Annotated in this window: 409 protein-coding genes, 1 other RNA gene and 2 pseudogenes (2 of these 412 running past the window's edge); 170 read left to right on the top strand and 242 right to left on the bottom strand. The window is 70.5% G+C overall.

Annotated features, from left to right (window positions below):
- Both ACTMTI_RS03135 and ACTMTI_RS03130 read left to right on the top strand, forming a co-directional pair.
- Positions 1–487: the final stretch of a cytochrome P450 gene (locus ACTMTI_RS03135; RefSeq protein ID WP_441118049.1), read on the top strand. 650 nt of this gene lie to the left of the window's left edge; the window shows 487 of its 1,137 coding nt (coding positions 651–1,137); its start codon lies off the left edge, out of view; its stop codon occupies positions 485–487.
- A 140-nt stretch (positions 488–627) separates the two neighbouring features.
- Positions 628–1,368 carry a TetR/AcrR family transcriptional regulator gene (locus tag ACTMTI_RS03130; RefSeq protein ID WP_441118048.1) on the top strand — a complete coding sequence of 247 codons (741 nt, stop codon included), beginning with the start codon at positions 628–630 and terminating at the stop codon, positions 1,366–1,368.
- On the opposite strand, the gene ACTMTI_RS03125 is transcribed toward ACTMTI_RS03130, so the two are convergent.
- Positions 1,309–1,863: a hypothetical protein gene (locus tag ACTMTI_RS03125; protein WP_441118047.1), complete on the bottom strand. Its 555-nt coding sequence runs from the start codon at positions 1,861–1,863 to the stop codon at positions 1,309–1,311. The two genes, ACTMTI_RS03130 and ACTMTI_RS03125, sit on opposite strands and share 60 nt — an antisense overlap.
- Before the next feature lie 141 nt (positions 1,864–2,004).
- On the opposite strand from ACTMTI_RS03125, the gene ACTMTI_RS03120 reads away from it, so the two are divergent.
- Together ACTMTI_RS03120 and ACTMTI_RS03115 are read left to right on the top strand one after the other, a co-directional pair.
- Positions 2,005–3,807 carry an RNA ligase family protein gene (locus ACTMTI_RS03120; protein WP_441118046.1) on the top strand — a complete coding sequence of 601 codons (1,803 nt, stop codon included), beginning with the start codon at positions 2,005–2,007 and terminating at the stop codon, positions 3,805–3,807.
- Positions 3,807–6,626 (top strand): poly(A) polymerase, encoded by a 2,820-nt coding sequence (locus tag ACTMTI_RS03115; RefSeq protein ID WP_441118045.1) that lies wholly within the window; start codon positions 3,807–3,809, stop codon positions 6,624–6,626. Before ACTMTI_RS03120 ends, ACTMTI_RS03115 begins: the two co-directional genes overlap by 1 nt.
- 39 nt (positions 6,627–6,665) lie before the next feature.
- Here the strand turns inward: ACTMTI_RS03115 and ACTMTI_RS03110 are convergent, their stop codons facing one another.
- The gene (locus ACTMTI_RS03110; RefSeq protein WP_441118044.1) at positions 6,666–8,063 is read right to left on the bottom strand and encodes an MDR family MFS transporter; all 1,398 of its coding nucleotides are present in this window, start codon (positions 8,061–8,063) and stop codon (positions 6,666–6,668) included.
- Positions 8,064–8,149: 86 nt separating this feature from the next.
- On the opposite strand from ACTMTI_RS03110, the gene ACTMTI_RS03105 reads away from it, so the two are divergent.
- The gene (locus ACTMTI_RS03105) at positions 8,150–8,752 is read left to right on the top strand and encodes a TetR/AcrR family transcriptional regulator (protein ID WP_441118043.1); all 603 of its coding nucleotides are present in this window, start codon (positions 8,150–8,152) and stop codon (positions 8,750–8,752) included.
- On the opposite strand, the gene ACTMTI_RS03100 is transcribed toward ACTMTI_RS03105, so the two are convergent.
- Positions 8,728–9,294, bottom strand: a complete 567-nt coding sequence (locus tag ACTMTI_RS03100; RefSeq protein ID WP_441118042.1) for a CGNR zinc finger domain-containing protein — start codon at positions 9,292–9,294, stop codon at positions 8,728–8,730. The two genes, ACTMTI_RS03105 and ACTMTI_RS03100, sit on opposite strands and share 25 nt — an antisense overlap.
- An 85-nt stretch (positions 9,295–9,379) precedes the next feature.
- Here ACTMTI_RS03100 and ACTMTI_RS03095 point away from each other — a divergent pair, with 85 nt between their 5' ends.
- On the top strand, positions 9,380–10,267 hold the full coding sequence (locus ACTMTI_RS03095) for an alpha/beta fold hydrolase (protein WP_441118041.1): 888 nt from the start codon (positions 9,380–9,382) through the stop codon (positions 10,265–10,267).
- A 62-nt stretch (positions 10,268–10,329) separates the two neighbouring features.
- On the opposite strand, the gene ACTMTI_RS03090 is transcribed toward ACTMTI_RS03095, so the two are convergent.
- The 6 genes from ACTMTI_RS03090 to ACTMTI_RS03065 all read right to left on the bottom strand — a co-directional run bounded on the left by ACTMTI_RS03090 (position 10,330) and on the right by ACTMTI_RS03065 (position 16,009).
- Positions 10,330–11,091 carry an IclR family transcriptional regulator gene (locus tag ACTMTI_RS03090; protein WP_441118040.1) on the bottom strand — a complete coding sequence of 254 codons (762 nt, stop codon included), beginning with the start codon at positions 11,089–11,091 and terminating at the stop codon, positions 10,330–10,332.
- A 15-nt stretch (positions 11,092–11,106) separates the two neighbouring features.
- Positions 11,107–12,051 (bottom strand): PDR/VanB family oxidoreductase, encoded by a 945-nt coding sequence (locus ACTMTI_RS03085; protein WP_441118039.1) that lies wholly within the window; start codon positions 12,049–12,051, stop codon positions 11,107–11,109.
- A complete protein-coding gene (locus ACTMTI_RS03080) occupies positions 12,048–12,272 on the bottom strand; it encodes a hypothetical protein (RefSeq protein ID WP_441118038.1) in 225 nt (74 codons plus the stop codon). The genes ACTMTI_RS03085 and ACTMTI_RS03080 overlap by 4 nt, the downstream gene beginning before the upstream one ends.
- On the bottom strand, positions 12,269–13,321 hold the full coding sequence (locus ACTMTI_RS03075) for a Rieske 2Fe-2S domain-containing protein (protein ID WP_441118037.1): 1,053 nt from the start codon (positions 13,319–13,321) through the stop codon (positions 12,269–12,271). Before ACTMTI_RS03075 ends, ACTMTI_RS03080 begins: the two co-directional genes overlap by 4 nt.
- A gap of 95 nt (positions 13,322–13,416) precedes the next feature.
- Positions 13,417–14,520 (bottom strand): NAD(P)-dependent alcohol dehydrogenase, encoded by a 1,104-nt coding sequence (locus ACTMTI_RS03070; RefSeq protein ID WP_441118036.1) that lies wholly within the window; start codon positions 14,518–14,520, stop codon positions 13,417–13,419.
- 10 nt (positions 14,521–14,530) lie between these two features.
- Positions 14,531–16,009 (bottom strand): aldehyde dehydrogenase family protein, encoded by a 1,479-nt coding sequence (locus tag ACTMTI_RS03065; protein WP_441118035.1) that lies wholly within the window; start codon positions 16,007–16,009, stop codon positions 14,531–14,533.
- 159 nt (positions 16,010–16,168) lie between these two features.
- Between ACTMTI_RS03065 and ACTMTI_RS03060 the strand changes: the two genes are divergently transcribed.
- The gene (locus ACTMTI_RS03060) at positions 16,169–16,645 is read left to right on the top strand and encodes a MarR family winged helix-turn-helix transcriptional regulator (RefSeq protein ID WP_441118034.1); all 477 of its coding nucleotides are present in this window, start codon (positions 16,169–16,171) and stop codon (positions 16,643–16,645) included.
- A gap of 24 nt (positions 16,646–16,669) precedes the next feature.
- On the opposite strand, the gene ACTMTI_RS03055 is transcribed toward ACTMTI_RS03060, so the two are convergent.
- Genes ACTMTI_RS03055 through ACTMTI_RS03035 form a run of 5 tightly spaced genes read right to left on the bottom strand, consistent with a single transcriptional unit; the run spans position 16,670 to position 21,831 of the window.
- Entirely contained in the window at positions 16,670–18,178 is a 1,509-nt protein-coding gene (locus ACTMTI_RS03055) for an acyl-CoA synthetase (protein ID WP_441118033.1), read from the bottom strand.
- A gap of 16 nt (positions 18,179–18,194) precedes the next feature.
- Positions 18,195–19,526, bottom strand: coding sequence for an MFS transporter (locus ACTMTI_RS03050; protein WP_441118032.1), 1,332 nt, complete (start codon positions 19,524–19,526; stop codon positions 18,195–18,197).
- Positions 19,527–19,554: 28 nt separating this feature from the next.
- The gene (locus ACTMTI_RS03045) at positions 19,555–20,013 is read right to left on the bottom strand and encodes a MaoC family dehydratase (protein ID WP_441118031.1); all 459 of its coding nucleotides are present in this window, start codon (positions 20,011–20,013) and stop codon (positions 19,555–19,557) included.
- 5 nt (positions 20,014–20,018) lie between these two features.
- Complete coding sequence (locus ACTMTI_RS03040; RefSeq protein ID WP_441118030.1) at positions 20,019–20,888, bottom strand: amidohydrolase family protein; 870 nt, start codon at positions 20,886–20,888, stop codon at positions 20,019–20,021.
- Positions 20,889–20,925: 37 nt separating this feature from the next.
- Positions 20,926–21,831: an SDR family oxidoreductase gene (locus ACTMTI_RS03035; RefSeq protein WP_441118029.1), complete on the bottom strand. Its 906-nt coding sequence runs from the start codon at positions 21,829–21,831 to the stop codon at positions 20,926–20,928.
- Between the two features lie 180 nt (positions 21,832–22,011).
- On the opposite strand from ACTMTI_RS03035, the gene ACTMTI_RS03030 reads away from it, so the two are divergent.
- The gene (locus tag ACTMTI_RS03030) at positions 22,012–22,854 is read left to right on the top strand and encodes a PaaX family transcriptional regulator (protein WP_441118028.1); all 843 of its coding nucleotides are present in this window, start codon (positions 22,012–22,014) and stop codon (positions 22,852–22,854) included.
- Positions 22,855–23,010: 156 nt separating this feature from the next.
- On the opposite strand, the gene ACTMTI_RS03025 is transcribed toward ACTMTI_RS03030, so the two are convergent.
- Together ACTMTI_RS03025 and ACTMTI_RS03020 are read right to left on the bottom strand one after the other, a co-directional pair.
- Complete coding sequence (locus ACTMTI_RS03025; RefSeq protein WP_441118027.1) at positions 23,011–25,167, bottom strand: beta-galactosidase; 2,157 nt, start codon at positions 25,165–25,167, stop codon at positions 23,011–23,013.
- 43 nt (positions 25,168–25,210) lie between these two features.
- The gene (locus tag ACTMTI_RS03020) at positions 25,211–26,254 is read right to left on the bottom strand and encodes a LacI family DNA-binding transcriptional regulator (RefSeq protein WP_441118026.1); all 1,044 of its coding nucleotides are present in this window, start codon (positions 26,252–26,254) and stop codon (positions 25,211–25,213) included.
- A 359-nt stretch (positions 26,255–26,613) separates the two neighbouring features.
- On the opposite strand from ACTMTI_RS03020, the gene ACTMTI_RS03015 reads away from it, so the two are divergent.
- Genes ACTMTI_RS03015 through ACTMTI_RS03005 form a run of 3 tightly spaced genes read left to right on the top strand, consistent with a single transcriptional unit; the run spans position 26,614 to position 29,844 of the window.
- Positions 26,614–27,516 carry a carbohydrate ABC transporter permease gene (locus ACTMTI_RS03015; RefSeq protein WP_441118025.1) on the top strand — a complete coding sequence of 301 codons (903 nt, stop codon included), beginning with the start codon at positions 26,614–26,616 and terminating at the stop codon, positions 27,514–27,516.
- The gene (locus ACTMTI_RS03010; protein ID WP_441118024.1) at positions 27,513–28,433 is read left to right on the top strand and encodes a carbohydrate ABC transporter permease; all 921 of its coding nucleotides are present in this window, start codon (positions 27,513–27,515) and stop codon (positions 28,431–28,433) included. The genes ACTMTI_RS03015 and ACTMTI_RS03010 overlap by 4 nt, the downstream gene beginning before the upstream one ends.
- Positions 28,434–28,470: 37 nt before the next feature.
- A complete protein-coding gene (locus tag ACTMTI_RS03005; RefSeq protein ID WP_441118023.1) occupies positions 28,471–29,844 on the top strand; it encodes an ABC transporter substrate-binding protein in 1,374 nt (457 codons plus the stop codon).
- Between the two features lie 96 nt (positions 29,845–29,940).
- Here ACTMTI_RS03005 and ACTMTI_RS03000 read toward each other — a convergent pair whose 3' ends face one another.
- On the bottom strand, positions 29,941–31,398 hold the full coding sequence (locus ACTMTI_RS03000; RefSeq protein ID WP_441118022.1) for a serine hydrolase domain-containing protein: 1,458 nt from the start codon (positions 31,396–31,398) through the stop codon (positions 29,941–29,943).
- Between the two features lie 29 nt (positions 31,399–31,427).
- Entirely contained in the window at positions 31,428–32,921 is a 1,494-nt protein-coding gene (locus ACTMTI_RS02995) for an MFS transporter (RefSeq protein WP_441118021.1), read from the bottom strand.
- Positions 32,922–33,131: 210 nt separating this feature from the next.
- On the opposite strand from ACTMTI_RS02995, the gene ACTMTI_RS02990 reads away from it, so the two are divergent.
- Positions 33,132–34,022, top strand: a complete 891-nt coding sequence (locus ACTMTI_RS02990; RefSeq protein ID WP_441118020.1) for a LysR family transcriptional regulator — start codon at positions 33,132–33,134, stop codon at positions 34,020–34,022.
- 67 nt (positions 34,023–34,089) lie between these two features.
- Here the strand turns inward: ACTMTI_RS02990 and ACTMTI_RS02985 are convergent, their stop codons facing one another.
- The 7 genes from ACTMTI_RS02985 to ACTMTI_RS02955 form a co-directional block, all read right to left on the bottom strand.
- Positions 34,090–35,265, bottom strand: a complete 1,176-nt coding sequence (locus ACTMTI_RS02985) for an NAD(P)/FAD-dependent oxidoreductase (RefSeq protein WP_441118019.1) — start codon at positions 35,263–35,265, stop codon at positions 34,090–34,092.
- Positions 35,262–35,462, bottom strand: coding sequence for a ferredoxin (locus ACTMTI_RS02980; protein ID WP_441118018.1), 201 nt, complete (start codon positions 35,460–35,462; stop codon positions 35,262–35,264). Before ACTMTI_RS02980 ends, ACTMTI_RS02985 begins: the two co-directional genes overlap by 4 nt.
- An 18-nt stretch (positions 35,463–35,480) precedes the next feature.
- On the bottom strand, positions 35,481–36,140 hold the full coding sequence (locus ACTMTI_RS02975; RefSeq protein WP_441118017.1) for a TetR/AcrR family transcriptional regulator: 660 nt from the start codon (positions 36,138–36,140) through the stop codon (positions 35,481–35,483).
- The gene (locus tag ACTMTI_RS02970; RefSeq protein WP_441118016.1) at positions 36,134–37,345 is read right to left on the bottom strand and encodes a cytochrome P450; all 1,212 of its coding nucleotides are present in this window, start codon (positions 37,343–37,345) and stop codon (positions 36,134–36,136) included. Before ACTMTI_RS02970 ends, ACTMTI_RS02975 begins: the two co-directional genes overlap by 7 nt.
- 173 nt (positions 37,346–37,518) lie before the next feature.
- Positions 37,519–38,148, bottom strand: coding sequence for a DUF1579 family protein (locus tag ACTMTI_RS02965; RefSeq protein ID WP_441118015.1), 630 nt, complete (start codon positions 38,146–38,148; stop codon positions 37,519–37,521).
- Complete coding sequence (locus ACTMTI_RS02960; protein WP_441118014.1) at positions 38,148–38,423, bottom strand: nuclear transport factor 2 family protein; 276 nt, start codon at positions 38,421–38,423, stop codon at positions 38,148–38,150. Before ACTMTI_RS02960 ends, ACTMTI_RS02965 begins: the two co-directional genes overlap by 1 nt.
- Before the next feature lie 88 nt (positions 38,424–38,511).
- Positions 38,512–39,471 carry a hypothetical protein gene (locus ACTMTI_RS02955; protein WP_441118013.1) on the bottom strand — a complete coding sequence of 320 codons (960 nt, stop codon included), beginning with the start codon at positions 39,469–39,471 and terminating at the stop codon, positions 38,512–38,514.
- A 277-nt stretch (positions 39,472–39,748) separates the two neighbouring features.
- On the opposite strand from ACTMTI_RS02955, the gene ACTMTI_RS02950 reads away from it, so the two are divergent.
- Positions 39,749–40,276: an ArsR/SmtB family transcription factor gene (locus ACTMTI_RS02950; protein WP_441118012.1), complete on the top strand. Its 528-nt coding sequence runs from the start codon at positions 39,749–39,751 to the stop codon at positions 40,274–40,276.
- 73 nt (positions 40,277–40,349) lie between these two features.
- Here the strand turns inward: ACTMTI_RS02950 and polX are convergent, their stop codons facing one another.
- A complete protein-coding gene (gene polX, locus ACTMTI_RS02945; RefSeq protein ID WP_441118011.1) occupies positions 40,350–42,101 on the bottom strand; it encodes a DNA polymerase/3'-5' exonuclease PolX in 1,752 nt (583 codons plus the stop codon).
- Positions 42,102–42,131: 30 nt separating this feature from the next.
- The gene (locus ACTMTI_RS02940) at positions 42,132–44,054 is read right to left on the bottom strand and encodes an aconitate hydratase (protein WP_441118010.1); all 1,923 of its coding nucleotides are present in this window, start codon (positions 44,052–44,054) and stop codon (positions 42,132–42,134) included.
- A gap of 136 nt (positions 44,055–44,190) precedes the next feature.
- Here ACTMTI_RS02940 and ACTMTI_RS02935 point away from each other — a divergent pair, with 136 nt between their 5' ends.
- Genes ACTMTI_RS02935 through ACTMTI_RS02925 form a run of 3 tightly spaced genes read left to right on the top strand, consistent with a single transcriptional unit; the run spans position 44,191 to position 47,059 of the window.
- Complete coding sequence (locus ACTMTI_RS02935; RefSeq protein ID WP_441118009.1) at positions 44,191–45,378, top strand: SRPBCC family protein; 1,188 nt, start codon at positions 44,191–44,193, stop codon at positions 45,376–45,378.
- Between the two features lie 37 nt (positions 45,379–45,415).
- Complete coding sequence (locus tag ACTMTI_RS02930; RefSeq protein WP_441118008.1) at positions 45,416–46,393, top strand: ribose-phosphate diphosphokinase; 978 nt, start codon at positions 45,416–45,418, stop codon at positions 46,391–46,393.
- A 6-nt stretch (positions 46,394–46,399) separates the two neighbouring features.
- Positions 46,400–47,059: a protein-L-isoaspartate(D-aspartate) O-methyltransferase gene (locus ACTMTI_RS02925; protein ID WP_441118007.1), complete on the top strand. Its 660-nt coding sequence runs from the start codon at positions 46,400–46,402 to the stop codon at positions 47,057–47,059.
- A 38-nt stretch (positions 47,060–47,097) separates the two neighbouring features.
- Here the strand turns inward: ACTMTI_RS02925 and ACTMTI_RS02920 are convergent, their stop codons facing one another.
- Positions 47,098–47,511 (bottom strand): SPW repeat protein, encoded by a 414-nt coding sequence (locus ACTMTI_RS02920; RefSeq protein WP_441118006.1) that lies wholly within the window; start codon positions 47,509–47,511, stop codon positions 47,098–47,100.
- Positions 47,512–47,663: 152 nt separating this feature from the next.
- Between ACTMTI_RS02920 and ACTMTI_RS02915 the strand changes: the two genes are divergently transcribed.
- Positions 47,664–48,107: a PPC domain-containing DNA-binding protein gene (locus ACTMTI_RS02915; RefSeq protein ID WP_441118005.1), complete on the top strand. Its 444-nt coding sequence runs from the start codon at positions 47,664–47,666 to the stop codon at positions 48,105–48,107.
- Here ACTMTI_RS02915 and ACTMTI_RS02910 read toward each other — a convergent pair.
- Genes ACTMTI_RS02910 through ACTMTI_RS02890 form a run of 5 tightly spaced genes read right to left on the bottom strand, consistent with a single transcriptional unit; the run spans position 48,097 to position 54,209 of the window.
- On the bottom strand, positions 48,097–49,281 hold the full coding sequence (locus ACTMTI_RS02910; protein WP_441118004.1) for an MFS transporter: 1,185 nt from the start codon (positions 49,279–49,281) through the stop codon (positions 48,097–48,099). The two genes, ACTMTI_RS02915 and ACTMTI_RS02910, sit on opposite strands and share 11 nt — an antisense overlap.
- Positions 49,278–50,087, bottom strand: a complete 810-nt coding sequence (locus tag ACTMTI_RS02905; protein WP_441118003.1) for an ATP-binding cassette domain-containing protein — start codon at positions 50,085–50,087, stop codon at positions 49,278–49,280. The genes ACTMTI_RS02910 and ACTMTI_RS02905 overlap by 4 nt, the downstream gene beginning before the upstream one ends.
- 20 nt (positions 50,088–50,107) lie before the next feature.
- Positions 50,108–51,100, bottom strand: coding sequence for an ABC transporter ATP-binding protein (locus tag ACTMTI_RS02900; protein WP_441118002.1), 993 nt, complete (start codon positions 51,098–51,100; stop codon positions 50,108–50,110).
- Entirely contained in the window at positions 51,097–52,842 is a 1,746-nt protein-coding gene (locus ACTMTI_RS02895; RefSeq protein ID WP_441118001.1) for an ABC transporter permease subunit, read from the bottom strand. The genes ACTMTI_RS02900 and ACTMTI_RS02895 overlap by 4 nt, the downstream gene beginning before the upstream one ends.
- The gene (locus tag ACTMTI_RS02890) at positions 52,839–54,209 is read right to left on the bottom strand and encodes an ABC transporter substrate-binding protein (protein ID WP_441118000.1); all 1,371 of its coding nucleotides are present in this window, start codon (positions 54,207–54,209) and stop codon (positions 52,839–52,841) included. The genes ACTMTI_RS02895 and ACTMTI_RS02890 overlap by 4 nt, the downstream gene beginning before the upstream one ends.
- Positions 54,210–54,449: 240 nt before the next feature.
- Between ACTMTI_RS02890 and ACTMTI_RS02885 the strand changes: the two genes are divergently transcribed.
- Positions 54,450–54,875, top strand: coding sequence for a YbhB/YbcL family Raf kinase inhibitor-like protein (locus tag ACTMTI_RS02885; RefSeq protein WP_441117999.1), 426 nt, complete (start codon positions 54,450–54,452; stop codon positions 54,873–54,875).
- On the opposite strand, the gene ACTMTI_RS02880 is transcribed toward ACTMTI_RS02885, so the two are convergent.
- Both ACTMTI_RS02880 and ACTMTI_RS02875 read right to left on the bottom strand, forming a co-directional pair.
- Positions 54,863–56,191: an acyltransferase family protein gene (locus ACTMTI_RS02880; RefSeq protein ID WP_441117998.1), complete on the bottom strand. Its 1,329-nt coding sequence runs from the start codon at positions 56,189–56,191 to the stop codon at positions 54,863–54,865. The genes ACTMTI_RS02885 and ACTMTI_RS02880 overlap by 13 nt on opposite strands.
- 83 nt (positions 56,192–56,274) lie before the next feature.
- On the bottom strand, positions 56,275–57,243 hold the full coding sequence (locus ACTMTI_RS02875; RefSeq protein WP_441117997.1) for a CapA family protein: 969 nt from the start codon (positions 57,241–57,243) through the stop codon (positions 56,275–56,277).
- 385 nt (positions 57,244–57,628) lie between these two features.
- Here ACTMTI_RS02875 and ACTMTI_RS02870 point away from each other — a divergent pair, with 385 nt between their 5' ends.
- The 4 genes from ACTMTI_RS02870 to ACTMTI_RS02855 all read left to right on the top strand — a co-directional run bounded on the left by ACTMTI_RS02870 (position 57,629) and on the right by ACTMTI_RS02855 (position 60,839).
- Positions 57,629–57,784 (top strand): hypothetical protein, encoded by a 156-nt coding sequence (locus ACTMTI_RS02870; protein ID WP_441117996.1) that lies wholly within the window; start codon positions 57,629–57,631, stop codon positions 57,782–57,784.
- Positions 57,785–57,787: 3 nt separating this feature from the next.
- Complete coding sequence (locus ACTMTI_RS02865) at positions 57,788–58,645, top strand: BtrH N-terminal domain-containing protein (RefSeq protein WP_441117995.1); 858 nt, start codon at positions 57,788–57,790, stop codon at positions 58,643–58,645.
- Positions 58,646–58,736: 91 nt separating this feature from the next.
- The gene (locus ACTMTI_RS02860) at positions 58,737–59,171 is read left to right on the top strand and encodes a CBS domain-containing protein (protein WP_441117994.1); all 435 of its coding nucleotides are present in this window, start codon (positions 58,737–58,739) and stop codon (positions 59,169–59,171) included.
- Positions 59,172–59,414: 243 nt separating this feature from the next.
- Positions 59,415–60,839, top strand: coding sequence for an RtcB family protein (locus tag ACTMTI_RS02855; protein WP_441118146.1), 1,425 nt, complete (start codon positions 59,415–59,417; stop codon positions 60,837–60,839).
- Here ACTMTI_RS02855 and ACTMTI_RS02850 read toward each other — a convergent pair.
- From ACTMTI_RS02850 to ACTMTI_RS02840, 3 genes are all read right to left on the bottom strand, one after another.
- On the bottom strand, positions 60,836–61,264 hold the full coding sequence (locus ACTMTI_RS02850) for an archease (RefSeq protein WP_441117993.1): 429 nt from the start codon (positions 61,262–61,264) through the stop codon (positions 60,836–60,838). The genes ACTMTI_RS02855 and ACTMTI_RS02850 overlap by 4 nt on opposite strands.
- 79 nt (positions 61,265–61,343) lie before the next feature.
- Positions 61,344–62,717, bottom strand: coding sequence for a hypothetical protein (locus tag ACTMTI_RS02845; RefSeq protein ID WP_441117992.1), 1,374 nt, complete (start codon positions 62,715–62,717; stop codon positions 61,344–61,346).
- On the bottom strand, positions 62,710–63,471 hold the full coding sequence (locus ACTMTI_RS02840) for an alpha/beta fold hydrolase (RefSeq protein ID WP_441117991.1): 762 nt from the start codon (positions 63,469–63,471) through the stop codon (positions 62,710–62,712). The genes ACTMTI_RS02845 and ACTMTI_RS02840 overlap by 8 nt, the downstream gene beginning before the upstream one ends.
- Positions 63,472–63,660: 189 nt before the next feature.
- Here ACTMTI_RS02840 and ACTMTI_RS02835 point away from each other — a divergent pair, with 189 nt between their 5' ends.
- The gene (locus ACTMTI_RS02835) at positions 63,661–64,812 is read left to right on the top strand and encodes a hypothetical protein (RefSeq protein ID WP_441117990.1); all 1,152 of its coding nucleotides are present in this window, start codon (positions 63,661–63,663) and stop codon (positions 64,810–64,812) included.
- 82 nt (positions 64,813–64,894) lie between these two features.
- Here ACTMTI_RS02835 and ACTMTI_RS02830 read toward each other — a convergent pair whose 3' ends face one another.
- Complete coding sequence (locus tag ACTMTI_RS02830; RefSeq protein ID WP_441117989.1) at positions 64,895–65,437, bottom strand: hypothetical protein; 543 nt, start codon at positions 65,435–65,437, stop codon at positions 64,895–64,897.
- 198 nt (positions 65,438–65,635) lie between these two features.
- Positions 65,636–68,389, bottom strand: coding sequence for an ATP-binding protein (locus ACTMTI_RS02825; RefSeq protein ID WP_441117988.1), 2,754 nt, complete (start codon positions 68,387–68,389; stop codon positions 65,636–65,638).
- A 101-nt stretch (positions 68,390–68,490) separates the two neighbouring features.
- On the opposite strand from ACTMTI_RS02825, the gene ACTMTI_RS02820 reads away from it, so the two are divergent.
- Together ACTMTI_RS02820 and ACTMTI_RS02815 are read left to right on the top strand one after the other, a co-directional pair.
- Entirely contained in the window at positions 68,491–69,105 is a 615-nt protein-coding gene (locus tag ACTMTI_RS02820; RefSeq protein ID WP_441117987.1) for a LysE family translocator, read from the top strand.
- Positions 69,106–69,110: 5 nt separating this feature from the next.
- The gene (locus tag ACTMTI_RS02815) at positions 69,111–69,650 is read left to right on the top strand and encodes a TetR/AcrR family transcriptional regulator (RefSeq protein WP_441117986.1); all 540 of its coding nucleotides are present in this window, start codon (positions 69,111–69,113) and stop codon (positions 69,648–69,650) included.
- A 22-nt stretch (positions 69,651–69,672) separates the two neighbouring features.
- On the opposite strand, the gene ACTMTI_RS02810 is transcribed toward ACTMTI_RS02815, so the two are convergent.
- From ACTMTI_RS02810 to ACTMTI_RS02785, 6 genes are read right to left on the bottom strand one after another with little or no spacing between them, the layout of a single operon-like run.
- Positions 69,673–70,869, bottom strand: a complete 1,197-nt coding sequence (locus ACTMTI_RS02810) for a hypothetical protein (protein ID WP_441117985.1) — start codon at positions 70,867–70,869, stop codon at positions 69,673–69,675.
- A 9-nt stretch (positions 70,870–70,878) separates the two neighbouring features.
- Positions 70,879–71,259: a RidA family protein gene (locus tag ACTMTI_RS02805; RefSeq protein ID WP_441117984.1), complete on the bottom strand. Its 381-nt coding sequence runs from the start codon at positions 71,257–71,259 to the stop codon at positions 70,879–70,881.
- 9 nt (positions 71,260–71,268) lie between these two features.
- Positions 71,269–72,345 carry an alanine racemase gene (locus tag ACTMTI_RS02800; protein ID WP_441117983.1) on the bottom strand — a complete coding sequence of 359 codons (1,077 nt, stop codon included), beginning with the start codon at positions 72,343–72,345 and terminating at the stop codon, positions 71,269–71,271.
- Between the two features lie 28 nt (positions 72,346–72,373).
- Positions 72,374–73,993 carry an N-acyl-D-amino-acid deacylase family protein gene (locus ACTMTI_RS02795; protein ID WP_441117982.1) on the bottom strand — a complete coding sequence of 540 codons (1,620 nt, stop codon included), beginning with the start codon at positions 73,991–73,993 and terminating at the stop codon, positions 72,374–72,376.
- Positions 73,990–77,361: a DUF4153 domain-containing protein gene (locus ACTMTI_RS02790; RefSeq protein ID WP_441117981.1), complete on the bottom strand. Its 3,372-nt coding sequence runs from the start codon at positions 77,359–77,361 to the stop codon at positions 73,990–73,992. The genes ACTMTI_RS02795 and ACTMTI_RS02790 overlap by 4 nt, the downstream gene beginning before the upstream one ends.
- Positions 77,358–78,041 (bottom strand): response regulator transcription factor, encoded by a 684-nt coding sequence (locus tag ACTMTI_RS02785; RefSeq protein ID WP_441117980.1) that lies wholly within the window; start codon positions 78,039–78,041, stop codon positions 77,358–77,360. The genes ACTMTI_RS02790 and ACTMTI_RS02785 overlap by 4 nt, the downstream gene beginning before the upstream one ends.
- A 73-nt stretch (positions 78,042–78,114) precedes the next feature.
- On the opposite strand from ACTMTI_RS02785, the gene ACTMTI_RS02780 reads away from it, so the two are divergent.
- From ACTMTI_RS02780 to ACTMTI_RS02770, 3 genes are all read left to right on the top strand, one after another.
- A complete protein-coding gene (locus ACTMTI_RS02780) occupies positions 78,115–78,969 on the top strand; it encodes an arylamine N-acetyltransferase family protein (protein WP_441117979.1) in 855 nt (284 codons plus the stop codon).
- A 39-nt stretch (positions 78,970–79,008) separates the two neighbouring features.
- A complete protein-coding gene (locus ACTMTI_RS02775; protein WP_441117978.1) occupies positions 79,009–80,094 on the top strand; it encodes a protein kinase domain-containing protein in 1,086 nt (361 codons plus the stop codon).
- 103 nt (positions 80,095–80,197) lie between these two features.
- Positions 80,198–80,392, top strand: coding sequence for a hypothetical protein (locus tag ACTMTI_RS02770; protein ID WP_441117977.1), 195 nt, complete (start codon positions 80,198–80,200; stop codon positions 80,390–80,392).
- Positions 80,393–80,413: 21 nt separating this feature from the next.
- Here the strand turns inward: ACTMTI_RS02770 and ACTMTI_RS02765 are convergent, their stop codons facing one another.
- Both ACTMTI_RS02765 and ACTMTI_RS02760 read right to left on the bottom strand, forming a co-directional pair.
- Positions 80,414–80,725: a DUF3817 domain-containing protein gene (locus ACTMTI_RS02765; protein WP_441117976.1), complete on the bottom strand. Its 312-nt coding sequence runs from the start codon at positions 80,723–80,725 to the stop codon at positions 80,414–80,416.
- A 2-nt stretch (positions 80,726–80,727) separates the two neighbouring features.
- Positions 80,728–81,510 (bottom strand): SURF1 family protein, encoded by a 783-nt coding sequence (locus ACTMTI_RS02760; RefSeq protein WP_441117975.1) that lies wholly within the window; start codon positions 81,508–81,510, stop codon positions 80,728–80,730.
- A 137-nt stretch (positions 81,511–81,647) separates the two neighbouring features.
- Here ACTMTI_RS02760 and ACTMTI_RS02755 point away from each other — a divergent pair, with 137 nt between their 5' ends.
- Positions 81,648–81,827, top strand: a complete 180-nt coding sequence (locus ACTMTI_RS02755; protein WP_441117974.1) for a hypothetical protein — start codon at positions 81,648–81,650, stop codon at positions 81,825–81,827.
- A gap of 83 nt (positions 81,828–81,910) precedes the next feature.
- Here the strand turns inward: ACTMTI_RS02755 and ACTMTI_RS02750 are convergent, their stop codons facing one another.
- The 4 genes from ACTMTI_RS02750 to ACTMTI_RS02735 all read right to left on the bottom strand — a co-directional run bounded on the left by ACTMTI_RS02750 (position 81,911) and on the right by ACTMTI_RS02735 (position 84,878).
- Positions 81,911–82,282, bottom strand: coding sequence for a VOC family protein (locus tag ACTMTI_RS02750; protein ID WP_441117973.1), 372 nt, complete (start codon positions 82,280–82,282; stop codon positions 81,911–81,913).
- Complete coding sequence (locus tag ACTMTI_RS02745) at positions 82,266–83,033, bottom strand: class I SAM-dependent methyltransferase (protein WP_441117972.1); 768 nt, start codon at positions 83,031–83,033, stop codon at positions 82,266–82,268. The genes ACTMTI_RS02750 and ACTMTI_RS02745 overlap by 17 nt, the downstream gene beginning before the upstream one ends.
- A gap of 91 nt (positions 83,034–83,124) precedes the next feature.
- The gene (locus tag ACTMTI_RS02740; protein WP_441117971.1) at positions 83,125–83,772 is read right to left on the bottom strand and encodes a response regulator; all 648 of its coding nucleotides are present in this window, start codon (positions 83,770–83,772) and stop codon (positions 83,125–83,127) included.
- A complete protein-coding gene (locus tag ACTMTI_RS02735) occupies positions 83,769–84,878 on the bottom strand; it encodes a sensor histidine kinase (protein WP_441117970.1) in 1,110 nt (369 codons plus the stop codon). The genes ACTMTI_RS02740 and ACTMTI_RS02735 overlap by 4 nt, the downstream gene beginning before the upstream one ends.
- A 94-nt stretch (positions 84,879–84,972) precedes the next feature.
- Between ACTMTI_RS02735 and ggt the strand changes: the two genes are divergently transcribed.
- The 4 genes from ggt to ACTMTI_RS02715 all read left to right on the top strand — a co-directional run bounded on the left by ggt (position 84,973) and on the right by ACTMTI_RS02715 (position 89,558).
- Positions 84,973–86,709 carry a gamma-glutamyltransferase gene (gene ggt / locus ACTMTI_RS02730; protein WP_441117969.1) on the top strand — a complete coding sequence of 579 codons (1,737 nt, stop codon included), beginning with the start codon at positions 84,973–84,975 and terminating at the stop codon, positions 86,707–86,709.
- A 126-nt stretch (positions 86,710–86,835) separates the two neighbouring features.
- Positions 86,836–87,108, top strand: a complete 273-nt coding sequence (locus ACTMTI_RS02725; protein WP_441117968.1) for an SHOCT domain-containing protein — start codon at positions 86,836–86,838, stop codon at positions 87,106–87,108.
- A gap of 118 nt (positions 87,109–87,226) precedes the next feature.
- Entirely contained in the window at positions 87,227–88,117 is an 891-nt protein-coding gene (locus tag ACTMTI_RS02720; protein ID WP_441117967.1) for an urease accessory protein UreH domain-containing protein, read from the top strand.
- A gap of 55 nt (positions 88,118–88,172) precedes the next feature.
- Positions 88,173–89,558, top strand: coding sequence for a tetratricopeptide repeat protein (locus tag ACTMTI_RS02715; RefSeq protein ID WP_441117966.1), 1,386 nt, complete (start codon positions 88,173–88,175; stop codon positions 89,556–89,558).
- A gap of 29 nt (positions 89,559–89,587) precedes the next feature.
- On the opposite strand, the gene ACTMTI_RS02710 is transcribed toward ACTMTI_RS02715, so the two are convergent.
- The gene (locus ACTMTI_RS02710) at positions 89,588–89,956 is read right to left on the bottom strand and encodes a VOC family protein (RefSeq protein ID WP_441117965.1); all 369 of its coding nucleotides are present in this window, start codon (positions 89,954–89,956) and stop codon (positions 89,588–89,590) included.
- Positions 89,957–90,016: 60 nt separating this feature from the next.
- On the opposite strand from ACTMTI_RS02710, the gene ACTMTI_RS02705 reads away from it, so the two are divergent.
- Both ACTMTI_RS02705 and ACTMTI_RS02700 read left to right on the top strand, forming a co-directional pair.
- Positions 90,017–90,334, top strand: coding sequence for a PadR family transcriptional regulator (locus ACTMTI_RS02705; protein WP_441117964.1), 318 nt, complete (start codon positions 90,017–90,019; stop codon positions 90,332–90,334).
- Positions 90,331–90,789 (top strand): VOC family protein, encoded by a 459-nt coding sequence (locus ACTMTI_RS02700; protein WP_441117963.1) that lies wholly within the window; start codon positions 90,331–90,333, stop codon positions 90,787–90,789. The genes ACTMTI_RS02705 and ACTMTI_RS02700 overlap by 4 nt, the downstream gene beginning before the upstream one ends.
- On the opposite strand, the gene ald is transcribed toward ACTMTI_RS02700, so the two are convergent.
- Together ald and ACTMTI_RS02690 are read right to left on the bottom strand one after the other, a co-directional pair.
- A complete protein-coding gene (gene ald, locus ACTMTI_RS02695) occupies positions 90,786–91,895 on the bottom strand; it encodes an alanine dehydrogenase (protein ID WP_441117962.1) in 1,110 nt (369 codons plus the stop codon). The genes ACTMTI_RS02700 and ald overlap by 4 nt on opposite strands.
- A 51-nt stretch (positions 91,896–91,946) precedes the next feature.
- Positions 91,947–93,329, bottom strand: a complete 1,383-nt coding sequence (locus ACTMTI_RS02690) for an aspartate aminotransferase family protein (protein ID WP_441117961.1) — start codon at positions 93,327–93,329, stop codon at positions 91,947–91,949.
- Between the two features lie 243 nt (positions 93,330–93,572).
- Here ACTMTI_RS02690 and ACTMTI_RS02685 point away from each other — a divergent pair, with 243 nt between their 5' ends.
- The 3 genes from ACTMTI_RS02685 to ACTMTI_RS02675 all read left to right on the top strand — a co-directional run bounded on the left by ACTMTI_RS02685 (position 93,573) and on the right by ACTMTI_RS02675 (position 96,385).
- Positions 93,573–94,928 (top strand): dipeptidase, encoded by a 1,356-nt coding sequence (locus ACTMTI_RS02685; protein WP_441117960.1) that lies wholly within the window; start codon positions 93,573–93,575, stop codon positions 94,926–94,928.
- 295 nt (positions 94,929–95,223) lie between these two features.
- Positions 95,224–95,739: a hypothetical protein gene (locus tag ACTMTI_RS02680; RefSeq protein WP_441117959.1), complete on the top strand. Its 516-nt coding sequence runs from the start codon at positions 95,224–95,226 to the stop codon at positions 95,737–95,739.
- 157 nt (positions 95,740–95,896) lie between these two features.
- Positions 95,897–96,385: a hypothetical protein gene (locus tag ACTMTI_RS02675; RefSeq protein ID WP_441117958.1), complete on the top strand. Its 489-nt coding sequence runs from the start codon at positions 95,897–95,899 to the stop codon at positions 96,383–96,385.
- Between the two features lie 7 nt (positions 96,386–96,392).
- Here ACTMTI_RS02675 and ACTMTI_RS02670 read toward each other — a convergent pair.
- Together ACTMTI_RS02670 and ACTMTI_RS02665 are read right to left on the bottom strand one after the other, a co-directional pair.
- Positions 96,393–96,581, bottom strand: a pseudogene (locus ACTMTI_RS02670) (transposase); the annotation flags it as partial.
- Between the two features lie 104 nt (positions 96,582–96,685).
- A complete protein-coding gene (locus ACTMTI_RS02665) occupies positions 96,686–97,219 on the bottom strand; it encodes a TetR/AcrR family transcriptional regulator (protein ID WP_441117957.1) in 534 nt (177 codons plus the stop codon).
- 91 nt (positions 97,220–97,310) lie between these two features.
- Here ACTMTI_RS02665 and ACTMTI_RS02660 point away from each other — a divergent pair, with 91 nt between their 5' ends.
- Positions 97,311–97,715, top strand: coding sequence for an ester cyclase (locus ACTMTI_RS02660; protein WP_441117956.1), 405 nt, complete (start codon positions 97,311–97,313; stop codon positions 97,713–97,715).
- A gap of 294 nt (positions 97,716–98,009) precedes the next feature.
- Here the strand turns inward: ACTMTI_RS02660 and ACTMTI_RS02655 are convergent, their stop codons facing one another.
- Positions 98,010–98,510 carry a pyridoxamine 5'-phosphate oxidase family protein gene (locus ACTMTI_RS02655; RefSeq protein ID WP_441117955.1) on the bottom strand — a complete coding sequence of 167 codons (501 nt, stop codon included), beginning with the start codon at positions 98,508–98,510 and terminating at the stop codon, positions 98,010–98,012.
- 45 nt (positions 98,511–98,555) lie between these two features.
- Positions 98,556–99,188, bottom strand: coding sequence for a winged helix-turn-helix transcriptional regulator (locus ACTMTI_RS02650; protein ID WP_441118145.1), 633 nt, complete (start codon positions 99,186–99,188; stop codon positions 98,556–98,558).
- A gap of 71 nt (positions 99,189–99,259) precedes the next feature.
- Here ACTMTI_RS02650 and ACTMTI_RS02645 point away from each other — a divergent pair, with 71 nt between their 5' ends.
- Together ACTMTI_RS02645 and ACTMTI_RS02640 are read left to right on the top strand one after the other, a co-directional pair.
- Complete coding sequence (locus ACTMTI_RS02645) at positions 99,260–99,406, top strand: hypothetical protein (protein WP_441117954.1); 147 nt, start codon at positions 99,260–99,262, stop codon at positions 99,404–99,406.
- Complete coding sequence (locus ACTMTI_RS02640) at positions 99,388–100,038, top strand: alpha/beta fold hydrolase (RefSeq protein WP_441117953.1); 651 nt, start codon at positions 99,388–99,390, stop codon at positions 100,036–100,038. The genes ACTMTI_RS02645 and ACTMTI_RS02640 overlap by 19 nt, the downstream gene beginning before the upstream one ends.
- Here the strand turns inward: ACTMTI_RS02640 and ACTMTI_RS02635 are convergent.
- Positions 100,017–100,544, bottom strand: a complete 528-nt coding sequence (locus ACTMTI_RS02635) for a cysteine dioxygenase (RefSeq protein ID WP_441117952.1) — start codon at positions 100,542–100,544, stop codon at positions 100,017–100,019. The two genes, ACTMTI_RS02640 and ACTMTI_RS02635, sit on opposite strands and share 22 nt — an antisense overlap.
- Positions 100,545–100,654: 110 nt before the next feature.
- On the opposite strand from ACTMTI_RS02635, the gene ACTMTI_RS02630 reads away from it, so the two are divergent.
- From ACTMTI_RS02630 to ACTMTI_RS02620, 3 genes are all read left to right on the top strand, one after another.
- A complete protein-coding gene (locus ACTMTI_RS02630) occupies positions 100,655–101,518 on the top strand; it encodes a LysR family transcriptional regulator (RefSeq protein ID WP_441117951.1) in 864 nt (287 codons plus the stop codon).
- A gap of 21 nt (positions 101,519–101,539) precedes the next feature.
- Positions 101,540–102,166 carry a LysE family translocator gene (locus ACTMTI_RS02625; protein WP_441117950.1) on the top strand — a complete coding sequence of 209 codons (627 nt, stop codon included), beginning with the start codon at positions 101,540–101,542 and terminating at the stop codon, positions 102,164–102,166.
- Positions 102,167–102,260: 94 nt separating this feature from the next.
- Positions 102,261–108,113: a hypothetical protein gene (locus tag ACTMTI_RS02620; RefSeq protein WP_441117949.1), complete on the top strand. Its 5,853-nt coding sequence runs from the start codon at positions 102,261–102,263 to the stop codon at positions 108,111–108,113.
- A gap of 79 nt (positions 108,114–108,192) precedes the next feature.
- Here the strand turns inward: ACTMTI_RS02620 and ACTMTI_RS02615 are convergent, their stop codons facing one another.
- From ACTMTI_RS02615 to ACTMTI_RS02595, 5 genes are all read right to left on the bottom strand, one after another.
- Positions 108,193–109,794, bottom strand: a complete 1,602-nt coding sequence (locus ACTMTI_RS02615) for an acyl-CoA synthetase (protein ID WP_441117948.1) — start codon at positions 109,792–109,794, stop codon at positions 108,193–108,195.
- Positions 109,794–110,939 carry a thiolase domain-containing protein gene (locus tag ACTMTI_RS02610; RefSeq protein WP_441117947.1) on the bottom strand — a complete coding sequence of 382 codons (1,146 nt, stop codon included), beginning with the start codon at positions 110,937–110,939 and terminating at the stop codon, positions 109,794–109,796. Before ACTMTI_RS02610 ends, ACTMTI_RS02615 begins: the two co-directional genes overlap by 1 nt.
- Positions 110,940–111,058: 119 nt before the next feature.
- Positions 111,059–112,078: a thiolase domain-containing protein gene (locus ACTMTI_RS02605; RefSeq protein ID WP_441117946.1), complete on the bottom strand. Its 1,020-nt coding sequence runs from the start codon at positions 112,076–112,078 to the stop codon at positions 111,059–111,061.
- Positions 112,075–112,974, bottom strand: a complete 900-nt coding sequence (locus ACTMTI_RS02600) for a Zn-ribbon domain-containing OB-fold protein (RefSeq protein WP_441117945.1) — start codon at positions 112,972–112,974, stop codon at positions 112,075–112,077. Before ACTMTI_RS02600 ends, ACTMTI_RS02605 begins: the two co-directional genes overlap by 4 nt.
- A complete protein-coding gene (locus ACTMTI_RS02595; RefSeq protein ID WP_441117944.1) occupies positions 112,964–114,511 on the bottom strand; it encodes an acyl-CoA synthetase in 1,548 nt (515 codons plus the stop codon). The genes ACTMTI_RS02600 and ACTMTI_RS02595 overlap by 11 nt, the downstream gene beginning before the upstream one ends.
- Before the next feature lie 316 nt (positions 114,512–114,827).
- Here ACTMTI_RS02595 and ACTMTI_RS02590 point away from each other — a divergent pair, with 316 nt between their 5' ends.
- Positions 114,828–115,637, top strand: coding sequence for a crotonase/enoyl-CoA hydratase family protein (locus tag ACTMTI_RS02590; RefSeq protein ID WP_441117943.1), 810 nt, complete (start codon positions 114,828–114,830; stop codon positions 115,635–115,637).
- Between the two features lie 44 nt (positions 115,638–115,681).
- Here the strand turns inward: ACTMTI_RS02590 and ACTMTI_RS02585 are convergent, their stop codons facing one another.
- The 19 genes from ACTMTI_RS02585 to ACTMTI_RS02495 all read right to left on the bottom strand — a co-directional run bounded on the left by ACTMTI_RS02585 (position 115,682) and on the right by ACTMTI_RS02495 (position 133,699).
- A complete protein-coding gene (locus ACTMTI_RS02585) occupies positions 115,682–116,788 on the bottom strand; it encodes an NAD(P)H-dependent flavin oxidoreductase (RefSeq protein ID WP_441117942.1) in 1,107 nt (368 codons plus the stop codon).
- Positions 116,789–116,881: 93 nt separating this feature from the next.
- Entirely contained in the window at positions 116,882–117,793 is a 912-nt protein-coding gene (locus tag ACTMTI_RS02580) for a DUF3068 domain-containing protein (protein ID WP_441117941.1), read from the bottom strand.
- Positions 117,794–117,973: 180 nt separating this feature from the next.
- Positions 117,974–119,377, bottom strand: a complete 1,404-nt coding sequence (locus tag ACTMTI_RS02575; RefSeq protein ID WP_441117940.1) for an acyl-CoA carboxylase subunit beta — start codon at positions 119,375–119,377, stop codon at positions 117,974–117,976.
- Between the two features lie 7 nt (positions 119,378–119,384).
- On the bottom strand, positions 119,385–120,545 hold the full coding sequence (locus ACTMTI_RS02570; protein WP_441117939.1) for an ABC transporter permease: 1,161 nt from the start codon (positions 120,543–120,545) through the stop codon (positions 119,385–119,387).
- Positions 120,542–121,711 (bottom strand): ABC transporter permease, encoded by a 1,170-nt coding sequence (locus ACTMTI_RS02565; protein ID WP_441117938.1) that lies wholly within the window; start codon positions 121,709–121,711, stop codon positions 120,542–120,544. The genes ACTMTI_RS02570 and ACTMTI_RS02565 overlap by 4 nt, the downstream gene beginning before the upstream one ends.
- 12 nt (positions 121,712–121,723) lie before the next feature.
- On the bottom strand, positions 121,724–122,665 hold the full coding sequence (locus ACTMTI_RS02560; RefSeq protein WP_441117937.1) for an ATP-binding cassette domain-containing protein: 942 nt from the start codon (positions 122,663–122,665) through the stop codon (positions 121,724–121,726).
- On the bottom strand, positions 122,659–123,078 hold the full coding sequence (locus ACTMTI_RS02555) for a hypothetical protein (RefSeq protein ID WP_441117936.1): 420 nt from the start codon (positions 123,076–123,078) through the stop codon (positions 122,659–122,661). The genes ACTMTI_RS02560 and ACTMTI_RS02555 overlap by 7 nt, the downstream gene beginning before the upstream one ends.
- Positions 123,075–123,869 (bottom strand): alpha/beta fold hydrolase, encoded by a 795-nt coding sequence (locus tag ACTMTI_RS02550; protein ID WP_441117935.1) that lies wholly within the window; start codon positions 123,867–123,869, stop codon positions 123,075–123,077. Before ACTMTI_RS02550 ends, ACTMTI_RS02555 begins: the two co-directional genes overlap by 4 nt.
- A 14-nt stretch (positions 123,870–123,883) precedes the next feature.
- Positions 123,884–124,747 (bottom strand): ester cyclase, encoded by an 864-nt coding sequence (locus ACTMTI_RS02545; RefSeq protein ID WP_441117934.1) that lies wholly within the window; start codon positions 124,745–124,747, stop codon positions 123,884–123,886.
- Complete coding sequence (locus ACTMTI_RS02540) at positions 124,748–125,218, bottom strand: phosphopantetheinyl transferase (RefSeq protein WP_441117933.1); 471 nt, start codon at positions 125,216–125,218, stop codon at positions 124,748–124,750.
- A complete protein-coding gene (locus ACTMTI_RS02535) occupies positions 125,215–126,198 on the bottom strand; it encodes an ACP S-malonyltransferase (protein WP_441117932.1) in 984 nt (327 codons plus the stop codon). The genes ACTMTI_RS02540 and ACTMTI_RS02535 overlap by 4 nt, the downstream gene beginning before the upstream one ends.
- 10 nt (positions 126,199–126,208) lie before the next feature.
- The gene (locus tag ACTMTI_RS02530) at positions 126,209–127,078 is read right to left on the bottom strand and encodes an alpha/beta fold hydrolase (RefSeq protein ID WP_441117931.1); all 870 of its coding nucleotides are present in this window, start codon (positions 127,076–127,078) and stop codon (positions 126,209–126,211) included.
- Entirely contained in the window at positions 127,075–127,821 is a 747-nt protein-coding gene (locus tag ACTMTI_RS02525) for a nitroreductase family protein (RefSeq protein ID WP_441117930.1), read from the bottom strand. The genes ACTMTI_RS02530 and ACTMTI_RS02525 overlap by 4 nt, the downstream gene beginning before the upstream one ends.
- A complete protein-coding gene (locus tag ACTMTI_RS02520; RefSeq protein WP_441117929.1) occupies positions 127,818–130,190 on the bottom strand; it encodes a beta-ketoacyl synthase N-terminal-like domain-containing protein in 2,373 nt (790 codons plus the stop codon). The genes ACTMTI_RS02525 and ACTMTI_RS02520 overlap by 4 nt, the downstream gene beginning before the upstream one ends.
- 13 nt (positions 130,191–130,203) lie before the next feature.
- Positions 130,204–131,298, bottom strand: coding sequence for an aminomethyl transferase family protein (locus ACTMTI_RS02515; protein ID WP_441117928.1), 1,095 nt, complete (start codon positions 131,296–131,298; stop codon positions 130,204–130,206).
- The gene (gene fabZ, locus ACTMTI_RS02510) at positions 131,295–131,801 is read right to left on the bottom strand and encodes a 3-hydroxyacyl-ACP dehydratase FabZ (protein WP_441117927.1); all 507 of its coding nucleotides are present in this window, start codon (positions 131,799–131,801) and stop codon (positions 131,295–131,297) included. Before fabZ ends, ACTMTI_RS02515 begins: the two co-directional genes overlap by 4 nt.
- A complete protein-coding gene (locus ACTMTI_RS02505; protein ID WP_441117926.1) occupies positions 131,798–132,115 on the bottom strand; it encodes a phosphopantetheine-binding protein in 318 nt (105 codons plus the stop codon). Before ACTMTI_RS02505 ends, fabZ begins: the two co-directional genes overlap by 4 nt.
- A 31-nt stretch (positions 132,116–132,146) precedes the next feature.
- Positions 132,147–132,911, bottom strand: a complete 765-nt coding sequence (gene fabG / locus ACTMTI_RS02500; protein WP_441117925.1) for a 3-oxoacyl-ACP reductase FabG — start codon at positions 132,909–132,911, stop codon at positions 132,147–132,149.
- Positions 132,912–133,126: 215 nt separating this feature from the next.
- Complete coding sequence (locus ACTMTI_RS02495; protein WP_441117924.1) at positions 133,127–133,699, bottom strand: hypothetical protein; 573 nt, start codon at positions 133,697–133,699, stop codon at positions 133,127–133,129.
- A gap of 225 nt (positions 133,700–133,924) precedes the next feature.
- Here ACTMTI_RS02495 and ACTMTI_RS02490 point away from each other — a divergent pair, with 225 nt between their 5' ends.
- From ACTMTI_RS02490 to ACTMTI_RS02470, 5 genes are all read left to right on the top strand, one after another.
- Positions 133,925–134,530 carry a nitroreductase family protein gene (locus tag ACTMTI_RS02490; protein WP_441117923.1) on the top strand — a complete coding sequence of 202 codons (606 nt, stop codon included), beginning with the start codon at positions 133,925–133,927 and terminating at the stop codon, positions 134,528–134,530.
- Between the two features lie 51 nt (positions 134,531–134,581).
- Positions 134,582–135,370 (top strand): SDR family NAD(P)-dependent oxidoreductase, encoded by a 789-nt coding sequence (locus tag ACTMTI_RS02485; RefSeq protein ID WP_441117922.1) that lies wholly within the window; start codon positions 134,582–134,584, stop codon positions 135,368–135,370.
- 339 nt (positions 135,371–135,709) lie between these two features.
- Positions 135,710–136,558, top strand: coding sequence for an AfsR/SARP family transcriptional regulator (locus tag ACTMTI_RS02480; RefSeq protein WP_441117921.1), 849 nt, complete (start codon positions 135,710–135,712; stop codon positions 136,556–136,558).
- A 51-nt stretch (positions 136,559–136,609) separates the two neighbouring features.
- A complete protein-coding gene (locus ACTMTI_RS02475) occupies positions 136,610–137,326 on the top strand; it encodes a class I SAM-dependent methyltransferase (protein WP_441118144.1) in 717 nt (238 codons plus the stop codon).
- A gap of 427 nt (positions 137,327–137,753) precedes the next feature.
- Positions 137,754–138,965 (top strand): acyltransferase family protein, encoded by a 1,212-nt coding sequence (locus ACTMTI_RS02470; protein WP_441117920.1) that lies wholly within the window; start codon positions 137,754–137,756, stop codon positions 138,963–138,965.
- Here the strand turns inward: ACTMTI_RS02470 and ACTMTI_RS02465 are convergent.
- From ACTMTI_RS02465 to ACTMTI_RS02445, 5 genes are all read right to left on the bottom strand, one after another.
- Positions 138,889–142,935: an alpha-(1->3)-arabinofuranosyltransferase domain-containing protein gene (locus ACTMTI_RS02465; RefSeq protein WP_441117919.1), complete on the bottom strand. Its 4,047-nt coding sequence runs from the start codon at positions 142,933–142,935 to the stop codon at positions 138,889–138,891. The genes ACTMTI_RS02470 and ACTMTI_RS02465 overlap by 77 nt on opposite strands.
- Positions 142,932–144,056, bottom strand: a complete 1,125-nt coding sequence (locus ACTMTI_RS02460) for a glycosyltransferase family 4 protein (RefSeq protein WP_441117918.1) — start codon at positions 144,054–144,056, stop codon at positions 142,932–142,934. Before ACTMTI_RS02460 ends, ACTMTI_RS02465 begins: the two co-directional genes overlap by 4 nt.
- Positions 144,053–144,850, bottom strand: coding sequence for a glycosyltransferase (locus ACTMTI_RS02455; protein ID WP_441117917.1), 798 nt, complete (start codon positions 144,848–144,850; stop codon positions 144,053–144,055). The genes ACTMTI_RS02460 and ACTMTI_RS02455 overlap by 4 nt, the downstream gene beginning before the upstream one ends.
- An 8-nt stretch (positions 144,851–144,858) precedes the next feature.
- On the bottom strand, positions 144,859–144,993 hold the full coding sequence (locus ACTMTI_RS02450; protein WP_441117916.1) for a hypothetical protein: 135 nt from the start codon (positions 144,991–144,993) through the stop codon (positions 144,859–144,861).
- 104 nt (positions 144,994–145,097) lie between these two features.
- Positions 145,098–146,684, bottom strand: a complete 1,587-nt coding sequence (locus ACTMTI_RS02445) for a hypothetical protein (RefSeq protein WP_441117915.1) — start codon at positions 146,682–146,684, stop codon at positions 145,098–145,100.
- Between the two features lie 220 nt (positions 146,685–146,904).
- Here ACTMTI_RS02445 and ACTMTI_RS02440 point away from each other — a divergent pair, with 220 nt between their 5' ends.
- Positions 146,905–148,737 (top strand): hypothetical protein, encoded by a 1,833-nt coding sequence (locus tag ACTMTI_RS02440; RefSeq protein ID WP_441117914.1) that lies wholly within the window; start codon positions 146,905–146,907, stop codon positions 148,735–148,737.
- A gap of 3 nt (positions 148,738–148,740) precedes the next feature.
- Here ACTMTI_RS02440 and ACTMTI_RS02435 read toward each other — a convergent pair whose 3' ends face one another.
- Both ACTMTI_RS02435 and ACTMTI_RS02430 read right to left on the bottom strand, forming a co-directional pair.
- Positions 148,741–150,918 (bottom strand): acyl-CoA dehydrogenase, encoded by a 2,178-nt coding sequence (locus ACTMTI_RS02435; RefSeq protein WP_441117913.1) that lies wholly within the window; start codon positions 150,916–150,918, stop codon positions 148,741–148,743.
- 73 nt (positions 150,919–150,991) lie between these two features.
- The gene (locus tag ACTMTI_RS02430; RefSeq protein ID WP_441117912.1) at positions 150,992–151,984 is read right to left on the bottom strand and encodes a hypothetical protein; all 993 of its coding nucleotides are present in this window, start codon (positions 151,982–151,984) and stop codon (positions 150,992–150,994) included.
- Positions 151,985–152,064: 80 nt separating this feature from the next.
- Here ACTMTI_RS02430 and ACTMTI_RS02425 point away from each other — a divergent pair, with 80 nt between their 5' ends.
- Both ACTMTI_RS02425 and ACTMTI_RS02420 read left to right on the top strand, forming a co-directional pair.
- Positions 152,065–153,495, top strand: coding sequence for an AMP-binding protein (locus ACTMTI_RS02425; protein ID WP_441117911.1), 1,431 nt, complete (start codon positions 152,065–152,067; stop codon positions 153,493–153,495).
- 171 nt (positions 153,496–153,666) lie between these two features.
- Positions 153,667–154,608 (top strand): S1C family serine protease, encoded by a 942-nt coding sequence (locus ACTMTI_RS02420; RefSeq protein WP_441117910.1) that lies wholly within the window; start codon positions 153,667–153,669, stop codon positions 154,606–154,608.
- A gap of 56 nt (positions 154,609–154,664) precedes the next feature.
- On the opposite strand, the gene ACTMTI_RS02415 is transcribed toward ACTMTI_RS02420, so the two are convergent.
- From ACTMTI_RS02415 to ACTMTI_RS02395, 5 genes are all read right to left on the bottom strand, one after another.
- Positions 154,665–155,207, bottom strand: coding sequence for an OmpA family protein (locus tag ACTMTI_RS02415; protein WP_441117909.1), 543 nt, complete (start codon positions 155,205–155,207; stop codon positions 154,665–154,667).
- On the bottom strand, positions 155,191–155,778 hold the full coding sequence (locus ACTMTI_RS02410) for a hypothetical protein (protein WP_441117908.1): 588 nt from the start codon (positions 155,776–155,778) through the stop codon (positions 155,191–155,193). Before ACTMTI_RS02410 ends, ACTMTI_RS02415 begins: the two co-directional genes overlap by 17 nt.
- A 73-nt stretch (positions 155,779–155,851) precedes the next feature.
- The gene (locus tag ACTMTI_RS02405; RefSeq protein WP_441117907.1) at positions 155,852–158,779 is read right to left on the bottom strand and encodes a BTAD domain-containing putative transcriptional regulator; all 2,928 of its coding nucleotides are present in this window, start codon (positions 158,777–158,779) and stop codon (positions 155,852–155,854) included.
- Positions 158,776–160,335: a protein kinase domain-containing protein gene (locus tag ACTMTI_RS02400; protein WP_441117906.1), complete on the bottom strand. Its 1,560-nt coding sequence runs from the start codon at positions 160,333–160,335 to the stop codon at positions 158,776–158,778. Before ACTMTI_RS02400 ends, ACTMTI_RS02405 begins: the two co-directional genes overlap by 4 nt.
- Positions 160,336–160,362: 27 nt before the next feature.
- On the bottom strand, positions 160,363–161,331 hold the full coding sequence (locus ACTMTI_RS02395) for a GlxA family transcriptional regulator (RefSeq protein ID WP_441117905.1): 969 nt from the start codon (positions 161,329–161,331) through the stop codon (positions 160,363–160,365).
- A 99-nt stretch (positions 161,332–161,430) separates the two neighbouring features.
- Between ACTMTI_RS02395 and ACTMTI_RS02390 the strand changes: the two genes are divergently transcribed.
- Positions 161,431–161,838 carry a hypothetical protein gene (locus ACTMTI_RS02390; RefSeq protein ID WP_441117904.1) on the top strand — a complete coding sequence of 136 codons (408 nt, stop codon included), beginning with the start codon at positions 161,431–161,433 and terminating at the stop codon, positions 161,836–161,838.
- Here ACTMTI_RS02390 and ACTMTI_RS02385 read toward each other — a convergent pair.
- From ACTMTI_RS02385 to ACTMTI_RS02375, 3 genes are all read right to left on the bottom strand, one after another.
- Positions 161,783–162,946 carry an ARPP-2 domain-containing protein gene (locus tag ACTMTI_RS02385; protein WP_441117903.1) on the bottom strand — a complete coding sequence of 388 codons (1,164 nt, stop codon included), beginning with the start codon at positions 162,944–162,946 and terminating at the stop codon, positions 161,783–161,785. The genes ACTMTI_RS02390 and ACTMTI_RS02385 overlap by 56 nt on opposite strands.
- Positions 162,943–164,394, bottom strand: coding sequence for a hypothetical protein (locus tag ACTMTI_RS02380; RefSeq protein ID WP_441117902.1), 1,452 nt, complete (start codon positions 164,392–164,394; stop codon positions 162,943–162,945). The genes ACTMTI_RS02385 and ACTMTI_RS02380 overlap by 4 nt, the downstream gene beginning before the upstream one ends.
- 151 nt (positions 164,395–164,545) lie before the next feature.
- Positions 164,546–165,385 carry a phosphatidylinositol-specific phospholipase C/glycerophosphodiester phosphodiesterase family protein gene (locus tag ACTMTI_RS02375; RefSeq protein WP_441117901.1) on the bottom strand — a complete coding sequence of 280 codons (840 nt, stop codon included), beginning with the start codon at positions 165,383–165,385 and terminating at the stop codon, positions 164,546–164,548.
- Positions 165,386–165,651: 266 nt separating this feature from the next.
- Here ACTMTI_RS02375 and ACTMTI_RS02370 point away from each other — a divergent pair, with 266 nt between their 5' ends.
- Entirely contained in the window at positions 165,652–169,914 is a 4,263-nt protein-coding gene (locus ACTMTI_RS02370) for a fibronectin type III domain-containing protein (protein WP_441117900.1), read from the top strand.
- A gap of 54 nt (positions 169,915–169,968) precedes the next feature.
- Here ACTMTI_RS02370 and ACTMTI_RS02365 read toward each other — a convergent pair whose 3' ends face one another.
- From ACTMTI_RS02365 to prfB, 10 genes are all read right to left on the bottom strand, one after another.
- Complete coding sequence (locus ACTMTI_RS02365; protein ID WP_441117899.1) at positions 169,969–171,477, bottom strand: VWA domain-containing protein; 1,509 nt, start codon at positions 171,475–171,477, stop codon at positions 169,969–169,971.
- A 22-nt stretch (positions 171,478–171,499) separates the two neighbouring features.
- Positions 171,500–172,807: an AAA family ATPase gene (locus ACTMTI_RS02360; RefSeq protein WP_441117898.1), complete on the bottom strand. Its 1,308-nt coding sequence runs from the start codon at positions 172,805–172,807 to the stop codon at positions 171,500–171,502.
- 30 nt (positions 172,808–172,837) lie between these two features.
- Positions 172,838–174,130: an iron-containing alcohol dehydrogenase gene (locus ACTMTI_RS02355; RefSeq protein WP_441117897.1), complete on the bottom strand. Its 1,293-nt coding sequence runs from the start codon at positions 174,128–174,130 to the stop codon at positions 172,838–172,840.
- On the bottom strand, positions 174,120–176,990 hold the full coding sequence (locus ACTMTI_RS02350) for a SpoIIE family protein phosphatase (protein ID WP_441117896.1): 2,871 nt from the start codon (positions 176,988–176,990) through the stop codon (positions 174,120–174,122). Before ACTMTI_RS02350 ends, ACTMTI_RS02355 begins: the two co-directional genes overlap by 11 nt.
- A gap of 371 nt (positions 176,991–177,361) precedes the next feature.
- Positions 177,362–177,745, bottom strand: a transfer-messenger RNA (tmRNA) gene (gene ssrA / locus ACTMTI_RS02345).
- A 290-nt stretch (positions 177,746–178,035) separates the two neighbouring features.
- Positions 178,036–179,889, bottom strand: coding sequence for a penicillin-binding transpeptidase domain-containing protein (locus ACTMTI_RS02340; RefSeq protein ID WP_441117895.1), 1,854 nt, complete (start codon positions 179,887–179,889; stop codon positions 178,036–178,038).
- A 20-nt stretch (positions 179,890–179,909) separates the two neighbouring features.
- Positions 179,910–180,377, bottom strand: a complete 468-nt coding sequence (smpB, locus tag ACTMTI_RS02335; protein ID WP_441117894.1) for an SsrA-binding protein SmpB — start codon at positions 180,375–180,377, stop codon at positions 179,910–179,912.
- A 47-nt stretch (positions 180,378–180,424) separates the two neighbouring features.
- The gene (ftsX, locus tag ACTMTI_RS02330; protein WP_441117893.1) at positions 180,425–181,333 is read right to left on the bottom strand and encodes a permease-like cell division protein FtsX; all 909 of its coding nucleotides are present in this window, start codon (positions 181,331–181,333) and stop codon (positions 180,425–180,427) included.
- Positions 181,334–181,353: 20 nt separating this feature from the next.
- On the bottom strand, positions 181,354–182,043 hold the full coding sequence (gene ftsE / locus ACTMTI_RS02325; protein WP_103956370.1) for a cell division ATP-binding protein FtsE: 690 nt from the start codon (positions 182,041–182,043) through the stop codon (positions 181,354–181,356).
- Between the two features lie 390 nt (positions 182,044–182,433).
- Positions 182,434–183,552 carry a peptide chain release factor 2 gene (gene prfB / locus ACTMTI_RS02320; RefSeq protein ID WP_441117892.1) on the bottom strand — a complete coding sequence of 373 codons (1,119 nt, stop codon included), beginning with the start codon at positions 183,550–183,552 and terminating at the stop codon, positions 182,434–182,436.
- Positions 183,553–183,599: 47 nt separating this feature from the next.
- Here prfB and ACTMTI_RS02315 point away from each other — a divergent pair, with 47 nt between their 5' ends.
- The 5 genes from ACTMTI_RS02315 (at position 183,600) to ACTMTI_RS02295 (ending at position 187,382) form a co-directional block, all read left to right on the top strand.
- Positions 183,600–184,619, top strand: a complete 1,020-nt coding sequence (locus ACTMTI_RS02315) for a hypothetical protein (protein WP_441117891.1) — start codon at positions 183,600–183,602, stop codon at positions 184,617–184,619.
- Positions 184,620–184,805: 186 nt separating this feature from the next.
- Positions 184,806–185,036: a hypothetical protein gene (locus ACTMTI_RS02310; RefSeq protein ID WP_441117890.1), complete on the top strand. Its 231-nt coding sequence runs from the start codon at positions 184,806–184,808 to the stop codon at positions 185,034–185,036.
- Entirely contained in the window at positions 185,033–185,515 is a 483-nt protein-coding gene (locus ACTMTI_RS02305; RefSeq protein WP_441117889.1) for a Clp protease N-terminal domain-containing protein, read from the top strand. The genes ACTMTI_RS02310 and ACTMTI_RS02305 overlap by 4 nt, the downstream gene beginning before the upstream one ends.
- 122 nt (positions 185,516–185,637) lie before the next feature.
- Positions 185,638–186,540, top strand: coding sequence for an ABC transporter ATP-binding protein (locus ACTMTI_RS02300; RefSeq protein WP_441117888.1), 903 nt, complete (start codon positions 185,638–185,640; stop codon positions 186,538–186,540).
- Positions 186,537–187,382 carry an ABC transporter permease gene (locus ACTMTI_RS02295; protein ID WP_441117887.1) on the top strand — a complete coding sequence of 282 codons (846 nt, stop codon included), beginning with the start codon at positions 186,537–186,539 and terminating at the stop codon, positions 187,380–187,382. The genes ACTMTI_RS02300 and ACTMTI_RS02295 overlap by 4 nt, the downstream gene beginning before the upstream one ends.
- A gap of 60 nt (positions 187,383–187,442) precedes the next feature.
- On the opposite strand, the gene ACTMTI_RS02290 is transcribed toward ACTMTI_RS02295, so the two are convergent.
- The 4 genes from ACTMTI_RS02290 to ACTMTI_RS02275 all read right to left on the bottom strand — a co-directional run bounded on the left by ACTMTI_RS02290 (position 187,443) and on the right by ACTMTI_RS02275 (position 193,999).
- On the bottom strand, positions 187,443–192,317 hold the full coding sequence (locus tag ACTMTI_RS02290) for an NAD-glutamate dehydrogenase (RefSeq protein WP_441117886.1): 4,875 nt from the start codon (positions 192,315–192,317) through the stop codon (positions 187,443–187,445).
- 38 nt (positions 192,318–192,355) lie between these two features.
- Positions 192,356–193,159, bottom strand: coding sequence for a tryptophan 2,3-dioxygenase (locus ACTMTI_RS02285; RefSeq protein ID WP_441117885.1), 804 nt, complete (start codon positions 193,157–193,159; stop codon positions 192,356–192,358).
- An 88-nt stretch (positions 193,160–193,247) separates the two neighbouring features.
- On the bottom strand, positions 193,248–193,445 hold the full coding sequence (locus tag ACTMTI_RS02280) for an anti-sigma factor family protein (RefSeq protein ID WP_441117884.1): 198 nt from the start codon (positions 193,443–193,445) through the stop codon (positions 193,248–193,250).
- Positions 193,445–193,999, bottom strand: coding sequence for a sigma-70 family RNA polymerase sigma factor (locus ACTMTI_RS02275; protein WP_441117883.1), 555 nt, complete (start codon positions 193,997–193,999; stop codon positions 193,445–193,447). Before ACTMTI_RS02275 ends, ACTMTI_RS02280 begins: the two co-directional genes overlap by 1 nt.
- Positions 194,000–194,107: 108 nt before the next feature.
- Between ACTMTI_RS02275 and ACTMTI_RS02270 the strand changes: the two genes are divergently transcribed.
- The 10 genes from ACTMTI_RS02270 to ACTMTI_RS02225 all read left to right on the top strand — a co-directional run bounded on the left by ACTMTI_RS02270 (position 194,108) and on the right by ACTMTI_RS02225 (position 203,892).
- The gene (locus ACTMTI_RS02270; protein WP_441117882.1) at positions 194,108–194,752 is read left to right on the top strand and encodes a DUF4142 domain-containing protein; all 645 of its coding nucleotides are present in this window, start codon (positions 194,108–194,110) and stop codon (positions 194,750–194,752) included.
- Entirely contained in the window at positions 194,749–196,338 is a 1,590-nt protein-coding gene (locus ACTMTI_RS02265; RefSeq protein ID WP_441117881.1) for a DUF1996 domain-containing protein, read from the top strand. Before ACTMTI_RS02270 ends, ACTMTI_RS02265 begins: the two co-directional genes overlap by 4 nt.
- Positions 196,339–196,408: 70 nt before the next feature.
- Positions 196,409–197,242 (top strand): hypothetical protein, encoded by an 834-nt coding sequence (locus ACTMTI_RS02260; protein ID WP_441117880.1) that lies wholly within the window; start codon positions 196,409–196,411, stop codon positions 197,240–197,242.
- A 28-nt stretch (positions 197,243–197,270) separates the two neighbouring features.
- Complete coding sequence (locus ACTMTI_RS02255) at positions 197,271–198,902, top strand: NADH-ubiquinone oxidoreductase-F iron-sulfur binding region domain-containing protein (protein WP_441117879.1); 1,632 nt, start codon at positions 197,271–197,273, stop codon at positions 198,900–198,902.
- Between the two features lie 75 nt (positions 198,903–198,977).
- Positions 198,978–200,507: an FAD-binding oxidoreductase gene (locus tag ACTMTI_RS02250; protein ID WP_441117878.1), complete on the top strand. Its 1,530-nt coding sequence runs from the start codon at positions 198,978–198,980 to the stop codon at positions 200,505–200,507.
- Positions 200,508–200,595: 88 nt separating this feature from the next.
- Positions 200,596–201,246: an HAD family hydrolase gene (locus tag ACTMTI_RS02245; RefSeq protein ID WP_441117877.1), complete on the top strand. Its 651-nt coding sequence runs from the start codon at positions 200,596–200,598 to the stop codon at positions 201,244–201,246.
- 94 nt (positions 201,247–201,340) lie between these two features.
- A complete protein-coding gene (locus tag ACTMTI_RS02240) occupies positions 201,341–201,850 on the top strand; it encodes a DUF6912 family protein (protein ID WP_441117876.1) in 510 nt (169 codons plus the stop codon).
- A gap of 89 nt (positions 201,851–201,939) precedes the next feature.
- Positions 201,940–202,380: a DUF2690 domain-containing protein gene (locus tag ACTMTI_RS02235; RefSeq protein WP_441117875.1), complete on the top strand. Its 441-nt coding sequence runs from the start codon at positions 201,940–201,942 to the stop codon at positions 202,378–202,380.
- Positions 202,381–202,463: 83 nt separating this feature from the next.
- On the top strand, positions 202,464–203,090 hold the full coding sequence (locus ACTMTI_RS02230) for an HAD family hydrolase (RefSeq protein WP_441117874.1): 627 nt from the start codon (positions 202,464–202,466) through the stop codon (positions 203,088–203,090).
- Positions 203,091–203,184: 94 nt separating this feature from the next.
- Positions 203,185–203,892, top strand: a complete 708-nt coding sequence (locus ACTMTI_RS02225; protein WP_441117873.1) for an HAD family hydrolase — start codon at positions 203,185–203,187, stop codon at positions 203,890–203,892.
- A 21-nt stretch (positions 203,893–203,913) separates the two neighbouring features.
- On the opposite strand, the gene ACTMTI_RS02220 is transcribed toward ACTMTI_RS02225, so the two are convergent.
- Positions 203,914–205,422 carry a penicillin-binding transpeptidase domain-containing protein gene (locus tag ACTMTI_RS02220; RefSeq protein ID WP_441117872.1) on the bottom strand — a complete coding sequence of 503 codons (1,509 nt, stop codon included), beginning with the start codon at positions 205,420–205,422 and terminating at the stop codon, positions 203,914–203,916.
- Positions 205,423–205,606: 184 nt separating this feature from the next.
- On the opposite strand from ACTMTI_RS02220, the gene ACTMTI_RS02215 reads away from it, so the two are divergent.
- From ACTMTI_RS02215 to ACTMTI_RS02205, 3 genes are read left to right on the top strand one after another with little or no spacing between them, the layout of a single operon-like run.
- Positions 205,607–206,524 (top strand): LysR substrate-binding domain-containing protein, encoded by a 918-nt coding sequence (locus ACTMTI_RS02215; protein WP_441117871.1) that lies wholly within the window; start codon positions 205,607–205,609, stop codon positions 206,522–206,524.
- A complete protein-coding gene (locus ACTMTI_RS02210; protein WP_441117870.1) occupies positions 206,521–207,378 on the top strand; it encodes a serine hydrolase in 858 nt (285 codons plus the stop codon). Before ACTMTI_RS02215 ends, ACTMTI_RS02210 begins: the two co-directional genes overlap by 4 nt.
- A gap of 59 nt (positions 207,379–207,437) precedes the next feature.
- Entirely contained in the window at positions 207,438–209,402 is a 1,965-nt protein-coding gene (locus ACTMTI_RS02205; RefSeq protein WP_441117869.1) for an acetoacetate--CoA ligase, read from the top strand.
- On the opposite strand, the gene ACTMTI_RS02200 is transcribed toward ACTMTI_RS02205, so the two are convergent.
- Positions 209,386–209,949, bottom strand: a complete 564-nt coding sequence (locus ACTMTI_RS02200; RefSeq protein ID WP_441117868.1) for an NADPH-dependent FMN reductase — start codon at positions 209,947–209,949, stop codon at positions 209,386–209,388. The two genes, ACTMTI_RS02205 and ACTMTI_RS02200, sit on opposite strands and share 17 nt — an antisense overlap.
- 12 nt (positions 209,950–209,961) lie before the next feature.
- Positions 209,962–211,620 carry an alcohol dehydrogenase catalytic domain-containing protein gene (locus ACTMTI_RS02195; RefSeq protein ID WP_441117867.1) on the bottom strand — a complete coding sequence of 553 codons (1,659 nt, stop codon included), beginning with the start codon at positions 211,618–211,620 and terminating at the stop codon, positions 209,962–209,964.
- A gap of 106 nt (positions 211,621–211,726) precedes the next feature.
- On the opposite strand from ACTMTI_RS02195, the gene ACTMTI_RS02190 reads away from it, so the two are divergent.
- The 5 genes from ACTMTI_RS02190 (at position 211,727) to rhaS (ending at position 217,432) form a co-directional block, all read left to right on the top strand.
- The gene (locus ACTMTI_RS02190) at positions 211,727–212,698 is read left to right on the top strand and encodes an AraC family transcriptional regulator (protein WP_441117866.1); all 972 of its coding nucleotides are present in this window, start codon (positions 211,727–211,729) and stop codon (positions 212,696–212,698) included.
- Positions 212,699–212,829: 131 nt separating this feature from the next.
- The gene (locus ACTMTI_RS02185; RefSeq protein ID WP_441117865.1) at positions 212,830–214,326 is read left to right on the top strand and encodes a sugar ABC transporter ATP-binding protein; all 1,497 of its coding nucleotides are present in this window, start codon (positions 212,830–212,832) and stop codon (positions 214,324–214,326) included.
- A 25-nt stretch (positions 214,327–214,351) separates the two neighbouring features.
- Positions 214,352–215,392 carry an ABC transporter permease gene (locus tag ACTMTI_RS02180; RefSeq protein ID WP_441117864.1) on the top strand — a complete coding sequence of 347 codons (1,041 nt, stop codon included), beginning with the start codon at positions 214,352–214,354 and terminating at the stop codon, positions 215,390–215,392.
- Positions 215,382–216,353 (top strand): ABC transporter permease, encoded by a 972-nt coding sequence (locus ACTMTI_RS02175; RefSeq protein WP_441117863.1) that lies wholly within the window; start codon positions 215,382–215,384, stop codon positions 216,351–216,353. Before ACTMTI_RS02180 ends, ACTMTI_RS02175 begins: the two co-directional genes overlap by 11 nt.
- On the top strand, positions 216,350–217,432 hold the full coding sequence (gene rhaS / locus ACTMTI_RS02170) for a rhamnose ABC transporter substrate-binding protein (RefSeq protein ID WP_441117862.1): 1,083 nt from the start codon (positions 216,350–216,352) through the stop codon (positions 217,430–217,432). Before ACTMTI_RS02175 ends, rhaS begins: the two co-directional genes overlap by 4 nt.
- Positions 217,433–217,435: 3 nt before the next feature.
- On the opposite strand, the gene ACTMTI_RS02165 is transcribed toward rhaS, so the two are convergent.
- Positions 217,436–218,095, bottom strand: a complete 660-nt coding sequence (locus ACTMTI_RS02165; protein WP_441117861.1) for a response regulator — start codon at positions 218,093–218,095, stop codon at positions 217,436–217,438.
- Positions 218,092–219,408 carry a sensor histidine kinase gene (locus tag ACTMTI_RS02160; protein ID WP_441117860.1) on the bottom strand — a complete coding sequence of 439 codons (1,317 nt, stop codon included), beginning with the start codon at positions 219,406–219,408 and terminating at the stop codon, positions 218,092–218,094. Before ACTMTI_RS02160 ends, ACTMTI_RS02165 begins: the two co-directional genes overlap by 4 nt.
- A 135-nt stretch (positions 219,409–219,543) precedes the next feature.
- Here ACTMTI_RS02160 and ACTMTI_RS02155 point away from each other — a divergent pair, with 135 nt between their 5' ends.
- From ACTMTI_RS02155 to ACTMTI_RS02145, 3 genes are read left to right on the top strand one after another with little or no spacing between them, the layout of a single operon-like run.
- Positions 219,544–220,461, top strand: a complete 918-nt coding sequence (locus ACTMTI_RS02155) for an ATP-binding cassette domain-containing protein (protein ID WP_441117859.1) — start codon at positions 219,544–219,546, stop codon at positions 220,459–220,461.
- Entirely contained in the window at positions 220,458–221,981 is a 1,524-nt protein-coding gene (locus tag ACTMTI_RS02150) for a hypothetical protein (protein WP_441117858.1), read from the top strand. Before ACTMTI_RS02155 ends, ACTMTI_RS02150 begins: the two co-directional genes overlap by 4 nt.
- On the top strand, positions 221,978–222,754 hold the full coding sequence (locus tag ACTMTI_RS02145; protein WP_441117857.1) for an ABC transporter permease subunit: 777 nt from the start codon (positions 221,978–221,980) through the stop codon (positions 222,752–222,754). Before ACTMTI_RS02150 ends, ACTMTI_RS02145 begins: the two co-directional genes overlap by 4 nt.
- 12 nt (positions 222,755–222,766) lie before the next feature.
- On the opposite strand, the gene nagZ is transcribed toward ACTMTI_RS02145, so the two are convergent.
- The 6 genes from nagZ to ACTMTI_RS02115 all read right to left on the bottom strand — a co-directional run bounded on the left by nagZ (position 222,767) and on the right by ACTMTI_RS02115 (position 227,998).
- Positions 222,767–224,050 carry a beta-N-acetylhexosaminidase gene (gene nagZ / locus ACTMTI_RS02140; RefSeq protein ID WP_441117856.1) on the bottom strand — a complete coding sequence of 428 codons (1,284 nt, stop codon included), beginning with the start codon at positions 224,048–224,050 and terminating at the stop codon, positions 222,767–222,769.
- 48 nt (positions 224,051–224,098) lie between these two features.
- Complete coding sequence (gene ptsP, locus ACTMTI_RS02135; protein ID WP_441117855.1) at positions 224,099–225,751, bottom strand: phosphoenolpyruvate--protein phosphotransferase; 1,653 nt, start codon at positions 225,749–225,751, stop codon at positions 224,099–224,101.
- Positions 225,752–225,762: 11 nt separating this feature from the next.
- The gene (locus ACTMTI_RS02130) at positions 225,763–226,026 is read right to left on the bottom strand and encodes an HPr family phosphocarrier protein (protein WP_441117854.1); all 264 of its coding nucleotides are present in this window, start codon (positions 226,024–226,026) and stop codon (positions 225,763–225,765) included.
- A 125-nt stretch (positions 226,027–226,151) separates the two neighbouring features.
- Positions 226,152–226,598, bottom strand: coding sequence for a PTS sugar transporter subunit IIA (locus ACTMTI_RS02125; protein WP_441117853.1), 447 nt, complete (start codon positions 226,596–226,598; stop codon positions 226,152–226,154).
- A 10-nt stretch (positions 226,599–226,608) separates the two neighbouring features.
- On the bottom strand, positions 226,609–226,872 hold the full coding sequence (locus ACTMTI_RS02120) for a glucose PTS transporter subunit EIIB (protein WP_441118143.1): 264 nt from the start codon (positions 226,870–226,872) through the stop codon (positions 226,609–226,611).
- 91 nt (positions 226,873–226,963) lie between these two features.
- On the bottom strand, positions 226,964–227,998 hold the full coding sequence (locus ACTMTI_RS02115) for an SIS domain-containing protein (RefSeq protein ID WP_441117852.1): 1,035 nt from the start codon (positions 227,996–227,998) through the stop codon (positions 226,964–226,966).
- A gap of 211 nt (positions 227,999–228,209) precedes the next feature.
- Between ACTMTI_RS02115 and ACTMTI_RS02110 the strand changes: the two genes are divergently transcribed.
- The 4 genes from ACTMTI_RS02110 (at position 228,210) to ACTMTI_RS02095 (ending at position 232,361) form a co-directional block, all read left to right on the top strand.
- On the top strand, positions 228,210–228,950 hold the full coding sequence (locus ACTMTI_RS02110; protein ID WP_441117851.1) for a GntR family transcriptional regulator: 741 nt from the start codon (positions 228,210–228,212) through the stop codon (positions 228,948–228,950).
- Between the two features lie 53 nt (positions 228,951–229,003).
- Entirely contained in the window at positions 229,004–230,317 is a 1,314-nt protein-coding gene (locus tag ACTMTI_RS02105) for a PTS transporter subunit EIIC (protein ID WP_441117850.1), read from the top strand.
- A gap of 152 nt (positions 230,318–230,469) precedes the next feature.
- On the top strand, positions 230,470–231,747 hold the full coding sequence (locus ACTMTI_RS02100) for a PTS transporter subunit EIIC (protein ID WP_441118142.1): 1,278 nt from the start codon (positions 230,470–230,472) through the stop codon (positions 231,745–231,747).
- A 173-nt stretch (positions 231,748–231,920) separates the two neighbouring features.
- Positions 231,921–232,361, top strand: a complete 441-nt coding sequence (locus ACTMTI_RS02095; protein ID WP_441117849.1) for an Rv3235 family protein — start codon at positions 231,921–231,923, stop codon at positions 232,359–232,361.
- 48 nt (positions 232,362–232,409) lie between these two features.
- Here the strand turns inward: ACTMTI_RS02095 and secA are convergent, their stop codons facing one another.
- Positions 232,410–235,199, bottom strand: coding sequence for a preprotein translocase subunit SecA (gene secA / locus ACTMTI_RS02090; protein ID WP_441117848.1), 2,790 nt, complete (start codon positions 235,197–235,199; stop codon positions 232,410–232,412).
- A 163-nt stretch (positions 235,200–235,362) separates the two neighbouring features.
- Here secA and ACTMTI_RS02085 point away from each other — a divergent pair, with 163 nt between their 5' ends.
- Entirely contained in the window at positions 235,363–235,683 is a 321-nt protein-coding gene (locus tag ACTMTI_RS02085) for an HGxxPAAW family protein (protein ID WP_441117847.1), read from the top strand.
- A 598-nt stretch (positions 235,684–236,281) separates the two neighbouring features.
- Positions 236,282–237,481: a winged helix-turn-helix domain-containing protein gene (locus ACTMTI_RS02080; RefSeq protein ID WP_441117846.1), complete on the top strand. Its 1,200-nt coding sequence runs from the start codon at positions 236,282–236,284 to the stop codon at positions 237,479–237,481.
- Positions 237,482–237,522: 41 nt separating this feature from the next.
- On the opposite strand, the gene ACTMTI_RS02075 is transcribed toward ACTMTI_RS02080, so the two are convergent.
- The 6 genes from ACTMTI_RS02075 to mtrA all read right to left on the bottom strand — a co-directional run bounded on the left by ACTMTI_RS02075 (position 237,523) and on the right by mtrA (position 244,661).
- Positions 237,523–238,221, bottom strand: a complete 699-nt coding sequence (locus ACTMTI_RS02075) for a response regulator (RefSeq protein WP_441117845.1) — start codon at positions 238,219–238,221, stop codon at positions 237,523–237,525.
- A 172-nt stretch (positions 238,222–238,393) separates the two neighbouring features.
- Complete coding sequence (gene hpf, locus ACTMTI_RS02070) at positions 238,394–239,059, bottom strand: ribosome hibernation-promoting factor, HPF/YfiA family (protein ID WP_441117844.1); 666 nt, start codon at positions 239,057–239,059, stop codon at positions 238,394–238,396.
- A 628-nt stretch (positions 239,060–239,687) separates the two neighbouring features.
- Positions 239,688–240,395 carry a ComF family protein gene (locus ACTMTI_RS02065; RefSeq protein ID WP_441117843.1) on the bottom strand — a complete coding sequence of 236 codons (708 nt, stop codon included), beginning with the start codon at positions 240,393–240,395 and terminating at the stop codon, positions 239,688–239,690.
- Positions 240,396–240,475: 80 nt separating this feature from the next.
- Positions 240,476–242,233: an LpqB family beta-propeller domain-containing protein gene (locus ACTMTI_RS02060; RefSeq protein ID WP_441117842.1), complete on the bottom strand. Its 1,758-nt coding sequence runs from the start codon at positions 242,231–242,233 to the stop codon at positions 240,476–240,478.
- Complete coding sequence (mtrB, locus tag ACTMTI_RS02055; RefSeq protein WP_441117841.1) at positions 242,220–243,965, bottom strand: MtrAB system histidine kinase MtrB; 1,746 nt, start codon at positions 243,963–243,965, stop codon at positions 242,220–242,222. The genes ACTMTI_RS02060 and mtrB overlap by 14 nt, the downstream gene beginning before the upstream one ends.
- An 18-nt stretch (positions 243,966–243,983) precedes the next feature.
- On the bottom strand, positions 243,984–244,661 hold the full coding sequence (gene mtrA / locus ACTMTI_RS02050; protein ID WP_043620615.1) for an MtrAB system response regulator MtrA: 678 nt from the start codon (positions 244,659–244,661) through the stop codon (positions 243,984–243,986).
- A gap of 269 nt (positions 244,662–244,930) precedes the next feature.
- On the opposite strand from mtrA, the gene ACTMTI_RS02045 reads away from it, so the two are divergent.
- The 5 genes from ACTMTI_RS02045 to ACTMTI_RS02025 are packed head-to-tail and all read left to right on the top strand — an operon-like array spanning position 244,931 to position 250,648.
- Positions 244,931–246,187, top strand: coding sequence for a glycerophosphoryl diester phosphodiesterase membrane domain-containing protein (locus tag ACTMTI_RS02045; protein ID WP_441117840.1), 1,257 nt, complete (start codon positions 244,931–244,933; stop codon positions 246,185–246,187).
- Positions 246,188–246,189: 2 nt separating this feature from the next.
- Positions 246,190–247,074, top strand: coding sequence for a DUF4129 domain-containing protein (locus ACTMTI_RS02040; protein ID WP_441117839.1), 885 nt, complete (start codon positions 246,190–246,192; stop codon positions 247,072–247,074).
- Positions 247,071–248,258 carry a DUF4350 domain-containing protein gene (locus tag ACTMTI_RS02035; RefSeq protein WP_441117838.1) on the top strand — a complete coding sequence of 396 codons (1,188 nt, stop codon included), beginning with the start codon at positions 247,071–247,073 and terminating at the stop codon, positions 248,256–248,258. The genes ACTMTI_RS02040 and ACTMTI_RS02035 overlap by 4 nt, the downstream gene beginning before the upstream one ends.
- A gap of 28 nt (positions 248,259–248,286) precedes the next feature.
- A complete protein-coding gene (locus ACTMTI_RS02030) occupies positions 248,287–249,234 on the top strand; it encodes an AAA family ATPase (protein ID WP_441118141.1) in 948 nt (315 codons plus the stop codon).
- A 40-nt stretch (positions 249,235–249,274) separates the two neighbouring features.
- Positions 249,275–250,648, top strand: a complete 1,374-nt coding sequence (locus tag ACTMTI_RS02025) for a DUF58 domain-containing protein (protein ID WP_441117837.1) — start codon at positions 249,275–249,277, stop codon at positions 250,646–250,648.
- Positions 250,649–250,668: 20 nt separating this feature from the next.
- Here ACTMTI_RS02025 and ACTMTI_RS02020 read toward each other — a convergent pair whose 3' ends face one another.
- Entirely contained in the window at positions 250,669–251,661 is a 993-nt protein-coding gene (locus ACTMTI_RS02020) for a stage II sporulation protein M (RefSeq protein ID WP_441117836.1), read from the bottom strand.
- Between the two features lie 51 nt (positions 251,662–251,712).
- Between ACTMTI_RS02020 and ACTMTI_RS02015 the strand changes: the two genes are divergently transcribed.
- Positions 251,713–252,639: an RDD family protein gene (locus ACTMTI_RS02015; RefSeq protein WP_441117835.1), complete on the top strand. Its 927-nt coding sequence runs from the start codon at positions 251,713–251,715 to the stop codon at positions 252,637–252,639.
- A gap of 30 nt (positions 252,640–252,669) precedes the next feature.
- Here the strand turns inward: ACTMTI_RS02015 and ACTMTI_RS02010 are convergent, their stop codons facing one another.
- Together ACTMTI_RS02010 and ACTMTI_RS02005 are read right to left on the bottom strand one after the other, a co-directional pair.
- Positions 252,670–254,049 (bottom strand): LVIVD repeat-containing protein, encoded by a 1,380-nt coding sequence (locus ACTMTI_RS02010; protein WP_441117834.1) that lies wholly within the window; start codon positions 254,047–254,049, stop codon positions 252,670–252,672.
- An 80-nt stretch (positions 254,050–254,129) separates the two neighbouring features.
- Positions 254,130–255,512, bottom strand: coding sequence for an LVIVD repeat-containing protein (locus ACTMTI_RS02005; RefSeq protein ID WP_441117833.1), 1,383 nt, complete (start codon positions 255,510–255,512; stop codon positions 254,130–254,132).
- A gap of 166 nt (positions 255,513–255,678) precedes the next feature.
- Between ACTMTI_RS02005 and ACTMTI_RS02000 the strand changes: the two genes are divergently transcribed.
- Entirely contained in the window at positions 255,679–256,326 is a 648-nt protein-coding gene (locus tag ACTMTI_RS02000; protein WP_441117832.1) for a DUF305 domain-containing protein, read from the top strand.
- On the opposite strand, the gene ACTMTI_RS01995 is transcribed toward ACTMTI_RS02000, so the two are convergent.
- On the bottom strand, positions 256,323–257,558 hold the full coding sequence (locus tag ACTMTI_RS01995; RefSeq protein WP_441117831.1) for an adenosylhomocysteinase: 1,236 nt from the start codon (positions 257,556–257,558) through the stop codon (positions 256,323–256,325). The two genes, ACTMTI_RS02000 and ACTMTI_RS01995, sit on opposite strands and share 4 nt — an antisense overlap.
- 354 nt (positions 257,559–257,912) lie before the next feature.
- Positions 257,913–259,340 (bottom strand): adenosylhomocysteinase, encoded by a 1,428-nt coding sequence (gene ahcY, locus ACTMTI_RS01990; RefSeq protein ID WP_441117830.1) that lies wholly within the window; start codon positions 259,338–259,340, stop codon positions 257,913–257,915.
- A gap of 104 nt (positions 259,341–259,444) precedes the next feature.
- Here ahcY and ACTMTI_RS01985 point away from each other — a divergent pair, with 104 nt between their 5' ends.
- Positions 259,445–259,777, top strand: coding sequence for a MerR family transcriptional regulator (locus ACTMTI_RS01985; protein WP_441117829.1), 333 nt, complete (start codon positions 259,445–259,447; stop codon positions 259,775–259,777).
- Here the strand turns inward: ACTMTI_RS01985 and ACTMTI_RS01980 are convergent.
- On the bottom strand, positions 259,774–260,859 hold the full coding sequence (locus ACTMTI_RS01980; protein WP_441117828.1) for an alpha/beta hydrolase: 1,086 nt from the start codon (positions 260,857–260,859) through the stop codon (positions 259,774–259,776). The two genes, ACTMTI_RS01985 and ACTMTI_RS01980, sit on opposite strands and share 4 nt — an antisense overlap.
- A gap of 75 nt (positions 260,860–260,934) precedes the next feature.
- On the opposite strand from ACTMTI_RS01980, the gene ACTMTI_RS01975 reads away from it, so the two are divergent.
- On the top strand, positions 260,935–262,638 hold the full coding sequence (locus ACTMTI_RS01975; protein ID WP_441117827.1) for a phosphatidylglycerol lysyltransferase domain-containing protein: 1,704 nt from the start codon (positions 260,935–260,937) through the stop codon (positions 262,636–262,638).
- A gap of 190 nt (positions 262,639–262,828) precedes the next feature.
- Here the strand turns inward: ACTMTI_RS01975 and ACTMTI_RS01970 are convergent, their stop codons facing one another.
- The 7 genes and pseudogenes from ACTMTI_RS01970 to ACTMTI_RS01940 form a co-directional block, all read right to left on the bottom strand.
- The gene (locus ACTMTI_RS01970; protein ID WP_441117826.1) at positions 262,829–263,761 is read right to left on the bottom strand and encodes a cation diffusion facilitator family transporter; all 933 of its coding nucleotides are present in this window, start codon (positions 263,759–263,761) and stop codon (positions 262,829–262,831) included.
- Between the two features lie 50 nt (positions 263,762–263,811).
- Positions 263,812–264,918 carry an SIS domain-containing protein gene (locus tag ACTMTI_RS01965; RefSeq protein WP_441117825.1) on the bottom strand — a complete coding sequence of 369 codons (1,107 nt, stop codon included), beginning with the start codon at positions 264,916–264,918 and terminating at the stop codon, positions 263,812–263,814.
- A complete protein-coding gene (locus ACTMTI_RS01960) occupies positions 264,915–265,106 on the bottom strand; it encodes a Trm112 family protein (protein ID WP_441117824.1) in 192 nt (63 codons plus the stop codon). Before ACTMTI_RS01960 ends, ACTMTI_RS01965 begins: the two co-directional genes overlap by 4 nt.
- A 119-nt stretch (positions 265,107–265,225) precedes the next feature.
- Positions 265,226–266,059 carry an HAD-IIB family hydrolase gene (locus ACTMTI_RS01955; protein WP_441117823.1) on the bottom strand — a complete coding sequence of 278 codons (834 nt, stop codon included), beginning with the start codon at positions 266,057–266,059 and terminating at the stop codon, positions 265,226–265,228.
- Positions 266,056–266,421: a DUF3499 domain-containing protein gene (locus ACTMTI_RS01950; RefSeq protein WP_441117822.1), complete on the bottom strand. Its 366-nt coding sequence runs from the start codon at positions 266,419–266,421 to the stop codon at positions 266,056–266,058. The genes ACTMTI_RS01955 and ACTMTI_RS01950 overlap by 4 nt, the downstream gene beginning before the upstream one ends.
- Positions 266,422–266,672: 251 nt before the next feature.
- Positions 266,673–267,674, bottom strand: a complete 1,002-nt coding sequence (locus tag ACTMTI_RS01945; RefSeq protein ID WP_441118140.1) for an NADP-dependent oxidoreductase — start codon at positions 267,672–267,674, stop codon at positions 266,673–266,675.
- A gap of 81 nt (positions 267,675–267,755) precedes the next feature.
- Positions 267,756–268,169, bottom strand: a pseudogene (locus tag ACTMTI_RS01940) (NADPH-dependent FMN reductase); the annotation flags it as partial.
- 119 nt (positions 268,170–268,288) lie between these two features.
- On the opposite strand from ACTMTI_RS01940, the gene ACTMTI_RS01935 reads away from it, so the two are divergent.
- The 3 genes from ACTMTI_RS01935 (at position 268,289) to ACTMTI_RS01925 (ending at position 272,731) form a co-directional block, all read left to right on the top strand.
- Positions 268,289–271,228, top strand: coding sequence for a BTAD domain-containing putative transcriptional regulator (locus ACTMTI_RS01935; RefSeq protein ID WP_441117821.1), 2,940 nt, complete (start codon positions 268,289–268,291; stop codon positions 271,226–271,228).
- An 85-nt stretch (positions 271,229–271,313) separates the two neighbouring features.
- Positions 271,314–272,225, top strand: coding sequence for a zinc-binding dehydrogenase (locus tag ACTMTI_RS01930; RefSeq protein ID WP_441117820.1), 912 nt, complete (start codon positions 271,314–271,316; stop codon positions 272,223–272,225).
- A 65-nt stretch (positions 272,226–272,290) separates the two neighbouring features.
- A complete protein-coding gene (locus ACTMTI_RS01925) occupies positions 272,291–272,731 on the top strand; it encodes a metallopeptidase family protein (RefSeq protein WP_441117819.1) in 441 nt (146 codons plus the stop codon).
- 123 nt (positions 272,732–272,854) lie between these two features.
- On the opposite strand, the gene ACTMTI_RS01920 is transcribed toward ACTMTI_RS01925, so the two are convergent.
- Together ACTMTI_RS01920 and ACTMTI_RS01915 are read right to left on the bottom strand one after the other, a co-directional pair.
- Positions 272,855–273,115 (bottom strand): WhiB family transcriptional regulator, encoded by a 261-nt coding sequence (locus tag ACTMTI_RS01920; protein ID WP_020546325.1) that lies wholly within the window; start codon positions 273,113–273,115, stop codon positions 272,855–272,857.
- Between the two features lie 307 nt (positions 273,116–273,422).
- On the bottom strand, positions 273,423–275,375 hold the full coding sequence (locus ACTMTI_RS01915) for a hypothetical protein (RefSeq protein WP_441117818.1): 1,953 nt from the start codon (positions 275,373–275,375) through the stop codon (positions 273,423–273,425).
- Between the two features lie 179 nt (positions 275,376–275,554).
- On the opposite strand from ACTMTI_RS01915, the gene cofD reads away from it, so the two are divergent.
- From cofD to ACTMTI_RS01900, 3 genes are all read left to right on the top strand, one after another.
- Positions 275,555–276,493 carry a 2-phospho-L-lactate transferase gene (gene cofD, locus ACTMTI_RS01910; protein ID WP_441117817.1) on the top strand — a complete coding sequence of 313 codons (939 nt, stop codon included), beginning with the start codon at positions 275,555–275,557 and terminating at the stop codon, positions 276,491–276,493.
- A complete protein-coding gene (locus ACTMTI_RS01905; protein WP_441117816.1) occupies positions 276,490–277,782 on the top strand; it encodes a coenzyme F420-0:L-glutamate ligase in 1,293 nt (430 codons plus the stop codon). Before cofD ends, ACTMTI_RS01905 begins: the two co-directional genes overlap by 4 nt.
- A 93-nt stretch (positions 277,783–277,875) precedes the next feature.
- Complete coding sequence (locus ACTMTI_RS01900) at positions 277,876–278,616, top strand: lytic polysaccharide monooxygenase (RefSeq protein ID WP_441117814.1); 741 nt, start codon at positions 277,876–277,878, stop codon at positions 278,614–278,616.
- A gap of 107 nt (positions 278,617–278,723) precedes the next feature.
- Here ACTMTI_RS01900 and ACTMTI_RS01895 read toward each other — a convergent pair whose 3' ends face one another.
- From ACTMTI_RS01895 to ACTMTI_RS01865, 7 genes are all read right to left on the bottom strand, one after another.
- Positions 278,724–280,478: a substrate-binding and VWA domain-containing protein gene (locus ACTMTI_RS01895; RefSeq protein WP_441117812.1), complete on the bottom strand. Its 1,755-nt coding sequence runs from the start codon at positions 280,476–280,478 to the stop codon at positions 278,724–278,726.
- Between the two features lie 80 nt (positions 280,479–280,558).
- Positions 280,559–283,114, bottom strand: coding sequence for a bifunctional FO biosynthesis protein CofGH (locus tag ACTMTI_RS01890; protein WP_441117810.1), 2,556 nt, complete (start codon positions 283,112–283,114; stop codon positions 280,559–280,561).
- Positions 283,115–283,163: 49 nt separating this feature from the next.
- Positions 283,164–284,057: a DNA-3-methyladenine glycosylase family protein gene (locus ACTMTI_RS01885; RefSeq protein ID WP_441118139.1), complete on the bottom strand. Its 894-nt coding sequence runs from the start codon at positions 284,055–284,057 to the stop codon at positions 283,164–283,166.
- Positions 284,058–284,097: 40 nt separating this feature from the next.
- Positions 284,098–285,177, bottom strand: a complete 1,080-nt coding sequence (locus tag ACTMTI_RS01880; RefSeq protein WP_441117808.1) for a sugar phosphate nucleotidyltransferase — start codon at positions 285,175–285,177, stop codon at positions 284,098–284,100.
- Positions 285,178–285,209: 32 nt separating this feature from the next.
- On the bottom strand, positions 285,210–286,325 hold the full coding sequence (locus ACTMTI_RS01875) for a glycosyltransferase family 4 protein (RefSeq protein ID WP_441117806.1): 1,116 nt from the start codon (positions 286,323–286,325) through the stop codon (positions 285,210–285,212).
- 93 nt (positions 286,326–286,418) lie between these two features.
- Complete coding sequence (locus ACTMTI_RS01870) at positions 286,419–287,306, bottom strand: lysylphosphatidylglycerol synthase domain-containing protein (protein WP_441117804.1); 888 nt, start codon at positions 287,304–287,306, stop codon at positions 286,419–286,421.
- Positions 287,307–287,362: 56 nt separating this feature from the next.
- Positions 287,363–288,190, bottom strand: coding sequence for a methyltransferase domain-containing protein (locus tag ACTMTI_RS01865; RefSeq protein WP_441117802.1), 828 nt, complete (start codon positions 288,188–288,190; stop codon positions 287,363–287,365).
- A gap of 160 nt (positions 288,191–288,350) precedes the next feature.
- Between ACTMTI_RS01865 and ACTMTI_RS01860 the strand changes: the two genes are divergently transcribed.
- Positions 288,351–289,310: a lysylphosphatidylglycerol synthase domain-containing protein gene (locus tag ACTMTI_RS01860; RefSeq protein WP_441117800.1), complete on the top strand. Its 960-nt coding sequence runs from the start codon at positions 288,351–288,353 to the stop codon at positions 289,308–289,310.
- Here the strand turns inward: ACTMTI_RS01860 and ACTMTI_RS01855 are convergent.
- The 3 genes from ACTMTI_RS01855 to ACTMTI_RS01845 all read right to left on the bottom strand — a co-directional run bounded on the left by ACTMTI_RS01855 (position 289,211) and on the right by ACTMTI_RS01845 (position 293,287).
- Complete coding sequence (locus ACTMTI_RS01855; protein ID WP_441117798.1) at positions 289,211–290,272, bottom strand: glycosyltransferase family 4 protein; 1,062 nt, start codon at positions 290,270–290,272, stop codon at positions 289,211–289,213. The genes ACTMTI_RS01860 and ACTMTI_RS01855 overlap by 100 nt on opposite strands.
- Before the next feature lie 4 nt (positions 290,273–290,276).
- Positions 290,277–291,206 carry a glycosyltransferase family 2 protein gene (locus ACTMTI_RS01850; RefSeq protein WP_441117796.1) on the bottom strand — a complete coding sequence of 310 codons (930 nt, stop codon included), beginning with the start codon at positions 291,204–291,206 and terminating at the stop codon, positions 290,277–290,279.
- Between the two features lie 77 nt (positions 291,207–291,283).
- Positions 291,284–293,287: an ArnT family glycosyltransferase gene (locus ACTMTI_RS01845; RefSeq protein WP_441117794.1), complete on the bottom strand. Its 2,004-nt coding sequence runs from the start codon at positions 293,285–293,287 to the stop codon at positions 291,284–291,286.
- Between the two features lie 181 nt (positions 293,288–293,468).
- Between ACTMTI_RS01845 and ACTMTI_RS01840 the strand changes: the two genes are divergently transcribed.
- The 4 genes from ACTMTI_RS01840 to ACTMTI_RS01825 all read left to right on the top strand — a co-directional run bounded on the left by ACTMTI_RS01840 (position 293,469) and on the right by ACTMTI_RS01825 (position 299,162).
- Positions 293,469–294,947 carry a hypothetical protein gene (locus ACTMTI_RS01840; RefSeq protein WP_441117792.1) on the top strand — a complete coding sequence of 493 codons (1,479 nt, stop codon included), beginning with the start codon at positions 293,469–293,471 and terminating at the stop codon, positions 294,945–294,947.
- 143 nt (positions 294,948–295,090) lie between these two features.
- A complete protein-coding gene (locus tag ACTMTI_RS01835) occupies positions 295,091–296,728 on the top strand; it encodes an LCP family protein (RefSeq protein ID WP_441117790.1) in 1,638 nt (545 codons plus the stop codon).
- A 176-nt stretch (positions 296,729–296,904) separates the two neighbouring features.
- A complete protein-coding gene (locus ACTMTI_RS01830; RefSeq protein ID WP_441117788.1) occupies positions 296,905–298,140 on the top strand; it encodes an acyltransferase family protein in 1,236 nt (411 codons plus the stop codon).
- A 56-nt stretch (positions 298,141–298,196) separates the two neighbouring features.
- Positions 298,197–299,162, top strand: coding sequence for a glycosyltransferase (locus ACTMTI_RS01825; RefSeq protein WP_441117786.1), 966 nt, complete (start codon positions 298,197–298,199; stop codon positions 299,160–299,162).
- Here the strand turns inward: ACTMTI_RS01825 and ACTMTI_RS01820 are convergent.
- Together ACTMTI_RS01820 and ACTMTI_RS01815 are read right to left on the bottom strand one after the other, a co-directional pair.
- Positions 299,159–300,067: a hypothetical protein gene (locus ACTMTI_RS01820; RefSeq protein ID WP_441117784.1), complete on the bottom strand. Its 909-nt coding sequence runs from the start codon at positions 300,065–300,067 to the stop codon at positions 299,159–299,161. The two genes, ACTMTI_RS01825 and ACTMTI_RS01820, sit on opposite strands and share 4 nt — an antisense overlap.
- A complete protein-coding gene (locus ACTMTI_RS01815) occupies positions 300,060–300,506 on the bottom strand; it encodes an RNA polymerase sigma factor (RefSeq protein ID WP_441118138.1) in 447 nt (148 codons plus the stop codon). Before ACTMTI_RS01815 ends, ACTMTI_RS01820 begins: the two co-directional genes overlap by 8 nt.
- Positions 300,507–300,611: 105 nt before the next feature.
- On the opposite strand from ACTMTI_RS01815, the gene ACTMTI_RS01810 reads away from it, so the two are divergent.
- A complete protein-coding gene (locus tag ACTMTI_RS01810; protein ID WP_441117782.1) occupies positions 300,612–301,325 on the top strand; it encodes an acetoacetate decarboxylase family protein in 714 nt (237 codons plus the stop codon).
- Positions 301,326–301,332: 7 nt separating this feature from the next.
- Here the strand turns inward: ACTMTI_RS01810 and ACTMTI_RS01805 are convergent, their stop codons facing one another.
- The 6 genes from ACTMTI_RS01805 to ACTMTI_RS01780 form a co-directional block, all read right to left on the bottom strand.
- Positions 301,333–302,217, bottom strand: coding sequence for a glycosyltransferase family 2 protein (locus ACTMTI_RS01805; RefSeq protein ID WP_441117780.1), 885 nt, complete (start codon positions 302,215–302,217; stop codon positions 301,333–301,335).
- Between the two features lie 185 nt (positions 302,218–302,402).
- Positions 302,403–303,170, bottom strand: coding sequence for a CDP-alcohol phosphatidyltransferase family protein (locus ACTMTI_RS01800; RefSeq protein ID WP_441117778.1), 768 nt, complete (start codon positions 303,168–303,170; stop codon positions 302,403–302,405).
- The gene (locus ACTMTI_RS01795; RefSeq protein WP_441118137.1) at positions 303,148–304,188 is read right to left on the bottom strand and encodes an iron-containing alcohol dehydrogenase family protein; all 1,041 of its coding nucleotides are present in this window, start codon (positions 304,186–304,188) and stop codon (positions 303,148–303,150) included. Before ACTMTI_RS01795 ends, ACTMTI_RS01800 begins: the two co-directional genes overlap by 23 nt.
- Positions 304,189–304,217: 29 nt before the next feature.
- On the bottom strand, positions 304,218–304,952 hold the full coding sequence (locus ACTMTI_RS01790; protein WP_441117776.1) for a sugar phosphate nucleotidyltransferase: 735 nt from the start codon (positions 304,950–304,952) through the stop codon (positions 304,218–304,220).
- 94 nt (positions 304,953–305,046) lie between these two features.
- Positions 305,047–305,670, bottom strand: a complete 624-nt coding sequence (locus ACTMTI_RS01785; RefSeq protein ID WP_441117774.1) for a DUF5941 domain-containing protein — start codon at positions 305,668–305,670, stop codon at positions 305,047–305,049.
- Positions 305,667–307,079 (bottom strand): CDP-alcohol phosphatidyltransferase family protein, encoded by a 1,413-nt coding sequence (locus tag ACTMTI_RS01780; RefSeq protein ID WP_441117772.1) that lies wholly within the window; start codon positions 307,077–307,079, stop codon positions 305,667–305,669. Before ACTMTI_RS01780 ends, ACTMTI_RS01785 begins: the two co-directional genes overlap by 4 nt.
- A 204-nt stretch (positions 307,080–307,283) precedes the next feature.
- Here ACTMTI_RS01780 and ACTMTI_RS01775 point away from each other — a divergent pair, with 204 nt between their 5' ends.
- Entirely contained in the window at positions 307,284–308,516 is a 1,233-nt protein-coding gene (locus ACTMTI_RS01775) for a 2-C-methyl-D-erythritol 4-phosphate cytidylyltransferase (protein ID WP_441117770.1), read from the top strand.
- A 26-nt stretch (positions 308,517–308,542) separates the two neighbouring features.
- Positions 308,543–310,279 (top strand): CDP-glycerol glycerophosphotransferase family protein, encoded by a 1,737-nt coding sequence (locus ACTMTI_RS01770; RefSeq protein ID WP_441117769.1) that lies wholly within the window; start codon positions 308,543–308,545, stop codon positions 310,277–310,279.
- On the opposite strand, the gene ACTMTI_RS01765 is transcribed toward ACTMTI_RS01770, so the two are convergent.
- A complete protein-coding gene (locus ACTMTI_RS01765) occupies positions 310,274–311,293 on the bottom strand; it encodes a glycosyltransferase family 2 protein (protein WP_441117767.1) in 1,020 nt (339 codons plus the stop codon). The two genes, ACTMTI_RS01770 and ACTMTI_RS01765, sit on opposite strands and share 6 nt — an antisense overlap.
- A 79-nt stretch (positions 311,294–311,372) precedes the next feature.
- Between ACTMTI_RS01765 and ACTMTI_RS01760 the strand changes: the two genes are divergently transcribed.
- The 5 genes from ACTMTI_RS01760 to ACTMTI_RS01740 all read left to right on the top strand — a co-directional run bounded on the left by ACTMTI_RS01760 (position 311,373) and on the right by ACTMTI_RS01740 (position 315,998).
- A complete protein-coding gene (locus tag ACTMTI_RS01760) occupies positions 311,373–312,821 on the top strand; it encodes an LCP family protein (protein ID WP_441117765.1) in 1,449 nt (482 codons plus the stop codon).
- Between the two features lie 34 nt (positions 312,822–312,855).
- Entirely contained in the window at positions 312,856–313,203 is a 348-nt protein-coding gene (locus tag ACTMTI_RS01755; RefSeq protein ID WP_441117763.1) for an STAS domain-containing protein, read from the top strand.
- A 175-nt stretch (positions 313,204–313,378) separates the two neighbouring features.
- Complete coding sequence (locus tag ACTMTI_RS01750; protein WP_441117761.1) at positions 313,379–314,224, top strand: GNAT family N-acetyltransferase; 846 nt, start codon at positions 313,379–313,381, stop codon at positions 314,222–314,224.
- A gap of 11 nt (positions 314,225–314,235) precedes the next feature.
- Positions 314,236–315,060 carry an LLM class flavin-dependent oxidoreductase gene (locus ACTMTI_RS01745; protein ID WP_441117759.1) on the top strand — a complete coding sequence of 275 codons (825 nt, stop codon included), beginning with the start codon at positions 314,236–314,238 and terminating at the stop codon, positions 315,058–315,060.
- A 212-nt stretch (positions 315,061–315,272) separates the two neighbouring features.
- Positions 315,273–315,998 (top strand): DUF4097 family beta strand repeat-containing protein, encoded by a 726-nt coding sequence (locus ACTMTI_RS01740; protein ID WP_441117757.1) that lies wholly within the window; start codon positions 315,273–315,275, stop codon positions 315,996–315,998.
- Here ACTMTI_RS01740 and ACTMTI_RS01735 read toward each other — a convergent pair.
- Positions 315,969–316,157, bottom strand: a complete 189-nt coding sequence (locus ACTMTI_RS01735; protein ID WP_441117756.1) for a hypothetical protein — start codon at positions 316,155–316,157, stop codon at positions 315,969–315,971. The two genes, ACTMTI_RS01740 and ACTMTI_RS01735, sit on opposite strands and share 30 nt — an antisense overlap.
- A gap of 89 nt (positions 316,158–316,246) precedes the next feature.
- On the opposite strand from ACTMTI_RS01735, the gene ACTMTI_RS01730 reads away from it, so the two are divergent.
- On the top strand, positions 316,247–317,728 hold the full coding sequence (locus tag ACTMTI_RS01730) for an AAA family ATPase (protein WP_441117755.1): 1,482 nt from the start codon (positions 316,247–316,249) through the stop codon (positions 317,726–317,728).
- A 63-nt stretch (positions 317,729–317,791) separates the two neighbouring features.
- Here ACTMTI_RS01730 and ACTMTI_RS01725 read toward each other — a convergent pair whose 3' ends face one another.
- Entirely contained in the window at positions 317,792–318,922 is a 1,131-nt protein-coding gene (locus tag ACTMTI_RS01725; RefSeq protein WP_441117754.1) for a hypothetical protein, read from the bottom strand.
- A gap of 113 nt (positions 318,923–319,035) precedes the next feature.
- Positions 319,036–319,455 (bottom strand): VOC family protein, encoded by a 420-nt coding sequence (locus ACTMTI_RS01720; protein ID WP_441117753.1) that lies wholly within the window; start codon positions 319,453–319,455, stop codon positions 319,036–319,038.
- A 163-nt stretch (positions 319,456–319,618) separates the two neighbouring features.
- Between ACTMTI_RS01720 and ACTMTI_RS01715 the strand changes: the two genes are divergently transcribed.
- Complete coding sequence (locus ACTMTI_RS01715) at positions 319,619–320,935, top strand: alpha/beta fold hydrolase (RefSeq protein WP_441117752.1); 1,317 nt, start codon at positions 319,619–319,621, stop codon at positions 320,933–320,935.
- Positions 320,936–321,047: 112 nt separating this feature from the next.
- Here the strand turns inward: ACTMTI_RS01715 and ACTMTI_RS01710 are convergent, their stop codons facing one another.
- From ACTMTI_RS01710 to ACTMTI_RS01700, 3 genes are all read right to left on the bottom strand, one after another.
- Positions 321,048–321,884, bottom strand: a complete 837-nt coding sequence (locus tag ACTMTI_RS01710; protein WP_441117751.1) for an alpha/beta fold hydrolase — start codon at positions 321,882–321,884, stop codon at positions 321,048–321,050.
- A gap of 29 nt (positions 321,885–321,913) precedes the next feature.
- Positions 321,914–322,300: a hypothetical protein gene (locus ACTMTI_RS01705; protein WP_441117750.1), complete on the bottom strand. Its 387-nt coding sequence runs from the start codon at positions 322,298–322,300 to the stop codon at positions 321,914–321,916.
- Between the two features lie 232 nt (positions 322,301–322,532).
- On the bottom strand, positions 322,533–323,696 hold the full coding sequence (locus tag ACTMTI_RS01700) for an acyl-CoA dehydrogenase family protein (protein WP_441117748.1): 1,164 nt from the start codon (positions 323,694–323,696) through the stop codon (positions 322,533–322,535).
- Between the two features lie 126 nt (positions 323,697–323,822).
- On the opposite strand from ACTMTI_RS01700, the gene ACTMTI_RS01695 reads away from it, so the two are divergent.
- Positions 323,823–325,136, top strand: a complete 1,314-nt coding sequence (locus ACTMTI_RS01695) for a UDP-glucose dehydrogenase family protein (RefSeq protein ID WP_441117746.1) — start codon at positions 323,823–323,825, stop codon at positions 325,134–325,136.
- Between the two features lie 15 nt (positions 325,137–325,151).
- Here the strand turns inward: ACTMTI_RS01695 and purE are convergent, their stop codons facing one another.
- Positions 325,152–325,652, bottom strand: a complete 501-nt coding sequence (gene purE / locus ACTMTI_RS01690; RefSeq protein ID WP_441117744.1) for a 5-(carboxyamino)imidazole ribonucleotide mutase — start codon at positions 325,650–325,652, stop codon at positions 325,152–325,154.
- Between the two features lie 67 nt (positions 325,653–325,719).
- Positions 325,720–326,868, bottom strand: coding sequence for a 5-(carboxyamino)imidazole ribonucleotide synthase (locus ACTMTI_RS01685; protein ID WP_441117742.1), 1,149 nt, complete (start codon positions 326,866–326,868; stop codon positions 325,720–325,722).
- A 196-nt stretch (positions 326,869–327,064) separates the two neighbouring features.
- Between ACTMTI_RS01685 and ACTMTI_RS01680 the strand changes: the two genes are divergently transcribed.
- Positions 327,065–327,547, top strand: a complete 483-nt coding sequence (locus ACTMTI_RS01680) for a GtrA family protein (RefSeq protein ID WP_441117740.1) — start codon at positions 327,065–327,067, stop codon at positions 327,545–327,547.
- Here ACTMTI_RS01680 and ACTMTI_RS01675 read toward each other — a convergent pair.
- Together ACTMTI_RS01675 and ACTMTI_RS01670 are read right to left on the bottom strand one after the other, a co-directional pair.
- The gene (locus tag ACTMTI_RS01675; RefSeq protein WP_441117739.1) at positions 327,531–328,808 is read right to left on the bottom strand and encodes an ATP-binding protein; all 1,278 of its coding nucleotides are present in this window, start codon (positions 328,806–328,808) and stop codon (positions 327,531–327,533) included. The two genes, ACTMTI_RS01680 and ACTMTI_RS01675, sit on opposite strands and share 17 nt — an antisense overlap.
- 3 nt (positions 328,809–328,811) lie before the next feature.
- A complete protein-coding gene (locus tag ACTMTI_RS01670) occupies positions 328,812–329,480 on the bottom strand; it encodes a response regulator transcription factor (RefSeq protein WP_012888073.1) in 669 nt (222 codons plus the stop codon).
- A 386-nt stretch (positions 329,481–329,866) separates the two neighbouring features.
- Here ACTMTI_RS01670 and ACTMTI_RS01665 point away from each other — a divergent pair, with 386 nt between their 5' ends.
- Entirely contained in the window at positions 329,867–330,913 is a 1,047-nt protein-coding gene (locus ACTMTI_RS01665; RefSeq protein WP_441117735.1) for a class I SAM-dependent methyltransferase, read from the top strand.
- Positions 330,914–331,054: 141 nt separating this feature from the next.
- On the top strand, positions 331,055–333,343 hold the full coding sequence (locus tag ACTMTI_RS01660; protein ID WP_441117733.1) for a glycoside hydrolase family 95 protein: 2,289 nt from the start codon (positions 331,055–331,057) through the stop codon (positions 333,341–333,343).
- Between the two features lie 79 nt (positions 333,344–333,422).
- On the opposite strand, the gene bfr is transcribed toward ACTMTI_RS01660, so the two are convergent.
- The 6 genes from bfr to ACTMTI_RS01630 all read right to left on the bottom strand — a co-directional run bounded on the left by bfr (position 333,423) and on the right by ACTMTI_RS01630 (position 337,424).
- Positions 333,423–333,908: a bacterioferritin gene (gene bfr / locus ACTMTI_RS01655; protein ID WP_441117732.1), complete on the bottom strand. Its 486-nt coding sequence runs from the start codon at positions 333,906–333,908 to the stop codon at positions 333,423–333,425.
- Between the two features lie 26 nt (positions 333,909–333,934).
- Positions 333,935–334,111 carry a (2Fe-2S)-binding protein gene (locus ACTMTI_RS01650; RefSeq protein WP_441117730.1) on the bottom strand — a complete coding sequence of 59 codons (177 nt, stop codon included), beginning with the start codon at positions 334,109–334,111 and terminating at the stop codon, positions 333,935–333,937.
- Between the two features lie 140 nt (positions 334,112–334,251).
- Positions 334,252–334,872, bottom strand: a complete 621-nt coding sequence (locus ACTMTI_RS01645) for an MBL fold metallo-hydrolase (protein ID WP_441117728.1) — start codon at positions 334,870–334,872, stop codon at positions 334,252–334,254.
- The gene (locus tag ACTMTI_RS01640) at positions 334,873–335,958 is read right to left on the bottom strand and encodes an S-(hydroxymethyl)mycothiol dehydrogenase (protein WP_441117726.1); all 1,086 of its coding nucleotides are present in this window, start codon (positions 335,956–335,958) and stop codon (positions 334,873–334,875) included.
- Positions 335,959–336,037: 79 nt separating this feature from the next.
- Entirely contained in the window at positions 336,038–336,547 is a 510-nt protein-coding gene (locus tag ACTMTI_RS01635; RefSeq protein WP_441117725.1) for a PH domain-containing protein, read from the bottom strand.
- Positions 336,548–336,602: 55 nt separating this feature from the next.
- Complete coding sequence (locus ACTMTI_RS01630; protein ID WP_441117723.1) at positions 336,603–337,424, bottom strand: biotin--[acetyl-CoA-carboxylase] ligase; 822 nt, start codon at positions 337,422–337,424, stop codon at positions 336,603–336,605.
- Positions 337,425–337,457: 33 nt separating this feature from the next.
- Between ACTMTI_RS01630 and ACTMTI_RS01625 the strand changes: the two genes are divergently transcribed.
- On the top strand, positions 337,458–339,662 hold the full coding sequence (locus tag ACTMTI_RS01625) for an FdhF/YdeP family oxidoreductase (protein WP_441117722.1): 2,205 nt from the start codon (positions 337,458–337,460) through the stop codon (positions 339,660–339,662).
- A complete protein-coding gene (gene fdhD, locus ACTMTI_RS01620) occupies positions 339,659–340,504 on the top strand; it encodes a formate dehydrogenase accessory sulfurtransferase FdhD (RefSeq protein WP_441117721.1) in 846 nt (281 codons plus the stop codon). Before ACTMTI_RS01625 ends, fdhD begins: the two co-directional genes overlap by 4 nt.
- A 49-nt stretch (positions 340,505–340,553) precedes the next feature.
- On the opposite strand, the gene ACTMTI_RS01615 is transcribed toward fdhD, so the two are convergent.
- The 6 genes from ACTMTI_RS01615 to ACTMTI_RS01590 form a co-directional block, all read right to left on the bottom strand.
- Positions 340,554–341,465, bottom strand: a complete 912-nt coding sequence (locus ACTMTI_RS01615) for a hypothetical protein (protein ID WP_441117719.1) — start codon at positions 341,463–341,465, stop codon at positions 340,554–340,556.
- 5 nt (positions 341,466–341,470) lie between these two features.
- On the bottom strand, positions 341,471–341,800 hold the full coding sequence (locus ACTMTI_RS01610) for a hypothetical protein (RefSeq protein WP_441117718.1): 330 nt from the start codon (positions 341,798–341,800) through the stop codon (positions 341,471–341,473).
- A complete protein-coding gene (locus tag ACTMTI_RS01605) occupies positions 341,797–342,084 on the bottom strand; it encodes a hypothetical protein (RefSeq protein WP_441117717.1) in 288 nt (95 codons plus the stop codon). The genes ACTMTI_RS01610 and ACTMTI_RS01605 overlap by 4 nt, the downstream gene beginning before the upstream one ends.
- A gap of 217 nt (positions 342,085–342,301) precedes the next feature.
- Complete coding sequence (locus ACTMTI_RS01600) at positions 342,302–344,923, bottom strand: phosphoenolpyruvate carboxylase (protein ID WP_441117716.1); 2,622 nt, start codon at positions 344,921–344,923, stop codon at positions 342,302–342,304.
- A 75-nt stretch (positions 344,924–344,998) separates the two neighbouring features.
- Entirely contained in the window at positions 344,999–346,564 is a 1,566-nt protein-coding gene (locus ACTMTI_RS01595; protein WP_441117714.1) for a hypothetical protein, read from the bottom strand.
- A complete protein-coding gene (locus ACTMTI_RS01590) occupies positions 346,561–347,406 on the bottom strand; it encodes an ABC transporter ATP-binding protein (RefSeq protein WP_441117713.1) in 846 nt (281 codons plus the stop codon). The genes ACTMTI_RS01595 and ACTMTI_RS01590 overlap by 4 nt, the downstream gene beginning before the upstream one ends.
- 36 nt (positions 347,407–347,442) lie before the next feature.
- Here ACTMTI_RS01590 and ACTMTI_RS01585 point away from each other — a divergent pair, with 36 nt between their 5' ends.
- The 3 genes from ACTMTI_RS01585 to ACTMTI_RS01575 all read left to right on the top strand — a co-directional run bounded on the left by ACTMTI_RS01585 (position 347,443) and on the right by ACTMTI_RS01575 (position 350,278).
- Positions 347,443–349,032: an acyl-CoA carboxylase subunit beta gene (locus tag ACTMTI_RS01585; RefSeq protein ID WP_441117712.1), complete on the top strand. Its 1,590-nt coding sequence runs from the start codon at positions 347,443–347,445 to the stop codon at positions 349,030–349,032.
- Complete coding sequence (locus ACTMTI_RS01580) at positions 349,029–349,229, top strand: acyl-CoA carboxylase epsilon subunit (RefSeq protein WP_441117711.1); 201 nt, start codon at positions 349,029–349,031, stop codon at positions 349,227–349,229. Before ACTMTI_RS01585 ends, ACTMTI_RS01580 begins: the two co-directional genes overlap by 4 nt.
- A gap of 107 nt (positions 349,230–349,336) precedes the next feature.
- Positions 349,337–350,278 carry an NYN domain-containing protein gene (locus ACTMTI_RS01575; protein WP_138712915.1) on the top strand — a complete coding sequence of 314 codons (942 nt, stop codon included), beginning with the start codon at positions 349,337–349,339 and terminating at the stop codon, positions 350,276–350,278.
- On the opposite strand, the gene ACTMTI_RS01570 is transcribed toward ACTMTI_RS01575, so the two are convergent.
- Entirely contained in the window at positions 350,267–351,229 is a 963-nt protein-coding gene (locus ACTMTI_RS01570; protein WP_441117710.1) for a DUF5937 family protein, read from the bottom strand. The two genes, ACTMTI_RS01575 and ACTMTI_RS01570, sit on opposite strands and share 12 nt — an antisense overlap.
- Positions 351,230–351,290: 61 nt before the next feature.
- Between ACTMTI_RS01570 and ACTMTI_RS01565 the strand changes: the two genes are divergently transcribed.
- From ACTMTI_RS01565 to ACTMTI_RS01540, 6 genes are all read left to right on the top strand, one after another.
- The gene (locus ACTMTI_RS01565; RefSeq protein WP_441117708.1) at positions 351,291–352,514 is read left to right on the top strand and encodes an MFS transporter; all 1,224 of its coding nucleotides are present in this window, start codon (positions 351,291–351,293) and stop codon (positions 352,512–352,514) included.
- A gap of 114 nt (positions 352,515–352,628) precedes the next feature.
- Entirely contained in the window at positions 352,629–354,029 is a 1,401-nt protein-coding gene (locus tag ACTMTI_RS01560) for an AlkA N-terminal domain-containing protein (RefSeq protein ID WP_441117706.1), read from the top strand.
- The gene (locus tag ACTMTI_RS01555) at positions 354,026–354,538 is read left to right on the top strand and encodes a methylated-DNA--[protein]-cysteine S-methyltransferase (protein ID WP_441117704.1); all 513 of its coding nucleotides are present in this window, start codon (positions 354,026–354,028) and stop codon (positions 354,536–354,538) included. Before ACTMTI_RS01560 ends, ACTMTI_RS01555 begins: the two co-directional genes overlap by 4 nt.
- Before the next feature lie 31 nt (positions 354,539–354,569).
- Complete coding sequence (locus tag ACTMTI_RS01550; RefSeq protein WP_441117702.1) at positions 354,570–355,409, top strand: hypothetical protein; 840 nt, start codon at positions 354,570–354,572, stop codon at positions 355,407–355,409.
- A gap of 124 nt (positions 355,410–355,533) precedes the next feature.
- The gene (locus tag ACTMTI_RS01545; protein WP_441117701.1) at positions 355,534–355,674 is read left to right on the top strand and encodes a hypothetical protein; all 141 of its coding nucleotides are present in this window, start codon (positions 355,534–355,536) and stop codon (positions 355,672–355,674) included.
- A 120-nt stretch (positions 355,675–355,794) separates the two neighbouring features.
- Positions 355,795–356,214, top strand: a complete 420-nt coding sequence (locus ACTMTI_RS01540) for a MarR family winged helix-turn-helix transcriptional regulator (RefSeq protein ID WP_441117700.1) — start codon at positions 355,795–355,797, stop codon at positions 356,212–356,214.
- Here the strand turns inward: ACTMTI_RS01540 and ACTMTI_RS01535 are convergent.
- The 12 genes from ACTMTI_RS01535 to ACTMTI_RS01480 all read right to left on the bottom strand — a co-directional run bounded on the left by ACTMTI_RS01535 (position 356,211) and on the right by ACTMTI_RS01480 (position 366,445).
- A complete protein-coding gene (locus ACTMTI_RS01535) occupies positions 356,211–357,131 on the bottom strand; it encodes a hypothetical protein (RefSeq protein WP_441117699.1) in 921 nt (306 codons plus the stop codon). The genes ACTMTI_RS01540 and ACTMTI_RS01535 overlap by 4 nt on opposite strands.
- Entirely contained in the window at positions 357,128–357,739 is a 612-nt protein-coding gene (locus ACTMTI_RS01530; protein ID WP_441117698.1) for a hypothetical protein, read from the bottom strand. The genes ACTMTI_RS01535 and ACTMTI_RS01530 overlap by 4 nt, the downstream gene beginning before the upstream one ends.
- The gene (locus ACTMTI_RS01525) at positions 357,736–360,486 is read right to left on the bottom strand and encodes a BTAD domain-containing putative transcriptional regulator (RefSeq protein ID WP_441117697.1); all 2,751 of its coding nucleotides are present in this window, start codon (positions 360,484–360,486) and stop codon (positions 357,736–357,738) included. Before ACTMTI_RS01525 ends, ACTMTI_RS01530 begins: the two co-directional genes overlap by 4 nt.
- Before the next feature lie 68 nt (positions 360,487–360,554).
- Positions 360,555–360,959 (bottom strand): flp pilus-assembly TadE/G-like family protein, encoded by a 405-nt coding sequence (locus ACTMTI_RS01520; protein ID WP_441117695.1) that lies wholly within the window; start codon positions 360,957–360,959, stop codon positions 360,555–360,557.
- On the bottom strand, positions 360,956–361,354 hold the full coding sequence (locus ACTMTI_RS01515; protein ID WP_441117693.1) for a TadE/TadG family type IV pilus assembly protein: 399 nt from the start codon (positions 361,352–361,354) through the stop codon (positions 360,956–360,958). The genes ACTMTI_RS01520 and ACTMTI_RS01515 overlap by 4 nt, the downstream gene beginning before the upstream one ends.
- On the bottom strand, positions 361,351–361,749 hold the full coding sequence (locus ACTMTI_RS01510; protein ID WP_441117691.1) for a TadE family protein: 399 nt from the start codon (positions 361,747–361,749) through the stop codon (positions 361,351–361,353). Before ACTMTI_RS01510 ends, ACTMTI_RS01515 begins: the two co-directional genes overlap by 4 nt.
- A gap of 16 nt (positions 361,750–361,765) precedes the next feature.
- Positions 361,766–362,002: a hypothetical protein gene (locus tag ACTMTI_RS01505; protein ID WP_441117689.1), complete on the bottom strand. Its 237-nt coding sequence runs from the start codon at positions 362,000–362,002 to the stop codon at positions 361,766–361,768.
- Positions 362,002–362,922, bottom strand: a complete 921-nt coding sequence (locus tag ACTMTI_RS01500; RefSeq protein ID WP_441117687.1) for a type II secretion system F family protein — start codon at positions 362,920–362,922, stop codon at positions 362,002–362,004. The genes ACTMTI_RS01505 and ACTMTI_RS01500 overlap by 1 nt, the downstream gene beginning before the upstream one ends.
- Positions 362,915–363,763 (bottom strand): type II secretion system F family protein, encoded by an 849-nt coding sequence (locus tag ACTMTI_RS01495; protein WP_441117686.1) that lies wholly within the window; start codon positions 363,761–363,763, stop codon positions 362,915–362,917. Before ACTMTI_RS01495 ends, ACTMTI_RS01500 begins: the two co-directional genes overlap by 8 nt.
- A 3-nt stretch (positions 363,764–363,766) precedes the next feature.
- Positions 363,767–365,062 (bottom strand): CpaF family protein, encoded by a 1,296-nt coding sequence (locus ACTMTI_RS01490; RefSeq protein WP_441117685.1) that lies wholly within the window; start codon positions 365,060–365,062, stop codon positions 363,767–363,769.
- Positions 365,059–365,775 (bottom strand): hypothetical protein, encoded by a 717-nt coding sequence (locus ACTMTI_RS01485; RefSeq protein ID WP_441117683.1) that lies wholly within the window; start codon positions 365,773–365,775, stop codon positions 365,059–365,061. Before ACTMTI_RS01485 ends, ACTMTI_RS01490 begins: the two co-directional genes overlap by 4 nt.
- A gap of 1 nt (position 365,776) precedes the next feature.
- Positions 365,777–366,445, bottom strand: coding sequence for a hypothetical protein (locus ACTMTI_RS01480; RefSeq protein WP_441117681.1), 669 nt, complete (start codon positions 366,443–366,445; stop codon positions 365,777–365,779).
- Positions 366,446–366,807: 362 nt separating this feature from the next.
- On the opposite strand from ACTMTI_RS01480, the gene ACTMTI_RS01475 reads away from it, so the two are divergent.
- The 3 genes from ACTMTI_RS01475 to eccB all read left to right on the top strand — a co-directional run bounded on the left by ACTMTI_RS01475 (position 366,808) and on the right by eccB (position 374,612).
- Positions 366,808–371,907 (top strand): FtsK/SpoIIIE domain-containing protein, encoded by a 5,100-nt coding sequence (locus ACTMTI_RS01475; protein WP_441117680.1) that lies wholly within the window; start codon positions 366,808–366,810, stop codon positions 371,905–371,907.
- Positions 371,908–372,172: 265 nt separating this feature from the next.
- Positions 372,173–373,030: a M23 family metallopeptidase gene (locus ACTMTI_RS01470; protein ID WP_441117679.1), complete on the top strand. Its 858-nt coding sequence runs from the start codon at positions 372,173–372,175 to the stop codon at positions 373,028–373,030.
- Between the two features lie 166 nt (positions 373,031–373,196).
- On the top strand, positions 373,197–374,612 hold the full coding sequence (eccB, locus tag ACTMTI_RS01465; protein ID WP_441117678.1) for a type VII secretion protein EccB: 1,416 nt from the start codon (positions 373,197–373,199) through the stop codon (positions 374,610–374,612).
- Between the two features lies 1 nt (position 374,613).
- On the opposite strand, the gene ACTMTI_RS01460 is transcribed toward eccB, so the two are convergent.
- Positions 374,614–375,468 carry a hypothetical protein gene (locus tag ACTMTI_RS01460; RefSeq protein ID WP_441117677.1) on the bottom strand — a complete coding sequence of 285 codons (855 nt, stop codon included), beginning with the start codon at positions 375,466–375,468 and terminating at the stop codon, positions 374,614–374,616.
- 6 nt (positions 375,469–375,474) lie between these two features.
- Positions 375,475–376,611 (bottom strand): hypothetical protein, encoded by a 1,137-nt coding sequence (locus ACTMTI_RS01455; RefSeq protein WP_441117676.1) that lies wholly within the window; start codon positions 376,609–376,611, stop codon positions 375,475–375,477.
- A gap of 261 nt (positions 376,612–376,872) precedes the next feature.
- Between ACTMTI_RS01455 and ACTMTI_RS01450 the strand changes: the two genes are divergently transcribed.
- Genes ACTMTI_RS01450 through ACTMTI_RS01425 form a run of 6 tightly spaced genes read left to right on the top strand, consistent with a single transcriptional unit; the run spans position 376,873 to position 381,265 of the window.
- Positions 376,873–377,217 (top strand): WXG100 family type VII secretion target, encoded by a 345-nt coding sequence (locus tag ACTMTI_RS01450; protein ID WP_441117675.1) that lies wholly within the window; start codon positions 376,873–376,875, stop codon positions 377,215–377,217.
- 18 nt (positions 377,218–377,235) lie between these two features.
- On the top strand, positions 377,236–377,547 hold the full coding sequence (locus ACTMTI_RS01445; protein WP_441117674.1) for a WXG100 family type VII secretion target: 312 nt from the start codon (positions 377,236–377,238) through the stop codon (positions 377,545–377,547).
- Between the two features lie 47 nt (positions 377,548–377,594).
- Positions 377,595–377,957 (top strand): hypothetical protein, encoded by a 363-nt coding sequence (locus ACTMTI_RS01440; protein WP_441117673.1) that lies wholly within the window; start codon positions 377,595–377,597, stop codon positions 377,955–377,957.
- Positions 377,957–379,477, top strand: coding sequence for a hypothetical protein (locus tag ACTMTI_RS01435; protein WP_441117672.1), 1,521 nt, complete (start codon positions 377,957–377,959; stop codon positions 379,475–379,477). Before ACTMTI_RS01440 ends, ACTMTI_RS01435 begins: the two co-directional genes overlap by 1 nt.
- On the top strand, positions 379,474–379,896 hold the full coding sequence (locus ACTMTI_RS01430) for a hypothetical protein (protein WP_441117671.1): 423 nt from the start codon (positions 379,474–379,476) through the stop codon (positions 379,894–379,896). Before ACTMTI_RS01435 ends, ACTMTI_RS01430 begins: the two co-directional genes overlap by 4 nt.
- 22 nt (positions 379,897–379,918) lie before the next feature.
- Positions 379,919–381,265 (top strand): hypothetical protein, encoded by a 1,347-nt coding sequence (locus ACTMTI_RS01425; RefSeq protein ID WP_441117669.1) that lies wholly within the window; start codon positions 379,919–379,921, stop codon positions 381,263–381,265.
- A 22-nt stretch (positions 381,266–381,287) separates the two neighbouring features.
- On the opposite strand, the gene ACTMTI_RS01420 is transcribed toward ACTMTI_RS01425, so the two are convergent.
- Positions 381,288–381,722 (bottom strand): YbaB/EbfC family DNA-binding protein, encoded by a 435-nt coding sequence (locus tag ACTMTI_RS01420; RefSeq protein ID WP_441117668.1) that lies wholly within the window; start codon positions 381,720–381,722, stop codon positions 381,288–381,290.
- A 129-nt stretch (positions 381,723–381,851) separates the two neighbouring features.
- Positions 381,852–382,283, bottom strand: a complete 432-nt coding sequence (locus ACTMTI_RS01415; RefSeq protein WP_441117666.1) for a YbaB/EbfC family nucleoid-associated protein — start codon at positions 382,281–382,283, stop codon at positions 381,852–381,854.
- Positions 382,284–382,406: 123 nt separating this feature from the next.
- On the opposite strand from ACTMTI_RS01415, the gene ACTMTI_RS01410 reads away from it, so the two are divergent.
- Both ACTMTI_RS01410 and ACTMTI_RS01405 read left to right on the top strand, forming a co-directional pair.
- The gene (locus ACTMTI_RS01410) at positions 382,407–382,745 is read left to right on the top strand and encodes a hypothetical protein (protein ID WP_441117665.1); all 339 of its coding nucleotides are present in this window, start codon (positions 382,407–382,409) and stop codon (positions 382,743–382,745) included.
- The gene (locus ACTMTI_RS01405; protein ID WP_441117664.1) at positions 382,742–383,638 is read left to right on the top strand and encodes a hypothetical protein; all 897 of its coding nucleotides are present in this window, start codon (positions 382,742–382,744) and stop codon (positions 383,636–383,638) included. The genes ACTMTI_RS01410 and ACTMTI_RS01405 overlap by 4 nt, the downstream gene beginning before the upstream one ends.
- A 213-nt stretch (positions 383,639–383,851) precedes the next feature.
- On the opposite strand, the gene eccD is transcribed toward ACTMTI_RS01405, so the two are convergent.
- On the bottom strand, positions 383,852–385,312 hold the full coding sequence (gene eccD / locus ACTMTI_RS01400; protein WP_441117663.1) for a type VII secretion integral membrane protein EccD: 1,461 nt from the start codon (positions 385,310–385,312) through the stop codon (positions 383,852–383,854).
- Between the two features lie 100 nt (positions 385,313–385,412).
- Between eccD and eccCa the strand changes: the two genes are divergently transcribed.
- From eccCa to ACTMTI_RS01385, 3 genes are read left to right on the top strand one after another with little or no spacing between them, the layout of a single operon-like run.
- The gene (gene eccCa, locus ACTMTI_RS01395) at positions 385,413–389,405 is read left to right on the top strand and encodes a type VII secretion protein EccCa (RefSeq protein WP_441117661.1); all 3,993 of its coding nucleotides are present in this window, start codon (positions 385,413–385,415) and stop codon (positions 389,403–389,405) included.
- The gene (locus ACTMTI_RS01390; protein WP_441117659.1) at positions 389,398–389,730 is read left to right on the top strand and encodes a hypothetical protein; all 333 of its coding nucleotides are present in this window, start codon (positions 389,398–389,400) and stop codon (positions 389,728–389,730) included. The genes eccCa and ACTMTI_RS01390 overlap by 8 nt, the downstream gene beginning before the upstream one ends.
- The gene (locus ACTMTI_RS01385; protein ID WP_441117658.1) at positions 389,727–390,857 is read left to right on the top strand and encodes a transglycosylase SLT domain-containing protein; all 1,131 of its coding nucleotides are present in this window, start codon (positions 389,727–389,729) and stop codon (positions 390,855–390,857) included. Before ACTMTI_RS01390 ends, ACTMTI_RS01385 begins: the two co-directional genes overlap by 4 nt.
- A 31-nt stretch (positions 390,858–390,888) precedes the next feature.
- Here the strand turns inward: ACTMTI_RS01385 and ACTMTI_RS01380 are convergent, their stop codons facing one another.
- The 3 genes from ACTMTI_RS01380 to ACTMTI_RS01370 form a co-directional block, all read right to left on the bottom strand.
- Positions 390,889–393,081: a serine/threonine protein kinase gene (locus ACTMTI_RS01380; protein WP_441117656.1), complete on the bottom strand. Its 2,193-nt coding sequence runs from the start codon at positions 393,079–393,081 to the stop codon at positions 390,889–390,891.
- 127 nt (positions 393,082–393,208) lie between these two features.
- Positions 393,209–394,348, bottom strand: coding sequence for a S8 family serine peptidase (locus ACTMTI_RS01375; RefSeq protein ID WP_441117655.1), 1,140 nt, complete (start codon positions 394,346–394,348; stop codon positions 393,209–393,211).
- A 72-nt stretch (positions 394,349–394,420) separates the two neighbouring features.
- Positions 394,421–394,693 (bottom strand): WXG100 family type VII secretion target, encoded by a 273-nt coding sequence (locus ACTMTI_RS01370; RefSeq protein WP_026214895.1) that lies wholly within the window; start codon positions 394,691–394,693, stop codon positions 394,421–394,423.
- A 124-nt stretch (positions 394,694–394,817) separates the two neighbouring features.
- Between ACTMTI_RS01370 and ACTMTI_RS01365 the strand changes: the two genes are divergently transcribed.
- From ACTMTI_RS01365 to ACTMTI_RS01350, 4 genes are all read left to right on the top strand, one after another.
- Positions 394,818–395,537, top strand: a complete 720-nt coding sequence (locus tag ACTMTI_RS01365) for an SDR family NAD(P)-dependent oxidoreductase (protein ID WP_441117654.1) — start codon at positions 394,818–394,820, stop codon at positions 395,535–395,537.
- Positions 395,538–395,562: 25 nt separating this feature from the next.
- The gene (locus tag ACTMTI_RS01360) at positions 395,563–397,308 is read left to right on the top strand and encodes an acetyl/propionyl/methylcrotonyl-CoA carboxylase subunit alpha (protein ID WP_441117652.1); all 1,746 of its coding nucleotides are present in this window, start codon (positions 395,563–395,565) and stop codon (positions 397,306–397,308) included.
- A gap of 135 nt (positions 397,309–397,443) precedes the next feature.
- Positions 397,444–398,799, top strand: coding sequence for a hypothetical protein (locus ACTMTI_RS01355; RefSeq protein WP_441117651.1), 1,356 nt, complete (start codon positions 397,444–397,446; stop codon positions 398,797–398,799).
- Positions 398,800–398,951: 152 nt separating this feature from the next.
- A complete protein-coding gene (locus tag ACTMTI_RS01350) occupies positions 398,952–399,221 on the top strand; it encodes a helix-turn-helix domain-containing protein (RefSeq protein WP_441117649.1) in 270 nt (89 codons plus the stop codon).
- Positions 399,222–399,250: 29 nt separating this feature from the next.
- On the opposite strand, the gene ACTMTI_RS01345 is transcribed toward ACTMTI_RS01350, so the two are convergent.
- Together ACTMTI_RS01345 and ACTMTI_RS01340 are read right to left on the bottom strand one after the other, a co-directional pair.
- Complete coding sequence (locus tag ACTMTI_RS01345) at positions 399,251–399,763, bottom strand: GNAT family N-acetyltransferase (protein WP_441117647.1); 513 nt, start codon at positions 399,761–399,763, stop codon at positions 399,251–399,253.
- Positions 399,760–400,626 carry an SCO6745 family protein gene (locus ACTMTI_RS01340; protein WP_441117646.1) on the bottom strand — a complete coding sequence of 289 codons (867 nt, stop codon included), beginning with the start codon at positions 400,624–400,626 and terminating at the stop codon, positions 399,760–399,762. The genes ACTMTI_RS01345 and ACTMTI_RS01340 overlap by 4 nt, the downstream gene beginning before the upstream one ends.
- 35 nt (positions 400,627–400,661) lie before the next feature.
- Between ACTMTI_RS01340 and ACTMTI_RS01335 the strand changes: the two genes are divergently transcribed.
- The 7 genes from ACTMTI_RS01335 to ACTMTI_RS01305 all read left to right on the top strand — a co-directional run bounded on the left by ACTMTI_RS01335 (position 400,662) and on the right by ACTMTI_RS01305 (position 408,495).
- On the top strand, positions 400,662–401,264 hold the full coding sequence (locus ACTMTI_RS01335) for a CGNR zinc finger domain-containing protein (protein WP_441117645.1): 603 nt from the start codon (positions 400,662–400,664) through the stop codon (positions 401,262–401,264).
- 366 nt (positions 401,265–401,630) lie between these two features.
- A complete protein-coding gene (locus ACTMTI_RS01330; protein ID WP_441117644.1) occupies positions 401,631–402,605 on the top strand; it encodes a hypothetical protein in 975 nt (324 codons plus the stop codon).
- 338 nt (positions 402,606–402,943) lie between these two features.
- Complete coding sequence (locus tag ACTMTI_RS01325; RefSeq protein WP_441117643.1) at positions 402,944–403,372, top strand: hypothetical protein; 429 nt, start codon at positions 402,944–402,946, stop codon at positions 403,370–403,372.
- A gap of 27 nt (positions 403,373–403,399) precedes the next feature.
- Positions 403,400–403,795: a YbaB/EbfC family nucleoid-associated protein gene (locus ACTMTI_RS01320; RefSeq protein WP_441117641.1), complete on the top strand. Its 396-nt coding sequence runs from the start codon at positions 403,400–403,402 to the stop codon at positions 403,793–403,795.
- Entirely contained in the window at positions 403,792–404,097 is a 306-nt protein-coding gene (locus ACTMTI_RS01315) for a hypothetical protein (protein ID WP_441117640.1), read from the top strand. Before ACTMTI_RS01320 ends, ACTMTI_RS01315 begins: the two co-directional genes overlap by 4 nt.
- A 6-nt stretch (positions 404,098–404,103) precedes the next feature.
- On the top strand, positions 404,104–407,883 hold the full coding sequence (locus ACTMTI_RS01310; protein ID WP_441117638.1) for an ADP-ribosyltransferase: 3,780 nt from the start codon (positions 404,104–404,106) through the stop codon (positions 407,881–407,883).
- 81 nt (positions 407,884–407,964) lie between these two features.
- Positions 407,965–408,495, top strand: a complete 531-nt coding sequence (locus ACTMTI_RS01305; protein ID WP_441117637.1) for a GNAT family N-acetyltransferase — start codon at positions 407,965–407,967, stop codon at positions 408,493–408,495.
- Between the two features lie 18 nt (positions 408,496–408,513).
- On the opposite strand, the gene ACTMTI_RS01300 is transcribed toward ACTMTI_RS01305, so the two are convergent.
- Both ACTMTI_RS01300 and ACTMTI_RS01295 read right to left on the bottom strand, forming a co-directional pair.
- Positions 408,514–409,512 carry a CU044_5270 family protein gene (locus tag ACTMTI_RS01300; RefSeq protein WP_441117636.1) on the bottom strand — a complete coding sequence of 333 codons (999 nt, stop codon included), beginning with the start codon at positions 409,510–409,512 and terminating at the stop codon, positions 408,514–408,516.
- Entirely contained in the window at positions 409,505–410,101 is a 597-nt protein-coding gene (locus ACTMTI_RS01295) for an RNA polymerase sigma factor (protein ID WP_441118136.1), read from the bottom strand. Before ACTMTI_RS01295 ends, ACTMTI_RS01300 begins: the two co-directional genes overlap by 8 nt.
- Before the next feature lie 145 nt (positions 410,102–410,246).
- Between ACTMTI_RS01295 and ACTMTI_RS01290 the strand changes: the two genes are divergently transcribed.
- Positions 410,247–410,831 carry a putative glycolipid-binding domain-containing protein gene (locus ACTMTI_RS01290; RefSeq protein WP_441117634.1) on the top strand — a complete coding sequence of 195 codons (585 nt, stop codon included), beginning with the start codon at positions 410,247–410,249 and terminating at the stop codon, positions 410,829–410,831.
- Positions 410,832–410,844: 13 nt separating this feature from the next.
- Here ACTMTI_RS01290 and ACTMTI_RS01285 read toward each other — a convergent pair whose 3' ends face one another.
- From ACTMTI_RS01285 to ACTMTI_RS01275, 3 genes are all read right to left on the bottom strand, one after another.
- Positions 410,845–411,849, bottom strand: a complete 1,005-nt coding sequence (locus ACTMTI_RS01285; RefSeq protein WP_441117632.1) for a LacI family DNA-binding transcriptional regulator — start codon at positions 411,847–411,849, stop codon at positions 410,845–410,847.
- Positions 411,846–414,620, bottom strand: coding sequence for a glycoside hydrolase family 3 C-terminal domain-containing protein (locus ACTMTI_RS01280; protein ID WP_441117630.1), 2,775 nt, complete (start codon positions 414,618–414,620; stop codon positions 411,846–411,848). Before ACTMTI_RS01280 ends, ACTMTI_RS01285 begins: the two co-directional genes overlap by 4 nt.
- Positions 414,621–414,720: 100 nt before the next feature.
- Positions 414,721–415,932, bottom strand: coding sequence for an ROK family protein (locus ACTMTI_RS01275; protein ID WP_441117629.1), 1,212 nt, complete (start codon positions 415,930–415,932; stop codon positions 414,721–414,723).
- 258 nt (positions 415,933–416,190) lie between these two features.
- On the opposite strand from ACTMTI_RS01275, the gene ACTMTI_RS01270 reads away from it, so the two are divergent.
- From ACTMTI_RS01270 to ACTMTI_RS01260, 3 genes are all read left to right on the top strand, one after another.
- Entirely contained in the window at positions 416,191–417,831 is a 1,641-nt protein-coding gene (locus tag ACTMTI_RS01270; protein ID WP_441117627.1) for an extracellular solute-binding protein, read from the top strand.
- 63 nt (positions 417,832–417,894) lie between these two features.
- On the top strand, positions 417,895–418,869 hold the full coding sequence (locus tag ACTMTI_RS01265) for an ABC transporter permease (protein ID WP_441117626.1): 975 nt from the start codon (positions 417,895–417,897) through the stop codon (positions 418,867–418,869).
- Positions 418,866–419,789 carry a carbohydrate ABC transporter permease gene (locus ACTMTI_RS01260; protein WP_441117625.1) on the top strand — a complete coding sequence of 308 codons (924 nt, stop codon included), beginning with the start codon at positions 418,866–418,868 and terminating at the stop codon, positions 419,787–419,789. Before ACTMTI_RS01265 ends, ACTMTI_RS01260 begins: the two co-directional genes overlap by 4 nt.
- Positions 419,790–419,886: 97 nt before the next feature.
- On the opposite strand, the gene ACTMTI_RS01255 is transcribed toward ACTMTI_RS01260, so the two are convergent.
- The gene (locus ACTMTI_RS01255; protein ID WP_441117624.1) at positions 419,887–420,681 is read right to left on the bottom strand and encodes a hypothetical protein; all 795 of its coding nucleotides are present in this window, start codon (positions 420,679–420,681) and stop codon (positions 419,887–419,889) included.
- Complete coding sequence (locus tag ACTMTI_RS01250; protein WP_441117623.1) at positions 420,678–421,178, bottom strand: SigE family RNA polymerase sigma factor; 501 nt, start codon at positions 421,176–421,178, stop codon at positions 420,678–420,680. Before ACTMTI_RS01250 ends, ACTMTI_RS01255 begins: the two co-directional genes overlap by 4 nt.
- A 315-nt stretch (positions 421,179–421,493) precedes the next feature.
- On the opposite strand from ACTMTI_RS01250, the gene ACTMTI_RS01245 reads away from it, so the two are divergent.
- On the top strand, positions 421,494–422,741 hold the full coding sequence (locus ACTMTI_RS01245) for an alpha/beta hydrolase family protein (protein ID WP_441117622.1): 1,248 nt from the start codon (positions 421,494–421,496) through the stop codon (positions 422,739–422,741).
- 152 nt (positions 422,742–422,893) lie between these two features.
- On the opposite strand, the gene ACTMTI_RS01240 is transcribed toward ACTMTI_RS01245, so the two are convergent.
- From ACTMTI_RS01240 to ACTMTI_RS01230, 3 genes are all read right to left on the bottom strand, one after another.
- A complete protein-coding gene (locus tag ACTMTI_RS01240) occupies positions 422,894–423,118 on the bottom strand; it encodes a cellulose binding domain-containing protein (RefSeq protein ID WP_441117621.1) in 225 nt (74 codons plus the stop codon).
- A gap of 67 nt (positions 423,119–423,185) precedes the next feature.
- The gene (locus tag ACTMTI_RS01235; protein WP_441117620.1) at positions 423,186–423,710 is read right to left on the bottom strand and encodes a VOC family protein; all 525 of its coding nucleotides are present in this window, start codon (positions 423,708–423,710) and stop codon (positions 423,186–423,188) included.
- 50 nt (positions 423,711–423,760) lie between these two features.
- Positions 423,761–426,451 (bottom strand): cellulose binding domain-containing protein, encoded by a 2,691-nt coding sequence (locus ACTMTI_RS01230; RefSeq protein ID WP_441117619.1) that lies wholly within the window; start codon positions 426,449–426,451, stop codon positions 423,761–423,763.
- A 186-nt stretch (positions 426,452–426,637) separates the two neighbouring features.
- Here ACTMTI_RS01230 and ACTMTI_RS01225 point away from each other — a divergent pair, with 186 nt between their 5' ends.
- The 3 genes from ACTMTI_RS01225 to ACTMTI_RS01215 all read left to right on the top strand — a co-directional run bounded on the left by ACTMTI_RS01225 (position 426,638) and on the right by ACTMTI_RS01215 (position 427,882).
- The gene (locus ACTMTI_RS01225) at positions 426,638–427,405 is read left to right on the top strand and encodes an SDR family NAD(P)-dependent oxidoreductase (RefSeq protein WP_441117618.1); all 768 of its coding nucleotides are present in this window, start codon (positions 426,638–426,640) and stop codon (positions 427,403–427,405) included.
- Positions 427,390–427,536, top strand: a complete 147-nt coding sequence (locus tag ACTMTI_RS01220; RefSeq protein WP_441117616.1) for a hypothetical protein — start codon at positions 427,390–427,392, stop codon at positions 427,534–427,536. The genes ACTMTI_RS01225 and ACTMTI_RS01220 overlap by 16 nt, the downstream gene beginning before the upstream one ends.
- A gap of 127 nt (positions 427,537–427,663) precedes the next feature.
- Positions 427,664–427,882: a glycoside hydrolase family 16 protein gene (locus ACTMTI_RS01215; protein WP_441117614.1), complete on the top strand. Its 219-nt coding sequence runs from the start codon at positions 427,664–427,666 to the stop codon at positions 427,880–427,882.
- Here ACTMTI_RS01215 and ACTMTI_RS01210 read toward each other — a convergent pair.
- From ACTMTI_RS01210 to ACTMTI_RS01175, 8 genes are all read right to left on the bottom strand, one after another.
- Complete coding sequence (locus ACTMTI_RS01210) at positions 427,845–428,330, bottom strand: DoxX family protein (protein WP_441117612.1); 486 nt, start codon at positions 428,328–428,330, stop codon at positions 427,845–427,847. The two genes, ACTMTI_RS01215 and ACTMTI_RS01210, sit on opposite strands and share 38 nt — an antisense overlap.
- A 94-nt stretch (positions 428,331–428,424) precedes the next feature.
- Positions 428,425–429,189 (bottom strand): hypothetical protein, encoded by a 765-nt coding sequence (locus ACTMTI_RS01205; protein ID WP_441117611.1) that lies wholly within the window; start codon positions 429,187–429,189, stop codon positions 428,425–428,427.
- A gap of 63 nt (positions 429,190–429,252) precedes the next feature.
- Positions 429,253–432,132 carry a glycoside hydrolase family 3 C-terminal domain-containing protein gene (locus tag ACTMTI_RS01200; protein WP_441117609.1) on the bottom strand — a complete coding sequence of 960 codons (2,880 nt, stop codon included), beginning with the start codon at positions 432,130–432,132 and terminating at the stop codon, positions 429,253–429,255.
- Positions 432,133–432,147: 15 nt separating this feature from the next.
- Positions 432,148–432,969: a carbohydrate ABC transporter permease gene (locus ACTMTI_RS01195; protein ID WP_441117608.1), complete on the bottom strand. Its 822-nt coding sequence runs from the start codon at positions 432,967–432,969 to the stop codon at positions 432,148–432,150.
- A complete protein-coding gene (locus ACTMTI_RS01190) occupies positions 432,966–433,829 on the bottom strand; it encodes a carbohydrate ABC transporter permease (protein WP_441117607.1) in 864 nt (287 codons plus the stop codon). The genes ACTMTI_RS01195 and ACTMTI_RS01190 overlap by 4 nt, the downstream gene beginning before the upstream one ends.
- Positions 433,830–435,134 (bottom strand): ABC transporter substrate-binding protein, encoded by a 1,305-nt coding sequence (locus ACTMTI_RS01185; RefSeq protein ID WP_441117606.1) that lies wholly within the window; start codon positions 435,132–435,134, stop codon positions 433,830–433,832. It lies immediately after the preceding gene.
- A gap of 18 nt (positions 435,135–435,152) precedes the next feature.
- Complete coding sequence (locus ACTMTI_RS01180) at positions 435,153–437,438, bottom strand: TIM-barrel domain-containing protein (protein ID WP_441117605.1); 2,286 nt, start codon at positions 437,436–437,438, stop codon at positions 435,153–435,155.
- Positions 437,439–437,722: 284 nt separating this feature from the next.
- The gene (locus ACTMTI_RS01175) at positions 437,723–439,117 is read right to left on the bottom strand and encodes an NAD(P)H-quinone dehydrogenase (protein ID WP_441117604.1); all 1,395 of its coding nucleotides are present in this window, start codon (positions 439,115–439,117) and stop codon (positions 437,723–437,725) included.
- 305 nt (positions 439,118–439,422) lie between these two features.
- On the opposite strand from ACTMTI_RS01175, the gene ACTMTI_RS01170 reads away from it, so the two are divergent.
- The 3 genes from ACTMTI_RS01170 (at position 439,423) to ACTMTI_RS01160 (ending at position 441,683) form a co-directional block, all read left to right on the top strand.
- Positions 439,423–439,908, top strand: a complete 486-nt coding sequence (locus tag ACTMTI_RS01170; RefSeq protein ID WP_441117603.1) for a gamma-glutamylcyclotransferase — start codon at positions 439,423–439,425, stop codon at positions 439,906–439,908.
- A 108-nt stretch (positions 439,909–440,016) separates the two neighbouring features.
- Positions 440,017–441,237: an MFS transporter gene (locus ACTMTI_RS01165; protein WP_441117602.1), complete on the top strand. Its 1,221-nt coding sequence runs from the start codon at positions 440,017–440,019 to the stop codon at positions 441,235–441,237.
- Between the two features lie 77 nt (positions 441,238–441,314).
- Positions 441,315–441,683 carry a YciI family protein gene (locus ACTMTI_RS01160; protein WP_441117601.1) on the top strand — a complete coding sequence of 123 codons (369 nt, stop codon included), beginning with the start codon at positions 441,315–441,317 and terminating at the stop codon, positions 441,681–441,683.
- A gap of 81 nt (positions 441,684–441,764) precedes the next feature.
- Here the strand turns inward: ACTMTI_RS01160 and ACTMTI_RS01155 are convergent, their stop codons facing one another.
- The 5 genes from ACTMTI_RS01155 to ACTMTI_RS01135 form a co-directional block, all read right to left on the bottom strand.
- Positions 441,765–443,168, bottom strand: coding sequence for an ATP-binding protein (locus tag ACTMTI_RS01155; RefSeq protein ID WP_441117600.1), 1,404 nt, complete (start codon positions 443,166–443,168; stop codon positions 441,765–441,767).
- A gap of 119 nt (positions 443,169–443,287) precedes the next feature.
- The gene (locus ACTMTI_RS01150) at positions 443,288–444,928 is read right to left on the bottom strand and encodes a phospho-sugar mutase (RefSeq protein WP_441117599.1); all 1,641 of its coding nucleotides are present in this window, start codon (positions 444,926–444,928) and stop codon (positions 443,288–443,290) included.
- Positions 444,925–445,728 carry a purine-nucleoside phosphorylase gene (locus ACTMTI_RS01145; protein ID WP_441117598.1) on the bottom strand — a complete coding sequence of 268 codons (804 nt, stop codon included), beginning with the start codon at positions 445,726–445,728 and terminating at the stop codon, positions 444,925–444,927. The genes ACTMTI_RS01150 and ACTMTI_RS01145 overlap by 4 nt, the downstream gene beginning before the upstream one ends.
- Positions 445,729–445,731: 3 nt before the next feature.
- On the bottom strand, positions 445,732–447,036 hold the full coding sequence (locus ACTMTI_RS01140; protein ID WP_441117597.1) for a M20/M25/M40 family metallo-hydrolase: 1,305 nt from the start codon (positions 447,034–447,036) through the stop codon (positions 445,732–445,734).
- Positions 447,033–448,013, bottom strand: coding sequence for an Lrp/AsnC family transcriptional regulator (locus ACTMTI_RS01135; RefSeq protein ID WP_441117596.1), 981 nt, complete (start codon positions 448,011–448,013; stop codon positions 447,033–447,035). Before ACTMTI_RS01135 ends, ACTMTI_RS01140 begins: the two co-directional genes overlap by 4 nt.
- 109 nt (positions 448,014–448,122) lie before the next feature.
- Here ACTMTI_RS01135 and ACTMTI_RS01130 point away from each other — a divergent pair, with 109 nt between their 5' ends.
- Positions 448,123–449,427: an MFS transporter gene (locus ACTMTI_RS01130; protein WP_441117594.1), complete on the top strand. Its 1,305-nt coding sequence runs from the start codon at positions 448,123–448,125 to the stop codon at positions 449,425–449,427.
- 68 nt (positions 449,428–449,495) lie between these two features.
- Here the strand turns inward: ACTMTI_RS01130 and ACTMTI_RS01125 are convergent, their stop codons facing one another.
- From ACTMTI_RS01125 to ACTMTI_RS01095, 7 genes are all read right to left on the bottom strand, one after another.
- The gene (locus ACTMTI_RS01125) at positions 449,496–449,984 is read right to left on the bottom strand and encodes a GyrI-like domain-containing protein (RefSeq protein ID WP_441117592.1); all 489 of its coding nucleotides are present in this window, start codon (positions 449,982–449,984) and stop codon (positions 449,496–449,498) included.
- 89 nt (positions 449,985–450,073) lie between these two features.
- A complete protein-coding gene (locus ACTMTI_RS01120; RefSeq protein ID WP_441117590.1) occupies positions 450,074–450,892 on the bottom strand; it encodes a MerR family transcriptional regulator in 819 nt (272 codons plus the stop codon).
- A 90-nt stretch (positions 450,893–450,982) separates the two neighbouring features.
- The gene (locus ACTMTI_RS01115; protein ID WP_441117588.1) at positions 450,983–451,594 is read right to left on the bottom strand and encodes a hypothetical protein; all 612 of its coding nucleotides are present in this window, start codon (positions 451,592–451,594) and stop codon (positions 450,983–450,985) included.
- A complete protein-coding gene (locus ACTMTI_RS01110; RefSeq protein WP_441117586.1) occupies positions 451,591–452,661 on the bottom strand; it encodes an adenosine deaminase in 1,071 nt (356 codons plus the stop codon). The genes ACTMTI_RS01115 and ACTMTI_RS01110 overlap by 4 nt, the downstream gene beginning before the upstream one ends.
- A gap of 24 nt (positions 452,662–452,685) precedes the next feature.
- Positions 452,686–453,036: a cupin domain-containing protein gene (locus ACTMTI_RS01105; protein WP_441117585.1), complete on the bottom strand. Its 351-nt coding sequence runs from the start codon at positions 453,034–453,036 to the stop codon at positions 452,686–452,688.
- 56 nt (positions 453,037–453,092) lie between these two features.
- Positions 453,093–453,683 carry an AMIN-like domain-containing (lipo)protein gene (locus ACTMTI_RS01100; protein ID WP_441117584.1) on the bottom strand — a complete coding sequence of 197 codons (591 nt, stop codon included), beginning with the start codon at positions 453,681–453,683 and terminating at the stop codon, positions 453,093–453,095.
- 179 nt (positions 453,684–453,862) lie between these two features.
- Positions 453,863–455,278 carry an MFS transporter gene (locus ACTMTI_RS01095; RefSeq protein WP_441117583.1) on the bottom strand — a complete coding sequence of 472 codons (1,416 nt, stop codon included), beginning with the start codon at positions 455,276–455,278 and terminating at the stop codon, positions 453,863–453,865.
- A gap of 87 nt (positions 455,279–455,365) precedes the next feature.
- Between ACTMTI_RS01095 and ACTMTI_RS01090 the strand changes: the two genes are divergently transcribed.
- Positions 455,366–455,773 (top strand): MarR family winged helix-turn-helix transcriptional regulator, encoded by a 408-nt coding sequence (locus ACTMTI_RS01090; RefSeq protein ID WP_441117582.1) that lies wholly within the window; start codon positions 455,366–455,368, stop codon positions 455,771–455,773.
- A 51-nt stretch (positions 455,774–455,824) separates the two neighbouring features.
- Here the strand turns inward: ACTMTI_RS01090 and ACTMTI_RS01085 are convergent, their stop codons facing one another.
- Both ACTMTI_RS01085 and ACTMTI_RS01080 read right to left on the bottom strand, forming a co-directional pair.
- Positions 455,825–457,105, bottom strand: coding sequence for a thymidine phosphorylase (locus ACTMTI_RS01085; protein ID WP_441117581.1), 1,281 nt, complete (start codon positions 457,103–457,105; stop codon positions 455,825–455,827).
- Positions 457,105–457,419, bottom strand: the 3' portion of a protein-coding gene (locus tag ACTMTI_RS01080; RefSeq protein ID WP_441117580.1) for a cytidine deaminase. The gene runs 81 nt beyond the window's last position; 315 of the gene's 396 nt are visible here — the last part of the coding sequence; its start codon lies beyond the right edge, outside the window; the stop codon is at positions 457,105–457,107. The genes ACTMTI_RS01085 and ACTMTI_RS01080 overlap by 1 nt, the downstream gene beginning before the upstream one ends.

Genomic DNA, 457,419 nt, shown 5'->3' with positions numbered 1-457,419 from the left:
GACCTCGAACATGATCACCATCATGGTGGCGATGCTGCTCTCCGACCGGGAGCGTTTCGAGGCCGTGATCGACGACCCCGACCTGGTGCCGGGCACCGTCGAGGAGGTCCTGCGCCTGGACAGCACGCTGTCGGCCATCGGCGGGGTGCCCAGGTTCATCACGGAGGACGTCGAGCTCAGCGGGGCCACGGTGCCCGCCGGCAGCACGCTGATCCCGATCATCTCCGGAGCCAACCGCGACCCTGCCAAGTTCCCCGACCCGGAGCGGTTCGACCCGCGGCGGCAGAACAGCAACCAGCACCTCACCTTCGGCGCCGGCCCGCACTACTGCCTCGGGCAGCCGCTGGCCAGGCTAGAGCTCCAGGTCGTCCTGGGCACCCTCGTGCGGAGGCTGCCCGGCCTGCACCTGCGGGACTCCCCGGACACCCTGCGGCTGCGCACCGGGGCGATGTCCGGCGGGCTCCAGGACGTATGGGTCACGTGGTGACCTGATGAGCGCGGCGCCACCGAGATGACAACGGCGACCCCGAGAGCAGGCGCCGGGCAGCGGTATGACCGTGGCGCCTGCCAACGGGGATAATCCGTCGGGTGACGGTGTGGAAAGACAAGATCAAGGACCAACCAGTCATGAAAGTCAGCACGACGGTCGCCACGCCGTCTCCCCGCTCGATGCGCGCCAGAGACAAGCTCATGCAGACCGCCGAGCGGCTCTACGCCGAACACGGATTCGCGAACGTGTCGATCAGGATGATCCGGGAGGCGGCGGGCCAGCGTAACAAGTCCGCCGTGCAATACCACTTCAGCACCCGCGACGAGCTGATCCAGGCGATACTGACCCGCCACGCGGCCGCGATCGACAAGCACCGCATCCCCATGGTGGCCGCGCTGGAGGCGGCGGGCGAGGTGTCGATCCGGGACTGGATCACCTGCGTCATCGCGCCGAGCATCGAGCACCACATCGAGCTGGGCACACCGTCCTGGTATGGGCGCTTCCTCGCCCAGGCCGTCGTGGAGCCCTCCTTGCGCGAGTACGCCGCCCAGGCACATCTGAGCACGCCCTCGTTCCGCCGCCTGGAACAACTCCGCCCCCCGCGCGAGCAGGCCCACGACCGCGAGCTGTCCACCCGGCACGCGGCCATGGTCCGCCTGCTCATCGTGCACATGAGCGCCGAGCTGGAAAGCGACCTGGCCGACGGCCGGGCCGACCCGGCCGCCGCCGAGCAGTCGTGGCGCCGATTGGGGGAAACCTTGATCACGGCCGTCTGCGGGCTCAGCTCCGCGCTGCTGAAGCCTCTTGTCGAGAGCCACTCACTTGCGGAAGTAGGCGCGGGCCGGCGGGAGCAGGAGCAGGACGATGACGGCCAGTGAGACCAGCGGGGTGAAGACGAGGCGGCCGTCGGTCACGGCGAGCAGCCAGGCGGGGTAAACGCTCTCGCTCGCGTCCAGGATCGCCTGCGCGTTCGCGGAGTCCCCGAGGATCGACTGGAGATACTGCACCTTGGACGCCTGGCTCGTGAGGACGAAGACATCCAGGGCGAGGAAGATCGGCTGAACGATCAGGGTCAGGGTCCGGCCGGCGCGCTTGCCGGCCAGATTCAGCCACGCCAGGATCGCGGCGATCACCGCGGTGGTGAGAGGCAGCACCAGCGCGTAGCCGCCCTCGTCGAAGTGGAGGCCGTTCTCGGCCAGGACGGAGCGGGAAAGGCCTTGCCGAGCGAGTTCGGCCTCGGCCGCGGCCTGGACGTCCGCGCCATGGACGAGGCCCGCCACAGGAGCGATCAAGTAGGCCAGGGCGAACAGCAACTGCAGGACGCCCGTGAAGGTGACGGTGCGGGGACGGATCCGGGTCTTGGTGATTTCCATGCGACAGACGATCGCGCCACCTGCTGATACGGCACCCACACTGCGCTGAGACGACACAGAGATGAGCTGATATTCGATGGATCCGCTTTCCTGAGCGCTTGTACAGTGACGCGATCCGGGCGTCGGCGGGGGGAGCGAATCATGCGTGTGCACTACCCGCGTACTCCTCACTTGCCCTGGTCGCCCGGCGCCACCTCGGACGACGTGAGAGCCGGAGACCTGTCCGGGCTGAGCGGACGAGAGATCGTGGTCACCGAGAAGCTCGACGGCGAGAACACCACTCTGTACGCCGACGGGCTGCACGCCCGGTCGCTGGATTCCGCGCATCACCCCTCGCGCGCGTGGGTCAAGGGCCTGCAAGGGCGGATCGGACCGGCGATTCCGCCAGGATGGCGGGTGTGCGGGGAGAACATGTACGCCCGGCACTCCATCGTCTACCAGGACCTGGAGAGCTGGTTCTACGGCTTCTCCGTATGGGACGGCGCGCGGTGCCTCGAGTGGGACCACACGGTGCGGTTCCTGCGGCGGCTGGGAGTCCCGGTGCCGCGGGTGTTGTGGCGGGGCGTCTTCGACGAGCGGGCGCTGCGGGCCCTGCGACTGGACACCGGCCGGCAGGAGGGGTACGTCGTGCGGACCGTGGAAGGGTTCGACCGGGCGGAGTTCGCCGGACGGGTGGCCAAATGGGTGCGCGGGCGGCATGTGCGGACCGGCACGCACTGGATGCACGCCGCCGTCGAGGCCAACGGACTGGGCCCGGCCGCGGCACTGTGGTCGGTGCGTTCGGGGGCGGCCGCCGATGTGGCCGGTCTGCTGGCGGCGGTGGGCGTGGCGGTGCAGCACCCGGCCCGCGCCGAAGCCGTACCGGACCTGGCCCGCGCCGCAGAGCCAGCGGAGTTCGCCATACCGGACCTGGCCCGCGCCGAGGTGGCGGCCGCAGAGGTGTCGGCGCGGCTGGACGCGCTGGGCCGGTCCGGGGACGCCCGGCTGGCGGGCGTGCTGGCGGCGATGCTGCACGACATGCCGCGCGCCTGGCTGGCCGCCCGGTTGGCGGGTCCGCTGGGCATGCCGGCGGCGCGGCGGGTGGCCGACCTGGTCGGGCTGCATGCCGGACTGCACCGCGCGTACCCCGATGAGAATCGCCGGGCCGGGCTGGTGCGCATGTCGTTCGCCGCCGATCTGGGAGTGCTGCACGCCGTCGCCGGGGCCGTGCCGGCCGGTCGCGACGATGCCGGGGCACGCGAGCAGGTCGACTGGTCCGCGCTGCACGCCGAGGAGGCCGGGCTGCTCGGGCCGGCGCCGCTGGAGCCGTTGCGTGCCGGGCTGCGCGAGGTGCTCTCCGGCCTGGACACCGAGGCGGCCGACCGGTGCTGGGCGGAGGCGCGGGACGCCTATGCCCGAGGACGGATCGCCACCGTCGAGGAGGCCGTGGCGGCGAGCTGGCGGTGGCGGTCCGGGCGGTTCCCCCGGCTGGTGCACCTGGCCGGGCCGTCGGGCAGCGGGAAGAGCACCTTCGCCGCGGCTCTGCCCGGGATCGACGCGCACCTGTCCCTGGACGACCTGCGCCAGGCGCGGGGCTCGCGAGCGGACCAGCGGGCCAACCGGGAGGTGCTCGGACAAGGGCTGGACCGGCTGGACGCGGCGCTGGCCGCGGGCGGCACGGTGGTATGGGACGCCACGTCGCTCAACCAGCAGCAGCGTTCCCTGGTGCACGCTGTGGCCCACCGCCGCGACGCGCTGACGACGCACGCGGTCGTGCTGGTGGATGAGGCCGAGCTGCACCGGCGCAACGCCACCCGGCCGCACCCCGTGCCGCCGGGGGTGATCACCGCGCAGACGCGCCGGTTCGTACCGCCGTATCCCGGCCACGCCCACCGCACCTGGTACGTCGGAGCGACCGGGACGATCGACGACATCGACGGCGCTTTGGACGGGTGGGAGGCCTGATGCGTACCAGTGAGGAGATCTACCACCGGGTCCGCTGGGACCCGCGCTTCGACCCCTCCCGTTTCGTGCTGGGCGTCGGCCAGCGGGACGCCGCGCCCAAGCGCGTCCCGCTGCCCGCTTTCACCCCCGGGGGCGACATCCCCTGGCATCGCGTGCTGTTCGTGGAGGCGGACGGTGAGCTGGTGTGGGACCGCGCCACGGGTTTGGACCGCGTCGACATCTCACCGGCCGGACGGGCTCGCGAGCCGCGCCGGTTGCGCGCGCCATTCTTCACGGCCAGGACGCCGCACAGCTGGGATCCGGTCGCCGGATGGCGCCCGGCCGACGTCGCCCCGCGCGCGGTCCCGGTGGCGGGCCTGCGCGTCCTGACCTGGAACACGCTGTGGGACCGGTACGACAGCGACCTCATCGACACCGCCCGCCGCCGCCCTCTGCTGCTGGCGGCCCTGGAGGAGGCCGACGCCGACGTCATCGCGCTGCAGGAGGTCGAGCCCGCGCTGCTGGCGATGCTGCTGGCGGCCCCGTGGCTGCGCGCCGCCTACACCCTGGGCACCGACCCGGCCGGCCAGGACGTCGACGATCACGGGTTGCTGCTGCTCAGCCGGCTGCCCGTACGGGAGGCGGCGGCGCATGCCCTCGGCCCGCACAAGGCGCTGGCCGCCATCGCGGTGGACACCGCCGCCGGTCCGGTCGTGGTCGCCGCCACCCATCTGACCAGCGACCATTCGGCGGACGGCGCGGCCAGGCGGCAGGCCGAGCTGGCCCGGATCGGCGAAGGGCTGGCCGGAGTGGAGGGCGAGCTGATCCTGCTGGGCGACTTCAACGACGGAGACGACGGCCCACGGGGACCGGCGGCCGTGCTCGGGTTGCGAGACGCCTGGACGGAAGCGCACGGGCCGGACCGGACTCCCACGTTCGACCCGGTTGCCAACCCGCTGGCCGCGCTCTCCTCGCGGTCGGGCCGGGCCTCGCGGCTGGACCGGGTCCTGCTGCGGGGCCGCTCGCGCGTGACCTCGGCGGTCCTGCGCGGTGACGTGCCCACCGCGCAAGGGGTGTACATCTCCGACCACTACGGGGTCGAGGCGGACCTGGATGTTCCCGGGACGGAGCCCGGCGACGTGCTGGACGAGCCGTCGACAGCGCGTACGGCGGTGGCGTGGATCCCGCCGCGGGAGCTGTGGCCCGCGATCCAGGACGTTCGCCGGGAGCAGGATCCGCAGTTCCGCCGGTGGCCGCCGCACGTCAATCTGCTCTTCGGTTTCGTACCGGAGTCCGCGTTCGACCGGGCGGCCCCGCTGCTGGCCGCGGCGGCGGCCGAGAGCGAACCCTTCACCGTCCGCCTGGACGGGGTGCGTACCTTCCGGCATCGGGACGACGCCACCGTCTGGCTCGACCCCGCCGCCGGCGGCACGGCGCCGTGGACCCGGCTGCGGCGCGCGCTGGAGCGGCGCTTTCCACGCTGCCGGGGGCGTGCGGAGGGGTTCGTTCCCCACCTGACCCTCGGCCGGACCAAGGATCCGCAACGCCTGGCCGCCTCCCGGCTCGACGCGATGACGGCGCCGGCCGGAGAGGTGACGCTGCTGTCCCGCCGCGGGGACGAGCCGATGCGGCCGCGGGCGGTGATCGTTCTGGGCACGGGTGAGGTGCGCTGGCTGCCCGAGACCGGCACCGGCGAGCAGCGGCACCTGGCGCCGGATCCAGGCCGGGACGCGCTGGCCGGGCAGGTCGCGGAGCGTCTGGCGGAGGCGCTGCGGCCAGGGCTGGTGCACGTGGCCGGATCGCGGCGGATGGGATGCGCGCTCCCGACGGCGGACCTGGACCTGGTGGCCGCGTTGCCGGGCGGCGTGGCCATGGCCGGGATCCAGGCCATGGTGCGGGCCGCGCTGCCGGCCGCCACGAGGGTGCGGCAGGTGGTCGGCGCCAGGGTGCCGGGCCTGCGGCTGCGCGTCGGCGATCTGGACGTCGACCTGACCGTGGTGGACACCGGGCCGCGCTCCCCCGGGCAGGCGGTGGTCTGCCGCGCCGAGCTGGGTGAGGCGGCCGCGATCGCCTTGAGCGCGGTCAGCGACGCCGAGGCGATCCGTGCCGCCGCCGGCGCCGACCACGCCCGGTTCGCCCGGCTGGCCAGGCAGGTGAAGGCCTGGGCCAGGGCACGCGGGCTGGACTCGGCTCCCTTCGGCGGGCTGCCCGGTTTGGCCTGGACGGTGCTGGCCGCGCGCACCGCCGCGGAGGGCGCCGGCCTTTCCGCCGATGACCTGCTGCGCCGTTTCTTCAGCACCTGGGCCGCCTGGGACTGGCGAGAACCGGTCGCCCTCACGGCCGCCGCCGGCACGGGAGGGGACACGGCGGCGGTGACCGTCCTGACCCCCAGCGACCCGGTACGCAACTGCGCTCAGCAGGCCGGCGACGGCGGGCGGGACCTGCTGACGCAGGAGCTGTACCAGGCATGGGAGACCTTGGAGAGCGGCGCGCCCTGGTCCGAGCTCCTGACACCGCCGCCCCTGCACCGGCGGCACGCGGCATGGGCGGTGCTGACCGTGCGCCCCGGCCGGACCGGAGAGTTCGAGCCCGTTCTCGGCAGCGTCCGTGGCCGCGTGCGCAACCTGCTCACCGCCTTGGAAGAGGCCGGGGCGCCGGACGCGCACGCCTGGCCGCGGCCGTACGAGTCGGGTCCTGACTGGGCACGGTACGCGATCGGCCTGGGCCGCACGCCGCCGGACGCCGCCCGGCTCGCCGCGATCGCCGGCGGCTGGACCAAGGGGCTGCCCGGGGTCACGATCGAAAGAGCCGAGTGCGGCGCCGTGCCGACCCTTCGCTAGGCGTCCCGCCCAGCCGTGAGGTCACCGGCGCCCGCACGGTCAGGTGACGGGCTTGCGGGGCAGCAGGAGGCCGAGGAGCAGGGCCAAGGCCGTCAAGGCCAGGGCACAGAAGAAGGTGCGGCCGTAGGCGGCCGACTGGCCGGCGGTGGTCGCGGGGTGGGTGGCGAGCTGGTGTTGCAGGACGCCGGCGAGCACGCCGGTGCCGAAGGATCCGCCGAGTTGCTGGGCGGTCCTGGTGGTCGTGCTCGCATGTGGGATGCGCGTACGATCGAGGCCCTGGAAGGCGCCGACCATGATGGCCATGTTGGCCGCACTCATTCCGAGGCCCCGCACCACCAGCGCGGTGGCCAGGACAAGGGCACTGGTGTGCGGGCCGGCGAGAGCGAAAGGCAGCGTGCCCACTGCGGTCAGGGCGGCGCCGGCCAGCACGATGGGCCGTGGGCCCAAGCGGTCGGTGAGACCTGCGAATCCGCGGGCCAGCAGGCTGCCGAGTCCCTGCGGGATCAGCATCAGGCCGGTGGCGACGACGCTCTGGCCGCGTACTTGCTGGTAGTAGAGCGGGAGCAGCAGCATCGACCCGTACAGCGCGAGCCCGGAGACGAACAGCAGAGCCACCGACGCGCGGAACGAGCCGATCCGGAACAGCCGCAGGTCGATCAGCGGGTTCGCGGCACGCAGGGACCGGTGTCCGAACGCGGCCGCGAGCACCGCGCCGGCGGCCACCGGCACCAGCACGGCGACGTGCGCGAAGCCTCCCACATCTCCTCCCCGGGCCAGGCCGTATACGAGGGCGGCCACCGCGGGCGAGAGCAGGAGCAGGCCGGTCACGTCGAGGCCGGTCACGTCGACCGGCGGGGCGTCCGGCAGCCACAGCCAGGCCAGCGCCGCCGCCGCCAGGCAGACGGGAACGTTGACGAAGAAGATCCACCGCCAGCTGAGGTGGTCGGCGATCAGACCGCCGATGACCGGACCGAGGATCGGCCCCACCAGGGCGGGCAAGGTGACGACGGCCATCAGCCGGCCCAGCGCACGCCCGTTCGCGGCTCGTATGAGCAGGGTCTGCAGGGTCGGCAGCATCAGGCCGCCGCCGACGCCCTGCAGGATGCGGAAGGCGATCAGCGAGCCGATGTTCCAGGCCAGGCCGCACAGGAGCGAACCGGCCAGGAACAGCAGCAGCGCGGCCAGCCACAGCCGCCTGCCGCCGAAGCGATCCACGGCCCACCCGCTGACGGGTATGACCATCGCCACTGCCAGCAGGTAGCCGGTGCTCACCCATTGGAGATCCGACACCCGCGCGGTCAGGTCCCGCCCCAGCGTGTGCAGGACCACGGTGACGATGGTGCTGTCCAGCAGGGGCGCCACCGCTCCGACGACGAGGATCCAGGCCAGCCTGACCACTTCCGGGTCGAGCCGTTCAGCCCGTGTTTCCGTACTCATTTCCACCCCCATAAGAGACGTGACGTCTCCAATAAGGAGGGTAAGCTTCAACAACAAGAGACGCAACGTCTCTAATGGAGGAATGAATGTCGCAGCAGGCCGACAAACGGCGCAGGCGTGGCACGGTGCTGGAGGAAACGATCCTGCAGGCCGCCTGGGAAGAGCTGACCTCCGTCGGCTACGCCCGCCTGACCATGGAGGGCGTGGCCGCCCGGGCGCGCACCGGCAAGCAGGTCCTCTACCGGCGCTGGCACAACCGCGCCGAACTCGTCATCGCGGCCATCCGCCAGACCACCGGCTCCATCACCGACCAGATCCCCGACACCGGCGAGCTACGCGGCGACGTCGTGGCCGTACTGCGCCGGATGGCCCAGCGCCTGCGCGACCTCGGCCCGGACGTCATCCACGGTCTCATGGCCGAGGCCGCCGATCTCGACCCCGCGTTCTTCGCCGTCATGAAAGACGTGATGGCGAGCATCGTGGAGCGCGCCGCCGCCAGAGGCGAGATCGGATCAGCGCGGCTGAGCCCCAGGGTCGTCTCGCTGCCCGTCGACCTCCTGCGCCACGAGATGCTCCTGACCCGCGTGCCTCTCTCCGACGAGACGATCTTCCAGATCGTGGACGAGGTGTTCATCCCGCTCGTCCGCACCGCGTCCGCCGGGACTCAGCGCCGCGAGTGCCTCTGGTAGTAGCGGGCCACGCGGGCCCGGTTGCCGCAGCGGGCGGCCGAGCACCAGCGGCGGCGCGGATGGGCGGGCAGGAAGAGCATGACGCAGTCGTGGGCCTCGCATGGGCGGATCCGGGTGACCGCGGGGTCGGCCAGGAGGTCGGCGGCGGACTCGGAGAGCCAGGCGGCCAGGCGCCGCCCGGGAGGCCCGGTGCGCCGGCGGGCGGCGGTGATCGCGGTGCCGTCCCAGGCCAGCTCGCGGATCGCGGGCGCGGCGAGCTGAGCCTCGTTGAGCGCCTGGAGCGCGGCCGGGGGTGGCTGCTCGCCGTGGCGGGCGTGCTCGATCGCGACGCAGATGTGCTCTCGTACGGCATGCACGGCGGCCAGGTCGGCCGCCGTGCATCCCTCCGCCGGCTCGGCGAGCCGGTCCTGCTGCAAGACCAGCCACGCCCGCAGATCGGCAGGCGTGGCGAGGAGGTCGGCCGGGGCGCCTGCGACGTGCGGGCGGGTGTTGACCAGGTCCAGCGCCAGCGGCTCACCGGTCAGCGGGACGAGATCGCTCATGCCCCTAATGCTACCTCGGCAAGTTGACGCATTAGACGGCCGCACGCTAGAACTAATGCATAAATCCGCCAAGGAGGCATGTGAAATGACGTTTCCCGCTGTCGCCCGCATCGTCCACCGCCACGTCGACGTCGACGGCGTGCGGGTCTTCTACCGGGAGTCGCTCCCCGACCGCTCCGACGCCCCGGTGGCGCTGCTGCTGCACGGTTTCCCGTCGGCCTCGCACCAGTACCGGCGGCTCATCGACGCCCTCGGCACCCGCTACCGGCTGATCGCGCCCGACTATCCCGGCTTCGGCCACACCGAGGCGCCGGACGGCTTCGCCTACAGCTTCGACCGGCTCGCGGACATCACCGAAGGCTTCGTCGAGCGGCTCGGGCTGACCCGCTTCGTCATGTACGTCTTCGACTTCGGCGCCCCGGTCGGCTTCCGCCTGGCCGAGCGGCACCCCCACCGGATCGCCGGGCTCATCGTCCAGAACGGCAACGCCTACGCCGAGGGCCTGTCGGATGCCGCCCGCGCCTTCATCGCCCTCCGCCCGGACACCCCAGGCGCCGAAGACGCCATCCGCGACCTGCTCACCCTGCCCGGAACCCGCGGCCAGTACGAGAGCGGCGTCCGCGACCCCGAGCTGATCGCGCCCGACGGCTGGACGCTCGACCAGCACTTCCTCGACCGGCCCGGACGCAAGCAGGCCCAGGTCGCGCTGGCCTTCGACTACCACTCCAACGTGGAGCGCTATCCCGCCTGGCAGGCCTGGCTGCGCGAGCACACCCCGCCCACGCTCATCACCTGGGGCCGCGACGACCCGTTCTTCCCCGAGCCCGGAGCCCGCGCCTACCTGCGCGACCTGCCCGACGCCGAGCTCCATCTCCTCGACACCGGCCACTTCGCCCTCGAAGACCAGCTCCCCGAGATCGCCCCGCTCGTCGCCGGATTCCTCGACCGCGTCTGGGACGGAAGCACGCGCTAGCCGAGAGCTCGTTCAGCGGCCGGGCACCGGAACATGTGCGACTACCAGCCCGCCTGACAGCGCTACAACGGCGCCGGCAGCGCGCGGGAGATGGCGCGGGCGCTGGTGCGCACCAGCGACGCCAGCGTGTGGGGGGCGACGCCGCCATGGTGCACGACGAGGGACACCGCGGCGACGACGTCGCCTCGGGCGTCGTGGATGGGTGCCGCGACCGACACGGCGTCCATGGTGACCTGGCGGTCGCTGATCGCGTAACCGCGGGCGCGGGTGTCGGCGAGCGCGGCGCGCAGCTGGTGCGGAGTGACGAGCGTACGTTCGGTGTAGCGCTTGATGGGCCCGGCCAGGACCTGTTCCCGCACGTCGGCGGGAGCGTGGGCGAGCAGGACGAGCCCGACGCCGGTGGCGGTGAGCGCGAAGCGGCCGCCGACCCGGGTGAGCACCGGAACGGCCTTGCTGCCCGCGATCCGCTCGACGAACACGACCTCGGTGCCTTCCCGCACCGCCAGCTGCACGTTCTCCCTGGTCACCTGCGACAGGTCCTCCAGGAACGGCAGCGCGGCCTCGCGCAGGCCGAGGCCACGCGGGGCGAGCGAGCCGATTTCCCACAGGCGCAGGCCGATGTGGTAGCAACCGGCCGGATCCCGCTCCAGCGCACCCCAGGCCACCAGGTCCGCCGCCAGCCGGTGCGCGGTGGAGACGGGCAGCCCGGAGTGCCGGGACAGCTCGCTGAGTGTCAGCGCCCGCCGGTCGGGGGTGAACGCCGCGAGGATCTGCAGCGCCCGGGCCACGACCGGCCCCGTCCGCTCGGCCACTTGCGTCGGCATCGCGACTCCTGGAGGTCAGAGATCGAGGACCAGCTTCGGACAGGCGGCGCGGGAGACGCAGATGAACATGGTGTCGTTCGCCGCTCTCTCGCCGGGGGTGAGGAGCGAGTCGCGGTGGTCCACCGTGCCCGCGAGCACGGCGGTCTCGCAGGTGCCGCAGGTGCCCTCGCGGCACGAGGACAGGATCTGTACGCCTGCCTCCTCCACGACCTCGAGGATCGAGCGCTCCGGCGGCACGGTGCAGGTCAGGCCGGTGGCCGCCAGCTCTACCTCGAAGGACTCGGTCCGTACCGGGTCGCCCGCGTCCTTGGGGGTGAAGCGCTCCATGTGGAGCGGGCGCCCGGCGCAGCGCTGCTCGACGGCGTCCAGCAGCGGGGCGGGGCCGCAGCAGTAGACGAGAGTGCCGGGCGGCTCCTCCGCCAGGAGAGCGTCGAGGTCGAGCAGGCCGTGTTCGTCCTGCGGCCGCAGGATCACCCGGTCTCCGTGGGCCGCTCGGAGCTCGCGGGCGAAGGCCATCGACGCCGCCGTACGGCCGCCGTAGACCAGCTTCCACTGCGCGCCGGCGGCCGCGGCGACCATGGGGAGGATGGGCGTGATCCCGATCCCGCCGGCGATGAACAGGTAGCGGGGCGCCGGCTGGAGGGGGAAGTGGTTGCGGGGTCCGCGGGCCAGGACCACGGTGCCCGGGTGGAGCGCGTCGTGCACGTACGCCGAGCCGCCCCGGCCGTCCGGCTCCCGCAGGACGGCGATGCGCCAGGTGGCGCGGTCGGCCGGGTCGCCGCACAGCGAGTACTGGCGTACGAGGTCGCCGGCCAGGACGAGGTCGATGTGCGCGCCGGGGGTCCAGGCGGGCAGCTCGGCTCCGTCCGGGTCGCGCAGGTCGAGTGCGACGACCCCGTCGGCGGCCTGTTCGCGGGCGTGGACGACGAGCTTGCGGTCGGCTCCGGAGGTCGCGGTCATCGTGCCGCTCCCGCGCCGGACAGGACCGCCGGCTCCGGCACGTCCTGGAGGGTGTGGCCGATCGGGTGGGCGAGCAGCCACTCCCACACTTCGATGGGACCCTCGGCGACCTGCGTGGCGCCGCAGTGGCAGGTGCCCTGCAGCAGGTCGCTGCCCGGCAGCCACACCACCCGGAACACCTCGCGACCGGCGAGCATGTGCGTGGGCTCCATGGCGATCATGAGCGTGACGCCATGGCGCTCTGCCCGGCCAGCTTGGCCAGCATCCGCCGGGCCGCCAGCCCGCCGGTGTCGATGTTGATCGACAGCTCCTGGTAGCCCGCGGGCTCGGTCGCGATCACCTGTTCCAGGACGTCGAGCGCCTCGACGTCCTGCAGCACGACGGTGCGGTTCTGCTCGGCGAGGAAGTCCGACACGCCCTGGTCGCCGAGGGCGAAGTCGCGGGCCACGGCCCAGAAGTCGTGCGTGGTGTGCTCGGTCTCGGGCGTGATGGCGTAGACGACCTCGACGTGGAAGGCGTCCGGGTCGCTGCCGTCGGCGTTCGGCAGCACGCCGAGCGGCGCGATCCGCGAGTGCAGCTTGTACAGGCATGGCGGGGTGTACTCGATGTCCTGCCAGCGCATGATCCGCCCGGTCAGCCCGGTGGACTTGGCGTAGAACGGCGGGCACTCGGCGTCGTCCATGTGCCTGCTGACGTAGACGATCCCGGCCTCCTCGTCCACCTCGGTGGTGATCGGGGTGGAGGCCACCTCCGGGGTGCCGATGTAGCCGCCGTGCAGGTACGTCTCGTGCGACAGGTCGAGCAGGTTGTCCACCAGCAGCCCGAAGCGCGCCTTCAGCGGCTCCATCCCGGAGACCGTGGTGTAGTCCGGCGATTCCAGCCAGGGCGCCCGCGGGATGCGGGCCGCGTCGGCCTTGGCCGGATCGCCGATCCAGACCCAGACGAACGAGTCCTGCTCGACGACCGGGTAGCTCTTCAGCCGGGCGGTGCGCGGCACCCGGCTCTGGCCGGGGACGGCCACGCAGACGCCGTCGGCGCCGTAGGTGAAGCCGTGGTAGCCGCACACCACCTGGTCGCCGACCAGGCGGCTCGGCGCCTGCGAGAGCGGGAAGCGGCGGTGCACGCAGCGGTCCGACATGGCCGTGACCCCGCCGTCCCGGGTCCGCCAGAACAGGATCGACTCACCGCAGACGGTACGGCTGAACAGCTCCTGGCCGATCTCGCGTCCGTACGCGGCGACGTACCACTGATCTTGGGGGATGGTCGACATCGGTCGGCTCCTTCGATAGTCCGGGGATGACAACGATGGTGACCTGGGTCACGTGGGCGGCGGAACGACGTTTCCCGGATGCCGGAAAGCGAATGCTAGAAGCGGAGCACCGGCTTGATGGTGGCGCCGGAGACGATGTCGCCGACCGCGCCCTGGATGTCCTCGAACTTGTAGTGCCTGATCAGGCGGTCGATCGGGAGCCGCCCCTCGGACACCAGCGCCGCGAGCACCGGGATCAGCGACTCGGTCTCGCTGTCGCCCAGCGTCAGGCCCACCACCGTGCGGCCCGGCAGCATGAAGTTGACGTCCACGGGGATGGCCGAGCCGAAGGGCGGGGCGCCGACCAGCACCGCGGTGCCCCGGGCGGCGAGCACGCCGACGGCGGCGCCCGCGACCGCCAGGTTGCCCGTCGTCTCGACCACGCCGTCGGCGCCCTGGCCGCCGGTGATCTCGGCGATCGCCTCGGCGAGGTCGGCCGTGGTGGTGTCGACGGTGTGGGTGGCGCCGAGCTCACGGGCCAGCTCCAGCCGGGCGGGGACCCGGTCGACCACGATGACGCGGGTGGCCGGGGTGAGCCGGGCGGCCATGACCGCGGACAGACCGACCGCGCCCGCCCCGGTCACGAGAAGGGTGGCGCCGGGACGGGGGCGCAGGACATTCCATACCGCCCCGGCGCCGGTCTGCACGCCGCAGCCGAGCGGCGCCAGCAGGTCGAGCGGCGCGTCGGCGGGCACCTTGACCAGGCTGCGCTCGTCGACGAGGGCGTGCCTGGCGAAGGAGGACTGGCCGAAGAAGTGCCCGCCGATCGGCGCGCCGTCCTTCGTCACGGTGGGCGAGCCGTCCGCGCGGGCGCCGCCGAGCAGGTTCAGCGGCAGCCACGCCGCGCAGTACGCGGGGTGCCCGTCCCGGCAGTTGGCGCACCTCCCGCACGAGGTGAACGAGAGCAGCACCTGGTCGCCGGGACCGACCCGGGTCACCGCGGAGCCGACCGCCTCCACGACGCCCGCACCCTCGTGGCCGAGGACTCCGGGCAGCGGGAACGGCAGGCCGCCGGCGGCGACTCCCAGATCGGTGTGGCAGATGCCGGCGGCGACCATCCGCACCAGCACCTCGTCCGGGCGCGGATCGGCCAGTTCGACCTCGGTCAGGTGGAAGCCCGCGCCCGCGGACTCGACGACGGCTGCTGATGTGGTGGTCATGGCTTACCTCTCAAAGGGCGATGACGACGGACTTGACCTTGGTGTACGACTCCAGCGCCTCGGGCCCGTACTCCCGCCCGTAGCCGGACTGCTTGACACCGCCGAAGGGGATCGCCGGGTCGAGCATCGCCCAGTCGTTCACCCAGACGATGCCTGCCTCCAGCCGCGCGGCCACGCGGTGGGCGCGGGCCAGGTCGGTGGTCTGCAGGCCTGCCGCCAGCCCGTACGGCGTGCCGTTGGCCATGGCCACGGCCTCGTCCTCGGTGTCGAAGGGCTGCACCGTCAGGACCGGGCCGAAGATCTCCTCCTGCACGACGCGGGAAGCGTCGTCGAGGCCGGCGATGACCGTCGGCTTGTAGAAGTAGCCGCCGCCGAGGTCCAGGCGCTCGCCTCCGGTGACGATCCGGCCGCCCTCTTCCGTGGCGAGCCGGACGTACTCCTCGACCTTGGCGAGATGCCGCTCTGCGGCCATGGGGCCCACGACGGTCGCCGGGTCGAAGGGGTCGCCGACCGGCACTCCGGCGACGGCGCCCGCCAGGATCTCCAGGACGGTGTCGTAGAGCGAGCGGTGGACGAGCAGGCGCGGCCCGCCCATGCAGAACTGGCCGGTGTTGAAGACGAAGCCCTTGATGACCGAGCCGATCGCCTTGTCCAGGTCGGCGTCCTCGAACACGATCTGCGCGGCGTTGCCGCCCAGCTCCATCGTGACGGGCTTGAGCGCCTCTCCCGCGGTGGCGGCCGCGTACCGGCCGACCGCGGTCGAGCCGGTGAAGGCGATCTTGTCGATTCCGGGGTGGCTCAGCAGCGCCTTGCCCACTTCGGCGCCGCCGCCGGTGACCACGTTCAGCACGCCGTCCGGCACCCCGGCCTCGGCCAGGATCTCCGCCATCAGCAGGGCGCTGAGCGGGGTGTCCTCGGCGGGCTTGTGCACCACGGCGTTGCCCGCGGCGAGCGCCGCGGCGATCTTCGTGCTGCTGAGGATCAGCGGGAAGTTGAACGGCGTGATCGCGCCGACCACGCCGAGCGGCTCGCGGCGGGTGTAGGCGTGTGAGGGGATCGGGATGTGCCGGGTCGCGCCCTGGATGCTCTGCGCGAGCCCCGAGTAGTACTCGTAGATCTCGGCGGTCGTGGCCACGTCGACGGCGCGGCACAGGCTCACCGGCTTGCCGACGTCGACGCTCTCCACCGCGACGATCTCGTCCTCACGCCGCCGGATGATGTCGGCGACGCGGTGCAGGATGCGGGCCCGCTCGCGGCCGGACGTCTGCGCCCACGCGCCGAACGCCTTGCGCGCGGCCGCCACCGCCGCGTCCACGTCGGAGGCGTCGGCCTCGGCGACGGTGGTGATCACTTTCCCGGTTGACGGGTCGGTGACGTCCCTTCTGCCCTTGGCGTTCGCCTCGCACCACTGGCCGTCGATGAACAGCTTGCCCGGCTCGATGTGCGGCCGGCCCACGGCCGGGACGTTCCCTACCTCGGAGTCGGTCATGGCCCGCTCGCCTTCTCGGTGCGTTCGCTTGCCGCACCGTACTGATCCTGGTCACGCGACTGCGACCAACAGGTTTCCTGATAATTACGCCCCCGTAGCGCAGAATGCAAGAGGGCTGCCACAATCAGGAAACCTGACTGTGAATGCAAAGGAGACCACGTGCCACGCACAGCGCCCAGCGGCGCCCGGCCCACTGACACCACGAGCCCGCGCCCGTCGCTGCTGTACGTCGTGAAACAGATCGAGCTGGCCGCGCGGTCCCGGATGGACGAGCTGCTCAAGCCGGCCGGCATCACCGCGCTGCAGTACACCGCGCTCACCGTGCTCCGTCGCCGGGACGGGCTCAGCTCCGCGCAGCTGGCCCGCAACTCGTTCGTCACCGCCCAGTCCATGGCCGACATGATCACCTCGCTCGAGCGGCGGGGCCTGATCTCCCGCCGCCGCGACCCGGCGAACCGCCGCGCCCTGCTGATCAGCCTCACCGACGCGGGCCATGAGCTGCTCACGGCCTACGACGAGGAGATGGACGCGCTGGAGGCGCGGATGCTCTCCGGCCTCACCCAGCCGCAGCGCCGTGACCTGGAGACCTACCTCAACCGCTGCCGGACGGCCCTGTCCGACCTGCCCCCGCACTGATGCGAGCGGCAGGCCGGCCGTTCGTCAGGACAGGGACAGGTCGCGGAGTTTGAGTTTCTGGATCTTGCCTGAGCCCGTCTTCGGCAGGTCCTCGACGAAGGTGACGTAGCGGGGGACCTTGTATTTCGCCAGGCGGGCGAGCAGGAAGTCGCGAAGCTCCTCCCCCGTGACGGCATGCCCGGCGCGGGCGACCACGAAGGCACGCCCGGTCTCGCCCCACGTCGCGTCCGGCACGCCGATCACCGCCGCCTCGGCCACCGCCGGATGCTCGAAGATCGCCGCCTCCACCTCCGCGGGATAGACGTTCTCACCGCCGGAGATGTACATGTCCTTGACCCGGTCCACGATGTACAGGTAGCCCTCCTCGTCGAGGGTGGCGACGTCGCCGGAGCGGAACCAGCCGCCTTCGGCGAAGGCCGCGGCGGTGGCCCCCGGATCGTTCCAGTAGCCGGGGGTGACGTTCGGACCCTGGATGAGGACCTCGCCGGGCTCGCCGGGCGAGGCGTCGGCGAGGTCCGGCCGGACGACCCGGACGTTGGCGAAGAGGACCGGCACGCCCGCCGAGCCGACCTTGCGGGTGCTCTGGCCGGCTTCCAGGAAGGTCGCCCCCGGGGAGGTCTCGGTGAGCCCGTACCCCTGGCAGAACACCAGCCCCCGCTCCTGGTAGGTGCGGATCAGAGCCGGTGGGATCGCCGCTCCCCCGGACATCAGCGTGCGCAGTGAGGACAGGTCCGCGCCGTCCCAGCGCGGCGAGCGGGCGAACGCGGCGAACATCGTGGTGACGCCGAACATCCACGTGACGCCGTGCTTCTCGATGAGGTCGTAGCAGGCGTCCACGTCCCACGACGGCATGATGACCGAGCAGCCGCCCTTGGCGAAGGTCGGCAGCAGCGTCTGGTTCAACGCCGCGACGTGGAACAGCGGGGCGCTGATCAGCGTCGTCTCGTCGCCGGCCACGTCGACCCCGATGAGCATGTTGAAGGTGTTCCACATCAGGTTGGCGTGGCTGAGCATGGCGCCCTTGGGACGGCCGGTGGTGCCCGAGGTGTACAGGATGAGAGCGATGTCGTCGCGCTCCACCGGCACGTCGATGGGTGCGAGCTCCGTGGCGTCGCCCTGCGCGAGCCAGCTCTCGTAATCCTCGAGCGCCACGATCTCGTCCAGCGCCGAGGCGCCGGAGAGCGACTGGACCACGCCGGCGCACTGCGGCGCGTAGACCAGGATCTTCGCGCCGCAGTGACCCAGCATGTAGTCGATCTCGGGCGCCGCGAGCCGGAAGTTCAGCGGGACGAAGATCCCGCCGAGCACGTGCGTGGCGAACATGGTCTCGGCGAACGCGGTGTGGTTCGGGCCGAGGTAGGCGACCCGGTCCCCGGCTCGCACGCCGCTGTCCCGCAGCCGCGCCGCCACCCTCGTGACCCTCTCGTGGACCTCGGAGTACGTCAGCGAGCGGTCGTCGAAGACGAAGGCCGTGCGGTCCGGCGTCAGCTGGGCCCGCCGCGCAGGCCAGCCGCCTATCCCGGAGTTCTGCATGGGGTTGCCCCTCCTGTCAGGACGAGATGGTTGTCTTGGGGGCTCCGGTGACGCCGGGGGCCGTCTCCGCGGCCAGGTCACCGCGACTGGTCTCCTTGAGCGCCAGCGTGCAGGCCACGGCCAGCAGGCAGCAGGCGGCGATGACCGAGGAGACCACGAGGGTTCCGCCGCCGCCGCTCCGAGCTCCGGCGGCCTGGATCTGGGCGAAGATCACGGGGGCCAGCCCCGCGCCGAGCCCGGCGAGCTGATATCCGAGCGACGCGCCGGTGTAGCGGGAGCGGGTGCTGAAGAGCTCAGTGTAGAGGGCGGCCAGCGGACCGTACATCAGCGGATGGATGACCGACTGGCCGAGCACGAGCGCCACGGTGAGCAGCACGGCGCTGCCGCTGTCCACCATCGGGAACAGGGCGAACGCGAACACCGCCATGATCAGCGCGCCGGTGATGACGACCGGGCGCCGCCCGATCCGGTCCGACAGTGCCGACCAGCCGAGGATGCCGAGCACGGCCAGCGCCGAGGAGAGCGTCAGCCCGTTCAGCACGATCTGCCGCTCGAATCCGGCCTGCACGCCGTACGCGATGAGGAACGTGGTGAGCGTGCCCTGCGCCACGAAGGCGGCCAGCCCCACGCCGATCCCGAGCAGGAGTGTCCTGGGGTGGCCGCGCAGGACGTCCATCAGCGGGGTCCGGGACACCGGCTCCTTGACGGCGGCGCTGAACACCGGGGTCTCCTCCACCCGTGTCCTGACGAACAGGCCGATCGCGAGCAGCACGATGCTGATCAGGAACGGGATCCGCCACCCCCACGCCAGGAAGGCGTCGTTGCCCAGCACGGCGGCGGTGCCGCTCAGCGCGCCCGTGGACAGCACCATGCCGAACGGCGCCCCCGCGTTGGTGAAGCTCGCCCAAAGGCCGCGGCGGGCGGTGGCGTGCTCTGCGGACATCAGCACCGCACCGCCCCACTCGCCGCCGACCGCGACCCCCTGCACGAGCCTGAGCAGCACGAGCGCGATCGGCGCGAGCACGCCGGCCTGCTCGTACGTGGGCAGCACCCCGATGAGGAAGCTGGCCACACCCATCAGGACCATGGTCAGCACCAGCATCCGCTTGCGGCCCAGCCGGTCGCCGAAGTGGCCGAAGACCACGCCGCCGATCGGCCTGGCCAGATAGCCGGTGGCGAACGTGCCCAGGCTGGCCACCGTGGCGGCCAGGGGGTCGAGGTTGGAGAAGAAGACCTTGCCGAACACGACGGCGGAGGCCGTGGCGTACAGGAGGAAGTCGTAGTACTCGATGACGCTGCCGAGGAAGCTGGAGGCGACCGCGCGGCGCAGCTGGACGGGGTTCGACATGAGCGGGGGGCTCCTCACATCAGGAGGGTCAGGCGTAGTGCCGGTAGACGGCACGGGCGACGCACGCGGGCTTGGCCGCGCCGTCGATCTCCACGGTGAAGTCGAGCAGCATCTGGACGCCGTCGCCGGGGACGTCCTCGACCTCGGCGACCTTCGCGGCGAGGCGGATCTTGGCGCCGACGCGTACGGGGCTGGGGAAGCGGACCTTTTCCAGGCCGTAGTTGATGCTCATCTTCATGCCCTGGATGTCCAGCAGCTCGTTGAACAGGGGGATGAGGAGGGAGAGGGTCAGGTAGCCGTGCGCGATCGTGCCGCCGAACGGCCCGTCCTTGGCCTTGTCCGGATCCACGTGGATCCACTGGTGGTCGTTCGTGGCGTCGGCGAAGGTGTTCACCCGCTCCTGGGTGATCTCGAGCCAGTCGCTGTGACCGAGGTCCTGCCCGGCCAGCGCCTTCAGCTCGTCCAGGCCGTGCGCGGTGGTGGTCATGACAGCTACTCCTTGGGGGTCAGGCCGAGCAGGCGTACGGCGTTGTCTTTGAGGATCTTGGGCCGGACCTCGGGCTTGATGTCGAGCTTGGCGAAGTCCGCCAGCCAGCGATCGGGGGTGATCACCGGATAGTCGGACCCGAAGAGCACCTTGTCCTTCAGCAGCGTGTTGGCGTACCGGACGAGCTGCGGCGGGAAGTATTTCGGCGACCAGCCGGACAGGTCGATGTACACGTACGGCTTGTGCGTGGCGACCGCGAGCGCCTCGTCCTGCCACGGGAACGAGGGGTGGGCCAGCACGATCCGCAACTCGGGGAAGTCCACGGCCACGTCGTCGACCAGCATGGGGTTGGAGTGCCGCAGCCGGATGCCGCCCCCGCCGGGTACGCCCGCGCCGATGCCGGTCTGGCCGGTGTGGAACAGGGCGACCGCGCCCAGTTCCTCGATCACCTCGTACAGCGGGTACGCCATCGCGTCGTTGGGATCGAAGCCCTGGATGCTCGGGTGGAACTTGAACCCGCGCACACCGTGCTCCTCCACCAGCCTGCGTGCCTCCCGCGCGCCCGCCCGGCCCTTCCACGGGTCGATGCTGGCGAACGGGATGAGCACATCGGGGTGTTCGGCGCAGCTCTCGGCGATCTCCTCGTTGGAGATACGGGGATGGCCGGTGGCGTGCTCGGCGTCCACGGTGAACACCACCGCCGCCATGCTCCGCTCCCGGTAGTAGGCGGCCATCTGGGCGATGGTCGGCCGCTCGTGCGAGCCGAAATACTCCTCCGAGGCGCCGAACAGCGCCGGGCTGAGCGAGCCGTGGCCGTCTTTGGAGACCTCGGCGTGGGTGTGGACGTCGATCGCGACCAGCCCGTCAGTGTCCATCCCTGGGTCCATCCCTGGGTCCATCCCTGGGTCCATGTCAGGCTCCCTTGGGGGCGGGGATGCCGTACGTCTCCGGCTCGGCGCCCACCGTGGAGTCCCAGGAGGCGGCGATGGCGTCGGCGCTCCAGCCGCCGTCGGCGTACGCGACGGCCTTCTCGGCCGGGTGCGACCAGAGGGCCAGCTTGTCGCCGCCGATGCCGACGGCCTGCCCGGTCACCGCGGCGGAGGAGTCGGACGCCAGGTAGACGATGAGCCCGGCCACGTCCTCGACCGTGCCGAGGCCCTCGTCCTTGCGCAGCCACTCCGGCAGCGGGCCGCCGGTGCGCTCGGCCTCCTCCAGGGTCGGCGCGAAGGCGGGAATGGTCTTGGTCATCTCGGTGGCCGCGACCGGCACGACGGCGTTCACCGTGATGTTCGACCGGGCCAGCTCCAGCGCCCAGGTGCGGGCCATCGCCACGATGCCGGCCTTGGCGGCGGCGTAGTTCGTCTGGCCGAAGTTGCCGCGCTGGCCGGCCGGCGAGGAGATGAGGATCAGGCGGCCGCCCTCACCCTGCTCGCGCATGCGTACGGCGGCGGCGCGGGCGCACGTGAACGTGCCGCGCAGGTGGACCTCGACGACCGCGTCGAACTCCTCGTCGGACATCTTCCACAGCACCCGGTCGCGCAGGATGCCGGCGTTGGTGACCAGCACGTCGAGCCGGCCGAACTCCTTGACCGCGGTGTCCACCAGCCGCTGGGCGACCTCGCTCCCGCCGACCGCGCCAGGGGCGGCCACGGCCTTGCCGCCCCCGTCCGCGATCGCGGAGGCGACCTGGGCGGCCACTTCAGGGTCCACGTCGTTGACGACGACCGCCGCACCGGCGGCGGCCAGAGCCTCGGCGTACGCCCGGCCGAGACCGCGACCGGCCCCGGTGACCACGGCCACCTTGCCCGACAAATCCATCTATTCCACCCCAAAACGCCACAGACTCCATCGACGTCGTCAATGTAAGGCACATTTGTGACCCAGGTCAAAGTTCTGCCCAACATCGGCCTCACAAAGACGATATCCTCTACGTTGGGCATTTTTTCGACCTACGTCAAGAGTTTGCCCTGCGTCTCTGCTCCCTCTACGCTCTGTGCTGTGAAGCGCCAGGATGGGCAGGACCAGCCGCAGGTGCCGGCGGCGCGCCCACAGTCCCTGATGTTCAGCTTTCTCGGCATCTACGTGCTGGGACGCGACACGGCGGTCTACTCGGGCAGCGTCATCGACGTCTTCGCCCGGCTGGGCGTCTCGGAGGAGGCGGTGCGCTCCACGCTCACCCGCATGGCCAAGCGCAACCTGCTGGCCAGGCACCGGCAGGGCAAGAAGGTCTACTTCGGGCTCACCCCGCACGCCACCGAGGTGCTCGACGACGGGCGCCGGCATGTCTGGGAGACCGGCGCGGTCAACCGCGACTGGGACGGCACCTGGACGCTCGTCGGCTTCTCCCTGCCGGGCAGCGAGCGCAGCACCCGCCACGACCTGCGCTCCCAGCTCATCTGGGCCGGGTTCGGACTGCTGCAGGGCGGGTTGTGGATCGCGCCGGGCACCAAGGACGTCGAAACCATGCTCGCCCCGCTCGGGCTGGGCGACAACATCACCGTGCTCCAGGCGCGGGCGCTCAAGCCGACCGAGTCGGCCGACCTGGTCCACAAGGCGTTCGACACCGACCAGATCGCCGAACGCTACCGGGCCTTCCTCGACCGCTGGGACACCCCGGACCCGCTCCCGGCCGCCGTCGACGACCTGGCCAGGCAGTTGCTCCTGCACACCGACTGGCTCCAGCTCGTCCGCCAGGACCCGCGCCTCCCGGCCGAGCACCTGCCCGCCGACTGGCCGGCGATCCGCGCCGAGAAGCTGTTCCACGCGCTGGCCGGCCGATACGACCCCAGCGCCGCGACGCTCGCCCGGGCGATCCTCGACGAGCTGCCGCTACGTCCCTAGCCCTCGCCTGATCGGCTCCGCGCCGCGCGCCGCCCGTGCCGGTGCCGCCGCCCTCGCCTGCCGTGCCGGCGCCGCCGCCCCTGCCTGCCGTGACGTAGGGCTGCCGAACCGGGCGCGCCCCGGGTAAGCATGGGGACGCGCCGGTGGCGGTGGCGTTTAGCCCGCCTGCTCGGCGGCGCGCAACACTGCGACGCCCGAGGGCGGCAGGGTGACGATGCCGGCGGCCGCGCCTGACGGGTCGAGCGCGTCGGTCCACTCGCCCCCGAGGGCGATGTCGTGCTTGTCGCCGGTGTGGTTCAGCAGGATCAGGAAGCGGCGTCCGGGTCCGGTGCGGACGCTCGCCTGGACCCCGGAGGGCAGCCCCTCGACGACCGGGGTCACCCCCGCTTCGGCGAGCGCCCGGCCGAGCACCGCCCGCATGGTCGCCGCGTCGAGGCGGGTCGAGAGGTAGCGGGCCACTCCCTCGCCGAACTGGTGCCTGGTCACGGCCGGGCGACCGGCCCAATCAGCGGCGTCGAACGCCAGCTCGGGCTCGGCGCCGGCCGGCCGCAGGTCCTCGCGCCACAGGTCGGCGACCCCTTCGAGGTGCGAGAGCGCCCCGCAGCCCCGTACGGGGAACGTCTCGTGCTCGGCCGCCGGGCAGAACTCCTCGACCCGCACCCCGAGGACCTCACGCAGCGGCGCGGGATATCCGCCCAGGTGGACCCGGTCGTGCTCGTCCACGATCCCGCTGAAGAAGGAGACGACCAGCGCGCCGCCGCCGGCGACGTACGCCGAGACGCGCTCCGCGTCCGCGCTCGACAGCAGGTACAGGTTCGGCACGACGACGAGCGCGTATCCGGTCAGATCAGCCGAAGGCGGCACCACGTCCACACCGGCGCCGAGGTCGAACAGGGGGCCGTAGTGGTCGAGCAGGCGGTCCTGGTGGCGTACGCCGTCCGAGGGGTGGGAGTCGAGCTCGAGCGCCCACCAGTTGTTCCAGTCGAGCAGGATCGCCACCTGGTTGCGGATCCGCGTCCCGACCAGGTCGGGCACCGAGGCCAGCTCCCGCCCGAGCGCCGCGATCTCGCGGTGGATCCGGCTGTCGGCTCCCGTGTGCGGCACCATGCCCGAGTGGAACTTCTCGGCGCCGCCGCGGGACTGCCGCCACTGGAAGTACAGGATCGCGTCGGCGCCGTGCGCGACCGCCTGCCAGCTCCACAGCCGCATCTGGCCGGGCTGCTTGATCGCGTTCCTGGCCCGCCAGTTCACCGCGCTCGGCGCCTGCTCCATCAGAATCCACGGGTCCCCGCCACCGGCGCCGCGCACCGTGTCGTACAGCAGCCCCGGGGCGAGGTGCGGCTGCTCGTCGTGGGGGTCGGGGTAGGAGTCGACCGCCACCACGTCCAGCCGCGGCGCCCAGTCGAAGACGTCCACGGCCTTCAGCCCGCCCAGGAAGTTCGTGGTGATCGGCACCTCGGGGGTGATCCGCCGCAGGATGTCCGCCTCCAGCTCGAAGCAGCCGCGCAGCGCCTCGTTGCTGAAGCGCATGTAGTCGAGCTGCTGGGCCGGATTGGGGTACGTCGGAGCCACGCGCGGCGGGCGGATGTGGTCGAAGGAGGCGTAACGCTGCGACCAGAAGTCCGTCGACCAGGCGTCGTTCAGCGCCTCGATGTCGCCGCCGTACCGTTCGCGCAGCCAGCGGCGGAAGTCGTCCGCCGACACCTCGCAGTAGCAGGCGGCGATGTGGCAGCCGTACTCGTTGCCGACGTGCCAGAGTCCGAGGGCCGGGTGGCCGCGGTAGTGCGTGGCCAGCCGCTCGACCAGCAGCGCGGCGCGTTCCCTGTAGACCGGGCTGGACGGGCAGTAGTGCTGCCGCCCGCCGGGGCCGAGCACGGTCCCGTCCGCGGTGACCGGCAGGATCTCCGGGTGCTCGTGGACGAGCCACGGCGGCGGCGAGGCCGTCATGGTGGCGAGATCGGCGGTGATGCCGTGCCCGTGCAGGTCGTCCAGGACCTGGTCGAAGAAGGAGAAGTCGTACGCGCCGCGCGCGGGCTCCACGCGGGCCCAGGCGAACACCCCGACGGTGACGAGATTGACCCGGGCCTCGGCCATGAGGCGCAGGTCCTCCGCCCTGATCTCGGCCGGCCACTGCTCGGGGTTGTAGTCGCCGCCGAAGGCCACGCCGCCGAGCCGGCGCCAGAACCGGTCGCCCGGGGACGGGTCGCCGGCAGTCCCGGAGACCGGCGTGACATCGCGAGGTACGGCGTTCATTGTCGGCGCGGCGGCCTCGGCAGGCGAGGTGGCCGCTCCTCCCTTCCGCGTTGCAGACATGGTGGAGCTGGTCGGATCGGTGGAACCGGGTGAAACGACGGGATCAGCCTGATGGCGGCGCGGCGGTGCTCTCCCTGACGATCAGCTCCGGGGCGACGAAAGCGGTGACGGAAGGGGCCGCGCCGCCCTCGATCGTGCCGATCATGAGCGACACGATCCGCTCGGCCACCACGTCGAAGTCCTGGCGGACGGTGGTGAGCGGCGGGGAGAGGTAGGCCGACTCGTCGAGGTCGTCGAACCCGGCGATGCTGACGTCCTCGGGGATGCGGTGTCCCGCCTGGATGAACGCGCGCATCACGCCGAGGGCCATCTGGTCGTTGGCGGCGAAGATCGCCGTCACGCCGGGCCGCTGCGCCAGGACGCGGCCGGCCGCGTATCCGCTTGCCGCGCTCCAGTCGCCGAACAGCACCTGGGGCACCGTGGCGCCCGCCTCCTTGAGCGTCGAGTGCCACGACTCCGCCCTGCGCTGGGCGGCATAGGAGTCCTCGGGCCCGGCGACGTGCCAGACCGTCTCGTGGCCGAGGGCGAGCAGGTGGCGGGTGACGAGCCGGGCGCCGAGGGCCTGGTCGGTGTCGACCATGGGATGGCGGTGGCTGACGTCGCCGTCGGCCATCACGACCGGCACGCCCGGCGGCAGGCGCAGCGCCGGAGTGTCCAGGATCTGCGCCTCGATGAGCACGATGCCGTCGACCGCCTGCATCGTGAGCTGGTCGAACGCCTCGTGCACGGCCCGCTCGGTCTGCGACTCGATGGCGATCATGTTGACGGTGTAGCCGGCGCGCTGCGCCACCCTCGTGATGGAGTCGACGGTGCGGGCGTTGCCGAAGTTGCCGAGCCCGAAGCTGATCAGGCCCAGGGTGCGGAACTGGCCGGTGACCAGGGCGCGGGCGGCGGTGTTGGGCCGGTATCCGAGCATGCGCATGGCCGACAGCACGCGCTGGCGGGTCTCTTCTTCCACATTGCTGCGGTTGTTGGCGACCCGGGAGACCGTCTGGCTGGAGACCCCGGCCATCGCGGCGACGTCGGCCATGGACGGCCGCCTGCGCGAGCGCCGCCCCGCGGCGGTTTCCTGGGTCGCCCCGTCCACTGTCACCTCTGGTCGTCGTCCGATGGGCTCGTTGTCCGTGCCAACTCTCGCACGATGTTTACGTGAACATAGCCCATCCGTCAATGGCGCCCGCCATCACCAGGCACCATGCGACAAACAGTGATAAAACCGGCATTCAGGTTAACTTTGGGTTACCTATTGACATGATCTGGCCGTGAGTCAAGACTACGAGGCGTCTTAAGCATGTTTGCGTAAACACACGATCAACGCGACGTCCGCGCCGACCATGGCACGGTGACGCAGGTAGTAGCGCGGTTCATCGGCCGCCGATGCCCCGACAAGGAGAGTGCAGTGCCAGTCTTCGTGGCAGCGCGAACATCGCCACGCAGGAGCACGGGATGACCGCGCCCGCCGGCCTCGCCCGGCCGTTCCTCCGCCTGCGCGTCACCGGCTACGCCTTCTTCCTGCCGTTCTTCGTGGTCTTCCTGGTGACGGTGGTCGCGCCGCTGGCGTACGCGATCTACCTGAGCTTCTTCCAGGAACGCATGATCGGCGGCACGGTCTTCGCCGGGCTGGCCAACTACACCCGCGCCATCGGCGACGCGCTGTTCGGCGCCGGCCTGCTGCGCGTCGCGCTCTTCCTGGTCGTGCAGGTGCCGATCATGTTGCTCATCGCCCTGGGATGCGCGCTCGCGATCGACAGCGGCAGGCTGCGCTGGCCGTCGCTGTTCCGCATCTCGATCTTCATGCCGTACGCCGTGCCGGCCGTGGTGGCGGCCCTCATGTGGGGCTACATGTACGGCGACCAGTTCGGCCTGGTGGGCCAGATCGGCGACGCCCTCGGCGTCACCGCGCCCGACCTGCTGTCGCGCTCCTGGATGCTCACCTCCATCGGCAACATGGTGACCTGGGAGTTCGTCGGCTACAACATGATCATCTTGTACGCCGCGCTGCGGGCCATACCGGAGGAGCTCTACGAGGCCGCCGAGATGGACGGGGCGGGGGCCATCCGCATCGCCTGGAGCATCAAGCTGCCCGCCCTGCGCCCCGCGCTGCTCGTGGCGACGATCTTCTCGATCATCGGCAGCTTCCAGCTCTTCAACGAGCCGAACATCCTCCAGAAACTCGCACCCGCGGTGATCTCGACGGGTTACACGCCCAACATGTACGCCTACAACCTCGCGTTCAACGGTCAGCAGATCAACTACTCGGCCGCCGTGGCCGTGGTGCTCGGCCTGGTCACCGTCGTGGTGGCGTACGTGGTGCAGATCATCACGGCGAGAAGGGAGAAGACGCTGTGACGGCCGTAGCCGAGACGAGCCCCGCCACACGCCGGCGGGCCGCGCACCGATCTCCCAGCGCCAAGCGCCGGGGCAAGAGCCTCACCCTCACCGCGATCATGGTGGTGATGTTCGCGTACGCGATCCTGCCGCTGTTCTGGCTGCTGGCCAACGCCAGCAAGACCAGCGGGGACCTGTTCTCGACCTTCGGGCTCTGGTTCGGCGGGGACTTCAACCTGTTCGCCAACATCGGCGACACGCTGAGCTACAACAACGGCATCTTCGTGCGCTGGTTCGGCAACACCGTGCTCTACTCCGTGGTGGGCGCGGGCGGGGCCGCCCTGCTGGCCACCCTCGGCGGGTATGCCCTGGCGAAGTACGACTTCCCGGGCCGCAAGCTGCTGTTCGCGATGGTGCTCGGCGGGATCTCCATCCCGGGGACGGCCCTCGCGGTGCCGACGTACCTGCTGTTCAGCCAGGCCGGGATCGTCGACACCCCGTGGGCGGTGCTCATCCCGGCACTGTGCAGCCCGTTCGGCCTCTACCTCATGCGGGTCTACGCGGCCGACGCGGTGCCCGACTCGATCCTGGAGTCGGCCCGCATCGACGGGGCCGGCGAGTTCAGGATCTTCCGCACCATCGCGCTGCGGCTGCTCGCCCCCGGCTTCGTCACGGTCCTCCTCTTCTCGCTGGTCGCGACCTGGAACAACTATTTCCTGCCGCTGATCGTGCTGAACACGCCGGACTGGTTCCCGCTCACCGTCGGGCTCAGCCAGTGGAACAGCCAGGCCAACAGCGGCACCTCCGGCGCCGGTGACGCCACGTACACCCTCATCCTGACCGGCAGCCTGCTGTCGATCGTGCCTTTGATCATCGCCTTCCTGGTGCTCCAGCGGTTCTGGCAGTCGGGCCTCGCCACCGGAAGCGTCAAGCAGTAACCCTCCCCGTGAATTCCCCCGTGAATGAGGAAACGCCATGAAAACACTTCCATCGCGACGCGGTGTCATGACCGCCGGGGTCGCCACGGCCCTGTCGCTGGCGCTCGCCGCGTGCGGCGGCGGCTCAGGAGGGGGCTCCACCGCCGCCCCGTCCGCCGCCCCGAGCCAGTCGGCGGCCGTGCAGGACGCGCTGTCCAAGCCGGCCGAGCTGACGTTCTGGACGTGGGTCACGGGGATCGAGAAGACCGTCGCCCGCTTCCAGGCGAAATATCCGAACATCAAGATCAACGTGGTGAACGCAGGGCAGTCCGCCGACCAGTACACCAAGCTGCAGACCGCGATCAAGGCCGGCTCCGGCGCACCCGACGTGGCGCAGATCGAATACTTCGCGCTGCCGCAGTTCGCGCTCTCCAAGCAGGTCGTCAACCTGGCCGACTACGGCGCCGCCGGGTTGAAGGACAAGTTCGCCGCCTCGGCGTGGGGCCAGGTGGCGATCAACGGCGGCGTCTACGGCATCCCTCAGGACACCGGCCCCATGGCGATGTTCTACCGCAAGGACATCTTCGACAAGCTCAAGCTCCAGCCGCCGAAGACCTGGGCGGAGTTCACCGAGGCGGCCAAGAAGATCAAGGCCGACAACCCGGACAACTTCATCACCTCCATCGACCCCGGTGACGCCGGCGGCGTGGACAGCATGATCTGGCAGGCGGGCGGCGCGCCGTTCAAGACCTCGGGCGAGAGCAACGTCAGCGTCACGCTCGACACCGACCCCGGCGTCAAGCAGTGGGTCGGCACCTTCAACACCCTGCTCAGCGAGAAGCTCGTCGACCCGCAGCCCGGCTGGACGGACGAGTGGTGGAAGGGCATGGGCGCCGGCAAGTACGCGGTCTGGCTGACCGGTGCCTGGGCCCCGAACGGCATCATGAACTCCATTCCCAAGACGAAGGGCAAGTGGGCGGTCGCCCCGATGCCGCAGTACGACGCGGCCAAGCCGATGAACGCCGAGAACGGCGGCTCCTCGGTGGCGGTCATCCCGCAGAGCAAGAACATCCCGGCCGCCGTGGCGTTCGCCGAGTGGCTGAACTCCGACCCGGAGGCCGTCAAGTCGCTGAACGAGGAGGCCGGGCTCTTCCCCGCCACCAAGGCGCTGCTCGACGACCCGGCGTTCCGCGACGCGTCGGTGGACTTCTTCGACGGGCAGAAGATCAACCAGGTCCTGGGCGACGCCTCGGCCGCCGTCCAGCCCGGCTGGCAGTACCTGCCGTTCCAGGTGTACGCCAACAGCATCTTCAAGGACACCGTCGGCCAGGCCATCGACGGCGGCGGTGACCTGGCCGCCGCGCTGAAGACCTGGCAGGACCGCATCACCGCCTTCGGCACCGAGCAGGGCTTCACGCTCAGCAACAGCTGACCTCGGACCGGCGGCCCGGCGGGAGACACTCCCCGCCGGGCCGCCGCTTTGCGTGCGGGGCCGGCGCTTCCGCCTCACGCTGCGGCTGAACGACGGTCAGGCGACCTTGGGGGTGGCGCGCATGCCGACGTACACGCACGGGACCCCGTTGGACAGCGTGGAGAACACCACGGGCATGTAGTCCTCGCTGAAGGACGGGCCGGCGCCGGAGGCGGCGAACACCGTGTCCGACACCGGCTCCAGGTCCATGTCCAGAGGCGGAGACAGGTCCTTCATGCCGTCGACGAACTCGTAGCGCATGTGCGCGCCGCCGTCGTCCTTCCGGGTGACGGTGATGACGACGCCTTCCCGCTTGTACGTGCCCAGCAGTGGCGTGAGGTCGATCTGCGGCGGCTCGGCGGCCGGGGCGAACGGTTCGGGCATGCGCACACCCGCCAGTTCGGCCAGCAGCTCGCGGAACAGGTCGGCGTACAGCAGGCGGGCGCTGCCGCCGTTGGTCATCAGCGCGATCGCCACCCCCGCCTGCGGGACCACCCGCAAGTAGGCGTACTGGCCGATCGCGGCGCCGTCATGGCCGCAGCCGGCGATGCCGTCCCAGTCGTACAGCGTCCAGCCCAGCCCCCAGCCATCGGCGCTGACCGTCCACTTGTCCGGCACGTCCGCCTCGCGCCGCTGCATCGCCGCCACGGCCTCGGCCGACAGCAGGCGGCTGCCGTCGGGGGCGGTGCCGCCGTCCAGGTGCAGCCGGGCGAAGCGGACCATGTCCCCGGCCGAGACGATGACCCTGCCGTACGGGCCGGCGGAGCGCGACATCAGGTCCCAGGCCGGCGCCGGGTCCGGGTCCTGGCCGGGCTCGCCCAGGTGGCTCATCGCCACCCGGAAGCGCAGCGCCTCCTCCGGCAGCGTCATCGAGCGTTCCAGCCCGAGCGGCGCGAACAGCAGATCCTTGAGCGCCTGGTCCCACGTCAGGCCGGTGAGCACCTCCACCACCCGGCCCAGCACCACATAGCCCAGGCTGCCGTAGGAGACCGCGGTGCCCGGCGGGCAGTCCAGCGCCACCGACCGGGCCGCCGCCACGTATTTCGCCAGGCAGTCATCGCCCCGCCCCGCGTCGTAGGTGAAGTCGTTGGTCACCCCGCCCGTGTGGCTGAGCAGCTGCCGGATCGTGATCGCCCTGGTCGCCTCCGGATCCGGCGTGCCGAACTCCGGCAACACCTCCACCACCGGCGCGTCCAAGTCCAGCAGGCCCATGTCGGCCAGCCGCATCACCAGCGTGGCGGTGTAGACCTTGGCGACCGACCCCGACAGGAACACCGAATCCGGCGTCACCTCCACCCCGGTGCCCCGGTGCAGCACCCCGCTGGCCAGCTCGTGGATCTCTCCATCGGCCAGGATCGCCAGCGCCGCGCCGGGCACGTGGTGGACGGCACGCAGCTCGTCCAGCCGCGCCTGCCAGCGCGCGACATCCACTTTGTGGCCCTGAGAGCTCCAGGCGCCCCAGTCGCCCACCGCCGTCCAGTCGCCCTGCTCGTTCCAGTCCACGGTCGTCGACATGTTTTCTCCTTAGGTAAGAGGTTGAGTGTTCAGCGGTGTCCGGCCAGGGCGGGCTCTTGCGGGGTTGCCGCGTCCCGCCGTACCGGATCGGTCTTGTGGCCGCGCAGTATGAAGGCGGCCAGGAGGGCCGCCAGCAGCACCCCGGCGGCGCTGATCACGAAGACCGAGGACATCGCCGCAGTGAAGGCCTCACGGGCGGCCTGCGCAATCGTGATGTCCCCGGCGGTGACACCGTCCGCGATCGAGCGCCGGGCCGCGTCGGACGCGGTCGCGGGCATGGCGGCGGTGTAGGCGCCGGACAGGACGCTGCCCAGCACGGCGATGCCGAGGGCGGCGCCGAGCTGCTGGATGGTGTCGTTGAGCGCGGAGCCGGCACCGGCGTGTTCGGCGGGGACGGTGCCCATCAGCGCGGAGACGGCCGCGGGCATGGCCAGGCCGCCACCCGCGCCGAGCAGGGACAGGCCCGCGGCGGGCAGGAGGATGCCGTACGCGGGAGAGACGGCGGCGAGCAGGCCGAAGCCCGCGGCCATCACGGTGAGCCCGATGACGATCAGGGTCCGGTTGCCGAGCCGCGCGCCGAAGGCGGCCCCCAGCGTGTTGAAGGACAGGGAGGCGACCGCCATCGGGATGAAGGCCAGTCCTGCCTGCGTGGGCGTATAGCCGAGGACGTACTGCAGGTATTGGGTGAGGACCAGCATCAGGCCGCCGTTGCCGATCTGGACCAGGGTGAGGGAGAAGCTGCCGCCGCTGAAGACGCGGTTGCGGAACAGGCCGAGTGGGACCATCGGATGCGCCGTACGCAGCTCCCAGATCACGAACCCGGCCAGGGCGGCCACGGCGGTGGCCAGCCCGGGCCAGGACAGCCCGTGCGGCAGCTCGATGATCGTCCAGACCAGCGCGGTCATGCCGGACACCGAGAGGATCGCGCCCAGCGGATCCGGCCTGCTCGACGGCCCTTTCGACTCCGGCATGAGGACGAGTGCCGCGACGATCGCCAGTGCGGCGATCGGTACGTTGATCAGGAACACCGACCCCCACCAGAACCAGGCGATCAGCACGCCGCCGAGAACGGGCCCGCCGACCAGGCCGACCATGGCGACCGCGCTCCAGGCCGCCATCGCCTTGCGCCGCTCCTCCGCGCTGAAGACCGTGATGAGGATGGACAGCGTGCTCGGCATGACCAGCGCACCGCCGACGCCCATCACGGCGCGGGCGGCGATCAACTGGGCCGGATCGGCGGCGAAGGCGGCCGCGAGCGAGGCGGCGCCGAACAACGCCAAGCCGACGATCATGACCTTTCTGCGGCCGAACCGGTCCGACAGGCTGCCGGCGGTCAGCAACAGGCCGGCGAACACCAGGATGTACGAGTCCAGGATCCACTGTGTGTCCTGGGCGTCGGCGCCGAGGTCGGCGGCGAGCGGCGGGATCGCCACGGTCAGCACCATGTTGTCGATGACCAGCACGAGCAGGCTGAGACATAACACGATCAGGATGAGCCAGCGGCGTGGGTCACGTGCTTGCATGAAGAACCCCTCATGAGTGTGCGCATGGGCGGGCGCTGCGGGCGCGCCCATGTCAGACTTCGTTCCGATATGCCGATCACCGGGTCCGGGTCCGGCTCCGGCTCCGGCTCCGGCTCCGGCGGCAAGATCAAGCATTCGCCTTGGAGGGGCCGCGAACAACGGCGGATGCCGCAACGTCGGTTAACACAGAGGTTCACGATCGGGGGCGGGATGGAGCTGCGTGACATCGAGATCTTTTTGACCTTGGCGGAGGAGCTCCACTTCGGCAGGACAGCCGACCGGCTGCACGTGACGACGGCACGCGTGAGCCAGGCGATCAAGAAGCAGGAACGCACGGTCGGCGCCCAGCTGTTCGAGCGCAACAGCCGCAACGTCCGGCTCACCCCGGTCGGCGAGCAGCTCTACCAGGACCTGCGGCTGGTCTACCGGGGCCTGCGCGACAGCATGGACCGTGCCAGGATGGCGGCGCAGGGCAAGACCGACGTGTTACGCATCGGCATGCTGCCCAGCAACGCCTACGACCTGCGCCCGTTCTGGGAGGAGTTCCGGTCCCGCCATCCGGCGTGGGGGCTTCGGATCCGGCACAATCCGTTCGTCAACCCGTTCGAGCGGCTCCGGAACGGGGAGGTCGACGCCCTGGTCTCCTGGCTGCCGGTGGAGGAGCCGGACCTGACCGTCGGGCCGGTGATCTTCACGGAGCCCAGGGTGATGGTCGTATATCCCGGCCACACGCTGGCCGGCCGCGGGTCGGTCTCCCTCGAGGCATTGGGGGACCACGGCGTCATGCGTACCGACATCGTCCAGCCTGAATACTTCGAGGACGCCTTCACGCCCTTCCAGACCCCCAGCGGACGCGCCATCGAGCGCGGCCCGGTCATCTCGAACCTGGACGACATCCTCACGCTCGTCGGCGCCGGCGAAGCCGTACACAACCTGGCCGCCCACGCCACCCGCTACCACGCCCGCCCCGACATCGTCTATTTGCCCATCCACGACGCCCCGTGGCTGAGATGGGCGCTGGTCTGGCGCACCGACGCGGAAACCGCGCTCATCCGCGCCCTGGTCCAGGTCATCCGCGACCTCGGCCCCGCGTCTCTCTGAACCGGAGACCGGAATCGGCGGCCCGCCGCACGACACTGGGCCGCCGATCCGCTGGAGCTACGCTCGATCACACCGCCGGCGCGAGATCGAGCAGCGCGTCGACCACCTGCTGCCGGCGCAGGCGGGTCTGTTTGGGCATGTTCCAGCCGAGCACGCCGGTGATCGTGCCGCCCCGGCGGTAGAGGGCGACGAAGCGGCGCTCGGCCAGGTCCCCGTCCACGACGGACACCTCGGCGTCCGCGTACGGCGTCCCGTACACCTGGATCTTGGCGTCGAACTGGTCGGTCCAGAAGTACGGCACGGGGCGGTAGGGCTGGTCGGCGCCGAGGATGTTGGCCGCCACGACGCCGGCCTGTTCGGTGGCGTTGGTCCGGTTCTCCAGCCGGACCAGGTCACCGAGGTGGTCGTGATGCCAGCGGGCCACGTCGCCGGCCGCGTAGATCCCTTCGGCCGCGCGGCAGCGGGAGTCGCACACCAGTCCGTTGTCCACCCGCAGGCCGCTGCCCGCCAGCCATTCGGTCGCCGGGTCGGCCCCGATCGCCACCACGACCACGTCGGCGGGCAGCACCTCGCCGGTGTCGAGGCGCACGCCCGTGACCCGGCCATGCTCGCCTGCCAGCCCGCTGACCCCGGAACCGAGTCGCAGGCCCACCCCGCGCTCGGTGTGCAGGCCGGCGAGCAGTCCCGCGACCTGCGGTCCGAGCTGGGCGGCCAGCGGCGCCGGTTGCGGGCCGGCCATGGTGACCTCCAGGCCCATGCCCCGCGCGGTGGCGGCGATCTCCGCCCCGAGCACCCCCTCACCGACGACCACGAGCCGCGCCGATTCCCGCAGCTCCGCCCGCAGCGCCAGCGCGTCGTCCAGGGTGCGCAGCACGTGCACCCCGGCCAGTCCGGCCTGCCCGGGAAGCGTGCGGGGCCGCAGCCCCGTGGCGATGACGACGGTGTCGGCGCGCAGGGCGCGCCCGGACGCGGTGTGGACGGTACGCAGCTCCGCGTCCAGCCCGACGGCCGCATCGCCGAGGACGAACTCCGCGTCCAACGCCGACAGGACCGGCTCCGGACGCAGCCGTGCCCGTTCGGGGTCCCAGGCGCCGGAAAGGACCTGCTTGGACATCGGCGGCCGGTCATAGGGCAGGTGCGGCTCGGCGCCCAGGACGGTCAGACCGCCCTGGTAGCCCTTGCGTCGCAGCGCCTCCGCGGTTGCCAGCCCGGCAGCGGAGGCACCGACCACCAGAACGCTCACGCGTTCTCGCTCAGCTCGATCGCGGCCCCGGGGCAGACGGCGGCGGCCTCGCGGACCGTCGCGTGCAGCGGCTCGGCCGGCTCGGCGTCGAGCAGGATCACGATCCCGTCGTCTTCTCGCTGGTCGAACACCTCAGGCGCGAGCAGCACGCACTGGCCGGCACCGCAGCACTTGTCCTCGTCCACGATCACTTTCATGAGGGCTTCCTCTCTTGTTCAGGTTGTCGTCGTGACCGGCGCGAGCCATATTCCGACGATGGCGTCGATCAGCCCGGTCGCGACGTCGTGCCAGCTCGACCGGGGGGTGGGCAGGCCGTCGGCGAGGGCGCGCTCGCGCTCGGCGCACATGTGCAGCATCAGCTGGCTCGCCATGTGAGAGCGCTCGGTCCGCACTTCGGGCGGCAGCTCGGGAAGGCCTCGGTTCAGCCGGTCGATGATCTCCCGCAGCGTGGGCGAGTTGAGCGCCTCGTCGATCATGATCCCGCGGAGCGTCGGGTCGGTCAGCACCTGGGCGGCGAACCGGGCGTACCAGGTGGGGTTGCCCAGGGCCGCAAGGTGCTCCGTGCTCGGGCGGATCACGCAGGCCACCAAGTCCCGCACGTCCGTGGAGTCGCCGATCTCGGCCAGCATCCGCTCGCGTGCGCGCTCGACCGGCTCGGCGTGCTTGCGCACGATCGCCCGTGCCAGGTCGGCTTTGGTGCCGAAGTGGTAGCCGACCGCGGCATTGTTGCCCTGACCTGCGGCCTCGCTGACCTGGCGGTTCGACACGGCGTACACCCCGTGCTCGGCGAACAGCCGCTCGGCCGCCGTCAGGATCTGCTCCCGTGTCGCGCTGACGCGCTCGGCCCGCGCGGTCCTGCCCGCCACGGTCACCACCGCACCGGGACCTCGCGGAGCCCGCCGACGATGAGTCCCTCGACCCGGTGCAGTTCCCCGGCCGGAACGGCGAGCTCCAAGGAGGGCAGCTTGCGCAGCAGCACCTCCAGCACGACCTGCAGCTCGGTACGGGCCAGCGCCTGCCCCACACACGAATGGGCCCCGGCGCCGAAGGCCAGATGCGGATTCGGGGTGCGGCCCAGGTTCATGTCGTCGGCGCCGTCGAAGGCGCTCTCGTCGCGGTTGGCCGCTGCCATGCTGCACACCACGGTCGTGCCGCTGGGGACCACGGTGCCGGCGATCTCGGCGTCCTCGCTGATGTAGCGCGTCATGCCGAAGCCGGAGTTGGCGTCGAACCGGAGCGCCTCCTCCACCGCGGGGCGGATCAGCGATCGATCCGCCAGGAGCTGCTCCCAGCGCCGCCGGTCGGCCAGGAGCATGCCGACCATCTTCCCGATCATGTTCGCGGTGGTCTCGTGCCCGGCGATCAGCAGGCCCATGCCCGTGGCCATCAGTTCACCGTCCGACCACTGGCCGCCCTCGGCGTCGCTGTTCCTGATGATCTCGCTGAGCAGGTCATCGGCCGGCTGGGCGCGCTTGGCGGCGACGTGGCCCATCATGTAGGTGACGAACTCGGCCTGCGCGGCCTCCGTCTCCTCCTTGGTGTATCGCGTCATGTTGAGCAGCGCGTCGGACCAGTAGGAGAACTTGTCCCGATCGGATTCCGGGACCCCGAGCATGTCGCAGATCACCCACACCGGCAGCGGGAAGCCCAGGCTCGCCTTGAGATCCGCCGGCTGGCCGCTCTTGACCATGTCGTCGATGAGCTGCTCGGCCGTCGCCTCGATCCCGGGCCGGAGGACGGCCATCCGCTTGGCCGTGAACCACTTGCTGATCATGCGCCGCCACCGCTGGTGCGCCTCGCCGGACTGCGGGATCAGCATCGCCATCTCGGAGTCGAAGACCCCGGCCCCCGTCTCCGAGACCTGTGCCGCGTCCGCGGCGGTCCGGGTGAAGCGCGGGTCGGACAGCACCTGCTTGACGTCCTCGTATCGGGTCAGCAGCGATGCCTCGTCACCGCTGGCCAGCTTCACCCGCGCCACGGGGCACTGCTGCCGCAGTCGCGTCCATTCCGCGGGCGGCTCCAGGGCTGCCTCGCTGGGAATCGGGTAGCTGAGCAGCTGCTGACTGTCGCCTTGGCTCACCGGGGACCTCCTTGACTGACCTGTGCGTTCGCCCTCAGTAAATCGAGGGCGCCAGTATTAAGTCAAGCACCTGATTTAATCTTACGGAGAGCTTACTCCCCGTTCCGGCCAGGGCCGACGCGACAACCCCAGCGAGGCGGGGCATGGGACGCTGACATGCCTTCTCGGATCGGTTAGTTGATCTTGCGTGTGTAGACGACTCTGTCCACCAGGCGCTCTGGCTGTCCTGGCGGAGTGAAGTACAGGTCGAAGGTGTGCCGGTCCTTCGAGCTGATCCTGATCACTGTGCGCATCGGGATGGTCTGGCCGGCGAACTCGGGGCCGAGCACGCCCGGATCGGTGAACTCGCCGGGGATCGAGAGCACTGAGGACGGGCCCCACATCGCCTCGCCCCGGTAGGTCATCGCCTGGGGGGTGACGTTGTCGAAGGTGGTCCATTCGTAGCGCTTGTCGATGTTGGAGAAGCCGAGCACGCCGATTCGGTAGTACGGCCGGCCGCCGAGGGTCCCCTCGGAGGTCTCCTGCAGGTAGCGCTTGCCGGTCTTGGCCAGCCAGCGCACCTTGATCGTGATGCCGCGCGAGACGATGGGCTTGCCGCCCTCGCCCAGCACGTAGTTGTACTTGGTGGCCTTCCAGGTGCCGACCAGGGGCTCCAGCAGGCGGTGGTAGGAGCCCGGCTGCAACACGTCGTCGGGCGCGACGGCCACCGTTGCGGCGGGGGCTGTACCGGCCTCGGCGGTGCCGGTCAGCCCGGCGAGGGCGAGTACCGCCGCCAGGGACAGGGCGATCGGCTTGACGGTCATCACAGGTGTCTCCCGAAGTGGGCGGCGGTGGTGTCGCCGTCGATGGTGACCAGGTGGTTGCCCAGCAGATGCTGGGTGGCCTCGAAGCCGCCGAGCACGGCCTTCCAGGCGTCCACGATCTGTTCCGGGGTGAGGCTGACCGGTTCTCCCCCGTTGAGGCTGGTGTAGTCCAGCCTCACCTCGTCGGCGAAGACGCCGGCGAGGCGGTCCCACTCGCGCTGGTCGGCGTGCCAGGCCATGCGCGCGCAGGTGTCGATGACATCCAAACGATCCATGCGGCCCAGGATGTCGGCCCGCGTACTGGGCGCGGCAGTCGAAGAGGTTGCACAGGTGGCTGCATGATCCTGCACGCCGCCGGGGGCGTCACAGCCAGCCGCGCTCCTTGGCCAGCAAGGCGGCCTGGAAGCGGGTGCTCGCATCGAGGCGGGACATCAGATCGGCGACGTGGGCACGGAACTTGCGGACCGAGACGTTGAGCGCCCGGGCGGCGGCCTCGTCGGTGTCATGGCAGGTCAGCGCATGCAGCACCCGCTGTTCAGTGGGAGACAGCGGCAGGTCGTCCAGGTCACGGGCGCGTGCCCACATGCCCTCGAAGACCTCCGACAGCATCGCCACCGCGCCGGGTTGGCGGATCTGCAGCGCGCCCGCCTTCGGGTCGACGGGGTCGGCCTGGACGAACACGACCGACCGGTTGACGACGGCCAGGTGCCGGAACGGCTCGGTGGTGACCCGGTGCAGGTCCCCCAGCGTGCCCCAGAATCGCGCGTACGGCTCCTGTTCGGGATCCTCCAGAGCGCACGCCGAGAACAGGGTACGGCTGCGCAGACCGGCAGCCAGGAAGCCCTTGAACGGAGCGGCGGCGTACTCGGTTCCGCCGTACAGTGCGCGCGCCTTCATGTGCACGAACTCGCGGGGATCGTCGGCCAGCATCGCGTACATGCGCCGGGTCACGGTCGGCCCGTCCGCCAGGTGCTCGACCATCTGCACGGGCCGACCGCTGCGATGCTCCTCGGCCAGTTCCTTGAGCACGTCCCAGGCGACGGTCAGCTCCGTGAGCTGCCGCTGGGTCTGCTCCACCCGCCGCCGCACGAGCAGGTCCACGGCCGTGGCCGGGGTGACCGCGATCAGCGCCCCGTCCACCAGTGTCAGCGCGCGCAGCTCGGCGGCCACGCCGCGCACGTCGGCCATGCCGAGATCGACGCCGGCCGCATCCAGATCGGTGTGCGGCCTGCGCAGCAGGTAGCGGTAGAGGCGTTCCTGTTCGGCGGTCAGCCCGAGGCTGGCCAGGCTCATCATCACTCCCAGGTCTCGTGCTGAGCACATCAGCTGCTTCCCTGCGGGCACTGCATTCGGCGACGTCCGCGTGTGCCGGTTCGGCGCGGCGTCCGGTGTGCCGCTGATTGTGCTGCTTGGCGCTCTAGAGCTGCGAGCGGCAGGGACACCCGTGCCCGAGCCGTGTTGCTACGTGGGCGGTGGAAAGGGGCATGCGAGATCCTTCTCGTCGGGTAAGTGTCGAGCCTTTTAGACGCTTTTGCGCAGGCCAGTTTGCGGTCGCTCCGCGTGGTTTGTCAAAGCGTCGAAGTTTCTAGACACTTAAGTCATGGAAGACGAGCAGGAGCCTCTGGTGCTGCACACATCTGCGCAGTTCAGGGCGCTCGGGCACCCGTTGCGCCACCGCATGGTCAACGTGCTGCGCCAGCGCCCCGCCACTATGAGCGAGCTCACGGCGGCGCTCGGGTCGACCAAAGGCACGATTGGTTATCACGTACGCGTCCTCCGCGAGGCCGGTCTGGTCCGCCTGACGGACACCCGGCAAGTGCGTGGCGGCACCGAGCAGTGCTTCGCGCTGGCCAGGAAGGCCTTCACGCTGGACGAGCACGCCGGTGTCGGAGCCGAGTTCCTCCTCCGCGCCGCTCTGGCGGAGATGCTGTCCTCCCGTCCCGGAAATGCAGAACACACCGCGTTGCAGCACCTGTGGCTCACCCCTGACGAGGCCCGCGCGCTGGCCGCGCGGCTCGCCTCCTTCGTTCACGAGAAGCACGCGGCCGTCGACTCCGGCGCCGAACCCTACGGGCTGCTGCTCAGCCTCTACCGGGCCGACATTCCCGTCCTGCCATTGGGTGAGTAGCCTGAGCAGGCCCCTTTCCCGGCTCGGATGTTCTTCCTCGACGCGATGACATTGGCCGCGCTCATGGCGGGGATCATCTTCCTGACACGCGGCCGGAAGCCGTGACCGCCTCCTGCTTCCGCAGGAAGGCGGTGAGCCGGTCCAGCGGCCAGGTGTTGATCACGTCTTCGGCGCTGAGCCAGCCGCGTTGCGCCGTGCCGATGCCGTAGCGGAGGTTGGCCAGGTGGCCGACCGCGTGGGAGTCGCTGTCGACGGCGAACTTCACCCCGTACCGCCGGGCCCGCCGGATGAGCTCGGCGGCCAGGTCGAGGCGGTCGGGGAAGGCGTTGATCTCCAGCGCGGTCCCGGAGCGGGCGCAGGCGCGGAAGACCCGGTCCCAGTCGGCGTCGATCGGCGGGCGGCGGCCGATCAGCCGGGCACTGGGATGGCCGATGATGTTGACGCACGGGTGCTCGGCGGCGCGTACCAGCCGCCTGGTCGTCTGGTCCCGCGGCAGGTCGAAGTACGAATGCACGGAGGCGACGCACACGTCGAAGCCGGCCAGCACGTCGGGCGGCCAGTCCACGTCGCCGTCGGCGTCGATGTTGAGCTCGATGCCGTGCAGCAGCCGGAGCCCGTTCGTGCCGTCCAGCTCGCGCACCCGCTCGCGTTGCGCGAGGGCTTTGTCCAGCGTCATCTGCTGCATGTAGAGCTTGGGCCCGTGGTCGGTGACGGCGTAGTACGCGTACCCGCGCTCGGCCGCGGCGGCGACCATCTCCTCCAGCGACGCGAGGCCGTCGGTGAGCTTGGTGTGGGTGTGCAGGTCGCCGCGCACGTCGTCCTCGGTGACCAGATCGGGCAGCTCTCCGGCCAGCGCGGCCTCGATCTCGCCGATGTCCTCGCGCAGCGTCGGGGGGATCCACGGCAGGCCGAGCCGGTGGTAGACCTCCTCCTCGGTCTTGGAGACGATCAGCTCTTCGGTGACGGCGTCGAACAGGCCGTACTCCGACAGTTTGAGCTTGCGGTGTACGGCGATCTCGCGGGTGCGGATGTTGTGCGCCTTGGCGCCGGTGAAGTACTGCATGGCCGCGCCCCACGCGTCCGGCGGCACCACGCGCAGGTCCACCTGGAGCCCGTGGCTGGTCCTGACCGAGGTCTTCTTGTCGCCGTGCACGATCACCTCGGTCACCTGAGGAAGATCGACGAAGGCGGACATGAGCGCCTTCGGCCGGTTGGAGGTGGCCAGGATGTCGATGTCGCCGATGGTGTCCTTCATCCGGCGCAGCGAACCGGCGTACCCGCACCGCCGGCAGCCTCCCACCGCCCTGAGCACCGTCACGATGTCCTCGGCCAGCGGCATGGCCACTCCCAGGTGGACCCGCTCGGCGGCGTCACGCAGCAGGGCGATGCCGTGCAGCAGGTTCTCCTCGGTCTTGGCGCCGAACCCCGGCAGGCCTCGCAGGGCGCCGGCGTGGATCGCCGATTCCAGGCTCTCCGGGGAGTCCACGCCCAGGCGCTGATGCAGCACCATCGCCCGCTTGGGCCCCAGCGCGGGAATGCGGGTCAGCGCGCGGACCCCGGCGGGGATGCGGACGCGGAGCTCCTCGAGCTGCGCCATGGTGCCGGAACGCAGATATTCGGCCACCTTCTTGGCGATCGACTCCCCCACGTTGGGGATCTGCCGCAGCTCGTCGGCGTCGTAGCCGGCGATGTCCGCCAGGTGGGCGCCGATGGAGCGGGCCGCCTTCTGGTAGACGCGGATCTTGAAATCCTCACCGCCGGTGATGGCCAGCAGGTCGGCGTACTCCTCCAGCACGGCGGCCACGTCGTCGTTGGTGCGAGCCATGACGCATCGTCGCCTCCCTCCCGCACCCTCCTATCCCGAAATATCGGCCTCTATCCTGACCTGGGGAATCCAGCCACCGGCCAGGACCATGGCACGCTGGCGGGCGGACAGACGGTGCCGGAGGAGCACGCCGCCGCAGCTGATCTCGCTCCCGTTCTCCACCGCCTCGCGCAGCCCGTCCAGGCGCACCTCGTCGCCCTGGTTGAGCCGGTCGTAGCCGGCTTCGTCGGTGAATTCCAGCGCCAGCACGCCGAAGTTGGCCAGGTTCTGCCAGTGGATGCGGGCGAAGGACTTGGCGATGACGACCCGGAGCCCGAGGTGGCGGGGGACGATCGCGGCGTGCTCGCGCGAGGAGCCCTGGCCGTAGTTGCGCCCGCCGACGATGGCGTGCGGCCCCGCGGCGCGGGCACGTTCCGGGTAGGTGTCGTCGATCTGGCCGAAGGCGAAGTCGGCCAGTGCCGCGATGTTGCTGCGGTACGGCAGCGCGCGGGCGCCCGCGGGCATGATCTCGTCGGTGGAGACGTCGTCGCCCACCTTGAGCAGAACCGGCAGGGTGAGCGAGTCGGGCAGCGGATCCAGCTCGGGCAGCGCTCCGATGCTCGGGGCCTTGACCAGGGCGACCTCGCGGGCCTGTTCGATCGGCAAAGGCCGCTGGAGCAGGGCGGTGGTGGCGCTGACCGGACGCGGCGGCCGTACCTGCGGATGGTCCCGGCCGAGATCGCGCGGGTCGGTGATGACGCCGGTCAGCGCGGCCGCGGCGGCGGTCTCGGGCGAGCAGAGCCAGACCAGGTCGTCGCGGGTGCCGGAGCGGCCGGGGAAGTTGCGCGGGAACGTACGCAGGCTGTTGCGGCCGATGGCGGGGGCCTGGCCCATTCCGATGCAGCCCAGGCAGCCGGTCTGGTGGATGCGGGCGCCGGCCTCGACCAGCGCGGTGATGGCGCCGCTCTTGGTGAGGTCGGCCAGGATCTGCCGCGAGGTCGGGTTGATCTCCAATGACAGCTGCGGGTGCACCTGCCGGCCGCGCAGCGCCTCCGCCACCACGGCGAAGTCGCGCAGGCCCGGGTTGGCCGACGAGCCCACCACGACCTGGTGGACCGGCTCGCCCGCCGCCTGGCGCACCGGGATCACGTCGCCCGGCGAGCCCGGCCGGGCGATCAGCGGCTCCAGCCGCGACAGGTCGATCTCGTCGTGGAGGTCGTAGCCGGCGTCCGGGTCGGCGGCCAGCTCGACGTGATCGGCTGCGCGGTCCTGTGCGTCGAGGAACTCCAGGACCCGCTCGTCGGAGGGGAAGACCGAGGTGGTGGCGCCCAGCTCGGCGCCCATGTTGGCGATCACGTGCCGGTCCATCGCGCTCAGCGTGCGCAGCGCGGGACCGTGATACTCAATGATCTTGTTGACGCCGCCCGCCACCCCGTGGCGGCGCAGTAGCTCGAGGATGACGTCCTTGGCGCTCACCCAGTCCGGCAACGCACCCGTCAACCGGATGCCCCAGACCCGCGGCATGGTCACGAACAGCGGCTGCCCGGCCATGGCCATCGCCACCTCCAGGCCGCCCACGCCGATCGCCAGCATGCCCAGGGAGCCGGCGGCGCAGGTGTGGGAGTCGGCCCCGGCCAGCGTCTTGCCCGGCACGCCGAAGTGCTGCATGTGGGTGGGGTGGGAGACGCCGTTGCCGGGCGGGGAATACCAGATGCCGAACCGCCGGCAGGCCGAGCGCAGGAAGAGGTGATCGGCCATGTTGCGCTCGTCGGATTGCAGCAGGTTGTGGTCGACGTACTGGGCCGCCACCTCGGTGCGTACCCGGTCCAGGCCCAGCGCCTCCAGCTCCAGCATCACCATCGTCCCCGTGGCGTCCTGGATCAGCGCCTGGTCGACGCGCAGGCCGATCTCCTCGCCGGGCCGCATCTCGCCGCTGACCAGGTGGGCGCTGATCAGCTTCTGGGTCAGGTTCACAGGGCGCTCCACCTCCCCTTCCGGCGGCTCGCGACTACCCGGGCGGCCTGCCCCCAAACCCGCCGGCCGAGCTGTTAGCGGCCCATGGGCTGGGGTAGCCGCGCTGGTAGGCGAGGGGAAGAGGAGTGTGGGTGTCATGCGCACACGTCAGAGCGACTCTCAAACACCGGTAGAGGCAGGCAGTACGCGGGCGAGAACCGCGGCCGTCGCGGGTGTCGGCGCCGCTGTGGGCGCCGCCGTGGAGTACTTGTTCGATCCGGATCGGGGCCGGAGCCGCCGGGCGAAGGTACGCGACCGGGCCTCGCATGCCACGCACGAGCTGTCGTACGGACTCGGCCGCCTGAGCCGGGACCTGAACAACCGCACCCGTGGGGTGGCCGCCGGGACCCGCTTCCGGGTGACCGGCCGCTTCGCGGACGACCGCATCCTGTACGAGCGCGTACGCGCCCAGATCGGCCGCTACCTGGCCCACCCGCATGCCGTGGAGGTGAAGGTCGAGGACCGAGTGGCGCGGCTGCACGGCGACGTGCTCACCGGCGAGGACCGGCGCGCGGTGCGGGCGGTTCGCCGCATCCCCGGGGTCAAACGCGTCGAGGTCAAGTGGCGCGTCCACCGGGACCCGTCGGAGGTGCCGCGGTTCCAGGGCCTGGCCCGCGCCCGGCAGCCCGTTCCCGAGCTGCTCCAGCAGCATTGGGCGCCGTCGGTCAGATTCCTGGCCGGTACGGGCGCCGCCGCGATGTGGATCTTCAGCCGCCGGCTTCCCCGGGTGATCTCCTGGCCGCTGCGTGGCGCGGGGTTCGTGCTCGGCGCGCGCGCCGCCACGAACCTGCCGCTGCGCAGGCTGACGGGCATCAACGCAGGCCGCCGCGCCGTCGACGTCACCCGCGCGGTCTCGGTCGCGGCGCCTCCTGAGCGCATCTGGCCACTAGTGAGTGATTACTCCATCTTCGCCAGGATCATGCCCGATGTCCGCGAGGTCCGGCGAGCCACTGATGGCCGGCTGTCGCACTGGGAGATCCGCGGCCCCGCGGGCCGGCCCATCCGGTTCGACGCCGTCGAGACCAGCCGCCAGGAAGGCAGCCACATCGCCTGGAAGTCCATCGAGGGCCAGCTGATCGCCCACACCGGGGAAGTACGGCTGGCGCCCGAGGAAGGCGGCAAGACGCGGGTGCAGGTGCAGCTGACCTACAACCCCGTGGCGGGCGCCACCGGGCACGCCGTCGCGCGGCTGCTGGGCGCTGACCCCGGGACCAAGCTCAGGGAGGACCTGCTGCGGCTGAAGTCGTACATCGAGGAACAGCGGCAGCCCGCCATGGGCGGATAACCCGCGAGGGGTCCCGGCGGCTGAGCGGGGGGAGCTCGTGACGGGGATCAAGCAAGCCGGCGAGAAGAAGCTGATGCTCTTCTCCGGTCGCGCGTACCCCCATCTCGCCCACGAGGTGGCCCGCGAGCTGCGGATCGAGATCACCCCGACCGAGCTGCGCGACTTCGCCAACGGTGAGATCTACGTCCGGTTCGCCGAGTCCGTCCGCGGCTCGGACGCGTTCGTGATCCAGTGCCACACCAGCCCGATCAACACCTGGATCATGGAGCAGCTCATCATGGTCGACGCGCTCAAGCGCGCCTCCGCGCGGCGCATCACCGTGGTGGCGCCGTTCTTCGGGTACGCCCGCCAGGACAAGAAGCACCGCGGCCGCGAGCCGATCTCGGCCCGGCTGATGGCCGACCTGTTCGCCGCCGCCGGGGCCGACCGGCTCATGGCCGTCGATCTGCACACTGCGCAGATCCAGGGCTTCTTCGACGGCCCCGTCGACCACCTGCAGGCGCTCCCCTTGCTCGCCGAGCACGTCACCCGGAACGTGGACACGGAACGCCTGACCGTGGTGGCGCCGGACGCCGGCCGGGTCCGCGTGGCCGAGGGGTGGACCGACCGGCTCGGCTGCCCGCTGGCGATCATCCACAAGCGGCGGGACACCGCACGGCCCAACGAGGTGAGCGTGCACGAGGTGGTGGGCGAGGTGGCCGGGCGCACCTGCGTGATCATCGATGACATGATCGACACCGGCGGCACCATCGTACGGGCCGCCGAGGCCCTCACCAGCCGGGGCGCCACCCAGGTCATCGCGGCCGCCACCCACGGGGTGTTCTCCGGAGACGCGGTCGAGCGGCTGGAGAAGGCCGGCCTGGCCCAGCTCGTCATCACCAACACGCTGCCCACGCCCGCGCGTCTCCCCTCCGGCAAGCTGGTCGTGCTGTCCATCGCTCCGGTGCTGGCCCGGGCCATCAGCGAGGTTTTCCTGCAGGGGTCGGTGACCAGCCTGTTCGAGGGCGAGGGCTGACCGGCGATGCCGCGCGCGACATTGGTGGAGGTCATCAGGGAGATGGGGATGACCGATCCCCGCCTGCTGGCCGCCTTCGCCGCCACGCCGCGTGACCGGTTCGTGCCGCCGCGCTCGATCTCGCGCGCCCAGCTCGACCAGCCGATCCCGATCGGCCATGGCCAGCCCACCTCACAGCCGTCCCTGGTCGCCCAGATGATCGACGCCCTACGGCTGACGGGCACGGAGACCATCCTGGAGATCGGCACCGGGTACGGCTACCAGACCGCCCTGCTGGCGCGGCTGGCCCGCCGCGTCTATTCCATGGAGCGCTATGCCGACCTGGCCGAACACGCCCGGGCCAACCTGGCGGCGGTGGACGTGACCAATGCCGAGGTGGTGGTCGGCGACGGCACCGCCGGCCTGCCCGGCCACGCGCCCTTCGACGCCGTCGTGGTCTCCGCCGCGGCTGCGGAGGTGCCCGAGCCGCTGGCCGAGCAGCTCACTGAGGGCGGCCGGCTGGTCATGCCCATTTCGGGGACGATAGCCGACATCGTCACGCTGTTCACCAAGCGGCAGGGCCGCCTGATACAACAGCGGCGGGTGGCCCCCGCCCAATTCGTCCCGTTGGTCGGCAAACACGCCAAAGGCGGCGACGAACCACCGCACCGCTCCACCTGCTTGTGATGACCGGGCCGGCCCGGGGCCCGGCCCGGTCACTGGCCTTACCGCCGCCGTGCCCCCATACCCAGCGTGACCAGGCCGAGAATGGTGATGATGGCGCCGACGATCACGTTGGTGTAGATCGTCGTGGTGGTGTCCGCCTCACCCCGGATCAGCCAGGGAGCCACGATGGTCCAGACGCCGATAAGAGGCGCGGTCCAGGCGATGCCGTAGGTGCGGCCGAAGGCTGAGCTGAAGCCCAGCGCCAGCAGCGCCACGGCTATCCCGGTGACGAGGTTGTTGACGGTGAGCGAAGATATGCCGGTGAATCCCACGATCCACGGCGACAGCGCCAGGAAGAGCCCCGCCAGCAGGGTCAGCCCGTCCGCGATCTGGACCGCGGGGTTGGCCGCGGCTATCTCGTACCTTTCTCGCATGCGGATGATGTCGGGATGCCGCTCCATTTCGCGGGTCATCGTGACACCACCTCCCCCTCGGTGACGGGACCTTCTCCCGTCGTTCGGGGGTCTACTACCCGACCTGGGCGAACGCATACCGGCGAGGGCGTTTGCGGATAACTCACCGGATACGCATGCCTGGTTGTCCCCTCCATGGGCAGGGTCCCGTCATGCGTGCCATGCGACTTTCCACCCTTGACGAGCAGACGTACGTCGTGGTCCTCGACGACGGCGACGAGGTGGTGGACGGGCTGACCGCGTGGGCCGACGAGGTCGGCATCCGGTCGGCGCGGCTGACCGGCATCGGCGGCTTCCGACGGGTCACCCTGGGCTTCTACGACCCGTCCGAACTGGACTACCGCAGGATCCCGGTCGACGAGCAGACCGAGGTGCTGGCCCTGGTGGGTGACTTCACCATGACCGAGGACGGCACGCGGCCGCAACTGCACGCCCATGTGGTGGTCGGGCAGGCCGACGGCGCCGCGCGCGGCGGCCACCTGCTCTCCGGGGAGGTGTGGCCCACCCTGGAGGTGATCGTCACCCAGACGCCCCGGCATCTGCGGCGCCGCCACGATCCGCACACCGGCCTGGCGCTCATCGACCTCAGCAGGTGACGCGCCTGGGTACGCACAGCGCGCCCGCCAGGGCGACGGCGGCGAGGACGAGCCACGGCAGCGGCCCTTCGGCGTCGAAGAGGGCGCCGAGCGGAGCGCTTCCGGCCAGGACCAGCAGCCCGGACAGGGAGGACATGGCGCCGGTGTAGAGGCCCAGCCGGCGCTCGCCGGCCAGGTCCGGCAGCCACGCCCGCGCCGCGGGGACCACGAGCATCTGCCCGGCGGTCAGCAGCACGACGAAGGCCAGCGACGGCAGCAGCCCACCGGCGGCGCGCACGGGGAGCAGCAGCCCGGCGGCCGCCGCGCCGGCGGCCATCAGTCCCAGGCCGGTCAGCAACGCCCGGCGCAGGGACAGCCGGCGCGCGGCCCACGAGGACAGCGGGATCTGCCCGGCCACGACCAGCGCCGAGGAGAGCGCGAACAGCCAGCCGAGCGCACCCTGGGTGCCCGTGGCCCGTTCGATCTCGGCGGGCAGCGCGAGATAGAGCTGGTTGTACAGGAGCAGGTAGCTGCCGTAGGCCGCGCACAGCGCCAGGAACCGCCTGTTACGCGCGATCTCCCCCAGTCCCCGGCCCACCGTGCTCACGGGGGCGGGTGGTCTCGATGGCATGAGCACCAGGTGCCCCAGCAGCACCAGGACGAACACCGCGGCACCCGCCAGGCACGCCGCGCGAAACCCCAGGTCGAGCAGGGCCGCGCCGAGCACTGGGCCGATCAGCGCCCCGGCCTGCCCGGCGGCGTTGAACAGCCCCAGGACCTTGGTACGGGCGACGCCGGTGGCCCGCTCGTGCGTCACCGCCTGCCGCGCGATCTCCGATTCGACCGCGGGCGAGAACAGCGCGGCGGCGAACCCGACCAGCAGCACGGCCGCGACGACCGCCCACGTGCTCTGCGCGAACCCGAGCCAGCCGAACCCCGCCACCCGCAGCAGGCAGCCCGCCAGCACCACCGGCCGTGGCCCGAACCGGTCGGTGAGCGCGCCGCCGATCACGAACAGCCCCTGCTGGCTGAAGGTCCGCAACCCCAGGATCAGCCCGACGAGCCAGCCCGCCAGCGCCAGCGCGCCGGTCAGGTGGGCGGACAGGTAGGGCAGGACGGCGAAGAAGCCCAGGTTGAAGGCGAACTGGGTGGTGATGAGCAGCCGGGGCAGCGCGGGCAGGCCTGCCGCGATCACACGGCGCCCAGGTCCGGTACGGCGGCGAGCAGCTCGCGGGTGTAAGCGTGCGCGGGCGCGTCCCACACCTGGTGGACCGGGCCGGTCTCGACGATCCGGCCGTGGCGCAGCACCGCGACCTGATGTGCCACGTGCCGGACGAGGGCCAGGTCGTGGCCGATGAACAACTGGCCGAGTCCCAGCTCGTCCCGCAGGTCGGCGAGGAGGTTGACGATCCCGGCCCGTACGGACGGATCGAGCGCGGACACGGGCTCGTCGAGGACGAGCAGCCGGGGGCCGCCGGCCAGGGCGCGGGCGATGCCGACGCGCTGGCACTGGCCGCCGGACAACTCGTACGGCCTGCGCCGGGCCAGCGAGGCGTCCAGGCGCACGAGGTCGAGCAGCTCGCCCACCCGGGCCGGTCCGGCCACCGGATCCCATCGTCCCTGGACGCGCAGCGGCTCGGCGATCGCGTCGTACACACGCCTGCGCGGGCTGAGCGAGCCGTAGGGGTCCTGGAAGACGGGCTGCAGCGCGGGCCGCAACGGGCGCATGGCCTTTTCGCCGAGTCCGGTGAGCTCCCGGCCCTCGAAGCGCACCGAGCCGCTCTCGGGCCTGCGCAGCATGAGGACGGCGGCGGCGATGCTGGACTTCCCCGAGCCCGACTCGCCGACCAGGGCGAGGGTCTCACCGGCGGGCAGCGTGAAGGAGACGCGGTCGACCGCGAGAACGGGCGGGGTGCGGCGGCCCCGCGACGGGTAGCGCACGGTGAGGTCACGCACCTCCAGCAGGGGCGGCGCCATCGCGGGCGTCTCGGACGGCGTCATACGGGCCCCTCCGGCGGGCATCATGCGGACCCCTGGAACAGCGCGGTCACCGGGCCGGGCAGCTCGCCGAGGCGGTGACAGGCGACCAGATGGCCATCGCCGACGTCGTACGGCTGGGGGTCGAGCGCCTGGCAGGCGTGGGTGGCGGCCGGGCAGCGGGGTTCGAAGGCGCAGCCGGGCGGCAGCGCGCCGGGCCGCGGCGGCGAGCCGGCGATCACGGGCAGCCGCCGCTCCACGGCCTCCCGCCGCGGGAGGGACGCGATGAGCCCGCCGGTGTAGGGGGCACGCGGCTGCCGCAGCACCCGCTTGACCGGGCCGGATTCGACCTGCCGGCCCGCGTACATGACCAGGACCCGCTCGGCGTGCGCGGCCGCCACCGCCAGGTCGTGCGTGACCAGCAGCACGGCCAGCCCCGACTGTTCGCGCAGGTCCGCCAGCATGCGCAGGATCATGGCCTGGACGACGGGGTCCAGGGCGGTGGTCGGCTCGTCGGCGATGACGAGGGCGGGGTCGTTGACGGTGGCCATGGCGATCACCACGCGCTGGCGCATCCCGCCGGAGAACTCGTGCGGGTAGGCACGCGCCCGCCGCGCCGCGTCGGGGATGCCGACTCGCTCCAGGGCGGCCACCGCACACTCCCAGGCCGCTTTGCGGCTCAGCCGCCGCACGGACCGCGCGGCGAGCGCGAGCTGGTCGCCGACCGTATGGACGGGGCTGAGCACCGACAGCGCGTCCTGCGGCACGAAGGCGACGCGCCGCCCGCGTACCTGCCGGTAGCGGCGCTGCGGCGCGCCCGCCAATTCCAGCCCGTCCAGGCGTACGCTGCCGGAGACGCGCATGCCGGGCGGCACCAGTCCGAGGATCGCCCGCGCGGTGAGCGACTTGCCCGCGCCGGACTCACCGACGACCGCGAGCATCTCGCCGCGGGCCACGTCGAAGGACAGTCCCCGGACGATCTCCGCGGATGGCGCGGTGACGCGCAGGTCGCGTACGCGCAGCAACGGCTCGGTCATTCGGGGCGGCCCTCACGGTGCGTGGACAGGGAGACCGCCAGCGCGGCCAGCAGCAGGAGCATCGCGGCCGGGGCCAGCGCCGCCCACGGGGCGCGCTCGACGTACGGCAGCGACTCGGCCAGTGTCACTCCCCACTCGGGGGCGGGCGGCTGGGCGCCCAGGCCGAGGAAGCCGAGGGACGCCAGGGCCAGGGCGACGCCCGGCAGGCGCAGCACCGCGTGCCGGGCGAGCGGGCCGGCGACGGCGGGCAGGACATGGCGGGTGAGGATCCACGAGGGCGGGGAGCCGATGGCGCGCTGGGCAACCAGGTGGGCCGCCGCGCGGGTCTCGGAGACGAGGGCGGCCGCGTGGGCGGCGAGCACGGGCCAGGAGACCAGGGCGACCGCGACGGAGGCGCCCAGGGCGCCGGGACCCAGCGCCGCCGCGACCAGGATGCCGGCGATCACCGGCGGCACCGCGTTGGCGATCTCCGCGGCGCCCGAGGCCAGTCCCGGCAGGAAGCCGAGGCCCAAGGAGAGCACGTACGAGCCCACGCTGACCAGCGCCGCGACCCCCAGTGTGGCCGCCGCGCCGTGCCCGACCCTGGCCAGGACGTCCCGGCCCAGCGCGTCGGCGCCCAGCGGATGGTCCCAGCTCGGCCCGGCCAGCCGGGCGCCCACGTCGATGGCCAGCGGGTCGAGGAACAGGCCCCAGCAGACGGCCACCCCCAGCACGGCGGCGCAGGCGGCCGGGACCAGGCGGTGCGACCGGCCACCGCCGCCGGTCGCGGGCGCGGGCAGCGAGAGCGCGGCGTCGCGCAGCCCTGGACCGAGCATCCAGCGTCTGGCGGCCGTCGCCAGCATTCCGGCGAGCACGCCGAGGAGCACGAGGGCGAGCACCGCGCCCTGCAGCAGCGGGAGGTCCTGTGACTCCGCCGCGCCCAGCGCCGTCCTGCCGATGCCGGGCACCGCGAACACCGTCTCGACGGCGACCGCGCCTCCCGTCAATCCCACGGCCACCAGCCCGAACTGGGGCACGAGAGCGGGCAGCGCGCGGCGCAGCGCCGCCCGCGCGATGACGCCGGGCCGGCAACCGGCCGAGCGCCACAGCCCGACCCACGGCTCGGCGAACACCGCGGGCAGCGCGTCGTCCACCAACCGCCCCAAGATCCCGCCCGCCGGGATGCCCAGCGCGAGCGCGGGCAGCACCAGGTCCTGCGGGTTCTGCCAGCCGTACGGCGGCAGCCAGCCCAGCCACACCGACAGCGTCACCAGCAGCAGCGTCGCGATGAGGAACTCGGGCAGCGCGGCCAGCGCGGCCGCCGCGGCCCCCGTGCCACGGCGGTCGCGCAGGGTGCCGCGCGCGCCGCGTACCAGCGTCGGCGCGCACAGCAGGCACACCAGGGCCAGCGTCACGGTCAGCGCCGCGGCCATCAGCGTCAGCGAGACGCCGAGGCCGGCCAGGATCGAGGGCAGCACCGGGCTGCCGTCCACCCAGGAGCGGCCGAAGTCGCCGCGCAGGACGCCGCCCAGCCAGCCGCCGAACAGCGGCACGGGGCCGCCGTCCAGGCCCAGCTCGCGCCGGATGGCCGCGAGGACCTCCGGCGTCGGCTCCTGCTCGGCCGAGCGGGCGCGCAACAGCGACAGGGCCGCGTCCCGGCCGGACAGCCAGGGCAGCAGCCCGACCACGACGATGAGCGCGGTGACCGCGACGGTGCGCGAGAGCAGCACGCCGGCGCGCTCGCGCAGCGGTGGGGCGATCATTTCAGCCGGGTGCCGGCGGTGATCAGGAGCCGCTCGCGCGGGTCCTTCGCCGAGCCTGTCACCGTGGTGGCATCGCCCTGGATGACGCGCTCGTGCAGCATCGGGATCGCGGCGTCGGTACGCAGGATCGCGGCCTCCGCTTCGAGGATCGCCGCGCGCCTGGCGGGGCCGGCATCCGTCGCCGCGGCCTTCTTCACCGCCTTGTCGATGTCGTCGTCGCACAGCTTGGCGAGGTTGAAGGAGCCGTCGCAGGTGAAGTCGGCCTGCATGTACGCCACCGGGTCGCCCGAGTCCAGCATCGTCGCCCGGGAGAGGATGAACGCGTCGAACTTGCCGGCCAGCGCGTCCTCCTCGATGTGGGCGTATTCGCGGACGACGAGCTTGACCGCGAAGCCGGCGGTCTGCAGTTGCTGTTGCAGCACGGAGGCGACCTCGGGCAGCTCGGCCCGGTCGGAGTAGGTCGCCAGGGTGATCCCCGTGCCCTTGGCGGCCGCGGCGGGCGTGCGTTCGGTCAGGGGCTTGCGGCCCGCGGCGGCCCACGGGAGGGCGGGGCCCAGCAGGCCGGCCGCGAGGTCGGCGCGGCCCTCGTACACGCCGCTGACCAGTTGCCCGGCGTCGATGGCGGCGCGCGCGGCGGCGCGCAGGCCGGCGCTCTTGAAGGGGCCCGACGCGGTGTTCAGGTAGAGCGTGTTGGTGCGCGGCATCGGCACCTCGCTGATCGTCTCCTTCGCCAGCAGCGCGGCCTGGGAGACCGGCACCGCCTCGACGATGTGCGCCTCGCCGCTGCGGATGGCGGCGGCGCGGGCGGTGCCGTCCGGCACGAAGGAGACGTCGATGCCGGCGGCCTTGGCCTTCTCGCCCCAGTAGCCGTCGTAGCGATCGAGGGTGGCGGTCGTGGTGCCGTTGACCTTGGTCAGCTTGAAGGGTCCGGTGCCGGTGCCGACCGGATCGACCTTGCCGCCCGTGGCGTACGCGCGTTCGGCGAGGATCGACAGCTGCGGCGAGGACAGGCGGTGCGGCACCAGCGGATCGGGCTCGCCGGTGGTCACGATGAGCTTGCCGCCCTCGGCCGTGGCGGTCAGCTCGACGCCGTCGAGGATGCGCGGTTTGGGGGTGACCTGGCTCGCGCGGGTCAGCGCGCCCGCGGCGACCTGGGCGGTCAACGGGGTGCCGTCGTGGAAGGTCACGCCCTGGCGGATGGTGAACTCCCAGGCCCGTTCGGAGGTCCGGGACCACGCGGTGGCCAGCGCCGGTCGTGCGTCGCCCTTCTCGTCCAGGTTGACCAGGGTCTCGGCGGTGGACCAGCGCGACAGCTTGAAGGCGTCGTCGCTGAACGGGGACAGGCCCGAGCGCGGCGGCTGGAGCATCGCCACCTTGATCCGGCCACCTGTGGAGTCCGCGCTCTGTCCGCCCGCCGGGACAGAGCACGCGGCCAGCGAACACGTTGCCGCGAGGGCCAGGAAAAAGCTGCGGTTGCGCACGGTTTGTCCAGAGTTGAGGGGATCGGCGATCGAGAGAGTAGCATGAAAACCGTTTCCATGTTCAGATGGTGTCGGAGCCTGCCTGTGGGGAAGCGGATGAGCATGGCTGGAATAGCGCTACGCAGCATGGCTTTCAACGATTACGCGATGATCCCGCGCGAGCACTCCCACGAGGCCGGCGACGTCTCACCGCACCTGGAGTGGGCCGGCGTACCTGAAGGGGCGGCCGAGCTGGCGCTGCTCTGCGAGGATCCGGACGCCCCAGGCGGCACGTTCACCCACTGGCTGGTCGCCGGCATCCCGCCGGACACCACCGGGCTGGACGCCGGGGCCGAACTGAAGGGCTTCGCCGTCGGCCGCAACGACTTCGGCACTCAGGGGTACGGCGGGCCGCATCCGCCACCGGGTGACGAGCACCGCTACCTCTTCCGTCTCTACGCCCTGTCCGAGCCGACCGGCCTGACCGGCGGGTTCTCGGCAGCGGACCTCCAGCGCGCGCTCGACGAAAAGGTGCTGGCCTCCGGCACGCTGGTCGGCACCTACGCCCGGTGACCGCTGCGCCACCGGGCGAAACGCAGCACGGCGGCGCCGGCGAAGTAGCCGATCAGCGCCGCCGTCGACAGGCCGGCCGGGCCGTGGTCGCCCGGTCCCGCCAGCGCGATGCCGAGGAGCCCGGCCAGCACACCGGCCAGGCCCAGCAGGGTCAGGGCGCCCACCGCGTCACCCGGTCCAGGTCGCGGACCACTACGCCGCTCGATCGGCCCGAACACCATGACCAGCACACCCAGGATCAGGGCGAGCGCGACGAGCCAGGGCACGCGCAACAGCACCCACGCGGGCGATCCGGGCGGCGGGTCCGGCAGCAGCCCGGTCGGGTAAAGCGCCAGCGCGCCCAGCACGGCGGCGGTCATGTGCCACAGGTACAGCGTCATGATCACCGAGTTGACCGCCACGACGACGGTCCACGGGCGTAGCCGCCGCAGCCACCTCTCGGCCGCGTCGTGACTCGCCAGAGCCAGCCCTGTCTGCGTCAGGGCCAGTGCCAGCAGAGCCAGCGTGGGCGGCGAGGTGTTCTGGATCTCATCTCCCGCGAGCCCCACCATGCTGACCGGATAGGGGCCGGGCACGGTGAGCGCCACCAGGGCGATCAGCCCGGCGAGCGCCAGAGGCAGCCCGACGCTCCGCCGGGCCCGCAGGCGCCCGTCCTGCCAGGCGAAGCCGAGCTGATAGACGGCCAGCCAGGCGAGCAGGAAGTTGGCCGCGCCCAGCACGCGGAGCTCGGGAATGCCCAGCCCCAGCCGGGCGACGTCACCGAGGCCGACCAGCGCGGCCAGCACTGCCGGCACGGCCAGGCCGTACCGGCGATGCACGGCATGCGTCAGCGGGGTGAGGACCACCACGGCCAGGTAGGCCGCCAGGAACCACAGCGGGATCCCGGCCACCCACACCCCGGCGCCGATCATCGCGGGATCGGCGCCCAGCGCCCTGGCCAGGAGGGCCGTCCCCGCCAGCACGGCCAGCAGGGCGGTGGTGGGGCGGATGAGCCGGTCGGTACGGCCGAGCGTCCAGCTCATGGGGTTGCCGCCGCGCTCGCGGTGCGAGGACAGGGAGGCGGCGTTGGCGTACCCGCCGACCAGGAAGAAGACCGGCATGACCTGGAACAGCCAGGTCAGCGGGCGGGTCCACGGCACGAGCTCCAGCGCGCTGCCGCCGCGCAGGCCCCCGTCGTAGGTCACGTGCACCGCCAGCCAGTGGCCGGTGACCACGGCGCTGATCGCGACGGCGCGGAGCAGGTCGACGTGGCGATCCCGATGCGCCGGGGTCTGCTCGGCCAGCCGCCGCATCTCCCCCATCACGCTCCGCCGCACCGGTGCTCCGTCGCGCTATCGGCGGCCGTAGCCCGAGCCGTTGTGTCGCATGGCATCCTCTCTTCGTGGCCTCGCCGGTCGGCTCACCGCAGGTCCGCGACCAGCAGGTCGTCCTCCCAGGCGGCCGCCGTGCCGAGCGCCTGGCACGCGCTGATGAAGCGCCGGCCCAGCCAGGAGCGCTCTTCACCATCGGCCAGGACAGTGCGGCAGTAGTCGAGTTTGAGCGGCACGGCCCGCAGCCGTACCGGACCGAGCTCGTCGATGGTCACCAGGAACAGCAGCGACAGGTCGTTACGCAGGTCCGGGTCCACCGCGTAGTCGTCGAGGAAGTCGCCCATGTCGTACAGGACCGGCGGCGTCACACCGTGTGCGACGTGCGCGGAGTGGCCGGCGATCAGCGTCGCGCCCGCGTCGGCCAGGATCGTCGCCGCGGCGCGGATGTAGGGTTGCGGACCGGCCGTCATGTTGGGTCCCCAATGGGGGCTGACCAGCACGGCGTCGGTTTCCATCCGCATCCTGGCCACCGTGTCGGTCAGCCAGGGCGGGACGCCGGAGGGCAGGTCCGCGTAGGCCACACCGGGCCGGTCCGGCGTGGCCGCGTAGTCCTCCGGGTGGTCGGTCACGGAGATCACGGCGATGCGCAGCCCTCGTACGGCGAGGACGACCGGCTCGCGCGCCTGGTCCACGGTGGCGCCCGCACCCGCCGCGCGGATCTCCACGTGTTCCAGCCGGGCAAGGGTGTCCAGCAGCGCGTCATGGCCGTAGTCCAGCGCGTGGTTGTTGGCCAACATGACGCAGCGCACGCCGAGCTCGGCGAGCAGCTCCGCGGCCTGCGGCGGGGCGCGGAAATGGAAGATCTTGCCGGGCGCGGTCCACGGGCTGCCGCGGTCGGAGACGCAGCATTCGAGGTTCAGCAGTGTCGCGTCGGCCTCGGCGAGATACGCGCGGACACCGTCCGACAGGTACGCCTCCGGGTCGGCGGACTTCGCCAGCAGGTCGGCGACGCCACGGCCGAGCATCGTGTCACCCGCCAGCGCGAGCGTGACAGTCACGAGAGTCCCCTGCCTCGCAATGACGTGCTCAAACGCGCCCGCGACCCCAGCGCGCCCCCCTGGCCGATGCGCTGGGCCGCGGGGCGCCCATACATACCTGACAGGCGGCGATGAAACCGGCGTCTCCCCAGCTCACGGGCAGGGCCGGCACCCGCGGCGGCGGGCCGGGCGGGGGTCGCGTCAGGCGGGCGTTCCCGGTAATCTAGGCGCGGCGCCGTCCTGCGCCCGACCTTCTGACCGCGCGCCCACGCCGCGCGGCTGTGCGAAGGCTGAGGGGATCGATGTCCTCGGGGCGCCGCCTCGATCGTGCCGGTTCTCTCTGGACGGCGGGCCGTGCAGCCGGAGCGTGGGTCCTTGCGCGGGGCCGCCTCGGGAGTCAGTCACCATGACCGAGCACAAGCATCTCAAGCGCCGCGTCCGCGACCGCATGGCCAGGACGGGCGAGTCCTACACCACCGCCCTGCGCCACGTCACCGCCCGCGCCGCGCACCACCACGAGTCCGCGCTGCTGCGCGATGTCCTGGGCGGCGGCCACTCCTAGGCCATGCTGCTCGGGCTCGGCGGCGGCATCGGGTTCATGTACTCCGTCTTCGAGTACGAAGGGCACGCCCCGATGCTGACCATCGTGGCCCAGGCGCACCCCGAGCCGATGATCCCGCGGGCCCTGGAACGCGCCGGCATCCCGCACGAGATCCGGCGGACCGGCTCGGCGAAGGTCGCCGAGCGCAACCTGCGCGCCGCCCTCGACGCCGGACATCGGCCCATCTGCACCGTCGCCCGCCACTCCCTGCCGTGGCGGCCCTCCCTGCCGTTCCCCGACCCCGTGGACGTCGCGGTGACCCGCATCGCCGGCGACACCGTGCACGTCCACGACGACCAGCCCGGCGAGCTGCCGCTGGCCGGTTTCCTGGCGGCCTGGTCGGCGCTGAAGAAGGCCAAGCACCAGCTCATCGAGGTCACCGGCGCCGCGGCCGGGCCGCCCGATGTGGCCGGGGCCATCAGGGACACCGCGGCCAAGCTGACCGGGCCGGTGCTGGGCAACGCCTTCGACGTCAACTTCGGGCTCTCGGGCATGCGCAAGCTGGCCGCCCAGCTCGCCGACACCACCGGCAAGCAGGGCTGGACCCGCCGGTTCCCCGACCGGGACCCCGTGCTCGACCGGCTGCACGACTGCCTGGAGGTCGAATACACCGCCCCCGGCGCCACCCGCCCGCTCTACGCCGGCTTCCTGTCCGAGACCGGCCACGGCGCGGCCGCCGCCGTCTACCGGGAGGCAGGCAGGCAGTGGTCAGGGGTGGCCGCGGCCGCCGCCGGGCGGGCGTCGTTCGCGGAGCTGGCCGAGCTGGTGGCGCAGGTCGTACAGACCGAAGAACGTGGTGTGGAGCTGCTGCGGCGGGCGTAGCGGAGGTCTCCGCGACACCTGCCCATGATCCGCCATCTGGGGGGTAGGGGCTCCCCTTGAAGGTCCGTCAATACTTCTCGGGGAGGCATCAATGAGCACACCCGGAATCGGCAAGAGGGTCCAGGATGTGATGCACCAAGGGGCCGAGTGCATCGGCGAGCGCGACAGCCTGCGCAGGGCCGCGCAGATGATGCGTGACCTGTCCGTCGGCGCGCTGCCGATCTGCGGGGACGACGACCGGCTCAAGGGCATCATCACCGACCGGGACATCGTGATCAAGTGCTGCGCCGAGGGCAAGGACCTCGAGCGCACCACGGCAGGCGAGCTCGCCCACGGTCTCGTGTGGGTGGAGGCGAGCAGCAGCGTCGAAGAGGCACTCCAGAAGATGGAGCAACACCAGATCAAGCGGCTTCCCGTGATCGACAACCACCGGATCGTGGGCATGGTCAGTGAAGCCGACCTGGCGAAGGAACTGCCCGACAACAAGCTCGCAGAGTTCGTCCACCGGGTCTACGCACCCTCCTGACCCGAGCATCGTCCGACCGCACGGGGCCCCGGCCGGGGCCCCGTCTCATGCCCGGTACGTACGGCCCTCGACGCCCCACTCTCGGATAGCAGCACGCGGTGCCCGCGCGAGCAGGCCGGCAATCCGGCGGGACGATAGCGCGGGGAGTTCATCGCCCCGACGCCGACCAGGCCAAGCCTGACGGCGGGCATCGACGTTCCGGCGCCTGCGCGCGGGGTAGGCGGCCTCAGAGGGGTGACCGTGATGGTGCAACTGGTCGAGGAACGGCCGTACCGGTGGCGGATCGAACCCGAGGGGGCGATGCGGGTGCCCGGGGTGGTGTTCGCCACCCGGGAGCTGCTGCCCGACCTGTCGGCGGACCAGGCGCTGGCCCAGGTCGCGGCGGTGGCCACGCTGCCCGGCATCGTCGAGGCCGCGTACGCGATGCCCGACATGCACTGGGGCTACGGGTTCCCGATCGGCGGCGTGGCGGCCACCGACGTCGAGGCGGGCGGCGTGGTCTCGCCCGGCGGGGTGGGCTTCGACATCTCCTGCGGCGTCCGCCTGCTGCTCGCCGACCTGCACGTCGACGCGCTGCGACCGCGTCTGACCACGCTGATGGACGCTCTGGACGCGGCGATCCCGCGCGGCATGAGCAAGGGCGCGGTGTGGCGGCTGCGCGACCAGTCCGAGCTGGCGGAGATCCTGGCGGGCGGCGCCCGGTACGCCGTCGAGCGCGGCCACGGCGAGCCGGGCGACCTGGCGCGCTGCGAGGACCGTGGGGCCGTCGCCGACGCCGACCCCGCCGCGATCGGCACCCGGGCGCGCGAGCGCGGCCTGCAGCAGGTCGGCAGCCTGGGCTCGGGCAACCACTTCCTGGAGGTCGAGGCCGTGGCCGAGGTCTACGACGAGGCGATCGCGCAGGCGTACGGGCTGTGGCCGGGCCGGGTGTGCGTCATGATCCACACCGGGTCGCGCGGGCTGGGCCACCAGATCTGCACCGACTTCGTACGGCGCATGGAGTCGGCCATGACCCGGTACGGCATCAGCGTGCCGGACCGGCAGCTCGCCTGCGCGCCGGTCACCTCTGAGGAGGGCCAGGCGTATCTCGCGGCGATGGCGGCCGCCGCCAACTACGGCCGGGCCAACCGGCAACTGCTCGGCCAGGCCGCCCGCCGCGCCTTCGAGCGGGCCATCGGACAGGGCGAGCTGAGCCTGCTGTACGACGTGTCGCACAACCTCGCCAAGCTGGAAACCCACCAGGTGGGCGGCCGGTCCCGGCGCCTGTGCGTGCACCGCAAGGGCGCCACGCTCGCGTTGCCGCCGGGCCACGAGGACCTGCCGGCCGACCTGCGCGCGGTGGGGCAGCCGGTGCTGGTGCCCGGCTCGATGGGGGTGGGCTCGTACGTGCTGGCCGGGGTGCCGGACGCGCCCGCCTTCGCCTCGGCCTGCCACGGAGCCGGTCGCCGGCTGAGCCGCCACCAGGCCGTCAAGACCACCAGGGCCAGCATGTTGCGGGCGGAGCTGGCGCACGCCGGGATCGCGGTCCGCGGCGCCTCGGCGCGCGGGCTGACCGAGGAGACGCCGCAGGCGTACAAGGATTTGGACGCGGTGGTCGAGGCATGTGTCCAGGCGGGCCTGGCCCGCAAGGTGGCCAAGCTCACCCCGGTGGGCGTGGTCAAGGGCTAGACGTCCACCACGATGTGCGCCTGCCACATCCCGTCAATCCGTCCGAACCGCAGCTTGTGCACGGATACCGCCTTGGGCATCGCGCCGATCTGCTCCACCGTCTCCACCGGGACCGTGGCGAGCCGTACCTCCACTCGCTCCACCGGGAATTCCGTCGGCTCGTCGGTCGACACGTCCACGGCCAGCCGGCCGGACACCTCGATCTGGTAGATCACCTCTTGCAGCACCGCGACGAGCACCTCTTCGTCGCTCTCCTCGGTCACCACGAACGTCACGCAGTCGTCGGGCCGCGCCCCCTCGACGTCGGCGAAGGTCTCCACCAGGCCCCGCACCGCCTCCGCCAGGCAGCCCTCCCGGCTGTCGGCCCATGCCTCCACCGCGATGTCGGCGGTGTGCGGCACCGCGCGGTGACCACCTCTGCTCATACGGCCACTCCAGCAGCTAGCCGGGCCGCCGGGAATCCTGGCACCTTCAAGAGTTGCCCTCCTTTCCACCTGCCGCGGGTCAGTCGACGGTCCACGCCAGGTCGTCGCGTGCCGTCAGCGCGGCCTCCGCCTCGGACAGGGGCATGGCCAGCGGCATCGGATAGGTGGTCCGCACCCGGGACAGCTCGCGGTGCGCGCGGGCGAAGACGGCGAAATCGCGGGGGTACGCGCGGGGGTCGACGCCGGCGAAGACCCCGATCTTCCGCGCCCTCTCCAGCGCCTCCTGCCACGCGCTGATCGGAGCGCTCCCCGGCGACTCCACCCCGTGCGAGAAGAGGGTCAGGCGGATCTCGTCGTACGGGTCCACCTGGTCGAGGTACGCCAGCAGCGCCCGGCGCGACTGCTCGGCGTTGAAGACCATCCAGAACGGCACCGATCCGGTCCGCATCGTCCACCACGGCTCCAGCAGCACGAACGACTCCACCAGCAGCCGGTCGCCCGGGATGCCGCGCCGGCCGTACCAGGACTTGTAGAGGTCGGCCACCGCCGGGCTGAGGGCCTCCGGGTCGGCGAAGCGCAGCCGGGCCACCCGGGGGGCCGCCTGCCGCAGGTCGTCCATCAGCTCGGGCTCGAATCCCCACTCCGCCTCCGGGCTGTCGCCGTCCGGCTCGGGGGCGTCCCAGTGGCGATAGGGCGATCCGTGCGCCGCCAGGTAGCGGGCGATCTCCGGGGTGCCCTGGCGGTACTCGTCGGGGGTGAGACCGCCGATCGCGCCGTGCTGGAAGACGTACCGGTCGGCGATGCGGGTCGTCGGCCAGCGCAGCGTGCAGTCGGCGACGACCAGCGTGCCGCCGGGGGCCAGGCACTCCCGCAGGAACCGCTGGTAGGCAGGCGGCAGCCGGCGCCACTTGATCCGGAAATAGGACATTCCCGCGATCATCAGGCGGTCCTGGTTCGCGTCGTGCATGTGGTGCAGGATCAGGCCCGGGTTGGCGGCGAGCATGGCCTCACCGGCCGGGCGGCTCAGGCGCAGGCTGTCCCGGGGCGCGTCGGGGTGGCCGCCGCGCTGGCGTACCGGGACGAGGAGGGTCTGGGGAAGCCACGGCGCGCCGAGCGCCGCGGCCAGGTGCACGAGCGCGCCCGACGCCGAGCCGACGAACACCACCGGATAGCGACGGCGCGGGTAGTGCCCGACGATCCACTCCGCGAGCCGGTCGGAGCGCAGCGCGGCCAGCTTCGCGGGCGCGCTCGCCTCGCTCCATCCGGTCAGCGCGTACGCACGCTCGGCCACGCGGCGCGGCAGCCGGTTGGCCGCCGCCAGCGCCCCGCACACGGTCGGCTCCACGGCGGCGGGAAGCTGCCCCAGCATGGGAACGTCACGTCCGCGCAGGTAGCGGGAGAGCGCACGCAGCATGCCGGTGGCCGAGTCGAAGGAGGCGACGTATTCAGCCATCGGCCGCGAACCCCCTGATGATCGGCGCCAGAGCCGCGGGATCACGGAACGGGATCATGTGCGGCGCCCCCGGCACGACGACCAGCCGGGCTAACGGCGTCCTGCGGGTGACCTCCTCGGCCCAGTCCTGCGGCACCATCCTGTCGAACTCGCCCCTGACCACGAGTGTGGGCACGGCGACGTGCGGCAGTTTGTCCTCCACGCGGTCGCGCATCGCCGCGCGGAAGCTGGCCAGGACCTGCCGCAGCCCCGCGTCCCGGTAGTCGGCGGCGTTGAGCGGCGTCATGCGCGGATCCTCCCGCACGGAGTTGCGCAGCCATCTGATGATCTGTCGCGACCAGGACCGCGCCATCGGATCGACCGTGGGCCCGATCAGCACGAGCGAGCGCACCCGTTCCGGGTAACGCACCGCCACGTCCACGGCGATCTGGCAGCCGAAAGAGGAGCCCGCCATGCAGACGGGTGGCAGACCCGCGGCCTCCAGCCAGTCAGCCAGCGCGTCGGCGAGCGCGGGCAGGCCGAGCGGGTAGGGCGGCTTGGTGCTCTGCCCGAATCCCGGCAGGTCCACGGTCCAGGCCGGCACGTGCTCCCCGAGCGCCGCGACCAGCGGCCGCAGTTCCCTGCTCGACACGCCGGCCCCATGTACGCAGACCACGGGCGGGGTACGGTCCGCACTCGGCGGGACGCGCCGCCATCCGGTCACCTCCCATTCGCCGACCTTGACCGTCCGCCGTTCGAGTCGTGTGCGTTCCATCCGATCACTCCTATGGGTGCACATGCACAGGTGCCCGTATGAACGACGTGAAACCCCCGAGTTCTACGGCGTTGCGGTGACCCCGCAGGAGCGCCGGGCTCGGCCGCGGGCGCGGGCTGGATCAGCGCGGCGGTTGCGCATGGTGGGGCGGTTGGGACACATGGTGATGGTCTGCACCAGAATGGAGGAATGGCATACCCTCCGCAGCCTCCGCAGCCTCACCCGCAAGGACCGTGGGGCCCGCAGGCGCAAGGAGCACCGCAGGGACCCGGCCAGCCGGGGTACGGCCCCCCAACGGGACCTCCGCAACCCGGGTACGGCCCGCCGCCGGGACAGACACCTCCGCAACCGGGTTACGGTCCCGCCCCTGGGCCGACGACCCCACAGCCCGGCTACGGCCCGCCGCCCGGCGAGGGCGCCGGACCGTACGGACCGCAGAACCCGCACGGACCGCAGAACCCGTACGGACCACAGAGCCCGCAGGGACCACCGAACCCGCACGGACCGCAGAACCCGTACGGGGCGCAGAACCCGCACGCTCCCGGCAACCCGTATCAGTCGCCACCGGCGCAGTACAGGCCGCCCGCCAAGCGCAGCAACGGCCTGATCATCGGATTGGCGATCGCCTTGGCCGTGGTCCTCCTGGGCGGCGGCGGGGTGGGCGCGTACGTCTACCTCAGCTCCTCCGGACCGGCGCCGAACATCGCCCTGCCGAGCACCGTCCCGACCGTCCCCGCGACGCCGCCGCAGTCCGACCCCCCGTCGGACCCGCCGTCGGACCCGCCGTCGGACCCGCCGGCCTCCGAGCCCGCCGAGCCGCCGACGACGCCTACCGAGACCCCGCCCACCTCGAAGGAGGCCGACGCGGGATCGCCGATCACGCACGCCGAGTTCGACGACTGGGACTTCCGCCTGGGCGGCGTCAAGTTCAAGGCCGACAAGGTCGCCGGCTGGACGTACGGCACCTGCGACCCGGTGGACGGCATGGGCGTGCTGGCCAAGAACAAGTGCGAGCGCGCCGTCCAGGTCGCCTACACCGCCTACAGCGGGCATCTCAAGGCGGTACAGATCACGATGTCCTTCCCCAGCGACAAGGCCGCCAAGACGACCGCGGCGCGGCTGGCGAAGCTCTCCTCGGACGCTGTGACGTGGCGCAAGGACAAGGCCCACAGCACGTACGCGTACGGGAAGATCCGCTCGGGCGCGTCCAAGAAGTACGTGGTCGTCACGATCGTCACCGCGGACAAGTCGGCCAAGGCCAGGGCCGCGACGTTCCACGCGTACCTGCAGTCCGACCTCGCGGGTTACTTCATCACGCGCGATCTGACGATCACCAGCTGAAGCGCGGGGCGCGCCATCGACCACAGCGGGGCGGGCCGGCCGGGAAATCCCCAGGCACCGGCCCGCCACGCGTTCCGCCTGCTCAGCCGATGCTGAAGTGCCCGTTGAAGCCCGCGCTCGTCACCCCGCCGAAGAGCGCCCCCACGGTGCACTGCCCGCCGCCCTTGAGCAGGCTCGTGTCGAACTCGCCGGTGAACTGCCGGCCGGTGAACGCGCCGCTGGTCACGATGCCGGACACCCTCGCGGTGTTGAGCACCGTCTCGTCGATCGTGATGTGGGCCGTGCTGGTCTGCTTCCTGCCGTTCATGGTCCAGTCGATGGTGGCCGTGCCGCTGCCCGTGCCGAAGTGGCTGGCCACGCAGCTCAGGTTCACGTGGTTGAAGCTCGCGGTGATGCGGGCGGAGGTGATCCCCATGCCGCTGTGGTCGACGCAGCCGCGGTGGTCGCCCTGGTAGGTGACGATCTGGGACTGGGCGACCATCTGCACGCCGGGGGTGAAGTGGGTCTCCCCGGAGGCCGCGCAGGCGATCGAGTCGGCGGCGTACGCGGCCTGCGGGGTGGCGAGGAACAGGGAGGACATCCCGAGCGCGGCGAGGGCGGGCAGAGCTTTGGCGAGAGGTGACATGGAGCTGCTCCTTTCGAGGACAGGACAAGGCAACGGCGGACGAAATGGCGGCCGCCGCCGCCCTCCAGTGAGAGGTTCTCGATCAATGGACGCTACGAGCCGTAGCGCAAAGATCGCCCAAAGCGCCTGTTCGTGGCGGTCAAGATGTCATGCCGCGCCGCAGCGGGATCCACAGCGTCTCGCGCCTGACTCGACCCGCTAAGTCAGCAATCCCCGCTGCCGCGCCGCGGCGGCCGCCTGGGTGCGGGTGGAGACCTCCAGCTTGCCCAGGATGTTGGACACGTGCACGCTCACCGTCTTGTGCGCGATGAACAGCCGCTCCGCGATCTCCCGATTCGTCAGCCCCTCCGCGACCAGCCGCAGCACCTCGACCTCGCGAGCCGTCAACCCGCCGCCCGGCCCGCCGCCGCCTGGTCCGCCGCCGCCGAAGCGGGCCCGCCGCCCGAACTCCAGCAGCGCGTTCTCCAGCGGCGCCGCCCGCAGCTTGCCCGCCGCCTCCCTGGCGAGCTCCCACTCCGCCTGCGCCGCCTCCCGGTCGCCGGCCACGAGCAGGGCCTCGGCCAATCGCCACCGGGTCCGCGCGACCTCGTAGACGAAGCCGAAGTCGAACGCCGACACCACCCGCCGCCACAGCTCCACGTCATGACGCCCGTGGACGCGCTGCCACTCGGCCTCGGCCCGCAGGGCCCACGCCCGCCCTTCGGGCCCCAGGTGCCCGCCCTCGCCGGTGAAGCCGTGCTCGATCGCGAAACGGGCACGGGACAGCAGGTCGTCGGCGCCCTCGGTGGTGCCGAGCTCGGCCAGGGCCCACAGCCCGACGGTGGCGAGCCGCAGGATGCCCGCCTCCCCCGGGATCAGCGTGGCCATGACCGCGCGAACGTGCTCAAGGGCCGTGGCCGGGTCGCCCTGCCAGAGGGCGTGCTCGGCGGCCAGGCCCCTGGACATGTAGGAGGCCAGCTCGTCCGACCAGAACGGCCGCAGCCAGCCGAGCCGGCCCTCGACCGCCGGCAGGCCCCGCGCCACCTCGATGAACAGCGCGAACGACGACAGGGTCGCCTCGTGGAGGGTGCCGACCCGGGCGCCGAAGCTGCCGGCGACCGCCTCCGCCTGGTCCCACTCGCCCGCCACGTAGTGGATGAGGAAGCGCAGGAAGCGCAGGTCGGTGCCGTAGGTGCTCCACTTGAGCCCGGTCTCGAAGGCCATGCGGATGCCCTCGTCGGCCGCCTCGGCCGCCTCGGCCAGCAGCCCCTGGTCGTAGTGGATGCGGGCATGGTGGAAGCGGGCGCGCAGGTCCATGGCGAGGTCGCCGGTGTCCTGGGCGGAGGCGGTCTGGACCAGCTCGTGGGCCCTGGCCACGTCGCCCCGGTATTCCACGTGGGTGGCCAGCGTGAGGAGCGCGCCGACCTCGGCGTCCCTGGCGCCCGCGGCGCGGGCGGTTTCCAGTGCCCTGGTGGCGAGGGCCTCCACCTCCCGGTGGCGAGGGCTCCACAGCAGCGTGCGGGCGTGGGTGGCCAGTGCGCGGGCCCGCGTGGACTCGTCCTCCGCGCTCTGGACCGCGCGCTCGGCCGCCGCGATGGCGCCTGTCTGGTCGTCGGTCTCGTAGAGGTAGTACGCGAGCCGCTCGCAGACCTCGGACGTCGGCGACAGGGCCCGTAGCTGGACGACCGCCCGGTGGTTGTCGCCGCTGTCGGCCGCCATGACGGCGCTGCGGAAGGCCAGCCTGGCGCGGCTCTCCCCGGCCAGCTCCGCCGCGTTCTCCACGCGATCCCACAGGCCCAGTGCCTGGTCGTAGTGGCTGTGTGCCTCGGCGGGCGCGCCGAGCCGCTCGGCCAGCCGCCCCGCCTCCGCGGAGGCCGCCAGCGCGCCCGCCAGGTCGTGGCCGGCGAGGTAGTGGTGCGCCAGCTCGGCCGGGGACGTCAGGAGGCGGGCGAAGGCGGCGTGCAGCCGCGTGCGCTCGCCGGGCAGCAAATCGGTGTAGACGGCCTCCTGCAGCAGCGCGTGGCGGAAGGCGTAACCGTAACCGTCGACCCTGAGCAGCCCGCGCGAGACGATCTCCCGGACCGCCTCCTCGAACTCGGCGAGCGGCAGCCCCGACACCTCCCGCAGCAGCTCGTCCTCCACCCGCCGGCCGGCCACGGCGGCGGCCCGCAGCACGCGCTGCCCGGCCTCCGACAGCACCTCGACCCTGGACATCAGCAGGCTGGCCAGCCCGTCGGGCAGGCTGTCGCCCTCCGCCAGGGCCGCGAACAGCTCCTCCGCGTAGAACGGATTGCCGTCGGCCCGCGAGACGATCTCGCCCAGCTCCCGGGCGTCCACCGCACCCAAGGTGGCGACATAGTCCGACATATCCCCCGAGCCCAGCGGTCCCAGCTCGACGCCCGTCACGGTCGGCAGCCGCTTCAGCTCGGCCAGCACGGAGCGCAGCGGGTGGCGGCGGTGGAGATCGTCGGTGCGGTAGGTGCCGACGACGCAGACCTGCTCGGTCTGCACCATGCGGCTGAGGAAGACCAGCAGGTCGCGGGTGGAGCGGTCGGCCCAGTGCAGGTCCTCGATCACGAACAGCACCGGTTGCACGCCGGACAGCAGCCCCAGCAGCGAGCCGAACAGCCGCTGCTGGGTGAGCCCGGTCGAGGGCACGCTCTCCATGCCGGGAAGCAGCTGGCCCAGCATCGGATGCGCGGCGGCCGCCTCCCGCACGGCCGGCTCCGCGCCGCGCAGCGCGTCGGCCAGCGGCAGGTAGGGCAGCGCGTCGCCCAGCTCGGCGCACTGGCCGACCAGCACGTTGAAGCCGCGCTCGCGGGCCTGCGCGACCAGCTCGGCGACCAGCCGGGTCTTGCCGATGCCGGCGTCCCCGCCGACGAGCGCGACGCCGGCCGTGCCCTCGATGGCGGATCGCAGCACCCGCACGAGTCTGGCCAGCTCAGCAGCGCGCCCGACGAGAAGACCGTTCATGTCGGAAACTATGCCACGCCCCACTGACATCCATTGGTCCAGCAAACTAGGCCACAATTGGCCCTTATTGGCCTACCAAAGCCATCTTAAGCTGCTCTTTCGTGATCCCTCCAACGACTTTCGCCTTGTTCGTCGGCGCCTCGCTCGCCCTGGTCCTGATCCCCGGGCCGAACCACCTCTACATCACCACCAGAGGGCTCGCCCAGGGCAGGGCGGCGGGGCTGGCCAGCGCTTTCGGCGTGGAAGCCGGCACGCTCGTGCACATCGCCGCCGCCGCGGCGGGCCTGTCATACGTGATCTCGCAGTCCGCCACGCTGTTCGCGATCATCAAGTGGGCCGGCGTGGCGTACCTCGTCTACCTGGGGATCCGCGCGTTCACCGGCAAGCAGGAGGAGGGCGCGGCGCCGCCCCCGCAGCCGCTGGGCAAGGTCTTCCTCGAAGGCGTGCTGGTCAACGTGCTGAACCCGAAGGTGGCGCTGTTCTTCCTGGCGTTCCTGCCGCAGTTCGTGGACCCCGCCGCGGGCTCACCCGCGCTGCAAATCGCGCAGTTCGGCCTGACGCTGCTGCTCCTGGGACTGCTGTCGGACATCGTGTACGCGTGCACGGCCGGCGCCCTCGGCACCCGCCTCAACCGGCACGCCAAGACCCTGCGGTACGTCAGCGGCGTCGTCTACCTCGGCCTGGGAGTCGCCACGGCGTTCGCTGGGAGAAAATGACCCGTATGGCGCCGAGGAAGCAGCAGGAAATCTTCGATGCGACCCTGCGGCTGGTCGCGGAGAAGGGCTACGACGGGCTGACCGTCGAGGGGGTCGCCGAGCGCTCCGGCGTCAACAAGACGACGATCTACCGCTGGTGGCCGTCGAAGGGCGCGCTGCTGGGGGCGGCGCTGGTGGAGGCGGACGTGCTGGGGTTCGACCCGCCGGACACCGGGAGCCTGCGCGGTGACCTGGTGGCGCTCGTGGCGGGCGTCAAACGGCTTCTCACGGAGCCTCCGGGCAGCGACATCGCCGTCACCGCGCTCGCCGCCGCCGTCCGTCACCCCGAGCTGGACGCGCGCCACTTCTTCGCCGACCGCTTCGCCCGGGAACGCGAGATCTTCGAACGGGCGGTACGGCGCGGAGAGCTGAAGGAGTCGGTCGACCCGATGCTGATCGTCGACCTACTGGCCGGGGCCGTGTGGGTGCGAGCGGTGTTCAGGGGCCTGCCCGTCACGGACGACTTCGCCGACGAGGCGGTCGCCGCGCTCCTCGACGGCATCTGACCCCGCTCCACAGAGCCCGGCGCTACAGAGCTTCCGACAGCGCCGCAGGGATGCGGTCGAGCACCGGGTGCGGCACCAGCCCGTACGCGTAGAAGTCCACCGCCAGCGCCCCCGCCGCCTTCGCCCCCCGGGCCTTGGCCACCAGCCGGTCCGTCGAGTCGCTGTCGGGGTGTCCAGGCCGCAGCACCGCCCGCACCTCCCGATCCTTGCCCACAGACCGCAGGTAGGCCCCCACGTCGTCGGCCACCCGAGCCGCGTCACGCGCATAGGCCAGCACCCCGAACGCCGGCACCAGATCCCCCAGGGCCACCAGGTCGACCCCGAGCTGCCAGGCGTCGTGGGCGGCGAGGCCGGGTGTGGGCAGCCCGTCGGCGTACCCCTTGACGGCCCCGGTGGCGTCGATGAACACCAGCTTGGAGCCCTCCTCGGCGACCGCCGACGCCACTTCCGACACCAGCGTCGTGACGGTCTCGGACCTGGCCCGGGCGTAGGCCACGACGTCGGGCCCGGCATAGGCGGTCAGCGCCGCCCGGGTGACCTCGCCCTGCGCGGGTGCGTCGCCGTCGAACACCCGCCCCACGATCCCGGCGCACTCCTCCCGCGCCACCTCCGCGTTCACGCCCAGGTCGGTGGCCCGGCGCAGGCAGTAGTCGCAGAAGCAGAGCCCGAACAGGTAGGCGTCCATCGGCCCGAGCGGCACGAACGAGCGCTGCGCCTGGAGCGGCTGGAAGTGCAGCGACTCGGCCACCACGCTGTCGACCCCCAGCCTGGCCACCGCTCTGGCCAGCGCGACGGCGTATTCGCGCACATCCGGATGCGCCGGGCACAGGTCGGCCGGCGAGCCGCGGTCGCCGAAGCAGTCGCGTACCGTCACATCCGGATGTTCCATGCCGATCGTGGCGTTGCGCAGGAAGACCGTCCATCCGTGGAGCTTCATGGATCGCTTCGCACAGGCGTCCCGAAGCCCGTCGAACGCATCCAGATAGCCGGGAACCGGCGCCAGCCGCAGCCCGGCGAACAGGTCGGCCGGCGGGGCGAAGTGCGCCCCGTCGTGCCGGACGGTCAGCCTGGACAGCCCGTGCGGGGTGACATCGCGGGAGGCGTGGTGCACGGCTCCGACGGTGATGCCGCCTGCGCCGTACTCGCTGAGCCTGTCGAGCACCCGCTCGACGCCCTCGCCGCGCAGGTCCTCGACGAAGACGTAAACCGAACTGTCCACATGCCGACCTTATGCGCTCTTGTGCGCGACGAAGTCGATCTCCACCAGGATGTTCATCAGCTCCGACCCCACGGTGGTGCGTACGGGGTACGGCTGGCTGAAGTACGACTTGTACACCTCGTTGTACGCGGCGAAGTCGCGCTTGAGGTGCTGCAGGTGGACCGTGGACTTGATCACGTCGTCGAAGCCGAGGCCGTGCGCGGCGAGGATGGCGCCGAGATTGCGCATGACCTGGTGCGTCTGGGCCGCGACGTCGTCGCCGACGATCTCGCCGGTGTGCGGGTCGAGCGGCCCCATGCCGGAGGTGTAGACGAAGTCGCCGACGACCAGACCCTGCGAGTACGCCCCTACCGGGGCGGCGCCCTCGCTGGTCCTGAGCTCCTTTTTCACAAGGTCTCCCTAGAAATTGGTGGTGATAGTGCCAACGACACGGTAGTCCCGGTCCACCAGGGGCAGCACGCGCCACTTGTCGAACGCCGTGCAGGGATGGGAAATGCCGAAAGCCAGCAGGTCGCCGGGCTTGAGTCCGTCGGCCCGTACGATCGTGTGCTGGTCCTGCATGGTCACGACGGTGACGCCGCCCCGCCGCGGGATGGGCAGGCCCTCGTCATAGGGCGCGTCCCGCTTGCCCATGCCGACGATCGCCAGCCCCGGCTCCGGGGTGGACAGCACGTGCGCCCACACCTCCAGCGCGGGCCGCAGCTCCCCCTCCATCCGGTTGAACGGCGTGCGCTCGCGGTAGTAGCCGTCGTCGTGGGTGACGTACGCGCCGCTGCGCAGCAGGATCTTGGCCTGGGTGGCGACGAGTTCGCGCCCGATCACGTCGAACCACTGGCTGCCGCCCACGCTGAGGATCGGGTTCCGGACGCGGACGTGCTCGACGGCCTCCTGCAGCGAATCCAGATATTTCCGGACCTCATCGCCGCTCTTCAGCCCGCCCTCGTACCCCGCGACCCCGGCCAGCTCGACCCCTGGGGTTTCCTGCACGTACGCTGCCACCCGCAGCAGCTCGTCGAGGCTCCGGCACCCGGCCCGACCGCCTTCGTGCCCCAGCTCCACCAGCACCCGGAACGGCCGGGACCCGGCGTGACCGGCGAGAATGCCCACCCCGGTCACGGAGTCGGCGAAGGTCAGGAACTCGAACGCCGGATCCCGCTCCAGCTCCCCTGCCGCCCAGTCGAGCCCCGCCGGATCGACGACCTGGTTGGCCACCATGATGCGATCGACGCCGAACCCCCGGACGGCCTGCGCCTGCCGCGGCATCGCGACGGTCAGCCCCCAACCGCCCGCGGCGAGCTGCATGGCGGCGATCTCGGCGGACATGTGCGTCTTCGCGTGCGGCGCCAGCTCCAGCCCGTGATCCCGGACGAAGGCCGCCATCGTCACGACGTTGTGCTCCAACGCGTCCCGGCGCACCACCATCAGTGGGAAGCCGAGCCCGCCTGCGAAGATCGATTGCCCGATGACGGCCTGCACAGAACCCCCTTCGAATCCCTGGAATCGGTCACGGCCGGAGCGCGCGCCCGGGCGTGGCCCCGGTGAGCTCGCCTCCGGCCAGCACGCGCACCCCGGACACGAGCACGTCGTCGACGCCGGTCGCGAGCCTGCGCGGGTCCGCGTACGTCGCCCGGTCGGCCACCGCGGCCGGGTCGAACACCACCACGTCAGCCCCGGATCCGGCCCGCACCAGCCCGCGATCGGCCAGCCCGAACCGCCGCGCCGGATGCCCGGCCAGATGCACCACGGCCTGCTCCCACGTCCAGTCCCCCAGCTCCCTGACGTGCCGGCCGAGGAACCTGGCGAACGCCCCGTAGCCTCGCGGATGCGGATGCCCGCCCACGTAGATGCCGTCGGACCCGCCGGTATGGGAGGGATGGCGCAGCATCCTGCGTACCGACTCCTCCCCCTCCGGCCCCTCGTCGGTGCGGGCGATCACGACGCCCGCCTCCAGCCGCGTCTCCGTCAGGAGGCGGCGGCAGAGCTCTGCCGGCGTCACCCCCGCCCGCTCGGCCGCCGCCACCATGCTCAGGCCCTCGGTCCACTCCATCCCGGGCGCGTAAGAGACGGTCAGCCGCGGCCATGTGCGCTCCAGCGTGGGCCACCACTCGTCGAGCTCACCGGACGCGATCATCTCCAGCGCGCGGCCGGTCTCGGCGCCCGGCACGGCCGGCGGCAGCACGACCATGGCCAGGATCGTGTTGCCCCGCAGGTAGGGGTAGGTGTCGAAGGTCAGGTCCACGTCCTCGGCGAGCGCGTCCTCGACCAGCGGCAGCAGCACGTCCGCGGGTCCGTGCAGGTGGGAGACGTGTACGGCGGCGCCGGAGCGCGCTGCGATGTCCACCGCCTCCGCCATGCCGGCCCCGGCCGCGGCGCCGTAGGCGCGCATGTGGGTGACGTAGGGGAGGCCGCCGAGCGGCTCGCACAGCGCGGCCAGCTCCGCGGCGGAGGCATAGCGGCCGGGCAGGTATTCGAGCCCGCTCGACAGCCCGGCCGCGCCCTCCGACAGCCCCCGCTCGACGTGCCGCCGCATCCTGGCCAGGTCGCCGGGCGCGGCAGGGTCGGGTGACGGCCCCATCACGTCGTACCGGATGGTGCCGTGGGGCAGCAGATAGGCGGTGTTCAACGCCACCGCCCGGTCGTAGCCGTCGAGCAGCTCACCCACGCTCAGCGGCCCCTCGTACGGAGCCTCGTCGAACGCCACCACGCCGGCGAGCGGGCTGCCGGCGGAAAGGGCGCCGGCGAACGACGCCCCGCCCGATCGCGCCCCCACCGGCAGCGGGCCGTTGACCGCGGCGAAGTAGCGTGCGGCGTAGGCCACGGTCTCGGCCGAACCGGGCGCGAACGACAGCCCGTCCTGACCGAGGACGAACGTCGTGACCCCCTGCCGCAGCGCCGCCCGCTGCACCGCCGGGTCGAAGACGGCCGCGTCGCCGTGGGCGTGACAGTCCACGAAGCCCGGCGCCACGAACCGCCCCGACGCGTCGATCACGGTGTCCGCCTGCGCGCCGTCCAACCGGCCGACCGCCGCGATCCGATCGCCGCCGATCGCCACGTCAGCGCGGTACGGCGGGGCGCCCGTCCCGTCGAGCACCCGGCCGCCGCTGATGACTACGTCGAACCTCACTCCAAGATTGAATCAGAGCCGCGCGACAACACCGTGTCGCACCGCACCGACTCCTGGATCGGCCGCTTGGCCAGCAGCTCGCGGGCCTGGGACCGGGCCAGGTTCCAGCCGTTCCACGGGTCGGGCCGGTCCAGCCCGTTGGCCCTGACCACGTCCGCGAGCACGCAGCTGCGCTGCGGCTCCGGCAGCCTGTCCAGGGCAGGCACCGCCTCCGCGCCGAGGTCGCCCAGGTAGTCGGAGTCCAGCTTGGTGACGCCGCGCACCTCCACCTGCGTGTACGCGACCCGCAGGTCGGGGTTCACGATCGCGAACGCGCCCAGGCCGAGCCCGGTGACCAGGACGATCGTCCGCGGCAGCCAGCCGGAGCCGCGGCCCGCGAGCCGTACCGCGCCCGCGAGCAGCACCAGCGCGAACACCGCGCCCAGCCACCAGACCGTGGCCTGCACGGACAGCCGCAGCCTGGACAGGCCGTAGGCGTCGGTGTAGACGTTCATGCGGTGCAGGGCGGAGGCCAGCACCACCATGGTCAGCCCGCAGAGCACGCCGAGCAGCCCGGCCAGCACCCAGCGCTCGCGGCGGTCGGTCCTGAGCAGCCCGCCGGCCACCGCGACGATGCCGAGCACGAACACGCTGACCACCACGAGCTGGAAGAACCCCTGCCTGGCGTACTCGGCGTAGGTCAGCCCCGCCGTCTTCAGCACCAGCTCGTTGCCGCCGAACAGCGCCGTGATCTGCACCGCCACGAACAGGGCGAACAGCAGGTTCACCGCCGTGAGCGGGACGACCCAGACGCTCCTGCTCACGCTGAACTTGGTCTCGGGGCCCGCCGGATCGACCACCGGCCTGAGCGCGACCAGCACCACGGCCGCCAGCAGCACCGCGAAGACGGCGAACAGGAAGATCCGCACCGGCGCCGACTCGGCCCAGTCCGGCGCGGTGGTCAGCCGCTCCACGTACGAGGCGAACACCGCGTCCGCCGAGCTGAACAGCAGCCCGAACACCATCAGCAACACCGCCGTGATGCCCAGCGCGGCGAGCGTCGGAACGACGCGCCGCTTGGCGGTCAGCTTCTTGATCGGCTGGGCCAGGAACCACGGCACCGGTCCCAGCGCGAGCAGCACGGACACGCCGCCCCTGATCACACCGAGCCACCCGGCACCGGCCCCGGAGACGGCCAGCGCGCCGAGCCCGGTCCCCGCCAGGAGCAGGATCGCGACCAGCCAGTCGGCGTCGCGCACCGCCGCCATGGAGATCAGCCCGTACGCCGTCACCCCGAACGCCACCGTCCACGGCGTCATCCGCCGCGCCACCGCGGGCAGCGCCGCCGCGCCCAGCACCATCGCCACCAGCACGATCCCCAGCCCGGCATGGGCCTCGGGCAGCGCCACCGCGGCGAACACCCCGGCCCCGGCGGCGGCGGACAACAGCCAGCGGGGCGGCTCGGGCAGCTCGGGCCTGGGGAAGAGCGGCGGCGGCACGTACGGCGGCGGCCCCGCCTGCCCCCGGTACGGCCCCGCCACCGGAGCCGGGTACGCCCCCGCCGCCTGAGCCCCCGTCTGAGTCCCCGTCTGAGCCCCCGTCTGAGCCCCCGCCGCCGCGCCCGGCTGCATCTGGGCCGTGGCGCCCGGCTGCATCTGGGCCGTGGCGCCCGGCTGAACCCCGGCCTGGGCCCCCTGCTGAGCCCCCGCTGGGGCGCCCTGCTGAGCTCCCGCTGGGACGCCCTGCTGAGTTCCCGGCTGGGCCGCCTGCTGAGCCCTCGTCTGGTACATCGGCTGATGGGCCGCCGACTGGTAGGCCGTGCCCGCCGCCCGCCGCCCGGAACCGGCTCCGAGCGCCACACCGACGGCTCCCATCAACGCCGTGCACATGACGAACGTGATCAGGGCCATCCCGTCCCCGAAGGAAATGCTGACGAACACGGCGGCGAACATGCCGAACAGGAAGCCGATCATCAGCCCGATGAAGCCACCCGCGATCATCCTGCCGAACCTGCCGGCGGGCGACGCCATCGGATGAACGAAGGACGCCCCCACCCCGGAAGCGGCGCCGCCGACAGCCGCGCCACCCACAGCCGCGCCGCTCGCCGCCACACCACCCGCAGGCGCGTGGTGCGCCGCGGCAACCCCGGCAACCCCGGCAACGGCACCGCCGGCAGCGCCGGCCTCACCACCGTCCACGCCGCCGCCTCCGGACGCCGACCCGGGTGCCACAGCGCTCGCAGCGGCAACCCGGCCCGCCACCACGGCATCCCCCTCGGACACGGTGCCGGCCCCCGCGACGCCACCCTCCGATGGGTGCCGCTCGGACACGGTGTCCCCGTTGGCAGCGACACCCGCCTCCGCGACGCCGCCCCCCGCCTCTAACGGCGCCTCAGCCATCATCGTCCTCCCTGGTAGCGCGACCACCATGCGGCACCCCGCACAGTCGTCGATGCGAATGGAACCCCCGTGCAGCTCGACGATCTCCTTCACGATGGCCAGCCCCAGCCCGGCACCCCCGGAGTCGGCCGCCCGCCCCGTGTCCAGCCGGGAGAAGCGCTCGAACACGCGCGCCCTGGCCGAGACCGGGATCCCCGGCCCCAGGTCCGCGACGACGATGCGCACCCCGTCCCCTTCGGCCGCGCCGCGCACGGTCACCGAACCGTCCGGCGGGCTGTGCCGTACCGCGTTGTCCAGGAGGTTCGCCAGCACCTGGGCGAGCAGGTCGGGATCGGCCCGCACCACGAGATCGCCGGGGACGTCCGCCCGGATCACGACGTCCTCGCGAGCCAGCGCCGCCTCCCGCACCGCCTGCTCGATCAGCGGCGCCAGCTCGATGGCCTCGGGCTCGATCAGCCGTACGCCGGAATCGAGCCGGGACAGGTCGAGGAGCTGGGCCACGAGGCGGCCGAGCCGCTCGGTCTGGGCCAGCGCGGTCCGCATGGTGCCCGGGTCTGGGGCGGAGACGCCGTCCACGACGTTCTCCAGGACCGCGCGCAGGCCGGTGATGGGGGTGCGCAGCTCGTGGCTGACGTTCGCGACGAGCTCGCGCCGCTGCCTGTCCACCTCGCCGAGGTCGGCAGCCATCGCGTTGAACGCCCTGGCCAGCTCCCCCACCTCGTCCCGCGAGGTGGCCCGGACACGCAGCGTGTAGCGGCCCTTGGCGATCGTCTGGGCGGCGCTGGCCATCTGGCGCAGCGGCTTGGTCATGCCCATGGCCAGGACCTGCACCATGATCAGCGCCAGGACGACGGCGACCGCGATGCGGATCTCGCGGGAGAGGTTGGAGTTGATGCCGACCTCGTTGACCACGAACGCCGTTCCCACGGCCAGCACGATCACGATCCCGAGCTTGACCTTGATCCGGCCCAGGAAGTCGAGCGGCCTCATCGCCGCACCAGGGCGTAGCCGACGCCGTGCACCGTGCGTACCACGTCGGAGCCCAGCTTGCGGCGCAGCGCCCGGACGTGGCTGTCCACGGTCCTGGTCGCGGCGGCCTCGGAGAAGCCCCACACGTCGGACAGCAGCCGGTCGCGCTCGAAGACCTGCCCGGGCCGCTCGGCCAATCGGCGCAGCAGGTCGAACTCGGTCCTGGTGAGCTGCGCCTCTACTCCCCCCACGAACACCCTGCGCGCCGCGGTGTCGATCTCCACCTCGCCGACCCTGATCACGGTGTCCTCGACCGCGAGCTGGGCCGCCCGCTCCACCCGGCGCAGCAGCGCGTGGATCCGGGCCACCAGCTCACGCATGCTGAACGGCTTGGCCAAGTAGTCGTCGGCCCCCACTCCCAGACCGACCAGCACGTCGGTCTCCTCGCCGAGCGCGGTCAGCATGAGCACCGGCACCGGCCTGGCCGCCTGCATCCGGCGGCACACCTCTAACCCGTCGAGCCCCGGCAGCAGCCGGTCGAGGATCACCAGGTCGGGCTCCGCCTTGCCGTACTGGACGAGGGCGTCGTGCCCGTCGCCCGCAACCCTGACGTCGAAACCCTCGGCAGCCAGCCGGTTTCGTACGGCCAGGGCGATCGTCTCATCGTCCTCGACCACGAGGATGCGTCGCTGCTCTGCCACGTACGAAAGACTAGAAGCGCCCTGTGCAGAGGACACCTCCTTAATCGTGCACATACGGTGCAGACTTGGGCGCGTGAACATTGCCGGATACCTTCGCCGCATCGGCCTGCCGCACCTGCTCCACGCCCCCACCAGTGCAGAGAACCTGCGGGAGCTCCACGTCGCCCACATCGAGACGGTCCCTTACGAGGCTCTGGAGATCTGGCTGGGCCGCCCCACCACCGTGGACCCCGTCGAGTCGGCCGAGCGCATCATCCGGGGCCGCGGCGGCTACTGCTTCCACCTCAACGGCGCGTTCTCCGAGCTGGCCAAGGCTCTCGGCTACGACGTGACCCGGCACGTCGGCGGAGTGCAGGCCCACGGCGGCGAGCCCAACGTCGACGCCAACCACCTGGTGCTCACTGTGCGCGGCCTGCCGTCCGCGGCCAATCCGGGCGGCGAGTGGCTGGTCGACCTCGGCCTCGGCGACGCGCTGCACGAGCCGCTCCCACTGGTCGCGGGCACGTACCAGCAAGGACCCTTCCAGTACGTGCTGCGCCCGTCGGAGATCGCGCCCGGCGGCTGGCGCCTCGACCACGATCCGAGTGGTTCGTTCCAGGGCATGGACTTCGACCCCGCCCCCACCGACATGTCCGCATTTATCGACATGCATCAGCACCTGACCACGTCACCGACGTCCGGGTTCGTCCGCGTGCCCTCGGTCCTGCGGCGCGACGCCTACGGCGTGGACGTCTTGCGCGGGCTCCGCCTGTCCCGCGTCGGCTCCGGCTCCGGCTCGGTCATCCTGGACACGGCGCGTGACTTCTACGCGGCGCTGGCGGACGTGTTCCGGCTGCCGCTCGACGACGTGAGCGCCGATGAGAAGGACAAGCTCTGGCGCAAGGTGCACGATGCTCATGAGGCCTGGCGGGCCGGCGACCCGGCGTGATGGCCACGGCCGCGAACGGGCGCTATCGTGCGACTCGACATGGGAGAGACCAGGAAACTGGCCGGTAGATACCGGCTGCTCAACCCCCTGGGCGCGGGATCCGTACGCCTGGCCTTCGACGAGTCCGGACACCGTGACGTCGCGGTCAGGGAGCTGCGCATCCCCGCCGAGCTGCGCGACTCCGCGCTGCACCAGGCGCGCAGGGCCATGGTGCTGCGGCACGCCTCGATCGTGCGGGTGCTCGACGTGGTGGTCGAGGCCGGCACGCCTTGGCTGATCATGGAGTTCGTCTCGGGGGCGTCGCTGGAGCACACCGTGCGCGCGCGGCGCCCGCTCCCCGTCCCGCAGGCGGCCAGGGCTGGAGTCTGCGTCCTGTCCGCGCTGACGGCCGCGCACGCGGAGGGCATCGTGCACGGGCATGTCGATCCCGGCAACGTCCTGCTGACCCCGACGGGCCGGGCCGTGCTGACCGGGTTCGGGCTGCCGAGCCGCAGCGCGTGGCCGTCCGCCGATCTGTGGTCGCTGGGTGCCACGCTGCACTTCGCGGTCGAGGGCCGGCCGCCGCGCTCGGCCCCCGCCGACGGGATGGACCCGCTCAGGTCGCTGATCAGGGCGATGCTGCACCCCTCAGGGCCGCCCCCGGCGGAAATGGTACGCGAGACGCTCGAACGGCTGGCCCTGGACCAGCCGCTGGACCGGCTCGTCGAGGCGCAGGGCCCGCTGCCGCCCGCCCAGGTGGCCGCCATAGGCCTGGCCATGGTCGAGCGGCTGCGTACGGGTGCCGGCTTCCATGGCGGGGTGCAGCCGGGGAACGTTCTAATCAGCGCGACCGGCCACGCCACGCTGCTGCCGTCGCTGCGGTCGGGGACCCCGTCCGCGTACACGGCTCCTGAAGGCGTCCAGAGCCGGACCGCCGACCTGTGGTCGCTCGGCGCCACGCTCTTCACCGCCGTCGAGGGCATGCCGCCCGCCCCCGGCGCTCCGCTGCGCCGCGCGGGCGCGCTGGCTCCGATCCTGTACCGGCTCCTGTCGGGCAGCCCGTCCGACCGCCCCACCCTGGACGAGCTCCGCCGCGCCCTGGAGTCGATCACCGCAGACCGCGCCTGGCGACAGTGGCGCGATTGAGATACATCGCGAACGGAACCAACAGAGGGGCCCACTCGTTGGAGTGACGACGCACAATGTGGGAGAGGCGGGGCGCGCGCTCCGCGTTCGGAGGAAGTTGAGGATGTCGCCAGTCCAGAAGTACGCCATTGGCGCAGGCGCCGCTGTTCTGCTCTCGCTGATCTTCTTCGGGGCCGGATGGATCACCCTGCTGGTTATCCTCGGCGTGGTCGCCGCCCCGGTGGTCGGTTACTTGATGCTCGACCCGTCGCAGCGCGAGCGGCTCAAGAGAGCCCGTAAGCGCGGCATCGGCCGCTGAGCCCCTGGTGGCGGGGGCCCCTCAGGCCTCCGCCACGGCCAGCGCCGACTGCACGCGCTGGGTCACCCTGCGCTCGACGTAGAACGACAGGAACGGCACCGTGCCGCCCAGCATGACGCCGAGCATGTACGGCCACGTCCAGCGTGCCTTCATGCCCAGGTTCATGACCGCGATCAGATAGATCATGTAGAACCCGCCGTGAATGGGCGCGGTGATCTTCGACATGGCCGCGTCGCCGAAGCCGTAACGCAGCACCATGGCGACGCAGAGCACCAGCAGCATGACGCCGACCACGTAGGCGAGCGCCCGGAAGGGCTTCAGAGCCGATTCCACGATTAACCTTCCAGAGCCATCTCAGGGGACTTGGCGCGGTCCCGATCCGCCCGCACGGCATCGCGTACGAAGTGGAACCACATGAATACGGCGAATCCCGCGAAGATCCACCAGTTGGCGGCATATGCCAGATTACGCCAGGTCAGGGTGCCGCCCACAATCGGCGGTGAGACCTTGACCTGGGCCAGCGAGCCGGACGGCGGCTGGGCCACGACATAGCCGGTGCGCACCCGCTGCCCGGTCCACAGGTTGATCAGCTCGCCTGTGGAGACCGTCTGGACCTGCCCCGCGGGCAGGCCTCCGGCGCGCCGCTGGACGCTGTCGGTGCCCTCCTGCGGCCGCAGCCGCCCGGTCACCGTGACCCTGCCCTGCGGCACGGCAGCCACCGCCGGGTCGTCGCTCCTGGCCACCCAGCCTCGCACCACCGGCATCAGCGTGCCGTCGTCGAGCTTGAGCGGCGTGAGCACCCAGTAGCCGGCGTCCCGCGAGACCTTGCCGCCGGGGGCGTCGACGTCGGCCCGCCGATCGGCGACCAGCAGCTGGCGATCGGCCTCGTAGACGCCCCCGGCCGTGACCCTGCGGCCGACCAGCTCACCGTTCAGCTGCGCGCCCGTCGGGGCGAGCGTGCCGACCGCGACGGGCCCGGGATCCACGGAGGCGCGAGGCTTCCCCGAATCCTGGAAGACCCCGAGCTGCCAGCGCCCGAGCAGGATGAACGCGATCAGGACCCCGATCGTGAGCACGTGCAACCCCATGATGCGGGGCGAGAACAGGGTCCTGAGCATGCATCCAAGCTATCCGCAGAACAGGGCGGTCCCGCAATCAGCCCGCCTGCGGCCCATCTCAGGGATCGGCGAAGTTCGACCGGCGGATCCCGCCAAACGTCGCAAATGCCGCAGCCGATCACGCTAGGCTGCTGCCCATGTCTGACCAGCATATCGACCCGGCGGGCAACACCCAGGCTTTCCGTGCGTTCGCGCATGCGCGCGAGCAGGAACAGCAAGCCGCGGCCAAGCCCAAGAAGTCGCCCCTGCTGCCCATCATCGCGGTCGTCGCGGCGATCGCGATCATCGGCATCGCCGCTTTCCTCCTGCTGCAGTAGGCCGACCGCAGGATGACCCGCCGCGACGCCGTGGCGGGTTTTCGTCGTTGCCTCCTCCACCCCATGTACGCCGCGTCACGACGCTAGGCGAGGCAGAACTCGTTGCCCTCCGGGTCGGCCAGCACCACCCAGTCGTCGTGCGTGGCCAGCACGGTGGCGCCCAGCGCGGTCAGCCGGGCCAGCTCGGCGTCGTGGTCGTCGGCGCGCAGGTCGAGATGGAGGCGGTTCTTCACGATCTTGCGCTCCGGCACCCGCTGGAACCACAGCCGCGGCCCCCCGCCCTCGACCAGCACCGTTGGATCGTCCTCCGGGTCGTCGATCCCCTCGCTGCGCAGCCGTGCCAGCTCGGCCTCGTCATAAGGCGCCACGGCGTAGCCGTCGAGTGCCGCGGCCCAGAACCTGGCCAGCGAGGCCGGGTGCCGGCAGTCGATCACGACGTCATGCAGTGCGGCCATCGGGCCGCCTCGCCTCGATGAGGAACCGGCTGGAATGCGCGACGAACGGCCCTTCGGCCTCGATCCGCTCGTGCAACTCGCGCAGCTTGTCCCGATAGCGCTCGACCGAGAACCCCGGCACGATCCAGATCACCTTGCGCAGGAAGTAGATCACCGCGCCGATGTCGCGGAATTCCATCCGCAGCCGCTCGAAGCGCAGGTCCACGACCTCCAGCCCGGCGGACTCGGCCGCCGCACCGGCCTTGTCGGGTTCGCGGCCCGAGCCGTCGTGCGGCCCCATGAAGTAGTCGGTCAGCTCGGCCACGCTCCACGGCCCGACCTGCTGGGAGAAGTAGACCCCGCCGGGCCGCAGCACCCGGGCGATCTCCTCCCACCATGTCCGCACCGGGTGACGGCTGCTCACCAGGTCGAAGACGCCACTGCTGAACGGCAGGCGCGGCGCCTCGTCGTCGGCCACCACCCACGCCCCGCGCGGGCGCAGCCGGGAGGCGGCCAGCGCGAGGTTGGGCGGCCACGACTCGGTGGCCACGGTCACCGGTGGCAGGATGGGCAGGCCGGCCAGGATCTCGCCGCCGCCGGTCTCGATGTCGAGCGCGGCCCGTGCCCCCGCCATCCGCTCGCCGAGCAGCCTGGCGTAGCCCCACGAGGGCCGCTCCTCGGTGGCCCGGCCGTCGAGCCAGGAGAAGTCCCAGCCGTCCACGGAGACGGTGGCCGCCTCCCGGACGAGGTCGTCGTACGTGCGCCGCGTCATCCTCCGACCTTGTCAGCGGCCCGGCCAGACGTTCAACCAAATATCGGTCAGGCGAGTGCGCCCTCGTCCCAAGAAAGTGGCCGGGAACGGTTCAGAGCCAGCCCGGCTTGACGAGCCCCGACTCGTACGCGATGACCACGAGCTGGGCCCGGTCGCGGGCGTGGAGTTTCATCATGGCCCGGCTCACGTGGGTCTTGGCGGTGGCCGGGGACATGAACAGCTTGGCGGCGATCTCGTCGTTGGTCATGCCGGTGCCGACCAGGGCGAGCACCTCGCGTTCGCGCTCGGTGAGCAGGTCGAGGCCGTCGGCGGCGACCGGTACCTTGGCGCGGGAGGCGTACTCGGCGATCAGGCGGCGGGTCACGCTCGGCGACAGCAGCGCCTCGCCGGCCGCCACCACCCGGACCGCCTGGATCAGCTCGGCCGGCTCGGTGTCCTTGACCAGGAAGCCGCTGGCGCCGTTGCGCAGCGCCTCGAAGACATACTCGTCGAGCTCGAACGTCGTCAGGATGATGATGCGCGGCCCCTCCGGCATCCGGCGGGTGGCGGTCAGGCCGTCGGTGCCCGGCATGCGGATGTCCATCAGCACCACGTCCGGCCGATGCTCGCCCGCCATCCGCACCGCCTCGGCGCCGTCGGACGCCTCGGCCACCACGGTCATGTCCGGCTGGGCGTCGAGCAGCGCCTTGAAGCCCGCCCTGACCAGCGCCTGGTCGTCGGCGAGCAGCACGTTGATCATGAGGTCTCCTCGGGTAGCGGCAGCCGGGCCTCGACGCGGAAACCCGGGCCCGACGGGGCCGCGGCCAACGTGCCGCCCAGCGCGGTGGCCCGCTCGCGCATGCCGGGGATGCCGTTGCCGCTGCCTGATTCGGACAGTACAGCAGAGGTGGTCGCGCCGGTGTCGCTCACCTGGATGACCAGTTCGTGCGCGCCGCACTCCAGCCGCACGGTCACGGTGGAGCCGGGCGCATGGCGGGCGGCGTTGGTGAGCGACTCCTGCACGATCCGGTACGCGGCCCGCTCCACCGGGGGCGGCAGCGGACGCGAGCCGGCGCGTTCGAGCGTCACCTCCATGCCCGAGCGCTCGATCAGCTCGCCGAGGCGGTCGAGCCCGGCGGTGGGAGCGCGCGGGGCGTCCTCGCGCAGGACGTTCAGCACGGAGCGCAGTTCGCCCAGGACCTCCTTGGACGCCGTCTTGATGGTGGCCAGGGCCGTGCGGGCCTGTTCCGGGTTGGCGTCCATGAGGTGCAGCGCGGTCGAGGCCTGGACGTGGATGAGCGAGATGTTGTGCGCGAGCACGTCGTGCAGCTCCTGCGCCATGGTCAGGCGCTCCTCGCTGGCCTGCCGCCTGGTCTCCTCCTCGGCGGCCCGCTGCTGCTGGTCGCGGCGCTCGCGGGCGATCCTGACGAGCTCCGCCACCACCATGGTGAGCAGGATGAACGAGGTGACCGCCAGGTCGTGGAAGAGGCCGCGCGCCGGCTGGAGCGTGATCCACGGATAGGCCGTGAAGGTCACCAGGGAGGCCCCTGCCAGGATCCAGGCCATCCGCCGATGGCGCCGCAGCACCAGCAAGAACAGCATGGCGATCGGTGAGAAGAACACGCCGCCGTAGGGGTATCCGCCCCACACATAGACATAAGTGGCCAGGAAGGTGACGACGGCCGTGGTCATCGGAAATCTCCGGTGGAGCACGATCATCAGCGGGCCGACCAGCAACAATCCGTAGGCCAGCGGGTCGAGTGGCTCCCTGAACGGCTGCCCGCGCTGCGCGCCCTGCGACAGCACGAGCTGGAGCACGGCCGCGATCAGGGCGAGATACGGGGCGAATCCGGACTTCGAGCGCACGCCCCAACGCTAGACGAACGAGCTGACCCCCACATCACCCTCATGTCGCAGAGGGCCCTACCGCAATCGGGGTAGCTGGGTCATCGTGGACACCATGCGCCGAGTGATCGTCCCCGCAGCAGCAGCAGCGCTCATCGCGCTCGTGCCCGCCCATCCCGCGCCGGCCGAGCCCCTATCCGAGCAGAAGGTCCCGGTCGCCGAGGGGTACGGCGGCGCCGTCGCCACCGTCGACCTGGACGCGAGCAAGGCCGCCATCTCCGTGTTGAGGAAAGGCGGCAACGCCGTGGACGCCGCGGTCGCCGCAGGCGCGGTGCTCGGCGTCACCGAACCGTACTCCTCCGGGCTGGCCGGCGGCGGCTTCATGGTCTATTACGACGCCAGGCAGCGGAAGGCCTTCACGATCGACGGCCGCGAGACCGCGCCCAAGGCCATGACATCGACGTCGTTGGAGGGCATCCCGTTCGAGCAGGGCGTCACCAGCGGCCTGTCGGCCGGCGTGCCGGGCACGGTCGCGAACTGGGATCTGGCCCTGCGCCGGTTCGGCACGATCTCGCTCAAGCAGGCGCTCCAGCCCGCGATCGAGGTGGCTTCCGAGGGCTTCGTCGTGGACCAGACCTTCCACAACCAGACCGCGGCCAACGCCGCCCGCTTCAAGGACTTCACCTCCACGGCCCAGCTCTACCTCCCGAACGGCGCCCCGCCGCCCGTCGGCTCGATCTTCAAGAACCCCGAGCTCGCGGACACGTACCGGCAGCTCGGCAAGCGCGGCCCCGGCTGGCTGTACGGCGGGCAGCTCGGCAAGGACATCGTGGCCACCGTCAAGCGGCCGCCGGTCACCCCCGGCAGCACCCGCAACGTCCGCCCCGGGCTGATGGAGCTGGATGACCTGCGCGCCTACCGCGCCCTGATGCGCGAACCCACCAAGATCTCTTACAAGGGCATGGACGTGTACGGCATGGCGCCCCCGTCCTCCGGCGGATCGACGGTCGGCGAGGCGCTCAACATCCTCGAATCCCTGCCGGAGGCCGGCCTGCACGAATACCTGGAGGCGTCCAGGCTGGCCTTCGCCGACCGCGGCAAGTACGTCGGCGACATCCCCGGCGTGCCGCTCGGCGAGCTGCTGTCCGACGGTTTCGCCAAGGAGCGGGCCTGCCTGATCGGCGACAAGGCGATGCCGCACCCGGCCCCGCCCGGCAACCCGGACGGCGCCTACGAGCCGTGCGCCCAGCCCACCGGGAGCGCCACCCCGATCACCGACGAGGGCCCCGAGACCACCCACCTGGTCGTGGCCGACCGCTGGGGCAACGTGATCGCCTACAACCTGACCATCGAGTCCACCGGCGGCAACGGCATCGTGGTGCCGGGCCGCGGTGTGCTGCTCAACAACGAGCTGACCGACTTCAGCTTCGGCCCGGCGCCCGGCGACCCGAACCTGCCGGGCCCCGGCAAGCGGCCGCGCTCGTCGATGGCGCCGACGCTGGTGTTCGACGACGGCAGGCCGGTGCTGGCGGCCGGCTCACCGGGCGGCTCGACCATCATCACGACCGTGCTGCAGATCCTGGTCAACCGGTACGAGTTCGGCATGAGCCTGCCCGAGGCCGTCGCCGCGCCGCGGGCCACGCAGCGCAACACCGCCCAGACCCTGGCCGAGCAGGCGTTCCTCGACAAATACCGGGCCGAACTGGAGGCCCGCGGGCACAGCTTCGCGCTGAACCCGGAGATCGGCGCCGCCACGGCGCTGGAGTTCATCGGCAGGGGCCGTGTCCAGGCCGTGGCCGAGCCGGCCCGGCGCGGCGGCGGCAGCGCGATGGTGGTGGCGCCCACGAAGTAGTACCACCGCGGTCGTACGGTCCGCCCGCGCGCGCACTCCCCCGGGCGGACCCCGGACAGAGCCCGGTGTCCGATTCGCCGCGCCCTCCTCCCGCGGACCCTTGAGGTATCACTCAAGGAGGAGAACATGAACACGATCGCACTGTGGGGTCCCCATTGGGCCGCCGGCGGCTTCTGGCCGGTCTTCCCGGCCCTCTGGGGCCTGTTCTGGGTCGCCGTCGTCGCGCTGGCCATCACGGCCCGGCGCAGGGGCTGGTGGGGGCCGGCCCGCACGCAGGCCGCCGCCGCCTCGCCGACCGGGCCGGCCGAGCAGATCCTCGCCGAGCGGTACGCCCGCGGCGAGATGAGCGACGACGAATACTTCGAAAAGATGGCCGTTCTCAGGGGCGGCTCATCGTAAACGCCACGAAGGGTGCGACAACTGTCACTGGCCGCAGCCAACGGGCGCGCGTTACGTTCGCGTAGACGGCCATCCACCAGGAGGGACGGATCATGCGTCGCATAGGCAAGTTCCGCGGGTGCCACTGAGCGCGCAGGCCGCCACCCTGCTCGCCGGCGGGGTGGCCGCCGGGCTGGTGGCGGGGACCGCGACGTGCACGGCGACGCAGGGCGGGCTGCTCATGGGCTTGACCAACCGCTCCCATGGACGCGATCCCGCGCTGGTGGGATGGTTCCTCGCGGGGCGGCTGGCCTCGTACACGCTGGCCGGGGCGCTGCTCGGGCTGCTCGGCGAGGCCGTCAGCCTGCCGCCGCACGTTCGGGCCGCGCTGCTCGTCGCGGCCGGGATCACGGTGATCGTCTTCGCCGTCCGGCTCATGAGGCGCGGGCACTGTGCGGCGCCGCCCCAAGGCGGGGTCTCCCGGTACAAAGCGCCGCTGCTCGGCGCGGCCACCATCCTCGTGCCCTGCGGCGTGACCCTCGGCATGGAGCTGATCGCGATCTCCAGCGGCTCCCCGCTGGCGGGGGCGGCGGCCATGGCCGGGTTCGTGATCGGCACCGCTCCGGCGTTCGCGCTGCTGGGGTACGTGTTGCGGCGCCTCTCCCGCACCCGGCTGGCCAGGGTCGCCGGGGCCGTGGCGATCGCCGCCGGGCTCTGGACCATCGGCGCCGGGCTCAACCTGGGCGGCTGGCTGCCCCGCACGGCGGCTCCGGCATCGGCGCCCGCGTCTCCGACGGTCACCGTCTGGGCGACGCGCGACGGCTACCGCCCGGCCGTCGTGGCGGCTCCGGCGGGCGTGCCGGTCGAGATCGTCTTCAAACTGGCAGACCGGGGCTGCACCGGCACCGTCGCGATCGGCGGGCGCGACGTCGCGCTGCCGGCCACCGTACGACTGCCGCCGCAGCCGGCCGGCTCGCTGCGTTACGTCTGCGGGATGGGCATGTACGCGGGGTTCATCGAGTTCTCTTAGCGTCTTGTCGGCGATTACTGTTCGCGATCGCGTGATCACGTGCCACTCTGTCGCCATGGCCTGGCAAGGAGAGGTGGCGGCGCCGGCCGTACCGGCACCGCGCGTGGGAGACGAACCCGAGCTGCTGGCCGCCGCGCAGGCAGGCGACCCGCAGGCCGCGCACCGGCTCGGCAAGCTCTACGCACAGCACGGCGATCGCGCGGCCGCCAAACACTGGTGGGAGCGGGCCGCCGCGAGCGGCAACATCGACAGCGCTTACAACCTGGGCATCTGGCACGAGAAACACGGCAGCCTCGAAGATGCCGTCGGCTGGTACGAGGTCGCCGCCGTCACCGGCGACGCCGAGGCCGCGACCAACCTCGCCACGCTCCTGCTGGAGCAGCGCGGCGATGTGGACGCGGCCAAGAGGTGGTACTCGATCGCGGCCCGCGCCGGATCCAGGACGGCGGCGCGCAGGCTGGCGCTGGTGTGCGAGGACGCGGGCGAACTCCCGGCGGCGCGCGAGTGGCACCGGCAGGCGGCGGCCGACGGCGACGTGGCCTCGGCGTGCGATCTCGGCTTCCTCGCCTACTCGACGGGCGAGGACGGGGAGACCGTGCGGTGGTGGGAATACGCGGCCAGGGGCGGCCACGCCGAGTCCGCCTACTGCCTGGGCCTCTACCTGCAGGCCAGCCGCGACCCGGCGGGCGCGGAGGCCTACTACCGGCTGGCCGCCAAGAGCGAGCACCCCGGCGCCGCCTCCCGGCTCGGCGGGGTCGCGCTGTCCAGAGGCGACCTGCGTACGGCCCGCGCCTGGTTCGAGCGCGCCGCGAACGCCGGGCGGGTCGAGGACCAGCGGATGGCCGGGTTCGTGTGCGTGGAGCTGGGCGACTGCAGTGCGGCCAGCCACTGGTTCGGCCGGGCGGCCGCGGGTGGGGACGCCGAGTCGGCCTTCAACTACGGCCTGCTGCTCATCGCCGAGTTCGGCGACCTGGCCGGGGGCCAGCACTGGTTCCGCCAGGCGGCGCGGGCCGGGCACCACGGGGCCGCCGTCGAGCTGGGCGGGCTGTTGTCGGTGGCCGGCGAGGTCGGCGAGGCGAGCCGATGGCTGTCCGACCCGCCGCCGCCCGCCTGGGACCGGCCCGCCGAGCCGGAGCTGACCGCCCGGGCCGAGCTGGCCGCGGCCGCCACCGGGCGCAGGGGCGGCGTCGCACTGGACGTGGCGGAGCTGACAGAGGTGCTGGGCACCTGGGATCTGGTGACCCGGCCGCTGCACGACCACTCGGACGTCATCGGGTGGCTGGTGCAGCGGAGCGGGGTGCACGCGAGCGCCGTCGAGCACCTGGCGTCGGTACGCGGCACGCTGCTGCGCCCGGGCAGCGCGCCGTGGCCGAGCCCGGGCGAGCTCCGGCACGTCCTGACCACGGCCCGCGACCTGCGCCGCCGGCTGGGCGTCCAGTAGGCCGCGTTCAGCGGCCTACTGGACCTGCGTCAATGCTGGCCGAGGTGGAACAGGTGGCCTTCGTCGTCCTTGAAGACCGCCGACCAGCCCCACGGCTCCTGCTTCGGCTCCTGGCTGAACTCGACGCCGCGGGCCGCCAGCTCCCGGTGCGCCTTGACGATGTCGTCGGCCTGGAACAGGACGTAGTTGGGCAGGTCCTTGGCCGGGCCCGGCCACTTGGGACCGGCCTTGGAGATGACCAGCCGGGTGCCGCCCGCGGGCGGCTCGACCTCGATCCAGCGGTCCTCGCCGTACGGCAGGTCCGTGGTGATCGTGAAGCCCATCTTGCCGGTCCAGAAATCGACCGCGCGCTGCTGGTCCTCGACGTAGATGGTGACCTGGCTGATGCCGAGCGTCATCGCTCCTCCTGTGGTTATATCCATCTTGGATATAACCACCGTGGTGCTATCGTGTCAATCATGCTCACCGCCGCCGGGTTCCACGTGCTCCTGGCGCTGGCCAGCGGCTCCGGGCATGGTTATGCGGTGATGCGGTTCGTCGAGGAGGCCAGCGGCGGCGCGGTGAAACTGGGTCCGGGCACGCTCTACCGGACGATCAGCCGCCTGGTGGCCGACGGCCTGGTCGAGGAGTCGGATGGCGCGGACCCGGCGGCGCCGCATGACGCGCGCAGGCGCTACTACAAGCTGACACCGCAGGGCGAGCAGGCCGCGCGGGCCGAGGCCGAGCTGATGGCCCGCATGGTGACGGCCGCGAGAGAGGCAGGGCTGATCGCATGATATCGCTGCGGCCGCAAGGGCTGTGCCCGCATCTGTTCGTGCTCGACACGGAGGCGGCGATCGCCTTCTACCGTGAGGGCCTGGGAGCGGTGGAGGTGTTTCGCAACACGCTGCCCAACGGGGTGATCCTCTTCGTTGAGCTCCAGCTCGGGGCTGGGCGGCTGCTGGTCAGCGAGGAGACGCCGTCGCTGAACGCGCTGGCGCCGCCGACGCTCGGCGGCAGCCCCGTGCTGATCCTGCTGGAGGTGGCGGACCCCGACGCGGTGGCCGAACGGGCGATCGCGGCGGGGGCCGAGGTGGAGATGCCGGTGCAGGAGATGTTCTGGGGCGAGCGGTACGGCGTGCTGCGCGACCCCTTCGGGCACCGATGGGCGCTGTCGACGGCCAGGGAGCAGCTCACGCCCGATGAGATCGTGAGGGGCACGGCCGCGGAGCCGTACCCCTCGACCGATTAGACCAGCTCGGCGACCGGCGTGCAGGGCAGGCCGAGCGCGTCGGCGACCGGCTGGTTGGTCAGCAGGCCGTCGTGCGTGTTCAGTCCGCCGGCCAGGCCGGCGTCGGCCTTGAGCGCCTTCCGCCAGCCCAGGTTGGCCAGCTTGACCGCGTACGGGAGGGTGGCGTTGGTCAGGGCGTACGTGGAGGTGTTGGCCACCGAGCCCGGCATGTTGGCCACGCAGTAGAAGATCGACTCGTGCACCTTGTACGTCGGCTCCGCGTGCGTGGTCGGGCGCGAGTCCTCGAAGCAGCCGCCCTGGTCGATGGCGATGTCGACGAGCACCGAGCCCGGCTTCATGCGCGCGACCAGGTCGTTCGAGACCAGCGTCGGGGCCTTGGCGCCGGGGATCAGCACCGCGCCGATGACCAGGTCGGCCTGCAGGACCTCCTGTTCGATCGCATACGACGTGGACACCAGGGTCTTGAGGCGGCCCTGGTAGATGGCGTCGATGAAGCGCAGGCGGTCGATGTTCGTGTCGAGGACGGTGACCTCGGCGCCCATGCCGACGGCGATCTGCGCGGCGTTCAGCCCGGACACACCACCGCCGATCACCACGATCTTGGCCGGGGCCACACCGGGCACCCCGCCCGGCAGGACGCCCCGGCCGCCGTTGAAGCGCATCAGGTTGTACGCGCCCACCTGCGGCGCGAGGCGCCCGGCGACCTCGGACATCGGGGCGAGCAGCGGCAGCGCGTTGCCCACCTGGACGGTCTCGTACGCGATGCCCGTGGTCTTGGCGTTGAGCAGCGCGTCCGTGCAGGGGCGGGAGGCGGCCAGGTGCAGATACGTGAACAGCACCAGGCCCTCGCGCAGCCGGTGGTACTCCTCGGCGATCGGCTCCTTGACCTTGAGCACCATGTCCGCCTCGCCCCACACGGAGTCGGCGGTGTCGAGAATCTTCGCGCCCGCCGAGAGGTACTCCTCATCCGTGATGTGCGAGCCCAGGCCCGCGCCCCGCTGGACGAGGACGTCGTGGCCGTTGCGGACCAGTTCGTGAACGCCCGCGGGTGTGGCGGCGACACGATATTCGTGGTTCTTGACCTCGGCCGGTACGCCGATCTTCATTGCGATGGATCCTTTCGGGAGCCGGCACGCCGTCGTACCGGGCTGAGGGTGTCAGAGGTGTGCCCAGGCCTCGGTGAGCACGCCGCGGAGGATTGACCCGATCTCGTCGAACTCCTTGGGCCCCGCGATCAGCGGTGGCGCGAGCTGGATGACGGGATCGCCGCGGTCGTCGGCGCGGCAGTAGAGCCCCGCGTCGAACAGCGCCTTCGACAGGAAGCCGCGCAGCAGCCGCTCGGACTCCTCGGTCGTGAACGTCTCCTTGGTGGCCTTGTCCTTGACCAGCTCGATGCCCCAGAAGTAGCCGGCGCCGCGCACGTCGCCGACGATCGGCAGGTCGCGCAGGCCGTCCAGGGTCTCCTTGAACAGCGGCTCGTTCTTGGTGACGTGGCCGAGCAGATCCTCGCGCTCGAAGATGTCGAGGTTGGCAAGGGCGACGGCCGCGGAGACCGGGTGACCGCCGAAGGTGTAGCCGTGCGCGAACATCGTGTCGCCGTTCTTGAACGGCTCGAACAGCCGCTCGTGCGCGATCATGGCGCCGATGGGCGAGTAGCCGCTGGTCATGCCCTTGGCGCAGGTGATGATGTCAGGCACGTAGTCGAACTTCTGGCCGCCGAACATGGTGCCGAGGCGGCCGAAGGCGCAGATGACCTCGTCGGAGACGAGCAGCACGTCGTACTCGTCGCAGATCTCGCGCAGGCGCTGGAAGTAGCCGGGGGGCGGCGGGAAGCAGCCGCCGGCGTTCTGCACCGGCTCGGCGAAGACGGCGGCCACAGTGTCGGGGCCCTCCATCTCGATGGCGCGGGCCACCCGGTCGGCGGCCCACACGCCGTACTCCTCGGGCGTCATGCCCTTGACGCCGGTGATCTCGTCAGCGCGGTAGTGATTGGTGTTGGGAACCCTGACGGAACCGGGCACCAGCGGCTCGAACATCTGCTTGAACGCCGGGATGCCGGTGATCGACAGCGCGCCCTGCGGGGTGCCGTGGTAGGCGATCTGGCGGCTGATGACCTTGTGCTTGAGCGGCTTGCCGACGAGCTTGTAGTACTGCTTGGCCAGCTTCCACGCGCTCTCCACCGCCTCGCCGCCGCCTGTGGTGAAGAACACCCTGTTCAGCTCGCCGGGGGTGTGCTCGGCCAGACGCTGGGCCAGCTCGGCCGCCTTGGGGTGCGCATAGGACCACAGCGGAAAGAACGCCAGTTCCTGGGCCTGCTTGGCGGCGGCCTCGGCCAGTTCCTGGCGCCCGTGGCCGACCTGGACCACGAACAAACCGGCCAGGCCGTCGAGGTAGCGCTTGCCGTTGATGTCGTAGACGTAGGACCCCTCACCGCGGACGATGGTGGGGATCTGGGACTGCTCGTATGCGCTGTGTCTGGTGAAGTGCAACCACAGATGGTCTTGCGCGGCCTTAAGGACGTCGTGTTCCGGCTGCGTCATGGTTATCTTCCCTCGTGTGCCGACCTCCCCACAGTGTGCATGCTCACCTGCGGATTTGCCAAGCGAATCGGTCGCAACACTATGCAAGAAAATCGAGATCCGCAGAACCGCTATGTAACAGCAACGAAATCCGCATGTAGGTTGACGCGTGGGCCGTGCCCGTTCCGGCGTGATGGAACCTTCTGTGATCCAATAAGAGCAAACTGTCCAGATCTATCGAGAACGACCCCGGGGGACCTTCCCGTGACTCCTGACCAGATTGAGAGCGCCGTCGCCGCCTCGATGCCCCAGGCCATCGAGGAGCTCAAGCGGCTGGCCGCCATCCCCTCCGTGGCCTTCCCCGGGCATCCGGAAGAGCCTGTTTTCGCCGCCGCGGCGATGACCGAGGAGCTCTTGCGGTCCGTCGGCCTCCCCCGCGTCCAGCAGGTGCCCGTCGAGGGCAGCTTCCCCGCGGTCTACGGCGAGGCCCCGGCGCCTCCCGGCGCGCCGACGGTTCTGCTGTACGCGCACTACGACGTGCAGCCCGCGGGTGACCCGGCCGCGTGGCGCACCCCTCCGTTCGAGCCGACGCTGATCGACGGCCGCCTTTATGGGCGGGGCTGCGCGGACGACAAGTCGGGCATCATCTCCCACATCACCGCCCTGCGCGCGTTCCAGGGCCGGTTCCCCGTGGGCATCAAGGTCATCATCGAGGGCCAGGAGGAGTACGCGGGCGAGCGCCTGGAGGCGTTCGTCGAGCGGAACCCCGAGCTGCTGCGAGCCGACGCCATCGTGGTGGCCGACACCGGCAACCCGCGCGTCGGCGACCCGGCCGTCACCACGTCACTGCGCGGCATGGCCGCCTTCACCATCGAGGTCCGCACGCTTCGTGAAGCGGTGCACAGTGGCTCGTTCGGCGGCGCCGCGCCCGACGCGCTGGCGGCCCTGATGCGCATGCTGACCGCGCTGCACGACGACAACGGCGACATCCGCGTGCCTGGCCTGCCTCGTGGGTCCTTCCTGGGGCAGGGGCCGTCGGAGGAGGAGTTCAGGAAGACGGCCGGCGTGCTGGACGGGGTGTCGCTGGTGGGCGCGGGCTCGCTGGCGGACCGCCTGTGGTCCTCTTACGCGATCACGGTCACCGGCTTGGACGTGCCGACGGTGTCCGGGGCGGTGAACGCGGTGCAGCCGGTGGCGCGGGCCCGGGTGACGGTACGCGTGCCTCCGGCCGGGGATCCGAAGACGACGGTGAACACGGTGGCGGAGTTCCTGCGGCAGATGGCGCCGTGGGGCGTGCAGGTGACGTTCGGGGACTTCACGGTGGGCTCCGGCTTCCAGGCCGACTCCGGCGGAAAGGCGCGCTCGGCCCTGAACCGGGCGATGGAGCGAGCCTTCGGCCGGCCGCCGCGTGACGTGGGAGCGGGCGGGTCCATCCCGCTGGTGAACACGCTGCTGAAGCAGTTCCCGGCGGCGGAGATCCTGTTGTTCGGGGCGGAGGACGAGGACGCGGCGATTCACGCCCCGAACGAGCGAGTGGACCTGGAGGAACTGCGCCGGGTGGCGACCGCGGAGGCCCTGTTCCTCCGCGAGCTGAGCCTTCCCTCGGCGCTGGGCGTGTAGGTTCCCCCGCCGACCACCCACCCCATGTCATGCTGGGTGGTGGTCGGCCTGCGGGAGCCCGCCCCAAAGGACTTCGCGCGGGGGCGCTACGCGCCATGGGAGCTCAGACGCTCTTATTCAGGCGCCTCCGGCGCACCCCATGCGCCTCCGGCGCCCTCGCCCGCCCCTTACCCGATTACCCAGTGGGCGGACGGGGGAGCCCACCCCGAGCGGGTGCGAGCGTGGTGCGAAGGAGGTCCGGTAGCGAGCCAGACGGCACGACGAGCCCACTGGTCGTGGAGGACGAGGCAGTCGTTTGCAGCCACTGTTCGATCGCCACGCGATCCGGGGAAGCGCCCCGTCCGGACTGCTGAACAGTTACGAGACAGAGCGGCGATCGGCCGCCCAGCGCATGGTGCTGAACGCGCAGGCACAGGCGGCCCTGATCGCCCCCGGCAGCGATGTCACCGGACTGCGCGAGGTGTTCACCGAACTGCTCCGCGACCCGAGCACCGTGCAGCGCCTGGCCGAACTCACCGCGGGCGCCGACGTCCGCTACGACATGGGCGGACGCGAGGCGCCAGTTGGAAGCCACCATGACCGCAGTGTGACCGCGATCGGCAGTGATGAAAACTCCGGTTCGGGATGTCTTCGTACTGGCGGGAGTGGGGCGCCCGTCGTCAAGCTCGGGCACGTCCACAACCATCCCGATGCCGACGCTCCCTTCGGTGACACGCTTGCCGTGATGTTCTCCGGGGCCGTTCAGGGCATCGTGCACGTCGAGGCGGAAATCCACAACCTCACGGTCCCCGGCCGGGCTAAGAGGTCCTAACAAAATGAATCTTGACCGGCCGTGCATCCATGCTTCGATGCCCATCGAGATGTCTGGAGCCTAAGTTGCGTTCCGGAGCCGTTGTCGGTCTCCGCCGGGTTGTGGTCAGTGAGTGTGCCCTGTCCGGTCGTGTAACGCACTGAGCTGGAGGCCGTGGATGTCCGATGAGATTCCGACCACTGATAATCGCGAACCGGCGCTGGTCGTCACGTCGATGATCGACCACGTACTCGACCTGGCGGCGACCTGGACAACGTGGGACGGTCGCCCGGTGCGCGCCGATGAGCGGGTCTACACCCCGCACAAGGCAATCCGCCGAGTCACCGATCACCTCATCGATCACCTCGCCGAGGTGGAAGCACGGCTGGTCGGCAACCCCACGATCCCTGATCGCTGGCATGCGTCGGCGAGCACAACTCCTGCCGATCTGGCGCCCTTCACCGACCAAGACCTGAACGAGGCCAGGAGCCGGCTCACCCGGCTCAGCCGGATCTGGGCCGACCGACTGACCGCGCTCACTCCAGACCAGCTCGACCGGTCGCCCGGTGAGGGCTGGACATTCCGGCAGATCGCGTTCCACCTGGCAGACTCGGCCTACTACGCCGACGCCGTTGGGGACCTGTCGGCGGTTGGATCCGATCGCTGACCTGTTATCAGCTTCTCGTGAGCCGTCGCCAGCAGATGATTGCGGCGGCGAGGGTCATGAAGGCTTCGTGGATGTCGTCGCGGACCTCCCAGCGGATGCGCAGGCGGCGGAACCAGTGCAGGAGCGCGATCGTGCGTTCCACCACCCAGCGGTGAACGCCCAGGCCGGAGCCGTGTGGAGTGCCGCGGCGGGCGACGCACCCGCAGGGGTACACGGCTTGGGCACGGATCATGACAAGTGATCCATGTCCTTGTCACGTACAAAAAGGTCCGGCAAGGCCGCCCAATGAGAGCCACGCGGTCAGAGCGCGACGAGGGTTAGAAGCCGTTCGGCCTGGGCTCGATCCGTGGCCGCCAGGGCGATGCCCTTGACGAGCGTCAGCAGGTCGCGGACGTCGAGGTCGGCGCGGACGGCGGCGGCCTGCTTGGCCCCCTCCAGCAGCGCCGAGGCGGTGGTGAGCATGGACTCGTGCCACTCCGCCACCAGGGTGGAACGCCCCTGATCGGTGACCGCCAGGGCCAGATCGCGCTTGGCCGTCACGTGCTCCATGAACAGACTGAGCCACTCGCGCAGCGCCTCGCCTGGCGAGTCGGCGGCCAGCAGGGCGGCGCCGCTCGCGCAGAGCTGGGCGACCTCGTCGGCGTAGACGGCCACCAGGAGGTCGGAGCGGGTGGGGAAATGCCGGTACATGGTGGCGTTGCCCACCCCGGCTCGGCGGGCGACCTCGTCGAGGGGGGCGTCGGTGCCGCGCTCGGCGAAGACCTGGGCGGCCGCGGCCAGCAGCAGGTCGTAGTTGCGTCGCGCATCCGAGCGGCGAGGACGTGTTCCCGCCATCCGTCTCTCCTTGCTAAGTGGGGACTTCCCCGGTTAGTGTAGCGGCGTCAGAAAACCGGGGAACTCCCCACTTAACCGAGGAGGCACGAGCATGGCGACCGCAAGTGAGGTGCATCGGCGGATAGTGGCGCTCTACCCGGAGGTCATCGCGACCGGGCGGATGGATGACGCGCTCGCGCTCATCGATCCCGACGTCATCGACCATCGGGGCGGCGCGGACGGCGACCATCACGGCCGGCGGGCATGGCGGGAGAAGTGGGAGCAGGCGATCTCCGGAGAGACCGGCTTCCATGACGTGTCGGTCACCGTCGAGCAGAACGTCGCGACCGACGAGCTGTCGGCCAACGTCTACCTCAGCCGTGGCACCCACACGGCCACGGGGCGCCGGTACGAGGTGCGCGGCATGGACATGATCCGCGTACGGGACGGGAGGATCGTCGAGCACTGGGCCATCAGGGACGCGGTGGCCATGGACCACCAGCTCGGCCTCCGCTAATAGCGGTGGACGAGGCGGAGGCCCGTCTCCACCAGGACCCAGCCGAGGCGGGTCCGCCAGCCGTGACCTGACGAGCCGGACCGCCTCCGGGCGACCGGGCGATGGCGATTCGCCTCGGCTCGCGGGCCGCCGTCCCGCGCGCCCGCCACTTCGCGGTGAGCTCATTGAGCTCCTCGGCGAAGTGGCTCAGTTCCTCGGCGGTGAGCGACATCAGGCACTCGGACGTGAAGGCCGCACTACGCCAGGCGTCGTCCCAGGCCGATTGCGCAAATTTCCTTTCCTATCTGGGACGCGCTAGAAGCGCCAGCGCGTCTGGCTGTACTCGCCCTTGCGAAAGCCCAGCACCTTGGCCGGGGCCACCTCGAAGACCAGCGCCTCACCGCCCTGCGGATGGGTGAACACCCCGTCGCCGACGTCGAAGTGCCAGTCGCTGCCGTACTTCGACTCCCAGGCGCCGGCCAGGCGCTTGAGCTTGCCGGGGTCGGTGACCCGCTCGGCGACGCCCTCGACCACCAGGTCGAGGCCCTCGTGCAGGGCGCTGGCGCCGGTCGTGAGAGCGCAGTTGCGGTTCTGCTCCAGGTTCCGGGCCTTCTGCTCCTCGGCACCGGTGCAGAAGAAGATCGCGTCGTCCTGCCAGACGGCCAGCAGCGTCGTGACGTGCGGGCGGCCGTCGGAGCGTACGGTGCTCAGCCAGTACGTTTCCGCCCGTTCGAGCTGGTCGCTAGCCTCGGCCCACGGCGTCGGGGTGGCGTTCGCGTCGCTGAAGCGGGCGTCCAGTTTCGTGGTGGGTTCCATGATCCATCCTCCGTATCGGCCTCACCTGGACAGACCTGCCCGGCGTCAGGAACTCATCGCGGGGCGCGGGAAGAGGGTCAGGAAGCGGCGCACGAGCTCCCGGTCCCCTTCCACCCGCACCCCTTCCGAGTCCAGGGATCGGCCGCCGAAGACGAGGCCGCGAAGGGTGTCGGCGTCTGTTTCCAGGACGGCGTCCGCCGCCGCGCCGGAGCGGGTCAGGGTGAAGCCGGCCGGCGCCACCTCAGCGAGGAAGCGGTCATTCCCGAGGCGCAGCTCGACGCGGGCGGCGAAGCCGCGGGCGGCCTCGCCCTCGTACGTGGACCGCAGAGCGACGGCGAGGGCGTCGACGCTCAGGGAGTTCGCCGAGCGCATCGGCATCCTGCTGCCCCAGCGGGCCAGCGCCAGGACCACGGACTCCAACTCCCGGCCGCGCTCCGTCAGCTCGTAAACCCAGGCGGCCGCGGGCGGGGGCAGCTTGCGGCGCCGTACCACGCCCGAGTCCTCCAACTCGCGCAGGCGTTGGGAAAGGACGTTCTGACTGGCGACGGGCAGGCCCGTGCGCAGGTCGGTGAAGCGTTTAGGGCCCAGCAGGAGCTCGCGGACGATCAGCAGCGCCCAGCGCTCACCCACGTGGTCAAGGGCGCGGGCGATTCCGCAGGGGTCGTCATAAGTCCGCATCACGGTCCCGGGTTCCTTGTATAAACCAAGTTGTTAGTACTACTTTAGGACCAAATCGGCCGGAGAATGCCATGAGCGGACTGCCGGCGCTGCGGGCGCGGCCGGACATCGCCATCGGCATTCCGGGGCCGCCGCCCGAGGTGCTGATCACCGACTGCCTGGCGCCCTGGCCTGAGCGCCCTGATCCGGAGGTACACACATGGCGACATTCGCGCTGATCCACGGCGGCGGGGGCGCGGCGTGGCACTGGGACCTGCTGGCCGCCGAGCTACGCGGGCGCGGGCACCACGTCGTGGCGGTGGACCTGCCGATCGAGGACGAGTCGGCCGGCCTGTTCGACTATGCCGATGCCGTGGTCGAGGCCGTCGGCGAGCGGCGGGACCTGGTCGTGGTGGCCCACTCGTGGGGCGGGTTCGTGGGGCCGCTGGTCTGCGACCGCGTGCCTGCCCAGCTCTTGGTGCTGGTCACGGCCATGATTCCGGCGCCGGGCGAGCCGCCGGCCGACTGGTGGGAGAACACGGGCTTCGGTCACCAGGACATCGACGACCCGGTCGGGCTGTTCATGCACGACGTGCCCAGGGAACTGGCCGAGCAGGTGATCGGGCGAGGGCGGGAGCAGGCGGAGAAGGCGCTGGTGGAGCCGTGGCCGCTGGAGAAGTGGCCGGATGTGCCGACCAGGTTCCTGCTGTGCCGCGACGATCGGTTCTTCACGCCGGAGTTCATGCGCGGGGTCGTAGGCGGCCGGCTCGGCATCACGCCCGACGAGATCGACGGCGGGCACTCACCCATGCTCGCCCGGCCCAAGGAGCTGGCCGATCACCTGGAGGGCTACCTGACCGGCAGGTCGTAGACGCGGCGCACGCTGCTGCCCAGCTTGGCCACGTCGGCTCCGTACACGTGCACCGACACCCCGATCTCGGCGCTGGTGTTGCGCACCATGTGGATGTCGCCGGGCGGGGCGAACCCGCTGACCTCGCCCGGCCGGTTGTCGGTCCGGCCGATCTCGACCAGGTGATCGCCCATGTCGCGGTAGAGGGTCTCGTGCTCGATCCCGCTGATGATCCCGAACGTGCACCACGACACGTGGTCGTGGATCGCCGTGTACTGACCGGGCCGCCACACGACCGACACGATCGAGAAGTCGCGCTGGGCGTACAGCACGCTGGACACGTACCCGTCGGGTGAGCCCTCGCGCTCCCGGGGCGTGAGGATGCCGGGTCCGGGCAGCCGGTCGCGGAGCAGGTCGGCCACGGCGTACGCGGTCTCGCGAAGCCCCAGCCGCTGGGCGACTATTCCGGAAATGCCGGACACGAGCACATCGAGGCCCGGTCTGGCGGTGGTGGAGACCATATTCATGCTATACCCCTAGGGAAATAGGATTATTCGCCTTCCCCTTCTACGGTCCCCCCTTCCCACCGATAGGTCCAACAGAAGTTTTTGGGCTTATCCATAGATACGCTTGATGGATGCTCGACGTCGTACGCCTGCGCGTCCTCGTCGCGGTCGCCCGTAAGGGCTCGCTGACCGCGGCCGCCAAGGAGCTGCACTACTCACAGCCGTCGGTCAGCCACCACCTGGCCAGGCTGGAGGCGGAGACCGGTGCCCGGCTCATCCAGCGCGCCGGCCGCGGCATCAGGCTCACGGAGGCGGGCCGGCTGCTCGCCGAGCGGGCCGCGGAGATCATCGGCCGCCTGGACGACACCGCCGAGGAGCTCGCCGCCCATGTAGGGCTGCGTACGGGCCGCGCCCGGCTGGCGGCCTTCCCCTCCGCGCTCGGCACGTTCGTCCCGAAGGCGGCCACGCTGCTCGCCGGCCGGCATCCGGACCTGCGCCTGCACCTCACCGAGACCGAGCCGCCCGAGGCGCTCAGGCTGCTGCGGGCCGGGCGGGTGGACGTGGCGGTGGTGTTCCGCTACGACGACACCGCGCCCGAGGACAACGGCATCACCATGATCCATCTCCTCGACGATCCCGGCTACCTGGTGTCCAGCGCGCCGACGGACGGCGAGCTGACTCAGCACGCCGACTCGTCCTGGATGGTGGGGTGCGACCGGTGCCGCAGTCATTTGCTGGACATCTGCGAGAAGGCGGGGTTCGCGCCGCAGATCACGTTCGCGAGCGATGACATCGTGGCGGTGCAGGCACTGGTGGCGGCGGGGCTGGGCCTGACGATGCTGCCGGGGCTCGCGCTGCGCGCGTACCGTCACCCGGGCGTGGAGGTGGCCGAGATCGCCGGCTCGACGCGACACGTGTACGCCGCCGTGTACGGCGACCCGCCCCACCCTCCCGCCACCGAGGCGCTGCTGAAGGCCCTCCATGAAAGCCTTTGACGCCACTCCTACGATGGCCCTATGCCGGATATTTCAACGCTCGCCCTTTTCTGCGTGGCCACTCTCGGACTGCTCGTGGTACCCGGACCGGCGGTCCTCTACATCGTCACCCGGAGCGTCTCCCAAGGCCGCTCCGCCGGCCTCATCTCCGTGCTCGGCGTGCACGCGGGCTCGCTCGTCCACGTGGCCGCCGCGGCACTGGGCATCAGCGCGCTGCTGGCCGCCTCGGCCACGGCGTTCACCGTGGTGAAGTGGGTCGGTGTCGCCTACCTGATCTGGCTCGGCGTACGCAAGCTGTTGAAGCGCGGCGGGGCCGAGGAGACGATGGAGCTGCAGGTGCAGTCGAAGCGGCGGCTGTTCTGGGAAGGGTTCGTGGTCAACGTCCTCAACCCGAAGACGGCGATCTTCTTCCTGGCGTTCCTGCCGCAGTTCGTCAGCCTGGAGGTGGGGCCCGTCGCCCCTCAGATCCTCCTGCTCGGCCTGCTGTGGATCCTGCTCGGCATGGCCTCCGACGGCACGTACGCGATGCTCTCCTCGGCCCTGGCCGGCCGGGTACGCGGGTCCACCCGCGCCCGTCGCCGCCTCGACGTGGGCAGCGGGGTGGTCTACCTCGGTCTGGCGGCCTGGCTCACGACCGAGAAGGCGTGACAAGCCAGAAATTTCCGCTCCATAGTGCGATAGTTGAGGTCGAACGCTGATCGCGGGGAACGGCACGTCGGGACGTACCTGATAGGCGGACCTCATGGACACGCCACCACACCGCCTCGGGCTCGAGCGGGCCGTCGAGGTCTACTCCGGTCATGACGACCTGGTCGGCGTGACCGGCTCCGGCTATGCGATCGGCGCCGATCTGGTGCTGACCTCGGGCGACGTGGTCGATCCCGACGCGCCGTGCCAGGTACGTGCGGCGTGGTCGGGGCGATGGCTGCGGGCCGAGCAGGTGTGGCGAGGGCGCGGCGGGACGAACGCGGTGCTGCTCCGGGCCGCCGAGTCCCCGTGGAAGGAGATCCCTGGCGTCGACCATGTCCGCTGGGCCAGGGTGGCCACCGACGACGACCAGGAGCGCTACCGGCTGCGCGGCACGGCCCGGGGCTTTCCCCGGGCGGGGCAGCGGGCCGGGTCCAGGACCGCGCAGACGCTGTCGGGCCTGGTCGACGCCCCCACGGGCGCGGTGACGAAGGCGCTGGCGGTCAGCGTGCTCACCCCCGAGGCGCCGGCGTCCGCCCTGTGGGAGGGCGTGTCGGGCGCCGCCCTCCTCGCCGAACCGGCCAGGCAGATCATCGGCGTGGTCACCGCCACCCACGATGGGTACGGCCGGCGCCGCCTGAACGCGATCCCCGTCACCGCGCTGCTGAGCGACCAGCGGTTCCGCGAGCTGGCCTGTGTGGTGCCCGGCGGGCTCGAAACCGTGGCCGAAGGCGACCCGTCGGTGATCCTGCCCGCTCTGCTGTCCCCCGCCCGCGAGCGGCTGCCGCAGGACTGTCCGGACTGGCGCTTGCTGGTGCCGCGGCATGCGGTGGTGCCGTTTCTGGGTCGGGATGAGGAGCTGGCGCTGCTGCGGGCGTGGGCCGCCGAGCCGGGCGCGCTGTCCATCGCGGTGGTGACCGGGCGGAGCGGCACGGGCAAGACCCGGTTGGCGGGCGAGCTGTGCGAGGAGGTGGCGCGGGCGGGGTGGGACGCCGGGTTCCTCACCCTGGACTCCGTCTGCGGCCCGCTGTCCGGCCGCCGCCCGGTGCCGCCGGATGCTCTGCGGCCGGCCCTGCTCGTCGTCGATCATCCTGAGCCGTCTTGGCCGCTGGTCGGCGAGCTGGTGCGGCGGCTGGCCAAGCACGGGCGCAATCCGCCCGTACGGCTGCTGTTACTGGTTCGCGAGCCTGGCGCGGCGGAGTGGTGGCGGCGGCTCGACACGGCGGCGGGCGGCTGGCTGCGGCGGCTCAACACCACGACCGTCCAGCTCAACGCCCGTCCGCTCACCCTGCGCGAGCGGACCGAGCACGCGCTCGCGGCCATGAAGGCGTTCGCGCCGAGCAGGGCCGCGTTGCCCACGCCGCCGTCCCTCGACGACCCCGAGTACGGGCTTCCGCTCCACGTCCACCTGGCCGCCCTGATGCGGCTGTGCGAGGACGACACCGGGGCGGGGGGCGAGCTCGTGAGCCGGTTCCTGGCCCGGGAGCACGGCCAGTGGGCGCGGGCGTGGCCGGCCGGGCACGAGCGGGTGGACGAGGTGACGGCGCGCCAGGCCGTGGCGGTGCTCATGCTCACGGCGCCGACGCCGGCCGAGCTCCCGGTCCTGATGACCGCCGTGCCCGGCCTGCGCGCCGCTGATGACGGCGGGATCCACGGCGAGGTCCTGGGCGTGACCGGCTGGCTGGGGCGGATCTTCTCCGGGGGCGAGCGGCTGGGACCGGACATCCTGGCCGAGCGGTTGCTGGCCGGCACAGAGCGCCTGGACGAGCTCGTGCTCGCCGTACACGATCACGAGGGGCGCACCGCCCAGCACCTCGTGCGCATGCTCGACCTCCTCCATCGGTCGGCGAACGCCGCGCCGGTCAGGGCGGCGCTGCGGACGCTGCTCACGGGCCGGATCGGCAGGCTGGTCGCGCAGGCAGCGGCGGCGCCGGCGAGCCGGCTCGGTGACGCGCTCAACGCCGCGCTGGGGCTGTTCGCCGATGATCAGGAGCTCGTGGCGGCCGTCGCCGCGCTGCCGGTACGGCGGGACTCCCGGCTCGGGCTGCGAGCCCTCGACGTGACGCTGGGCGAGCTGGCCGTCCGGCACCTGCGGGCGGGAGGCGCGCCGATCCCGCTGGCAGGGGCGCTGTCCGTGCTGTCCGGTCGGCTCGCGGCGGTGGGCCGGGTGGGCGAGGCGGTCGTCGCGGCGGCCGAAGCCGTCGAGATCTTCGGCGCCGCTCCCCCCTACGAGGAGGCGGCCGGGCAGGCGGAGGCCCTGTACAACCTGGGCGCCTGCCTGCTGCTGGCGGGCGAGCCCGGCAGCGCGCTCAAGCCCGCGCAGGAGGCGGCGGCCAGATTCCGCATCCTCGCCGAGGACGACTGGCGGTACGCGGGGCAGGCCGCGCGGGCGCACTACAACCTGGCGTGCGCGCTGCTGGGGACCGGGCCGGCGAACGAGGCCGTCGAGGCGTTCCGGGCGGCGGGCGGTGACCGCGACTTCGCGGCCAACCTCGCGGGTGTCCTGTCCGTGCTGCCCGGAACGGCCACCGCCGCTGAGCCGGTCATGCCCGACCCGCTGGCGCCGTTCGAAGAGCCGAGCGGTGCCGCGCCGTCCGAGCAGGACCCCTATCTCGCGACCTCACTCGCGATGCCGGAGCTGGCCGCCTGCCTCGCCGTTGCCGCCGCCACCGCCGTCAAGGGCATCGCTCCCACGAACCGGGATCTGGCCCACCAGCTCCGCCTCCTCGCCGCCTGGCTCCACGACCACGGCAGAACGGCCGACGCCCTGGCCCCCGCCAACGAGGCGGCCGTACGCCTGCGCGACCTCGCCGCCGAGGAGCCCGGCCTGCGGTTCATGCTGGCCGAGGCCACCGGCCTGCTGGCCCGGCTCCACGGCGCTCTGGACGACTTCGACGCCGGGGCGCGCGCCGCCGCCGAGGCCGTACGGAACCTGCGCGCGCTCGTCGCCCTCGATCCCGGCGAGTACCGGGCCGCGCTGGCCGGGCAGCTCGCCGATCTGGGTGAGCTGCTGCTGCTGGACGACCGGCCCGAGGAGGCGCTCGACGCGCTGCAGGAGGCCATGAGCGTGGCGGCCGAGCGGCACACGCAGGCCGGCGCCAGACGTCTGCTCGGCCTGTGCCTGGACGAACTCGGCCGACCGGCCGACGGGATGGCGCATCTGGAGCTCGCCGCCGAGCTGTACGACGTCCTGAGCACGGAGGACGCCTCCTACCTGCGCCACAGCGCCGAGGTGCGGGCGAGCCTCGGCAGGTCGCACGCGCCCCCGGCCGGCGAGCCCGGCCAGGAGCGGCACTGGATGCTGGCCCTGGTCACCCCCGACCCGGGACAGGCCGTCACCAGGGCCGAGCAGCTGCTGGCGGAGCGCCGCAAGGCCGTCGAGATCGTCGATGAGCCGCCGCTCGAAGACGTCCATGCCTACGTCTCCGCCCAGGCCATGCTCGCCCGCGCCTGGGCGGACGCGGGCCGGGCGGACGACGGGTTCGCGCTCGCGATGCAGGCGGCCGAGCTGCTCCAGCGGCGGGCCGTACCGGATGGGCCGCACGCGATCGCCGTCGGCCAGGTCGCGGCGGCGCTCGGCCGGACGCTCGTGGCGCTCGGCCACCACAAGGAGGCCGTGCCCCATCTGCTCACCGCCATCGAGTCCCACGGGCAGGCCGGGGCCAGCCCCGCGTCCGGGAAAGAGCTGGCCGAGCTGCTCATCCTGGAGACCGTCGCGCTGTCTCGCGCCGCCTGCCCGTCCGACGCCGAGGCGGCCGCGGACCGGCTGGTCAGGCTGTACGCCGCGCTCGTGTCGGAAGGGATCGAATCTCCCCTGGCGCTCGCCGGAGCGCTGCGGCTGCAGGGCGGCATCCGCTTCACCAGGCAGGACATGGAAGGCGCGGTCAAGTCCGCCACCCGGGCGCTCGACATCCTGCCCGCTCGTCCGCCGACGGACACGGAGCCGGACGAGCAGCGGCTGATCACCGCCGCCTGCCTGGAGTTGGCCGGTCTCTGTCTGGCCGAGCAGCATGACGACGACGCGGCCAGGTCGCGCCTGGCCGAGGGCACCGCGCTGCTGGCCGACCACGACCCCGTACCTGCCGACCTCGCGAACCTGCACCTGCTGGCCCTGGTACGCCTGGCCAGGCTGCGAGCGCGCGAGGAGGGGCAGGCCGCCGGGATCGCCCTGTACGCCCGGATCCTGGAGATGCGCCCGCTGCCCGGCGCCGACGTGCTCAAGACCCTCGTCGAGGAGCTGTCCGCCTACGCGGCCGACCTCTCAGGGGTGCGAGGGGTGGCGCCGGCCGTGCTGCTGCCGCCGCTCGCCACGTTCACCGAAGCCCTCGAACGGCAGGTGCCGCTGAGCGGCGATCCCGGCCTGCACGACGCGTACGCCCGCTGCCTGGCCCGCTTCAGCACCGTCGCCGCCCAGGCAGGCGACACGGGGACCGCCGTCCTGGCCGCCAAGTTGGCCGTCCGCGTCTATCGGGGCCTGGCCGCGGTCTCCAGCGCGTACCGCGGCCGGCTCGGCTTGGCGCTCGCCGCGCTCGCCAAGCTCGACCACACCGACCTCGGCATTCTGGAGCAGGCCATCGCCCTGCTGGACGAGGAGGACAACACCAGGGAGCTGGCCGCCGCCCTCGGCCGCTACGCGGTCGAGCTGCTCGACCGCGGCCGCGCCATGGAGGCGCTGGCGCACTGCGAGCGGGCCGCCGACCTGTGCGACGAGCTGGACGACCCGGCCATCGCGGCCCTCACGTACGCCCGGCTCGGCTCCGGCCTGGCCATGCTGGACCGCCCGCAGGCCGCGCTGGAGGCGGTCGCCTGGTCGCTGGCCGAGCTGGAGCGCGCCAGGGAAAGAGGTCAAGAGCTGCCGGCGGTGCGGGCGCAGGCGATCCAGGTGAGAGGGCAGGTGCTGCGGGCGACCGGCAGGACGCGGGAGGCACTGGCGCATCTGATGGAGGCGTTGCAGATCTACACCGGGCTGCCGAAGCCGGTGGACGCCGCCGAGGTCGCCGCGATGATCGCCGACGATCTGCTGGCGGGCGGGCGGGCGGAGGAGGCCGCCGAGTACGCCGGGATCGCCACGACCGGGCACCCGGAGGGCACGGTCAAGCACGCGCTGGCCCTGCAGCGGCTGGCCAGGTGCCACATGGTGCGCGGCGCGCTGAGCGAGGCCAACGCGCTGGTGGAGCGGCTGATCCCGGTGGCCAGGCGGTCGCCGGACGATCTCACGTACCGGGCGATCCTCGCCGACTCCCTGGCGCAGAGCTCGGAGCTGCTGCCGCTGCTGGGGCTGGACGGCGGGAGCGAGGCGGAGGCCCGGGCCCGCGAGGCCATCGCGATTTACGACACGCTCCTGACCACCGGCATGAACGCGCAGGCCCTGCACACCAGCCGGGCGGGCGCCTGCCTGACGCTGGCCGCCGCGCTCAGGATGCGGGACCTGCCCGCGGACGCGGTGAAGCCGCTGCGCGAGGCGGTCGCGGCACTGGAGCGGTACGCCCCGGGCAATCCGCCGCTGTCCGGGCTGCTGGCCAGGGCGATGCTCATGCTGGGCGACGCGCTCATGGAGTCGGGACGGCCGCTGGAGGCCGGCCTCGTCTTCCATCGGGGCACGCAGGTGACGCGGGACCCGCTCGCCAGGGCCGTGGCGCACACCCGGCTCGGCTTCTGTCAGCAGGAGCTGGGCAGGGACGACGCGGCCGACGCCGCGCTGCGGGTCGCGGCGGGGCTGCTGCGCGAGTTGCTGGCGGGTGACGGCGACGAAGGGCTGGCCGACCTGCTGCGTGACGTCCTGCGCGGCAGGCTGGCGCTGGTGGAGAAGGCTGGCGGGCAGGGGCGAGCCGGCAGGCAGGCGAAGGCGAGCCGGGACGACGAGGCGAAGCGGCTGGAGGCGGAGCTCCGCGACCTCACGAGCCGGTGAGCCCCCCGGCCCGCGCCCTGCATCGACCCCTTCACGAGCGAGCCGGTGAGCCCCCGGCCCGCGCCCTGCACCGACCCCTTCAGGAGCCGGGGAGCTCCTCGCCGGCCGCCTCCACCGTCTCCCTCGCCCACCGGTAGTCGGCCTTGCCCGCAGGCGAGCGCACCATCTCGGCGACGAACGCGTACGAACGCGGCACTTTGTATCCCGACAGCAGCTTCCTGCAGTGCTCGTCCAGCTCCGCGACCGTGAGCTCGACGCCAGGGCGCGGTTCGATCACGGCGGCCACCCTGCTCCCCCACCGCTTGTCCGGCACCCCGGTCACCACCGCGTCGAACACCGACGGATGCCCCTTCAGCACCGCTTCGACCTCCTCGGGGAACACCTTCTCCCCGCCGGTGTTGATGCACTGCGACCCCCGGCCGAACACGTTCACGGTCCCGTCGCTGTCGACCGTGGCGAGGTCACCGGTGAGCAGCCACCGGTTGCCCTCCTCGTCGGTGACGAACGTGCGGTCCGTCTTGTCCGGGTCGTTGTAGTAGCCGAACGCCACCCGCCCCGACCTGGCCACCGTCCCGAGCTGCCCGGACCCGGGCTCGACGGGCCGGCCCTTCTCGTCGAGCACGGCCAGCTTCACCACGGAGTTCGGCTGATAGCGCAGGCCCTTCTCCGGCGACGACCCGGCCACGCCCGACGCGGTGTAGCCGGACTCGGTGGAGCCGAAGTTGTCCAGAATCCCGACGTTCGGGAGCAGCTCCTGGAGGCGGTCGCGTACGGCGCCGGACAGGATGGCGCCGGTCGAGCTGATCACGATCAGCGACGAGACGTCGTAGGAGCCCTCCGCCAGTGCCTCGGCCATGGGCCTGGCCATGGCGTCGCCGGTGATGTTCATGGTGTTCACGCGTTCGCGCTCGACCGTCCGCCACACCTCGGCGCCGTCGAACTTGCGGTTGTACGCGACGGTCCCGCCCATCCACCAGGCGATGAACGTGCTCATCTGCGCTGCGCCGTGCATCAGCGGCGCGACGGGCATCATCACCATGGGACCCGAGCCGGCCGCCGCGTCGATCACCTCCTGCGGCGTGGCCCGCGGCTCGCCGTACGGGTTGCCGCCGCCGAAGCCCATGAACAGGTCCTCGACGTGCCACATCGCGCCCTTGGGCATGCCGGTGGTGCCGCCGGTGTAGATGATGTACACGTCCTGCCCGGAGCGCGGTGGGAAGCCCCGCTCGGGCTTGCCCCGCTCCAGCGCCGTTTCGTACGGCACCGCGGAGCCGATCGCCGACTGCCCGCCGACCGAGATCAGGTGCTCCAGCAACGGCGCCTCACCGGCGACGGCGGCGACCCGCGCGTCGAACTCGACGTCGTAGATCAGCGCCCGGATGTCCGAGTCCCGGTACAGGTAGAGCAGCTCGGACTCGACGTACCGGTAGTTGACGTTGATCGGCACGGCGCGGATCTTCAGCGCGGCCAGGATCCCGGCGACGTAGGGGATGCCGTTGTAGAGCTGGATCCCGACGTGCTGGCCCGGCTGGATGCCGAGGTCCATCAGGTAGTGGGCCAGCCGGTTGGCCTCGGCCTCCATCTCGGCGTAGGTGCGCCGGTCGTCGCCGCAGATGGCGACCGTCCTGTCCCCGATCGCGTCCGCGAGGCCCTCGAACAGGTCCGCGTGGTTGAACTCCATCAGACTTTCTCCCGTCCGACGATCCACATCGCGAAGAACTGGGCTCCCCCGCCATAGGCGTGGCCGAGCGCCGTACGGGCGCCGTCCACCTGGTGCTCGCCCGCCATCCCGCGCACCTGCAGCGCGGCCTCGGCGAACCTGATCAATCCCGAGGCGCCGATCGGGTTGCTCGACAGCACCCCGCCCGAGGCGTTCCACGGGATGTCACCGTCGAGCGCCGTGGCGCCCGACTCGGTGAGCTTCCATCCCTCCCCTTCCGCCGCGAACCCCAGGTTCTCCAGCCACATCGGCTCGTACCAGGAGAACGGCACGTACGTCTCGGCCACGTCGATCTGCCGCCGCGGGTCGGCGATGCCGGCCTGGCGGTAGACGTCGGCCGCGCAGTCCTTGCCCGCCTGCGGGCTGACCGTGTCGCGGCCGGCGCGGAAGATCGGCTCGGAGCGCATGGCGGTGCCGTGCACCCAGGCCGGGACGCCGGTGACCGCGGACTCCGACGACAGGACCAGCGCGCAGGCGCCGTCGCTGGACGGGCAGGTCTCCAGGTAGCGGATGGGCTCCCACAGCATCGGCGTGGACTCGACCATCTTCTGGTCGATGCCGGGGATCTTCAGGTGCGCGTAGGGGTTCTTGAGCGCGTTGAGCCGGTCCTTGACGGCCACCAGCGTGCCGATGTGGTCAGGGGCGCCGGACCTGCGCATGTACTCGCGGATGTGCGGCGCGAAGTAGCCGCCCGCCCCGACCACGAGCGAGGAGCTGAACGGCAGGTGCGTCGACAGCGCCCAGGTGGCGTTGGACTCCGACTGCTTCTCGAACGCCACGACCAGCACCCGTTCGTGCACGCCGCCCTGGATGAGGCTGGCGCCGACCAGCGCCGTCGACCCGCCGACACTGCCCGCGGTGTGCACCCGCATCATCGGCTTGCCCGCCGCGCCCAGCGCGTCCGCCAGGTACGACTCGGGCATCATCACGCCCTCGAACAGATCCGGCGCCTTGCCGATGACGACGGCGTCGATATCCTTGAACGTCAGCCCGGCGTCCTCCAGCGCCCGCAGCGCCGCCTCGCGCACCAGCCCGGCGATCGACACGTCCCTGCGCCTGGTCGTGTAGTGCGTCTGCCCGACGCCGATGACCGCACACCTGTTCATGGGTCGCTCACCACTCCTCATTCGCTCCGCGGAGTGCCTGTCGTGCCGAAGGCGCGCCATCAGCGCGGGTCGGCCCTCCACTCCGCTCACTGCGTCGGGTTCGCTCCCGGTCACCCATATCAGCCCTCCAGTACGCTGACGAGGTTGTGCTGCAGGCAGGGCCCGCCGGCGGCGTGCGCGACGGTACGGCTCGCGGCGCCGTCCAGGATGCGTTGCGCGGCCTCGCCGATGCGGATGAGACCGGTGGCCATGACGGGGTTGGCGGCCAGCGGGCCGCCCGACGGGTTGATCACCGTGTCGCCGGTCAGCTCCAGCGCCTCCCGCAGGATGATCTCCTCGTGCGGGAACTGGGTGTGCAGCTCGGCCACCTCGACGGGACCCTTGCCGACCCCCGCGGCTCGTGCGGCATCGGCAGCGGAGGCCGACCGGGCGAGGTCCCGCATGCCCAGGTAGTGAGGCTCTATGCGATGCGCGATGCCCTTGATGTAGGCGGGATTCGAGCAGAGCCGCGTGGCCAGGTCGCCCGTCGCGAGCACGATCGCCGCCGCGCCGTCGGTGATGGGCGGCACGTCCGTCAGCTTCAGCGGCTCTACGGCGAAGTCCTCGCCTTCCGGGTCGGGCAGGTCGAGCGCATAGGGGTTGCTCCGGCCGTCCGCGCGGCTGCGCCGGACGATCTCGTCGAGCTCCTTCCGGTCCGCGTCGACGGCACTGGCCTGGAGCGCGGCGTAGGAGAGCTGGTCGAGGCCGAGCGGCGCCAGGTAGTACGGGTCGAGCTGGAGCGTCATGATCGTGCGCAGGTCGCCGAGCGACGACTTGCCGAAGCCGTAGACCAGGGCCGAGTCGATGTCGCCGTGCTGCAGGCGGACCCAGGCCTCGTACAGCGCCCAGGCGCCGTCCATCTCCACGTGGCTCTCCGAGATGGGCGGCCAGGCGGCCAGCGCGTCGAGCGCCGACACGAACGAGAACGGGGCGCCCGCCAGGTAGTCGCAGCTGCCCGAGCAGGTGAAGCCGAACCGCTTGAGCCCGGTGCGCTCCTTGACCTCGTTGATCGCCGGCAGGATCAGCTCCGGCTCGGTGAGCCCGGTGTCGTGGGTGGTGTGCCGCGTCTGGGCGAACGCGACGATCGCGACCTCTCTCATGACAGCTCCACGTCGGGCTCGCCGGTGGGGGCGAACCAGCGGATGTTCGCCATGGACGCCGTGCGCTCGTTCTCGGGGACCCAGACGGCCTTGACCCGCATGCCCTGGCGCACCTCGCGTACGGGCACGTCCCCGATCAGGGCGATCATGGGGATGTCGGTGTTGTCGAGCAGGATGTACGCCGACACGAACGGCACCTCGGGGGCACGCGGATCGGGCAGGTTGTTGAGGCCGAACGTGGTGATCGTGCCGGTGTCGGGGAGTTCGAGCGTTTCCGGGATGACGTTTCCGCATTCGGGGCAGGCCGCGCGGTAGGGCACGTACACCTTGTCGCACTGGTCGCAGCGGCCGCCGAGGAAGACACCGCGCTGGATGCCCTCCAGGAAGACCCGCAGCGCGCCGCCGGCCTGGAGGCGGTACTCGGATCGCACGCCGGACACGATCTTCGTGACCTCGGGCGCGAAATGCGAGATGTCGGTGATGTGGCCGGTGGGGTGGTCGCGCCAGACCGGCCAGACGCGCGTGCCCGCTTTGAGCGCCTTGGGGTGCTCGGCGTCCACCGCGTGCACCAGCGTCGTGTCGGCGCCGTCGAGCTTGATCAGCGCCCAGGCGAAGGGCCGGTCGAGGGGGTGGTTTTCCAGCGGCTCCTGCACCCAGGCCCAGGCGGTGACCGTGCCGGCCGGGCCGACCTCGACGTACTCGCCGGTGACCGGCTCGCCGGTGGCGGGGTCGTACTCGAGGGGCGGCACGAGCACCCGTCCCTCCTGCGTCCGGACCCCGACGATGCGGCGGCCGCGCAGCTCGGTCAGGAACCGGCCGACCACCGGGCCGGTCGTCCGCGTGTAACCGCCGGGGAACTCCAGGACGTGCTGGGCGACGAGCGGATCAGATGGCACGGTCGTGTCCCTCCCAGTACGGGGCGCGGAGCTTGCGTTTGAGCAGCTTGCCGTTGGGCTCGCGGGGCATCTCTTCGATGAAGTCGAAGCTCTTGGGCCACTTCATCCTGGAGAGCCGGCCCTCCAGCGAGGCGAGCAGCTCCGCGGCCAGCTCCGGGCCCGGCGGGACGCCCGGCGCGGGCTCGACCACGGCCTTGATCTGCTCGCCCCACTCCTCGTCCGGGACGCCGAAGACGGCCACGTCCGCCACCTTCGGGTGGACCATGAGCTCGTTCTCGATCTCGGCCGGGTAGATGTTCGCGCCGCCGGAGATGATCATGTCGGCCTTGCGGTCGCAGAGGTAGAGGAAGCCGTCCTCGTCCAGGTAGCCGACGTCGCCCACGGTGAAGTAGTCCTTGAGCCGGTTCGCCGCGGTCTTGTCCGGGTCGCCCTTGTACTCGAACGAGGCGCCCATCATCTTCATGTAGATCGTGCCGGGGGTGCCGGTCGGCACGGGCTCGCCCTGCTCGTCCACGATGAGCAGCTCACTGATCGGCCAGGCGGTGCCGACCGTGCCCGGGTGCGACTTCCAGCCCTCCGGCGTGGCCAGGGTGCCGCCGCCCTCGGTGGCCGCGTAGTACTCGTAGACACAGTCGCCCCACCACTCGAACATCGCCCATTTCACCGGGATCGGGCAGGGCGCTGCGGCGTGGATCATCCATTTGAGGGAGGACAGGTCGTATTTGCGGCGCGTCTCCTCCGGCAGCGTGAGGAGCCGTTTGAAGTGCGTGGGGACCAGGTGGGAGCTGGTGACGCGGTGGCGCTCGCAGAGCCGGAGCAGCTCCTCGGCGTCCCACCGGTCCATGTAGACGAGCGTATGGCCCATGTGCAGGGCCGTGCCGCCGAATTGGGTGACGGCGGTGTGGTAGCACGGGGAGGTGATCAGATGGGCGTTGGGCAGGCCCGGCGTGATGCCGAACAGTCCGAGCAGGAACGTCATCAGCTCGGCGGAATCGTCCGGATCCAGGCCGTTCAGCGGGCGCCTGACACCTTTGGGCTTGCCGGTGGTGCCCGAGGTGTAGTGCATGGTCGCGCCGGCGGTGCGATCGGCGGGCGCGGTGTCCGGCTGCCCGGCGGTGAGCTCGTCCGCCGCGCGGAACCCGTCGGCTTCACCTCCGAGGAGGAAGCGGCGCTCGGGCACGATGGCGTGGGCCGCGCGGGCGCCCTCGGCCGCGAACCGGGGGTGGACGAAGAACGCCTTGGCCTCGCTGTCGGAGACGATGTAGGCGATCTCGGGGCCGGTGAGATGCCAGTTGATCGGCGTGTAGTACCAGCCGGCCTGCAGCGCGGCCAGGTAGAGCGCCAGTCCGTCGGCCCCGTTGGGGACCAGGGCGCAGATGCCGTCGCCGGGCCGGAGTCCGAGCTCACGCAGGCCGTGGACGAGGCGGTTCGAGCGGGCCAGGAGATCGCCTGCGCGGTGCTCCGTACCATCCGGATCCACGGCCGCGATCCACTCGGGATCCGCCTGCGCCAGCCTCCAGAAACCGAGCGTGCCCATCTGATCTCCTCAGTGCTTATGGCCTCAGTCCGTGAGGCGGCTCGGCCGCCCTACGCCGCCGCCTTCCCCCGCTCTGGTCGCTCCGCTCCCGCCACTCCTCCAGGCGACAGCACTCCCGCCCTGCTCATTGCCTCACTCCGTTCGGCGGCTCGGTCGCCCTAGGCCGTCGCGGCGGAGCGAAATAGGAACTTGTTCTCGTTTGCTGGTGGGAGCGTATCCCGGCGGCGAAGTCCTGAGCAAGCGCTTGGGTGCACGTCCTGAGGCACGTAGGATCATGGCCTATCAAGCGCTTGGCTCAGACACGTCGGAGGCATCCGTGGAGCTCCTGCCGATCAGCACACCCCACTGCCGGGTCGAACGCGACGGGCACATCCTCATCGTCACCATGAACCGGCCGGGGGCCCGCAACGCGCTCTCCTCGGACATGCTGATCGGCCTGGCCTCGGCGTGGGCGTACGCGTCGGCGGAGCGCGAGATCCGGGTGGCGATCCTGACCGGCGCCGAGGGCACGTTCTGCTCCGGCGCGGACCTCAAGGCCATGGGCCAGCCGTCCACCGACCCGGAGGTCCAGGCCAGAGCCGCCCAGATCCCCAACTTCCACTGGAAGGGCCTGCTCCGCGAGGACCTGCCCACCAAACCGGTCATCTGCGCGGTGGAGGGGTACGCGGTGGCCGGGGGGACGGAGCTGCTGGTGGGCACGGACCTGCGGGTGGTGGCGGAGTCGGCCACGCTGGGCCTGTTCGAGGCGAAGCGGGCGCTGTTCCCCATGGGCGGCAGCGCCGTCCGGCTGCCCCGGCAGATCCCGTACTGCCACGCGATGGACCTGCTGCTGACGGGGCGCGCGATCACGGCGGCCGAGGCCCTGTCGATGGGGCTGGTCAACCGGGTGGTCCCGGACGGTCAGGCGCTGGCCGTGGCCCGGGAGCTGGCCGAGGACGTGGCGGCCTCGGGGCCGCTCGCGGTCCAGGCGATCCTCCGCACGTACCGGGACACGCTGGGGCTTTCCGAGCCGGAGGCCCTCAAGGTGTCCGACGATCTCGGGTGGCCGGTCATCGGCTCGGAGGACGCCAAGGAGGGCACCCGCGCCTTCCGCGAGAAGCGCCCTCCGGCGTACCACGCCCACTGATCTCGATGCCGGGGGGCTCGTCACGGGCGCGAGCCCCCCGCGCGTCAGTCCTGGGTGATGCGCGACAGCCGATCCAGCGCCTCGCCGTACTCCTCCACCAGCCCGAACACCACGTCCTTCGTGGACCGGATCTGGTTGGTGATGCCGATGATCTGGCCGGCGGGGAACGTCGCCAGCTCCGACGCGTCCGAGCGGCCGATCCGGCGCAGGGCGTCCGACACCAGCATGAACTGCAGCGGCATCGGGAGCGTCCCCGGGGACTCCGCCGACTCCCACGCGTCCGTCCACTCGTTCTTGAGCAGCCGCGCCGGCTTGCCGGTCCAGCTGCGCGAGCGGACGGTGTCCCGGGACGTGGCCTCCAGGATGCGGCGCTTGGCCATCTCCGGGGTGTCGGCCTCCTCGACGGTGAGCCACAGGGAGCCGGTCCACACCCCCTCCGCGCCCAGCGCCATCCCCGCCGCCATCTGGCGCCCGTTGCCGATGCCGCCGGCCGCCAGCACGGGCACGTCCACGGCGTCGACCACCTGCGGGATCAGGACCATGGTGGAGATCTCACCGGTGTGGCCGCCGGCCTCGGTGCCCTGGGCGACCACCACGTCCACGCCCACCTCCACCTGCTTGAGCGCGTGGCGGGGCGTGGAGGCGAGGGCCGCGACCTTCACCCCATGGGAGTGCGCGAGCTCCACGACGTCGGCCGGGGGCGGGCCGAGCGCGTTGGCCAGGAGGGCGATGGGGTGGCGCAGGGCGACCTCGACCTGGGGGCGGGCGGTGGCGTCTGTCCAGCCGAGCAAGACCTTGCCGGCGTCCGCGTCGGAGGACAGCGGCGGCACCCCGTGATTGGCCAGGAGGCCCTCGACGAACGCCCGGTGCCCCTCGGGGATCATCGTCTGGAGGCGGCCCACCAATTCCTCGGGCGCGAAGTCGGCGCCCTCATAGGAGGCGGGCATGACGACGTCCACGCCGTACGGCTTGCCGTCGACGTGTTCGTCGATCCACTTGAGCTCCATCTCGAGCTCTTCGGGCGTGAAGTAGAGCGCTCCCAGCACCCCCATGCCGCCCGCGCGGCTGACGGCCGCGACGACGTCCCTGCAGTGGCTGAACGCGAAGATCGGGAGCTCGATTCCGAACATGTCCGTGACACGTGTCCGCATGAGCCGACGATAAGCCCCAAAAGCAGCAAACTGCAACGCGTTCTACTCTAGAACCTTTGCTCGGCCTCCCGGCACCCTGTGGAACAGGTTCTATCAAGAGGGCCGGCGACGGGCCACGAAGACCGCGACGCCGAACACGAGCAGCCCCAGAGCCAGCAGCGCGACCGGGATCGTCACCTTGAGCAGCGTGATCTGGTTCTTGGCGGTGGTGGCCTTGCGGACCAGCTCGGCGACCGTGTCCGGGGTGAATGTGACGTTGGCGACCAAGGCCTTGCTCCGCTCGACGCCATCCTGGGTCTTCAGCGTCTCGTTGCGGCTGACTTCCTGCTTGATCGGGGCGCCGGTCGTGGGCTCCACATAGTGCGTGTCGACGCCCTCGTACCACCGGTCGAGCTGGACGTCACCCTCATCCTCGAGGCCGAAGAGCGCGCCGGGGACGGTGATGGTGCCGACCTTGGTCGGCGGCACCTTCTGCTGGAACTTGTAGACGGGCAGCCCGTTGACCGTGTCCTCACCGACGAAGGTGGCGTCGAAGGCGCGCTTGGCCGTCTGGTTGTAGAACTTGTAGGTCTTCTTCTCCACCCCGATCGGATAGAGGTAGACCTGCCCCTCGAGCTGCACCGGCTGCTTGTTGACGCTGACGTCGCAGCAGTTGACGCCCACGCCGGTGCGCCGGTCGAAGGCGCTGCGCCGCTCGGAGATGCTGATCTGCTCCTTGCCGTTGGTGACGTCGTCCACCACGGTGAACTCGTCCCACACCACGTGCGAGTCGGTGGCCTGCGCCACGTCGCCACGGGTGGTTATGAGCATGCTGAGGTCGGCCGTCACCACCTTGCCGTCGGCGACGGAGAAGTATTGGGCACCGGTGGCCTGGAGCTTGGTCACGGCGTACTGGTTGGCCGGAGCGGCGAGGATCCTGCCTGCCACCCAGAACCGGACCAGGCCGGCCGACACTACCAGGAACACGGCTACGGCGACGAGGACGAGAACAGGTGTGCGTCGCATTCAGAGACCTCCTGGTGGTCGAGGGACATGGGCCTGTCACCTGAACAACATTCGTCCCCCGAGCGGCGGGCCACAGCTGTGACACACGCCACATGATCGCTACTGGAAAGTAGCATCTGCCGCCATGACATCGCAGCCACTTCCCAATAACGATTGGAACAGGTTCTACCTACTCCCGGGTCAGAGAGGGATGTTCCGGTGCGCACCGCGACCTGGCCGGCCCTCCGCCAGGGCGCGCCGGACCGCGCCGCGGGTCTTCTCCGGCTCGACGATCTCGTCCACCACGCCCAACTCGATCGCGCGGCACAGCCCGCCGGTCCGCTCGGCGTGCTCGGCCGCCAGCCTGTCCTCCAGCGCCGGGCGCTCGTGCTCGGGCACCGCCGCCAGCTCGCGGCGCCTGAGCACCCGCACCGCCGCCGCCGCGCCCATCACCCCGATCTCCGCGCCCGGCCAGGCCAGCACCCGGGTCGCGCCGAGCGCGCGGGAATTCATCGCGATGTACGCGCCGCCGTACGCCTTGCGGGTGACCACGGTGACGCGCGGCACCGAGCACTCGGCGAAGGCGTGCAGCAGCTTGGCCCCGCGCCGGACCACGCCCTCGTGCTCCTGCTTGGCTCCCGGCAGGTAGCCGGGCACATCCACCAGCACGACCAGCGGCACGCCGAAGGCGTCGCACATGCGCACGAACCGCGCGGCCTTCTCGGCCGACAGCGCATCCAGGCAGCCGCCCAGGCGCAGCGGATTGTTGGCCACCACGCCCACCGTCTGACCCGCGATCCTGCCCAGCGTGGTGACGATGTTCGGCGCCCACCGGGGCTGCAACTCCACGCCCGGCTCGTCCAGCAGGCGCGCGACCAGCGGCCGGACATCGTAGGCGCGCCGCGGCGAGGCGGGCAGCAGACCGGACAGGTCCGCCTCCTCGACGTCCTGCCGGATCAGACCCTGGTGCCCGAAGAGCGAGGCCAGGCGGCGCGCCTCCTGGTAGGCGGCGGCCTCCGTGCCCGCCACCACATGGGCCACGCCGCTGCGGGTGCTGTGCGGCTCCGGCCCGCCGAGCGCCTCCATGTCCAGCCGCTCCCCGGTCACGCTCTCGACCACGTCGGGGCCGGTGACGAAGAGCCGTCCGGACGCGGCCATCACCACCACGTCGGTCAGCGCCGGGCCGTACGCCGCCCCGCCGGCCGCGGGCCCGACCACCACGGAGAGCTGCGGCACGACCCCCGAGGCGCGGGTCATCGCGGCGAAGACCTGGCCCACCCCGTGCAGCGACTCGACCCCCTCGGCCAGCTGGGCGCCGCCCGAGTGCCACACGCCGACGATCGGCAGCCGCTCCCGCAGCGCCACGTCGTAGCCGCGAACGAGCTGCTCGCAGCCTTCACGGCTCAGCGCCCCGCCCTGGATCCTGGCGTCGCTGCAGAACGCCACGACCGGGACGCCGTCGGCACGTCCCCAGGCCAGCCGGACACCTCCGGAGCCGGATCCCAGCAGGCGCATCGAGCCGGGATCGAGCAGCCCGGCCAGGCGCCCCACCGGGTCCCGGAAATCGGCCGGCGAGCCGAAGCTCGCCGGGTCGTTGGAAGTCATCACTTTCTCACCCCGTGCGTAGTACCGAACGCCGGAACAGGTAGAGCGAAACGCTCGTGATCGCGATCCCCATGGCCAGCAGCACGGCGACCGGCGTGATGACGCCGTCGAGACCCCGTTGCGGCAGCGCCAGCAGCGCGTCCATGGCCCAGGCGTGCGGGAAGGCGTGCCCGGCCGTCCGCAGCGCCGACGGGACGATGAGCAGCGGCCACATGCAGCCGCCGAGCATGCCCAGCACGATGCCGATCGGCGGCCCCAGCGCGGCGGCCTGGATCCCGGTCCTGGCCAGGCCGCCCACCAGCATCGCGACCCCGGTCGAGACCAGGCAGAAGGCCGCCACCACCAGCAGCACGCCGGCGGGCGGCCCCCACTCCACACCGAACAGCAGCGCGGTCACCACCACCACGAGCAGCGCCTGGAGCAGGGCGATCACATAGCGGCTGAGCACCTCGCCGGCCAGGAGCAGCCCCGGCCGGACCGGCGCGGCCAGGCTTCGGCGGCTGATGCCCAGCCGCCTCGTCTCCACCAGCGCGCCCGCGACCGCCACCGAGTTGATGAAGGTGAACAGCACGAGGTTGGCCGGAGCGGTGTAGGCGAACCCCAGCCGCAGCGTCTCGGCGCCGGGCACCACCCGCACGTCGGAGAAGATCGGATCGGTCTCGGCCACCACGGCGTCCACCTGCGCCGGCGCGGCGTCGAGCTGCTCGGCCATCCGCTCGGCGCCGGCCAGCGCGCCGTGCCGGCCGAGCACGGCGTGCACGTTGTTGCGTACCACCGCCGCCTCGCCGCTGCCGTCCACCAGGTAGAACGGCAGCCGCATGGCACGGTCGTCGGCCCCTTCGGGCACCACCAGACCGGCCACCAGCGAGCCCTGCCCGATCTGGCGGCGCAGCTCGGCCACGTCGGGAACGCGGACCACGGCAAGCTCGGGATGCTCAGCGAAGCGGGCGACCAGCTGACTGGACCCGGCGCCGGCGCCCTCGACGACCAGGCCCAGCCGCAGCCGCTGCGCATCGCCGGCGTGCCCGCCCAGCGCCAGGCCGACGACGGCGATGATGATGAACGGCAGGATCACGATGAAGAAGAGCCCGATGCGGTCACGGCCCTGCCGCCGCAGGTTGGCCGCAACCAACGCGGACAGGACATGCACGGCTGTCAGACGGCTCACGTGAGCCCCTTCCTGAATCGGACCGCGACGACCGCCGCGAAGACGACCGCGATGACCGCCAGGGCCAGGAGCGGGCCGCCGAGGTCGGTGAGCCCGCCGCCCCCGGTGAGGATGGAGAACCCGCGCGTGGCCCACCCGTTGGGGGTCAGCAGCGAGACCCACTGCATGTACTCCGGCATCCGGTAAAGACTGATCAGGTTCCCGCCGAGGATGGCGCAGGTGAAGGCGACGACGAGCAGCGAGCCCTCCGCCTCGCCGCCGGTGCGCGGCCCGGAGACCAGCGCCATCGTGATCCCGGTGGCGGCCAGCGCGAACGTCGTGAACAGGACCACGACCCCCAGCGGGTCGCCCCAGTCGGCGCCGAACAGCAGCACCGACGAGCCCCAGGTGACCTGCATGCCGAGCAGCGCGAACAGGAAGCCCACCAGTCCTTTGGCGGCCACCACCGCCAGCGCGGGGACGGGCGCCGCCCGCGTCCTGGCCAGCGTGCCCAGCCGCCGCTCGGTCAGCAGGCTGCGCGCGGCCACGGCCACCGCGAAGAAGCCGAAGAGCAGCGCCATGCCCGGCCCGTAGTATGCCGCCGCGACGGCCGACCCGCCCGGCATGACCTGCTCGTCCAGCGTCAGCCCGGCCTGCTCGGAGTGGGCGCGTTCGGCCATGGACCGCGCCTTGTCCGCCGGGACGCCGGTGATCACGGCTACTTTGGCGGCCAGCGTACGGGCGTACACCTCGGCAGAGACCCGCTCCACCACGCCCTTGGCCGCGATGCCGCCGCGCGCCCCCTCGGCAGGGGTGAGGATCGTCAGCGATTGCCCGCCCGACCGCTGCACGTTGCGGGCGAAGTCGTGTGGGAAGATCACCGCCGCTTCGACGTCACCGTCCCTCAGCGCCTGCTCGGCCGCCTCCTCGGTGGGCAGCCTGCGCAGCTCGACCGAAGCCGCGAGCTCGGGCGAGCGGGCGACCTCGTCGATGATCGAGGTGGACAGCTCGCCGCCGTCCAGGTCCACCACGCCGAGGACGCCGCCGAGAACCGGGTCGGCACGCCCCAGCGCGAAGCTGAACAGCGAAGCCAGCAGGACCGGTGCCACCAGGACGACCAGCAGCGCCGTCCAGTCGCGCAGCCGGGCGGTCAGCTCCCGGCCGCTCATGACGAGGATGGTTCGCATCGCACAGTCCGATCAGTCGCGCAACGAGGTGCCGGTCAGGTGCAGGAAGACTTCCTCCAGGCTGGGCCTGACCACTTCGGTCCTGACCACGGCGGCCACGCCGTCCAGCGCCTGCAGCACGTCGGGCAGGCGATCGGCGCCCTCCTCCCAGGTCACCAGGAGCCGCGAGCGGTGCTCGGCCACGGTGACGGCGACCCCGGGCAGCGCGGCGACCGCCGCGGCGGCGACCCGTACGTCCCCCTCGACCTCCACCTCGGCGCGACCGCCCGGCGCGAGGGCGGCCATCAGCTCCGCCGGTGTCCCCTCGGCGATGATCCGGCCCTGGTCGATGATGCCGACCCGGTCGCAGACCCGCTCGACCTCCTCCATGTAGTGGGAGGTGTAGAGCACGGTCATGCCCCCGGCGACCAGCCGCTCGACGCTCTCCAGGATGGCGTTGCGGCTCTGCGGGTCCACTCCGACCGTCGGCTCGTCCAGCAGCAGCACCTTCGGCTCGTGCACCAGGCCGGCGGCGATGTTGATGCGGCGCTGCATGCCACCCGAGTACGTGTCCAGCCGCTGGTCTGCCCGGTCGGCCAGGCCGACCACGTCCAGCACCTCGGCCACCCGCTCGCGCAGCCGCTGCCCGCGCAGGCCGAACAAGCTGCCGAAGTAACGCAGGTTCTCCCGTCCGGTCAGGTCGGGGTAGAGCGCCACCTCCTGCGGCACGTAGCCGATGAGCCGCTTGGCACGCAGCGGGCGGCGCGCCATCTCATGGCCGTGCACCCGCACCGTGCCGCTGTCCGGGGCCAGGACGCCGACGACCATCCCGATGGTGGTGGACTTGCCCGAGCCGTTCGGGCCCAGCAGGCCGTACGCCTCCCCTTCGGCCACCGCGAACTTCACTCCGTCCACCGCGAGCAGGCTGCCGTACCTCTTCACCAGCCCCTCGCACTCCAGCGCCGCTGTCAGCACATACCCTCCTCGACGAGCACCGCCATGGCCAAGATGTGATCCCCGCTGCGGCCCCACAAGGCCGCGCCGTGCAGCCCGCGCGCCGGCACGGCGCAGCCCGTCAGGCGGAGCCCCCCGGCGCCGGTGGCCGCGCCGAACGCCCGGCCGGCCTCCTCCAGCAGCTCCCGCGCAGTGCGGCAGGCCGCGCCTCCGGCGCTCAGGTCATGCCAGTCGAACGGGTACGCCCTGCCTCCGACGGCCTTGATGAGGCACTCCTTGACCGCCAGGCAGGCGCCCACTCCGCCGGGCCGGCTCCCCCACTCGGCCAGCTCGGCCGCCGAGCAGATCCTGGCGGAGTAGGCGTCCCCCCAGCGGGACATGGCCTGCTCGACCCGCTCCGGCTGGAGGGCGTCCACACCCATGAGCACGTTCACGACGTGGCCGGCCCGTACGCCGGGTCGAACTCGGCGGCGAAGTCGCGCATGATCTCGGTGTAGCGCGCCGCGCGCTCGACCATGGGCACGTGACCGCAGTCCTCCATCACCACCATGCGGTGGTTGGGGTTGGCCGCGACGACCTCGATCCACGGCTCGACCGGAGTGGTGCGGTCGTGGGCGCCCCAGACGTTGAGGACCGGGCAGTGCACGCCCCGCAGGGCGGCCCGTATGTCATAGCGCCGCATCGCCTTGATGCCCCGGCTGACGCCCAGGATGCCCTCCCGGCACTCGAAGATCTTCTTGGTCTGCTGGAAGCGCTCCTCGGTCAGCGCTGCGCGGCCGCCGTGGAAGAGGGAGGAGACCAGGCGCTCGCCGTAGTCCGCCGAGAACATCGTCCTGGCTTGGGGGTGGTCGGGTTTGATGCCCAGGTTCGGGTCGGCCGACAGGCCGGGGGTGCCCGTCACCACCAGCCCCCAGACCCGCTCCGGCGCGGCGACCGCCATGTCGATCGCGACGGCCGCCCCCATCGAGGCCCCGCAGACGATCATGTCGGAGATCCCCGCGCCCGCGCACGCCTCCTCCAGGGCCGCCCGCACCTTGGGGATGGTGCCCGAGACCTCCGGCCGCATGGCGATCGCCTCGACGACGCGGGCGACCGGCCGGCCGTCCTCGGCGAAGGCGCGGAACTGGTCGTCCCACATCCAGTCCCCGGCGAACATGCCCGACATCAGGACGATGGTGGGGCCGGCGCCGGTGCCGGGCAAGTGCTCCAGGGTGAAGCCGTTCATTGTCGCTCCTTCGTTCACAGAAATGGGCGTCCGCGTGGGGTCCAGTCGCACTCGCAGGCCTGCTCAAGGCCGGAGCCGGTGCGGTCCTCGCTCAGCACGCCGCAGACCGGGCAGCGGACGGCCTCCATGATCCGCACCGGGCTCCACACGCTGACCGTCCCGGCCGTGCAGAGCCCTGAGCGGTAGAAGCGCCGCACAGCCCGCTGGTGCGGCTTCATGTTGACGGCGCGGACGGATTCGGGGCGGTCGAAGGCGCTCATCGTGTAGATGTGGCCGCCGACGATCGTGGTGGTGGCGCCCAGGAACCCGCGGGCGTTGCGCAGGCTCGCGCCCACCGCCAGGCTGAGCATGCTGACCTGCTCCTCCTGCTGCTCGTCGGCGACGTCCAGGCGGGTCAGGACCAGCACGCCCGCCCGCTGCGCCCCGGTGCCCGCCAGGCGCGAGCCGAGGCCGTACTGCCAGCCGTGCATCGCCGGGGGCGACACCACGACCTGTATGCCGAGCCGGTCGAGCAGCGACATGCGGTCGAAGGCGCGCAGCACCCGCACTCGGCCGTCTTCGCAGCGGACCACGTCGGTGCCGCTGATCGTGGCGGTCGCGCCGCTGGGCCTGGCGCCGAGGTAGCGGCCCAGATGCTGGACGTGCAGCGTCCAGGAGAGCACGGCCTGGTCCGGCCCCGCCACCTGCGCGTCGACGCCGAACTTCAGGCCGGGGAACGCCTCGAACAGCACGGCGGCGTGCGCCCGCAACTCCTGCCCGGACACGGGCCCGTCGGTGCCTGGGGCGTCGAACAGGTCGGCGGTGGCCTCGACCCGTGCGGGGTCGTTGCCGTTCCACGCCTCCATGTGCAGCATGGCAGCTGCGTACGCGTCCAACACTCACCCTCCGTCCGTAGTCCAGGTCACCAGGGCCACCGCCACGGCGACACGCGAGGTGTGGCTCACCGACACCTGAATCCTGGCCGCCCCCGCGCCGGCCGCCCGCTCGGCGTAGTCCTGGCCGAGCCTGACCTCCGGCGGGTGGCCGTGCGGACAGGCGTGCCCGCGGGGGCAGTCCGGCGGGACCGCGGGCAGGATCTCCACGCCGGTGAGTGCGGCGGGCGGGGTGTCGTAGCCGAGAGCCCTGGTGACCGCGTGCTTGGCCGCGAGCCTGCCGGCCCACGAGGCGAGCGTGGACCGCGTCCGCGAGCGCAGCCGCTCGTCCCGGGTGAAGACCGCCTCCAGCGGGGCCGGCCGAACGAGCTCGGCGGGGTCGGCCACCCCGCCGAAATCGACCCGCGAGCACGACCACCGGCCCGCCACCGCCGTGACCGGTGACCCGGCTCCGGCCACGGAGCTCGTCCCGGTCACGGCACCCCCGCTTCCAGCGCGCTGCCCGCGCTCGGAGCGGTGGGACCGGCCGCTGGCGGCGCGGCGCCGCCGGCCCGCAGGCGGGTGGCGTTTCTCGGCCAGGAAGGGTCGGACATGCTCAGGCAGCGCAGCCCGGCGGACCTGGCCAGGCCGGTGAGCGCCTTGCTGTCGCCCACCTCCACGCAGTCCCGCACGCCCATGCGCGCCGCGGCGCTCAGCACGCCCGCCCACAGGACGCGGCCGGTGAGCTGAGCGGTCAGCCCGCGCCTGATCTCCTCCGGGTCGATGGCCGGCATGCCGGTGACGTTGAGCAGGACCGGGCAGCGCGGCGGGAGCAGCCTCTCGCCCGCCACCCGCTCGGCCCACTCCCCGGCCACCTCGGACATGAGCGGGCTGTGGAAGGCATGACTCACGCTGAGCGGAGTGATCTTCCGAGCCCCCCGCGCCCTGGCGAGCGTGCCGAAGCGGTCCACGGCGTCCGGCGGGCCGGACACCACGACGTGGTCGGGCCCGTTCTCGATGGCCACCACCAGCGAGCCGCCGGGGTCGGCGAACCCGGCGAGGTCGCCGGCCTCCGCCGGGGTCAGGCCCAGCACGGCCGACATCACACCGGCCCGCCGGACCCGCGCCATCAGGCGCCCGCGGGCCTCCACCAGCCGCAGCGTGGCGGCGAAGTCCAGCACCCCCGCCGCGTGCAGCGCGCTCAGCTCGCCCACGCTGTGCCCGGCGACCACGTCCGGCTCCAGGCCGGCGGCCCTGAGCGCGGCCAACGCCGCCAGGTTGCACGCTGTCACCGCGGGCTGCGCGTTCTCGGTGCTGATCAGCGCCGCCTGCGGCCCCTGCGCACACAGGGTGGCCAGATCGCGGCCGAGCACCGCCCCGGCCTCGGCCAGCGCCGCTGCGGCGGCCGGATGGCGGCGGAACGCCTGGCCCATGCCCACGCGCAGCGTGCCCTGACCGGGGAAGAAGCATGCGAGCATCGGTCCTCCTTCAGGAGCGGCGGCGGCGGACGGCGGGTGGCGCGCTCTCGTGGCTGTCGAGGAAGTCCAGCAGCAGGTCACCGAGCGGGCCGGGTGCGTCGAGCGGTATCCAGTGGCTCGCGCCGTCGATCCGCTCGTACCGCCACGGTCCCTGGACGAAGCGGGCCGAGCCCGTCATCGCCTCCTCAGTGATCAGCCGGTCTCCCGACGACCAGACGCCGAGGGTGGGGGCGTGCACGGGCAGCGTGACCCGGGCCGGGGTCAGCTCCAGAGCGGGCGCCAGGTTGGCCCGGTACCAGTTGAGCCCCGCTGTCAGCGCCCCCGGCCGGGCCAGATCGGCCAGGTAACGCTCGGCGTCGCCCTCCCCGGCCACGAGCTGCCGCATCAGCCGCCAGTCGTCCGCCCGCAGCAGTTCCTCGGCCACGCCCGGGAACTGGAACAGCAGCACGTACCAGGACCTGGCCCGTTGCTCAACGGACGGAGACACACCGGTTGCCGGATGCCCGACCGACAGCGCGACCAGGTGGTCCACTCTGGCGGGCATCATCGAGGCGTACATCCAGGCCACCGCGGCGCCCCAGTCGTGGCCGACCACGTGCGCCCGTCCGCCGGCGAACAGGTCGGCGATCCTGGCCACGTCGCTGACCGCCATCGGCAGCCGGTACGCGGACACCTCCTCCGGCCTGGCCGAGTCGCCGAACCCGCGCAGGTCCGGCGCGATGACCTGATAGCCCGCCGCCACCAGCCGCGGGATCTGGTGCCGCCACAGCGCCGCCGAGTCAGGGAAGCCGTGCAGCAGGATCACCGGCCGCCCCTCGCCCGCGACGGTCACCGCGAGGTCGAGGCCGTTGACCCTGACCACTTTCACGCTGTGGCTCATGGCGCCTCCTCGGCCCCCCAACGGTTCCAGAACGTGCGTTCGCTGGCCGGGACGCGGGGTGCGGGCCGAAAGTCGGTGCCGACGGTGTAGGCGACCGGCAGCACGCAGATCGGGGTGACGACCTCGGGGATGCCCAGCAGTTCGGCGAACGGGCCGGGGAACATCAGGTTCATGCAGGTGATGGTGCTGCCCAGGCCCCGGCTGCGGAGCGCGAGCTGGAAGGACCAGATGGCCGGGTAAATGGAGCCGTAGAAGTTGCTGGCCAGCATCGCGCCCATGCGCGCCTGCGAGCGGAGGTCGCCGAACCGGTAGCCGCGCCCGATCCAGTCGGCGTCGATCCTGCCGATGTCCGGGGCCCTGCCCATCATGCACGGCACGACCAGCACCGGGACCTTGGCGATGAGCTCGACCAGGGAGGCGGCGGAGTCCTGCACCCGTCGGCTCTCCGGCCCCTGCCGCCGCCTGCGGGAGCGGGCCCCCGTCTGGAACCGGTCCAGCGACCACCCGTAGCGGAACTGCTCGGAGACGCCCAGCCGCACCTTCTCGTCGGTGATCACGAGCCACCGCCAGTGCTGGAGGTTCTGCGCGGTGGGCGCCTGGACTGCCAGCTCCAGCGCCTCACGCACCACCTCCGGAGGCACCGGCCGCTCGACGTCCAGTCGCCTGCGTACCGAGCGGGTGGTCGCCAGCAGCCGGTCGACTTCCTTCAGGTCGAACGGGGGCGCCTGCTCCGTCCCCGTCATGCCGGCCCTCCGAGCAGGACCGCGCCCCGGACGGAGCCGATCGCGCCGGTCAGCGCCACGGCCGCGGTCACGTCCGGCGTCAGGCCGGAGCGGGTCACGTAGCGGGACCGTTCGCCGATCTCGGGCTCGGCCAGCCCGTTCACGGGCGGGACGATCCCCTCGCGCACGGCCAGGGCGGCCACCGCGATGTTCATCACGCCGGAGGCGGCCTGGCAGTCGCCGGTCAACGCCGCCGGGGCTGTCACCATCGCGCCCGGCAGGCAGGCGGCGAGCGCCTCGGCCTCCGCCGCGTCCTGGGGCCTGCCGTCGGCGATCCCGACGGCCAGGTCAGGCTCCCGGCTGCCGCGCCCGACCGCGGTGGCCAGGCTCCGCTCCACCGCCGCCGCCTCCCCATCGGCCCCGCACCTGACGTGCGCGGTGCTCAGCACCCGCGCGTACGGCACGCCGCCGCGGGCCTCGCAGTGCTCGGCCGACTCCACCACCATCGCGACGGCAGCCGTACCCGGCACCACCCCGTCCCGTCCGCGGTCGTAGGGCCGGGCCGCGCCTGTCGCCGACAGGACGCCGGCCGCGGCCAGCGACCGGTACAGCGGCTCGTTGAAGCCGTCGGCGGCCAGCACCACGACCACCTCGGCCTTGCCCGCCGAGATCAGCTCCAGCGCGCAGTCCAGGGCCAGCGAGGCCGACGCGCCGCCGTGGCAGATGGTGGTCGTCTCGCCGCGCAGGCCCAGCGCCTGGCAGACGGCCCCGCCGGTGGCGTTCAGCACCACGCTGGAGAAGTCCAGGACGGAGGTGTGTCTCGGGTCCATCGCCACGCTGCGGTCGAAGCCATGCAGGGCCTCGGTGGAGCCGCCGGCCGTGGCGAAGATCAGGCCGACCTCGTCCAGGTCGGACCTGCGCAGCGCCAACCCGGCGTCCTCCCAGGCCAGCCGGGTCGCCGCGGTGGAGAGCCGGGACAGGTTGTTCATGTGCCGCCACACGTTCCTGGGGGCGTAGGTCCGCCCGTCGAGCGAGGGCGCCTGCGCGCCCAGGCCGGTGGGGTGCCAGGAGGTGTCGAAGGCGGTGACGGGCCCGATTCCGGACCGGCCCTCGGCCAGGGCGGCACGCCACTGCGGCACGCCCACGCCCAGCGCGGACACCGGCCCGAGCCCGGTGATCACGGCCGGCCGCGGCGGCCGGACCGCGCGCCCGCCGCCGCGCGGCTTGCGCAGGACCACCGAGACGTTGTTGCCGCCGAAGGCGTAGTTGTTGGAGACCACGACGTCGATCCGGGTGGCGCGCGGCCTGTTCGGCACGAAGTCCAGGTCGGCGGCGTCGATGTCGGCCTGGTCGAACCCGGCGGTGGGCGGCACCGTGTCCTCGCTCAGCGCGAGCACGCTGGCCAGTGCCTCGATCGCGCCGGACGCACCGAGCGTGTGCCCGATGAACGACTTGACGCTGCTCATCGGCACCCTGGGGGCCCGCTCGGCGAAGACGGTGCGCATCACCTTGCGCTCCATCGCGTCGTTGGCCGGGGTGCCGGTGCCGTGGCCGCAGACGTAGTCGACGTCAGCGGCCCCCAGCCCGGCCTCGCCCAGCGCGCGCCGCACGGCGCTGGCGCCGCCACGGCCCGTGGGGTCGGGGGCCGTCGGGTGGTGGGCGTCGGCCGACAGTCCGTAGCCGGCCACCTCGGCGAGAATCACCGCGCCCCTGCGCAGCGCGTGCTCCTCCGACTCCAGCAGCAGGAACGCCGCCCCCTCGCCGAGGCTGAGCCCGTCAGACTTGCTGTAGGGACGGGTCGGGCCGGGGCTGAGCGCCTGCAGCCCGTTGAAGCCCGCCGTCACGTCGAAGAGCAGCGGGTCCAGACCGCCCGCCAGCATGACGTCCGCCTCGCCCGCCAGGATCTTGTCTCTGGCCAGGCCCACCGCGTTGCCGCCGGCCGCGCAGGCGGTGCTGACCAGGACCCTGGGACCGAACGCCCCGGCCCGCTCGGCGATGACGTCCAGTGAGGCGTGCATGGGCCGGTAGTTCCATCCGCCCCGCGCGTTGCGGGTCTTACGTGCCGCCACGCACCTGCCCAGGACCACCCCGAAGCGGTCGCCGTCGGTTCCGCCCGGGTCCAGCGCGCCGTGGGCGATCGCCTGCCGTGCGGCCACCAGCCCCATCTGCGAGTCCCTGTCGAGCTCCAGATCGGTGACGGGCAACTGCTCGAGCAGCCATTCGTCGGGGATCTGGCCAGCGTAGGCGGAGTCGAAGACCGCGTACGCCGGGTCCAGGATAGGAGTGATCGTGCTCTGCCCCGACATGAGCTGCGCCCAGAACTCTTTGGTATTCCTGCCGCCCGAGCAGACGATCCCGAGACCGGTCACGACAACGGAATGAAACTCCACCGGTGTCCCTTTCCTAGGCGATCGGAGTGATCCAGCTCTTGGGGCGGACGTACGGCGTGTTGAGCGTCTCGACGTCGAGCCCGCCCTCGTGCTCGATCGTGAAGGGCAGCCCGGCGGCTGCGAGCGAGACCTCCACCCGCATCAGGCCCAGGACGGCGCCCAGCCGATCGCTGACGACCGCGTGCACCACGGAGCCGACGTGCTGCCCGTCCGCCAGCACCCGGGCGCCGCGCGGCGGCGGTGTCCCGTCCGGAGCGCCGGCGAAACCGATGGTCTGGACGGCAGCCCCGCTCTCGAACTCGGCCATCAGCGCCTCGCGGCCGGTGAACGACTCCTTGCCCGAGTCGACCAGCCAGCCCAGCCCCTGCGCGATCACGCCGAGTTCGTCGGTCACCTCACGGTGCATGATCGGCTGGCGAACCTCCAGCATGGTGGTCTCCACCGCCTCCAGGCCCACCGGAGTGGCGTCCACGGCGACGGCCTGCCAGAAGACGCGCGCCGTGTCGTGGTCGGCGATGACCTTGTAGCCGTACTCGCCGGTGACGCCGGTGCGGGCGAGCAGCACCTGCCTGCCGTCGAACTCGGTGTCGGCTGTCGATTCGTACGGCATGGTGGACATGCCCTCGCCGAAGATCCGGCCGATGATCCGCCAGGCGCTCGGGCCCTCCAGGCCGACGACCGTCAGCTCCCCGCTGCGGTCTACGAGCTCCACTCCGCCGTCCGCGCAGGCGTTCAGGTACGCCCAGAGCCGCTCGCCGCCGCTGACAGAGCTTTCCAGGAGCACACCCTCGTCCCGGCCGTAGACGGTGACGATGTCCACCACCCTGCCCGCCTCGTCCAGGACCAGGCTGCAGACCGTACGCTCCCCGGCCAGGTACTCCACATCCCTGGTGAGCACGCGCTGCAGCCACTCCACGTGGTCCCCGCGCACCTCGATGAGGCGGCAGGTGCCCCAGTCGATGAGGCCGACGCCGGCGCGCAGGCTCTCGTACTCCTCAGCCGGGTCGGACACCCGCCAGATGGTTTCCACTCCGGTCACGGTGCGGAACTCGGCGGTGTCAGGGTAGACCGCCCGTAACGGGGAGGTGCTGTGCGTCACGATGGTCATCTGCTGCCTCCTGCAGAGATCATGCTTGGGTTGCTGGACGGGCGGTCGCCGTAAGCGGCGGTGAGCACGCCGGTGACGACCACGTCGCCGGCGACCCTGCCCTCGCCGCGGAACTCGCGGACCCCCTTGGCGCCGGCGACGCACTCGACTCTGAGGACGAGCTGGTCACCCGGCACGATCATCTGGTGGAACCTGAAGTTACGCAGGCTGGTCAGGAAGCCCTCGACGCCCGCGTGCTCCCCCCGACTTGCCCGCTCGACGGCGCAGGTCAGCAGCGCGAGCTGGCACATCGCCTCCACCGCCAGGACGCCGGGCAGGATGACCTTGCCCGGGAAGTGGCCGACGGACCACGGTTCGGAGGCGGTGACGTTCTTCACCCCGATCGCGCTGACGCCGGGAACGACCTCGCGCGCGGCGTCCAGCATGAGCATCGGCCAGCGATGCGGCAGGAGCTGGGCGATCTGGTCGCAGTCGAGGTCGCGCGGGGCCGCCGGGTCGTTCATGCCTTCACTTCGAGCTCGGCCTGCCAACGGCTGCGCCGCAGTTCCGGCTCGACCGAGTTGGCCAGGGTGCTGACCGAGCCGAACACCGAGATCTGGCTCTCGTACAGCGCCACTCCGAACTCCACCTCGATGCCGACGGCGAGCTCGAGAAAGTCGAGGCTGTCGAGCTCCAGCCCGCGCCCGAACAGGGACTGGTCGTCGGTGATCCACTCCGGGTCCATCGTCAGGTCCAGGCGCGAGACGATCAGTTCCTTGATGCGGGAGCAGGTCGCGCGCCGGCGCTCGACCTCCGCACGCATCTCCTGAATGTCCATGCTTGTTCTCCTCTTGAGTGATGTCATAGGCCTACGGGAGGTCGTCCACCACGAAGCCGCCGCCGTGCACGTCGTAAACCGAGCCGGTGATGTACGAGCCGCGGCTGGAGGCCAGGAAGCTCACCAGGTAGGCGATCTCCTCGGGCTGCGCCATCCGGCCCAGGCCGATCCTCGAGCAGTAGTGCTTGCGCTTGGCGGCGGAGATCCCGTGCGTCATGTCCGTCTCCACGAACCCGGGCGCCACCACGTTGACCCTGATCCCGCGTCGGCCGACCTCGGTCGCCAGAGTCTTGGAAAAGGCGATGATGCCTCCCTTGGAGGCCGCGTAGTTCGTCTGCCCCGGCTGCCCTCCGTAGACGCCGGCGGCCGAGGAGATGGTGACGATGGAGCCGCTGCGGTTGTGCTCCATGAGCCTGACCGCTTCCCGGCAGGACAGGAACGTGCCGGCCAGGTTGACGTCCAGGACCTCGCGGAAGGTGTCCACTCCCATGGTGATGAGATGGCGGTCTCGGACGATCCCGGCGTTGGACACCAGCACGTCCAGGCGGCCGTGCGCCTGCCTGATCCCCCGGAACAGCTCGCGGACGGACTCCTCGTCGGAGGCGTCGGCTTTGACCACGGTGACGCGCCCGCCGGCCGACTCGATGAGCCGGACGGTCTCCTTGGCGGCCTCCTCGTCCTGCCGGTAGGTCGCGATCACCTCGGCGCCCTCATGGGCCAGGTCCACGGAGACGGCCCTGCCGATCCCCTTGACCCCGCCGGTGACCAGGGCCACCGTGCCCTCTGGGAAGAGCATCGGGACTCCTCTCGAGTTGTGGAAGCTCAACTGTCCTGTCCGGCGTGTGGGCGGCGGTCCGCTCCCGTGCGGGACACGGACGGCGAACCGTTCTGGTGAGGCGGACGGCGGTCCGCTCCCGTGTGCGGGGCTGCCGGTGCATTGCGGCAGACCCGTCCGGGACGTCACCGGACGGGCCTGCCGGATCGCTCCTGCCGCACTTTTTCGCGGCGTGACTAGACGATGGGGATGGAGGCCAGCACGGGGCTGGGCGATGGGTAGCAGCCGGCGGGGGCGATGATCGGCGGCTCCGGGTCGAACGGCACCACAGCGGTGACGCGCAGCCCCGGGTCGGCGTAGCTGGTGCCCTTGACCTTCATCTCCGCGGTGCCGGTCGTGTTGCCCGCCCTGGCGTTGATCCTGATCCTGGGCAGGGTCACGGTGGTCCCAGCGGCCAGCGGTCCGGGCACCGTGAGCGTCACGGTGGTGGACGTGGTGCTCACCGACGGGATGCCGGAGCCGAGGTTGGAGCCACCCGAGATGGTGGCGCCCGTCACGCTGGCGGGACCGGTGAACTGCAGCGTGAGGGTGAAGTTACGCAACTCGCTGATGTTGGCGCCGTTCACCTGCGTGGGGACGGTGTACGGGGCCGACGTTCCGGTGCCCGAGAACGTGGCGCCGCGCGAGACGGACGAGGGCGTGTTCGCCGTGATCGTCTGCGTGGTGGTGAAGACGATCCCGTCGAAGGGCCAGTCGGCCTGGCAGGCCAGTGTCACCGGCGTGGTGACCGCGGCGTGTGCCGGGGTCATGTAGAGAGTGGAAGCGGCGACGAGCGCGGAACCGAGCGCCACACTTGCGATTCGGTGCGATTTCCTTATGCGCATTACTACCTCCCGGATAGCAGAATGGTGCTCGGTAATCCATTCTGGGTACACGCCTGGTTCACACCCGATACACGCCCAGGAAAAGCCGGTTTTTCGCCGCTAACATGCGCAGGTGTGGATATTTTCGAGGCGCTATACACGACGCGCGCCATGCGGAGAGTGAAACCTGATCCCCTTCCGGACGAGGTCCAGCGGAGCATCCTCGACGCGGCGATCCGTGCGCCCAGCGCGGGCAACGAGCAGAAGTGGCGTTTTCTGCTGGTCGACGATCCGGCGGTGAAGGAGCGGCTCGGCCCGCTCTACCGCGACGCGCTCACCAGGCTGTTCGCGGGCCCGTACAAAGCGCTTGTGCGGACGGCCGAGGAGGCGGGCGAGCGGCGTTTCCTCGCCTCCGCGCAGTATTTGGCGGACAATTTCGAGACCTATCCCCTGCTCTTGTTCGCCTTCTCCACCGATACCTCGGGCGCCTCCGTCTTTCCTGCCGTGTGGAGCGCCCAGCTCGCCGCTCGCGCGCACGGCGTGGGCAGCGCGCTGACCACCGTGCTCGGCATCTACCACCCGACGGCGACGATGCGGATCCTGGGCGTGCCAAAGTCGGAGGGCTGGCGGCCGGCCTGCATGGTCACCTTCGGCTATCCCACCGGTCGCTGGGACGTGGCCGTACGGCGCCCGGCCTCGCAGGTGAGCTACCGCAACCGGTGGGGCGCCGACGCCGGCCTCGACCTCGCGGACCCCGTCTGGCGGCCGGACGCCTGACGGGCCTGCCTCTCACCCGAGGCAACCACCCCACCTCCGCCGGGAGCACACGTGAACCGTCTGACAGACCGCCACGCGGTGGTCACCGGAGCCGCCTCGGGCATCGGCTGGGAGATCGCCAGGCTCTTCCACACCGAAGGGGCCGCTGTCACCTTGCTCGACAGCGACGCAAAAGGGGTCCACGCCTGCGCCGCCGAGCTCGGTGAGCGTGCCTTCGCCACGTCCGCCGACGTCACCGACGAGGTCTCACTCGAACGGAGCCTGGACGCCGCCGTGCGCGTCTTCGGACCGCCGCGCGTCTGCGTGAACTCCGCGGGCGTGAGCACCTTCGGGCCCATCACCCGGCTCGGGCTGCGCGAGTGGCGCCGGGTCGTGGACGTCTGCCTGACCGGCGTCTTCCTGTCCGTCAAGCACCAGGCCCGGCGTATGACCGGCGGCGGGTCGATCGTGAACATCGCCTCGCTCACCGCGCGCCAGCCGGCCGAGGGCTTCGCCGCCTACTGCGCCGCCAAGGCGGGCGTGGAGATGCTCACCAAGGTCGCCGCGATGGAGCTCGGCGCCACGGGCATCCGGGTCAACGCGCTGGCCCCCGGGCTGGTGCCCACCCCGTTGTCCGAGACGCTCACCCAGCCGCCGCTACGCGGCGGGATCGTCGCCGCCACCCCGCTGGGCCGCATGGGGGAACCCGCCGACATCGCGCCCGCCGCGCTCTTCCTGGCCTCGGACGAGTCATCGTGGATCACCGGTGACCTGCTCATGGTGGACGGGGGTGCTCACACCAGGGGTTATCCCGATGTGACGGAATCTTTACAGAAGGCCCAGCGCAGACGGCGCCGCTGACTCTCCGGCCCGCGCCTCCCGCGGGCGCGTCCATCCGTGCTGGCAGCGGCTCCGGCAGCGGCTCGGTGCGGGACATCGGCGTGCCTGGCAAGCGCTTGCTAGCACACGCGGCAGCGCAGAACAAGATCTTGCGTCATGCCCGCACGGCGATTATCTTCACGATCGGCTGGAACTAGTAGGTTCCTTTATCAGGGTCGAAGGCTTGCAGGGAATGCTGCGCCGACTACCGCAGAGCACCATCCCGCACCTCGCAGGCATTTCGGCCCTCTCTTGCGTCGCCGGCCGGCAGCCGACTGCGACGCACTCGGGCTCCTTGGCATGCGTGAAAGGAGAGGTGCAGTGCTCACCCCGCCGGCCCGGAGCAACCAGGACAAGCCCCCAACCCTCGGGAACCGCCCCGAGTTCATGCTGCTGGGCAACGTCGGCGTCCGCCTGAGCACCGGCGACTACCTGCCGTCCCTGCGTCCCAAGCACCGCCAGCTGCTCGCACTGCTGCTCCTCCAGGCCAACTCGCCGGTGCCGGCCGAAGCGCTGATCGAGCGGCTCTGGGACGGCACGCCACCCGCCTCGGCGTTCGGCAACCTGAAGACCTACATCTGGGAATTACGCAGGTTCATCTCGCCGCACGACCCGTCGGACACGCCGATCGACACGGTCTCCAACGGCTATCGCATCACGGTGGACACCGACAGCCTGGACGTCACCCGATTCAAGCGGCTGGCCCGCGAGGGCCGCCACGCGCTCAGCCGCAACGACCACATCACCGCCTGGGACCGCTTCGACCAGGCGCTGCGAACCTGGCGCGGCAGAGCGCTGCAGGACACCCGCACGCTCAGGGCGCTCCGCGACGAGTCGGACCACCTGGAGGAGCAGCGCATCAGCGTGGTGGCCGAGCTGGTCGACCTGCTGATCGCACGTGGCGCCTACGCCGACTCCATCGAGCGGCTGCGCTCGGTGATGAACCCGAGGCAGCCCAGGGAACGGCTCTGGTCCCAGCTCATGCTCGCCCTCTACCTCGACGGCCGCCAGATCGAGGCGCTCGGCACCTATCAGCAGTTGCGCCGCCTGCTCATCGACAGTGCCGGGGTCGAGCCCACCCACTCGGTCCAGAGGCTGCACGAGCGCATGCTCTCGGCCGACGCCACGCTCGACGTGACTTGGGGAGGCCCCGCCGGCGCCTTTGTCTAGACAGCGGAACACGTTCTCGTACAAGCTTCTGCAGTGCCCCCAGACAAGCGCATGCACGCCGACCTGACCCGGTCCTTACGCCTGTTCCGCGCGTTCAAGTCCGAGCAGAGCGCGCCGGGCGCCTACTACGCCACGCTCGCCGCCGACACCGCCGCTCAACTCGGGCACTACACCGGCCTCGCCGGGAAAACCGTGCTTGACGTGGGCGGCGGCCCCGGCTACTTCGCCGCGGCGTTCCGGCGCGCCGGCGCCCGCTGCCTGTGCGTGGACATCGACGCGGGGGAACTCGCCGGGACCGGCGAATCCGGCGGGGTGCTGGGCAGCGCACTCGACCTGCCTCTCGCCGACGCCTCCGTTGACGTCTGCTTCTCCTCCAACGTGCTGGAACACGTTCCACATCCATGGCGGATGGCGGCCGAGATGGCCCGCGTCACCCGGCCCGGCGGCCTGCTCTTCCTGGCGTACACGAACTGGCTGTCACCCTGGGGCGGGCACGAGACCTCGCCCTGGCACTACCTGGGCGGCGAGCGGGCCGCCCGCCGGTGGGAGGTCAGGCACGGCAGACCGCCCAAGAACCGCTACGGGCACACTCTGCATCCGGTCTCCGTGGCCGCCGGCCTGCGCTGGGCGCGCTCACGCGAGGATCTCCGGCTTGTGGACGCGCTGCCCCGCTACCTGCCCTGGTGGTGCCGCCCGGTGTTACAGGTGCCGATCGTGAGGGAGTTCGCCACGTGGAATCTGGTCTTGGTACTGCGCAAACGCCCCTGAACGGCAGGAACGCCGCCCTCGGTGGCATCCGCGCGCCGCCCGCGCGAGCAGGCGGCTCCTGCCCTCTGACGAGCCCGCCGAACAGCGCGCCGTCGGCGTCCATGAGCGTGCCCCCGATCCGCTACCCAGGCACCGGAACACGTTCTATTCTGGATGTCTCAACGGACGGGAGTCGCGGGTATGCGCGCCGATCTGGCCAGCTCCATCCACCTGTTCCGCGCGTTCGGATCCGAGCAGTCGACACCCCAGGCGTACTACACCATCCTCGCCCGATGTCCTAGAACACGTTCCAGACCGGTGGCGGTACACGCGCGAGCACGGCAAACCGCCCAAGAATCGCTACGGCGCACGCTCTTTCCCGTCTCCGAGTCCCCGTCGTCAGGGAGTTCGTCACGTGGAACCTCGTCCTGATGCTCAGGAAACTCCAGTGAACGCCGCTCAGGAGACTCCGCCGGCAGACGCCGAGGGAGCTCCGTCCCGGGAAGGTCCGGCCCACGGGCGCGATGCCGCGCTCGACGGGATCCGGGCGCTGGCCGCGCTCGGCGTCTGGCTCCTGCACGTGGGCGGCAACACCGGGGTGATCTACCGGGAGGGCATGTTCGCCTGGATGACGACCCGGCTCGGCGTCGCCGTGCCGATCTTCTTCCTGCTCTCCGGGCTGCTGCTCTACCGGCCCTGGGCCCGCGCCGTGCTGGAGGGCGCGCCGTCGCCGCATGCGGGACGCTACCTGTGGCGCCGCGCGATGCGGGTCCTGCCCGCCTACTGGCTGGTCACGGCGGTGGCCCTGTGGGCTTGGGGGACGCTCGACTGGACGGGCTGGCTCAAGTGGCTGTTCCTGCTGCAGAACTACTTCGAGCAGGGACGGGCGCCCGACGGGCTGTACCAGATGTGGACCATGCCCATCGAGATGGCCTTCTACCTGGTGCTGCCGGTGCTCGCCTGGCTCCTGCACCGCTGGGCGCGCGGCGGTAACAGGCCGCTCAGGCTGCTGGGCGGCATCGCGGTCCTGCCGGTGATCTCGCTGGTGGGCGTCATCGTGTCGCACGTGCTCGACCAGCCGCAGCTGGCGCTGTGGCTGCCGAACCACCTGATCTACTTCAGCTGCGGCATGGCGCTGGCCGTGCTGTCGGTGTGGATCAAGCGCAGCGAAGTGGTGGACGCACTGGCGCCGCACCTCCTCGTGCTGGCGCTGCTGCTGTTCGTGGTGCTGAGCACGGAGCTCGCCGGGCCACGGACGCTCACGCTGCCCAGCCTGTCACAGTCCCTCTGGCGGATGATCCTGGAGACGGCGGTGGCGGTGCTGGTGGTGGCCCCGTTCGCGCTCGCCTCCCGGCACGACTCGCTGCGGCACCGGGTGCTGGGCAACCCGGTGACCGCCTATCTGGGGCGCATCTCGTACAGCTTCTTCCTGTGGCACGCGCCGGTGATCACGCTGTTCTACAAAGTCACCGGCGAGCCGGTGTTCAGCGGCGACTTCGTGGGCGTGGCGATGCCCACGCTCGTGGCCTCGCTCCTGGTGAGTGCCGTGAGCTACCACCTCGTCGAGGAGAACGCGCTCAGGCTCAGCCACCGGTGGCGGCCAGCACCTCCTGCTCGGCCGGAGCCTCAGACTCCGGCGCCGGCGGCTCCTGCGCCGTGACGAGCTGACCGAACAGCGACCCCATCGCCGCGCACGACAGGAGCTGCGGGACCTGGTCGAGCAGCGGCTCTGCCGCCACGCCACGGTTACGCAGGAACATCCCCGCGGCCAGCGCGAGCGTCGCCGCGCCGAACAGGCCCGCCGCCACCCAGTACGGGTGCGGGCGGCGTACCCGCAGCCAGAGGGTGCCCGCGACGGCGGCGAGCACCACGAGCATGCCCGGCCAGCTCGCCACCCACCCGCCGAACGCCAGCCCCAGCACCACGGCGTAGGGCACGCGCCAGCGAGACAGCCGCGAGTCCGCCGCGGAGGCCGTCTCCTTGACGTGCTCGGGACGGGGACCGTGCATCGCCAGGGAGAGCACCACGAGCAGCGCGATCCCGGCCAGGCCGAGCCCGAGCGCGAGCCGGTAGGGCTGGTCGGGCGCGTACACCAGGCGCACCGTGCCCGTGGTGCCGGCGATCAGCTGCCAGCCCTGCTTCCAGCCGTCGATCCGGATCGGTCGCAGCTCCTGACCGTCCAGTTCGGCCCGCCAGCCGGCGTTGAAGTTCTCGTTGACCACGAGGAAGGAGTCCTTGGGCGCGGTCACGCGTACCTCGCGCTCGGTGAGGGCCCAGGTGCCGCGGACGGCGGCGCCCTCCACGGCGGCCCGCTGGGCCGGGATCGCACCGACCGCGAGGTTCTGTACGGCGAACGGCTCCCAGCCGGCCACCCGCACCCGGTTGTCGCCCGCCCGCAGCGTGGCCTGCGCGCACGCGGTGAACTGCACCGGCCGCTGCTCCAGCAGGTCGGCATAGGTGCCGGTGACCTTGGTCCGCACGGTGACGCCGTTCACCTGGAGGTTCGGCCCCAGCCCGCAGCCCAGCCGGAACGGCGGGCCCGCCGGCCGGCTCGCCGGGCTGATGCCGGGGATCACCAGCTCGGTGACCTGGAGCCGCCGGGAGGCGGGGTAGAAGCGCAGCTTCATCCGGGTCGTGGTGAGCGGCTTGAACCGCAGGGTGCCACTGGCGTCCACCCGGCCGGCGCGGACCTCGCCCTTGGCGCCGGTCACGACCACGTCCAGCGGCTTCTTGTCGCCGCCGGGCCGGGCGACCTGGATCTGCGAGACGGTCCGCTTGCCCGGCCAGCCCAGCGTGAGCGTGGGCTCGGCGTCGTCCGGCGAGGGCACCCATGTGGTGGCGCCGTCGGCGTCGAACGCCGACCGCGGCGCGACCACCGCGTCCTTGCTCATCGCCGACGACCCGGTCACGGTGGTGAGGTCGGCGCTGAGCCTGGTGAACCGGTCGATGAGCGCCACGTCCCGCAGCACCGCCGTGCCCCGGACGCTCGCCTTCCGCTTGGACTCCAGCGTGAACGTCCGGTCGAACCCGGCGCCTTCCTCCCCCGACCTGACCAGCAGCGGATTGCAGACCCAGCGGGCGCTGTTGCGCATGCAGCGCGGCCGCTCGTCCAGCCCGCGGTCCATGGCGAAGACGTCCCCGCCCTGACCCGGCAGCCTGATGGTACGGCCGGGCAGCACCCCGGGGATGGCGATCTCGGTGATGCCGACCCGCTGCACGAAGCTCCACTGCGCGTCGTACGTGGCCAGCACCCTGATCCGCACCCAGCTCGTCGGCCCGGCCGGGGCGTTGAGCCACTGGGCGTCGTTGGTCCGGGCGACGTCCTGCACCAGCCGGCCGCCCTCGGTCTCCACTGCCACCCGCTTGACCGACTGGCCGATCAGCAGGTTGTTGGTGAAGGTCGCCTGCAGCCGGGAGATCTCCCGCGGCTGCGGCAGGTCGATCCGGAGCCATTCGTTCTCCGGCGGTTTCCAGCCGCCGCTCTCCCAGCCGGTCTCCAGGTCGCCGTCCAGCGCGGCCCAGGGACCGCGGCCGGGGGTGCTGAGGCCTGGCACGGCGTCCGCCTCGGCGACCGATGAGGAGGCGGTGACGTCCGAGATGCCGCCGTACTCGGTGGTGGCCGTCTCGTTCAGCCAGCCGTCCTCCAGCAGGTCGAGCTCCTTGACGCCGGTGAAGTCCTCGCGCCGATCGGCGGTCAGGGTGGCCGACCAGTTGGACCTGATCTCGCCGAACTGCCGCTCGCGCAGCCGCAGCCCGTCGCTGACCACGGTAGGCAGGCCGATCTTTCCCGCGTCGCCGCCGACCAGCACCGGGCCGTCGCCGAGCAGGCCGAGGTCGCCCATCGTCAGCAGCGAGTCCGGCCCGCCGCGCACGCCCAGCGCGTCCGCGGCGGGCTGCACGCTGACCATGTCGGTGCTGTTCGACACCCGGTACAGCTCGAGCGCGGGGAAGGGCCAGTCCACCGAGTCGATCGCGTCGTCGGTGGCGGTGTCGCCCACCTCACCGCCGAACGAGGCGATCCTGGTAATGCCCGGGGACTCGCGCAACGCCTCGTAGACCCGTGACGGCCAGGCGTCCTGCAGGTTCGCCCGCATCAGGTCGTTCCTGACGAGCAGGTAGTGCACGCCCATCCTGCGCAGTACCTCGGTCAGCCCGGCGGAGCCGTGGCCCGAAGTGAGCCGCTGGTCGATGGCGTCCAGCAACCTCGTCATGCCGACGGAGCCGGCCGCCGTGACCTGCCTGGCGGTCCAGCGGGCGGTGGACAGCGGCTGCAGGGGGTCGTCCATCGGCCGGCCCCACAGGTACTCGCCGAACTTGGCGCCGGGCACGACCAGCACGCCGTCGTCGCCCGCGTTCTGGTTGAGCCACGCCGCGGCCTGCCGCCAGTAGAGCGGCACCTCCTTGAAGTCGCCGGGCGGGGCCAGTCCCTGGTTGAAGACGGGCAGCACCAGCGCGGCGAACGACGCCACGGCCACCGACCGGACCGGCAGCCGGGCTCCGGCCAGCAGGTGGGCCAGGCCGAACGCCAGCGGCAGCCGTACGAGGGGGTCGAACTTGCGCAGGTTGCGCAGCGGCGCGAGGGGCCCGTCGAGCAGCCAGCGCACGGGCTCGGCGACGATCGGCTCCAGCGCGCTCATGTGCCCGGCGACCAGCGCCGCCGTGCCGATCAGGAACAGGATGACGATGAAGCCCTTCGCGGGCAGGTCGCGCCGGGCCAGCCCGGCCAGCCCGAGCGCGGCGAGCAGGCCGGTGACCACGACCATGGCGGCCGAGGTGGCGATCTCGTACCCGGGCGGCTGCGTGGTGACGCCGTTCACGGTCAGGTAGCGCACCCAGTCGGAGGCGCCGCGCAGCACGTTCGTCAGCGAGGTGACCTGCGTGGTCGTCGAGGCGGTCTCGGTGTACGGCAGGAACGAGAACGCGTAGCGGCCCACCAGCAGCAGCGGCAGCCACCAGAACAGCGTGGCCACCGACACCGCGCCGGTCCACCAGGCGAGCAGCCGCCAGCGCGGCACCGGGCGCGGCCGGGTGAGGATGTAGACCACGGGGGCGACCAGCACGGCCAGCACCGCCACCGCGTTCACGCCGCCGCAGAGCGCCACGGCCAGTCCCGACCTGATCGCGCCCCTGGCACGCTGACCCGTCTCCGCGGCGGTGAGCAGCGGGATCAGGATCCACGGCAGCATGGCTGCGGGCAGCCACTCGATCGAGATCTCGCCGAGGATCGACAGTGTGCGCGGCGCCAGCGCGTACGCCAGCGCGCCGGCGATCCTGGTGCCGGGACCGCCGATGCCGAGCTGCCTGGCCAGCCGCTCCACGCCGAGGAAGGCCAGGCAGAGCAGCGCCGTCAACCAGAGCCGCTGGGTCACCCAGGGCTCCAGCCCGGCCAGGTCGCCGAGCGCGAAGAACGGTCCCATCGGGAACAGGTAGCCGGCCGCCTGGTTCTGGAGCTGGCCGAAGTGCTGCAGGTCCCACAGGTGGGCGACGCGCTCCAGCCAGCCCATCGGGTTGAGCGCGAGGTCGACCTTGGTGTCGGAGATGATGCTGCCGGGTTTGGTGGTGAACGACATCACGGCGAAGCCGAGGCAGCAGATCGCCAGCCACAGCCGGTGCCTCGCCTGCTCGGTCACCGTTCCTCCCACTCCAGAGTGGCCGGGGCCGGGAGGCGCCGGTTGCGCATGAGGGCGGTGAGCCGCTCCGCGCTGCGGTCCCAGGAGAACTGCGCCGCCCATTTCCGACATCTCGCGCTATAGGTGTCTGAGGTCACGCTGAGCTCGTCAACGGCCGCCGCGATGCCCTTGGCCAGGTCCGCTCCCTCGGGCAGGAGCCAGCCGGTTTCTCCGGGCCGTACCGCGTCACGCAGCCCGTCCACGTCGAACGCCACCGTCGGCACCCCCAGCGCGGCGGCCTCCAGCACGCACAGCCCCCATCCCTCGCCTTGGGAGGTGTTGACCTGGAGCCAGGCGGCGGAGACGAGCAGCTCCTTGTCCGCCTCCGGCAGGTAGCCGTGCAGGATGACGCCCTCGGGCGCCGTAGCGCGCAGCCGCGCCTCCTCCGGCCCTCTGCCGATGACGTCCACGACCAGATCCGGCCAGCGCTTCCTGAGCTCGGGCACGGCCTCCAGCAGCAGCTCCACCCGCTTGTGCGCGACGAGCCTGCCGACGCACACGAGCCGCGGCCAAGGGCTCCGCGCGGCGCTCGGGCGCGGTGCCCGCAGCCGGGCCGGCACCCCGTTCGGCACGATGTGGATGGGCCCGCGCCACCCGAGCCGCTCCCGCATGGCGTGCGCGGTCGACGGCGACACGGCCACGCTCTCGCGCCCCCGGTACGCCCACCGCGACGCCGGCCCTTCCAGGAAGCGGCCGAGCGCGGCCAGCCACCGCGGCAGGTGCACCTCGAACTGCCGGTCGTGCACGTGGTGCACCACGCACAGCACCCGGGCACGCCGCCCGGCCACCAGCGGGGTGAAGAACGGGATGCCGTTCTGGCAGTCGAACACCACGTCGAACCGGTTGCGGCGGCACACCATCCAGAGCAGCACCAAGGGATAGACGGTGAACGGGCCGCCCATGCGGACCAGCCGCACCCCTTCGACGCTCTCCCGGCGGCCCTGCCCGGGGGCGCGGGCCGTGACGAACCACACCCGGTCGCCGGCGGCCGCGAAGCGCCTGGCCAGCTCCCAGGCATAGACCTCGGCACCCCCTGCGGCGGGATGCCACGGATCGCGCCAGTTGACGATGGCGATGTTCACGGATACCCAACAGGGTCCAGCGGCTGCTTCAGCTTGAGCGCCCCGCTCGACTCCGCGCGCAGCCGCAGCCATATCCGGACGAGCTCCAGCAGGATGCTCAGGCTGTGCCGGGCCGGGGAGAAGCGCGAGCCGGGCACGTCATGCCACGTCACCGGGATCTCGAGCACGGACGCGCCGGCCGCGACGCAGCGCGCGAGCAGCTCGACGTCGAAGGCGAAGCCGTCGGTACGCAGCCGGGCGGCCATCTCCCGGGCGAGCCCGCCGTCGAAGAACTTGAACCCGCACTGCGTGTCGCTCACCCCGGGCACGAGCACCCGGGCCAGCGCGCGGAATCCGAAGGCCCCCAGCTCACGGACCTTGCTGTGCCGGTTCTCCACGTCGGCCTGGGGATGCGCGCGCGAGCCGATGACGATGCTCTCGCCGGAGAGCAGCAGTCCGCAGGCGGGCTCGACGGCGCACAGGTCGGTAGCCATGTCGGCGTCACAGAATCCGACGAAGGGCGCGGTGGTCTCCAGCAGTCCGGCGCGGACCGCGGCGCCCTTTCCGGGCGTCGGGCATTCGATGAGCCGCACCGGAACCGGCCCTTGCGGCCAGGTCCTGACGATCTCGGCGGTGCGGTCGGTGCTGGAGTTGTCCACGACGATGACAGCGGTCGGGAACGGCAGGCAGGCAAGCTTCGCGCACAGCTGCAGGAGCCCCCCCGGAAGACGCCGTTCCTCGTTGTGCGCGGGAACGACGATCTCAAGCAGTGTCGGTCGGCTCGTCCTCTCGTCCCTTTGACGGGAGGGCAGCATGGCTGTTGTTACCGGTCGCCGTAGTTATAGAGCGGCTGGTTCACCGGTGTCGCAGCGGCACCGGTGAGGGAGACTGTGGTGACGGTCGCCACTAGTGCGGCTAGGGCGACGCCAATGATCGCTGCTAAGAGGATCTTGATCACCGGGGATTCCTCCTTGAGGCGGCGATGATCTGGGCGCTCCCCAAACTTAGAACCAATTCTCCTTACTCGCTAGTAGTTAGACTGAATTTTAATAAAGTCGCTGATCAAGAGGGTTGATCCACTTCTGACCTCGCCGCTGGCGCTTGAAATCTGTACAACCGCAGCTCAGGACGATCGACCACAAGGGTGGCCCCGCGGGCCCACCGAGCGAACCACTCCCGCTCCACGGCCGTCCCCGCGTCCACCAGGATGTACCGAAACCCCGCCGCAGCCAGGTTCGGGGCAGTCCCCGCTAGTACGCGTTCTACCTCGCGCGCCCGGCTGTCCTCGGCCGCGACGACCATGGTGCCCACCCGTACGGAGTCGTTGGCCACCACCTCGCGCCCAGGCGTGGCGAAGAAGCGCTGTGCCGGGTCGAGCACCGCCCGCCCGCCGTTCCATGGAAACCTGCGGTACGACTCGAACGGCAGCACCAGGACGTCCCCCGGCACCGCATCCGCCTGGATCGCCGCCCTGGCCTCGAACCAGCTCCGCGGGTACGCCACCGCCTCCAGCCGGCCGAACGCCCCCCAGGCCTGCGTCGGCAGCACGGCCACCGGCGCCAGCACCATGAGCGACACCCCGGCCCGTACCAGGCGGCCTCCTTCGGCGGCGGCCCGCGCGGCGAGCAGTCCGAGCCCCACGGCGGCCAGCAGGGCGAGCGGCGCGACGAACTGCTGCGCGTCGCGCAGCACCGCGAACCCGCCCCAAAGCTCCACCAGCCACCTGAGCGCCGCCCGGCCGGGAGCCGTGACGCCGAGGCAGGCGATCGCGAACCCGATGGCCGCCGCCACCGCGAGCCCCATGCGGCAGGGCAGGTCGCGGGCGCGCGCGACCGCCGCGATCCCGGCGAGCACCAGCACGAGCCTGGCCAGGGCGGCGACCGGCGTGTCGTACCCGGCGGGCACCGCGTCGGCGTTCCACACCCCGCCGAGCGACAGCAGGCTGCCCACCGTGCCGAAAGGGCCGTCGGCGCGGGCGGCGAACGCGTCCACGCCCACCCCGTCGCCGTTCAGCGCGTGTGGCCGGGCCAGCGCGGGCACCAGCCACGGCAGGCTGAACGCCAGCACGATCGTCCCCGCGAGCGCGGTGTCCGCCACCCTGCGGCCGCGGCGGGCGTACCAGGCCGTGGGGAGGACGGTGATCGCGGTGACGGCCATCGCGGCGAATCCGCCCACGGCGGCCGGCAACACCGCCACGGCGAGGCGGCGGCGCGCGCACGCCGCCCGCACCACCCACGGCAGGCCCGCGTAGCCCAGCAGCAGCGCCCACTGCCCCATCAGGAGGCGCTCCGCGACGTACGGGTTCCACACGTAGAACGCCCCCGCCACCAGCCTGGGACCCAGCGCGGCCGACGGCACCAGCAGGCCCGCGCCCGCGCAGCCCAGCACGAACACCCCGAGCAGGATCGCCTTCTGCACCAGCTCGGCCGGGACGACCGTGGCCAGCGCGGTCACGACGGCGTCGCTCGGCACGACTCGCGGTGCGCCGCCGGTGAGCCCGAAGGTGAAGCGCGAGAAGCGCGGCTCCGGCACGAACACCATGTCCTGGACCAGGACGAACCCCCACCCCAGCGCGGGCCCGAGTGCGAGGCAGCCGAGGACGAGACCGAGCAGGGCGCAGGCCGCTCCGGCTCTCCTGGTCGGTGGCATCCCGCTATGACATCACAACCTAGCCACAGACATTCCCGGCAAATCCCTCGATGGCTAGTCTTCCCGCTAGGCCCACATTGCTCATGATCGCCTCGTCCGCGGTCCCGGGCGCTCTCGTGTGGTCGGGTAACTCTTGTACAGCTCTTCTCACTGACAAAGCACCGCAAAGCACTACGCGGCGCGTGGCCGATCATGCGGAGAACGGGGCTTGAGGGACGGAGTGACGACAAGCGAGGCGACGGCCGAGAGCCGTCCGTGGGCGCGCGGCGACGTGGTGCTGGCCGCCGGACTGGTCATGGTGGCGGTCCAGCTGGTCTGGAAGTTCGACCTCGTACGGCGCTCCTACTTCAGGCAGGACGACTTCACCTTCATCGCGCGCGGCCTGGAGAACGGCCTGACCTGGGACTACCTCATGCGGGTCGACTACGGGCACCTGGTGCCCGGGCCGTTCGCGATGCAGTGGGCGCTGGGCCGGCTGGGTGTCTACAACGACGTGCTGGCCCACGCCGTGACGCTGACGCTGCTGGGTGCCGCGGGCCTGGCCCTGCTCCGGCTGCTGTGGCTGCTGTTCGGGGCGCGCCCGGCCATCCTGGCACCGCTCGCGTTCTACCTGCTGACCCCGATGACGATCTCGTCGCTGTCGTGGTGGGCGGTGGTGATCGAGACGTTGCCGTTCCAGATCGCGCTGCCGATGGCGCTGAGCTCGCACGTTCTCTACGCCAGGACCGGCCGGTTCAGTCACGCGCTGGCGGCCGCGGCGTGGACGGTGGCAGGGATGGTCTTCTTCGTGAAGGCGCCGTTCATCCTGGTGCTCGCGTTCGCCCTGAGCCTGGGCTGGCTGCGCCGGCCCCGCCAGTGGCCGGCCTGGGCGCTGTACGCCGGGGTGATCGCGGTGTACGCGGTGATCTTCTTCCGCCAGCTCTTCACCTCGGTGCAGCTCACGGACGACACGGTGCAGCCGAGCCTGCCCAGCCTGCCGCTCGCGGCCGGGTTCGCCTGGACATTGCTGTGGGGCTCGCTGGCGCCCACCTCGTTCGGCGGGCCATGGAAGTGGCTGCCCATCGGGGACGACTACGCCATCGCCGCCACGCCCCCGCCGCTGGCCTGGGCCGCGCTCGGCCTGGCGGCCGTGGTGGTGATCGCGTCGATCCGCTACCGCAGGCGGGCCTGGCTGGCTTGGCTGGTCCTGCTCGGCTACGTCGTGCTCGCGGACGTGGTGCCGGTGATGATCGGCCGCCTGGAGCAGCTCGGCCCGGATCTGGGCGGTTTCGAGCTGCGCTACATCTCCTCCACGGCCATGGTGCTGGCGCTGGTGATCGGCCTGGCGTTCATCCCGCTGCAGGGCGAGGAGCGGCCCTGGCTGCGCCCGCGGCCCCGGCTGAGGTTCGCGTGGGTGCCGCTGGCGGCCGTCTTCGCGGCCGGCTCCATCTCGTCGGTGACCGCCTACGGCCGGCTCCCCCTCGGGCAGCACGTCAAGAGCTACGTGGAGACGGCGCGGCTGGCGCTCAAGCGCGCCCCGGCCGGCGCCGCCATCCTGGACACGTACGTTCCGCCGAAGGTGGTCTACGCGACGTTCTTCTACGAGTACGCGCTGACGTCCAAGGTGCTCGGCCCCCTCGCCACCCACCCGGTCACCTGGACCAGCCGGCTGAACGGGCCTGTCAGGGACCCGCTGACCTTCGACGAGCAGGGCCGCCTGCGCCCGGTGAGCGTCGAGGGCGTCGTCGTCCCCGGACGGTCCGCCTGCACGCCGGTCGGCCCGGCGGAGGTCCGCTTCCGGCTTCCGCTGCCCCTGCCCAAGGGCTCCTGGACCGCCCAGATCAGCTATCTGAACCCGGAGGAGACCACGCTGTCCGTGCGGCTCGGCGCGGCCGAGACGCGGGTGCCGGCCGGCAAGGACCTCGGCTGGACGTACGCCGCCGTCGACGGGGGCGGGACCGACCTGGTGCTGAGCACGGTGGACGGCCGGTCCGCCTGCGTCGGCGAGATCAGGGTGGGCGTCCCCAAGCCTGCCAGGAACGCCGCCCCGACCCCGCTCCAGCCGGTGAGGTGAGAACTACTTTCCGGGCTCGGGATCCCTCGGCAGGCCGAGCATGCGCTCGCCGATGATGTTGAGCTGCACCTCGGTGGTGCCGCCGTAGATGGTCATCGCCCTGGTGGCCAGCACCGCCCGGTTCCAGTAGCCGGCGTCGCCGAGCTTCATGTCGGCCGCCGCCACGGCCGCGGGGCCGAGCAGTTCGACCGCCATCTCGGAGACGTGCTGGGCGTGGGAGGTGGACAGCAGCTTGCGTACGGAGGCGTCCCCGCCCGGCTCGGTCCCGGCGAGCTGCTTGAGCGTGACCCGCAGCGACAGCGCGTTGATCGAGTGGCCCTCGCAGACGACCGCGGCCACCTGCTGCGCCTCGACCGGCGTCAGCTCGCGGCCGAGCCGGCCGATGAGGCCGAGCAGGTCGGGCACCGAGGAGCCGGTGCCGCCCGAGCCGGACGACAGCGAGACCCGCTCGTTGGACAGCGTGTTGCGGGCCACCTTCCAGCCCTCGCCTACCTCGCCCACGACCAGGTCGTCGGGGACGAAGACGTCGTCGAGGAAGACCTCGTTGAAGAGGTTCTCGCCGGTCATCTCGGTCAGCGGCCGGACGGTGACGCCTGGGGCCTTCATATCGACCAGGAAGTACGTGATGCCCTCGTGCTTGGAACCCGCGCTGGAGTTGCGGGCGATGCAGATGCCCCACTCGGCCACGTGGGCGACCGAGGTCCAGACCTTCTGGCCGTTGAGCTTCCAGCCGCCCTCGACCTTCTCCGCCTTCATCTGCAGCGAGGCCAGGTCCGATCCGGCGCCGGGCTCGGAGAAGAGCTGGCACCAGACCATCTCGCCGCTGAGCGTCTGGGGCAGGAATCGTTCCTGCTGCTCGGGGGTGCCGTACGTGGCGATGGACGGCACCACCCAAGCACCGATGATCATCGTGGGGAGGCGTACCTTGGCGGCCCTGAGCTCTTGGGCGATCAGCACCTGCTCCAGCGGCTTGGCGTCGCGGCCCCACGGCTTGGGCAGGTGCGGCATGACGAAGCCGCGCGCGGCCAGCGCCCGCTTCTGCTCCTTGCCCTCCAGCCGGGCGATCTCCGCGATCTCGGCGCGGATCGACTCGCGCAGGTCCGCGGCGTCCTCGGGCAGGTCGATCTCCATCTCACGGGAGACGCCCCGCAGGGCCAGCGACGTCACCGTGGCGGCCCACTCGGCCGACGAGCCGAGCAGGGCGCGCAGGGTGAGCGCGCGACGGTAGTAGAGGTGCACGTCGTGCTCGAAGGTGTAGCCGATGCCGCCGAACGTCTGGATGGCGTCCTTGGCGCACTGGACGGCGGCGTCGGGTGCCATCACCCCGGCGACGGCGGCGGCGTATTCCAGCTCCTTGCCGCTCGCGCGGGTGGCGTCCCACACGGTGGCGCGGGCCTGCTCCAGCGCGACCAGCATGCGGGAGATCTTGTGCTTGATGCCCTGGAACTGGCCGATCGGCCGGCCGAACTGGACGCGTACCTTCGCGTAGCCGGCGGCGGCCGTGACGCACCACGAGGCCAGGCCCGTCGCCTCCGCGCCGAGCAGTATCGCCGCCAGGTTGCGCACGTCGGAGGCCTGGACGCCGCCCAGGATGCCGTCGGCCGGCACGGTCACCTCGGACAGCTCCACCTTGGCCACCGACCTGGTCAGGTCGAGCGACTTGAGCGGCGTGACGGTGACGGAGGCGGCGTCGACGAGGATCCACTCCTCGCCCTCGGCCGTGGCGACCGGCAGCACCAGCGCGTCGGCCAGGGAGCCGCCGAGCACGGGCTCGGCCGTGCCCGAGACGACGAGGGAGCCGTCGTCGGCGCGGGTGCCGCTCAGCGCGCCGGTCAGCGCGACGGCTCCGGTGCGGGTGCCGTCGGCGAACGGCTCCAGGTGCTCGGGGCGCTTGGACGCGTTGATCACGGCGCTGGCCAGCACGGTCGGCACGTACGGCCCCGGCGCCATCCGCTCTGCCAGCGCCTCGACGGCGACGGCCGCCTCCAGCAGCCCGTAGCCGGAACCGCCGTACTCCTCGGGCAGGTGCAGGCCGAGCAGCCCCTGCTCGGCGAGGCCCGACCAGAACGGGGGACGCTCGTCGGCCCCGGCGCGCAGCAGCTCCGCGGGAATGTTCCGCTCGGCCCAGCCGCTCACCGACGCGCGAAGCGCCTCGTGCTCCTCGCTCAACCCGATCGCCATTGCTCATCCTCCAGCCAGGTCCGCGCCATCCGCAGAACCATATTCTAGAGCATGCTTCTGGCCTGGTGACCGGCTAGATCGGGCGAACCTGCGCGGCGAGGGTGTTCAGATCCGGCCAGCGCGCCTTGTTCGACTCCGGGATCGAGGCCATGAGCATCGCCGGCTTGGTCTTGCCCACCTCGATGACGGTCATCATGGCCTGGGCGACCTGTTGCTTGCCGTCGACGGTGTAGGTCACCTTGTAGCCGAGCGTCCAGCCCTTGCCGACCGGGATCTTCTTCGAGGCGGTCCACTCCAGGGTGGCGCCCTTGGGGTATTGGGTGCGCATCGTCCAGCGGACGGCCTCGGTGGCGATCTCGCGGTAGTCGGCGTTCGAGTCCGGCTTCTGCGCCGGCGACTCCCCCGGATACATGGCCGAGCCGATCACGGTGAAGGGCATCTCGACCTTGCCGATCCGCTGCGCGATCGCGTACGGCGAGTACGACCTGGCCTTCCACGGCGAGGCCAGCTGGGGGTAGGTGATCCCGGTGTTCCTGTCGGTGATGGTGCCGGCGACCACGGACGCCGCGCCGGGCAGGGCCGCGTACTTCTTGCTCTCCGGCACCGGCGGCAGCACGATCGGGCTCTCGGTGGCGGTCGGGGACACCGCGGCCGAGGGCGCGGGCGCGGCCGTGCTCGGCACGGGGGCGACGCGGACGACGTCCTCGCCCGCCTGGTTGCGCGGCACGTCGCCGGAGAAGACGACGAAGATCAGCAATACCGCCAGGACGGTGGCGAGGATGGCGCCGAACAGGTAGACGACCTTGATCGGGATGTCACCGAAGCGGCGCGGCGGCGGCTCGGGCGGCAGGGCGGGCACCATGGGCGTCTGGATCGGTGGCGGTGACGGCCGCCGCATGGGTGGCGCCTGTCCCGGACGCTGCTGCTGCTGAGGCTGAATCGGCTGGGACGGGCCCGGCGCCGGGGGACGAGGGATCCTCACCGTCTCCTCGGCGGGCAGCACGACCTTGCGGAACGGAGTGGTGGGTGAGTCATATGAGGGTCTCTTGTCGCCGACATCCGCCATGACCTTGAGGTTACGTCACGACAGAGTCGGTTATTTCCTCTATGGCCGCCGCAGAATGTAATTCTGTAGGGTCAGCGGACATGAGGGGTTTCTACGAGATCGCCGCCGACGACCCTGAACGCCCCGCACTGCTCGGCGAGGAAGGCGCCACCTACGGAGCCCTGCTCGCTCGCGTGAACCGCGCCTCCCACGGCCTGATCTCACGCGGGATCGGCCCCGGCGACTGCGTGGTGACCGTGCTGAAGAACGGGCTCGACGCGCTCACCATGATGCTGGCGACCTACCAGATCGGCGCGTACCTGGTGCCGGTGAACTGGCACTTCACGGCCGAGGAGATCGACTACATCGTGGCCGACTGCGGGGCCGGGGTCGTGATCTCGCCGGCGGCTCTCACGGTCGCCGAGCTCGTGGCCGGGCAGCCGGCCGTCGCTCCCGGACACCGGCGGGCCGGTTCGATGATGCTCTACACCTCGGGCACCACCGGGCGGCCCAAGGGGGTGCGGCGGCGGTTGCTGGACCTGACGCCCGAGGAGCTGTACCCGATCCTGATGCGCAAGAGCTGGCGGCACTTCGGGCTGCCGCCCGGCGGGGTGCACCTGGTGTGCTCGCAGCTCTACCACTCGGCGCCGTACGGGCAGGTCATGATGGCGCTGCAGCTCGGGCACTCGATCGTGGCGCCCGAGCGGTTCGACGCGGCCGGGACGCTGCGGCTGATCGAGCGGTATCGGGTGACGAACGCGTTCATGGTGCCCACCATGTTCCACCGGCTGCTGGAGGTGCCGGATCGGGAGGCGTACGAGCTGTCGTCCCTCACGCACCTGTTCCACGGCGCCGCTCCCTGCCCGCCGGCCGTCAAGCAGGCGATGATCGACTGGCTCGGGCCCGTGCTGTGGGAGTACTACGGCTCCACCGAGGCGGCCGTGGCCACCATGGTGTCGTCGCAGGAATGGCTGGCCAGGCCGGGCACGGTGGGCAAGGCGCTGGACGGCATGACCTTCACGATCGTCGGAGACGACGGCAGAGAGGTGCCTGCGGGCAAGCCTGGGCTGGTGTACATCGGCGGGGTCAACCGGTTCGAGTACCACGGCGACCCGGGCAAGACGGCGGCGGCCATGCGCGGGAGCGACTACACGCCCGGCGACATCGGCTATCTCGACGAAGACGGCTACCTGTTCCTGCTGGACCGCAGGACCGACCTGATCATCTCGGGCGGGGTGAACATCTATCCCGCCGAGATCGAGGCGGCGCTGCTCGAACATCCCTCCGTCGCGGACGTGGCCGTCATCGGCGTGCCGGACCCGGAGTGGGGGCAGCGGGTCGTGGCCCTCGTCCAGCCGGCGGCCGGGGTGAGCGGTGGGGACGAGCTCACCGCCGAACTGCTGCGGCACTGCGCGCCCCGGCTGGCCAAGCTCAAGCATCCGCGAGTGATCGAATATCGCGCGTCGTTGCCGCGTACCCCCACAGGGAAGCTGAGCAGGCGCAACGTCCGGGAGGCGTATCTTTCCCGGTAAGGCGGGCAGGAACTCCCCATGAGGGAGCCCTTGAGAGAGATTCTCGCGGGACTGGCCGCCACCATACTGCTTGCCGGCTGCGGGTCTCCCACCTCGACCGGCGCCGCGACACCGCCCGGTACGGCCACCGCACCATCAGTTTCTTCGCCCCCAGCGCCGGCCGAGGCGCCGGTGCCGGACCCCAAGTCGCTGGAGGCGGCGTACCAGAAGGTCATCACGGACGTCCTGCCGTCCATCGTGCAGATCAACACCAGGGTCGGGCTCGGCTCCGGCATTGTGTTCGACTCTCAGGGACACATCGTCACCAACGCTCATGTGGTGGGCCAGGCCACCGAGATGGAGGTCACAGTCGCCACCGGCGGCGCGGTGCGCCGGGCCACGCTGGTGAACTCCTTCGGCCCCGGCGACCTGGCGGTGATCAAGGTGGACAAGCCCGACGGGCTGCGTCCGGCCACGTTCGGGGACTCCTCGAAGCTGCGGGTCGGGCAGATCGTGCTCGCCATGGGCAATCCGCTCGGCCTGTCAGGCAGCGTCACGAACGGGATCGTCTCGGCGCTCGGCCGCACCGTCACCGAGCCGCAGAACCCCCGGTCCCCCGGCGCCACGATCGCGAACGCGATCCAGACCTCGGCCGCGATCAACCCGGGCAACAGCGGCGGCGCCCTCGTGGACCTGTCCGGCCACGTCATCGGCATCCCGACGCTCGCGGCCCTGGACCCGCAGTTGGGTGGAGGCAACGCTCCCGGCATCGGCTTCGCGATCCCCAGCAACACCGCCGCCGACATCGCCACCCAGATCGTGAAGAACGGCAAGGTCACCAACACCCACCGGGCCGCACTCGGCATCAGGGGCAGCACCGTCGTCGGCCCCGACGGCCAGCCCAGCGGCGTGGGGGTGGCCGAGGTCGAGCCGGGCGCGGCCGCGGACAAGGCCGGGATCCGGGCCGGAGATGTGATCGTCTCGATCAACGGTACGAAGACGCCGACGATGGCGCTGCTGGCCGAGACCCTCACCACGCTGAAGCCGGGCGACCGGGCGAAGGTCGGGGTGATCCGCCCGGACGGCACGGAGGAAACGATCGACGTGACGCTGGGCGAACTCCCGGGCGAGTAACAGGTGGCATCCGCACGCTGAGCCGGAGCCTGGACGGTGGTGGCCGAAGGCCGGAGTCACTGCTTGGCGGTGAAGACGATCTCGACGCGGCGGTTCTTGGCCCGGTTCTTCTCCACGGGCTTGCCCTCGACGATGTTGGGCAGCTTGGGGCGGCTCTCGCCGTACCCGCCGGCCTGGAGGGTCACGCCCGCGCCGGTCAGCAGCCCGCGCATGGCCGACATGACCGCCTGCGCCCGCCGCCGCGACAGCGAGACGTTGTAGGCGTCGCTGCCCTGGTCGTCGGTGTGCCCCTCGATCTTGACCACGCCGCCCGCGCCCTCGGCGTCGACCTTCTCGGCCACCTGGCGGAGCCGCTGCCTGGCCTCGGCGGTCAGCTGCCACTTGTCCACCGCGAACAGCACGTCGCTGGTCAGCGCGACCGTCACCTGTCGTCCCTGCTTGGTCTCGCTCTCGGTGCCGTCCATCGACTCGATCTCGCCGATGATGTCCTCGACAGGCAGGACCAGGTTCTCGATCGGGCCGGTGGCGTCGGGTGGCACGCTCGGCGCCGGGGTGGGGGACAGCACGAGGGCCACGGCGACGCTAAGAGATCGGAACATCGGTGAACACGCCGATCATGGGCATCTCAACGTTGATCTTCGTGACGTCCGCGGGCGGGGCGGCGAAGACCGCGTACAGCGTGGAGGCCTCCCCTGCCTCCAGGAACTGGCCCTGGGTGCCGGAGCAGACGCACTTCGCATCCTCGCCCGTGCCGTTGCGAGCCGTGCGGTAGCGCTTGGCGTTCACCGGGTCGATCAGGGAGACGGCCGAGACCGTGAAGTCGAGCGGGCTGGTGCTCATGCCGTTGTGCATGTTGACCTTGCCGTCGGTCGCGGTGACCGTCCAGTTGAGGCTGACGGTCCTGCCCTGGCGCTTGAGTGCGGTGATCTCGACGCGGGCCGTGCCGTACATGTCACCGGCCCCCACCTTGGCCTCCCGGACGGCGATCACCTGGCCTTGCTGCGGGGGCGCGGTCTGCGGCTCCTGGCTCTGTGCGCGGGTGGGCGTGGCCTGCTTGTCGGAGACGGCCTGCGACTGCTTCTCCTCACCGCCGCCGCCCTGCTGGCCGGGCAGCATGCCACAGCCCGCCAGCGCGACGGCCGTGACAGCCAGCGCGATCGTCTTTCGCATGATGTGATCACCTTCGTCGTCGGGGATGTGGCCCTCACCCTAGGGACGTGACCTTCAGGATCCGCATAGTCGGCTATATCCGCTGACCCAGCCGCCTGCGGGCCTCCTGCGCGAGCCGTTCGGCCGCGGCCCTGCCATGGTCATCATCGAGGACGTCAAACTCTCCCATAGCACGCATAACTACATCAACAGCGCCATCAGCGTCATCGCGGTCGAGGGCGGCTCGGGCGAGCGCCAGCAGGGCCTGCCCGGCGTTCCTGCGGTCGCCGTACTGGGTGAAGGTCTCCAGCGCTTCCCGTGCGGCGGTCGCCGCGGTGGCGGGGTCGCCCTCCGTCCTCGCGAGCTCCGACAGGACGAGCAGCGCCACGGCCTCGGGCAGGCGATCGCCGAGGCGGCGGTTGATCCGCAGCCGGCGTTCCACGCAGTCGCGGGCCTGGGCGTGGCGGCGCGCGGCCAGATGCAGCCGGGCCAGATCGAGCAGCGCTTCGGCCGCGCCACGCGGATCGCCCAGGTCCTGGTAAGCGGCCAGGCTCTGCTCCAGCCGGCCTTCGTCCTGGCGCAGCGCACCCAGTGCCCGCCACGCGTCCGCCCGGCCGCGCCGGTCGCCGGCCTCCTCGAAAGCCTGAAGGGCGCGTACGAACGCCTGCTCGGCCTGCGCCGCCAGCGGAGACAGGGATCGAGGTGATCGCTCGGCCGGCTGGGAGCGAGCTCGCTCGGTCTCCGCCTGCCGGGCTTGGACGAGGCCGAGCCGGAGCGTGATCCTGGCCAGTTCCAGACCCTCCGCCAGCGGCTGGGCCGCACGCAGCGCCGCCGCGGCCGCCTCCGTGCGCCCCTCGGCGCGGTGCAGGTCGGCCAGGCCGCGCAGCAGGAGGGCCTCGCCGCGCCGGTGGCCCGCCGCCCTGGCCGCGTCCAGGCCGGTCGCCGTGGTCGCGTGCCAGTCGTCGTGGTGCGCGCCCAGTTCGAACAGCGGCATCAGGTAGAACGCCAGCCGCCAGGCGGCCTCGTACAGGCCGGCGCGGTAGAAGTCCTCGACCGTCGCCACCAGGCACCGGCGCTCGGCGCTCAGCCACCGCGCCTCCTGCCGCAACCACCCGGTCTCGAGAGCCAGGCCCTCAGGGTCGCCGCCGGGCAGGTGGACCTCGGTACGGCCGGTGCCGGGTTCGGACGGCAGGAGGGCCGCCCTGGCCTGCCGGGTACGCTCCAGGATCGTATCCGCCCTGATCGACAGCACGGCCGCGGGTCCGCCGTCCTCCTCGGCCAGCCGCTCGGCGGCGAAGAGCCTGGTCAGGTCGTGCCATCCGTACCGCTCCTGGCCTGCCTCGTCCAGGCCGCGCGACTGCAGCAGGCCGGCCTGCGCCAGCGGCTCCAGATCCGCCCCGAGCACCCAGGAGGCGAAGTCGGGGGCGGACAGGGCGCCGAGGTCGCGCAGCAGCCGGCGTTCCGGGTCGGGCAGGCCGCGGTAGCCCAGCGCCAGGCTGCCGCGTACCGCCAGGTCGCCCGCGCTGAGCTCGTCGAGCCTGCGCCGTTCGTCCCGAAGCCGCTCCGCCAGGTGGTCGAGCGTCCAGCCCGGCTTCCTGGCCAGCCGGGATCCGGCGATGCGCAGAGCCAGGGGCAGGTGGCCGCAGAGCCCGGCGATGCGCCGGGCGGCCTCGGGTTCGGCCACCACCCGCTCGTGACCCGCCACGCCCCCGAGCATGGCCACGGCCTCGTCCTCGTCGAGAACCCCCAGTTCGTACGCCCGCGCCGCCTCCAGCCCCGGCAGCGACGACCTGCTGGTGACCAGGGTGAGGCTGCCGGGGCCGGTCGGCAGCAAGGGACGTACCTGGGCTTCGTCGGCGGCATCGTCCAGCACGACGAGCAGCCGCCTGCGGGCCGTCATGCTGCGGTAGAGGCGTACGCGGTCGTCCAGCGCCGGCGGCACCGCGCCGTCCGGGCAGCCCAGCGAGCGCAGCAGGTCTTCCAGCACGGCGCCGGGCGGCCTGGCGCCGAGCGCGGCGTAGAGGCGGCCGTCCGGAGTGTCGAGATGGGTGGCGGCGTGCACGGCCACGGCCGACTTCCCGCAGCCGGGCGGGCCGTGCAGCACCAGGTGTACGGGTGCCGCCGCCGACGCCTGGTCGCGGGCGGTTCGGTCGATCCAGTCGAGGGCCTGTTGCCGACCGGTGAAATCCGAAATATCCGGCGGCAGTTCGTCGATCACCCCCGCGCGCCGACCGGCCTCACCGGCCGGCGCCTGCCGCCGAACGCCGTCGCGCGGGTGCTCGGCGGCGTCGGACAGCACGCGTTGCTGGGCGGCGGTCAGTTCGGCGCCCGGCTCCAGGCCCAGCTCCTCCACCAGCATCCGGCGCGCGTCCTGGTAGGCGCCGAGTGCCTCCGATCTGCGTCCCGCCTGGTGCAGGGCTTCGATGAGGAGTACCCAGGCCCGTTCCCGCAGCGGGTGCGCGCCGACCAGCGCCCGCAGCTCGCCCACCACCTCCGCGCCCCTGCCCAGCCGCAGGTCCAGCTCGACGCGCTCCTCCAGCGCGGTCAGACGCAGTTCCTCCAGCGGTACGGCGTGCGCCCGGCGCAGCACCGACGACTCGACGTCGGCCAGCGCCTGTCCCCGCCACAACGCCAGCGCCGCCCTGAACCCGTTGGCCGCCTCTTCCACCTGACCCGCCGCCCGCTCCTGCCTGGCCCAGGCGACCAGCCGCGCGAACCGGTGGCAGTCGACGTCGTCCGGCTCGGCCTCGATCAGGTAGCCACCGGGAACCGTGCGGATGCCGTCGACGATCTTGCGCAGCGCGCTGACGTACACCCTGAGCACCGACTCGGCGGAGGCCGGCGGCCGGTCGTCCCAGACCATGGACATCAGCCGCTCGACCGGCACCTGCTCGGGGACCGACAGCAGGAGCGCGGCCAGCAGCGTACGGTGCTTGGCCGGCCCCGGCGCCTGGCCTCCATCGATCCGCAGCGGTCCCAGCACGCCGAACCGCACGCGCCCGTCCGGCTCTGGCAACGTCACTGGGCCACCGGTCGGAGGGCGAACGAGTCGAAGCGGACACGTGCGGAGCCCGTCGCACCGGAGGCGGCGTGCACGCCCGCCTCGGCGGGGCCGTAGGGGGCGTCGGTGTCGGCCGCCTCCGCGACCAGGCCTTCGTTCAGCCACATGCGTAACGTCACCTTGTCCCCACTCCTGCCGCACTCGGCCACGATGCGGTTGACCGCCGCGCCCTTCACGTTCGCCGGGCCGTACAGGATCTTGCCCTGCGTGCCCGTGCGGCGCTTGACGATCGTGACCTTGCCCGAGCCGCTCACCACGAACTCGTAGCGGTCTCCCGAGCTTGCCGAGCCGTGGCACCACACACCGTACTCACCGGCTCCCTCCGCCAGGGTGGCCTTCGCGCTGACGATCACGCCGGTCTCCGGCTCCTGCCTGGGCGCCGACTTCCACAACCGCCAGCCGGGATTGACCGTCAGCTCGTAGCCGGTGCCCGCCTGCCGTGCGGTGCCGCCCTCCGACGTGCCGATCGCCCAGGCGTCGCCGAAGCCGGCCTCGTACGGCCAGGTCTGCTGCCGGAGCCCGGGTACGGCCAGGGCCGCGGCGACGGCGAGGGCGGTCGCGGCGGCCGCCCCGGCGACCCACGGCCACCGTCGCCGCCCCCCGGGTGCCCCCGGGTCCGGTGCCCGTGAGTCATGCGGTCGTGCGGCGGGCGCCCATGCGGCGGACAGACCCGCATCAGCCGTCACGGCGCCCGTCCACGTGCGTTCCACCACTTCGGTGGCCGTGGTCAGGCGGATGCCGCCGACCAGTTCGGACAGCAGGCCCTGAGCGGTGGGACGCAGGTGGGCGTCCTTGGCGAGCGCCCGCGAGACCACCTCCCTGATCCCCTCGTCGAGCCCATCCAGCCTGGGCCCGTCCTGCATGATCCGATACAGCACCTCACCAGGCGCCCCGCCGCCGAACGGCAGCCGCCCCGTCCCCGCGAACGCGATCACCCCGCCCCACGCGAAGACGTCGGTGGCGGGCGTGAGCGGCTCGCCGCGTACCTGCTCGGGCGCCATGAACGCGGGCGTGCCGAGTATCGCCTGACTGGCCAGGCTGTCGTTGTCCACGAGCTGGGCGATGCCGAAGTCGATCACCCGGGGACCGAGCGGCGAGAGCAGCACGTTGGAGGGCTTGAGGTCGCGGTGGATGACCCCGGCCCCGTGGATGGCGCTCAGCGCGGTCGCGATCCCGACCGCCAGCGCCTCCAGGTTCCCGCCGGACAAAGGCCCTTGATCCCGTACGGCCTCCGCCAGGTCCGGCCCTCTCACGTATTCCGTGACGAGATAGGCGACGTCGCCGTCGATTCCGGCGTCCAGAACGGGAGCGGTGCAGAACCTGGCCACCCGGCGGGCAGCGGCCACCTCCCGCTCGAAGCGCCGCCGGAACGCCGGATCCCGGGCCAGCGCGGGATTGATGATCTTGACGGCGGCCAGGCCGCCGGTGGGCGTGGCCGCGAGGTGAACCTCGCCCATGCCGCCCCGGCCGAGCAGGCGCCGCAGCGCGTACCCGCCAATGACCCGGTCACCGTTCACCGCAGACACATTAGCCAGATCCCGGCATCAGCCGGCGGCCGAGCCCTGTGTCACCCGGTAGCGCGAGGGCGGGATCCCGTACCGGTCGAGGAACGCCTGCCGCAACGTCTCCGCCGTCCCGAACCCGCACCGCACCGCGATCGAGGGCAGCGGCAGTGACGTGGAGGCCAGCAGGTGCGCGGCGGCCTCCGTACGGACCTGCCTGACAAAGCGTCCAGGCGTCTGCCCCAGGTGCTTGAGGAACAGCCGGGTGAGGTGCCGCTCGCTCACACCCGCGGCGTCCGCCAGCACGGGTGTGGTCAGATCGGCGGCGAGATGCCCGGTGATGTGCTCGACGACCCGTTTGACCAGGCTGTTGGCCGGCGAGGGTGCTTCGACGAACATGCTCATCTGCGCCTGGTCGCCCGGCCGCTGCAGGTAGGTGACCAGGTTGCGGGCCACCGTACGGGCCAGTTCGGCGCCGTTGTCCTCCTCGACGAAGGCCAGGGTGAGGTCGAGGGCGGCGGTGATCCCGGCGGACGTGGCGACGTTGCCGTCGCGGATGAAGATCGGGTCCGGGTCGACGGCGACCTTGGGGAAGCGGGCGGCCATCTCCTGCGCCTGCTGCCAGTGCGTGGTGGCGCGCCGCCCGTCGAGCAGGCCGGCGGCGGCGAGGACCCAACCGCCGGTGCAGACGGACGCGACGCGGCGGCTCTCCCGGGCCAGTCTGCGGACGTGGGCGACGATCACCGGGTCGGCGGCGGCGTTCTCGTAGCCGATGCCGCCGGCCACGACGAGCGTGTCGAGCGGCCCGCTGATTCGTTCCAGCGCCTGCTGAGCCTGGAGGGTCAGCCCGCTGGAACAGGTGATGGCGTGGCCGCCGACAGTGGCCACGCGCGCCTCGTAGTACGGTGCCGCGCCGTGCCAGTTGGCGCTCTCCAGCGTCGAGGTGACGGAGGCGATTTCCAGTAACTCGGCCGCGTCGTACGCCACCACGATCACCCGCCGAACCTCCATGCCCCCGACTGTAGGTCCGATGGACGTAGAACCCAAGTTTCCGGACCTCTCCGGCCGCCCGCCTTGGCGCGGCCCGCGGCCTCGGCCAGAGTCGGGGGCATGACGACGACGACAGCTCCGCAAGGCCGCCGCTGGGGCCGGTTCGCCCTCCACTACGTCGAGATGATCATCGCCATGTTCGTGGGGATGTTCGCGCTCGGCGCCCTCCTCGACGTCCTCGGCCTCAGCGTCTCCCACCGCGAGTATCCCGAGCTCGGCTACCTGATCATGGCGTTCAACATGTCCGTCGGCATGACCGTGTGGATGCGGATCCGCCGCCACGGCTGGGCCTCGACCCTGGAGATGTGCGCGGCCATGTTCGTTCCGGTCGTGCCGCTCTTCCCCATGCTGTGGTTCGGCGTCATCGACGGCGACGTGCTGATGATGGTCGCGCACGTGGCGATGTTCCCGCTCATGCTGGCGGCGATGCTGCGCCGCCTCGACGAGTACGCGGGCTGCGCCCATTGACCGCCTTGCGGTAGCCGTCGAGCACATCCTGCCGCAGCAGGTGCCCGTACCCGGCGCGCTCCAGCCGCAGCCCCAACTCCGCGGTGCTGGTCCGGAGAGTGGCGGCGGTCGCGGGCAGGCTCCACCCGTGGGTGGCCAGCACGCTCAGCAGGTGACCGCGCCGGCTCTGCGCCTCCGACAGCCGGAACGTCTTCAGGTACGCCAGCCGCCCCTCCCCATCGGTGATCGTCTCGCCGATGTGGTTCTCGCTCTTCCGCTCGAACGCAGGCAGGAACCGGCTCAGAGCGAACCGGCCCAGCCGGTAGACCTCCTCCACGTGCGCGGGGGCGTGGAGCAGCCCGGCGGCCATGACCGAGTCGTGGAAGGCCGCCCACTCGCGCTCCTGCCGCACGGCCTCGGCCCGCAGGTCGGCCAGCGAGGTGACCGCCGTCTCGTCGATGACCGCGGGGAAGTCCCCGGCCGGGTAGAACAGGGCGTAGTCGTAGATCAGCTCGCCGTACAGGTCGCGGATGAGCGTGGGGTGCAGCGCCCGGTAGTCATCCGGGTGGGGCACGACGAAGGCGCTGGCCAGCGTGTCGGCCGCGTACAGCAGCAGCCCGCACTGCCCCGGGTGGATCTCGAAGACCTTGAGCGCGTCGTCCAGCCCGCGCACCTCGGCGCCGGTGTAGGCGTCCTCGGCCCGTGGGGACAGCCCGTGCGAGAGCGCCTGGCGTGACCACTCCTCCCAGGCCAGCGCGGGACCGCCGAAGTGCAGCGCCAGGAAGCCCTCGACGGCCAGGTGCAGCGGCAGGAACCTGAGCCGGTTCTTGGCCACGCGCCGCGTCATCCTGCGGCGCAACCTGACGGGCATGTGCCGCAGCGCCTGCCCGAGCTGCGTGCCGTACGCCGCCGCGGGGGTGCCGTCATCCGTCCACGACGCGACGAAGGCGTGCGGCACGTACGCCGTGTAGACGGTCCTGTCGGGCAGGGACACCATGGAGAGCTCGTCGCCGTACACCTTGGCGTGCAGCCGCAGGTCCTCGATGGGCTCGCGGCGCACGAGCGGCACCAGCCGCATCGCGCCCCAGGTCTGCGCGGGCCGCGTGTCGAGCCCGGAAAGATCGATCATCGCGCCCCGCCCTCCAGAACCGCCCCGTCCTCCGGAACCGCCCCGCCGTCCGGAACCATCCCGCCGTCCAGGCGGGCCGCCCGGTCCGCGAGGTACGCCCGCAGCTCGGCGGGGCCGGTCCTGCCCTCCGCGAACCTGGCCAGTTCCACCAGCGCCGGCAGGTCCTCGGCGTCGCGGATCCCGGCCGTCGGCACCATCGGCGACAGCCGCCGCACGTCGAACTGCCCCGCGTCGTACACCGGGTTGACGTGCACGATGCCCACCTCGCCCCGGGGGTCGAGCTTGCGCCGCCAGACGCGCAGCACCTCGCCCGCCAGCCCGGGCGGCGCGTTGTCCCAGCCGTCGGAGACGATGACGAGCATGTCAGGCCGCGACTCCAGCGCGTCGAGGATGCGCTGCCCCAGTGGCGTGGGCCCGGACGGCCGCACCTGGAGCGGGTCGGTCCGGCGCGACAGCCACAGGCCACGGTAGGTCCCGGCCAGCGCCTCCAGCAGGTAATGACAGGCCAGCGCGACGGCCAGCGGCCGGCGCCGCTTCACCGGCGAGCCGAACGAGGAGAAGCTGTCGTCGAGCACGGCCGCCACGCTCCCCCACGTCCCGGCCCGCGGGCCCGCCACGCGGGCGGCCGCGGCCCGCAGCGCCCCCGCCAGCTCGGCACGGCGCCGCGTGCGCGCGTCGGCAGGCAGCGACAGCACGTAGGAGGCCAGCCTGACCAGCGGCATCGCGGCCAGATCCGCCTCGGTGTCGAGGCCGTCCGCGCGCGCGGACTCGGCGAGGCGCAGCCGTTCGAGCCTGGTCAGGTTGGGGGCGATGCGTTCGAGGAACAGGGTCCTGCTGATGCCGTGGCGGGCGGCGAAGCCCTCGGCGACGGTGTACGGGAGGTCGTACAGCGCCGTCTTGTCATAGTGGGCGCGCCGCCAGGCCTCCAGCACGGGGGTTTCGTAGCGCCTGCGGCTGAACGGAGCGAAGAGGAAGTCGCCCAGCTCGCCCGGCAGTCGCAGATGCGCGTGCCGAACCGCGGCCTTCACCGCCGCGCGGTACTTGACGGCGTCGAAGGCCAGGTCGGGGCGGCCGGCGAGCCAGTCGCGGATGAGAGCGCGGGTGCGCCGGTTGTTGACGCCGTCGCGACGCAGCCGCTGGAAGAGCCGGTAGACGCGGGGCGGGCTCATGCGGGCCAGCCGTCCCGCGATCAGCCGTCCGTCGCCCTGCCCCGGCTGGGCCAGCAGGTTGGCGATGATCAGGGCGGCGTTGTGGTCGTTGATGTCGAGTGCCAGCGTGGCGGCGTACAGGCCGGGGTAGTTGCCCTGGACGTAGCGGTGCAGGAAGTCGAGGGAGAGCCGCTGCTCGCCGGCCGCGCTGTGGAACTCGCGCTGGCCGGTCGAGGTGATCGCCGCGTTCGCGAAGAGCAGCACATCCTCGCACTCGATCAGGTCGGCGTAGGTCTCCATCGGCTCTCCCCGGGGGTCGGGGACTGGCCGGGGAATGGGGGCACGAGCTGCGAACTATCGCGTTAAAGGCGGATTCCGGAAGTCGCACCGAAGTCCCGCGGCCAGTCTCGCTCCGGACCTTACCGGGGCATTACCGGCACCGCACCGGGATTTACGCGGCGGCGCGCTCGGTGTCGTGCTCGCGCAGGAACCGCTGGAGCCCGGCCAGATCGTCGGTGTTGACGTGGTCCACGTCCGCCGCGATCAGCTCCTGCCAGATCGCGTCCCTGGCCGGACCGGCGGCGTCGGGCGTGGCCCAGAACCGCACGCGCTGCCCGTCGCGGTGCGCGGTCGCCACGATCTGCCGCAGCTTGGCCCGTTCGGCGGCGGGCATCTCACCCTCGCCGCGCCAGGTGAAGTGATTCGTCCAGTTGTCGCTGATCAGCGGGATCAGCGACGCGTTGCCCCGCCCCAGGTCGGACATCCGCCCGTCGTAGAAGGCGTAGCGCCGCTCCTGCGCGGCCATGAGCGCGCGGGGCCGGTCGCCGCTGATGACCACGGTCACCGCGCCGGGCTTCACCAGGCCCTTGTGGTAGGTGGTGAGCATCTTCCGGTACGCCCCCAGCACCTTGTCGAGCTCGATGTACGTGGCCACGCCGGTGTTCTTGATGTCCACCAGGAGCTGGAGCTGCTGCCGGCTGCCGGGGAAGACGTGCCCGTGCCCCTGGCGTACGAGCTGGGCCAGCGGGTCGAGGTAGAGCGACTGGAGCGTGCGGCCGGGGCGCAGGTCCTCGGGGTCGTGACCGACGCGCAGCTCGCCGTCCACCAGGTAGATGTCGGCCTCGATGCTGGTGAACCCGTGGTCGAGGGCGTCCAGGAGCGGCCGCTCGTGCTCGTAGTCGTTGTGGGCGTGCGCCCGGGGAAGGGGCTCGGCGCTGGCGGCCGTGGCGGGCACGGCCGTCAGCAGCATGGCTCCGGCGGCGGCCAGCACGCCCAGGGTTCGACGCAACATCGCATCTCCTTACGAAGTCAGGGATGCGCGTCACGCTATTTGCGCCAGGTGTGTCAGGAGTGAAGTTCAGCCCAACTGCGGGAGATCGTCGCGGAGCGCGCCGCCCGCGCTGTCGGGAAGAGCCCAGCACGGGGGGCACATCACATCACCGTTGACAGCAGTGTGACTCTCCGATCACACTTGATTTCGGATCCCCATTAAAACGTTCAAATCACAGCCGAAAAACCCACCCCCCTCCCCTCTGCACCACCCCGAATGGACGCCCCATGCGCAAAATCGCGCCCATCGCCCTTCTCGCCGGCATGTTAACGCTGACACCATTGAGCGCCCAGGCCGCGGAGGCCGACCGCGCCTTCGACTTCGGCACCTCCGGCAGCGCTCTTCAAGAGGGCTACACGCGCGTCACCGAGAGCACCGGCTACAGCTCGGCCCAGGGGTACGGCTTCGCCGACACCTCGGCGCTGTCCTCGGCCGACAGAGCCACGGGCGACGCCCTCCGCTCCGACTTCGTCACCGCCGGCGGCGCCACCTTCAGCGTGGACCTGCCCAACGGCGACTACACGGTCTCCCTCATCGCCGGTGACGCCACCGAGGCCAGCGACATCGCGATCACGGTGGAGTCGATCCCGAAGGTCCAGCAGACGGCCAAGCCCGCGGGCCAGTACCTGGAGATGTCCTTCGGCATCGCCCTGGTGGACGGGAAGCTGGACCTCGTCTTCTCCGGGAGCGCGCCGAAGATCAACTCCTTGGTCATCACCAAGCAGGCCGACCGCTCCCCCGGCACCCTCCCGACCGCCTACATCGCGGGCGACTCGACCGTCCAGACCTACGAGCCGTTCTGGGCGCCGGAGGCCGGATGGGGCCAGATGATCGAGCAGTTCTTCACCACCGGCGTCGCCTTCGACAACCACGCCATCGGTGGCCGGAGCTCCAAGAACTTCATCACCCAGGGCCGCCTCGACACGGTCCTGCGCGCGATCAGGCCGGGCGACTACTTCTTCGTCCAGTTCGGGCACAACGACGCGACCGTCAGCGTCCCCGACAGGTACGCCTCACCCGCTGATTACAAGGAGTACCTGCGGGTCTACGTCGACGGCGCCAGGCAGCGCAAGGCGACCCCGATCCTGGTCACGCCCGTCTCCCGCCTGGACTACGACGCCACGACCGGCAAGTTCAAGGTCTCCTTCCCCGAATACGTGGCGAAGATGAAGGAGCTGGCCCAGGAGGAGAACGTCGCCCTGGTCGACCTGTCCACCCTGAGCAGGGAGTTCCTGGACACGATCGGGCCGGAGGCGGCCAAGTCCGTGTTCCTGCACGTCCCGGCCGGGGTCTATGGGGCCTGGCCGAACGGCGCCACCGACAACACCCACTTCCAGGAGTACGGCGCCATCCAGATGGCACGCCTGGTCGCGAGCGGCGTGAAGGCGCTCGGGCTGCCGCTGTCCGGGCTGGTGCGGGAGATAGAGCCGCCCGCCGCCGTCCCCGCCAAGCCCACGGGCCTGGTGGCGGGCGGCATCTCCAACGCGGGCGCCGTGCTGAAGTGGGACGCCACCGAGACCGCCGACGTCTACAAGGTGCTCCGCGACGGCGCGCTCGCCACCACCTCGGCGATCCCGCAGGCCTCGGTCTCGGGCCTGGCCGAGGGCAAGACGTACGAGTTCCGCGTGGTGGCGGTGAACGGGCGCGGCGACTCCGAGCCGTCCGACCCTGTCACGATCACCACGAAGCAGGCCAAGTACAAGTACGACTTCGGGCCACCGACCGGGCCGGTCGCCGCCGGGTACACCCAGGTCACGCGGGCCACGATCTACACGCCCGAGAAGGGCTTCGGGCTCACGAACGCCACCGGCATGATCGACCGCGACCGCGGCGCCACGCTGGACGACCTGGGCAGGGACTTCGTCGCCTACTTCGGCGGCTCCTACGAGTTCAAGGTGGACGTGCCGAACGGCCTGTACGGGCTGAAGGCGTACGTGGGCGACCTGCTGGGCACCGCGCGGACGAACATCTCCGCGGAGGGCGGCGCCGCCGTCGCCGTCTCCGGCAGCAGGAACGTCGCCACGACCGCCATCTCCGGTGTGAAGGTCGCCGACGGCCAGCTGAACGTCGTGGTGTCGGGCACCACCGCCCACCTCAACGGCCTGGAGATCACGCCCGTCCTGACGGCTCCAGAGGGGTTGACGGCCGGATCGGTCACCTTCTCGGGGATCACCGCCGAGGTCCCGCTGAGCTGGACCGCGACGGACGGCGCGGGAGGCTACCGGGTCTTCAGGGCTGAAGAGGGCGACGGGAAGCCCACCCTCCTCGGCAAGGTCTCCGGCACCTCCTACACCGACGACAAGGCTCAGATCGGCACCCGCTACGACTACACGGTGACCGCTCTGGACCCCGCCGGCGACGAGTCGGTACCCTCGGCCGCGCTGCGGGTCGCCACCGTGGACGAGTCGGTGACGGCGCCGGGCGTGCCGCAGGCGCCGCGCATCGGCAAGATCGAGCAGAACAGCGTGGAGCTGAGCTGGCCGCAGGTCGAAGGCGCGCTGCTGTATCGCGTCCACCGGGCGGAGAAGGCCGAAGGGCCCTACGCGCGGATCGCGTTCACGCAGGAGGCCGCGTTCACCGACCGCGAGGTGCTCACGACGGTGCCGTTCCACTACAGGATCACGGCCGTCAACAAGGGCGGGGCCTCCGAGCCCTCGCCGTCGGCGACCTCGCGGGCCGCGACCAGGCTGAAGCGGCAGATGGAGCGCCTGGACAGGGCGCCTGTCGCCGTCGCCACCAGCGCGGGGGTCTACCTCGGCTGGCGGCTGCTCGGTATGGACGAGGACGACCGGACCTTCGAGATCTGGCGTGACGGCAAGCAGATCAAGAAGGTCTCCGGAGCCACGAACTACCTCGACCCCGAGGGCACGCCCCAGTCCACCTACCGGGTGGTCCCCTCGGGTGACGACCCCACCGGCGAGTTCGGCGTGTGGAGCAAGCCGTACGCGTCGATCCCGCTGGACAAGCCGGCCGCCGACTACACCAAGGACGGCCAGCCGTACACCTACAGCGCGGGCGACGCCTCGGTCGGCGACCTGGACGGCGACGGGCAGCTGGAGATCGTCCTGAAGTGGGATCCCTCCAACGCCAAGGACAACTCGCAGGCCGGCTACACCGGGCTGGTCTACGTGGACGCCTACACGATGGCGGGCAAGCGGAAGTGGCGGATCTCGCTCGGCAGGAACATCCGCGCGGGGGCGCACTACACCCAGATGATGGTCTACGACCTCGACGGCGACGGCCGGTCTGAGGTGGTCATGAAGACGGCCGACGGCACCGTCGACGCCGCGGGAACCGTCATCGGCAACCCCAGCAAGGACTACCGCAACTCCAGCGGGTACGTGCTGTCGGGCCCGGAGTACCTCACCGTGTTCGAGGGTGCCACCGGCAAGGCGATCGACACCGTGAACTACCTCCCCCCTCGCGGCGACGTGGCCGCGTGGGGCGACGGGTACGGCAACCGCGTGGACCGGTTCCTCGCGGCGGTCGCCTACCTCGACGGCGAGCACCCGTCGGTCGTCTTCAGCCGCGGCTACTACACGCGCACCGTCCTGGCCGCCTATGACTTCGACGGCAAGGACCTCAAGCAGCGGTGGGTCTTCGACTCCGCCGCCGAGGGCAACCGTTCCTTCGCCGGGCAGGGCAACCACAACCTGGCCGTCGCCGACGTGGACGGCGACCAGAAGGACGAGATCGTGTTCGGCTCGATGACGGTCGACGACGACGGCGAGGGCCTGTACAGCACGGGCCTGGGGCACGGCGACGCGCTGCACGTCAGTGACCTGGACCCGAGCAGGCCCGGCTACGAGGTGTTCGCGGCGCACGAGGACATGGGCTCCAGCGGCAACCGGGGAGCCACGTTCAGGGACGCCGCCACGGGCGAGGTGCTGTGGTCCATGCCCGCCACGAAGGACACGGGCCGCGGCGCCTCCGCCGACATCGACCCCAAGCACCCCGGCGCGGAGTCGTGGGCGGTGACGGCGACGGGCGAGTGGAACGCCACGCAGGGTGAGCTGCGCACCGCCTCCGGCGAGCTGATCGGCCAGGCGATCCCCGCGGCGAACTTCCTCGCCTGGTGGGACGCCGACCCGCTGCGCGAGATCGTCGACCACACCTACGACAATGCCAAGGGCGTCGGCGTGGGCACGATCGCCAAGTGGGACGGCACCGCGAGCAAGGAGATCCTCCGCGCGGCGGGCACCTACTCGAACAACTCCACGAAGGGGACGCCGACCATCCAGGCCGACCTGTACGGGGACTGGCGGGAGGAGATCGTCTGGCGGTCCGAGGACAGCACCGAGCTGCGCCTCTACACGACCGTCGAGGTGACCGACCTCAGGATCCGCACGCTGATGCACGACCCCGTCTACCGGCTCTCGGTGGCCTGGCAGAACGTCGGCTACAACCAGCCGCCGCAGGCGGGCTTCTTCATCGGGAACGGCATGACCGCCCCGGAAATGCCGCGCATCGCCTACACGCGGGCGCGCTAGCCATGAACCCGCCGCCCCTTGCCCACGCTGTTCAGCAGGTAAGGGGCGGCCGGTTCATCTTCCTGTGGTCCGCTGCGCCAGCAGGTGCGCGACGTCCTCGAGCCTCGCGAGGTCGGGCACCACATGGATCTGATCGCAGTGCTGGGCGTATCCGGGCAGGTCACAGCTGCCGAGCGGCCAGGAATACCGGGGTTCCGGGGTGAGCCAGATGGTCTGCCGCGCCCGCCTGGTGAGCTCCTCGAAGGCGTCCAGCTTCGGGTCGTGGCCGTTCCCCCGGCCGTCTCCGAGCATCAGCAGGGTCGTCTTCCGGGTCAGCGCGGAGCGGTGCTCCGCGAGCATCAGCTCGAAGGTGCGGCCGTAGTCGGAGTCGGCCTCGACGTTGAGCAGTCCGCCGGCCGCGCCGAACACCAGGTCGGACACCCGCGCCAGCGAGTGTTCCGCGAACAGTTTGGTGATCTCCTGGGGTTCGTCGACGAAGGCGAACGAGCGGACCTGGCCGAACAGCGCCTGAAGGCCGTGCACCAGGTGCAGGGTGAAGCGGGCGGTGGCCCGTACCGAGAGTGAGACGTCGGCGAGGACGAGGAGCCGGGGCGCGTTCTCGGCGCGGGTCGTGGTCACCGGCCGGAAGGGGACTCCGTCGTAGCGCATGTTCTGCCGCATGGTGCGGGCGGGGTGCGCCCGGCCGCGCGGGCTGTTGCGCCGGGTGGCGGTCAGCGCCCCGGGCAGCGTGCGGGCGAGCCGGCGCAGCGACGTTTCCAACTCCCGGCGGCTCTGCTCGTCCACCTCCTCCGTACGCGTCCGCTCGCCGGCGCTCGCCTCGACGGCGGCGGTGAGCTCGGCCAACGTGGCGAGGTGGCGTACCAGCAGTTCGGCCAGACCGTCGGCCGCCTGTGCCCGGTCGCGCGGAATGGCGGGCTCCGGCCCCTCCGGCTCGTCTGCGGATGGGCCGTTCGCAGGTCCTGCGACGGTCATGTCGGTGCGCGCGCGGAGGGAGTTGCCTTGGGACAGCCGGCCCGGCGTTCCGGCGTTGTGCACCCTTTCGGCCTCCAGCTCCACGCCGGCGACGAGGGTGGCGTCGGCGGAGGACCGCTGCCGGTCCTGGGAGAGGACGATCTCCTGGGTCAGCGCGGTGCGGTCGATCTTGCTGGCCTCCTGGTGCGGGTTGTACCGCTGGGCGAGGTCCTGAGGATCGAAGTAGTCGCGGATGTCGTGGGGCGGGCCGTGGTCGTGACCCGGCTGCGGGATTCGCGAGGGCTCTTCGGAAAAGGTGAACGACGTGGCCGCGGCGGTGTCGGCCAGGTCGTCGTGCCCGTGCTGGTGGCCGTGCCGGTCCTCGGCGGGGTTCGGCGGTGCGAGGGCGAAGAAGGCGAACAGCGCGTCGAAGATCGCGTCGTCACGCCGGTCCTTGATCAGAGTCAGTCGCAGGGCCTCGCGCAGCGTGTCGCGGTCGCCCAGCATGCCCGGCTGCGCCGCGGCCCTCATCGCGTCGATCGTCTCGGAGACCGAGACCCGCACACCCGACAGGCGCAGCAGCCGGACGAAGTAGTGGATGCTTGCTTCCATGCGGGCTCCTGTGCTCACGCGCTCAGCGCGCCCGGCGGCGTATGGCCGCGGAGAACGCGCGCTGTCCCTGGCCCGTGGCGTCGCCGGGGTGCCCGTCGTCGTGGTGTTCAGGGCCGGGGTGCCCCGCCGCGCCGCTGCCTGGGGACTCGGCCGGCAGGCGGTAGCCCAACTCGTGCCGGCCGAGCTGGTCCATCGCCGCCCGCACGGCGCGGCCGTCCGGCTCGTCGCCGAGTGACGCGTGATCGGACGGGCCGTGGCCGCCGCCGTTGCCACCGCCCGGGGCGGGCCGCTGGACGTGGCCGTGACCGTTGGCGTAGGTGTGCGCGGGGTGACTGTGACGGTCGGTGTGGGTGTGAGCCGGCGAGGCGGGCGCCGTCTGCCGTCCGAAGGCCAGGCGGGGCAGCACCTCGAGCGCCCGGTTCAGGTCGCGTTCGTATTTCAGCACCACGTTGACGGTTTCCATGAGCAGTTGCGCGTCCAGTTCCGCGGCCCCCAGCACGGCCAGAGCGCGGGCCCAGTCGACCGTCTCGGAGATGCCGGGGCTCTTCCGCAGCCGCAGGCCGCGCAGTTCGCGCACCACGCCGACCAGTTGCACGGCCAGCGCATCGGGCAGCCCGGTGTGCTTGGAACGGACGATCTTCAGCTCCCGCTCGGCGTCCGGGTAGTCCAGGAACATGTGCAGACACCGCCGTTTGAGGGCGGCCGACAAGTCCCTGGTGTTGTTCGAGGTCAACACGACGAACGGCGGGACCGGCGCGATGTAGGTGCCGATCTCGGGCACCGAGACCTGATACTCGTCCAGGCACTCCAGCAGCACGGCCTCCAGCGCTTCGTCGGCGCGGTCGATCTCGTCGACGAGCAGGACCGTCGGCTCGGGACTGCGGATGGCCTCGAGGACCGGCCGGGGCGACAGGAAGCGGTCGGAGAAGAAGACGCTGTCCTGATCGCCGATGCGCTCCACGGCGGCGGCGAGGTCCGGCGCGTCCGCGACGATCTCGCTGATCTTCTCGCGCAGCATCTGCGTGTACAGGAGCTGCTTTCCGTAGTCCCACTCGTACAGCGCCCTCGACTCGTCCTGCCCTTCGTAGCACTGCAGGCGCAGCAGCCGGCGTCCGGTGGCCGCGGCCAGGACCTTCGCCAGTTCCGTCTTTCCGACCCCGGCCGGGCCTTCCAGCAGGATCGGCTTGCCCAGGCGGAACAGCAGGTACACGGTGGTGGCCAACCGGCGGTCGGAGATGTATCCGTGCGCGGCGAACTTCTCCACCACATCCGTGACCGACTCGAACGCATCGGGTGCGGGCGTGCCGTCGGCGTGTGGGATGTCGGTCACGGTCTCTCCGTTCGCATGAAGGCTCTCACCTCAGATGAGCAGGTCGTCCAGGTCGCCGTTCATGCAGTGCTCGACGAGCGGACGGACGGTGTCGTAGGTGCCCTCCTTGGGGTTGGTCGGGACGCAGGAGTCGCCGAGGGTGTGCCGGGTGAGGCGATCGATGTCGGCGTCGTCTCCGATGATCTCGCTCGACCGCTGGTAGAACCCGGTGGGGCCCTGCCCGAGCCGGTTCTTGGAGTACGTGCCCTGGTTCACGTCCGTGAGCTTCTCCGGCATGCCGAGGTCGCGCACCAGGCGGATGAGCTCCTCGAGCGCGGCGTCGGCCGCGCGGACCGTGGTCATGCCGGTGGTGTCCACGCCCATGGCGCGGGCAATGTCGGCGAACCGCCGGTAGGCCACCGGCATGTTGAAGGCCCAGACCCGCGGCAGCAGCACGGCGTTGTTGAGCCCGTGGTGCAGGTCGTAGTAGGCGCTGATCGCGTGCGAGATCGAGTGGGCGAGGCCCAGGCCGCCGGAGTTGAACGCCTGGGCGGCGATGTACTGGCCGTACATCATGGCCTCGCGGGCGGCCAGGTTGCGGCCGTCCCAGGTGGCGGTGCGCAGGTACTGCGCGGTGATCTCGACGGCCTGCAGGGCCTGGCCGAGCGCGGGCGCGAAGTCCAGCCGTGACACGTAGGCCTCGGAGGCGTGCGTGAGCACGTCGATTCCGCACTGCGCGGTGTAGTCGATCGGGCAGTCGTAGTAGAGCACCGGGTCGTCGATGGCCAGGGTCACCCGCGCCGAACGGTCGAAGGCCGCGTACTTGTGCGGGTTGTCCGGGTCGGTCGTGGTATCGGTGATGACGAACAGCGACGTGGTCTCAGAGCCCGTGCCCGCGGTGGTGTTGACCGCGATGTGCGGTGGGTTGTCCGGGTTCTCCGCCTTGTGGTAGCCCTCGAACTCGTTGATGCTGCGACCGTCGTGCGCGAGGGATATCCGGGCGCCCTTGGTGGCGTCGTGCGAGGAACCGCCGCCGATGGAGACGAAGGAGTCGCACTTGTTCTCCCGGAACGCCTCCGCGGCGTCCATGCAGTTGTAGTCCTTGGGATTGGACTCGACCTTGTCGTAGACGACGAAGTCCACGCCGTTGTACTTCCCCTGGTCGACGATCCGCTGCACGATGTCCGTACCCCTGAGACCCGAGGTGACGACCAGTGCCCGTTTGAAGCCCAGCCCCTTGGCCTCCGGGCCGACGAGTTCATGCGTTCCAGGGCCCAGCAGCGCCCGGGGCAGCGGCGTGAACTCCTTGACCGGAGACGGTCTGAAGAGTGCTTCAAGCTGCATGATCACTAGTCCTCTCCGTGTGGCGAAGGATGGGACTCGCGGGCAGGTCCAGTTCGGTCCAGATGACCTTCCCACTCGCCGTGTATCGGGTGCCCCAGCGCGAGGCGAGCTGGGCGACCAGGAACAGTCCGCGCCCGCCCTCGTCGGTGGTCGTGGCGCGGCGCATCCGGGGCGAGGTACTGCTGCAGTCGGACACCTCACAGGTGAGAGTGCAGTCACGGAGCAGGCGCACCTCGATGGGCCCTCTGGCGTAGCGGATCGCGTTGGTGACCAGCTCGCTGACCACCAGCTCGGTGGAGAACTCCAGCTCCTCCAGGCCCCAGCGCTCCAGCTGCTCCGTCACCGCGCTGCGCACCGTGGAGACGTTCTCCGGGTCGGCGGCCAGCTGCCAGCTGGCCACATGGTCGGCATCCAGCGCGTGCATGCGGGCGACGAGCAGGGCGACGTCATCCTTGGGGCGGCCGGGCAGCAGGGCTTCGATGACCGCCTTGCACGTCTCCTCCGGTGAGCGGCTGGGGTGCGTCAGGGCGCTCCGCAGCAGCCCGAGCCCCACGTCGATGTCGCGGCTGCGCTCCTCGATGAGACCGTCCGTATAGAGGACGAGCTCGCTGCCCTCAGGGATCTCCAGGTCGACCGTCTCGAAGGGGAGACCTCCCAGGCCCAGCGGCGGGCCCGCCGGCACCTCCGGGAATTCGACGGTTCCGTCCGGAAGGACGAGGGCGGGCAGCGGGTGGCCGGCGCGGGTCAGGGTGCAGCGCCTGGACACCGGGTCGTACACCGCGTACACGCAGGTGGCGCCCACGATCCCGTCACCGCCGTCCTGGTCGGCGTCGAGCCGGTCGACGAGCTCGTCGAGGCACGCGAGCAGATCCTCCGGGGGCAGGTCGAGGACGGCGAAATTCTGCATGGCCGTACGCAGGCGACCCATCGTGGCGGCGGCGTGCAGGCCGTGCCCCACGACGTCGCCGACCGCCAGCGCCACCCGGCCGCCGGACAGCGGGATGACGTCGTACCAGTCGCCGCTCACCCCGCCGTGTGCGGGCAGGTAGCGGTGGGCGACCTCGACCGCGCTCTGCGAGGGCAGGCCCCGGGGAAGCAGGCTGCGCTGCAGGGCGAGCGCCATGTTGTGCTCGCGGGTGAATTGGCGGGCGTTGTCGATGGACAGCGCCGCGCGGCCGACCAGCTCCTCGGCGAGGCGGAGGTCGTCACATTCGAAGGCGCGCTGCTCCGAGCGGTAGAAGCTGACCACGCCCAGGTTCACGCCGCGCGCGTACATGGGCACCGCGATGAGCGAGTGGATCCCGCACTTGAGGATCTTCTCCGTGCGCTCGGGATCTATGGCCTTCCACCCCGGGGCCTCCGCCAGATCCGATTCCAGTACGGCTTCCTGAGTAGCCATGCAGCGGCCCTGCGGGGTGGACTGGACGAAAGTGACCGAATCCCCCACCTCGGTCAAGTAGGAGTCCTCGAAGATGGCGCCCATCGCCACCCGGCGGAGCACGCCGGTGGCGTAGGCCGCCTCGTCCCCGCGCAGAACGGCGTCCACCAGGTCGACGGTGACGAAGTCCGCGAACCGCGGGACGACCACTTCGGCCACCTCTTCCGCCGTTCGGGTCACGTCAAGGGTGGCCCCGATGCGGACGCTGGCGTCGTAGAGGAGTTCCAGGCGCTGCCGTGCCTGCAGTGCGAGCTGTCCCACGCCCAGTTCGCCGACGAGCAGCAGCCATCCCTCGCTGCCGCTGATCCCCGCGGCGGCGGCCCCGGCTTCCGGAGCCGCGGTCTCCTCGGTAGTGGACGCGCGCGCCGGCACGGGTTCGGATGCGGGCGCCAGGCCGGGGGCGAGGGCCGCTTCGGGCGGCAGCCGCGGCTCGGTGCTCCTCGAAGCGGCCGGGATCACCAGAGTGTCCGAGGAGGGCGGCACCGCCATGGGGGCGGTGACCGACACGCGGCGCACGCGTCTGGCCTCGTCCGGGAAGCTCGCCTCGACCGCGATGCCGACCTCTCCCGAGGGTCCGACGACCGACCGGCGCATGAGGGTGGCGACCTGGCCGTTGAAGAGCTCCACCTGGTCCGTGAGCCGGTGCGGGGAGGAGATCAGCTCCGCGGCCTTCTCCCGCAGCAGGGCCTGTTCGGCGCGGCCCAGGACGGCATTGATCGAGGGGAGCACTCCTTCATGCCCGTCGCGCGGCCGGGCGGCGCGCTGGGTGCGCAGGAAGGCCCTGAGCAGGTCACGCTCCCGTTGTGTGGTCTGCTCCAACAGGCGCTGCTCGATGGCGTGGGCGGCGTTGCGGACGACTTTCAGCATCGCCGGATCGGCGTCGGACCGCCGGCAGGTGAGGTCGAGGACCCCCTCGACGCGCCCGCTCAACGGATCGCGGATGGGGGCGCCGGCACAGGCGAAGGGGTGCATGCATTCAGCGAAATGTTCGCTGCCGAGGATGTAGCTGGGTTTTCTGTCCGCCAGCGCCGTGCCGATGCCGTTGGTGCCGGCGATCTGCTCGCCGAAGGCGAATCCGACGGCGAGACAGACGCCGTCGAGACTTCTGTTGAGTTCGGGGTCGCCGCCCCGGCGTTGGAGCACCCTGGCCTTGTCATCGCAGAGAATCACGCTCACGCGGGCTCCGGTGAGCTCGACCTCCATCTTGTCGAGCACCGGGGCGGCCGCGTGCATGAGCCGGCCGTGCAGGTCCAGGTCCTCCTGATAGGGGATCTCCAGCTGGTCGGGGATCAATCCGAGCAACCGGCAACGCTGCCAGGACGTCAGGATGGAACTCCGTACGCTGCTCCCGACCTCGCGCCCGTCATAGAACCTCTCGTGGGCGCTGGTCAGTTGCTCCATGTCGTTCCAGGGCACTGCCACCTCTGACTGCCCCCTCATCCGGCGAGAGACGCATGCGCCTTATCAACCACTATTTCACACAGAATGAGGTTTGTAGGTAAATGTCCGAATTGATCGCTCCAATGGAGCGACAGCCGACTGCCCGGCTTTGGGCAGGTGAGGATCTGGCAAGAAATCGATGCTCAGCTATTGCCACTGACGAGCGAATGCTTGATGGTCTCGTGGCCGAAGGCTGACCGACGGTTGCCCTTCAGCCGACCCGGTCACGGCCATCGCATCCCTCCCGCACGTCCAACGCAAAAACGGCGGTGTCCTAAGGACACCGCCGCTGATGACACCTCGGCACTACTCGCCGCCGCTCTGGAAGAGCCGCGTTCGAGCAACGCCACATGGCGTGGAGGTGGCGGGAATCGAACCCGCGTCCTTCAACCCCAAGTCAGGGCTTCTCCGGGCGCAGCCTGCTGTGCTTTTCTCAGCCCCGGCGATCACGCAGGCGAGTCGCCGACGGGCTCAGCCACTGTTTGATTTCCCGATCTCCCCCGTGGCCGGGTCGATCGGTTGAGCCTTCTAACGATGCCAGACACCGGGCCGAAGGCGCTCCCGGGCTGACAGTGGTTTCGCTACTTAGGCAGCGAGACCCAGGGAGTCCTGGGCCACCACAGTGCGCTTGGAATTGGCACTTGTTGTTTGCGGTCACAGGATTAACGAGGTTATGTCCGCAGTCCTCGGCCCGCTTCACCTGGCTTGCAAGATCGAAGTCGAAGCCAGTCACCCCCTGTGCAGTTGTCAACCACGCCCCCGAAGGGGCGGGCAACAAGAATGTACAGGGGACAACGCCCCTGATGCCAACTTAATTCCCGATGGCGAAACCCCCGGGAGCGCGGCACAGCAGCGCGCGCTCCCGGGGGCCGACCGGCAGGGTCGAGCCGGTCCGGACGGCAGGACTTCCCCCGAGATGAAGCCCTGATCTCATCACGGCGACTGGATCCGCAACCCCCCGAGCGGGCCCAGTCACTCTGTAAGACGCAGCCGAAGGCACGAACGGTTGCTCATCGTCACGACCATTTCATGATGAGTTACGAAGGCCTGCGAAGAAGCTGCCTGCCACCGCGTCGGCGCCGTAGTTCTTCGACAGCACCGCGATCGCCACATCACCCTGCCAGCCGACGAACCAGGTCAGCTGGTTGCCCGCGGTCGCCCTCACGCCGTAGACCGTGCCCTTGCCCGCCTGGGCGGGTGTGCCGGCCGCGCCGGCCCGCATCATCGGGAGCAGCGCGGCGCGTACTTCCGGGTCGACGGGCACGGGGGCGGGCTGGACGATCGGCTCGGTCTCCGCCGACGGGTCGGGCGACTTCGGATTGGTCACCAGCACGGGCGGGCGCCAGGTCCCCGAGGAGACCGCCGCCGCCACCAGCGCCATGCTGAGCGGGCTCACCTCGACGTTCTGCCCGGCGATGGCCCTGGCCTTGTCGGCGTCGCTGGACAGCTCCGGGAACTGGCCGCTGAACGACTTGAGCGGCAGCCGCCACGGCTGTCCCACGCCGTACGCCATGGCGCTCTTCTCCAGTTGGTCGGCCGTGACCCGGCGGGCGAGCGAGGCCAGCGCGGTGACGCAACCCTTGGCGAAGTTGTCCTGGAACGAACCCGACGTCTGCCCGGCGGACTGGCCGTCCTGCACGAATCTGGCACCGCCGACCGTGCGCTCCTGCGGGCAGTCCAGCCGCTGCTTGGTGCTCACCTTGCCCTTGATCAGGGCGTCCGCGGCCACGATGGAGAACGCCGTGCCCGCCGGGAATTTGCCGGCCAGCGCGTCCTTCTCCTGATTCATGTTCTTGGTGGCGACCGCGCGGATCTCGCCGGTGCCGCCGTCCACCGCGACCAGTGCGCTCGTGTCGGTGTCGGCCACCGCCCGCTCGGCCGCGGCCTGGATGGCGCGGTCGATCGTGGTCTGCACCGAGACGTTCTCCCGGCCCGACCATTCCCGCAGCTTGGCGACCTCCTTGCCGGTCTTGAGGTCGAGGATGATCACCTTGGTCTGCGTGGAACCGGTCAGGTAGTCCTGGTAGGCCAGCTGCAGACCGCTCTGGCCGACCGAGTCGCCGGCCCGCTCCGGACCGCCGAGCTTCTGCTCGTATTCGGGAGTGAGCGCGCTGACGGTGCCGACGATCTGCCGGGGCGGCTCGGATTTGACGGGCTGCTCCTGCGGGTCGATCACGATGCCGGGAATGGCGTCGAGCTCCGCCTTTATCGTCTGGAAGCGCGAGCGCCCGAAGGTGACCAGCGGCACGAACTTGTCGGGCGGCGACGACCTGATCCGGCCCAGCAGCCGGTCCTGCGCGTATCCGGTGGCCTTGGACAGCTTCGCGACCAGCTCTTCCGCCCGGTCGCCGAGCTGGGACGGGCGGACACCCGCGGCGTAGAAGACGGTGTCGCTCTGCAGCGGCTCACCCGTCTTGTCGACCACCGGCTGGCGCGGCTTCGAGTCGGTCTCGACCGCGAACCGCTGTCCCTCCTTGAGCTGCGGATGCAGCACCGACGGTGACCAGCGCACCTTCCACATGCCGTCGACCAGGTGGAGCGGGAGCATCCCGTCGTACTGCCAGAGCGGGTTGTTCTCCCCCAGGTCCACCTCGGCGTGGAAGTCGGCCTTGGACTCTTCGCCGTTCACCGCAATGCTGTTGATCTTGAAGCGGAACGAGGCCGCGTCGAGCTCCAGCTTGGCGTCGGACAGCGCCTTGCGCACGGTGGCCCGGTCGCCGTCGGCGCGGCCCGCGGCCAGGTCGTAGTCCTCCGTCTGCCAGCCCACGAGGAAGTCACGCACCGCGTCGTGCGGGGTCGGCTCCTCGAAGCAGCCGGTCAGCGTCGTGCAAGCGATCGCCAGGGTGACGGTCGCGGCGAGGATCCGGCGAGCACGTGTCATCGGTCGCGGTGCCGCCGCTCTCATCGGCTGCGGTAGCGCAGGGCCCGGGCCATCTCCCGCTTGGCCTGCTGCTCCGCCAGCGACTGCCGCTTGTCCCAGTCCTTCTTGCCGCGGGCCAGGCCGATCTCGACCTTGGCCCGGCCGTCCTTGAAGTAGAGCACCAGCGGCACGATCGTGAGCCCGCCCTCCTTGGTCTTGGCGGCGAGCTTTTCGATCTCCTTGCGGTGCAGCAGCAGCTTGCGCTTGCGGCGGGCGGCGTGGTTGGTCCACGTGCCCTGGGAGTATTCAGGAATATGCACGTTGAGCAGCCACGCTTCGTTGCCGTCGATGCTGGCGTAGCCGTCGACGAGCGAGGCGCGGCCCTCGCGTAGCGACTTCACCTCGGTGCCCTGCAGCACGAGACCCGCCTCGAAGGTGTCTTCGACGTGGTAGTCGTGCCGAGCACGCTTGTTCTGGGCGATGACCTTCCGCCCGGTCTCACGTGGCATGCTTCGACTTTACCGGCGGCAAGACCGCGCAGGACCCATGTGCACGGCTACACCCTGAGGTAGCGGCGCAGCGTCACGAACGAGGCCAGCACACAGATGACCACGCCGATGATCATGGTGTAGGTGATCGCCTGGGCCACGGTGTCCCACCCGAGCTGCGCGGTCGCGCCGCCAAGGTATTTGCCGAGCTCGTCGAAGAGGAACACCTTCGTCACGATCAACATGATCGCCGCGAACACGCCGCCGATCAGGCCGGCGATGACGCCTTCCATGACGAACGGCAGCTGAATGTACAGGTTCGACGCGCCGACCAGCCGCATGATGCCCGTCTCCCTGCGCCGGTTGAACGCCGAGAGCCGGACCGTGTTGCCGATCAGCAGGGCCGCGGCCAGCACCAGGATGATCGCGGCCGTGAGCGCGGCGAAGGCGAGTTTGTCCAGCATCTCGAAGAACGGACCGAGCAGTTCCTTGTGGTCGGTCACGTTCGAGACGCCGGGCTGGCCCTTCACGGCCTGGACGATGGCGCTGTAGTTGTCCGGATCGGCCACCTTGATGCGGAACGACTCGGGCATGTCCTCCATCTTGGTGGCGTTCACGAGGGCCTGGTTGGACGCGTACGCCTGCTTGAAGTTCTCGTACGCCGTCTTCTGGTCCTCCCAATACACATCCTTGACCCCTTGGGTGCCTCGGATGAACTCCTCGAGCGTCTTCTTCTGCGTCGCGGAGATCGCCTTGCCCTCACAGGCCGGCATGGCCGTCGCCCGGTTACAGAGGAAGACCGAGATCTCCACCTTGTCGTGCCAGAAGGTCTTCATCAGGGAGACCTGGGCGTTCGTCATCAGGCCGACGCCCAGCATCGCCATTCCGACCGCCACGGTGATGACGACCGCGATCGTCATGGTCAAGTTGCGACGGAGGCCGATCCAGACCTCGGAGAAGATGAAGTTCGCCCGCATGTTGTCTCTTCAGCTCCCTGTCAGTACGCCTGGCCGTAAACGCCACGCGACTGGTCACGGACGATCTTGCCGTCCTCCAGCTCCACGACACGCTTGCGCATGGAGTCGACGATGGCCGCGTCGTGCGTGGCCATGACGACCGTGGTGCCAGTCCTGTTGATGCGGTCGAGCACCTTCATGATGCCGATGCTCGTCGCGGGGTCGATGTTGCCCGTGGGCTCGTCGGCCAGCAGGATCATCGGCCGGTTGACGAACGCGCGGGCCATGGCGACGCGCTGCTGCTCGCCGCCGGACAGCTCGTCGGGCATGCGGTGGGCCTTGCCCTCCAGGCCCACCAACTCGATGACCTCCGGCACCACCTTGCGGATGAACCGCCGCGGCTTGCCGATGACCTCGAGGGCGAACGCCACGTTCTCGTAGACGTTCTTGTTGGGCAGCAGCCGGAAGTCCTGGAACACGCAGCCGATGCGGCGGCGCAGGTGAGGCACCTTGAAGTTGGAGAGGCGGGCCAGGTCCTTACCGGCGACATGGATCGCGCCGGAGTTGGGCCGCTCCTCCTTGAGGATCAGTCGCAGGAACGTGGACTTGCCTGACCCCGAAGGGCCGACGAGGAACACGAACTCGCCCTTGTCCACGTCAACGGACACGTGGTCGAGAGCGGGCCGGTTCTGGTTCGTGTAGACCTTGGTGACATTATCGAAATGGATCACGAGAGCATCACGGCATGCCAGTCTAGGGGTCAGGACGGAAGCGAGGGTGGCACATGCCCACTTCCCGCCGATGGCCGACCGGGGACGTCGTCTTTACTGATGATCGACGTTCCGATTGGCCAGAGGACAGTCTAGGGGGAAGACTGGCATGGAACGTCCATAACGGAAACAAAACGATTGTGCGGCTAGACTTGGGGACGTCATGAGTTGTGAACACCTCGTATGCGCGCAGTGCGCCCACCCCGTCATAGAGGGACGTTGCTCCCTCTGCCGCGCCAACAGGGAGCGGATGCACAACCACGGCTTCGCCGGGCTGTCACCCGCTCTCATCGTCCTGCTGCTGGTCGTCCTGCTCTTCGCGAGCCTGGCGCTCAAGCACCTCAGCGGACTTTAAGACTCCGCCCCTGACTCCTGCCGTCGCATCCAGCGGATCTCCGACTCGATGAACCCATCGATGTCGCCGTCGAGCACGGCCGTCGGGTTGCCGGCCTCGGTGCCCGTGCGCAAGTCCTTGACGATCTGGTAGGGGTGCAGCACGTAGTTGCGGATCTGCGTGCCCCACGACGTGGTGGTCGCGCCCCGCAGCTCCGACATCTTCTCCGCCTCCTCCTGCCGCTTGCGCTCGAGCAGCTTGGCCTGGAGCACGTTCATGGCGCTGGCGCGGTTTTGCAGCTGCGAGCGCTCGTTCTGGCAGGAGACGACGATGCCGGTCGGGAGGTGCGTGATGCGCACGGCCGAGTCGGTCGTGTTGACGCCCTGGCCGCCGGGACCGCTCGACCGGTAGACGTCGACGCGGAGCTCGTCCTCGTTGATGTCGATGTGGTCGGTCTGCTCGACGACCGGCACGATGTCCACCCCGGCGAACGAGGTCTGCCTGCGGCCCTGGTTGTCGAACGGGCTGATGCGGACGAGGCGGTGCGTGCCGTGCTCGCCACGCAGCGTGCCGTACGCGTAGGGGGCCTTGATGGTGAACGTGGCCGACTTGATGCCGGCCTCCTCCGCGTAGGAGGTGTCGTAGACCTCGGTGGAGTAGCCCTTGCGCTCGGCCCACCGCAGATACATCCGCAGCAGCATCTCGGCCCAGTCGGCGGCGTCGACGCCACCGGCCTGCGAGTTGATCGTGATCAGCGCCTCGCGGGCGTCGTATTCGCCCGACAGCAGGGTGCGTACTTCCAAGGCGCCGATGTCGGTTTTGAGTGACTCCAGCTCCTTGTCGGCCTCGGCGCGCGTGTCGTCGTCGCTTTCCTCGGCCGCGAGCTCGTAGAGCACCCTCAGATCGTCGAGACGGCGCGCCACGCCGTCGACGCGGTTGAGCTCGCCTTGGAGGTGAGAGAGCTTGCTCGTCACCTTCTGTGCCTGATCGGGGTCATCCCAGAGATCGGGCGCGGCAACCTGCTGTTCCAGCTCCGCGATCTGCTTGCGCATCGCGTCGAGGTCGAGCACGTCCTGGATGCTGCGGAGCGTGCCCGCGAGCTCGTTGATCTCTTCTGCCGGATCGATGCCTGCCACGTCTCCCAAGCGTACGCGACCCACGCGGGCCCGAATAACATAGCGAGGTGCGTGTATACGGGCGGCGGAAGGTGCTGGCGCTCGCCGCCGGCGTTCTCGCCGCGGCGACCGCCTGCACGGGCAACGCCACACCGGCGTCCAGCAAGGCCGCCGCGACGCACTCCGCGACCCCCACCACGCCTGCTCCCGCGCCACCCGGCGTCACGCGTGACGAGGCCGCCAAGGTGTTCTCCGAGATCACCGTCACCGACGACCTGCTGCGGGTGAAGAACGACCTCCAGGGGCGCCTGGGGCTGGCGGTGGACCTCATGACCGGCGGGCAGACGCCGCTGACCCTGGCGGCGTACCTCTCCACCGACTACGCGCCGCCCCGCCACAAGTGGGGCGTGCCGACGCTCTACGTGCCCAGGTTCGCAACGGACGAGCGGGCGCCCTGGTTCAGCGCGCTCGCCACGCGCGACGGGAAGCCGACGCTGCTGACGTTCGCCAAGTCGGACCGCTGGCGGCTCAGCTCCGCGGCGCAACTGGTGCAGGATCAGCAGGTGCCGGACATCGAACTGGATGCCGACGGCTACGCGGCGGCGCTGGCGCCCGACGACAAGACCGTCACGATCAGCCCCCAGTTCATGCAGCCCGTGCACGCCAGCGTGGCCGAGACGGGGTCCGCCGGGGTCACGGCGGGGCTCATCGCCGCGGGGCCCTACACGACCGAGGTGGCCCAGCAGATCGCCGACCTCCGGGAGAAGGCGAAGCTCGACGGGTTCAGCTACGACTCGATCTTCAGCGCGGACAGCTTCCCGGTCTACGCCCTCCGGACCGAGGACGGCGGGGCGCTGATCCAGTATTCGCTGTCACGCACCACGACCACGACGACGAAGACGGCCGAGGACGACTACATCCCCGTGCCGGAGTCCGCCGGGTGGGCGATCAGCACCCCGGTGCTCCGCCGGAGCCTGAGATTGATCGAGACCCACCAATACGCCACGGCCGTCCCACCCCTCTCCAAACCCTCCGCCGCCGCCGTCATCGCCCACGACGGGGGTCTCACCAGGGCGTCTGGGCAATAGTTTTTTTACGGTCGCCCAACGTCACCGCACGCGCCGTAGCCCCCTCCGTCTGTCATGGCCGGTCGTGAGGGCTCACGGGTTGGTCGCCGTGACGAGCGGCTTCTTGGCCTGCGTCTTCGGTGGATTGTCGGCCCATTAAGCAACTGGAGTTGACTAACTGAGGACTAGTCAACTATCGTTGCTTGCATGCCGGCTGATGAAGTTCCTGTTACCGATCCTGCGGACGCGTTGGCGGCGGTGGTGGCGTTGCGGCGGTTGGCCGACCAGTTGGAGGACGCCGCTGTCGAGCAGGCCATGCGCGCGGGCTGGAGCTGGCCCGAGGTCGCCGAGGCGCTCAGCGTCACGCGCCAGGCCGTCCACAAGAAGCACTCCAAGCGGCTCATCGCGGCCGGCGTCACGCTGAGGAGACGACATTGAGCGCAATCGACCACTACATCAACGCGGTCATGCTGCAGGGCGAGGCCGAGGCCCGGGAGGACGGCTCCGCGGACGCCGAGGCGCATCATCTGCTGCTTGCCATTGCCGCCCATGAGGGCACGGCCGCCCATGCGGTGCTGAACTCCGCAGGTCTCGACCGCCAGGCCATCCGGGCTGCGCTGGACCGGGAGTTCGAGCACAGCTTGAGCGCGGCCGGGGTGTCCCTGGCCGCCTACGACCTCCCCAAACCCAGCCGTGATCCCCAGCGCCGTCCGGGCGTCGGCGCCTCGACCCGGCTCGCGCTCGAACGCGGCTTCGCCGCCGCCACCGGCAAGAAGGATCTGCGCCCCGCGCACCTGTTGCTCGGGGTCCTGAACACCCACATCGGCACCGTCCCCCGCGCGCTCGCCCTTGCGGGCATCGACCGGGCAGCTCTGATGGTGCGCGCCCAGGAGACGCTGGCGCACGAGAGCTGGTAACCCGCCGCTCTCCCCATTCCGCTCCGGCCCTGATTCGGGCCGCGATGTCTCATGCCCTCGCGACGAGGCCCGCCGGCATGCGTCCCGGCGCGAGGGTGTCCAGTCCCGAACAGAGGTCATCCATGACGACGAGCAATGAGATCGTGCTCGACGTCGACAGGCTGCGCATGCGCTACGGCTCCGTCGACGTCCTGCAAGATGTAACGTTCCAAGCCCGCCACGGCGAGGTGCTGGCCCTGTTAGGGCCCAACGGGGCGGGCAAGACCACCACGATCGAGATCCTGGAGGGCTTCAGGGCGCGGTCGCAGGGCCGGGTCGAGGTGCTCGGCACCGATCCCGCGCGCGGCGACGAGCGGTGGCGGGCCCGGCTGGGGGTCGTGCTGCAGTCCTGGCGCGACCACGGCAAATGGCGGGTGCGCGAGCTGCTGGCCCACCTCGGCACGTACTACGCGGGTTATGCCACCGGCCGGATCCAGCGGCCATGGGACGCCGAGGAGCTGATCGCGGCGGTCGGCCTGACCGAGCACGCGGACAAGAAGATCAAGACGCTGTCCGGCGGGCAGCGGCGCAGGCTGGACGTGGCGATCGGCCTCGTGGGCCGCCCCGAGCTGCTGTTCCTCGACGAGCCGACCGCGGCGTTCGACCCGCAGGCCAGGCACGAGTTCCACGATCTCGTCCGCGGCCTGGCCGGCGCACAGGAGATCACCGTCCTGCTCACCACCCACGACCTGGACGAGGCGGAGAAGCTCGCCGACCGCATCCTCGTCCTGAGCGGCGGGCGGATCGTCGCCGACGGCACGACGGGCGAGCTGGCCCGGCGGATCGCCGGCGAGGACGAGGTGCGCTGGCTCCGCGACGGGCAGCGCCACACGCACAAGACCACCGACTCGACCGGGTTCGCCCGTGACCTGTTCGACCGATACGGCGACGAGATCCGCGAGCTCGAGGTCCACCGGGCCTCGCTGGAGCAGACGTACCTGGCCCTGGTGCGCCAGGCCGAATCGACACCGGAGGCGGTCCGATGAACCCGGCCACGACGGCGCTGCGCGCGGGCTGGTCCCGTGGGCTGATCGAGCTGCGGCAGTCGTTCACCAACGGCGCCGACCTGTTCTCGCACTTCCTCTGGCCGGTGCTGCTGCTGGTCGCGATGTTCTTCCTGCGGGACGCGTCGTTCGGCTCCAGCGGCCTGCTGCTGGGCACCCTGGCCCTGCCGGGCATCCTCGGCATGAACGCCGGCATGGGCCTGGTCAGCATGAGCCAGCAGCTCACCGCCGACCGCGAGGACGGCACCCTGCTGCGCGCCAAGGCGACCCCGCACGGGATGCCCGCCTACCTCATCGGCAAGGTCGTCTCGGTCTCCGGCGGGCTGCTCGCCGACCTGGCGATCTTCCTGATCCCCGGCATGCTCATCGTCGACGGCCTGCTAATGGGCCCGGGCTCCTGGCCGACGCTCGCCTGGGTGCTGGCGCTGGGCCTGGTGGCCACCCTGCCCATCGGCGCCGTCCTGGGCTCGGTGTTCACCGGCGCCCGCGCCCAGGGCCTGCTCCAGCTACCGGTCCTCGCGGTGATCGGGATCTCCGGCATCTTCTACCCGATCACGGCGCTGCCCGAATGGCTCCAGTGGATCGCCCAGGTCTTCCCGATCTACTGGATGGGTCTCGGCATGCGCTCGGCCCTGCTGCCGGACGCGGCGGTCAGCGTCGAGATCGGCGAGTCCTGGCGGCTCCTGGAGACCGCCGGCGTGCTGGGCGCCTGGGCGGTGCTCGGCCTGCTGGTGGCGCCGATCGTGCTGCGCGGGATGGCGCGCGGCGAGTCGGGCTCGACCGTGGCCGCGCGCCGGGAGCGGGCCCTGCAACGGGTCGGGTGACGCCCGCCCGGCGGAGGTGCTGCTGCGGCGGCTGACCTACCGCCGCAGCAACACCACTGGCTAGGCCTCCGCGTGCGGGAGGTTGCTGGCGGCCACCAGCGTGCGGATGGCACGCAGCGCGACCGACAGCGTGGCCAGGTCGAAGTTGTCGCTCTCCCAGATCTCCGACAGCGTCTGCCTGGCCCGGGACACGGCCGCCGAGTTGGCCTCGGACCACCGGGCCAGCCGCTCCTCCGGCGGCAGCCCCGGATTGCTGTGGGCCAGCACGTCCCGGGTCAGCGAGGCGTGCGCGGCGTAGAGGTCGTCGCGCAGGGCCGAGCGGGCCATGGAGTTCCACCGGTTGTCCCTGGGCAGCGCGATGATGCGCTCGCGGAGGCGGGCCAGCTGGAGGCGGTCGGCCAGGTCGAAGTAGACCTCGGCCACCTCGTTGACCGGCCGGCCCGTCACGGAGGCGACCTCGACCAGGTTGAGCGTGGAGTAGGCGGGCACCATGGCGGCCACCCGCTCGGCCAGGTCCTGCGGCACGCCCCTGCTCAGGAACGCGTCCCGGCGCTCCTCGTACGCGGCCAGATCCGGCCCCGTGAGCAGCTTGGGAATGTGCGCGACGAGCCCGTTGACGCCCTTCACGAAGAACCCGACCGAACCGGCCAGCTCCAGCGGCGGGCGGCGGTTGATCAGCAGCCAGCGCGTGCCGCGCTCGACGAGCTTGCGGGCCTCGAGCAGCATGGCGATCTGGGTCGCCGTGTCCACCTTGTTGTCCAGGGACTCCACGGCCCGGTAGAAGCTCGGCAGGTCGAAGACCTCCCGAGCCACGAGGTAGGCCCGCGTGATGTCGGGCGTCGAGGCGCCGGTCTCCTCACCGAAGCGGTGCAGGAACGTGGTGCCCATGGCGTTGACCAGCTCGTTCACCACGCAGGTGGTGATGATCTCGCGCCGCAGCGGGTGCGCGTCCATGTACGACCGGAACCGCTCCCGCAACGCCGACGGGAAGTACGACACCAGCCACGACTCCAGGAAGGACTCGTCGGGCAGGTCCGAGCCGAGCAGCTCGGCATCGGCCACCAGCTTGGTGTAGGCCAGCAGGACCGAGAACTCGGGCGCGGTCAGGCCGAGCTTGGCCTGGCGGCGCTCGGCCAGCGTCTTGTCCGACGGCAGGAACTCCAGCTCCCGGTTGACCAGCCCGTCGCGCTCCAGCCTCCGCAGGTAGCGGGAGTGGATGTGGAGCATCTCGACGGACTGGGCGCGGGCGGCCGCGAGGACGATGTTCTGCGCGTAGTTGTCCCGCAGCACCAGCTCGGCGACCTCGTCGGTCATCGAGGTGAAGAGCTGGTTGCGCTGCTTGTCGGTCAGCTCGCCGTCGCGTACGACCTGGTCGAGCAGGATCTTGATGTTGACCTCGTGGTCGGAGGTGTCCACGCCGGCCGAGTTGTCGATGAAGTCGGTGTTGATCAGCCCGCCGTTGAGCGCGAACTCGATGCGGGCGAGCTGGGTGAAGCCCAGGTTGCCGCCCTCGCCGATGACCTTGCAGCGCAGCTCGCCGGCGTTGACCCGCAGCCCGTCGTTGGCCTTGTCGCCCACGTCGGCGTGCGACTCGGAGCTCGCCTTGACGTACGTGCCGATGCCGCCGTTCCACAGCAGGTCGACCGGGGCCCGCAGGATGGCGCTGATGAGGTCGTTCGGCGCCAGCGAGGCGACCCCCGCCGGGATGCCGAGCGCCTCGCGCATCTGCGGCGTGATCTGGATGGACTTGGCGGTGCGCGGGAAGACGCCGCCGCCCGCCGAGATCAGCTTGGCGTCGTAGTCCTCCCAGGAGCTGCGCGGCAGCCCGAACAGGCGCTGCCGCTCGGTGAACGAGCGGGCGGCGTCCGGCGCGGGGTCCACGAAGATGTGCCGGTGGTCGAACGCGGCCACCAGCCGGATGTGCTGCGACAGCAGCATGCCGTTGCCGAACACGTCGCCCGACATGTCGCCGATGCCGGCCACCGTGAAGTCGGTGGTCTGCACGTTCACGCCCATGGTGCGGAAGTGGTACTTGACCGACTCCCAGGCGCCGCGGGCAGTTATGCCCATGACCTTGTGGTCGTAGCCGATCGAGCCGCCGGAGGCGAAGGCGTCGCCCAGCCAGAACCCGTATTCCTTGGCCACGCCGTTGGCGATGTCGGAGAAGGTGGCGGTGCCCTTGTCGGCCGCGACGACCAGGTAGGTGTCGTCGCCGTCGTACCTGACGACGTCGGGCGGCGGCACGACCTTGCCGTCCACGAGGTTGTCGGTGAGGTCCAGCAGGCCGGAGATGAACGTGCGGTAGCAGGCGACGCCCTCGGCGAGCAGTTCCTCGCGGGTGCCGTGCGCAGGCGGACGTTTTACGACAAATCCACCTTTGGACCCAGTCGGCACAATGACGGTATTTTTCACCATCTGCGCCTTCACCAGGCCCAAGATCTCCGTCCGGAAATCCTCCATCCGGTCGGACCACCGCAGCCCGCCTCGCGCCACCTTCCCGAAACGCAAGTGCACACCCTCGACCCGCGGCGAGTACACGAATATCTCGAACTTGGGCCGCGGCAACGGCAGCACACTGATGGCCTGCGGGTCGAACTTAAGTGAAATGTACGGTTTGTGCCTTCCGTTAACCTTCTGGAAGTAATTCGTGCGCAATGTCGCCTGAATCATCTCCAGGTACGCCCGCAGAATCCGGTCCTCGTCCAGCGAGGCCACCTCGTCCAGCGCGCCCAGGATCTCCTCAGTGAGCGCGTCCACGAGATCGAACCGCACGTCCTCGCCCCGCCGCGGATCGAGCTTGGCCTCGAACAGACTCACCAGCAGCCGCGCCAGCCGGACGTTCCCCGACAGCACCCGCTCCATGTAGAGCTGCGAGTGCGTGCTCCCGGCCTGCCGCAGGTATTTGGCGTAGACCCGGAGGATCTCCACCTGCTCCCAGGTCAGCCCGGCCCGCAGGATGAGCGCGTTGAAGTTGTCGGCCGCCACCCGCCCCTTCCACAGCACGGTGAGCCCGTCCTGGAACAGCCCCTTGAAGGCGTCCCTCTCCACCTCTTCGGACGGCGTGTATCGCAACCCGAAGTCGTAGATCCAGGCGTTCTTGGTGGCGGGGTCGTTGTCCCGGTCGATCTCATAGGGCCGCTCGTCGACGACCTCGACCCCGAGCCGCTGGATCAGCGGCAGCGCGTGGGACAGCGAGATGGGCGAGCCGACCTTGTAGATCTTGAGCCGCCGCTCCCCCTCAGCCGCGCCGTACGGCTCGTAGAGGTTGATCCCCACCTCGTCGTCGTCGCCCGCGGCGACCAGTTCCTCCAGCCGGCGCAGGTCCACGACCGCCACCTTGGGCGGAAAGTCCGCTTTGTAGCCTTCGGGGAACGCGGCCGCGTACCGCCTGACGAGCGTCGGAGCCTCCTCCTCAGAGGTCGCCTCCCCCACCGCGGCGGCGAAGTCGTCCTCCCAGGAGCGGGTGAGCGCGGCCAGCCGGGACTCCAGCTCCTCCACGTCCACGCTCGGCGGCGGGAGCTGCCTGCCCCGCTCGCCCCGCACCACCACGTGCAACCGGGCCAGCACCGACTCGCCGATCATGGCGCTGTAGTCGAGCGTCTTGCCGCCCAGAGCCTTGAGCAGCACCTCCTGCATCTTCAGCCGCACCTTGGTGGTGTAACGGTCGCGCGGCAGGTAGATCAGGCAGGAGATGTAGCGGCCGTAGTCGTCACGCCGCAGGAACAGCTTGACCTGCTTGCGCTCGCGCAGCCGCAGCACGCCCAGCGCGATCGGCAGCAACTGCTCGACCGAGGTCTGGAACAGCTCATCGCGCGGGAACGACTCCAGGATCTCGATCAGGTCCTTGCCGTCGTGGCTGTCGGGCGCCAGCCCGGCCTGGTCGAGCACGTCGGCCAGCTTGCGCCGGAGCACCGGGATCCTGGAGATCGACTCGTTGTAGGCTACATGCGTGAACAGGCCGAGGAAGCGCCGCTCCCCGATCACCTCGCCCTCGGGCGAGAACATCTTGACCCCGATGTAGTCGAGGTAGGCCGACCGGTGGACGGTGGCCCGGGAGTTGGCCTTGGTGATGATCATGAGGTGCTTCTCCCGCGCTTTGGCCCGCACCTCGGCGGGCAGCGCGGAGAAGCTTTCCGAGCCGACCTTGTCGTCGCGCAGGATGCCCAGCGCCGCCCCCGGCAGGGAGCGCAACGTCGCGCCCTCGTCGGTCTCCTCGAGGCGGTATTCCCGGTAGCCGAGGAAGGTGAAGTGCCCGTCGGCGAGCCAGCGCAGCAGGTCGATGCTGTCCTCGACCTCCGCGGGCTCCAGCGGCGGCGGGCTCATGCCCAGGTCTTCCGCGGTCTGCACGGCCAGGGCGCGCATCTTCCTGAAGTCCTCGACCGCCTGCCGCACATCGGAGAGCACCCGCTGGAGGTCGGCCTCGAGCTCCTTGAGCACCGCGGGCTCGCTCTGCCTGTCGATCTCGATGTGCATCCACGACTCGACCAGCATCTGGCCGGTGACGTCCTCCTGGCCACGGCCGAGCATCCGGCCCGTCATGTCGCGGCGCACCCGCATCTGCGGATGGACGACCAGATGGATGCCCAGGTCGTACCGGTCGAGCTCCATGGTCACCGAGTCGACGAGGAACGGCATGTCGTCGGTGACCACCTCGACCACGGAGTGCCCGGGGTCCCAGCCGTTCTCCTCCAGCGTGGGGGTGTAGGCCCGGACCACCGCCCGGCCCTGGGGGCGCGTCTCCGCGAGCTGGCGCTGCGACATCGCGGGGCCGTACACGTCGACGGGGTTGCGGTCGAGCACGTCCTCGGGCGCGACATGCCGGTAATAGACCCGGAGGAAGGCGAGGGCCTCCTCCATGGTCATATGCTCGCTGCTCGCCGCGCAGCTTTCGGCGGCTCGCTGTAGCAGCTCATCCTTGGCCTCGTCGAGGGGCATCTGGTTCTCACTCCTTTGTGAGGTTTCGCCATGGCCGTTCATAGCCAGGCCCTTAGTTCCCATAGCAACGGGAAGTAGTGCAGGCGCGTTCTGCCGCGCAGGTAGGGGGCACCGGTCGAGCCGCCCGTGCCCGACTTGGTGCCGATCTGGCGCTCGACCATCTGGACATGACGCATCCGCCACATCGCGGCGGTCTCGTCGTGTGTCAGGAGGTCTTCGGCCAGTTGCCACAGGTCGTCGTAGGACCGGCGGTCCCTGGCCACGGTCAGCAGCGAGGACATGATCTCGTCCGCCGCGACCGGCAGGCCCCGCTGGGACAGGGCGGCCAGATAAGCATCCCACAGCGTGGGCTCGTTCAGCCTCCGGCGCAGCCTGGCGAGATCCGCCTCGCTGGCATGCCGGAAGCTGCCGAGATAGCGCTCGTCCTTCAGCCCCGACAGGAACTCCAGCTCGCGGAACTGCACCGACTGAAAGCCGCTGGCCGGCGCCAGTTTCGCGCGGAACTCCAGGAAGTCCTGGGGCGTCATCGTCTCCAGGACCTGGAGCTGCTCGATCAGCACCCGCTCGACCGCGTGCACCCGCTTGAACAGGTGCCTGGCCCGCCACAGCTCGTTGCCGAACATGGCGGCGCGGGCCGCCTCCAGCTCATGGAGCAGCAGCTTGAACCACAGCTCGTAGACCTGGTGGATGGTGATGAAGAGCAGCTCGTCAGGGGCCTCCGACTGAGGCTGCTGTTGGGCGAGAAGCGCGGGCAGGCAGAGATAGCCGCCGTACGACAGCCGGCCGCCTTCCTCGCCGAACTGCCGGTGCGGGGGACCGGGCGCATCACCGTCGATGCCCACCGAACACCTCCCCCTGAATCGCCCGGCCCTGGTTCACCGGACGCACTACCTCTTGCCGTACCGATACCACCCGAAAAGGTGATAGACGTCAACGTGACATCGACATCGGGGGATCGTCGTCTGAGGTCGAGGGGGCGTTCCTGAGCTCGTCGAGCTGCTCGGGCAGCTCGGCAAGCTCAATGAGCTCCGCCTGGCATTTCTCGCACGTGTCGAGGTGGCGTTCGAACGCCTCGTGCTCCTCTTCGTCGAGGACACCGAGGACATAGGCGGCCACCCCGTCATGCATCAGCCGGCTACCCCCTTGTCCCGCAGCAGCTCGCGGAGAGCCCGGATGCCGTAGTAGAGCCGGGACTTCACCGTGCCCGGCGGGATCCCCAGAATCTCCGCCGCTTCACTTATCGTACGGTCTCGAAGGTAGGTCTGCTCTATGACTTCGCGGTGTTCTGCCGACAGACTGCGGAGCGCGTCGGCGACAACGATCGCCGATAACGCGCGCTCCGAGCCGTCGGGCACCGCCATCATGTCGACTTCAGGCGGCTCGACCTCGTGAGGCCGAACGCTCTTCCTTCGACGCCCGTCGATAACGATGCGTCGGGCTACCGTCAGTAGCCATGCCCATATGAGGCCTGGTTCCCATTGCAGTCTTGCCGAGTTACGCCAGGCTCTGACGAGCGTCTCCTGCACTACGTCTTCGGCCCATTGAAGGTCGTTACCTGTAGATTTGCGTACGTGGCGCAGCAGAGGGCCGCCGAACTCCTGGTAAAGCACCGCAATGCGATGCTCCGCCTCGGCATCCGCACTCTCGAACCTGCCGTCGAGGTGACCTAGCACGGGGCACATCTTTACACCTTTGTTATGGGTTCGGTAGCCACTCCGATAACTCCAGTCATTTCTAACTATCTCCGGCCATGAGTGAACCTGGCCCGAGAAGCCCGCGTACCTCCGACCATGCACAGGCTTTTGCGTGGCGAGGTCTTCATGCTCGGCGGCTTCGTCGTAGCGGCCGCGGCGACGATCGTGCTGGTCATGCCCCCGTCGATCGATCCCGCGGCGGCTCAATGGACGGAGACGTCCTCGGGCCCACTCACGGCTGCCGACCGCGACCTGCTGGTCAAGGTGCGGCAGGCAGGTCTATGGGAGATGCCCGCAGGCGAGTACGCGAGGACCCGCGCCGCCTCCCAACGTGTCAAGGAAGTCGGCAGGCTGATCATGGAAGATCACCAGAAGCTGGACCTGCTGACCCGTCAGGTCGCGAAGAAGCTGGGCGTGGCTTTGCCCGACGAGCCCAACCCCGACCAGCAACGCTGGATGGCCCAGCTGGCGTCGGCAAGAGGTCCCGCCTTCGACAAGGACTACGCGAACCTGCTGCGTGCCGCGCACGGCAAGGTCTTCACCGTCGTGGCGGCCGTGCGGTCGGGGACCCGTAACTCCGAGATCAGGAAGTTCGCCCAGGAAGGGATCAATTACGTCATGCGACATATGTCCCTCCTGGAGTCCACCGGTCTGGTGGACCACAGCCAACTGCCGGAGCCCCCGACGCCCGAACCCGCTCCACCCGTCGCCATGGCGGTCGAAAAGAGGAGACACTCATGAGGAGATCCAGACGCATGGCCGCGGCCGTGTCTGCTTTGGCCGTCGCGGCAGGCGGGCTGGTGTCCGCGGCCGTCATCGGCGTCGGCGCCGGACCCGCGATCGCCGACCACTGCCTTCCGGCCGAACAGGGGCAGCAGCAGCGGCGACAGAACCCCGACCAGCAGGGGCAGGACCAGAACCAGGAGCAGGATCAGCAGCAGGACCAGAACCAGCAACAGGACCAGAACCAACAGCAGGACCAGAACCAACAGCAGGACCAGAACCAACAGCAGGACCAGAACCAACAGCAGGACCAGAACCAACAGCAGGACCAGAACCAACAGCAGGACCAGAACCAACAGCAGGACCAGAACCAACAGCAGGACCAGAACCAGGATCAGAACCAGCAACAGGACCAGCAGCAGCAGGCCCCGGACCAGCAGACCGGGGATCAGCAGCAACAACAGCAACAGGATCAGCAGGACGCCGACCAGCAGCAGGCGCCCCAGGGCGGCGGCGCCGCGGTCCAGGACCCGGCCCAGCCCCCGGAGGAGACGGCCGCGCCGGAAGAGTCGGCCACGGCCGCCCCTGAGGAGACGGGCGAGACGTTCTCGCGCCGAGGCCGCCCCAGGCCCACCAATAGCGCCACCCCGACCCCCAGCCAGACGCAGAACCCGGACGAGGACCCGACCGCCACCGCCTCGCCCTCGGCCTCCCCGACGGGCGGCGAAGAGGAGTGCGGCGACCTGGGCCCGTTCCCTGAGGACTTCGTCGACATCCGCCAGGTGGCGCCGCGCCAGCTCGGCGCGCGGATAGGCCGAGGCGGCTCCCGCGGCACCTTCGTCTCCCAGTGCGGGCGCAACGAGAACCGGCACAACAACCCGGACAACTTCATCGTCGCCCCCGGCGTCAGCAACGGGGCGCACCACCTGCACGACTACGTGGGCAACCTGTCGACGGACGGATTCTCCACCGACGAGAGCCTGGCCGCGGCGGGCACGACCTGCCGGCTGGGCGACAAGTCCACGTACTTCTGGCCGGTGCTCAGAGACCGCAATTCGGACGCGAACGCCAACGACCCGGACGGCAACGTCGGCCAGGTGCTGACGGCGCGTTCCGTGCAGCTCCAGTTCCGGGGCAACGCGAGCTCCAGAGTCGTCGCCATGCCGAGGTTCCTCAGGCTGATCACCGGTGACGCCAAGGCCGCGACGAACGGCACGGCCAACGCCCGCGCCGCGTGGAGCTGCACGGGATTCCAAAACCGTATATCTCCCGACAAATATCCGCTTTGCCCGCGCGGCAGCCAGGTCCTTCGTATTCTGGACTTCCCCAGCTGCTGGGACGGGCAGAACACCGACAGCGCAAATCACCGCACGCACGTGGTCTTCCCCGACCAGAACGGCGCCTGTCCTCAGGGCACCAGGGCGATTCCGCAGTTGCGGATGACCCTTGCCTATTCGGTGCCCCAGGGTCAGTCGTACGCGGTGGACGCCTTCCCTGAGCAGAAGCACAACCCGGTCACCGACCACGCCGATTTCGCCAACGTCATGCCCGACCGGCTGATGCGTTTCGTCGTCGACTGCATCAACCGGGGCCGCCGTTGCTGACCCGAAGCGCGCCCTGAAGGGCAACCCGCCTTCCGAGTCGCACCCTCAACCGACCTTGGAGGGGAAACAGATGCTCCACAGACGAACCCCCCGGCACGCTCCCACCAAGCTGGACACCAGAAGCGTCCGGCTGGGGGCCAGCGCAGCCCTCACGGCCGTCCTGCTCTCGGTGTTCGCGATGAGCATGACGGAACGCGGCATCGGGCTGCTCGCCCGGGGGGTGGCCTTCCTCGAGTTCTACGCGGGCGTGTTCGCCCTGGTGCTGCTGACCGCGACGGTCGCGCTCGGCATCATCACCACCGAACGCGTCTTCCTGTCGCCGGCCAACCGCGTCAGGGCGCAGCTCGCACACCGGGCCGTCGCCCTCATCGGGATGGCCTTCCTGCTCACGCACATGACCCTCATGATCAGTCTGGGGCATGTGCCGCTGGGAGCGGCGGCCGTGCCGGTGGCCGGAATCTATGTGGGGCTCGGCACGCTGGCCTTCGACCTGATGGTCGTGGCCGTGGCCACGGGAATGATGAGAGGGCGCTTCGCCATACGGACCAGGCCATGGATGTGGCGGATACTCCACTCCTCCGCCTACCTGGCCTGGCCCGTCGCCATCATGCACGGACTGACCGCCGGCCGCCCGCCGGCCGGATGGGTGGCCTGGTCGTACGTGGCCAGCATGGCGGCGGTCGGCTCCGCGCTGATCGTGCGCGTGCTGGCCTCGGTGCGCCGGCCGCCGGTCGTACCCGAGCAGATCGCAGGACCCGCGGTGACCTCCCCCGCCGCCGTGGGCGTGCCCGCCGAGCGGCCGCAGAAGGTCGCGGCGGGGCAGCCGGCCGCCGCGGCGGCCGCGAACACGAACGCACCGGTGAGCCTCGCCGAGGCTCGGCGCCGATACCGGGAGGCCGGATGAGACCGACCGCAAGTTCTCAGGAGCGACCGTGATTCCGGCTCGAGTGCCACGGGTGTTACGCATGGGTCCGGCCCGGTTGACGGCCGGGCTCGACCACTGCCGGCGCCTTGATCTGCCCGCCCACCGCACCCTTCACGGCGTCGTGGCGCCGCGCGAGCTGGGCGAGCTCATCTCGTACGCCAACGAGGTGGACATGCGCGGGCGGGGCGGCGCGGCCTTCCCGTTCGCGCGCAAGCTCCGGGCCGTCGCCGACGCGGTCGGCTCGGGGGGTGAGTGCGTCGTCCTCGTCAACGGCGCCGAGGGCGAGCCCGCCAGCTCCAAAGACGCCATGCTGCTCACCCGCAACCCGCACCTGGTGCTCGACGGCGCGGTGCTGGCCGCCGAGGCGCTGGGGGCCCGCGAGGTGGTCCTCGCCACGGCCGGCGGCGAGGTCGCCGAGGCCTCCGTCGCCGCCGCCGTGGCCGAGCGCCGGGCGGCGAACGTGTCCGGCGGCGCCGAGAGCCGCGTGCCGATCCGCGTGGTCGGCATCAAGGAGCGGTTCATCTCCGGGGAGGGCGGCGCGCTCGTCAATGCCGTGAACGGCCAGGAGGGCATCCCGCCCGGCCGCAAGAGGCGGGCCGCGCAGAGCGGCGTGGACGGGCTGCCGACCCTGCTGTCCAACACGGAGACGTACGCGCAGCTCGCGCTGCTGGCCGAGTACGGCCCGCAGAAGTACGCCGAGGTCGGCACGGCCAAGGAACCCGGCACGATCCTGCTCACCGTCAGCGGCGGCGCGGCCAACGGCGCGGTCATCGAGGTGCCGACGGGCGTCATGCTGGCCGACGTGCTCGACCTGTGCGAGGCCGACATCGGCGACGGCGTGCTCTTCGGTGGCTACCACGGCGCGTGGCTGTCGGCGGAGGCCGTCGAAACGGCCGTGGTCTCGCGCGAGGGCATGAAGGCGGCCGGGGCCACCCTGGGGGCCGGGATCATCGTCCCGGTCGGCTCGTCCACGTGCTCGCTGGGCGAGGCCGCCAGGGTCGCCTCCTATCTGGCGTCCCAGTCGGCGGGCCAGTGCGGCCCGTGCCGTCTCGGCCTGCCGAACGTGGGCAGGCTCATGTGCGACCTCGTCGAGGGCAACGGCTCGGTGGACGCGATACGGCGGGCCGTGCGCGTGGTGGAGCGGCGCGGCGCGTGCTCCCACCCGGACGGCACCGCCAAGTTCGTGCTGTCCGCGCTGGACGCGTTCGAGAGCGAGATCACGCTCCACCTGGAGCAGGGCTCCTGCGGGCGTCCGGTGCGCGGCGTGATGCCGATGCCCGAGCTCGAGAAGGAGGTCGAGTACCGCCTGGAGGTGGACTGGTCGCGTTGCGTGGGGCACGGGCTGTGCGCGCACCTGCTGCCCGAGTTCGTACACCTGGACGACTACGGGTTCCCGTCCTTCAGAACCGTCCCCGCGTTCATGCTCAAGGAGGCGCGGCGGGCCGTCGACATGTGCCCGGCGCTGGCCCTGCGCCTGGCCGAGAACGGCGGGGACGGGCACGGGCCCGCGCCGAAGCCGGCCGCGTCGCCGCTGCGGCTGGTCAAGGACGGCATGCTGAAGGCCGGGTCGAGCGTGCCGCGCCTGACGCGGGTAGGTGCCAGTCCGAGCGTCTCGAGAGCCGGAGGCAACGCCGGGTGATGGCGCGGTGACGAACCCGGCGGACCTCCGGGGCGTCTCACCGATCGGTTCACGTCGACCGACAGGGAGGTGTCCATGGACCGCCGGGACGTACCACGCGTGGGAGCGCCCATCGATGAGCGGGAGGTGGCCGACGTAGGAGCGCCTGTCGATCGGCGGGATTTCCTGCAGGCCGACGTAGGAGCGCCCGTCGATAGGCGGGATTTCCTGCAGGCCGCCGCGCTCGCCCCGCTGGCGCTGTCCGTGCCGGCCGGGGCGGGGCTCTCCACGCCGCCGCCCGACTGGGCGCGGCTGCGGCGTCGGCTGGCGGGCACCCTCGTGCTGCCCGGCGACGCCGGGTACGCCGCCGCGCGCCGCCTGTACAACCCCTCCTACGATCGGATCAGGCCCGGCGGGGTCGCGTACTGCGCGAACCCGGCCGACGTGTCGGCGTGCCTGGGGTTCGCGCGGGCCAACGGCATCCCGGTCACCGCCCGCTCCGGCGGCCATTCGTACGCGGGCTGGTCCACCGGCACCGGCCTGGTGATCGACCTGTCCAGGATGCGCTCGGTCGCCTACGCGAACGGCCTGGCCACGATCGGCGGAGGCGCCAAGCTGATCGACGTCTACGACCGGCTCGCCCGCCACGGCGTGAGCATCCCCGCGGGCACCTGCCCCACGGTGGGAATCGGCGGCCTCACGCTGGGCGGCGGGCTGGGGGCGGTGTCCAGGAAGTACGGGCTCACATGCGACGCCCTGAGGTCGGTGAGCGTCGTCACCGCCGACGGCCGGGTGCTGACCTGCGACGCCACCCGCAACGCCGGGCTGTTCTGGGCCTGCAGGGGCGGTGGCGGCGGGAACTTCGGCATCGCGGTGTCCTTCACGTTCGAGACCTTCGAGGCGCCGCGGCTGACCGTCTTCTTCCTGAGCTGGCCGTGGTCCAAGGCGGGGGCGGCGGTGCGGGCGTGGCAGTCGTGGGCCCCGTCGGCGCCCGACGAACTGTGGTCGGCGCTGCACCTGACGCGCTCGGCGAACGGTCTGGGGGTGGAGATCCTCGGTACGTACGCCGGCCGCAAAACCTCCCTCGACCGGCTGCTGGCCCCGCTGCTCGCCGGGATCGGGCGGCCCTCGTCCCGCTCGGCGAGGGCGGTCTCCTATCTGGAGGCCATGAAGATCATGGGCGGGTGCTCGTCCAAGTCGATCGCCGAGTGCCGGCGGACTCCGCGGACGGCGTTCGCGGCCAAGTCGCACGTGTCGTACCGGACGCTGTCCGCCGACGGGGTGCGGGAGCTGGTGCGCGGGGTGGCTCGCGGCGGGCGGCACTCCGTGTACATGGACGCCATGGGAGGCGCGATCGCGCGGGTGAGTCCGGGCGCGACGGCGTTCCCGCATCGGGCGGCGCTTTTCACCGTGCAGTATTACCAGGACGGGATGGATCGAAGCTGGCTGCGCAGGGTGCACGCCGACATGTCCCCACATCTCGGTGATCATGCCTATGTGAACTACATTGACCCCGATCTGAGGAATTGGCGGAGCGCGTACTACGGATCCAACGCGGCGCGGCTCGCCGAGGTGAAGGCCACCTACGACCCCAACCGGCTGTTCCGGCTCCCCCAGGGTCTGTAGGGCCTGCGTCCCACCGCCCGGCAACGCGCGCGCCCGCACGCAGTGGGGACGTCTTACCCTAGAACGGGATTCGAGCCTGGAGGTGGTCGTGGTCACGGGTGTGCTGATCGATTGGGGTGGGGTGCTCACGACCAGCCTCTCCGTCTCCATAGCCAAGTGGATCGAGGCGGACGGAATCGACGCCGATCACTACCGCGTGGTGATGCGCGAGCTCGTCGACCACGCCTATCGGGACGGCGACGGGAACAGCGTCGTCCACGCCCTCGAACGCGGCGAACTCGACGGCCCCTCCTTCGAGCGCGACCTGGCCGCCAGGCTGCGGACGGTGGACGGCGTGCCCCCAGTGGCCGAAGGGCTGCTGGACCGGATGTTCGCGGGGTTCGAGCGGGTCGACGCGATGTACGACATGCTGCGGGCCGTACGGGAATATGGCGTCAAGACCTGCCTGGTGTCCAACTCGTGGTCCAACAGCTACCCCCGCGACGACTGGGACGGCGTCTTCGACGCGATCGTGATCTCCGGCGAGGTCGGCATGCGCAAGCCCGAGCCGCGCATCTTCCACCACGCCCTCGACCTGGTCGGGCTCTCGGGTGAGGAGTGCGTGTTCATCGACGACATCGAGGCCAACATCATCGCCGCCGGCGCGCTCGGCATCTCCGGGATCCACCACCGCGACCCGGACACGACCATCACGAAACTCGAGTCCCTCCTCCGCCTCACGTTGCGCCGGGCACAATAGAGCCCTTGCACGCTGAGATGGACCCGCAGCGACGCGAGGACATCCATCTCAGCACGCCGAGCGGAGCTCGGTCACACAGCATGAAAGGTTCGTGATGCGCGTCTATCTGCCGTGTACTCTCCCGGCCCTGGCCGCGGCGGTCAAGGCCGGTGAGCTGAGCCCGGCTCCGCTGACCGGCTACGCGGTGACTCCCGCGCTGACCGAGTGGTACGCCTCGGGCGACACCGAGGAGCTCGAATACGTCGCGCTCACCGAGGCGGCCCGCGCCTCGCTGCGGATGCTGGCCGCCGACCGGGCAGACGGCGTCGAGGCCGCGCCCCGGCGGGTGGTGGTGGCGGCCGAGGTGCCCGAGGGCTCGATCTCCGCAGGAGCCGATCTCGAAGAACGCGCGAGGGTACGCCTCGCCGAGCCGATCCCGATGGCCAAGGTGGCCGCGGTGCACATCGACGACCTGGACGCGGCTCAAGACATCGAGGCCGCGATCGCCGCGCTGCCCGCCTCCGACCAGGGCGACGACGACGCGCGCTTCACCGTCGACGGGGCCGAGGCGCACGAGCTCATGTGGTATGCGACGCAGGAGATCCCCGACCTCCTCGGATCATGACATAGATCACACTCTCTTGACCTTGCAGAGCCGACTCTCGCTAGGGTCCCGACCCAGCACTGTTTTTTGACGCAAGGAGTCGGTTCCAAGTGAAGCTTCGAGTTGTGGCGACCGCGATCGGGGCGGCGGCGGTTGCCCTCGTCGCAAGCTCCCCCGCCAGCGCCCAGGCGCTCTCGCACTACGACCACAAGGACCCGTACAAGACGGGCTGCGCCAGCACGGCGCGCGTGGTCGAAACCGCAACGATCAACAGACGGGGCTACGGCAAGGCCGGCTCGGTCAAGCTCATGTGGTCGGGCAAATGCAAGACCAACTGGATCGAGGCCACTACGCCCAAATCCGCGACGGGAACCATCTACGTGCGCACGGCTGACGGCAGGAAGGACTCCTACGGCTTCCGTTCCGGCCGCACCAAGCACTGGGGCAACATGCTCATGGCCAACAACATGTGCGCCTGGGGCGGCGCCTCGATCCAGTGGGGCGGCAAGAGCGCCTTCGGTCAGACCGCCACGAACGGGGCCTGCCGCTGAGCTTCCGAAGGGCCGTGACCGTACGGTTGCGGCCCTTTGGCGTTCACAGGAATGTTACGCCCGCCGTCTAAGCTGTACGTAAGATGACAAAGCACATTATTTGGGATTGGAACGGCACGCTCTTCCACGACCTCGACGCCGTGGTAGGAGCCACCAACGAGGTCTTCAAGCCGTACGCACTGCCCGAGGTGACCGCCGACGGCTTCCGCGCGGTCTACACCCGGCCCGTCTGGGTCGCCTACGAACGCATCCTCGGCCGTCCCCTGACCGAGGGCGAGTGGGAGCGGCTGGACGACGGGTTCCACGAGCACTACTTCCGGCTGAGCGACGCCTGCAGGCTCGCCGACGGCGCCGAGCTGGTGCTCGCCAACTGGACGGGGACCCAGTCGCTCTGCTCGATGGCGCCGCACGCGCATCTGGTGCCCAAGGTGGACTCGTTCGGCATCACCCGGCACTTCACCAGGATCGACGGGCTGCTCGGCACCACGGGAGGCGAGAAGGCCGCGCACATGACCGCGCACATCCAGGCCCTCAGCGTCGACCCCGGCGAGATCCTGGTCATCGGCGACAGCGTGGACGACGGGCTCGCGGCCAAGCACGTGGGCGCCAAGGCCGTGCTGTACACCGGCGGGATGACCACGCGGGCGGACCTGGAGAGCACCGGGCTGCCGGTGGTCGACACCCTGGCCGAAGCCCTCGACTACGCGTAGTCTCCATTCGGAATCGCTCAGACCGGGAGTCCTGAGCGGGGCGCCGCCCGTACCCTTGCAGTGTCCCTTTCAGGAGGCCGCCATCAACCGCCTTGTGCTGTGGAACATCGACCTGACACTGGTCGACGTCGCCATCGTGACCAGAGACGCCTACGCCGAGGCGTTCCGCGTCGTGACCGGGCGCCCGCTGGTCAAGCTCGTCCCGCCGATGGGCCGCCCGGACTCCGAGATCGTCTTCGAGACGCTCGCGGTCAACGGCATCCAGGCGGAGGATGATCACTTGCCCAAGTTCCTGTCCGCGCTCGCCGTGGCCTTCGCCGACCGGCGCGGGCGGCTGGCCAAGGAGGGGCGGATGATGCCGGGGGCCAAGGACGCGCTGAAGTCGGTGTCCAGGCTCGACGGCGTGGCGCAGACGGTGCTGACCGGCACGATCAAGAGCAACGCGGTGCACAAGCTGAAGGCGTTCGGGCTGGACAAGTACGTCGACTTCGAGCTCGGCGGCTATGGCGAGGAGGTCTACCCCAAGGCGACGCTGTTGCAGGTGGCGCAGGGGCGGGCCAAGCAGCGCCTCGGCACGCCCTTCACGGCGGCCAACACCGTGGTGATCGGGGACTCGACGCGGGACGTGCAGGCCGCCAAGATCGGTGGAGCGGCGATGATCGCCGTCGCCTCCGGCCGCTCGATGACCGGTGAGCTCCGCGCGGCCGGCGCGGACCTGGTGCTGCCCGACCTGTCCGACGCCTCGGAGGTGGTGGCCGCGGTCGCGGCTCTCACTTCCCCGGCCGGCCGCAAGGCAGGCTGACCCCGGCGAACGGGCGGGCGGCTAGGTCACGGCGTCGAGGAAGCGGGCCGCTATCGGGGCCGCGACCGCGGAGCCGGCGCCGCCGCCCTCGACGATCACCGCGAACGCCAGGTCCCCTTTGTAACCGATGAACCACGAGTGGGCGGGTGGTTCCTTACCGGAGCCGTATTCCGCCGTGCCCGTCTTTCCGGCCGTGCCGGGCGGGAAGCGTACGGCCTGGGCGGTGCCGTCCGTGACGACGGCGGGCATGAGCTCGCGGAGGGCCGCCGCCACGGCGGGTTCGAGCGGGCGCGGGCGGTCGTCCCCGGCCCCCTTGATGAGGCGGGGCGGGAGCCAGGCGCCCGACGCGACGGCGGCGGCCACCGAGGCCATGTTCAGCGGGCTCGCCAGCACCCGGCCCTGGCCGATCGAGGCGGAGGCCAGGTCGGTGTCGTCCTTGGGGTCGGGGAACTCGGCGCGCACGGCGGGCACACCCGGTTCGATCGGGATGCCGAAGCCGAAGCTCCTGGCGACCTCCGCGAGCCGGCCGCCGTTCAGCGAGGCCACGCTCATCTCGCCGAACGTCGTGTTGCACGAGTGCGCGAACGCCTCCTGGAACGACAGCGTCCCGTAGTCCTTGAAGCCCGCGTTGTGGAACGGGAACCCGCCGATGTTCTTCTCCGCCGGGCACGTGACCTGCTCGTCCGGCTCGGCCCCGCCCGCGACCAGTGCGGAGGCCGTCACGACCTTGAACGTCGACCCCGGCGGGTACTTGCCGAGCAGCGCCCGGTTGAACCCGCCCGGCTTGTTGACCACCGCCAGGATCTCCCCGGTCGAGGCCCGCAGGGCCACCAGGGAGGCCGGCTTGCGCACGCCTTCCAGGGCCTCGGCGCCGGCGCGGTGGATCTTCAGCTCGATCGTCGTCTTGATCGGCTCGTAACCGCCCCCGTCGACGACGGTCTCCACGACCCGGTCCCCCTCGTACAGGTCGATGCGATAGCGATCCGGGGACTTGAAGCGGTCGGGGTGGGTCTGCCTGATGCCCTCGACGAGCTGCTGCACCGAGCCCGGCGCGTCCGGGGTGTTGACCGGCGTGCCGTCGGCGGCCAGGACCCGCAGCGGGTCGCCCTTCCGCGTCACCACCCGCAGCGAACGGCCCGCCTTGAGCAGGGGGTGCATGGCGGCCGGGGTCCAGGCGACCTTCCACGTGCCGTCGCGTTCGACGAACCGGAGCTCCCCGCCGTAGTCCCAGGTCAGCCGCGGCCCGCTCAGCCTCGCCTGGAACGACACGACGCCGCCCCTGTCCTCGGCCGTGGCGGCGAAGACCCCGTTCGGCACGTGCCGGTGGAAGGCAGCCTCCGTCACCTTGAGATCGGCGTAGAAGCGCTTGTGCCGGGCCTCGAAGTCGGCGGGCGGGTCGGCGACCAGCGCGCGCATGGCCGCGTAGTTCCGCGCCGACCACGCCGTCAGGTAGCTGTCGGCGGCCTCCTCCGGCGTGCCGACGGTGCGCGTCGCCCAGACGACCCCGCCCGCCGCGACGACCGGTACCAAAATCCCCGCCGTGATCCACGGCCACCTGCGCCGCCGTCGCCGGAGCGGCCGCTCCGGCTGAAGATGAGCCGTCGTTCTCCCCGTTTGTGGTGCCATGAGGCATGAGGAGACCAGAGGTACCACGTTGGTGTCCAATACTGATATGACCAGCCCACAAATATAAATCTGGATATAGTTGCTGGTCATGGACCTCGTCCGCCATCTCCGCTACTTCATCGTGGTGGCGGAGGAGCTGCACTTCGGCAACGCCGCGATCCGGCTCGGCATGGCGCAGCCGCCGCTCAGCCAGCGCATCAAGCGCCTGGAGGAAGAGCTGGGCGCGCGGATCTTCGACCGCTCCGCCCGCCAGGTGCGCCTCACCGAGGCCGGCCGGCTCCTGCTGGGCGAGGCCCGCGAGATCGTGGCCAGGGTGGACCGGCTGCACGAGCTGGCCAGGCACGGCGACGGCGCGGTGCTCAAGGTCGGCGTCCCGCCCGACCTGGCCGCCGCCGTGATCGCCGCCCTGGTCGCGGGCTTCCGCGAGACCAATCCCGAGGTACGCCTCGCGCCCGCCGAGATCTGGACCGCCGACCAGGTGACCGCGCTGGCCGAGGGCATGATCGACGTGGGCGTGGTACGCCATCCGGTGTCGGCGCCGGGCCTGCACTTCGGCGCGCCCCTCGTACAGGAGCAAGGCGTGTTGCTGGCGGCCGATGACCCGCTCGCGCGCGTCGGCGAGGTCCACCTGGCCGACCTGGCCGGGCGGGAGCTGCTGATGCCGCCCAAGGAGGGCGAGCCCGGCATGCACGCCGAGATGCTGTCGGAGTGCCGCCGCCACGGGTACGTCCCCGCCCAGGTTCATCAGGGCGCCGGGCTCGGGCTGGTGCTGGCGGGGGCGGCGGTGGCGTTCGGGCCGAAGGCGGAGATTCCGGGGCTGGCCTGGCGGCCGCTGCTAGGCTCGCCGATCACGTGCCGGGTCTCCACCGCTTGGCGCGTGGCGACGGCCGCGGTCGCGGATTTCTCGGCCGTGGCCGTACGTACGTTGAAGGAGAGCGCCGGAATGACGGACGAAGGCGCCGTGCCCGCGCGGCGGATCAGCCGCAGGCCGGGGATGATGGCATGAGCGGGCCCGACTTCGAGACGCTGTTCCGGGCGGCGGGCGTCACCGGCTGGCTGCACGCGGCCGACATCGACTCGGGGCGCGAGGTCGGGCACGGGTCCGAGGAGCCGCTGCCGACGGCGTCGATGTTCAAGGTGCCGCTGCTGGTCGAGTTCTGCCGGCAGGCCGACTCCGGGCTGCTCGACCCCACGAGCCGGGTGACCGTGACGGGCCGCGACCGCGCACCGGGGCCCACGGGGATCTCCGCGATGCTCGACGACGTGACGATCTCGCTGCGCGACCTGGCGTACTTGATGATCGCGGTGAGCGACAACAGCTCGGCCGACGTGCTGCTCGGCAGGGTCGGGATGGACGCGGTCAACGCCATGCTGGAGGGGTTCGGGCTGGGCGCCACGCGGGTGTCGCAGAGTTGCCGTGAACTCAACGAGAGCATGCGCAGGGACACCGGGCACGGGTGGCCGTATCTGGATCCTGACGAGGTGGCCGGGCTGAGCGCGCTCGACCCGGCGCGGGGCAACCGCAGCACGCCGCGCGAGATGACCCGGTTGTTCGGGCTGATCTGGCGGGACGAGGCCGCCTCCGACGCCTCGTGCGCCTGGATGCGTGCCGTGCTCAACATGCAGGTGTGGCCGCACCGGCTGGCCTCCGGCTTCCCGTACGACGACGTCGCGGTCAGCGGCAAGACCGGCACGCTGCCGACGCTGCGCACCGAGTCGGGCGTGGTCGAATATCCGGACGGCAGGCGCTACGCCGTGGCCGTCTTCACCCGCTCCTTCAGCACCGCGCTCAACCAGCCGCGCGCCGACGCCGTAATCGGCACCGCCGCGCGTATGGCGGTCGACCACCTACGGAGATAGCAAGTTATGTAAGGGGTACAGGTATGACTCTCCATTGATCGGGCGACAGGATGGGGCACATGGTTGCTGAGGGCGAGCTTCTCTGGGAGCCGGGCGCGGACGTCATCGCATCGGCCAGGCTGACCCGCTACCAGCAGTGGCTGGGGCGGTCCGGGCCTTATGAGGACGCGTGGCAGTGGTCCGTCGAGCATCCGGCGGAGTTCTGGACGTCGATCTGGGACTACTTCGACGTGATCGGGGAGCGCGGCGGCGGACCGGTGCTGTCCGGGACGATGCCCGGCGCCCGGTGGTTCGCCGGGAGCTCGCTCAACTACGCGGAGAACGCGCTGCGCCACGCTGAGGGGACGGCCGTGGTGTTCGTCTCGGAGGACGGCGCCCGGCAGGAGCTGACCCGCGCCGAGCTGCGCGAGGAGGTCGCCCGCGTGCGGGCCGGGCTGGTCCGGCTGGGCGTCCGGCGCGGCGAACGGGTGGCCGGCTATCTGCCGAACATCCCGCAGGCCCTGATCGCGTTCCTGGCCACCGCCTCGCTGGGCGCGATCTGGTCGGCGGGCTCGCCCGACTTCGGGGTGGCGAGCATCGTCGACCGGTTCACGCAGATCGAGCCCAAGGTCCTCATCGCGGTCGACGGCTACCACTACAACGGCAAGAGCTACGACCGCTCGGCCGCGGTCAACGAGATCGCCGCCGCGCTGCCCTCGCTGCGCGCGACCGTGTGGATCCCGTACCTGTCGGCGGCCGCCGAGGGCCGCGCGCCGCAGCAGGCCGAGCCCGCACCGGCGCACACCGAGGCGATGCCGCACGGCGAGGTGATCGGCTGGGAGGGGCTGCGGGCCGAGGAGGGGCCGCTGGAGTTCGAGCGGGTGCCGTTCGATCATCCGCTGTGGATTCTCTACTCCAGCGGCACGACCGGGCTGCCCAAGCCGATCGTGCACGGCCACGGCGGGGTCGTGCTGGAGCATCTCAAGTCGCTCTCCTTCCACCAGGACCTGGGCGAGGGCGATGTGTTCTTCTGGTACACCACCACGGGCTGGATGATGTGGAACTACCTCATCGGCGCCCTGCTGGTGGGAGCCACGCCGGTGCTGTACGACGGCTCGGCGACGCATCCCTCCCCCGCCGCGCTGTGGCGGATCGCCGCCTCGGAGGGGGTGACGTATTTCGGGGTCGGGGCGCCGTACATCATGGCCTCGCTGAAGGCCGACCTCCGGCCGACGGGCCTGGAGCGGCTGCGCGGCGTCGGCTCGACCGGATCGCCGCTGCCGCCCGAGGGGTTCGCGTGGGTGGCCGCCGAGCTGCCGGGCATCCCGATCGGGTCGTTCTCCGGCGGCACCGACGTGTGCACGGGGTTCGTCGGGGCCACCGTCCTCCATCCGATCCGGGCGGGGATCATCCCCTGCCGGTCGCTGGGGGCGAAGGTGGAGTCGTACGATCCCATGGGCAAGCCGGTCATCGGCGAGGTGGGCGAGCTGGTGCTGACGCAGCCGATGCCGTCGATGCCGGTGATGTTCTGGAACGACCCCTCGGGCGAGCGTTACCGCGAGAGCTATTTCGACGTCTATCCCGGCGTGTGGCGGCACGGTGACTGGATCAAGATCCACGAGGACGGCAGCTGCGTGATCTACGGCCGCTCCGACTCGACGCTCAACCGGGGCGGCGTGCGGATGGGCACCAGCGAGTTCTACCGGGTGGTCGAGCGGTTCGACGAGATCGCCGACAGCCTCGTGATCGACACGGGGCAGCTCGGGCAGGAGGGGAGGCTCCTCCTGTACGTGACGCTCGCCGAAGGCGTCACGTACGCGGAGGAGCTGGAGCGCCGCCTGTGCGACGCGCTGCGTACCGAGCTGTCGCCCCGGCACGTGCCGAACGAGATCCGCGTCGTCCCCGGCATCCCCCGCACGTTGTCAGGCAAGAAGCTGGAGGTGCCGGTCCGCAAGATCCTGCTCGGCACGCCGGTGGAGGAGGCCGCCAACCCGGACGCGATGGCCAACCCGGAGGTGCTCCAGCACTTCAGGCCGCGGTCCTGAGCGGCTTCAGCGCGCCGCTCCAGGCCACGACCTGGTCGAGCATGGTGGTCACCTGGGCCTCCTGACGCTCGGCGGGCCTGAACACCGACATGTTCTCGAAGTCGTGGAACAGCGAGAGCGTGACCTGCGCGGGCACGTCGGCGACCTTGAGCTGGCCGAGCACCTGCCTGAGGTGCTCGGCCGCCCGGACGCCGCCGTCCACGCCGTAACTGACCAGGCCGGCGGCCTTGTCCTGCCACTCGCTGTACAGGAAGTCGATGGCGTTCTTCAGCACGCCGGAGGTCGAGTGGTTGTACTCCGGCGTGACGAAGACGAAGCCGTCGAAGGCGGCGATGCGTGCCGACCACGCCTTGGTGTGGTCCTGGGCGTACTGGTTGTAGGCGGCCGGCATGGGCTCGTCGAGGTGGGGCAGGGCGAAGTCGGCCAGGTCGATCAGCTCGAAATGGGCGTCGCCGCGCTTGACCGCCAGGTCGTGGATCCAGCGGGCGATGTTCTCGCCGTTGCGGCCGGGGCGGGTGCTGCCGATGATGATGCCAATGTTGATCATTATTGTGCTTCCTTATGGATAGATCGTGATTTTTCCGCGGATGTCACCTGACTCCGCTCTTCGGTGGACTTCGGGGAGCGCGGACAGCGGACATGACTCCGCGACCTTGACCACGAGCCCGCCCTTGTCGGCCAGAGCCGCCATCTCGGCCATTTGCCCCACGTCGGTGCGGGCCACGAAGTGCGTGCCGCCCTCGATCGGGGTCGCGATCGTGACGGTCGTCCGGGCCAGCCCGGCCAAGGACTTGGCCGCGTCCTCCGGGACCGCTGCCAGGTTCAGCAGCGTGTCCATGCCGCCGGGCAGCGGGGCCGCGGTGTAGTCGACCACCTCGTCGGCGCCGAGCCGTCGCACCGCTTCGGCGCTGCGCGGGCTCGCCGTGGCCGTCACGTACGCGCCCGCCAGTTTGGCGAACTGCACGGCGAACAGGCCCACCCCGCCGCCCGCACCGTTGATCAGCACCCGCTGCCCCGGGGCGACGCGGGCGTGCTCGTGGACCGCCTGCCAGGCGGTGAGCCCGGCCACGGGGATGGCGGCGGCATCGGCGAGCGGGATGCTCTCCGGGGCCCTGGCCAGGGCGTCCGCGGACGCGACGACGTACTCGGCCGCCGCGCCGGCCACCATGCCGAAGACCCGGTCGCCCGGCGCCAGGGCGGTGACGTCCGGGCCGGCCTCGACGACCGTGCCCGAGAGGTCCCAGCCGAGCGTGTGCGGCAGGCTCGCCCGGAACACCTCGGGAAGCAACCCGGACCGCAGGCCGACCTCCGAGGGATTGAAGGAGGTGGCGGCCACCTCGATGAGCACCTCCCCGGGGCCGGGGCGGGGCGTGGGGACGTCGTCCTGGACGATCGCCGAAGCGTCACCGAACCGGTGGATGCGTGCCGCCCGCATCGCGGGCGGGGCTTCCGGAACGGCGCGGAAGTCCTCGACGTGCTCGGCCGCCCACTCCCGGAACGTGCGTGCCGGGGCCTTCGTGACCTCCTCGACGGCCGAGGTGACCGGCGGGGGCTCGGCCGCCTGCGCCCGCAGGACCTCCTCCACCACCTGGGGAGGCCAGCCCTTGTCCAGCAGGGCGGCGCGGGCCCGGTCGAGCGGGACCTCCTCCCATCGGGCCGGGATCCCGGTGACCTCGGAGATGATCCGCACCTGGTCCGCCTGGCTGATCAGCTCGGGCCCCGTCAGCGCGTAGGCCGCGCCGTCGTGCCCGTCGTCCAGCAGCGCCCGTACCGCCACGGCGGCGATGTCCCGCTCGTGCACCGCCGGTGCGGCGGCCGCGCCGTACGCCCCGCGTACCGCTCCCGCCCGCACCTGCCGGGCCCACCGCAGGGTGTTGGCCGCGAAGGCGTGCGGGCGCAGGAACGTCCACTCCGTACCCGACTCCTCGATCAGCTGCTCGACCTCGCGTTCGTGGTCGCGCAGCGCCGCCGAGGACAGGTAGACCACCCGCCGCGCCCGCCCGGCGACGGCCTCGACCACCGCCCGCGCCCCCTCGGCCGCGGCGAACGGCCACACCAGGAACACCGACTCGACCCCGTCCAGCGGCAGCGAGCCGGGATCGGTCAGATCCCCCGTGCTCCTGCTCAGGGGCACGACCTCGGTCCCGGCCTCTCTCAACATCGCCACCACGTGACGGCCGACCGTGCCGGTCGCCCCGGTGACGAGAACTCCACCCATCAGGCACTCCTTCTGTCGCAAGCAACCGTAGGAGCGCAAGACGAGACAGCCAATGCTCTGCTGTCTGCGATTTATACGCCAGCGTCTCATGCGTTAGAGTTCCGATATGGATGTGCTCAGCGACGTGATCGCCATCATGCGCACCGGCAGGCCCCGTTCGGTCCGCGTCGAGTGGCACGCCCCCTGGGGCCAGCAGTTCCCCACCGTTCCCGGATCGGCCGGGTTCCAGGTGGTGCTGCAGGGGTCGTGCTGGCTGCTGCCGCCCGGGGGAGAGCCGGTCGCGTTGTCCGTGGGCGACGTGCTCTTCTTCCCGCACGGGCACGGCTACGTGCTGGCCGACAGCCCGTCCACGCCGGTGGCCGAGCCGCACTGCGACCCGCTGACCGAGGAGGGCCTGTTCACCTCCGCGTCGGTGGCCGGCCCGGGCGCGGCCACGGTCCTGCTGTGCGGCGGCTACCAGCTCGATCCCGCCCGCGCGCACCCGGCCCTGCGCGAGTTGCCCGACATGATCCACTTGCCGGCCCGGCTCGGGTTCCACTCGGAGCTGCGGGCCGCCGTGGATCTCCTGGGCGCGGAGATCAGGCAGCCCCGGCTGGGCGCCGACACGTCCGTCTCGTCCCTCCTGGACCTGCTCCTGCTCTACATCCTGCGGGCCTGGTTCGACGCCGGCCACGATCAGTGCCAGGTCGCCGGCTGGGCGCTGGCCCTGTCCGACCAGAGCATCAGCGCCGCGCTCGACGCCATGCACAGGGATCCCGCCCACCCGTGGACGGTGGCGGAGCTGGCCGGGCAGGCGGGGATGTCGCGGGCGGCGTTCGCCCGCCGCTTCACCACACTGGTTGGCCAGCCGCCGCTGGCATACCTCACCTGGTGGCGCCTGACCACCGCGGCCCGGCTGCTACGGGAGTCCGGCGCCTCGCTGAGCGAGATCTCCGCCCGCGTGGGTTACGGCTCGGAGTTCGCCTTCGCCAATGCGTTCAAGCGGGAATACGGCATGGCGCCCGGGAGATACCGCCGCAACGCCTGCCCGGCGCCGCCCGCCGCCGCGCTTCCCCGGAGAGACGTTGTTAAAACGTAACAATCATCACAAGTCAGAACACATCGGAGCTGCCGCGAAATCTGCCCTTAACTGGGCATTGACGCACCGCTGCTAGCTGCTCTACGTTCCATCCACCGATTAAAACGATTTTGCCAGGGTGGCCAGCGGCAATGGCAGATACTCCCGTCCTGTCCCTCTCAGGGGTCAGCAAGGCGTTCGGCGCGGTGCGGGCCGTACGCGATGTCTCTCTAGAACTGTACGCAGGCGAGGCGCATGCCCTCGCCGGCGAGAACGGCGCGGGCAAGTCCACGCTCGTGAAGATCCTTTCGGGCGTGCACCGGCCGGACTCCGGGCAGCTGCTGCTGGACGGCGCGCCGGTGGAGTTCGCCGGCCCTGCCGACGCGCAGCGGGCCGGGGTCGCGGTGATCTATCAGGAACCGACCCTCTTCCCCGATCTGTCGGTCACCGAGAACATCTTCATGGGCCGCCAGCCCCGCGCCCGTCTCGGCATCGACCGGCGGGCCATGCGGGCGAGCGCCGCCGACCTGTTCGCCAGGCTGGGCGTGCAGCTCGACCCCGACCAGCCGGCCCGTGGCCTGTCGATCGCCGACCAGCAACTCGTGGAGATCGCCAAGGCGCTGTCGCGGCAGGCCCGGGTGCTCATCATGGACGAGCCGACCGCCGCGCTGTCCGGCACGGAGGTCGCCCGGCTGTTCGGCGTGGCCAAGGCGCTGCGCGAGCAGGGGTGCGCGCTGATGTTCATCTCGCACCGGCTTGAGGAGATGTTCGAGCTGTGCCAGCGGGTCACGACCCTGCGGGACGGCGGCTTCGTCTCCAGTGACCTGATCGCCGACATCACGCCCGACGACCTCGTACGCCGCATGGTCGGCAGGGAGCTCGACGCCCTGTTCCCCAAGCAGGAGACGACCGCCGGGGACGTGGCGCTGAGCGTACGCAGGCTCACCCGCGAGGGCGTCTTCACCGACGTGTCGTTCGAGGTGCGGCGCGGCGAGATCGTCGCGCTGGCCGGGCTCGTGGGAGCCGGGCGCAGCGAGGTCGCCAGGGCCGTGTTCGGGATCGACCGGTGGGACGCCGGGAACGTGGAGGTGGACGGGAAGCGGCTGCGGCCCGCCAGCCCCACGGCGGCGATGGCGGCGGGCCTGGCCCTGGTCCCCGAGGACCGGCGGCAGCAGGGCCTCGTCATGGACCTGTCGATCGAGCGCAACATCGGCCTGGCCGGCCTGGCCGCCCTGCACCGGGGACCGCTGATCTCGCGGCTCGCCGAGCGGCAGCGGGCCAAGGACTGGGCGGTACGGCTGCAGTTGAAGTTCGCCCGGCTGACGGATCCGGTGAACGTGCTGTCCGGCGGCAACCAGCAGAAGGTCGTCCTGGCCAAATGGCTGGCGCGCAAGCCGTCGGTGCTCATCGTGGACGAGCCCACCCGGGGCATCGACGTGGGCACCAAGGCAGAGGTGCACCGGCTGCTGTCGGAGCTGGCGGGCAGCGGGGTGGCGGTGCTGATGATCTCTTCGGAGCTGCCCGAGGTGCTGGGCATGGCCGATCGGGTGCTGGTCATGCACGAGGGGCGGCTGGTGGCCGAGATCGACCGCGCGGAAGCGACCGAGGAGAGCGTGATGGCGGCGGCGACCGGACGGAGTGCGGCATGACTACCGCGGCAAGGAGGGGTGTGGCGTGAGCGCCACCGCAACCAGACCCGAGACCGCCCCGCGCAACGGCGGCCGGCGCCTCGTCGACCAGGTCGCGCGGGTGCGGGAGCTGGGCATCGTGGTCGCGCTCGCCGCGCTGTTCGGCGTCACGGGCGCGGTGAACCCGAGCTTCCTGACCTACGGCAGCCTGCGCGACATCCTGCTCAATTCCGCCATCGTGGCCATGCTCGCCGTCGGACAGACGCTCGTCGTGATCACCCGGAACGTTGACCTGTCGGTCAGCTCGGTGGTGGGGCTGTCGGCGTTCGGGGGCGCACTGATCCTCGCCGACCATCCCGGCGTGCCGATCCCGGTCGTGATCGCCGGCTGCGTGGTGCTCGGCGCCGCCTGCGGCGCGATCAACGGGCTGCTCGTCGGAGTGGCCAAGGTCCCGGCGCTGGTGGCCACGCTCGGCACTCTCTACGCCTTCCGCGGCATCGACTACGCCTGGGCGGGCGGCCGGCAGGTGAACGCGGCCGACATGCCGGACGGCTTCCTGTCCCTGGGCAGCCGCTCGGTGCTCGGGGTGCCGCTGCTCGCCCTGGTCGCCCTGGCCGTCCTGCTGGTCGTCGGCTGGATGCTGCGTAACCTGCGCTCCGGCCGCGAGCTGTACGCCATCGGCTCCAACCCCGAGGCCGCGGTCCTGGCCGGAATCCAGGTACGGCGCCGGATCGTCGCGGCGTTCGTCGCCAACGGCGCGCTGGCGGGGCTGGCAGGGGTCATGTGGGCGGCCCGATTCGGCACCGTGGACGCCACCGTGGCCACGGGCAAGGAGCTCGACGTGATCGCGGCCGTCGTGGTGGGCGGAGTCGCGATCTTCGGCGGCAGCGGGACCGTCTACGGGGCGGCCCTGGGCGCGTTGCTGCTGTCCGGCATCACCAGCTCGCTGGCGGTGCTGCGAGTGGACGCGCTCGCGCAGACGGCGATCAACGGCGCGCTGCTGATCGCCGCCATCGTCCTCGACCGGGTACTCGCGCTGCGGGTGGCCGCCGCGCTGCGCCGCAGGAGGTTCCACGATGCGACTTGACCTGGTACGCCGGTGGGAGGGGTTGATCCTCGTCCTGCTCGTCGGCGTCACTACCTGGGCTTCTCTGGGCGTGGACGGGTTCGCCAACGGCTCCAACGTCTCGTTCCTGCTCCTCGACACCACCGAGATCGCCCTCATGGCCCTGACCATGACCCTGGTGATCGTGGCGGCCGAGATCGACCTGTCCGTGGCCTCCACGCTCGGCCTGTCCTGCGCGGTGCTCGGCTGGCTGTGGAACGCCGGGCTCCCGATCGAGGCGATCATGCCGATCTGCCTGCTGGTCGGCGCGGTGTGCGGGGCGTTCAACGGCCTGCTGGTCACCCGGCTCGGCCTGCCCTCGCTGGCGGTGACGATCGGGACGTTCGCGCTGTTCCGCGGCCTGGCGTACGTGATGCTCGGCGACCAGGCGGTCGCCGACCTGCCGCCGAGCTACACGAGCCTGGCGACGGCCTCGATCGGCCCGGTCCCGCTGGCCACCGTGCTGGTCGCGGTGCTGGCGGCGGTGGCGGCGACCGTGCTGCACGCGACCGGTCTCGGCCGGTCGATCTTCGCGCTCGGCTCGAACGAGGAGGCCGCGTACTTCTCCGGCATCAGGGTCAAGCGCATCAAGTTCTGGCTGTTCGTGGCATCCGGGGTGATGGCCTCTCTGGCCTCCCTGGTCTACACGTTCCGCTACGCCAGCGCCCGCGCGGACAACGGCGTCGGCCTCGAGCTCGCCGTGGTGGCCGCCGTGCTCCTCGGCGGGGTGTCGATCTTCGGCGGGCGCGGCACGCTGCCCGGGGTCCTGATGGCGGTGCTCCTGCTCGGCGTCGTACGCAACGCGCTGATCCTGGCGGACGTGGCCAACGAGGTCCTCAATTTCGTGACGGGCCTGCTGCTCGTCGCATCTGTGCTCGCGCCGAACTTGGGGGCGGTCTGGCGTCGGCGCACATCACCACAAATGGAAGGGAAGTCCCCATGATGAAAACGCGAATGCGGCACACTGCACTCCTTGCCGGACTTGTCCTGCTGACGGCCGCGTGCGGCGGCACCACCAGGACTGACGTCCAGCAGCAGCAGTCCTCCGCCCCGGCGGCCACTGCCGCGTCGTCTGCCGCGGCCGATCCGAACGCCCCGCTCAAGCAGGGATTGAAGATCGCTTTCCTGCCCAAGCAGGTCAACAACCCGTACTTCACGATCGCCGACAACGGCGGCATCGCGGCCGCCAAGGAGTTCGGCGGCGAGGGCAAGGAGGTCGGCCCGTCCGACGCCAGCGCGTCCTCGCAGGTGTCCTACATCAACACGCTGACGCAGCAGAAGCAGGACGCCATCGTGATCTCCGCGAACGACCCGAACGCGGTCGTTCCGGCGCTCAAGCAGGCGATGGCCGCCGGGATCAAGGTCGTCAGCTACGACTCCGACACCGCCCCCGACGGCCGCGACGTCTTCGTCAACCAGGCCAGCCCCGAGGACCTCGGGCGTACGGAGGTGCAACTGCTGGCCGAGCAGATCGGCCACAAGGGCAAGATCGCCGTGCTGTCCGCCACCCCGAACGCGACCAACCAGAACACCTGGATCGAGTTCATGAAGGACGAGCTCAAGAAGCCCGAGTACAAGGACATGGAACTGGTCAAGGTCGTGTACGGCAACGACGACGACCAGAAGTCCTTCACCGAGACGCAGGGCCTGCTGCGCTCGTACCCAGACCTGGCGGGCATCATCTCGCCCACGACCGTGGGCATCGCGGCGGCGGCCCGCTATCTGTCGGACTCGCCGTACAAGGGCAAGGTCAAGCTCACCGGCCTCGGCACGCCCAACCAGCTGAGGAAGTTCGTCAAGGACGGCACCATCGAGGCGTTCGAGCTGTGGAGCCCCGCCGACCTGGGATACCTCTCCGCGTACGCGGCCGCCGCCCTGGCCTCGGGGCAGATCACCGGCGCTGAAGGTGAGAAGTTCAAGGCCGGCAAGCTCGGCGAGTACACGATCGGCGCCAAGGGCGAGGTCCTGCTCGGCAAGCCGACCGTGTTCAACAAGGACAACATCGACGACTTCGACTTCTGACGCTCACGCCCGGCTGCGCGGCACGACCAGGCCCGTCTCGTACGCTGCGACGACGGCCTGCGTCCTGTCGCGCAGCCCCAGCTTGTTCAGCACGCGGCTGACGTGGGTCTTGACCGTCTCCTCCGTGACCAGCAGCCGGCCCGCGATCTCGGGATTGGACAGGCCTTCGGCGACCAGCCGGAGGACCTGCGTCTCGCGCGGGGTGAGCGTGGCCAGCGCCGCCACGGGGGCGTCGGTTTTGGGCCCCAGGCGGGCGAACTCGCTGATCAGCCGCCGGGTGACGGCCGGAGCCAGCAGCGCCTCGCCGGCCGCGATGACGCGCACGGCGTCGAAGAGCCGCTCGGCGGTGACGTCCTTGAGCAGGAAGCCGCTGGCCCCGGCGCGCAGCGCGTCGTAGACGTACTCGTCCAGGTCGAATGTCGTCAGGATGAGCACCCGCGGCCCGCCGGGCCCGGAGAGCAGCCTGGTGGCCTCGATGCCGCCCATGCCGGGCATGCGCACGTCCATGAGGACGACGTCGGGCGACAGCTCGCGGCAGATCCGCACCGCCTCGGCCCCGTCGGCGGCGGTGCCGGCGACCTCAAAGTCCGGCTGGGTGTCCAGCAGCTCGGCGAACCCGGTGCGGACCACCAGATGATCGTCGGCGATGACGACGCGGATCATGAGGCGTCGGCGTCCTTTCCTGGTAGGCGGGCCTCGACGCGGAAGCCGCCGCCGGGCGCGGGGCTGGCGCGCAGCTCGCCACCGACGGCCGCGGCGCGCTCTCGCATGCCGGACAACCCGTGGCCGCCCTCCACTCCACCGGGCGGACCTGGCCCGTTGTCGCGCACGCGCAGCCGCAGAGCCTCGCCAGTGTAGTCCAGCTCCACGTCCACGGCCGCGCCCGGCGCATGCCGCCGCGCGTTCGTGAGCGCCTCCTGGATGATCCGGTACGCCGCCAGCTCCACGCCGGGATCGAGCTCGACCGGCGCGCCACGCAGGATGAGCCGGGTGGCCGTCCCCGACGCCTCGCGCGATTCGTCGAGCAGTTCGTTGAGCTCGTGCAGGCGCAGCCCCGGCTGGGGTCGCCAGGCCGGCTCCGCCTCGGCGTCCTCGCGCAGCACGCCGAGCAGCCGCCGCATCTCGGTGAGCGCGGCCCTGGCGGTGTCGCCGATCGCCAGCAGCCGCTCCGCCCCCGCGGCCGGCATGCCGGGCACGGCCAGCCGGGCCGTCTCCGCCTGTACGGCGACCATGGAGATGTGGTGGGCGACGACGTCGTGCAGCTCGCGGGCGATGCGGGCGCGCTCGCCGCGGGCGGTGTGCTCCAGCAGGCTCTCGGACATGACCTGCCGGGCCGCCGTGTCCGCCATGGCCTTGCGGCGGGCCCGGAGCGCGATCCCGGTCAGCACCGCCGCCGGGGCCAGGCAGGCCGACAGCAGCGCGAAGGCCCGTGCCTGGCCGTGCGCCTCATCGGCCAGCACCAGCGCCGCCGCCAGCACCGGGAACGACACGGTGACGAGCACCGCCGGGGCCGGCGAGGCGTGACGGCCGGACCGGTAGGCGGCGATCAGCTGCGCGACCGCACCGGCCGCGGTCAGCGTGTCGAAGGCGGCCATCGACAGCGCGCTCGCCGCACAGACCAGCACCGCGGTCAGGAGCGGCTGCGCCCACAGCAGCGGCAGCGGCAGCGTGGTGGCCAGGGCGAGCAGCGGGAAGACGAGGGCGTAGAGAGGCGCGCCGGCGGCCGGCGACGGCCCGGCACCGGCCGGTTCCCCAGCGCCAGGTGGACCCGCGGTCGGCGGCCCGCCGGAAGACGTGCCGGCCGGCACGCTCACGGTGTGCCCCAGCACCGGCTGCGTGGACGACTGCATCAGCGACTCGACCACGCCGAGCAGCGCCAGCAGCACGCCGGCCGCGACGGGCAGATAGGGGCCGAGGACCGCCGCCCGGCGCCCCCACCAAGCCCACCGGCCGTCCCCGTCCCGCGCTCGCTCCACGAGAGCCATTGTCACGGCCCTGCGGCGCGGCGGCATCCCTCGTACGAGGGACAGCACGTGGCTGCCGCCAGCGACGGCGAAGATCGCTCCACCGCGTGACGACCCCGCCGGGGCCTGCTGCCTAGTCTGCCTGGCGTGGAAGCAACCATCGAAGTCACCGGGCTGCGCAAGCGGTTCGGCCAGACCCCGGCGCTGGACGGGATGTCGTTCACCGTGCGGCCAGGGCACGTCACCGGGTTCGTCGGCCCCAACGGGGCGGGCAAGTCCACCACGATGCGTGTGGTGCTCGGCCTGGACACCCCCGACGAGGGCAGCGCGCTGGTCGGCGGGCGGCCGTACCAGAGCCTGCGCAGCCCCCTGCGCCATGTCGGCGCGCTGCTGGACGCCGGCGCGCTGCAACCGAGCCGCACCGCGCGCAACCACCTGCTGTGGCTGGCCCACTCCCAGGGGCTGGGCGCCCGGCGCGTCGACGAGGTGCTGGCGCTGGTCGGGCTGGGACCGGCGGCCAAGCGCCGGGCGGGCGGGTTCTCGCTGGGGATGCGCCAGCGGCTCGGGATCGCCGCGGCGCTGCTCGGCGACCCGCCGGTGCTCATGCTGGACGAACCGTTCAACGGCCTCGACCCCGAGGGCATCGTGTGGATCCGCGGCTTCCTGCGGTCGCTGGCCGCCGAGGGACGCGCCGTGCTGGTGTCCAGCCACCTCATGAGCGAGCTCCAGGACACCGCCGGCCATCTCGTGGTGGTGGGCCGGGGCCAGGTGGTCGCGGACACCGGCGTGGCCGAACTGATCGCGGCCGCGTCCGGCGGGCGGGTCACGCTGCGTACGCCGGCGCGCTCCGAAGCCATGTCGGTGCTGGCCCACGCGGGGGCCACCGTGACGGTCACCGATCGCGACACGCTCACCGTGTCCGGGCTGGCGGCCGAGCACATCGTGACGTTGCTCAACCGGAACACCGTGCCGTTCTCCGAGGTGGCGGCCCACCGGGCGACGCTGGAGGAGGCGTACCTGGAACTCACCAGGGACGCGGTCGAGTACCGGGGGGCGGCGCGATGAGCACCATCTACCGCTCAGACGTACGGGCCGGGCGGGACGGCTTCGGGCGACTGCTGCACGCCGAGTGGACCAAGTTCCGCACCGTCCGCGGCTGGGTGGCGGGCGCGACGATCTCGGCGCTGCTCATCGTGGGGCTCGGGCTGCTGTTCGCCACGGGCAGCCACTCCTCCTGCATGAAGGGGCCGGTCGAGGTGCCCTGCCCCGCTCCCATCCTGGGGCCGGGCGGCGAAGCCGTGGAGGACCGTTTCTACTTCGTGCACCAGCCGCTGGACGGGGACGGCAGCATCACCGTACGCGTGAACTCCATGACGGGCGAGATCCGCAAGCCCGACGTCACCCCCGGCGTCAGGAACGTCGTCAGCGGCGTCGTGCCCTGGGCCAAGGCCGGCGTCCTGATCAAGGAGAGCACGAGGCAGGGCTCCCCCTACGCGGCCGTGATGGTCACCGGCAGCCACGGCGTGCGGATGCAGCACAACTTCACCGAGGACGTGGCGGGCCGCCCCGGCGGTTACCCGCGCTGGCTGCGGCTGACCCGCACGGGCGACACGATCACCGGCGAGGAGTCGCCCGACGGCCGGCAGTGGACCCGGGTCGGCACGGCCCGCCTGGCCGGGCTGCCTGCACAGGTCCGCATCGGACTGTTCGCCGCCTCCCCCGGCGACGTGACAGTGACGCCGAACGCCGCCTTCGGGTCCGTCGAGGCGTCCCGCTTCGCGGCGGCCACCGCCGTCATGGACCAGGTCGGCGTGCAGGGCAAGGGCATCGGCGGCACGTGGAAGAGCGACGACATCGGCGTCTCGCTCGGGCCCGACGGCACCCCCCACCATCCGGGCAGGTTGGTACGGACCGGCGGCACGTTCACCGTCACCGGGGTCGGGGACATCGCGCCGAGCGCGGACGGGAGCGTGATCGAGCGCACACTGACCGGCACGATGATCGCGCTGATCGCGGTGATCGTGGTGGCGGTGCTGTTCGTGACCGCCGAATACCGGCGGCAGCTCATCCGCACCACGTTGCTCGCCAGCCCGCGACGCATCGGTGCGGTGACCTTCGTCGCCGGGCTGGCCGCCAACGCCGTCACGATGCCGATCGGGCGGCGGATCCTGCAGGGCAACAACATCTACCCGCTCCCGGTCTCCACGCTCACCGAGCTGCGCGTGGTCGCCGGCGTCGCTGCGCTGCTCGCCCTGGCCGCCGTCTTCGCCCTCGCCCTCGGCGCGCTGTTCCGGCGCAGCGCCACGGCGGTCATCGCGGCCATCGCGGCGATCCTGGTCCCGTACGTGCTCGCGACCGCGTCCCTCCTGCCCGAAGGCGTGTCGGAATGGCTGCTGCGGATCACCCCGGCGGCCGGGTTCGCGATCCAGCAGAGCATGCCCGAATATCCGCAGGTGCTCGACCACTACGCGCCGGTGGCCGGGTACTTCCCGCTGCCGCCGTGGGCCGGCTTCGCCGTGCTGTGCGGCTACGCGGCCGCCGCCCTGGCCCTGGCCGCGTACCGGCTGCGCAGGAGCGACGTATGAGGCGGGAGACGCAGGCCGAGTGGACGAAGCTGCGTACCGTGCCGGGGCCCGGCTGGTTGCTGGCCGGGGTCGTCGTGCTGACCGTGGCGTTGAGCGCCGTGGCGAGCGCCGCCGTGACGTGCGCGTCGCCGGGCTGCGGCCACGACGCCGCCCGGCTGAGCCTCCTCGGCGTCCAGCTCGGCCAGGCAATGGTCGCGCTGCTGGCCGTGCTGGCGGTCTGCGGCGAGTACAGCACCGGGCTGATCCGCACCAGCCTCACCGCGATGCCACGCCGCACCACCGCCCTGGCCGCCAAGGCGGCCGTGCTCACCGGCCTGTCGCTGGTCGCGGGGACCGTCGCCGTGCTCGGGTCCGTGCTGGCCGGGCGGCTGTTGCTGCCCGGGAGCGGCTTCACGCCCGCGCACGGCTACCCGCCGCTGTCCCTGGCCGACGGCCCGACGCTGCGGGCCGCCGCCGGCTCGGTCCTCTATCTGGCGCTGATCGCGCTGCTCAGCCTGGGCGTCGCCACCGCCGTACGGGACTCCGCGGCGGCCACGGGGGCCGTGCTCGGCCTGCTCTACCTGTTCCCCATCGCCATCCGGATGGTCTCGGACGAGGAGACCCAGCGCCTTCTCTGGCAGTTGTCGCCGACGAACGCGGGGCTGGCCATCCAGGCCACCACGGATGCCGCCGTCCTGCCTCTCAGCCCATGGGAGGGACTCGGCGTGCTCACCGCCTGGACGGCCGCGGCTCTCCTGATCGGCGGGCTGCTGCTGCGCCGGCGCGACGCTTGATCGCAGGCGAGATCAGCGGGTCACCCGGGCGGCCAGCTTGCGGTGCGCGGAAGAGCGCAGCACGCCAGCCGCCTCCTTGGCCGACGCCACGGGCGCCTTGGTCAATAATCCCCTGGCCTGCTTGAGCGTGAGCAGCCTGGTGACCGACTGGTCGAGGCGCTCTTTGGAGATGCGGCCCGACTTCACCGCCGTGAGCACCGCCTGGTAGGCCTTGGGCAGGTCGTTCGGCATGAGCAGCAGGTCCGCGCCGGCCAGGACGGCGCGCACGGCGATCTCGCCGTCGTTGTACTTCTGGCGCACCCCGGCCATGTTGAGCGCGTCGGTGGAGATCACGCCGTTGAAGCCGAGCTTCTCCCTGAGCAGGCCGGTGAGGATGGGCTTGGACAGCGTCGCCGGATTGCCCGACGGGTCGAGCTTGGGGAAGACGATGTGGGCGCTCATCACGGCGTCCACGCCGGCGTCGATCGCGGCCTTGAACGGCGGCGCGTCGATCCGCTCCCACTCGGCCTTGGTGTGCTTGATCACCGGCAGGCCCGTGTGGCTGTCGACGGTGGTGTCGCCGTGCCCCGGGAAGTGCTTGGCGGTGGCGGCCACCTTGGCGTCGGAGAACCCCTTGACCGCCGCCGAGACCATCGTGGCCACCCGCTTGGGGTCGTTGCCGTACGCCCGCCTGCCGATGATGGGGTTGCGCGGGTTCACGTTGACGTCGGCGACGGGGGCGAAGTCCAGGTTGACGCCGAGCGCGCGGAGCTCCACGCCGGTCGCCTTGGCGACCGCCCGCGCCCGGGCGGGGTCCTTGGTCGCGCCGATCTCGGCGGCTCCGGGGAAGTCGGTCATGAGCGCGGACATCCGCGACACCAGGCCGTTTTCCTGGTCGGTGCCGATCAGCAGCGGCACCTCTTTCGACGCCCGCTGCAGGCCGTTGGTGAGACCGACGACCTGGCCGATGCTCTTGACGTTGTGCGGGAAGAGGATCACGCCGCCGAGGTGGTATTTGGCGATCACCTTGGCCGGGCTCTGGGCGGAGTATCTGGCCTGGTTCTCGCCCGAGACCGTGTCGGCGGACGTGCCGTACAGGACGGGCATGAACAGCTGGCCGACCTTCTCCTCGACGCTCAGCTTCGACAGGGCCCGCTCGACCGGGCTGGGCTGCGCCTGGGATGGGTTCTGCGATGGTGTGGCGCTCCGCGTCGGCGGGGCGGCGGCCTTGCCTCCGGTCGGCGGGGTCGCGCCCGCTCTGCTGCCGCCACCGCCGCACGCCGTCAGAGCGATCGCGAGCAGAGCTGCCGTGCCCATCCGTCCAAACATGCCTCCCAAGGTATCGCCCAACTCCGCGCCGGCCGCCTACAGGCCGAGCCTGCCGAGCTCCGGCAGGCGCGCGCGGGCCGCCACCCGGGCCTCGGCCGCGGTCCGCTGCGCCCGCGCGGCGTCGGCCGCCAACCGGCACTGCGTGAGCGTGTGCGCGGCCAGCCCGGCGCGTACGGCAGGCAGCGCCGCGGCCCCCATCGACAGCGTGTCCGCGCCCAGGCCGACCAGCACGCAGGCCAGGGCCGGATCGGCGGCGGACTCCCCGCAGATCCCGCACGGCTTGCCGGCTCGCGACGCGGCGTTCGCCGCCATGGCCACCAGGTCGAGCAGCGCGGGCTGCCACGGGTCCTGCAGCGGGCTCATGACGCCGAGCTGGCGGTCGGCGGCGAAGGCGTACTGGGCGAGGTCGTTGGTCCCGATCGAGAGGAAATCCACCTGCGCGAGCAGGTCGCGGGCACGCAGCGCGGCCGCCGGGATCTCGATCATCACGCCTGCGTGCCGCAGGCCCTTGGCCCGGCACTCCCGCGCGAACCACCCGGCTTCCTCGGCCGTGGCCACCATCGGCGCCATGACGTGCAGCTCCTCGGCGCCCACGGCCGCCAGCGCGGCGAGCTGCGCCTCCATCACCTCGGGGAAGCGTTTGAACCTGCGCAGGCCCCGCTCGCCGAGCGCCGGGTTCGGCTCGGCGGCGGCGGGCAGGAACGCCAGCGGCTTGTCCGCGCCGCTGTCCAGCGTCCGCACGACCACCTTGCCGCCCGGGAACGCCTCCACCGCCGCCCGGTAGGCGCGCACCTGCTCCTCCGTGGAAGGGGGCTCGGCCCGGTCCAGGAAGAGGAACTCCGTCCGGTAGAGCCCGATGCCCTCCGCTTCGGCGGCCACGGCGGCATGGAGTTCGGCCGGGCCGCCGACGTTCGCGAGCAGCGGAACCGGGTGCCCGTCGGCGGTCCTGCCCGGGCCCCGCGCCGAGGCGAGCGCGGACAGCCGGGCCGTGTCCGCGCTGACCGCGTCGGCCACGTCGGACTCGGCCGGCTCCACGCGTACGTCGCCGGAGGTGCCGTCGGCCATCACCCGGACCCCGGGCGGGATGCGGGTCGCGCCCGGGCAGGCCACGACGGCGGGCACGCCCATGGCCCTGGCGAGGATCGCGGTGTGGCTGGTCGGGCCGCCCTCCTCGGTGACGAACGCGGCGACCTGGCTCTTGGACAACAGCGCCGTGTCGGCGGGCGCGAGATCCCGGGCGACCAGCACGTACGGCTCCGCCGCCCTGGCCGGCAGCCCCGGCATGACCTGCCCGTAGAGCAGCGCGATCACGCGGTCCCTGATGTCGTTCAGGTCGGCGGCCCGCTCGCCCAGGTAGCCTCCGGACCCCGCCAGCACGTCCCGGTATTTCGTGAAAGCCTCAAAGACCGCTCTGGGGGCGGCCAGGCCCCGGTCGATCAGGGTGCGCACCTTCACGACCAGGCCGGGGTCCTCGGCCATCAGCGCCTGGGCCTTGAGAATCTCCTCGGCCTCACCGCCCGCCCGGTTGCCGCGGGCCTCCAGCTCGCCCGCGACCTGCGTGAGCGCGGCCATCGCGCGCTCCTTCTCCTGATCCGCCTCACCGGTGAAGGTGGCGCCCTCGGGGGGTTCGGGCACGGAGACGGTCAGCACGTACGCGGGGCCGTGCCCGATGCCCGGGCTGACCCCCACCCCCCGGAGGTTCACGGCGTACCGGCGATCTCGGCCAGTTCGTCGAGGACCTCCTCGGAGCCCTCGCCATCCGCGCTGATCACCACGGTCTCGCCCTGCTGGACGTCGAGCGCCAGGATCCCGAGGATGCTCTTGCCGTTGACCGGGGGCTTCCCGCCGGACGCCTTCGCCACGGTGATGTTCATAGGGGCCTTCATCGCCCGCTGTACGAACGTCGCCGCGGGACGGGCGTGCAGCCCCACCTCCGCTACCACGGTGACCTTGCGCTCACCCATCGACTCCTCCTTCGGTACCGGTCCAGACCAGCTGGACTCATGTGACTGATCGTCCGCCGAGCGGGGGGCAGATCGGCGGCCGTGCCTATTGTGTCGTGTTCCGTTCCTTGCACGTCCGGCGGCGCCTATTCCCATCGGAAGAGCGCGTCCCCCACGTGCACTGCCCCTTCGGCGACCCCTGTCACGGCGCCGGACAGCGCGTCGAGGGCGACCACCGGGCACATCGGCGAGCGCCCGCCCGCCTCGATCACCGCCGGGTCCCACGCCACGACCGGCTGGCCCGCGCTGACCCGGTCGCCCTCCGCCGCCAGCAACTGGAACCCCTTGCCCTTGAGCTGAACCGTGTCGATGCCCAGATGCACCAGCACGCCCTTGCCGTCGTCTCCCACGATGACGTACGCGTGCGGATGCAGTTTCATGATTTTTCCCGCTATGGGGGCGACCGCCTTGCCCGGCCCCCGCAGCGGGTCGATCGCCGTTCCCGGCCCCACCATGCCCGCGGAGAACACCGGATCGGGCACGGCGGCCAACCCCACTGCCGCCCCCTCAACCGGGGCGAGAACAGTCGTCATGGACTCGCCCTCAGCCGATGATGTCCTCGATGTCGCTGGCGATCGTGTCCGCCTCCGGCCCGACGACGATTTGGACCACGTTGCCCGCGGCCATCACGCCGTGCGCGCCGGCTGCCTTGAGCGCGGCCTGGTCGACCTTGGACGCGTCGTGCACCTCCGTACGCAACCGGGTGATGCAGGGCTCGATCTCGATGATGTTGCCGGCGCCGCCGAGCCCGGCGATGATCGCGTTCACATCCGCCGCCATCCGGCCCTCCCTAGCTTCCTCGACCAGGCTACCGACTTGACTCGTGACGCCTGGTTATTGAGCGGTGACGATCGGACGGCCGCCGGTCGCCCCGCGGCTCGCCGATCGGAGACGCCGGTCAGTCCGTCTGGGTGACCTTGTTCAGGCCGCGCGGCGCGTCGGGGTCGATGCCGAGACTACGGGCGAGGGCCTCGGTGAGAAGCTGTCCCGGGACGATCAACCCCATGGGCGCCAGCCATTCGGGCAGATCAGGGCCGTTGAGCGCGGCCGTGCCCGCCCGTGCGAGCGCCTCCCCGCCGCCGATCGTGTACGCCGCCGCACCCGCCGCCACCACCCGCTCGGCCAGCGCGACCGTACCGGCCAGCGTGGGGCTGTTCTCGGCGGCGACCAGCAGCGCCGGGGTGTCGGCATCGACCACGGCGATGGGGCCGTGCAGCAGGTCGGCGTACGACAGGCCCATGGCGTGCAGGTAGCAGGCCTCCTTGAGCTTCAGCGCCGTCTCCAGGGCCGTCGAGAACGCCAGCCCGCGCCCCGACACCACCACGCCCGGCTTGTCCAGCAGCCCCTCGACCACGGCCTCGATGTCGCCCGGCGCGGCGATCAGCTTCTCCACGGCCTCGGGCACCCGCTGCAGCTCGGCCACGTCCACGTCGGCGCCCAGGCCCAGCGCCAGCACCGCCAGCGCGGCCAGCTGCGTCGTGTACGTCTTGGTCGCCGGAACGGCCTTCTCCTCCCCCGCGACCGTGCACAGCGCCACGTCCGCGGCCTGCGCGAGCGGGCTCTCCTCGCCCCCGTTGGTGATGCCGACCGTTCTGGCCCCGCAGTCCTTCGCCCAGGTCAGCGTCTCGACGATCTCCTCCGTCCGCCCCGACTGCGAGATCGCCACGGCCAGCACGCCGTCCAGGTCGAGCTTGCGCTTGTACGTCGTCGCGATCGACGGAGCGGCCAGCGCCGAGAGCCGGCCGGCGTGCGATTCGACCAGGTAGCGGCCGTAAACTGCGGCGTTGTCGGAGGTGCCACGCGCGATGAACAGCAGCTGGCGAGTCCGCTCACCCACCGCCTTCACCTCGCCGATTCTGGGGAGCAGGGAGTCCAGTGTGGCCCGCAGCGCGGCCGGCTGCTCGGCGATCTCGCTGCGCATCTTCGTGGTCATCGTGGGCTCTTCCCTCACATCAGTACGGCTGGGACTTGACCGTCTTTCGCGACATGTGGTCTAGTCCGGACTAGACCAGTACGAACCATAACCTATGTCCGACCAACAAGAAATCTGCTCATCAGATTGCGCACTACTCTTGTTGCCTGGTGGAGGCCGGGAACGGCGGTCCGCATGGCAGCTTTCATTGGCGTGAACGAGGGGAGGATCCGTGGCGCACATCGATCCGGACAGCCCGGTGCCCAAATACTTCCAGCTTCGCGAGATCCTGCTGGACCTCATCGACAGCGACGAGCTCAGCATCGGCGCCGCCATCCCGTCCGAGCGCGAGCTGTGCCAGCGCTTCGGCCTGTCCAGGATGACCGTGCGGCAGGCCGTCGACCACCTCGTGTCCGAGGGCCGCCTGCACCGCGTGCCGGGCAAGGGGACGTTCGTGGCCCGGCCGAAGATCGAGCTGGCGCTGCAGCTGACGTCGTTCACCGACGACATGAGGGCCCGCGGCATGGTCCCGGGGTCGCGCGACCTCGACAGGCGGGTCGTGCGCGCCAGCGCCCACCTGGCCAAGGAGCTGGGGATCCAGCCGGGCGAGGAGGTGCACTTCATCGAGCGCCTGCGGACGGCCGACGGGGAGCCGCTGTCCATCGAGCGGGCGCACATCCCGGTCAAGCTTGCCCCCGACCTGGCTTCTTATGATTTGTCAGATAAATCACTGTATGGGCTCTTGGAGAGCCGCTACGGCCTCGTCATGGACGCCGGCGAGCTCACCATCGACGGCGGCATCGCCGACCCGAGCGACGCCGACCTGCTGAAGCTGCCGCGCGGCGGCGCCGTACTGCTGCTCCAGCGCCGCTCCTTCGCCGGCGGCGTCTGCGCGGAGCTGGGCGTGTCCACCTACCGTGCCGACCGCTACCAGCTGCGCACCATCCTTGAGATGCCCGTAAGACGGGGCTGAGGGCCTTACCCCGCCGGGGCTGTCCCGGCTCCCACCCCCCGGAGGAACGCCCGGTGAACGAGACCGCCGCCGCCCGGCCTTCGCCGTTCGCGCGCGTGATGGCCGTGCTCCAGCGGCTGGGCCGCTCCCTGATGCTGCCCATCGCCGCCTTGCCCGCGGCCGCCCTGCTGCTGCGCTTCGGCCAGCCCGACATGCTCGGCTCCAACGGCGGCGAGCCGGGCGGGCTGGCCGACGTGGCGGGCTTCGCCTGGATGAACCAGGTCGCCGAAGTGCTGGCCGCGGCCGGTGCGGCACTGCTGGAGAACCTGCCGCTGCTGTTCGCCGTGGGCGTGGCGATCGGCTTCGCCCGCAAGTCCGACGGCAGCACCGCGCTCGCCGCCGTGGTCGGCTACCTGGTCTTCGACCGCGTCTCCAAGGTCATGTTCTTCGGCTCCGGCATCAGGGACACCATTCTGATCAGGGAGGTCCAGGAGCAGGGCGTCAAGGAGATCATCGACTACGGCCTGCAGAACCCCACCAAGGTGCTCGGCGGCATCGTGATCGGGCTGGTCACCGCTCTGCTGTGGCAGCGCTTCCACCGCATCAAGCTGCCGGCCTGGCTGGCGTTCTTCGGCGGGCGCAGGTTCGTGCCGATCATCACCTCCATCGTGGCGCTGCTCATCGGCGTGCTCTTCGGCTGGCTCTGGCCGGTGATCGGCGAGTGGATCCGGCACGCGGGCGAGGCCCTGACCGCGATCGGGCCGATCGGCACCGGCATCTACGGCGTGATCAACCGGCTGCTGATCCCACTGGGCCTGCACCACTTCGTCAACTCGGTCGTCTGGTACGTGGTGCCGCAGTGCGACGTCGGCGGCCAGGTGCTCGGCGGCGACTGGAACTGCTATTTCGGCGGCGCCCCGCACTCCGGCCAGTTCATGGCCGGGTTCTTCCCGATCATGATGTTCGCCCTGCCCGCCGCCGCCCTGGCCATGTGGCGGGCGGCTCCCGCGCACCGGCGCGCCACGGTGGGCGGCATCATGCTGTCGGCGGGGCTGGCGTCGTTCGTCACGGGCATCACCGAGCCGATCGAGTTCGCCTTCATCTTCGTGGCGCCGCTGCTGTTCGCGGTGCACGCGCTGCTGACCGGCCTGGCCATGGCGCTGACCACGCTGATCGGCGGTCAACTCGGGTTCGGCTTCTCGGCGGGGCTGCTCGACCTGCTGCTGAACGCCAGCAAGTCGAACACCGAGAACCTGCCCGGGATCCTGCTGCTGGGCGCGATCTACGGCGTCGTCTATTACGTCGCGTTCACGTTCCTCATCCGCAGGCTCAACATCATGACACCGGGCCGCGAACCCGAGCCCGACCTCGACTCGGGCGAGACCTAGCCCGGCTACCCCCTGCGGCCGGACGGCCTGGCTTCCCACCCTGCGGCCGGACCGGCCCGGTTTCCCGTCCTGCGGGCGAACGGCCCGGTTACCCTGCGGGCGGCCGTGGTAGGAACCCACCAGTCCCCCGCGAACGGGGGGTGAGCACAGCCATGGGCGCGGCCTGGTCAGCGGCTTTCGCGGTGCTGCAGCGTATCGGCCGCTCGCTCATGATGCCCATCGCCGTCCTGCCCGCCGCGGGCCTGCTCTTCCGCTTCGGCCAGGACGATCTCCTGGGCGCGAACGGCCTCGGCGGCGTGCTGCCCTGGCTCCTCCCGGTGGCGGCGGTGCTGGCGGCCGCCGGCGGCGCCCTCTTCGAGAACCTGCCCCTCCTGTTCGCCATCGGCGTGGCGATCGGCTTCGCCCGCAGGTCCGACGGCTCCACCGCCCTGGCCGCCCTGGTCGGCTACCTGGTCTTCGACCGGGTCACCAAGACGTTGTTCTTCAGCGCGGGCGAAGGGGCGGTCTACGAGAAGGTCCTGCTCGTCCTCCAGAACGGCACCCGCGCGCTCAACGTGGGCGCCCAGAACCCGACAGGCGTCCTGGGCGGCATCGTCATCGGCCTCACGACCGCCGCGCTGTGGCAGCGCTGCCACCGGGTCAAGCTGCCCGCGTGGCTGGCCTTCTTCGGCGGCCGCCGCTCGGTGCCCATCGTCACCGCCGTCGCGGCCCTCCTGCTGGGCGTGGTCTTCGGCCTGCTGTGGCGGCCCGTCGGCGACTGGCTGGCCGACGCGGGCGACTGGCTGTCCGCCCACGGCACCGTCGGCACCGGCATCTACGGCGTCGCCAACCGCCTGCTCATTCCCGTGGGCCTGCACCACTTCCTCAACACCATCGTCTGGTTCACCCTCCCCGAATGCCACGCGGGCGTGCGCGGCGCGACACGGGACACCGCCGGCGACCTGAACTGCTATTTCGCCGGGGAGCAAGGCGCGGGCATCTTCATGACCGGCTTCTTTCCCGTCATGATGTTCGGCCTGCTGGGCGCGGCCATCGCGATGTGGCGCGCCGCGCCGCGCGGCCGCCGCTCGACGGTCGGGGGCATCATGCTGTCGGCCGGCCTGACGTCCTTCATCACCGGCATAACCGAGCCCCTGGAATTCGCCTTCATCTTCGTGGCCCCGGTGCTGTTCGCCGTGCACGCGGTTCTGACCGGCCTGTCGATGGCGCTGATGGCCGAACTGGGCGCGCGCCTGGGCTTCACGTTCTCGGGCGGCGCCATCGACCTGCTCCTGAACGCCAGCAAGTCGAACACGCACGGCCTGGGATTGGTCATTGGCTTCGGGCTCGCGTACTTCGTCCTCTATTACGCAGTCTTCGCCATCCTTATCCGCTGGTTGAACCTGCCCACCCCCGGCCGCGAGCCGGCCGAGGTAACGGACGACTCATAGCGTCAGGGACACTCGCCCGAAACCGCCGAGGGGGGATCCAACTCGCAATAACATTCCACGCCGGAACGGACAAAGCCCGGCCCGAAGTAGGAAAGCTGGCGGCCTTCGTATATTCCGGCAGGGCCGAAAACTCCTGTAAGCGTTTCTTTCTCCGCCCAGCAATTGGAGGACGCGTGTCGGCAGCACCTCACATCGGCCTCACCCCCGCCTCTGAGCCGCCCTACGGCCACGAACGGCAGCCGGCGGACAAGCCGGTGGTCCACGGCTCCCTGGCCCTGGACGCACTGATCTGGGGACCTCCAGGCGCCATCCCGGACGAGCGCAAGCTGCGCCACCTCGGGCAGGCCCTGGCCGAGGTCCTCGCGGGCCGGCGCGCCCCCGAGACCATAGCCGACCGGCTCACGGACCGGGCCTACCGCGAACTGCTCCGGGCCGGGCAGATGATCAAGACGAGCCGCACCCCGTTCGCCGGGAGCATGCACGTGAAGGAGCCGCGGGACGGCGCGATCGAGATGTGCGTGCTCGTGCACTGCGGCGAACGCAACCGCGTCCTGGCCGTACGCCTCGAACGCCGCGGCGTCCAATGGCTGTGCACGGACTTCGAGACCGCGTGACGCGATGAAGACCCCCGCGTTCCCGTGGGGGTCTTCATCGGCCGTCTGTCAGGCGGCGTTCTTCGGGTCGCCGTGGCAGCGCTTGTACTTCTTGCCCGACCCGCACGGGCAGGGCGCGTTGCGCTCCACGTTGCCGTATGCGGCCCGCTCCGCCGAAGTGGTGCGCACCTTGGTGTGCTCCACCCCGCCCTGCTCGCCGGGCGCGGTGTATTCGAGCTCGGCCGGCCGCTCAGGCCCGCGCAGGCCGCGGGCGATGATCGACCGGGTCTCCGCGATGGCCGCGTCCTCTTCCTCCACGATCGGGTTTTCCTGCACCTCGACCTCGAGGTTGAACAGGAAGCCCACGGAGTCCTCCTTGATGCCCTCCAGCATCGCGGCGAACATCTCGTAGCCCTCGCGGGCGTATTCGATCTTGGGGTCCTTCTGCGCGTAGGCCCGCATGCCGATGCCCTCGCGCAGGTAGTCCATCTCGTAGAGATGCTCGCGCCACTTGCGGTCGAGGACGGACAGGATGACCCGGCGCTCGAGGTCGCGCATGGTGTCCGGGCCGAACTCCGCCTCGCGCCGGTCGTAAGCCTCCAGCGCGTCCTTCTTGACCTTCTCGCTGATGAGCTCCGCGGTCAGCTCCTCGCGGCCGCCGCCCTCCTCGACGACGTCCTCGATCCGGACCGTGACCGGGTAGAGCTCGCCGAACGCCTTCCACAGCTTGTCGAGGTCCCACTCCTCGGCGAAGCCCTCGGACGTGGCGCCCTGGACGTAGCCCTCGATCACTTCGCCCACGAAGCCGCGAACCTGCTCGTGCAGGTCGGCGCCCTCCAGCACGCGGCGGCGCTCGGCGTAGATGACCTTGCGCTGGCGGTCCATCACCTCGTCGTACTTCAGAACGTCCTTGCGGATCTCGAAGTTCTGCTGCTCGACCTGGTGCTGGGCGGAGGCGATGGCCTTGGAGACGATGCCGGACTCGATCGGCTGGTCGTCCGGGATGTTGAGCCTGGTCATGATCATCTCGACCCTGGCCGAGTTGAACAGACGCATCAGGTCGTCGCCGAGCGACAGGTAGAAGCGCGACTCGCCGGGGTCGCCCTGGCGGCCGGAGCGGCCGCGCAGCTGGTTGTCGATGCGGCGCGACTCGTGGCGCTCGGTGCCGAGGACGTAGAGGCCGCCCAGCTGGGTGACCTCGTCGTGCTCGGCCTTGACCGCGGCTCTGGCCTTCTCCAGCGCCTCCGGGTAGGCCTTGTCGTATTCCTCCGGCGTCTCGACCGGGTCCAGCCCGCGCTGGCGCAGCTCCTGGTCGGCGCGGAACTCGGAGTTGCCGCCGAGCATGATGTCGGTGCCTCGACCGGCCATGTTGGTGGCGACGGTGACGGCGCCCTTGCGGCCCGCCTCGGCGATGATCGACGCTTCACGCGCGTGGTTCTTCGCGTTGAGCACCTCGTGCGGCACGCCGCGCCGCTTGAGCGCCTTGGACAGCCGCTCGGACTTCTCCACCGAGGTCGTGCCGACGAGCACCGGCTGACCGGCCTCGTAACGCTGCTTGATGTCCTCGACCACCGCGTTGAACTTGGCGTCCTCGGTCTTGTAGACCACGTCCGGCTGGTCCTTGCGGATCATCGGCCGGTTGGTCGGGATGGGCACCACGCCCAGTTTGTACGTCTGGTGGAACTCGTTGGCCTCGGTGGTGGCCGTACCGGTCATGCCGGACAGCTTCTCGTAGAGGCGGAAGTAGTTTTGCAGGGTGACCGTGGCGAGCGTCTGGTTCTCGTCCTTGACCTTCACACCCTCTTTGGCCTCGATGGCCTGGTGCATGCCCTCGTTGTAGCGGCGCCCGTGCAGGATGCGGCCGGTGAACTCGTCGACGATCAGGACCTCGCCGTCGGAGACGATGTAGTCCTTGTCCTTCTTGAACAGCTCCTTGGCCTTGAGCGCGTTGTTCAGGAAGCCCACCAGGTGGGTGTGCTCGGACTCGTAGAGGTTGTCGATGCCGAGCCAGTCCTCGACCTTCTCGACACCGGCCTCCAGGATGCCGACCGTGCGCTTCTTCTCGTCGACGATGTAGTCGCCGGTGCTCTCCTCGCCGGGGTTCTTCGCCTCGACGCCCTTGCGCAGGCGGGGCACGATCTTGGCGAACTCCTGGTACCACTTGCCGGACTGCTCGCCCGGGCCGGAGATGATCAGCGGCGTCCTGGCCTCGTCGATCAGGATCGAGTCGACCTCGTCGACGACCGCGAAGTAGTGGCCGCGCTGCACGCACTCCTCGAGCGACCAGGCCATGTTGTCGCGCAGGTAGTCGAAGCCGAACTCGTTGTTGGTGCCGTAGGTGATGTCGGCTTCGTACTGCTTGCGGCGCTCGTCGGGCTGCTGGCCGGAGATGATGCAACCGACCTGGAGGCCGAGGAAGCGGTGGATGCGCCCCATGTTCTCGGCGTCGCGCTTGGCCAGGTAGTCGTTGACCGTGATGACATGGACGCCCTTGCCCGACAGCGCGTTGAGATAGGCCGGCAGGGTGCAGGTCAGCGTCTTGCCCTCACCGGTCTTCATCTCGGAGATGTTGCCCAGGTGGAGGTTGGCGCCGCCCATGATCTGCACGTCGTAGGGCCGCTGGCCGAGCACGCGGCGGGACGCCTCGCGCACGGTCGCGAACGCTTCGGGAAGCAGATCGTCCAGGCTTTCGCCGTCCGCATGGCGCTGCTTGAACTCGTCCGTCAGCGCACGCAACTCCGCGTCGGACAGGCTCTTGAAGTCGTCCTCGATGGAGTTGACCTGGTCTGCGATCCGCTTGAGCTTGCGCAGGATCTTGCCTTCGCCGGCACGTAGGATCTTGTCGAGAATGGCTGCCACTTTATGTAAAGCTCCTCGCAGGTCTACCCCGGCGGCGCCGCCAGGAGGAGAGGCCGAGACAAACTTCCCCGTTGCCATCGTAGGCGGTTCAGCAACCAGACACAGCCACCGCGACGGCGAGGCCGCAGGACGCGTCTGGGAGAATGGGGGCAAGGCAGAGGGTATGCCGGTTGAGCGCCGGCTCGCAGCAATAGCGCGGTATCCGGCAAAGGAAGGATTTGTCATGGTTGAGGGGAAGAAGTCGGAGCATACGGAGAATCTCGGCAGTCACGGCGGGCGTGCGTCATCGTGGCTGGCAGTGACGGTCATGGTGGCCGGATTCACCGTGGCCGGCTTCGGGATGACCGCCGCTAGCTGGACGCTCATCTGGATCGGCGCCGGGGTGTTCGTCGTGGGCGGCATCCTCGCCCTCGTCTTCGATATCTATTCGGACGTGGTCATCGACGCGCCCCGCGTGGGCATGCGCGCCGAGGATCATCGCTGAGGCAGGCTTCACCAGGCGGGCACCCGACCCCATGGGCTGCCCGCCTTCTCCATTCCCACCGCACCGCTCGCCAGGCACACCGTCCGTCGCCACGCCAGGCACACCGTCCGTCGCCATGCCCGCCCATCGCCGGACCCTCCGGCACCGCCACGCCCGTCGTCGCCACGCCCGTCCGTCGCCGGGCCCGTCCGTCGCCGGGCCCTCCGGCACCGGGCCCTCCGGCACTGCCTGCCCCGAGACTCATGGGCAGTGGCCACACCCAGCACCGCGTCTGTCATCCACCGCCTGCCTGTGCCTCGTCGCCGCTTCGGCGCGGCCGAGCGCTCGACAGCGTCGGCCGATCATGTCCGCCGGCCGTGCGGAAGCGTGAATGCCAGGCGCCTTGTCCTGGCTCAGCGGAGCGTCGCACCGCAGCCGACGCGGTGACAGAGCGAGCAACGCGCGGCAGAGCGAGCGACGAGGCGGGCAGAGCAAGCGACGCAGTGGGCAGAGCAAGCGACGCGACGGGCAGGGGACGCATGTGGGCAGGCGGTCTCGGCGTTTTGTCGGTGCCCATCGCTAGATTGCTCCCCATGCACAGCCGTACGGACATGCTCCCATGACCGATTCGATCGACCTGACGGCCGACGAGGCACGCCGGATCATCCTGCGTTCGCAAGGCCTGATCGGCGCCGACGCACGCAAGGGCGGGGCGCACGCCATGCTGCGCAGGCTGGGCGCCGTGCAGCTCGACACGATCTCGGTCCTGGCCCGCTCCCACGAACTGGTCGCCTACGCCCGCCTGGGCGCGGTGGGCAGGACCACGGTCGAGCGCGCCTACTGGCACAATCCCGCCCAGAGCTTCGAATACTGGTGCCACGCCGCCTGCATCCTGCCCATCGAGCACTGGCCGCTCTACGCGTTCAGGCGCCGGGCGTTCCGCGAAAGGCGCTACCGCTGGCACGAGGTCCCTGACGGCGTGGAAAAGCTCCTGGAGCAGGCGCGCGAGTCGGGGCCGCTGACGACCACCGACGTGGGCGGCGCCAAGAACGGCGGCCCATGGTGGGACTGGTCGGATTCCAAGATCGGCCTGGAGTGGCTCCTGGACATCGGCGAGCTCGTCTGCACCCGCCGCGTCGGCTGGCGCCGCGTCTACGACCTGGCCGAGCGCGTGGTCCCCGCCGGCCTGCTGGCCGACGACCTGTCCGACGAGGAGTGCATCGTACGGCTGGCCGGCATCGCCGGTCGCTCACTGGGCGTGGCCAACAGGACCGACCTGATCGACTTCCTGCGCCTCAAAAACCGCTACGCGGCGATACTCGACGAGGCCCTGCTCAGCGGCGCGGCGGGCCTGGCGCCAGTGACCGTCACGGGCTGGCCGGGCAAGAAGGGGCAGGCCAACGCCTGGGCGGATCCGGCGGCCCTGGAGTCCGAGCCGCGCGGCCGCCACCGCACGACGCTGGTGTCGCCGTTCGACTCGCTCATCTGGCACCGCGGCCGCACCGAGCGGGTCTTCGGGTTCCGCTACACGCTGGAGCTCTACGTCCCCAAGCACAAGCGGGTCCACGGCTACTTCACGATGCCGGTGCTGGCCGGCGGCCGTCTGATCGGCCGCGTCGACCCGGCCCGCGAAGGGTCCACGCTGGTGGCCAGGCAGCTCAGCCTGGAGCCGGGGCTCTCGGCCGCCAAGTGGGCCGACGCCTTACGGGACGCCCTGTGGTCGGCGGCCGAGTGGGTGGGCTGCGACGCCGTACGCGTCGAACGCGCCGACCCACCGGAGCTCGTGCCGATCCTGACCATGGCCAATGCGGTGAAGTGAGCACTCTCCGGCACGCGCGCCGGCGGCACACACCCTCGCCGCTACGTGATCTCCAGCATGCGCTCCCGCACCGCGTACACCACCGCTTCCATCCGCGAGTGCAGCTGCAGCTTGTCGAGGATGTTGCGGACGTGGTTTTTCACGGTGTTCTCGGAGATGAACAGCTGCTTGGCGATCTCGCGGTTGTTCATGCCCTTGGCCACCAGCCGCAGGACCTCCATCTCGCGTTCGGTCAGCCGGGGCACGGGGAGCTGCGGCGGGCGTTCGGCCTCTTTGCGGCTCATGTTGGCGAACTCGCTGATGAGCTTGGCCGCCATGGCCGGGTTGATTAACGACTGGCCCTCGTGCACGCCGCGCACCGCCGCCGGGACGTCGTTGATCTGGACGTCCTTGAGCAGGTAGCCGGTGGCTCCCGCCTTGATGGCCTCGAAGAGGTCTTCCTCTTCGTCGCTCACCGTCAGCATGATGATGCGGGTGCTCGGAACGGAGGCCTTGATGCCCTTCGTCGCCTCGATCCCGTCCTGCCGCGGCATGCGCACGTCCATGAGGGCGACGTCGGGCATGAGGCGATCGGCGAGTTCGACCGCCTCCTGCCCGTCGCTCGCCTCACCGACCACCTCGATGTCGGGCTCAGCCGCCAGCGCCAGCGCCAGGCTCCGCCTGATCAGCTCGTGATCGTCAACGATCAGTACGCGGATCGGCTCGCTCGATGACGTGCGAGCCTCGCCAGAGTCGCTCACGAGGCCTCCTTGATCCGCCTCGCGGCTGCCTTTCCCTCGCTTCGCTCGCCCGTCTGAACCTGACTGAGCTCGCTCACGTCTCCTCCTCGTCGGGGGGCCAGAGCCGTTGAACCGCAATGATGGCACGTATGCCGCGGTTCTCGGGTGGTCGAGAAGATCTTTTAGCGCACGATCAGGGCTCTACGAGCCGCAACACGCCGTAGTTGTAGCCGCGTCTGTTGTAGACGACGCTCGGCTGGCCGCTCTCCTTGTCACGGAACAGGTAGAAATCGTGTCCGACCAGCTCCATCTCGAGCAGGGCCTGGTCGATGGTCATGGGTTCGGCTCTGTGGAACTTCTCCCGCACGATGAGCGGCCCTTCGCCGTCCATCTCGATCGGGACGATGTCGTCGTAGAGCTTGTCGCTCCGTAGCAGCTCGTCCTCGTCGGGCTCGACCTGCTCAGGGGCAGTGCGTTCGGTTCGGGGCGCCAGGTCGGCGACGTCAGGAATCGTCGCGGTGATCTCTGCCACCGAGGGCGGGCAGTGGTTGCCGTGATGAACCTTGCGCCGGTCGGCCAGCCGCCTGAGACGGCCTTCCAGCTTGTCGAGGGCGATGTCGAGGGCTGTGAATCGGTCGTCGGCCGAGGCCTCGGCCCGGATGGCCGGTCCTCGCGAGTGAATGGTGAGCTCGACGCGCTCGCGCTGATCAGCGAGGCGCGGATTGCGCTCTTTCGACACCTCCACATCAACCCGGATGAGTTTGTTGTCCAGACGTTCGATCCTGGCCAGCTTGGTCGTCACGTGGTCGCGGAACCGATCACTCACTCCTGTGTGCCGGCCCTTGACGATGATGTCCATGCAACAGCCCCCCTTCCGTCTAACGACTGAGCAAGAGCGCCCGACGAGGTGCATGTCGGACGGGGTCTTCTGTCTGCCTTTCTGCCACCGTTGCCCTCTTCCGACTCCTGGTCACCGGGAACTCGCATGGCACCCGCCCGGCCGACCTGGTCTTCGACCCCACATCCGCCTGCTGAGGGTTTCGCAGCTCTGTCACCACTACTGCCCTTCTCTCCTGACGAGGGGCATCTGACCCCTCGGGAAGGCAGGACTTACCCCTAAGCCGCACCGTGATCGGTCGACAAAGAGTCGCCTTACGTGGACCGTTTTGCCTGCGGCTGGCATCGGCTAGCAGAGCCGGGAACCCCGACCCTGCGCAACCACGGACCCGAACGGGTGCCATGTCAGAACGCTATCCGTATCCAGCACGAATGTCAGCCGGGGGATCGGCCAAAGGATCACTTTCCGTTATTTTCCCAAAGCCCGAGAGCGCCGCTTGATGCCCTATTTAACCGATCGGCAACCCCTATGAGCGCGGCGCTTCCGCACACTGAGCTGCCCCGCCGCCTTCCTGAGGCAAGTGACATGTGGCCTTCAGGTGAGGGTTCTGCTTTGGATCTTTCTTTACGGATTGTCACCGTAATGCTTTTCAAGATCTTCGGCGTGTCGCGGCGAGGGTCACCGCCAGCGGCACGCGCACCCCTGCCGACCGCAGTGCCCTCGACGCCTCCACCAGGGTGGCGCCGGTCGTCACGATGTCGTCCACAAGGAGCACACAGGCCACTGGAGGCCCTTTCGCGGCTCCTCCCACCCGGAGTGACCCGGCGAGATTGGCGGCCCTCTCAGCGGAGTTGAGGCCCGCCTGGTCCGCCACCCTCCGCGCCTGGCTCAGCGCCGCCCAAGGCTCGGCCGCCAGGCCGTATGCCCGCAGCCGCCCCGCCACCAGTCCCGCCAGCCGCCCCACCGGGTCGTGCCCTCTGGCGCTCACGCTGCCCCGTCTGCTGGGCACGGGCACGACGGCGAACCTCCCGCCCGCCCAGAGCGCCCCGGTGCCGCCGATGGCCATGACGGCGGTGAACACCAGGGCCTCTGCCAGCACGCCCGCCAGCGCCACCGCGCCCCGCTCCTTGTAGGCCACGATCGCCTTGCGCACCGCCCCTTCGTACGTGCTCGCCGACCAGCAGTCGGGCGTGCCGGGCAGCCGGGGCCGGGGCAGGCGCCTGGCCGGGTGCGCGGTCAGCTCGGCCAGGCAGCGCCCGCAATAACGCGCGCCCTTGGCGCGGCAGCCCGCGCAGGTCTGCGGAAGGACCAGGTCGAGTACGGCGCTCAGCACGCGGATCAGGATGCCGCCCGCCACCGACAATTCCCCGCCCGGCCGGCGCCGTCCGCCGCGACGGCGCCGATCGGCTCCTCAGAGGCTGGAGCACGGCCGAGGTGTCAGCCCAGCGAAAAGATCGGGGTCTCGGCATCGGGAGAGATCTTGGTGGTCCAGCTCTGATCCGGGCCGAGCTCCACGATCTCGGTGCCGTCCCCCTTCTCGGCGTCCGCCGCGGCCAGGACGCGCTCGTTCAACGCCGCGACGGACTTGAGCGGAGCCTTCAGCGAAATCTCGCTGACCTCCCCGTCTCCGATGTCGATCTCGTTCAGTACCGGCCCCGCCTTGCTCTTGACCAGCATCAGCAGGCGCTCGTCATCCCGCCAGGCGACGTCCTGGATCTCGTCCCCCACCACGGTCGACGTCAGCAGCCGGAAGTTGCTCAGCATGAGCCCGCCCGCGTCCGTGACCGCGCCGAGCTGGACGGTGTTCTTGCCGGTCGTCACCACCACCCGCACCCCGTCCCTGGCGATCCGCAGCCTGGTGACGTCCAGCCCCTTCAGCCCGGGCGCGGCGACCCGCTCCGGCCCCCGCCCGCTGGCCGGGTCGTACCGGAGCACGACCCCGTTCTTGCGGTCGAACGTCCACAGCGAGCCGTCCCGATGCCACGACGGCGCCGTCAGGTCGTCGCCCTGGATGACCTCCTGCCACTGCCCCTCCTGCGTGAGGTGGGCCACGGAGATGCCGGTCGAGGTCACGGCGGCGATCATGGCGCCCTGGTTGGACATGGCGAACTCGGAGTAGCCGTCGCGGGGCTGGCCGGCCGGTCCCGGCACGGTGCCGCCCGGGCCCTCCGTGGTCATGTAGTGGACCGCGCCCTTGCTGACGTAGAAGGCGTTGTTGCCGCCGTTGTCCAGCCAGTCCGGGTCGAGGTCGGGTGGCTCATAGCTGGAGTACGGTTCCCCGTTCACCAGGACGTCGATGCTGCGGCCCTTGGCGACGTCGTTGTTGTTGAGGCTGTACCTGATCTGGGCGATGAGGGTGGCCTCGCGACCCAGATCCAAGGGGTCGAGCGACCCGGACAGGTTGATCACCACCCGTTCCTCGCTCGACCACCTGACCGACTCGATCTTGGTGCCGTGCGGGAAACTCGTGGTCGCCGCGCCCTGCAGGACCGCGCTCGGATCCTTGAGCAGGCGCTCCAGGATGAGCTGCGCGTAGCTCTCCGTCGGCTTCAGCCGCAGCCGCACGTTGTCCACGACGAGCCGGTCCTGAGTCCTGCCGTTGAGGTAGTAGAGCTTGGTCGCCCGGTACGCCCGATCCACGTCGGACCGGGTCAGCACGAGCCCGTCGGGCAGGCTCCTGACGCGGTAGCCGCCCCCTTGGGCCTTGACCAGCTCGAACGACCGCTCCCAGTTGCCGGACAGAGGGACGTACGTGTCGTCCTCGTCGATGCGGGCCACCTGCTTGGCCTCGAGTGTGATCTTCTGTACGGCCTCCGTGCCGCCCCGCGGCCCGAACTGCCAGGTCGGCGCGTCGTCGACCACCGTGACCGGTCCCGAGGGGGTCCAGTCGGCCAGGGCCTCGGGGGTCAGGTATCGGGGCAGGATCGTCGGGTCGTCGGCGTAGGCGGCCATCGCGGCCTGCAGGCCCTTGATGGTGTCCTCGGGCCCCCAATCGCGCTGGGGGTCGGTGGCGATCATGCGTTGGAACGGCTTGGTCAGCGGGTCCCCACCGCCGGCGTCGGGGACGGTGTACGGGCCGCTCACGGGGATCACGGTGCAGCCGGAGCCCGCGCAGACCACAGCGGCCGCGATCGCGACGACGGCCCCGATCCGCCTGGTCCTCGCCAAGGACGCGCGCAGGCTAGTCCTCGTCATGGAGCGCCCCGTCCCCGGTCGCGGGCAGCAGCACGGGCGTCATGGCCCCGCGCCACGTGCGCCGCATCTCGATCTCCGGCGGCACCAGCGACAGCGGCGAGCCCTTCAGGTCGGCCCCCGCCATCCTGGGCAGCGTCAGCCTGAACTGCGTGCCCTCGCCCGGCTGCCCCCACGCCTGCAGCCAGCCGCCGTGCAGCGTGGCGTCCTCGCGCGAGATCGCCAGCCCGAGCCCGGTGCCGCCGATGGTCCTGGCCCGCGACGGGTCGGCCCGCCAGAACCGGTCGAAGACCATGGTGTCCTCGCCCGGTTTCAGCCCGATCCCGTGGTCGCGTACGGCGACGGCCACGGCGTCCCGGTCGGCGCCCACGGTGACCACGATGTCCCTGCCTTCGCCGTGCTCGATGGCGTTGAACAGCAGGTTGCGCAGGATGCGCTCGACCCGGCGGTTGTCGATCTCGGCCATGCACGGCTCGTTGGGCAGCCGCAGCTCGAAGCGGGTCGCGTGGCGCTCGGCCAGCGCCTCGGAGTCCCCGATCGCCCGCAGCACCACGTCGCGCACGTCCACGGGGTCGAGGTCCAGCGTGGCGGCGCCGGCGTCGTAACGGCTGATCTCCAGCAGGTCGGCCAGCATCGACTCGAACCGCTCCAGCTGCGCCTGCATCAGCTCGGCGGAGCGGGCGGCCATCGGGTCGAAGTCCTCGCGGGCGTCGTAGAGCAGGTCGGCGGCCATCCGCACGGTCGTCAGCGGCGTGCGCAGCTCGTGGGAGACGTCCGAGACGAACTGCCGCTGGACCTGCGAGAGTTCCTCAAGCTGGTGGATCTTCAGCGCCAGGTTCGAAGCCATCTCATTGAACGAGTTCGCCAGGCGGGCCAGGTCGTCCTCGCCGCGTACCTTCAGCCGCTCGTCCAGCTTGCCGGACGCCAGCCGCTCCGCGGCCTGCCGCGCCAGCCGGACGGGCGTGACGACCTGCCGGGCGACCAGGTAGGCGATGGCGGCCAGCAGCAGGACGAGCCCGAGGCCCACCACGACGATGGCGAGCCTGACATTGGACAGCAGCTCCTCTTCACCGTCGAGCGGGAAGAAGTGGTAGACCTCGTAGTTCTGGCCGGTGGACGACTGGTGGACCACGCCACCGACCACATACGTCAGCACGGGCTGGCTCTGGCCGGCGAGCGTGACGCGTTCGATGGCGACGATGGTCTTGTCGTACTCGCCCTTTTCCACCTTGCGCTTCAGGGCGGTCCTGAGGCTGTGCGGCACGTCGGCGGGCACGAGAGTGCCGGAGGCCCGCGACTGGCCGGGGCTGCCCACGTCGAGGATGAGCACGTCGTAGCGCTTCTTGGAGCCGTCCTCGCCCGAGCCGGTGACGGTGTCCATGACGTCGTCGAGCGGGTTGCTCGAGACGTTGCCGCCTTCGGCGGGCACGGTCGGGTCGTCGGTCTCGGGGGTCAGCGCGTCGGCGATCTGCAGGCGGTCGGCGCGCGCCTCGCTGACGGAGGAGCGCTGGCTGCTCTCGATGACGGACTTGTTGATCTGCGTGGACAGGAACGTCCCCAGCACCACCACGACGATGACGGAGATCACCAGCGTGCTGGTGACCACCTGGAGCTGCAGCGAGCGCCGCCAGACGCTGCGCACCCTGCCCGCCGCACGACGCACCCGCCGACGGACTCCACCGAGTATTTGGCGGAATGTCCGTCGGCGTGATCTCTTCTTCTTCGTCGGGGGCATGGCAGAGCGGGGTGACGGTTAAGCGGGGCCGGCTTTATAGCCTACGCCGCGGACCGTCACCACGATCTCCGGATGCTCCGGATCCTTTTCGATCTTCGCCCTGAGCCGCTGGACGTGCACGTTGACCAGTCGCGTGTCGGCCGCGTGCCGGTAGCCCCAGACCTGCTCGAGCAGAACCTCGCGGGTGAACACCTGGCGCGGCTTGCGGGCCAGCGCGACGAGCAGGTCGAACTCGAGCGGCGTGAGGTTGATGGTCTCCTCGCCCCGCTTGACCGAGTGCCCGGCCACGTCGATGGTGATGTCGCCGATCTGCAGGATCTCGGGAGTCGGCTCGTCGGTACGGCGCAGCCGCGCCCGCACCCGGGCGACGAGTTCCTTCGGTTTGAACGGCTTGACGATGTAGTCGTCAGCGCCGGACTCCAGCCCCAGAACGACGTCGATCGTGTCGCTCTTGGCGGTGAGCATGACGATGGGAACCCCCGACTCCGCCCTGATCCTGCGCGCCACGTCGATGCCGTCCGCCCCCGGCAGCATCAGATCGAGCAGCACCAGGTCCGGGCGTGTATCCCGGAACGCGTCGAGGGCCTTGTCCCCGTCGGAGACAAAGGACGGTTCGAACCCCTCGCCCCGCAGCACGATCCCCAGCATCTCGGCGAGAGCGGCATCGTCGTCGACGACCAGCACGCGACCTTTCATGGCCCCTCATTCGTTCTACGCATTGTGGGACATACCCGCACGATCGCTGAAGGTTACCCTTGGTGGGCCCATGAGTGGGACCTGAGTCCTGCAAAAGGCGAATTTGGGTCCGCCCCCGCGACCGCAATCTCAAGTCTGCGGTAACAGAGCAACTTTCTGCCATCCCCGGATGTGAAGCTAGACCCGATTCGCCACAGAATGCGGGCAAGATGAGGCGGCGAATCCGCTCTGTGACACCAATGGCCCGTCCAGCATGCCAGGATTGGGATATGTCAGACGGTCACGGTCCCACGCCCGAGACGCCATCCGGCTGGTCGGCCGAACAGCCCCCGCCCTACAGCGCCCCGCCGGCCTCTCCGTGGACCGCGCCCGGCGCGCAGCAGCAGGTGCCCTACGGGCAGCCGCCGCCACCCTACGGGCAGCCGCCACAGCAGCCGCCCTACGGACCCGGGCCCCAAACACCATATCCGTCCCATCCGCAACCAGGTTACGGCTACATGCCGCCCCCAGCGGCGCTGCGACCGGGCATCATCCCGCTGCGCCCGCTGGGACTGGGCGACATCCTCGACGGCACGATCAAGCTGATCCGGTCCAACCCTAAGGCGGTGCTCGGCCTGTCCGCCGTCGCCGCCCTGCTCGCCGCCGTGCCTCTGGCCGTGGGCCAGGCGCTCATGCTCAACTCCCTGGGCGGGGTGCTGGCCGACCCTTCGAACGCCGACCCCGACGAGCTCACCGGCGTGTACGGCTTCGCCACGCAGTGGGGCCCCACGGTCGTCTCCTACATGGTCCAGTTCGTCGTGGTCACCCTGCTGACCGGCGTGCTGACCCGCATTCTCGGCCGCGCGGTCTTCGGCGGCGGCATCACCGCGGGCGAGGCGTGGCAACTCGTCAAGGGCAGGATCCCCGCGCTCTTCGGCGTCGTGGGGCTGATGGCCGTCATCATGCTGGTGCCCTTGATCGTCTTCGTGCTGCTCGTCGTGGCCATCGCCACGAACACCTCCGCCGACTCCTGGGGCTGGCTGCTGGGGCTCACGGTCGTGCTCGGCATCGCGTACGTCGCCTACGCCCTGTTCTTCAGGACCCGCTTCGCCTTCGCCTCGCCGGCCGTGGTGCTGGAGGGCAGGGGCCCGCTGGAGGCCATGCGCCGCTCGTGGCACCTGGTGGCCGGCGACTTCTGGCGGGTCTTCGGCATCCTGCTGCTCACCTCTCTGCTGGTCGGCGTCGTGGCCGGCATCCTGTCGGTGCCGTTCACGGTGGCGGGCACGCTGTTCGGCATGTTCGGCGCGGGCTCCGTGGCCACGGCCATCGTCTCGGCCGTGCTCATCGCGATCGGCGGCACGCTCAGCGCGATGTTCACCTATCCGTTCGAGGCCGGGGTCGCCGGCCTGCTCTACGCCGACCGGCGCATGCGCAGCGAGGCGTTCGACCTCGTGCTCCAGACGGCGGCCATCGAGCAGCAGCGCCAGGGCTGGGTGCACGCCTCGGCCGACGAGCTCTGGCACCCGTCCAACTCCGCCAGGTCGTGAGCGTGCTCGCATTCGTCGGCTCGGGCTCTCCGATCGACAGGGACGAGGCCGCGCGCCGGGCCGCTGAGGAGCTCATCAAGCCCGAATACGACAAGGAGTCGCTGGCCGACCAGCTCTACCGGCGGTTCATGCAGTTCCTCGGCGACCTGGTGGACGCGGCCACCGGCGGTGGCACCGCCGGCGGGATCATCGCGGCCGTGGTGATCGTGCTGATCATTCTGGCGGTGATCGTGCTGATCTCGTGGCAGCTCCGCAAGACCGCGCGGAAGAGGGCGCCGGGCGTGGGCGACCTGTTCGGCGAGCGCGCGATGACCGCGGACGAGCACCGGCAGGCGGCCGAACGGCTGGCCGCCGACGGGCGCTGGAGCGAGGCCATCCAGGAGCGCCTCCGGGCCATCGCCCGCGACCTGGAGGCACGCGCGCTGGTCGACGGCATGCCCGGGCGCACGGCCGACGAGCTGGCGGCGGAGGCGGCGGTGGCGCTGCCCGGCTTCGCCACCGAGCTGGCGGCCGCGGCCCGCTCTTTCGACGACGTCACGTACGGCGGCGTGCCCGGGACCCGGGAGGCCTACGAGGCGATGAGCGCCCTCGACACCCAACTCCGCCAGGCCCGCCCGATCCCGCTCGCCGTCCCGGTAGGCGCCGGAGTCGGCACCGGCATCCCGCCGAGCAGCCCCGCCGGAGGCCCGGTCGGAGGTCCGGCCGGAGGCCCGGTCGGAGGTCCGGCCGGAGGCCCGGTCGGAGGTCCGGCCGGAGGCCCGGCCGGAACGGTTGGCGCGCCGGTCGGGGGCCCTCCTGGCGAGCCGCCGGCAGGACCGCCGGGAGGAGCGTCGGCGGGCGGGGCGCAGGGAGATCGCACCGACGAGCCCGAGGGAGGGACGTCGTGAGCGATGTGGTCGCGCGTCCTGTCACCGCGCCCAGCGGGTCGTATGCCACCTCCCCCACCGCCCGCTCCACCTGGCGGGCCAGCCGCATGATCGTGCTGCTCGGCGCGATCGTCGTGCTCATAGCGGTCATAGGGGTCCTGCTCAGCGGGGAACGGGGACCGTCCCGCCCGCTGGACCCGGCCGACACCTCGCTGGCCGGTTCCAAGGCGCTGGCCGAGCTGCTGCGTGCCCGCGGCGTCACCGTCGACAGGGTCGACTCCGTGGAGGCCGCGGCCGACAAGGCGGCGACCGGCAACCGGCTGCTGCTGATCACCGACATGACGTACTTCGACGAGTACAGCCTGGCCAGGATCCAGGGCGACCGTCTGATCGTCGGCGACCAGATCGGCCTCAGCGTCCTCGCCCCCGGCCTGCACAGCCGCCCGGGAATCGTACGCACCCGCTCCCGCGAGCCCGAGTGCCGGCTGCCGGCGGCCACGCTGGCGGGCAGCGCGTACATCGGCCAGACGGCGTTCTACCCCCCACCCGGCGCCACGGGGTGCTACCCGGCCCCCGACGGGGGGTACACCCTGGTCAGCTACCCCAACGCGGGCGGCGTCACGACGGTCGTCGGCGACGGCGCGTTCATGACCAACCAGCGCCTGGCCGAGGACGGCAACGCCGCGCTCGCGCTCAACCTGATCGGCACCGGCAGGCCCGTGACCTGGCTGGTGCAGCCGGACCAGCCGCCGGTCGGCGACCTGCCGGGCGAGCGGGGCAAGTCGATGTACGAGCTGATGCCGGACAACATCCGCTGGACCGTCTACATGGCGATCATCGCGGTGGCGATCCTGGCGTTCTGGCGGGGCCGCCGCCTGGGGCCCGTGGTGACGGAGAAGCTGCCCGTCATCGTACGGGCGGCCGAGACGGTCGAGGGCCGTGGCCGGCTCTACCGGGCCAGGCGCGCCAGGCAGCGGGCGGCGGACTCGCTGCGCGCGGGCGCGATCGACCGGCTGACGCCCAGGCTGGGGCTGGGCTCGGGGGCGGGCCCACACGAGGTCGTCGCGGCGCTCGCCGCCCGTACCGGGCAGGACCCGCACCAGGTCGGCGCGGCACTGTACGGGCCGCCGCCCACCGACGACACCGGCCTCGTCGCCCTGGCCGGATACGTGGACTTCATCGAAAGGCAGGTCAGTGAACTCTGAGGAGACTTTCCGCGTGACAAGCGTGCCGATGGCGGACTCGGCCAGGGATGCGCTCGCCGCGCTGCGTGCCGAGGTGTCCAAGGCCGTGGTGGGGCAGGACGCGGTGGTGACGGGGCTGGTCATCGCGCTGTTGTGCAGGGGCCACGTGCTACTCGAAGGCGTGCCCGGCGTGGCCAAGACGTTGATGGTGCGTACGCTGGCGGCGGCCCTGGCCTTGGACTTCAAGCGGGTGCAGTTCACGCCCGACCTGATGCCGGGTGACGTGACCGGGTCGTTGATCTATGACGCGAAGACCGCGGAGTTCGAGTTTCGCGAGGGTCCCGTGTTCACGAACCTGCTGCTCGCCGACGAGATCAACCGTACGCCGCCGAAGACGCAGGCGGCGCTGCTGGAGTCGATGGAGGAGCGGCAGGTCAGCGTGGAGGGCACGGCCAGGCCGCTGCCGGACCCGTTCGTGGTGTGCGCGACCCAGAACCCGGTCGAGTACGAAGGCACCTACCAGCTCCCCGAGGCCCAACTGGACCGGTTCCTGCTCAAGCTGACCGTGCCGCTGCCGCCGCGCGATCAGGAGATCGCGGTGCTGGAGCGGCACGCCCGCGGCTTCGACCCGCGCGACCTTTCTGAGATCAAGGCCGTGGCCACCGCCGACGACCTGGCGGCGGGACGGGAGGCGGCGGCGAAGGTGCACGTGGCGCCCGAGGTGCTCGGCTACATCGTGGACGTGGCCCGCGCCACCAGGAACTCTCCGTCGCTGCAGCTCGGCGTCTCCCCGCGTGGCGCGACGGCGCTGCTGGCGGCCTCACGGGCGTGGGCGTGGCTGTCCGGGCGGCATTACGTCACGCCCGACGACGTGAAGGCGCTGGCCAGGCCCGCGCTGCGGCACCGCATCCAGCTCAGGCCCGAGGCCGAGCTGGAGGGGGCGACCGCGGACGGCCTGCTCGACGGCATCCTGGCCTCGGTCCCGGTCCCGCGCTGATGGCTCTGACGGGACGCACCGCACAGGCGGTGGTGCGCTGATGGCTCTGACGGGACGCGCCGGGCTGGTCGCGGCGCTCGGGATCGTGGTGGTGCTGTTCGCGCCGCAGCCCGGCGCCGCGCTGGCCGGGGTCTGCCTGCTGCTGGCCGCCGCGATCGTCGTGGACCTGGTGTTCGCGGGCCCGGTGCGGCCGCTGCGGTTCCACCGCTCCGGCGACACCCTCGTCCGCCTGGGCCAGCCGGCCACAGTCGAGCTGATCGTGGAGAACCCGGGCACCAGGCGCGTGCGCGGCGTGCTCAGGGACGCCTGGCCGCCCTCCGCGGGCGCCACTCCCCGCGTCGCCAAGCTGGACGTGCCCAAGGGCGAGCGCCGCCGGATCGTCGTGACGCTCTACCCGGCCAGGCGCGGCGACCGTACGTCCGTGGCCGTCACCGTACGCTCGCTCGGCCCGCTCGGCCTGGCCGCCCGCCAGGGCAGCCACCAGGCGCCGTGGACGGTACGCGTGCTGCCGCCGTTCCTGTCGCGCAAGCACCTGCCCTCCAGGCTGGCCCGGCTCCGCGAGCTCGACGGCCAGCACCCGGCGCTGGTGCGCGGGCAGGGCACCGAGTTCGACTCGCTGCGCGAATACGTGGTGGGCGACGACGTGCGTTCCATCGACTGGCGGGCCACCGCGCGCCGCCACGACGTGGTGGTACGCACCTGGCGCCCGGAACGCGACCGCCGCGTCCTGATCGTGCTCGACACCGGCCGCACCTCGGCCGGCCGCGTGGGCGCCGCGCCGATCCCCCTGGCCGGGGCCCCGGCGAGCGGCGGCGGGCTGCTGGTCAGGCCGGATCCGCGGCCCGCGCCCGGCTGGCCGCGGCTCGACTGGTCGATGGACGCGGCGCTGTTGCTGGCCGCGCTCGCCGCCCGGGCCGGCGACCAGGTGGACTTCCTGGCCTACGACCGGGCGGTACGTGCCTGGGTGAGCGGGGCGTCGCGGACCGAGCTGCTGTCGTCGCTGGTCAACGTGATGGCGCCGATCGAGGCGGAGCTGATCGAGGCCGACTCACAGGGCATGGTGGCGGCCATCCTGTCGCGGGCCAAACGCCGCTGCCTGGTCGTGCTGCTGACCGACCTGAACTCGGCGTCCCTGGACGAGGGGCTCATGCCGGTGCTGCCGCAGCTGTCATCGCGCCATCTGGTGCTGGTGGCCGGGGTCTCCGATCCGCGGGTCGCGGCGATGGCGGCGCGCCGTGAGTCGGCCGAGGAAGTCTACGACGCGGCGGCGGCCGAGCACGCCCAGCTCGAACGGCGGCGCATCACCGCCCGGCTGCGGCGGCACGGGGTGGAGGTCGTGGACGCGCCGCCCGAGGACATCGCGCCCGCGCTCGCGGACGCGTATCTGGCGTTGAAGGCCGCGGGGCGGCTGTAGGAGCGGGCGGCGGGAAGTCGTCAGGCGGTCGGGGCGACGTCGGGGGCGCGTTCGATGTCGCCGGTCTCGTGCCGGCTCAGGGCGCGGCGGCCGAAGACGATCACGTACGTCAGGAAGACCACCTCGGCGAGCACCCCGATGCCGACCCGCGCCCAGGTCGGCAGCCCCGACGGGGTCACGAACGCCTCGATCAGCCCCGACACGAACAGCACCACGACGAGCCCCAGCGCCACGCTCATCACCGCCCGGCCCTGCTCGGCCAGCACCTCGACCCGCCTGCGCGGCCCGGGGTCGATGACCGTCCAGCCCAGGCGCATGCCCACGGCCGCGGCCAGGAACACGGCGGTCAGCTCCAGCAGCCCGTGCGGCATGATCAGCCCGAAGAAGATGTCCAGCTTGTCGCGAGAGGCCATCAGGCCGCCGGAAACGGCGACGTTCTCGGCGTTCGCGTAGAGCGCGTAGGGAATCGGAAGGCCCAGCAGCACCGAGTAAATGATCATCAGTGCGGAGACCCACGCGTTGTTGATCCACACGCGGCTGGCGAACGACGCCGCCGGGTTCTCCGAGTAGTAGTCGGCGAAGTCGTGCTCGACGAGCTGCGTGATCTCGTCAGGCGAGGCGATCGACGCCTGCACCTCGGGGTTGGCCGCCACCCACGCGCCCATCACCCACGCGACCACCACGAACGCCACCCCGCTGGCCAGCCACCACCACCGCGCCCGGTAGGCCACCACGGGGAACGACACCGTGAAGAATCGCACCAGCTCCCGCCAGGCGGGCGTGTGCGCGCCGGTCACTGCGGACCTGGCCCTCGCAACCAGCGCGGACAGCCGCCCGGTCAGCATGGCGTCGCCGGACGAGGAGCGGACGATGGACAGGTGCGTCGCCACCCGCTGGTAGAGGTCGACCAGCTCGTCCACCTCGGCGCCGGTCAGCGACGAGCGGTTCTTGACCAGGTGGTCGAGCCGGTCCCAGACCGGGCGGTGTGCCGTGACGAACGCATCGATGTCCACCCGAACATTCTGGCCGCTCGATCACGTGTACACAGCCGTTAGGCTCCACATATGTCAGAGGTTGTGACCGGCGACGCCGTCGTCGTCGAGGTGCGGGTGGCGCAGATGCCCTCCCGCGCCCTGGCCATCGTCATCGACATGGCCGTGCAGCTGACCGTGCTCGTCGGCGCGTACGCCCTTTTGGGAGCATTCGCCGTCATCTCGGACCCGGCCATGCTGGGAGCCGTCATGATCGTGCTGCTCGTGCTGGTGATGGTCGGCTATCCCGTGCTGTTCGAGTCCCTCAGCAGGGGACGCAGCCTCGGCAAGCTGGCGCTCGGGCTCCGTGTGGTCAGCGACGACGGCAGCCCTGAGCGTTTCAGGCAGGCGTTGTTCCGCGGGCTGGCGGGGGTGGTGGAGTTCTGGCTGCTCTCCGGCGCGCCCGCGCTGATCTCCTCGCTGGTCTCGCAGCGGGGCAAGCGGCTCGGTGACGTGTTCGCGGGCACCATCGTGATCTCCGACCGGGCGCCGCGCGGCAGGGGGCACCTCATCATGATGCCGCCACCGCTGGCGACCTGGGCGGCCACGCTGGAGCTCTCCCAGCTCCCCGACGAGGTGGCGCAGGCCGCGCGGCAATACCTGCTGCGCTGGCACGACCTGTCGCCGCAGGTCCAGCACGAGATGGGGATACGCATCGCGACCCAGACCGCGGCGTTCGTCTCGCCTGCCGCGCCGCCCGGGGTGCCGCCGCACGCGTATTTGAGCGCCGTCCTGGCCGAGCGCCGCCGTCGCGAGGAAGCCCGCCTCGCCCAGCGCGCCAACGGCCGGCCACAGCCGAGGCCATACCAGGCGGGGCCGTACCAGGGGGCATATCCGGCGCCGCCCCAGCCGCCCGGACCGCACATGCCGCCCGCGCAGCCGGGACCATACGCCCCGCCCCGGCCCCCCGCGCCGGAGCCGCCGCAAGCGACTCCGGGCGGGTTCGCGCCACCGCAGTGAACCTTCAGCACCAACGGCGGGGATGGATCGTCAGTGCCCCCAGGATCTGTACGACTCCTGGGTCTGCACGTTCAACCGGCCAGTACGGACGTCATTGGCGCTGTTCGTGAGCGGATCGGTGATCTTGACGATGTCGAGGCCCTCGTGGAAGTCGGCCCCGTAGATGTAGCCGTTGTAGTAGTAGGCCGACCAGATGCCGCCTCCGCCGCCGGCCGCCCGCGGCCCGCGCTCGAAGTAGCCGATCTCCCGCGGGTTGGCGGCGTCGGTGAAGTCCCACACCGACAGCCCGCCCATGTACCACGCCTGGACCATGATGTCGCGGCCCTTGACGGGGATCAGCGAGCCGTTGTGCGCGACGCAGTTCTCGCTGTCGGCCTGGTGGCGCGGGATCTTGAAGTAGCTCTTGAGCGTGAACTGCCCGTTCGAGATGTCGTAGATGGCATCCGCGCCCCGGTTCGGCCCTGTCGCCTCGTTGCACGTGGCCGCACCGCCGCCGCCGAGCTCGTCGGTGAAGACGACCTTCTTGGCGTCGTTGCTGAAGGTGGCCGAGTGCCAGAAGGCGAAGTTCGGGTCGGTGGTCCTGGCGGTGACCTTCGGGTTCAGCCGGTCTGAGATGTCGAACAGCACGCCGTCGCCCATGCACGCGCCCGCCGCGATGTCCTTCTCGGCGTAGGCGGTGATGTCGTGGCAGCCGCTGGTGGGCACCAGCAGGCCCGGCTGGGTCTCGTTGCCGCCGTCGGGGAAGACGACCGGGGTGGCCGCGACCGCGGCCTCGGCCGGGTTCCGCAGCGGTACCTTGATGATCGAGATCTTGTCGTGCGGCGGCAGGCAGTCGGGGAAGTTCGCGGCCGGCAGGTACGACGAGACGTAAAGGTAGACGTTCTTGTACCGGTCGCGCCCCTTGCCCGGCACCAGGGTCAGGGTGTGGGAGCCGCAGTTGGTCTCGACGGCCTTGATGTACTTCGGGTTGGCCTTGTCGGAGACGTCGAAGATGCGTACGCCCTCCCACGACTCCTTGATCGTCGCAGACTGCCCCTGGCTCTGGCACGAGTCGTTGTTGCGCGAGGAGTCGACGGCTGCGAACAGCAGGTTGCCGTACACGCTGACGTCCATCTGGGAGCCAGGGCAGACGACGGAGCTGACGACCGTGGCCTTCTTGGGGTTCCTGATGTCGTAGATCGAGAAGCCGCCGTAGTTGCCGACGTAGGCGTAGCCGTCCTGGAAGGCGATGTCGGTGTTGATCGTGCCGGCGATCGGGGCGGGCTTGGGGATGTTGCCGACGTGGGTCACGTTGGGACTGGTGACGACGGTGTCGGGCGGCGGAATGTCGGCGGCCAGCGCGGGCGTTCCCGCCAGCGCTAACGCGAAGGCCGCCGCGGCTGCGATGAGAGTACGGCGCGGATTGGACACTCGGGAGCCTCCTTGATCAAGCATGTCCCGATGAAGCATGCGGCGAGGACCCGGTCCGGGTCCTCGCCGCCTGATGGAAATCAGTGGCCGGGGTAGGACGCCTGCGTCTGCGCGTTGAGCGAGCGCATCCTGACGCCGTTGGCCTTGTTCGTCCGCCAGTCGTTGATCTTCAGCACGTCCAGGCCCAGGTTGAAGTCGGAGCCGTAGATGTAGCCGTTGTAGTAGTACGCCGACCAGAAGCCGCCGCTGAGCGCCGGTGCGGTGTTGTCCGGGCCGCGCTCGAAGAAGGCGATCTCCTGCGGGTGCGCCGAGTCGGTGAAGTCGACCACCGAGATCCCGCCCTGGTACCACGCCTGCACCATGATGTCGCGGCCCTTGACCGGGATCAGCGAGCCGTTGTGAGCCACGCAGTTCTCCGTGTCGGCCTGGTGGCGTGCGATCTTGAAGTAGCTCCTGAAGACGAGCTGCCCGTCCACGATGTCGTAGTACGCGTTGGCGCCCTTGTCCGGCCCGATGGCCTCGTTGCAGGTGGCCCTGGTGCCGCCGCCGAGCTCGTCGGTGAAGATGACCTTCGTGCCCGCGTTGTTGAACGTGGCCGAGTGCCAGAAGGCGAAGTTCACCTCGTCGCGCACGGTCGCGGTGACCTTGGGCTGCTCGGGGTTGCGGATGTCGAGCAGGATGCCGTCACCCATGCAGGCGCCCGCGGCGATGCCCTTCTCCGGGTAGGCGGTGATGTCGTGGCAGCCGGTCGTCGCCGACTTGCCGTTCGGGAAAGGCTGCTGCACGCCGCCGTAGCCGCCGTCGGGGAACAGGTTCGGCGTCGCGATCACGGTCGCCGCCGCCGGGTCCCGCAGCGGCACCTTGATGATCGAGATCAGGTCGTGCGGCGGCTTGCAGTCCGGGAACGTGTCACTCGGGTTGTAGGAGGAGACGTAGATGTAGACGTTCTGGCGCCACCGGTCGGGCACCACCGTGTGCGTGTGCGAGCCGCAGTTCGTCTCAACGGACTTGATGTACTTCGGGTTGGCCTTGTCCGAGACGTCGAAGATCCGGACGCCCTCCCACGATTCCTTGATCGTGGCGCTCTGCGGGGTGCTGTTGCAAGAGTCGTTGTTGCGTGAGGAGTCGACGGACCCGAACAGCAGGTTGCCGTAGACGGACACGTCCATCTGGCCGCCCGGGCAGACCAGGGAGCTGACCAGCGAGGTCTGCTTCGGGTTCTTGATGTCGTAGATGGAGAAGCCCTGGTAGTTACCGACATAGGCGTAGTCGCCCTGGAACGCCATGTCCGTGTGGATGTCGGTAAGGACCTCTGGCTTGGGCACGTTGGTGACATGTTTGATGTTGGGGCTCATGACGATCTCGCCAGGGGCGGGTATGTCCGCGGCCTGGACGGGCAGGGTGGTGCCCGCCAGCGCCACGACCGCCGCCAGCAGGATGAGGGCTCTGCGGGGGGTGAACACGGGGCAACCTCCTATAAAGGGGGCATAACCTACGTAATCCTCGCCCCCTTCGGCTTCCGCAGGCCAGCGTCCAACCTGTCAAATTTTGTTGCGATTCGCCCCCTTTCCCTGAGCAGGTTTTTCCCTTAAAGTGCGCATTCTCCAACAAGTCAGTCAGGGAGGCTGGGTGCGCGCCGCGCTCATCGTCGTAGCAGGCCCAGTCCTCGGCGCTGTCCTCGCTCTCTCCGGCTGCACCTCAAGCACGCCACCCCAGCCCCCGCGGGCCGACTCGACCGCGCCCGTGATCGTCCCCGGACGTCCCGGCGAGCAGGCCAAGACCCTCTCGCCCGGCGAGGCGGCCAGCGCCGTCCCCTCACCCACCGCGAACGCCGCCGACGTCAAGTACGTCCAGGACATGATCATCCATCACCGCCAGGCCCTGGACATGGCACTGCTGGCCCCCAACAGAGCGGACTCGGCCAAGCTCAAGAGCCTGGCGGAGCGCATCCAGGCGGCCCAGGGGCCGGAGATCCAGTTCATGACGACCTGGCTACGCGGCCTGGACCAGAAAGTGCCCGACCACCACGCCGCGCACGCCGGCATGCCGGGGATGGCCACGCCCGAGCAGGTGGAGGCGCTCAAGGCGGCCAAGGGCAAGGACTTCGACCGGCAGTTCCTGCAGCTCATGATCAACCACCACCTGGGCGCGATCACGATGTCCGAGCAGGTGCTGACCAACGGCTCCCACATCAGGATCGAGGAACTGGCCGCCGACGTCAGCGTCACCCAGTCAGCCGAGATCCGCCGCATGCAGGAGATGCAGGCGGCTCTCTAAGATCCCACCCGCCAGGAGTGCAGATAGTCCTCCTGCTCGGCGGTGAGCGTGTCGATGGCGATGCCGGTGGCGTTCAGCTTGAGCCTGGCCACCTCATGGTCGATCGCCTCGGGCACGTCGTAGACGCCGGGCGCCAGGTTCGCCCGCTCACCGGCCAGCCAGGCCACGGCGAGGGCCTGCGCGGAAAACGACATGTCCATGACCGCCGCCGGATGCCCTTCCGCGGCGGTGAGGTTGACCAGGCGCCCTTCGGCGAGCAGCAGCAGCCGTCGGCCGTCGGGCATGACATATTCATCGGTATTGGGCCGCACACCCCGATGCACCTCGTGGGCCAATTCGTCCAGCGCCCGCACGTCGATCTCCACGTCGAAGTGCCCCGCGTTGGCGAGGATCGCCCCGTCCTTCATGACAGACAGGTGCTCGGCCCTGATGACGTCCCGGTTTCCGGTCACGGTGATGAACAGATCGCCGGTCAGCGCCGCCTGAGCCATCGGCCGCACCTCGTAACCCTGCAGGGTCGCGTCGAGCGCCTTGACCGCATCGATCTCCGTCACGATCACCCGCGCCCCGAACCCCTTGGCCCGCTCCGCCACCCCACGCCCGCAGAACCCGAACCCGGCGACCACGACAGTCCGCCCGGCCAGCATGGTGTTGGTGGCCCGCATGATCCCGTCAAGCGTGGACTGCCCGGTCCCATACCGGTTGTCGAACATCCGCTTGGTCCGCGTGTCGTTGACGGCCACGACGGGAAACCGCAGAGCCTCCTCGGCCGCCATCTGCCGCAGCCGGATGATCCCGGTGGTGGTCTCCTCACACCCCCCGCTCACCCGCTCAAGCAGATCAGTCCGCTCGGTGTGCAGGATATTGACGAGATCGCATCCGTCATCGAGAACGAGATCCGGCCCGAAGTCGAGCGCCTGATGAATATGCCGGTAGTAGGTGGCCCGATCCACCCCGGCCCGCGCATGCACGGCGATCCCATAACCCCGCAACGCCTCAGCGACGTCATCCTGCGTGGAAAGGGGATTGGACGCGGCCAGCGCGATCTCGGCCCCACCCGCCTTCAACGCCCCCATCAACACAGCGGTCTCGGCGGTGACATGCAGGCAGGCCGCGATCCTCAACCCCTCCAGCGGCCGTTCGAGCGCGAACCGCTCACCGATCGCGGTCAACACCGGCATCGAACGAGCAGCCCAGGAAATCTGCCGCTCACCGCTTTCACTGACGTCCATGGGTTGCCTCTAACCGAAGAACATGGCCAACAATACGCTCGTAACGGCGAGCCCCCGTGAGTCTTCACGACCGGCCATGACAGACGGTAGCTGGTGCGGCGCGTGCGGTGACCTTGGGCGACCGTAAAGGAAGCTCATGAGATCGCCTTCACGACCGGCCATGACAGACGGCAGCCGCGTGCGGCGCGTGCGGTGACCTTGGGCGACCGTAAAGGAAGCTCATGAGATCGCCTTCACGACCGGCCATGACGGGAGGCAACGTCGGTGAGTGCGAGTGACTTGGCCTGCCGTAAAACATGCATCTGAGTGTTGGGCGCTCCGAAGAGCAATGGAGCACCCAACGGAAGATGGAAATCAGTACCGGTAGTGGTCGGACTTGTAGGGGCCCTCGACGTGGACGCCGATGTAGGAGGCCTGCTCCTTCGTCAGCTCGGTCAGCTTGACGCCGAGAGCGTCCAGGTGCAGGCGGGCGACCTTCTCGTCCAGGTGCTTGGGCAGCGTGTAGACCCCGATCGGGTATTCGGAGGTCTTGGTGAACAGCTCGATCTGTGCGATCACCTGGTTGGTGAACGAGTTGGACATGACGAAGCTCGGGTGCCCGGTCGCGCAGCCGAGGTTCATCAGCCGGCCCTCGGCGAGCACGATGATCGAGTGCCCGTCAGCGAAGACCCACTCGTCGACCTGCGGCTTGATGTTGTTCCTGACGACGCCCTCGGTACGGGCGAGCCCTGCCATGTCGATCTCGTTGTCGAAGTGGCCGATGTTCGACACGATCGCCTGGTGCTTCATCTTCGCCATGTGCGCGGCGGTGATGATGTTGAAGTTGCCGGTGGCGGTGACGAAGATGTCGGCGATGCCGACGACCTCGTCCAGCGTCGTGACCTGGAAGCCGTCCATGGCCGCCTGGAGCGCGCAGATCGGGTCGATCTCGGTGACGATGACGCGGGCGCCCTGGCCGCGCAGCGCGTCGGCGCAGCCCTTGCCGACGTCGCCGTAGCCGCAGATCACGGCCACCTTGCCGCCGATCAGCACGTCGGTCGCCCGGTTGAGGCCGTCGATGACCGAGTGGCGGCAGCCGTACTTGTTGTCGAACTTCGACTTGGTGACCGAGTCGTTGACGTTGATGGCCGGGAAGAGGAGCTGGCCGTTCTTGTGCATCTCGTAGAGACGGTGCACGCCGGTCGTGGTCTCCTCGGTGACGCCCTTGATGCTCTCGGCGATCCTGGTCCACTTCTTGTCCGCGCCGACCGTGCGGGTGAGCAGGTCGATGATGACGTGCCACTCTTCAGGGTCGTCGGCGGTGGCGGCCGGCACGGCGCCGGCCTTCTCGTATTCGGCGCCCTTGTGCACCAGCAGCGTGGCGTCGCCGCCGTCGTCGAGGATCATGTTGGGGGCGTCGCCGTTCGGCCAGTTGAGGGCCTGCTCGGTGCACCACCAGTATTCCTCCAGCGTCTCGCCCTTCCAGGCGAACACCGGCACGCCCTGCGGGTCGTCAACGGTGCCGTTGGGGCCGACGACCACCGCGGCGGCGGCGTGGTCCTGCGTGGAGAAGATGTTGCAGCTGACCCAGCGGACTTCGGCGCCCAGCGCCACCAGCGTCTCGATGAGAACGGCCGTCTGGATCGTCATGTGCAGGGAGCCCATGATCTTGGCGCCGCGAAGGGGCTGGGAGGCCGCATATTCCTTGCGAACCGCCATGAGGCCGGGCATCTCGTGCTCGGCGAGCCGGATCTCCTTGCGGCCGAAGTCGGCAAGTGAAAGGTCTGCGACCTTGAAGTCCATCGGGTTTCCCCTCGCGCTGACGGATGGTTGTCGCCGACGAGTCTAAGGGCCGCTCGACCGGGAACGCATCCGCACAACGCGGAAACTGACGTAAGAATGTAAGGATGCGGATAACGGAAGCGGCCAAGCGGCTCGGCATGTCCCCAAGGATGCTTCGCTACCGGGAAGCGCTCGGGTTGCTGCCGCCGGTGCGGGAGCAGGGCGCGCACCGCCGGTTCGGCCCTGAGGAGCTGGCCGCCGTGGCTCAGGGGGTGGAGCTGGAGAAGCAGTTCGACGTGTCGCCGGCCGAGCTGGCGTTCGCGTTGCGGGTGCTGAGCGAGCCCGCGGTGGCGGCGGCCGTACGCGATCTGGGGGTGCGCATCGGGCGCATCCAGGTGCCCCGCAGAGCCCTGGACTTCGAGAAGGAGAAGGCCCTGCGACTTCTCCGTGGCCGCTAGGGCCCCTGCGCGGCGCCGGCGGTGAGCTGCTGGGCCAGCCATGGCAGCGCCTGGGGAAGCTCCCGGTTCCAGGTGTTGAAGTTGTGGCCGCCGCTGGGCAGGATCAGCGACGACGCCTGCATCGGCGGCTTCGCCGCGGCCAGGAACCGCATGGTCGCCGGATATTCGCTCTCGCCCTTCTTGCTGCTGGTGACGAGCACGTTCACGGGCGGCGCCGGAAGGTGCGCCAGCCGCCACATGAGATCGTTGCGCTGCTCGAGCGACTTGTCGCCCTGGAACAGGTCGCCGGTGGTGCCATCGATGATCGTCTTGAAATAGCCCGAGAGCGAGACCGCCGCCGAGAACGCGTCCGGATGACTCATGACGATCTTGAGTGCGCAGTAGCCGCCGGTCGAGCCGCCCAGGATGCCCCACGAGTCCCGCCCGCCGGCCACCCGGTAGTGAGCGATCATGTCCTGCTTCACGTCGCGGGCGAAGTACGTCTGCACCTGCGGCCCGTGCGGCACGTCCACGCACTCGGTGTCGCGCGGCAGCACCACGCTGGGCCGCATCATGACCAGGATCGTGGGCTTGACCTGGCGCAGCGCGATCGCGTGCGCCATCCGCCCGGGTAGATCGAGCCGGGTCATGAGGTTGCGCGGATCGCCGGGGTACCCGGTCAGCGCGAGGATGGCGGGAAAGCGCTCGGTCTTGTTCTTCAGGTACGCCGACGGCAGGAACACGTACGCCTCCTCGCTCAGGTGCGTCGACGGCCCCGGCATGATCACCTGTTCGATCCGCCCGCCCGGCACCGCCCGGCTGCTCAGCACCTGAAGCCCCGACGTCGCGACGGTGATCGGCACCGTCGCCGTGTCGGTGCCCAGCAGGTCGCTCCACGAGCCGTAGAAGCCGAAATACGCATTGACGGCCAGGCCGAGCGCGGCCAGCGTGAGCACCTGGCAGAACGCCAGCACGCCCACCCTGCCGAACACGGCACGCACGCTCCTGGCGCTCAGCCGCGGCCACAGCCACACGGCCGCCACCAGAGCGGCGACCGCGGACCCCGCCGTGACCAGCATCAACGCGACCGAGGTAAGTTCCATGAGGCATGAATACCTGCTGGACCGTAAGCCGGAAGTTAACGAAGAGATTAACTCGTACGGAATTCAATCTGAGACGTGAAGCGATCCTGGGTCCTCGCCGCCGCGGGGTACGCATCTTTGATGATCGGCCTGCTGGACATCGGCAAGGCCGTGTTCCCCCATTTCGGGCAGAGCCGGATGGGCGAGTGGTCCGAGCTCCTGCCCGGCATGGTCACGACCGTCGCCAAGGCGTCCTCGCTGGTCATCGGCATCATGCTGGTGATGATCGCGCACGCGCTGCGCAGGGGGAAGGTGCGGGCGTGGCGCGCGGTCATGGTGCTGCTGCCGGTGAGTGCGGTCATGAGCTTCACCCACCTGCGCCCGGGCGCCGCCCTGATCAGCCTGGCCCTGCTGGCAGCCCTCGTGGCGGGCCGGCGCGAGTTCTCCGCACTGCCCGACCCGCGCTCGCGGTGGCGCGCGCTGGGCAACCTCCTCGTGCTCGGCGCCATCGACGTCGGCCTGGGGTACCTGATCGTCAGCGTCCGGCCGCGGGCCATCATCGGACACCCGGGCATCCTGGACCGCCTCGAACACGTGCTGCTCGGCCTCGCCGGGATCGAGGGACCGGTCACGTTCGCCAACGAGCGCGTCTCCGACCTGGTCTACTTCTCGCTGCTCGCACTCGGCACACTCACCGTCGTCACCACGCTCTACCTGGCGCTGCGGCCGGCGCGGCCGGTCGCCGAGCTCACCGAGGACCACGAGCGACGCCTGCGCGGCCTGCTCGCCACGCACGGCGAACGCGACTCGCTCGGCTATTTCGCGCTGCGGCGTGACAAGAGCGTGCTCTTCTCCCCCTCGGGGAAGGCCGCCATCGCCTACCGCGTCGTGTCCGGGGTGATGCTGGCCAGCGGCGACCCCATCGGCGACCGCGAGGCGTGGCCCGCGGCGATCAAGGAGTTCATGGCCGAGGCCAGGCGGCACGCCTGGGTGCCCGCCGTCATCGGCTGCGGCGAGACGGCCGGCGAGGTGTGGACCCGCGAGGCCCGGATGTCCGCGCTGGAGCTCGGCGACGAGGCCGTGATCGAAGTGGCCGACTTCACCCTGGAGGGCCGCGCGATGCGCAACGTCCGCCAGATGGTCAACAGGACCGAGCGGGCCGGCTACAGCTGCCGGGTGCGCCGCGCCGCCGACCTGACCGACCAGGAGAGGGTACGCATCCAGGAGGCGGCCGACGCCTGGCGCGGCACCCAGACGGAACGCGGCTACTCCATGGCGCTCGGCCGCTTCGGCGACCCGGCCGACGCCGACTGCCTGGTGACCACCGCGCACAAGGACGGCGAGCTCAAGGCCGTGCTGCATTTCGTGCCGTGGGGGTCGCGCGGCATCTCGCTCGACCTGATGCGCCGCGACCGCACCGCCGAGCCGGGGCTCAACGAGCTGCTGATCGTCAAGACCCTCCAGGCGGCGCCCACCCTGGGCATCACGCAGGTCTCGCTGAACTTCGCCATGTTCCGCGCGGTTCTGGCCCGCGGCGAGCGGCTCGGCGCCGGTCCGGTGTTGCGGGCCTGGCGGGCGCTGCTGATCTTCCTGTCGCACTGGTTCCAGATAGAGTCGCTCTATCGGTTCAACGCGAAGTTCCGGCCGATCTGGGAGCCCCGTTTCGTGGTCTATCCGAACGCCCGCGACCTGCCCCGCATCGGCGTGGCCGCGTTGCAGGCCGAGGCGTTCATCACCCTGGGCCGCTCCCGCAACCGCCTGCGCCTTCCACACCTCCGGCCGGCCCGGCTCGCCTCATGACACCCGCCGTCCCTGCCCAAGGACGCCCCACGTCGCCTCACGACGTGCGCCGCGCCTGGCCGTCCCAGGCGCCCGGCTCACGCGCCCGTGACCGCTCGCGCGCCTCCAGGGCCGGCGAGCGGTCACTTCTGGAAGTCACCCCAGGCCGCCGTGCCGGGAATGAACAGGCGGCCGGAAGCGGATCCGCTGGTCAGCCTGAGGCGGACGTGCTGTGGGCGCGGTCCAGGTCCGGCTCCAGATAGATCACGCGGGCGATCGGCACGGCCTCGCGAATGCGGCGCTCGGCCTCGTCGATCCCCTGGGCGACCTCGGCCGCGGTGTCGTTGTGCTCGACCGCGATCTTCGCCGCCACCAGCAGCTCCTCGGGCCCCAGGTGCAGCGTGCGCATGTGGATGACCCGGGTGACCTCGGGTGCTCCGGTCAGAGCGGCTCGGATCTGGTCCTCCACCTCGGGTGAGGCACCCTCGCCGACCAGCAGCGACTTGGTCTCGATGGCCAGCACGATCGCGATGACGGCCAGCAGCACGCCGATCATCAGGGTGCCGATGCCGTCCCAGACGCTCTCTCCCGTGACGACCGCCATGGTCACGCCGAACAACGCGAAGATCAGACCGAGCAGCGCGCCCAGGTCCTCCAGCAGGATGACAGGCAGCTCGGGCGACTTGGACCTGCGAATGAACGCGACCCAGCCCTGCTTGCCGCGCACGGCGTTCGATTCCTTGATCGCCGTGCGGAACGAGAACGCCTCGGCGATGATCGCGAAGATCAGCACCCCGAACGCCCAGATCGGCGATGACAGTTCATGAGGATGGATGATCTTCTGCACACCCTCGTAGAGCGAGAACGCCGCGCCGATCGTGAACAGCACGACGGCCACCACGAAGGCGTAGAAATAGCGCTCGCGCCCGTAGCCGAACGGATGCTCCTTGGTGCTCGCCCGCGCCGCCCGCTTGCCCCCGATCAGCAGCAACACCTGGTTGCCGGAGTCGGCGACCGAGTGGATGCCCTCAGCCAGCATCGAGGAGGAGTTGGTGAAGAACGCGGCCACGAACTTGGCCACGGCGATGGCCAAGTTCGCGGTCAAGGCCGCAACGATCGCTTTGGTTCCGCCGCTCGCGCTCACCGGTCTGCTCCACTCATAAAGATCACGTATAAAGGCCTGGGAAAAGGATCCTATTGCGAAATTCTGGCCTTCAGCTCAGCGATCGCTGACACGGGGGTCGGATCGATGGCGTATCCCAGGGCCAAATACGTACTGGCGTAGTCGCCGAGCCCGATCAGCGAGGCCATCCGCTCCAGCGGGTGCACGCCCTCGGCGGCCAGTTCGGTGACCGGCACGCTGCGCTCGCGCGCCAGCCGCAGCGTCGCCTCGCGCCGCCGCGTCACCTGCGGATGCTCGTCGACGTCCCGCATGACGACGAGCCTCAGCGTGCGCCCGGCCGTGTCGGCGAAGAGGTCGCGCTCGGCCATCGGCCCGTCGAAGGCACACACCTGGTGGTGATCGGCCTCAGGCAGCTCGCCGAAAATGGCGGGATATTTCGCGTTCGTGTTGAGCTGGCAGGCCAGCCGGTACGCGGCCACCGCCGTCGGCGCCGACGACCCCCAGATCATCGGCACGCTCTCGGCCAGGTCCATGGCCAGCGACTTGCCGGGATTGATGAACGACTCACTGGACGGCCGGCACCGGTGCGCCATGTCCTCCAGCGACTTGGCCACCCGCTCGAACAGCTCCGCGTCGGCCGGCACGAGCCGCAGCGCGGCAGCGGCCACGATCAGCGGGACGCTGAGCAGCCAGATGTTCGCCCTGGACTGGCCCTCGACAGGGACGGGCACGTACAGAGCGGATGCCTGGGTGGCGATGGCCGCCAGCGGGGAGCCGGCGGGTCCCACGCCGAGCAGGGTGCAGCCGCGCCGCACGGCCTGACCGGCGACGGACAGCGTCTCCTCGGTGTCGCCCGAGCCGGAGACGGCGATGACCAGGTCCGTGGCGCCGACCCAGCCGGGGAGCTGGTAGGAGCGCACGGTCACGATCGGCAACGGCGCACCGCTGCCGACGACCGCCGACAGGATGTCGCCCGCGATGCCCGAGCCGCCCATGCCCGCGACCACGATGGCGCGCGGGCGCCCGTGCCCTGCCAGGCGGTCGACCTGGGCTTCGACGGCGTTGCGGTAGCCGGTGCGTATGTGGGCCGCAGAGGCGGCGACCGCCGGCAGCATCCCGCCGGGGTCGCCCTCGCTGAGATGCCGCTGGTCGTCGAGCCGCTCCGGCTCCCAGGTCACGGCTTCCTGGCCTCGTCGACGAGTAGAACGGGGATGTCGTCACGGACCGGGTAGATCAGGCCGCAGCCGGTGCAGGCCAGCTCGTCGGCCTCGGTGTCGGCACGCAGGGGCGCCTTGCACGCGGGACAGGCCAGGATCTCCAGCAGCCAGTCGTCGATCTTCACTCGTTCACCAATCTCGTTTTCCATCGCCAACTCGACCGTAACATCACGGCGGCACCGCTCAGGTGGATCCGGCATTGCGAATGACGGCCTGTATGTGGTGGAACACCGCTTGATCGAACGCGGAGTCGCTCAGTGCCGCCGGTTCAATGAGCCTCGACGCCGAGGAAGCCCTCCACGAATTCCGCGGTCTCCTCCCAGCCCTCGACCGCGACGCACTCCACGCCCATCGCCTTGACCGGGTAGTCGTTGCCACCCTCATCGAGGCGGTCGCCGACGAAGAGCACGTCATCGATCGTGAGATCGAGCGCGTCGAGCAGGCGGCCGATGCCATAGGCCTTGTCGACGCCCTTGTGGGTGATGTCGACGGACGTCGAGCCGCCGCTACGGATTTCGAGGCCGGGCAGCCGCCTGGCGACATGCGCGCACAACTCGCGTCGCTTGGAGCCGTCGGGGTCCCAGGCGTATTTCGCGCTGGGCGGGGCCTGCTGGCCCAGGGCGGAGAAGGTGATCTGACTGCCGCGGTCCTCGATGATCTCGCCCCACGTGTCATCGGCCCACAAGCCCAATTCCTTGGCACTTTGGGTGAGCACGTCGATGATCTCCGTCTTCTCCGCGTCGGTGAAGTCCTCGGCGTAGACCAAGTCCCACTCCGCGTTCGTCCAGCGGTAGTAACGCGTCCCGCACGTCGGCATGAGATGCAGCCTGGCGCGTTGAACGTCGTCGACCGGCAGGTGTCTCAGCACCTGCGCCTGGAACTGGGCGTATTGCCCGCCCGAGATCACGCACACGTCGACTTGATCGAGCAGCCGTGCCAGGAGCGCCGCCATCCGATCATCGATGCGAGACTTGGACACCGCCAGCGTGTCATCCAGGTCGAAGGCGACCAGGGAAAACTTTCGATTAATCGGAGCTCCTACGAAACGATCGCGGACACCTTCCTCGACTTTACCCGGCGCATCGGGAGCGAGGTGCGTCATCGATCCCTATTGGGGTGGGCAGATCGTAGAATGCGGAGGTGGCCGCGCCGGCCCACCTCGACCGCGTCGCCGACCGGCTCGCCGCCGGACGGCATGGGCCTGGCGGCTTCCCTGACCGCGTTGGCCAGCGCCTCCAGGTCGTCCGAACTGGGCGAGGCGCCGTCCGTCGGCAACCGCACCACCTCCCAGCCGCGCGGAGCGGTCAGTCGCTCGGCGTGTTCGGCGCACAGGTCGTAACAGTGTGGCTCCGCGTACGTCGCCAGGGGGCCGAGAACAGCGGTCGAGTCGGCGTATACGTACGTGAGCGTGAAGACGGCAGGCTGGCTGCAGGCGGTGCGGGAACAGCGGCGGACGGGGCTCACGGAGGGACCGTATCTGGTAAGAGTGCGAGGCGCCACTATCTGAGCGCTCTTAAAGAGCGTGTCGCCACAATTCGGACACCTGTCGCAGCCTTTCCACCCACATGCCCCGATGACGCCACCCCCGGCCACCTGGCGGGATCGCCCCGCCGCTCTTCCCCTCACCTGGACCCGGTCCTCCGCGTGATCGCTTTCGCCACCACCGCTCCGCGGCGCCTTCTCCATGGGAATTTCATACCGGCAGCAGGAGGCGGTCAGATCCTCACGAGCATCTTGCCGACGTTGCCGCCGCGCATCATGTCGAGGAAGGCGGCGGGGGCCTGCTCGATGCCCTCGGCCACGGTCGTCTCGGTCTTCAGGGAGCCGTCGGCCAGCCAGCCCGCCGCCTTGCCGATCCACTCCGGGAAGAGGTGGAGGTAGGAGGTGATCAGCATGCCGCGCAGCGTGGCGTCCTTGGCCGCCAGCGCGAACAGGTTGGCGGGACCGGGGACGGGCTCGGTCGCGTTGTAGGAGCCGATGGCGCCGACCATCGCGATCCGCCCGCCGTGGCGCAGGGCGTCGATGGAGGCCACCAGATGGTCGCCGCCGACGTGGTCCACGTAGACGTCGATGCCGTCGGGTGCGGCCTTGGCGAGCTGGTCCGCGACGGCGCCGGCCCGGTAGTCGACGGCGGCGTCGAAGCCGAAGTCCGCCACGAGCTTCTTCGCCTTGTGCGCGCCTCCGGCCGATCCGATCACCCGGGAGGCGCCCAGCTTGCGGGCGAGCTGCCCGGCGACGCTGCCCACGGCCCCGGCCGCCGCCGAGACGAACACCACGTCGCCCTCCCGTACAGGAGCGACCTCGGTCAGGGCCGCGTAGGCCGTCAGCCCGGTGCTGCCCAGCGCGCCCAGGTAGGCCTCGGCGGGCGCGAGGCCGGTGTCGACGACCGTCGCGGCGGCGGCGTCCAGCACCGCGTACTCGCGCCAGCCGAGGAAGTGCACGACGGTGGCGCCCACCGGCACCAGCGGCGAGCGCGAGGCCACGACCTCGCCGACCGCCGCGCCGTCCAGCGGCGCGCCGAGCTCGAACGGCGGCATGTAGGACTCGCGGTCGTCCATCCGCCCGCGCATGTACGGGTCCACCGACATCCACGTGTTACGCACGAGCACCTGGCCGTCGGCCGGTTCGGGGACGGCGGTGACGGCCAGTTCGAAGTCCTCCAGGCGCGGCTCGCCGAAGGGGCGGGCGGCCAGGCGGATCTCACGGTTCGCGGACATGCTGTTCTCCTTGTGCTTGATGATCGCGTCGAGCAGGTGCTCGGCGGTTGTCTCCGATGGGGGCACGTGGTGGAAGAAGGCGACGGGCTCGCCCACGGCCCTCGCGCCGAGCGCGGCGAAGACCGGGCGGAGCTGCTCGACGGCGCGCAGGCCGCCGGACGCCCTGCCGTAGCAGACGAAGGCGACGGGTTTGCCCCGCCACTCGTCGCGGTACCAGTCGATGGCGTTCTTGAGCGAGGCCGGGAAACTGTGGTTGTACTCCGGCGTCACGATCACGAACGCGTCCGCCGCCGCCAGCCAGGGCGCCAGATCCCGTACGGCGGGCGGCACGGGTCCGCCCTCCGCCGGGAGCACCGCCGGCAGCCAGGCCTCGGCCAGGTCGATGACGTCCACCTCGACGTCCGCCCGGCGGCAGGCCGTGGCGTGGAACCAGGCCGCCGCGGTGGGCCCGAAGCGGTTCTGGCGCACGCTGCCGATGATGATCGCGAGCCTCACAGCGGCCTCCTTTCGTTGCCGTGCCTTGTTGACGAGGACGACTCTGCCGGGGGCCGCGCACGATCGGCTGGGGGTTGGCTGGGGGTTGGCTGGGGGTTCGATGGGGGTACCGTGACCAGGTGCGATTCGGAGTTTTAGGCCCCCTCACCGTGTGGACCCCGGACGGGCGACCGGTGCGCGTCCCCGAGCTGAAGGTGCGCGCGCTCCTCGCCGACCTGCTGGTCCACGAGGGGCGTCCGGTGCCGGCGGACCGGCTCGCGTACGACCTGTGGGGTGACGATCCGCCCGGCAACCCGGCCAACACCCTGCAGACCAAGGTGTCCCAGCTGCGCCGCGCCCTTGGCCAGGACGGCCGCGACCTGGTGGTCTTCCAGCCGACCGGATACGTGCTGCGTACCGACGAGGTCGACCAGCTCGGGTTCGCCGCGCTGCTCGGCCGCTCTCGCGAGGCCACGGACCTCCACGTCAAGGCCGACCTGCTGGCGGACGCGCTGTCGTTGTGGCGCGGGCCCGCCTACGCCGACTTCCGCGACGAGGAGTTCGCCCGCGCCACCGCCACCCGGCTGGAGGAGCAGCGGCTGACCGCGCTGGAAGAGCAGGCGGAGGTACGGCTGGCGCTCGGCGAGCACAGCCGGCTGGCCGACGAACTGGGCGAGCTGGTCACCGCCCACCCGCTGCGCGAGCGCCTGCGGGCCGCGCACCTGCGTGCCCTCTATCGGTCGGGGCGGCAGAGCGAGGCGCTCGCCGGGTACGCCGACCTGCGCGCGCGGCTCGCGGACGAGCTGGGGCTGGATCCCGGCCCGGAGCTGGCCGCGCTCTACCAGGCGATCCTGCGGCACGAGCCGGCGCTCGCGCCCGTGCCCGCTCCGGCGACGTCGGCCGCGCGGCCCCGTACGAACCTGCCCGCGCCCCTCACGGACCTGATCGGCCGGGATGAAGCCGTCGCCCAGGTCGGCGCCCTGCTCGGCGCCTCCCGGCTGGTCACCCTGACCGGACCCGGCGGGGTGGGCAAGACCCGGCTGGCCGTGGCCGCCGCGGCGGACCTGCCGTTCGCCGACGGCGTCTGGCTGGTCGAGCTCGCGGGGACCACCGGCTCCGTGGCCGAGCCCGTCGCCGCGAAGCTCGGCGTCCGCGACGAGGCCGGGTCCCGCTCCGGGGTGCCCGCGCCGGACCTGCCGCACCGGCTCGCCGACGCGCTGCGCGGGCAGGAGCTGCTCTTGGTGCTGGACAACTGCGAGCACCTCGTCGAGGAGGTCGCCGAGCTGGTGAGCCTGCTGCTGCGCACCGCGCCCGGGCTCCGCGTGCTGGCCACCAGCCAGGAGTCGCTGGCGATCCCCGGCGAGGCCCTTTACTCCGTGCCCCCGCTGGACCTCGCCGACTCGGTACGGCTGTTCGCCTCCCGCGCCGCACCCGGATTCACCCTGGACGCCGAGAGCCGGCCGTGGGTCGAGGCGATCTGCGCGCGGCTGGACGGCCTGCCGCTGGCGCTCGAACTGGCCGCCGCCCGCGTACGCGCGCTCGGCGTGCGCGGCGTCGCCGAGCGGCTCGACGATCGGTTCCGCCTGCTCGCCACCACCGGCCGCGGCCTGCCCGCCCGCCAGCAGACCCTGCGGGCGGTGATCGACTGGAGCTGGGAGCAGCTCACCGAGCCGCAGCGGGCGGCCCTGTCCGCGCTGGCCGTGCACCCCGGCGGCTGCACGGTGGAGGGCGCCGAAGCGGTCGGCGTCGATCTCGATCTGCTGGACCAGTTGGTCAACAGGTCCATGGTGGTGGCCGACCCGCCCCGCTACCGCCTGCTGGAGAGCATCGCGGCCTACTGCCTCGCCCGCCTCGACCCCGCGGACGCGGTGTTCCGGCTCAGGGACGACCACTACATCGCGCTGGCCGAGCGGGCGCGACCGCACCTGTACGGTCCCGCGCAGCGCGAGTGGCTGCGGCGGCTCGACGACGAGGTGCTCAACCTGCGGGCCGTCACCGGGTCCAGGCGCCTGGCGGACGCCCTCGTCTGGTACTGGTACCTGCGCGGCAGGCACACCGAAGGGCACCGCTACCTCGCCGCGGTGAGCCCGGGGTCGGCGTACGAGGCGGGGTTCGCCATTCTGACCGGGGCCCCGCGCGGTGAGGTGAAGGAGCTCCCCGACGCCAGGTCACGCTGGTTCCTCGCGCACGCCTACCTGCACCGGGGCGACGTCGCCGCGGCAGGGCCGCTGCTCGACGAGGCGCTGGCCGGGTTCCACGCCCAGGACGACCGCTGGGGGGAGGCGGCCGCGCTCGCCGACCGGGCCAAACAAGCCATGTTCCAGGGCGACCTCCCGGCGGCCGAGCGGAGCGGCACGGAGAGCCTGGCCATATTCGACCGCCTCGGCGACCGCTGGGGGCGGCTGCAGGCCTCCGACCAGCTCGCCTACCTGGCGGAGATCAGTGGCGACCACGACCGCGCCGGCCGGCTGCACCGTGAGGGGTTGCGTATCGCCGAGGACCTTCGGCTGTGGACCGACGTGTCGTACCGGCTGTCCAGCCTGGGCAGGATCGCGCTGCTGACCGGTGATCTCACTCGGGCCAGGGAGTTCCACGAGCGGGGCATGCGGCTGGCGGCCGAGCAGTCCGACCGGTTCGCCGAGGAGTTCGCCCGGGTCGGGCTGGGGCTCGTGGCGCGGCGGGCGGGCGACCTCGACACCGCCGAACGGCTCTTCCATGAGTCGCTGGACTGGAACCGGCGGCTGGAGGCCGACTACGACGTGCCGTTCTACGGGGTGACGTTGATCCTGGCCGAGCTGGGGTTCATCGCCGAGCAGCGGGGGGACGTACGACAGGCCAGGGCGCTGCATCTCGAAGGGCTCACGGCCGCGCGCGAGATCGGCGACCCGCGGTCCATCGCCCTGGCCCACGAAGGGCTGGCCGGGGTCGCGGCGCTCGAAGGCGCGGCCGGGGAGGCGCTGCGGCTGCTGGAGGAGGCGAGCACGCTACGCGAGTCGGTCGGCGCCCCTTTGCCGCCGGCCGAACGCGGCGACGTCGCCCGGATCAGGGCCCGGCTCGCCGCGCCCGGCACCATGCGCTGACCGTCAGCCGATCGTGCGCGCCGCTTGCCAGAGTCGCGGTCGCAACACTCTCACTCCCTTGAGGGTGCGACATGAAGGAGCGACCATGCGAGCCTTGATCCACGACCCGGCCGCACCGCACCGGCTGCGGCTCGGTGTGGCGGAGGACCCGATCCCCGCGCCTGCCCAGGCGCTGATCCAGGTGACCGCCGTCTCGTTCAACTTCGGCGAGATCGCCTTCAGGCCCGCGGACGGAAAGCCCGGGCACGTTTCCGGCTGGGACGCCGCCGGTGTGGTCGTCCGGGCCGCCGCAGACGGGTCCGGCCCCGCCGCCGGCACCCGGGTGGTGACGTTCGGCTGGTCCGGTGCCTGGGCCGAGTCGCGCGCCGTGGACGCCGGGAATCTGGCCGTCGTACCGGATGACGTCGATCTCGGCCTGGCCGCCGCCCTCCCGGTCGCCGGGGCCACGGCACTGCAGGCTCTGCGGCGGCTCGGCCCGGTGGTCGGCCGCCGGGTGCTGATCACGGGCGCCTCCGGCGGCGTCGGCCGGTACGCGGTGCAGCTCGCCGCCCGAGCCGGCGCCCATGTCATCGCCTCCGTGGGCAGCCCCGCCCGCGCCGAGGGCCTGCGCGAGCTCGGCGCGACGGAGATCGCCTTCGGACCGTCCACCGTGTCCGGGCGGGTGTACGGCGTGCTGGACAACGTCGGCGGAGCCCAGCTGGCCCAGGCCTACAACCTGCTGGAAGACGGCGGAACCGTGCAGGCCATCGGCATGGCCTCACGCGAGCCGACGCTGATCGACTTCGAGGAGGCCCGCACCCGCGTCGACCGCGGCCGCCTGGAGACCTTCAACCTGTCGGCCCCGCTCGGCGACGACCTGGCCTACCTCGTGGACCTCCTGCGCAAGGGCGAGCTCGACCCGCAGATCGGCTGGCGCGGCCCCTGGACCCGGGCCCACGCGGCAGCCGACGCGCTACTCGCCCGCCATGTGCACGGCAAGGTGGTCCTCGACCTCTGACGTCACGGAGAGCCCCGGCGCCGCCACTCCCAGAACTGACGGCGCCTCCCCTTAGACTTGCCCCTGTGACTCCGAAGCGCGGTCCCCGACGGCGCGATCGCCACGGTCGCGGCCTCCGTGGCCCGCTCGCCCCCTCCCACGTCCCCATGGCCAAGTCCCGCAGCGAACGCTTCGACGACCTCGTCCTCGACGCCGTCGACCGCCTCCGCCCCCGATGGGAGCGGCAGTTGTCGGCGGTGGAGTTCGCGGTGGAGGAGGTGCCACCGCTGAGCGAGCTGGACGACGGCCCGGGCCTGACCTCCGACCCGATCCCGTTCGGGCGCGCGGACGTGGCAAGCGGCCAGAACCCCGCGTCGGTGGTGATCTATCGTCGCCCGCTGGAGGCCAGGGCGAGGGACCGCGACACGCTGGGTGCCATGGTGCATGACACGGTCGTGGAACAGGTCGCCACTCTCCTCGGCCTCTCCCCCGAAACCGTCGACCCCGGTTACGACGACCGCCGCTGATCAGCGCCCCCGAGGGCCTCGGGGGCTATCACGGCACCACCATGCGGTCGGGCCTGCGAAACCAAATCAGGGACATGCGAAAAGGGGCCATACGGCGGCCCGCATGACCCCATCGCCATATAGTTACACGGCCTGGCGTTTGATCCGTCTGCGCTCCCGCTCGGACAGCCCACCCCAGATGCCGAAGCGTTCATCGTGTTCGAGTGCGTATTCGAGACACTCGGCACGGACCTCGCATGATCGACAGACCTTCTTGGCCTCTCGGGTGGAGCCGCCCTTCTCCGGGAAGAACGCCTCTGGATCCGTCTGCGCGCACAACGCACGCTCCTGCCAGCCGAGTTCTTCAGCGTCAAGCTGATCCTGTGCGATGACCGGATCGGTCACTGCACACCTCCCTGCCGCCCGCCCGCAATGGAGCCCCCCATGGACGCCTTCCTTATTACCCACCCACTGGAAGGCGTAACAACATGGTTGTAATTACACGCGGGTGCCGTAGCTGACGTCAAGCGGCATGCGGGTATCCGGGGAAAGACCAGATCTCGCCCCGGTGTGCTTGGCATGTGATGTTCTCGCCCGGCCGGCGATGGTCTGCGGCCTGGCGCGTTCAACCTGTCAGCGTCCGAACCGTACCAGGGCGGGATAGACGCCCGCCCGTGGCCCACCTTCTCTCTAGCAGTTCATTGCCGGTCCGTTACCTGCGTGGCTCGTTGGGGGTGTATATGGCGGTCGGGTCGATGGGGTCGTCTCCCTGGCGGCGCGGCTCGCCGCTGAGTGCGTCCCCCCTCGTCGACGACGGGTCGATCCTCATCGTCGATTCCGCTTGCGCCTCGTTCCAGCCGGTCGGCGCCTGGTGACTCGGCTGGTAGGGCTGCGGCTCGTACGCGCCCTGCTGGGGCTCGTACGCGTTCTGCTGCGGGTGGCCGAACGGGTCGTCGTACGGCCTGGCCTGGCCGGCGTAGTCCGGCACGCGGAGGTCGGGGGTCGTGCCGGCGGTCGACTGGTAGGTCTCCGCCTGCTGGTAGGCGTCCATGAGCTGCTGGGACCGCGGGTCCACAGGCGGGTCGGGCTCCTGGTAGGCGGACGGAGTGCCGTACTCGGTGCCGGAATAGCCGGTGAACGGGGTCCCGCCCTGCTGCTGCTGCTGGTCGAACGCGCTCTGCCCGAAGTACGGCTGCTCCGCCGGGGGGTACGGGACGTTCGGCGAGGTGTCGCCGGTCGGGTACGCCTGGCCGGTGGGGGCGGCGAAGGCGTTGGGCGCGGTGTCCGGGGGCGTGTACGCGTTGTGGTCGTTCGCGGGGGGTGCGTAGGGGTCGTTCGGGGGCGCGTACGGGTTGGGGCTCGGCTGGCCGTACAGGTTCGGCTGGCTGTCCGCCGGGACGTACGGGGCGGGCTGGTACTCCGCGGGCGGGGTGCTGTAGTCCTGAGCCGGCGGGGTGCTGTAGTCCTGTAGCTGCTGCGCCTGGCGGTCGGCGCTCGGGGCCGTGTCGGCGGGGGCGTACTGCCCGAACCCGGAGTCCTGCCCGAACCCCTGCGGCGGGAAAGCCTGGTCGGGCTGGCCGAAGGGGGCGGACTGCGACGGCTCGAACTGCCCGAAGGGGGCGGACTGCGACGGCTCAGGCTGGCCGAAGCCCTGCTGCTGCTGATCGGCGGGCGCCGGGGGAAGCGCACCCCTGATCGGCTGGTACGGCTCCGGCTGCTGCCCGTAGGGAGGCTGGGCAGGCTGCTCCGGCTGGCCGAACTGCTGCTGGGACTGGGGGTGGAGGTCGGCGGGCGGCGCGTAGGGCGCCTGCTCGGGCTGACCGCCGCCGAAACTCGGCGGCTGCTGACCATAGCCGGGCTGCTGACCAGAGGAGGGCTGCTGACCATAGCCGGACTGCTGACCGTGGCCGGGCTGCTGACCATGGCCGGGCTGCTGACCGTAGCCGGACTGCTGACCATAGCCGGGCTGCTGGCCAGAGGCAGGCTGCTGGCCGTAAGCAGGCTGCTGGCCAGACTGCGGCTGCTGGCCGTAACCAGGGGGCGGTTGCTCTTGCTGACCGTAACCAGGCTGCTGCTGGCCCGTCGGCGGCTGCTGGCCATAGCCGGCGGGGGCCTGCTGGCCGTAGCCGGGAACGGGCTGGGCAGGTTGCTGGCCGTAGGCGGCGGGCTGGTCCTGCTGCCCGAAGAAGGGGGGCTGCTGGCCGAACTGCGGCTGGGAGTAGACAGGCGCGGCCGGGCGCTCGGGCATCACCTGCGGGAGGAGGTAGACCAGCGCGACGGCGGTCAGCGCCAGCGCGGGAGCCCCCAGGAGTACGAACTCCACTGTGCCCCGCACGCCGTTCCCGGCGAACAGGCCGAGCAGGAGCGCCAGCATCCCGAACACCGAGGCCACGAGCAGCCCGGCCGCCGCCCCGTACGTGATCGGCTTCGCCTTGGGCGACGGCTCGCCGACCTTGGTGACCAGCAGCACCGCCCCCAGCAGCACCGCCGTCACGACCGGGTTCGTCACGCTGGAGAAGTACGAGGCCGCGCGTTCCGTGATGGACGAGCCGGGCACCGATCCGATCAGGATGTGGCCAACCGCCAGCAGCACGTTCACCAGTCCGGTGACGAGCATGATCCAGGCGGCCGGCTCCCTCAGCCGGGCGACATCAAATTTGCTCACAAGTACCCCCATCGGACCCTTTGGCCCGAAGGGAGTTTGCCACATCGCCAAGTTACTCGGCGGGAGTCCCAACAACCCCTTTTATCTCAATTCGGCCTATACCGGCCAGTAGGCCGTACGGAGTGGGGAAAACCACACCCGGGACAGGGTCGTCACAGGCCGGTGAAAGACTGGGCCGCATGCACATCGTGTCACTCGCCGGCGGCATCGGCGGCGCCCGTTTCCTGCGCGGCTTGCGCGCCACCGAGCCAGACGCCTCGATCACCGTCATCGGCAACACGGGTGACGACATCACCCTGTTCGGCCTGCGCGTCTGCCCCGACCTCGACACCGTGATGTACACCCTGGGCCACGGCATCGACGAGGAGCAAGGCTGGGGCCGGGCCAAGGAGACCCACGTCGTCAAGGAGGAGCTGGCCGCGTACGGCGTCGAGCCGCAGTGGTTCGGCCTCGGCGACCGCGACTTCGCCACCCACATCGTCCGCTCGCAGATGCTGGAGGCCGGTTACCCCCTCTCGCAGATCACCGAGGCCCTGTGCGCGCGCTGGCAGCCGGGGGTGCGGCTGCTGCCGATGAGCGACGACCGCTGCGAGACCCACGTGGTGATCGAGGACGAGCACGGCAAGCGCGCCATCCACTTCCAGGAGTGGTGGGTACGCCTGCGCGCCTCCGTCCCCGCACAGTCGTTCGCGCTGGTGGGGGTCGACACGGCCAAGCCGGCGCCGGGCGTTCTCGAGGCCATCGAGCAGGCCGACGTGGTCATCCTGCCGCCGTCCAACCCGGTGGTGAGCATCGGCACGATCCTGCAGGTCCCCGGCATCAGCGACGCGCTGACCGCCAAGACCGTGGTCGGCGTCTCGCCGATCATCGGCGGCGCGCCGGTTCGGGGCATGGCCGATGCCTGCCTGACCGCGATCGGGGTGGAGACGACGGCTCAGGCGGTGCTGGAGCTGTACGGCGCCGAGCTGATCGACGGCTGGCTGGTGGCGGAGGAGGACGAGCGGGTCGCGCTGGACGGCGTCCGGGTGGTCTCCCGCCCGCTTCTCATGCACGACGCCGAGGCCGCGGCCGCCATCGCCCGCGCCGCCGTCGACCTGGCTCTGGAGCTCGCCCGATGACCGCCGCCGAACGCCTGGACGCCCCCCGCCACTTCGAAGTGCTCGCCGTGGAGGGGATCGGCGAGGTGCGGCCGGGGGACGATGTGGCGGCGCTGCTCAAGGACGCCGGCCTCCTGGACGGCGACATCGTGGTCATCACCTCCAAGATCGTGAGCAAGGCCGAGGGCCGGATCCGTCAGGCGCCCGACCGCAGCCAGGCGATCGCCGAAGAGACCGAGCGCGTGGTCGCCAGGCGCGGCGACACCGTGATCTCCCAGACCCGCCACGGCTTCGTCATGGCCGCCGCCGGGGTCGACGCCTCCAACACCGAGCCGGGCACCGTGCTGCTCCTCCCCGAGGACCCCGACGCCTCGGCCCGGCACATCAGGGCAGGCCTGGCCCGGCGGGTCGGCGTGATCGTCTCCGACACGTTCGGCCGGCCCTGGCGCAACGGGCTCACCGACGTGGCCATCGGCGCGGCGGGCGTGCGGCCTCTCGACGACTTCCGGGGCACGTCCGACGGCTACGGCAACGAGCTCTCCGCCACCGTCACGGCGCTGGCGGACGAGATCGCGGGCGCGGCGGAGCTGGTCAAGGGCAAGCTCGGCGGCGTCCCCGTGGCGATCGTGCGCGGGCTGGCCCATCTGGTCACCGACGAGGACGGGCCCGGCGTCAGGCCGCTGGTGCGGGCGGCCGACGAGGACCTGTTCCGGTACGGGTCGCGGGACGTCGTGTTCGCCCGCCGTACGATCAGGGAGTTCGCCGACCGCCCCGTCGATCCGGAGGCGGTACGCCGGGCCGTGGCGGCGGGGATCGCCGCGCCCGCGCCGCACCACACGACCCCGTGGCGCTTCGTGCTGGTCGAGTCGCCGGAGACGCGGACGAAGCTGCTCGACGCGATGCGGCAGGCGTGGATCGAGGACCTGCGCGGCGACGGGTTCAGCGAGCAGTCGATCGCCAAGCGGATCAAGCGCGGTGACGTGCTGCGTAACGCGCCGTATCTGGTGGTGCCGTGTCTGGTGATGGACGGTTCGCACACCTACCGGGACGATCGGCGCAACGCCGCGGAGCGGGAGATGTTCGTGGTGGCGACCGGCGCCGGGGTCGAGAACTTCCTGATCCAGCTCGCCGTGGAGGGGCTCGGCTCGGCGTGGGTGTCGTCCACGATGTTCTGCCGCCCGGTCGTCCGCGAGGTGCTCGATCTGCCCGCCTCCTGGGACCCGATGGGCTGTGTGGCCGTGGGGCACGCGGCGGCCCCGCCGCGTGATCGCGCGCCCCGCGATCCGGGGGACTTCCTCCTCACGCGTTGACCGCGTTGCGGAACAGCAGTCAACTCGCCATTTACCGTTAGGAAAGTTTCCTTTACATTTAGGGTCATCCCCCCATGTAAAGGAGCCGCTTTCATGCGAAGGACGCTCACGTTAATCACCGTGGTGGTGATCGCCATCGCCACCACGGTCTTCAACACCAGCCCGGCGCTAGCGCACGGGTACGTCATCGCGCCCCCGAGCCGGCAGGCCAACTGCGCCCAGGGCAAGGTGCCCAGTTGCGGCAACATCATCTACGAGCCGCAGAGCGTGGAGGGGCCGAAGGGGCTGCGGAGCTGCCACGCCAACCTGCCGCAGTTCGCCCAGCTCAGCGACGAGAGCAAGCCATGGCCGGTGGCGTCGGTGGGCTCCACGGTGACCTTCACCTGGACGTTCACCGCCAGGCACGCCACGCTCGACTACGAGTACTACATCGGCAACACCAGGGTCGCCGTGTTCAAGGGCAACGGCCAGCAGCCGCCGGCGACGGTCTCGCACACGGTCAACCTGTCCGGCTACTCCGGCCGCCAGAAGGTCCTGGCGATCTGGAACATCTCCGACACCACCAACGCCTTCTACTCCTGCATCGACCTGCGGATCGGTGGTGGCGGTGGCACCCCGACGCCCACCCCGACCCCGACCGTCACCCCGACGCGAACCCCCACTCCGACGCCCACGCCGACCACGGGCCCGTCGGGCACCTGGAAGGCCGGCGTCGCGTACGCGGTCGGCAACACGGTGACCTACAACAGCCGCACGTACCGCTGCATCCAGGCCCACACCTCGCTCGCCGGCTGGGAACCACCCAACGTCCCGGCGCTCTGGCAGCCCGTCTGACCGACCGCACACAAGGGGGCGCTCCGGCGCCCCCCTTCTCATGCCCTGCCACCCGCCCAGCCCGCAGCAGCGCCGCGCCAGGACAGGTGAGGGCTGGGCGCGGGGTGTCAGGGGGTGGGCTTGCAGGTGGGGTGGCAGAGGCGGCGGGCCAGGGCGGCGAGGAAGACGTCGATGATCTCCCCCGGCTCCTTGGCCTCGTGCAGCGACCCGTTCGTGGCGGCCGCGATCCGTCCCAGGCCGTCGCGATCCACACCGGTCCCGAAGGCGATGACGATGACCTGCACGGGCTTGTCCGGCTTCCACTCGCGCTTCAGGGCGTCGAGCAGCTGCGCCAGGCTCGTGCCCTTGCCGTCGTCCTTGCCCGCAGTGATCACCAGGAGCGCGTTGTTCATCTCCTCGCGATACTCCCCGCTGACCTCCCGGAAGCCGCTGAGTATCGCGTCGTGGAGGGAGCTGTCCCGATCCGGGTGGGCGGTGATCGTGCCGGTCAGCTCGGCCAGGCGGCTCCTGCGGACCACCTGGCCGCTCTCCGGCTCGTTGATGGGCCCGAGCCCGACGCGTTCCTGGTAGTCCTTGATGCGGCCGAGCCCGTCCGCGAACTCCCACATCCCCATGTGCGTGGACTCCGGGAACAGCTGCAGCCCGATCTCGGCCGCCTCCAGCGCCACGCTGATCCTGGTGGTGTCGCCGCCCTTCAGCGGCTCGGCCATGTGCTTGGACGTGTCGGCCAGCACGAGGATGTTGGTCGGCGGGGCCAGCCTGCTCCAGGCGCGCAGCGCCTCGTCGATGTCCTCCGCCGACACCGACGACCTGGTCTTCGGGGCCGCGGCGGGGATCTGCGGCCCCCGCGAGATCGGCCCCTGGGCGCCGTCGCCCGACCTGAACCCCGCCCGCCGTACGATCTCCTGCGCCTCGGTCCCCTTCAGCCAGCCGGCGAAGGCCGTGGACGCCTCGGCGACCGTGGGGTCGGTGGCGGTGACGACGTACGGGTAGTCGAGGTTGATCGTCCCCTCGCGCGGGTGCAGCGCGACGACCGGGTCGGCGGAGGGACGCAGGTTGTGCTGCCACACCGACTGCTCGGGGACGATGACCACCGGACGCTGCCAGAACGCGCGGTCGTCGATCGCCGTCAGCATGCTGCGGTAGTCGGGCGCCGAGCCCGCCTGCGCCCACCGGACGAACGCGGTCAGCGCCTTGTCCGCCTCGGGTCCCGTGCCGACGACGTCCCTGGCGGCGGCCACGGTCGCGATGCCCGCTCCGGCGAGGGACGGGTCGGGTACGCGTACGACGTCGGGTTCGTTCGTCGTGGGCGTCAGCCGTCCGCGTACCGTCGAGGGGAAGACCATCCGCCAGTTCATCTCGGTCTTGCCGACCGTGAAACGCTGGGCCAGCGACGAGCGGGTGGCGAACACCAGCGGCGAGGTCGCCACCACGCTCTCGCCCGCGGGCAGCGCGCTCGCGCCCTGCTGGCGGGCCAGCCTGATCCAGGCCGATGAGTCGGCGATCCACCCGTCGGGCCGCTCGCGCAGCACGCCCGCCCGGTCGCCGATCAGCGTCCGCAGGACGGTGGCCGGCGGGTGCTCCGTCACCTGGACCAGCACGCACCGGCCGCCCACTGACGTCTTCGTCTCGTTGAAGCGACCCGCCGCCTCCATGACCGCCGGAGCCACGTCGACCGCGGCGGCCACGCTGACGAGAACAGGCTCTCGTGCGGAGCACAGCGCGCCGGCGCCGCCGAACACCACCACGAGGGCGCCGGCCACGATGGCCACGGCCGTGAGCCCCGCCAGCATGCCGCGCCATAGCGCTTTCCTGCGGCGCTGCTCACGGGGCAGCGCGGCGCGGTGTTGGCCTAACCGCACGGTGAACCCCTCTCCCGGGAGTGATGATTCTCTCAACGCCTCCCATGGCGGGTGCAAGCTGTTGTTAGAACATGTTACAACTACGCCATCGGCAAGACCCTTCTGACGCTCTGGCAGACGCCGTCGCTCGCCGCGGACGCCTGGAGGCGTTCGGGGGCCGGGACGCCGTATTCGGTGGTGCGCTGCCTGACCGGCCTGCCGGAGACCTCGACCATCTCTCTCAGCTCGCTGATGGTCTTGTAGGAGCCGTTCTCCGAGCCCGCCATCCGGCTGATGGTCTCCTCCATCAGCGTGCCGCCGAGGTCGTTCACGCCGCCCTGGAGCACCTCGCGGCACAGGTCGTCGCGGAGTTTCACCCAGGAGCACTGGATGTTGTCGATCGCGCCGTGCAACAGGATCCTGGCCAGCGCGTGCACCGCCCGGTTCTCGCGGGCGGTGGGACCCGGCCTGGCTATCCCGGCGAGATAGATCGGGGCACTGGTGTGCACGAACGGCAGCAGCACGAACTCCGAGAACCCGCCGGTCTCCTCCTGCAGGCGCCTGATGAGCTTGATGTGCCTGATCCACTGCAGGTGGGTGTCGACGTGCCCGTACATCATGGTGGAGGTCGTCGGGATGCCCACGCGGTGCGCCGTCGTGATGACCTCGATCCACTCCTTCGTCGGCAGCTTGCCCTTGGTCAGCACCCAGCGCACGTCGTCGTCGAGGATCTCCGCGGCCGTCCCGGGAAGCGAGTCGACGCCTGCCTCCTTGGCCGCCTCCAGCCAGTCCCGTACGGACATGTTCGTACGGCTTGCCCCGTTGATCACCTCCATCGGCGAGAACGCGTGCACGTGCATGTCCGGAGTCCTGGCCTTCACAGCCCTGGCGATGTCGAAATAGGCGGTGCCGGGGAGATCGGGGTGGATGCCGCCCTGCATGCACACCTCGGTCGCCCCCGCCTCCCACGCCTCCTGGGCCCGGTCGGCCACCTGGTCGAGGCTCAGGGTGTACGCGTCGGCGTCGGTGCGGCGCTGGGCGAACGCGCAGAAGCGGCAGCCGGTGTAGCAGACGTTGGTGAAGTTGATGTTCCTGTTGACGACGTAGGTGACGTCGTCGCCCACGGTCTGGCGGCGCAGCGCATCGGCGATGGCCGCCAGCTCGTCAAGCGCCTCCCCCTCGGCCGAGAGCAACGCGACGGCCTCGTCGTCGGTCAACCCGGCGGGATCCACCTCCGCCCGCCTGAGCGCCTGCCGCACCTCCGCAGGCGTCACGGCGGAGCCCACCGTGCCGAGGCGGTCCTTCAAAGCGTCCCAGTCGCCGTAGACGTGGTCGAAGTCGTCGCGCCGATCGTGGGTGCGTCCCGACGAGTCCACCTCCACGTGCAGATCGACCCGCCCCGACGAGGAGAACCCGCCGTCGGGCTCCTGCCAGGGGCGGCCTTCGAGCACCGCGTCCTCGCGCGCCAGCCCCGTGGCCGGGTCCGCCAGCGCGGCGACGTGCGCGTACAGGCGCGGATCCAGCCAGGGCTCCCCCGCCAGCACGTACTCGGGATAGATCGTCAGCCGCTCCCGCAACCGGAACCCCGCCTCCCCCGTACGGGAAGCCAGCTCCTCGATCTGCGGCCAGGGCCGTTCGGGGTTCACGTGGTCGGGGGTCAGCGGCGACACGCCGCCCCAGTCGTCGATCCCGGCCCGGATCATGAGCGCGTATTCGGAGTCCACCAGGTTGGGCGGCGCCTGGATCCGGACGCGCGGCCCGAGGACGAGGCGGGCCACGGCGATGGTGGCGGCCAGCTCCTGCAAGTCGGCGTCGGGCAGGCCGCGCATGGCCGTGTCCGGCTTGGCGCGGAAGTTCTGGACGATGACCTCCTGGATCCCCCGGTACTCTCGCGCCACCCGCCGGATCGCGAAGATCGACTCGGCCCGGTCCTGGATGGTCTCCCCGATCCCGATCAGGATCCCCGTCGTGAACGGCACGTTGGTCCGGCCCGCGTCCTCCAGCACGCGCAGCCGTACGGCCGGGTCCTTGTCCGGCGAGCCGTAGTGGGCCTGCCCCTTCTCCTCGAACAGCCGCCGCGACGTCGTCTCCAGCATCATCCCCATCGACGGCGCCACGGGCTTGAGCCGCTGCAGGTCGCGCCAGCTCAGCACCCCGGGGTTGAGGTGCGGCAGCAACCCGGTCTCCTCCAGCACCCGGATCGCCATCGCGCGCACGTACGACAGCGTGTCGTCATAGCCGTGCGCGTCGAGCCACTCGCGAGCCTGGTGCCAGCGGTCCTCCGGCCGGTCCCCCAGCGTGAACAGCGCTTCCTTGCACCCCATCGCCGCCCCCTGCCGGGCGATCTCCAGCACTTCGTCAGGGCTCAGGAACGGCGAGTCCAGCTTGTGCGGCGCGGTGGCGAATGTGCAGTATCCGCACCGGTCCCGGCACAACCTGGTCAGCGGGATGAACACCTTCCTGCTGTAGGTGATGACCCCCGTCCGGCCCACGGCCTCCAGTCCGGCGTCGCGGACGCGGGAGGCGTGTTCCAGCAGGGATTCGAGATGGTCCCCACGGGCTTGCAACAGTACGGTCGCCTCGGTGACGTCAAGACTCTTGCCGTCGCGGGCGCGGGCGAGAGCACGGCGGAACGCGGAATCACTGACCAGATCCATAGAAGGCACAGTACGACGGGCTGGGTTCGTGGCCCGCACCCAGGGCGGGTCAGAACGACCGGTAGTCGCGGACGGACATCCGCGGCCCGCGCGCGGGCGGGCGCAGTCCCGACAGCCAGACGAGCACCGTCGCACGATGCCGATGCCCCTGGTACGGCTCCAGCAGCCGCAGCATCCCGGGGTCGTCGGTCTTCTCCCCGGTCAGGGCGTATCCGACGAGCTTGGCCAGATGGAAGTCCCCCACGCTCACGGCGTCGGGATCGCCCAAGGCGCGCTGGCGTATCTCAGCCGAGGTCCAAACCCCGATCCCCGGCAGCGCCCGCAGCAGCCGGTCGAGCTCCTGGGTGGTCGCGGCGGCCTCCAGCTTGCCGGCGTGCCAGGCGGCGTTGGCGATGGTTTTGGCGCGCACGGCCTCGGCGCCCGCGCGGTGCCAGTGCCAGCTCGGGATCTGCCGCCACACCGTCGCCTCGGGGATCACCCGCATGCCGTCCGGCGCCGGTCCGGGCGCGGGCTCGCCGTACCGGTGCAGCAGCCACCGCCAGGCCCGCCACGCCTCCTGCCCGACGACCTTCTGCTCCAGCACCGCCGGTACGAGCGCCTCCATGACCCGACCCGTCCGGCCGATCCGCAAACCTGGATATTTCCGGGCAACGTCCGCCAGGACATCATGTTTGACGCTAAATCCAGAAATGTCGTCATCGGCCCCCAGCAACGCCGGCAGCGTCTCCAACGCCCAGCCCGCTCCCGGCCCCCACGCCTGCCCGTGCACGCATCCGTCCGTGACGCTCACCCTGAGCGTGCACGGCCCGTCCGGAGTCCTGGAAGTGCGCCACACGGCCCCGTCGGCGCTCCGGCGCCAGGTGGGATCGCCGCCGCCGCGCTTGTGCGGGAGCAGTGCCAGCCCCACGTCCAGCGCGCCCTCGGGCACCCACCTGCGCTCCATCACCCGTCCAGTCTGCACCCACCGCTCAGGTGTTCGAGCGTCAGATGTCGCTGGAGTAACGCACCGCCCGCTCGGGCAGCTCGATCCCGGGCCAGATCCGCACGCCGTTCTGCAGCTCGTTGCCCGGCCCCACGATGGCCCCGTCGCCGATCACCGCATCGCACACGACCGTGCCCGCGCAGATCCGCGCGCCCTTGCCGACCACGGAGTCCGTCACGCAGGCGCCCACCTCGATGACGCAGTCGTCGCTCAGCACCGAGCCGGCGACCGTGGCCCCGGACTCGACGACGACCCGCGCGCCGACCGCCGTGCCGCCCTGGACCTTCGCCTCGGGCGAGACCCGGGCCCCATCGAGCGCCAGGTATTCACCCGTCGGCCCGGGCAGCGCGGGCGAGTGCAACCGGCCCAGCACGAGGTCGCGCGAGCCTTGGACGAAGGCGGCGGGGGTGCCGACGTCGAGCCAGTAGGTGCGGTCGGCATAGCCGAGCACGAGCCGCCCCGACTCGATCAGCCCGGGAAACGTCTCCCGCTCCACCGACACGATCTCGTCCTTCGGGATCGAGTCGATCACCGACCGGGTGAAGACGTAGCATCCGGCGTTGATCCGGTTGGTCACCGGATTGGGGGTCTTCTCCAGGAACGCCGTGACCCGCCCGCTCTCGTCCGTCGGCACGCATCCGAACCGGGTGGGATCGTCCACTTCTGTCAAATGGAGCGTTACAGCGGCCTCGCGTGCGAGGTGAATGCGCACCTGGTCGCCGATGTCATGCCCGGAGAGGATGTCCCCGTTCAGGATGAGCACGGGATCCGAAGGGCCGGAGGTGAGCGCCTCGGCGGCGTTGCGGATCGCGCCGCCGGTGCCCAGCGGGGTCTCCTCCGTGATGTATTCGAGGGAGAGCCCGAACGCCGACCCGTCGCCGAAGGCGGGCTCGAACATCGACGCCTTGTACGAGGTCGCGAACACGATCCGGCGCACGCCGAACGCTCGCGCACGGGCCAGTTGGTGGGCCAGGAACGGCACTCCGGCAGTTGGCAGCAGCGGCTTGGGCGTGCCCAGTGTCAGCGGACGCAGGCGCGTGCCCTGCCCCCCGACCAGGAGGATCGCCTCGAGGTCTGGCAATGAGCTCTCCATCACTCCGTGAGGTTACCGAACTATTCCATAGCGCGTTGGTATGAGCTGAGGTGCGCTTCGGCCGAGGCGTCCCACGTGAATTCCCTTGCTCTCGCCAGCCCCGCTTCCCGCAGTTGCCGTCTCCGTTCTGAAGAGGCCAGCAATTGCCCGAGCGCCGCGGCGATGCTGTCCGCGTCCGGCTCAGTGTAGGCGACCGCGTCACCGCCCACCTCGGGCAGCGAGCTGCGGTGTGTCGTCAGCACGGGGGCGCCGCAGGCCATGGCCTCCAGCACCGGCAGCCCGAACCCCTCGCCGCGCGAGGGGAAGGCCACCACGAGCGCCCCGCCGAGGAATCCGGGCAGGTCCGGAGCGCGCAGGTAGCCGGGACGCACGACCCTGACGGTGGCCTCGACCTCGCGGCAGGCGGCATCGACGTCATCCTCGTGCACGCCGCCGCCGAGCACCAGCGCGGGCGGCTTGTCGAGCTGCTTCACGGCCGCGGCGAAGCCCCGGATGAGGTTGGGGACGTTCTTGCGGGGATCGAGGTTGCCCAGGAACGCCACATAATGCTGGCCGTGCAGCCCGCAGCGGATGGCGGCCCGGCTGATCTCCTCCTCGGTCGGCGGGTGGAACTGCGTCAGGTCGACGCCGTGGTAGGCGACGTCGATGCGGGTGGGGTCGGCGGACAGCACGCGGACGAGCTCGTCCCGCGTCGCTTTGGAGGGCACGATCACGCGGTTCGCGTGGCGTACGGCCATGCGGGTGGCGGAGCGGAAGAACGACGCCCGCGAACTGTGCTGGTCGGGCTCGGTGAACCAGGTGGCGTCGTGCACCGTCACGACGGTCGGCAGGCCGGAGCTGAGCGGGATGGAGTAGTAGGGGGCGTGGATCACGTCGGCCCCTGCCTGGCGGGCGAGCAGCGGCAGGCCGGTCTGCTCCCAGGCGAGCCGGGCGGCCCTGTTGGTGATGGCGACGGGCCCGGAAATGACGTCGGCCGACGGCGCCAGCCGCCGGTATCGCTCGGCTTCGGACCGCTGGCAGACTACGGCGAGGTCGGCCCCGGCCCGATCCAGGGCCGCCACGAGCCCGTCCACATATCTGATCAGCGCGCCGCGGTCCGCGGGGACGGCCGCCGCGTCAACGAGCACACGAGGCATACGAAGATCTTCTCCCCTCAAGATCAACGTGGGACTGGGCGTCCCCCTCTAAAGTTCACCTTATGACCAGCCTCCCCTAAATCGTGGGCCAAATCACACCGAGTCGCGGCGCGATGCGATTCCCGCCAACCCGGCGCAGATCAGATCCCCCACGATGATGACGATGCGGGACGAAAGCGCCACCGCGATCGCGCGACCGCTGTCCATTTGGGGAGCCAGCACCGCGACCATGGCGACCTCCCGCACGCCCGCGCCCGCCGGTACGACGAAGGTCATGATGCCCAGGCACCACGACAGCGCGAAGGCGCCGACCGCGAACAGCAGGCCGGCCTGAGGCGCGATGAAGTAGAGGTGCACGCCATAGGCGGTCCAGCCGGCCAGCGCCCAGCCGAGCGCGGCGAGCATGCCGCGGCGCGTGAGCGGACGTTCGAGGGGGTCGCGTTTGAGCCTGCGCAGGGCGTACCCGATCAGGGCGTTGATGACCTTGGGTTCGAGCAGGACCAGGAGCAGCGGGATGAGCAGCAGCAGCCACCCGTAGCGCTCCCAGCCGAGGGTGACGAGCGTGACCAGCAGGCCGGTGGCGAGCTGGATGGGCATCATCAGGAAGAACGCCGCCGCGCTGCGCGAGCGCGGCACGCCCAGGTCGCGGCCCATCTCCATCTGGGCGAGCATGGGCCAGACGGCACCGGGGATGTATTTGCCGAGCTGGCCCACGAAGAACACCTTGGCGGCGGGCCGGAGCGGCAGCGGCGAGCCGAGGTCGGCCAGCAGCGTGCGCCAGGTGAGCATGGCGCCGAGCAACGCGGCGACCACGGCGGCCAGCGACCCGGCCAGCGCGGGCCACGACAGCCTGGCGAACCCGGCCAGCACGGAGTCCCACTGCGACGCCACGGCCCACCCGCCGAACCCGAGCGCGATGAGCAGGAACCCGAACCGGATGAGCTTCTTGGCGAGCGCCCGCCCGGGCCGGGAAGGACTCACGGGCGCATCCTCCGCGGTGCCGCGGACGGTGGCGGGCCTGCCGGATCCGTCGGCGTTCACAAGGGGCGGACCCGCTCGGGCGGCTGCGGCAGCGCCGCGCCCATCGGGCGCTTCGGGGTCTTGGTGGCCACCCACAGGTACGTCGGCACCACGGGCAGCAGCAACCTCAGCACCTCGCGCGGCGTGCGGGCCAGCGCGCCCTTCACCACCCGCCCCAGCAGGCCGGGGAACAGCTCGCCACCGGCGAACTTGGTCGGCGTGGCCAGCACGGGGAAGGTGTAGTCCCACACGTGGAAGGCACGCAGCATCTTGCGCAGCCCGCGCCGCGTCCTGAAGCGCTCGTAGTAGTGGTCGGCCCGCCCGGACGCCCGCACGTAGCGGTCGGCCAGCGCGGGCGGCAGGTAGGACAGGAAGGGCAGCTTGTAGTGCGGCTCCATCACGCCGAGCCGGTTGCCCAGCCCGAGATAGAGGACCCCGTCGTCGGACAGCACGCGGTGCATCTCGGCCACCACCCCGTCCGGATCGACGACGTGCTCATAGATGTGGTTGAACACCAGCACGTCGATGGACCCGTCGGGGAAGGGCAGCGCGGTGCCGTCGCCGCACACGAACGCCACCCGCTCGCCGAACCGGTCGGCGGCCTTGCGCAGCCCCGGCACGTCGATGTCGATGCCCAGCGTGTGTTTGGCCCCGGCCTGCGCCAGCTCGTCGGCGATGAATCCCGCGGAGCAACCCACGTCGGCCACGGTCAGCCCGCCGAGCGGCCCGTGGAAGTGCTCGAGCACCGCGATGATCTTCGCCGCCTTCCGCCGCCGTTTCTCCTCGTCGAGCATGGCGGACTGGAACTCGGAGTATTCAAGCTGCGCGACCCGTTGCTTTCCCACGGAGCCCCACAGTACCCACCTCGGCGCCGATCCGCTTTGGTGCGGTGGCCGACGCCCGCGCTCTGGTGCGGGAGCTCGCCGGCACGGATCCGCGGTTCCGCACCGAGGAGGCGGGCTTGTCGTCTGGCTTTACCAGCCGAACCGCGCGTAACCTGAGCCAATGCTCCGTCGCCTGCTGCGCGTGGTCCTCGCCCTGGTCGCGCTCGGTTTTCTCGGTTACGGCTTGGCCAATAACTGGGAAGAGACCACCGGAGCCGTGGCGGCGATGTCGCCGTGGGCGGTGCTCGGAGCATTCGCCGCGGTGTTGCTCGGCCAGTTCTGCGTCTTGATCGCCTGGCGCGAGATCCTGGTGGGGCTCGGCACGCGGGTGCCGCTGCGGATCGCCGGGCGGATCATGTTCGTGGGCCAGCTGGGCAAATACATCCCGGGCGCGGTCTGGGCGTACGCGGCGATGATGGATCTCGGCCGGGACCATGGCAGCCCGCCGCGGCGCACGTTCGCGACGATCTCACTGAGCCTGGTGATCAACCTGGGGATCGCCGTCTCGATCGCCGCCGCGACGCTGGGGTCGCTGGAGGCGGTGCGGCAGGCGTGGTACCTCGTGCTGCTCGTGCCGGTGATCATCGTGTGCCTGCATCCCAAGGTGCTGACCTGGGGTCTCAACCTGGCGCTGCGCATCGCGCGCAAGGAGCCGCTGGAGAAGGTGCTGCCCGGCCGCACCGTGGTCGTCGCGGTGGCGTGGACCACGCTCGGCTGGTTCGTGTACGGCGTCCACGTCTGGCTGCTCTCCGGCCGCGCGGACCTCTACCTCATCGCGACCGGGGCTTACGCGTTCGCGTGGGCGACCGGGCTGCTCGCGTTCGTGGTCCCGGCGGGCGTCGGGATCCGGGAGGGCGCGCTGGTGCTGGTGCTCGGGCCGGTCCTCGGCACCGCGCCGGCGCTCGCGGTGGCGATCGTGTCGCGGCTGGCGTTCACGCTGGCGGACGCGACGGCGGCGGGCGTCTCCTTCCTGCTCGGCCGTCAGGTGGCCAGCAGCGTCCCGGCGTACGCCGACCAGTACGGCTCCGGATCGACCGCCTTGACCCCCGATCGCAACCTCTCGGGCTCGCCGGAGGCGTAGAACCGCTCGATCGCCTTGCGCAGCGCCCCGGCGTCGCCCGGCTCGACCAGCAGCCCGTCCACGCCGTCGGTGACGTGGTCGGCCAGCGCCCCCACGCGCGTGGCGATCACCGGGACGCCGTGCTCGTGGGCGAGCCAGACGTTCTGGCTGGCGGTCGCGTTCCGGTAGGGCAGCACGAGCGCGTCCGCCGCGGCGAACAGCTTCGGCACATCGTCGGCGGCCACGTAGCCGGGCCGCAGCTCCACCCGGTCGCCGATGCCGAGTTCGTCGATCAGCGCCTTCGTCTCGTCCAGCCCGCCCCAGAACTCCCCCGCCACGGTCAGCGAGATCCCGTCGGGCAGCGCCCTGAGCAGCAGGTCCAGCCCTTTGTACGGCCGGACGATGCCGAAGAACAGCAGCCGCCGGTGCACCTGCGCGGACCGCTCGGCCGTGGTCGAGGGCAGGTGCGGCGGCAGCGCGGCCACGCCGACCGGCTTGCCCGTGAGCCCCCCGGCCAGCCCGGCCTGCTCCGCGGAGTGCGTCAGCACGCCATCCACCCGTTTGAGCAGGGCCTTCATGAGCGGCTCGTCGTACGGCTTGCGCTCGTGCGGCAGCACGTTGTGGCAGAGGGCGACCGTCCTGGCCTTCCGCCCCAGCCCGTACAGGATGCCCAAATAGGCCGGGACCTGCACCGGGCTCAGCACCGCCAGCACCACCAGGTCGGCCGACCGCAGCCGCCGCCCCGCCGCCACCCACCCGTCCGGCCGCCGCCAGTCGAGCCGGCGCACGGTCTTCGGATAGGGCGTGCCCTCGGGCGTGGAGATCGTCTGCTGCCCGGGATAGAGGAACGACGGATATTGCGCCCGCCACGACTCGATCACCACGTCGTGTCCCAGGGCCGCGAGCCGGTGTGCCAGCTCGGTCGTGTGCTGCGCCCCGCCGCCTTTGTAGGGATAGGTCGGTCCGACGATCGCGATCCGCACGTGCCTACTCTCCCCGCGAGCGCACGATCAGGTCGGCCAGCAGCGCCACGGACCCGATCAGCATCCCGGACAGGAAGATCATGACCGTGTTGGCGGGGAAGTAGAACGGGTGCTGGATCATGTCCCACACGCCCTTCACGAACCCGATCGTCACCAGCCACAACGCGGGCGGCATGAGGACCTTGAGCGGGTTGAAGTACATGATCATCCGCAGCACCTGCAGGATGTAGCGGTAGGCGTCGGACACGAAGCTGAACTTCGACTTGCCGGCCCGCTTGGCGTATCCGATCGGCAGATAGTAGACGTCGTGCTGGTTGGACAGGAACGACAGCGTGATCGTCGTCACGCAGGAGAACCCGGGAGGCAGCAGCCTCAGGTAGGGCTTGGCCACCGACTTGCGGAAGGCCCGCAGCCCGGAGTTGAGGTCGGGGATCTTCTGCCCGGCCAGCTTCTCCGCCACCTTGCGGATCACCCACTTGGCGGGGACGCGCAGCAGCTTGTGCGAGCCTTCCTCGCTGGTGCGCGCGCCGACGACCTGGTCGATCGTCGGGTCCTTCTCCAGGAGCTGGACCAGCTCGGGAATGCGCTCGTTGGGGTAGGTCATGTCGGCGTCGGTCCAGACGACGATCTCGCCCCTGGCCTCCTGCGAGCCGATGCGCCGCACGGTGCCCGAGCCGCCGTTGCGGTGGAAGGCGCGCACGCGCAGGTGCGGGTAGCTGGACGCGGCCTCCTTGAGCCTGGCCAGCGTGGCGTCGCTGGAGCAGTCGTCGATGGCCACGAGCTCGTAGGTGTAGCCGCTGGAGTCCATGGCCTTCGTGATGCGCTCGACTTCGTCGATGACGTGATCCTGCTCGTTGTAGCAGGGGAGGACGATGGTGACGTACGGCGCTTCTTCCACGGCAGGTCCACTCTTGGGGGTCTCAAGCGTGCTCACAGGGGTCGAGGGTACTGTGCCCGGCCGGAAGGCGGGTGCACTTGACCCCAGTGGGAGCTCCCGGGTTGACCATCACTTCACCGGTCCGGCACCGCCATCCACACGTCGATCCGCAGCGACCAGGTGCCGTTCGGGGCGTCCACGAGCGAGCGCTCGTCCTGACGCGTGCTCAGGCCCATGACCTGCGACGCCGTCCCGTACAGCGCGACCTGACCGGCCTTCGCGGCGAGCACGACGGGGACGCGGCCGGCCGCGCGGACCCGCTCGATCAGGCGCTGCACCTGCTCCGAGGGCGCGGTGTCCGAACCCACGCGCTTCACCAGGGCCGTCGGATTTCCGCACATCCCGCGCACGACCTGGGTGAACCGGTCGCCGGTGACCCGCTCCACGATCAGCACGGACGCGTTGCGCGGGATTTTTGCGCACATCGCCGCCACCGCCGCCGCCTCGCCCCGCTCGACCGGCGTGAACGCGACGCCGATCGAGGTCACGGTGGGCGGCACGAGCACGAGCAGGACGGCGGCCGCCATCCCCCAGCGCCTGACCCTGGGGCCGCGCCGCTCGGCCACGTCACGGAGCCGGGCCAGCCCGTACGCGGCCAGCAGGATCAGCCCGGGGATCACGACGGGAACCAGGCGGCGGGCGGCCCACGGGTGGTCGGGAGTGATCTCGGGCCGTGCCAGCGTGGTGACCGTCGTCCAGCCGACGACGACGAGCGGCAGCAGCCACTCGAAGGGCGTGCCGTCGCGGAGCAGCCTGCGGACGAGTACGGCCGCCGCGACCGTGGCCAGCACGACCACGGGGACGCCGACGTACCAGATGACCCAGTGCAGCGAGTTCTCGAAATAGAGCCGGTCGCCGTCCATGGGCAGGCCGTTGGCGCGCTGGATCTGCGCGATCATCATGGCCGTGCGCTGGTCGTCCTCATTGGCGGGCTTGCGCGTCACGGTCTGCAGCCACGGCCGCGCGTAGAAGGCGGCCATGAGCAGCACGACGAGCGCGGCCCCGGCCGTCGGGGCCCACCTCGGCAGCCGGACTCTGGCCAGTGCCGGAGCGGCGGCCGTACCGACGACGGTGAGCACGAGGACGGCGGCGCAGATGAGCAGCAGCGGCTTGACCGAGCTGGACAGGTAGTTCAGATAGGGCCGGGACAGCACGTACGCCGCCAGCATCCCGAGCCCGGCCCCGGCCGCCAGCCCGGCCGCCAGCGGCAGCCCCAGCACTCCCTGCGGCCTGGCGAAGCGCCGCATCGCGATCAGCAGCCCCGCGAACGCCAGCACCGGCAGCACGTCACGCAGGCCGTCCACCCGGACCAGCACGGCCAGTCCGAAGACCAGCCCGGCCAGCAGCCCGCGCGCCCAGCCCGGCCGGGCGAGCGCGTCATGCGCCAGCGCCAGGCCGCCGAACAGCAGGATCAGCGACGGGATCTCGCTGAACGTGGTCCGCGACGTGTAGAGGATCGGCAGGCTCACGGCGAACGTCACCGCCGCGAGCACCGCCCAGCGCGCCCCGGCCAGCCGCGCCACGACCCCGGCCAGCGTGAGCACGGCCAGCGCGCCCAGCACCGCGGGGACCGCGAACGGCACGCCCAGCCAGTCGCCGGTCGCGAACAGCATCGGCGCCCCCGGCATGAACTGCGGCACCACCGAGCCGTCCACCTGGAAGAACCCGACGCTTTCGAAGACCAGCCAGGGGTCGGCGCCGCCGAACGCCGCCACCTGCGACGGGATGGGGAGGGAGCCGTGCCCGGCGATCCAGGCCGCATACTGCGCGTAGGTGGCGGGATCGCGCCTGATGAGGAGCTGCTCGCTGTGCATGACCACGTTGAACGCGCCCGCCGCCACCGCGACCGCGACGACCCCGGCGACCTGCCAGGACGTGGCCTCGACGGTCTTGCTCAGCCCTCGTGTGCCCGCCCAGCACAGCAAGGCCGCGGCGGGCAGCCCGAGCAGCAGCGCGGGCGCCGGCGTGAACCGGCCGAGCAGCAGCAGCGGCAGCGCGGTCAGCAGCCAGCCCGCCACGGCGAGCGGCGGCACCACCGAGAGCGCGGCGAGCATCCGGCCGGGTCGATCGAGTTCCATCGGATTGCGAGCGTATCCAACGTCACAGGCCCCTGCCTCACAGCACGCCCGGCACCCCGCTCAATGCCCCGGCCAAGCACCTCCGACGCCGTCCCCGCCCAGCGCCCCCACGCCATGGCCGGCGCCGCCCTGCGCGGTGCGTGTGGCACGAGGGGCGGGCGATCGCGGGTAGCGTACCCAAGTGCCGGAGGAGGGGGAGGACGTGCGGGTGAGGTCGGAGGCTCGTGCGGCCGAGCCCGCGAAGACCGCCCTGACCAGGTGGGGCGACATCGCGTGGCGGCACCGGTGGTTCCTCGGGGTCCTCGCCCTGGGCACCGGCCTGCGGGCCCTGGCCATGCTCGGCTACCGCCCGGCCCTGTGGTTCCCCGACTCCTACACCTACATCGTGACCGTCTTCAGACCGCGCCCCGACCTGGTGCGCCCGGCGGGCTACTCGATGTTCCTCAAGCTCCTGGAGCCGTTCCACGCGTTCGGCGCGGTCGCGGCGGCGCAGCACCTGCTCGGCCTGGCCATCGGCGTCATGATCTACCGGGTCGCGCGGCGGGCCCCCAGGTGGGCGGCGACGCTGGCCACGGTGCCCGTGCTGCTCGACGCCTACCAGGTCGAGCTGGAGCACCTGCTGGTCTCCGACACGCTGTTCATGTTCCTGGTGGTGTCGGCCGCGGCACTGTGCTCGACCCGCAAGCCGGGCACCGTCGCCGCCGTCGGCCTGCTGCTGGCCGCCGCCACCCTCACCAGGACCGTCGGGCAGCCGCTCATCGTCGTCATCGCGGCCTGGTTCGTGCTGCGCAGGCACATCAGGCTGGGTGGGGTGCTCCTGGCGGCCGCCCTGGTGCCGATCATCGCCTATGGCGCCTGGTTCTACGCCACCTACCAGCGCGTCGGCCTCGTGGGCGCGAACGGCGTCTTCCTCTACGCCCGTACGATGTCGTTCGCCGACTGCGCCAGGATGGACCCGCCTGCGGACCTGAAGGTCCTGTGCGACCCGCGCCCGCCCGAGCAGCGCCCGCCGTCCCAGGAGTACATCTGGGCGAAGGAATCCCCCCTCGTGCGGCTGCCGGGGATCACGTTCACCGAGGAGAGCGACGACCTGGCGGCCAGGTTCGCGACACTGGCGATCACCAAGCAGCCGCTCGACTACGCCGCCTCCGTCCTGGAGGAACTGGGCCGTACGTTCCGCTGGGATCGCCCGGTCTATCCCGACCAAGAGATCTACGGCTACTACGAGTTCCCGGTGACGCCACCCGGACCACCTGGCCGCTATCCCGCACAGGTCGGCGCCCACTATGCCAAGCTCTACGAGCAGGGTGCGATCGGCACGGAGATCGTTGAGCCGTACGCCGGCTGGCTGCGTACCTATCAGAGCATGGCGCGGCTGCCCGGCCCGGTGTTGCTGGGTGCCCTCCTGGTGCCACCGGTGGCGGCGATCGCCAGCAGGCGAAAACCGTCGGGCGATTCCGCCTGGCTGGTGCCCTGGTCGGCAGCCGTAGTGCTGTTGGTCACACCGGCCGCGGCGGCGGAGTTCGACTATCGGTACGTTTTGCCGGCCGTGCCCCTGGCCTGCCTGGCAGCGGCCCTCAGTATTGGGCCTGACCTGCGAAATCGGACGGGAAGCAAGAAAGAGTTCGACGATGATATTCCACCTAATGTCCAGCTCTGAGTATGCTTTGCCGCGGAAACATCACGCCCGGGTCACGGTCGTTTCCGGCGGTCGTCGCACCGGGCCCGCCGAACGTGACCTAATCTCGTGGCGCGGAGCGACCAAGCCGGCGCGTGAGCGCGAGGCACGAGGCTAGGGGGCGTATGACTGACTACAGAAGCGTGCCGGTAGTCGACACTGCCCGGGACTACAGGGCCGCCCCCACCCAGCCCGGCAGCAGGATGGCCCGCAGGGCCGCCGCAGCCGCCCCGCCGCCTCCGCCGGACGACCGGCCACCGCGCGGCCACCGCGGCGGCGGGAACGGCGGCCAGGGCAAGATGCGGGTGCTGGCCTGGGTCAGCATCGGCGTCACGTCGCTCATGGTCGCGGGAGCGCTCACCGGCTACACCGTCTACCGCGACGCGTTCGGCAACATCACCCAGAAGAGCGTCAAAGAGGACATCATCAACCCGCGTCCCCCGGACACGGGCGCGCTCAACGTGCTGCTCGTCGGCTCCGACACCCGCGCCGGCGCGGGCAACGCCAAATACGGGCAGAAACTGGCCAGGACGGCGGACGCGGGCGGCAAGCGTACGGACACGATCATCCTTCTGCACATCTCCCCCGACCGGGACAAGGCGCAGTTGATCAGCTTCCCGCGCGACTCGATGGTGCAGATCCCCCGGTGCAAGAACGAGGCCACCAAGCAGGAGATGGCCCCGCGCCGAGACATGATCAACTCGGCGTACAACTCCGGCGGAATCGCCTGCACGATCTCTACGATCGAGACCCTCACCGGCATCCGCGTCAACCACTTCGTCGAGGTCGACTTCAACGGTTTCAAGAACATCGTCGACGCGCTCGGCGGCATCGAGATCTGCCTGAAGTCCGGCGTCAACGACAAGGCGTCCAAGCTCGTCCTGCCGCCCGGCAAGAGCCTGCTCAACGGCGAGAAGGCGCTGGGCTACGTGCGCCTGCGCCACTACGGCGACGGCAGCGACATCGGGCGCATCAGGCGCCAGCAGATCTTCCTGAGCAAGGTCATCGCCAAGGCCACCAGCAGCGACCTGCTCACCGACGTGGGCAGGCTCAGGGACTTCGTCGCGGCCGCGGCCGGATCCGTCACCATGGACCCCGAACTGGCCAACGACACCGAGCAGCTCATCCAGATCGCGACGAGCGCCAGGCAACTGACGGCCAAGGGTGTCCAGCTCACCACGATCCCGTGGCAGCCGGACCCCGCGGACGAGAACCGCGTGGTCTGGAAGGAGCCCGACGCCACCAAGCTGTTCACCGCGATCAAGACCGACACCGAGCCCACCGCCCCGGCGCCGACGGCCAGCGCGAGCGCCAAACCCAAGGTCACGATCAAGCCCGAGCAGGTCAAGGTCCAGGTGCTCAACGGCACGAAGACCTTCGGCAAGGCCCGCGAGGTCGCCGACCAGCTCGCCGAGCAGGGCTTCAACGTCGTCGGCGTGGGCAACTACGAGGCCGCCGGCGGCCAGAGCCTGGCGAAGAGCGAGATCCACTACGCCAAGACGATCACCGCTGCGCCCGACCACGCCGACACGCTGGCCGGTGCGGTCCTGCCCAAGCCGGCGCCGGCGGCCGGCAAGGTCAAGGTGACCAACCCGCAGCAGTACGTCCCTGCGGCGGCCGGCGCGGCGACCGCGCCGAGGGGCACTCCGGTGATCCAGTTCGTGGTGGGAGAGGACTTCGACTCGGTCAAGGTGACCAAGCTGCCCGACAGTGTGAAACAGAGCACGATCACGGCTTCCGAGCAGAAGAACGCGTGCACCTGACGCTCCAAGTTCCCTGTGTACTCGGGCATTCTGGGTCTCGTTGAGAGACAGGAACCGGGCGGGCGGGATAGTCTGTTGCGGGTCGGCGACGCAGCGCGACACCAAACCGTCACCCGGTTTTCATGTCGCGTTGCCGTCGTGTTCCCCGGCCCCTAGCGAAGCTGAGCGACTCCCTCGTGTCTGACACCAGATTCTCTCCACCGGTAACGCCGCGCAGCCCAGCGGGCCCGGATGAGGAAGGCGGGCCGGCCAACACTGGAGCGCGGTGGCCGCTGCCGGAGGAGGCCTTCTGGAGCGAGCGGACCGACCCGCACGGCGTTCTGCCGGGCGAGCAGCAGCCGACGGACCCGCGCGCGGTCGCGGTGGGTGAGCGGCCGCTGACACAGCCGGAGCCCAAGCAGGAGCCCGAGCAGCCCAAGCGCAAGCGCGACCCGTTCCTCGACAACGTCAAGTTCGTGCTGATTGCACTCGTGGTCGTCGGCCACTCGCTGGTGCCCACGCTCTCGGCCGACTCCTCCAGGGCCCTCTACCTCTTCATCTACACCTTCCACATGCCGCTGTTCGTGCTGATCAGCGGCTACCTGTCCAGAAATTTCTGGAACTCCAACGCCAAGACCAACAAGCTCGTCGACACGTTCCTCGTCCCGTATGTGATCGTCGAGGTCGGCTACGCCGCGCTCCGCTTCTCGCTGGGTGAGAAGTGGAGCCTGACGATCATCGATCCGGCGTGGCTCAACTGGTACCTGCTGGCGCTGCTGTTCTGGCGGCTGTCCACGCCGGTGTGGAAGCGGATGAAATATCCCGTGCCGGTGGCGATCGCGATCTACCTGTTCGCCGGGTTCTCGCAGATCGAGGGCGACTTCAGCATGGACCGCTTCTTCGGCCTCATGCCGTTCTTCGTGATCGGCCTGGTGATGCAGCCCGAGCACTTCGAGATGCTCGACCGCCGGTGGATCAAGATCCTTTCGGTGCTCACGATCCTCGGGGCGGCCGCGGTGGCGATCTTCATCGCGCCCAGGTCCCCGCTCGGCCCCTTCTACTACAAGGAGAGCTACCAGGACCTCGACCTGTCCTGGTACATGGGCCTCGGCCTGCGCGCCGGGCTGCTGGTGTGCGCGCTGGCCATGTGCTTCGCCGTGCTGGCGCTGGTGCCCCGAGGCGAGACGTGGTTCTCCGACCTCGGCACCCGCACGCTCTACTGCTATCTCCTGCACGGCATCCCCGTGCTGATCGCCAAGGACCAGGGCTGGCTCGACTTGCCGTGGCTGCACGGGCCGCTCGGCGTGCTGGCGATCAGCTCCAGTTGCTTCGCCCTGGCGATCGTGCTGTGCCTGCCGGAGACCCGTACGGTCTTCAAGTGGGTGCTCGAACCCCGCCTCACCTGGCTCTATCGCCGTCGCTCTGGAAGTTAAGCGGCCGTTCCTCCCGCATTAACGCCTTTGACCTGGTAGGCGCGGAGCATCGACATATGCGCGCTTGTGTCGCCACCACCGTCCACCATCCCGAGGACGCCCGGATCATGCACCGGCAGATCAGGGCGCTGCTCGACGAAGGCCACGAGGTGACCTACGTCGCGCCGTTCACGTACTTCAACGTGACCCCGGCCATGGGGCTCACCGCGATCGACGTGGCGCGGCAGGCCCCGTACAGCAGGGCCCGCGCGGCGCTGAGACGCGGCGTCAAGGGCGCGGACCTGCTGATCGTGCACGACCACCGGCTGCTGCGCGCGCTGCCCTACCGGCGCCCTCCGGTCGTCTGGGACGTGCGCGAGGAAGTCACGTCCGGGCAGCTCGCCCGCGCCGAGCGCCGCCACCAAGTGGTCACGCCCGCCGTGGTGCCCGAAGCGACCCTGGTGTCGCCCAGCCCGCCTCCTCCCGGCGACACCAGGGTCGTCCACATCGGCCGCCTGTCGATCGAGCGCGGCGTGACGGAGCTGATCGGCCTGGCCGAGCGGCTGATCCCGTACGGGATCAGGCTGGACCTGATCGGGGCCGCGGCGCGCGAGGTGCGCCCGCTGCTGCGCGACGCGCAGCGGGTCGGCCTGCTCGACTGGTTCGGGTACGTCCCGAACCGGCACGCGCTGCGCATGGCGGAGGGCGCGCTGGCCGGCCTGTCGCTGGCCGGTGACACGGTGCGGGCCGTACCGACGAAGATCATGGACTACATGGGCCGCGGGCTGCCGGTGATCACCACGCCGCCGGGTGCCGCGCTGGTGGAGGGCGCCGGCTGCGGGCTGGTGGTGCCGCTGGACGTGGACGCCGTGCTGAACGCCGTACTGGACCTGAAGGAGGACCCGGTGCGGCGGGCCAGGCTGGGCGCGCGCGGCCACGCCGAGGCGCGCCTGCGCCACCACTGGCCGGACCACGCGGCGGCCTTCGTGCGCCGCGCCGAGTCGTGGGCCGGCCAGCCGGCCGCGCACGCGCTGGCCGTCTAGGGGCGGTCGAGGTCGAAGGTCACGTCGGCCAGACGGACCGTGCGCACGCGCGGGTCCTCGATGATCTCGCGCAGTGCCTTGATCGTGGTGACCTGGTCGACGTAGGCGTAGGCGAGACCCTCGTTCGCGGCCTTGCGCAGGCGCGCCAGGGACAGGTCGAAGGCCCGCAGATTGGCGCCGTCGTGGTCGCGCAGCATGCCGACCCAGGCTCGGAAGCTCCTCAGGTCACCGACGCACCCTTCCTGCTCCACGCCCTTCTGGCCGTCACTCCAGTAGGCGGGGCTCCAGGTGATGGACAGCGCACCGGGCCTGCGCTCGTAGGCGATCTTCTCCGGACAGCTCTTGTACCGTTCCGCGAAAGCCTTCATGTCGGCCTCGGCGAGCGGCGTCGCGAACTCCACCACCACCAGCGCTCTGAGGTCCTCCGGCAGCCGCTTGAGCACCTTGCGGACCTCCTCCTTCGGCGCGAGGGTGGTGCCGACGTCGTACAGGGAGAGGGAGAGCTTGGTGTTGGCGGTGCTGCCCAGCGGCAGGCGGCCCACGCGGCCGAAGAGGTTCTGGCTCACGGAGTAGCGCTCGCCACCGACCGGCCAGAAGCCGCCCACGGCGCGCAGCGGGCTGGCGCGCACGTCGAAGGACATCCCCAGCGGAGTGGTCTCGCAGCAGTGGTCGACGTCCACGCTGTAGCCGGGGTTGTAGATCTTGAACGCGGTGCCCAGCACGTCCGTCATACGCCGCTCCCGGTCGCCGCGCGTCTGCAGGAGCGTCGAGCCGACCGTGGCGACCAGCGCGAGCGCCAGCAGGACCGCCAGGACGTTGGAGGTCGTCCTGAGGAGTCCCCGCCGGACAGCCCTCCGGGCGAGCTTCGGGTCGAAGTCCGGCATTTCCGGAAAGTCGTCAGTCATGGATGTCTCCGTAGATGTCGGCGAAGGCGTTTCTGGCCCGCCACACGGCGGTCTTGATCGAGGCGTGCTTCCTGCCGGTCATCGCGGCCACCTCCACCAGCGAGAAGCCCTCGAAATAGACCAGCGTGAGCAGCCTGCGGTGCTGCTCGGGGAGCCGGTCCAGGGCGTCGCGCACGTCGAGGGAGGCCACGTGGAGCGGGGGCACGCCGAGCTCGCCGGAGTCCGGCAGGGCCAGCTCGCGGCGGTGGCGGCGGACATGGTCCACGAGGACGTTGCGGGCGATCGTGAGCAGCCAGGCGGCCGGGTTCTCGCCGCGCCAGCCCAGCAGGGCTCTGGTGGCCTTGACGAACGTCTCCTGGGCCAGGTCCTCCGCGAGATGCGGGTCACGGGTCCTGCGCAGGAGGAACCCGCACACGAGCGGCCAGTGCTCGCGGTACAGCTCCTCGATGATGACGACCCCCGTATTCTTCCGATTGTCACATCACACCTAGACGGCACCGGGTCGGGAATGGTCACACGGCTCGGGGATTGATGTACTGGAACCATGGCATCGCATCTGATCCAGGGCCGGACGGTGGGCATGCCTGTCCGGGTGAGGGAAGCGGAGATCTGCAGCGCCTTCTACCCGGTGCCTGCCGACGCCGCCAGGGCGGTCATCGCCTACTCCGGCCTCGACGTGGCCGAGGTCCTTCCCGGCAAGGCCGTCTGCGTACTGCTGTTCGTCGACTACCGTGACGGGGACCTCGACACCTACCACGAGTTCGGAATGGCCTTCCTGGTCCGCCCGCCGGGCGCGGCGGGGTCCACGGGGCTGGGTGATCTGCGGCAGGCCGGGGTGTTCGTGCACTGGCTGCCCGTGGACCAGCGGTTCACGCTGGAGGCGGGGCGGAGGCTGTGGGGGTTCCCGAAGGAGCTGGCGGACATCGAGCTGCGGCTCGGCTCACCGTACAAGCGGTGTGTCCTGCGCAAGGACGGCAGGCTCGTGCTGGACATGCTGATCAAGCCGGGCGTGCCCGTGCCGGCCGCCACGGCGATGACGCCGATGGACACCTACACGCACCGGGAGGGGGTCACGCGGCGCATTCCCTGGTCCGTACGCGCCGGCGGCGCCAAGTTCCGGCCGGGCGGCGCGCTGATCCGGCTGGGCAACCACCCCATCGCCAAGGAGCTGAGCGAGCTGGGGCTGCCCAAGCGCGCGATGTTCACCTCGACGGTAGCGCGGGCCGCGATGACGTTCGGCGACGCGGCGATCGTCTGAGCGCGGCTCAGACGATCGGGGGGCGGCCGAGCTTGACCATGCGCCAGGCCGTGCGCCAGGCCATGGGACGGCGCTCGCCCGCGGGACTGCGCAGCCCCTCCAGGAAGCCGGCGAACCACGCCTTGAGCGCGACCCCGGAGCCGCGCTCGCGGATCAGGGTGAGCACGACCCAGTTGGTCAGGTAGAAGACCGCCAGCGGCCACGGCAGGTTGCGGCGGGCCAGCCAGACACGGTTGCGCGCGTTGAGCCGGTAGAACTGCGCGTGCCGGGTCGGCGGGACCTGCGGGTGGTACATCACCGTCTCGGCGTCGTATTCGATGCGGTAGCCCTCGCCCAGCAGCCGCCAGGCCAGGTCGGTCTCCTCGTGAGCGTAGAAGAACCGCTCGGGCAGCCCGCCCACCTGGAGGAAGGCCGATCGCCTGATGGCCGAGGCGCCGCCGAGGAACGTCGTGACGGGTGAGGAGCGCTGCGGATCGCCCGCGCGCAGCCGGGGAACGTGGCGCCGCTGGCCGATGCCGCCGTCGGGGTCCATGACCCGGAAAGAGATCACCGCGAGGTCCGGCTCGGTGGCGAAGCGGTCGCGCACGTGCGCGACGACCTTCTGGCTGGCATACCAGCCGTCGTCATCGAGGAACAGCACGACATCTCCCGAGCATTCCTCCACGCCGCGATTGCGGCCTGCGGGGATGCCGGTGTTGCGGTCGAGCCGGATCGATTTCACGACCGCGGCCGACCCCTCGGGTGGCTTCGCCGACACCTCGGGCACGTCGGCGCCGTTGCCCACGATCACCACCTCGACGTCGCCGTCGATCTGGTTGAGCGCTGACTCGACCGCCCGGTTCAGCTCCGCGACCCGGTTGCCCATGGTGAGGATGACGCACGAGATCTTCAACGAATCACTGTCCTGACGCGTTGAGAGCACGGGCGTGGCATTCTTTCATGATCACCGAGTCTGCTGGTATGCGTGTTCAAGTACGGGTGGAGCTAAGCGTATCGGAACCGGGGGTGAACCCCCACCGAACGGCGGACGTCCGATCAATACGACGGACGGGGAGCGCGTCCGGTTCCGACATGAGATCACGCCAGCCGCCTCGATGCCAGGATGCTTACCAAATGCAGGACAACCTGTAGGGCGGCGGCGACCACGCAGGCCACGATGAGCACCCGGGAGGCCGTGAGGTCGCCGAGCACCGCGTCGATCACCGCGGTCACCAGCGCGAGCATCGACAGCTCGATCGGCTGCACGATGCGGTGGAACTTCGTCGCCGACAGCACCCGCCTGCCCAGCCCCAGCAGCCCGGAGCGGAACTGCCCCACGGACGCCTCGGTGGCGGTCGGCAGTCCCCCCTTGGCCCGCGCCACGTCCACGAGGTCGGTCTCGGCCTTGATGAGGATCGCGCCGAGCGCGGCCGCGAAGCCCATCACGGTGTACCAGTCGGGCAGGACGGCCGACGCCCGCCAGCCCAGCCCGGCCAGCAGCGCGGCCTCGGCGAAATAGGCGCCGATGCGGTCGAGGTAGACGCCGGTCAGCGAGGTCTTCCCCGTCCAGCGGGCCAGCTCTCCGTCGGAACAGTCCAGCAGCAGGTAGACCTGCACGAGCAGGGCGGCGGCCACGGCCGCCCACAGCCCGGGCAGGGCCAGCACGACCCCGGCCACGACTCCGGCCACCGTCATGATCCAGGTGAGCTGGTTGGGCGTGACCGGCGTCTTGGTCAGCAGCCAGGTGACGTAGATGGACAGCCTGCGCATGTAGAGCACGCCCGCCCAGTGCTCGCCGTTCTTGCGCTCGAGGTGGCCCGCGGGCTGGGCCACCCGCCGCAGCTCAGCGACTGAAGGCGTGGACATAGTCCCCCACCCGATCGCGGATCTCGGAGTCCTGCATGCGCAGGTGCTCGAGGATCGTGTAGCGGCCGGGCCGGGTGGCCGGCGCCAGCGCGACGGCCTCGGCGAACTGCTCGGCGGTCAGCCCGATGTCGGCGGGCACGACGGGCAGTTCGTGCTTGCGCAGGCAGTCGACCACCTGCTGGACCCGAGCCTGGTCCGCGCGTAGGAAGAAACAGAAGGCGGCACCGATCCCGGCGAGCTCGCCGTGGTTGGAGGTGCCGGGAAAGAGCTGATCCACGGCATGAAGGATCTCATGATCTCCACCGCTCGCGGGCCGCGAGGAGCCGGCGATCACCATGGACATCCCCGACAGGATGAGGGATTCGGCCAGCACGGTCAGGAACGCGTCCGACTCGATGGAGTCGGTGCGGCCGATGAGCGCCTCGGCGGCGGTGCGGGCCATCGAGCAGGCCAGCCCGTCGATGGGCTCGCCGCGCTCGATGTTGCCGAGCTGCCAGTCCTCGATGGCCGACAGGTTGCTCACCACGTCCCCCACGCCCGCCCTGACCAGCGACTTGGGCGCGTTGTGCACGAAGTCGAGGTCCACCAGGATGGCCAGCGGCATCGGCACCCCGAACGTGCCCTTGCCGCCCTCGTACACGAGGGAGGCGGTGGGCGAGCAGATGCCGTCGTGGGACAGGTTGGTGGCCACCGCGACCATCGGGATGCCGGCCAGCGAGGCGGCGTATTTGGTGGCGTCGATCGTCTTGCCGCCGCCGACGCCGACCACGACCTCGTACGCGCCCTTGCGCAGGTCGGCGCCGAGGGAGACGGCCGCGTCGACCGATCCGTCGGCCACCCTGAACACTTCGGCCTCGCCCAGCGTGGGCGCGATCAGGCTCTCGATGTGGTCGCCCTGGCCGGGGCCGACGGCCACGGCGACCCGGCCGGAGGTCGCCACCCGGCTGTCGGCCAGCAGAGCACCGAGCTCGGCCACGGCGCCCCGCCGGACCTGCATGGTCAGGGGCGCCGGCAGCATCCTCGCGAGAAGCGGCATCCGCGCCTCCCTCAGTAACGCACGGCTATGGTGCGAGCCTTCGCCAGGTCGTCGTGGTTGTCCACCTCGACCCAGTCGACCTCGCCGATGGGCGCGGCGTGGATCACTTCCCCGCGCTCGACCATCTCCTGGTAACCGTCCTCGTAGTAGAGCTGCGGGTCGCGCTCGAACGTGGTCTTCAGCGCGTCGGCCAGCCCTTCGGCCGCGCCGGGCCTGATGAGGGTGGCGCCGATGTATTCGCCGTACGCCTCGGCCGGGTCCATCAGCTTGGTGATGCGCCGCAGCCCGCCCTCGGGCGAGAGCGTGACCTTCATCTCCTCGTCGGCGAGCTTCTTGACGTTGTCGACCGCGAGCAGGATGTCGCTCGTCTCGGGCGCGGACAGGAGCGTCTTCTCGACCGAGACCGGGTGCACGGTGTCGCCGTTGACCAGCAGCACGCCCTGGGAGAAGTAGTCGCGGGCGCACCACAGGGAGTAGGCGTTGTTCCACTCCTCGGCCTTGTCGTTGTGAACCAGGGTGAGCTTGACGCCGTACTTCTTCTCGAAGGCGTCCTTACGCTCGTGCACGGCCTGCGCCGCGTACCCGACGACGATCACGATCTCCCGCAGGTCCACCTCGGCGAAATTGCGCAGCGAGATGTCCATGATCGTGGTCTCGCCGTCGACCGGCACGAGCGCCTTGGGCAGCGTGTCGGTGTACGGCCGCAGGCGTCGTCCGGCCCCAGCGGCCAGCACCATTCCCAGCAACGTGCACTCCTCAGTCCAGCATTGGGCCGCTGAACGCGACCCACCGTAGGCCCAAAGGGTAGTTCCCTTTCGGCCCCCTGAGGGTAATCCGGCGCTAGTCTTGCGTTTCCATATCGGCCGCTTCCACGCCAGATTGGGGCGCGGCCAGCCAGCAGGTGAGGCTCTCCCAGCCGAACAGCGCCCACAGGTAGACCGCGAGCAGCACGTAGCCGACGGTCATCGGCCCCATGAGGGCGACCAGCGAGACGACCATCATCCGGCCGTCCCAGCCGAGCCCCAGCGTGCCCAGCCACGACGGCGGGTAGACGCGCTGGCGCAACCGGTAGACGAGATCATAGTGGTGGAAGGCCAGCGCGCCGAGCAGCAGGAAGACCAGCACGGGGTGCACCTGGTGCGCGAACCCGCACGCCGCGACGAAGCTGTATTCGATGAGCCGCAGGATCGGCGGGACGAGCCAGTCGACCCTGCCGTCGTGCGCGTGGGTGCTGCCGGGACCGGCCAGCAGCAGCGTCACGGCGGGCGCGAACACCGCCAGCCCGTCCGTTCCCGCCACGCCGAGTATCAGCAGCACGCCGGTGACGAACGTGCCCGCGATCACCGGCGGCAGCGGCGGCAGTTGCCCGGCCACGAGCAGGCCCATGGCGCGCGAGAGCGGCCCGTCGTCGCGGTAGGCCACGACGGTGCTGCTGGGAACGGGGGCCATGTGCACTGAGATCATCGTTTCGACCTCGCGATCCGTCCGGCGAGCTGGTAGAGGGCGGCCACGCCGCCCCAGCAGAGCAGTGCCAGGAACGTCACCCTGGCGTTCCAGACGGCTGCGGTGACGGCGATCAGCGCGGTGCGCTCACCGATGGGCAGCACGATGATCTTCTTGAACCAGCGCGCGATCGTCCGGCTGTCCATGCGCTCGGCGAGCCGGAGCAGGCCGGGCCCGTGCCGGGCGTCGGCCGGCTCCTGCAGGGAGCGGGGCGGCCGGCCCCACGTCGCGCCGCTCCGCGCGGCGTCGGAGACGGCCCCGCCGTACGCGTAGCCGATGGAGTGCCGGACGACCTGCAGGATCGTCGCGGCCACGGCGAGCGGCCAGATCCCGGGGTCGGCGGAGCCGAAGGCCAGCCCGACGTAGACGATGTATTCCTTCAGCCGGTCGGACATGCCGTCCGCCCAGGCCCCGAGCCGCGAGAACGAACGGGTGTAGCGGGCGAGCTGGCCGTCGAGGCAGTCGAGCACGAACGACAGGTAGAACAGCAGCGCCCCGGCCAGTCGTCCGCTCTGGGTGCCCGCCGAGAACCAGACGGCCGCCAGCAGGGCCAGGCCGATCGAGATGCCGGTGACGGTGTTGGGGGTGAGCTTGAGCTTGGCGGCCGGCCTGATCAGGTGACGCGACCAGGAGGAGACGAAGTAGGTGGCGAAGAAGCCGTCGTCCGCCTTGACGGCGGTGTCGAGCCGGACCTTGGCCTCGTCCACGTCGGCCAGCCCGGCGACGGCGGCGTCGGCGGCGTGCTGGCCGGCCACGCGGTCGGCGTGCAGCGGCCCGAGCCAGGCCGCCCGCACCGCCACGCCGGTCCTGACCAACCCGACCAGCAGCAGGTCCACGGCCTCGGCCGGGGTGACAGGGCCGAGCTTGCCGGTGTCGGCCAGCTCGGCCAGTTCCTCGGCGACGTCGGCCAGCGTGGTCAGGTCGGCCCCGCCCGCCTGGAGCACGCCTCTGAACGTGGCGTTCGCCTCGGGCACGACGTGGAAGGAGCTGCCCGCCGCGACGATCTTGCCGCCTTCCACGCGTACGGGCGGCCGCGTGGGGCCCGCGGTCACGCCGTGGGAGACCAGCGCGCCGGTGTCCCGGGCGGGGTGCTCCAGCAGCAGTGCCAGGGCCTCGTTATGGGCCACGAGGTCGGCGGGGAGCATGGCGACGGCGCCCGTCGCGGTCCTGGCGATCTTGGCGACGCCCCGCAGGTCCGCGCCGAGACCGCCGCCGGGCGTCACCACCTGGACGTCACGCGCGGGCGGGCCGGCGAGCTGGTCGCCGATCCGGTCGAGCAGCGTGCCGTCCCCGCAGGAGAGCCTGGCGGCCGGGGTCGTGGCGAGCAGCACGACCGTGGTCGTGGTGTCGCGGGTCGATGGGTCGGGCAAAGCGCAGGTCTCCTCCCGGTCGTTCGGGAGAGCGTGGACTTTGGGGGTGCGTAGCCACAGCGTAGCGACAGGTCAACGCGATATCACGGAACAGGGACCGTGCCCGGCGAGAAACCTGCTCATCAGCCTGCCGCCGTACTGCCGAGCCTGGCCAACGCCTGGCGGCAGTCCGTTCAGCAGGTATCTCATCGGTACGCTGCCGGTATGGATTCACGCTCGATTGGCGTGCTGCTCGCGGGCGGTGTGGGGCAGCGGGTGGGGTTGGCCACGCCCAAACAGCTCGTCGAGGTCGCGGGACGGACGATCATCGAGCACTCGCTGGCCGTGTTCGAGGCCGCGCCGGAGATCGACGAGATCGTGGTGCTGATGACGCCGGGCTACACCGACCGGGTGCGCGAGATCGTGGCCGCGGGCGGCTACCGCAAGGTCAGCAAGGTCGTGGAGGGCGGCGCGAGCCGTACCGAGAGCACCTGGCGGGCGTTGCAGGCGCTGGGGGCGGAGGAGTGCAACGTGCTGCTGCACGACGCCGTACGCCCGCTCCTGGAGCCCCGGATCATCACCGAGTGCGTCCGGGCACTGGAGAGGCATCAGGCCGTCAACGTGGCGATCCCGAGCTCCGACACGGTCCTGGTGGCCGTTCCCGCACCGGACGGGGAGATCATCGGGGAAGTGCTGGACCGCTCGCGGCTGCGGCGCAGCCAGACACCGCAGTGCTTCAAGCTGTCGGTGATCAGGCAGGCGTACGAGCGGGCGTTCGCCGACCCCGGCTTCGCCGGTCGCCCGGCCACCGACGACTGCGGCGTGGTGCTGCGTTACCTGCCCGAGGTGCCGATCCACCTGGTGCCCGGCAGCGAGCACAACATCAAGGTGACCCACCCCGCCGATCTGCACATCGCCGACCTGCTCTTCCGGCTCGCCACCGAGGCCCCGGAGCGCGAAGGCGACCGGAGCGCGCTCGACGGCCGGAGCATCGTGGTGTTCGGCGCCCACGAGCTCGCCGCCCTGGCCGCGGCGCACGGCGCGCACGTGCGTACCCTCACCAGGCTCGACGTGCGCGTGGAGGACGCCGAGTCGGTGGCCAAGGCGCTGTCCGGGTTCGGGGCGGTCGACCACGTGGTGCTCGCGCCGGGCGGACCCGACGAGTCCGCCGAGGTGAGTTACCTGGGCCCGCTCAACGTGGCCCGCGCCGCGCGCCCGCACCTGCGCGGGAGTCTGCTGCTGCTCGCCCCGCCCGGCGCCGGCGCGCTCCCCGCCTCGGCCAGGGCCGCGGTCGCCGAGCTGACCCGGGCACTGGCCCGCGAATGGGCGTCCGACGACATCCGGGTCAATTGCGTCAATACCAGCGCTTCTCCGCTCGCCATCGCACAGACTTCGCTGGACATCCTCATCTCCGACCTATCAGGGCAAGTCATAGACGTCCGCGTGGACGGCGCTTGACCTGACGGTTGTTACCGTGCGATCACATGAGGAAACTCATCGTGATCGCAGCGTTGCTCGGCTGCTACCCCGTCCTGTTCGTGGCGTCGGCCTGGCCCGCGCCGGTGCTGTTCGGGGTGGCCGCCGCGGTCTCCTACGCGGCGGAGTACGCCGCGGCGCGCGTCGCCAGGCGGCTGCCCGAGCTGCTCGCCATGGTGCACCTCGGGACCACGCTGCGCTTCGCGGCCCGGCAGACCGCCGCGCTGCTGCTGGTGGCGCGGACCGCGGGGGCCGACTCGCCATGGTTCGTGGCGCTGGCCGCCGGGATGCTGGCGATCCACGGGGTACGGGCCGCGCACTCGGGACTGGCGATGCGCCTCGTACGCACGCTGAGCAATTTGCCGATCACCACCCGCAACCTCGACGTCTCGGCGCTGCGCATCCCGAAGATGCCGCCGCGCTGGCTGCGCGACGTCCGCAGCGTGCGCTTCCTCTACCTGGACGCGCTGCCCGTGCTCGGCGCCGCGTCCGGCGCCGTGGCGGCGGCCGTCGGCGCGGGCGTGGCGGTCGCGGCCGGCGCGGCCGGGGCGCTGGCCCTCCTCCCGTACGTGCGGCGCGCCCTGCCGCTCACCGACAAGGCCAGGGTCATCGAGGTCGTGAGCGAGCAGGTCAGGGCCTACCGTCCCGAGGTCATCCTGTACTTCTCCGGCGCCACCGCGGCCGCCTACCAGGCCAGGATGTGGCTGCCCACGCTCGAACGCGGCAACCGGCGCGCCATCGTCGTGCTGCGCGAGCGCGGCATGGCCCGGCACCTGGAGCCCTCGTCGCTGCCGATGGTGTGCATCCCGTCGTCGGCCGACCTGATGAGCTTCCGCGCCCTGTCCAGCGCCAAGCTCTGCCTGTACGTCTCCAACGTCGGCAGGAACGTCCACATGCTGCGCATCCCCACCCTGCGCAGCGCGTTCCTCAACCACGGCGACAGCGACAAGGAGGCCTCGTTCAACCCGTTCTCCCGGGTGTACGACGAGGTGTGGGTGGCCGGCCCGGCGGGCCGGGACCGCTACCGGCGGGCCAAGGTGGGCGTCCGGGACGAGTGCATCCACGAGGTCGGCCGGCCGCAGCTCGAAGGCATCTCGACGAAGGGGCCCGGGCTGCCGTACCGGACCGTGCTGTACGCCCCCACGTGGGAGGGCTGGAACGACGACCTGCTCCACACGTCGCTGATCACCATGGGCCCGCGCATCGTGCGGGCGCTGCTCGACCACGATCCCCCGCTGCGGGTGATCTACAAGCCGCACCCGCTGACCGGCCATCGCGACAGGAGGGCCCTGCGCGCGCACCGGAAGATCGTGGCCATGATGGAGGGGGCCGAGCTGGCCGAGACGAAGGCCAGGCACCCCTCGCGGGCGGCCGGGGAGACGCCGCGGATCAGGCACCTGATCGTCACCGGTCCCGAGCCGCATCTCTACGACTGTTTCAACCAGTGCGACCTGCTGATCAGCGACATCTCCAGTGTCGTGGCCGACTTCCTGGCCAGCGAGAAGCCGTACGCGGTGACGAACGTCGCGGGCCTGCCCGAGCACGCCTTCCACGAGCGCTATCCGAGCACCGAGGCGGGCGTGTTGCTGGGCGCGGACCTGGCCGGCCTCGCGGAGTTCCTGGACGGGGAGGACACTCTGGCCCGAGCCAGGGTCAAGCTCAGGAGCTACCTGTTCGGGCCGGAGTATCCGGATGCGCTGACCCGCTTCAACGCGGCGGTCGAGCGGGTCTTCGCGGGGTCATGACTTCGGTGGCCGCGCCAGCTTCTTCGGGCTCGTGAGGAACCCCCAGCCCCATGAGCAGTGCATGGTGGCGTAGACGATCGGCAGCCGCAGCCGCGCCGCCATGGGCAGCCCACCGCCGGTCAGCACCGAGCCGGCGACGATGGCGAGCGCGTAGCCGCCGGGGATCACCAGCGCGAGCGGGAAGAACGGGGCGAGGACCAGCCCGAGCAGCATGGCCAGCACCGCGGCGGGCGGCGCCAGATAGCGCAGGTTGATCGTGCCCTCGTGGGTGCGCGCGACCACCCGACGCCAGCGACCGTAGTGGAAATACTGCTTGGCCAGCGCCTTGACGTTGGGCCTCGGCCGGTAGGAGACCCGCATGCGCGGCTGGAACCAGACCAGGCCGCCGCTCTGGCGGATGCGGTGGTTCATCTCCCAGTCCTGGGCCCGCTGGAAGTGCTCGTCGTAGCCGCCCACCCGGTCGAGCGCCGAGCGGCGGAAGACGCCGAGGTAGACGGTGTCGGCCGGGCCCGCCGTGCCGCCCACGTGGAAGGCGGCCGCGCCGACGCCGATCTTGGACGTCATGGCGCAGGCCACGGCCTGCTCGAAGGGCGTGATGCCCTCGGCCGCCATGATGCCGCCCACGTTGTCGGCGCCGGTCTCCGCCAGCGTCTCGACTGCCACGCGCAGGTAGTCGGGGGGCAGCATGGCATGCCCGTCGACCCTGGCGATGATGCCGCTTCTGGAAGCGGCGATCGCGGCGTTGAGCGCGTTGGGGGTGCGGCCCGTCGGGTTGGGCACCACGGTCACTCGGGGGTCGGCCGCCGCGATGGCCTCGGCGACCTCCTGTGTTCGGTCTCTGGAGGGACCCACGGCGAGAACGACTTCGATCTCACCTGGGTAGTTCTGGGCGAGGACCTGATCAACGGCCTCGCGAAGGTGCCGCTCCTCGTTGAGGACCGGCATGACGACGGAGATGGGGGGCCAGCCGCGCGTCTCCGCGGGCGCGTGCGGCGAGTCGGGGAACTGCTTCATGGCGGGGCTCACGCTACTGTACGGGCAGGGGAGGAGGGCAATCGAAAGCCCGATCCTCCGGGGTGACAAAGGGGGAGGCATGCGCGACACGGGCGAGGAGGACGCCGGTGTGCTCGTGGGCGGCGACGCCTACGGCGGCGTCAAGCTCCCACCCGGCCGCGCCCGCAGGCCGCTCAAGAGGAGCGCCAAGGCCCGCCGCCGCAACGTGATCGCCGCCGGCTTCATGTCCACCTGCGTGCTGGTCACCACCGGCGTGGTGTGGGCGACCCCGCGCCAGATCGGCACCGTGGACGCGGGTGTGACCGCGCCCTCGTCCCGTGGCGCGGAGAACATCCTGCTGGTCGGCGTCGACAAGCGCGACGACCTCACCCGCCAGCAGCAAAACCAGCTCAAACTGGGCCGCGAGGCGGGCCAGCGCACCGACACCATGATGGTGATCCACCTGTCGGAGGACCATCGCCGGGTCACCGTGGTGAGCCTGCCGCGCGACACCTGGACGACGATCCCCGGCAAGGGCGACCACAAGATCAACTCGGCTTACCAGTTCGGCGGGCCCAAGCTCACCAAGCAGACCGTGGAGGCCGCCACCGGGCTGCAGATCAACCGCTACATCGAGGTCAACATCCTCGGCTTCATCGACGTCGTGGACTCGCTCGGCGGCGTCACGGTCTGCACGCCCGTGCCGATCAACGACCCCAAGACCGGGCTCAACCTCCCCGCGGGCACTCACCAGTTGCAGGGCGCGCAGGCGCTCGGCTACGCCCGCACCCGGGCCACCGCCCGCTCCGACCTCGACCGCATCGACCGGCAGCAGCAGGTCATCTCGGCGCTGCTCAACCGGGCCCTGAGCGCCGACACGCTGGCCAACCCGGCCAAGCTGGCGGCGTTCGTCAACTCCACACTGAGCACGGTCAAGGTCGACCCCGACGACGGGCTGCTCGGCCTGGCCACGCAGCTACGGGACGTCTCGCTGGAGGATGTGAAGTTCGCCGAGGTGCCGCTGGCCAACGTCGACTTCAAGGCGTCCACCGGCGAGTCGGCGGTGTTGTGGGACAAGCAGGCGGCCCGCGACATGTTCGCCAGGATCAACGCCGACCAGGACCCGGCCAAGCCCACGCCGACCGCCAGCGCCAGCGCCACGCCGTCGGGCAAGCCGGCTCCGATCCCGCCCGGGCAGATCTCGCTCGAGATCAAGAACGGCACGCTCATCACCGGTCTCGGCGCCCGCACCAAAGCGGCGCTGGTCGCGTACGGTTTCAAGGTCCCCGACCAGCCCGGCAACACCGCCAAGAAGGACTACAAGAAGACCGTCGTCCGCTACGGAGCGGGCCAGGAGAACGCGGTGCGCACGGTGGCCGCCGCCATTCCCGGCGTCGAGCTGCGCAAGGCGGATATCGACGGCATCGAGGTCATCCTCGGCAGCGATCAGCCGAAAATACAGAATCAAAAGCCCACCTCCACCCCAACCGCCAAGCCGAGCGTTACACCAACGACGAAAACGGCAATGCAGAACATATGTAAGAAATAGTCATAACTTTCGGCGGCTCGGGCAGGTGAGGCCCATGGTGGTCAGGTGTTGGCGAGAAGACCCCTGTACGGTCCTTCACGTCGTGGGCGACCTCGACGTAGCGGGCGCTCCCCGGTTGCGGGCCGAGCTGGAGCAGGCCATCTCCGCCGCCGACCCCCTCAAGCTGGTCGTCGACCTGACCGAGGTCCCGTTCTGCGACTCCGTCGGCCTCGGCGTGCTGGTGGCCACGCTCAACCAGATACAGCGCCTGCATGGACGCATGATTCTCGTGCTCGCCCCCGGCATGATCCGGCACCTGCTGATGATCACCAACCTGGACCGGCATTTCGAGATGAGCGAGTCCCTCGGCGAGGCGCGAACCGCCCTCGTCGGCGCTGCGTAGGAATGAAATCCGCGCATCGGACTGCCGCATCGATCGCTCGATCAGCCACGACAGCAGAGCAGCATGAGCGGATTTGTCATTCGAAAAAGATCCGGGGTGTGCGAGAACATGGTCATGTCATCTCGGGCACACCTCTCCACGGTCTCATGACCTGCTGGGAGAGCCCCATCACGGTGTGGAGGCTTTCACGTTGTTCGACCAGTTCCCCGAGCCCGCTCGCTCCCAGCTCGCCGCCGCGTTCGACGAGGGCAGGACGCGGCCTGAGTGGTGCTTCGCGGAAGAGCGGGCCCGCCTGGCTTACTGGGCCCCCTTCGCCGGCGCGGAGCCGGCGATCATCTGGCAGTTCGACCCTGGCCCCGACCCCGTCGCCGCCGCCGAGTTGCTGCGCCGCAGCCTGGGCGCGATGGGCGTCACCAAGATAATCCACGACATCGCCCTCAAACCCGGACTCACCCCTGTCGTCGATCGCGCCGTCGAGCACGAGGCGCTGACCCTGGCCGGGTTCGCCATGGAGGTCGAGCGGCTGATGCTCGAATGGGTGGCGGGCACCGACCTCCCCCCGGATCCGGGGAGGCTCACCTACCGCCCGGCGCGCCTCATGGACCCCGCCGAGGTCCTCGACATCCTCGTACGCATCTCCGAGGGCTCTCTCGACTACGACACACAGGTCGAGGTGGCCACGGAGGGGGCCGAGCACGAGGCCCGATGGATGTACGACGACCTGATGCAGCGCAAGGCCAAGCCCGACTGGTTCGTCATCGGCCATCTCGGGGACTCCCCCGTGGGCTTGGTGGCTCCCGACGACCACTCCATCGCCTACATCGGCGTCGTCCCCGAGCACCGCGGCCACGGCTACGTCAACGACCTCCTGTCCCGGGGCACCCGGACGCTGGCCGAGGCCGGCGTGCAGCGCATCGTCGCGGCCACGGATGTCGCCAACGTCCCGACCGCCGACGCGTTCCTGCGTGCTGGATACTCGGAGATCGGCCGGCTGTTCCGCTATTACTGGAGGACATCGTGAGACTTGGCGTCATGTTCGACCGAGACCTGCCACCCGAGCAGCTCATCCCGTTCGCGAGGGCGCTGGACGAGACGTCCGTGGACGACCTGTGGGTGGTGGAGGACCTGGGCTGGACCGGCGGCATCTCGTCGGCCGCCACCGCCCTCGCCGCCACCTCCCGCCTGCGGGTCGGCATCGGCATCGCCCCCGCTCCGCTCCGCAACCCGGTGCTGCTGGCGATGGAGCTGGCCAACCTGGCCCGCGTGCACCCCGGGCGGCTCGCCGCCGGGATCGGGCACGGCGTACAGGACTGGATGCGCCAGGTGGGGGCCGCTCCGGCGTCGCCGCTGGCGCTGCTGGAGGAGACGATCACGGCGGTGCGCGCGTTGCTGCGCGGCCAGACCGTCACCCTGCACGGCAGGGAGGTCCACTTGGACGAGGTGTCGCTGGTGCATCCGCCGGCGGAGCCGCCGCCCGTACTCGCCGGAGTGAAGGGGCCGCGCTCGCTGGCGCTGTCGGGCCGCGTGGCGCAGGGCACGATCCTGCCCGAGGGAGTGGGGCCCGCGCAGTTGCCCGCGATCCTGGACCAGATCGGGGGTGATGAGGATCACGAGCTGGTGGTCTTCACGTTCCTGCACACCGGGGCGGACGCCGCCGAGGTCGCCCGTCCGATGGTGGAGGGGCAGGCATCGTTCCTGGGGGTCGCTCCTGAGGATGTGGTGATGGCGACGGGCTCCCCGGAGCAGGCGGCGGCGCAGGTCAAGAGCTTGTGGGCGGCGGGGGCGGACACGGTGGCGGTGCGGCCGCTCGGCGCGGACCCGCTCCAGCACGTCACCGCCCTGCTGTCGGCCCTGTAGCAGCGCTTTCCCGCCGAACCGGCAACGGCGGGAAAGCACCTTCTCCACGGCCGACGCCCCCGCCTCCGTTGACCACGGAGGCCGCGCACATCCCTGGGCCCTGGAGGCCGCACGGACAGCATGGGCGGATGGCCGAATGGCCGAGGGCAGGGCGGTGACGTTCGGTCGAATGGCCGATGGTCGGCGGGCGATGCTCGGCCACGATCAAGTGCATGAGGCGAATGGCGGCATTAGCGGCATGTGCGGTGGCACTGGCGGCGAGCGGCTGCGGCGTGGACCTGGACGCCGAAGAGGTGCGCTCCGCCCAGTCGTTCCCTTTCACCGGGACCGACCTGAAGATCAGATCCTCCGTGGGCGGAGTACGCGTCCTCCCCGGCGCCGGCTCCACCGTCGAGGTCGAACGGTGGGTACGCGGCAAGGCCGCCGACGACGGCAACGCCACCTGGTCCCTGAGGGACGGCACTCTCCGGCTCGGCGCGAACTGCACCATGGTCGTCGGCGACTGCGGCGCCCGCTACCACGTCAAGGTCCCGCCCGGCGTACGGCTGTCGATCGACGCCCAGGACGGCGTCATCCTGAAGGGCCTCACCCAGGACGTGGACGTGTCCAGCCGGGACCGCATCCAGGTGTCGGGCACCACGGGAAAGCTGCGGTTGCTGAGCGAGGGTCCGATCACGGGCGACGGCCTGCGGTCGGCGAACGTCCGCTGCCGGACCTCGGACGGCGCGATCGACCTGTCGTTCGCGAGCCCGCCCATCGGCCTCGACCTGCAGTCCCGCGACGGCAAGGTGACGGCGACCGTACCGAAGGGCTCTTATGCGGTGACGGCGCGGAGCACGGACGGCAGCCAACGCTCCGAGATCAAGAACGATCCCAAGGCCACCAGCACGATCGTCGCCCGCAGCACGTCAGGAGACGTCCGGATCCTGGCCGGATGAAGCGCAGGGCGGCACGTTTACCGTAATCGGCCGGTAACCCTTGGCCTCCAGCTGGCGAACCTTCTGCGCACTCTGCGCGGCAGTGAGACCGTGGTAGGCCAAAGTCGGCGCCGCCTGAGTCCCGGCCGCCGGAGCCGTTCTTGGGCGATGCAACCTCACAGAAGAGGTAAGTCAGCTTACACAGCTAGCTGTAAATCGGTTTACACTTTCTTCCGTAACCGGATTTGCGGCCATGATGGAGGTAGATCATGGAGAAGCCACCTCACATCATCGGAAGAGAGCGACAGTGGCGCGCCATGGAGCACTTCCTCCTGGGCGGAGACCGCGACGCCCCGCTCCGGCTCGGCCTCGTGTCAGGACGTCGCCGAACAGGCAAAACACAGCTCCTCACCGCCGTGTGCGAGGCCCTGGGCGGCCTGTACATCGCGTGCGTCCAAGACGAAGGCGACCGCGCCGCCAGGCGAAGGTTCGCCTCGGCGCTGGCCCACCATGCCGGCCTGGGTGAGACCGTACGCGGAGAGCCCGAATCCTGGGAGCGCCTGCTACGCGCGGCCCTGGACACTGCGGCCCGCGTAGCCCCGCCAGGCCGCCCCGCCCTCGTCGTCATCGACGAGTTCCCATACGTGATGAGCAACGCGCCACAATTGCCGTCGCTCATCCAGCACCTGTACGACGACTCACAGCGAGGCCAGGCCCCGGGAGGGCGCCTGATTCTCTGCGGTTCGGCCTTGAGCGTGATGCACACGCTGCTGTCGGGAACGAAGCCGCTCAGGGGCCGGGCCATGATGGACATGCGCCTCAACGAGCTCGACTACCGCGAGGCCGCTGAGCTGTGGCGCATCCCGGACCCGGAGCTGGCCCTGCGCGTACACGCATGCGTCGGCGGCATCCCCGGCTACCGCCCACTCATGACCAGCACCCCGACGTCCGCCGACGACTTCGACGGCTGGGTGGCCGGCAACCTTCTCGCCGTCGACGTCAGCGTCTTCACCCGTACCGAAGTCGACTATCTCCTCCGCGAAGACCCGAGGATCACCGCCCGGTCCCTCTACTACGACATCCTGAGCGCGGTCGCGCAGGGCGCGCACACCCCGTCCAAGATCGGAGCGGCGACCGGCCGCGACAGCAACGCCATTCGCTACCCGATCAGCGTCCTCGAGTCCGCCGGCTACCTTGCCAGGACGCAGGATCTCATCCGCAGCAGAAAGCCGACGTTCAGGGTCTGCGACCCCATCATCCGTTTCGACCGTCTCATCACCGCCCCTCACCTCGGCCAACTCGAGTTGGGACGAGCCGAGCAAGTATGGCGCGCCGCCGCCCCGACGTTCCGATCCGACATCCTCGGTCCGCATCTGGAAGAACTCGCCCGCGAATGGGTGCACCGCTTCGCCCCCGACGAGCTGGGCCGGCCCATCGGCTTTGGTGCGGTGGGCTTCGGCAGTGTTCAGGACAACGCGGGACGCGCCAAGCACGACATCGACGTCATCGCCATTGAGAACAGCCGCGTACACCTCATCGGCGAGGCGAAGGCAACGCTCGCCCGTCGAGGACTGCCCGATCTGGAGCGCCTTGACGGCATCCGCGTTCTCCTCGCACGCGAGGGTCACGACACGACCGACCTGATCACCGTCCTCTTCTCGGTGACGGGCTTCACCCCTGACCTCGCCCGAACGGCCGCCTCCCGCGCCGACGTCGTCCTCGTGGACCTCAAGCGCCTGTATGGCCTCTGACCCACGGCAATCGGCCTGGTGCTTCTGTCGTCCGGGCGCCGCGCGCCGACGTGGTGACCTTCCTCAGCTCACCCTGTCAAAGGGGGTCGGCACCTGGCCCGTCCAGCGGTAGAGCTGCGCGCTGCCGGTCTGCTTGGTGACACCGTCCTCCGCGAGGGTCCCGGCCTTGGAGACGTAATACCGGCCCGCGCCCAGCGAGATCAGGCCGTACTCACCGGTGAACTCCCAGCCCCGCACACCGGAGGCGGCGTGCTGGAGACCGCCCGGGGCCAGGGTGAGCAAATTGCCCTGCTCAGGCTGAGGCTGACCCACGAGGTCCCCCTTCCTGGGCGACTCCGCGCCATTCACCATGAAGAACGAGTAGTTGGGGAACTGCGGCTTCTTGCCCTTGTACACGGCCATCATCCAGTTGCCGGTGTGCTCGTCGTATTCGAGGTTCTGCACGCCGTACGTGGTGTTGCCCGTGTAGGCGAAGTACTTGCCGTCGGCCTGCTCGGGCCCGCTGGAATGCGGGTCGCTCTCGGTGAGCGGCTTCTCGTACTTCTTCCACTGCTGGATGTCGTACTGGAGCAGGACCTGGTAGTCGTTGTCCTGTCGCTCCACGTTGGAGTAGATGCCGTACGCGACCGTGAGCTTTTGCCTGCCGCCCTTCTTCCCGAACTCCGGTCCGAAGGACACGCCGTCGATGCCGCTGCAGCCGTAGCGATGGTCGGGGGTGTTGGCGACGTTGCCGTCGAACTTGCCGTCCCCGTTCATGTCCGCGACGTAGTCGGCCACGACCTCCTTGAGGTAGACCGTCTTGACGACGTCGCTGGTCTGAGCGTCCATGTTCATGCTGGTGATGCGGTCGACGTCGAAGATCGCGATGTAGAAGGACTTCTGCGCCTTGTACTCCAGGGAGCCGTACACGCGGCCGTCCTTGGCGTTGAAGTCCAGATCGCCGAGGTGCCCGGTGAAGCCGGTCACCGAGCCGACGGGGTTGCCCTTGAGGTCCGTCTTGACCAGGAGGTTGGTGAAGGAGAAGTACATGTACCCCTTGCGCTGGTCGATGGCGATGCCCTGGACGTGGCCGGCGGCCCAGGCGCCGCCGGAGATCTCACTGGGCAGTTCCTGGGGGCGGTCGGCGACGGCCGGGGCGGACAGCAGGGCGAGAGAGGCGGTGGCGGCCATGGTGAGCGTAAGGATCTTGCGCATGGTGCGGTACCCGTCTTCGGTTCTCGGTTAACGATCAGACCGAGAGCTGACGGTATACCGATCTCATGGCGATGTCTGACAAATGTATTAACTGCCAGTGAATTGCGACGGAACTACACATTCGGTGCCATAGCGGCAACCAACTCGACCTCGAACCCGTCCTTGTCCTCCAGGTACGCGGCATAGTGCCGCTCCCCGCCGGCATGGGGATGGCGGTCGGGGAACATCAACGTCCAGCCGTACGCGGGCGCCTGCTCGACCAGCGCATCGACCTGGGCACGGCTTCCCACGTGAAAGGCCAGGTGGTTCAAGCCGGGACGGCAACGATCGTGCCGATCGGCGGAAAGCGCCGGCGACTGCTCCAGGACCAGGTACGTGACTCCCAGCCGCCAACTGCGGCCATCGCTCCAGTCCTGGAAAACGGTGTATCCCAGCGCGTCGAGCAGCCATTGCCAGCCGCCGATCGCCCGCTGCAGATCGGGCACCCAGATCTCGACGTGGTGCAGCATCCCGGTGGCGGGCTCGACGCTCATGCCGTGGCTCCTATCAGTTCACGGTCGTGTCGAGGGTGACCGTGGGAAAGTCAGCGATGAGGTCGCGTGCGCGCATGGCAAGCCTCCGCTGCGCCGGCATGTGGTCCGCGTCGACCGGCCCGCTCATGTACCGCGGCGCGGCGCGTGCACTAGCGTCCCCTTTGTGGCTTCTTTCGCCAGACTAGCCGGTCGGGCGGTGGCGGGCGCCGGAGTGCTGGCGCTGTCACCGGTCCTGGGCCTTGCCACGCTGGCCGGGATGGCGATGGTGGGCGCGGAGCCGACGACGTTCGCGGTGACGGGCCTGGCGGTCTTCGCCTCGATGTTCTTTCTGGGACTGCTGCTGTGCGTGCCCAGGCCTAGGGTCGCGTGGGGGCGATGGCTACGGGCGGCAGTGGTCCTCGGGGCGGAGGCGACGGTGGTCTGGCACGTCAGCGTGGCCACCTTGCGCCCGGCTCCGTCCCACACTCCCCTGGCGCCGGTGGCCGGGCAGCGCGAGTGGCAGCTTCCGACGGGCTCGGAACTTGCGTACGTACGGCTCGCGCCGAAGCGGGTCACCCGGCCCGACCCCGTGGTGTTCCTGCACGGCGGGCCCGGCGTGGCGGACCTGGCGGCATCCTCGGCGTTCTTCGGGAAGCTGACGGCAAACGGCTACCAGGTGTACGTCTACGACCAGCTCGGAGCCGGGCGCTCGGCGCGGCTGCGGGACCCTCGGGGGTACGGGCTGACCCGCGACGTAGCGGACCTGGAGGCCATCCGCCAGGCCATAGGCGCCAAGCGGCTGAACCTGATCGCCCAGGACTACGGCGCCCAGCTCGCCGCCGCCTACCTGGCCGCGCACCCGGACCGCGTCGCGAGGGCGGTGCTCTCCTCCCCCGCCGGACTCTCCCCGGCCGGCCCGTTGTCGTCTCCCGATTCTCCGGCCGGACCATCCCAGGGGTCCCCCGCTGAGACCTCCCCCTCCACCGAGCCGTCCCAGGGAGCACCCGATTCGGCGCCCCAAGGGCGAGAGCCGGACGGGAAGGTCGAGGCGGCGGCGGTGTTCGGACGCGGCGGGACGCCGGATCCGCGCCTGCTCGCCGTCTCCACGCTGCTGCGGGTGGACCCGCAGGCGGCGCACGCGTTTGCGGGTGACCGGGAGCTGGACGCCTATCTCGACCTCGTCCGCCAGACAGCTCCGCATCCCTGCCCCGCCGCCGAAACCGGCTCCGGGGGTTACGTCGGCCTGACCGGGCGGGCCGCGCCGGGTTCCCTCCGGCTGAGCCTGACCGAGGTGACGGCGCCCGTGCTGATCGTCAAGGGCCAGTGCGACGAGCAGAGCTGGGCGTCGGCCATGGACTTCCGGCGGGCGCTGCCCTCGGCCACGCTCGCCTACCTCGGCGGCGGCACGTACCGGAGTGAGGCGTATCTCGGGCTCCTGCGGGCGTTTCTGTCCGGCCGTCCGGTGCCCGCTTACAAGGGCCAGGGCCCGCCCCCCGGCTAGCGGGTTCGGGAGACCCATGAAGCTGAGCTGCGCCGTTGGCGGCATCTCCGCGTCTGACAACACGGATGGGTGCACGACCATGGCGATGCCCGGTCGACAGCACGTGACCATTCTAGGCCTTAGGGATCACCGGCGGGCTGTCAGCGTTAGTTGCCGTGAAGCCCAGCAGCAGTTCGCCGGTCGTCTCGGGCGCTTCGAACATGGGTATGTGCCCGACGCCGGGCAGCAGTTCGACCCGCGCGTTCGGCACCGCGTCGTACTGGTGCGCCGACGACGGCTCCCAGCGGCGGTCGGCAGTGCCGAAGATCGCCAGCATTGGGACGTCGAGGGCGGCGAGACGTTCGGGCACGCTCCGCTGGGCGATGTACGCGGTGTTGCGGCGCAGCACCGTCCTGAACGTGCGGTACGTGGTGCCCCGTACATCGGCGACCAAGTCGTCTGGGATATCCACGGGGCGAGCGCACGTCGCGCTTATCCCCTTGCGGATCATCGCGTCCGAACGCCTCGACCACAGGAGCGGGCCGAGAGGCGGGGCCATGAGGACCCGAAGAAGCAATGGCTGTGGAAGGAGCGCATCGGGACTCGGGCCGGTGCTGATCAGCGCAAGCGACCTCACCAGGTCGGGGCGCTGTTCGGCAAGCGCGGTGGCGATGTAGCCGCCGCTGGAGTGCCCGACCGTGGTGACGTGACGAAGGCCGAGGTCGTCGAGCACCGCCGCCACCCGCCCCGCCTGCACGGGCACGTCGTATGACGGCGCGGGCGGGGACTGGCCGCAGCCCGGGAGGTCGACCCGGATGACGTGATGGTGGCCGGCGAGTGCCGGGACCACCGGGCTCCAGGAAGCGCCCGAGAACCCCGATCCGTGTACGAGCAACAGCGGCGGCGCCTCCCGCGGGCCGTCGTGGACCACGTGCATCCCATGCGACTGCTCAAGGTTGTACTCACTCATGCAGAAGACGATGCATGGGCTGCCGACTATCAGTCTTGGACAAATGTCGTCGGGCTCACCTGTTGTGTGATCGTCACCGCCGCGCTGGTCCAAGACCGTGACGGCGCAGTTCCTCCAGGCAATGCCAGCTCGGCCGTCGTGGGACCCGGGTCCGGGTCGCGGGCCCAGGCAGCCGCGAGGACCTGTCGCTCCCGATGGATGTCGGCGGGGCGCCGGCCGTTCCCGCGCCGGTGCGGCTCCGTGCACATCGGCCATGGCTCCTCCACCGGCCACAGAAGGGGCCCGCCCACGGAACTGAACGACACGTCCGGGCTGCCCGGACGAGGGTGCAGCCGGGTAGTCGTGCCGCGGTAAGCGGCCAGCTCCGGGAACAACACCTCGACATCGAGCGGGCGTGGCGGCGTGGTCCTCGTCACGGATGCGATCTTAGACAACACCTCAGCTACCGGGAGCCCGCTCCCATTCTCAGGTCAGCGGCCCGAACATGACCGAAGCCGACCGTCTCCTGGCTCGAACTCCGACACCAAATCCCTTTGTCAGCAGGCTCTTACGGAACAGGAACGGAACAGTGATCACCAAGCCCGGAATCGACGCACCAGCGAACCCCGCCCCGCCTTGCCGGTGAGCGGGGTTTCCGCTGCTCAGGGCCTACTTCAGGAGTTGGCGGGCCATGACCACGCGCTGGATCTGGTTGGTGCCCTCGTAGATCTGGGTGATCTTGGCGTCGCGCATCATGCGTTCCACCGGGAAGTCCTTCGTGTAGCCGTAGCCGCCCAGCAGTTGCACCGCGTCCGTGGTGATCTCCATTGCCGCGTCCGAGGCTGCGCACTTCGCGGCGCTCGACAGGAACGTGAGGTCCTTCTGGGGCTCGCCGTTCATGGCGCGTTCCGACTTCGCGGCCGCGTGGTACGTGAGCTGCCGCGCCGCCTCCAGCTTCATCGCCATGTCGGCGATCATGAACTGCAGGCCCTGGAAATCGGCCACCGGGCGGCCGAACTGCTTGCGTTCCTTCACGTAGCCGATCGCGAAGTCCAATGCGCCCTGCGCGATGCCAAGGGCCTGGGCGGCGATGGTGATCCTGGTGTGGTCCAGCGTTGCCAGGGCTGTTTTGAAGCCCGTGCCCGGGGCGCCGATCATGCGGCTGGCCGGAATTCTCACGTTGTCCAGGATCACCTGGCGGGTCGGCGAGCCCTTGATGCCGAGCTTCTTTTCCTTGGGGCCGAAGGAGACGCCCTCGTCCGATTTCTCAATGACGAAGGCCGAGATGCCACGCGGGCCGGCCGCCGGGTCCGTTACCGCCATCAGCGTGTAGTACTCCGACACCCCGGCGTTGGTGATCCACATCTTGGTGCCGTTGAGTACGTACTCGTCCCCGTCCGCAACCGCCTTCGTCTTCATCGCGGCCGCGTCCGAGCCCGCTTCCGGCTCCGACAGCGCGTACGAGAACATGGCCTCCCCCCTCGCCACCGGCGCCAGGTAGCGGGACTTGAGCTCCTCCGACGCGGACAGGAGGAGCGGGACCGTGCCGAGCTTGTTGACGGCGGGGATCAGGGAGGACGACGCGCAGGCGCGGGCCACCTCCTCGATGACGATCACCGTCGCCAGCGCGTCCGCCCCGGCGCCCCCGTACTGCTCAGGGATGTGTACGGCGTGCAGGTCCGCCGCCACGAGCGCCTTGTAGACGTCCCAGGAGAACTCCTCGGTCTCGTCGGCCTCCGCCGCGTGTGGGGCGATCTTCTCGTCGGCCAGGGCCCGGACCGTCTCCCTGAGCATGTCGTGTTCTTCGGGGGGCGCGTAAAGAGGGAAGCTCATGCGTCAAATACTAGGACGTCCGACCATCTTGTTACTAGCCGGTACGGTTTGCGAAGACAGGCAGGTGGCACGTTAGGAAGTAGCGAGGGCCGGTAGCATGCCTGCGCGATCGAAAGGAGCTCTCTCGTGCCATATCGCCTCACGGTGATCGGGACCGGATACCTGGGGATCACGCATGCTGCCTGCATGGCGGATCTCGGACTCGACGTCCTGGGCCTCGACATCGACGCCGACAAGGTCCGCCGGCTCAACAACGGTGAGCTCCCGATCCACGAGCCGGGACTCGAATCCGTGCTGCGCCGCGGACTCCAATCCGGCCGCCTTCGCTTCACCACCTCGTACGAGGAGATCGCCGAGTTCGGCGACGTGCATTTCGTGTGCGTGGGCACGCCGCAGAAACGCGGCGAGTACGCCGCGGACGTCTCCTACATGGACGCCGCCATCGAATCCCTCGCGCCGCTCCTCGACCGGGAGTGCCTGGTCGTCGGCAAGTCCACCGTGCCCGTCGGCACCGCCGAGCGGCTCGCCGACAAGCTGACCCGGATGGCTCCGGCGGGGATCGAGGCCGAGCTGGCGTGGAACCCCGAGTTCCTGCGGGAAGGATTCGCCGTTCAGGACACCCTGCACCCGGATCGGATCGTGCTCGGCGTGCGCACCGAGCGCGCGGAGAAGGTGCTGCGTGAGGTGTACGAGCCGCTGGGCGACGTTCCGTTCGTGGTGACGGATTTCGCCACGTCCGAGCTGGTCAAGACGGCGGCCAATGCCTTCCTGGCCACCAAGATCTCTTTTATCAACGCCATGGCCGAGGTCTGCGAGGCCGCCCATGCCGACGTCAAGCAGCTCTCCGAAGCGCTCTCGTACGACGACCGCATCGGCGGCCGGTTCCTGAACGCCGGGCTCGGGTTCGGCGGCGGCTGCCTGCCCAAGGACATCCGAGCTTTCATGGCGCGGGCCGGCGAGCTGGGGGCGGACCAGGCGCTGACGTTCCTGCGCGAGGTGGACGCCATCAACATGCGGCGGCGCGCCCGCATGGTGGACCTGGCCAGAGAGCTGGCCGGCGGCTCCTTCCACGGGTGCACGGTCGGCGTGCTGGGGGCGGCGTTCAAGCCGAACTCGGACGACATTCGCGACTCCCCCGCCCTCGACGTCGCCGTGACGATCGGCCACCAGGGCGGACAGGTCACCGTGTACGACCCGATCGCGCTCGACAACGCTCGCAAGGCTCACCCGGAGCTGAACTATGGCGAGTCGGCCGTCGATGCGGTTCGCGGCGCGCACGTGGTGCTGCTGCTGACCGAGTGGCGGGAGTTCGTGGATCTCGATCCGGAGCAGCTGGGTGCGGTGGTCGCGACCCGGCGCATCGTGGACGGGCGCAATGCCTTGAACGCCGAGACGTGGCGGTCGGCCGGCTGGCACTACCGCGCCCTGGGCCGGCCCTAGAGCGCCGCAGGTCCCTCAGGTTCCGATCTCGGCGGCCTCGGCGCGCAGGCGCTCGCCCTTGGCGTACGCCTGCTCCTTCAACCGCCCCTGGAACTCCTCCATGCGCTCACGAAGCCCGGCGTCGGAGGCCGCGAGGATGCGTACGGCCAGCAGCCCCGCGTTGCGGGCACCGCCGACGGCGACCGTGGCCACCGGCACCCCGGCGGGCATCTGGACGATCGACAGCAGGGAGTCCATCCCGTCCAGGTATTTCAGCGGCACCGGCACCCCGATCACCGGCAACGGGGTGACGGAGGCCAGCATGCCGGGCAGGTGTGCGGCCCCGCCGGCGCCGGCGATGATCACCTGGATGCCGCGGGAGGCGGCCTGGCGGCCGTATTCGATCATTTCGACGGGCATGCGGTGCGCGGACACGACATCGGCCTCGAACGGCACCCCGAACTCGGCGACCGCCTCCGCCGCGGCCTTCATCACCGGCCAGTCGGAGTCACTGCCCATGACAATGCCGATTTTCACGCTGCCTCCTTCGTCGGCAACGTGAAAATCACGATGCTGTGTCCATTTGTTCGTTCGCTTCGCTCTCTCACGTGTATTCCCCCGTGGTCAGGTAGACAGCGGCGTGGCGGGCGCGGGCGCGTACGTCGTCCAGGTTGGAGCCGAGGGCCGTCACGTGGCCGATCTTGCGGCCCGGGCGCACCTGCTTGCCGTAGAAGTGCAGTTTGATGCCCGGATCGTGGGCCATCACGTGCTCGTAGCGCTTGAACAGCTCGGGGTCGTCGCCGCCCAGCAGGTTGGCCATGACCACGACCTGGGCGGTCATCTTGGGCGAGCCGAGCGGCAGGTCGAGCACCGCCCGCAGGTGCTGCTCGAACTGCGACGTCGTCGAGCCCTCGATCGTCCAGTGGCCGCTGTTGTGCGGCCGCATGGCCAGCTCGTTGACCACGAGGCCGCGGGCGGTCTGGAACATCTCCACCGCCAGCAGTCCGGTCACCCCCAGCTCCTGGGCGATCTTCAGGCCGATGCGCTGGGCCTGTGCGGCGTCCTCCGCGTCGAGCCTTGGGGCGGGCGCGAGCACCTCGACGCAGATGCCGTCCTGCTGCACGGTCTCCACGACCGGGTAGCTGACGCCCTGCCCGTGCGGCGAGCGGGCCACCAGCACCGCCAGCTCCCGCTCGAACGGCACGAACGCCTCGGCCATCAACTCGACCCCGGTGGCGAACGCCTCCTCCGCCTCGGCGGCGGTCTCGCACACCCACACGCCGCGGCCGTCGTATCCGCCGCGCACCGCCTTCAGCACCACCGGCCAGCCGTTCTCGTCCGCGAAGCGCGAGACGTCCGCGACCGACGCCACCCGCGCCCAGGCCGGGCACGGCACGCCGATCGCGGTCAGCCGCTCCCGCATCACGGCCTTGTCCTGCGCGTGTACGAGCGCGTCGGCCCCGGGGTGCACGGCGTGACCGCCGACGGCCAGCGCCCTGATGTGCTCGGTCGGCACGTGCTCGTGGTCGAACGTGATCGCGTCGCACCCCTTGGCGAAATCGCGCAGATCGTCCAGATCGCGGTAGTCTCCGATGCGCGTGTCGACGATCACTCGCGCGGCGCTCTCATCTGGGGCGCCCGCCAGCACCCGCAGCTCGACGCCGAGCGCGATGGCGGCCTGCTGCGTCATCCGGGCCAGCTGACCTGCGCCGACGATGCCGACGACCGGTCCAATGGGGTGGAAAGAACTCACGCCAGGTGAGCTTACCGGGACGCAATGACTTTCCCAGCCCAAGTGGTCCTCATGAGGGAGAGCTGGACGGTCGTTCCGCGAAGGCTGTTCTTTGCGCGAGATGTCCACTCATCTGACACCGTCCCTACAACATGACCGGTACGCTGAGGTCACGCTCGACCAAAGCGCTCGGCTAGGGAAGGGACCGACCAGAGACGTGGACTTCGTTAGACGCCTCTACCAGCGGTTCGCGTCCCTGGTCCATGAGCTGGCCAAGTTCGGCAGCATCGGGGCCGTCGCCTTCCTGATCGACCTCGGATTGCTCAACTTCTGCAGCGTCGTGCTGGACTGGGGGCCGCTGACGTCCAAGGTCGTGGCGACGGCGATCTCCACGACGTTCGCGTACGTCGGCAACCGATTCTGGACCTTCCGGCACCGCGAGCAGAGCGGGCTCGGACGCGAATATTTTCTGTTCTTCCTGCTCAACGGCATCGCGCTGCTGTTCGGCATGCTGACGATCGGCTTCACCACCTACACGCTCAACCTGCACGACACGCTCAGCCTCAACATCGCCAACATCGTGGGCGTCGGGTTCGGCACCCTGTTCCGCTACTGGTCGTACAAGAGGTGGGTGTTCCTGGAGGCCACCGAGCCGATCCCGGTCGAGCTTCCCGAGGCCGGGATCAGGCAGGACCGCTGACCACCCGGTTCCTGCCGTCGTCCTCCGCCGGACGCAGGAAGACGGCGAACGTCGCCGGGCGGCGGCGTACGAGCTCCAGTCGTCCGCCGTCGGCGGCGGCCAGCGCGCGAGCCAGCGTCAGCCCGAGGCCGGTGCCCCCGCCCCCGCTGACGTTGCGGTCGAAGATCCTGGGGGCGATCTCGTCGGCGATGCCGGGGCCCTCGTCCGCGACCTCGACCACCACGTAGTTGTCCCCGCTGGTGCTGGTGACGGTGACGGCACCACCGCCGTGGCGCAGGGAGTTCTCCAGGAGAGAGGCGATCACCTGGCCGAACCCGCCGGTCGTGGCCATCGCCTTCAGCCCGCGCGAGCCCTCCAGCTGCAGGGTACGTCCCGCGTCCCGGAACACCGGCTCCCACTCGGTGATCTGCTGGATGAGCACCTCGTCGATGGCGACCGGCTCGGCCTGGGCGTGGCGCTGGCGGCGGGCCGCGGCCAGCAGTTCGTCGATCACGGCGGTGAGCCGCTCGGCCTGGACGATCGCCGCCTCGCCCTCCTCGCGCACCACCTCCGGATGGTTGGAGGAGGCGACGATCTCCTCCAGGCGCATGGTGAGGCCGGTCAGCGGAGTGCGGAGCTGGTGGGAGGCGTCGGTGGCGAACTCGCGTTCCCTGGTGAGCAGGTCGGAGATGCGGGTGGCGCTGCGGTCGAGCACCTGGGCCACCCGATCGAGCTCGGGGATGCCGTAGCGGTGCTTGCTCGGCCGCGCGTCCCCTGAGCCCAGCCGTTCGGCGATCTTCGCCAAGTCCTGCAGGGGCAGCGTCAGCCGGCGGGACTGTACGACGGCCAGGCTCACGGCCACCGCCAGGGCGGCCACGGCCAGGGCCACGATGAGCATCAGGCGCGCCCGTACATCCTGCTCAACCTGATCGCGATCGCGACTTATCCGGACATAGACGCCGGTGTTGGTCTGGGCATCCTCCGTCATCAGGTGACCGGACGGCGGGGCGGTGCCCACGACGGTCACCCGGAGGGGGGTTCCTCGTTCCCAGATCTGTATGTATCTGCCCGGATACTTCTGCTCCAGTTGCTGGGGGTCGAGCGGCGTCTCCTGGACGCGGGCATACTCGACTTCCCCCACGAGTCGCTTGGCTTCCGCCCCGAGCTCCTGAGCCGCCTCATCGACGATCAGGCGGCTGACGACGACGCCCAGGGGGACCCCCAGCAACAGGACCGCGATGACCGCGACGACCAGGGTGGAGGAGAGCAGTCGGCGGCGCATCTCCTACTCGCGCTCGAACCTGAAGCCGACTCCCCGGACGGTGGTGATGTAACGGGGCTTGGCGGCATCGTCGCCGAGCTTGCGGCGTAGCCAGGAGATGTGCATGTCGAGTGTCTTCGTGGAGCCCCACCAGTTGGTGTCCCACACCTCGCGCATGATCTGCTCGCGGGTGACCACCTTTCCGGCATCGCGTACGAGGACGCGCAGCAGGTCGAACTCCTTGGTCGTCAGATGCAGCTCCTTGTCTCCCATCCAGGCGCGGCGAGAGTCTGCGTCGATGCGCACACCCTGCACGACCGGCGTCTCGGAGGTGCCGCGGCGCAGCAGCGCGCGGACCCGGGCGAGCAGCTCGGCCAGCCTGAACGGTTTCGTCACGTAGTCGTCGGCGCCCGCGTCGAGCCCGACGACGGTGTCCACCTCGTCAACGCGGGCGGTGAGTATAAGCACCGGAGTGCCGTGGCCCTCAGCCCGAATCCGGCGGGCCACCTCGAGCCCATCCATTTCGGGTAGGCCTAGATCGAGAACGATGAGGTCGATGCCGCCCGACAGTGCCCTCTCCAGGGCCTGTGGACCGTCGGGACTCACCTCGACCTGGTAGCCCTCACGGCGTAGTGCACGCGCGAGCGGCTCGGAGATCGAGGTGTCATCCTCTGCTAGAAGTACGCAGGTCATGTAGCGATCGTAGGACCTTAAGCGATCGTTTCCCGGTCACAGCGCGCGGTTTGACTCGTCGTTGACCTATCCATTGACCTGGGCAAACACGCCTAAATATCAGTTAGTCGGGATTAAATTAGCGCGTCTTTCTGGATGAGATCATCACCTCGTCATGCCCTGAGAGGACACTCTCAATCCTCACCGAGGAAGGCCGGCCGTCCCCCGGCGATCCGGTCGAGGTGCGCCGCGGTACAGACCGTCAAGAGCGATCATGCGCGCGTCGGGTAGTCCGGCGCCAAGTCGGCCTGATCGAAGGACAGTTCCAGATCTGTGCCGAACGACCTGTTCGCCACAGCCGCCGATGGCGATCCTCGTCTGGGACCAACGAAAGAAGGCGGAAGACCATGACCACAGAAGACTTCGCCGACCGCCTGTTCAAGGCGGCCCTCGGCACCATCGACCTACTGTCCGTGCACATCGGCGACCGGCTGGGCTGGTACCGCGCGCTGGCCGCGGGCCCGGCCGATGCCGCCGAGCTGACTGTGCGGGCGGGCGGCCACGAGCGGTACGCCAGGGAATGGCTGGAGCAGCAGGCCGCGACCGGGATCTTGGAGGTCGCCCCGGACGGCCGCTTCGTCCTGCCGAAGGGCGCGGCCGAGGTGCTCACCGACGAGTCCAGCCTGGCCTATCTCGCGCCGCTGGCACGGATGCTGACGGGCACGGCGGTGCACATGCCCGCGCTCCTGGACGCCTACCGGAGCGGCGGCGGGGTCGGCTGGGCGACGTTCGGGGCGGACGTGCGGGAATCCCAGGCCGACATGAACCGGCCCTGGTTCGAGCACGCGCTGCCCGACGCCCTCGCCGGCGTGCCCGCGCTCGACGCCGTGCTGCGGCGCCCCGGCGCCCGCATCGCCGACCTCGGTTGCGGCGCTGGGTGGTCGTCCATCGCGCTGGGCAGGGCGTACCCGGAGGCCATGGTGGAGGGCGTCGACATCGACGCGCCGTCCATCGTGCTGGCCGAGCGCAACGCGGCCGCCGCCGGCCTGGCCGGCCGCGTCTCCTTCCACCGCGGCGACGCCGCCCTCCTCCTCGGCGACGGCCGGTACGACGCCGTCTTCGCCTTCGAGTGCGTGCACGACATGCCGCGCCCGGTGGACACGCTGGCGGTGGCGCGGCGCGCGATCGTCCCGGGCGGGGCGGTCGTCATCATGGACGAGGCCGTGGGCGAGTCCTTCACGGCGCCCGCCGACGACGTCGAGCGGCTGATGTACGGCTTCAGCCTGCTCATCTGCCTGCCCGACGGGATGAGCGACCGGCCGTCGGCGGCGACCGGCACCGTGATGCGACCGGACACGCTGCGCCGGTACGCCCGCGAGGCCGGCTTCGCCGACATCGAGATCCTGCCGATCCAGGATTTCGGATTCTGGCGCTTCTACCAGCTCATCCCGTGAACCAATCGTTCCTCCTCGGGGGAAGGGCCGATGCGAGGCCGGCCGCCGCGCCTGTCATACGGCTGCCGGACCGAGCAAGCCCTCGCGCCACTTCCGGGAAGTTCCATTGGACCACTTGGCCGCTTGTTACCGTTGTGCCCCATGGCAGCACCTGATGATCTGACCCTCTGGTACGACGAGCCGGCGATCGACTGGGAGACCCAGGCACTGCCGATCGGCAACGGAGCTCTCGGGGCGATGGTGTTCGGCGGGACGGGCACCGAGCAGCTCCAGTTCAACGAGAAGACCCTGTGGACCGGCGGGCCGGGATCGCGGCAGGGGTACGACTCCGGCAACTGGACCGCGCCGCGACCGGACGTGCTCTCCGAGGTCCGCGAGCAGCTCGACCGCGAGGGCACGATGGCGCCGGAGGCGGTCGCGGCCAGGCTGGGGCAGCCGAAGTCGGGCTTCGGGGCGTACCAGACCTTCGGTGACGTGTGGCTGGACCTGCCGCAGGGCTCCCCCACTGATTACCGCAGGGAGCTGAGCCTGCGGGAGGCCGTGGCCAGGGTGGCCTACACGGCGGGCGGGGTGCGGCACGAGCGGGATTATTTCGCCAGTCATCCGGGCAACGTGATCGTCGGACGGGTTTCGGCCGACCGGCCGGGCCAGGTGTCGTTCACGCTGCGCGTGTCGTCGCCGCACGACGACAAGCGGATCAGCGTCGCGGACGGGCGGCTGACGATGCGCGGGGCGTTGCCGGACAACGGGATGCGGTTCGAGGCCCAGGTGCAGGTGGTGGTGGAGGGCGGCACCCGGACGGACGAGGCCGACCGGATCACGGTCACCGGGGCGGACAGCGCGGTGTTCGTGCTGTCGGCCGGGACGGACTACGCCGACGTCTATCCGGCCTACCGCGGCGAGGATCCGCACGACGCCGTCACCGCGGCCGTGGACAAGGCGGTGGAGCAGGGGTACGAGGCGCTGAAGCGGGCCCACCAGGAGGACCACCAGGCGTTGTTCGACCGGGTGCGGCTGGATCTCGGGCAGCGGGCGCCGGAGGTGCCGACGGATCGGTTGCGGGCGGCGTACGGCGGGGGTGATTCCGCTGATGACCGGGCGCTGGAGGCGCTCTACTTCGCTTACGGCCGCTACCTGCTGATCGCCTCGTCGCGGGCCGGGTCGCTGCCCGCGAACCTGCAGGGCGTGTGGAACGACTCCACCGCTCCGGCCTGGTCCGGCGACTACCACGTCAACATCAACCTGCAGATGAACTACTGGCCGGTCGGCCCGGCGAACCTGGCCGAGACGGCGCAGCCGTATGACGACTACGTCAAGAACATGGTGGCGCCGGGCGAGCGGACGGCGCGGGAGATGTTCGGGGCGCGCGGGTGGGTGGTGCACAACGAGACGAACCCGTTCGGGTTCACCGGCGTGCACGACTGGGCCACGGCGTTCTGGTTCCCTGAGGCGGCGGCCTGGGTGACGCAGCACCTGTACGAGCACTACCGGTTCAACGGGGACGTCCATTACCTGCGCGAGACCGCGTATCCGGTGATGAAGGGGGCGGCCGAGTTCTGGCTGGACACGCTCTGCGCCGACCCGCGCGACGGGACGCTGGTGGTGTCCCCGAGTTACTCGCCCGAGCACGGGGACTTCACGGCGGGGGCGTCGATGTCGCAGCAGATCGTCTGGGACCTGTTCACGAACGTGGCCGAGGCCGCCGACGTCCTCGAGGTGGACACCGAGTTCCGGGAGCGGGTACGGGACGCGCTGGGCAAGCTGGATCCGGGGCTGCGGATCGGGTCCTGGGGTCAGCTGCAGGAGTGGAAGGCGGATCTGGACGATCCGGGCAGCACGCATCGGCACGTCTCGCACCTGTTCGGGCTGCATCCCGGGCGGCAGATCGTCGCGGACAGCCCCGAGGCCGCGGCCGCCAGGGTCTCACTGGCGGCCCGGGGCGACGGCGGCACCGGGTGGAGCAAAGCCTGGAAGATCAACTTTTGGGCCCGGCTGCTGGACGGCGACCACGCGCACAAGATGCTGAGCGAGCAGCTCACGCACTCGACGCTGGACAACCTGTGGGACACGCATCCGCCGTTCCAGATCGACGGCAATTTCGGAGCCGTCGCCGGGATCGCCGAGATGCTGGTGCAGAGCCACCACGGGGTGATCCACGTGCTGCCCGCGCTGCCGTCGGCCTGGCCTACGGGGTCCGTGAGCGGGCTGCGAGCCAGGGGCGACGTGACAATCGGCGTCTCGTGGCGGGACGGGGCCGCCGAGCAGATCACGCTGCACGCCGGCCGTACCGGGGAGATCACGGTACGGGCGGCGGGCGCCGAGGGGGTGCGCGACGAGCGGGGGGATGAGGTCGTGGCGCACCGGTCGGGTGACACGCTCACCTGGAGCGCCAGGGTCGGCGGTTCCTACACGATCGGCACGCCGGCCTGACCTCCGGCAGCACCAGCCATGAGCGCACAAAACACCCGCGCCACCATGAATCGGTGACGCGGGTGCGCGAGCCGGGAGGTCAGTCGTCGGCGGACGGCGGCTCGGCGTAGCGGGCCAGGTAGAGCTGCACGCCCAGGCTGCTGATGAGACCGAGCTCGGTTTCCAGGTAGTCGATGTGTTGTTCCTCGTCCGCGAGGATGTCCTCGAAGATCCGGGCCGAGGTGACATCGCCCTTCTCGCGCATGAGCTTGATCCCGGGGCGCAGGCGCTGCACCACCGACAGTTCTACTTCCAGGTCCGCCCTGAGCTGTTCCTCGACGGTCTGTCCAATGTGCAGCGTGCCGAGGCGCTGGTAGTTGGGCAGGCCCTCAAGGAAGAGGATGCGATCGGTCAGACGCTCGGCATGGCGCATCTCGTCGATCGACTCTTCGCGGGTGTGCTGGGCCAGCTTCGTGTATCCCCAGTTCTCCTGCATCTTGGCGTGCAGGAAATACTGGTTGATCGCGGTGAGCTCGGCGGTCAACTGCTCGTTGAGCAACTCGATGATCTGCTTGTCGCCCTGCATGTGACGGGCCCCTTGCTGCTATCCGGCTATGCGGTCGTCAATTCTTCAGACCTTTTCAGCATGGCACAGATTTTCTGCACACATCGGGCACAGTCACCACCGGCACCGGTGGTGTCGCGGATCTGCTTCGCGCTCTTGGCCCCAGAGGCGATGCAGTCGTGCACTTCGTTTTCCGTCACGGCACGACAGATGCATACGTACATCCAGGGATAAGCCTCTCACGAAGGGTGGGCGTCTTTAGGTAAGGCACACCTAAGATAGCTCACTTTGGTAAGGCTTGCCTACGTTGCCTACGCCACACTCATCTATCCCTCGGCGAACGGCAGGTTACGGTCCGTCCCGATCAGTGCCCCCGCGCTATCCACTCCTCCAGGTGCGGGGCCTCGGCGCCGATCGAGGTCGAGTCGCCGTGCCCGGTGTGCACGACGGTCTCCGCGGGCAGGGTCAGCAACCGCTTCCTGATGGAGTCGATGATGGTGTCGAACGACGAGTATGACCGCCCGGTCGCTCCCGGGCCGCCCTTGAACAGGGTGTCGCCGCTGAAGAGCACGCACAGCTCCCGCCCGTACAGGCAGACCGCCCCGGGCGCGTGGCCGGGCGTGTGCAGGACGTCCAGCGCGATCCCGCCGACCTCGATCTTCTCGCCGTCGGTCAGCGGTTCGTACGGCACCGCGTCGCCGTACTGCTGCTCCCACAGCACCTGGTCGGCGGGATGGAGCCGGATCGGCGCGCCGGTCAGCTCGGCGAGCGGCCCGGCGGCGTTGATGTGGTCGTTGTGCGCATGGGTGCAGACGATGGCCTTGACCGTGCGCCCGCCCACCCGTTCGGCGATCGCGGCGGCGTCGTGGGCGGCGTCGATGACGACGACCTCGCGGGCGTCGCCGACCAGCCAGACGTTGTTGTCGACCTCCCAGGTGCCGCCGTCCAGCGAGAACGTCCCCGAGGTGATGATGCGATCGATCATTTAGAACGTCACCACCGAGCGCAGCACGTCGCCGCGGTGCATCTTGTCGAACGCGTCCTCGACCTGGTCGAGCGAGATGGTCTCGGTGACGAACTTGTCGAGCGGCAACCGGTTCTGCAAAAACAGGTCGATCAGCATGGGGAAGTCGCGCGACGGCAGGCAGTCGCCGTACCAGCTCGACTTCAGCGCCCCGCCGCGGCCGAACACGTCCAGCAGCGGGAGCTCGAGCTGCATCTCGGGGGTGGGGACGCCGACCAGGACGACCGTGCCGGCCAGGTCGCGCGCGTAGAAGGCCTGCTTGTACGTCTCCGGCCGGCCCACCGCATCGATGACCACGTCCGCGCCGAACCCGCCGGTCAGGTCGCGAATCGCCTCGACCGGGTCGTTCTCCCGCGCGTTGACGGTGTGGGTGGCGCCGAAGTCGCGTGCCCACTCCAGCTTGCGGTCCTCCAGGTCGACCGCGATGATCGTGGCCGCACCCGCCATCGAGGCCCCCAGGATCGCCGCGTCACCGACGCCGCCGCAGCCGAGCACGGCCACGCTGTCGCCGCGCGTCACGCCACCGGTGTTGATCGCCGCGCCGAGGCCCGCCATCACGCCGCAGCCCAGCAGGCCGGCGACCTGGGCGGGAGCCTCGGGAGAGACCTTGGTGCACTGGCCGGCCGCGACCAGGGTCTTCTCCAGGAACGCGCCGATGCCCAGCGCGGGCGACAGCTCGGTGCCGTCCTTGAGCGTCATCTTCTGCTTCGCGTTGTGGGTGGCGAAGCAGTACCACGGGCGGCCGCGCAGGCAGGCGCGGCACTGACCGCACACGGCCCGCCAGTTGAGGATGACGAAGTCACCCGGCTCCAGGCCGGTGACGCCGGCGCCGACCGCCTCGACGACGCCCGCCGCCTCGTGCCCCAGCAGGAACGGGAAGTCGTCGTTGATCCCGCCCTCCCGATAGTGCATGTCGGTGTGGCAGACCCCGCAGGCCTGCACGGTCACGACCGCCTCACCCGGCCCCGGGTCTGGCACGATGACCGTCTCCAGCGAAACTTCCTGACCCTTGGCTCGGGCGATGACGCCCTGCACTTCGTACGGCATGGCAGCCATCTTGTGTCAGGAGGATGATCTCCCGCAAGGGACCGGGACCGGACCGCGCCGAACCCTCTGCCGAGAGCTTTCAGCGACCGTCCATATCGCCGTCAGAAGCGTCCTCCACGAGCCTGAACAGATCGGTGCGGACATCCTGAATCTTCGGAATGTCCTTCAGCACGATCTCCCCTCTGTCACCCGCCGACTCGACGGTCAGCGTGCCGCAGCCGAGCAGGCGCTCGACGAACGTCTGGTCGGAGCTGACCGTGTTGACCTTCGTGATCGGGATCTCGTCGGTCGACTTGTTGAGCACGCCCGTGCTGATCGTGAAGCGGTGCGTGGTGAGCACGTACGCGGTGTTCTTCCACTGCAGGTAGGGCACGAACGACCAGATCGTCAGCAGGATGAGCGCGATGACGACGACGGCGATCCTGGCGTAGGAGGCGTAGGCCCATTCGGGCATGAAGTAGATCGCCGCCCCGGAGGCCGCCGCGATGAGGACCAGCGCGATGACGGGTGCGATGAGCCGCTTCCAGTGTGGATGGAAGGACCGGACGCGCCGCTCACCCTGCGTCAGATGGTGGTCGGGAAGGGTCATGGCCCAAATCGTGCCACCATCGCCGCCCGGCGGCTACGCTGACACCGCAACACGCTCACCCCGCGATCCGGACGTGCACCACGTCGCCCGCGCTCAGCGTGTAACGCTCGTTCTCGCCCGCCACCTGCAGGTGCCCGAAGCCGTCCACGCCCGTGGCCTGACCGATCAGCACCTGCCCGTTGGGCAGCTCCACCCTGACCAGGCGGCCGATGGTGGCGCTCGCCGCCAGGTAGGCCGCGCGCAGCCCGGACGCGTCGGCGTCGCCGCCGGCCGCCGTCCACTCCCTGTAGTGCGTCTCGACCTCCCGGAGCACCGCTCTGAGCAGCGGATCCCGGTCCGCGCAGGCCGTCTTCTCGATGACCAGCGACGTGGCCGTCTCGACGGGCAGTTCTTCGGGCCGGAGCGACACGTTGAGCCCCATGCCGATGACGACGACGTCGTCGGCCCGCTCGGCGAGTATGCCGGCCAGCTTGCGCTCGCCGATCAGCAGGTCGTTGGGCCACTTGAGGCGCACGTCCACCTCGGCCAGGCGGCGTACGGCCGAGGCTGCGGCGACGCCGTACAGGAGCGGCAGCCAGCCCTGGGCGGCGAGCGGGACGTCCGGTCTGAGCAGGATCGAGAACGTCAGTCCCGAGCGGGGCGGCGCCGACCAGGCGCGGCCGAGCCGGCCACGGCCGGCGAGCTGTTCCTCCGCCACCAGGACCGTCCCCTCAGTGGCTCCCTCACGGGCGGCCTTGGCCAGGTCCGCGTTCGTGGAGCCGGTGCTCTCCACCACCGTGACGCCTGTCCACAGGCTTCCGGGGCGGACCAGGGCACGATTGAGCGCCGCCGCGGAGAGCGGTGGGCGGTCGAGGTCGGAGTAGCGAGAGCCGGACATCTCTCTATCTTGGCAGGGAGAGAAGATGGAGGTATGAGCAAGCGTCTGGACCCCAGGAACTGGGCCTCGTGGCGGCCGTTCGGCATCGGGCTGCGCAAGCCGAACAACTACCTGGAGCTGTTGAAGGCGTTCAGGTCGGTCCGAGGCAACAGGCGCTACGCCTGGCGGATCCTCAACCAGGGGACGTGCGACGGATGCGCGCTCGGCACGTTCGGCATGCACGACTGGACGATGGACGAAATCCACCTGTGCAACATCAGGCTCCGGCTGTTGCCGCTGAACACCATGCCCGCACTGGACGTCTCGAAATTGCACGACATTTCGGGACTTGTTGACAAGAAGAGTGCGGAGCTTCGCGAGCTGGGGCGGTTGCCGTACCCGATGCTGCGGCGCGCGGGCGAGCCCGGCTTCGCCCGCGTCTCCTGGGACGAGGCGCTGCGCGTGGCGGCGGGCGGGCTGCGCGGCGCGCGCTTCGGGGCGTACCTGACCAGCCGCGGCATGCCCAACGAAAACTACTACGCGGCGCAGAAGGCGGTGCGGGCGCTCGGCACCAACAACGTCGACAACGCCGCCCGCATCTGCCACTCGCCGTCCACCGTGGCGCTCAAGCAGACGATCGGCGCGGCGGCCACGACCTGCTCGTACGCCGACTGGATCGGCTCGGACCTGATCGTGTTCATCGGCTCCAACCCGTCGAACAACCAGCCGGTGGCGATGAAATACCTCTACCACGCCAAGAAGGCGGGGACCCGGATCGCGATGGTCAACGCCTACCGCGAGCCCGGCATGGACCGCTACTGGGTGCCGTCGAACGCCGAGTCCGCGCTGTTCGGCACGAAGATCACGGACGCGTTCTTCGGCGTGAACGTGGGCGGCGACATCGGCTTCCTCAACGGCGTGCTCAAGCACCTGATCGAGAACGACTGGGTGGACAAGGCGTTCGCGGACCGGCACACGACCGGCTTCGAGGACGTGCGGCGGGCCGTCACCGCCCAGTCGTGGGCGGAACTGGAGGCGCTGTCCGGGGCATCCCGCGACGACATGCTCCGGCTGGCCAGGATGCTGGGCGAGGCCGGATCCGCGGTGCTGGTGTGGTCGATGGGGATCACTCAGCACGCCTACGGCGAGGACAACGTCCGGGCCATCGTGAACCTGGCGCTGGCGCGCGGCTTCCTCGGGCGCGACAAGTGCGGGCTGATGCCGATCAGAGGGCACAGCGGCGTGCAGGGCGGGGCCGAGATGGGCGCGTACGCGACAGGCCTGCCGGGCGGGCTGCCGGTCACGCCAGAAAATGCCGCAAAATTTACTGACATATGGGGATTCCAGGTCCCCGACACCCCCGGACTGACCGCCACCGACATGATCGACGCGGCCCACCGCGGCGACCTCGACGCGCTCGTCTCGTCCGGCGGCAACTTCCTGGAGGTCCTGCCCGACCCGGCCTACTGCCGCGAGGCCCTGTCGCGGCTCAAGCTCCGGGTCCACATCGACATCGTGCTGTCGTCGCAGATGCTGGTGCCGGGCGCGGGCGACGTACTGCTGCTGCCCGCGCAGACGCGATACGAGATGGTCGGCGGTGTGACCGAGACCTCCACGGAGCGCCGGATCATCTTCTCGCCGGAGGTGGAAGGGCCGCGGATCGGCGAGGCGTGGCCGGAGTGGAAGATCTTCACGGAGCTGGCCGCACGCACCCGTCCTGAAATTTCGGCAAAAGTCCGCTTTACCGGCACGCCGCAGATCCGTGCCGAGATCGAAAAGGCGGTCCCCTTCTACCAGGGCATCGCCGGCCTGACGAAGTTCGGCGACAACGTCCAGTACGGCGGACGCCACCTGTTCGCCGACGGCCGCTTCCAGACCTCCGACGGGCTCGCCAGGTTCTCCGTCGTCGAGCCGCCCGCGCTGGAACGACCCGACGGCACGTTCATGGTGGCGACCAGGCGCGGCAAACAGTTCAACAGCATGGTCCACGAGCGGCTGGACGGCTTCAACGGCGCGACGCGCGAGGCCGTGCTGATGAGCTCGTACGACGCCGACCGCCTCGGCCTCCCCGACGGCGCCAGGGTGGAACTGCGTTCCGAGCGGCGAACGTACCAAGGCAAGGTGCTGCGGGCCCCGCTGATGCCCGGTAACCTGCAAATCCACTGGCCGGAGGGCAACGTGTTGCTAGACGAGAACCGCCGCTCACCACAGGCGCGCATCCCCGACTTCAACGCGCTCGTCACCGTGCGGCCGCTGTGAAGTCGCGACCCGGCCCCACCACCCGCGCCAGGATCCGGGAGCTCTCCGGATCCGTCGCCCGGGACCGCCGCGACGACCTCGCCACGGAAGAGCCGCTGGAGATCCGCCTCACCGCACCGGACGGCGCGCGCAAGACCGTCGCCATCACCATGCGCACGCCAGGCCATGACTTCGAGCTGGCCGCCGGGTTCCTGCACGGCGAGGGACTGGTCGGCCCCGGCGACATCGGGGCGATCGCGTACTGCACGGACGAGGACCTCCCGCCCGAGGCCCGCTACAACACGGTCACCGTGCGCCTGCGCGGCCCCATCCCCGACCTGCCCGCGCTCGACCGGCACTTCCTCACCTCCAGCGCATGCGGCGTCTGCGGCTCGGCCAGCCTGGACGCGCTGCGCGACCGCTGCCGGGCCGTCCCCCGGGGGCGGCTGGAGCTCACCCCGGAGATCCTGTACGGGCTGCCGGACGCGCTGCGCGGGGCCCAGGGCGTGTTCGGCAAGACCGGCGGGCTGCACGCCGCCGGGCTGTTCTCGGCCACGGGCCGGCTGGTGGGGGTGCGTGAGGACGTGGGGCGGCACAATGCCGTCGACAAGCTGGTCGGCTGGGCCGCGCTGGCCGGGCGGCTGCCGCTGGCCGAGCACGTGCTCATGGTCAGCGGCCGGGCCAGCTACGAGATCATGCAGAAGGCGCTGGCCGCTGGGATCCCGGCGGTGTGCGCGGTGTCGGCGCCGTCGTCCCTGGCCGTCGAGCTGGCCAGGGAGTTCGGGATGACGCTGGTGGGCTTCCTGCGAGGCGAGCGGTGCAACGTCTACGCAGGCCGCGATCGGATCCGCTCTACTGAATAACATTCAATTCTGCTATTACGGAACAGAATTCCCACAGCAAGCAGCCGCATCAGGAGTCCTGCTTCGGGTCGAGCGCGTCCAGCGCTTCGCGGACGACCACCCGGTCCTTCTCCTTCTCCACTTCCGACAGGTCGCCATACTTCAGGCTCTGCTCGGGAGGGGCCCAGTCCTTGTTCCGCTGCAGCCACGCGTCGTGCACTTGCTCACTGGCGTCTTCCATGAAGTCCGCGCTGCGTAGATCCGCCCCGTTCTTCCGGGCGCCATGCACCGCCTTGACCGCCACGGTCGCGGAATCCCGGTTCTCCTTCTGCCAGTCGACGGGCAGATCGTCGTATCGGGTGTTGGCGATGTCCACCTGATCCGTACCGTGCCTTCTGGCCCAGGCCTTGTCGGTGGTCGTCTTGATCCGAGGGTCGTAGGTTCCGTCGCTCAGCAGGCGCGAAGCACGCCACTTGTCGTGCAGGCGGCTGGCCACCTTGTCGATCCTTCTGCTTCGCTGGGATCTGAGCAGCTGCTTGAGCAGGCGGCCGATGCCGCTCATGACGCCGCGGATGTCGCTGACCAGTTGCCTGGCCATGGCGATCAGGCGGGGCAGGAGTTGCGGGGCCACGGCCACGGCGATTCCCGCGGCGACGGCGGCGGCGGCGAGCACGCCGCCCGCCCATACGATGACGCTTCTCGTGATCTTCAGGCCGCCTGCCGCAGCGGTGAGGCGGTAGGCGAGGTCTTCGGTCTGAGGCAGCGGGCCGTCCCGGCCGGCCATGTAGACGTGCATCGTGTCAGCGGCGAGGCCTTGATTGCGAGCGGCGAGCTGGTAAGCGCCTGCGCCCTCGAAGACAAGTCGCCGGTGGTAGGCGGCAGCCGCGTCGAGCGCGGCGATGTGCCGGTCGAGTATTCCGACCTCGGGCAGCGGCGGGATCCCCAGAACGCCGAGACCCGCGACGACCACCGGGTCGCTCATGAGGCTCATTTCTCGGCCTGCTCGCGGTGCAGTCGCAGGGCGTTCATCGTATTGGCATGCTCGGCGTCCATGTTCCTGCCTGACATGACGATCTGGCCGTGGCCGACGCCGAGCAGCGTCGCGCCCAGTTCCTCGCAGTCGTCCAGAAGTCCGTTTCTCAGCTCACTGTAGGGTTGGGCGAACTCCTCGTATGGCAACGGAGACTCGGTCTCCCATCTCTGGCGGAATTCAGCGGCGAACCGCCCATACTCCTCTGCGAGCCTCCAGAAATGGCGTCCTGACGAAGACCTGCCATGTGCATCGATGGTTACCCACTGGGGTGGCACCTGGTTCACCTGTCCTCCAACTGGCGCAGCGTCTCTTCAATCGTCGAGGTAAGCCAGTCGAAGTCGCGAGCGGTCTGAACCTCCATCTCGTCGATCCGGCAGATCAAGCCCTCCAGATCGAGGCCTTCTGATGGGCCCGGCGGGCACTCCCCGATCCGGCCGAGCCGGTCCTGCTGCGCCGCCCGTACGGCGGAGACAATGTGCCGGGCCAGCGCCTCCGCGCTCAACCGCAGCACCCGCGGATTTAGGCGTAACCCTTCCAGGAGCCCATCGGTACCGACTTCGGCGCCCACCAGCCCACCGGAAGCCTCGCCGATCCCACGAACATCGTCACTTCCGGCAGAGGAAGACACACCGCACCTCCGGACTGGCCTTGATCGTTTGCAGGAGACCATACCGCTTCAGATCCGGCCGATGCATGGGAGTTGAGCGGCGAACCCGCCCGACGCTACGCGACGACGGCCCGTTCACCCGCGCCCATGACGGAACCCGCCTGCTGCAGGCCCAACGTCAGCCGGTGTTCTGCAGGCCCGCCGCCACCCCGTTGACCGACAGGAGCAGCAACGTGGACAGCCGGTCGCGCTCCTGGTCCGACGGGTTGCCGGTACGCAGTGCGTGCAGGGCCCGCAGTTGCAGGTGCGACAGGGCGTCCACGTACGGGTCGCGGAGCTGGACGGCGCGCGAGAGGACCTTGCGGTTCTCCAGCAGCCGCGAGTGCCCGGTCACCCCCAGCACCAGGTCACGGGTCCGGTCGTACTCCTCCAGCACCTGCTGGGCGAAGTCCTCGCGGCCGCCCAGGGCCAGGTAGCGCTTGGCGATCGAGCGGTCGGTCTTGGCCAGCGACATCTCCGCGTTGTCCAGCATCGCGTTGAACAGCGGCCACTCGGCGTACGCGGCGCGCAGCTCGTCGAGCGAGCCCACCGAGGCCAGGCCGGTGCCGAGGCCGTACCAGCCGGGCAGGTTGACCCGGGTCTGCGCCCACGCGAACACCCACGGGATGGCCCGCAGGTCGTCCAGCGAACGCGGCGCGCCCAGGCCGCGGCGGGCCGGGCGGGAGCCCAGGCGCAGCGAGCCGATCTCCTCCAGCGGGCTGACCAGGGCGAACCACTCCGGGAAGCCCGGCGCCTCGGTCAGCGCCCGGTACGCCTGCTCCGACGCGACGGCCACCTGCTCGGCCAGGCCGCGGAAGCGCTCGGCCGCGGCGGCGGTGCGGGCGCCGACCGTGGGCGAGGAGGCCAGCAGGACGGCGTTGGTGACCTGCTCCAGATGGCGGTGGGCGATCGCGATGTGGCCGTAGCGGGCGAAGATGACCTCACCCTGCTCGGTGACCTTGAAGCGGCCCGCGACCGAGCCGGGCGCCTGGGCCAGCACCGCGCGGTTGGCCGGGCCGCCGCCGCGACCGAGCGCGCCGCCGCGGCCGTGGAACATGCGCAACTGGACGTCGTGCTCGGCGGCCCACGCGGTCAGCGCCTCCTGCGCCTCGTACAGCCGGAGCGTGGCGGCCGCCGGGCCGAGCTCCTTGGCCGAGTCGGAGTAGCCGAGCATGATCTCCATGCACCTGCCGGTGTCCGCCAGGCGCTCCTGCACCTGCGTGATCTCCAGCATGCCGGTCAGCACGCGCGGCGAGTTGGCCAGGTCCTGGCCGGACTCGAACAGCGGCACCACGTCCAGCACGGGCGCGCGGGCGCCGAGCGCGTGCTGCGCCAGCTCGTAGACGGCCGCGACGTCGTCAGCCGAGCGGGTGAAGGAGACCACGTAGCGGGAGCAGGCTCGGACGCCGTAGCGCTCCTGGATCCAGCCGATCACCCGGATCGTGGCCAGGACCTCCTCGGTGCGCTCCGACAGCTCGCCGCCGGCCCGCAGCTCCTCCAGCGCCGCCGCGTGCACCTGGGAGTGCTGGCGCACCTCCAGCTCGGCCAGGTGGAAGCCGAACGTCTCCACCTGCCAGATGAGGTGCTGCAGCTCCCCGTACGCCTGCCGCGGCGCGGAGGCGGCCAGCGACTCCTGCGCCAGCCGCAGGTCGGCCAGCAGCTCGTCGGGCGCGCGGTAGGCCAGGTCGAGATCGCGGCGGCGGGTGGCGGCGAGGCGCGCGGCCACGTACAGCAGCCACTGCCGGTGCGGCTCGCGCGGCGAGCGCGTGGCCAGCTCGGAGACGGTCTCGGGGTGCGCGTCCTCGGCCGCGGCCAGAGCCGCCTTCAGCTCCGGCGAGCAGGGAGCGAACTGGGCGGAGGCGGTGAGCGTGCGGGCGATGCGCGTGCAGGCCGCCTCCAGCGCGCTCAGCACGTGCTCGGACTGGATCTGGATGGTCTCGCGGGTGACCCGGGCCGTGACGTTGGGGTTGCCGTCACGGTCGCCGCCGATCCAGCTGCCGTACCGGATGAAGGGCCGGGCCTGCGGGCGGCGGGTGCCGGTGCCCGGGTCGAGCGCCGCGTCCAGCGCGCGGTAGACCTGCGGCACCATGCGGAACAGCGTCTCGTCGAAGGCGGCCATCGCGGTGCGCACCTCGTCGAGCGGGTCGAGCTTCGTCGAGCGCAGCTGGGCCGTGCGCCACAGCACGTCGATCTCCTCCAGCATGCGGCGCTTGCTCTCGGCGCGCTCGGAGGCGCCGCGGCCGGGGGCGTTGTACTCGGTGAGCCGGCCGCTGATCCGCTGGATGGCGGTGACGACCGCGCGCCTGCGCGCCTCGGTGGGGTGCGCCGTCAGCACCGGGTGCAGCTCCAGGCCCTCCAGCAGCTCGGTGACGCGCTCGTGGCCCAGCTCCCCCACGGCCTGCGCCAGCGACTCCCGCTGCACCCTGCCCTCGGCGTCGCGCTCGCGCAACGTGCGGATGCGATAGTGCTCCTCGGCCAGGTTGGCCAGATGGAAGTAGCATGTGAACGCCCGCGCCACCGCCACGGCCCGTTCGATCTCCCATGCCGCGACCATCTCGGTGATCTCGTCAGCCGAGATGTCGCCTCTGCGCGCCGCGATGACGGCCTTGCGCAGCCGTTCGACGTCGGCCAGCAAGTCCTCGCCGCCCTGCTCGGCTATTACCTGGCCGAGCAACCGGCCGAGCAGCCGCACATCGTGGCGCAACTCGTCCGGCATCTCGGTCACGGCCGCGCTGCGACGTTCGAGCCCCTGGTCAATCATGTTTCGAAGGGTATCTACTCGCTTTGAGTGCCCGTAGACCGGTCTCACCCATTGGACTAGACCACTGCGCGTGAATCACGTGGGTTTCGAGACGGCGGCGAGGAGCTCCGGCATCCTGGCGAACCCGATCCTGGCGGCCAGCCGCCTGCCGAGCGCCTCGGCCAGCAGCCCGTAGAACGGCGCCACCACGCACACCCACGAGAGCCCGAACAGCAGCGGCACCGCGAACGGCAGCGACAGCAGCGAGATCCCCAGCATCGCGCCCATGGCCGAGGCGAACGCCTGCCCGCCCTGGCCGGGGGCGGCGCCGCTGAAGGCGTTCATCCGCTCGGGCACGGTGTACGGGATGACGACGCTGGTCACCGAGCCGACGCCGAGCCCGAGCCCGAGCGCGCCCCACCCGGCCAGCATGGCGGGCACGATCGTCGCCGGATCACCGGTGTACAGGCCCGCGCCGACGGCGATCACGGCCAGCAGCGGCACCGCGATCAGGGCGTTGGCCAGGTGGCGCCCGGCCAGGTCGACGGCCAGACCCCGCTCCGAGCCGAACGCCACGGCGTTCATCCACAGCGAGCGGCCGTCGATCCCGAACGCGTTGCCCGACTGCAGCGCGATCATCAGGGCGCCGAGCGTGGTGATGAAGATGGGGGCTCCCTGCCCCGGCCCGCCCTCGGAGGTGTTGGTCACCGAGAACGACAGCACGAGCGTGACCACGATCGCGCTGAACCAGCCCACGCGGAACCTCGGCTCGCGCCTGATGTACTTCAGCTCCTTGGTGACCACCGCGGCCAGCGGCCCGTCCGGCAGGATCCGGTCGATGAGGCCGATCCCCCTGCGTACGGAGGCCGCCTGCGTCGAGACGTCGGGCGTGACCAGGGCCCGGCTCAGCGCCTTGATCCACAGCCAGGCGAGCACGACGACGAGCAGCGCCACGAAGGCGAGCTCGGCCAGTCCGGCCAGGCCGCCGTCGGCGATGGCGTGCGCCGCCATGCCGGGCGGGGTCCACCTGAGCACGGCCGCCATCTGGTGCAGCATCGCCACCGGGTCGCCGAAGCCGCGATTGATCAACAGGTTGGGCAGCTGTGCGAGCACCACCACGCCCAGGGCGGCCACGGCCAGCACGTCGCGGCCGCGCCGGGTGCGCAGGGCGCTGGACAGTGACGTGGTGATCAGCCGCGACGTCACCACGCAGAGCGCGAACTGCAGCAGCACGGCCGGCACGCCGAGCAGGAAGCCGCCGAGGCTGGTTGGCAGCGCCACCAGGGCGCCGAACGTGACGATCAGCATCGCGACCGGCCAGACGCCGGTCACGGAGGCGGTGAACAGGCCTACCGCGAGCTTGCTCGTACGCAGCGGGAACAGCGACAGCTTGGCCGGGTCGAGCGTGTCGTCGAGTCCGAACGCCATGAGCGGCACGATCATCCAGCCGAACAGGAAGAACGCGAAGAGGATGATCACGAGCGTGGTCGCGATGTCGGCGGGCGCCAGCCGGAGCAGGCTCACCAGGAAGAAGCCGACCGCGGCCAGGCCGGTGGCGGCGATCAGGGTGAAGATGAAGCCCAGCTTGCGCTGGAGGTCACCGCGCAGGTTGCCGGCCAGCAGCCGGAGCTTGAGCTGCGCGAAGAGCGCCACGGTGCTCACGGACGGTCCCCGGTCTCAGGGGCGGTGGGCGCGGGCTCGGGCTCGGGGGCGGTGGGCGCCGGCTTGGCGGTGGCCGTCGCCGGTTTGGCGCCCAGCCAGGTCAGGCCCGCCTCGCCGCCGTGGGGCGAGCCGCCGACCAGCTCCAGGAACGCCTGGTTGAGGCTGCGGCCGCCGCGTACCTGCTCCAGCGGGCCCTGCGCGACGATGTGGCCCGCGCTCATCACCGACACCCAGTCGCACAACCGCTCGACCAGGTCCATCACGTGGCTGGAGAAGATGACGGTGGAGCCGGACGCGGTGAAGCGCCGCAGCACCTCGGTCAGCGTGTTGGCGCTGACCGGGTCGACGCCCTCGAACGGCTCGTCCAGGAACAGCACGGACGGGTTGTTCAGCAGCGCGGCCGCCAGGCCGATCTTCTTGCGCATGCCGGTGGAGTAGTCGACGACCAGCTTGTCCGCGGCGTCGGCCAGGTCCATGACGGCCAGCAGCTCCCCCGCCCGCTGCTCGACCTCGCTCTTGGGGATGCCGCGCAGCCGGCCGCTGTAGAGGAGCAACTCGCGGCCGGACAGCCGCTCGAACAGCCGCAGCCCCTCGGGCAGCACACCGATGCGGGCCTTGACCTCCACGGGGTCGCGCCAGACGTGGAAGCCGTCCACCTCGGCCGAGCCGCCGTCGGGGCGGAGCAGGCCGGTGATCATACTTAACGTGGTGGTCTTGCCCGCGCCGTTCGGGCCGACCAAGCCTGCGAAGCTGCCCGCCGGGACCACGAGGTCCACTCCCGCCACCGCGATCTGCGAGCCGTACCGCTTGAAGAGGCCGTGAGTGCGGACCGCATCCGTCATGGAAGCACCCTATGGTGAGGGGTTAGCCTTGCGCGCATGAGTGCAGCTGCGGAATCAATGCCGGAAAAGCCGGATATCCATACGACTGCAGGAAAAATCGCTGACCTGGAGCGGCGGCTCGACGAGGCCGTCCACGCGGGCTCCGCGGCGGCGGTGGACAAGCAGCACGCCAGAGGCAAGATGACCGCCAGGGAGCGGGTGCTCGCGCTCTTGGACGAGGGCTCGTTCGTGGAGTTCGACGAGTTCGCCAGGCACCGGTCGTCGATGTTCGGACTGGACAAGCGGCGGCCGTACGGGGACGGCGTCATCACCGGGCACGGCACCATCGACGGCCGGCAGGTGTGCGTGTTCTCGCAGGACGTGACCATTTTCGGCGGCTCACTCGGCGAGGTCTACGGCGAGAAGATCGTCAAGGTGATTGACCTGGCGCTCAAGACCGGCTGCCCGATCATCGGGATCAACGAGGGCGGCGGCGCGCGCATCCAGGAGGGCGTGGTCGCGCTCGGCCTCTACGCGGAGATCTTCAAGCGCAACGTGCACGCCTCCGGCGTGATCCCGCAGATCTCGCTCATCATGGGCGCCGCGGCCGGCGGACACGTCTACTCTCCCGCGCTGACCGACTTCATCGTCATGGTCGACCAGACGTCGCAGATGTTCATCACGGGTCCCGACGTGATCAAGACGGTGACGGGCGAGGAGGTCACCTTCGAGGAGCTCGGCGGGGCCCACACGCACAACACGAAGTCGGGCGTGGCCCACTACCAGGCCACCGACGAGGACGACGCGCTGGAGTACGTCAAGGCGCTGCTGTCGTACCTGCCGTCGAACAACCTGGACGAGGCCCCGCTCTTCGCGGCGGCCGCGGACCTGGAGCCGGACCCCGAGCTGGACGAACTGATCCCGGACTCGGCGAACCAGCCGTACGACATGCACCAGGTGATCGAGCATGTCCTGGACGACGGTGAGTTCCTGGAGGTTCACGCGCTGTTCGCGCCGAACATCGTGGTCGGGTACGGCCGTGTCGACGGCCAGCCGGTCGGCGTCGTCGCGAACCAGCCCATGCATTTCGCGGGATGTCTGGATATCGACGCCTCCGAGAAGGCGGCAAGATTTATACGAACATGTGATGCCTTTAATATTCCTATCCTGACTTTTGTTGATGTTCCGGGATTCCTCCCCGGGACCGATCAGGAATGGAACGGAATCATCCGCCGCGGCGCCAAGCTCCTCTACGCCTACGCCGAGGCCACAGTGCCGCTGATCACGGTCATCACGCGCAAGGCGTACGGCGGAGCGTACGACGTCATGGGCTCCAAGCACCTCGGCGCGGACGTGAACCTGGCCTGGCCCACCGCCCAGATCGCGGTCATGGGCGCCCAAGGCGCGGTCAACATCCTTTACCGTCGTGAGCTGGCCGCCGCCGACGACCCCGACGCCGAGCGGGCCAGGCTCGTCACCGAGTACGAGGACACGCTGGCCAACCCGTACATCGCGGCCGAACGCGGCTACGTGGACGCGGTGATCCGACCGTCCGAAACCCGGCCTCAAGTCGTCAGGGCGCTGCGGATGCTGCGTAACAAGCGGGCAACGCTGCCGCCGAAGAAGCATGGGAACATCCCGCTATGACGGAGCATCTGCGCATTGTCCGGGGCGACGCCACGCCCGAGGAGATCGCGGCATTGGTGGTCGCCCTGGCGGCGCGACACGCCGAGCCGGAAGCCCCTCCGGCACCGCCGCGACAAACGTGGCGAAACCCAGCTAGAGGTATGCGTAAGCCTGTCGTCCCAGGGAAGTCGGCATGGCGGATGAGTGCCCTACCCTAGATAGATCCTGGGAATCGGGTGTCAAGTTCCCCGGGAGTTGGGACTATCTAGAGAAAGTAGGCGTATATAGTCAGCCGATCAACTAACACCGCGGCCTGGAGGACGACATGGCCATCCCAGACCTCATGCCGCATCCTGTGGCAGCCAAGTACGCCGTCCTAGTGGATGTCGGTTATCTCTACGCGGCGGCTGGTGAAGTGCTGCTCGGCGCGAAGGAGCGCAAGGAATATCGGGTGGCCGCCGATGAGCTCATCCAGAGTCTACAGAAACATGCAGAGGAACGTATTTCTGGCGAACTTCTGCGGATCTATTGGTATGACGCAGCCCGTGACCGTGTGCCCACCGTAGATCAGCGGGTGATCGCTCAGCTCCCTTGGGTCAAGGTTCGACTTGGCAATCTGAACGCCCGTGGCCAGCAGAAAGGCGTGGACGCGCAGATCAGGAGCGATCTTGAGGCACTGGCCAGGCATCATGCGGTCACCGACACGATCCTGCTGGCAGGCGACGAGGATATGGTTCCGGCGGTCGAGGCGGCGCAGGCGTACGGCGTGCGCATCCACTTGTGGGGCGTCGAGCCGCCCTACGGCACCAACCAGGCAGAGCGCCTGGTGTGGGAGTCGGACACCGTAGAAGTTATCTCCGCTGATTTTCTGAGGCCCTTTTTCAGCCGTGCTCCCCAACCCGTTCCGGTCACTCCACCCGCCGCCGCACCCTCGCCCGCCCAGGTGTTCGCCGGGCGCGCGCCCGTCAAGCCGCACGCCAAGCCGGGCCAGGTGGCCAAGCTCGGACCGAGCCGGCCGCGCGTGGAGGACGTGGGCGAGCACGTGGCGCAGAAGTGGATTCTCACCCGCGGCCGCGACAACATCCGCGATCTGCTCCCCGGGCCGATCCTGCCGACCGTGATCGACACCGAGCTGCTCATCGAGGCGGAGAAGGAGCTCGGCCACTCGCTGCGGCCGTTCCCGGAAGCCCGGGTGTGGCTGCGTGACGGGTTCTGGGCGCGGGTTTACCGCGAGTTCGACCTGGGGGTGGGGGTCTCATCCAAGTAGGGCCTCGGCTATTGCCGTACGGGCGTACAGGACGTATCGCCCCGTACGGTGGGCCGAGCACAGCCCTGCCTTGCGTAGCGCGGTGAGGTGCTGGTTGACGCCCGGCTCGGAGAGCCCGGCGCGCTGGGCCAGGTCGCGCGTGGAGGCGGGCTGGTCGAGCTCGGCCAGCAGCCGGGCGCGCGTCCTGCCGAGCACGGCTGCCAGGGCCTCTGGCGGATCCAGCTCTCGGCGCTCCCAGAGCGTGGCGATGCCGCGCGGCGGGTAGCGGACTGTGGGCTGGTACGGCGGCGTGGTGACCGAGAAGACCCTGGGCGAGGCGAACACACACGGCACCAGCAGCAGCCCGAGCCCGCGCAGCGAGCGGGCGCCCGACACGTACCGATGCCGGAGGCGCAGCGTCCCGTCCTGCCAGCTCACGGCGTCGTCGAGGTCCGCCAGCATGCGCTGGGCGCCGCCCTCGGCCAGCAGCCTCGCCCGGTAGAGGATCTCTCCCTCCAGCAGGGATCTGATCCGCGACCAGTACGGGGCCATCGCGGCCGCCCAGTAGTTCGCGACCTCCTCCGCCAGCCGTTCCAGGCCCTGCTCCGGGTCGGCGTAGAGCGCCTGGACGCGTTTCGTTCGTGGACCGGGGATCTCGTCCAGGTCTGAGCGGACCCGGTCGGCCGCGCCCCGCATCGTGGCGAGTTCGAGGTCCAGGTCGGGCATGGAGGTGGCCGGCGGAGTGCAGGTGAAGCCGGCGATCGAGATGGTCGGCACCGGTACGAGGTCGGACAGCAGGCGCCAGTCCACATCCTGGAGGCGGCGGCGCACCTGGTCGGCCCAGGAGCGCAGGAGCGGGTGCGCCGACGGGTTCTTCACCACTCTGACGCTGGCCACGACCTCGCCGAGCGGGGAGATCGCGAAGCGGGTGTTGGCGATGTCGTGGGCCGTGAACGTCAAGTCGATCGTCATTGGATTCGCGGGTCACTTAATCAATAGCGGCTTTGGCCGACATCTCAGCACTCTGGCAGACATGTCGGCAACTCTGATGGAAGAACCGCTATTGCGGTTTCGTGGGTTTCGTAACCTCTTCATCGCTGGTGCGGTGAGCCAGCTCGGCAGCCAGATCAGCTACGTCGCGCTGCCCCTGCTCGCCGTGACGGCGTTGGGAGCCGGGCCTGCGGAGGTCGGGCTGCTGTCAGCGCTCGGCACGCTCACCGTGCTGGCGCTGGGGCTGCCTGCCGGCGCCTGGGTGGACAGGGTCAGGCGGCGGCCCGTCATGATCGCCGCCGACGTCGCGCGCGCCGGGGTGCTGCTCTCGGTGCCGGTGGCGTGGTGGGGCGGGTGGCTGTCCATGGGGCAGCTGTACGCGGTGGCGGTGCTGGTGGGGGCAGGGACGCTGCTGTTCGACGTGGCGTCGATGAGCCTCGTGCCCGGGCTCGTGGGGCGCGAGCGGCTGACGTCCGCGAACTCGCTGCTGGTCGGGATGGGCGCGGGGATGGACATCGCGGGGCGGAGCGCGGCCGGGGTGCTGGTACAGGTCGCGGGCGCGCCGATGACGGTGCTGGGAGACGCACTGAGCTATTTGTGGTCGGCCGCCTGGCTCCGCGGCGTCCCCGAGCCCGCCGCGCCGGCGCCGGCGGACCGGGAGCCGATTCGGCGGCGGATCGCGGCCGGCGTGCGCTTCCTCTTCGGGAACTCGGTCCTGGTGTCGGTCCTGATCCAGGGAACGATGGCCAACCTGGCGTTCCCGCTCTGCTCGGTGCTGCTGCCGGTCCTCCTCGTCGATCAGCTCGGCTATCCGGAGTGGGTGCTCGGCGCGTACCTCGCCGTCGGCGGGCTCGGCGCGTTGGCGGGCTCGGCGGCCGCCCACCTGATCGGCCGCCGCCTCGGCACCGGGCGGGCCACCTGGTACGTCAGCCTGGCCACCGCGCCCGCCTCGTTCGCTATCCCGTTCCTGGACCGAGGGCCGTGGCTGTGGGCGGCCGCGGCGGCGTGGTTCGTGCTGACGTTCCGCACCGGGGTCAACAACGTGCTGCTGACCAGCTTGCGGCAGCGGGTGACGCCCGACGACATGCTCGGCCGGATGACGGCCACGATGCGGCTGCTCCTGATGGGCGCGATCGGCCTGGGCGGCCTGCTGGCGGGCGCGCTCGGCGAAGTGTGGGGCGTGCGGTCGGCACTGTGGCTGGGCGCCCTGATCATGGCCTCCAGCTGGGCGCCGTTCCTCTTCTCACGGCTTCGCCACCAACCCTGAGAATTCAGGTCCGATTCCCGCCAGTCCACGGCCTCGACCTGCTGACCTGGCATTTGACGTTGACGTCCGATTTCCGCCAGTCAGCGTCCCTGGGGAACGCATACCGTCGGAGACATGGCACCACTACAGCTCGACTTCGACTCGTGCTACCGGGCCGTCTCCGCCAGGGACGCCAGGTTCGACGGGCGCTTCTACACGGCGGTGACCACGACACGAATCTACTGCCGTCCGATCTGCCCGGCCCGTACGCCGTCGTCCAGGAACGTGCGCTTCTACCGGCATGCGGCGTCGGCCGAGGCCGCCGGGTTCCGCCCGTGCAAGCGCTGCCGTCCCGAGCTCTCCCCCGGCGATCCCGGCTGGGACCTTCGTGGTGACCTCATCGGCCGGGCGCTGCGGCTGATCGACGACGGGGCGGCCGACGAACAGGGCGTCGCGGGGCTGGCCAGGCGGCTGCACATCACCGAGCGGCACCTGCACCGGCTCTTCGTGGCCGAGCTGGGGGTCGGACCGCTGGCGGTGGCCCGTACGAAGCGGCTGCTGCTGGCCAAGCAACTGCTGACGGAGACGGGGCTGCCGGTCACGGATGTGGCGTTCGCGGCGGGGTTCGGGAGCGTCCGGCAGTTCAACGCGACGATGCGGGAGACGTACGGATTCGCGCCGAGCGAGTTGCGGGCCACGGCGGGCGGTCCCCGGGTCGCCGAAGTGGCCGGGCCCGCCGCGCTCCGGCTGCGGCTGCACCGGCGCGAGCCGTACGACGTGGAGGGGGTCTTCGCGTTCCTGGCCTCCCGGGCGATTCCGGGGCTGGAGGTGGCGGATGGGACGTCGTACGCCAGGACCGTGCCAGGTGGGACGATCACCCTCACACCGCAGCGCGACCACATAGCCCTGGACGTGGCGGTGGACGACACGCGGCAACTCGCCCGCGTCGTGGCCCGCTGCCGGCGGCTGCTGGACCTGGACGCCGACCCGGACGCCATCGCCGAGATCCTCGGCCAGACCTCCCTCGGGCCTTTGGTCGCGGCCCGTCCCGGGCTGCGCGTGCCGGGCACGTTCGACGGGTTCGAGCTGGGCGTGCGCGCGGTCGTCGGCCAGCAGATCTCCGTGGCGGGCGCCCGTACGTTGCTCGGCCGCATCGTCGCCAGGGCCGCCGCCCCCGGCGGCCTCTTCCCCACCCCCGCCCTCCTCCTGGAGACCGACCTCACCGGCCTCGGCCTGACCAACCGCCGGATCGCCACGCTCAAGGACCTGGCGGCGCGCCTGGTCGACGGCCACATCGACCTGGACGGCGGCCAGGATCCCGCGGAGGCGGTGGCCGGGCTGCTGGAGGTGCCCGGCATCGGCCCGTGGACGGCCAGCTACATCGCGTTGCGAGCGCTGCGCGACCCCGACGCCTGGCCCACGGGCGACCTCGTGCTCACCAAGCGCATGGCCGCCCTGGGCATCCCCGACGACCACATCGAGCGGTGGCGGCCCTGGCGGGCCTACGCCGCGCTACACCTTTGGAGCTCATCATGATCGCTGCTCAGCTCGTACCGACTCCCATGGGGCCGCTGGCGCTGCTGGCCCGCGAGGGGGTGCTGGTCGCGGCCGGCTTCACGGCCGAGCCCAAGGAGATGTTCGCCCGGCTCACGCCCGCGCTGCAGGCGGAGGGCCTGGAGGTGGTGGACGACCTGGGGCCGGCCTCGGAGGCGGTCCGCGCGTATCTGGCGGGCGACCTGGACGCCCTGGACGCCATCCCTGTCTCCCAGCCGGGCACGCCTACGCGCAAGCGGCTTCATGCGGCGTTGCGCGAGGTCAAGGCCGGGACGACCGTCTCGTATGCGGAGCTGGCCGTGCGAGCCGGGTTGCCGAAGACGGCGGCGCGGGCGGCGGGATCGGCATGCGCGCAGAACCTGATCGCGCCGTTCGTGCCATGTCATCGGGTGCTGCCCAGTGGTGGGGGATATGGCGGTTACTACTACGGCGTACCGGTCAAAGAGTGGCTACTTGCCCACGAATCCGGAGGAATAACTAACGTACAGTAATGAAGATATCGCTTTCGGTAATGTGTTTGCCATGCCGACCCAGAAACACGAGTTCCTTATAGATCTCGTCCGGGGATGCCCAGAGCTGATCGCGACCTTGCTGACACAGACGGGTGTCCCCGTACCCCCTTTCGAAGAAGCCTGGCTGAGCGACTCCAACTTCCCCGATTGCGTCCCCACGGAATTCCGGGCCGACTCGGTCGTCGTGCTGATGAACGGCAACGCGCCGGTGTCAGCGGTCGTACTGGAGGTGCAGCGGAAATACGACGAAGACAAGCTGTGGGCCTGGCCTGTCTACCTGTCTACGCTACGGAAGCGCCAGAAGTGCCCGGTTCTGCTGCTGGTCTTCTGCGAGGATGCGAAGACAGCCCAGCGCTGCGCGGAACCCATCGACATGGGGCATCCCGGGTGGGTGCTGTGTCCGATCGTCATCGGCCCGGACGGGATTCCCATGATCACCGACCTTGCCCGCGCTATTGACGAGCCCGAACTCACTGCCGTTTCGGCCGTCGTGTATGGCCAGTCCGAGGCTGGCGTCGAGACCGTCCTGACACTCCTCGAGGCACTTAAGGACCTGCCGAGCAAGAAAAGTTATGCTGACCTCGTCTTCTCGTGCCTGCCCGATAACGTGTTCACCAAGGTTATGGAGGCCTGGATGCCCATGGGAACGTACCAGCCCAGAAGCAAGATAGTCCGTGAGTGGGTCGCCGAAGGCGAGGCCGAGGCCATCCTGCTGTTCCTGGAAGCACGCGGCATTCCCGTGTCCGACGAGGGACGGACACGCATCACCGAGTGCACCGACCTGGACGTCCTCAAGTCCTGGATCCGCAAGGCCGCCATCGCCAGGAGCGCCGATGAGATCTTCGACTAAAGAAGAGGTGATCCGCGGATGGTCGTGACCCAGGAGCGAGCCGCTCCGCGAGTGGTTCGGCTTGGGCCTGGCCAGGGCCCTCAAGATAACCCTGGCAGCGCGCGACGTTGAGGTGCCCGAACACATGGTGAAACGCCTCGCCCACTGCCAGGACCTAGAGCTCCACCAGCACCGGATCTACGAGGCCGCCACCGCCGACAGCGTTGAGGACCTGTTCCACTCCGCCGCCAAGGCCTTCGCCGCCGACGGCGCCGTCGAGCAGTGATACTGAGCTGACCAGGGCTGGCACGACATTCCGTGCCAGCCCTGTCTCATGGTCAGGCGGGCACGACGCGCTGCACACGCCGGCTGTCTGCCCATACAACTGTGTCGAGGAGGCTGTCACATGCCCCTGGCCGATGACGCCGTCGAGGCGCGCGCCCAAGGCTGGCGCACCCTCGCCGCGCTGCACGCCAAAATCGAGGACAGGCTGGAGAAGGCGCTCCAGCAGGAGCACGGGCTGAGTGTGAGCGAATACACCGTGCTGGATGCGCTGGCCCGCCAGGACGGCTGGCACATGCGCATGCAGCAGCTCGCCCGCGCGGTCGTGCTCAGCCAGAGCGCCACGACGCGGCTGGAGAACCGCGGGCTGCTGCGGCGCTACCTGTGCGAGGACGACAGGCGCGGCATCTACTCCGAGGTCACGGAGGCCGGGCGCGAGCTGCTGGCACAGGCGCAGCCCACGCATGACGCCGTGCTCAAGGAGGTGCTGGCCGAGGCGGCGGAGCTGCCCGAGCCGGCCCCGCTCGCCGCGGTCCTCAGCTAGGGCCTGACGTTGCTCTGGATCTCGCCGACCGGCAAGTCCCGGCTGGTGCCCACCTCGACGGGCGCGAACTGGACCGGCACCACGTCGCCCGCTACCTCGACAGGCCACACGGTGGTGACGGTGAGCGTGTACTTCTCGCGCGATTGGTCGATCGATGAGCGCAGGTAACGCACGCCACAGGAGAACGTGCCGCCCTTGACGTACGGCTTGCCGGCGGTGCCGCACCCGCTCTCGTTGACCTCCGCCCGGTCCGGCGTGGTGCCTGGATCGATCTTGATGTCCTGGAGAGTGGCGACCACGGTGGCGCTCATGACGCCGGGAATCGTCGCGGTCACCGACCTCCGCGGCTCCCCGATGCCCTCCAGCCAGACCCAGGTGGGCAGGTTGACGTAGCTCTTGGCGTCGGGGTTCAGCTTGACGGTGGGCTCAGGCACGGTCAGGGCGGCCCTGGCGATCTCTGCCAACTCCTGGATCGTGATCCCGGACGGCGGAGTGGTGCCGGGCGGCACGAAGACGAACGGGTCGAGGCTGGCGAAGCACGCCTCGCCCTTCGGGTCCGCGGCGTTGTACGCCGGCCCCCACCAGCGTCCCGGCTGCCCGATGCGGTCCTCGAACTGTTTGAGGAACTGCTGGAACTTCTCCTCGGTCGGGTTCTTCGTGAACCTGAACCAGTACGCCCGCAGCCCTTCCTGCGTCTTGAGCATCTCGCTCGCGTCCGGGCCCGGCTCGTACCAGCAGGGGCGTTTGAGCACATAGCCGTCACTGCTACCGCCTCTGGCGCCGTCCCCCGAGATGACGATCTTGGAGTGGGTGAGCTCGACACCCTTCGTCCGGCCTTCGTCGATGACATTGCCGGACGGCGGATTGTCGGCGACCATCAGCAGGCCCGCGACAACCATCGAGACCAGGCGGTTCATCCCGTGCACCCTTTCAAGTCGTAGCGGAGTTCTCTGATCCGCCACACGCCGTCGTCACCGCGGTGCGCCAGGGCGGCCTGGAGGTAAGGGGTCCGCACCCAATCGGGCTGGGGCACGACGGCCTTGCCGGTACGCGTGGAGACCACGCGCGCCTCCGTCTCGTCCACACAGGCATTGACCTGTACGCCCTTGCCCACCTTCGCGGCGACGCGCAGGTTGTAGAGCCGGGTGGCGCCTTTCACCGTCTTCTCCTCTTCGGTGTACGTGTGCACCCAGTCGTACGCTTGACGGACGGCCGTCAGTTCGAGATCCAGATCCTGTAGGTATCGATCGTTTCCTGAGACGAGCACCTTCCTGGTGGCGACCAGGTAGTCGGTGACGAGCTCCAGGAGGGGGTCGCGGTCGGCGGGCCACTCGATGTCCATCCGGAACTTGCCGCCGATCGTGATCGTCTCGGGCCCTGTGGACGGTGTCTTGTCCGCGGGCTTGGCCTGGGCCGTGCTCTTCGCGGGCGCGGGCGTCGAAACCCCCTGTGGCGTGTACGGTCGCTCCCCTGGCCCGCATCCCACCAGGAGCGTGAGCCCGAGCAGGGCTGCGATGCGTCTCATGCCGATGACTCCCTCACCACATGAATGCGCCACGTGGGCAGCAGTTCCTCGATCAATGCCTCGGTCTCCGGGGCCATCCCGCCGCCGTACGGGTGCGAGGTGGCCCTCAGGGTCAGGCCCTCGACGACGGCGCGCAGGCGGACGATGTCCTCGGTGGCGTGCGTGGCACGCAGCAGGTCCCGCCAGAGGCTCTCGTCGTCGGTGGCCAGCAGCAGCGCCGCGCGTACGGCGGACACGGCCGCGTCCGGCTGGCCGTGCGCGAGCCGGATCTCGCAGAGCTGGTGCGCCGCGTCGGCCACCTCGGCGGCCACGTCGTACTCCAGGTCCTCCGCCGCCAGCCACGCGTACCTGCCGGGCGGCCTGCCGGCCAGCAGCGGGCCTCTGACCAGGCCGAGCGCCTTTTCCAGTAGCACCGCCCTGGCCGTCGAATCGCCGTGCGAGCGGCGTACGAGCTCGCGGAACAGCGCCCAGTCCGTACGCACCTCGGGACCCAGCCGCAGCCGGCCCACCTCGTCGGTGAGCAGGTGCTCGGGGCCCAGCCAGTCGGCGACCCTGGCGATCGTGGCGTCCCTGACCATGTCCTGCACACCACGCGGCCACAGCACCCCGCCGAGCACCACAGGATGGACGCCGCCGGGGTGCGTGGCCAGGTAGACCAGCAGCTCGGTGGCCAGCGCCAGCCGGCCCTCTTCCAGCGGTCCGAGGCCGGCGATCTCGATGGGGCCGAGCATCCTGATCTCGACGGCGGGCGGGTGCAGCCCGGCCAGCGGCTCGGCCTCGGGGATGGCTTCCCCGTCGAGCCGCGCGGCCGTGCGGAACAGGTCGATCAGCGCCTTGTAGTGGCGGCGGGGCAGGAGCTGGGCGTCCACCTCGAAGCCCAGCTCGGCGATCTTGGCCTTGCCGGCCTCGGTGATCTCCAGGGTCCACGTGGCGTGCGGAACGTCGCCGGCCACCACGTACCCGGCGGTGTCCCTGCGGGCCAGCAGCGCCAGGCGGCGCGCCTCCTCGTGCGTGGGCGCCACCGAGGACAGCAGGTAGTGGGCGTCGCGGGGGCTGCCGGTGATGCGCCCGGTCAGCACCTCCCTGCGCGGCGCCGCGGTGGCCTCCAGCTCGGGCAGCACCTCGGCCAGTCCGCCCACGGCCCTGATCCGGTCGGGCGCGATCGCGGTCAGTTCCTCGCCGAAGCCGACGAGGGTGATGCGCATCCGGTCGGACCAGCGGTTGGTGGCCAGCTCGACGGCGAGCGCGGCCAGCGCGGCCGTGGTCTGCGGCCCGCGTACGTTGATCAGGCCCTGCGCGGCCTCCAGGTCGATCAGCACCCGCCCGCCGGCGTTCGTGCCGATCGAGACCAACCCCGGGTACGGCGCCCCGCCCGGCTGGACGTGCTCATGGTCGCGGCCGCGTCGGGGCCCGTTGGCTTCGCTCTCTCCCCCCGAGCTCCTCCGCTCCGGCAAAAGGCGGCCTTCGTGGGCGGGCAGCCGCCACACCTGGCCTCCGTCCTGGGCCGTCCACGGCGCGGGCGGGTCGGGGTCCGCCGGGTGGATCCACAGGTCGAGCGTGCGGGGCGACAGGTGGGCCGCGTACACGGTGGGCGGCGTGCGGTTCTGCGCCGCCAGCTCGGCTCCGAGCAGCCGCAGGCCGATGTCCAGGATTCGGGCGCCGGGCGCGTCGCCGCCCATTCTGAGTGCGACCTCGGCCTCGGCGGCGTCGCCGCGCGGGCGGGCGATCCGGCGGCCGAACACCCGCCGCCACAGCTGCTCGCGGCGCCGCCTGGCCAGCACGAGCAGCAGCCCGGCGGCGGCCAGCGAGGCCGTGGCGAGATAGTCGGCGAAGTCGCTGTCCTGGCTCTCCTGGATGGCGGCCGGTTGCTGGTCCTGTTGCGGCCGGCTGTCGTTCTGCTCCGGCAGGCGGTATTGGGCCTCGCCCTTCTTGGTGTTCTTCTGGACCTCGTCGACGGCCTTGCCCCTGGACACCTCCGCGCGGCCCGGGTGCTCGCGCAGCGTCTGCTCGCGTGGCTGGTCGGCGGGGACGATGTGGACGTTTCTGGCGTCGTCCGGCATGTCGAGCACCCAGCCGGGCCGGATCAGGTCGGCCATCCGCAGGCGCGAGCCATCCGGCTGCTCTTTCGCCTGGTTAAGTCGGTAAATTTCGGGATATCGGCGGCCGTCTCCGAGGCATTTCTCCGCGATCTCCCACAGGCTCTCGTGGTGCCGCCCGTGCGGGGGCTGCACCACGTACACCTTCTTGGTCTTGCTCGTCTCCAGCGTCTTCTCGACGATCGGCGCCGAGTACGCGACCGCCGTCACGGGCGTCGCCGCGGGCGGGGGCGCCAGCTTGGCGATCGGCACGACCATCGCCCCGGTCGTGAACAGCAGCAGCACGGCCCCGACGAGCTTGTTGGCCAGGGCCTGGGTGCCGCCGGACAGCGGTACGCGGGCGGGCATCCCGACCCGGCGCACCCCGGCGTACACCTCGACGAGCACGCACACGAACAGCTGGAACCAGGCGAGCCACACCAGCAGCACCAGCACGGCCACGATGGTGCTGGGCCCGACGCGGCTGGTGAGCAGGTCGAGGTCGAGCAGCTGGGGATCGATCGGCGGCCCGACGAACGTGAGCAGCGCGTACGGCACCCCGCCAACGAGCGCCACGAGCACGACCAGCGCCCCGAGCCCGGCGAGCACGTCGCCGGCGCTGCGCGCGGTCGCGTGGCGTCCCCGCGGACGGCCGGGCTCTCGCGTCGGCATCGCCTCTCCTTTCTCCGTCCAGCGTCATGACCCATGCGATCCGCGGCCATCGAGTGGCGGGATTCGGTCTATCTCGCTTCGGGCGCGGCGGCGGCCTCGCCGTTCATCTCCGTGCCGGGGAAGCCGATCGCGCCGAGGAAGAACGCCTCCCACCGCACCGACACGGTGACCGTCACCTGCTGCTGCTCCACCGAGCATTCGCCCCTGGTCACGTCGTCGCCGCCCTGCGCGGTGACGATCTCGTCGGCCCTGGCGCACACCTGGTCCTCGCCGAGCAGCCGCGTCTGCCCGGTCGCGCGGAGGTGGTCGACGTCGATCTGGTCGGCGCCGGCCCGTGCGGCCTGCTCGGCCACGTCCGCGGCGCGCAGCCGGGCGTTGATCGCCCCGCCGCCGTCCACCAGCAGCCCGGCCAGCAGGAACGCGACCACGGAGAACAGCACGGTGAACACCGACATGGACCCCCGCTCGCTCACTCCTCGACCCTCCTGAACTGCTCCAGAGGCACTACGGCCGTGCCGGTCAGCTGCTTGGACCCGCCGAACCCGAGGAAGCCCAGGTCCAGCTCGCAGGTGACCTCGGCCTCGACCCGGCCGCCCTGCTCCCATTCCGAGCCGTCCAAGGAGACCGACGGGGACCCGCAGGGGCCGGTGAGCGCGCTCCCGGCGATGGCCTCGGCGGCCGCCTCGGCCTCGTCGAACGTCCGCTGCACCGACGCGGCCCTGGCGGCGTCCCTGGCCGCCCCGTTGACCCGCCCCTGCGACTCCACCAGCACCCCGGCTCCGGCGAGGAACATGAGGAACAGCAGGAAGACCGGCGCCAGCATGACCGTCTCCACGGCCATGGAGCCGCGCTCGTGCTCTCTCGTCATTGGCAGTCCTCGCCGCCGTTGTCCGGGCGGAAGCATTCGACGGGGCCGCCCGCCGTCGCGGTGATCGTGAACGTGAGCGACGGCAGCAGCGGGATGACCTGTACGGCGCTGCCGGTCACGGTGACGAAGCGCTCGTCCGGCTCCTTCTCGGACGTCGTGGCCGTGGCGTTGCCGAGCAGCCGGGGCCCGATGGCGCGCACGATGTCGGTGGCCTTCGTCGTGGCCGCGCCCTCCCAGTCGCCCGAGTCGACGGGCGCCGCCCTGGCCACGCGGGCGCCCTCCCTGGCCGCCGCCTCCGCGACCTGCCGGCCGTGGAACCAGAGCGCCACCTGCACGATGAGCAGCGCCACCGCGAGGATGATCGGCATGAGCAGGGCCAGCTCGACCGCCGCCACGCCGCGCTCACCCTCTTTACGGCTCGGGGTTGCCACCGCCACCGCCACCACCGCCGAAGCTCTGCTCGATCTCGCCCTGCTGCTGCTCGACCAAGGTCCTGATCAAGGTGGCCAGGCCGAGCGCGACCCCGGCGATGATGGCGGTGATGATCACCCATTCGACCGCGGAGGCGCCACGGGTGGGCGCCGTGCGGGCGTGATGGATGCGCGAGCTCAGGTACGCGGTGAGGTAAACGATCCAGGGATGGTTCATCAGACCCCCAACATCTTCATAGCGGCGGGAAAACTGAGAAAGATCACGAAACCGGCGCAGAGGAGGAGCTGGGCCACGAGCATCGACTGCGAACGCTCGCCCGCCCGGCCCTCGATCTCGGCCAGCTCGCGGCGGCGCAACGTGGCGGCTCTGGCTGTCAGCGAGGCGCGTATTTTGGCGCCGTCGTCGGCCACCAGGCCGAGCGCGGCGGACAGGTCGCGCAGCTCGTCGACGTTGATCTCCTCGCCGAGCTGGCCGAGCGCCTGCCACGGGGTGATGCCGACGATCCTGGCGCCGCGCAGCGCGTCGCGGATGCGGCCCATCGCCCAGTTGGGCTGCTCGCCGCTGACCGAGACGGCCATCATCAGGGCCTCGGGCACGCCGCGGCCGCCGGCCAGGTTCATGGAGACCAGGTCGAGGAACGCGCCCACGACATGGCGGAAGTCCCGCCTCTTGGCCGCCGCGTCCCTCTTGACCTGCAGGTCGGGCAGGAAGAAGAAGACGACCGCCGCGAGCACGGCGGCCCAGAACGGGATGGCGAGCGAGGTGCCCCATCCCATGAGCAGCAGCCAGCCGAGCAGCAGCGGGAACGCCAGCAGGCCACTGGCCGCGAGCAACGCCTTGGTGGCGAGGAAGGCCTCGAACGACCGCCCGACCAGCGCCAGGTCCGCCTTGACCGACCGGACTTCCCAGCCGCGGGCGCCGTAGAGGCGGGCCAGGCGCACGCCAAGACCGCGGCGGAACGCGCTGACCTCCTCCTCGGGGAGCGCGAGCTGGATGCGAGGCGCGTCGGCGTCCTCGCGTACGGCGTCGAGCGCGAGCAGCCGCGCCACCAGCCCGGGACGGGCCGGGAAGAGCGCCCGCAGCAGCACGAACAGGCCGAGCCCGAGCACCGCGCCGGCCAGCGCGCCCTCAACCATTGCCGCCTCCTCCCATCAGCAGCCGCGTCGGCTTGTCGAACCTCGCCAGCCGCCTCATCCAGGCGAATCCCGCGCCGAACAGGCCGGCGACGACCACCAGGACGGCCTGGCCGAGGAAGCCTTCGTACTCGGCGACGTACGAGGGGTTGAAGACCACGAGGATTCCCGCGAAGACCAGGGCGGTGATCACCACGATCTGGACGCTGCGCCTGGTCGAGCGGCGTTCGGCCTCGACGCGGCGGCGCATGTCGAGCTCCTCGCGGGCCGAGACGGCCAGCGCGCCCAGCACGTCGCGCAGGCCGGGGCCGCGGAGCTTGGAGTTGAGGATGAGCGCGGCCACCACCAGGTCGGCCGAGGGGTCGTCCAGCTCGTCGGCGAACAGCGCGAGGGCCTCCGGTAGCGCCATCCGGGTGTGCAGCCGGTCGATCATGGCCCGGAGGTGGGGTCGCAGCGTGGGGGCGGCGGCCCTGATGGACGACGGGATGGCCTGTTCCAGCCCGGCCGCGCCGGCGATCGTGTCGCGCAGCGACTCGGTCCAGGCGGCCAGCCCTTCGAGGCGGCGCATCGCGGCGCGTTCCTCGGCCGCGCCGCCCGACAGTCCGCGCCAGGCGAACACCAGCAACACCGTGCCCACCGCCACGACCGGCCAGCCGGTGACCACCAGGACCATGGTGGCGGCCACGGCGGCTATGGCGGCGCGGGTGGTCAGCATCTTGATCAGGTGGCGCTTGGGCTGGGGCGGGCGGGGGCGCAGGCCGTACAGGGAGAGGAAGAACAGGAACAGGCCGCCGCCGGCCACGGCCCCGGCCAGCAGGGCCAGCGGGTCGAATGTGATCGCCATCCGTCACCAGCCCCCTGGGGTGTAGCCATGGGCGATGAGCTCCTCCAGGCAGGAGACCGGCGCGTGCGCCACGGCGGCGCCGTCGGGTCCCGGCACGAACACCTCGCTCGACAGGACGCGGCCGTCGCAGCCGTTGACCTCGCGGATGCTGGAGACGTAGCGGCGCAGGGTGCCGCCGCGGTGATAGTCGTTGCGCTTCTCGATGAAGACGACGAAGTCGATGGCACCCGCGATGAGCATGTGGGTGGCGTCGATGGGGAGACGCTCACCGGCCTGCAGGGCGTAGGTGGCGATGCGGTTGAAGACCTCCATGCTGGAGTTGGCGTGGATGGTCGACAGGGAGCCGTCGTTGCCCTGGGTCATCGCGTTGAGCATGGTGACGATCTCGTCGCCGAGCACCTCGCCGACGATGACGCGGCTGGGGTTCATCCTGAGCGAGCGTCTGACCAGCTCGGCCATGGAGATCTCGCCCTGGCCCTCGGAGTTGGGCAGGCGCTGCTCGAAGGCGACGACGTTGGGGTGCAGCTCGGGGAACTGGTCGAGGCCGAGCTCGAGGGCGCGTTCGACGGTGATGAGGCGCTCGTTGGGCGGGATCTCGTTGGCCAGGGCTCTGAGCAGGGTGGTCTTGCCGGCGTTGGTGGATCCGGCGATCATGATGTTCTTGCGGGCGGCGACGGCTGCGCTCAAGAACCTCCCCACGTCCGGACTTATCGTGCCGTTGCCAACTAGATCGGTCATGAAGACTTTGCCCAGGCGGGCGCGGCGGATCGAGACCGCCGGCCTGACCGTGACGTCCATGACCGCGCTCAGCCGGGAGCCGTCGGGGAGGCGCAGGTCGAGCTGCGGGTTCGCGGTGTCGAACGGCCTGCTCGACAGCCCCGAGTACGCCGCCAGGATCTGGATCAGCTCGATCAGCTCCTCGTCGGACTCGGCGACCGGCTCGTGCATGAGCTCCTGGCCGTCGGCGTAGCTGACGAAGACCTTGTCGCAGCCGTTGATGTCGATGTTCTCGACCTCGCTGTCGTCGAGCAGCGGCTGCAGCCGGCCGACGCCGAAGAGCGCGGCGTGGATGCCGGCCGCGAGCGCCTCTTCCTCCTCGATCGTGGGCGGGGTGCGGCCGAGGCCGATCTCACTGCGGGCGTGCTCTTCGAGCACCTGGGAGATCAGCGCCCTGGCGAACTGGCGCTCGTCCTCCCCGGTCATCGCGGGCAGGCCGTTGGCCTGGTCGATCCTGCGCTGATGCGCCAACCGGTCGCCGACCTCCTGGCGGAACCGCTTGACCAGCGAGTGATCGATCATCGGTGACTCACCAGCCTCGCCGCGAGGTCGCGGGCCGTACGGATGAGGAGCGAGCGATCCAGGCGGCCGCCCCACTGGCCGCGGAGGAGCTCGGCGCCCTTGGGGTCGTACGCGAGGCCGTACACGAATTGGACGCTCGGGCCGATGATCCTGCGTACGTCCTCGATGGAGGCGCGGTAGGCGCGCGGGTCGGCGATCACGACGACGCCGTGCGCCTTGGTGATCTGGAGGCGCTCGCGCAGGTGGGCGACGTGGTCGAGGGTCGCCCTGGTCAGCAGCACGATTTGGTCGGCCTCGGCGAGCAGGTCGCCGAGCTGCTGATGGGCGCCGAGGCGGCCGCAGTCGGCGATGACGTCGGCGTTCGGGATGGCGGCGAGCGCCCTGCCCAGCGGGCCCCACAGCCAGGTGAGCCCGGCGGCCTGCTCGCCGTGGGTGAGCCCGGCCAGCACGTCGAGGCCGCCGATGATCTTCTGCGTGTGCTGGTGGATCTGGGCGGGCTCCAGGCCGCGCCGCGCCGTCGCGCCCAGCGTGAGCAGGCCCCGGCCCGGGTTGAGCACGCCGCCGTCGGCGGCGGGCAGCCGGTAGGCGAGGTCGCCGCCCGCCGGGTCGCATTCGGCCAGCAGCATCGGCCGCGGCCACACCGCGGCCAGGGCCGTCGCGGCCGTCGTCACGCCGGGCGCGCCCTTGTCGGCGGCCAGCACGATCAGCCCCACGTCAGCGTGCCCCTGGGAGCTCGGCCACCGCGATCTCCCCGGTGGAGGCGAACGCCACGATTTGCGGCGCTACCGACGAATCCACGACCACGGTCAACTGACCGGAATTTCCCGACCTGGACTTGTCGCCCGCGGCGAAGACCAGCGCGCTGGGGGCGAGTACGCGGGTTTCTCCCTGACTTGAGCGGCTCGGCACGAATATCACCTGAACGCGGTCACCCACTTGCACGCCCGCGGGCATTTGCCCTGGCTTGAGCGACAATCCGACGGTGGCCTTTCCCTCGCCGAGCTCGGTGCTGGCCCTGGCGCCCATCTGGTTCGTGAGCAGGGTGCCCGGGAGGATCGTGACGGCCGCGAAGCTGTCGAGCACCTGCCCGCGCTGGGACCAGCTCACGAATTCGATGCCGGTATCGGCGATCTTGACTTCTTCGATCGCCTGCTCGGTGAACTTCTGACCTGCACCGATCTGCTGGGTGACCCTGATGGCGGAGATGCGGTCCCCGCTGCGCAGCACGAGCAGGGTCGTGGCCAGCGCTCCGCCGAGTATGAGCAGGACGGCCAGCGCGGCCAGGGCCGGTTTGCGTTCTCGGGGCGGCACGGGGAGCTTGCGCGAGGCCGGGCCGGACAACCCCGCCGCCGCGTTGCCGGCAGGTTTTTCACTGGTCCTCATGGGTGGGGGGCTCCCAATGTGAATGGTGGAAACCACGCCATTATGTGGGCGGCGTTACTGCGGCGGGGGCGGAATGCGAGGACCCATGCTCGTTTCGCAGGTGACGGGATGACAATGCGAAATGATCAATACTTATTGTCTCTATCGAGTTGACGAATGAGGATTTTTCCGGGTAGTCGCCACTTAAATCACATAGGCCCCTTTGTTCTCATGGTTTGGCCGGAAACTCATCCACAGCCACCCGGAGCGCCAACCCTCCTTGTCCACAGCCGCGGCTTGCCATGCCATTGCCGTCAACCGGCGGGCCTAGCGTCGCTTCGGGCGCTACCTTGGCGCCCGGAGTCGAGCGAGGAGACGGCATCATGCGGATCATGCTCACCGTGCTCGGCGGGCAGGGCGATCGTGACGTCGTGATCGACGGCGACGACGGCGCCACGGTGGCGAGGGTGAGCGAGGCACTCAGCGATCACGGGCCTCTGGCCAAGGTCGTCCGGCTGCCCGGAGCGCGGGCCCCCTACGGGATGTCCGCTGGAGCGTCCGGCGCGGCGACGGCCGATGACGTCGCCGGGTTCCACGTGCCGCGACCGCGTACGCCGGAAAGGGCCGGCCGGGAGAGGACCGCTTTGGCCGGCGAGGCGCCGGTCCTGTGGCGTGACGGCCGCCCGCTCGACCCGCGCGCCCAGGCCACCGCCGTGCTGCGGGACGGTGACAAGGTCACGCTCGACGCCCACCTGGCCCGCGCCACCGTCATCGAGGAGCCGGGCGGGGTGGCCGAGGTGCGGGTGGTGGGCGGCCCCGCGGCGGGGGCAGTGCACCGGCTGGGGCTGGGCACGCACGTGATCGGCGCCGACCCGACGTGCGCGATCGCCGCCGCCGACCCAGCGCTCGCTCCGGAGGCGGTGACCGTCCGGGTGACGCCGGACGGGATCACCGTGGAGCGGGCGCGGCAGCAGCCCGGGGAGACGCCCAAGCTCAAGCTCAAGGGGCGGTGGGCAGAGGAGGTCGCCGAGCTGACGGCGCGGGTCGCCGAGCGGGAGGCGGCCGAGTTCGCCGCGGACTACGGCGAGACACCCGAGCTGGACGGCCGGCCGCTCACCGAGCCCGCCCAATGGTCCGATCAGGCGGTGCTGACCTGCGGCACGTCGGTCTTCGTGCTCACCTCGGTCGAGCCCAGGGACGCGCACCTGGCCCCCAGGAGCGAGGGCGGCGTGGCCTACAACCGCCCGCCCAGGCTCCGGCAGCCCGAGCCGGAGCGCAAGTTCGTCAAGCCGAAAGAGCCGGGCAGGAACGAAGGCCTGCGCCTGCAGCTGCTGGCCGCCTTCCTGCCCGCGGTGCTGGGGTTGACGCTCGCGATCGCCCTGCGGCAGTGGTACTACCTGCTCGTCGCCCTGATGACGCCGATCATCATGATCGGCCAATGGTGGAGCGACCGCCGCCACGGCAAGAAGCAGCACAAGAAGGCGATCAAGGAGTTCAAGGAACGGCTCCAGGCATACGACGAAGCGGTCGAGCGGGCCAGGGTGGCCGACGAGTCGGCCCGCAGAGCCGACGCGCCGGACCCGGCCCAAGTGCTGCTCACGGCCACGGGGCCACGCAGGCGGCTGTGGGAGCGCAGGATCCACGATTCCGATTCGCTCCGGCTCCGGGTCGGGCTCGCCGATCTGCCCGCCAACCTGGAGCTGTCGGAGGAGCAGGGCGGGCCCATCGAGCCGCCGATCTGCCGTTCCGTGCCCGTGGCGCTGCCCATGCGCAGGCTGGGAGTGGCCGGCGTCACGGGGCCGCGCGCCGCCGCGACCAGCCTCGCGAGCTGGCTCATCGCCCAGGCCGCGACCCTGCACAGCCCCCGTGACCTGGCCATCGTGGTCGTGTCCGCGCACGCCGACGCCGAGCATCGCTGGGGCTGGTTGCGATGGCTGCCGCACTGCGCACCACGCGCGGGAGAGGAGTGCGTGGCGCTGGCCGGCACGGACCCCGAGTCGGCCGCGCGCCGCGTCTCCGAGCTCGCCGCCCTCATCGACGAGCGCCAGAACACCACCATCCCGGAGCTGGGCAAGATCCCCAGCGGCTGGGACGATCTCGGCGGGCCGGAGAAGCCCACCTTCTCCTCCTACGACGTCCGTCCCTACGACGTCCTGGTGATCCTCGACGGCGCCCAGGTCCTGCGCGGCCTGCCGAGCATGCCGCAGGTGCTGCGCCAGGGGCCGCGTGCCGGCGTGTTCACGCTGGCCATCGACGACGACCAGCGCCTGCTGCCCGAGGAGTGCCAGACCGTGGCCGCGTGCGGCGCCGACGGGCTGGTGCACCTGCGCGGCGGCGGCCTCGACGTCATCGGCCCGGTCCTCGGCGACCTCGTGTCCGCCGCCTGGTGCGATCGCCTGGCCAGAGCCTTGGCCCCGATCCGCGACGTGAGCAGGGACGACCCGGCGGGCAACCTGCCGGACGCGGTCCGCCTGCTGGATCTGATGGGCCTGCCCGCCCCATCGGGCCAGGAGCTGGCCGCCCGATGGCGCGAGCGCGGCTCCACCAGGGCCCTCATCGGCGTCGGCCCGGAGGGCCCGTTCTCGGTCGACCTCAGGCTCGACGGCCCGCACGGCCTGATCGCCGGCACGACCGGCGCGGGCAAGTCGGAGCTGCTGCAGACGCTGATCTGCGCGCTGGCGGTGGCCAACCGGCCGGACCAGCTCACGTTCGTGCTGATCGACTACAAGGGCGGGGCGGCGTTCAAGGAATGCGTACGCCTGCCGCACACGGTCGGCATGGTCAGCGACCTCGACGGCCACCTGACACAACGCGCGCTCGACTCGCTGGCGGCCGAGATCCGCCGCAGGGAGCGCCTGCTGCTGCGGGCCGGGGCCAAGGACATCGACGACTACACCGGTCCCGCCCTGCCGCGTCTGGTGCTGATCATCGACGAGTTCGCCGCCTTGGTGGCCGAGCTGCCCGACTTCGTCACCGGCCTGGTGGACATCGCCCGCAGGGGCCGTTCGCTGGGCATCCACCTGATCCTGGCCACCCAGCGCCCGGCGGGCGTGGTGACGGCCGACATCCAGGCCAACACGTCCCTGCGGATCGCGCTGCGGGTCACGGAGCCCGCCGAATCAGCGGACGTCATCGACACCCCGGACGCGGCCCACATCTCCAAATCCACGCCGGGCCGCTGCTACGTGCGTTCCGGCGTGGGGGCGGCGACCGCCGTGCAGACGGCCCGAGTCGGCGGCCGCGCTCCCGTGGCCCCGGCTTCAGGAGCGCTGGACGGAAGCGCGAACGGCAACCCCGCAGCGCGGGCAGCGCAGGGCCCCTTCGACGGGACGGGCGGGAGCCCGGAAGCCTGCGGCGGGGCGAGTGGCAACGTGCGGGTGCTCGAGGTGGACTGGCGTTCTCTGGGCCGGCCTCTCCCGCCTCCTCCAGAGCCGGAGGAGGACTCGACGGTCACGGACCTCACGCTCGTCGCCGACGCCCTGATCGAGGCCGCCCGCCTGGCCGGCGTCCCCACCCAGCCCAGCCCCTGGCTGGAGCCGCTCCCCACCCAATTCGTCCTGGACCTCCCTGACCTCAGCACATCCGGCGCTCTCTCGGCCACGCCGCCGGGCACATTCGGCGCCGCTTCGGGGTCTCCGCCTTCCAGCCCGACGGCGAACTCCGACTCCGCCGCATCCGGCGACACCGTCCCCGTGTCCCGCGGCACCTCCGACGCGTCCGGCATCGACGCGTCCGGCAACGCATCCGCAGCCGCGCTGCCCGCGCCAGGTTCGGCTGCTACCAACGGGTCAGGAGCCTCTCGCCTTGACGCGGCGGGACTTCCCTTCCGCGGCAACCCCGTCCGGGCCCGGGTGAAGGGCTCCGGCCGGCCCGCGGCGGGGAACGCCGTTCCGGCCGCCGGACCGGCAACTCCTCCTCCGCCGCCGCCCGGCGCGTTCGTCGAGGTGGCGCCGTTGCCCTTCGGCATCACGGATCGCCCGTGGGCGCAGGACCGGCAACCCCTGGCGCTCGACCTGGCGCACGGGGGTCACCTCCTCATCGCGGGGTCCGCGCGCAGCGGCAGGTCGACGGCACTGCGGACGATCGCCGGGTCCATTGCGGCCCACGTCTCCCCCGGAGACGTCCACGTCCACGCGGTCGACTGCGGTTCGGGCGCGCTGCTTCCGCTGGTGGCGATGCCGCACTGCGGTGCGGTGGTGACCCGTGACCAGCTCGACCGGGTGGAGCGCCTGCTCACCCGGCTCCGGGCCGAGGTGGGCCGCCGCCAGCAGCTGCTGGCCGAGGCCGGGCACGCTTCCCTGGCCGAATACCGGCAAGCGGGCCACCGGCTCCCCTGGCTGGTGTTCATGCTCGACCGCTGGGAGGGCTTCGTGGCCGCGTTCGAGGGCTACGACTACGGCCGCCTGATCGAGGCGCTCCTGCAGCTCCTGCGCGAAGGCCCGGCGGTGGGGTTCAGAGCGGTGATCACCAGCGACCGGTCCGGCCTGCTTGGCCAGGTCTCCACCGTCTTCGACGATCGGCTGCTCCTCCGCCTCTCCGACTCCTCCGACTATGGCCTGGCCGGGTTCCCGCTCAAGGGCCTGCCCGCGTCGATACCTCCCGGCCGCGCGCTCTCCATGGGCGACCACGGCATCGTCGAACACCACATCGCCCTGCTCTCCCCCGATCCGGCCGGCCCCGCCCAGGTGGCGGCCCTCCAAGGGCTGGCCCGCGCCGCCGCGCACGCCCTTCCACCAGGCCAGGCTCACGCGCAAGCGCCGGCCGCCGGGAGAAGCGGCCGGCGTTGGGAAGGGGAGGCGCCGCTGCGCGTCGATGCCCTTCCCATGCGCATCACCGCGGCCCAGACCCTCGACCTGGATCCAGCGTTCAGCCCTCCCTCGCCGCTGTGGGCGCTGGTCGGCGCGGGCGGCGACGCCCTCGCCCCGCTCGGGCTCGACCTGCTGGCCCACGGCCCCGGCGCCGTGATCGCGGGCCCGTCCCGCTCCGGCCGCTCGTCGGCCCTGCTGACGGCCGCCCACTCGCTGATCGCGCGAGGCACACCCGTCATCGCCATCGCGCCGAGACGCAGCCCGCTGAGAGAGCTGACCGGAGCGCTCGCCGTGCTAGACGGCAACGCGGCGAACCTGCCGGAGCTGGTCGCCGACCAGCACCACTACGTCGTACTGGTGGACGACGCCGAGCTGATCAATCCCGATTCTCCGCTGGGGACGGCTTTGGAGGAGGTGCTGCGTTCCGGCAGGGACGGCGACCACGGGCTGCTGATCGCCGGTACGACAGGGGATCTGGCCGTCGCCTATCGCGGGTTCGTGGCGGAGACGCGCAAGTCCCGCACCGGCCTGCTGCTGGCGGTGCAGGGTCAGGCCGACGGTGACATCTTCACGATCCGGCTGCCTCGCGGGACGGTCGGAGGTCCACCAGGACGCGGTTTCCTGGTGACGACCGGCAACATCACCCCCGTCCAAACGGCTCTCCCGGACGGATGACGTCCGCGCCGTACGACGTGATCCCCTGCGCGGCGAAGCACGCCTCCTCGGCCAAGGAGGTGCCGATGGCGCAGCCCAGGTGGCACCGGCGTCCCCAAACCGGGCCCACATGTGGCAGGGCGCGGGGCGGGAGCGTACGACTTGTGAACAGTGAGTGAATGACTGGACGTGCCGATGATCAAGCTGGCACCCTTCCCCCATGCGGATCAAGAACTTATTTGTCAGCATTTGCGGCGCCGCCTTGCTCCCCCTTGGCGGCGCGACCGTGGCAAGCGCCTCGGTGGTGACGGCCGGGCCCACGTTCCAGCTCCCGTTCCCCTGCGGGGAGACCTGGGTCGGCAATAGCAAGAGCCGGGCGCACACCGCCGGCAACGAGATCGACTTCAACGGCAGCGCGGGCGACGGCAACGGGGACCTCGGCAGGACCGTCGTGGCGGCGGCCGCGGGCACGGTGGTGATGTCGGAATACCGGACGACGGATGGTTTCGGCAACGTTGTCAAGATCCGGCATTCTGATGGGTCCGTCACGCTGTACGCCCATCTGAACGCCCGCTCGGTCGCCAAGGGCGCGACCGTGGCGCAAGGGCAGAAGATCGGCACGGTCGGCAAGACGTCCGAGAAGTACACGATGCTCGCCCACCTCCACTACGAGCAGCGCACCTCCTCCGGGTCCATCGTGCCCGCCACGTTCAACGGCGTCAGGTTCCGCTACCCGAACCAGACGCTGACCTCGAAGAACTGCGGCGGCGGCGAAAGGCCGACGCCGACGCCGACGCCGACACCGCCACCGAGCAACGGCGGCAACCCCTACTCGGGCACGGAAGTCTGCGGCGCGGGCTTCAAGCAGATCGACTCGGCCACCCTGGGCTCCGCGGGCCGGGTGGTCCTGCTCTACTCGGCCTCCAGCGGTCAGAACTGCGTCGTCACCCTGCGCAACGGCACCTCCGGCAAGGCCGCGATGCGGGCCTATCTGGAGGTCGAGGGCCAGGCGCGGAAGACGGCCCAGGGCAGCTTCCAGTACTACGCGGGGCCGGTCCGGGCCAAGGCCGCCCGCACCTGCATCAAGTGGGGCGGCGCCATCGGCTCGGCGAAGTACGACAGTCCGCGGGAGCACTGCGACTGATCGCGACGCGCACATCCCGCTCTCAGCGGGCCTCCGACTCGCCCGTCCCGCGGGGTCGCCGGCCGCCGGCGACCCCGTGTCGGAGATGGGAATGGTGCGTAAGACACCTTCTGGGAACAGAGGGGCGTTTATGCTGATGCGCGGGTTGTGACCGCGGGGAGGGGCTGTGCAGACCAATAAGGACCTCTATCAAGCGCACCGCTTGATGCAGCAGAGGCTCGGGATGGCGCTCCTGCAGGCCGAGCCGGACGTGCCCGAATCCCCGATGCGGCGGCAGAACGTGGCCACGTTCGGCGGGATCCTCGTCGGGGTCCTGGTGCTGGCGGCGTTCGGGATCTGGGGCCTGGTGAAGCCCGGGAACGCCACCAAGCTGACGGATCCGGGACAGTTGCTGGTCGAGGAGGAGAGCGGGGCCAAGTTCGTCTACAGCGAGCGGCAGCGGCGGCTGCTGCCGGTGGCGAACTACGTGTCCGCGCGGCTGGTGCTGGATGCCGCGGAGATCAAGACCCGGAGCGTGACCGCCGCGTCCCTGGCCAAGTTCAGCCGCGGGCCGCTCATCGGGATCTCCGGAGCACCCGACTCGCTGCCGGTGCGCGAGAAGCTGGTCAAGGCGCCGTGGTCGGTGTGCGTGGTGGAGGGGCCCGACAATGTGGGCGGGCGTCGGCCGTACACGACCCTGATCGGCGGGATGGACATCGGCGGGAGACCTGTCGGCGAGGGCGCGATGGTGGTCTCCGACGGGCAGCAGAACTGGTTGATCTGGGGGGATCGGCGCATGCGCGTCGGCGAGCTGGGCGTGCGGGTGCTCGGCGCGCAGCCCCGGAAGGTTCCCCCGGCGTGGCTGAACGCGCTGCCGGTCGGTCACGACTTCAAGAGCCCGCCCGTTTTGGATCGAGGGAAGAAGGTGCGGGCGGGCGGCAAGGTCACGGCGGTGGTCGGGCAGGTGTTCACGGTGCCGGCCCTGCCGGGCACCGCGGCGCGGTGGTACGTGCTGCTCAACGACGGGCTGGCGCCCATCACGGCGGTCCAGGCCAGGCTGTTGCTGGAGGATCCGGCCAGCAAGCAGGCGTACGGGAACCGCCCGGTGCAGGCCATACAGATCGACGCCGCGTCGGCCAATGCGTCACCGTCGCGCCAGAACCTCATGGACGCCACCCTGCCGACGGTCATGCCGAAGGTCGTCAACGTGTCCGGCTCGGTGCCGCTCTGCTCGGTGTATCCGAACACGGCGGCCGGCTCGGTCGTGGCGAAGGTGACGGTCGGCAGCAAGATCGCGATCCAGATGCCGTCGAGCACAGGCGTACAGGACCGTTTCGACCAGGTGCTGCTTCCGCCGGGGAGCGCCGTCGTGGCCGGGGTACTGCCCGGCGAGGGCCAGCTCAACGCGGTGGCGAGCACGCTGTCGTTGATCACCGACCAGGGGGTGCGCTATCCGGTGCCGTCGGCCGACGTGCTCACCAAGTTCGGCTATGACGCCGCCGACATCGCTCCCGTGCCGGCCAGCCTCATGCGCGCGATCCCGCAGGGGCCGGCGCTGGATCCCACGGCCGCCATGGCGCCCGTGACCGTGGCCGGCAGATAGGTCACCAGCCGACCTCGGGAAACATCGACGGCATCTTCGGCTCCTTCATTTTCTCCGGGGCGTCGACGATGTCGGCTTTGTCGGCCTTCCACATGGCGCCGGCTTCGATCAGGTTCGGGTTCTTCGCCTCCACGGCACTGAGGCCCGGCAGGTCCTTGGCAGCCTGGTTGGCGATGATGCCTGCGCCTGCCAGGATGACGCTGACGCGCATCACGAGCTTCCAGTGGTTCGAGAACACCTTCGAAACCAGATCATGGAGGTCCAGCACCCTGCTGACCGCCTGCTGCTGGACCATCACGGAGTACGCAAAGTTGATCTTCGCCATCGTGACCCAGAGCGCCAGCGCCGTCAGGACGCCCGCCACACCCACGCAGAACCCTATGAGCACGTGGAATCCCGTCGCCGAGCACTTGAGCGTGTTCCCGCAGTTGACCCTGTTGCTTTCGAGCTTGACCAGGTACCCGTCGAGTTCCTCGACTTTCTTCACGTACGACGAGTAGGCACGCCCCGCCCAATCCCCGGCTTCGCCGATCTCCCTGGTCAACCGCTTCAGCTCGCTCCGCAGGTAGGTCAGGTCGCTCACGCCCGCCGACTGGTCGGACCGTCCGGGCTCCGCCATGGGCGGGTGCCACTTCTGAGGACCGGTGACGAGCACGCCGACCGGCGCCGCTGGTCCCATATCGACCGGGGTTTCGTTGAGCCACTGCTCGGCCGCCCGATGTTGTTCTTTCGGGTCCGCCCCCTCGAAGAACCCGATGAGCCCGACGACCGGGTACGCGTACGGCATGACCGTCAACGACAACATCGCCGCCGCCAGGGCACCGTGGAAGAGACCGAAATCCTCTTCGTAGGCCACTTTGTCCTAAACCTCCTTGCCGAGCACTGGCGGCGCGTAGTCCTCGTCCCCGGCCCACACCGACTCGTCCTCGCCGACGTGCGGGCCGCGCTCGCGGTCCCTGTCCTCGTTGTTCATACCAACGCCTCCGCCCATCGGCGGAGGGTAGATCGGCATCCCGCTGTTCAGCGCGCGGGCGATGCTCCCTGAGCCCAGACCCGATCCCGGGCTGGAGGAACCCATGCTGGTACCGCTCTCCGGATAGCCGACCGCCGTGCGCGGCGCGGCGGCGCGCGGGTCGAACGCCGAGGTCTCCGGAATGCGGTTCAGCGGCGTGCTCGGGTTAGGCAGGTTCGGGTTAGGCACGTTCGGGTTAGGCAGGTTCGGGTTAGGCAGGTTCGGGTCCACCCCAGCCAGATCGGTCTTAGGAGGCTGATCGAGGCCGCTCAGGTCGGGGGCGTTCACCTTGGGCTGGTCGACCCCGCTCAGGTCGGGGTTCTTCAGATCCGGCTGCTGCACCCCACCGAGGTCCGGGTTGGTCAGATCCGGCCGCTCCAAGTCGCCCGTATCCGGCTTCTCGAACGAAGGCTGGTCTATATTCGGCTGGTCCGCCTTGGGCTTCTCAAAGGTCGGCTGGTCAAAGGCGGGCTTGTCGAACCCCGGGCCTTTGGGGTCGATGCCGCCCGGCTTCCCGATATCGCCGAGGCCGGGGGGCTTGCCTATATTGCCCATCGGTGGCACCTTGCCCAGCCCGCCCATGGGGGTCTTGCCGCCCGGGGGTCCTTCGGCTTCCTTCTTGGCCTTGCTCGCCTCCTCGGCGTCCTCTGTGTTGTCGGCCGCGGTGCCGAGCGCCTTCTTCCACGACTCGAGCACTTCCCTGGCCTCCTTCAGCGCGTCGGCCGCCGCGTCGCGCACCGAGCGATGCGCCACGTTGAGGCCGCCGCCGATCACGCCGAAGGTCAGCGTGTGCATGTCGATGGCCCGGGTCTTGGTGCTCATCTGCGTCAGGTCCTGGCCGTAGCTGCCCACGTTCTTGCCCAGCGCCCTGACGCGGGAGTGCGTCATATCGAACTTGGGGTCGACGCTCCGCGGGTCGATGGTGGAGCCGAACCCGCTGGAAGCAGCGGAGAACAGATCTTCGCTGGACGGGAATGAGTTGGACACGAGCCCCCCTTGTCACGTACGCCCCCATACGCTACGCCAGCCACACAGACGTCGTACAGGCAACGACCGACATTGCGGGCAGTCGCCACGACCCAGGATCAGCGACCCCAAACCGTCCATATACCTGCGATCCGTCCCGAAGATATGGAAAATTAACTCGATCACGTGCGACCCTAGGGATGCATGTTCACTAATGTGGCCAAACAGGCCGACACATGGTTGTCGGCCTGAGTCAGCCGACCAGCAAGGGAGGGAGACCCTGTGGGGGCAACAGAACCGCAGACTCAAGTAAGTGATGCCGACCTAAGGGACGCGATCACCGCCATCCAGGACGCGGCCCAGCGACTGCGCACGGTCCAGCAGAAGCTCGACACCGCCGGCGTGGAGCTCAAGCACAACTGGGTCGGCCAATCGGAGATGGCCTTCGACCGCGTGCACCAGACGTGGCACCTGCGGATGGACCGCGTCCTCGGAAGCCTGCAGCGCCTGGCGGAGAACATCGGCGTGAGCAACAAGAACTACAAGGAGTTCAACGAGGAGCGGGAGGCTGCGGCCAACCAGATCAACAACCTGATCAACCAGCAGTTCAACTCGCGTCTCAGCTAGCAGCAAGGGGAGGCCGCAATGCCCGCAGACGACATCTTCGATGTCACAAAGGTCAACTACAGCGGTCTGGAGAAGGGCGAGGAAGCCTTCCAGACGGCGTTCAACGACATGGTCGGCATTCTCGACGAACTGGAGCGAAAACTGCTGGCCAAGGGCGCGATCTGGCAGGGCCAGACCAAGACCGTCTTCGAAGAGGTCAGGACCCTCTGGAAGGTCGAGGCCAACGACATGTCGCAGTTCGTCAGCCTGTTGAAGAGCAACATCAACATCACGAACATGAACATGAAGCAGGTCGAGATGATCAACACCAGAATCTTCGACGGCAAGTAGGCCGGGCGGGGGCGATCCCGCCGGGGCCCTGACAGCGGAGGGGGAGCATGGGCAACGATCGTGGAGTAGATCTCAGCAGGAGAGCGATCAAGGCCGCCAGGACCGACCTGGAGGAGGCGCTCGCGCTCCTGCGTCCTGACAAGGAGAACGGCGGAGACGCCACGCCGGTCCTCGCACAGGCGGGGGCGGTTCACCAGCTGGGCAACGACTACGAGGCTCTTAGCGGGTTCTGGCCGGCGGCCATGGGCTTCCAGTCGAGCACCAGCAACGGCATCACCACGGTGGCCGGCTCGTACGACAACATCGCCACGCAGGTGGAGAGCGTCATCAAGCTGCTCAACCAGGCGTTGGGCAATTACGACGGCGCCGAGCTCGACGGCGGGGAACGTTCGCGATCGGTGCGGACCTGATGGTCGAATACCAGCGACCGATCAGGGCGCAGATCGACGGCAGCGAGTTCGACGGCGCGACCCTCGACATGCTCGGGGAAGCGCTGGCCAAGAACAAGCCCGAGCTGCTGCGCAACGCGGCCGGCGAGTTGCTCACGGCCAAGCAGCGGCTCGACAACCTCGTCGCAGTGATCGACAAGCACCTGAGGGCGCTGAACGAGCACTGGAAATCGGGCGAGGACGCCAAGGTGGTCAAGACCTCGCTCCGCAGGCTGCGGGATGCCGCCGCGGATGTGTCCACCACGATCGCCGACCAGCCCGTCAACGCCGAGCAGTGCCCGAAGAACCCGTCCGGCGTCGCCCCCGCGCTCCTCCTGCAAGCCCACACGCTGGCGGCGTTCAGCGGCAAGAACCTGCCCGAGTCCCCGGACCGGGACGTCTCGATCCTCGAGGGCGCCTTCCAGGGAGGCACGACAGGGGGCATGGCGGGCGCCGGGATCGGCGTCTTCTTCGGCGGCGTAGGAGCCGGGCCGGGAGCGGTGATCGGCGCCGTCGTCGGCACGGTGGCCGGCGGCGTCACCGCCGCCTTCACCGACGGCCCGTTCCAGAACCTCGTCGGCGACTCCAAGGAGGAGCAGGACAGGAAGAAGGCGAAGGAGCACATCAGGTTGCTCACCGAGGCCACCAGAGCCAACAACCAGGTGTTCCCGCCGGAGCTCAGGACCGACATCCCCGAGTTCGACGCCCCTCCTCCGAACTTTCGGAACATCCCACTCAACGGCGGCGACAGGCCCAACGGCGTCGTGCCGGTGGGACTCAACCAACCCTTCAACCCCGCGGGCTCCGACCTCGACGGCCTGGACCGGCCGAACCAGGACGGCCTGCAGGACCCCAGCCGGCACCAGATCCCCGGTCTCGATGGCACGAAGCCAGTGACCGGCCTCCCTGACGGCACAGGCCCAGGCACAGGCGGCACGGACACCGGCCCCGGTACGGACACCGGTCCCGGCGCCGGCGCCGGCGCCAACCCAGGCGACGCCGGAACGAACGGGACGGCCGACGCCCCGGGCGCCGTCAATGCTCCGGGCCAGAACAGCCCCACCGCCCCCGGCACGGACCGCCCGAACTCGTCGCTGGAAGGAATCCCCGACCCGTCCCCTGCCGGTCCCAACTCGGGCACCGGCCCGAGCGCGCCCGGCACCGGCCCTAGCGCTCCCGGCACCGGCCCGAGCGCTCCCGGCACCGGCCCGAGCGCACCGGGCGCCGCCGGCATCGGCAGCCCGTACGGCGGATCGGGCTCGGGAGGCGCCGGCTACCCCTCCGGGGCGGCCAACGCCGCGAACACGGCCGCCGCCCTGCGCGGCCCGGCCAACGGGTCCTCCTCCATGTTTCCGATGATCCCGCCCGCGGGCTCCCGAGGCGGCGAGGAGAAGCAGGAGAGCACGCGGCAGACGTGGCTCCTCGAGGAGGAGGACTACTTCAGGAGCGAGGAGCCGACAACGAATCCCTATATCCGCGGTAATGCGAAAGGCAAGGCATGAGTCGCGCGCCTGAGGGTGGCTCGCCCCCACCTGAGCTGGAGCTCGCCAAGGACTTCCCAGGGCTGGGTGAGGATGACGGCCGCGGGCCGTACGTCGACCACGCGGCCGTCAGGGACGTCATCTCGCGGCTGCGTAAGAACCTGGGCGGAGTGTACGTGCAAGGCACCCCGCAGGCGTCGATGAGCGCCACGTGGAGCGGCCCCGGCACGGTCGGCGAGGTGCAGGGGCTGGGCAACGTCGGGCCGGAGGCGACCGGCAAGTGGGAGGTGGCCAGCAACTTCGGCGCCAACTTCGAACAGGCGTACAAGGCGTTCGGCGAAAGCTACAGCCAGCTCGTCGACCACATCGAGAAGTGGGCGGACGCGGTCGAGCGGGCCATCGTCAACTACGAAAAAGGGCAAAAAGACAGCAGTGCGTGACACAGCGGCAGGGATGGCGTAGATGGCCGACGAATGGAAGCCGATCAGGCTTTTTGACTACCTCGGCGACACCAAGCCCGGCTTTACCGTCACCCGGGCCATGGTCGTCTCCTATCTGAAGAACACCGACCCGGACAGCATCGAGAACGCCGGAAACAGCTATGTCAAGGCGGCAGCGCTGGTCCACGGCAAGGACGGGCTCGAGGGGACGATCTTGAAGGCCGCCGAACAGCTCGCCGAGGTCTGGCGCGGCTCGGGGGCCGCCGAGGCGCTGAAGGCGCTGCGGCTGCTGCACGCGAGCGCCGCCGCGCTCGGCGACGCCATGGAGAAGACCGGCAAGCCGATGACCGAGTACGCCCAGCAGCTCAGGACGTACCGGACGACGATGCCCTCGGCCGACTTCGCCGGCGGCACGACCAATGTCGAGAACGAGAACGAGAAGACCGCCTTCGCGAGGAAGGACTCGCTCGGGTATTTCGTGGACCAGGCGGCCCGCGCGCACTTGGAGCGGCTGAACAACAAGATCGCCGAGCTGAACACGCAGCTGGCCGACGGCCTGGCGTTCCGGCTTCCAACGATCGCCCCTCTGGAAGTGGAAACCCAGAAGGCTCAGCGCCTCAACCCCGGCAGCGGCACCGAAACGCCGACCGGCACGACCACCTACTGGAACGGCGGCGGCAGCGACGGTTCCGGCGGCGCGGGCGGTTCGGGCGGCGCCGGTGGTTCCGGCGGCACGGGTGGTTCCGGCGGCACGGACGGCAGGGGCGGTACGGGCGGCGGCTCGGACAGCAGGCCGGACACCGACCCGCCGCAGTCGCAGAAGCCGGACCAGCCTTCCGGCCAGGACCAGGACGACCCGTCCACGGGGACACAGGATCCGGCTTCGCCCGAGCAGCCCGGCGACGCCACCCCGCCGCAGGAGCAGCCCTCCGCTCAAGAGCGGGACGGTACCCAGCAGGACGTGCCGCCGGTCATCGACGCCGACAACAAGACGCAGCTCGCCGACGCCAACCCGACGACCACGACCACCACGCCTGCCACCGCCAACCCGCAGCAGACCACGACGAACCCGGTCACCAGCGTTCCCACGACGCAGGTGCCCACCAGCACCTCCACCCCGTTCTCCACCGCGCCCGGGACGCCGGGCTCGGGGAACATGTGGTACGGCTCGGGCGGCACGGCGGCTGCCAGCCCCGCGGTGCTCAGGGGCGGGATTTCCACGACGGGCTCCAGCTTCATGCCCTTCCTCCCCGGGATGGGAATGGGTGCGGGCGGCGAAGAAGGCAGCGAGCAGACACGCGAAATCTACGACCCGGAAGGCGACGTCTGGTCCTCCCCGCACCCCACGAGCCCCGGGAAGATCGGCTGAGGCTGGCCCGCGATCCCGCGGGTCAGTCCTCCATGCGTTGCCGGATCCTGTCGAGGTCGCCCATGAGGTCCTCGAAGGTCCGGTCGTAGGCCGCCTTGGCTTGGTGTACCTGCTCCATTGCCCCATCCGGGTCGTGGCCGAAGCGCATCGGGTTGTCCTCGCCGAAGGCCTCCTCCATCTTCTCGGACAGCTGCCGCCGCAGGTCCGCCGTGGCCTCCTCGATGACGACCTTGATGCGCGCGGCGAGCTCGCCGGAGGTGAGGCGCATGGCCTTGGGGTGGAGGATGAGCTCGTTGAGCCCGGCGCTGCCGAACTCGGCCACCACGAAGCCGTCCTCGTCCTCGGCGCGGCCGACGAGCTCGGTAAGGTCGGTCTGGAGCTCAGCGACGCGCGCCATCTGCGCATCGGCGTTCTTGAGGATCTTGCCGAGGTCCATCGCCCCGTACTGGCGTTCCATCAACCCCACACCCCATATGCCACAAGAGACGCTTTACACCACAACCCTATCCTCAGGGGTCGACAAGGGAGGTGTCCCGCTTCGGCTCCATCCGGTCGAAGTCCTGGTGGCGCGGCGCGGACCGGCGGACTAGTCGTCGCCGGAATCCACGCGGCGGCGGATGGTCTCCAGGCCGTCGAGCCGCTCGTTCATGTGCCGCGAAAAGTCGTCCTGAAGTTCCTGGAACTGGCGGCTGACCTCGTCGAAGGACATGCCGGGAAAGGACTGCTGGGGCATCAGCTCCAGGGTCTTGCGCGCCTGGTCGTCCTGGGCGGCGCGGACCGCCTGGACGATCTCCTGGGTCAGCTCGTCCAGCTCCATCCTGGAGGCCCTCGCGCCCAGCCGCAGATCGTCGAGCCAGCCGTTGGCGTCCACCCGAGCACGGACCATGCCACTGCGGCTCTCGCCCTCGCCGGTGACCGTGCCCAGCTCGCCCATGGCGCCGGCCAGCGCGCGGATCGCGCTTTCGCTCTCCTGCAGGACACGGTCGAGGTCGTCGGGGTGGAAATTGCTGGAGTTCATTCCAACACGCCACCGCTCGCGGGTTAACGATCTGGGAGCGGCGGCTTTCCGATTGCTGAAGCGATCACTAAATCCTGTTACAGATGATGAAATAGGGGCAAAACACCGCAAGAATCAGACGTCGTGGCAACGAAACGTGAAATCCACATCACCTCGAGCTGTATCGCCAAGACGCGGGTCATGGTGGAGGTCGACCTCAAGGATGACATGATCGGCTTCGTCAAGGGTCTGGCCCCGGAGACGGCGCTGTCAGGTCAAGGGTTCGGCGTCTTGGGCGACATGATCATCGGAGCCACGTACGAGGGCATCAGGAAGCGGGCCGACGAGCTGCTCAGAGAAGCCGAGATCACGCTCGTCGGCGGCGGCCCTGGCGACCGCGACGGCTGGACCCAGGCTCTGACCGTCTGCCAGCGCAACTGGCGGGCCGCCGAAGAGCACAGCGTCGTGCGATACCGCGCATGAGCGACCCGTACCTCCAGGCGATCAACAAGGGAAGGGGACGCGGACGCGACCCGTACCTGGAAGCGATCAACAGAAACTCCCCGCTCCGGCCGACGCGCACGCCCTCGCTCGGCCCGTCCGTCGGCCGGGCGGCACCCATGGCCGCCGGCTCCGCGGAGTCCCTCAGCGCCAGGGTTCTCAGCACTCTGCGCGGGCTCGCCAGGTTGTCGCCCTACCTGATCCCGGTCGTCGCGGTGGCGGCCATGGCCGCGGCCGACGAACCGGCGATGGCGGAGGCGGCCGCCACCTGGAAATTCGGCATGGCGGCCCGGCTCGACGACGGCGTCAAGTACACCATTCCCCGGATCGAACGCGCATCGAAGAGCGGCTGGATCGCGCAGGACCAGGAGGCGCTCGCGCGTGCGCTGGGGCTCTTCCAGCGGGAGATCGGCGCGCTGCGTAACACGTTGAACGAGGTCGGGGGTGTGATCGACGAGGTCGCCGCCGGATTCCGTAACTTCTGGCTCGAGCTCGGGGCGACGGTGGCGACAGCGGGCTCGCTGCTCCTCTCCGCCATCGCAATGAAGTTCTCGCCGGTGCCCACGGTGTCGGCAACCGGCATGATCATGGAGCGGGTTGTCGGATCGCTGCTGCTCAGCGCCACGGCGATCATCGCCGGCATGCTGGGGAACATGCTCAAGGAGGGCATGCAGGTCCTCGGATCCCTGGTCAAGAAGCAACACCAGTTCGGCTTCGTGTTCCCGGGAGGGGCCGCGGCCATCGACTTCGCCCATGCCACCATCGACACCCGGGACCTGCCCTCCTTCCAGGAACCGCCCGCCCCGGGGCAGCTGCCGGTCGGCTACCAGGACTTCGACTGGATCGCACCGGATGTGAAGACCACCACGCCTTGATGGTGACTTCTGGTGCGGGATGCTACCTGTGACGCATTTCGGGGACTTCGGCTATATCGACCGGGAAAGCTCCTCCGCTCAGTGGACGACCAGTTCGCCAAGGGGAGGGGCTGTGCAAGGCCATGTCGCGCCTGGTCGGCCGGGCGGAGCCGGCCGACCGGGACGACCGGCTGCGGCGACTGGGCGAGCAGGATCCACGCCACGACTGTGCGCCTAACCGGACAGGCCGCGAATCCAGGTGTAGAGGTCGAGCACGCCGAGCGCCAGCGGGAAGAGCGCGATGAGCAGGATGACGTCCACCACCTCGCCCGCGCGGCCCCAGAACGGCGACAGCCGTCCGGACGGCAGCCACAGGCCGAGCCCGACGACCAGCATGGCCAGCCAGAGCAGTCCCATCACCACCGCCGCGGCGGCCACCGTGCCCGCGCCCGCGGCCATCGCGATGCCCACCGCCACCAGGCCGCCCAGTCCCGTGCCCAGCAGCCAGAGCCGCTGACCGAGGCCGTGGAAGACGCGGGCGCGCAGCAGCAGCACCAGGGAGAGCACGATGGCCATCGAGGCGGCCATCCAGCCCGGCGTGGTGATCAGGTAGAGGAGCGCGCCGATGGCGCTCAGCGCGATGCCGACGACCATGCCGGTGGCGTATCGGCGGGCCTGGGTGGTGCGGGCGAGCACGCCGTCGCTGTCCAGCCGCTGGTTGTCGGCGCGCAGCTCTTCGGCGTTGGTGGGCAGGGTGGGCAGCGGGACCCGGGCGATCTTGAACGCGAGCCCGGGGATCAGCGGGCTGAGCGACATCAGGATCGTGACCGTCATGGCGGCGGTGCCCGCGGCGGGCGCGCCGGTCACCATGACCACGGCGGCGGCGATCGCGCCCACCACCGTGGCGATGGCCGTTCCGAGGAAGCCCGGCACGCCGTCGGCGACCACCGCGCCGCCGATCGTGGCCACCAGCGCGGTGCAGGTGAGCGCCGCCAGCAGGTGCGGCGCGCCGAGCCCGGCCAGGGTGGAGCCGCTGACGAGGCCGTACAAGCCGGCCAGGAAGGCGTAGGGCAGGGCGGCGTACCCGATCAGCGCCCCGGCGGCGGAGTCGCCGACCGCCCTGGACAGGGCCGCGCTGACGCCGAGCAGCAGCACCGCGAGCATGCCCGCGACCACGGTCACGCCCAGCGGCTCGCTGCCGGACAGGACCAGCGCGGGCGCTCCGAGCGCGAGCAGGATGGCCGCCGCCCCCGTGCCCATGGCCTTGGTGTGGCGGACTTCCCACTTGCCCGAGCTCTCCTTCACGCCGGTGGCCACCACGTCGGCCACGTCGTCGAAGAGCGCGGGCGGCAGGGTCAACTCGCGCGGCCGCAGGTAAAGGATTTCGCCATCCAACACGCCCAAGGAAGCGAGCGTCTGACCGAGGTCGAACGGCGCGCCGCCGAGCCGCTGGAGCACCCAGCCAGGCGCGCCCGCCGCATCACCACCCGCCTCACCGACCGCGCGCAGCAGTCCGGGCAGCACGTGCGGCAGCGGGACGTCGGTGGGCAGCGCCAGGTCGACGCGGCGGCGCGGGGCGACGATCGTGACATGGCACAGCGGCGCCAGTGGCATGTGCAGCTGCGGCTGCGCACCCGGCGCACCCGGCGGTATCGGCTGCATCGGCTGCATGGGCTGATGGGCGAGCGAGGTCACGGCCACTCCAGATCGGCTAAGTAAATCCGACATGCCGAACATATAGGCATGGCACGTCTGGTAAGAAAGTGTTTCAGGTGACAGGAGGGTTGTCCCGTCAGTGAGCATTGTTGTCGTACGGCGGCCAGAACGCCGTCCCAGCCCCCAGCCACCGCGTGGGGAGATTCTGCTGGAGTCCCCACCGGAGATCCCAGAGGTCCAGCCGGCGGGTCTCATGGGCGTCCTCATGTACGTGCCGATGCTGGCCGGCGCGGCGGCCATGGGGTTGATGTTCACCGCCGGCGGCAACTCCAACCCCATCATGTACGTGGCCAGCGGCCTGTTCGCCGTCTCGATGCTGGGCATGACGATGGGCCAGTTCGGCCGCCAAGCGGGCGAGCGCAAGAACCGCCTCAACGGCCTGCGCCGGGACTACTTCCGTTACCTCTCCCAGATCCGCAAGAGGGTCCGCAAGGCCGCCATCCAGCAGCGCGAGGCCCTGGAGTGGAGCGGCCCCGCCCCCGACACGCTCTGGTGGGTGGCCATGGGACCGCGCCTGTGGGAGCGCCGGCCCCGCGACGACGACTTCGGCACCGTACGGCTGGGCACGGGCGTGCAGAAGCTCGCCGTGCAGCTCATCCCGCCCGACTCCAAGCCGATTGAGGACCTCGACGCGCTGACGGCGGGCGCCTTACGCCGGTTCGTCAGGGCCCACTCCACGGTGGCGGGCCTGCCGGTGGCGGTCGCGCTCAACTCCTTCGCGCGCATCCACCTCAGCGGGGATCCGCGTGCCGTACGGAGCCTCGTCCGAGCGGTCATCGCGCAGCTCACCAGCTTCCACTCCCCTGACGACATGCGCGTCCTCGTGTGCGCGAGCAAGGAGTGGATGCCGCACTGGGACTGGGTGAAGTGGCTGCCGCACGCCCTGCATCCCGAAGAGGTGGACGCGGCCGGACAGGTGCGCCTGATGGCCGAGTCCCTGGCTGAGCTCGACGATCTCGTGGGCGACGAGCTGAAGGAACGGGCCAGGTTCCGGCCGGGCACGGCGGCCGACGCGCTGCCGTACCACGTGGTGATCGTGGACGGCGGGCATGTGCCGCACGACTCCCAACTGGGCACGGACGCCATCCAGGGTGTCACGGTGATCGACCTGTCGGACGCGACCGGGCCCGTCGAGGAGGCCAGCACGCTGAGGCTGGAGATCCTGCCCGACGGGTTCCACATGGTGAAGATCGACCACGCGGGCAAGCGGTCCACGACCCGGCTGGGCGATCCCGACACGCTGGACTATGCCAGGGCGGAGGGGCTGGCCAGGCAGCTCGCGCCGCTGCGGGCCTCGGCGAACTCGGCCGGCGAGACCCAGGACCTGCTGAACACCAACACCACGCTGACCGAGCTGCTCGGCGTGGGCGACCCGGCCCGGCTCCAGCCCGCGGTCACCTGGCAGCCCAGGGCGGGCCGCAACAGGTTGCGCGTGCCGATCGGCCTGGGCAGCGACGGCCGGGTGGTCGAGCTGGACATCAAGGAGTCGGCCCAGGGCGGCATGGGCCCGCACGGGCTCGTCATCGGCGCGACCGGCTCGGGCAAGTCGGAGCTGCTGCGCACGCTCGTGCTCGGCCTGGCGATCACCCACTCGTCCGAGATCCTCAACTTCGTGCTCGTCGACTTCAAGGGCGGCGCGACGTTCCTCGGCCTGGACACGCTGTCGCACGTCTCCGCCGTGATCACGAACCTGGAGGACGAGCTTCCCCTGGTCGACCGCATGCACGACGCGTTGCACGGCGAGATGGTGCGCAGGCAGGAGCTGCTGCGCGCGGCGGGCAACTACGCCTCGCTGCGCGACTACGAGCGGGCCCGTGAGCAGGGCGCGGACCTGCGGCCGATGCCGACGCTGTTCCTCGTGCTCGACGAGTTCAGCGAGCTGCTGGCGGCCAAGCCGGAGTTCATCGACCTGTTCGTGATGATCGGCCGTCTGGGCCGCTCGCTCGGCGTGCACCTGCTCCTGGCCTCGCAGCGGCTGGAGGAGGGGCGGCTGCGCGGCCTGGACACGCACCTGTCCTACCGGATCGGCCTGCGCACGTTCTCCGCCATGGAGAGCCGGGTCGTGCTGGGCGTGCCGGACGCGTACGAGTTGCCGTCCTCGCCCGGCAACGGCTACCTGAAGTTCGACACGACCAACATGACCAGATTCAAGGCCGCCTACGTCTCGGGTGCCCACCATGGGGACCCCGCACTGGCCGTCGCCACCGACGGCCAGGCGCCGCTCCGCGAGGTCGTCGAGTACGGTCCCGCGTTCGTGCCGCTGCCCGAGATCACCGGTCCCGTCCAGGTGAAGGCGGAGCCGGACGACGAGCCCGCGGCCGGCAACCAGCGCAGCCTGCTCGACGTCGTCGTCGGCCGGCTGGCCGGGCACGGCCCCGCGGCCCACCGCATCTGGCTGCCGCCGCTGGCCGAGCCGCCTACCCTGGCGCATCTGCTGCCGCCGCTGTCGGTCACGCCCGAACACGGCCTGTCCACGACCGGCTGGCCGGGCAGGGGCACGTTGCACGCGGTCGTCGGCATCATCGACAAGCCCTTCGAGCAGCGGCGCGACCCATTCTGGCTGGACCTGTCCGGCGCCGCCGGCCACGTGGGCGTGGCGGGCGGCACACAGAGCGGCAAGAGCACCCTCGTGCGGACGATGGTGGCCGGCATGGCGCTCATGCACACGCCGCGCGAGGTTCAGTTCTACTGCCTCGACTTCGGCGGCGGCGCGCTCGCCTCGTTGGAGGGGCTGCCGCACGTGGGCAGCGTGGCCAGCAGGCTCGACGGCGACCGGGTACGCCGCACGGTGGCCGAGATCAGCGCGATCCTGGAGCAGCGCGAGCGGGACTTCGGCGAGCACGGCATCGAGTCGATCGCGAGCTACCGGCGGATGTGCGCCGAAGGCGCCATCGAGGGCGACGGCTGGGGCGACGTGTTCCTGGTCGTGGACGGCTGGCTGACCCTCCGGCAGGAGTTCGACTCGCTGGAGCCGACCATCACCGACATCGCGGCCCGCGGGCTCGGCTACGGCATCCACCTCATCGCCGCGACCAACAAGTGGTCGGAGTTCCGCCCGAGCATCCGCGACCTGATCGGCACCAAGATCGAACTCAAGCTCGGCGACGCCTACGAGTCGGAGGTCAGCAGGAAGAAGGCGCTGGCCGTCCCCGAGGGGGCGCCGGGCCGCGGGCTGACGAAGGACGGGTTCCACTTCCTGTCCGCGCTGCCCAGGATCGACAGCGTGCAGAACTCGACAGACCTGGCGGCCGGGGCGCGGGGGCTGATCCAGGCCGTACGCGACTCGTGGCAGGGCCCCGCGGCGCCGCCGGTCCGGCTGCTGCCCGCCGTCCTGCCCCTCTCCGCGTTGCCCGAGGACCAGGAGCGGATCCCGATCGGCATCGACGAGGCCGCCCTGTCGCCCGTGGCGCTCGACTTCGACGCCGACCCGCACTTCGTGGTGTTCGGCGAGAACGAGAGCGGCAAGTCGAACCTGCTGAAGCTCATCGCCGAAGGGCTGGTGAGCAGGAAGCAGCCGAGCCAGGCCATGCTGATCGTGATCGACTACCGTAGGTCGCTGCTCGACTCGGCGGCGACCGACCACCGCATCGGCTACGCCGCCTCCAGCACGGCCGCCGCCGAGCTGATCAACGACGCCAGGGGCGCCCTGCTGAACCGCCTGCCTCCGGCGAACCTGACGTCTGAGCAGCTCCGCGACCGCAGCTGGTGGCAGGGCTCCGATCTGTACATCTTCGTCGACGACTACGATCTGGTCGCGACCTCGTCCAATCCGCTGCTGGCGCTGGTCGATCTGCTGCCGCAGGCCCGCGACATCGGCCTGCATGTCGTGCTCTCGCGCCAGATGGGCGGCGCGGGCCGCGCCATGTTCGATCCGGTCATCCAGCGCATGAAGGACATGGCCACGCCGGCACTGCTCATGTCCGGCAGCAGGGACGAGGGGTCCCTGTTCGGCAACGTACGACCTCAGACGCTGCCGCCGGGGCGCGGCTTCCTCGTGGACAGGCGCTTCGGCGCGCGGCTGATGCAGACGGCGTTCCTGGACGCCGACAGGGGGACAACCGACAATGGCTGACCTTGATATCCACCTCTCGGTGCTGGACAAGTGCCGCACGGCCCTCCACAAGGCCACCAGCCAGTACGAGGACACTCTGGAGGAGCGCAACCCCGGGGAGCTCAGCTACGACGACGACGGCCAGGCGCTCAACAACCGCCCGCCCATCAGCCCCGACATCTTCGGCCACCTGAAAGACTCCGGCACCCTTGCCGTAGCCGCGCAGGCCGTGTGGAGCGCCCTCATCAGCGAGATGGACGAGGCCCGCAAGAAGCTCGCCGGGACCGAGCGGGGACTGAGCAACGTAGAGGAGAACATCCGCCGCAGCAACAGGGCGACGTCGTGAGCGTCGCGAGCCTGCCCGGAGGCGACGCGCTGGTCGCGTTACTGCGCCAGGTGACCGGCGACCCTGGCAAGATCGACACCCTCGCCACGACCTGGCGCACCCTGTCGGGCGACGTCAACGAGTTCGCCGGGGCGCTGGGAGCGGCGGTCCAGGGGGTGGCCGACGCCTGGCGCGGCCGCTCGGCCGACCAATTCGACACCTACATGCGCAAATACGGCACTGCGGCAGAGAGCCTGCAACTGGCGCTGGCCAACTCCGCCGCCTCGCTCGACAACGCCGCCGCGGCGCTGCGCGAGGCGCATATCGAGGTCAGCGCCATCTGCCGGGACCTCAACACCAACGCCGCCAACTACAAGACCAACTACTACGCCAACAACCCCAACGCCACGGAGGAGGACCTGACGCCGGGGCTGACCCGCCTGGTCAACGCGGCCAAGAGCGACGCCCAGCCGTGGGTCGATGGGGCGAACAAAGCCATCACCAAGGCAAAGAACGACATCAACAGCTTCCTGGAGGAGCGCGAGCTGACTTTTCGCGCCATTCCCGACGTGTCCACCCAGGAATTCACGCCGGCGCCCGGCAGGAAGATCGACTGGGAGGTCGAGCCCGACTACCAGAAGCAGGACCGCACCTCTGTGCAGAGTTACGGCGGCGGCTCCTCTTCGGGAGGCGGCCCCTCCTCGGCAGGGAGCGGCTTCGGCGGGTACGGCCCCAGCGGCCCGCCGCCGGCGGGCGGCGGCCCCGCGCCGACAGGCCAGGTCAAGGAGTGGATCGAGCAGGCCATCGCGATCCTCGAGCGGCAGGGCGTGCCGGCCTCGAAGATGAACGCCAGCGACATCTGGATGATCATCCAGCATGAGTCCGGCGGCAATCCCAACGCGATCAACAACTGGGACTCCAACGCCGCCAACGGCACGCCGTCCAAGGGGCTGATGCAGACCATCGACCCGACCTTCGATGCCTACAAGCGAGAGTTCGAGCTCAAAGGCCACGACTGGAAGAACATCTACGACCCGGTGGCCAACATCGTCGCGGGCGTGAACTACGCCATCGAGCGCTACGGCTCGGTGTCGAACGTGCCCGGCGTGGTCAACTCCAAGCGCGGCCTCGACTACGTCGGCTACTGAGGGGCCCGGGTCCGGGCCCCTCAGTCAGTGCTCAACCGCAGTTGGCCCAGCCGGTGCTGGTGCTCTGCGAGCCGACGCTGCCGGAGATCTTCACGCACTTGCCCCTCGCGGACACCTTGACCGGCCCCGCGTAGTACTCGAAGTTGCCCGAGTCGGAGTCCTGTCCGCCGCCCTGGGCCTCCAGCGTGACGCTGACCGGGCTGCTCTTGCCCACGTCCGCGGTCTTCATGGTGACCGCGCAGTTCTGGCCGGTGCTGTTGTTCCACAGCTGGTACGTCACACCGCCGGTGAACGCGCTGGAGCGCTGGACGACGAAGCCCGATCCGCACACCTGCGTAGGCGTGTACGGGTTCTTGGCCGGCGTGGGCTTGGCCGTCGTCTTCGTCGGCGTCGGCTTCGCGGTCGTCTTCGTCGGCGTGGGCTTGGCCGTGGTCTTCGTCGGCGTCGGCTTCGCGGTCGTCTTCGTCGGCGTGGGCTTGGCCGTGGTCTTCGTCGGCGTCGGCTTCGCGGTCGTCTTCGTCGGCGTGGGCTTGGCCGTGGTCTTCGTCGGCGTCGGCTTCGCGGTCGTCTTCGTCGGCGTGGGCTTGGCCGTGGTCTTCGTCGGCGTCGGCTTCGCGGTCGTCTTCGTCGGCGTGGGCTCCGGCTCCTCGGTCGGCGTCGGCTCCTTGGTCGGCTTCTGGGTGGGAGTCTTGGTGGGCTCCACCGTCTTGGTGACGGTCGCCGTGGGCGTTTGCTTCTTCTTCTTGGTCGGGGTCGGCTTCGCGGTGGTCGGCTGCGCCGCCTGCGACTGCGTGGGGAGCGGGACCGGCTGCGTCGGGATCGGGGCCGGGGTGGTGGGCGCGGTCGTCAGCTCAGGCACCGACGGTGAACTCGACGACCACTCGGTGGGCAGGATCAGCGGGCCGATGCCCGAATCGTCGGGTGCGGCCGTGGTGGCCCAGGGAACCGTGGGCTCGGGCTGCGCCTGCTGCGGGTCGGCCCCGACGGGACCGGACCCCTGCGGCACGGGAGCCGCGGTGCTGTTGGGCACCGGGATCTCGTTCGCGTTGACCTGCGCCACGGAGGCCGGATTGACCTCCTGCAGCTTCACGTACCTGTTCGCGCCCCACAGGCCCAGGCCGGACAGGAGCGCCACCACTCCCACCCCGGCGACCAGCGCCACGGGGAAGCCCCGGCGCGGCGTCGAGGAGGCGGGCCTGGCCGGCATGGCCTCCAGCCTGATCTGCTGCGGCGGCCGCGGGTCCGGCTCCTGCGGGCCCCACATGGGCGCCTCGGGCTGCTGCGGCATCGGCGGCGGCACGGCCATGCCCTGCATCGGCGGCGGGCCTTGCGCGGGCGGGCCCTGCATCGGCGGACCCTGCGTCGGCCCCTGGACGAGCGTGACATCCTGTACCGGCGGAGTCTGGCCCGGGATCTGGATCGGGGCTATCTGCAGGGGCACGCCCTCGATGACCGCCTCCTTGGCGGTCGGCGGCTTGGCGGCGCCCGCGTCGCCGAGCACCTGCATGAGGGCGCTGTACGTGGTCGGCCGCTGCCCGACCTCCTTGGCCAGCGCCGACAGCAGCACCCTGCGCATCGGCTCGGCCTCGATGTCCACCTCGGGCTCTGCGTTCAGCACCGCGTCCGGCCCGGCGAACGGCGCCTTGCCCGTGCCCGCGAACACGATCGTCGCGGCCCAGGCGAACACGTCCGCGTACGGACCGTACTGCAGGCCCGCGAGCTGCTCGGGCGCCTGGTAGACGGCCTCCCCCACGGGCTCGCCGACCGCGGCGTCCGTCACCCGGGGGCCGTCGGCTCCCATGATCACGTTGTGTGGGGTGAGCGACCTGTGCGACAGACCCGCGAGATGGACGGCGGACAGCGCGGTCAGCACGCCAACCGCGACCCGCTCCAGCGCGTCCCCGCTCAGCGGCGCGTCCTCCGCGACCACCTGGGCCAGGCTCTTGCCCTCGACGTATTCGCGGACGATGTACGGGCGATCCGCCAGGAATCCGGCGTCCAAAACCCGGGCCACGTACGAGCTCGAAACCCGCTTGACGTCCAGATACGGGGTCAGCGCGTCCGGGCCGGTCTCAGGCCCGGCCGGGAGGAGCTTGATGGCGACCATGGGCGCGTCATCGGACTCCCGCCCGAGGAACACTTCTCCCCTCGGCCCTTCTCCCAGCAGCCCGACAATGCTGAAAGTGCCGATTCGCTCTGGATCCCCAGGGCGCAAAGGGTGCATGCCCAAACCTTTCACCAGCAAAGCATGATCGAGCACATTCAACCAGATCTGTCACACAAGCATCAGGGGTTTCCGGCCATACCCGACAATTCACTGTCCCGTTTCCTTGCAGACCCAGTGAGGCCGGTCATTCAGAGTGGCCGGGCCGCCATCCCCTGCGCCGGCCCATGGGGATCATGATGCGGGCAACCGCCACCAGCAGGGTCAGCCCCAGCGCCGACCCGGCGATGAGCAACGCCAGGTCGATCGCGTCCTGATCCACGGGCGGGACCTTGGCCACGGCGTCGGCCGGGAGCGGGCTGGGGGGAGGCGGAGCGACCACGGGGGCGTTGGCTGGCTCGTAGGGCAGGACCGCGCTGACCGCCTGCATGGGGTTGATCATTCCGGCGCCCTTGCCGCCGCCCGTGGCGCCATCGGCCGTGGCGATGATGCGTTGCCGTACCTGGGCCTGGTCCAGCGAGGGAAAGCGGGCCCGGACGAGCGCCGCCACCCCGGCCACGTACGGGGCCGAGTAGCTGGTCCCGTCGAGGTCCTTGTAATAGGCGCTTCCGGGCCAGGTGGCGGTGATGCCCTGGCCGGGACCGAGCACGGCGACGGGGGTCTTGACGTTGGAGAACTCGGCCAGGGCTCCGTTCGGCCCGGCCGCTCCCACGGCGAGCACGCCCTCGTAGGCCGCCGGATAGGCGGGGATGGGGGTGCCGTCTTCCTTCCTGACGTTGCCCGCGGCGGCCACGATGACCGCGTCCTTGGCGAGCGCGTACTCCACGGCGGCTCTGAGCGCGGGCTGGTCGGGCGTCGCGATCGACACGTTGATGACCTTGGCGCCCTGGTCGGCGGCGGACTTGATGGCCTTGACCAGCAGGCCGGGGTCGCCGTCCCGCTCGGAGTTCGTCTGCTTGTAGGACAGCAGCCGCGCCCCCGGGGCCATGCCGTAGAACAGGACCCCCTGCATGTACTGGGCGCCGATGATGCCCGCCACCGCGGTCCCGTGCCCGACGCAGTCCTGGTAGCCGGTGCCGGTGAGGTCGGCCCGGCCGGCCAGGCGGATCTGCGGATGCCGCAGATCGACGCCGCTGTCGATGATCGCCACACGCACCCCCGCGCCGGTCGACAGGGACCAGACGCGCCTGGGGTCGAGCCGTTTCTGCGCCCAGGACTCGCTGCTCTGCATGGTGCCCCTCGGCGGGTCACAGGCCTCCCGGACGGCCGCGGGCACCAGCGGGACCTGCAGGGCGAGCACGCTCGCCACGAGGGCGCGACCAATCATGGCGAGAAAGCGTAGCTTGCCCGATTCAACGGAAAGAAGCCCCAGCACCACGCCAGGGCCCCGATCCGTCGGTCATTTCGTGGCGGACTCGATGTTCTGCCGGTAGGTGCCGATGACCCGCGAAGCCTCCTGGAGCTCCTCGGTCATGCGCTGGAAGGCCGTGCGGTAGTTCTGCCACGCCTGCTGGAAACGCTGGGCTCCAGGACCCGTCCATGCGGTGCCGACCTTGGCGGCCTCGCGGTCGAGCGCGGTCATCGTGGTGCGGACCGCCTCGGACTGCTGGGTGAACTGGCTGGCCATCTGCTGCATTTCCGCAGGGTCGCCGCCTAGCATGCTTTGGCTCATGCATACCTCCTGACCGTGTCAAAGCGCCCTCACCCTACGGGTGTGCCACCTGCCGCCGTCCCCGTTATGCCGAGCGGCTATGGTCTTCCAGAGGAACATTCGGATTCGTGGGAGCTGTCCGGCCATGCGCGAGGTAGTGGTAACCGGCGGCGGGACCGGGATCGGATACGCGATCGCGGCGGCGTTCGCCTCGCAGGGCGATCACGTCACGATCACCGGCCGCCGCGAGCAGGTGCTGAAGGAGTCCGCCGAACGCCTGGGAGCGGCGTACGCGGTCTTCAACGCCGCCAGCCCCGTCGCCGTCAAAGAGGCGCTCCCCGGTCTGCCGCAGCAGGTGGACGTGCTGGTCAACAACGCCGGCGGCAACACCAACCTGGACCGCAGGCAGCCGGACGACCTCATGGACGTGGCCGAGGCCTGGTGGGCCAATCTCAACACCAACCTGATGTCCGCCGTGCTCGTCACGACCGCGCTGGCGCCGCGCATGAACGACGGCGGCCGGATCATCTCGCTCGGCTCGATCGCCGCACGGGGCACCGGCTCCGGCTCGTACGGCGCCGCCAAGGCCGCCGTCGAGTCCTGGACCGCAGACCTGGCCGCCGAGGTCGGCCCCAGAGGCATCACCGCGAACGTCGTCTCCCCGGGCCTGGTGCTGGACACCGAGTTCTTCCGCGGCCGCCTCACGGAAGAGGGCATCAGGACCCGCGTGGAGAACACGCGCAACGGGCGACCTGGCACTCCCGCGGACGTGGCGGATACCGTGCTATTTCTGGCTTCCGCGGGAGCCGGACACGTCACCGGGCAGGTGCTCCACGTCAACGGCGGCGCGTACCTGGGCCGCTGAACTCTTCGAGGAAGGACGGACGTCGGTGCGGAAGGTTCTGATCGCCAATCGCGGCGAGATCGCCGTACGGGTGGCCCGCGCGTGCAACGACGCCGGGATCGGGAGCGTGGCCGTCTACGCCGACCAGGACCTCGACGCCCTGCACGTCAGAGTGGCCGGCGAGGCGTACGCGCTGGGCGGCGAGTCACCCGCGGAGACCTACCTCGACATCGCCAAGCTGCTCGACGTGGCGGCCCGGTCCGGCGCGGACGCCGTGCACCCCGGATACGGCTTCCTGGCCGAGAACGCCGCCTTCGCCCAGGCCGTCATCGACGCGGGCCTCATCTGGATCGGCCCGCCGCCGGCCGCCATCGCCGCACTCGGGGACAAGGTGCAGGCCAGGCACATCGCGCAGAAGGTCGGCGCGCCGCTGGTCGCGGGCACCAAGGACCCGGTCTCGGACGCCGCGGAAGTGGTCGCGTTCGCGGAGGAGCACGGGCTGCCGATCGCCATCAAGGCCGCGTACGGCGGCGGCGGACGCGGCATCAAGGTCGCGCGCCGCCTGGAGGAGGTCGCCGAGCTGTACGAGTCGGCGGTGCGCGAGGCGGTCGCCGCCTTCGGGCGCGGCGAGTGCTTCGTCGAGCGCTACCTCGACCGGCCGCGCCACGTCGAGACGCAGTGCCTGGCCGACCGCCAGGGCAACGTGAGCGTGGTCAGCACCCGCGACTGCTCGCTCCAGCGCCGCCACCAGAAGCTGGTCGAGGAGGCGCCTGCGCCGTTCCTGACGGACGCGCAGATGGCGGTCCTCTACTCCAGCTCGAAGGCCATCCTGAAGGAGGCGGGCTACGTCGGCGCCGGCACCTGCGAGTTCCTCGTCGGCCAGGACGGCACGATCTCCTTCCTGGAGGTCAACACGCGCCTGCAGGTCGAGCACCCGGTCACCGAGGAGGTCTCGGGCATCGACCTGGTGCGCGAGATGTTCCGGATCGCCGACGGCCAGCCCCTGGGCTACGACGACCCGGAACTGCGCGGGCACTCGATCGAGTTCCGGATCAACGCCGAGGACGCCGGGCGCAACTTCCTGCCCGCGCCCGGCACGCTCACGTCGATGCGCACGCCCTCGGGGCCCGGAGTGCGGCTCGACGCGGGATACGAGGCGGGGATGACGGTGCCGGGGGCGTTCGACTCGCTGGTGGCCAAGCTGATCGTGACCGGGCGCACCCGGCAGGAGGCGCTGGAGCGGTCGCGGCGGGCGCTGGCGGAGTTCGAGATCTCCGGAATGCCGACCGTGCTGCCGTTCCACCGGGCGATCGTCGCCGACCCGGCCTTCACGTCGGCGCCGTTCTCCGTACATACGCGGTGGATCGAGACCGAGTGGGACAACACGATCGCGCCGTACACCGAGGAGGTCTCGTCGGGCGAGGCTCCTCCCCGGGAGACGGTGACCGTCGAGGTCGGCGGCAAGCGCCTGGAGGTGGTTCTGCCCTCGGGTCTCGGCACGTCCGCCGCCGCGGCCGCCGCCGGCAAGCCGCCCAGGCGGGGCGGCAGCGGCGCCAAGAAGGCGTTGGCGGGCGGGGACGCGCTGGTCAGCCCGATGCAGGGAACGATCGTGAAGGTCGTGGCCGGCGACGGGGACACGGTGAGCGAGGGCGACACGGTCGTCGTGCTGGAGGCCATGAAGATGGAGCAGCCGCTGACCGCACACAAGGCGGGCACGATCACCGGGCTCACGGCGGCCGTCGGGCAGACGGTCACGTCGGGCGCCGTGATCTGCGAGATCAAAGACACCTGAGGGCCTGGGGTGACCTCTGACCCCAGGATCTTCGTTGACGGTGCACACCCGCGCGGCTTCCGGCGGGTAACGTGCGCAGTGAGGAACTTTTCCGACCGCCCATTCGTCCTCAAGGGCGAAGGAGGCTTGCTGCCAATGATCCATTCGCTGCGCCGAGCAGGGGCCGCGATCGCGGCTCTGATCGTCGGTCTAATCGTCGTTCTTGCGCTGTCCCCTGCCGCCAACGCGGCGGCTCCGCCTGATGCCGAGACAGTGGTGTCCAACTGGAAGAAGGACCCGCTCTATGTGGTGTCAGGCTCGTCCCTGACGTCGGACCAGCAGACTGAGATCCGTGACACGCTGGAGGGGGCCAACAGCAAGATCTACGCCGTGGCGCTCCCCGACGGCACGGTCACCAATTCCAATGTTGCGTCCTACATGAGCGCCCTCAGCTCCGCAATGGTCGCCGCGAGCGCCCCCTCGTCCACGATGGCCATCTTGGACGGCACGACGCTGTACGCGGCTTCGACCTCCATCAGCCGTGAAGGCCTGGCGGGCCGGCTGGCCCAGCTCGCGGTCACCGCCAACACCGGTGACGTCGTGGCCGGGATGAAGGACTTCACCAACCGCGTCGACATGGCCGTCAAGGGCGACCGCTCGGCGCTCGACAGCGGCAGCCAGGCCAACCCGGGCGCCGGCGGCACCGCCGCACTGATCGGCCTGGGCGCGCTCGCACTGGTCGGCGGTGGCGGCTACTTCCTCTACTCCAGCAACAAGAAGAAGAAGCGGGCCATCCAGGAGGCCAAGGACCTGGCCGCGGTCAAGCAGACCGTGGACGAGGACGTCACCAAGCTCGGCGAGGAGATCACCGCCGTCGACACCGACGTGACCCTCGCCGGCGAGGGCGGCAAGCACATCGACGAATGGCAGACCGCGCTCGACTCCTACGAGAAGGCCAAGACCCAGCTGGCCGCGGTGCAGCGCCCCGACGAGGTCCGCGAGGTCACCCAGACCCTCGAGGACGGCCGCTACGCGCTGGCCGTGGTCAAGGCCAAGGTCAACAACGAGCCGATTCCCGAGCGGCGCGCTCCCTGCTTCTTCAACCCGCAGCACGGCCCGTCGGTGCGCGACGTGCGCTGGGCCCCGACCGGCGGCGCGGTCCGCGACGTGCCCGCCTGCCGGATGGACGCCGAGGCCGTGGAGCGCGGCTTCGACCCGCAGATGCGCGAGGTCATGGTCGACGGCCAGCGCCGCCCCTACTACGACGCGGGCCCGGCCTACCAGCCGTACGCCTACGGCTACTACGGCGGCTTCGGCGACATCATGACCGGCATGTTCATCGGCACCATGATGGGCAGCATGCTGAGCGGCGGCTTCGGCTACGGCGGCTACGGCGAGGGCTACTCTGACGCCGGTGCCGGCGACATGGGCGGCGGTGGCGACGGCGGCTGGGGCGACTTCGGCGGCGGCGGAGACTTCGGAGGCGGAGACTTCGGCGGCGGCGACTGGTAATCCATCAGAAGCGCTCCCCCGGGGCCCCGAAGTTTGGGACTCCGCGGGGAGCGCTTCGCGCTTTCCAGCCCCGGACAACGCCTCCAGCGAGCTGTGCGGGCCATGCAGCGATGCATCGCCGAAGCGCACACAGTGGACGAGGAGTGATCGATATGGGCGAGCGCAAGGCATGGTCGGACAAGCGCGCCGAGATCATGAGCCGGCCCGGCGCCGGAGCTTCCTACGAGGCCGCGCGACTCCGCCGCGAAGAGCTCGGTCTTACCCAGGCCGAGCTGGCTGAACGCGCAGGCCTCCAGCAACCTGCGGTCGCTCGCTTCGAAGCAGGCGGCACCATGCCCACCATCCCCATGCTGGAACGCCTCGCCGAGGCACTTGAGGTCCGGCTCAGCGTTCAGTTTCAGCCTCTTCGTGAAGCGAGTTGACTTTCCCGCTGAAGCCGGGCAAACCAGCGTCAGCGAGTGAACACCACGACGTTCGCCTCCGGTCTGGTCAGGCGCTGCCAGCCGAGCCGTTCATAGAGTTTGATCGCGTCGACCGCCGCCGGGGCGGTGAGCAGCCAGCAGGCGTCGGCGCCGTCGCACAGCAGGTCGAGGATGCGTCCCGCGAGCCCCTGCCTGCGCGCGTGCGGGCTCACAGCCAGCTCGTCGACCTCCAGCGCCCCGACCAGCCGCGTCTCCACCTGGTCGCCGAGTTCCGCGCGTACCCGGTCGTAGGCGCGGCCCCCGGGAAAGGGACTCTGGGTCGGCCAGGCAGTGCCGAATCCGGCGGGTAAGCCGTCATCGCCGGCCGCCAGCACCGCCGCGAACCCAGGACGGTGTACGTCCGTGGTCAGGCGCGCGGCGAAGTCGGCGGTGCCGTACCCGTCCTCATACCAGGGCGGGCCGCTGAACGCGGTGCGGTAGATCTCGGTCAGTTGGGCGGTGCGGGCGAGCACCTCCGGGCCGGTGAGGCGTTCGAGATTCACGCGGGCACCTGTATCTTGCCGATGCCCAGGGTGCTCGTCATCGGCAGCATCCCCGACTCGAAGACCGCGCCCAGGAGCGGCCGGTTGAGATGGGCCAGGCGTTCGGCCGCCGCCTCGCCGAGGGCTCGCCACGGTTCGGCCGCCAGTTCGTCGGTGAGCCGCTCGACCTGGTCGCGCAGGGCCTGCCCGGCCTCGGTGGCTGCTCCTTCGGCGTCGATGAGGCCGCGGCTCGCCAGCCGTTCCCGCGCGGCCGCCCATTCCTCGGAGCTCCAGCCCCGTCCGGTGAAGTTGGCGACCGGGGCGGCCCCGACGGAGGCGAAGGAGACCAGTGCCTCGCAGGCGTCCAGGCCGGCGGCTTGCAAGGCGGTCAGGTGACCGTCACCGCGATGTTCGCGCAGCACCGTGTACGCCTGCCACAGCGCCAGGTGCGGCTCATCCGCCCAGGGCAGGTCGAGGTTGGCCGCGGCCAGCGGCCGGTGGGCGGTTTCAACACTTTCCGCTGCCCTGACGGCCAGCTCGGCCGCCTCCTTCAGAGCTCTCGCCGAGTCGCCGATCAGCGCGCGCAGCGTGCGGTCCATCGCTCGCAGGCGGGCATCGAGCACCTGCGCCGGCGTCGCGGTGGCCCAGATGCCGGGCACGTAGCCGGCGATCATCGCGGGGCTGAAGCTGTAACAAGCGGCCTCGACCAGCCTTGGACCGGCGGCGCCGAGCGGTGCGGTGCGCCAGGCGAAGTAGCTCCACCAGCGCGAGGCGACGTCGTAGCCGAGCCCCGCCGCTTCCTCGAAGGCCTCGGGGCTGAAGTAGAGCGTCGCGTGCACCGGCTCGATCTGGTGCCACATCTGCCGCGCGAGCGGTCCGGACATCGCCACACACCTCACTGTCTATATAGGCTATGCCAGTGACGATAGATCCATGGCGCATCACTGGTCAACCGGAAATAGACAGTTATGTTGGGAGATGGATCGAGCTGGCGGTCCTCCTGGTGAACCGCCTCGCCGTCACCACGGCGCACGGCCGGCCCGCCACGCCGCCGCAATCCGGCGACGAACGGCACGCCGCGATCATCGACCGGCTGGCCGCGGCCGGGCGCCCGCCCAGCACGCTCACCGCCGCCGACGCCGACCGGCTGGCGGAAGTCGCCGTGCAACTGAGCCCGGTCTTCGGCGCGGGCGACCGCATCCTCACTGCCGCGGCACAGCTCAACGAGCTCCTGGTACGCCACAAGGCCGTCCCCAATCTGCACGGCCATCCGGGCCGATCCCCCGTGCTCGCCTTCCACCAGGCCGATGCGAGCCTGGTGGACGCGTGGGCCGCGGACATGGGCACGGCGCTGGCCATGGTCATCGGCGTCGGCCAGTCCGTCCGCCTGGGCACCTGCCAGGCCGGCAAGTGTTCCCTGGTGTTCTTCGACACCACGCGCAATGCGTCCCGCCGCTTCTGCGACCTGTCCTGCCAGAACCGCGCCAAAGCCAGCGCCTATCGGGCCAGACGGCGAGCTTGACAAGGCCGGCTCGCGCGAGGGCCGGTCATCGGCGGCCACCCAGCACCCGGCTACCCAGGCGAAGCCTCGGGTGGGCGACCACGCCCATCTCCAGGCTTTCCGGCTTGTCAGCATATCTACCCGAGCAGCACCGTCCGAGGCATAAAAGCCAATTGTCCGAATTAATCGGCTCACGGGTGCGAGCAGGCGACCTGGCGGCAGGATTGAAGTTCACCGTCAATTCATCGCGCGCTGTCTGGGGGTTCTTATCGAGTTGGCTAGGCTCGGACGGAGCAATCCACCGTGAACCGAAGAAAGTGATGTCGCGTGGCTCTGAGAACCGATCCCGAACCGAATGGAGTGAGCGGGAGTATCGCACCCAGGGCCGTGACCGATTGGCCTGGACTCGGCGACATGGCCAGAGACGGAATTGACGTTGATCGCGGAATGTTGCGGAAAACAGCCGAACGTCTCGTGGTCGACCTCAACGATGTCGACATCCCCTACTGGTGGCGCAATCCGCCATTCAACGCCGGAGACTGGGGCAGGGCCGCGGATGTTTCGGTGATGTTTCGACGATTTTCGGATGAACTGTACTGTGTCGCCAGCGACGCAATGATCGAGTGCGTGGTGGCTGCTTGCGGCATCGCCACCTCCGGCCGGAACTACGACATCGCCGAGGACCACAGTTGGCTGACCGGGCAGTCATCCTGGGATCGAGGCCATAGCCCGACCGAGGCGGTAAGTACCCGTTCACAAACGCCGAGAAGCAGCTGGAGCAGCGTTGAAAAGGAATACGCCGTCAGCTCTCGATATCCATCGGGAAGCGTTTCCGTCGACCGGAATGAATTCGCGAAGCCGCATAGCTACGACAACCTCGACAAGGAACAGATCAGAACACTGTTGATGTCCGGCGATGAGCATTCGTTGAGAAATTTTTCGCGGGTGACGAAAACCATCGGCGATGACCTGGACACGCTGAAAGGCAAGCTGCGGTCTTATGCGGATGCCATCAGCTACAAGTGGGCCGGTGCTGCGGCAGAGAAAGCACAGGGAGCACTGAAGAAGATCTATGAGGCCATCGGCCCGTTGGTCGACGCCCACAACTCGATCAGTTCGCTCGCCCGTACGTGTGCTGACGACATAGTGGCGCCCGCCAAGACACGCTTCGATCACGCGGTGGCCGACGAGAACTGGTTCACCGATATGTTTCAGGACGATGACGACGACTCCGCTCGCAATTTCCTGAGGAAAATCGACAAACAGTTTTGCGACGAGGTGCTTGCGCGCTTCCCGCAGTACGTCCGGATCGACCTTCCAGGTCTCATTCGCCCAGAGGATCGACGTACGTATGTCTTGTAGACGGCCTGTGCGACGCGTGGTGTCGAAGGACGGCGATGGCCTTGCAGAAGTGGCGCGACAGCACGACACCACACCGTCAGCCGGCAGAACCCACCCATGGTGACGGTCAATCGGGCCGTGGGCTACCGCATCCCCGGTGAACGGTTCCTGATGGAGGCGCCCCTCGCGCGGGGCCGCGACCGGTCGAGTTGCCCGGCCGGCGGGCGAATGATCGGTGAACTCTCAGGGGCGTGACCGGAACCTGGCATTCGCATTGGGCTTATTTGCTTGAATGCTTCTCGGAGTGGGGTCCGCCCGCCACTCGATTGCCCGAGAGCGCCCTGGTGGGAAGGTGGAGCATGGGGTCAATCCTCATCGCACGGCAGGACGCCGAGGAGCACCGGCCGCGGCTATCCGACCCGGCGGAGCGGGCCCGGCTGCTGGCCTACCTGGACGAGGGCCGGCTCCTCGACGCCGGCGGCGGCGCCCGCACGGACGGTGCCTGGATCTGGACCGAGGCCGACCTCCGCCACCTGCGGGACCCCGGGCTGTGCCCGGACCCGGAGCTGTGCCGGCACGCCGCGGCCCGGCAGTACGCCTTCCCCTCGCTCGACGAGGTCGTGGTCGAACGCGCCTCGCGGGCCTGGCAGGCCGCCCTCCGGGTACGACCGGCGCGCCCCGTCGTCACCCGGACCGAGACCGGCACGCTGACCGTGGCCGGCGGCCTGACCTCGCAGGAGCAGGCCATCCTCGACGAAATGCTCGGCCGCGCGGAGCGCGGCGACTGACCAGCGAAGACGGATGAGCCACACATCATGAGCCACGAATTCCAGGCGATGATCGAGGGCCTGGCCGAGGAGTACAACCGTCAGGCCGCCCAGATCCGCGACATGTACGCCGCGCTCAGGGAGCTGGTGGTCACCGCCACCTCCGACGACGGCATGGTCACCGTCACGATGGGTTACCGCGGCCAGATCCAGTCCCTGCAGCTCAACCCACGCGTCTACAGGAAGCTGTCTCCCTCGGAGCTGAGCGCGACCATTCTGGCGCAGATCAACGCCGCGGCCGCCCAGGTGGCCGAGCACAGCAAGGATTTGATGGCCCCGTTCGTGCCCGATGGCATCCCGTACGAGGAGGTGTTCGGCGCCGACGCCGACCTGGCGTCGTTCCTTCCGCAGCCGGTCGAGCTGCCCGGCGAGGACGACAGGTGACCCTGGGATATCACGTTCGCCGGTCGGCGCTGCGTCGCTCCGCGGGCGGCTACGAGGACGGCGCCGACCAGCTCAGGCAGTGGCGCGCCGAGCTCAGAGCGGTTCTCGAGGAGGAGGGCAACCCCCTGGGCGACGACCAGTACGGCGCCGCGCTGGCCAAGCGCCTGCCCCAGGTCACCGACGAGCTGTTCGGAGCCTTCGACGCCTACATCGCCGAGCTGGACGGCGTGGGGTCCGGGCTGACCGACAGCGCCGCGAACTACGAAGCGGCCGAGCATGCCAGCTCGGTCTCGGACGGATGACCGCCGGTGGGGTTCGACGGCTTCCTGGTGCCGGAATGGTCCAAGCCATGGGTGGGCTGGGCGGTGGGGTCGGACTGGCCTGAGGGCGACGAGGACGGCTGTTTCAGGCTGGCGGACGCGTGCGCGGCGAAGGCACGGCAGGTCGCCCGGGACGGCGACGAAGGGCCCATGAGGGGGCGCCTGACGGCGGACGAGTGGGACGGCAAGGCGCTGGAGGCGTTCGCGGAGTACGTGCGCACCTATGTGGGCGGCAAACAGGCGCAGCTGGTGGACCGGCTGGTGGCGGCCGCGCTGGAGTTCAACCAGATGGGGGTGCAGGTCCAGTACACCAAGCGGATGATCGAGGTGTCCGTCTGGCTGCTGGTGTTACAGCTGACCTGGCTCTTCGCGGCCGCCGCCGGGCCGTGGGGCGGGTTGTCGTTGGCGCTGGTGGGCGGGCGCGTGCAGATCGCCAGGTTGACGATCCGGCAGATCGCCGTCCGGCTGCTGCTGAACGCGATGGTGTTCGGCGGGGTGATGGGCGGTCTGGACCTGGCCGTGCAGTTGTCCCAGTCCCGCCGCGACGAGATCGACGAGGGCCAGGTGCTGATGTCGGCGGTCGCGGGCGGGCTGACCGGCGGCTTGCTCGGGCTCATGGGCGGTGGACTGTCGCGGCTGGCCACGTCGGGGCTGCAGGCCGGCATCCGCAGGGCCGAGATGAGCCTGCTGGAGAAGGCGGTGGCCGCTTCCAGCAGGTCGATCTGGGGCATGATGGCGCAGTCCGGAGTGGCCAACGCAGGAGCCACCGCGATCACGCTGGCCGCGACCGGGGACTTCTCCCTGCGAACGGTGCTCCAGGCCGGAGTCTCCGGCGTGCTCGGCGGCGCCGACGCGCACGCGGCCGGCTGGACGAGGTCCTGGCGCGGCTCGGTGAGCCCCGACCCGGCCTCCGGCCACGTCCCCGGAGACGCACCGTCTGGCGGCGCCGACGGCCCTGCCCCGCACGGCGCGGACCTCGCGAACGCGACCACCCGATCCCCCGACGGCCCTGCGGCGGCTCGCAGGGAGGGCTCCGACGTTCTGGACCCGGAGTATCTGGACCAGGGCTCCAGACTGGCGGCCAGCATCGCGACCGGCGAGAGATCCAGCAGGTCCGTGGGATCGCACGAGATCGTCCGGTTCGGCGACGGCAGCCTGGCCGTCAAGAAAACGGGCATCGACGGGGACAAGCTCGAGGCCGCGGCGCTGGTACGGCAGGCGATCGGTCTCGACCAACCGGCCGTCCACCGCAAGGGCGACGTCGTGTACCAGCGCTACGGCGATGAACGCCTGCAGGCCGCCATGGCCTCGGGCATTCGCGAGAGCAGGATAGAGAACGTCTTCGCCGCCGATCGCGAAGTCGTGACGTTCAACGACGGCACGGAGGCCATCCGCGCATGGCAGGACCCGTCCTCGCTCGACGAGGCGGAGCAACGACGTCTGCCGCCGTACCGGGCGGCGGAGGGAGAGGGCTACGTCCGCAGCGGCCCGCTGGTCCACTACGAGACCCGGCTGACCGATTCGGGCACGGCCGCGACGACGGGGCACCCATCGGATTCGGCTGTGCGGCGGACGAGCCGCCAGTTCCTGGACCTGCTCACGCTCAACGAGTCATTCCAGCCCCACGAAGTACACACCGGCTGGCGGCGCGGCACGAGTCTCGAGTTCGAGGGCGCGGAGATGATGGCGCAGCGGAACGGGGGCTGGAACCCGCTCGTGGAGGGCAGGCCAGACGACAGCCCCGGCCTGCGGCTCAAGCGCAACCCGTACACCCCACAGGAGCTCGCGGCGCTACGGCCCCGGATGGAGAGTTTGCGCCCCGCCTTCGAACGACTCGGCCATCCGGAATGGCACGACGGCGTCATGGAACGGTTCCGCCTGGTAGAGAGGCACGCGGGCGGCGACACGCCGATGCTGGGCGACCTCGGCGCCGCGCCTGCCGCACGCCGGCCGGAGCAGGCTCCCCGGCTGGACGAGCCGGACCAGCGGCCCGGCGAAGCCCTGCGCGGGCTGTTCGACGGCGGCCGGCTGCACCAGGTCAACGATGCCATCGTCCACGACACACCGGACGCGGCGGTCGCCCGCGCCCACGTCGACCTCGCGGTCACCGGCCTGGAGGAACTGCCCTCCGGGCTGCAGGGCCACGTCGAAGCGCGCATCCCGTCCGACTGGCTGCCCGCCGACCTCGCGCCCGGCGGCAGGTTGACCTTTCCCGGCGTCCTGGAAGGCGTCAGCAACCCCCGTGTCCTGCCCGAACCCCCGGACACCGTTCATCTGGTCATCCGCGCCTCCGACTACGTCTCGACGGCCGGCTTTCTCGACCGGCCGCACCACGCGACCTTCCGACCGGACTCCAGCTTCAAGGTGCTGGCCGTACTGGAGAGCACAGCCGGGGAGAAAACGTACTTCCTCCTGCAGGATCCGGGCAGGACGACCGCGGAAACTCCGGCGCGCGGCGCGCCACCCGTCCCCGCCGCACGCCCTGAGCTCAGCGAGAGACTGCGGCGGCATCTCAATAATCATCGGGTCCCGACGGACGCCGGGGTGTGGTTCCGCGATCCGACCAGCGAGGCGGACATGGCCCGTGGCACCGGGGCCCAGGCCATGCCCCGGTGGGAAGGCGTGTTCGCCGTGGCCGCCCACGGCGGCCCCGAAGGCATGAGGATCGGCGGCGATCGGATCAGCGGAGAGGAGCTCCACCTGCTGCTCTGGGAGGACCTGAGCGGGCGGCACGGGGATGACGTGATCTACCTCGCCCCTTGTGAGATCGGCCAGATGGACGCGGGGCCCGCCCAGGTGCTCGCGGACCGGAGCAGGCGCATCGTGATCGCTGCGGACACCAACATGGTCGTTAGCGACCATGGCGACACGTGGGCCAACTCCAGGCCGCCGGATCCCCTGAGCAGCCGGGGCCGGCTACGCATCTTCCTGCCCGGCGAGCCGATGACGCCCGATGTGCCTCTCTCTCGCATCGAACAGCTGCTCAACCATGTCGAACCCGACGGCGGCGCATTCCTGCTGGGCGGCGAGGGACCGGTGCATGCCTCAGCAGAGCCCTCCGGCGGCCCACCGCTTTCCGGGCTTACCGCTGAGGGGCCGATGCCGGCGTTGGTGGACGGGCTCCGCATCCCCGGCTCGGATGTCTCCTACACCGGACCGGGCAGGCACGTCCCGCTCGACGCACCCTTCGGCGCCCGGCTGGTCAGCCCGTCGTTCGGCGACGCGGTCTGGGGTGACATCGCGCGCGAGCTGTCCGCGAAAGAGACCGACGCGATCCACCACTACAGTGCCCCAGCGTTCGGCGGCCGCGGGTACGTGGGGTACGCGGAAATAAACGGCTTCCTGCGCGGCCACCACCGGTCCGCGTGGCTCTCCGCGGAGAGGGCCGAGATCCGCGCTTATATCAAGCACCTCAACGCGGCCATGCACCATCGGCCGCTTCCGGAGACGATCGATGTGTTCCGGAAGCTGAATCCCAGCGAGGGCCTCTTCACCGTACGCATCGAGGACCTGCCGGGAACCGTGCAGAAAGAGCAGGGCTTCCTTTCCACGAACATCGGCATGAAGCCGTTCTGGCCGGGTGAGATCATGCTGCATCTGCGAGTGCCCGAAGGCACGCCCGCCATCTACGCAGAGGCGGTCAGCAAGACCGGCGAATTCGAGTTGCTGCTGCCCAACGGCCTGCCATGGTACGTCGAGGACGCCAAGCTGGTCGATGGCCGATGGCTCATCCACGGCTGGGTGCTCCCTGACGAGCGCGGCAGGTAAGGAGGCGGTCACCATCATCAAGGCCGACGACCCTCACACCTCTGCAGGCTTTGACTCGTCGTGGCCCCTAAGATCTCATGGATGACGTACCTCGCCCAGGGCGATCGGGTGGGACTCCGGCGCATCGCCCGCCGGGACAGGGCCGAGTTCCTGGCCCTGAACAGGGAAAGCGCCGAGCTGCTCGGCCCCTGGATGCCCGGGGCCCCCATCACCACCCCTGAAGCCTTCGACGCCTACATCGAGCGGTTCATCGGCCCGGCGCACGACGGGTTCGTCATCTGCCGCCTCGACACGGACGCGATCGCCGGCCGGGTCAACATCAACAACATCGTCCGCGGCACCCACCAGGCGGGCACCGTCGGTTACTGCGCCTACGCGCCCACGATCGGCCGCGGCTACCTGACCGAGGGCCTGCGGCTGCTGGTCCAGTACGCCTTCGGCGAGCTGCGGCTGCACCGGCTGGAGGCGAACATCCAGCCGGACAACGCCCCCTCGCTCAACCTGATCAAGCGCGTCGGCTTCCAGCGCGAGGGCTACTCGCCGAACTTCCAGTTCATCAACGGCGCCTGGAGAGACCACGAGCGCTGGGCCATCACCGCGGAAATGGCATGACGGGCAGGACATGCGGGCTCACGGGACCTGCCCCGGCTCATCGACGATCCCCCCGGCGAGTTCGGCGGTCGCATAGAAGGTGCCCTTCCTGGCCAGCACCTCGCCGTCGAGGACGTCGTCCTGCAGGTTGTCCACCCGTCTGCCGAGGAAGCGGTACGTAGCGCCGTCGAGCACGACGTAGGACCGCGAGACGAGCCTGCCTTCCTCATCGCGCTGCGTGGCAGAGTCGTAGGCGATGCCGATGCCGGCCCGGTTCGCCGCGTCGCGCACGCCCATGTCCACCCGGACGCCCGGGATCTTCGCGAGCGCCCGGAAGATCGCCGCCTCGATCTCAGGCGACATGGCGACGTCGGCCTCCAGGTAGACCGACAGCACGCGGAATGCCCGCGCGTCCGGATGCTCGACGCCACCGGGGTCGTCCTCCGGCTTGATCATCCAGTGTCGGTCGCCTCGGACGTGGTCGAGCAGCTTGCCGGGGTCGGTGGGCAGACGGGCCAGCTTGGCGGCGTACTCCTGCGGCGTCAGGTCGTCGTCGTCCGGATCCGGCTTCGTCGTGTGCGTCTCCATCGTGCCCTGGTCCTGGCGGGACGCCTGCCGGGTGCCGTCGTATCGCGTCCAGTACTCCTGGAGCACGCTCGTGTCCTCGTCGGGCTGCTTGACGGCGACCTTGCGGTAGATCCACTGGTCGGGGCGTGGCGTGCCGTCCGGCTCGCGCCGCTCGGCCGCAAGTGCCGCCTGCCCCAGCACGGTCTCCGCCTTCACGGGCGTGATCTGTGCAGGTCCGGTGTGCACGGTGACGCCGGGTTGCAGGGCATACGGCGCGGCGCCGTTCACGGCCACGATCACCGCGGCGGTGGCCGTCGCGGCGGCCAGCACCGACGGCACGAGCCAGAGCCGCCGCCTCGCGGGCTTGGGCCTCCTCCCGTCCTCGTAGCGGCGGCGCAGGGCCTGCAGGCGCGCGGCATCCGGCTCCGGTGCGTCCGCGCGCATCTCGCTCAGCAGCTTCAGGTCATCCACGGCCGAACCCCTCCTCATCGACGGCGGCAGCGGACGGATCGACGCCGCCCAGGGCCGCACGGGTCTTCTTCCTGGCGCGGTGCAGGCGCGAGCGGACCGTGCCGACGGGGATCCCGAGCGCCCTCGACACCTCCTCGTAACTGAGATCCGCCCACGCGATCATCAGCAGCACCTCGCGGTCCTCCGGCGACAGCACGGCGAGCGCACCGGCCAGGTCACGCTGCGCCGCCACCGCCGACACCCTGGCCTCCACCCGGTCGGCGTAGCTCTCCGCGACCTCGTCCACGCCGGTCCTGGCCAGCGCGCGGTACGTCCTGACCTCGGCCCGCCGGTGCTTGCCGATGAGGTTGGCGGCGATTCCGTATAACCACGGGCGGGCGTCGCGGTGGGCGGTGTCGTAGCGGCTCAGCCGCCGGAACGCGGCCAGGAACGTCTCGGCGACGACGTCATCGGCGAGCGCGTCGCCCAGGCGCCGTGTCACGTACCGGTGGAGCGCCGGCGCGTGCCGGTCGAACAGCGCCGAGAACGCGGCGGGGTCGCGGCGGGCACGTTCGATCACCTCCGCGTCGTCCAGCTCAGTGTCGGGCATCACGCTCTCGGGCTCCGTTTCTTCGTTCTCATCACCCTCTTTCACCCGATGCCGGGAATCAGGTTCTCGCCCCACCGGGCGGCGGCCTCGCCGAGCCGCCGCGTCGGCACCGCGCGCGGGTATCCGCGCATGACACGCTTTGCAGGTGACGTTCGCGCCTCCGCCGGAAACCGCCGCCTGGCGGCATCTCGACGCCCGCACCGGCTTCGAAGTGGTCTACTTCCGCCCGCAGCACGGCGGCCATCGCATAGAGGGCTGCACGACGGCGGTCGAGGAGGGCGTGACCTGGGCCGTCGACTACGTCATCGACGTCGACCCGTCCTGGACGACGCGACGCGCCGAGATCACGGGCCGGTCCGCGGCCGGATCCCGGCGCACCACCCTGGAGGCCGACGGGACCGGGCGCTGGCGGGTCGACGGCGCACCGGCCCCGCACCTGGACGGCTGCCTGGACGTCGACCTGGAGTCGTCGGCGATGACGAACGCGTTCCCCGTGCACCGGCTGCGCCTCGCCGTCGGCGCCGGATCGCCCGTCCCGGCCGCCTACGTCCGCGCCGCCGATCTCACCGTCGAGCGCCTCGACCAGCAGCACTACGCCCGGATCGCCGACGATGGCCCCCACCGGCGGTACGACTACGCCGCGCCGGTCTTCGGCTTCGCCTGCCGCCTGGTCTACGACGAGTCAGGCCTGGTCCTGGACTATCCCGGGCTGGCGGTGCGCGTCCTGTGAGCTCTCCAGAATCTCAGGTGCTGGCGCGGACGGCCAGGATGGGGGCGAGCAGGGTCGAGTCGGGAACCGTACGGCCCTCCAGCTTGTCCATGACCAACCGGACCGCCTCCCTGCCGACCTCCTCCGCCGGGATCAGCACGGAGGTGAGGGGCGGGCTGGCGCGCTCGGCCACGTCGTCGGGGCAGATGGCCACCACGGCCACGTCGTGCGGCACCCGCCGGCCGAGCTGGCGCAGTGCGGCCAGCACGTGACCGACCGCGGCCTCGTTGTGCACGACCAGGCCGGACAGCCCGGGATGGTCGAGGAAGAGGTCGCGTACGGTCTCGTACACCTCGTCGAACGTCTCCTCGCAGGGCAGCGCCACGCCCTTGAGCCCGTGCTCGCCCATCGCGGCCTCGAACCCCTCAAGGGTGCGCGTGGCGAAGCCGGTGCCCCGGTCGTACACCACGGACGGGGCCCCGAGCAGGGCGATCTCGTCGTGCCCGCGCTCGGCCAGATGTTCCACGCAGCGCGCACCGGCCGCGGCGAAGTCGAGGTCGACGCAGGTCACGCCGGCCGGCTCGGCGGGGAAGCCGATGAGGACGCTCGGCTCGGCCAGCTCGCGCAGCATCGGCACCCTGCGGTCGTCCAGCTCCACGTCCATGAGGACCAGCGCGTCCACGAGCGCGCTCGCGGCCACCCGGCGGATGCCGGCGGTGCCCTCGTCGGCGGTCAGCAGCAGCACGTCGTGGTCGAAGCGGCGGGCGGCGGTGACGACGGCGCTGGCGAAGCGCATCAGGACGGGCACGTGCATGCCCGCGCGCAGCGGCAGCACCAGCGCGATCACGTTGGAACGCTTGCTGGCCAGCGCCCGGGCGCCGGCGTTGGGGTGGTAGCCGAGCGCGCTGATGCTGTCGAGCACCCGCCGCCTGGTGTCGGCCGAGATCGTCCGCTTCCCGCTGAGCACGTAAGAGACGGTGCTGACGGCCACGCCCGCGTGCTTGGCGACCTCGGAGATCGTGACCGTGCGCCGATTCAAGCTCCGGCTCCGAAGTCGAGCTGGGCCAGCGTCACGCCGTCGTTCTCGAACACCGCATAAAGATCATGCACGCCGTCCACGGCCGCGAGGGACGCGGTGATGACGTGATAGGCGTAGCGGTCGGTCCTCGGCACCGGGAAGGCCGCCAGGGCCTGGCCGTAGAGCGGGTCGCCGCGGCGGATGGTGATCATGCCGCCTTCCGCGGCGCCCGCCGTGGCCACGCAGGTCGTGGCGCCCGTCAGGTCCACCTGCCTGAAGAGGATCCAGGCGCCCTCCGCGTCCGACCGTACCGCGTCGCCGTCCACCTTGGTCTCGTCCACGAATGTGATCGCGTCGTACTCGTCGTGATCGGCCGCGCGCAGCAGCCCTGACTGGGGCGGGATGGTCTCGCCCGCGACCTCGAAGCGGGTGCTCAGCCGCAGGTCGGTGGCGCTGCGGCCGACCATGAGCTGGTGCGGCGCGCTCTCCACGACGAATCTGCTCCTGGTCACGTCCCAGAACGCCAGCTCCGGCACGGGCACGGCCAGGGTGACGGTACGGCTCTCGCCGGGCGCGAGGCGTACCTTCTCGAAGCCGCGCAGGCGGCGCAGCGGCTGCTTGACGCGGGAGCGCTGCTGGTGGGTGTAGAACTGGACGACCTCGACACCGGGCCGATCGCCCGTGTTCGTGACCGTGACCTCGGCGTGCAGGACGTCGTCGGAGAGCCGGACGCGCAGGTCGGCGTACTCGAACGTGGTGTAGCTGAGGCCGTGGCCGAACGGGTGCAGCGGGGTGCCGCGGAAATACAGGTAGGTCGCGTCGGAGGCGATGATGTCGTAGTCGAGCAGGTCGGGCAGCTCCTGCTCGGAGCGGTACCACGTCTGGGTGAGGCGGCCCTCCGGGTCGGCGTCGCCGAACAGGACCTCGGCCAGGGCGTGGCCGTATTCCTGTCCGCCGTGCGCCGACCACAGCACGGCAGGCACCTCGTCGTCGGTCCAGGTGAGCGGGTAACCGCTGGTGATGACCATGACGGTGCGCGGGTTCGCCTTGCGCACGGCGGCGACCACCGCGTCCTGAGCCGAGGCGAGGGCCAGCGTCATGCGATCCTCGGTCTCGCGGCCGTTCACCAGCGGGTGGTCGCCGACCACGACGACCGCCACGTCGGCCGTGGCGGCCAGCCGGGCGGCCTGCTCGGTGCCGCTCCTGACCACGTCCATCGCCAGCCACACGGCCTGGTCGGCGTCGTCCACCAGGCGCAGCACGCCGTCCTCGCCGGCGCCCACGTAGCAGCCGGAGGAGATGTGGCGCAGGGCGAGCGTGCCGCGCGGCCGCTCCTCCGTGCGGAACGTCTGGCGCACCTCCCAGCCGTTCGGCCCCGGCTGGTCGTTCACCAGCGTGCCGCCGTCCACCGACACGAACCGGCCGGTCGCCACGGCCCGCAGCGCGTATGCGCCGCCGCCCCAGTCGAACAGGTCGAACTCGCCTGCCTCGGCCGCTCCCCCAATGGTCAGCGGCCCGCCGAAGGGATCGGCGGCCACGGGGCCCGCGTCCGCGGTCAGCGTCACCCGGTCCACGGCCTCGCAGAAGACGGTCTCGCACCGCTCGGCGAGCCCGGCGCGGGCGGTGACGGCGTAGGGCAGGGTGCCGCTGTACCAGTCCTCCATGAGCGTGTCGCCGAGCTGCCCGATCACCGCGACCTTCGGCGCATCGCGCAGCGGCAGCAGGCCGTCGTTCTTCAGCAGCACGAACGAGCGCCGCGCCGCCTCCCTGGCCAGCGCCTGGTGCTCGGGGCAGTTGACGACGTTGTCGGTGATGTCGTCGTAGGGAGTCGCCGGGTCGAACTCGCCCAGCCGGAACCTGATCGACAGCACGTGCCGGACCGCCGCGTCGACGTCCTCCTCGGCCAGCAGGCCCGTCGCCAGGGCCTCCCGCAGGTGCCCGAGCGTGGCCTCGGAGCGATCGTCGTCCTGGGTGAAGCTGTCGAGCCCGGCCTTGACAGCGTGCGCGTACGCCTCCGGCAGCGTGTCGTGGTACGCCTGGAGCCCGGTGAGGTTGCCCGGCGCGTACGCGTCGCTGACGACCAGCAGGTCGTCCGGCGCCCAGGCGCGCAGAACCTGCCCGATCAGCGGGCTGAGGTGCGCGGGACGGCCGTTGACCAGGTTGTAGGACGGCATGACGGCCACGGCCGCGCCCTGCTCGATCGCGGGCCTGAAGGCCGGCAGCTCATACTCGCGCAGCACCCGCGGCGGCATGTTGCTGGAGGTCGCGCAGCGGTCGCTCTCGTTGTTGTAGGCGAGGAAATGCTTGAGCGTGGGGGCCGTCTTGAGAATTTCGGGAGCGCTCCCACGGAGCCCGAGCGCGTACGCCGCCCCCATGACGCCGGTAAGCCACGGGTCCTCGGAGTAGCCCTCCTCATTGCGTCCCCAGCGAGGGTCGCGCAGCGGGTTGACCACGGGGGCCCACACGTTGAGCCCCGCCCCGGCCGGGTCCTTGTGGTGGAAGGCCAGCACCTCGTCGCTGGTCGCCGCGCCCACCCGGCGCACGAGGTCGAGGTCCCAGGTCGAGGCCAGCCCGATCGCCTGGGGGAACACGGTGGCCGGGCCGAGCCAGGCCAGGCCGTGCAGCGCCTCGGTGCCCGTGCGGAACGCGCCGACGCCGAGCCGCTCGACCGGGGCCTGGTACTGGTGCAGCAGGCCGACCTTCTCCCCGAGAGTGAGCCTGCGCACCAGGTCGTCGATCCGATCGGGGAGCGGTGCCGATGGGTCGCGGAAGGGGGGTTCTTGCATGGTCATCCCTCTGAGAGAGTGTCGAAGCGCTTCGACGACCGGCCTGGGGAAGTTACGCGGGCATTTCGGTGGGTTGTCTGAAGGGTGCACTTCCCCGTGACCAAGGTCAAGGGATTCGCGACAATCCTCCGGGCAATCTTCCCGAATCGATGGAGTCGAGCACCCTCGCCGCGCCCCCGAGCGCCGCCGCGTCGTGGCCCAGCGTCGAGGCCACGACCTGGCATCCCCCAGCCTCCGCGGCGATGACGCGGGCGCTCAGCTCGTCGTGGACCGCGGGCAGCAGCCAGGGCGCGAGCGGGACGTAGTAGCCGCCGAGGATCACCACTTCGGGATTGAGCAGGTTGGCGAGGATGGACACGCCCTGACCCAGGCTCCGGCCGGCCGACTCCAGCGTGGCGAGGGTGCCGGGGTCGCCGGCCCGCGCCAGGCGTACGGACTCCTCGATCTCGACCTGGATCTCCGCGGGCGAGGGGTCCTTGCGCAGCACGGCGCCGATCCCCGCCATCGCCTCCAGGCAGCCGCGCCGCCCGCAGTGACACTCGGGGCCGTCGGGATCGAGCTGGACGTGGCCGATCTCGCCGCTGAAGCCGAGGCGGCCACGGCGCAGCCGACCGTCGAGGATGATGCCTGCGCCCACGCCGATCTCGCCCGTGAGGTAGATCAGGTCGGAGGCGCCGGAGTGGGCGCCGAAGCGCTGCTCGGCCAGGGCCGCGAGGTTGGCGTCGTTGTCGACCTGGATGGGGAAGCCGGGGTCGCGCAGCGCCTTGGCCAGGTCACCGCCGAGGTCGGCGTCGCGCCAGCCGAGGTTGGGCGCCAGGCGCACGGTGCCCTGCACGTCGACCAGCCCCGGCACGGCCACCGCCAGGCCGAGCACCTGACGCTCCTCCTTGGCCATGCGGTTGACCACACGCCTGATGATCGCCCCGACGCCGGCCACGCCCTGGTTGACGGAGTCACCGCCCGTGAACGAGCGCCGCCACGTCAGCAGCCGCTCCCCCGCGAGGTCGACGGCCACGGCCGAGACGTAGTCGACATTGATCTCGACCCCGATGGCGGCGTACGGCGAGCCGTCCAGGACCAGCATCGTGGCCGGCCGGCCGACGCGGTTTTCGGTCAGCCCGGTCTCGCGCACGAGCCGCCGGTCGATGAGATCGGCGACGAGGCTCGACACGGTCGCCTTGTTGAGCCCGGTGGAGGCCGCGATGTCCGCCCGCGAGCAGGGTGCGTGCTCGCGTACGAACCGCAGCACGACCGCCAGGTTCGTGGCCCGTACGTCGGCGAAGTCGGCCGGCTGCGGGCCGGTCGTAGAAGTGATCAATATCAGCCCCGTTCCCGCCAAGAGACGACCCCAGCATGCCGCATCGTCGGCTCCCTACCAACAAGAAACCTGCGCATTAGACTGCCGCCCCACTGTCTCGTCCGGATGCCGCCGCGTGTCCGCTTCGCAGATTTCGCATTGGCACCAACCTGTGACCGTCGCGATCCCTTGTGGCCAGAGTCACAGTCTACTAATTTGTTTGGCCGTAATACCAACTAATTTTAGTAGGCCATCCCGACTCGGAGAAGGGAGCGAGCCATGGCAACCAACACGACTCGCCGCGGGTTCCTAGGTCTGGTCGGTGCGAGCGTTCTGGTAGCGGGCTGCGCCGAGAAGAAAGCCACCTCGAAGGGCACGGCCGTGGCGGCCGACAAGCTGAAGAGCCTGGTGCCGACGCGGATCCCGTTCGAGATCCCAGGGCTCAAGCCGGACCTGCCCGGCAGCGAGTTCGTCGCGCCCGGCTTCCTGACCCGCCCCGCCAACATGGTGCAGGCCGTCACCACCAAGCCGCTGACCAGCGGCAAGGAAGTGACCGCGATGACGCCGCTGTGGGGCACCGTGCCGCCGGGTCTCGGCGACAACTCCTACTACGACTACGTCAACGAGCGCCTGGGCGGCACCGTCCGCTTCAACATCTCCGACGGCAACACCTACGGGCAGAAGCTGTCCACCCTCCTGGCCAGCAACGACGTGCCCGAGATGCTCATGGTCCCGGGCTGGGAGATCGAGAAGCTCGCCCGCTTCACCGAGGCGGCCAACAAGCTCTTCGCCGACCTGTCCCCCTACCTGGCCGGGGACAAGGCCAAGGAGTTCCCGCTGCTGGCCAACTACGACACCGCGGCCTGGCAGTACGGCGTCTTCGGCGGCGTCCTGCAGGGCATCCCGTGGCAGAACGACCCGTACCCGTTCGCCACCTTCGTCCGCCAGGACATCCTTGAGGAGCTGGGCCTCCAGCAGCCCAAGAGCGGCGACGACCTGGTGGCACTCGGCAAGGCCATCACCGACGCGAAGAAGAAGCGCTGGGCCTTCGGCGGCGGCATGGAGCAGGAGATGCAGCGGGCCTTCGCCGCGCCGCGCGAGTGGCGCAAGAAGAGCGACGGCACGCTCGAGTACAAGTACGAGACCCCCGAATGGGCCGCGGCCATCGAGTTCATGACCAAGCTCTTCGAGGCCGGGTACGTCCACCCCGACATCGTGGCCAACCAGGACGCCGACAACAAAGGCATCTTCGGCAGCGGCCAGATGATCATCTACCGGGACGGGCCCGGCGCCTGGCACGAGGCCCTGGGCCGGTTCCGGGCCGACAATCCCAAGTTCGACATGCAGATCGTCGCGCCCTACCCGGCGAAGCCCGGCGGCAAGACCATCATGTGGCGCAACGAGCCCGCCGGCATGTTCGTCTTCATCAAGAAGGGCCTGGGCGACGCCCGCACCCGTGAGCTGCTCGCGCTGTCCAACTGGGCCTCGGCGCCGTTCGGCACCCAGGAGTACGAGCTGGTCTTCAACGGCGTCGAGGGCAAGCACTACAACGTCGAGGACGGCAAGATCAAGCAGACGGCACTCGGGCGCAAGGAGGTCGCGCCCACGTACATGTTCCTGTCGGGCCGGCCCGCCGCCAACGAGAAGAGCCAGTACAAGGGCCTCGTCCAGGCCCAGCACGACTGGCAGACCACGTCCTCGAAGATCCTGGACAACGACCCGTTCGTCGGCATCCGCGTGGAGAGGCCCTCCAAGATGGCCGGCCTGGCGAAGCCCACCGAGGACAAGATGCAGGAGATCTTCCGCGGCAAGCGGCCCGTCTCCGAGTGGGCGACGATCGTCAAGGAGTGGCAGGACCAGGGCGGAAACGAGGCGCGCGAGTTCTACATGAAGGTCGCCCGCGAGAACGGCAGGCTGTGACACCAGTGAGGAGCAATTCGTCGGGGAGCCGGCCATGGGAGCGATGACGGCGGGAGGCCTCCCATGGGCGTGATCACGGCCAAGCGCCCGGTCAAGCCGGCAGCGGCCACCGCCACGCAGGAGAAGATGACCTGGCGGGCCAAGCTGCGCAGGGACTGGCCGCTGCTGCTGATGAACCTGCCGATGCTGCTGGTGGTCGTCGCCTTCTGGTGGATCCCGGCGCTCGGCAACGTCATCGCGTTCCAGGACTACAACCCCTTCACCGGCGGCATCACCGGCAGTCCGATCATCGGCTTCACCAACTTCGCGCTGCTCTTCCAGGACCCCCAGTTCCTGCGCGCGATGGCGAACACGCTGTCGATCACGGCCTTCCAGCTCGTCTTCTACTTCCCCGTGCCGATCATGCTGGCGCTGCTGCTCAACAGCATCGTCTCGGCCAAGCTGCGGGCGTTCGTGCAGGGCGTGGTCTACATGCCGTTCTTCTTCTCCTGGGTGCTGGTCGTGGCCATCTTCCAGCAGATGTTCGGCGGGGCCGGCCTGCTGTCGCAGATCCTGCGCGAGAACGGCCACGAGGGCGTCGACTGGATGACGAACTCCGACACGTTCATCCTGCTGATCACCTCCCAGACCATCTGGAAGGACGCGGGCTGGGGGGCGATCATCTTCCTGGCCGCGCTCAGCACCATCGACCCGAACCTGTACGAGGCCGCCGCCGTGGACGGTGCGCGCAAGTGGCGCCGCATGTGGCACATCACGTTGCCCGGACTGCGTCCGGTGATCGTGCTGCTGCTGATCCTGCGGCTCGGGGACGCGCTGAACGTCGGGTTCGAACAGTTCATGCTGCAACGCAGCGCGGTCGGCAGCGGGGCGTCCGAAGTGTTCGACACGTTCGTCTACTGGTCCGGCCTGCGTACCGGCGACCTCGGGTACGGGGCGGCGGCCGGGCTGTTCAAGGGCGTGGTCGGGCTGCTGCTGATCGTGGCGGCCAACCGAGTCGCGCACGCGCTCGGCGAGCGAGGGGTGTATTCGCGATCATGACAGTCCTGACCTCCAGGCTTCGTCCCAGGAAGCCCTCCAGGCTCGCCCCGTGGGAGGAGCCGCCCTCGCCGATCGGCCGGCTCGGCAAGGGCACGCTGGTGACGCTGATCGTCATGGCGGTGCTCGGTCCCCTCTACACGATCGTGCTGACCAGCCTCAGCTCCACCGCCACCGTCAACCGCTCGGGCGGGCTCGTGCTGGTGCCCGACGGGATCACGTTCGAGGCGTACCGGCAGATCTTCTCCGACACCGTGGTCAGCAGGGCCGTGCTGGTCAGCACCGGGGTGACCGTCGTGGGGACGCTGATCAGCACCGGGGTGAGCGTGCTGGGGGCGTACTCGCTGTCTCGGCCCGGGTCGTTCCTGCACCGGCCGCTGCTGTTCAGCATCCTGCTGATGTTCGTGTTCTTCCCCGGCATCATCCCGGTGTACCTGATGGTGAGCGGCCTGGGTCTGAAGGACAGCTACTGGTCGCTGATCCTGCCGACGGCGGTGTCCGCGTTCAACGTGGTGGTGCTGCGGTCGTTCTTCATGAACATCCCCGGGGAGGTCCTGGACAGCGCGCGCATCGACGGGGCCGGCGAGTTCCGCATCCTGTGGCGGATCGTGCTGCCCATGTCGAAGGCGGTGACGGCCGTCGTGGCGATGTTCTACGCGGTGGGTTACTGGAACGCCTGGTTCAACGCGATGCTGTACATCGACGACACCCGCAAGTGGCCGCTGGCGCTGATCCTGCGGCAGTACGTCGTGGACTCGAACCCGCTGCCCGCGGCCACGGCCGGCGTGACGGGCGACGCACCGCCCACATTGGCGATCAAGATGGCCATCGTGGTCATCGCCGTGGTGCCCGCCCTGATCATCTACCCGTTCGTCCAGCGGCACTTCACCAAGGGCGTGATCGTGGGGGCCATCAAGGGCTGATCGCCCTCGGCTCACGGCCCGAGGTCGAGAAGGCAGGAGAACAGCGCGTCGACGGCGCCACGCCGGCCTGTGGCACGACGCGCTGTCCGCCGGTGGTTCAGCTTCCGCCGACGGCCGGCTGTTCGGGTGCGGACGTGGTGCCGGCCGGTCGATCGTAGATTCCGACGGCCCATCTGCCTGGCCGTTCGCCCACCTCGGCCGACAGCCGTTCGAGCACTTCGGGACGCATCAGGCCCCGGGACTGGGCCGCCTCGTCGCACCCTCTCGACTTCTGGATCGGCGGGCACCCCGTGACGGCTTTCACCACCTTCCGGACAGGAGCGTCCGCCGGGAAGACCCAGATTCGCATCGACTGCGGACGCTTCAGCCAGCCGGTGGGCGCCGAACGCTCGTCGTGGTGCCCGCCCGTCGAACGCCCGCACCGTACCACCGCACCGATCAGTTCGCCGCCCTTGCCCTTGCCTGATGTGACCACCCAGGCCCGGGGATCGTCGCAGACGACCCTGTACCCGGTGGAGAAGCTGGTCGGTGAGAAGGTCACCGTCCGGGCGACGCCCATCGTCTCGAACCGCTCGGAGTGGAGGAGGGGGAGGTCGAATTCCTCGGCCCCCAACCTCACCATGAACCTGTCGGGGAGTTGGGGGCCGGGCTCTACCCGGGCCGAGTCCACAGGAGGCTGGGCGACCGTCGCCTTGTCCACCCGAGGGAGCAGGCCGTTCACCAGTCCGGCGGCGATGACGGCGAAGGCGACCGCCGTCCCAGCGGTCACCGCTCGCCGATTACGGCGCATACGCCGGCCGCGCCGTACGATCGCGTCGAGATGAGCGGGCGATTCGCCGCCGTCGGCATGCTCGGTCAGGACCGTTCGCAGGTCGCTCTCGGTGCGCTTCATCGCTGGGCCTCCTCCAGGTTCATTGTCCGAATGTCCGGATCGACCCGAAGACGGGTAAGGGCCCGACTGAGCTGGGTCTTCACCGTTCCCAGTGAGCAACCGACGATGTCGGCGATCTGGGTGAGCGTCCGCTCCTCGAAGTAATGCAGCACGATCACCGCACGCTGGCGTGGGGAAAGGGTGCCGATCGCGCTCCACAGCGCGGCCCGGTTGTCCACCTCAGCGGCCCGATCCCGTGGATCGGCCGTCTCAGGGACGCTCTCGGCCGGGACCTCGCCGCGCCAGCGCCTACGCCACCACGAGGCGTGGGTGTTCACGATGATCCGATAGACGTACGGGTCGGGGTTGCCCTCGATCCGCCGCCACGCGACCCATGCCTTCGCCAGCGCTGTCTGCACCAGATCCTCGGCCGTACCCCAGTCCCGGGCGAGGAGATACGCCATCCGGCACAGCCGTAGATGCCGCTGCGCCACGTACTCGGCGAACCCGTCGTCCATCCATCATCTCCGTCTCGTTGTCTCCGGCGATGACTACCGCCTGGGAGGCGCATTCGGATGACAGCGCCAGGAGAGATTCGGCAAACCGCCGCCTGCGTCTTCACGGGTGTGAGGTGTTCGCTCGTTTTATACACTGCATATATACCCTCGGTATATAGTCGCGGACGTACGTGCTCCTCCCCTCTGATCGGCCCGCTCGACCGCGAGCCGAGCTGCGGATATACGGCCCCTCTGCGCTGCCCTGGCGCCGCTTCCCGCAAGGCCGGCTCCGTGCTCGGCCAGGCGGGGCCGTCCCGCCGAAAGGACGACTTCTCCATGCGTCATACGATCGAGTCCCCGGACACCGCCCCCAGCCGGTTCGACGGCGCGAGAACGCCAGGCCGTCCGACCCCGCGTGGCCGCCTGGCCGCCGTCTCCGGACTACTCGCCCTGGTGGCCTCCGCCTCCTTCGGTTACGCCCCGCCGGCGGCCGCGTCCTCCGCTTCTCCGGCCACGCCGTACCTGCCCAAGCCGACCGGTTCCCAGCCGGTCGGCACCACGTCGCTGTATCTGAAGGACACCTCCCGCCCCGACCCGTGGGTTCCCACAGTGAAGGCCCGCGAGCTCATGGTCTCGCTGTGGTATCCGGCGAAGTCACCAGGCCGCCACCGGGCGCAGTACATGACGCCGAAGGAGTCCGAGCTCCTCCTCAAGGACGGAGAGATCACCGGCGTGCCGCTGGACGTGCTGAGCAAGACCCGTACCAACGCCTTCACCGACGCCAAACCGGCAGGTCGTAAGCACGGTCTGCCCCTCCTCGTGCTCTCCCCCGGCCACAGCAAGCCCCGGTCCGAACTCACGGCACTGGCCGATGATCTGGCGAGCCGGGGCTATGTGGTGGCCGCGATCGACCACACGTACGAGAACGTGGCCACCACCTTCCCCGACGGCCGGGTCACCACGTGTGTCACGTGCGAGATCAAGAAGAGCCCGGACTGGTGGGTGAAGCTGGCGAACAGCCGGGCGGCCGACGTCTCGTTCGTTCTCGACCAGCTGACCGGGTCGCACCCCAAGTGGAAGGACGCCCGGCTGATCGACCCTTCCCGTATCGCGATGGCCGGCCACTCGGCCGGAGGCGCAAGCGCCATCGCGGCCATGCTCAAGGACTCCCGGATACGCGCCGGCATCGACATGGACGGCACCACCGAGGTCCCGATCCCGGGCAACGGGCTGGCGCGGCCGTTCCTGTTCCTGGGCAAGCCGTCCACGTACACCCCGGGGACGGGAGACACGGCCGCCACTTGGGAGCGGGACTGGAAGCAGCTGAAGGGATGGAAGCGCTGGCTCCTGGTGACCGGGGCGGAGCACACGTCCTTCACCGACCTCGGCGTGCTGGCCGACCAGCTCGGCATCGACGACGGCGCCGACATACCCGGGACCCGCGCCATGGAGATCACCCGCAGGTACGTCGCCGGCTTCTTCGACCTGCACCTGCGCAAGAAGCCCCAGCCCCTGCTGGACAAGGCGTCGGCCCGCTATCCCGAGGTCAAGTTCTGCACCCCGGAAACGAAGACCTGCTCCTGACCGCAGGATGGACAGAGGCCCTTTCCTTTCACGCACGCCTCAGCGATGAAAGGAAAGGGCCTCCGCTACCCATCCTTCCGGCAGGTCCTGCCTGCCTCCGAGCAGCGCGGAGCTCCACCCGCCCGCTCGGGGCGAATGGCGCTCCGCTCACCTCACGCCGGGGCGCAGGTGAAGGTGGTGGGTGGGGCGTTGGTGCCGGTCTGGGTGCCGGTGAAGCCAAACGACGTCGTCCCGTTCGATGACAGGTTGCCGTTGTAGCCGGCGTTGGCAACGCTCACGTTGGCGCCCGTCCGTGTCGGGGTGTCGTACCGGAGTCGCCGGACGGGTATGCCGTGGACGTGCAAACGGGCAAGAGCAGAGAGCTGTTCACTCTGCACAAGACCGGTCCGAACGTGGTGCCGGGTCTCTGCGCTGACCGGTCACGGTGGAATGACGCACGGGGAGTCAGCAGTCCCAGGCCGGCATCGGCGGCCCGGCGGGGTTCCAGGTGCGCAGGAACTCCGGCTGGACCGAGATGTCGACGAGCTCGATGCGCAGGCCGAGGGCGGGCATGCGGTGGTAGGTGAAGGGGCGGCCGTAGGGACGGGCGTCGAAGTCCAGCGGATAGCCGTCTTCGACGAGACGCCGTGAGCAGCCGTCGAGCGCGCCGGCCCAGAAGCCGATGTGGTCGCAGCGGACCGCCTCGCCAGGATCCCACGGGCTGCCGGGTGGGCCTTCGATCAGCTCGGTATAGAGCGGGCCCTGGCGCGAGAACACGATGCGGTAGTCCCAGTCCCCCAGGGCGCCGTCGCGGACGGCGTTCCACTCGGTGCCCGCCACACGGGTGAGGTCGCGCATGGCGCGTTCGATGTCCGGCACGACGAAACCGACATGGTACGGACCGGCACTCACTGCGACCGGGCAGGGTGCCGCGCCGGGGGACGTCTCGGGATCGCCACGACGCATGTCGTGGCCGCCTGTCTCGCTCATGGTATCGAGGCTAGGCGCCCCCGGATGAACGGGGGCGCCCTTCCCGGTTCCTATGCGGGCGTGCAGGTGAGGGTGGGTGGGGTGTTCGTGCCGGAGTACGTGCCGGTGAAGCCGAACGACGTTGAGGCGTTCGGCGCCAGATTGCCGTTGTAGCCGGCGTTCGTCACGCTCACGTTGGCACCCGTCTGGGTGTGGGTGCCGCTCCAGAGCTGGGTGATCTTCTGGTCGCCGGACCAGGTCCACGTGACCTTCCAGCCGCTGATCGACGAGGAGCCGGTGTTCTTGACCGACACCTCACCCTGGAAGCCACCCGGCCATTGGTTGCCCGGATTGTACGTGGCCGTGCAACCGGTGCCCGTGGTCGGCGTGACGGTCGGGGTCACGGTCGGGGTCACGGTCGGGGTCACGGTCGGGGTCACGGTCGGGGTCACGGTCGGGGTCACGGTCGGAGTGACCGTGACGGGCGGGCCGGTGCGGTCGCCGTAGATGATGCCGCGGCCGTTGGTGCCCAGGTAGACGCGGCCGTACACGCGCGGGTCGCCCGTGAGCGCCTCGCCCATGTTGCCCCACTGGTGCTTGTCGTCGTTGATGCGGACCCAGTTCGCCCCGGCGTCGTCCGAGCGGTACAGGCCGGTGACGCCGTCGATGGTGGCGACCGCGAAGATCGCCATGTACGTCCCGCCGGGCGCGGCCTTGCCGAAGCCGACGTTCACGGACTTGGTGATGCCGGAGACCTTGGCGAACGAGGCGCCGCTGTCCGTCGAGTGCCACAGGCCGCCGTCGCCGGCCAGCCACAGGTCGCCCTCACGCCCGGGCACCGCCTTGTACTTGCCGCTGGTCGGCAGGCCGGTCGCGGCCGTGGCGGTGAAGGTGGCGCCGCCGTTGGTGCTGACGTAGAACCTGCCGCCGCTGAGGCCGTAGAACTTCGACGCGTTCACCCGGTCGGACTCCACGACCGCGTCCGTGGGCAGGCCGGACGCCTGCTGCCAGGAGTTGCCGTACCCGACCGAGTAGACCGGGGTGACGCCCTTGGGCGCCCACACGAAGCGGGAGCCGTCGGCGGCCGCGGCCACCGTGCCGCCCTCGTTGACGCCGCCGGGCTCGGTGCCCTGGAACCAGTTCGCGCCGCCGTCCGTGGAGAAGGCCACGTGGCTGTCGTTCGGGCGGTCGGCGTCGGTGAAGTTGCCGGCCCTGACCATGATCGACGGGGCCTTCTCGGCGTAGTCGAGGCTGGTGGTGGAGGTGAAGCCGGGCGAGGTGAACATCATCGGCGGCACCGCGTCCAGGTTCGTGTGCCGGAAGCCGCCGATGTCACCGAGGGCGCTGACAAGGGGCGCGCCGCTCGGCGGGCTGATCAGGTCCAGGACGGCCGTCTCCTCCAGGCCCTTCGCCATGGGCTTGATGGTGAACTGGCCGCCCGAGTCCCATTGCGTGAGGTTCTCGGTGCCGTACACGGTGGCGCCGGTGCCGTACATCATCCTGTTGGAGTCGAACGGGTCGATCTCCAGGGACTCGGTCATCCAGCCGAGCTTCGGCGTGACCTCGGGCGGCTGCGGGTTGGTGCCGAACGTCAGCCACGGGTTCTCCGTGACGTCCATCGTGTAGCGGAAGCTGCGGTTGGGGTAAGAGGTGAAGTCCCAGACGCGGGTCCACGTGGCGCCCGAGTCGGTGGAGCGGAAGAAGATCACGTCCGGCCACCACGAGATCTGGGTGGCCACCATGATCGTGCTCGGGTCCTGCCGGTCGATGGTCAGGCCGCTGTAGCCGAAGTAGTCGTCGGCGCTGGAGGACGGGACGGGGCTGATCTGGGTCCAGGTGCCGGTCGCGGTGGCGTAGCGCCACACGTCGCCCTTGGCGCCGTCGTACGGGCCGCCGGTGTCGCTCGTGGCGAGGTAGAGGTAGCCGTTGACCGTGTCCAGCACGCCCTTGTGCGCCAGGTAGCCGGTGGGCTGGCCGGCCAGCCGTGACCAGGTGGAGCCGCCGTCGGTGGTGCGGTAGACGGTGTTCTCCTTGTCGGCGACGCCCACGTAGATCGTCTTGGTGGCGGTGCCCTTGGTGGACGAGCGCGGGTCGTAGGTCACCCAGACCACGCCCGGCTTGTGGCTCAGGTAGCCGTTGGGGTCGCTGGGGTCCTGGGCGTAGTTGCCCGGGTTGGGGAAGCTCGCCACCTTGGCCCAGGTCGCGCCGTAGTCGGTGCTGCGCCACAGGCCGTTGCCGTTGGGGGCGCCGAAGTAGAGCACGCGATTGTCGTTCGGGTCGACGGACAGCGCCTCACCCATGCCGCGGCCGGGCATGTTGCCGCCGAGCTTGAACGGCAGCGCCGTGACCTGCCAGCTCTCGCCCTTGTTCGTGGAACGCAGGATGGCGCCGTTGTTGGGGTCCCAGCTGTTGGTGTACATGCCGACGGCGGCGTAGACGCGGTTGGTGTCCACGGGGTCGGTGGCGAGACTGATCACGCCGTTGTAGCCCCACTTGTCCCAGCCGACCCAGTCGAGCAGCGGGGTCCACGACTTGGTGGACTGGTTCCACCGGTAGGCCCCGCCGATGTCGGTGCGGGCGTAGATGAGGTTCCGCTCCGTCGGGTTGAAGATGATCCCGGGTACGAATCCGCCGCCGTCGATCCTGACGTTCTTGTACGCGTACGGGTCGGAGGCGACGGCCGAGACCGGCGACATCCGCACCACCGCCGCCACCAGTAGGAGGGCGGCGGTCGCCAGCAGGACGAATAATCTCTTTCGCATGCGCGGCTCTTCCTTTCCAGGCACGCCGACAGGCGCCCCAAAGGCGTCAGATGACCGCCATGCACGAGCAGATAGCAGGACCCTGACCGTCACCGCGCCTTCGCGCATGAGCTTTCACCAGAAGGCTCACATACGCGCGCGCGACAGGTCAATAGTTTGGACATACAACGAATTAAGGGGTGCAGCATGGAGTTTCCCGAGTTCCGGGTCGACGGAAAGGTCGCCCTGGTCACAGGGGCCGCACGGGGACTGGGGCGGGCCATCTCGCTGGCACTGGCCCATGCGGGGGCCGACGTCGCCCTAGGTCTGCGGGACGAGAACGAGGACGGAGGGCTGGCGGGCGAGATCACCGGGATGGGCCGCGTCGCACTGCCGCTCCAGATGGACATGACCGCCCCGGGGCAGATCTCCCAAGCGGTGCAGGACGTCCTGGAACGTTTCGGCAGGATCGACATCCTGGTCAACAATGCCGGCATCGCGCCCGGCAACCCGGCCGAGGACGTCACCGAAGAGGACTTCGACCGGACGCTGGCGGTCAATCTGAAGGGCACCTTCCTGGCCGGCCAGGCGGCAGGGCGGGCGATGATCAAACAGAAATACGGCCGGATCGTGAACATCGGCTCTCAGGCGGGCGAGGTCGCCCTGCCCGGCGAATCCATCTATTGCATGACCAAGGCGGCGATCGCCCATCTCACCCGGTGCCTGGCGGTCGAGTGGGGGCCGCACGGCGTCACGGTCAACAACGTGGCTCCGACGTTCATCCGCACCCCGGGGACCGCCGAGGCCCTGTCCGACCCGGCGTTCGAGGCCGACGTGGTGGAGCGGATCGCGGCGCTGCACCGCATCGGCGAGCCCATGGACGTGGCCGGGGCGGTGCTGTTCCTGGTCTCGCCGGCCGCCTCCCTGGTCACCGGGCACACGCTGGTCGTGGACGGCGGGTGGACGGTCCGTTGAGGAAGCCGGAGTTCGAGGACACCTTCGAGGGCGACCTGCGCGTGTCGTCGCTGCAGACGGGCGTCTTCTCGGCAGCCGGATCGGGCAGCACGGACGCGGCGCCGCGGTCCGGGAGGAGCAGCCCGAGGTGAGGCTCTACACCCCCCGGTACGGCCGGATCGAGATGCGCGCCAAGGCCGTCGACGACCCGAACTGCATGGTCGCCCTCTGGATGATCGGCGCCCCTTCGGGGATCCGGCGATCACCGACGACTTCGCGGTGGAGACGCTGCCCATCGACGCCCGCGAGTTCCACGTGTACGCCGCCGACTGGACGCCCGGCCAGGTCTCCTCCGTGGACGGGCAGCACGTCAGGACGGTGAACCAGGCGCCGGCGTACCCGATGCAGCTCATGCTCGGCATCTACGAGTTCCAACCGGGCGGCGCCTACCCCAAGGAGTTCACCGTGGACTACGTGCGAGGCTACGGACCGGAATAGCGGCCCACAGTGCGATCCCGATGTAGAGGACCTGCTCGGGGACCCGCTGCCACAGCGGCGACGCCGCCTCTCCGGCGAACGGCACGTCCGCCACGGCCGCGTACACGTTCGCCGGCAGCAGGACCACGAACAGCAGCGCCAGGCAGATCCCGGCGGCCCTGCGGGTCTCCGGGAGTACGAGCCCGACGGCCCCGGCCAGCTCCAGCACGCCGGTCAGATACACCATCAGGGTGGGGAACGGCACGAACGGCGGCACCATGGCCACCAGGTCGGCGTGGTTGGGCATGACGGTCACGCCCGCCGGGACGAAGTGCGCGCTGGCCGTCATGACCAGCATGACGGCCAGCCCATGGGCGGCACTGACCCGCCAGGTGGCGAACCGGTCCACGCCCAGCACGCCCAGCAACCGGAACACCAACGCGGCGACCAGTAGAACGATCACAGTCATACGACCACCTCATTAGACAGCGGCACTATCCGTTAATGGATAACGCTACTATCCAACAAGGGCGGGTGGAAGCATATTTCGCCTGTGGAGGGAATCAACCTGCTGTCTGGCTCTTCGGCGGGGCGGAGATGCGGACCCGCGAGCCCCATCCGGTGTAACGGGTCTCGGTGCTGAACTTGCCGTCCCCCACCGCGACTCCCTCGGCCACGTGGCTCGCCGCCAGGTGGGCGGTCACGAGCTGCTTCGGCAGGTTGTCGGCGCCCAGCGTGAGCCGGTACTCGATCACCGTCTTCTCCTTCTCGCTGAACGGTGAGGTGGCCCGGAACCACGGCGACACCTTCGCGAGCGCGCTGTAGGTGATCTTCCCGGAGTAGGTGCGGCCCTGCTTCTTGCCCTTCAACAAGACCTTCAGCGTCGTCGGCTCGGCCGGGTTGACCAGCTGCGCGACGGTGCCGATCCCCCCACCGGTCGTCCCCAGTGGGTCGTTGACCCACTTCTTCCCTTCGGGGACTTCGCCGAGCATCGGGCTGGTGGTGTAGCTCTTGCCGCCGAGCCAGATGGTGCGCCCCGACTTCGCGTTGGTCATGTAGTCGAAGATGCCGCCCTGGTACCTCTTGTAGTCGGCGGTGATGTCCGACGCGGCGATGCCCGACTTGCTGAACTGTAACTTTCCGGTGCGCCTGAGGAACGTAATCGTCTCCGAGCCCTGCACCAGGGACGTGACGTCGGTGAACGTCACCCCCTTGCCGGCGCCCAGCTTGGCCTTCAGCGCTGCGACAGGATCTGCCGCCTCGGCGGGAGTGGCGGCCATGAGCACGGTCATGGCCGCCACGACGGCACCTGCGATCATCCGCTTCATGAGAATCCCTTCGATGTCCGCGGAGTGGATCGCAGATTCTGCCGGAACCCGATCACGACAAGATCAACGAGCGAGGGCGAAGTCCTTGATGCGCAGGTCGCCCTTGAACACGAGGTACAGGCTCCCCGTGCCCGGCTTCACCGTCGCGTTCGCCGTTCCGTACTGGTAGATCCCGCCGGTGGCGGGCACCTGGACGGTGCCGAGCAGCGTGCCGGTCGGCGAGCCGAGGCGCACCTCGAAGGAGCCGCCGCTCACCGAGGACACCGCGGCCGTGAGGCGGGAGCCGAAGGAGGCGCCGGTGAAGGAGATCCAGTCGCCCGCCGAGCCCTCGACGACCTCGCCGGCGGCCTTGGTCTCGTCGGCGAAGACCACGCCCGAGTAGTCGTCGAAGTCCATCGCCCTGGTGGTCTTGGCCAGGTCGCGGACCGGGATGGTCTCGCCGGACACGCGCAGGCTGGTGACCTGGCGGACCCGGTCGGAGGACGAGCCGACGAGAACGTCGTGGGTAGCGGTCTCGACGGCCCACTTGTTCCGGGTGTAGTCCCAGACGGCCAGGTCGGACTTCTTCAGGGTGAAGGTCACGGTACGGGACTCGCCCGGGTTCAGCGTGATCCGCTGGAAGCCGCGCAGCTGCTTGACCGGCTGCTTGAAGCGGGACTCGCGCTGGTGGGTGTAGAGCTGGACGACCTCGTCGCCCTTGACCTTGCCGGTGTTGGTGACCTTCACGCTCACCTTGTCGCCCTGAACCTGCAGGCCCTGGTAGCTGAACGTGGTGTAGCTCAGCCCGTGGCCGAAGGAGTAGAGCGGCTTGCCCTTCCCGTACAGGTACGTCATCCCGGTCTTGGCCAGGTCGTAGTCCAGGATGCTCGGCAGGTTGTCGGTGCCGGGCCAGGTCTGGGTGAGCCGGCCGGCCGGGTTGACGTCTCCGAAGATCACGTCGGCGACGGCGTGGCCGGTCTCCGCGCCGGCGTGGGTGGTCCACAGCAGCGTCGGCGCGTCCACGATGACCGGGTAGCTGGTCTCCAGGACGACGACGGTCTTCGGGTTGGCCTTGCGCACGGCCTCGATGAGCCGCCGCTGCCCGTCGCCGAGCTGCAGGTTGTCGCGGTCGTGGAACTCGCGCCCGGCCACGAACGGGTGGCTGCCCACCACCACGACCGCGACCTCGGCCTTGGCCGCCTGGGCGGCGGCCGCGGCGACGCCGTCGGAGACGACCTCCTTGCCGAACTTGGCCGCCTGCGCCTTCGGGGCGAGGGCGAGCGAGCCGTCGGCGGACACGGTCACGTACGGGTCGGGCAGGCCGTACCAGCTCTCGACGTTCTCGTAGCCGGCGTACCTGATCAGGTAGCTGCCGTCGGACTGGCGCTCCAGGGCGAACTGCTGCTGCACGAACCAGCCGTCGGGCTCGGCGTCGTCGGTGTCGAGCGAGCGCCAGTCGCCGCCGAGCAGCTTGCCGTTGCCCGCGTTGCGCAGCGTGGACACGCCGTTGACCCAGTCGGTCAGGTCCCACTGCGAGGCCGTGGTGGGTGTGGTGTCGGCGAGCGCGGCGTTGTCGTCGGGGCCGGTGCCGGTGGCGGTGATGTACTTGCCGGAGTCGAGGTGCTTGAGCGCGATCCGCTCCAGGCCCTCGCTCGTGGCGACGTCACCCACGCGCTCCTTGATCCCGTCGGCCGGCGTCACCTGGTAGGGCAGCTGACCGGAGTACCAGTCCCGGTAGAGCTTGCTCGCCAGCGGGCCGACCACGGCCGCCGACTTGGGCTTGGCCAGCGGCAGCGTGCCGGAGTTCTTGAGCAGCACCGTGGCCTTGCCCGCGGTCTCCCGGTTGAGCTGCTTGTTCGCGGGGCTGTTGATCACATCCTGGGTGATCTTCTTGTACGGCCCGCCGTCCGGGTCGAAGTGCCCCAGCCGGGTCCGGATGGACAGGACGCTGCGTACCGACTTGTCGACGTCGGCCTCGGTGATGAGGCCCTGGTCCAGCGCGGCCTTGAGGTTCTGCACCATCGGCCCGTTGTCGCTGCCGTCGATCGTGAAGCTGTCCTGCCCGCTCTTCAGCACGGCGGCGAACGCCTCAGGCTTGTTGTCGTAGTACTTCTGCAGGTCGGTGAGCGCGTGCGGGCCCCAGGCGTCGCTGACGTTGTAGAGCGTCTTGTCCGTCCACGACCTGACCACGTCGTTCAGGTCGGGGTTGACGTGGTTGGGCCGCCCGTTGACCACGTTGTACGACGCCATGACCCCGGTCGCGGCGTCGGCCGAGATCGCTGCCTTGAACGTGGCCTCGTAGTACTCGTGCTTGAGCTTGGGCGTCAGGTTGGAGGAGGTGATGCTGCGGTTCGTCTCGTTGTTGTAGGCCAGGTAGTGCTTCAGCACGGGCGCGGTCTTCAGATAGAAGGGGTCGTCGCCCTGCAGGCCCTTGCCGTACGCCGTCGAGATGGCCCCGGTCAGATAGGGATCCTCCGAATAGCCCTCCTCGTTCCGGCCCGCCCGCGGGTCGCGCAGCGGGTCCACCACGGGCGCCCACACCTGCAGGCCCCACAGCACCGGATCGACGGCGTTGTAGCCGCGCGTCTCGTCGCCGACGGCCGAGCCGACCTTCTTGATCAGGTCCGGGTCCCAGGTGCTGGCCAGCCCGACCGCCTGCGGGAACACCGTGCCGGCGGCGAACTTCTGGTTCCAGTTGTCGTTGAGGTGGTTGGACCAGGCGACGCCGTGCAGCGCCTCGGTGCCGTTCTTGTGGTATCCGATGCCCAGGCGCGGGATCGGCTGCTGCGACTGGTGCAGCAGGGTGAGCTTCTCGTCAAGCGTGAGCCGGCCGAGCAGGTCGCTGACGCGCTGCTCCAGCGGCAGGCCCGGATTCTGGAAGGGGTAGTCCACGGCTGCCTGGGCCGGCACGGTGACCAGTGAGGCAGCCAGCGCAAGGGCGGCTAGCAAAGGGGTTTTTCGCATTGGGGGGTGTCTCCATCACTTGATAGCGCCGACCGTGACTCCTCGGGTCAGCGTCCGTTGGAAGATCAGGAAGAAGGCGATCGCCGGCACGACGCCGAGCAGGGCGGAGGCGCTGGACATGGTGGCGTCCATGTACTTCTCGCCCTGCAGGACACCGAGCGCGACGGGAACCGTCTGGGTGTCGTTCGAGATCAGGAAGATCAACGGCAGGAAGAACTCGTTCCAGGTCCAGATGAAGAAGAAGATCACCAGGACGTTCAGGGTGGGCCTGCTGATCGGCACCACGATCCGCCACAGCGACCGCAGCCGCCCGGCGCCGTCGATCGCGGCGGCCTCCAGGATCTCCTTCGGGAACTGGCCCAGGACCGCGCTCAGCAGGTACGTGCCGAACGCCGCCTGGATCACGGTCATGACGATGATCACGACCAGTTGCGTGTCGTAGAGCCCGGCCGCCTTGGCCAGGTAGTAGAGCGGGTAGGCCAGCGCCTCCTGGGGCAGCGTGTTGGCCACCAGGAACAGCACGAGGATCGACAGCCGGCCCTTGACCCTGCCGATGCCCAGCGCGTACGCGTTGAGCACCGACAGCACGACGGCCAGCACCGCCACCGAAGCGCTGATCATGAAGCTGTTCCAGAGCTTCGTGCCGAAGTCGACCCGGTTCCAGAAGTCGATGATCCCCTGGAGGTAGAGCCCGTCGGGCAGGCTCAGCGGGCCCTGCGAGCTGTATTCGGCCGGCGACTTGACCGCGTTGATCGCCACGATCGCGAACGGGAACACCATCACGACCGCCAGCACGACCAGCGCGAACAGCACCGCCCAGCGTCCGGGTCCTCTCATTGGTCACGCTCCTGGACGCGCAGGAACAGGAACGTCACCACGATGATGATCAGCGCCAGCACGGTGGCGATCGCGGAGCCGTACCCGACGTTGCTCTTCTGGAAGAAATTCAGATAAGAGAAGTACGAGGGGACCATCGTGGCGTTTCCCGGTCCGCCGCGCGTCAGCACGAAGATCGGGCCGAACACCTTCAGCGCGGCGATCGTGCACGTCAGGAGCACCACGAAGATCTCCGGCCGGATCTGGGGGATCGTGATGTGCCAGAACCTGCGCCACCACGAGGCCCCGTCGATCTCGGCCGCCTCGTAGTAGGCCGGGTCCACCCGCTGCAGCCCGGCCATGAAGATCACAACCGGGTAGCCGAGCTGGAACCACACCATGACCGCCATGACCGTGGCCAGCGCCAGGTCGGGATCGCCCAGCCAGTCGAGGTCCAGCCCGAAGATCTGGTTGACCGCGCCGTACGAGGGGTGCAGCATCCAGCCCCACACCACGCCGGCCACCGCCACCGGCAGGACCTGCGGCAGGTAGTACATCGCCCGCAGCGCCGAGGCCGTACGCGGCCCGAACCGCTTGCCGATGTAGTCGAACAGCGCGGCCGCCAGCACGAGGCCGATCGCGGTCGGCACGATGGCCATGGCCACGATCAGCCCCACGTTGTGCTGGAACGACTCCCAGAACCGTTCGTCCTTCAGCAGCCTGGTGTAGTTGTCGAACCCGATCCACCTGGGCGTGCCCACCCCGGACCAGCGGGTGAAGCTCGCGCCCACGTTCATCAGGAACGGCACGACGATGACGACCAGGAAGAGCAGCAGGCTGGGGATCAGGTAGAGCCAGTACCCCCTCGTACGCACTCTCATCTAGTTGCCAATGTCGGCGAGGTTGTCCTCGTACGGCTTGGCGATCTCGTCCAGCACCGCGGAGGGGGTCTTGCTGCCGTTGATGAGGTTCTGGATCCCGGCCACGAGCACGTCGTAGTAGCCGGGCGCGGGCCAGTCGGGGTAGAAGGCCAGGCCGTCGGCGGCGGTCAGCTTGTTGAAGCTCTCGATGAGCTCCTTGCTCTTGGCGTCGGTGATCGCGGCCGGGTCGGCGGCCACGGGAACTCCGCCGGAGTTGCCGAGCAGGTTCTGGATGTCCTTGCTCATCGTGATGTCGATGAAGTCGTAGGCCAGGTCCTTGTTCTTGGAGTTCTCGGGGACGACCCAGAGGTTGCCGCTCGAACCGGGCGACATGGTGGCGCCGGGGAAGAGGAAGTGGCCCCACTCGAAGTCCTTGATCGTGGAGGCCACGCGGCCGTACCACCAGCTACCGCTGATCATGATGGGGAACTTGCCGTTCATGAACGCCACGCCCATGTCCTCGGCCTTGAGCCCGGCCGAGTTCTTGGCCATGTAGCCCTTCTTCACCCAGTCGGCGAAGGCGTCCGCGCCGTAGGTGAACTCGGGGCCGTGGAAGTCGACCTTGCCCTTGTAGGACTGGAACGCCTCCAGCCACGGCTTCTGCGCCTTGGTCAGCGCGAGCTGGTAGAAGATCTGCTGGGCCGGGTATTCGGCGCCGGCGCTCGCGATCGGCGTCACCCCGGCCTTGACGAACGTGTCCAGCCCGGCCGTGAGCTCCTCGAACGTGGTGGGGACCTTGACCTTGTGCTTGTCGAACAGGTCCTTGTTGTAATAGACCATCACGAACTCGCCATAGTTGGGCACGCCGTACCAGTTGCCGGCACCCATGACGCCCCGGTCGTCATATTTGGCGGTGGTCTGCAGGCCGCCGGGCAGCAGCTTGTCCCAGCCCCGCTTGGTGACCTCCTCGCTCAGGTTCGTGAGCAGGCCCTGCTTGGACAGCAGCCCGGCGGTGGCGTTGCCCTTGTTGTACTCCATGATGTCGGGCGCTTCGTCGGAGTTGAGCACCATGCTGGCCGTCTTCTGGATCTGTTCGAAGCCCTTCTCCTCGAACTTGACGGTCACGTTCGGATGCGACGCCTCGAACTTCTTGATCGCCTCGGCCCACGCCTTGGCCATGGCGCTGTCTTTCGACTCGTAATGCCAGAGCTTCAGCGTGCGCGGCTGGTTGCTCTGTGCGGGCGACGGGCTCTCGGAGCCGGAGCCGCAGGCTGCTAGGGCGAGCGCGGCGGCGGCGAGCACCGCGGCGCCTCTCAACTTGACCATGATCCCTCCAGGGGGGTGTTACGAGATGACGGCCCGCGCGGGAGCCCCGGGCACCGGGGCGATCTCGACTGCGGTGACCCGCTTCGGGCCGGTGACGGCGACGCGCAGCTCGTCGCCGTCCCTGGTGGCGACGGCGACCGTCACGCCGTCTTCGTCGTGGATTTCGGCAGTGCCGTCGCCGCCCCCGAAGGCGACGAGCGTGATCTCGGCCGGCACGTCCACCGTGTCACCGGGGTCGGTGACCGCGATGATCGCGCCGTGCCGGACGAAGAGGGGAATCTGGTCGAGCGGCTTGCTCACCGTGACATAGCGGGATCCCTCCAGGACCTCGCCCGTCCAGTAGTCGACCCACTGGCCACGCGGCAGGTAGAGCTGCCGCGTGCCGTCCGGCGTGGTCATGGGGGCGACGAGCAGGTCGCGGCCGAGGAGATACTGCAGGTCGGCCTGCCAGGCCACCGGGTCGTCCGGGTAGTCCACGCACAGTGCCCGCATCATCGGCGCGCCGGTGCGCGCGGCCTCGACGGCCGCCGAGTAGATGTACGGCATCAGCCGGTAGCGCAGCTGGAGCGCGGCCACGGCCTGCTCCTCGACGGCCGGGAACTCCCACGGCTCGCGGGTGGTCGTGCCGTGCAGGCGCAGCAGCGGAGACAGCCCGCCGAACTGGGTCCAGCGCACGTACAGGTCGTCGGTGGGCCGGCCGGTGAAGCCGCCGGCGTCGTGGCTCCAGAACGGCACGCCGGACAGGCCGTGCGCGAGCCCGCCCCTGATCGTGCTGCCCATGGCGGCGTAGCTGGTGTAGGTGTCGCCGCCCCACTGGGCGCTGTGGCGCTGCCCGCCGAGGAACGACGAGCGCGCCCAGACCAGGTTGTGGCCGTTGACCTCGCGGGTGACGTCGGCGACCGCGTCGTTGAACAGCAGCGTGTAGACGTTGTGCAGGTCGGTGCCGCTCATCCCGTTGTACGCGACGGCGTCCGCCGGGACGCCCTCGGCGAAGTCGGTCTTGAACGCGGCCACGCCCTGCCGCAGCAGGTCCCGCAGCAGTCCCTTGAACCAGGTGACCGCCGCCGGGTTGGTGAAGTCGACGATGCCGCAGGCCGGGAAGGACCCGTGCCAGCAGTCGGCGACGTAGGCCTCTCCATCCTGATTCTTCAGGAAATATCCGGCCTGTGCGGCTTCCTGGAACGCAGGACTCAGGTGGGAGATGTACGGATTCATCCAGAGACAGACCTTGAACCCCATCTGGTCCAGCTCCGCCAGCATCCCGTCCGGGTCGGGGAAGTTCACCGGATCCCAGCGCAGCTCCGACCAGTGGCCGTCGGCCTGCCAGTACGTGTCCAGGTGCAGCACGTCGCACGGGATGCCGCGCTCCCTGATCGTCCGCGCCCTGGCCAGCACCCGCTCCTGACTGTCGACGCAGAACCCGGACGAGATCCAGGTCCCGAACGCCCACTTCGGCGGCAGCGAGGGACGGCAGGTCAGCCGGTCGTAACGGTCCAGGACGTCGGACGGTGCGGGCCCGGCGAGCACGTAGTAGTCCATCACGTCGTCGGGCACCAGGATCTGCACGACGCTGTGGGTGGACTGACACATGTCGAACTCGGTCGGCGCGCCGCTGTCGACGAGGATTCCGTACCCCTTGCTGGACAGGTACAGAGGGACGTTCTTGTACGCCCGCTGCGACTCGGCGCCGAAGGCGTCGAAGTTCCACATGATCGGGCGCTGGCCGCGCTTGTCCAGCGGCGTGAACGACTCCCCGAACCCGGCGAACGCCTCGTCGGGAGCGGCGGCGAAGCTCTCGTGGTAGGCGACGGAGGCGCCGCCCGCGGTCGAGCGGCCGAAGGGGAGCGTACGCAGCCGTCCGCTGATGTCGGTGTGACCGCGATCCTGCTCGACCAGCGTGGCCCCGGAGGCGTCGGTGAAGCGCAGGTGCCACGGCGCCAGGCTGATCTCGGCGCGCAGCGAACCCGCGTCGATCACGATCGGCTCCCCTGGCGCCACCCCGGCACGTGCCCCTTGATACGTGCCGGGGGTCACCAGCGAGATGGCGTCCTCCGACCGCGGCCGGGCCGACGCGTCCTCCGACAGCCGCACCCTGATGACTCCCTCACCGGCCACGCCCACCTGGACGACCAGCGTCTCCTCCGCCGTGGTGACCGCCTTCAGCATCACCTCGGCGCCGTCGGCCGCAACCAGCTCGGCCGCGGTCAGCGCGGACAGGCCACCCTCGCCTCGCGCGCGAACCGGCAGCTCGGGCGGGTCGGCCACGAAGTACTCGTGCGCGACCAGTGGGGGGCGATAGGGCATGGAAGCTCCTTATGAACGGCTGCGCCAACTCGTGAGTTAGTTTGCTGTCCATACCAACAAACGTCAACGGTCAGCGCCCGCCGATTAGTTTGAAGTCCATCCCAAGTACGCCCACCTGGGCTCGCGCGCAGAACAGGAGGTGTCGCCCCTTTTGGGCACGGCGACCCGAGAGGTGGCCTGCACGTTGGCACGCGCGCGATGCGTCAGCGCCGCCAAAGACGTAGATGCCGACGCAACTGTTCGGCCGGGACGCACACCAGCATGATCGCGGCCGGCAGAGACCCCTAGAGGCCGATGGCCGCCTCGGGCTGCATCAAGCGGCGGGCCGCCTCGGTGATGGAGCCCGACAGCGACGGGTAGACGGCGAACGTGTGCGCGAGCTGGTCGACCGTCAGCCGCTGCTGCACGGCCACCGACACGGCCAGGATCAGCTCCGAAGCGCGCGGCGCCACGACCACGCCACCTAGCACGATCCCGGTGTGCGGGCGGCAGAACAGCTTGACGAAGCCGTCGTTGAAGCCCTGCATCTTCGCCCGGGCATTCGTGGCCAGCGGCAGCTTGACCACGTTCGCCTCGATCTCGCCCGCCTCGATGGACCGCTGGGCGACGCCCACCGCCGCGATCTCCGGGTCGGTGAAGATGTTGGAGGCCACCGTGGCCAGCCGCAGCGGCTGGACGGCCTCCCCGAGCGCGTGCCAGACGGCGATCCGCCCCTGCATGGCCGCGACCGAGGCCAGCATGAGCACGCCCGTGCAGTCGCCGGCCGCGTAGACGCCCGGCGCGGACGTGCGCGAGACCTTGTCGACCTTGATGAAGCCGCCCCGGTCGAGCTGGACCCCGGCCTCCTCCAGGCCGATGCCCGCGGTGTTGGGGACCATGCCGACCGTCATCAGCGCGTGCGACCCCTCGGCCGTCCGCCCGTCCTCCAGGGTCACGACCACCCCGTCGGCGGTGCGCTTGACGGAGGCGGCGCGCGAGCGGCCCATGACGTTCATGCCGCGCCGCCGGTAAACTTCTTCGAGCGCCTCGGCGCCGTCGGCGTCCTCGTTGGGCATCATCCGGTCGCGGCTGGAGACGAGCGTGACCTCGGCGCCGAGCGAGCGGTAGGCGCCGGCGAACTCCGCGCCGGTCACGCCGGAGCCGACCACGATCAGGTGCTCGGGCAGCTCCTCCAGGTCGTAGAGCTGGCGCCAGTTGAGGATGCGCTCGCCGTCCGGCTCGGCGCCCGGCAGCACGCGCGGGGTGGCGCCGGTGGCCACGAGCACGACGTCGGCCCTGATCGTACGGTCCCCCGCGCGTACGACCTGCGGATCGACAAGCCGGCCGCGCGCCTTGATGATCTCGACGCCCTCGGCCGCGACCCGGGTGGCGATGTCCGCGGACTGGGCCTGGGCCAGCTCCTTCACCCGCTTGTTGACCAGCGGCAGATCGACCCCGACCGTCCCCGGCTCCCCGTCGGGCCCGCCGTCGAAGGAGATGCCCAGCGACGGCGCGTCGAGCAGGGCCTGTTTGCGGACCGAGGTCGCGATCAGAGTCTTGGAGGGCACGCAGTCGGTCAGCACGCAGGCGCCGCCCGGCCCGTCCTGTTCGATCATCGTGACCTGCGCGCCTAGCTGCGCGGCCACCAACGCCGCCTCGTAGCCGCCAGGTCCACCACCGATGATCACGATCCTCGTCACGTGTCCCATTCTCCCGTACGAGTTCGGCCAAGCTGCAACCGGGCTCTTACCTTCCGGTATCTATCTAGGCAGGGATGAGGGCCGATGACCTCGTCGAGGTCACGGAGGCTGCGGTCATAGCCGCGCCATCAGCCCCGGCCGGCGCCTGCCATCCGGCCGGTCTCGTCCTCATCCCGCCGGCCGGCGAGGGTGGATCCATTATTCTGCCGCGCCCGCACATCCCTGATGGACCGACTCGACGCTTCGGCATGGCAGGATGGCGCGGTAGCTGGACGACGAGCAGCACCCAGCGAGAGGGGTGGATCGTGGCGTGGCTTTCAGATTCGGGGAAGCCGAATGAGCTCAGACTTTATGCCGCGTATGGCTCGAACATGGACCCAGAGCAGATGGCCATGCGCGCCCCACACTCTCCGATTTGGGGTGCCGGTTGGCTGCCCGGCTGGCGGTTGACCTTCGGCGGATACGACCCGGCCTGGGACGGGGCGCTGGCCACGATCGTCGAGGACCCGGACGAGCACGTGTTCGTCGTGCTCTATGACGTGCCCGACTGGGAGGAGACCTCGCTCGACCAGTGGGAGGGCGCCGTCCGCGGGGCGTATCACAAGGTGCGGCTGCGGGTGCAGACCCTCGAGGGCGAGGTCGTGGCGTGGTTCTACGTGCTCGACGGCTACGAGGGCGGTCTGCCGTCGGCCCGCTATCTGGGCAGCCTGGCCGAGGCCGCCGAGCGGGCGGGCGCCCCCGATGACTACGTCAAGGAGCTGCGCGGACGCCCCTGCACCTCGCTCGGCTAGTCACGGCGGCCACGGCCTGCCGCGCGATTCCGAAGTCATCGCGCTCCTGAGAAGACCTAGGACCAGCGCCCGATCCGCCGCAACCACCGGCTGGGCACACTGTTCCGCGTGCTCGTCTTCTCGCCCCGCGTTCCAGCTCTGCGCCCCTTCCTCGTGGGCATGTTCGTCGACGCCCTCGGCAACGGTCTCTACCTGCCGCTGACACTGCTGTTCATCCAGCAGGTGACCGGGCTGCCCATCACCACGGTGGGTGTGGGCGTGACGCTGGCGGCCACGCTCGGCCTGGCGGCGAACCCGCTCGCCGGGGTGCTCATCGACCGGTTCGACGCCCGTACCGTGCTGGTGGGCACGTACGTGATCCGCGCGCTCGGCTTCGCCCTCTACCCGCTCGTGGACGGCTTCGGCCCGCTCGTCGCGGTCGCCGCCGTCATCGCGGCCGGGGATCGCGCGTACTACCCGGCCGCGGGAAGTTACGTGGCGGCGATCACGGAAGGCGGGGGCCGGGATCGCCTGTACGCGTTGCAGGCCACAGCCCGCAACGTCGCCTTCGGGCTGGGCGGCCTGCTGTCGGCCGCCGCCGTGTCGCTGACCGGCCAGACGGGATTCGTGCTGATCGCGGTGCTCAACGCGGTCAGCTTCGTGGTGGCCTCCGTCTGCCTGCTCCTGCCGGGCGGCGTCAAGGGCTCGCATCGCACGGGGGACAAGCCGGGCGGCTACCGGCGCGTGCTGGCCGACCGGCCGTTCATGGGCCTGGTGGCGGCCGAGCAGGCGTTCACGCTGGCCCACCTGATCCTCTCCGTGGGCCTGCCGCTCTACGCCGTGTCAGTGCTCGACGCCCCACCCGCCCTGCTCGGCGTCCTCTACACGATCAATACGCTGCTCCTCGCGGCGGGGCAGCTCCCGGTACGGCGCACGCAGCGGCGCGCCCGGCGTACGCATGCGATGGCGCTGGCCGGAGGGGTGTTCATCCTGTCCTGCGCCCTGTACGCCGCGACGGCGCTCCTGCCTCCCGGCCTGCCCAGGGTTGCCGGCCTGGTGGCCGCCACCCTCGTCTTCACCCTCGCCGAACTCCTCCACACCGCCCCGGCCGCCGCCCTGGCGGCAGGCACGGCGCCTCCGGCGCTCCGCGGCCGCTACTTGGCCGTCCACCAGATGACCTGGGCAGTGGGGCAGGTCGTGGCGCCTGCCGGGTTCTCGGCCATGCTGGGCGTTGCGCCGCCGCTGATGTGGGCGGTCCTGGCCGCGTTGCTGGCCATCGCCTGCGCCGGCCTCCTGCGCCTGTCTTCCCGCCTCCCCGCGGCGGCCGTCGCCGCGCCCGGCGAAAAATAGTCCGTGAAGGATGTAGAGGACGGCTCACCGGCTCCGACTCCTTCACAAGAAACGCCATCCGCGTAAGGAGCGAAACGGTGAAGTACTTGCTGATCATGCAGATCAACCCGGAGGTCATGGACACCCTGACCGAGGAGCAGCGCAACGAGATCATGAACGGCCACGGGGCGTTCATGAAGACGATCCAGGAGTCGGGCGAGATGATCAGCACCCACGCCCTCGCCGACCCGGCGCAGACCGCCGTCGTCCGCGGCCGCAATGGCTTGCCCGCCGTGACGGACGGGCCGTTCCTGGAGGCCAAGGAGTTCATGGGCGGCTACTACCTGGTGGACTGCGAGAGCCGGGAACGCGCGATCGAGCTGGCCAAGATGATCCCCGACACCAAGGTCGAGGGCTTGGCCATCGAGGTCCGGCCGGTCATGTTCTCGGCCGGCTCGGACATGTGAGCTGCCGGTTGGTCTCAAAGATGAGACCAACCTACGGGTTGGTCTCATCGGCCGGTTCTCACGGTGGTGCGTCCACCGGACTTATCGCCAGGCGTCTAGCAGGTCCTCCGGCGTGATATGTGTCACTCCTTCCACGTCGCACCCGCTTCGGGAGACCGCGTACAAGGGGGTGGCAACGTCCGCTCCCGGCATCTTGGAGCGGTGGACTTGGAGCTCGCCGAGATCGTGATGGTCGAAGGGCCTGTTTTCGAGCCACTTCACGGAGCCGAGCATGGTGATCGTCTTGGCGATCGGCTCCCGATCCGCGCCGACAAGGTCGATCTCGGGATCGTTGGTCCTCGTCCAGAAACCGCCGATCGCCCCGGTCCCTTCGGGCAGTCCGTCCATGCGGCGAAGTGATTCACGGATCAACGGCTCGACGGCGGCGCCTCGCCATGCCGTCCATGAACGCTCGATCCGCCGCAGTGCGAGATCACCTCGGCCACGATAGATCTCCGGCATGCCCGGTTCGAGGAAGGACAGCCAGAACCGCAAGTGCGTGTCATCGACGTGGTAGCGGCGCTCCTTCGAAGGCCGGGTGGACAGGGGTACATCCGAGGTCACCAGGCGCTTTTCCATAAGGATCTGCAGGGCGCGCTTGATCGATGTAGCGGCCATTCCACCGGAGACCCTTGAGATGGACGAGAAGGTTCGTTGCCCCGAGCCGATGGCCTTGATGAGCGTCCTGGATTGCGCTTCGGGCGGGAACTCCGCCGCCATCGCGCGTTCGCCACCGACGAGCAAGGCCGAGGTCTGTTCAGGCACGGCGGTGTTCAGGAAGTCCCACACCGTGGCACCGGCCGGCCATTCATCCAGGATCAGCGGGAAGCCTCCCGTGACGAGATAAGCGTCTATGGTGTCGGCGGGTGGCAATCCCAGCTTCTTCTCCACATCAGCGGGGGTGAGCGGATGGACCACCATCTCCGATGCCCGCATGTAGAACGGGCGGTCGTACTGGTTGATCGCTTCCATGACGGACAGGTCGGAACCGATCAGTATGAGCAGCATCGGGCGGCGGGAGAATTCGCGGTCGAAGAGCCGCTGCAGCTTCCCTTCCAGGTGAGGATCCTGGGCAATCATGTAGGGGAGCTCGTCCAGCACGACGATGCTCGGCGAGTCTTGAGGCACGGCCTGGGCCAGCAGTCGTAGTGCACTGTCCCACGAGGTGGGCGCTACACCTTCGAAAAGGGAAGCATCGGGCAGGTTAGACGCTGCGGCGTCTGCGATGAATCGTTGGAGCTGGTCGGCGAGCAGCTCGTGGGCGGCGGTGAAAAAGAGGCTGGGCACGTTGGCCCGGTGGATGAACTCCTCGGCGAGACGCGACTTGCCTACTCGGCGACGACCTCGCATGAGGATCGCGCGCCCGGGCCTGTCTCCGGCCCTTACCCGTGCGAAGTAGCGGCCGAGCATGGCCAGCTCGCGATCGCGCCCAATGAATCCGTCCATCGACTTCCCGGTCTCAGATTCGAGGGTCCAAATTTGGGCCCACCAACTTTGGACCCACCAACTTTGGACCTATTCCTTCTATCGCGGCAAGCCGACGCCCCACTTCCAGCGGCCGGGACCTAGAGCGCCAGGTACTGGCGCAGGTCGCGGTTGAGGGCGTCAAGGTCCTGGGCGGCCTGCGCCCGGGCCTCCGCCACCTCACCGGTCACCGGAACCACGACCTCCAGGTAGCACTTCAGCTTGGGCTCCGTGCCGGAGGGACGTACCACCACGCGGGCGTCCCCCGACAGCCGGAAACGCAGCCCATCGGTCGGCGGCAGGCCACCGTCGCCCAGCGTCAGGTCGTCCGTACGCTCCACCGCACGCCCTCCGAGCACCTCCGGAGGGGTGCCGCGCAGGCGGGCCATGGCGTCGGCGATCAAGGACAGGTCGGCCACCCGGAAGGACAGCTGGGACGTGGCGTGCAGGCCGTACCGTCGCGCCTGGTCGTCCAGGAGGTCCAGCAGCGTGCGGCCGTCGCGCTTGGCCGCCGCCGCGATGGCCGCGACCGTCAGTGCCGCCCCGATCCCGTCCTTGTCGTGGACCGGCAGGCCAGCGTCGGAGCCGACGCTGTAGCCGATGGCCTCCTCATAGCCGAAGACCAGCCCGGGACCGGCCTTGATGATCCATTTGAAGCCGGTCAGCGTCTCGCCGTAGCGGACGCCGTGCGCGTGGGCGATCTTGCTGAGCAGGGTGGAGGAGACGATGGTGGTGGCCACCATGCGGTCGCCGGTGGTGTGCGTGATCACGTGTTCGGCCAGCAGGCCGCCGACTTCGTCGCCGGTCAGCATGCGGCAGGTCCCGTGGGGCAGCGGCACCCCCACCGCGCACCTGTCGGCGTCCGGGTCGTTGGCCAGGACCAGGTCGGCGCCCTTCTTGGCGGCCAGCGCGATGGTCAGGTCCATCGCGCCCGGCTCCTCCGGGTTGGGGAACGACACCGTGGGGAACTCGGGGTCGGGCTCGCGCTGCTCCTCGACCGCCATCGGGCTCTCGAACCCGGCGGCCAGGAACGCGCCGGTCAAGGTGGCCCCGCCCACCCCGTGCAGCGGCGTGTACGCCACCCGCAGGTCGCGGGCGTCCCCCAGCGGCAGCGACGTCACGGCGTCGAGGTAGTCGTCGACGATGCCCTCGCCCAGCTCCGTCAGCGTGCCGGGGGCGTGCAGCGGGAGCTCGTCGACGCGGCCGACGGCGTCGATGGCGGCCGAGATCTCGCGGTCGATCGGCGGCACGATCTGGGAGCCATCGCCCCAGTAGACCTTGTAGCCGTTGTCCCGCGGCGGGTTGTGGCTGGCGGTGACGGTCACGCCGGCGTCCGCGCCGAGGTGGCGCACGGCGAAGGCCAGGACCGGGGTGGGCAGGGGACCCGGCAGGAGCGAGGCGTGCAGCCCGGCGCCCGTCAGCACGGCGGCGGTGTCCCGGGCGAACACGTCGGACTTGTGGCGGGCGTCGTAGCCGATGACCACGTGCTTGCCCGGCCCGAGGACCGCGGCCAGGCCGGCGGCGGCGCGCATGACGGTGACGCGGTTCATCCGGTTGGGGCCCGCGCCCAGCTCGCCCCGCAGGCCCGCGGTGCCGAACTCCAGCTTGGCGCCGAACCGGTCCCGCAGGGCCGCCCTGCCGGCCGTACTGTCCTCCCTGTCGAGCAGGGCGGACAGCTCGGCCCTGGTGTCCGGGTCGGGGTCCTGGGCCAGCCACTGGCGGGCCGCCTCCACGAAGGTCACAGCCGGTCGACCACCTTGGCGAGCAGGACGCCCATGCGGGCCGCCGTCGCGCGGCCGACCTCCAGGACCTCCTCGTGGTTGAGCGGGTCGCCGGACAGGCCCGCGCCGGGGTTGGTGACCAGGGAGACGCCGAGCACCTCCAGGTCGGCCTCGCGGGCGGCGATCGCCTCCAGGACAGTGGACATGCCGACCATGTCCCCGCCAAGCGCGCGCAGCATGCGGATTTCGGCCGGCGTCTCGTAGGTCGGCCCGCGGAAGGCCACGTAGACCCCCTCCGCGAGGGTGGGATCGATCTCCCTGACCAGCGTGCGCAGGCGGCGCGAGTAGACCTCGGTGAGGTCGATGAACGTGGTCCCGGTGATCGGGTTGGCCCCGGTCAGGTTGATGTGGTCGCTGATCAGGACCGGGTCGCCGACGGCCTGCGTCTCGGGGCGCAGGCCCCCGGCCGCGTTGGTCAGCACGAGGGTGCGCACCCCGGCGGCGGCGGCCGTACGCACCCCGTGCACGACCGCGTCCACCCCGAGCCCCTCGTACAGATGGGTACGCCCGAGGAACACCAGCGCGTGCCGCCCGGTCGAGGTGCGCACAACGCGGATCTTGCCGCCGTGCCCGGCCACGGCGGGCGCCTGGAAGCCGGGCAGGTCGGTGAAGGGGATCTCGCTCACGCTCTCGCCGATCGCGTCGGCGGCGGGCACCCACCCCGACCCCATGACGAGCGCCACGTCGAAGGTGTCGAGGCCCGCGGCGCGCTTGAGTGCCGCCGCGGCCTCGCCGGCCAGGGTGTATGCGTCGTTGGTCACAGCTCAGTAGTTTAGGAGCAGCCTGTCCAGCACCCGCACGCCGAACTGGAGGGCGTCGACCGGCACCCGCTCGTCCACGCCGTGGAACATCGACGCGAAGTCCATGTCCCCGGGCAGCCGCAGCGGCACGAACCCGAACCCGCGCACCCCCAGGTCGGCGAAGAACGTCTTGTTGTCGGTGCCGCCCGACATGCAGTACGGCACCGCCCGCGCCGTCGGGTCCTCGGCCTTCAGCGCCGCGATCATCGACTCGACCAGCGCCCCGTCGAACGTCGTCTCCAGCGCGATGTCGTGGTGCACGAACTCGCGCCGCACCCGCGGCCCGATCAGCGAGTCGACGGTCTTGAAGAACTCCTCCTCGAACCCCGGCAGGAACCGCCCGTCGATCACCGCCGTGGCCTGGCCGGGGATCACGTTGGACTTGTAGCCGGCGCCGAGCTGGGTCGGGTTCGTGGTGTTGCGGAGCGTCGCGCCGACGAAGCGTACGAGCGGTCCGATCTTCTCCAGGATCGGCGCGGGGTCCGATTCGTCGAAGGGGATCCCGAAGGCGTCGGCGACCTCGGTGAGGAACCGGCGCACGGTCGGCGTGTACGTGAGCGGCCACTCGTGGTCGCCGATCCTGGCCACCGCCCTGGCGATCTCGGTGACGGCGTTGTCGGAGTTGAGCATCGAGCCGTGCCCGGCCGTGCCGTCGGCGATCAGCTTCATCCAGGCCAGGCCCTTCTGCGCCGTCTCGATCAGGTAGAGCCGCAGCGACGGGTCCACCTCCAGCGAGTAGCCGCCGACCTCGCTGATCGACTCGGTGACGCCCTCGAACAGCTCGGGGTGGTGCGCGGTGAGGTATTTGGCACCGTAGAGGCCGCCGGCCTCCTCGTCGGCCACCCACGCGAACACGAGGTCCCGGCGCGGCCGCCGCCCCTCGCGCTTGAGCTGGCGCAGCACCGCCAGCATCATCGCGTCCATGTCCTTCATGTCCACGGCGCCGCGGCCCCAGATGTAGCCGTCTCGCACCTCGCCGCCGAACGGGTCCACCGACCAGTCGGCGGCGTTGGCCGGCACCACGTCGAGGTGGCCGTGGACGAGCAGCGCGGGCAGCGACGGGTCCGTGCCCTCGACCCGCGTGATCACGTTGCCCCTGCCGGGCTCGCTCTCGACGTACGTGGCCTCGATCCCGACCTCGGCCAGCCGAGCCATGACGACCTCGGCCGCGGCCCGCTCGCCGGGACCGCTGCCGTCCCCGTAGTTGCTGCTGTCGACGCGGATCAGCTCCACGCAGAGGTCGGCGACTTCCTTCTCGGCAGGTGTCATGGCGTTTTCTCCAGTGTGAGCAGTCCGGACTTGTGCAGGTGCCCGCGCTTGTAGGCGCGGGTGATGAGGGTGAGGTCGCTGTCGGTGATCTCGTCGAGCGAGCCGACTGCGCCGGTCATGAAGCGGTAGAGATCGGCCTCGTGCGCTGTGACAACTTGGACGATCAGGGAATGCGTGCCCGAGGTGGCGGCGCAGTAGCGCACGTTCGGGTGTGCGGCCAGCTGCTGCCCCACCTGGTCCAGCCCGTACGGGCGCACCTTCAGCCACAGCATGGCCTCCACCTCCAGGTTGAGCAGCGCGGGCTCGACCTCCGCCCGCGGCAACAACAGCCGCCGCTCGATCAGCGAGGTCACCCGCCGCCGCGCGGTCGGCACGGAGATGTCCAGTTGCTCAGCCACCGCGGTGAAGGCGATCCTGCCGTCCACGGCGAGCAACTCGGCGATCTCCTGCTCCAAGGGTGACAGGCCCTCCTCGTCGGGCAGGCACTCGGGGAGAGACGGCGGTCGCAGCTCGGCGACCTCCTGCTCGGTGAGGTAAGGAGCGTGCCACTCGGCGACGGTCCTGAACGTGTGGAGCACGACTCGAGTCTGCGTCTGCAGGACCCCCTCGATCGCGCTGACTTCCGCGGTCAGGATGCGGTGCAGGTCCTCGCGGGATGGGGAGACCAGCTCGCAGCCGATGTCCGCGGCGCCGGTCAGCGTGTAGACCGAGCGGGTGTCGGGCCGGTCGGCCAGCGCCTTGGCCACGTGGGCGGCCGAGCCCGGGCGCACCTGGACGTCCAGGTGGACGGGACGCCCGTGCCCCGTGCGCAGGTCGTCGTAGATGGCCGTGACGCGCACCACGCCCTCGGCCATCAGCCGCTGCAGCCGGCGCGCGACCGTCCGCTCGTGCTCGCCCACAGCCCGGCCGATCTCGCCCCACGAGGCGCGCGGGCTGACTTGGAGCGCCGAGACGAGGCGCCGGTCGAGAACATCCACAGGCAACCGCTTCTGTGTCGGATTTGTAAATATGTGCTCGGACATTTGACTGTTTCGGTCGTCCAAATGCACAGTAGGCCATACCCCGCATGTCAGCAAAGGAGCCCCCGTGGCGACCTCCCCCGTGACGCAATCCCCGCTAGGCATCCCCAAGAGCCGCGCCCGCCAGCTCATGGCGGCCAGCATTGGCAACGTCGTCGAGTGGTACGACTGGTACGCCTACACGTTCCTGGCGACGTACTTCTCCGCTCAGGTCTTCCCCAAGAGTGCCGACCACAGCCTGGTGCCGCTGCTGAGCACGTTCGCGGTCTTCGCGGTCGGGTTCTTCATGCGCCCGCTGGGCGGCCTGCTGGTGGGCGCGTTCGCCGACCGGTACGGCCGCAAGGCCGCGATGACGTTCACGATCGTGCTCATGGGCGCCGGCTCCCTGCTCGTGGGCCTGACGCCGACCTATGAGGCCGTGGGCGTCCTGGCGCCGATCATCCTGACCCTCGCCAGGCTCATCCAGGGGCTGTCGGTGGGCGGCGAGTTCGCCGCCGCGACCACGTTCCTGGTGGAGTCGGCCCCGCCTGGGCGCCGCGGCCTTTTCTCGAGCTTCCAGTACGTCAGCACCACCATCGGCCAGCTCCTGGCCTCCGGACTGGCGGCGCTGCTGGCCACGATACTGGCCACGGCCGACATGAACTCCTACGGCTGGCGCATCCCGTTCATCGTGGGCGCCGTGCTCAGCCTCGTGGGCCTGTGGATCCGCAAGAGCGCCGACGAGACCTCGGCCGTGGCGGAGGAGATCCAGCGGGGCGAGGCCAAGCGGCCGGGGATGTTCGACTTCCTCAAGCATCACCCGAGGTCCGCGCTGACGATCGTGGGCATCACGATCGCGGGCACCGTCGCGTACTACACCTGGACCAGCTTCCTGCCCACGTATGCGCAGATCACCGTGAAGTTCGACAAGGCGGACTCGCTTCAGATCGGCACCATTTCGCTGGTGTTCTTCATGATCCTGCAGCCGCTGCTGGGCATGCTGTCGGACCGGATCGGGCGCAGGCCGATGCTGATCACTTTCGGTCTCGGGTTCGTGATCCTGCCCGTGCCGATGCTCGGTCTGCTCACCGACGCCTACGGCAGCCTGCTGGTCGTGCAGCTCGTCGGCATGGTCTTCCTCGGCTGCTTCACCTCGATCTCGGCCACGGTGAACGCCGAGCTCTTCCCCACGCGCGTGCGGGCGGCCGGGATCGGGTTCCCGTACTCGCTGACCGTGGCGCTCTTCGGCGGCACCGCCCCGCTGATCGGCACCGCGCTGCAGGAGGCCAAGAACCCCGGGCTCTTCCCGTGGTACATGTCGGCCCTGGCGCTGGTCTCCACGCTGGTCTACGTCTTCGTGCTGCGTGAGACCAAGGATCAGCCGCTGCGCTAGCGGGGTCGGCCCCCGTTCTTCGCGCCCACCTGCGAAGAACGGGGCTTCCCATCAGTCGGCACGGACCGTCAGGCCAGGCGGAACTGCAGATCCGTGTCCCAGTTGTTCAGGTCGGGCTCCTCGGCCGGATTCGTGTTGTAGAGCTCCAGCCGGCACCCCCAGTGCTCCGTCCCGCCCTCCTCGGACGTCATGTCCCAGGTCAGCCCCTGGTCGGCGGCCCACTTCAGCATCGCGTCCGTGACGCCCATGAGCTGGTCCGGGTGGCCGTGGTGGGAGACGGTGACGTAGCGGCCGGCGGGAAGGGTGCCGGCGAAGATCTCGCCCTCGCCCTCCACCGGCGTGGCGACCGGTACGCCGGCCTGCACCACCAGCCGATCACCCGCCATGTCGATGCTGTCGTACCGGAAGAACGGGGCGCCCGCGGGATACGCTCCGCGCTGGACCAGCCAGCCGATGATCTCGCCCAGCCGGTCCCCGACCAGGTTGAAGCTGGTCATGGTGATGGTTTTGCGGATCCCGACATACGGGCGCTCCGGGAATTCCACGATCTCTGGCATGTTGTTTTCCTCCTCTGTCTGTCAGACCCACCACGTGCGCAAGACTCATCGGAAGGTCGCACAAGCTTCGCGGGCGTCGGGGGTGTCCACTACGTCGGAGTCACCTCGATCTGAAGCTCTGTCACCCATTCGTCCACGTTGTCAGGGCAGTGCAGGGAGATCTCCCTGGCCAGGCCCAGCGAGCGGAAGCCGTTCTCCTCGATCCAGTGGGCCAGCGTCTGGAACGTCGGCCCCACCGCCTCCATCGCCCCGTGGTGGATGATCGTGGCCGCCGTCTCGATGACCGGCAGGTCGACCACCTCGAAGTCGTAGGAGTCGCTGGGTGGCACGGCGACCGGCAGGCAGGCGTGCACCATGATCGAGCCGTCCGGCTCCTCCACGTAGTAGGCCAGGCCGGGGCCCACGATCGGCACGTCGGCCGACCCCGTCCGGCAGCAGATCTCGTCGAACAGCGGCTTGATGACCGGTCCGATGTCCTCGCCCTCATAGCTGGCCGCGCGGGCGCGGAGCTGGGCGACCCGCAAGGGGGTCACCCTCTTCAACACGACCTCGGCTGTCCGCATGTGTCCCTCGGTCTCGATCGTACGGAGCCGCGCCTCCACACTCCGCAACCTGGCCAGGTCCGCGCTGATCTGGGCCTCGAGCTGGGCGCGGCGCATTCGCACCATGCCGTGCAGCTCTTCCATGCTCACCTTCTCGTCGAGGATCGTCCTGACCTGCTCCAGCGTGAAGCCGAGGTCCTTGATCGCGACGATGCGGTTGAGCCTGGACAGCTGCGCGGCCTGGTAGGACCGGTAACCGGTGACCGGGTCCACGTGGGCGGGGCGTAGCAGGCCGATGGCGTCGTAGTGGCGCAGCATGCGTACCGACACGAGCCCCAGCCTGGCGAAGTCTCCGATGCTGAACATGTCCCCTCCAGGTTTAGGGGCTGACACGGTGTCAGGGTCAACCTACGGCGGACCCCGGCTTCCCGCCGACGTCGAGATCGTCGAACCGCGCTAGGGGACGACGATCGCCACGATCACCAGCACGACCGCGGCCAGCACCACCGCGATCGCGTCATAGGACAGGCTCACCTGGGCCGGCGCCGCGGACTCGGCGCGGCGCCTGGCCGACTCGGCGCGCTCGCGGATCTGCTCGCCCACCCAGTCGGCATGCGTCTTGCCCGCGAACGCCTCCGCCGCCGCCTGCTCGGCCTTGGTCATCGCCGGCTCGGTGCGCAGGCGGCCACGCTGCGGCCGGGGCATCCCGCGCCGCTGCGCCGTGGCCCGCTCCCGCGCGCTGCTCATCGGCGTCCACAGCCGCAGCACCTGGTCGTCGCCGTAGTGGACGCTGATGGCGTGCGACACGGTCACGTCCTCGACGGCCGCCCACGGCACGACCGCCGTGCGCAGCGGATTGCGGCCCACCAGCGCCGCCTCCCTGAACACGGTCGCGGGCCGCAGCGCGACGAGGTAGACCACCGCGGTGAGCGCTCCGAGCACGGCCAGCGCCACCAGCGACGGCTTGCCGTTGTATTTGGTGATCAGGTCCCAGACGTTGAAGGCGACGAAGGCCAGCCAGACCCACCCCAGCACGAACGCGGCCCTGGAACGGTAGGTCTGCTTCACGGCTGCCACTTGAGCCGCGCGAACCCTGGCTTGATCACGCCGTTGATCAGCGCCAGCCGCTCGTCGAACGGGATGAACGCCGACTTCATCGCGTTGACCGTGAACCACTGCAGGTCGTCCCAGCCGTACCCGAACGCCTCGGCCAGCTTGGCGAACTCCTGCGACAGGCTCGTCCGGCTCATCAGCCGGTTGTCGGTGTTGACCGTGACCCGGAAGTACAGCCGCCGCAGCAGCCCGATGGGGTGCTCGGCGATCGACGCGGCGGCCCCGGTCTGCAGGTTGGACGTGGGACACATCTCCAGCGGGATGCGCTTGTCCCGGACGTACGCGGCCAGCCGCCCCAGCTTGGCCGACCCGTCGTCGGCCACGGTGATGTCGTCGATGATCCGCACGCCGTGCCCGAGCCGGTCGGCGCCGCACCACTGGATGGCCTGCCAGATCGACGGCAGCCCGAACGCCTCGCCCGCGTGGATGGTGAAGTGCGCGTTTTCCCGCTGCAGGTATTCGAACGCGTCGAGATGCCTGGTGGGCGGGTATCCGGCCTCGGCCCCCGCGATGTCGAACCCCACGACGCCGACGTCGCGGTAGCGCACGGCGAGCTCGGCGATCTCCATGGAGCGCGCCTGGTGCCGCATGGCCGTCAGCAGCGTGCCGACTCGGATCTTGTCCTGGCCGCCCTGCCTGAAGCCGTCGAGCACCGCCTCCACCACCTGGTCGAGGCTCAGCCCCGTGGTGGTGTGCTGCTCGGGCGCGAAGCGCACCTCGGCGTAGACCACCCCGTCCGCGGCCAGGTCCGCGGCGCACTCGGCGGCCACGCGGACGAGCGATTCGCGCGTCTGCATGACTCCGACGGTGTGGTCGAACGTCTCCAGGTAGCGTTCGAGCGATCCCGAATCCGACGCCTCCTCGAACCACTGGCGCAGGTTGTCGGGGTCGGTGGTGGGCAGCCGGTCATAACCGGTCTCCCGTGCCAGCTCCACGATCGTCTCGGCGCGGAGCCCGCCGTCGAGGTGATCGTGCAGCAGCACCTTGGGAGCCCGCCGGATCTCGTCAAGCGTGACACTCATCTGGCCATGATATGTAGTGCGGCCTCAGTCACGGCCCGCACTCTCCGGCGAGAACGCGGGCAGGCACACGGCGACGTATTCGGCCCCCTCGGGACCCACGCGGTAGCGGACCTTCTCCCCCGGCGACGTCACCACCGACTGCCCGGCGGCGACCTCGGTCGTCCCCTCGTCATGCTCCACGATCACCATGCCGCGCAGGACCACGGTGTATTCGGTGAACGACGGCGTCTGGGCGGGCTCCTCCCACCCCGGCGGAGCGGTCATGTGGGCGATGGAGATGGCCTCGTCGCCGCTGTTGACGCGGCCGACGTGCTCGTCGATGAGCTTGCCGCCAGGGACGGGGATGCGGGCCGGGCCCTCGATCTTTCTCACCACGAGGTCAGGTTAACTTCTCCCGCTGTCTCGGCGGTATGCGGGTGTGTCGCCGCAGGTCAGTGTGCCACGTCGATGATCAGCCGGCTCGGCTCGGCCTGCTCGCTGAGCTGGAACGCGGCCTGCCGGGCCAGCACCAGCCCGATCCCGACGTGCCCCTCGTAGTCCCCTGTCCTGACGACGTCGGTGAGGTTGCGCAGGTTGGCGGGGTAGACCGGGCCGCCTGTCCAGGTGGGCTCGCCGTTCTCGTCGTGGGCGTTCGCGGGGAAGAGCGTGACCTGCAGGTACGCACCGCCGCGTACCTCCATGGGCTTGCCCGAGCCATCCTGGAGGAACTCATCTACCCATCTGACGTTATATCCAGGAATATCGCCTTCGAGATCGATAACCAGGCGATCGTACGTTTCGTGGCCGGCATACCGCACGGCCGTCACGATCGCGGGCTCGATGCCGTCCCGCTCGACGTCCACCTCGGCGGTGCTCGTCGGGGTGCCGGGGTCGGGCGTGGCGGCCGATCCGGTCGCGGAGGGGGTCTCGGGCCGGACGGTTTGCGTGGGCGCACCGCAGCCGGTGAGTACGGCGAAGCAGGCGAGCGTAGCGGCGACGCGTAGGCGCGACGACCGGCCGGCGGGCGGGGATGACGGTCGCATGCCCGGTAGATGCCCAGCGCACGGGCCCGCAAGCGGTGTCGCGCCGGTTGGACCCTGCCTTTCCCTGCACGCCGGGTCGTGCCTCGCCGAGCGGGAGCGCGGCTCGTGGACCGGCGGCCGGCTCGCGGAAAGTACTCGAAGAAGCCCCGCCACCACGGCAGGGCTTCTCACGAGCGTGCTCACACGGTCTCGTAGACCTTGGGATCGTCCTGCTGCACGGCGGCGGTCTTGCGGCCGCGCAGCCCGGTCGCGGAGATCGCCAGCCCGACCAGGGCCAGCACCAGCGACACCACGATCGCCGCGCGCAGCGAGCCGATCGAGAGCGTCTCACCACCGCCGCCCGAGGTCAGCACGGCGGTGACCGCGGCCAGCACGATGGCGCCGCCCACCTGCCCGGAGGTGTTGAGCAACCCGGAGGCCAGCCCCTGCTCGTCGTCGTCCACGCCGCTGACGGCCTGGATGTTGAGCGCGGGGAACGACAGCGCGAACGCGACGCCCAGCAGCAGCATGCCGGGGATCACCATGCCGGCCAGGCTGGGCGTGGTGTCGATGCCCAGGAAGATCGCGTAGCCGCCGGCCAGGGCCGCTGCGCCGATGACGATCAGCTTGCCGGTGCCGAACCTGTCGGCGAAGTCGCCCATCTTGGTCGAGGTGACCGCGACGAGCACGCCGGCGGGCACGAACGCCAGCGCCGTGCCCAGCGCCGACCAGCCGAGCAGGTTCTGGAAGTACTGCATGGCGACGAACTGGAAGGCCACGTACGAGCCCATCAGGATGACCAGCCCGAGGTTGGCCCGCACGATGTGGCCGGAGCGCAGGATGCCGAGCCGGACGAGCGGGTGCTTCATCCGCAGCTCGGTGAAGACGAACAGCCCGAGCAGCGCCGCCACGGCCACCAGCGAGCCGATGGTCCGGAACGAGGCCCAGCCCGCCTCCGGCGCCTGCACGACGGTGAAGACCAGCAGCAGCATCGAAGCCGTGATCAGTACGGCGCCGAGCAGGTCGTGGCCGCCCTCGGCCCGCTCCTCCGCGCCGCGCGGCAGCACCTTCAGCGCGGCGACCAGCGCGATGACCGCGACGGGCACCGGCATCAGCAGCGTCAACCGCCAGTCGACCTGGGTCAGCAGGCCGGAGATCACCAGGCCGAGCGAGTAGCCGCTGGCGCCGCAGGCGGTGAAGATGCTCAACGCCTTGTTGCGCTCCGGCCCCTCGGGAAAGGTCGTGGTGATGATCGACAAAGCCGCGGGGGCGGTGAACGCGGCGGCCACGCCCTTGACGAACCGGGCGGCGATCAGCAGCGCCCCGTCGTCCACGACACCACCGAGCAACGACGCAACGGCGAACACGCCCAAAGCGACCAGGAACACCCTGCGCCGCCCGAGCAGGTCGGCGGTCCTGCCCCCGAGCAACAGAAGACCGCCGTAGCCGAGCACGTAGCCGCTGACCACCCATTGCAAAGAAGACGTGCTCAGACCCAGGTCGTGCTGGATGGCGGGCAGGGCGACCCCGACCATCGAGACGTCCAGGGCGTCAAGAAATATCACTGCGCACAGGACGGCCAGTGCGCCCCAGCGGGATGAGGAGGAGGAAGACATGGATCAGAACAATACATGCAAGCACATCTTATGCAAGCGCATTTAATTCCGTTGCATAAACATTAGCGGGATGGTAACCTCCGCGACATGGACGCTGAGTTCGTGGTCGAGACCTGGCATTATGTGCTGGCCAAGCACGCCAAGGCCATGTGCTTGCTGGAGCGGGAGCTGGGCGAGCGGCACGGGCTGGGGCCCAGCGAGTTCGAGGTGCTGGATCGGATCGTCCAGCACGACAGGAAGCTGCGCCTGCAGGAGCTCTGTGACGAGGTGCACCTGAGCCAGAGCGCGCTGTCCAGGGTGGTGGCCCGGCTGGAGAAGGCGGCGCTGGTTTCGCGCGGCGCCTGCGATTCGGACCGGCGCGGCGTGTTCGTGTGCATCACCGATGAGGGGCGCGCCCGGTACGCGGAGGCCCTTCCGACGCAACGCGCCGTCCTGGCCGGCGTCTTCGCGAACTCCCCGGCCCCGTCCGCGGTCACGCCCGCGTCAACCCCCTGACCGCGCCGCCGGCCAGCCGCGGGACCCAGGCCGGGCAGAAGACGATAGTCGCTACGCCGCTGTGATCCGGTCGATGACCAGCGGCAGCAGCTCCTCGCTCGCCGGCCCGACCGCGTAGCCGCCCTCCAGCGCCTCCAGCGCCCGCTCGAACCGCGCCGTCTCGTCCGCGTGCAACGTCATCAGCGGCTGCCCCGCCCGCACCAGATCCCCCGGCTTGGCGTGCAGCGTGATCCCCGCCCCGAACCACACCGGATCCTCCTTGCGCGCCCGCCCGGCCCCGAGCCGCCAGGCGGCCAGCCCCACCGCGTACGCGTCCAGCCGGGTCAGCACCCCAGACGACGGCATCTCGACGGTCATCGTCTCGGCCGCCCTGGGCGGCGCGGCGTCCGGATCCCCGCCCTGAGCGGAGATCATGCGCCGCCAGACGTCCATGGCCGACCCGTCCTGCAGCGCCTTGGCCGGATCCTTGCCGGACGAGACCCCGGCGGCCTCCAGCATCTCGTGCGCCAGCCGTACCGTCAGCTCCACCACGTCGGCAGGACCGCCGCCGGCCAGCACTTCGACGGACTCCTCGACCTCCAGCGCGTTGCCCACGGCCCGCCCCAGGGGCCGGTCCATCGCGGTGAGCAGGGCCACCGTGCGCACGCCGGCGTCCGTGCCCAGCGCGACCATGGTCTCGGCGAGCTCGCGCGCGGCCGGGACGGTCTTCATGAACGCCCCGGAGCCCACCTTCACGTCGAGGACCAGCGAACCGGTGCCCTCGGCGATCTTCTTGGACATGATCGACGAGGCGATCAGCGGGATCGACTCGACGGTGCCGGTGACGTCGCGCAGGGCGTACAGCTTCTTGTCGGCGGGGGCGAGCCCTGAGCCCGCGGCGCAGACCACGGCGCCGGCCGAGCGCAGGACGTGCAGCATCTGGTCGTTGGAGAGCGAGGCCTGCCAGCCGGGGATGGACTCCAGCTTGTCGAGGGTGCCGCCGGTGTGGCCGAGGCCGCGCCCCGACAGCTGCGGCACGTACGCGCCGCACGCCGCCACCAGTGGCGCCAGCGGGAGCGTGATCTTGTCGCCGACGCCGCCGGTGGAGTGCTTGTCGGCGGTGGGCCGGTCGAGCATCGACCAGTCCATGCGCTCGCCCGAGCGGATCATGGCCTGCGTCCAGTCGGCGATCTCACGCCGGTTCATGCCGTTCAGCAGGATGGCCATGGCCAGCGCGGACATCTGCTCGTCGGCCACGTCGCCGCGGGTGTAGGCGGCGATCACCCAGTCGATCTGGGCCGTGGTCAGCTCGCCACCGTCGCGCTTGGCACGGATGACCTCGATGGCGTCCATCAGGCGCTCCGGCTCAGGTCATCGGGGCCGAACGCGTACGGCAGGATCACCGACATGGGCTTCGGCCCGTCAACGGTCTCGACCAGCAGATCGTCGCCGCCGAACTCGTACAGGAGCTGCCGGCAGCGCCCGCACGGCATCAGCAGCTCGCCGTGGCCGTCCACGCAGGTGAAGGCCACCAGCCGGCCGCCGCCCGACAGCTGCAGCGCCGACACCAGCCCGCACTCGGCGCAGAGGCCCAGGCCGTAGGAGGCGTTCTCGACGTTGCAGCCGGTGACGATCCGCCCGTCGTCCACCAGCGCCGCCGCTCCCAC

Origin of the sequence: Nonomuraea sp. H19 (assembly GCF_052068215.1) — a bacterium.
Lineage (GTDB): Bacteria > Actinomycetota > Actinomycetes > Streptosporangiales > Streptosporangiaceae > Nonomuraea.
This window is presented reverse-complemented; position numbering and strand designations above follow the sequence as displayed.

Coding starts and splice junctions, on each gene's coding strand:
- ACTMTI_RS03130 (WP_441118048.1), top strand. CDS start 628: ATGAAAGTCAGCACGACGGTCGCCACGCCGTCTCCCCGCTCGATGCGC.
- ACTMTI_RS03125 (WP_441118047.1), bottom strand. CDS start 1,863: ATGGAAATCACCAAGACCCGGATCCGTCCCCGCACCGTCACCTTCACG.
- ACTMTI_RS03120 (WP_441118046.1), top strand. CDS start 2,005: ATGCGTGTGCACTACCCGCGTACTCCTCACTTGCCCTGGTCGCCCGGC.
- ACTMTI_RS03115 (WP_441118045.1), top strand. CDS start 3,807: ATGCGTACCAGTGAGGAGATCTACCACCGGGTCCGCTGGGACCCGCGC.
- ACTMTI_RS03110 (WP_441118044.1), bottom strand. CDS start 8,063: ATGAGTACGGAAACACGGGCTGAACGGCTCGACCCGGAAGTGGTCAGG.
- ACTMTI_RS03105 (WP_441118043.1), top strand. CDS start 8,150: ATGTCGCAGCAGGCCGACAAACGGCGCAGGCGTGGCACGGTGCTGGAG.
- ACTMTI_RS03100 (WP_441118042.1), bottom strand. CDS start 9,294: ATGAGCGATCTCGTCCCGCTGACCGGTGAGCCGCTGGCGCTGGACCTG.
- ACTMTI_RS03095 (WP_441118041.1), top strand. CDS start 9,380: ATGACGTTTCCCGCTGTCGCCCGCATCGTCCACCGCCACGTCGACGTC.
- ACTMTI_RS03090 (WP_441118040.1), bottom strand. CDS start 11,091: ATGCCGACGCAAGTGGCCGAGCGGACGGGGCCGGTCGTGGCCCGGGCG.
- ACTMTI_RS03085 (WP_441118039.1), bottom strand. CDS start 12,051: ATGACCGCGACCTCCGGAGCCGACCGCAAGCTCGTCGTCCACGCCCGC.
- ACTMTI_RS03080 (WP_441118038.1), bottom strand. CDS start 12,272: ATGATCGCCATGGAGCCCACGCACATGCTCGCCGGTCGCGAGGTGTTC.
- ACTMTI_RS03075 (WP_441118037.1), bottom strand. CDS start 13,321: ATGTCGACCATCCCCCAAGATCAGTGGTACGTCGCCGCGTACGGACGC.
- ACTMTI_RS03070 (WP_441118036.1), bottom strand. CDS start 14,520: ATGACCACCACATCAGCAGCCGTCGTCGAGTCCGCGGGCGCGGGCTTC.
- ACTMTI_RS03065 (WP_441118035.1), bottom strand. CDS start 16,009: ATGACCGACTCCGAGGTAGGGAACGTCCCGGCCGTGGGCCGGCCGCAC.
- ACTMTI_RS03055 (WP_441118033.1), bottom strand. CDS start 18,178: ATGCAGAACTCCGGGATAGGCGGCTGGCCTGCGCGGCGGGCCCAGCTG.
- ACTMTI_RS03050 (WP_441118032.1), bottom strand. CDS start 19,526: ATGTCGAACCCCGTCCAGCTGCGCCGCGCGGTCGCCTCCAGCTTCCTC.
- ACTMTI_RS03045 (WP_441118031.1), bottom strand. CDS start 20,013: ATGACCACCACCGCGCACGGCCTGGACGAGCTGAAGGCGCTGGCCGGG.
- ACTMTI_RS03040 (WP_441118030.1), bottom strand. CDS start 20,888: ATGGACACTGACGGGCTGGTCGCGATCGACGTCCACACCCACGCCGAG.
- ACTMTI_RS03035 (WP_441118029.1), bottom strand. CDS start 21,831: ATGGATTTGTCGGGCAAGGTGGCCGTGGTCACCGGGGCCGGTCGCGGT.
- ACTMTI_RS03025 (WP_441118027.1), bottom strand. CDS start 25,167: ATGTCTGCAACGCGGAAGGGAGGAGCGGCCACCTCGCCTGCCGAGGCC.
- ACTMTI_RS03015 (WP_441118025.1), top strand. CDS start 26,614: ATGACCGCGCCCGCCGGCCTCGCCCGGCCGTTCCTCCGCCTGCGCGTC.
- ACTMTI_RS03005 (WP_441118023.1), top strand. CDS start 28,471: ATGAAAACACTTCCATCGCGACGCGGTGTCATGACCGCCGGGGTCGCC.
- ACTMTI_RS03000 (WP_441118022.1), bottom strand. CDS start 31,398: ATGTCGACGACCGTGGACTGGAACGAGCAGGGCGACTGGACGGCGGTG.
- ACTMTI_RS02995 (WP_441118021.1), bottom strand. CDS start 32,921: ATGCAAGCACGTGACCCACGCCGCTGGCTCATCCTGATCGTGTTATGT.
- ACTMTI_RS02990 (WP_441118020.1), top strand. CDS start 33,132: ATGGAGCTGCGTGACATCGAGATCTTTTTGACCTTGGCGGAGGAGCTC.
- ACTMTI_RS02980 (WP_441118018.1), bottom strand. CDS start 35,462: ATGAAAGTGATCGTGGACGAGGACAAGTGCTGCGGTGCCGGCCAGTGC.
- ACTMTI_RS02965 (WP_441118015.1), bottom strand. CDS start 38,148: ATGACCGTCAAGCCGATCGCCCTGTCCCTGGCGGCGGTACTCGCCCTC.
- ACTMTI_RS02960 (WP_441118014.1), bottom strand. CDS start 38,423: ATGGATCGTTTGGATGTCATCGACACCTGCGCGCGCATGGCCTGGCAC.
- ACTMTI_RS02955 (WP_441118013.1), bottom strand. CDS start 39,471: ATGTGCTCAGCACGAGACCTGGGAGTGATGATGAGCCTGGCCAGCCTC.
- ACTMTI_RS02950 (WP_441118012.1), top strand. CDS start 39,749: ATGGAAGACGAGCAGGAGCCTCTGGTGCTGCACACATCTGCGCAGTTC.
- polX (WP_441118011.1), bottom strand. CDS start 42,101: ATGGCTCGCACCAACGACGACGTGGCCGCCGTGCTGGAGGAGTACGCC.
- ACTMTI_RS02935 (WP_441118009.1), top strand. CDS start 44,191: ATGCGCACACGTCAGAGCGACTCTCAAACACCGGTAGAGGCAGGCAGT.
- ACTMTI_RS02925 (WP_441118007.1), top strand. CDS start 46,400: ATGCCGCGCGCGACATTGGTGGAGGTCATCAGGGAGATGGGGATGACC.
- ACTMTI_RS02920 (WP_441118006.1), bottom strand. CDS start 47,511: ATGACCCGCGAAATGGAGCGGCATCCCGACATCATCCGCATGCGAGAA.
- ACTMTI_RS02915 (WP_441118005.1), top strand. CDS start 47,664: ATGCGTGCCATGCGACTTTCCACCCTTGACGAGCAGACGTACGTCGTG.
- ACTMTI_RS02905 (WP_441118003.1), bottom strand. CDS start 50,087: ATGACGCCGTCCGAGACGCCCGCGATGGCGCCGCCCCTGCTGGAGGTG.
- ACTMTI_RS02900 (WP_441118002.1), bottom strand. CDS start 51,100: ATGACCGAGCCGTTGCTGCGCGTACGCGACCTGCGCGTCACCGCGCCA.
- ACTMTI_RS02895 (WP_441118001.1), bottom strand. CDS start 52,842: ATGATCGCCCCACCGCTGCGCGAGCGCGCCGGCGTGCTGCTCTCGCGC.
- ACTMTI_RS02890 (WP_441118000.1), bottom strand. CDS start 54,209: ATGCTCCAGCCGCCGCGCTCGGGCCTGTCCCCGTTCAGCGACGACGCC.
- ACTMTI_RS02885 (WP_441117999.1), top strand. CDS start 54,450: ATGGCTTTCAACGATTACGCGATGATCCCGCGCGAGCACTCCCACGAG.
- ACTMTI_RS02870 (WP_441117996.1), top strand. CDS start 57,629: ATGACCGAGCACAAGCATCTCAAGCGCCGCGTCCGCGACCGCATGGCC.
- ACTMTI_RS02865 (WP_441117995.1), top strand. CDS start 57,788: ATGCTGCTCGGGCTCGGCGGCGGCATCGGGTTCATGTACTCCGTCTTC.
- ACTMTI_RS02860 (WP_441117994.1), top strand. CDS start 58,737: ATGAGCACACCCGGAATCGGCAAGAGGGTCCAGGATGTGATGCACCAA.
- ACTMTI_RS02855 (WP_441118146.1), top strand. CDS start 59,415: ATGGTGCAACTGGTCGAGGAACGGCCGTACCGGTGGCGGATCGAACCC.
- ACTMTI_RS02850 (WP_441117993.1), bottom strand. CDS start 61,264: ATGAGCAGAGGTGGTCACCGCGCGGTGCCGCACACCGCCGACATCGCG.
- ACTMTI_RS02845 (WP_441117992.1), bottom strand. CDS start 62,717: ATGGCTGAATACGTCGCCTCCTTCGACTCGGCCACCGGCATGCTGCGT.
- ACTMTI_RS02840 (WP_441117991.1), bottom strand. CDS start 63,471: ATGGAACGCACACGACTCGAACGGCGGACGGTCAAGGTCGGCGAATGG.
- ACTMTI_RS02835 (WP_441117990.1), top strand. CDS start 63,661: ATGGCATACCCTCCGCAGCCTCCGCAGCCTCACCCGCAAGGACCGTGG.
- ACTMTI_RS02830 (WP_441117989.1), bottom strand. CDS start 65,437: ATGTCACCTCTCGCCAAAGCTCTGCCCGCCCTCGCCGCGCTCGGGATG.
- ACTMTI_RS02825 (WP_441117988.1), bottom strand. CDS start 68,389: ATGAACGGTCTTCTCGTCGGGCGCGCTGCTGAGCTGGCCAGACTCGTG.
- ACTMTI_RS02815 (WP_441117986.1), top strand. CDS start 69,111: ATGGCGCCGAGGAAGCAGCAGGAAATCTTCGATGCGACCCTGCGGCTG.
- ACTMTI_RS02790 (WP_441117981.1), bottom strand. CDS start 77,361: ATGAGGCCGCTCGACTTCCTGGGCCGGATCAAGGTCAAGCTCGGGATC.
- ACTMTI_RS02775 (WP_441117978.1), top strand. CDS start 79,009: ATGGGAGAGACCAGGAAACTGGCCGGTAGATACCGGCTGCTCAACCCC.
- ACTMTI_RS02770 (WP_441117977.1), top strand. CDS start 80,198: ATGTCGCCAGTCCAGAAGTACGCCATTGGCGCAGGCGCCGCTGTTCTG.
- ACTMTI_RS02760 (WP_441117975.1), bottom strand. CDS start 81,510: ATGCTCAGGACCCTGTTCTCGCCCCGCATCATGGGGTTGCACGTGCTC.
- ACTMTI_RS02755 (WP_441117974.1), top strand. CDS start 81,648: ATGTCTGACCAGCATATCGACCCGGCGGGCAACACCCAGGCTTTCCGT.
- ACTMTI_RS02750 (WP_441117973.1), bottom strand. CDS start 82,282: ATGGCCGCACTGCATGACGTCGTGATCGACTGCCGGCACCCGGCCTCG.
- ACTMTI_RS02745 (WP_441117972.1), bottom strand. CDS start 83,033: ATGACGCGGCGCACGTACGACGACCTCGTCCGGGAGGCGGCCACCGTC.
- ACTMTI_RS02740 (WP_441117971.1), bottom strand. CDS start 83,772: ATGATCAACGTGCTGCTCGCCGACGACCAGGCGCTGGTCAGGGCGGGC.
- ggt (WP_441117969.1), top strand. CDS start 84,973: ATGCGCCGAGTGATCGTCCCCGCAGCAGCAGCAGCGCTCATCGCGCTC.
- ACTMTI_RS02725 (WP_441117968.1), top strand. CDS start 86,836: ATGAACACGATCGCACTGTGGGGTCCCCATTGGGCCGCCGGCGGCTTC.
- ACTMTI_RS02715 (WP_441117966.1), top strand. CDS start 88,173: ATGGCCTGGCAAGGAGAGGTGGCGGCGCCGGCCGTACCGGCACCGCGC.
- ACTMTI_RS02710 (WP_441117965.1), bottom strand. CDS start 89,956: ATGACGCTCGGCATCAGCCAGGTCACCATCTACGTCGAGGACCAGCAG.
- ACTMTI_RS02705 (WP_441117964.1), top strand. CDS start 90,017: ATGCTCACCGCCGCCGGGTTCCACGTGCTCCTGGCGCTGGCCAGCGGC.
- ACTMTI_RS02700 (WP_441117963.1), top strand. CDS start 90,331: ATGATATCGCTGCGGCCGCAAGGGCTGTGCCCGCATCTGTTCGTGCTC.
- ald (WP_441117962.1), bottom strand. CDS start 91,895: ATGAAGATCGGCGTACCGGCCGAGGTCAAGAACCACGAATATCGTGTC.
- ACTMTI_RS02690 (WP_441117961.1), bottom strand. CDS start 93,329: ATGACGCAGCCGGAACACGACGTCCTTAAGGCCGCGCAAGACCATCTG.
- ACTMTI_RS02675 (WP_441117958.1), top strand. CDS start 95,897: ATGTCCGATGAGATTCCGACCACTGATAATCGCGAACCGGCGCTGGTC.
- ACTMTI_RS02665 (WP_441117957.1), bottom strand. CDS start 97,219: ATGGCGGGAACACGTCCTCGCCGCTCGGATGCGCGACGCAACTACGAC.
- ACTMTI_RS02660 (WP_441117956.1), top strand. CDS start 97,311: ATGGCGACCGCAAGTGAGGTGCATCGGCGGATAGTGGCGCTCTACCCG.
- ACTMTI_RS02655 (WP_441117955.1), bottom strand. CDS start 98,510: ATGGAACCCACCACGAAACTGGACGCCCGCTTCAGCGACGCGAACGCC.
- ACTMTI_RS02650 (WP_441118145.1), bottom strand. CDS start 99,188: ATGCGGACTTATGACGACCCCTGCGGAATCGCCCGCGCCCTTGACCAC.
- ACTMTI_RS02645 (WP_441117954.1), top strand. CDS start 99,260: ATGAGCGGACTGCCGGCGCTGCGGGCGCGGCCGGACATCGCCATCGGC.
- ACTMTI_RS02640 (WP_441117953.1), top strand. CDS start 99,388: ATGGCGACATTCGCGCTGATCCACGGCGGCGGGGGCGCGGCGTGGCAC.
- ACTMTI_RS02635 (WP_441117952.1), bottom strand. CDS start 100,544: ATGAATATGGTCTCCACCACCGCCAGACCGGGCCTCGATGTGCTCGTG.
- ACTMTI_RS02630 (WP_441117951.1), top strand. CDS start 100,655: ATGCTCGACGTCGTACGCCTGCGCGTCCTCGTCGCGGTCGCCCGTAAG.
- ACTMTI_RS02625 (WP_441117950.1), top strand. CDS start 101,540: ATGCCGGATATTTCAACGCTCGCCCTTTTCTGCGTGGCCACTCTCGGA.
- ACTMTI_RS02620 (WP_441117949.1), top strand. CDS start 102,261: ATGGACACGCCACCACACCGCCTCGGGCTCGAGCGGGCCGTCGAGGTC.
- ACTMTI_RS02615 (WP_441117948.1), bottom strand. CDS start 109,794: ATGGAGTTCAACCACGCGGACCTGTTCGAGGGCCTCGCGGACGCGATC.
- ACTMTI_RS02610 (WP_441117947.1), bottom strand. CDS start 110,939: ATGAACAGGTGTGCGGTCATCGGCGTCGGGCAGACGCACTACACGACC.
- ACTMTI_RS02605 (WP_441117946.1), bottom strand. CDS start 112,078: ATGAGAGAGGTCGCGATCGTCGCGTTCGCCCAGACGCGGCACACCACC.
- ACTMTI_RS02595 (WP_441117944.1), bottom strand. CDS start 114,511: ATGGGCACGCTCGGTTTCTGGAGGCTGGCGCAGGCGGATCCCGAGTGG.
- ACTMTI_RS02585 (WP_441117942.1), bottom strand. CDS start 116,788: ATGCGGACACGTGTCACGGACATGTTCGGAATCGAGCTCCCGATCTTC.
- ACTMTI_RS02580 (WP_441117941.1), bottom strand. CDS start 117,793: ATGCGACGCACACCTGTTCTCGTCCTCGTCGCCGTAGCCGTGTTCCTG.
- ACTMTI_RS02575 (WP_441117940.1), bottom strand. CDS start 119,377: ATGACTTCCAACGACCCGGCGAGCTTCGGCTCGCCGGCCGATTTCCGG.
- ACTMTI_RS02565 (WP_441117938.1), bottom strand. CDS start 121,711: ATGCGAACCATCCTCGTCATGAGCGGCCGGGAGCTGACCGCCCGGCTG.
- ACTMTI_RS02550 (WP_441117935.1), bottom strand. CDS start 123,869: ATGAACGGCTTCACCCTGGAGCACTTGCCCGGCACCGGCGCCGGCCCC.
- ACTMTI_RS02535 (WP_441117932.1), bottom strand. CDS start 126,198: ATGCTCGCATGCTTCTTCCCCGGTCAGGGCACGCTGCGCGTGGGCATG.
- ACTMTI_RS02530 (WP_441117931.1), bottom strand. CDS start 127,078: ATGAGCCACAGCGTGAAAGTGGTCAGGGTCAACGGCCTCGACCTCGCG.
- ACTMTI_RS02525 (WP_441117930.1), bottom strand. CDS start 127,821: ATGACGGGGACGGAGCAGGCGCCCCCGTTCGACCTGAAGGAAGTCGAC.
- ACTMTI_RS02515 (WP_441117928.1), bottom strand. CDS start 131,298: ATGACCATCGTGACGCACAGCACCTCCCCGTTACGGGCGGTCTACCCT.
- fabZ (WP_441117927.1), bottom strand. CDS start 131,801: ATGAACGACCCGGCGGCCCCGCGCGACCTCGACTGCGACCAGATCGCC.
- ACTMTI_RS02505 (WP_441117926.1), bottom strand. CDS start 132,115: ATGGACATTCAGGAGATGCGTGCGGAGGTCGAGCGCCGGCGCGCGACC.
- fabG (WP_441117925.1), bottom strand. CDS start 132,911: ATGCTCTTCCCAGAGGGCACGGTGGCCCTGGTCACCGGCGGGGTCAAG.
- ACTMTI_RS02495 (WP_441117924.1), bottom strand. CDS start 133,699: ATGACCCCGGCACACGCCGCGGTCACCACGCCGGTGACACTGGCCTGC.
- ACTMTI_RS02490 (WP_441117923.1), top strand. CDS start 133,925: ATGCGGAGAGTGAAACCTGATCCCCTTCCGGACGAGGTCCAGCGGAGC.
- ACTMTI_RS02475 (WP_441118144.1), top strand. CDS start 136,610: ATGCACGCCGACCTGACCCGGTCCTTACGCCTGTTCCGCGCGTTCAAG.
- ACTMTI_RS02455 (WP_441117917.1), bottom strand. CDS start 144,850: ATGCTGCCCTCCCGTCAAAGGGACGAGAGGACGAGCCGACCGACACTG.
- ACTMTI_RS02445 (WP_441117915.1), bottom strand. CDS start 146,684: ATGCCACCGACCAGGAGAGCCGGAGCGGCCTGCGCCCTGCTCGGTCTC.
- ACTMTI_RS02435 (WP_441117913.1), bottom strand. CDS start 150,918: ATGGCGATCGGGTTGAGCGAGGAGCACGAGGCGCTTCGCGCGTCGGTG.
- ACTMTI_RS02430 (WP_441117912.1), bottom strand. CDS start 151,984: ATGGCGGATGTCGGCGACAAGAGACCCTCATATGACTCACCCACCACT.
- ACTMTI_RS02425 (WP_441117911.1), top strand. CDS start 152,065: ATGAGGGGTTTCTACGAGATCGCCGCCGACGACCCTGAACGCCCCGCA.
- ACTMTI_RS02415 (WP_441117909.1), bottom strand. CDS start 155,207: ATGTTCCGATCTCTTAGCGTCGCCGTGGCCCTCGTGCTGTCCCCCACC.
- ACTMTI_RS02410 (WP_441117908.1), bottom strand. CDS start 155,778: ATGCGAAAGACGATCGCGCTGGCTGTCACGGCCGTCGCGCTGGCGGGC.
- ACTMTI_RS02395 (WP_441117905.1), bottom strand. CDS start 161,331: ATGGAGGTTCGGCGGGTGATCGTGGTGGCGTACGACGCGGCCGAGTTA.
- ACTMTI_RS02390 (WP_441117904.1), top strand. CDS start 161,431: ATGACGACGACGACAGCTCCGCAAGGCCGCCGCTGGGGCCGGTTCGCC.
- ACTMTI_RS02385 (WP_441117903.1), bottom strand. CDS start 162,946: ATGATCGATCTTTCCGGGCTCGACACGCGGCCCGCGCAGACCTGGGGC.
- ACTMTI_RS02380 (WP_441117902.1), bottom strand. CDS start 164,394: ATGGAGACCTACGCCGACCTGATCGAGTGCGAGGATGTGCTGCTCTTC.
- ACTMTI_RS02375 (WP_441117901.1), bottom strand. CDS start 165,385: ATGTTGCGTCGAACCCTGGGCGTGCTGGCCGCCGCCGGAGCCATGCTG.
- ACTMTI_RS02370 (WP_441117900.1), top strand. CDS start 165,652: ATGCGCAAAATCGCGCCCATCGCCCTTCTCGCCGGCATGTTAACGCTG.
- ACTMTI_RS02365 (WP_441117899.1), bottom strand. CDS start 171,477: ATGGAAGCAAGCATCCACTACTTCGTCCGGCTGCTGCGCCTGTCGGGT.
- ACTMTI_RS02355 (WP_441117897.1), bottom strand. CDS start 174,130: ATGCAGCTTGAAGCACTCTTCAGACCGTCTCCGGTCAAGGAGTTCACG.
- ACTMTI_RS02340 (WP_441117895.1), bottom strand. CDS start 179,889: ATGACACGTGCTCGCCGGATCCTCGCCGCGACCGTCACCCTGGCGATC.
- smpB (WP_441117894.1), bottom strand. CDS start 180,377: ATGCCACGTGAGACCGGGCGGAAGGTCATCGCCCAGAACAAGCGTGCT.
- ftsX (WP_441117893.1), bottom strand. CDS start 181,333: ATGCGGGCGAACTTCATCTTCTCCGAGGTCTGGATCGGCCTCCGTCGC.
- ACTMTI_RS02310 (WP_441117890.1), top strand. CDS start 184,806: ATGCCGGCTGATGAAGTTCCTGTTACCGATCCTGCGGACGCGTTGGCG.
- ACTMTI_RS02300 (WP_441117888.1), top strand. CDS start 185,638: ATGACGACGAGCAATGAGATCGTGCTCGACGTCGACAGGCTGCGCATG.
- ACTMTI_RS02295 (WP_441117887.1), top strand. CDS start 186,537: ATGAACCCGGCCACGACGGCGCTGCGCGCGGGCTGGTCCCGTGGGCTG.
- ACTMTI_RS02290 (WP_441117886.1), bottom strand. CDS start 192,317: ATGCCCCTCGACGAGGCCAAGGATGAGCTGCTACAGCGAGCCGCCGAA.
- ACTMTI_RS02280 (WP_441117884.1), bottom strand. CDS start 193,445: ATGCATGACGGGGTGGCCGCCTATGTCCTCGGTGTCCTCGACGAAGAG.
- ACTMTI_RS02275 (WP_441117883.1), bottom strand. CDS start 193,999: ATGTGCCCCGTGCTAGGTCACCTCGACGGCAGGTTCGAGAGTGCGGAT.
- ACTMTI_RS02270 (WP_441117882.1), top strand. CDS start 194,108: ATGCACAGGCTTTTGCGTGGCGAGGTCTTCATGCTCGGCGGCTTCGTC.
- ACTMTI_RS02265 (WP_441117881.1), top strand. CDS start 194,749: ATGAGGAGATCCAGACGCATGGCCGCGGCCGTGTCTGCTTTGGCCGTC.
- ACTMTI_RS02260 (WP_441117880.1), top strand. CDS start 196,409: ATGCTCCACAGACGAACCCCCCGGCACGCTCCCACCAAGCTGGACACC.
- ACTMTI_RS02250 (WP_441117878.1), top strand. CDS start 198,978: ATGGACCGCCGGGACGTACCACGCGTGGGAGCGCCCATCGATGAGCGG.
- ACTMTI_RS02240 (WP_441117876.1), top strand. CDS start 201,341: ATGCGCGTCTATCTGCCGTGTACTCTCCCGGCCCTGGCCGCGGCGGTC.
- ACTMTI_RS02230 (WP_441117874.1), top strand. CDS start 202,464: ATGACAAAGCACATTATTTGGGATTGGAACGGCACGCTCTTCCACGAC.
- ACTMTI_RS02215 (WP_441117871.1), top strand. CDS start 205,607: ATGGACCTCGTCCGCCATCTCCGCTACTTCATCGTGGTGGCGGAGGAG.
- ACTMTI_RS02210 (WP_441117870.1), top strand. CDS start 206,521: ATGAGCGGGCCCGACTTCGAGACGCTGTTCCGGGCGGCGGGCGTCACC.
- ACTMTI_RS02205 (WP_441117869.1), top strand. CDS start 207,438: ATGGTTGCTGAGGGCGAGCTTCTCTGGGAGCCGGGCGCGGACGTCATC.
- ACTMTI_RS02200 (WP_441117868.1), bottom strand. CDS start 209,949: ATGATCAACATTGGCATCATCATCGGCAGCACCCGCCCCGGCCGCAAC.
- ACTMTI_RS02195 (WP_441117867.1), bottom strand. CDS start 211,620: ATGGGTGGAGTTCTCGTCACCGGGGCGACCGGCACGGTCGGCCGTCAC.
- ACTMTI_RS02190 (WP_441117866.1), top strand. CDS start 211,727: ATGGATGTGCTCAGCGACGTGATCGCCATCATGCGCACCGGCAGGCCC.
- ACTMTI_RS02185 (WP_441117865.1), top strand. CDS start 212,830: ATGGCAGATACTCCCGTCCTGTCCCTCTCAGGGGTCAGCAAGGCGTTC.
- ACTMTI_RS02175 (WP_441117863.1), top strand. CDS start 215,382: ATGCGACTTGACCTGGTACGCCGGTGGGAGGGGTTGATCCTCGTCCTG.
- rhaS (WP_441117862.1), top strand. CDS start 216,350: ATGATGAAAACGCGAATGCGGCACACTGCACTCCTTGCCGGACTTGTC.
- ACTMTI_RS02165 (WP_441117861.1), bottom strand. CDS start 218,095: ATGATCCGCGTCGTCATCGCCGACGATCATCTGGTGGTCCGCACCGGG.
- ACTMTI_RS02150 (WP_441117858.1), top strand. CDS start 220,458: ATGAGCACCATCTACCGCTCAGACGTACGGGCCGGGCGGGACGGCTTC.
- ACTMTI_RS02145 (WP_441117857.1), top strand. CDS start 221,978: ATGAGGCGGGAGACGCAGGCCGAGTGGACGAAGCTGCGTACCGTGCCG.
- nagZ (WP_441117856.1), bottom strand. CDS start 224,050: ATGGGCACGGCAGCTCTGCTCGCGATCGCTCTGACGGCGTGCGGCGGT.
- ACTMTI_RS02130 (WP_441117854.1), bottom strand. CDS start 226,026: ATGGGTGAGCGCAAGGTCACCGTGGTAGCGGAGGTGGGGCTGCACGCC.
- ACTMTI_RS02125 (WP_441117853.1), bottom strand. CDS start 226,598: ATGACGACTGTTCTCGCCCCGGTTGAGGGGGCGGCAGTGGGGTTGGCC.
- ACTMTI_RS02115 (WP_441117852.1), bottom strand. CDS start 227,998: ATGACCACGAAGATGCGCAGCGAGATCGCCGAGCAGCCGGCCGCGCTG.
- ACTMTI_RS02100 (WP_441118142.1), top strand. CDS start 230,470: ATGGGCGCGGCCTGGTCAGCGGCTTTCGCGGTGCTGCAGCGTATCGGC.
- ACTMTI_RS02085 (WP_441117847.1), top strand. CDS start 235,363: ATGCCGGTTGAGCGCCGGCTCGCAGCAATAGCGCGGTATCCGGCAAAG.
- ACTMTI_RS02080 (WP_441117846.1), top strand. CDS start 236,282: ATGACCGATTCGATCGACCTGACGGCCGACGAGGCACGCCGGATCATC.
- hpf (WP_441117844.1), bottom strand. CDS start 239,059: ATGGACATCATCGTCAAGGGCCGGCACACAGGAGTGAGTGATCGGTTC.
- ACTMTI_RS02060 (WP_441117842.1), bottom strand. CDS start 242,233: ATGACGAGGACTAGCCTGCGCGCGTCCTTGGCGAGGACCAGGCGGATC.
- mtrB (WP_441117841.1), bottom strand. CDS start 243,965: ATGCCCCCGACGAAGAAGAAGAGATCACGCCGACGGACATTCCGCCAA.
- mtrA (WP_043620615.1), bottom strand. CDS start 244,661: ATGAAAGGTCGCGTGCTGGTCGTCGACGACGATGCCGCTCTCGCCGAG.
- ACTMTI_RS02045 (WP_441117840.1), top strand. CDS start 244,931: ATGTCAGACGGTCACGGTCCCACGCCCGAGACGCCATCCGGCTGGTCG.
- ACTMTI_RS02030 (WP_441118141.1), top strand. CDS start 248,287: ATGGCGGACTCGGCCAGGGATGCGCTCGCCGCGCTGCGTGCCGAGGTG.
- ACTMTI_RS02025 (WP_441117837.1), top strand. CDS start 249,275: ATGGCTCTGACGGGACGCGCCGGGCTGGTCGCGGCGCTCGGGATCGTG.
- ACTMTI_RS02015 (WP_441117835.1), top strand. CDS start 251,713: ATGTCAGAGGTTGTGACCGGCGACGCCGTCGTCGTCGAGGTGCGGGTG.
- ACTMTI_RS01995 (WP_441117831.1), bottom strand. CDS start 257,558: ATGGACGTCAGTGAAAGCGGTGAGCGGCAGATTTCCTGGGCTGCTCGT.
- ahcY (WP_441117830.1), bottom strand. CDS start 259,340: ATGGACTTCAAGGTCGCAGACCTTTCACTTGCCGACTTCGGCCGCAAG.
- ACTMTI_RS01985 (WP_441117829.1), top strand. CDS start 259,445: ATGCGGATAACGGAAGCGGCCAAGCGGCTCGGCATGTCCCCAAGGATG.
- ACTMTI_RS01980 (WP_441117828.1), bottom strand. CDS start 260,859: ATGGAACTTACCTCGGTCGCGTTGATGCTGGTCACGGCGGGGTCCGCG.
- ACTMTI_RS01960 (WP_441117824.1), bottom strand. CDS start 265,106: ATGGAAAACGAGATTGGTGAACGAGTGAAGATCGACGACTGGCTGCTG.
- ACTMTI_RS01955 (WP_441117823.1), bottom strand. CDS start 266,059: ATGACGCACCTCGCTCCCGATGCGCCGGGTAAAGTCGAGGAAGGTGTC.
- ACTMTI_RS01945 (WP_441118140.1), bottom strand. CDS start 267,674: ATGTCCGCGAACCGTGAGATCCGCCTGGCCGCCCGCCCCTTCGGCGAG.
- ACTMTI_RS01930 (WP_441117820.1), top strand. CDS start 271,314: ATGCGAGCCTTGATCCACGACCCGGCCGCACCGCACCGGCTGCGGCTC.
- cofD (WP_441117817.1), top strand. CDS start 275,555: ATGCACATCGTGTCACTCGCCGGCGGCATCGGCGGCGCCCGTTTCCTG.
- ACTMTI_RS01905 (WP_441117816.1), top strand. CDS start 276,490: ATGACCGCCGCCGAACGCCTGGACGCCCCCCGCCACTTCGAAGTGCTC.
- ACTMTI_RS01900 (WP_441117814.1), top strand. CDS start 277,876: ATGCGAAGGACGCTCACGTTAATCACCGTGGTGGTGATCGCCATCGCC.
- ACTMTI_RS01890 (WP_441117810.1), bottom strand. CDS start 283,114: ATGGATCTGGTCAGTGATTCCGCGTTCCGCCGTGCTCTCGCCCGCGCC.
- ACTMTI_RS01885 (WP_441118139.1), bottom strand. CDS start 284,057: ATGGAGCGCAGGTGGGTGCCCGAGGGCGCGCTGGACGTGGGGCTGGCA.
- ACTMTI_RS01875 (WP_441117806.1), bottom strand. CDS start 286,325: ATGCCTCGTGTGCTCGTTGACGCGGCGGCCGTCCCCGCGGACCGCGGC.
- ACTMTI_RS01860 (WP_441117800.1), top strand. CDS start 288,351: ATGCTCCGTCGCCTGCTGCGCGTGGTCCTCGCCCTGGTCGCGCTCGGT.
- ACTMTI_RS01845 (WP_441117794.1), bottom strand. CDS start 293,287: ATGGAACTCGATCGACCCGGCCGGATGCTCGCCGCGCTCTCGGTGGTG.
- ACTMTI_RS01835 (WP_441117790.1), top strand. CDS start 295,091: ATGACTGACTACAGAAGCGTGCCGGTAGTCGACACTGCCCGGGACTAC.
- ACTMTI_RS01825 (WP_441117786.1), top strand. CDS start 298,197: ATGCGCGCTTGTGTCGCCACCACCGTCCACCATCCCGAGGACGCCCGG.
- ACTMTI_RS01820 (WP_441117784.1), bottom strand. CDS start 300,067: ATGACTGACGACTTTCCGGAAATGCCGGACTTCGACCCGAAGCTCGCC.
- ACTMTI_RS01810 (WP_441117782.1), top strand. CDS start 300,612: ATGGCATCGCATCTGATCCAGGGCCGGACGGTGGGCATGCCTGTCCGG.
- ACTMTI_RS01800 (WP_441117778.1), bottom strand. CDS start 303,170: ATGTCCACGCCTTCAGTCGCTGAGCTGCGGCGGGTGGCCCAGCCCGCG.
- ACTMTI_RS01795 (WP_441118137.1), bottom strand. CDS start 304,188: ATGCTGCCGGCGCCCCTGACCATGCAGGTCCGGCGGGGCGCCGTGGCC.
- ACTMTI_RS01785 (WP_441117774.1), bottom strand. CDS start 305,670: ATGATCTCAGTGCACATGGCCCCCGTTCCCAGCAGCACCGTCGTGGCC.
- ACTMTI_RS01775 (WP_441117770.1), top strand. CDS start 307,284: ATGGATTCACGCTCGATTGGCGTGCTGCTCGCGGGCGGTGTGGGGCAG.
- ACTMTI_RS01770 (WP_441117769.1), top strand. CDS start 308,543: ATGAGGAAACTCATCGTGATCGCAGCGTTGCTCGGCTGCTACCCCGTC.
- ACTMTI_RS01765 (WP_441117767.1), bottom strand. CDS start 311,293: ATGAAGCAGTTCCCCGACTCGCCGCACGCGCCCGCGGAGACGCGCGGC.
- ACTMTI_RS01760 (WP_441117765.1), top strand. CDS start 311,373: ATGCGCGACACGGGCGAGGAGGACGCCGGTGTGCTCGTGGGCGGCGAC.
- ACTMTI_RS01755 (WP_441117763.1), top strand. CDS start 312,856: ATGGTGGTCAGGTGTTGGCGAGAAGACCCCTGTACGGTCCTTCACGTC.
- ACTMTI_RS01745 (WP_441117759.1), top strand. CDS start 314,236: ATGTTCGACCGAGACCTGCCACCCGAGCAGCTCATCCCGTTCGCGAGG.
- ACTMTI_RS01740 (WP_441117757.1), top strand. CDS start 315,273: ATGAGGCGAATGGCGGCATTAGCGGCATGTGCGGTGGCACTGGCGGCG.
- ACTMTI_RS01730 (WP_441117755.1), top strand. CDS start 316,247: ATGGAGAAGCCACCTCACATCATCGGAAGAGAGCGACAGTGGCGCGCC.
- ACTMTI_RS01725 (WP_441117754.1), bottom strand. CDS start 318,922: ATGCGCAAGATCCTTACGCTCACCATGGCCGCCACCGCCTCTCTCGCC.
- ACTMTI_RS01720 (WP_441117753.1), bottom strand. CDS start 319,455: ATGAGCGTCGAGCCCGCCACCGGGATGCTGCACCACGTCGAGATCTGG.
- ACTMTI_RS01710 (WP_441117751.1), bottom strand. CDS start 321,884: ATGAGTGAGTACAACCTTGAGCAGTCGCATGGGATGCACGTGGTCCAC.
- ACTMTI_RS01700 (WP_441117748.1), bottom strand. CDS start 323,696: ATGAGCTTCCCTCTTTACGCGCCCCCCGAAGAACACGACATGCTCAGG.
- ACTMTI_RS01675 (WP_441117739.1), bottom strand. CDS start 328,808: ATGCGCCGCCGACTGCTCTCCTCCACCCTGGTCGTCGCGGTCATCGCG.
- ACTMTI_RS01670 (WP_012888073.1), bottom strand. CDS start 329,480: ATGACCTGCGTACTTCTAGCAGAGGATGACACCTCGATCTCCGAGCCG.
- ACTMTI_RS01665 (WP_441117735.1), top strand. CDS start 329,867: ATGACCACAGAAGACTTCGCCGACCGCCTGTTCAAGGCGGCCCTCGGC.
- ACTMTI_RS01660 (WP_441117733.1), top strand. CDS start 331,055: ATGGCAGCACCTGATGATCTGACCCTCTGGTACGACGAGCCGGCGATC.
- bfr (WP_441117732.1), bottom strand. CDS start 333,908: ATGCAGGGCGACAAGCAGATCATCGAGTTGCTCAACGAGCAGTTGACC.
- ACTMTI_RS01650 (WP_441117730.1), bottom strand. CDS start 334,111: ATGTACGTATGCATCTGTCGTGCCGTGACGGAAAACGAAGTGCACGAC.
- ACTMTI_RS01645 (WP_441117728.1), bottom strand. CDS start 334,872: ATGATCGATCGCATCATCACCTCGGGGACGTTCTCGCTGGACGGCGGC.
- ACTMTI_RS01640 (WP_441117726.1), bottom strand. CDS start 335,958: ATGCCGTACGAAGTGCAGGGCGTCATCGCCCGAGCCAAGGGTCAGGAA.
- ACTMTI_RS01635 (WP_441117725.1), bottom strand. CDS start 336,547: ATGACCCTTCCCGACCACCATCTGACGCAGGGTGAGCGGCGCGTCCGG.
- ACTMTI_RS01630 (WP_441117723.1), bottom strand. CDS start 337,424: ATGTCCGGCTCTCGCTACTCCGACCTCGACCGCCCACCGCTCTCCGCG.
- ACTMTI_RS01625 (WP_441117722.1), top strand. CDS start 337,458: ATGAGCAAGCGTCTGGACCCCAGGAACTGGGCCTCGTGGCGGCCGTTC.
- ACTMTI_RS01615 (WP_441117719.1), bottom strand. CDS start 341,465: ATGAGCGACCCGGTGGTCGTCGCGGGTCTCGGCGTTCTGGGGATCCCG.
- ACTMTI_RS01600 (WP_441117716.1), bottom strand. CDS start 344,923: ATGATTGACCAGGGGCTCGAACGTCGCAGCGCGGCCGTGACCGAGATG.
- ACTMTI_RS01590 (WP_441117713.1), bottom strand. CDS start 347,406: ATGACGGATGCGGTCCGCACTCACGGCCTCTTCAAGCGGTACGGCTCG.
- ACTMTI_RS01585 (WP_441117712.1), top strand. CDS start 347,443: ATGAGTGCAGCTGCGGAATCAATGCCGGAAAAGCCGGATATCCATACG.
- ACTMTI_RS01580 (WP_441117711.1), top strand. CDS start 349,029: ATGACGGAGCATCTGCGCATTGTCCGGGGCGACGCCACGCCCGAGGAG.
- ACTMTI_RS01575 (WP_138712915.1), top strand. CDS start 349,337: ATGGCCATCCCAGACCTCATGCCGCATCCTGTGGCAGCCAAGTACGCC.
- ACTMTI_RS01570 (WP_441117710.1), bottom strand. CDS start 351,229: ATGACGATCGACTTGACGTTCACGGCCCACGACATCGCCAACACCCGC.
- ACTMTI_RS01565 (WP_441117708.1), top strand. CDS start 351,291: ATGTCGGCAACTCTGATGGAAGAACCGCTATTGCGGTTTCGTGGGTTT.
- ACTMTI_RS01560 (WP_441117706.1), top strand. CDS start 352,629: ATGGCACCACTACAGCTCGACTTCGACTCGTGCTACCGGGCCGTCTCC.
- ACTMTI_RS01555 (WP_441117704.1), top strand. CDS start 354,026: ATGATCGCTGCTCAGCTCGTACCGACTCCCATGGGGCCGCTGGCGCTG.
- ACTMTI_RS01550 (WP_441117702.1), top strand. CDS start 354,570: ATGCCGACCCAGAAACACGAGTTCCTTATAGATCTCGTCCGGGGATGC.
- ACTMTI_RS01545 (WP_441117701.1), top strand. CDS start 355,534: ATGGTGAAACGCCTCGCCCACTGCCAGGACCTAGAGCTCCACCAGCAC.
- ACTMTI_RS01540 (WP_441117700.1), top strand. CDS start 355,795: ATGCCCCTGGCCGATGACGCCGTCGAGGCGCGCGCCCAAGGCTGGCGC.
- ACTMTI_RS01535 (WP_441117699.1), bottom strand. CDS start 357,131: ATGAACCGCCTGGTCTCGATGGTTGTCGCGGGCCTGCTGATGGTCGCC.
- ACTMTI_RS01530 (WP_441117698.1), bottom strand. CDS start 357,739: ATGAGACGCATCGCAGCCCTGCTCGGGCTCACGCTCCTGGTGGGATGC.
- ACTMTI_RS01525 (WP_441117697.1), bottom strand. CDS start 360,486: ATGCCGACGCGAGAGCCCGGCCGTCCGCGGGGACGCCACGCGACCGCG.
- ACTMTI_RS01515 (WP_441117693.1), bottom strand. CDS start 361,354: ATGACGAGAGAGCACGAGCGCGGCTCCATGGCCGTGGAGACGGTCATG.
- ACTMTI_RS01505 (WP_441117689.1), bottom strand. CDS start 362,002: ATGAACCATCCCTGGATCGTTTACCTCACCGCGTACCTGAGCTCGCGC.
- ACTMTI_RS01500 (WP_441117687.1), bottom strand. CDS start 362,922: ATGGTTGAGGGCGCGCTGGCCGGCGCGGTGCTCGGGCTCGGCCTGTTC.
- ACTMTI_RS01495 (WP_441117686.1), bottom strand. CDS start 363,763: ATGGCGATCACATTCGACCCGCTGGCCCTGCTGGCCGGGGCCGTGGCC.
- ACTMTI_RS01490 (WP_441117685.1), bottom strand. CDS start 365,062: ATGATCGATCACTCGCTGGTCAAGCGGTTCCGCCAGGAGGTCGGCGAC.
- ACTMTI_RS01480 (WP_441117681.1), bottom strand. CDS start 366,445: ATGAGGACCAGTGAAAAACCTGCCGGCAACGCGGCGGCGGGGTTGTCC.
- ACTMTI_RS01475 (WP_441117680.1), top strand. CDS start 366,808: ATGCGGATCATGCTCACCGTGCTCGGCGGGCAGGGCGATCGTGACGTC.
- ACTMTI_RS01445 (WP_441117674.1), top strand. CDS start 377,236: ATGCCCGCAGACGACATCTTCGATGTCACAAAGGTCAACTACAGCGGT.
- ACTMTI_RS01440 (WP_441117673.1), top strand. CDS start 377,595: ATGGGCAACGATCGTGGAGTAGATCTCAGCAGGAGAGCGATCAAGGCC.
- ACTMTI_RS01435 (WP_441117672.1), top strand. CDS start 377,957: ATGGTCGAATACCAGCGACCGATCAGGGCGCAGATCGACGGCAGCGAG.
- ACTMTI_RS01430 (WP_441117671.1), top strand. CDS start 379,474: ATGAGTCGCGCGCCTGAGGGTGGCTCGCCCCCACCTGAGCTGGAGCTC.
- ACTMTI_RS01425 (WP_441117669.1), top strand. CDS start 379,919: ATGGCCGACGAATGGAAGCCGATCAGGCTTTTTGACTACCTCGGCGAC.
- ACTMTI_RS01420 (WP_441117668.1), bottom strand. CDS start 381,722: ATGGAACGCCAGTACGGGGCGATGGACCTCGGCAAGATCCTCAAGAAC.
- ACTMTI_RS01415 (WP_441117666.1), bottom strand. CDS start 382,283: ATGAACTCCAGCAATTTCCACCCCGACGACCTCGACCGTGTCCTGCAG.
- ACTMTI_RS01405 (WP_441117664.1), top strand. CDS start 382,742: ATGAGCGACCCGTACCTCCAGGCGATCAACAAGGGAAGGGGACGCGGA.
- ACTMTI_RS01390 (WP_441117659.1), top strand. CDS start 389,398: ATGGCTGACCTTGATATCCACCTCTCGGTGCTGGACAAGTGCCGCACG.
- ACTMTI_RS01380 (WP_441117656.1), bottom strand. CDS start 393,081: ATGCACCCTTTGCGCCCTGGGGATCCAGAGCGAATCGGCACTTTCAGC.
- ACTMTI_RS01375 (WP_441117655.1), bottom strand. CDS start 394,348: ATGATTGGTCGCGCCCTCGTGGCGAGCGTGCTCGCCCTGCAGGTCCCG.
- ACTMTI_RS01370 (WP_026214895.1), bottom strand. CDS start 394,693: ATGAGCCAAAGCATGCTAGGCGGCGACCCTGCGGAAATGCAGCAGATG.
- ACTMTI_RS01365 (WP_441117654.1), top strand. CDS start 394,818: ATGCGCGAGGTAGTGGTAACCGGCGGCGGGACCGGGATCGGATACGCG.
- ACTMTI_RS01355 (WP_441117651.1), top strand. CDS start 397,444: ATGATCCATTCGCTGCGCCGAGCAGGGGCCGCGATCGCGGCTCTGATC.
- ACTMTI_RS01350 (WP_441117649.1), top strand. CDS start 398,952: ATGGGCGAGCGCAAGGCATGGTCGGACAAGCGCGCCGAGATCATGAGC.
- ACTMTI_RS01340 (WP_441117646.1), bottom strand. CDS start 400,626: ATGTCCGGACCGCTCGCGCGGCAGATGTGGCACCAGATCGAGCCGGTG.
- ACTMTI_RS01325 (WP_441117643.1), top strand. CDS start 402,944: ATGGGGTCAATCCTCATCGCACGGCAGGACGCCGAGGAGCACCGGCCG.
- ACTMTI_RS01320 (WP_441117641.1), top strand. CDS start 403,400: ATGAGCCACGAATTCCAGGCGATGATCGAGGGCCTGGCCGAGGAGTAC.
- ACTMTI_RS01305 (WP_441117637.1), top strand. CDS start 407,965: ATGACGTACCTCGCCCAGGGCGATCGGGTGGGACTCCGGCGCATCGCC.
- ACTMTI_RS01295 (WP_441118136.1), bottom strand. CDS start 410,101: ATGCCCGACACTGAGCTGGACGACGCGGAGGTGATCGAACGTGCCCGC.
- ACTMTI_RS01280 (WP_441117630.1), bottom strand. CDS start 414,620: ATGACCATGCAAGAACCCCCCTTCCGCGACCCATCGGCACCGCTCCCC.
- ACTMTI_RS01270 (WP_441117627.1), top strand. CDS start 416,191: ATGGCAACCAACACGACTCGCCGCGGGTTCCTAGGTCTGGTCGGTGCG.
- ACTMTI_RS01265 (WP_441117626.1), top strand. CDS start 417,895: ATGGGCGTGATCACGGCCAAGCGCCCGGTCAAGCCGGCAGCGGCCACC.
- ACTMTI_RS01260 (WP_441117625.1), top strand. CDS start 418,866: ATGACAGTCCTGACCTCCAGGCTTCGTCCCAGGAAGCCCTCCAGGCTC.
- ACTMTI_RS01255 (WP_441117624.1), bottom strand. CDS start 420,681: ATGAAGCGCACCGAGAGCGACCTGCGAACGGTCCTGACCGAGCATGCC.
- ACTMTI_RS01250 (WP_441117623.1), bottom strand. CDS start 421,178: ATGGACGACGGGTTCGCCGAGTACGTGGCGCAGCGGCATCTACGGCTG.
- ACTMTI_RS01245 (WP_441117622.1), top strand. CDS start 421,494: ATGCGTCATACGATCGAGTCCCCGGACACCGCCCCCAGCCGGTTCGAC.
- ACTMTI_RS01235 (WP_441117620.1), bottom strand. CDS start 423,710: ATGAGCGAGACAGGCGGCCACGACATGCGTCGTGGCGATCCCGAGACG.
- ACTMTI_RS01230 (WP_441117619.1), bottom strand. CDS start 426,451: ATGCGAAAGAGATTATTCGTCCTGCTGGCGACCGCCGCCCTCCTACTG.
- ACTMTI_RS01225 (WP_441117618.1), top strand. CDS start 426,638: ATGGAGTTTCCCGAGTTCCGGGTCGACGGAAAGGTCGCCCTGGTCACA.
- ACTMTI_RS01210 (WP_441117612.1), bottom strand. CDS start 428,330: ATGACTGTGATCGTTCTACTGGTCGCCGCGTTGGTGTTCCGGTTGCTG.
- ACTMTI_RS01205 (WP_441117611.1), bottom strand. CDS start 429,189: ATGAAGCGGATGATCGCAGGTGCCGTCGTGGCGGCCATGACCGTGCTC.
- ACTMTI_RS01200 (WP_441117609.1), bottom strand. CDS start 432,132: ATGCGAAAAACCCCTTTGCTAGCCGCCCTTGCGCTGGCTGCCTCACTG.
- ACTMTI_RS01195 (WP_441117608.1), bottom strand. CDS start 432,969: ATGAGAGGACCCGGACGCTGGGCGGTGCTGTTCGCGCTGGTCGTGCTG.
- ACTMTI_RS01190 (WP_441117607.1), bottom strand. CDS start 433,829: ATGAGAGTGCGTACGAGGGGGTACTGGCTCTACCTGATCCCCAGCCTG.
- ACTMTI_RS01185 (WP_441117606.1), bottom strand. CDS start 435,134: ATGGTCAAGTTGAGAGGCGCCGCGGTGCTCGCCGCCGCCGCGCTCGCC.
- ACTMTI_RS01180 (WP_441117605.1), bottom strand. CDS start 437,438: ATGCCCTATCGCCCCCCACTGGTCGCGCACGAGTACTTCGTGGCCGAC.
- ACTMTI_RS01155 (WP_441117600.1), bottom strand. CDS start 443,168: ATGGACGGATTCATTGGGCGCGATCGCGAGCTGGCCATGCTCGGCCGC.
- ACTMTI_RS01140 (WP_441117597.1), bottom strand. CDS start 447,036: ATGACACCTGCCGAGAAGGAAGTCGCCGACCTCTGCGTGGAGCTGATC.
- ACTMTI_RS01125 (WP_441117592.1), bottom strand. CDS start 449,984: ATGCCAGAGATCGTGGAATTCCCGGAGCGCCCGTATGTCGGGATCCGC.
- ACTMTI_RS01120 (WP_441117590.1), bottom strand. CDS start 450,892: ATGTTCAGCATCGGAGACTTCGCCAGGCTGGGGCTCGTGTCGGTACGC.
- ACTMTI_RS01110 (WP_441117586.1), bottom strand. CDS start 452,661: ATGAGTGTCACGCTTGACGAGATCCGGCGGGCTCCCAAGGTGCTGCTG.
- ACTMTI_RS01100 (WP_441117584.1), bottom strand. CDS start 453,683: ATGCGACCGTCATCCCCGCCCGCCGGCCGGTCGTCGCGCCTACGCGTC.
- ACTMTI_RS01095 (WP_441117583.1), bottom strand. CDS start 455,278: ATGTCTTCCTCCTCCTCATCCCGCTGGGGCGCACTGGCCGTCCTGTGC.
- ACTMTI_RS01090 (WP_441117582.1), top strand. CDS start 455,366: ATGGACGCTGAGTTCGTGGTCGAGACCTGGCATTATGTGCTGGCCAAG.
- ACTMTI_RS01085 (WP_441117581.1), bottom strand. CDS start 457,105: ATGGACGCCATCGAGGTCATCCGTGCCAAGCGCGACGGTGGCGAGCTG.